The organism is Xanthomonas citri pv. mangiferaeindicae, assembly GCA_002240395.1.
GTDB classification, from domain to species: domain Bacteria; phylum Pseudomonadota; class Gammaproteobacteria; order Xanthomonadales; family Xanthomonadaceae; genus Luteimonas; species Luteimonas citri_A.
In genome coordinates this window covers 1,410,948-1,872,320 of sequence record CP016836.1, presented here as the reverse complement: position 1 = coordinate 1,872,320, position 461,373 = coordinate 1,410,948, and the positions used below count along the sequence as shown (strand labels likewise).

390 protein-coding genes, 12 pseudogenes and 1 other annotated feature (1 of these 403 cut by a window edge) are annotated in these 461,373 nt (G+C 69.7%); of the genes and pseudogenes, 198 read left to right on the top strand and 204 right to left on the bottom strand.

The features are described from left to right. From BEN78_08060 to BEN78_08050, 3 genes are all read left to right on the top strand, one after another. Positions 1-636, top strand: partial view of a hypothetical protein gene (locus BEN78_08060; GenBank protein ASR43331.1) — the 3' end only. Its footprint begins 1,029 nt before the window's first position; only the last 636 of its 1,665 coding nucleotides appear in the window; its start codon lies beyond the left edge, outside the window; the stop codon is at positions 634-636. 72 nt (positions 637-708) lie between these two features. Beyond that, positions 709-1,002, top strand: a complete 294-nt coding sequence (locus tag BEN78_08055; GenBank protein ASR43330.1) for a hypothetical protein — start codon at positions 709-711, stop codon at positions 1,000-1,002. Between the two features lie 7 nt (positions 1,003-1,009). Continuing rightward, entirely contained in the window at positions 1,010-2,050 is a 1,041-nt protein-coding gene (locus BEN78_08050; protein ASR43329.1) for an oxidoreductase, read from the top strand. A 121-nt stretch (positions 2,051-2,171) separates the two neighbouring features. Here BEN78_08050 and BEN78_08045 read toward each other — a convergent pair whose 3' ends face one another. After that, positions 2,172-4,241, bottom strand: a complete 2,070-nt coding sequence (locus tag BEN78_08045) for a dipeptidyl-peptidase (GenBank protein ASR43328.1) — start codon at positions 4,239-4,241, stop codon at positions 2,172-2,174. A 184-nt stretch (positions 4,242-4,425) separates the two neighbouring features. On the opposite strand from BEN78_08045, the gene BEN78_08040 reads away from it, so the two are divergent. Next, positions 4,426-4,671 carry a hypothetical protein gene (locus tag BEN78_08040; protein ASR43327.1) on the top strand — a complete coding sequence of 82 codons (246 nt, stop codon included), beginning with the start codon at positions 4,426-4,428 and terminating at the stop codon, positions 4,669-4,671. A 44-nt stretch (positions 4,672-4,715) separates the two neighbouring features. Here BEN78_08040 and BEN78_08035 read toward each other — a convergent pair whose 3' ends face one another. From BEN78_08035 to BEN78_08020, 4 genes are all read right to left on the bottom strand, one after another. After that, complete coding sequence (locus tag BEN78_08035; protein ID ASR43326.1) at positions 4,716-5,162, bottom strand: universal stress protein UspA; 447 nt, start codon at positions 5,160-5,162, stop codon at positions 4,716-4,718. A 103-nt stretch (positions 5,163-5,265) separates the two neighbouring features. Further along, positions 5,266-7,446 (bottom strand): DNA helicase II, encoded by a 2,181-nt coding sequence (locus BEN78_08030; protein ASR43325.1) that lies wholly within the window; start codon positions 7,444-7,446, stop codon positions 5,266-5,268. Between the two features lie 136 nt (positions 7,447-7,582). Further along, positions 7,583-8,233: a hypothetical protein gene (locus BEN78_08025; GenBank protein ID ASR43324.1), complete on the bottom strand. Its 651-nt coding sequence runs from the start codon at positions 8,231-8,233 to the stop codon at positions 7,583-7,585. A gap of 388 nt (positions 8,234-8,621) precedes the next feature. After that, on the bottom strand, positions 8,622-10,970 hold the full coding sequence (locus BEN78_08020; GenBank protein ASR43323.1) for a sugar hydrolase: 2,349 nt from the start codon (positions 10,968-10,970) through the stop codon (positions 8,622-8,624). Between the two features lie 60 nt (positions 10,971-11,030). Between BEN78_08020 and BEN78_08015 the strand changes: the two genes are divergently transcribed. From BEN78_08015 to BEN78_07995, 5 genes are all read left to right on the top strand, one after another. Next, complete coding sequence (locus BEN78_08015; GenBank protein ID ASR43322.1) at positions 11,031-11,234, top strand: hypothetical protein; 204 nt, start codon at positions 11,031-11,033, stop codon at positions 11,232-11,234. Then, positions 11,231-12,538: a glucose/galactose MFS transporter gene (locus BEN78_08010; protein ASR43321.1), complete on the top strand. Its 1,308-nt coding sequence runs from the start codon at positions 11,231-11,233 to the stop codon at positions 12,536-12,538. Before BEN78_08015 ends, BEN78_08010 begins: the two co-directional genes overlap by 4 nt. Continuing rightward, the gene (locus BEN78_08005) at positions 12,538-13,521 is read left to right on the top strand and encodes a fructokinase (protein ID ASR43320.1); all 984 of its coding nucleotides are present in this window, start codon (positions 12,538-12,540) and stop codon (positions 13,519-13,521) included. Before BEN78_08010 ends, BEN78_08005 begins: the two co-directional genes overlap by 1 nt. Further along, positions 13,518-14,807, top strand: coding sequence for an N-acylglucosamine 2-epimerase (locus BEN78_08000; protein ID ASR43319.1), 1,290 nt, complete (start codon positions 13,518-13,520; stop codon positions 14,805-14,807). Before BEN78_08005 ends, BEN78_08000 begins: the two co-directional genes overlap by 4 nt. Before the next feature lie 225 nt (positions 14,808-15,032). After that, positions 15,033-17,696: a TonB-dependent receptor gene (locus BEN78_07995; protein ID ASR43318.1), complete on the top strand. Its 2,664-nt coding sequence runs from the start codon at positions 15,033-15,035 to the stop codon at positions 17,694-17,696. A 27-nt stretch (positions 17,697-17,723) separates the two neighbouring features. On the opposite strand, the gene BEN78_07990 is transcribed toward BEN78_07995, so the two are convergent. After that, complete coding sequence (locus tag BEN78_07990; protein ID ASR45017.1) at positions 17,724-18,656, bottom strand: pyridine nucleotide-disulfide oxidoreductase; 933 nt, start codon at positions 18,654-18,656, stop codon at positions 17,724-17,726. A 220-nt stretch (positions 18,657-18,876) separates the two neighbouring features. On the opposite strand from BEN78_07990, the gene BEN78_07985 reads away from it, so the two are divergent. Together BEN78_07985 and BEN78_07980 are read left to right on the top strand one after the other, a co-directional pair. After that, positions 18,877-21,837, top strand: a complete 2,961-nt coding sequence (locus BEN78_07985; protein ID ASR43317.1) for a TonB-dependent receptor — start codon at positions 18,877-18,879, stop codon at positions 21,835-21,837. A 110-nt stretch (positions 21,838-21,947) separates the two neighbouring features. Further along, positions 21,948-22,964, top strand: a complete 1,017-nt coding sequence (locus BEN78_07980; protein ASR43316.1) for a cupin — start codon at positions 21,948-21,950, stop codon at positions 22,962-22,964. 163 nt (positions 22,965-23,127) lie between these two features. On the opposite strand, the pseudogene BEN78_07975 reads toward BEN78_07980, so the two are convergent. Together BEN78_07975 and BEN78_07970 are read right to left on the bottom strand one after the other, a co-directional pair. Beyond that, positions 23,128-24,557, bottom strand: a pseudogene (locus BEN78_07975) (MFS transporter). 175 nt (positions 24,558-24,732) lie between these two features. Next, entirely contained in the window at positions 24,733-25,740 is a 1,008-nt protein-coding gene (locus BEN78_07970) for a LacI family transcriptional regulator (GenBank protein ID ASR45016.1), read from the bottom strand. 254 nt (positions 25,741-25,994) lie between these two features. Between BEN78_07970 and BEN78_07965 the strand changes: the two genes are divergently transcribed. From BEN78_07965 to BEN78_07955, 3 genes and pseudogenes are all read left to right on the top strand, one after another. After that, a complete protein-coding gene (locus BEN78_07965) occupies positions 25,995-28,544 on the top strand; it encodes a 1,4-beta-D-glucan glucohydrolase (protein ID ASR45015.1) in 2,550 nt (849 codons plus the stop codon). 234 nt (positions 28,545-28,778) lie between these two features. Further along, positions 28,779-29,473, top strand: a pseudogene (locus BEN78_07960) (thiol:disulfide oxidoreductase). Positions 29,474-29,568: 95 nt separating this feature from the next. Beyond that, positions 29,569-29,901: a hypothetical protein gene (locus tag BEN78_07955; GenBank protein ID ASR43315.1), complete on the top strand. Its 333-nt coding sequence runs from the start codon at positions 29,569-29,571 to the stop codon at positions 29,899-29,901. A 1,329-nt stretch (positions 29,902-31,230) separates the two neighbouring features. On the opposite strand, the gene BEN78_07950 is transcribed toward BEN78_07955, so the two are convergent. Continuing rightward, complete coding sequence (locus BEN78_07950; protein ASR43314.1) at positions 31,231-33,375, bottom strand: hypothetical protein; 2,145 nt, start codon at positions 33,373-33,375, stop codon at positions 31,231-31,233. A 1,531-nt stretch (positions 33,376-34,906) separates the two neighbouring features. Between BEN78_07950 and BEN78_07945 the strand changes: the two genes are divergently transcribed. From BEN78_07945 to BEN78_07935, 3 genes are all read left to right on the top strand, one after another. After that, positions 34,907-37,183, top strand: a complete 2,277-nt coding sequence (locus BEN78_07945) for a peptidase S9 (GenBank protein ID ASR43313.1) — start codon at positions 34,907-34,909, stop codon at positions 37,181-37,183. Positions 37,184-37,253: 70 nt separating this feature from the next. Next, positions 37,254-37,706: a hypothetical protein gene (locus BEN78_07940; protein ID ASR43312.1), complete on the top strand. Its 453-nt coding sequence runs from the start codon at positions 37,254-37,256 to the stop codon at positions 37,704-37,706. A 68-nt stretch (positions 37,707-37,774) separates the two neighbouring features. Further along, entirely contained in the window at positions 37,775-39,580 is a 1,806-nt protein-coding gene (locus BEN78_07935; GenBank protein ASR43311.1) for a hypothetical protein, read from the top strand. 58 nt (positions 39,581-39,638) lie between these two features. Here BEN78_07935 and BEN78_07930 read toward each other — a convergent pair whose 3' ends face one another. Then, entirely contained in the window at positions 39,639-40,334 is a 696-nt protein-coding gene (locus BEN78_07930) for a hypothetical protein (protein ASR43310.1), read from the bottom strand. 126 nt (positions 40,335-40,460) lie between these two features. On the opposite strand from BEN78_07930, the gene BEN78_07925 reads away from it, so the two are divergent. The 4 genes from BEN78_07925 (at position 40,461) to BEN78_07910 (ending at position 44,989) form a co-directional block, all read left to right on the top strand. Continuing rightward, positions 40,461-41,660, top strand: a complete 1,200-nt coding sequence (locus BEN78_07925) for a beta-ketoacyl-[acyl-carrier-protein] synthase II (protein ID ASR43309.1) — start codon at positions 40,461-40,463, stop codon at positions 41,658-41,660. Continuing rightward, a complete protein-coding gene (locus BEN78_07920; GenBank protein ID ASR43308.1) occupies positions 41,657-42,436 on the top strand; it encodes a hypothetical protein in 780 nt (259 codons plus the stop codon). The genes BEN78_07925 and BEN78_07920 overlap by 4 nt, the downstream gene beginning before the upstream one ends. After that, positions 42,433-43,263, top strand: coding sequence for a dolichyl-phosphate mannose synthase (locus tag BEN78_07915; protein ASR43307.1), 831 nt, complete (start codon positions 42,433-42,435; stop codon positions 43,261-43,263). The genes BEN78_07920 and BEN78_07915 overlap by 4 nt, the downstream gene beginning before the upstream one ends. Before the next feature lie 82 nt (positions 43,264-43,345). Beyond that, positions 43,346-44,989 carry a halogenase gene (locus BEN78_07910; GenBank protein ASR43306.1) on the top strand — a complete coding sequence of 548 codons (1,644 nt, stop codon included), beginning with the start codon at positions 43,346-43,348 and terminating at the stop codon, positions 44,987-44,989. A 77-nt stretch (positions 44,990-45,066) separates the two neighbouring features. Here BEN78_07910 and BEN78_07905 read toward each other — a convergent pair whose 3' ends face one another. The 11 genes from BEN78_07905 to BEN78_07855 form a co-directional block, all read right to left on the bottom strand. Next, positions 45,067-45,552: a hypothetical protein gene (locus tag BEN78_07905; GenBank protein ID ASR43305.1), complete on the bottom strand. Its 486-nt coding sequence runs from the start codon at positions 45,550-45,552 to the stop codon at positions 45,067-45,069. An 85-nt stretch (positions 45,553-45,637) separates the two neighbouring features. Further along, the gene (locus tag BEN78_07900) at positions 45,638-46,141 is read right to left on the bottom strand and encodes a hypothetical protein (protein ID ASR43304.1); all 504 of its coding nucleotides are present in this window, start codon (positions 46,139-46,141) and stop codon (positions 45,638-45,640) included. Positions 46,142-46,228: 87 nt separating this feature from the next. After that, positions 46,229-46,960: a 3-oxoacyl-ACP reductase gene (locus BEN78_07895; GenBank protein ASR43303.1), complete on the bottom strand. Its 732-nt coding sequence runs from the start codon at positions 46,958-46,960 to the stop codon at positions 46,229-46,231. Between the two features lie 82 nt (positions 46,961-47,042). After that, a complete protein-coding gene (locus BEN78_07890) occupies positions 47,043-47,477 on the bottom strand; it encodes a phosphotransferase (protein ID ASR43302.1) in 435 nt (144 codons plus the stop codon). Next, complete coding sequence (locus BEN78_07885) at positions 47,474-49,855, bottom strand: hypothetical protein (protein ASR45014.1); 2,382 nt, start codon at positions 49,853-49,855, stop codon at positions 47,474-47,476. The genes BEN78_07890 and BEN78_07885 overlap by 4 nt, the downstream gene beginning before the upstream one ends. A gap of 26 nt (positions 49,856-49,881) precedes the next feature. Beyond that, positions 49,882-50,481 (bottom strand): fatty acyl CoA synthetase, encoded by a 600-nt coding sequence (locus BEN78_07880; protein ID ASR45013.1) that lies wholly within the window; start codon positions 50,479-50,481, stop codon positions 49,882-49,884. A 34-nt stretch (positions 50,482-50,515) separates the two neighbouring features. After that, the gene (locus tag BEN78_07875; protein ASR43301.1) at positions 50,516-51,496 is read right to left on the bottom strand and encodes an acyltransferase; all 981 of its coding nucleotides are present in this window, start codon (positions 51,494-51,496) and stop codon (positions 50,516-50,518) included. Then, entirely contained in the window at positions 51,493-51,801 is a 309-nt protein-coding gene (locus BEN78_07870; GenBank protein ID ASR45012.1) for a hypothetical protein, read from the bottom strand. The genes BEN78_07875 and BEN78_07870 overlap by 4 nt, the downstream gene beginning before the upstream one ends. Before the next feature lie 4 nt (positions 51,802-51,805). Beyond that, positions 51,806-52,516, bottom strand: a complete 711-nt coding sequence (locus BEN78_07865; GenBank protein ID ASR45011.1) for an acyltransferase — start codon at positions 52,514-52,516, stop codon at positions 51,806-51,808. 108 nt (positions 52,517-52,624) lie between these two features. Beyond that, the gene (locus BEN78_07860; protein ASR45010.1) at positions 52,625-53,290 is read right to left on the bottom strand and encodes a hypothetical protein; all 666 of its coding nucleotides are present in this window, start codon (positions 53,288-53,290) and stop codon (positions 52,625-52,627) included. Between the two features lie 14 nt (positions 53,291-53,304). After that, positions 53,305-53,574 (bottom strand): acyl carrier protein, encoded by a 270-nt coding sequence (locus BEN78_07855; GenBank protein ASR45009.1) that lies wholly within the window; start codon positions 53,572-53,574, stop codon positions 53,305-53,307. Positions 53,575-53,719: 145 nt separating this feature from the next. Between BEN78_07855 and BEN78_07850 the strand changes: the two genes are divergently transcribed. The 3 genes from BEN78_07850 to BEN78_07840 all read left to right on the top strand — a co-directional run bounded on the left by BEN78_07850 (position 53,720) and on the right by BEN78_07840 (position 57,190). After that, positions 53,720-55,087 (top strand): hydroxylase, encoded by a 1,368-nt coding sequence (locus BEN78_07850; GenBank protein ASR43300.1) that lies wholly within the window; start codon positions 53,720-53,722, stop codon positions 55,085-55,087. Continuing rightward, on the top strand, positions 55,084-56,115 hold the full coding sequence (locus tag BEN78_07845) for a pteridine-dependent deoxygenase (protein ID ASR43299.1): 1,032 nt from the start codon (positions 55,084-55,086) through the stop codon (positions 56,113-56,115). Before BEN78_07850 ends, BEN78_07845 begins: the two co-directional genes overlap by 4 nt. 85 nt (positions 56,116-56,200) lie before the next feature. Beyond that, positions 56,201-57,190: a delta-aminolevulinic acid dehydratase gene (locus tag BEN78_07840; GenBank protein ASR43298.1), complete on the top strand. Its 990-nt coding sequence runs from the start codon at positions 56,201-56,203 to the stop codon at positions 57,188-57,190. Between the two features lie 403 nt (positions 57,191-57,593). Here the strand turns inward: BEN78_07840 and BEN78_07835 are convergent, their stop codons facing one another. Further along, on the bottom strand, positions 57,594-60,059 hold the full coding sequence (locus BEN78_07835; GenBank protein ID ASR43297.1) for a hypothetical protein: 2,466 nt from the start codon (positions 60,057-60,059) through the stop codon (positions 57,594-57,596). Positions 60,060-60,329: 270 nt separating this feature from the next. On the opposite strand from BEN78_07835, the gene BEN78_07830 reads away from it, so the two are divergent. Genes BEN78_07830 through BEN78_07820 form a run of 3 tightly spaced genes read left to right on the top strand, consistent with a single transcriptional unit; the run spans position 60,330 to position 61,788 of the window. Continuing rightward, positions 60,330-61,175 (top strand): shikimate dehydrogenase, encoded by an 846-nt coding sequence (locus BEN78_07830; protein ID ASR43296.1) that lies wholly within the window; start codon positions 60,330-60,332, stop codon positions 61,173-61,175. 11 nt (positions 61,176-61,186) lie between these two features. Beyond that, the gene (locus BEN78_07825; protein ID ASR43295.1) at positions 61,187-61,522 is read left to right on the top strand and encodes a hypothetical protein; all 336 of its coding nucleotides are present in this window, start codon (positions 61,187-61,189) and stop codon (positions 61,520-61,522) included. Beyond that, the gene (locus BEN78_07820; protein ID ASR43294.1) at positions 61,522-61,788 is read left to right on the top strand and encodes a hypothetical protein; all 267 of its coding nucleotides are present in this window, start codon (positions 61,522-61,524) and stop codon (positions 61,786-61,788) included. The genes BEN78_07825 and BEN78_07820 overlap by 1 nt, the downstream gene beginning before the upstream one ends. Positions 61,789-61,792: 4 nt before the next feature. On the opposite strand, the gene BEN78_07815 is transcribed toward BEN78_07820, so the two are convergent. Continuing rightward, positions 61,793-63,424: a Na+/H+ antiporter gene (locus tag BEN78_07815; GenBank protein ASR43293.1), complete on the bottom strand. Its 1,632-nt coding sequence runs from the start codon at positions 63,422-63,424 to the stop codon at positions 61,793-61,795. Between the two features lie 370 nt (positions 63,425-63,794). On the opposite strand from BEN78_07815, the gene BEN78_07810 reads away from it, so the two are divergent. The 4 genes from BEN78_07810 to BEN78_07795 all read left to right on the top strand — a co-directional run bounded on the left by BEN78_07810 (position 63,795) and on the right by BEN78_07795 (position 67,658). Further along, positions 63,795-65,819 carry an oligopeptidase A gene (locus BEN78_07810; GenBank protein ASR43292.1) on the top strand — a complete coding sequence of 675 codons (2,025 nt, stop codon included), beginning with the start codon at positions 63,795-63,797 and terminating at the stop codon, positions 65,817-65,819. 97 nt (positions 65,820-65,916) lie between these two features. Then, positions 65,917-66,657 (top strand): hypothetical protein, encoded by a 741-nt coding sequence (locus BEN78_07805; protein ASR45008.1) that lies wholly within the window; start codon positions 65,917-65,919, stop codon positions 66,655-66,657. Between the two features lie 80 nt (positions 66,658-66,737). Then, positions 66,738-67,115: a hypothetical protein gene (locus BEN78_07800; GenBank protein ASR43291.1), complete on the top strand. Its 378-nt coding sequence runs from the start codon at positions 66,738-66,740 to the stop codon at positions 67,113-67,115. Between the two features lie 93 nt (positions 67,116-67,208). Further along, positions 67,209-67,658 carry a hypothetical protein gene (locus BEN78_07795; GenBank protein ID ASR43290.1) on the top strand — a complete coding sequence of 150 codons (450 nt, stop codon included), beginning with the start codon at positions 67,209-67,211 and terminating at the stop codon, positions 67,656-67,658. Positions 67,659-67,763: 105 nt separating this feature from the next. Here the strand turns inward: BEN78_07795 and BEN78_07790 are convergent, their stop codons facing one another. Then, complete coding sequence (locus BEN78_07790) at positions 67,764-68,192, bottom strand: hypothetical protein (protein ASR43289.1); 429 nt, start codon at positions 68,190-68,192, stop codon at positions 67,764-67,766. Positions 68,193-68,313: 121 nt separating this feature from the next. Further along, entirely contained in the window at positions 68,314-69,654 is a 1,341-nt protein-coding gene (locus BEN78_07785) for a GntR family transcriptional regulator (GenBank protein ASR43288.1), read from the bottom strand. 156 nt (positions 69,655-69,810) lie between these two features. On the opposite strand from BEN78_07785, the gene BEN78_07780 reads away from it, so the two are divergent. Then, complete coding sequence (locus tag BEN78_07780; GenBank protein ASR43287.1) at positions 69,811-70,296, top strand: thioesterase; 486 nt, start codon at positions 69,811-69,813, stop codon at positions 70,294-70,296. A 34-nt stretch (positions 70,297-70,330) separates the two neighbouring features. Here the strand turns inward: BEN78_07780 and BEN78_07775 are convergent, their stop codons facing one another. Together BEN78_07775 and BEN78_07770 are read right to left on the bottom strand one after the other, a co-directional pair. Further along, positions 70,331-71,761, bottom strand: coding sequence for a uracil-DNA glycosylase (locus tag BEN78_07775; GenBank protein ID ASR43286.1), 1,431 nt, complete (start codon positions 71,759-71,761; stop codon positions 70,331-70,333). A gap of 620 nt (positions 71,762-72,381) precedes the next feature. Beyond that, positions 72,382-73,668, bottom strand: a complete 1,287-nt coding sequence (locus tag BEN78_07770) for a putative DNA modification/repair radical SAM protein (protein ASR43285.1) — start codon at positions 73,666-73,668, stop codon at positions 72,382-72,384. A gap of 205 nt (positions 73,669-73,873) precedes the next feature. On the opposite strand from BEN78_07770, the gene BEN78_07765 reads away from it, so the two are divergent. From BEN78_07765 to BEN78_07740, 6 genes are all read left to right on the top strand, one after another. Then, the gene (locus BEN78_07765) at positions 73,874-74,695 is read left to right on the top strand and encodes a hypothetical protein (GenBank protein ASR43284.1); all 822 of its coding nucleotides are present in this window, start codon (positions 73,874-73,876) and stop codon (positions 74,693-74,695) included. 47 nt (positions 74,696-74,742) lie between these two features. Further along, positions 74,743-77,235 carry a cytochrome c oxidase subunit I gene (locus BEN78_07760; GenBank protein ID ASR45007.1) on the top strand — a complete coding sequence of 831 codons (2,493 nt, stop codon included), beginning with the start codon at positions 74,743-74,745 and terminating at the stop codon, positions 77,233-77,235. Beyond that, positions 77,232-77,597, top strand: coding sequence for a hypothetical protein (locus BEN78_07755; GenBank protein ASR43283.1), 366 nt, complete (start codon positions 77,232-77,234; stop codon positions 77,595-77,597). The genes BEN78_07760 and BEN78_07755 overlap by 4 nt, the downstream gene beginning before the upstream one ends. A 19-nt stretch (positions 77,598-77,616) precedes the next feature. After that, on the top strand, positions 77,617-78,156 hold the full coding sequence (locus BEN78_07750; GenBank protein ASR43282.1) for a hypothetical protein: 540 nt from the start codon (positions 77,617-77,619) through the stop codon (positions 78,154-78,156). Between the two features lie 169 nt (positions 78,157-78,325). Next, a complete protein-coding gene (locus tag BEN78_07745) occupies positions 78,326-80,005 on the top strand; it encodes a hypothetical protein (GenBank protein ID ASR43281.1) in 1,680 nt (559 codons plus the stop codon). Further along, positions 80,002-80,955 (top strand): hypothetical protein, encoded by a 954-nt coding sequence (locus tag BEN78_07740; GenBank protein ASR43280.1) that lies wholly within the window; start codon positions 80,002-80,004, stop codon positions 80,953-80,955. Before BEN78_07745 ends, BEN78_07740 begins: the two co-directional genes overlap by 4 nt. 110 nt (positions 80,956-81,065) lie before the next feature. Here the strand turns inward: BEN78_07740 and BEN78_07735 are convergent, their stop codons facing one another. Next, on the bottom strand, positions 81,066-81,491 hold the full coding sequence (locus BEN78_07735; protein ASR45006.1) for a hypothetical protein: 426 nt from the start codon (positions 81,489-81,491) through the stop codon (positions 81,066-81,068). A gap of 240 nt (positions 81,492-81,731) precedes the next feature. Between BEN78_07735 and BEN78_07730 the strand changes: the two genes are divergently transcribed. The 5 genes from BEN78_07730 (at position 81,732) to BEN78_07710 (ending at position 87,391) form a co-directional block, all read left to right on the top strand. Further along, on the top strand, positions 81,732-82,550 hold the full coding sequence (locus BEN78_07730) for a hypothetical protein (protein ASR45005.1): 819 nt from the start codon (positions 81,732-81,734) through the stop codon (positions 82,548-82,550). Positions 82,551-82,650: 100 nt separating this feature from the next. Next, positions 82,651-83,862 carry a hypothetical protein gene (locus tag BEN78_07725; protein ASR43279.1) on the top strand — a complete coding sequence of 404 codons (1,212 nt, stop codon included), beginning with the start codon at positions 82,651-82,653 and terminating at the stop codon, positions 83,860-83,862. Continuing rightward, positions 83,859-84,854 (top strand): aldo/keto reductase, encoded by a 996-nt coding sequence (locus BEN78_07720; protein ID ASR43278.1) that lies wholly within the window; start codon positions 83,859-83,861, stop codon positions 84,852-84,854. Before BEN78_07725 ends, BEN78_07720 begins: the two co-directional genes overlap by 4 nt. A 264-nt stretch (positions 84,855-85,118) precedes the next feature. Further along, a complete protein-coding gene (locus BEN78_07715) occupies positions 85,119-86,207 on the top strand; it encodes a hypothetical protein (protein ID ASR43277.1) in 1,089 nt (362 codons plus the stop codon). Between the two features lie 113 nt (positions 86,208-86,320). Beyond that, positions 86,321-87,391: an endonuclease gene (locus BEN78_07710; protein ID ASR45004.1), complete on the top strand. Its 1,071-nt coding sequence runs from the start codon at positions 86,321-86,323 to the stop codon at positions 87,389-87,391. A 20-nt stretch (positions 87,392-87,411) separates the two neighbouring features. On the opposite strand, the gene BEN78_07705 is transcribed toward BEN78_07710, so the two are convergent. The 4 genes from BEN78_07705 to BEN78_07690 form a co-directional block, all read right to left on the bottom strand. Then, complete coding sequence (locus BEN78_07705) at positions 87,412-87,783, bottom strand: hypothetical protein (GenBank protein ID ASR43276.1); 372 nt, start codon at positions 87,781-87,783, stop codon at positions 87,412-87,414. Between the two features lie 73 nt (positions 87,784-87,856). Further along, on the bottom strand, positions 87,857-88,405 hold the full coding sequence (locus BEN78_07700) for a hypothetical protein (GenBank protein ASR45003.1): 549 nt from the start codon (positions 88,403-88,405) through the stop codon (positions 87,857-87,859). 83 nt (positions 88,406-88,488) lie between these two features. Continuing rightward, on the bottom strand, positions 88,489-89,304 hold the full coding sequence (locus BEN78_07695; protein ID ASR43275.1) for a hypothetical protein: 816 nt from the start codon (positions 89,302-89,304) through the stop codon (positions 88,489-88,491). Positions 89,305-89,391: 87 nt separating this feature from the next. After that, entirely contained in the window at positions 89,392-90,591 is a 1,200-nt protein-coding gene (locus BEN78_07690; GenBank protein ASR43274.1) for an MFS transporter, read from the bottom strand. A gap of 169 nt (positions 90,592-90,760) precedes the next feature. Here BEN78_07690 and BEN78_07685 point away from each other — a divergent pair, with 169 nt between their 5' ends. Beyond that, the gene (locus BEN78_07685) at positions 90,761-91,372 is read left to right on the top strand and encodes a flavodoxin (protein ASR43273.1); all 612 of its coding nucleotides are present in this window, start codon (positions 90,761-90,763) and stop codon (positions 91,370-91,372) included. A gap of 24 nt (positions 91,373-91,396) precedes the next feature. On the opposite strand, the gene BEN78_07680 is transcribed toward BEN78_07685, so the two are convergent. Continuing rightward, positions 91,397-91,606 (bottom strand): hypothetical protein, encoded by a 210-nt coding sequence (locus tag BEN78_07680; protein ID ASR43272.1) that lies wholly within the window; start codon positions 91,604-91,606, stop codon positions 91,397-91,399. 147 nt (positions 91,607-91,753) lie between these two features. Between BEN78_07680 and BEN78_07675 the strand changes: the two genes are divergently transcribed. From BEN78_07675 to BEN78_07665, 3 genes are all read left to right on the top strand, one after another. Further along, entirely contained in the window at positions 91,754-92,545 is a 792-nt protein-coding gene (locus BEN78_07675; protein ASR45002.1) for a hypothetical protein, read from the top strand. Positions 92,546-92,700: 155 nt separating this feature from the next. Beyond that, positions 92,701-95,472: a hypothetical protein gene (locus tag BEN78_07670; GenBank protein ASR43271.1), complete on the top strand. Its 2,772-nt coding sequence runs from the start codon at positions 92,701-92,703 to the stop codon at positions 95,470-95,472. Between the two features lie 611 nt (positions 95,473-96,083). Then, entirely contained in the window at positions 96,084-96,392 is a 309-nt protein-coding gene (locus BEN78_07665) for a hypothetical protein (GenBank protein ID ASR43270.1), read from the top strand. On the opposite strand, the gene BEN78_07660 is transcribed toward BEN78_07665, so the two are convergent. Then, entirely contained in the window at positions 96,362-97,156 is a 795-nt protein-coding gene (locus BEN78_07660) for a dioxygenase (protein ID ASR43269.1), read from the bottom strand. The genes BEN78_07665 and BEN78_07660 overlap by 31 nt on opposite strands. A gap of 105 nt (positions 97,157-97,261) precedes the next feature. After that, the gene (locus BEN78_07655; GenBank protein ASR45001.1) at positions 97,262-98,242 is read right to left on the bottom strand and encodes a 6-aminohexanoate hydrolase; all 981 of its coding nucleotides are present in this window, start codon (positions 98,240-98,242) and stop codon (positions 97,262-97,264) included. A gap of 1,232 nt (positions 98,243-99,474) precedes the next feature. Here BEN78_07655 and BEN78_07650 point away from each other — a divergent pair. Beyond that, positions 99,475-100,242, top strand: coding sequence for a 3-oxoacyl-ACP reductase (locus BEN78_07650; GenBank protein ID ASR43268.1), 768 nt, complete (start codon positions 99,475-99,477; stop codon positions 100,240-100,242). A 13-nt stretch (positions 100,243-100,255) separates the two neighbouring features. Here BEN78_07650 and BEN78_07645 read toward each other — a convergent pair whose 3' ends face one another. Together BEN78_07645 and BEN78_07640 are read right to left on the bottom strand one after the other, a co-directional pair. After that, positions 100,256-100,675, bottom strand: a complete 420-nt coding sequence (locus tag BEN78_07645; GenBank protein ID ASR43267.1) for a hypothetical protein — start codon at positions 100,673-100,675, stop codon at positions 100,256-100,258. Positions 100,676-100,695: 20 nt separating this feature from the next. Further along, a complete protein-coding gene (locus BEN78_07640; GenBank protein ID ASR43266.1) occupies positions 100,696-101,337 on the bottom strand; it encodes a hypothetical protein in 642 nt (213 codons plus the stop codon). Positions 101,338-101,454: 117 nt separating this feature from the next. On the opposite strand from BEN78_07640, the gene BEN78_07635 reads away from it, so the two are divergent. The 7 genes from BEN78_07635 to BEN78_07605 all read left to right on the top strand — a co-directional run bounded on the left by BEN78_07635 (position 101,455) and on the right by BEN78_07605 (position 108,647). Further along, positions 101,455-103,617: an ATP-dependent DNA helicase DinG gene (locus tag BEN78_07635; GenBank protein ASR43265.1), complete on the top strand. Its 2,163-nt coding sequence runs from the start codon at positions 101,455-101,457 to the stop codon at positions 103,615-103,617. Positions 103,618-103,975: 358 nt separating this feature from the next. Beyond that, positions 103,976-104,851, top strand: a complete 876-nt coding sequence (locus BEN78_07630; GenBank protein ASR43264.1) for a BrkB protein — start codon at positions 103,976-103,978, stop codon at positions 104,849-104,851. Positions 104,852-104,914: 63 nt separating this feature from the next. Next, positions 104,915-105,196 (top strand): prevent-host-death protein, encoded by a 282-nt coding sequence (locus BEN78_07625; GenBank protein ID ASR45000.1) that lies wholly within the window; start codon positions 104,915-104,917, stop codon positions 105,194-105,196. Further along, positions 105,189-105,515, top strand: coding sequence for a plasmid stabilization protein (locus BEN78_07620; GenBank protein ID ASR43263.1), 327 nt, complete (start codon positions 105,189-105,191; stop codon positions 105,513-105,515). Before BEN78_07625 ends, BEN78_07620 begins: the two co-directional genes overlap by 8 nt. A 17-nt stretch (positions 105,516-105,532) precedes the next feature. Next, complete coding sequence (locus tag BEN78_07615; GenBank protein ASR43262.1) at positions 105,533-107,260, top strand: DNA primase; 1,728 nt, start codon at positions 105,533-105,535, stop codon at positions 107,258-107,260. 10 nt (positions 107,261-107,270) lie between these two features. Beyond that, positions 107,271-107,792 (top strand): hypothetical protein, encoded by a 522-nt coding sequence (locus tag BEN78_07610; protein ASR43261.1) that lies wholly within the window; start codon positions 107,271-107,273, stop codon positions 107,790-107,792. 204 nt (positions 107,793-107,996) lie between these two features. Then, positions 107,997-108,647, top strand: coding sequence for a hypothetical protein (locus tag BEN78_07605; protein ID ASR43260.1), 651 nt, complete (start codon positions 107,997-107,999; stop codon positions 108,645-108,647). 23 nt (positions 108,648-108,670) lie between these two features. On the opposite strand, the gene BEN78_07600 is transcribed toward BEN78_07605, so the two are convergent. The 3 genes from BEN78_07600 to BEN78_07590 all read right to left on the bottom strand — a co-directional run bounded on the left by BEN78_07600 (position 108,671) and on the right by BEN78_07590 (position 112,103). After that, complete coding sequence (locus BEN78_07600) at positions 108,671-109,993, bottom strand: MFS transporter (GenBank protein ASR43259.1); 1,323 nt, start codon at positions 109,991-109,993, stop codon at positions 108,671-108,673. Then, positions 109,990-110,793: an exodeoxyribonuclease III gene (locus BEN78_07595; GenBank protein ID ASR43258.1), complete on the bottom strand. Its 804-nt coding sequence runs from the start codon at positions 110,791-110,793 to the stop codon at positions 109,990-109,992. Before BEN78_07595 ends, BEN78_07600 begins: the two co-directional genes overlap by 4 nt. A 299-nt stretch (positions 110,794-111,092) precedes the next feature. Further along, the gene (locus BEN78_07590; protein ASR44999.1) at positions 111,093-112,103 is read right to left on the bottom strand and encodes a cytochrome C peroxidase; all 1,011 of its coding nucleotides are present in this window, start codon (positions 112,101-112,103) and stop codon (positions 111,093-111,095) included. A gap of 187 nt (positions 112,104-112,290) precedes the next feature. Between BEN78_07590 and BEN78_07585 the strand changes: the two genes are divergently transcribed. The 4 genes and pseudogenes from BEN78_07585 (at position 112,291) to BEN78_07570 (ending at position 115,922) form a co-directional block, all read left to right on the top strand. After that, positions 112,291-112,950, top strand: a complete 660-nt coding sequence (locus BEN78_07585; GenBank protein ID ASR44998.1) for an orotate phosphoribosyltransferase — start codon at positions 112,291-112,293, stop codon at positions 112,948-112,950. Between the two features lie 31 nt (positions 112,951-112,981). Beyond that, on the top strand, positions 112,982-113,620 hold the full coding sequence (locus BEN78_07580) for a hypothetical protein (protein ID ASR43257.1): 639 nt from the start codon (positions 112,982-112,984) through the stop codon (positions 113,618-113,620). 414 nt (positions 113,621-114,034) lie between these two features. Then, positions 114,035-114,829: an undecaprenyl-diphosphatase gene (locus BEN78_07575; protein ASR43256.1), complete on the top strand. Its 795-nt coding sequence runs from the start codon at positions 114,035-114,037 to the stop codon at positions 114,827-114,829. A 266-nt stretch (positions 114,830-115,095) separates the two neighbouring features. Continuing rightward, positions 115,096-115,922 (top strand): annotated as a pseudogene (locus tag BEN78_07570) (hypothetical protein). Positions 115,923-116,003: 81 nt separating this feature from the next. Here the strand turns inward: BEN78_07570 and BEN78_07565 are convergent. The 9 genes from BEN78_07565 to BEN78_07525 form a co-directional block, all read right to left on the bottom strand. After that, positions 116,004-116,621, bottom strand: coding sequence for a phosphatidylethanolamine-binding protein (locus BEN78_07565; GenBank protein ID ASR43255.1), 618 nt, complete (start codon positions 116,619-116,621; stop codon positions 116,004-116,006). 36 nt (positions 116,622-116,657) lie between these two features. After that, a complete protein-coding gene (locus BEN78_07560; protein ASR43254.1) occupies positions 116,658-118,727 on the bottom strand; it encodes a hypothetical protein in 2,070 nt (689 codons plus the stop codon). A 106-nt stretch (positions 118,728-118,833) separates the two neighbouring features. Continuing rightward, entirely contained in the window at positions 118,834-119,955 is a 1,122-nt protein-coding gene (locus BEN78_07555) for an alpha/beta hydrolase (protein ASR43253.1), read from the bottom strand. Continuing rightward, a complete protein-coding gene (locus BEN78_07550; GenBank protein ASR43252.1) occupies positions 119,952-120,755 on the bottom strand; it encodes an acetyltransferase in 804 nt (267 codons plus the stop codon). Before BEN78_07550 ends, BEN78_07555 begins: the two co-directional genes overlap by 4 nt. A 55-nt stretch (positions 120,756-120,810) precedes the next feature. After that, entirely contained in the window at positions 120,811-121,227 is a 417-nt protein-coding gene (locus BEN78_07545; GenBank protein ASR43251.1) for a thioesterase, read from the bottom strand. Positions 121,228-122,204: 977 nt separating this feature from the next. Continuing rightward, a complete protein-coding gene (locus tag BEN78_07540; protein ID ASR43250.1) occupies positions 122,205-124,151 on the bottom strand; it encodes a cardiolipin synthase in 1,947 nt (648 codons plus the stop codon). Continuing rightward, complete coding sequence (locus BEN78_07535) at positions 124,151-124,774, bottom strand: hypothetical protein (GenBank protein ASR44997.1); 624 nt, start codon at positions 124,772-124,774, stop codon at positions 124,151-124,153. Before BEN78_07535 ends, BEN78_07540 begins: the two co-directional genes overlap by 1 nt. Positions 124,775-124,791: 17 nt before the next feature. Beyond that, positions 124,792-125,268 (bottom strand): phosphoglycerate mutase, encoded by a 477-nt coding sequence (locus BEN78_07530; protein ID ASR43249.1) that lies wholly within the window; start codon positions 125,266-125,268, stop codon positions 124,792-124,794. A 42-nt stretch (positions 125,269-125,310) separates the two neighbouring features. Continuing rightward, the gene (locus BEN78_07525) at positions 125,311-125,943 is read right to left on the bottom strand and encodes a CMP-binding protein (GenBank protein ID ASR43248.1); all 633 of its coding nucleotides are present in this window, start codon (positions 125,941-125,943) and stop codon (positions 125,311-125,313) included. Between the two features lie 191 nt (positions 125,944-126,134). On the opposite strand from BEN78_07525, the gene BEN78_07520 reads away from it, so the two are divergent. Together BEN78_07520 and BEN78_07515 are read left to right on the top strand one after the other, a co-directional pair. Then, complete coding sequence (locus BEN78_07520) at positions 126,135-126,521, top strand: methicillin resistance protein (protein ID ASR43247.1); 387 nt, start codon at positions 126,135-126,137, stop codon at positions 126,519-126,521. A 2-nt stretch (positions 126,522-126,523) separates the two neighbouring features. Next, positions 126,524-128,377 carry a hypothetical protein gene (locus BEN78_07515; protein ID ASR43246.1) on the top strand — a complete coding sequence of 618 codons (1,854 nt, stop codon included), beginning with the start codon at positions 126,524-126,526 and terminating at the stop codon, positions 128,375-128,377. Positions 128,378-128,516: 139 nt separating this feature from the next. On the opposite strand, the gene BEN78_07510 is transcribed toward BEN78_07515, so the two are convergent. Next, positions 128,517-129,692 carry an alpha/beta hydrolase gene (locus BEN78_07510; GenBank protein ID ASR43245.1) on the bottom strand — a complete coding sequence of 392 codons (1,176 nt, stop codon included), beginning with the start codon at positions 129,690-129,692 and terminating at the stop codon, positions 128,517-128,519. A 338-nt stretch (positions 129,693-130,030) separates the two neighbouring features. On the opposite strand from BEN78_07510, the gene BEN78_07505 reads away from it, so the two are divergent. Both BEN78_07505 and BEN78_07500 read left to right on the top strand, forming a co-directional pair. Next, positions 130,031-130,624, top strand: a complete 594-nt coding sequence (locus BEN78_07505) for a hypothetical protein (GenBank protein ASR43244.1) — start codon at positions 130,031-130,033, stop codon at positions 130,622-130,624. Positions 130,625-130,632: 8 nt separating this feature from the next. Continuing rightward, positions 130,633-130,812, top strand: a complete 180-nt coding sequence (locus tag BEN78_07500; protein ID ASR43243.1) for a hypothetical protein — start codon at positions 130,633-130,635, stop codon at positions 130,810-130,812. A gap of 23 nt (positions 130,813-130,835) precedes the next feature. On the opposite strand, the gene BEN78_07495 is transcribed toward BEN78_07500, so the two are convergent. The 3 genes from BEN78_07495 to BEN78_07485 all read right to left on the bottom strand — a co-directional run bounded on the left by BEN78_07495 (position 130,836) and on the right by BEN78_07485 (position 135,871). Next, entirely contained in the window at positions 130,836-131,735 is a 900-nt protein-coding gene (locus BEN78_07495) for a hypothetical protein (GenBank protein ASR44996.1), read from the bottom strand. Positions 131,736-132,436: 701 nt separating this feature from the next. Further along, positions 132,437-134,137: a gamma-glutamyltransferase gene (locus BEN78_07490; GenBank protein ASR43242.1), complete on the bottom strand. Its 1,701-nt coding sequence runs from the start codon at positions 134,135-134,137 to the stop codon at positions 132,437-132,439. Positions 134,138-134,296: 159 nt separating this feature from the next. After that, positions 134,297-135,871, bottom strand: a complete 1,575-nt coding sequence (locus BEN78_07485; protein ID ASR43241.1) for a hypothetical protein — start codon at positions 135,869-135,871, stop codon at positions 134,297-134,299. A 344-nt stretch (positions 135,872-136,215) separates the two neighbouring features. Here BEN78_07485 and BEN78_07480 point away from each other — a divergent pair, with 344 nt between their 5' ends. Beyond that, on the top strand, positions 136,216-137,661 hold the full coding sequence (locus BEN78_07480; protein ASR43240.1) for a hypothetical protein: 1,446 nt from the start codon (positions 136,216-136,218) through the stop codon (positions 137,659-137,661). A 316-nt stretch (positions 137,662-137,977) separates the two neighbouring features. Here BEN78_07480 and BEN78_07475 read toward each other — a convergent pair whose 3' ends face one another. From BEN78_07475 to BEN78_07455, 5 genes are read right to left on the bottom strand one after another with little or no spacing between them, the layout of a single operon-like run. After that, the gene (locus tag BEN78_07475) at positions 137,978-138,865 is read right to left on the bottom strand and encodes a 3-hydroxyisobutyrate dehydrogenase (GenBank protein ASR44995.1); all 888 of its coding nucleotides are present in this window, start codon (positions 138,863-138,865) and stop codon (positions 137,978-137,980) included. Between the two features lie 55 nt (positions 138,866-138,920). Next, positions 138,921-140,081: an enoyl-CoA hydratase gene (locus BEN78_07470; protein ASR43239.1), complete on the bottom strand. Its 1,161-nt coding sequence runs from the start codon at positions 140,079-140,081 to the stop codon at positions 138,921-138,923. Further along, positions 140,078-140,887, bottom strand: a complete 810-nt coding sequence (locus tag BEN78_07465; protein ASR43238.1) for an enoyl-CoA hydratase — start codon at positions 140,885-140,887, stop codon at positions 140,078-140,080. Before BEN78_07465 ends, BEN78_07470 begins: the two co-directional genes overlap by 4 nt. Next, on the bottom strand, positions 140,884-142,062 hold the full coding sequence (locus BEN78_07460) for an acyl-CoA dehydrogenase (protein ID ASR43237.1): 1,179 nt from the start codon (positions 142,060-142,062) through the stop codon (positions 140,884-140,886). Before BEN78_07460 ends, BEN78_07465 begins: the two co-directional genes overlap by 4 nt. A gap of 2 nt (positions 142,063-142,064) precedes the next feature. Next, the gene (locus tag BEN78_07455; protein ID ASR43236.1) at positions 142,065-143,573 is read right to left on the bottom strand and encodes a methylmalonate-semialdehyde dehydrogenase (acylating); all 1,509 of its coding nucleotides are present in this window, start codon (positions 143,571-143,573) and stop codon (positions 142,065-142,067) included. Positions 143,574-143,694: 121 nt separating this feature from the next. Here BEN78_07455 and BEN78_07450 point away from each other — a divergent pair, with 121 nt between their 5' ends. From BEN78_07450 to BEN78_07440, 3 genes are all read left to right on the top strand, one after another. After that, the gene (locus BEN78_07450) at positions 143,695-145,050 is read left to right on the top strand and encodes a Cro/Cl family transcriptional regulator (protein ASR43235.1); all 1,356 of its coding nucleotides are present in this window, start codon (positions 143,695-143,697) and stop codon (positions 145,048-145,050) included. A gap of 137 nt (positions 145,051-145,187) precedes the next feature. Beyond that, entirely contained in the window at positions 145,188-145,385 is a 198-nt protein-coding gene (locus BEN78_07445; GenBank protein ASR43234.1) for a hypothetical protein, read from the top strand. Positions 145,386-145,750: 365 nt separating this feature from the next. After that, on the top strand, positions 145,751-147,400 hold the full coding sequence (locus tag BEN78_07440) for a hypothetical protein (protein ASR44994.1): 1,650 nt from the start codon (positions 145,751-145,753) through the stop codon (positions 147,398-147,400). On the opposite strand, the gene BEN78_07435 is transcribed toward BEN78_07440, so the two are convergent. The 3 genes from BEN78_07435 to BEN78_07425 form a co-directional block, all read right to left on the bottom strand. Beyond that, positions 147,397-147,585 carry a hypothetical protein gene (locus tag BEN78_07435; GenBank protein ID ASR43233.1) on the bottom strand — a complete coding sequence of 63 codons (189 nt, stop codon included), beginning with the start codon at positions 147,583-147,585 and terminating at the stop codon, positions 147,397-147,399. The genes BEN78_07440 and BEN78_07435 overlap by 4 nt on opposite strands. A gap of 146 nt (positions 147,586-147,731) precedes the next feature. Further along, complete coding sequence (locus BEN78_07430) at positions 147,732-149,675, bottom strand: peptidase (GenBank protein ASR43232.1); 1,944 nt, start codon at positions 149,673-149,675, stop codon at positions 147,732-147,734. 34 nt (positions 149,676-149,709) lie between these two features. After that, positions 149,710-152,457 carry an outer membrane receptor protein gene (locus tag BEN78_07425; GenBank protein ASR44993.1) on the bottom strand — a complete coding sequence of 916 codons (2,748 nt, stop codon included), beginning with the start codon at positions 152,455-152,457 and terminating at the stop codon, positions 149,710-149,712. A 489-nt stretch (positions 152,458-152,946) separates the two neighbouring features. Here BEN78_07425 and BEN78_07420 point away from each other — a divergent pair, with 489 nt between their 5' ends. Together BEN78_07420 and BEN78_07415 are read left to right on the top strand one after the other, a co-directional pair. Further along, positions 152,947-153,468: a hypothetical protein gene (locus BEN78_07420; protein ASR44992.1), complete on the top strand. Its 522-nt coding sequence runs from the start codon at positions 152,947-152,949 to the stop codon at positions 153,466-153,468. Then, entirely contained in the window at positions 153,465-154,535 is a 1,071-nt protein-coding gene (locus tag BEN78_07415) for a hypothetical protein (protein ASR43231.1), read from the top strand. Before BEN78_07420 ends, BEN78_07415 begins: the two co-directional genes overlap by 4 nt. A gap of 36 nt (positions 154,536-154,571) precedes the next feature. Here BEN78_07415 and BEN78_07410 read toward each other — a convergent pair whose 3' ends face one another. Together BEN78_07410 and BEN78_07405 are read right to left on the bottom strand one after the other, a co-directional pair. Continuing rightward, positions 154,572-156,890 carry a 5-methyltetrahydropteroyltriglutamate--homocysteine S-methyltransferase gene (locus tag BEN78_07410; GenBank protein ASR43230.1) on the bottom strand — a complete coding sequence of 773 codons (2,319 nt, stop codon included), beginning with the start codon at positions 156,888-156,890 and terminating at the stop codon, positions 154,572-154,574. 209 nt (positions 156,891-157,099) lie between these two features. Beyond that, positions 157,100-157,332, bottom strand: a binding site (cobalamin riboswitch). Between the two features lie 18 nt (positions 157,333-157,350). Next, entirely contained in the window at positions 157,351-158,061 is a 711-nt protein-coding gene (locus BEN78_07405) for an NAD(P)H dehydrogenase (GenBank protein ID ASR44991.1), read from the bottom strand. A 112-nt stretch (positions 158,062-158,173) separates the two neighbouring features. Here BEN78_07405 and BEN78_07400 point away from each other — a divergent pair, with 112 nt between their 5' ends. Then, positions 158,174-159,103, top strand: coding sequence for a LysR family transcriptional regulator (locus BEN78_07400; GenBank protein ASR43229.1), 930 nt, complete (start codon positions 158,174-158,176; stop codon positions 159,101-159,103). Between the two features lie 35 nt (positions 159,104-159,138). Here BEN78_07400 and BEN78_07395 read toward each other — a convergent pair whose 3' ends face one another. The 12 genes from BEN78_07395 to BEN78_07340 all read right to left on the bottom strand — a co-directional run bounded on the left by BEN78_07395 (position 159,139) and on the right by BEN78_07340 (position 176,502). After that, positions 159,139-159,912, bottom strand: a complete 774-nt coding sequence (locus tag BEN78_07395; protein ASR43228.1) for a hypothetical protein — start codon at positions 159,910-159,912, stop codon at positions 159,139-159,141. Between the two features lie 105 nt (positions 159,913-160,017). Continuing rightward, the gene (locus BEN78_07390) at positions 160,018-160,197 is read right to left on the bottom strand and encodes an oxidoreductase-like protein (GenBank protein ID ASR43227.1); all 180 of its coding nucleotides are present in this window, start codon (positions 160,195-160,197) and stop codon (positions 160,018-160,020) included. 31 nt (positions 160,198-160,228) lie between these two features. Beyond that, complete coding sequence (locus tag BEN78_07385; GenBank protein ID ASR43226.1) at positions 160,229-161,068, bottom strand: acid phosphatase; 840 nt, start codon at positions 161,066-161,068, stop codon at positions 160,229-160,231. A 1-nt stretch (position 161,069) separates the two neighbouring features. Further along, a complete protein-coding gene (locus BEN78_07380; protein ID ASR44990.1) occupies positions 161,070-162,038 on the bottom strand; it encodes a transaldolase in 969 nt (322 codons plus the stop codon). 31 nt (positions 162,039-162,069) lie between these two features. Further along, positions 162,070-163,260 (bottom strand): formyl-CoA transferase, encoded by a 1,191-nt coding sequence (locus tag BEN78_07375; GenBank protein ID ASR43225.1) that lies wholly within the window; start codon positions 163,258-163,260, stop codon positions 162,070-162,072. 128 nt (positions 163,261-163,388) lie between these two features. After that, positions 163,389-165,245, bottom strand: a complete 1,857-nt coding sequence (locus BEN78_07370; GenBank protein ASR44989.1) for a hypothetical protein — start codon at positions 165,243-165,245, stop codon at positions 163,389-163,391. A 52-nt stretch (positions 165,246-165,297) separates the two neighbouring features. Beyond that, positions 165,298-167,499, bottom strand: coding sequence for a sulfatase-modifying factor protein (locus BEN78_07365; protein ASR43224.1), 2,202 nt, complete (start codon positions 167,497-167,499; stop codon positions 165,298-165,300). Between the two features lie 28 nt (positions 167,500-167,527). Continuing rightward, positions 167,528-168,481: a ribokinase gene (locus BEN78_07360; GenBank protein ASR44988.1), complete on the bottom strand. Its 954-nt coding sequence runs from the start codon at positions 168,479-168,481 to the stop codon at positions 167,528-167,530. 1,309 nt (positions 168,482-169,790) lie between these two features. Next, positions 169,791-172,013 carry a TonB-dependent receptor gene (locus BEN78_07355; GenBank protein ASR43223.1) on the bottom strand — a complete coding sequence of 741 codons (2,223 nt, stop codon included), beginning with the start codon at positions 172,011-172,013 and terminating at the stop codon, positions 169,791-169,793. Positions 172,014-172,217: 204 nt separating this feature from the next. Next, complete coding sequence (locus BEN78_07350; GenBank protein ID ASR43222.1) at positions 172,218-173,120, bottom strand: LysR family transcriptional regulator; 903 nt, start codon at positions 173,118-173,120, stop codon at positions 172,218-172,220. A 105-nt stretch (positions 173,121-173,225) separates the two neighbouring features. Beyond that, on the bottom strand, positions 173,226-175,628 hold the full coding sequence (locus BEN78_07345; GenBank protein ID ASR43221.1) for a sodium:solute symporter: 2,403 nt from the start codon (positions 175,626-175,628) through the stop codon (positions 173,226-173,228). Further along, positions 175,615-176,502, bottom strand: a complete 888-nt coding sequence (locus BEN78_07340; GenBank protein ID ASR43220.1) for a citryl-CoA lyase — start codon at positions 176,500-176,502, stop codon at positions 175,615-175,617. The genes BEN78_07345 and BEN78_07340 overlap by 14 nt, the downstream gene beginning before the upstream one ends. A 180-nt stretch (positions 176,503-176,682) precedes the next feature. On the opposite strand from BEN78_07340, the gene BEN78_07335 reads away from it, so the two are divergent. From BEN78_07335 to BEN78_07310, 6 genes are all read left to right on the top strand, one after another. Further along, the gene (locus BEN78_07335) at positions 176,683-177,993 is read left to right on the top strand and encodes an N-acyl-L-amino acid amidohydrolase (protein ASR43219.1); all 1,311 of its coding nucleotides are present in this window, start codon (positions 176,683-176,685) and stop codon (positions 177,991-177,993) included. A gap of 115 nt (positions 177,994-178,108) precedes the next feature. Next, positions 178,109-179,431 carry an N-acyl-L-amino acid amidohydrolase gene (locus BEN78_07330; protein ID ASR43218.1) on the top strand — a complete coding sequence of 441 codons (1,323 nt, stop codon included), beginning with the start codon at positions 178,109-178,111 and terminating at the stop codon, positions 179,429-179,431. Continuing rightward, the gene (locus tag BEN78_07325) at positions 179,428-180,231 is read left to right on the top strand and encodes a hypothetical protein (protein ASR43217.1); all 804 of its coding nucleotides are present in this window, start codon (positions 179,428-179,430) and stop codon (positions 180,229-180,231) included. The genes BEN78_07330 and BEN78_07325 overlap by 4 nt, the downstream gene beginning before the upstream one ends. A gap of 43 nt (positions 180,232-180,274) precedes the next feature. Further along, complete coding sequence (locus BEN78_07320) at positions 180,275-181,105, top strand: NADPH-dependent 7-cyano-7-deazaguanine reductase QueF (protein ASR43216.1); 831 nt, start codon at positions 180,275-180,277, stop codon at positions 181,103-181,105. Between the two features lie 72 nt (positions 181,106-181,177). Next, entirely contained in the window at positions 181,178-181,450 is a 273-nt protein-coding gene (locus BEN78_07315) for a hypothetical protein (GenBank protein ASR43215.1), read from the top strand. Between the two features lie 30 nt (positions 181,451-181,480). Further along, complete coding sequence (locus BEN78_07310; protein ASR43214.1) at positions 181,481-181,957, top strand: hypothetical protein; 477 nt, start codon at positions 181,481-181,483, stop codon at positions 181,955-181,957. 265 nt (positions 181,958-182,222) lie between these two features. Here BEN78_07310 and BEN78_07305 read toward each other — a convergent pair whose 3' ends face one another. From BEN78_07305 to BEN78_07290, 4 genes are all read right to left on the bottom strand, one after another. Next, on the bottom strand, positions 182,223-182,531 hold the full coding sequence (locus tag BEN78_07305; protein ID ASR44987.1) for a cell-cycle regulation protein: 309 nt from the start codon (positions 182,529-182,531) through the stop codon (positions 182,223-182,225). Between the two features lie 189 nt (positions 182,532-182,720). Next, a complete protein-coding gene (locus tag BEN78_07300) occupies positions 182,721-184,028 on the bottom strand; it encodes an acetamidase (protein ASR43213.1) in 1,308 nt (435 codons plus the stop codon). A 111-nt stretch (positions 184,029-184,139) separates the two neighbouring features. Continuing rightward, positions 184,140-184,844: an aspartate racemase gene (locus tag BEN78_07295; protein ASR43212.1), complete on the bottom strand. Its 705-nt coding sequence runs from the start codon at positions 184,842-184,844 to the stop codon at positions 184,140-184,142. 2,549 nt (positions 184,845-187,393) lie between these two features. Beyond that, a complete protein-coding gene (locus BEN78_07290; GenBank protein ASR43211.1) occupies positions 187,394-189,778 on the bottom strand; it encodes a hypothetical protein in 2,385 nt (794 codons plus the stop codon). Positions 189,779-190,188: 410 nt separating this feature from the next. On the opposite strand from BEN78_07290, the gene BEN78_07285 reads away from it, so the two are divergent. Beyond that, on the top strand, positions 190,189-190,881 hold the full coding sequence (locus tag BEN78_07285) for a hypothetical protein (protein ID ASR43210.1): 693 nt from the start codon (positions 190,189-190,191) through the stop codon (positions 190,879-190,881). Positions 190,882-191,629: 748 nt separating this feature from the next. Beyond that, positions 191,630-193,861 (top strand): isocitrate dehydrogenase (NADP(+)), encoded by a 2,232-nt coding sequence (locus BEN78_07280; GenBank protein ID ASR43209.1) that lies wholly within the window; start codon positions 191,630-191,632, stop codon positions 193,859-193,861. Positions 193,862-194,340: 479 nt separating this feature from the next. Here the strand turns inward: BEN78_07280 and BEN78_07275 are convergent. Both BEN78_07275 and BEN78_07270 read right to left on the bottom strand, forming a co-directional pair. Further along, positions 194,341-195,365: pseudogene (locus BEN78_07275) on the bottom strand (NADP-dependent oxidoreductase). A 71-nt stretch (positions 195,366-195,436) separates the two neighbouring features. Next, on the bottom strand, positions 195,437-196,387 hold the full coding sequence (locus tag BEN78_07270) for an alcohol dehydrogenase (GenBank protein ASR44986.1): 951 nt from the start codon (positions 196,385-196,387) through the stop codon (positions 195,437-195,439). A gap of 117 nt (positions 196,388-196,504) precedes the next feature. On the opposite strand from BEN78_07270, the gene BEN78_07265 reads away from it, so the two are divergent. From BEN78_07265 to BEN78_07255, 3 genes are all read left to right on the top strand, one after another. After that, complete coding sequence (locus tag BEN78_07265) at positions 196,505-197,407, top strand: methyltransferase (GenBank protein ID ASR43208.1); 903 nt, start codon at positions 196,505-196,507, stop codon at positions 197,405-197,407. Positions 197,408-197,515: 108 nt separating this feature from the next. After that, the gene (locus tag BEN78_07260) at positions 197,516-198,058 is read left to right on the top strand and encodes a pseudouridine synthase (GenBank protein ASR43207.1); all 543 of its coding nucleotides are present in this window, start codon (positions 197,516-197,518) and stop codon (positions 198,056-198,058) included. Positions 198,059-198,177: 119 nt separating this feature from the next. Further along, positions 198,178-199,329, top strand: coding sequence for a hypothetical protein (locus tag BEN78_07255; GenBank protein ASR43206.1), 1,152 nt, complete (start codon positions 198,178-198,180; stop codon positions 199,327-199,329). A gap of 363 nt (positions 199,330-199,692) precedes the next feature. On the opposite strand, the gene BEN78_07250 is transcribed toward BEN78_07255, so the two are convergent. Then, positions 199,693-201,282 carry a hypothetical protein gene (locus BEN78_07250; GenBank protein ASR44985.1) on the bottom strand — a complete coding sequence of 530 codons (1,590 nt, stop codon included), beginning with the start codon at positions 201,280-201,282 and terminating at the stop codon, positions 199,693-199,695. A gap of 174 nt (positions 201,283-201,456) precedes the next feature. On the opposite strand from BEN78_07250, the gene BEN78_07245 reads away from it, so the two are divergent. Further along, positions 201,457-202,197 carry an ABC transporter ATP-binding protein gene (locus BEN78_07245; protein ID ASR43205.1) on the top strand — a complete coding sequence of 247 codons (741 nt, stop codon included), beginning with the start codon at positions 201,457-201,459 and terminating at the stop codon, positions 202,195-202,197. 20 nt (positions 202,198-202,217) lie between these two features. Beyond that, complete coding sequence (locus BEN78_07240) at positions 202,218-203,678, top strand: amino acid ABC transporter permease (GenBank protein ASR44984.1); 1,461 nt, start codon at positions 202,218-202,220, stop codon at positions 203,676-203,678. A 3-nt stretch (positions 203,679-203,681) separates the two neighbouring features. Here BEN78_07240 and BEN78_07235 read toward each other — a convergent pair whose 3' ends face one another. Beyond that, complete coding sequence (locus tag BEN78_07235) at positions 203,682-204,281, bottom strand: hypothetical protein (protein ID ASR43204.1); 600 nt, start codon at positions 204,279-204,281, stop codon at positions 203,682-203,684. 40 nt (positions 204,282-204,321) lie between these two features. Beyond that, positions 204,322-204,936, bottom strand: a complete 615-nt coding sequence (locus BEN78_07230) for a hypothetical protein (GenBank protein ID ASR43203.1) — start codon at positions 204,934-204,936, stop codon at positions 204,322-204,324. A gap of 357 nt (positions 204,937-205,293) precedes the next feature. Between BEN78_07230 and BEN78_07225 the strand changes: the two genes are divergently transcribed. Both BEN78_07225 and BEN78_07220 read left to right on the top strand, forming a co-directional pair. Further along, a complete protein-coding gene (locus tag BEN78_07225; protein ASR43202.1) occupies positions 205,294-206,592 on the top strand; it encodes a hypothetical protein in 1,299 nt (432 codons plus the stop codon). After that, positions 206,573-206,899 carry a hypothetical protein gene (locus BEN78_07220; GenBank protein ID ASR43201.1) on the top strand — a complete coding sequence of 109 codons (327 nt, stop codon included), beginning with the start codon at positions 206,573-206,575 and terminating at the stop codon, positions 206,897-206,899. The genes BEN78_07225 and BEN78_07220 overlap by 20 nt, the downstream gene beginning before the upstream one ends. A 22-nt stretch (positions 206,900-206,921) precedes the next feature. Here the strand turns inward: BEN78_07220 and BEN78_07215 are convergent, their stop codons facing one another. The 3 genes from BEN78_07215 to BEN78_07205 all read right to left on the bottom strand — a co-directional run bounded on the left by BEN78_07215 (position 206,922) and on the right by BEN78_07205 (position 211,623). Beyond that, positions 206,922-207,737 (bottom strand): rhomboid family intramembrane serine protease, encoded by an 816-nt coding sequence (locus BEN78_07215; GenBank protein ASR44983.1) that lies wholly within the window; start codon positions 207,735-207,737, stop codon positions 206,922-206,924. A gap of 810 nt (positions 207,738-208,547) precedes the next feature. After that, positions 208,548-210,446 (bottom strand): tRNA uridine(34) 5-carboxymethylaminomethyl synthesis enzyme MnmG, encoded by a 1,899-nt coding sequence (locus tag BEN78_07210; GenBank protein ASR44982.1) that lies wholly within the window; start codon positions 210,444-210,446, stop codon positions 208,548-208,550. A gap of 568 nt (positions 210,447-211,014) precedes the next feature. After that, positions 211,015-211,623: a hypothetical protein gene (locus BEN78_07205; protein ID ASR44981.1), complete on the bottom strand. Its 609-nt coding sequence runs from the start codon at positions 211,621-211,623 to the stop codon at positions 211,015-211,017. Between the two features lie 166 nt (positions 211,624-211,789). On the opposite strand from BEN78_07205, the gene BEN78_07200 reads away from it, so the two are divergent. Together BEN78_07200 and BEN78_07195 are read left to right on the top strand one after the other, a co-directional pair. Beyond that, positions 211,790-212,770, top strand: coding sequence for a serine dehydratase (locus BEN78_07200; protein ID ASR43200.1), 981 nt, complete (start codon positions 211,790-211,792; stop codon positions 212,768-212,770). Between the two features lie 16 nt (positions 212,771-212,786). Next, positions 212,787-213,410: a protein sanA-like protein gene (locus BEN78_07195; protein ASR43199.1), complete on the top strand. Its 624-nt coding sequence runs from the start codon at positions 212,787-212,789 to the stop codon at positions 213,408-213,410. A 15-nt stretch (positions 213,411-213,425) separates the two neighbouring features. Here the strand turns inward: BEN78_07195 and BEN78_07190 are convergent, their stop codons facing one another. From BEN78_07190 to BEN78_07180, 3 genes are all read right to left on the bottom strand, one after another. Beyond that, complete coding sequence (locus tag BEN78_07190; GenBank protein ASR43198.1) at positions 213,426-214,043, bottom strand: hypothetical protein; 618 nt, start codon at positions 214,041-214,043, stop codon at positions 213,426-213,428. A gap of 72 nt (positions 214,044-214,115) precedes the next feature. Beyond that, the gene (locus BEN78_07185) at positions 214,116-214,802 is read right to left on the bottom strand and encodes a hypothetical protein (protein ID ASR43197.1); all 687 of its coding nucleotides are present in this window, start codon (positions 214,800-214,802) and stop codon (positions 214,116-214,118) included. 125 nt (positions 214,803-214,927) lie between these two features. Beyond that, positions 214,928-215,839: an AraC family transcriptional regulator gene (locus tag BEN78_07180; protein ID ASR43196.1), complete on the bottom strand. Its 912-nt coding sequence runs from the start codon at positions 215,837-215,839 to the stop codon at positions 214,928-214,930. 96 nt (positions 215,840-215,935) lie between these two features. Between BEN78_07180 and BEN78_07175 the strand changes: the two genes are divergently transcribed. Further along, complete coding sequence (locus BEN78_07175) at positions 215,936-216,685, top strand: short-chain dehydrogenase/reductase (GenBank protein ASR43195.1); 750 nt, start codon at positions 215,936-215,938, stop codon at positions 216,683-216,685. Positions 216,686-216,706: 21 nt separating this feature from the next. Here the strand turns inward: BEN78_07175 and BEN78_07170 are convergent, their stop codons facing one another. The 5 genes from BEN78_07170 to BEN78_07150 form a co-directional block, all read right to left on the bottom strand. After that, entirely contained in the window at positions 216,707-217,606 is a 900-nt protein-coding gene (locus BEN78_07170) for a malonyl-[acyl-carrier protein] O-methyltransferase BioC (protein ID ASR43194.1), read from the bottom strand. A 36-nt stretch (positions 217,607-217,642) separates the two neighbouring features. Next, positions 217,643-218,410 carry a pimeloyl-[acyl-carrier protein] methyl ester esterase gene (locus tag BEN78_07165; GenBank protein ID ASR44980.1) on the bottom strand — a complete coding sequence of 256 codons (768 nt, stop codon included), beginning with the start codon at positions 218,408-218,410 and terminating at the stop codon, positions 217,643-217,645. A 68-nt stretch (positions 218,411-218,478) separates the two neighbouring features. Continuing rightward, on the bottom strand, positions 218,479-219,477 hold the full coding sequence (locus BEN78_07160) for a hypothetical protein (GenBank protein ID ASR44979.1): 999 nt from the start codon (positions 219,475-219,477) through the stop codon (positions 218,479-218,481). A 2-nt stretch (positions 219,478-219,479) separates the two neighbouring features. Continuing rightward, entirely contained in the window at positions 219,480-220,688 is a 1,209-nt protein-coding gene (locus tag BEN78_07155; protein ID ASR43193.1) for an 8-amino-7-oxononanoate synthase, read from the bottom strand. 27 nt (positions 220,689-220,715) lie between these two features. Continuing rightward, on the bottom strand, positions 220,716-221,789 hold the full coding sequence (locus BEN78_07150; protein ID ASR43192.1) for a biotin synthase BioB: 1,074 nt from the start codon (positions 221,787-221,789) through the stop codon (positions 220,716-220,718). Positions 221,790-221,838: 49 nt separating this feature from the next. Between BEN78_07150 and BEN78_07145 the strand changes: the two genes are divergently transcribed. Together BEN78_07145 and BEN78_07140 are read left to right on the top strand one after the other, a co-directional pair. Beyond that, complete coding sequence (locus BEN78_07145; GenBank protein ASR43191.1) at positions 221,839-222,570, top strand: amidophosphoribosyltransferase; 732 nt, start codon at positions 221,839-221,841, stop codon at positions 222,568-222,570. 45 nt (positions 222,571-222,615) lie between these two features. Continuing rightward, positions 222,616-223,092, top strand: a complete 477-nt coding sequence (locus BEN78_07140) for a hypothetical protein (GenBank protein ASR43190.1) — start codon at positions 222,616-222,618, stop codon at positions 223,090-223,092. 11 nt (positions 223,093-223,103) lie between these two features. Here the strand turns inward: BEN78_07140 and BEN78_07135 are convergent, their stop codons facing one another. The 6 genes from BEN78_07135 to BEN78_07110 form a co-directional block, all read right to left on the bottom strand. Further along, the gene (locus BEN78_07135; GenBank protein ASR44978.1) at positions 223,104-223,934 is read right to left on the bottom strand and encodes an S-formylglutathione hydrolase; all 831 of its coding nucleotides are present in this window, start codon (positions 223,932-223,934) and stop codon (positions 223,104-223,106) included. Between the two features lie 22 nt (positions 223,935-223,956). Further along, positions 223,957-224,301 (bottom strand): hypothetical protein, encoded by a 345-nt coding sequence (locus BEN78_07130; protein ASR43189.1) that lies wholly within the window; start codon positions 224,299-224,301, stop codon positions 223,957-223,959. Positions 224,302-224,310: 9 nt separating this feature from the next. Then, on the bottom strand, positions 224,311-225,420 hold the full coding sequence (locus BEN78_07125) for an S-(hydroxymethyl)glutathione dehydrogenase/class III alcohol dehydrogenase (GenBank protein ASR43188.1): 1,110 nt from the start codon (positions 225,418-225,420) through the stop codon (positions 224,311-224,313). Positions 225,421-225,471: 51 nt separating this feature from the next. Then, positions 225,472-225,744 (bottom strand): regulator, encoded by a 273-nt coding sequence (locus BEN78_07120; protein ID ASR43187.1) that lies wholly within the window; start codon positions 225,742-225,744, stop codon positions 225,472-225,474. Positions 225,745-226,066: 322 nt separating this feature from the next. Beyond that, on the bottom strand, positions 226,067-228,796 hold the full coding sequence (locus BEN78_07115) for a phosphoenolpyruvate carboxylase (protein ID ASR43186.1): 2,730 nt from the start codon (positions 228,794-228,796) through the stop codon (positions 226,067-226,069). A gap of 59 nt (positions 228,797-228,855) precedes the next feature. Continuing rightward, positions 228,856-230,220 carry a glutamate--cysteine ligase gene (locus tag BEN78_07110; protein ID ASR43185.1) on the bottom strand — a complete coding sequence of 455 codons (1,365 nt, stop codon included), beginning with the start codon at positions 230,218-230,220 and terminating at the stop codon, positions 228,856-228,858. 565 nt (positions 230,221-230,785) lie between these two features. On the opposite strand from BEN78_07110, the gene BEN78_07105 reads away from it, so the two are divergent. Both BEN78_07105 and BEN78_07100 read left to right on the top strand, forming a co-directional pair. Further along, entirely contained in the window at positions 230,786-231,775 is a 990-nt protein-coding gene (locus BEN78_07105) for a glutamyl endopeptidase (GenBank protein ID ASR43184.1), read from the top strand. A gap of 89 nt (positions 231,776-231,864) precedes the next feature. Then, positions 231,865-232,155, top strand: a complete 291-nt coding sequence (locus BEN78_07100; protein ID ASR43183.1) for a hypothetical protein — start codon at positions 231,865-231,867, stop codon at positions 232,153-232,155. A gap of 40 nt (positions 232,156-232,195) precedes the next feature. Here the strand turns inward: BEN78_07100 and BEN78_07095 are convergent, their stop codons facing one another. Then, complete coding sequence (locus tag BEN78_07095; GenBank protein ASR43182.1) at positions 232,196-232,825, bottom strand: YihA family ribosome biogenesis GTP-binding protein; 630 nt, start codon at positions 232,823-232,825, stop codon at positions 232,196-232,198. Between the two features lie 236 nt (positions 232,826-233,061). On the opposite strand from BEN78_07095, the gene BEN78_07090 reads away from it, so the two are divergent. The 6 genes from BEN78_07090 (at position 233,062) to BEN78_07065 (ending at position 239,726) form a co-directional block, all read left to right on the top strand. Further along, positions 233,062-233,910, top strand: a complete 849-nt coding sequence (locus BEN78_07090) for a hypothetical protein (GenBank protein ASR43181.1) — start codon at positions 233,062-233,064, stop codon at positions 233,908-233,910. Positions 233,911-234,112: 202 nt separating this feature from the next. Continuing rightward, positions 234,113-234,733, top strand: coding sequence for a hypothetical protein (locus tag BEN78_07085; protein ID ASR44977.1), 621 nt, complete (start codon positions 234,113-234,115; stop codon positions 234,731-234,733). A 47-nt stretch (positions 234,734-234,780) separates the two neighbouring features. Then, positions 234,781-235,587, top strand: coding sequence for a hypothetical protein (locus tag BEN78_07080; protein ID ASR43180.1), 807 nt, complete (start codon positions 234,781-234,783; stop codon positions 235,585-235,587). A 35-nt stretch (positions 235,588-235,622) separates the two neighbouring features. Further along, the gene (locus BEN78_07075) at positions 235,623-236,390 is read left to right on the top strand and encodes an endonuclease (GenBank protein ID ASR43179.1); all 768 of its coding nucleotides are present in this window, start codon (positions 235,623-235,625) and stop codon (positions 236,388-236,390) included. A gap of 56 nt (positions 236,391-236,446) precedes the next feature. Further along, on the top strand, positions 236,447-237,619 hold the full coding sequence (locus tag BEN78_07070; protein ASR43178.1) for an oxidoreductase: 1,173 nt from the start codon (positions 236,447-236,449) through the stop codon (positions 237,617-237,619). A 37-nt stretch (positions 237,620-237,656) separates the two neighbouring features. Continuing rightward, positions 237,657-239,726 (top strand): gluconolaconase, encoded by a 2,070-nt coding sequence (locus BEN78_07065; GenBank protein ID ASR44976.1) that lies wholly within the window; start codon positions 237,657-237,659, stop codon positions 239,724-239,726. 19 nt (positions 239,727-239,745) lie between these two features. Here the strand turns inward: BEN78_07065 and BEN78_07060 are convergent, their stop codons facing one another. Beyond that, positions 239,746-240,237 carry a hypothetical protein gene (locus BEN78_07060; GenBank protein ASR43177.1) on the bottom strand — a complete coding sequence of 164 codons (492 nt, stop codon included), beginning with the start codon at positions 240,235-240,237 and terminating at the stop codon, positions 239,746-239,748. Between the two features lie 360 nt (positions 240,238-240,597). On the opposite strand from BEN78_07060, the gene BEN78_07055 reads away from it, so the two are divergent. From BEN78_07055 to BEN78_07035, 5 genes are all read left to right on the top strand, one after another. After that, positions 240,598-242,784, top strand: coding sequence for a hypothetical protein (locus tag BEN78_07055; GenBank protein ASR43176.1), 2,187 nt, complete (start codon positions 240,598-240,600; stop codon positions 242,782-242,784). Between the two features lie 119 nt (positions 242,785-242,903). Continuing rightward, positions 242,904-244,313, top strand: coding sequence for a hypothetical protein (locus tag BEN78_07050; protein ASR44975.1), 1,410 nt, complete (start codon positions 242,904-242,906; stop codon positions 244,311-244,313). Beyond that, positions 244,313-244,945: a hypothetical protein gene (locus tag BEN78_07045; GenBank protein ASR43175.1), complete on the top strand. Its 633-nt coding sequence runs from the start codon at positions 244,313-244,315 to the stop codon at positions 244,943-244,945. Before BEN78_07050 ends, BEN78_07045 begins: the two co-directional genes overlap by 1 nt. After that, a complete protein-coding gene (locus BEN78_07040) occupies positions 244,942-245,922 on the top strand; it encodes a hypothetical protein (protein ID ASR43174.1) in 981 nt (326 codons plus the stop codon). Before BEN78_07045 ends, BEN78_07040 begins: the two co-directional genes overlap by 4 nt. Continuing rightward, complete coding sequence (locus tag BEN78_07035) at positions 245,919-247,883, top strand: peptidase S9, prolyl oligopeptidase activesite domain protein (protein ASR43173.1); 1,965 nt, start codon at positions 245,919-245,921, stop codon at positions 247,881-247,883. The genes BEN78_07040 and BEN78_07035 overlap by 4 nt, the downstream gene beginning before the upstream one ends. A 29-nt stretch (positions 247,884-247,912) precedes the next feature. Here the strand turns inward: BEN78_07035 and BEN78_07030 are convergent, their stop codons facing one another. Next, entirely contained in the window at positions 247,913-248,530 is a 618-nt protein-coding gene (locus tag BEN78_07030; GenBank protein ASR43172.1) for a lysine transporter LysE, read from the bottom strand. Between the two features lie 205 nt (positions 248,531-248,735). On the opposite strand from BEN78_07030, the gene BEN78_07025 reads away from it, so the two are divergent. Then, on the top strand, positions 248,736-249,884 hold the full coding sequence (locus BEN78_07025; protein ASR43171.1) for an L-fucose dehydrogenase: 1,149 nt from the start codon (positions 248,736-248,738) through the stop codon (positions 249,882-249,884). Between the two features lie 18 nt (positions 249,885-249,902). Here the strand turns inward: BEN78_07025 and BEN78_07020 are convergent, their stop codons facing one another. The 3 genes from BEN78_07020 to BEN78_07010 all read right to left on the bottom strand — a co-directional run bounded on the left by BEN78_07020 (position 249,903) and on the right by BEN78_07010 (position 251,928). After that, a complete protein-coding gene (locus tag BEN78_07020; GenBank protein ID ASR43170.1) occupies positions 249,903-250,445 on the bottom strand; it encodes a hypothetical protein in 543 nt (180 codons plus the stop codon). Between the two features lie 100 nt (positions 250,446-250,545). Beyond that, a complete protein-coding gene (locus BEN78_07015; GenBank protein ID ASR43169.1) occupies positions 250,546-250,779 on the bottom strand; it encodes a hypothetical protein in 234 nt (77 codons plus the stop codon). A gap of 39 nt (positions 250,780-250,818) precedes the next feature. Then, positions 250,819-251,928 (bottom strand): hypothetical protein, encoded by a 1,110-nt coding sequence (locus BEN78_07010; GenBank protein ASR44974.1) that lies wholly within the window; start codon positions 251,926-251,928, stop codon positions 250,819-250,821. 92 nt (positions 251,929-252,020) lie between these two features. Here BEN78_07010 and BEN78_07005 point away from each other — a divergent pair, with 92 nt between their 5' ends. Together BEN78_07005 and BEN78_07000 are read left to right on the top strand one after the other, a co-directional pair. After that, the gene (locus BEN78_07005) at positions 252,021-253,454 is read left to right on the top strand and encodes a recombinase RmuC (GenBank protein ID ASR44973.1); all 1,434 of its coding nucleotides are present in this window, start codon (positions 252,021-252,023) and stop codon (positions 253,452-253,454) included. A 75-nt stretch (positions 253,455-253,529) separates the two neighbouring features. Next, on the top strand, positions 253,530-254,075 hold the full coding sequence (locus BEN78_07000) for a glutathione peroxidase (GenBank protein ID ASR43168.1): 546 nt from the start codon (positions 253,530-253,532) through the stop codon (positions 254,073-254,075). Between the two features lie 58 nt (positions 254,076-254,133). Here BEN78_07000 and BEN78_06995 read toward each other — a convergent pair whose 3' ends face one another. The 8 genes from BEN78_06995 to BEN78_06960 all read right to left on the bottom strand — a co-directional run bounded on the left by BEN78_06995 (position 254,134) and on the right by BEN78_06960 (position 261,750). Continuing rightward, the gene (locus tag BEN78_06995) at positions 254,134-255,216 is read right to left on the bottom strand and encodes a hypothetical protein (GenBank protein ASR43167.1); all 1,083 of its coding nucleotides are present in this window, start codon (positions 255,214-255,216) and stop codon (positions 254,134-254,136) included. 91 nt (positions 255,217-255,307) lie between these two features. Next, a complete protein-coding gene (locus tag BEN78_06990) occupies positions 255,308-255,598 on the bottom strand; it encodes a hypothetical protein (protein ID ASR43166.1) in 291 nt (96 codons plus the stop codon). Next, positions 255,595-256,260: an organic solvent ABC transporter gene (locus BEN78_06985; GenBank protein ASR44972.1), complete on the bottom strand. Its 666-nt coding sequence runs from the start codon at positions 256,258-256,260 to the stop codon at positions 255,595-255,597. The genes BEN78_06990 and BEN78_06985 overlap by 4 nt, the downstream gene beginning before the upstream one ends. A 5-nt stretch (positions 256,261-256,265) precedes the next feature. Next, the gene (locus BEN78_06980) at positions 256,266-256,811 is read right to left on the bottom strand and encodes an outer membrane lipid asymmetry maintenance protein MlaD (protein ASR43165.1); all 546 of its coding nucleotides are present in this window, start codon (positions 256,809-256,811) and stop codon (positions 256,266-256,268) included. A 67-nt stretch (positions 256,812-256,878) separates the two neighbouring features. Beyond that, positions 256,879-257,622 carry an ABC transporter permease gene (locus tag BEN78_06975; protein ASR44971.1) on the bottom strand — a complete coding sequence of 248 codons (744 nt, stop codon included), beginning with the start codon at positions 257,620-257,622 and terminating at the stop codon, positions 256,879-256,881. A gap of 52 nt (positions 257,623-257,674) precedes the next feature. After that, positions 257,675-258,451: an ABC transporter ATP-binding protein gene (locus BEN78_06970; GenBank protein ASR44970.1), complete on the bottom strand. Its 777-nt coding sequence runs from the start codon at positions 258,449-258,451 to the stop codon at positions 257,675-257,677. A gap of 225 nt (positions 258,452-258,676) precedes the next feature. Continuing rightward, a complete protein-coding gene (locus tag BEN78_06965; protein ID ASR43164.1) occupies positions 258,677-260,689 on the bottom strand; it encodes a hypothetical protein in 2,013 nt (670 codons plus the stop codon). Further along, positions 260,686-261,750 carry a hypothetical protein gene (locus BEN78_06960; GenBank protein ID ASR43163.1) on the bottom strand — a complete coding sequence of 355 codons (1,065 nt, stop codon included), beginning with the start codon at positions 261,748-261,750 and terminating at the stop codon, positions 260,686-260,688. Before BEN78_06960 ends, BEN78_06965 begins: the two co-directional genes overlap by 4 nt. Before the next feature lie 278 nt (positions 261,751-262,028). Between BEN78_06960 and BEN78_06955 the strand changes: the two genes are divergently transcribed. Further along, entirely contained in the window at positions 262,029-262,340 is a 312-nt protein-coding gene (locus BEN78_06955) for a hypothetical protein (GenBank protein ID ASR43162.1), read from the top strand. A 190-nt stretch (positions 262,341-262,530) separates the two neighbouring features. On the opposite strand, the gene BEN78_06950 is transcribed toward BEN78_06955, so the two are convergent. Then, a complete protein-coding gene (locus BEN78_06950) occupies positions 262,531-264,111 on the bottom strand; it encodes a peptidase M20 (protein ASR44969.1) in 1,581 nt (526 codons plus the stop codon). Between the two features lie 247 nt (positions 264,112-264,358). Between BEN78_06950 and BEN78_06945 the strand changes: the two genes are divergently transcribed. Continuing rightward, on the top strand, positions 264,359-264,778 hold the full coding sequence (locus BEN78_06945; protein ID ASR43161.1) for a hypothetical protein: 420 nt from the start codon (positions 264,359-264,361) through the stop codon (positions 264,776-264,778). 24 nt (positions 264,779-264,802) lie between these two features. On the opposite strand, the gene BEN78_06940 is transcribed toward BEN78_06945, so the two are convergent. From BEN78_06940 to BEN78_06925, 4 genes are all read right to left on the bottom strand, one after another. Beyond that, positions 264,803-265,024, bottom strand: coding sequence for a hypothetical protein (locus BEN78_06940; protein ASR43160.1), 222 nt, complete (start codon positions 265,022-265,024; stop codon positions 264,803-264,805). 112 nt (positions 265,025-265,136) lie between these two features. Beyond that, positions 265,137-266,360: a lytic transglycosylase gene (locus BEN78_06935; protein ID ASR43159.1), complete on the bottom strand. Its 1,224-nt coding sequence runs from the start codon at positions 266,358-266,360 to the stop codon at positions 265,137-265,139. 142 nt (positions 266,361-266,502) lie between these two features. After that, complete coding sequence (locus tag BEN78_06930) at positions 266,503-266,901, bottom strand: hypothetical protein (GenBank protein ASR43158.1); 399 nt, start codon at positions 266,899-266,901, stop codon at positions 266,503-266,505. A gap of 46 nt (positions 266,902-266,947) precedes the next feature. Further along, the gene (locus BEN78_06925) at positions 266,948-267,622 is read right to left on the bottom strand and encodes a hypothetical protein (protein ASR43157.1); all 675 of its coding nucleotides are present in this window, start codon (positions 267,620-267,622) and stop codon (positions 266,948-266,950) included. A gap of 177 nt (positions 267,623-267,799) precedes the next feature. Between BEN78_06925 and BEN78_06920 the strand changes: the two are divergent. From BEN78_06920 to BEN78_06905, 4 genes and pseudogenes are all read left to right on the top strand, one after another. Next, positions 267,800-269,016, top strand: a pseudogene (locus tag BEN78_06920) (phosphopantothenoylcysteine decarboxylase). Further along, on the top strand, positions 269,013-269,471 hold the full coding sequence (locus tag BEN78_06915) for a deoxyuridine 5'-triphosphate nucleotidohydrolase (protein ASR43156.1): 459 nt from the start codon (positions 269,013-269,015) through the stop codon (positions 269,469-269,471). The pseudogene BEN78_06920 and the gene BEN78_06915 overlap by 4 nt, the downstream one beginning before the upstream one ends. A gap of 48 nt (positions 269,472-269,519) precedes the next feature. Further along, on the top strand, positions 269,520-271,787 hold the full coding sequence (locus BEN78_06910; protein ID ASR44968.1) for a phosphomannomutase: 2,268 nt from the start codon (positions 269,520-269,522) through the stop codon (positions 271,785-271,787). Positions 271,788-271,978: 191 nt separating this feature from the next. After that, a complete protein-coding gene (locus tag BEN78_06905) occupies positions 271,979-272,884 on the top strand; it encodes a DNA ligase (protein ID ASR43155.1) in 906 nt (301 codons plus the stop codon). Positions 272,885-272,918: 34 nt separating this feature from the next. Here the strand turns inward: BEN78_06905 and BEN78_06900 are convergent, their stop codons facing one another. The 3 genes from BEN78_06900 to BEN78_06890 all read right to left on the bottom strand — a co-directional run bounded on the left by BEN78_06900 (position 272,919) and on the right by BEN78_06890 (position 277,420). Continuing rightward, complete coding sequence (locus BEN78_06900; GenBank protein ID ASR43154.1) at positions 272,919-273,968, bottom strand: Patatin; 1,050 nt, start codon at positions 273,966-273,968, stop codon at positions 272,919-272,921. Positions 273,969-274,172: 204 nt separating this feature from the next. Continuing rightward, complete coding sequence (locus BEN78_06895) at positions 274,173-274,538, bottom strand: hypothetical protein (protein ASR43153.1); 366 nt, start codon at positions 274,536-274,538, stop codon at positions 274,173-274,175. Positions 274,539-274,864: 326 nt separating this feature from the next. Then, entirely contained in the window at positions 274,865-277,420 is a 2,556-nt protein-coding gene (locus tag BEN78_06890; protein ID ASR43152.1) for an ATP-dependent helicase HrpB, read from the bottom strand. Positions 277,421-277,550: 130 nt separating this feature from the next. Here BEN78_06890 and BEN78_06885 point away from each other — a divergent pair, with 130 nt between their 5' ends. The 3 genes from BEN78_06885 to BEN78_06875 all read left to right on the top strand — a co-directional run bounded on the left by BEN78_06885 (position 277,551) and on the right by BEN78_06875 (position 281,256). Next, a complete protein-coding gene (locus tag BEN78_06885) occupies positions 277,551-279,317 on the top strand; it encodes a ribonuclease (protein ASR43151.1) in 1,767 nt (588 codons plus the stop codon). Between the two features lie 74 nt (positions 279,318-279,391). Further along, positions 279,392-280,231, top strand: a complete 840-nt coding sequence (locus tag BEN78_06880; GenBank protein ID ASR43150.1) for a hydrolase TatD — start codon at positions 279,392-279,394, stop codon at positions 280,229-280,231. A gap of 128 nt (positions 280,232-280,359) precedes the next feature. Beyond that, positions 280,360-281,256 (top strand): hypothetical protein, encoded by an 897-nt coding sequence (locus BEN78_06875; GenBank protein ID ASR43149.1) that lies wholly within the window; start codon positions 280,360-280,362, stop codon positions 281,254-281,256. Positions 281,257-281,301: 45 nt separating this feature from the next. On the opposite strand, the gene BEN78_06870 is transcribed toward BEN78_06875, so the two are convergent. From BEN78_06870 to BEN78_06855, 4 genes are all read right to left on the bottom strand, one after another. Next, positions 281,302-282,984 (bottom strand): ubiquinone biosynthesis regulatory protein kinase UbiB, encoded by a 1,683-nt coding sequence (locus BEN78_06870; protein ASR43148.1) that lies wholly within the window; start codon positions 282,982-282,984, stop codon positions 281,302-281,304. Next, positions 282,981-283,625, bottom strand: a complete 645-nt coding sequence (locus tag BEN78_06865; protein ASR43147.1) for a sterol-binding protein — start codon at positions 283,623-283,625, stop codon at positions 282,981-282,983. The genes BEN78_06870 and BEN78_06865 overlap by 4 nt, the downstream gene beginning before the upstream one ends. Before the next feature lie 106 nt (positions 283,626-283,731). Continuing rightward, positions 283,732-283,890 (bottom strand): DUF1328 domain-containing protein, encoded by a 159-nt coding sequence (locus BEN78_06860; protein ID ASR43146.1) that lies wholly within the window; start codon positions 283,888-283,890, stop codon positions 283,732-283,734. Positions 283,891-283,946: 56 nt separating this feature from the next. Beyond that, positions 283,947-284,966 carry a 3-beta hydroxysteroid dehydrogenase gene (locus BEN78_06855; protein ID ASR43145.1) on the bottom strand — a complete coding sequence of 340 codons (1,020 nt, stop codon included), beginning with the start codon at positions 284,964-284,966 and terminating at the stop codon, positions 283,947-283,949. Positions 284,967-285,136: 170 nt separating this feature from the next. Between BEN78_06855 and BEN78_06850 the strand changes: the two are divergent. Beyond that, positions 285,137-286,242 (top strand): annotated as a pseudogene (locus BEN78_06850) (serine hydrolase). Here the strand turns inward: BEN78_06850 and BEN78_06845 are convergent. Together BEN78_06845 and BEN78_06840 are read right to left on the bottom strand one after the other, a co-directional pair. Continuing rightward, entirely contained in the window at positions 286,226-287,806 is a 1,581-nt protein-coding gene (locus BEN78_06845; GenBank protein ID ASR43144.1) for a transcriptional regulator, read from the bottom strand. The pseudogene BEN78_06850 and the gene BEN78_06845 overlap by 17 nt on opposite strands. Then, a complete protein-coding gene (locus tag BEN78_06840) occupies positions 287,799-289,466 on the bottom strand; it encodes a peptide synthase (protein ID ASR43143.1) in 1,668 nt (555 codons plus the stop codon). The genes BEN78_06845 and BEN78_06840 overlap by 8 nt, the downstream gene beginning before the upstream one ends. Before the next feature lie 85 nt (positions 289,467-289,551). Between BEN78_06840 and BEN78_06835 the strand changes: the two genes are divergently transcribed. From BEN78_06835 to BEN78_06810, 6 genes are all read left to right on the top strand, one after another. Continuing rightward, the gene (locus BEN78_06835) at positions 289,552-289,983 is read left to right on the top strand and encodes a hypothetical protein (protein ASR44967.1); all 432 of its coding nucleotides are present in this window, start codon (positions 289,552-289,554) and stop codon (positions 289,981-289,983) included. A gap of 100 nt (positions 289,984-290,083) precedes the next feature. Next, entirely contained in the window at positions 290,084-290,521 is a 438-nt protein-coding gene (locus BEN78_06830; protein ID ASR43142.1) for a hypothetical protein, read from the top strand. Positions 290,522-290,592: 71 nt separating this feature from the next. Further along, a complete protein-coding gene (locus BEN78_06825; GenBank protein ID ASR43141.1) occupies positions 290,593-291,123 on the top strand; it encodes a protein-export chaperone SecB in 531 nt (176 codons plus the stop codon). Positions 291,124-291,125: 2 nt separating this feature from the next. Further along, the gene (locus BEN78_06820) at positions 291,126-292,148 is read left to right on the top strand and encodes a glycerol-3-phosphate dehydrogenase (protein ID ASR43140.1); all 1,023 of its coding nucleotides are present in this window, start codon (positions 291,126-291,128) and stop codon (positions 292,146-292,148) included. 238 nt (positions 292,149-292,386) lie between these two features. Continuing rightward, on the top strand, positions 292,387-292,812 hold the full coding sequence (locus tag BEN78_06815) for a hypothetical protein (GenBank protein ASR43139.1): 426 nt from the start codon (positions 292,387-292,389) through the stop codon (positions 292,810-292,812). Between the two features lie 23 nt (positions 292,813-292,835). Beyond that, the gene (locus BEN78_06810; protein ASR43138.1) at positions 292,836-293,126 is read left to right on the top strand and encodes a hypothetical protein; all 291 of its coding nucleotides are present in this window, start codon (positions 292,836-292,838) and stop codon (positions 293,124-293,126) included. A 485-nt stretch (positions 293,127-293,611) separates the two neighbouring features. Here the strand turns inward: BEN78_06810 and BEN78_06805 are convergent, their stop codons facing one another. The 3 genes from BEN78_06805 to BEN78_06795 all read right to left on the bottom strand — a co-directional run bounded on the left by BEN78_06805 (position 293,612) and on the right by BEN78_06795 (position 295,657). Beyond that, on the bottom strand, positions 293,612-294,190 hold the full coding sequence (locus tag BEN78_06805) for a hypothetical protein (GenBank protein ASR43137.1): 579 nt from the start codon (positions 294,188-294,190) through the stop codon (positions 293,612-293,614). Positions 294,191-294,442: 252 nt separating this feature from the next. Beyond that, positions 294,443-294,907 (bottom strand): tRNA (uridine(34)/cytosine(34)/5-carboxymethylaminomethyluridine(34)-2'-O)-methyltransferase TrmL, encoded by a 465-nt coding sequence (locus BEN78_06800; protein ID ASR43136.1) that lies wholly within the window; start codon positions 294,905-294,907, stop codon positions 294,443-294,445. Between the two features lie 45 nt (positions 294,908-294,952). Beyond that, positions 294,953-295,657 carry a short-chain dehydrogenase gene (locus BEN78_06795; protein ID ASR43135.1) on the bottom strand — a complete coding sequence of 235 codons (705 nt, stop codon included), beginning with the start codon at positions 295,655-295,657 and terminating at the stop codon, positions 294,953-294,955. A 189-nt stretch (positions 295,658-295,846) separates the two neighbouring features. On the opposite strand from BEN78_06795, the gene BEN78_06790 reads away from it, so the two are divergent. The 3 genes from BEN78_06790 (at position 295,847) to BEN78_06780 (ending at position 300,282) form a co-directional block, all read left to right on the top strand. Beyond that, the gene (locus BEN78_06790; protein ID ASR43134.1) at positions 295,847-298,720 is read left to right on the top strand and encodes a peptidase M16; all 2,874 of its coding nucleotides are present in this window, start codon (positions 295,847-295,849) and stop codon (positions 298,718-298,720) included. A gap of 77 nt (positions 298,721-298,797) precedes the next feature. Then, a complete protein-coding gene (locus BEN78_06785) occupies positions 298,798-299,109 on the top strand; it encodes a hypothetical protein (GenBank protein ASR43133.1) in 312 nt (103 codons plus the stop codon). A gap of 156 nt (positions 299,110-299,265) precedes the next feature. Continuing rightward, positions 299,266-300,282 carry a 3-oxoacyl-ACP synthase III gene (locus BEN78_06780; GenBank protein ID ASR43132.1) on the top strand — a complete coding sequence of 339 codons (1,017 nt, stop codon included), beginning with the start codon at positions 299,266-299,268 and terminating at the stop codon, positions 300,280-300,282. An 87-nt stretch (positions 300,283-300,369) separates the two neighbouring features. On the opposite strand, the gene BEN78_06775 is transcribed toward BEN78_06780, so the two are convergent. Then, positions 300,370-302,088 (bottom strand): hypothetical protein, encoded by a 1,719-nt coding sequence (locus BEN78_06775; GenBank protein ASR43131.1) that lies wholly within the window; start codon positions 302,086-302,088, stop codon positions 300,370-300,372. Further along, positions 302,085-302,672, bottom strand: coding sequence for a hypothetical protein (locus BEN78_06770; GenBank protein ASR43130.1), 588 nt, complete (start codon positions 302,670-302,672; stop codon positions 302,085-302,087). Before BEN78_06770 ends, BEN78_06775 begins: the two co-directional genes overlap by 4 nt. 98 nt (positions 302,673-302,770) lie before the next feature. On the opposite strand from BEN78_06770, the gene BEN78_06765 reads away from it, so the two are divergent. Continuing rightward, positions 302,771-303,718 (top strand): alpha/beta hydrolase, encoded by a 948-nt coding sequence (locus BEN78_06765; GenBank protein ASR43129.1) that lies wholly within the window; start codon positions 302,771-302,773, stop codon positions 303,716-303,718. A gap of 22 nt (positions 303,719-303,740) precedes the next feature. Here BEN78_06765 and BEN78_06760 read toward each other — a convergent pair whose 3' ends face one another. Both BEN78_06760 and BEN78_06755 read right to left on the bottom strand, forming a co-directional pair. Further along, positions 303,741-304,169 (bottom strand): ferredoxin, encoded by a 429-nt coding sequence (locus BEN78_06760; GenBank protein ASR43128.1) that lies wholly within the window; start codon positions 304,167-304,169, stop codon positions 303,741-303,743. A 108-nt stretch (positions 304,170-304,277) separates the two neighbouring features. Continuing rightward, positions 304,278-304,745 (bottom strand): hypothetical protein, encoded by a 468-nt coding sequence (locus BEN78_06755; protein ID ASR43127.1) that lies wholly within the window; start codon positions 304,743-304,745, stop codon positions 304,278-304,280. A 67-nt stretch (positions 304,746-304,812) separates the two neighbouring features. On the opposite strand from BEN78_06755, the gene BEN78_06750 reads away from it, so the two are divergent. Both BEN78_06750 and BEN78_06745 read left to right on the top strand, forming a co-directional pair. Then, positions 304,813-305,601: a hypothetical protein gene (locus BEN78_06750; protein ASR43126.1), complete on the top strand. Its 789-nt coding sequence runs from the start codon at positions 304,813-304,815 to the stop codon at positions 305,599-305,601. Between the two features lie 84 nt (positions 305,602-305,685). Next, positions 305,686-306,957, top strand: coding sequence for a hypothetical protein (locus tag BEN78_06745; protein ASR43125.1), 1,272 nt, complete (start codon positions 305,686-305,688; stop codon positions 306,955-306,957). Positions 306,958-307,013: 56 nt separating this feature from the next. Here BEN78_06745 and BEN78_06740 read toward each other — a convergent pair whose 3' ends face one another. Together BEN78_06740 and BEN78_06735 are read right to left on the bottom strand one after the other, a co-directional pair. Beyond that, positions 307,014-307,577, bottom strand: coding sequence for a hypothetical protein (locus BEN78_06740; GenBank protein ID ASR43124.1), 564 nt, complete (start codon positions 307,575-307,577; stop codon positions 307,014-307,016). A gap of 26 nt (positions 307,578-307,603) precedes the next feature. Further along, positions 307,604-308,881: an acetyl-CoA acetyltransferase gene (locus BEN78_06735; protein ID ASR43123.1), complete on the bottom strand. Its 1,278-nt coding sequence runs from the start codon at positions 308,879-308,881 to the stop codon at positions 307,604-307,606. Positions 308,882-308,973: 92 nt separating this feature from the next. Between BEN78_06735 and BEN78_06730 the strand changes: the two genes are divergently transcribed. Then, complete coding sequence (locus BEN78_06730) at positions 308,974-309,873, top strand: hypothetical protein (protein ASR43122.1); 900 nt, start codon at positions 308,974-308,976, stop codon at positions 309,871-309,873. Positions 309,874-310,492: 619 nt separating this feature from the next. On the opposite strand, the gene BEN78_06725 is transcribed toward BEN78_06730, so the two are convergent. The 8 genes and pseudogenes from BEN78_06725 to BEN78_06690 form a co-directional block, all read right to left on the bottom strand. Further along, complete coding sequence (locus BEN78_06725; GenBank protein ID ASR43121.1) at positions 310,493-311,113, bottom strand: hypothetical protein; 621 nt, start codon at positions 311,111-311,113, stop codon at positions 310,493-310,495. Positions 311,114-311,175: 62 nt separating this feature from the next. Beyond that, on the bottom strand, positions 311,176-311,724 hold the full coding sequence (locus BEN78_06720) for a hypothetical protein (protein ASR43120.1): 549 nt from the start codon (positions 311,722-311,724) through the stop codon (positions 311,176-311,178). A gap of 54 nt (positions 311,725-311,778) precedes the next feature. After that, the gene (locus BEN78_06715; protein ASR43119.1) at positions 311,779-313,224 is read right to left on the bottom strand and encodes a nitrogen regulation protein NR(I); all 1,446 of its coding nucleotides are present in this window, start codon (positions 313,222-313,224) and stop codon (positions 311,779-311,781) included. Further along, the gene (locus tag BEN78_06710) at positions 313,221-314,339 is read right to left on the bottom strand and encodes a PAS domain-containing sensor histidine kinase (protein ID ASR44966.1); all 1,119 of its coding nucleotides are present in this window, start codon (positions 314,337-314,339) and stop codon (positions 313,221-313,223) included. Before BEN78_06710 ends, BEN78_06715 begins: the two co-directional genes overlap by 4 nt. 47 nt (positions 314,340-314,386) lie before the next feature. Further along, a pseudogene (locus BEN78_06705) lies at positions 314,387-317,247 on the bottom strand (lanthionine synthetase). 45 nt (positions 317,248-317,292) lie between these two features. Further along, on the bottom strand, positions 317,293-317,499 hold the full coding sequence (locus tag BEN78_06700; GenBank protein ID ASR43118.1) for a hypothetical protein: 207 nt from the start codon (positions 317,497-317,499) through the stop codon (positions 317,293-317,295). Positions 317,500-317,748: 249 nt separating this feature from the next. Then, complete coding sequence (locus tag BEN78_06695) at positions 317,749-319,080, bottom strand: isocitrate lyase (protein ASR43117.1); 1,332 nt, start codon at positions 319,078-319,080, stop codon at positions 317,749-317,751. Positions 319,081-319,156: 76 nt separating this feature from the next. Next, positions 319,157-320,770: a malate synthase A gene (locus BEN78_06690; protein ID ASR44965.1), complete on the bottom strand. Its 1,614-nt coding sequence runs from the start codon at positions 320,768-320,770 to the stop codon at positions 319,157-319,159. Between the two features lie 139 nt (positions 320,771-320,909). Between BEN78_06690 and BEN78_06685 the strand changes: the two genes are divergently transcribed. Then, positions 320,910-321,878, top strand: a complete 969-nt coding sequence (locus tag BEN78_06685; protein ASR43116.1) for a LysR family transcriptional regulator — start codon at positions 320,910-320,912, stop codon at positions 321,876-321,878. 43 nt (positions 321,879-321,921) lie between these two features. On the opposite strand, the gene BEN78_06680 is transcribed toward BEN78_06685, so the two are convergent. Next, a complete protein-coding gene (locus BEN78_06680) occupies positions 321,922-322,974 on the bottom strand; it encodes a LysR family transcriptional regulator (protein ID ASR43115.1) in 1,053 nt (350 codons plus the stop codon). A 317-nt stretch (positions 322,975-323,291) separates the two neighbouring features. Beyond that, complete coding sequence (locus BEN78_06675; protein ID ASR43114.1) at positions 323,292-323,927, bottom strand: hypothetical protein; 636 nt, start codon at positions 323,925-323,927, stop codon at positions 323,292-323,294. Positions 323,928-324,174: 247 nt separating this feature from the next. On the opposite strand from BEN78_06675, the gene BEN78_06670 reads away from it, so the two are divergent. The 4 genes from BEN78_06670 to BEN78_06655 all read left to right on the top strand — a co-directional run bounded on the left by BEN78_06670 (position 324,175) and on the right by BEN78_06655 (position 330,933). After that, the gene (locus BEN78_06670) at positions 324,175-325,344 is read left to right on the top strand and encodes an efflux transporter periplasmic adaptor subunit (protein ASR43113.1); all 1,170 of its coding nucleotides are present in this window, start codon (positions 324,175-324,177) and stop codon (positions 325,342-325,344) included. Positions 325,345-325,529: 185 nt separating this feature from the next. Further along, positions 325,530-328,700: a multidrug efflux RND transporter permease subunit gene (locus BEN78_06665; GenBank protein ID ASR43112.1), complete on the top strand. Its 3,171-nt coding sequence runs from the start codon at positions 325,530-325,532 to the stop codon at positions 328,698-328,700. A 20-nt stretch (positions 328,701-328,720) separates the two neighbouring features. Next, positions 328,721-329,473 carry a short-chain dehydrogenase gene (locus tag BEN78_06660; GenBank protein ASR43111.1) on the top strand — a complete coding sequence of 251 codons (753 nt, stop codon included), beginning with the start codon at positions 328,721-328,723 and terminating at the stop codon, positions 329,471-329,473. Further along, a complete protein-coding gene (locus BEN78_06655) occupies positions 329,467-330,933 on the top strand; it encodes an RND transporter (GenBank protein ID ASR43110.1) in 1,467 nt (488 codons plus the stop codon). The genes BEN78_06660 and BEN78_06655 overlap by 7 nt, the downstream gene beginning before the upstream one ends. A 597-nt stretch (positions 330,934-331,530) precedes the next feature. On the opposite strand, the gene BEN78_06650 is transcribed toward BEN78_06655, so the two are convergent. After that, a complete protein-coding gene (locus BEN78_06650) occupies positions 331,531-333,438 on the bottom strand; it encodes a molecular chaperone HtpG (GenBank protein ASR43109.1) in 1,908 nt (635 codons plus the stop codon). Between the two features lie 285 nt (positions 333,439-333,723). Here BEN78_06650 and BEN78_06645 point away from each other — a divergent pair, with 285 nt between their 5' ends. Then, positions 333,724-336,501 (top strand): TonB-dependent receptor, encoded by a 2,778-nt coding sequence (locus BEN78_06645; GenBank protein ASR43108.1) that lies wholly within the window; start codon positions 333,724-333,726, stop codon positions 336,499-336,501. A gap of 443 nt (positions 336,502-336,944) precedes the next feature. Here BEN78_06645 and BEN78_06640 read toward each other — a convergent pair whose 3' ends face one another. From BEN78_06640 to BEN78_06625, 4 genes are all read right to left on the bottom strand, one after another. Beyond that, positions 336,945-337,352 (bottom strand): hypothetical protein, encoded by a 408-nt coding sequence (locus BEN78_06640; protein ID ASR43107.1) that lies wholly within the window; start codon positions 337,350-337,352, stop codon positions 336,945-336,947. 82 nt (positions 337,353-337,434) lie between these two features. Next, positions 337,435-338,016 (bottom strand): hypothetical protein, encoded by a 582-nt coding sequence (locus BEN78_06635; GenBank protein ASR43106.1) that lies wholly within the window; start codon positions 338,014-338,016, stop codon positions 337,435-337,437. Positions 338,017-338,089: 73 nt separating this feature from the next. Then, positions 338,090-338,593 (bottom strand): cytochrome B, encoded by a 504-nt coding sequence (locus BEN78_06630; protein ASR43105.1) that lies wholly within the window; start codon positions 338,591-338,593, stop codon positions 338,090-338,092. A gap of 48 nt (positions 338,594-338,641) precedes the next feature. Continuing rightward, on the bottom strand, positions 338,642-339,697 hold the full coding sequence (locus tag BEN78_06625) for a catalase (protein ID ASR44964.1): 1,056 nt from the start codon (positions 339,695-339,697) through the stop codon (positions 338,642-338,644). Positions 339,698-340,031: 334 nt separating this feature from the next. On the opposite strand from BEN78_06625, the gene BEN78_06620 reads away from it, so the two are divergent. The 3 genes from BEN78_06620 (at position 340,032) to BEN78_06610 (ending at position 344,116) form a co-directional block, all read left to right on the top strand. Then, positions 340,032-341,378, top strand: a complete 1,347-nt coding sequence (locus BEN78_06620) for a magnesium transporter (protein ID ASR43104.1) — start codon at positions 340,032-340,034, stop codon at positions 341,376-341,378. A gap of 160 nt (positions 341,379-341,538) precedes the next feature. Continuing rightward, positions 341,539-343,287, top strand: a complete 1,749-nt coding sequence (locus tag BEN78_06615; protein ASR43103.1) for a hypothetical protein — start codon at positions 341,539-341,541, stop codon at positions 343,285-343,287. Positions 343,288-343,378: 91 nt separating this feature from the next. Then, complete coding sequence (locus BEN78_06610) at positions 343,379-344,116, top strand: hypothetical protein (GenBank protein ASR43102.1); 738 nt, start codon at positions 343,379-343,381, stop codon at positions 344,114-344,116. Positions 344,117-344,150: 34 nt separating this feature from the next. Here the strand turns inward: BEN78_06610 and BEN78_06605 are convergent. Both BEN78_06605 and BEN78_06600 read right to left on the bottom strand, forming a co-directional pair. After that, positions 344,151-344,974, bottom strand: a pseudogene (locus BEN78_06605) (trypsin). Continuing rightward, entirely contained in the window at positions 344,971-345,366 is a 396-nt protein-coding gene (locus BEN78_06600; GenBank protein ID ASR43101.1) for an aldehyde-activating protein, read from the bottom strand. The pseudogene BEN78_06605 and the gene BEN78_06600 overlap by 4 nt, the downstream one beginning before the upstream one ends. Before the next feature lie 336 nt (positions 345,367-345,702). Here BEN78_06600 and BEN78_06595 point away from each other — a divergent pair, with 336 nt between their 5' ends. Further along, the gene (locus BEN78_06595; GenBank protein ASR43100.1) at positions 345,703-346,377 is read left to right on the top strand and encodes a hypothetical protein; all 675 of its coding nucleotides are present in this window, start codon (positions 345,703-345,705) and stop codon (positions 346,375-346,377) included. 146 nt (positions 346,378-346,523) lie between these two features. On the opposite strand, the gene BEN78_06590 is transcribed toward BEN78_06595, so the two are convergent. The 3 genes from BEN78_06590 to BEN78_06580 form a co-directional block, all read right to left on the bottom strand. Then, positions 346,524-346,874 carry a glyoxalase gene (locus BEN78_06590; GenBank protein ID ASR43099.1) on the bottom strand — a complete coding sequence of 117 codons (351 nt, stop codon included), beginning with the start codon at positions 346,872-346,874 and terminating at the stop codon, positions 346,524-346,526. 86 nt (positions 346,875-346,960) lie between these two features. Then, positions 346,961-347,740: a hypothetical protein gene (locus BEN78_06585; GenBank protein ID ASR43098.1), complete on the bottom strand. Its 780-nt coding sequence runs from the start codon at positions 347,738-347,740 to the stop codon at positions 346,961-346,963. A gap of 43 nt (positions 347,741-347,783) precedes the next feature. Next, the gene (locus BEN78_06580) at positions 347,784-348,260 is read right to left on the bottom strand and encodes a hypothetical protein (GenBank protein ID ASR43097.1); all 477 of its coding nucleotides are present in this window, start codon (positions 348,258-348,260) and stop codon (positions 347,784-347,786) included. An 89-nt stretch (positions 348,261-348,349) separates the two neighbouring features. On the opposite strand from BEN78_06580, the gene BEN78_06575 reads away from it, so the two are divergent. After that, entirely contained in the window at positions 348,350-349,276 is a 927-nt protein-coding gene (locus BEN78_06575) for a LysR family transcriptional regulator (GenBank protein ASR43096.1), read from the top strand. A 59-nt stretch (positions 349,277-349,335) separates the two neighbouring features. Here BEN78_06575 and BEN78_06570 read toward each other — a convergent pair whose 3' ends face one another. The 7 genes from BEN78_06570 to BEN78_06540 all read right to left on the bottom strand — a co-directional run bounded on the left by BEN78_06570 (position 349,336) and on the right by BEN78_06540 (position 355,677). Then, positions 349,336-349,722 (bottom strand): ester cyclase, encoded by a 387-nt coding sequence (locus tag BEN78_06570; GenBank protein ID ASR43095.1) that lies wholly within the window; start codon positions 349,720-349,722, stop codon positions 349,336-349,338. A 169-nt stretch (positions 349,723-349,891) separates the two neighbouring features. Continuing rightward, positions 349,892-350,656, bottom strand: coding sequence for a short-chain dehydrogenase (locus tag BEN78_06565; protein ID ASR43094.1), 765 nt, complete (start codon positions 350,654-350,656; stop codon positions 349,892-349,894). A 202-nt stretch (positions 350,657-350,858) separates the two neighbouring features. Further along, positions 350,859-351,209 carry a hypothetical protein gene (locus BEN78_06560; GenBank protein ID ASR43093.1) on the bottom strand — a complete coding sequence of 117 codons (351 nt, stop codon included), beginning with the start codon at positions 351,207-351,209 and terminating at the stop codon, positions 350,859-350,861. 370 nt (positions 351,210-351,579) lie between these two features. Continuing rightward, entirely contained in the window at positions 351,580-351,783 is a 204-nt protein-coding gene (locus BEN78_06555; GenBank protein ID ASR43092.1) for a hypothetical protein, read from the bottom strand. 368 nt (positions 351,784-352,151) lie between these two features. Continuing rightward, positions 352,152-352,535: a hypothetical protein gene (locus BEN78_06550; protein ID ASR43091.1), complete on the bottom strand. Its 384-nt coding sequence runs from the start codon at positions 352,533-352,535 to the stop codon at positions 352,152-352,154. A 195-nt stretch (positions 352,536-352,730) separates the two neighbouring features. Beyond that, entirely contained in the window at positions 352,731-353,147 is a 417-nt protein-coding gene (locus BEN78_06545; protein ID ASR44963.1) for a DUF4440 domain-containing protein, read from the bottom strand. A gap of 376 nt (positions 353,148-353,523) precedes the next feature. Next, positions 353,524-355,677: a dipeptidyl carboxypeptidase II gene (locus BEN78_06540; GenBank protein ID ASR43090.1), complete on the bottom strand. Its 2,154-nt coding sequence runs from the start codon at positions 355,675-355,677 to the stop codon at positions 353,524-353,526. A gap of 128 nt (positions 355,678-355,805) precedes the next feature. On the opposite strand from BEN78_06540, the gene BEN78_06535 reads away from it, so the two are divergent. Then, a complete protein-coding gene (locus BEN78_06535) occupies positions 355,806-356,174 on the top strand; it encodes a hypothetical protein (protein ASR43089.1) in 369 nt (122 codons plus the stop codon). A 147-nt stretch (positions 356,175-356,321) separates the two neighbouring features. Here the strand turns inward: BEN78_06535 and BEN78_06530 are convergent, their stop codons facing one another. From BEN78_06530 to BEN78_06520, 3 genes are read right to left on the bottom strand one after another with little or no spacing between them, the layout of a single operon-like run. Next, the gene (locus BEN78_06530) at positions 356,322-356,930 is read right to left on the bottom strand and encodes an acyltransferase (GenBank protein ASR43088.1); all 609 of its coding nucleotides are present in this window, start codon (positions 356,928-356,930) and stop codon (positions 356,322-356,324) included. Positions 356,931-356,964: 34 nt separating this feature from the next. Beyond that, positions 356,965-357,375: a peptidyl-tRNA hydrolase gene (locus BEN78_06525; GenBank protein ID ASR43087.1), complete on the bottom strand. Its 411-nt coding sequence runs from the start codon at positions 357,373-357,375 to the stop codon at positions 356,965-356,967. A gap of 55 nt (positions 357,376-357,430) precedes the next feature. After that, positions 357,431-358,123 carry a pseudouridylate synthase gene (locus BEN78_06520; GenBank protein ASR43086.1) on the bottom strand — a complete coding sequence of 231 codons (693 nt, stop codon included), beginning with the start codon at positions 358,121-358,123 and terminating at the stop codon, positions 357,431-357,433. 45 nt (positions 358,124-358,168) lie between these two features. Between BEN78_06520 and BEN78_06515 the strand changes: the two genes are divergently transcribed. Continuing rightward, positions 358,169-360,946 (top strand): peptidase M16, encoded by a 2,778-nt coding sequence (locus tag BEN78_06515; protein ID ASR44962.1) that lies wholly within the window; start codon positions 358,169-358,171, stop codon positions 360,944-360,946. A 593-nt stretch (positions 360,947-361,539) separates the two neighbouring features. On the opposite strand, the gene BEN78_06510 is transcribed toward BEN78_06515, so the two are convergent. The 3 genes from BEN78_06510 to BEN78_06500 form a co-directional block, all read right to left on the bottom strand. Then, on the bottom strand, positions 361,540-362,496 hold the full coding sequence (locus BEN78_06510) for a 2-dehydropantoate 2-reductase (protein ASR43085.1): 957 nt from the start codon (positions 362,494-362,496) through the stop codon (positions 361,540-361,542). 123 nt (positions 362,497-362,619) lie between these two features. Beyond that, complete coding sequence (locus BEN78_06505) at positions 362,620-363,408, bottom strand: ABC transporter permease (protein ASR43084.1); 789 nt, start codon at positions 363,406-363,408, stop codon at positions 362,620-362,622. 57 nt (positions 363,409-363,465) lie between these two features. After that, on the bottom strand, positions 363,466-364,434 hold the full coding sequence (locus BEN78_06500; GenBank protein ASR43083.1) for an ABC transporter: 969 nt from the start codon (positions 364,432-364,434) through the stop codon (positions 363,466-363,468). Positions 364,435-364,571: 137 nt separating this feature from the next. Between BEN78_06500 and BEN78_06495 the strand changes: the two genes are divergently transcribed. From BEN78_06495 to BEN78_06465, 7 genes are all read left to right on the top strand, one after another. Next, positions 364,572-365,333, top strand: a complete 762-nt coding sequence (locus tag BEN78_06495) for a ferredoxin--NADP(+) reductase (GenBank protein ASR43082.1) — start codon at positions 364,572-364,574, stop codon at positions 365,331-365,333. A gap of 34 nt (positions 365,334-365,367) precedes the next feature. Then, positions 365,368-366,543 carry a hypothetical protein gene (locus BEN78_06490; GenBank protein ID ASR43081.1) on the top strand — a complete coding sequence of 392 codons (1,176 nt, stop codon included), beginning with the start codon at positions 365,368-365,370 and terminating at the stop codon, positions 366,541-366,543. A 70-nt stretch (positions 366,544-366,613) separates the two neighbouring features. Further along, a complete protein-coding gene (locus BEN78_06485; GenBank protein ID ASR43080.1) occupies positions 366,614-367,189 on the top strand; it encodes a hypothetical protein in 576 nt (191 codons plus the stop codon). 9 nt (positions 367,190-367,198) lie between these two features. Further along, positions 367,199-367,399: a transcriptional regulator gene (locus tag BEN78_06480; protein ID ASR43079.1), complete on the top strand. Its 201-nt coding sequence runs from the start codon at positions 367,199-367,201 to the stop codon at positions 367,397-367,399. Then, entirely contained in the window at positions 367,396-368,922 is a 1,527-nt protein-coding gene (locus BEN78_06475) for a cysteine protease (GenBank protein ID ASR43078.1), read from the top strand. Before BEN78_06480 ends, BEN78_06475 begins: the two co-directional genes overlap by 4 nt. Before the next feature lie 46 nt (positions 368,923-368,968). Next, positions 368,969-369,715 carry an ABC transporter ATP-binding protein gene (locus BEN78_06470; GenBank protein ASR43077.1) on the top strand — a complete coding sequence of 249 codons (747 nt, stop codon included), beginning with the start codon at positions 368,969-368,971 and terminating at the stop codon, positions 369,713-369,715. After that, positions 369,712-370,893: a sodium ABC transporter permease gene (locus BEN78_06465; GenBank protein ID ASR43076.1), complete on the top strand. Its 1,182-nt coding sequence runs from the start codon at positions 369,712-369,714 to the stop codon at positions 370,891-370,893. Before BEN78_06470 ends, BEN78_06465 begins: the two co-directional genes overlap by 4 nt. A 79-nt stretch (positions 370,894-370,972) precedes the next feature. Here the strand turns inward: BEN78_06465 and BEN78_06460 are convergent, their stop codons facing one another. The 5 genes from BEN78_06460 to BEN78_06440 form a co-directional block, all read right to left on the bottom strand. Next, a complete protein-coding gene (locus tag BEN78_06460) occupies positions 370,973-372,034 on the bottom strand; it encodes a hypothetical protein (GenBank protein ID ASR44961.1) in 1,062 nt (353 codons plus the stop codon). A 163-nt stretch (positions 372,035-372,197) separates the two neighbouring features. Further along, positions 372,198-373,526 carry a tRNA uridine(34) 5-carboxymethylaminomethyl synthesis GTPase MnmE gene (locus BEN78_06455; protein ID ASR43075.1) on the bottom strand — a complete coding sequence of 443 codons (1,329 nt, stop codon included), beginning with the start codon at positions 373,524-373,526 and terminating at the stop codon, positions 372,198-372,200. 102 nt (positions 373,527-373,628) lie between these two features. After that, positions 373,629-375,335 carry a membrane protein insertase YidC gene (locus BEN78_06450; GenBank protein ID ASR43074.1) on the bottom strand — a complete coding sequence of 569 codons (1,707 nt, stop codon included), beginning with the start codon at positions 375,333-375,335 and terminating at the stop codon, positions 373,629-373,631. 13 nt (positions 375,336-375,348) lie between these two features. Continuing rightward, complete coding sequence (locus tag BEN78_06445) at positions 375,349-375,765, bottom strand: ribonuclease P protein component (protein ASR43073.1); 417 nt, start codon at positions 375,763-375,765, stop codon at positions 375,349-375,351. A gap of 76 nt (positions 375,766-375,841) precedes the next feature. Beyond that, the gene (locus BEN78_06440) at positions 375,842-375,982 is read right to left on the bottom strand and encodes a 50S ribosomal protein L34 (protein ASR43072.1); all 141 of its coding nucleotides are present in this window, start codon (positions 375,980-375,982) and stop codon (positions 375,842-375,844) included. Between the two features lie 221 nt (positions 375,983-376,203). Here BEN78_06440 and BEN78_06435 point away from each other — a divergent pair. From BEN78_06435 to BEN78_06390, 10 genes and pseudogenes are all read left to right on the top strand, one after another. Continuing rightward, a pseudogene (locus BEN78_06435) lies at positions 376,204-377,549 on the top strand (chromosomal replication initiation protein DnaA). 253 nt (positions 377,550-377,802) lie between these two features. Continuing rightward, entirely contained in the window at positions 377,803-378,903 is a 1,101-nt protein-coding gene (locus BEN78_06430; protein ASR43071.1) for a DNA polymerase III subunit beta, read from the top strand. A gap of 102 nt (positions 378,904-379,005) precedes the next feature. Next, on the top strand, positions 379,006-380,106 hold the full coding sequence (locus tag BEN78_06425) for a DNA replication/repair protein RecF (protein ID ASR43070.1): 1,101 nt from the start codon (positions 379,006-379,008) through the stop codon (positions 380,104-380,106). A gap of 874 nt (positions 380,107-380,980) precedes the next feature. Further along, positions 380,981-383,416 (top strand): DNA gyrase subunit B, encoded by a 2,436-nt coding sequence (locus BEN78_06420; GenBank protein ASR43069.1) that lies wholly within the window; start codon positions 380,981-380,983, stop codon positions 383,414-383,416. A 120-nt stretch (positions 383,417-383,536) separates the two neighbouring features. Next, positions 383,537-384,343, top strand: coding sequence for a peptidase (locus BEN78_06415; protein ID ASR43068.1), 807 nt, complete (start codon positions 383,537-383,539; stop codon positions 384,341-384,343). A gap of 137 nt (positions 384,344-384,480) precedes the next feature. Then, entirely contained in the window at positions 384,481-385,680 is a 1,200-nt protein-coding gene (locus tag BEN78_06410) for a hypothetical protein (protein ASR44960.1), read from the top strand. Positions 385,681-385,815: 135 nt separating this feature from the next. Then, a pseudogene (locus BEN78_06405) lies at positions 385,816-386,474 on the top strand (energy transducer TonB). Positions 386,475-386,582: 108 nt separating this feature from the next. Then, positions 386,583-387,338 (top strand): biopolymer transporter ExbB, encoded by a 756-nt coding sequence (locus tag BEN78_06400; GenBank protein ASR43067.1) that lies wholly within the window; start codon positions 386,583-386,585, stop codon positions 387,336-387,338. Positions 387,339-387,372: 34 nt separating this feature from the next. Further along, positions 387,373-387,798: a biopolymer transporter ExbD gene (locus BEN78_06395; protein ASR43066.1), complete on the top strand. Its 426-nt coding sequence runs from the start codon at positions 387,373-387,375 to the stop codon at positions 387,796-387,798. Positions 387,799-387,813: 15 nt separating this feature from the next. Beyond that, on the top strand, positions 387,814-388,224 hold the full coding sequence (locus tag BEN78_06390) for a biopolymer transporter ExbD (GenBank protein ID ASR43065.1): 411 nt from the start codon (positions 387,814-387,816) through the stop codon (positions 388,222-388,224). Positions 388,225-388,851: 627 nt separating this feature from the next. Here BEN78_06390 and BEN78_06385 read toward each other — a convergent pair. The 4 genes from BEN78_06385 to BEN78_06370 all read right to left on the bottom strand — a co-directional run bounded on the left by BEN78_06385 (position 388,852) and on the right by BEN78_06370 (position 391,882). Next, a complete protein-coding gene (locus BEN78_06385; protein ASR43064.1) occupies positions 388,852-389,637 on the bottom strand; it encodes a pyridoxine 5'-phosphate synthase in 786 nt (261 codons plus the stop codon). Beyond that, positions 389,634-389,906 carry a hypothetical protein gene (locus BEN78_06380; GenBank protein ASR43063.1) on the bottom strand — a complete coding sequence of 91 codons (273 nt, stop codon included), beginning with the start codon at positions 389,904-389,906 and terminating at the stop codon, positions 389,634-389,636. Before BEN78_06380 ends, BEN78_06385 begins: the two co-directional genes overlap by 4 nt. A gap of 126 nt (positions 389,907-390,032) precedes the next feature. Beyond that, positions 390,033-390,395: a hypothetical protein gene (locus tag BEN78_06375; GenBank protein ASR43062.1), complete on the bottom strand. Its 363-nt coding sequence runs from the start codon at positions 390,393-390,395 to the stop codon at positions 390,033-390,035. Between the two features lie 56 nt (positions 390,396-390,451). After that, positions 390,452-391,882, bottom strand: coding sequence for a cardiolipin synthase (locus BEN78_06370; GenBank protein ASR44959.1), 1,431 nt, complete (start codon positions 391,880-391,882; stop codon positions 390,452-390,454). 118 nt (positions 391,883-392,000) lie between these two features. Here BEN78_06370 and BEN78_06365 point away from each other — a divergent pair, with 118 nt between their 5' ends. The 4 genes from BEN78_06365 (at position 392,001) to BEN78_06350 (ending at position 394,685) form a co-directional block, all read left to right on the top strand. Beyond that, positions 392,001-393,098, top strand: coding sequence for a DNA repair photolyase (locus tag BEN78_06365; protein ASR43061.1), 1,098 nt, complete (start codon positions 392,001-392,003; stop codon positions 393,096-393,098). Between the two features lie 80 nt (positions 393,099-393,178). Next, complete coding sequence (locus tag BEN78_06360; GenBank protein ID ASR43060.1) at positions 393,179-393,490, top strand: hypothetical protein; 312 nt, start codon at positions 393,179-393,181, stop codon at positions 393,488-393,490. Continuing rightward, complete coding sequence (locus BEN78_06355) at positions 393,487-394,254, top strand: hypothetical protein (protein ID ASR43059.1); 768 nt, start codon at positions 393,487-393,489, stop codon at positions 394,252-394,254. The genes BEN78_06360 and BEN78_06355 overlap by 4 nt, the downstream gene beginning before the upstream one ends. Further along, positions 394,251-394,685, top strand: a complete 435-nt coding sequence (locus BEN78_06350; GenBank protein ASR43058.1) for a two-component system response regulator — start codon at positions 394,251-394,253, stop codon at positions 394,683-394,685. Before BEN78_06355 ends, BEN78_06350 begins: the two co-directional genes overlap by 4 nt. Positions 394,686-394,778: 93 nt before the next feature. Here the strand turns inward: BEN78_06350 and BEN78_06345 are convergent, their stop codons facing one another. Both BEN78_06345 and BEN78_06340 read right to left on the bottom strand, forming a co-directional pair. Further along, positions 394,779-395,480, bottom strand: coding sequence for a 2OG-Fe(II) oxygenase (locus BEN78_06345; GenBank protein ID ASR43057.1), 702 nt, complete (start codon positions 395,478-395,480; stop codon positions 394,779-394,781). Further along, complete coding sequence (locus BEN78_06340; GenBank protein ASR43056.1) at positions 395,477-396,505, bottom strand: fructose-bisphosphatase; 1,029 nt, start codon at positions 396,503-396,505, stop codon at positions 395,477-395,479. The genes BEN78_06345 and BEN78_06340 overlap by 4 nt, the downstream gene beginning before the upstream one ends. A gap of 157 nt (positions 396,506-396,662) precedes the next feature. Between BEN78_06340 and BEN78_06335 the strand changes: the two genes are divergently transcribed. Both BEN78_06335 and BEN78_06330 read left to right on the top strand, forming a co-directional pair. Next, the gene (locus tag BEN78_06335) at positions 396,663-397,865 is read left to right on the top strand and encodes an aromatic amino acid aminotransferase (protein ASR43055.1); all 1,203 of its coding nucleotides are present in this window, start codon (positions 396,663-396,665) and stop codon (positions 397,863-397,865) included. 160 nt (positions 397,866-398,025) lie between these two features. Then, positions 398,026-398,910 carry a hypothetical protein gene (locus BEN78_06330; GenBank protein ASR43054.1) on the top strand — a complete coding sequence of 295 codons (885 nt, stop codon included), beginning with the start codon at positions 398,026-398,028 and terminating at the stop codon, positions 398,908-398,910. A 57-nt stretch (positions 398,911-398,967) separates the two neighbouring features. Here BEN78_06330 and BEN78_06325 read toward each other — a convergent pair whose 3' ends face one another. Both BEN78_06325 and BEN78_06320 read right to left on the bottom strand, forming a co-directional pair. Then, a complete protein-coding gene (locus BEN78_06325) occupies positions 398,968-400,482 on the bottom strand; it encodes a carotenoid oxygenase (protein ASR43053.1) in 1,515 nt (504 codons plus the stop codon). Between the two features lie 24 nt (positions 400,483-400,506). After that, positions 400,507-400,937: pseudogene (locus BEN78_06320) on the bottom strand (hypothetical protein). Between the two features lie 49 nt (positions 400,938-400,986). Between BEN78_06320 and BEN78_06315 the strand changes: the two are divergent. The 4 genes from BEN78_06315 to BEN78_06300 all read left to right on the top strand — a co-directional run bounded on the left by BEN78_06315 (position 400,987) and on the right by BEN78_06300 (position 406,195). Continuing rightward, on the top strand, positions 400,987-402,189 hold the full coding sequence (locus tag BEN78_06315) for a hypothetical protein (protein ASR44958.1): 1,203 nt from the start codon (positions 400,987-400,989) through the stop codon (positions 402,187-402,189). Then, a complete protein-coding gene (locus BEN78_06310) occupies positions 402,186-402,824 on the top strand; it encodes a DNA-binding response regulator (GenBank protein ASR43052.1) in 639 nt (212 codons plus the stop codon). The genes BEN78_06315 and BEN78_06310 overlap by 4 nt, the downstream gene beginning before the upstream one ends. A gap of 100 nt (positions 402,825-402,924) precedes the next feature. Continuing rightward, positions 402,925-403,953 carry a zinc-dependent alcohol dehydrogenase gene (locus BEN78_06305; protein ASR43051.1) on the top strand — a complete coding sequence of 343 codons (1,029 nt, stop codon included), beginning with the start codon at positions 402,925-402,927 and terminating at the stop codon, positions 403,951-403,953. A gap of 94 nt (positions 403,954-404,047) precedes the next feature. Beyond that, the gene (locus BEN78_06300; protein ASR43050.1) at positions 404,048-406,195 is read left to right on the top strand and encodes a ligand-gated channel; all 2,148 of its coding nucleotides are present in this window, start codon (positions 404,048-404,050) and stop codon (positions 406,193-406,195) included. 34 nt (positions 406,196-406,229) lie between these two features. Here BEN78_06300 and BEN78_06295 read toward each other — a convergent pair whose 3' ends face one another. Beyond that, entirely contained in the window at positions 406,230-407,132 is a 903-nt protein-coding gene (locus tag BEN78_06295) for a phenylalanine 4-monooxygenase (protein ASR43049.1), read from the bottom strand. A gap of 117 nt (positions 407,133-407,249) precedes the next feature. Here BEN78_06295 and BEN78_06290 point away from each other — a divergent pair, with 117 nt between their 5' ends. From BEN78_06290 to BEN78_06265, 6 genes are all read left to right on the top strand, one after another. Beyond that, positions 407,250-407,735 carry an AsnC family transcriptional regulator gene (locus BEN78_06290; protein ID ASR43048.1) on the top strand — a complete coding sequence of 162 codons (486 nt, stop codon included), beginning with the start codon at positions 407,250-407,252 and terminating at the stop codon, positions 407,733-407,735. A gap of 167 nt (positions 407,736-407,902) precedes the next feature. Continuing rightward, on the top strand, positions 407,903-409,312 hold the full coding sequence (locus tag BEN78_06285) for a type I glutamate--ammonia ligase (GenBank protein ID ASR43047.1): 1,410 nt from the start codon (positions 407,903-407,905) through the stop codon (positions 409,310-409,312). 386 nt (positions 409,313-409,698) lie between these two features. After that, a complete protein-coding gene (locus BEN78_06280) occupies positions 409,699-410,394 on the top strand; it encodes a hypothetical protein (GenBank protein ID ASR43046.1) in 696 nt (231 codons plus the stop codon). Between the two features lie 28 nt (positions 410,395-410,422). Beyond that, entirely contained in the window at positions 410,423-410,761 is a 339-nt protein-coding gene (locus BEN78_06275) for a transcriptional regulator (protein ID ASR43045.1), read from the top strand. A gap of 19 nt (positions 410,762-410,780) precedes the next feature. Beyond that, positions 410,781-412,124: an ammonia channel protein gene (locus BEN78_06270; GenBank protein ASR43044.1), complete on the top strand. Its 1,344-nt coding sequence runs from the start codon at positions 410,781-410,783 to the stop codon at positions 412,122-412,124. A 129-nt stretch (positions 412,125-412,253) separates the two neighbouring features. Continuing rightward, positions 412,254-412,958, top strand: a complete 705-nt coding sequence (locus BEN78_06265; GenBank protein ID ASR43043.1) for a two-component response regulator — start codon at positions 412,254-412,256, stop codon at positions 412,956-412,958. Here BEN78_06265 and BEN78_06260 read toward each other — a convergent pair. After that, positions 412,942-414,294 (bottom strand): two-component sensor histidine kinase, encoded by a 1,353-nt coding sequence (locus BEN78_06260; GenBank protein ID ASR43042.1) that lies wholly within the window; start codon positions 414,292-414,294, stop codon positions 412,942-412,944. The two genes, BEN78_06265 and BEN78_06260, sit on opposite strands and share 17 nt — an antisense overlap. A gap of 208 nt (positions 414,295-414,502) precedes the next feature. Here BEN78_06260 and BEN78_06255 point away from each other — a divergent pair, with 208 nt between their 5' ends. From BEN78_06255 to BEN78_06230, 6 genes are all read left to right on the top strand, one after another. Continuing rightward, the gene (locus BEN78_06255; protein ASR43041.1) at positions 414,503-419,581 is read left to right on the top strand and encodes a hypothetical protein; all 5,079 of its coding nucleotides are present in this window, start codon (positions 414,503-414,505) and stop codon (positions 419,579-419,581) included. Positions 419,582-419,649: 68 nt separating this feature from the next. Continuing rightward, positions 419,650-421,515: a Subtilisin-like serine protease gene (locus tag BEN78_06250; GenBank protein ASR43040.1), complete on the top strand. Its 1,866-nt coding sequence runs from the start codon at positions 419,650-419,652 to the stop codon at positions 421,513-421,515. Positions 421,516-421,598: 83 nt separating this feature from the next. Further along, entirely contained in the window at positions 421,599-421,832 is a 234-nt protein-coding gene (locus tag BEN78_06245; GenBank protein ID ASR43039.1) for a hypothetical protein, read from the top strand. Positions 421,833-421,879: 47 nt separating this feature from the next. Further along, positions 421,880-422,137, top strand: coding sequence for a hypothetical protein (locus tag BEN78_06240; protein ID ASR43038.1), 258 nt, complete (start codon positions 421,880-421,882; stop codon positions 422,135-422,137). 67 nt (positions 422,138-422,204) lie between these two features. Then, positions 422,205-422,969 (top strand): N-acetylmuramoyl-L-alanine amidase, encoded by a 765-nt coding sequence (locus BEN78_06235; GenBank protein ID ASR43037.1) that lies wholly within the window; start codon positions 422,205-422,207, stop codon positions 422,967-422,969. Between the two features lie 33 nt (positions 422,970-423,002). After that, positions 423,003-423,398, top strand: a complete 396-nt coding sequence (locus tag BEN78_06230; GenBank protein ID ASR43036.1) for a hypothetical protein — start codon at positions 423,003-423,005, stop codon at positions 423,396-423,398. A gap of 68 nt (positions 423,399-423,466) precedes the next feature. On the opposite strand, the gene BEN78_06225 is transcribed toward BEN78_06230, so the two are convergent. Continuing rightward, entirely contained in the window at positions 423,467-425,644 is a 2,178-nt protein-coding gene (locus BEN78_06225) for a beta-glucosidase (GenBank protein ASR43035.1), read from the bottom strand. A gap of 145 nt (positions 425,645-425,789) precedes the next feature. Further along, the gene (locus BEN78_06220; GenBank protein ASR44957.1) at positions 425,790-425,969 is read right to left on the bottom strand and encodes a hypothetical protein; all 180 of its coding nucleotides are present in this window, start codon (positions 425,967-425,969) and stop codon (positions 425,790-425,792) included. A 286-nt stretch (positions 425,970-426,255) separates the two neighbouring features. On the opposite strand from BEN78_06220, the gene BEN78_06215 reads away from it, so the two are divergent. After that, positions 426,256-427,176, top strand: a complete 921-nt coding sequence (locus BEN78_06215) for a Ku protein (GenBank protein ID ASR43034.1) — start codon at positions 426,256-426,258, stop codon at positions 427,174-427,176. 4 nt (positions 427,177-427,180) lie between these two features. Next, a pseudogene (locus BEN78_06210) lies at positions 427,181-429,782 on the top strand (DNA ligase D). Between the two features lie 127 nt (positions 429,783-429,909). On the opposite strand, the gene BEN78_06205 reads toward BEN78_06210, so the two are convergent. Next, the gene (locus tag BEN78_06205; protein ID ASR43033.1) at positions 429,910-432,006 is read right to left on the bottom strand and encodes a peptidase S9; all 2,097 of its coding nucleotides are present in this window, start codon (positions 432,004-432,006) and stop codon (positions 429,910-429,912) included. A 192-nt stretch (positions 432,007-432,198) separates the two neighbouring features. On the opposite strand from BEN78_06205, the gene BEN78_06200 reads away from it, so the two are divergent. Further along, positions 432,199-433,197, top strand: a complete 999-nt coding sequence (locus BEN78_06200; GenBank protein ID ASR43032.1) for a hypothetical protein — start codon at positions 432,199-432,201, stop codon at positions 433,195-433,197. 104 nt (positions 433,198-433,301) lie between these two features. On the opposite strand, the gene BEN78_06195 is transcribed toward BEN78_06200, so the two are convergent. Both BEN78_06195 and BEN78_06190 read right to left on the bottom strand, forming a co-directional pair. Next, positions 433,302-434,813: an ATP-dependent protease gene (locus tag BEN78_06195; GenBank protein ID ASR43031.1), complete on the bottom strand. Its 1,512-nt coding sequence runs from the start codon at positions 434,811-434,813 to the stop codon at positions 433,302-433,304. 14 nt (positions 434,814-434,827) lie between these two features. Further along, positions 434,828-435,112 (bottom strand): hypothetical protein, encoded by a 285-nt coding sequence (locus tag BEN78_06190; GenBank protein ID ASR43030.1) that lies wholly within the window; start codon positions 435,110-435,112, stop codon positions 434,828-434,830. Between the two features lie 223 nt (positions 435,113-435,335). On the opposite strand from BEN78_06190, the gene BEN78_06185 reads away from it, so the two are divergent. From BEN78_06185 to BEN78_06170, 4 genes are all read left to right on the top strand, one after another. After that, positions 435,336-435,674 carry a transcriptional regulator gene (locus BEN78_06185; protein ASR43029.1) on the top strand — a complete coding sequence of 113 codons (339 nt, stop codon included), beginning with the start codon at positions 435,336-435,338 and terminating at the stop codon, positions 435,672-435,674. 111 nt (positions 435,675-435,785) lie between these two features. Beyond that, a complete protein-coding gene (locus BEN78_06180) occupies positions 435,786-436,460 on the top strand; it encodes a hypothetical protein (GenBank protein ASR43028.1) in 675 nt (224 codons plus the stop codon). 33 nt (positions 436,461-436,493) lie between these two features. Further along, positions 436,494-437,183 (top strand): branched-chain amino acid ABC transporter permease, encoded by a 690-nt coding sequence (locus tag BEN78_06175; protein ASR43027.1) that lies wholly within the window; start codon positions 436,494-436,496, stop codon positions 437,181-437,183. Then, complete coding sequence (locus tag BEN78_06170; protein ASR43026.1) at positions 437,180-437,494, top strand: branched-chain amino acid transporter AzlD; 315 nt, start codon at positions 437,180-437,182, stop codon at positions 437,492-437,494. Before BEN78_06175 ends, BEN78_06170 begins: the two co-directional genes overlap by 4 nt. 62 nt (positions 437,495-437,556) lie before the next feature. Here BEN78_06170 and BEN78_06165 read toward each other — a convergent pair whose 3' ends face one another. Beyond that, complete coding sequence (locus tag BEN78_06165; protein ASR43025.1) at positions 437,557-438,405, bottom strand: spermidine synthase; 849 nt, start codon at positions 438,403-438,405, stop codon at positions 437,557-437,559. Positions 438,406-438,565: 160 nt separating this feature from the next. Between BEN78_06165 and BEN78_06160 the strand changes: the two genes are divergently transcribed. Together BEN78_06160 and BEN78_06155 are read left to right on the top strand one after the other, a co-directional pair. Then, positions 438,566-440,422 carry a hypothetical protein gene (locus BEN78_06160; GenBank protein ID ASR43024.1) on the top strand — a complete coding sequence of 619 codons (1,857 nt, stop codon included), beginning with the start codon at positions 438,566-438,568 and terminating at the stop codon, positions 440,420-440,422. Positions 440,423-440,492: 70 nt separating this feature from the next. Continuing rightward, positions 440,493-442,382 (top strand): arginine decarboxylase, encoded by a 1,890-nt coding sequence (locus BEN78_06155; GenBank protein ASR43023.1) that lies wholly within the window; start codon positions 440,493-440,495, stop codon positions 442,380-442,382. Positions 442,383-442,456: 74 nt separating this feature from the next. Here the strand turns inward: BEN78_06155 and BEN78_06150 are convergent, their stop codons facing one another. The 4 genes from BEN78_06150 to BEN78_06135 all read right to left on the bottom strand — a co-directional run bounded on the left by BEN78_06150 (position 442,457) and on the right by BEN78_06135 (position 446,593). Further along, on the bottom strand, positions 442,457-443,209 hold the full coding sequence (locus tag BEN78_06150; GenBank protein ASR43022.1) for an NADP-dependent 3-hydroxy acid dehydrogenase: 753 nt from the start codon (positions 443,207-443,209) through the stop codon (positions 442,457-442,459). A gap of 79 nt (positions 443,210-443,288) precedes the next feature. Continuing rightward, the gene (locus BEN78_06145) at positions 443,289-444,056 is read right to left on the bottom strand and encodes a hypothetical protein (protein ID ASR43021.1); all 768 of its coding nucleotides are present in this window, start codon (positions 444,054-444,056) and stop codon (positions 443,289-443,291) included. A gap of 15 nt (positions 444,057-444,071) precedes the next feature. After that, the gene (locus tag BEN78_06140; GenBank protein ID ASR43020.1) at positions 444,072-444,860 is read right to left on the bottom strand and encodes a sporulation protein; all 789 of its coding nucleotides are present in this window, start codon (positions 444,858-444,860) and stop codon (positions 444,072-444,074) included. Continuing rightward, positions 444,860-446,593 (bottom strand): arginine--tRNA ligase, encoded by a 1,734-nt coding sequence (locus tag BEN78_06135; protein ASR43019.1) that lies wholly within the window; start codon positions 446,591-446,593, stop codon positions 444,860-444,862. The genes BEN78_06140 and BEN78_06135 overlap by 1 nt, the downstream gene beginning before the upstream one ends. A 119-nt stretch (positions 446,594-446,712) precedes the next feature. On the opposite strand from BEN78_06135, the gene BEN78_06130 reads away from it, so the two are divergent. Continuing rightward, positions 446,713-447,438, top strand: coding sequence for a hypothetical protein (locus BEN78_06130; protein ID ASR44956.1), 726 nt, complete (start codon positions 446,713-446,715; stop codon positions 447,436-447,438). A 9-nt stretch (positions 447,439-447,447) separates the two neighbouring features. Here the strand turns inward: BEN78_06130 and BEN78_06125 are convergent, their stop codons facing one another. Further along, entirely contained in the window at positions 447,448-448,056 is a 609-nt protein-coding gene (locus tag BEN78_06125) for a GTP cyclohydrolase I FolE (protein ASR43018.1), read from the bottom strand. A 61-nt stretch (positions 448,057-448,117) separates the two neighbouring features. Continuing rightward, positions 448,118-448,498: a hypothetical protein gene (locus BEN78_06120; protein ID ASR43017.1), complete on the bottom strand. Its 381-nt coding sequence runs from the start codon at positions 448,496-448,498 to the stop codon at positions 448,118-448,120. A 277-nt stretch (positions 448,499-448,775) separates the two neighbouring features. Here BEN78_06120 and BEN78_06115 point away from each other — a divergent pair, with 277 nt between their 5' ends. Further along, the gene (locus tag BEN78_06115) at positions 448,776-450,644 is read left to right on the top strand and encodes a hypothetical protein (GenBank protein ASR43016.1); all 1,869 of its coding nucleotides are present in this window, start codon (positions 448,776-448,778) and stop codon (positions 450,642-450,644) included. Positions 450,645-450,791: 147 nt separating this feature from the next. On the opposite strand, the gene BEN78_06110 is transcribed toward BEN78_06115, so the two are convergent. After that, complete coding sequence (locus tag BEN78_06110) at positions 450,792-452,174, bottom strand: serine hydrolase (protein ASR43015.1); 1,383 nt, start codon at positions 452,172-452,174, stop codon at positions 450,792-450,794. 77 nt (positions 452,175-452,251) lie between these two features. Between BEN78_06110 and BEN78_06105 the strand changes: the two genes are divergently transcribed. The 4 genes from BEN78_06105 to BEN78_06090 all read left to right on the top strand — a co-directional run bounded on the left by BEN78_06105 (position 452,252) and on the right by BEN78_06090 (position 455,445). After that, entirely contained in the window at positions 452,252-452,713 is a 462-nt protein-coding gene (locus BEN78_06105) for a transcriptional regulator (GenBank protein ID ASR43014.1), read from the top strand. Continuing rightward, positions 452,706-453,605: a thioredoxin reductase gene (locus tag BEN78_06100; protein ASR43013.1), complete on the top strand. Its 900-nt coding sequence runs from the start codon at positions 452,706-452,708 to the stop codon at positions 453,603-453,605. The genes BEN78_06105 and BEN78_06100 overlap by 8 nt, the downstream gene beginning before the upstream one ends. Before the next feature lie 86 nt (positions 453,606-453,691). Continuing rightward, positions 453,692-454,261: a hypothetical protein gene (locus BEN78_06095; GenBank protein ID ASR43012.1), complete on the top strand. Its 570-nt coding sequence runs from the start codon at positions 453,692-453,694 to the stop codon at positions 454,259-454,261. 2 nt (positions 454,262-454,263) lie between these two features. Beyond that, complete coding sequence (locus BEN78_06090; protein ID ASR43011.1) at positions 454,264-455,445, top strand: hypothetical protein; 1,182 nt, start codon at positions 454,264-454,266, stop codon at positions 455,443-455,445. Between the two features lie 9 nt (positions 455,446-455,454). On the opposite strand, the gene BEN78_06085 is transcribed toward BEN78_06090, so the two are convergent. Beyond that, positions 455,455-455,784, bottom strand: a complete 330-nt coding sequence (locus BEN78_06085; protein ASR44955.1) for a plasmid stabilization protein — start codon at positions 455,782-455,784, stop codon at positions 455,455-455,457. Continuing rightward, positions 455,772-456,029, bottom strand: a complete 258-nt coding sequence (locus BEN78_06080; protein ASR43010.1) for a prevent-host-death protein — start codon at positions 456,027-456,029, stop codon at positions 455,772-455,774. The genes BEN78_06085 and BEN78_06080 overlap by 13 nt, the downstream gene beginning before the upstream one ends. 172 nt (positions 456,030-456,201) lie before the next feature. Here BEN78_06080 and BEN78_06075 point away from each other — a divergent pair, with 172 nt between their 5' ends. Continuing rightward, positions 456,202-457,584, top strand: coding sequence for an ATP-dependent RNA helicase DbpA (locus BEN78_06075; protein ASR43009.1), 1,383 nt, complete (start codon positions 456,202-456,204; stop codon positions 457,582-457,584). A gap of 202 nt (positions 457,585-457,786) precedes the next feature. Here BEN78_06075 and BEN78_06070 read toward each other — a convergent pair whose 3' ends face one another. Next, entirely contained in the window at positions 457,787-458,251 is a 465-nt protein-coding gene (locus BEN78_06070) for a peptidylprolyl isomerase (GenBank protein ID ASR43008.1), read from the bottom strand. A gap of 328 nt (positions 458,252-458,579) precedes the next feature. Here BEN78_06070 and BEN78_06065 point away from each other — a divergent pair, with 328 nt between their 5' ends. Next, complete coding sequence (locus BEN78_06065; protein ID ASR43007.1) at positions 458,580-459,047, top strand: hypothetical protein; 468 nt, start codon at positions 458,580-458,582, stop codon at positions 459,045-459,047. A 126-nt stretch (positions 459,048-459,173) separates the two neighbouring features. Here BEN78_06065 and BEN78_06060 read toward each other — a convergent pair whose 3' ends face one another. Beyond that, on the bottom strand, positions 459,174-460,193 hold the full coding sequence (locus tag BEN78_06060; GenBank protein ID ASR43006.1) for a PTS sugar transporter subunit IID: 1,020 nt from the start codon (positions 460,191-460,193) through the stop codon (positions 459,174-459,176). A 93-nt stretch (positions 460,194-460,286) separates the two neighbouring features. Continuing rightward, entirely contained in the window at positions 460,287-460,700 is a 414-nt protein-coding gene (locus BEN78_06055; GenBank protein ID ASR43005.1) for a ribonuclease inhibitor, read from the bottom strand. Between the last annotated feature and the right edge of the window lie 673 nt (positions 460,701-461,373).

The following is a 461,373-nucleotide window of genomic DNA, read 5'->3' as shown; positions in this document are numbered from 1 at the left end:
TTCGTCGTTGCGCCCAACCAGGGCACCTCAGCGGTCGCCTATGCGCCCGGCGTGGCCAAGCAGCTCGAGTTCGGCAATCCGCCCAAGCAATTCGACAGTTGGACGACCGAGACCTGGCAGCGTTACTGCCTGGACGACGACGGCTGCGGCATCTCGACCCGGAGCCTGCTCAACATCGTCGAATCCCAGGTGCGGGTGCTCACCAGCAGCGGCCGGACCTTCCGGATCCGCTTCAACGACATCCAGGAGATCGTCGACTACACCGCCGAACGTCAGGCCGAGCGCGCGGCCGGACGGCCGTGGGACGACGCACGCGATCAGACCATCGGCGCACTGGTGCGCTTCAGCGCGACGGTCAAGAACCTGCAGCCGTCACCGGCGCAGTTCAAGGTCAACGAGGCGATCCTCAAGGATGGCCGCTGGCGCGCCCTTGTGGTCGAAACCGAGGAAGGCAACGAGGTCACGCTGTACATGCAGCCGCAGACCGAGCAGCTGATGCCCGGTGGACGACTGGAGACCGGACGGCGCTACACCTTCGTCGGCGAGTTGACCACGCCCGGCCAGTTCCACAGCAGCGCCGGCGTGCAGCAGGGCAACACGCAGCTGTGGCTCTTCAGCTACGACCCCTTGCAATAGCCGCCACTGGTGCGCGCACGGCAGTTGCACGCCGTGCGCGCATAATGGCGGTCCGCCCGCTGGAGATCTGCCATGTCCGCCTCCCGTACCGCTGTGCTCGCGATCGCGCTGCTGGGGTTGTCCGCTTGCGCCAGTCCCGGCGGCACGCTGCCTGACGGCATCCCGGCCGACGCCGAGCAGGTGACCCGGACCGAATCCAACGGCGACCGCATCACCGAGTTCCGCGTGGCCGGCCAATTGCGCGCGGTGCAGGTCGTGCCTTCGCGCGGTCCTGCGTACTTCCTCTACGACCGCGACGGCGACGGCAGCATCGACAGCGACCGCGACGACGTCCCGCAGACCTACTTCAAGCTGTTCGGCTGGTAAGCCCGCAATGGGCGACGCGCTGCAGGTCGCGCTGGTCGGGTACGGCCTCGCCGGCCGGGTGTTCCATGCGCCGTTGATCGCGGCCACGCCCGGCTTGCGGCTGCACACGGTGGTCTCCCGCGACCCGGACCGCGTGCACGCCGATCACCCCGATGCGCGCGTGCGCGCCGATCCGCACGCCGTACTCATCGACCCGGCGATCGACCTGGTCGTGCTCGCCTCGCCCAACGCCACCCATGCGCCGCTGGCGATCGCCGCGCTCGCCGCCGGACGTCACGTCGTGATCGACAAACCGATGGCGATCGATCTGGACGAGGCGCACTCCGTTGCCGAGGCCGCACGCGCGTCCGGCCGCCTGCTCAGCGTGTTCCACAACCGGCGCTGGGATGCGGATTTTCTGGCACTGCGCGCACTCGTCGCGGCAGGCACGCTCGGTCGCATCGCCGAGGTCCATTCGCATTTCGACCGCTTTCGGCCCGATGTGCCAGATCGCTGGCGCGACCGCGCCGGGCCCGGCGCAGGGATCTGGCTCGATCTGGGACCGCATCTGGTCGACCAGGCGCTGCAACTGTTCGGCCTGCCCGATGCGGTGCAGGCCGACATCGCACTGCAGCGCGACGCTGCGCAGGTCGACGACTGGTTTCACGTCGTGCTGCGCTACGGCCGTCTGCGCGTGGTGCTGCACGCCGGCGCGCTGGTCCCCGGCGCCGGCTTGCGCTTCGCGGTGCACGGCACCGGCGGCAGTTGGTTCAAGCACGGCCTGGACCCGCAAGAGGCCGCCTTGCGCGCCGGGCAGCGTCCGGGCGGGCCGGATTGGGGAATCGACCCCGCGCCCGGTCGCTTGCTGCGCGTCGGCGATGACGGCACGGTGCACGAGGCGCCCTCGTCCACCCCGGCCGGCGACTATCGCCATTACTACGCCGGCCTGCGTGCGGCGATCGCTGATGGCGCACGCCTTCCGGTCGCGCTCGACGAGGCGCTCGATGTCATGCGGGTGCTGCAGGCCGGCATCGACAGCGCCGCGCGCGGACAGGTCGTGGCGCTGTAGCGATAGCGCCTGGTCTGCGGCGCCGGATGCGAGGCCGCGGGTCGCGTGCGGGTGATCGCATTTATGGTTGAACACACGCACGGCGCCCGGTCTGAGGCGCCGTGCGTGCAGCGGCCATGGGTTACTTGCGCAGCAGTTCGTCCACCAGCGGATCGGCACCGTACACCGACTTCAGCGCCTCGACGATCGCGCCACTGTGGACCGACACCGTGCGATTGCGCGTCGGGTCGTACCAGAAGCTGCCGCCGAGCGAATGGATGTTGCCGTCGAACGCCAGGCCGACGACCCGCGCGTCGCGATCGATCACCGGACTGCCGGAATTGCCGCCGATGATGTCGTTGGTGCTGACGAAGTTGAAGCGCGTGTCGCCGGCGATCCGCGCCTGGGCATCCAGCCAGCGCTGCGGCAGCGCGTACGGCGCCGCACCGGTGTTGCGGGCGAACACACCCGCCATCGTCGTGAACGGCGTGATCGCCTTGCCGTTCTCTTCCCAGCCGGCGATATCGCCGTACGACAGCCGCAGCGTGAACGTCGCATCCGGATAGACCGTCGTGCCGAGCTTGTCGAAGCGCACTTTGGCGATCTGCGTCGCAGCGCGCGACTCGATCGCACCCACCTCCGCTTCCTGGCGCTGGCGCACCGCACGCGCCGGCGCATCGACCGCACGCGCGAGCCGGATGAAGGGGTCGTCGGACGCCGCGATCGCCGCGGCGCCGCCTGTCCACAGGCGTTCGCGCTCGGCGACATCGGCCAGCGTCGAGCCTTCGACCAGCGCTTTGGCCACCTGCGCCGGCGAGCGGTCGCCAAGCACCGACTTGACCAGCGGGTCGTCGGTGCCGAGCAGTTCGCGCAGCTTGGTCAGCGACCAGGTGAGCTTGGCGGTCTCGAACGCTGGGTAGACGGGCGCGGTGCTCAGCAGCGTCTGGCGCAGGCGTCCCTGGCCGGCGTCGTGGAACTCCGGCAACCGCGCGTCGTTGGGCTTGGCGCGCTCGTCGGCGCCACGCACCAGCGTGCGCGCGATCGAGAACAGCCGCGAGTCGAAGCCCCGGCCCTGTTCGAGCAGCATGTAGGGCACCGCGATCTGCCGCGCGGTGACCTGCGCGGCCTCAACCTCGCGCCATGGCGTGGCATCGACACCCTCGCGCAGCCGCGCTTCCTCGGCGCGCTTGGCGGCAAACACCTGCGGATCGAGCAGCGCCTGCAACTGGCCGCGATAGACCTTGTAGCTGTTGTCGGTGAACGTCAGATCCGATTGCGCCTGGCGGGCGGCCTCCTCATCGAGCCGGCCGTACTCGCCGAGCATCGCACGGCGCTCGGCCAGCCACAGCAGGGTATTGATCAGGCTGACATCGCGCACTGTCTCCAACTGGGCGACGGTGAGCTGGCGCTGGGTGCGGCCCGGGTGGCCGGTGACCATCACCAGGTCGCCGGCCTGCGCGCCTTCGGGCTTGAGCGTGAAGTGATGTTCGACGTTGGCCGGCTTGCCGTCCTCATAGGCGCGCAGCAGCGCGGCATCGAGGTTGTAGCGCGGGAAATTGAAATTGTCCGGATCCCCGCCGAAAAAGCCGACCGCATACTCGGGCGAGAACACCAACCGCACGTCCGAATAGCGGTGGTAGCGGTAAAGATGCTGCTGGCCGCCGTTGTAGAGCTCCACCACGTCGCAGCGCGTGGTGTCGGCCGCATTGCCGACGCATTCGGACTCGATGCGCGCCTTCTCGGCGTTGCGCGCGTCGATGTAAGCCTGACCCTGCTTGCCCTCGGCGGCCGTGGCCACGCGCGCACTGACATCGGTGATCGCGCGCAGCACGTTGAGCTCCTCGGCCGGGCATTGCAGCTCTTCGCCGCGGGCAGCGGCGACGAAGCCCGCGTTCTGCAGATCGCGCTGCGGCGACGACAAGCCCTGCACGCAGCCGACCACGCAATGGGCATTGGTCAGCACCAGGCCGTCGGGCGAGACGAACGAGCCCGAGCAGCCGCCGGCCAGGCGCACCGACGACTGCATCGCGTGATCGACCCAGGCCTGATCGGGCGAGAAGCCGTACTGCGCCTTGAGCGCGTCGCGCGGCAGATTATCGAGCGTCCACATGCCCTCGGCGGCATGGCCGACCAACGGCAGGGCCAGTGCGACGAGAACGACGACGCGCATACGCGACATCAGCCGCGACGATGATGGGGTCTGGGGCGCCATGGGCGACTCTCCGGGTTGAAGTGGCCGCGCGGGCCGGACCTGCACAGCCTAGGGCCTGACGTGACGGTGGCGCGAGACCCGGAGGTCATGACGCGGGCAGGAAGTTTGCGGGCCCGGCGCCTTCACGTACGATGCGGCGAGCGGAGGCCGCGCTGCATCCGCCGCGTCCCGAGCGAGAGCCCGCATGAGCCGATCCGAACGTCGCCGCCCGGCCCCGGCCGATCCGGCCACCCTGCGCCGGGGCCTGACGCCCGAGCAGGCGGCCGCGATCGCGACCCTCGAGGCGCTGGGCTGGGAACTGCGCTTCGTGCGCCGCCCGCTGTTCCGGGACCCGGTCCCGGTCGTATTCGAGAAGGCCGGCGCGCGCTGGCTGGTGGTCGAAGGCGACGGGCGGCTCAACGAGTCGCCGGGGTTCGCGCTGCGCGAGTAGCAGCCCGTGCGACGGCACCGCCCTCGCAGGCACAGCGGCTCAGGTCATCGCACGATCAGCACCGGTAGCTCGCTGCGCGCCACGACCGCCTGGGTCTGGCTGCCGAGCAACAGCCGGCCCAACCCCCGGCGCCCGTGGGAGGCCATCACCACGACGTCGATGCCGCGCGCCTGCGCGGTCTCGAGGATCGCATCGGCTGGCGGCTGCTCGGCCACGAACAGCGTTGTGGCCTCGACCCCATGCCGCGATGCGGCCTGCTTCGCGGCGGCGAGCACGTCGTCGGCACGGGCCTGGGCCGCGGCGCGGTAGTCCTTGAGGAATTCATCGAAGCCGACCAGCCCACTGGGATCGGTCAGCGCGGTGTTCCAGGGCTCGGACACGGTGACGATGGTCAGCGACGCACCGAGGCCTGCGGCGAGCGTGGCCGCGTGCTCGACACCGCGTGCGGCGAGTTCGGATCCATCGGTGGCGACAAGGATGTTGCGGTACATGGCCTGCTCCCGGGGATGACGAGGGTCGCCCCGAATATACGCCCGGCACCCGATCGGGCCGGCGCGTCCGAACGTCGCAACCCACTCGCCCTGATGCCGTGCGCTAGGCAGGCTGCAGATTCGCGTAGGCCATCACCAGCCATTTGCTGCCGGCCTCGTCGAAGTTGACCTGCACGCGCGCATGCGCGCCGTCGCCCTCGATGTCGGTCACGGTGCCGGTGCCGAACTTCGCATGCGTCACGCTCTGGCCCAGGCGCACACCGACCGACGGCGCCAGGCTGGCATGGCCGTAGTCGGGGCGCTGCCGCTGCGGGAACGTCGCGCGTGTGGCCTGTACCTTCGGCCGCACTTCGTGCAGCAGCGCCGGCGGGATCTCGCGCAGGAAGCGCGACGGCACGCCGAACATGTCCTGCCCGTGCAGGCGGCGCGCCTCGGCGTAGGTCAGCACCAGCTTCTGCCGCGCGCGAGTGATGCCCACATACGCCAGCCGACGCTCCTCCTCCAGCCGGCCGCTCTCCTCGGCGGTGCGCGCGCTCGGAAACAGCCCCTCCTCCAGCCCCACCAGGAACACCAGCGGGAACTCCAGGCCCTTGGCGCTGTGCAACGTCATCAGCTGCACGCCATCCTCGCCGGCCTGCGCCTGGCCTTCCCCGGCTTCAAGCGCGGCATAGGCCAGAAACGCAACGAGTTCGGTGAGCTGGGCGCTCTCTTCGTCGTCTCCGCGCACGAAGCGCGAGGCGACCGAGACCAGTTCGTCGAGGTTCTCGACCCGCGAATCGGCACTGCCCTTCGACTCGTTGGCGTAATGCACGCGCAGGTTGGAGCGCGCGAGCACGTGATCGATCTTGTCCTTGAGCGACAACTCGGCGACCTCGCCGGCCAGCGCGTCGATCAGCTGGGCGAAGCCGGCCAGCGCATTGCGGGCGCGGCCCGCCAGACCGCCGCCCTGGGCACAGCGCAGCGCCGATTCCCACAACGGGATCGCATGTTCGCGCGCCTGCCGACGCACCTCGTCGAGCGTGCGCTCGCCGATGCCGCGCGGCGGCGTGTTGACCGCACGCTCGAACGCGGCGTCGTCGTCGCGATTGGCGATCAGGCGCAGGTAGGCCAGCGTGTCCTTGATCTCGGCGCGTTCGAAGAAGCGCACACCGCCGTAGACGCGATAGGGCACCTGCTCAGCGACCAGTTGCTCTTCCATCGCGCGCGACTGCGCATTGCTGCGGTAGAGCACGGCGATGTCGCCGTGGCTGCCACCGTCGCGGACCCACTGCAACGCGCGCTCGACCACGTAGCGCGCCTCGTCGATCTCGTTGTAGGCCGCGTACAGGTCGATCGGATCGCCCTCGCCGCTGTCGGTCCACAGCTGCTTGCCGAGCCGGTCGGGGTTGTGCGCGATGACCGCGTTGGCCGCGCCCAGGATGTTGGCGCTGGAGCGGTAGTTCTGTTCGAGCCGGATCGTCTGCGCGCCCGGGTAATCGCGCAGGAAGCGCTGCACGTTCTCGACCTTCGCGCCGCGCCAGCCATAGATCGCCTGGTCGTCGTCGCCGACGATGAACACCTTGCCGGTGTCGCCCGCGAGCACGCGCACAAATGCGTACTGGATCGCGTTGGTGTCCTGGAACTCGTCGACCAGCAGATGCCCGAAGCGCTGGCGGTAGTGCGCGAGCAGCGCCGGCGTATCGCGCAGCAGTTCGTGTGCGCGCAGCAGGATCTCGGCAAAATCAACCAGGCCGGCACGGTCGCAGCGCTCCTGGTACAGCGCATAGGCCTTGAGCATCACGCCCGACCATTCGTCGCCGCCATCCTGGATGTGCTGCGGCCGCTTGCCTTCGTCCTTCTGCGCGTTGATCCACCAGGCGATCTGCCGCGGCGGAAAGCGCGCGTCGTCGAGCTCGAGCTGCTGGACCACGCGCTTGACCAGCCGCAGCTGATCGTCGCTGTCGAGAATCTGGAAGCCCTCGGGCAGCTTCGCATCCTGCCAGTGCAGGCGCAGCAGGCGGTGCGCCAGGCCGTGGAAGGTGCCGATCCACATGCCGCGCGCGCCGTTGCGCAACTGCGCGTCCACGCGGTGACGCATCTCGGCCGCGGCCTTGTTGGTGAAGGTCACGGCGAACACACCGTAGGCCGGCACCCCGAACACTTCGTTGAGCCAGGCGATCCGGTGCGTCAGCACGCGGGTCTTGCCGCTGCCGGCGCCGGCCAGAACGAGATAGTGCGAATCGGGCGCCGAGACAGCTTGGCGCTGGGCTGCATTCAGCCCATCGAGCAGGTGCGAGACATCCATCCCCGCATTCTACGCCCCTCCCAAACCGGGGTCAGAGTCCATTTTTCGACGACGCGGCCGAAGCCGTGGCGGCGCTCAGAGCTCGGGGCCAGCGTCGATATCGGGCACGGAAAATCGACTCTGACCCCGGTTTTGCTCAGTGGGCGGCGTGCTCGCGGCGGGCGCTGCTGCCGGTCATCAGCTTGTCGGTGTAGGCAATGCCGATCGCCGAGAGGATGAAGCCGCCGTGGATGATCGTCTGCCACATGACGCCGGCGGTGGTGACCTTGGTGCAGGCCGGCGCGGCGAGCGACAGCCCGCCAGCGATCGCCTGAGCGTGGGCGGCCGCCGCGGCGATGGCATCGGCGGTGCCGCAGACCGGCAGGCCGACTTCGCCGGCGGCGATGAAGGTCTTGAGCAGGTGGATCGACGAGATGCCGATGATCGCCATCGCCAGCTTGACCTTGAGCACGCTGGCATTGACGTGACTGAGCCATTCGGGCTGGTCGGGATGGCCCTGCAGACCCAGGCGCGAGACGAAGGTCTCGTAGCCGCCGACAATCACCATCACCAGCAGATTGGAGATCATCACCACGTCGATCAGGCCCAGCACCAGCAGCATGATCCCCTGCTCGGTCAGCGTCGTGGCGCCGTGGACCAGGTGCCAAAGCTCCTTGACGAACAGGAACACGTAGACGCACTGGGCGACGATCAGGCCCAGGTACAGCGGCAGCTGGAGCCAGCGCGAACCGAAGATGACGTAGGACAGGGGGTTGAGGCGCGGCGGCGCGGACAGCGGGGTCGACATGGGGGAGCCCGGGGGAGGTGCGCGGAGCGTAGCGAGGGCCGGTGACTTTGCCAATCGCAGGCCGCGCAGGCGGATGGGCACGCGTCACCCGGGCGCCGCGGCGTCGAACCGGGACGATCGCGCTGGCCCGGGGCCATCGGTTGCGGCGCGCAGCGCCCTTTTCGCAGCGCCGACCTGGCGGAGGCGTCGCGTCCTCGACGCCTCCGCACATTGACAGCGTTGTCATGCCCTCGTACAAGGACCGGTCGGCGCCATCGGGTGCCGCGTGTTCCGGATCTGGGAGGATCGAGGATGCCGAGCGAGACGGCCGTCGCCGACGTGCCGCGACAGCGCGCGGCCGCGCGGGCGCGCGGGCGCGGCGCGGCTGCACGGGAAGACCGGGATCGACTCAGTGGACTGTTGCGGTGCTCATCGAGTACGGCGCCTCGGCGTCCGCGCCGGGCCAATCGCGGTTGGGGGCGGCCTGCATGGTGAAGCGCAGCTCGCCGCCGGCCAGGATCTCGTCGTGACGCAGGAATGCGCGCCGCAGCGGCTGGCCGTTGAGCGTCGCCGCGCCGATGTAGCCGTGGCCTTCCGCCAGACCGTCGGCGACGATGGTGAAGCGCTTGCCGTTGGGCAGGTCGAGCGTGGCGCGCGGCAGGAACGGCCGGCCGATCACGTACTCGCCGCTGCCCGGTGCGACCGGGTAGAAGCCCAGTGCGGTGAACAGGTACCAGGCCGACATCTGGCCCAGGTCGTCGTTGCCCGCCAGGCCGTCGGGCCGGTCGGCGTACTGGCTCGCCATGATCGTCCCCAGGCGTGCCTGGGTGCGCCAGGGCTGGCCGGCATGCGCATAGAGATAGGCCACATGGTGGCTGGGCTCGTTGCCGTGGGCATACCAGCCGATCAACCCGGTGATGTCCTCCATGTGCTCGAAGATCGCCGGGTCGACATCGGCCTCGAACACCGCGTCCAGCTTGTCGAGCAGCGCGTCCGCCCCGCCGTGGGCGGCCGCCAGACCGGCGACGTCATGCGGCACGTACCAGGAGTACTGCCAGGCATTACCCTCGGTGTAATCGGTGCCGTAGCCGCTGGCGGTCGGGTCGAACGGCACCCGGAAGCTGCCGTCGCGGTTGCGGGCGCGCATGAAGCCGGTCGCAGGATCGAAGGCGTTGCGCCAGTTCGCCGCGCGCCGAGCGAAATCGCGCGCGACCGCGTCGCGCCCCATCGCCTGGGCCATCCGCGCGATCGTCCAGTCGCCGTAGGCGTACTCGAGGGTCTTCGAGGCGGCCTCGCCTTCTTCATCGATCGGCACCCAGCCCAGTTCCATGTACTGGCGCAACCCGTCGTAGGGGCCGTAGGACGCACTGGCGGTCATCGCCTCGAGCGCGGCGTCGGCATCGAAGCCGCGGATGCCTTTCAGGTACGCGTCGGCGATCACCGGCACCGCGTGGTAGCCGATCATCGTCCAGGTCTCCTGGCCATGGAACGACCACACCGGCAGGATCCCGTACGGGCTGTGGCGGCGGTGCGCGAGCAGCGAGTCGACGAAATCGGCATTGCGCTTCTCCGGCTGCACCAGGGTCAGCAGTGGATGCAGTGCGCGATAGGTGTCCCACAGCGAGAACGTCGAGTAGTGAGCGAAGCCGTCGGCGGTATGGATCGCCTGATCCGGTCCGCGATAGCGCCCATCGACGTCCATGAACAGCGTCGGGCCCAACAGCGTGTGGTAGAGCGCGGTGTAGGCGCTGCGGCGATCGTGCTCGGGCGCATCGATGTCGAGTACAGACAACGCCTGCGTCCACTGCGCCCGCGCCTCGGCGCGCACGCGGTCGAAGTCGAAATCCGGCACTTCCGCGTCGAGGTTGGCGATCGCGCCGGCCTCGTCGACCGACGAGATCGCGACCTTGACTACCAGCGGCGCGTCGAGCTTGCCGAAATCGAAGGTCCCGACCAGCTGCCGGCCCTCGATCTGCGCGCGTTCGCCGGGGCTGCGATCGGCCGGCGGGGCGAACCCCTTGTAGAGGATATCGGTCTCGGTGTTGTGGAAGGCATGGCCTTGCAGCGGCCGCGAAAAGCGCATCGCAAAGTACAGCTGTCGGCCCGGCGCCCAGCCCCGGGTCTCGCGGAAGCCGGTGATCGTGCCATCGGGCATGCGCCGCAGCCGCGACCACAGGATCTTGCCCGGGTAGTCGTACATCGACGTGCGCAGGTCCAGCAGCACGCGCGCGTCCTCGCCCGCCGGAAAGGTGTAGCGGTGCACGCCAGCACGGGCGCTGGTGGTCAGTTCGGCCCGCACGCGGTAATCGTCGAGCGTGACCGCGTAGTAGCCGGGCTGCGCCACCTCGTCGTCGTGGCGGAAACGCGAGGCGTAGCCGCTGCCGGGGCGATCAGGGTCGCCGCGTTCGAGCCGCTCGGGTCCGGTGGTCGGCATCAGCAGCACATCGCCGAGGTCGGAGTGACCGGTGCCCGAGAAATGGGTGTGCGAGAAGCCGACGATGCTGGTGTCGTCGTAGCGATACCCCGCGGCCCAGTCGTAGCCCTTCTCGCGCGGCTGGATACGGGTGTCGGGGCTGAGCTGGACCATGCCGAAGGGCACCGTCGCACCGGGATAGGTATGGCCCTCGCCGCCGGTGCCGATGAACGGATCGACCGCGCCGTAGGCCTTGTCACCCACCGTGCCCGGATCGGCCAGTGCCGCCCCCATTCCCAACACCGCGCCCATCGCCACCGTCATCGCTGCCCCCAGCCTGGCCATCGCGCCCTCGTTTGTATCGATTCAATTCGCCCGACCCTAGCATCCGAGGCCGTTTCCCGCATGTTGCATTGCAAGATGCCGCCCGACTTCGGCAACGTCACCATGTCCGACCTTCAATCGGTTCAAGGGACGATCCTGTCGGGACGGCGGCGCACGATGCCGCCCGCCACCACCGCCTACCCCATCGCCCGCACGACATTGCGCGTGCGCGCCCGCCGTTCCTTTTCCAACGTCCCGACGCAGGCCACCGGAGCCGACGCATGAGCACATCCCGTTCCACGATGTCCAATTCCGCCGCAATCGCGGTGGTGAGCCTGATCTTTCTGACCTGGGGCGGCCTGACCAGCCTCAATGATGTGCTGATTCCGCATCTCAAGGCCGTGTTCTCGATGAACTACGTGCAGACGCTGCTGATCCAGTTCACGTTCTTCGGCGCGTACTTTCTGATGTCGATCCCTGCCGGCACGGTGGTCTCGCGCATCGGCTACAAGGCCAGCATCGTCGTCGGCCTGCTGGTGGCCGCGGCCGGCGCGGCGCTGTTCTTCCCGGCCGCCCGCCTGCCCTCGTACGGCCTGTTCCTGACGGCGCTGTTCGTGCTGGCCTCGGGCATCACGCTGCTGCAGGTCTCCGCCAATCCCTACATCGCGCTGCTGGGCCCGCCCGAGTCCTCGCACAGCCGGCTCACCTTCGCCCAGGCGCTCAACTCGTTCGGCACGACCGCGTTCCCGTACTTCATCGGCCCGCTGATCCTGGCCGGCACGGTGCTGGGGGCGGACCAGATCGCCGCGATGCCGATGGCCGACCAGATCGCCTACCGCGCCTCGGAAGCGCGCTCGGTCGAGCTGCCCTATCTGATGCTGGCCGGCGGCCTGTTGTTGCTGGCGGTGTTCGTGGTGACGATGCGGATTCCCTCGCTGCGCGCAGAGGGCGCATCGACCCATGACCCGCACACCTTCCGGGAAGCACTGGCCCACCCGCACCTGCGCTGGGGCGTGCTCGGCATCTTCATGTACGTCGGCGCTGAAGTCGCGATCGGCAGCTTCCTGATCAACTACATGGCCGAGCCCGCGATCGGCGGACTGAGCGAAGCGGCGGCCTCGCGCTTCCTGGCGTTCTACTGGGGCGGCGCGATGGTCGGCCGTTTCATCGGTGCGGCCTTGATGACCAAGATCGACGCACGCCGGCTGCTCGCGTTCGCTGCGGTCATGGTGTGCGTGCTGCTGACAGTGACGATGACCAGCAGCGGCAGCATCGCGATGTGGAGCGCGCTGGCGGTCGGTCTGTTCAACTCGATCATGTTCCCGACCATCTTCACCACCGCAATCGAGCGCCTGGGCACGCTGACCAGCAAGGCATCGAGCCTGCTGGTCATGGCGATCGTCGGCGGCGCCTTGATTCCGCTGGCGCAGGGCGCGCTGGCCGACCGTGTCGGCATCCAGTTGTCGTTCGTCATCCCGCTGGTCTGCTACGTCTACATCATCTGGTACGGGCTGCGCGGTTCACGGGTGCGAGGCGATGCGCTCGCGCCTGCCGGCACGCCGACGCCGCGCCCGAGCGCGATGCACTGATGGCGCATACGCGACGCACCATCGCCTGCTTCGGCGAGGCGCTGATCGATTTCCGTGCCGAGCCGGCCACCGCCGGCCAGGCGCGGCGGTTCGTCGAGCAGCCCGGCGGCGCGCCGGCGAACGTCGCGGTGGGCATCGCCGCGCTTGGCGGTGCGGCGCGCTTCGTCGGCATGCTGGCGCAGGATATGTTCGGCGACACCCTGGCGGCGGCGCTGCAGCGGCACGGCGTCGACACGTCGCAGGTCCGGCGCACGGACGCTGCGCCGACGGCGCTGGCCTTCGTCTCGCTGGCCGACGATGGCGAGCGCAGCTTCAGCTTCTATCGCCCGCCGGCCGCGGATCTGCTGTTCACCGAACGCGACTTCGCCGACGATGCCTTCGCCGACGTGACCGTGCTGCACGCCTGCTCCAACAGCCTGACCGAGCCGGCCATCGCCCAAGCCACCTTGCACGGCATGGCACGCGCCGCACGCGAGGGCGCGCTGGTGAGCTTCGATCTCAATTGGCGTCCGGCGCTGTGGCCGGCTGGAAACGATCCAACGCCCACGCTGTGGCGCGCGCTCACACACGCCCACCTGGTCAAGCTCAGCGCCGAGGAACTGACGTTCCTTGCCGGCGACAGCGACCCGGCCGCAGCCGTTGCGCGCATTCTGGAGACGGCAGATGTGCTCGTCGTCACCGACGGGGCCGCGCCGATCCGCTGGTGGACACGCACGAGCGCCGGGACGGCGCCGACGTTCGCGGTCTGCGCCGTCGACACGACCGCAGCCGGCGATGCCTTCGTTGCCGGATTGCTGTGGCGACTGTCCGACCGTGCAGTCGATGCCCGTGCCCTGGGCGCCGCCTTCGACACCCCCGCGCTGCGCGCCGATCTGCTGGCGCACGCCGCGGCCGCTGGCGCGCTGGCCACCACCCGACACGGCGCCTTCGACGCGATGCCCGCGCGCGACGCCGTTGACCGTCTGCTCGAGACTGCTCAATGATGTTGCCCGCAACGCCCGTTCCCGACTTCACCTCGCCCGAGACGCTGCGCGCGCACATCGCTGACACGATGGCGTTCTACCGTCCGCGCGCGCTCGACCCGGCCGGCGGCTTCTTCCATTACTTCCGTGACGACGGCACGGTCTACGACCGCAGCCACCGCCACCTGGTCAGCAGTACCCGCTTCGTCTACGACTTCGCGATGGCCGCCGTCGAGTTCGCCGATGGGCCCGATGTCGAGCGCGACCGCGCGGCGACCTTGCACGGCCTGCAGTTCCTGCGCGAGGCCCATCGCGACCCGGCGAGCGGCGGCTACGCCTGGACCCTGCGCGACGGCGCGGCCGAAGACCGCACGCATCACAGCTACGGGCTGGCCTTCGTGCTGCTGGCGCAGGCGAGCGCACGCAAGGCCGGCCTCGACACCGCGGCTGCGATGGACGAGACCTGGGACCTGCTCGAGCAGCACGCCTGGGATCCGGCGCACGGTCTGTACCGCGACGAGGCCGACGCACAGTGGCGTTACGCGCCCTATCGCGGACAGAACGCCAACATGCATCTGTGCGAGGCACTGATCGCCGCGCACGAGGCCGGCGGCGACGATCGCTACCTGGCGCGCGCGCTGATGCTGGCCGACCACATGACCCGCCGGCAGGCCGCGCTGTCGGGCGGCCTGGTCTGGGAGCATTGGCACGCGGACTGGTCGGTTGACTGGGACTATCACCGCGACGACCCCAAGCACCTGTTCCGCCCCTGGGGCTTCCAGCCCGGCCACCAGGTCGAGTGGGCCAAACTGCTGCTGTCGCTGCGCGCGCACCTGGGGCCCGATGCGCCCGACTGGTTGCTGCCGACCGCGCGCCACCTCTATGACGCCGCGCTGGCCCACGGCTGGGACGCCACGCACGGCGGCATCGTTTACGGCTTCGCGCCGCAGGCGCTGCGCGAGACGTCACCCGCCCCCGGCGCGCCGCCCCCGGACCTGGCGACTGCCCCGATGTTCTGGTGCGACGACGACAAGTACTTCTGGGTCCAGGCCGAAGCGATCGCCGCGGCCTGGCGGCTGTTCGACGCCACGGGCGAGGTGCGCTACCGCGACGACTACCTGCGCCTGTGGGCCTACGCCTGGGCGCATTTCGTCGATCACACGCATGGCGCCTGGTACCGCATCCTCGACCGCCGCAACCACAAGGTCGACGATCTCAAGAGCCCAGCCGGCAAGACCGACTACCACACGATGGGTGCCTGTCACGACGTGCTGGCGGTGATGCGCGGGCACACCCGCAGGCGCTAGCCAGCGCGCTGCATCGCTGCGTCGTTGCGTCGCTGCGTCGCTGCGCGAAATCATGCTGCAGTGCACACCAAGCGTGGCCGCGTGGTCGCCTGTTCTCGCACGTACGACGCAGCCGCCTCCCACCTTGTCACCGCCAATTTGACAGCGCTGTCAAAGCCAAGCTAAATGCGCCCTCGAGCGTATCCCGATACGCGACGCGCCGACACGCCCTTGGGAGGGGACCCTATGTACACACCGCATCCGCGGCGCACCCTGTGCTGCGCCATTGCCACCGTGCTGGCCATCGGCGCCCTGCCGGCTGTCGCCCAGACCACCGGCACGCCGACGACTACCGACCAGGACGATGCCAAGACGCTCGACTCGGTGATCGTCACCGTCGAGCGGCGCGAGCAGGACCTGCAGAAGTACGCCGGTACCGCGCAGGCGATCTCCGGCGACGACGCCCGCGCCCTGGGTATCAACAACGAACTGCGCAACATTCAGACGGTCGTGCCGGGCCTGAGCATGGCCAACCAGGAAGGCAACCTGGAAATCTTCATCCGCGGTGTGGGCTCGGCCAACAACACTGAGCTGGGCGATCCGGGCGCAGCGCCGCATATCAACGGCGCCTATATCGCGCGTCCGCGCGGTCTGGGCGGCATGTTCTATGACGTGGAGCGCGTCGAGATCAACAAGGGCCCGCAGGGCACGCTGCGCGGGCGCAACGCGCTCGCCGGCTCGCTCAACATCGTCACCAAGCGCCCGGATCTCGAGGCGTTCGGCGGCTACGTGCAGCTCGAGGCCGGCAACCGCGACCACCAGGCCGGCGAGTTCGCGCTCAACCTGCCGCTCGGCGGCTGGGCGGCGCTGCGCTTTGCCGGCTACAAGGTCGAGAAGGACAGCTCATTCCGCAATGCGGGCGACCCGCGCCTCGATCCGGCCGGCATCCAGAACGAAAAGGGCGGCCGCGTGTCGTTCCTCTACCAGCCCGACGACAAGCTCAGCGTCTTCGCGATGGCCGACATGGGCAAGGAAGGCGGCACCGGCTATCCGGGCGCCAACATCTGGACCGCGGCCTGCGGCAGCGCCGACCCCGACACCTGCCCCAACAGCCCTGGCCTCTCGCCCGACGATCTCGACCTGCGCAACGTGGTCTATCGCGGCCCGCAGGGCACGCTCGACAGCACCAACTGGGGCGCGATGGCCAATGTGAGCTACGACTTCGGCCCGATCGTCGCCGAGTACAACACCAGCTATCGCGACGTCGACTACCGCCAGACCAACGCCGCCAGTGAAGGCATTCTGTGGCCGGGCCGCGACGTCAGTCCGCGCGGACCGGACAATCCGGGCGGCTTCGACTACGACAACTTCTCGACCCAGTACTGGGAGACGCTGTCGCAGTCGACGACCCACGAACTGCGTCTGTCTTCGTCGGGCGATGGCCGCTTCCAGTGGACCGGCGGCGCGTTCCACTTCAACGAGGACCAGCAGGTCGGCTACCTGTCGCTGACCGACAAGGGCACCTGGTTCTCGGGCACCGAGTTCACAATGCCGCGCGTCAACGGGCGCTCCACCGCGCTGTTCGCCGACGGCACCTTCGAAGTGAACGACCGCACCCGCCTGAAGGCCGGTGTGCGCCGCACCCGCGAGGCCAAGTCGCGTTATGGCATCGGCGGCAACTGGGCGCTGGGCCTGCCGGGCGTCGGCGGCGATTTCGCCACGCGCCTGGGCACCGAAGGCTTCGCTCCGGCCTTCATGAAGCGACCGAACTTCGACGTGACCGGACTGACATCCCAGGCGGACATGGCGCGCTTCCTGTTGCAGGGCATCCTGCAGCACGGCCAGCGCGACACCATCGCCGAGCAGATCGGCGGCGTGGCGAACGGCGGCGACTTCGGCTGCGTCGACCGTCCCGATATCGGCGGCGACACCATCGACTGCCCGTACCAGTCCTGGGTGCAGGTCAACTCGATCCCCTCCCAGCAGTTCGGCGAAAGCCGTTTTCAGTTCAACGATTGGCGCGCCGGCGTGGAGTTCGACCTGACCGACGACCACATGCTCTACGCCACGGTGTCCACCGGCCACAAGTCTGGCGGCTTCAACGACACCTTCGACGTCAACGTGATCCCGGAAACCTTCAGCCCCGAGTCGATCAAGGCCTACGAGATCGGCAGCAAGATGAGCCATCGCTGGTTCGGGCGCCCCGGCAACTTCAATGTCAGCGCGTTCTACTACGACTACACCGATCAGGTGTTCCAGGACCTGGCCGTGATTTCGCTCAACCCCGATGGCGAACCGGCCGGTTACTCGCTGGTCAACCGCAACATCAGCCGCTCGGCGATCTACGGCATCGAGGCCGAAAGCGTGACGCGCTTCGGCGCCGGCTTCATGTTGCACATCAACGCGCTGGCGCTCGACAGCGAAATCAAGGAAGGCACTGTCGGCGACGCGCGCAGCCAGAACTACGACGCCGGCGGCGTCACGTCGCTGATCGACCTGACCGGCAATGAGCTGCCGCTCGCCTCGCGCTTCACCGGCAACATCCGCCTGCAGCAGATGACCGAGCTGTCGTTCGGCTCGCTCGACTGGCAGTTGCTGGCGTCCTACCGCTCGGCCTACTACCTGACCCAGTACAACAACCGCGACGTGACGTACGTGGATCAGGCCGGGAACTTCGTGCGGCAGGAAACGGCGGCAGAGGCTGGCTTCCCCGATCGTCAGCGCGGCGAGGTCACCCTCAATGCCGGCATCGGCCTCACCTCGCTCGATGGGCGCTGGCGTTACGAGCTCTACGGCAGCAACCTGCTCGACAACGACGTGTCGCAGAAGGCGCTGGTCGGATCGCGGCTCAACATCCGCTTCCTCAACGATGCGCGCGCCTATGGCCTGCGCGTGCGCTACCAGTTCTGAGCCGGGCCGGCGGCATCGCCGGCCACATCAGGAGTCGCGCTCTGCGCCCGGGTTATCGGGCGCAGGCGCGCGCGGCACGAACGGCAGCGCGTTGTGCGCATGCGTGGCGGCAATCGCCGCGTGACCGACCGCGACCGAGATCTGGTTGAGGCCGCTGACCACATCGCCGACCGCATAGAGCCCGGGCACCCGGGTCTGCTGGTGCGCATCGACCTCCAGCGCGCCATTGTCGTCGCTGTCCAGACGCAACCCGGTCGGTAACGACGGGCCGCCCTCGTAACCCAGATACGGGTAGACGGTGTCGAAGCGGTGCACGTCGCCGTCGGGCGTGCGGTAATGGCAATGCGCGCCATCGAATTCGAGCACCCCGCCGGGCGGCAACAGGGTCGCGCCGAGGGCCTGCGCCCGCGCGATGGCCTCGTGCGCAAGATCCTCGTCGGTGGGCAGCAGCGCGATGCGTGCCGAATAGCCGCGCAGGAACGCGGCATGGCCACCGATCGCAGCGCCCGGGCCGTAGACCGCGATCGTCTGGTCGCTGGCCTCGTAGGCATCGCAGATCGCGCACAGGCGCAGCGCGCCGCAGGCGATCGCCGCTTCGGCCCAAGGGACCTCGGGCAATCGGTCGGTCAGCCCGGTGGCCAGGATCACCTTGCGGGCGCGCCAACGCCTCCCGGCTGCGGCGACGACGAAGGCCTCGCCCTCGCGGACGATCGTGTCCACGCATCCTGTGGTGATCTCGACCGCGAACGCCTCGGCCTGTTCGTGCATGCGACGCAACAGCCCGGTGCCGGACACGCCTTGTGGGAACCCCGGGCAATTGTGGCTCTCGGGAATGTAGCGCGCCCGGCTGCGCCCGCTATCGATGACGACCACGCTGCGCAGAAAGCGGCGCAGATAGGTCGCCGCGGTCAGGCCCGCCGGCCCACCGCCCACCACCGCGACATCGATGTCTTGGATCATCTGCATGCTCCGGACGGGCGGTCGAGACTGACCAGGGCGGCGTGCACCGCCGGTGAGCACTGTCGCGCTTGCGCGCAGTCCCCGTGCAGGGCGCGCGCACCCGTTGACAACGCTGTCAGTCTCCCTTCCTAATGCGCCCTGGCCCACGGCGTGTTCCGCGCGCGGTGCGCTGCCCACAATTCGATCGACTTTCGTGAGATCCCTTGGGAGGGGAAGATCCATGAAGCCATTCCGTGCCGCGCCGAAGCAGCGGTTGCTGACGTCCGCCCTGTTACTCGCCATCGCCTCGCCGACGCTCGCCCAGGTCGCCGACCCGCCGTCTGACGCCACCGAACTCGACGCTGTCGTCGTGACCGGCATCCGCGGCAGCCTGACCTCGTCGATGAACCTCAAGCGTGATTCGCAGGGCATCGTCGACGGCATCGTCGCCGAGGACATCGGCAAGTTCCCCGATACCAACCTGGCCGAGTCGCTGCAGCGCATCTCGGGCGTGTCGATCGACCGTTCGATGGGGGAAGGGTCCAAGGTCACCGTCCGCGGTGTCGGTCCCGACTTCAACTTGGTGCTGCTCAACGGTCGGCAGATGCCCGCCTCCAGCATTGAGGCAACGAATGCCTCCAACTCACGCGCATTCGATTTCGCCAATCTCGCGTCCGAATCGATCTCCGGCATCGAGGTGTTCAAGACCAGTCGCGCGGCTACGCCTACGGGCGGCATCGGCGCGACGATCAACATCAAGACAGGTCGTCCGCTAGACATGGGCGAACTGATCAGCGTCGGCATGAAGGCAGTGCACGACACGTCGTCCGAGAATCTTCCCAAGAGCATGCGTGGCGATTCGACCACGGGTGAAATGTCGGGCATCTTTAGCAACGTCTTCGCCGACGGAAAGCTCGGCGTTTCTGTCAGCGCGAGCTACCAGGAGCGCGACTCGGGCTATAACGAGGCAGCCGTCGGCGGTGGATGGTACGCATTCCCGGGCGACGAAGGCCCGCTGGCGCTGCCCGGCCCTGCCGCCAACGCGACCAATCCCCCTGGCGCCGGTGATATTTACTCGGTGCCGCAGAACCTGGTGTATGCACTCAACGGCATCCAGCGCCAGCGCACCAACGCGCAGGGTACGTTGCAGTACGCCCCCACCGACCGCATCACCGCCACGCTCGACTATACGTACTCGGAGAACCGCATCCAGCAACAGCGCCACGAGTTGTCCACCTGGTTCAATCAGGCGGCCTCGCGGACATCATGGACCGACGGCCCGATCGCTGCCCCCACCTCATACACCGAGTTCATCGACTTCCAAACAGTCAACGGCGTGCTCGAGGGCAGCGACTTGGCGATGGCCGGCGCGCAGTTCGCGACCAAAAACGAGAACAAGTCCCTCGGCTTCAATGTCGCCTGGGAAGTGACGGACAGCCTTGACCTGGAGCTCGACTACCACTCCTCGAGTGCAGAATCGGGCGCCGACGGCCCATGGGGGTCGAACAATGTGATCGGCGCAGCCGCCTTTGTACGCGGCAACACGACAGTCGACTTCAGCGGTGATTTCCCCGTACTCGGCGTGCAGCTTCCGCCGGGCATGACCCGCGTGGGCGCTGATCGGATGATGGTTACCGGGTCATCCTTCCGCAACAGCTATATGAAGTCGGAGGTGGAGCAGGGACAGGTTCGCGGCAGGTTCCAGTTTGGCGACTACTCCAGCGTTCAATTTGGCGCGGCGTTCACCGAAGTCAACAACCGCACGGCCTACAGCTTCACACAGCGCGACGACTGGGGTGGCTTCGGCAATCGGGCCGGCGACTACGACGACGATCTGTGGATCGCCGACGACATGAGTCACTACTTTGACCAGTTCCCCGGCAGCGGGGGGATGTTCGGCCAGTTCTATCTGTTCGACTTCGGACGGGTCCGCGACGCCGCCATCGCCGCGCGTGGTGGCGATGTCTCCGCGTATCTGCCGCCCGATGAGTTCAGCACCGATAGACGCGCGACCGAGAAGTCCAAGAGCGCCTACGTGCAGTGGAACAACACCTGGGACCTGGCGATGCCGCTCCATGCATCGGTCGGTGTCCGTTACGAGGAAACGGACGTCACCTCGCGAGCCCTGGTACCGATTGCCACAGGCATGACCTGGACCGGAGAGAACGAGTTCGCGGTGCAGTTCGGTGATCCTGACTTCACTGAACTGCGTGGCAGTTACGACTATTGGCTGCCCAGCGTCGACCTGAGCCTCGAAGTCACCGACGAACTGGTCGTGCGCGCCAGCTACGGTCACAGCATCGGCCGGCCGCAGTGGAACCATATCCAGGGCGGCCAGACGCTCGATTCGTTCGCCGCCTTCGAGGGCGGCACCGGCTCGCAGGGCGACCCGGGGCTGCGCCCGCTCGAGTCGAAGAACTTCGACCTGTCGGTCGAGTGGTACTACGGCGAGTCGAGCTACGTTTCGGTGGGCTGGTTCCGCAAGGACATCGACAACTATATCGGTACGTCTGTAGTCGAAATCTCGCCGTTCGACATCCGCACACCCGTCGGCGGCGCCTACTACAACCAGGCTGTCGCCTCCGGCTGCACGCCTGGCGCGACCGCGTTCCGCCGCTGCGTACGTGAGTACATCTTCGAGAACTTCGCTGGCGCGCCGGGCGTGGATGAGGCCAACAACACGATCGAAGGGCAGCCGGGCGACCCGCTGGCTGTGTTCCGTGTCAGCGTTCCGGTCAACAAGGAATCTTCCTCGCTTGACGGCTGGGAGATCAGTGCACAGCACGTCTTCGGCGAGAGCGGATTTGGCTTGGCCGCCAACTACACCATCGTCGATTCCGATCTGACCTACGACAACTACAATCTGGGCGACCAGTTCGCACTGGTGGGGCTGAGCGATTCGGCCAACCTCGTTGCGTTCTACGACAAGGGACCATGGCAAGTTCGCGCGGCGTACAACTGGCGGGACAAGTTCCTGTCCAGCACCTACGACAGCTGGCGCCCGAACCCGGTGTATGTCGAGGACTACGGCCAACTGGATCTCAACATCAGCTACCAGGTCAGCGACAACTTCACGATCCACGCTGAGGCGATCAACTTGACCGACGAGACCATGCGTTCGCATGGTCGCCACGAGCGTCAGGTGTTCTACGCGACCCAGACCGGGCCGCGCTACATGTTCGGGTTCCGCTACAAGTTCTGATCCGACTCTCCCGCCTCCGGCCATCTGGCCGGAGGCGGGCTACGCGGAACGCACAGCGATCTGCAGCGACCGGGCTATGCTGCGATCAGACCGTTGCGGACGACCCCTCGATGCATGAGATATCCGCCATCTCTGAGCGCATTCCCGATGCCGCCCCGGACCTGACGCTCGCGCAGGCCGTGCGCGAGGATGCGCCGTTGATCCTGCGTGGCAGGTTCGCCGACTGGCCGCTAGTTCGGGCCTCACGTCATTCCAGCCGTGAAGCCGCCGCCTACCTGCGCCGGTTCGCCAACGACCGCATGCCCGCCAGCGCGATGACGGCGCCACCGTCAGAGCATGGCCGCATTGGCTACGACCCCGCCCTTCAGGGATTCAATTTCCGACGCGAGCAGGTGCCGCTGACCGTGGCGCTCAACACCCTCGTCAAGTATCTCGATGCCCCCGACCCGCCGATGATCTATCTCGGCGCGACCACGCTCGACACCTTCCTGCCGGGCCTGCGCGCGCATCATCCGCTCGAACTCGGCGTCGACGATCCGCTGGCGAGCATCTGGATCGGCAATCGCACGCGCGTGCCAGCCCACCAGGACCTGCCCGAGAACCTCGCCTGCGTGTGCGCCGGCCGGCGGCGGGTGACGCTGTTGCCGCCCGACCAGCTGACCAATTTGTATGTCGGTCCGTTGGACGTTACCCCGGCCGGGCAGCCGATCAGTCTGGTGGATTTCGCCGCTCCCGATCTCACGCGCTTCCCCCGCTTCGCCGAGGCGATGCAGCACGCGCGCACTGCAACTTTAGAGCCAGGTGATGCTGTTTTCATTCCGAGCATGTGGTGGCACCACATGGAAGCCCTGGACAGCTTCAACGTGCTGATCAACTACTGGTGGCGCCGTACACCGGACTGGATGGACACGCCGATGAACGCGCTAATGCACGCGCTGCTGTCGATCCGGGACCTGCCGCCCGATCAGCGGGCGACCTGGCAGGAGATCTTCAGGCACTACGTGTTCGAGTCCGGGCCGGAAACGGCCGATCACATTCCCGAAGAGGCCCGTGGTGTCCTGGCGCCGTTCAACGATGTCCGAGCGGCAACGATTCGGGCGCGGCTGCGCGAGCGCCTATCGCGTTGAGCCGCGCCGGCGCGCGCATGCGCCGGCCGACGAGTGGGACCTACGTCAACGTGGATATCGATCGCCCCTATCGTCCGGAACGCACGCCCCGATCGGCTCCCCCCAGGCATGACGAAGGCGAGATCCACAGACCGCGCCTTCGCCAAACGCACCGACAGCGCCCTCAGCCTTCCATCTGCTCCAGCGCGCGGCCCTTGGTCTCGCGGACGTACCTGAGCACGAAGCCCACCGAGACGAACGCGGCGACCATGTAGATCGCGTAGGTCGAGGCCAGACCGATACCGGCCAGCAGGACCGGGAAGCTCATCGTGATGGCGAAGTTCGACGTCCATTGCGCGGCGCCGGCGACGGCCAGGCCCGACCCGCGGATCTGGTTGGGGAACATCTCGCCGAGCATGACCCACATTACCGGGCCCCAGGACATGTTGAAGAACACCACGTAGGCATTGGCCGCGATCAGCGCCACCGTGCCCATGCCGTCCGGCAGCTGCAGGTGCCCGTCGACCAGGGCGCCACTGGCGAACACCCAGGTCAGCACGGCCAGCGACACCGCCATGCCGAGCGAGCCGATCCACAGCAGCGGCTTGCGACCGATGCGATCGATCAACACCACGGTGATCAGGCAGGCGCCGATACTCAGCGCGCCCGACAGCACGTTGATCAGCAGCGCATCGCTTTCCGAAAAGCCGACGGCCTGCCATAGCACCGCGCCGTAGTAGAACACCACGTTGATGCCGACCAACTGCTGAAACGTCGCCAGACCGATGCCGACCCAGACGATCGGCCGGATGCGGCCGCTGACCCGGTCGACCAGGTCCGACAGCCGTGGACGGTGCTGATCGCCGGCCAGCGAGCGTTCGATCTCGCCCAGCGTCGTCTGCGCCTGGGCCGGGCCGTACAGCCGCGACAGCACCGCGAGCGCCTCGCCGTGACGGCGCTTGACCATCAGATAGCGCGGGCTCTCGGGAATCAGCATCAACAGCGCCAGGAACAGCAGCGACGGGAACGCCATCATCCAGAACATCCAGCGCCACGCCGGCGCGCCCAGCCACAGCGCATCGGTCGATGCGCCGGCGCTGCGGGCGAGCAAGTAGTTGCTCAGGAAGGCCGCGAACAGGCCGGAGATGATCGCGATCTGCTGCACCGTCGCCAGCCGGCCTCGGTAGCGCGCCGGCGCCACCTCGGCGATGTAGGCCGGCGACATCACGCTGGCCGCACCGACCGCGAAGCCCCGAGCACGCGCGCGGCGATGAACATCAACGAGCTGGTGGCCGCACCCGACCCGATCGCGGACAACAGGAACAGCACCGCGGAAATGATCAATACGCTGCGCCGCCCCCAACGGTCGGCGAGCCGGCCGGCGAAGAACGCGCCGATCGCGCAGCCCAGCAGCATCGAGGCGACCTCGAAGCCCAGCGCGGCCTTGCTCGAGCCGAAGGCCTGCTGCAGGCCGTCGACCGTGCCGTTGATGACGCCGCTGTCGAAGCCGAACAGAAAGCCGCCGATCGTGGCCACACAACTGATCAGGACGATGAAGCGGGTGTTCTCGGCAGCGCGCGCGGAGGCGTCGCCGGCAATGCTTGGGCTGCTCATATCCATATCCCCGGAGTGACGTGTGCGACGCGGCGGATGCGCCGGCGCCGGTCAGGCTCGAACGTCGAAGATACCGGCTTACGGGGCGATTGTGCGTGCGCCGACGCACGCTCTGTCGCCGCGACGCGGCCGCGAACAGGCAGGAGCGACCCGGGCGGTTCCATCAGCGCGCCGCTCAGCGCGGCGCCGGACCGGTGGAGCGCCGCAGCTGCAGCGTGTACGGCACTTCGACCATGCCGGCCTCGTCGCGATCACGCAGCGCCTTGAGCAGTTCCAGCCCGGCCAACTGGCCCATCTCGCGCGTGGGCTGGCGCACCGTGGTCAGCGCGGGGTGGATATGGCGCGAGATCGGGGTGTCATCGAAGCCGCAGACCGAGACATCGCGCGGCACCTGCAGCCCGAGCTCGTAGACCGCGCAGATCACACCGGCGGCCATGTCGTCGTTGGCCGCGAAGATCGCGGTCGGCGGCTCAGGCAGCGCCATCAGTCGTGTCGCGGCGCGGAATCCCGACTCGTGCGAGAACTCGCCATCCACGACCAGCGCTGGATCGAAGGCCAGGCCGGCCTCGCGCAATCCGGCGCGATAGCCGGCCAAGCGCCAACCGGTCGCGCCGTGCGCGGGGTGCCCCTTGATGTGCGCGATGCGGCGATGTCCGAGCGAGACCAGGTGCGCAATCATCTCGCGTACGGCGCTGCCCTCGTCGACGGTCACGCCGACCCGGCGGTGCGCTTCCATCGGCGAGATGCTCGCGTATGGCACGTCGAGCTCGTCGAGCCGCGCCAGCAGCGCAGCGTCATCGGTGATCGGCGGCGTCAGCACCACGCCGTCCAGGCGCGACTGCTCGACCATCGCCTCGACCGTGTCGACGATGTCGCGCGCGTCGTAGACCAGCGGCGCGAGCATCAGGTTGTAGTGATGCGCCTTGCAGGCATCGAGCAGGCCGAGCTCGACCTCCATCAGATAGTTGCTCGACGGATTGTCGTAGAGCATCGCGACCAGGTACGAGCGGCGCCCGGCCAGCGTGCGCGCCGAGGGATGCGGCGTGTAGCGCAGCTTGCCGACCGCGGCTTCGACCCGCGCGCGCGTGGCCGCGGCGACGTTGGGCTCGCGGTTGAGCACCCGCGAGACGGTCTTCATGGACACGCCGGCCTCTGCGGCGACGTCCTCGATGCGGACACGCATGTAATGGAATCCAGAGTCGGTGCGATTTCGCGACAGATTCTGCCAGACCGGCACCGACTCCATGATGGCAGCGCAGGGCGGTCGCGGTTTTGCCGCTCTGCAGCAAACATCGCAGACAGCTTGCGGTATTCTGCGGCGCTCATGACAACGCTGTCAGCCGAACTGACGACCACGTAGCGGAGGGGAACCCGACGATGTCCATCCAGCCCACACCGGCGGCGCGCCGGCGCGCCACTCGACCCGCCGGCAAGCATCTGCTCGCCCTTGCCGCCGCGCTCGCGCTGGCCGGCTGCGGCAACGATCCCAAGGCAACCGACGCCGCAGCAGGCACCGATACGCAGGCCGCCACCGCCGCAGATGCCAATGCCGTCGATCCGTCGCAGTGGCCCGAGGTTACCTGGCCGTTCGACGACACCGAACTCGATGCCAAGGTCGAGGCGCTGTTGGCCACGATGACCGTCGAGGAGAAGGTCGGACAGATCATCCAGGGCGACATCGCCGACATCACGCCCGAGGATCTGCGCAAGTACCGGCTCGGTTCGATCCTGGCGGGCGGCAACTCCGACCCCGGTGGACGCTACGACGCCGCGCCGGCCGAATGGCTGGCGCTGGCCGATGCGTTCTGGGAAGCCTCGATGGACACGACCGGCGGCGGCAAGGCGATCCCGGTGATCTTCGGCATCGACGCCGTGCACGGCCAGAGCAACATCGTCGGCGCCACCCTGTTCCCGCACAACATCGGCCTGGGCGCGACCCGCAACCCGGACCTGATGCGCGAGATCGGCCGCGTCACCGCGATCGAGACCCGCACCACCGGCATGGAGTGGGCGTTCGCACCGACCGTCGCCGTGCCGCAGGACGATCGCTGGGGCCGCACCTACGAGGGTTATTCGGAATCGCCGGACGTCGTCGCCGAGTTCGCACCGGCCGTCGTCAAGGGCATGCAGGGCGAGCCCGGCAAGGCGGACTTCCTCGACGATCACCACGTCATGGTCTCGGTCAAGCACTACCTCGGCGACGGTGGCACCGTCGGCGGCAAGGACCAGGGCGACACCCAGGTCACCAACGCGCAACTGCGCGATCTCCACGGTGCCGGGTACCCGCCGGCGATCGCGGCCGGCGCGCAGGCGGTGATGGCCTCGTTCAACAGCTTCCACGGCGAGCGTCTGCACGGCCACCACGCCCTGCTCACCGACGTGCTCAAGGGGCGGATGAACTTCGGCGGGCTGGTGGTCGGCGACTGGAACGGCCACGGCCAGCTGCCGGGCTGCACGACCACCGATTGCGCCGCCACATTCAAGGCCGGTCTCGACCTGGCGATGGCGCCCGACAGCTGGCGTGGCCTGTACGAGAGCACGCTTGCGCACGCCAAGTCCGGTGAGCTGCCGATGGCGCGCCTCGACGATGCCGTGCGTCGCGTGCTCAAGGTCAAGTTCCGCATGGGCCTGTTCGACAAGCCGCGCCCGTCGGAACGTGCGCTCGGCGGCAAGTTCGAACTGCTCGGCGCCCCCGAACATCGCGAAGTCGCGCGCCGTGCGGTGCGCGAGTCGCTGGTGCTGCTCAAGAACGAAGGCCGCGTGCTGCCGCTCTCGCCCAAGCAGCGCGTGCTGGTGGCCGGCGACGGCGCCGACGACGTGGGCAAGCAGTCCGGCGGCTGGACGCTCAACTGGCAGGGCACCGGCACCAAGCGCGCTGACTATCCCAACGCCGACAGCATCTGGGACGGGATCCGCGCCCAGGTCGAGGCCGCAGGCGGCACCGCGCAGCTCGCCGTCGACGGCGCCTACCGGCAGAAGCCTGATGTGGCGATCGTGGTGTTCGGCGAAGACCCGTATGCCGAGTTCCTCGGCGACCTGCCGAACCTGCTGTACAAGCCCGGTAACGATGCCGACCTCGAGCTGATCAAGCGCCTGCGCGCCGATGGCATCCCGGTCGTCTCGGTGTTCCTGAGCGGCCGCCCGCTGTGGATGAACCGTGAGATCAATGCCTCCAACGCCTTCGTCGCGGCGTGGCTGCCGGGGTCGGAAGGTGCGGGCATCGCCGACGTGCTGCTGCGCGGCGCCGATGGCCAGCCGCAGCACGACTTCAAGGGCAAGCTTGGCTTCTCGTGGCCGCGCCGCGCCGACCAGTACGTCAACAACGTCGGCATGGACGGCTACGATCCGCTGTTCGCGTTCGGCTTCGGCCTGACCTACGCCGATGCCGGCGATCTTGCACCGCTGCCCGAGGATGCCGGCGTCAGCGCCGAGGACGGCAAGGACGCGGGCTACTTCGCCCGCGGCGTGCCCGGGCCCGGCCTGCGCCTGGTGGTGACCGGTACCGACGGCCGCGGTGCAGATGTGCTGCACCCGCGCGTCGCCACGCCCGACGGCACGCTGACGCTGGCCGCGGTCGACTACCAGACCCAGGAAGGCGCACGTCTGCTGACCTGGACCGGCAATGCCACCGCCGAACTGCTGTCGCATTCGCCGTTCGACCTCAGCCGCGAGACCAATGGCGATTCGCTGCTGCTCGCCACCGTGCGTGTGGATGCTGTGCCCGCCGCCGGTGACGTCACGCTGTCCGCCGGCTGCGGCGACGGCTGTGAAGCCCGGCTGCCGGTCGGCCCATGGCTGGGCTCGCTGCCGCGCGGCGAATGGACGACGATCGGCGTGCCGCTCAAGTGCCTCACGGCCGCCGGCCTCGATGCCACCCGCGTCAGCACGCCGTTCGCGCTGCGCGCACCCGCCGGCCTGACGCTGGGCGTGGCCGATATCCGCATCGGCACCGACGCCGCACACCGCCTGGACTGCAAGACCCAGTAAGCGCGCGCAGTCGCCTGTCCCTTCCCCCGCTCGCGGGGAAGGCTGGGATGGGGGCAAACGAACGCCCGCGAAAAAGCACTCTCCCCACGCAACCCTGCCCGCGCTGATGGGATGGGCCGCGTTCTCGCTCACGTTCCCAAGCGCCACCACCGCAACGCAGCGTGCGCCGCGTCGCCACGCCGCTTGACCGCGCGCCCCCATAGACTCGACGCACTTGTCTTTCGGAGCGTCGCCATGATCGACCTGCATTACTGGCCCACCCCCAACGGCCACAAGGTCACGCTGTTTCTCGAGGAAGCCGGACTCGATTACACGATCCACCCGGTCAACATCGGCAAGGGCGACCAGTTCCAGCCCGAGTTCCTCGCGTTCTCGCCGAACAACAAGATGCCCGCGATCGTCGATCACGCGCCGGCCGACGGCGGCGCGCCGCAGACGGTGTTCGAATCGGGCGCGATCCTGCTGTATCTGGCCGAGAAGACCGGCCGCTTCCTGTCCGCCGAACCGCGCAAGCGCATCGAAGCGATCGAATGGCTGTTCTGGCAGATGGCAGGCCTAGGCCCGATGACCGGCCAGTACGGCCACTTCAACGTCTACGCGCCCGAGAAGATTCCCTACGCGATCGAGCGCTACACCAAAGAGGCCAACCGGCTGCTGCAGGTGCTCGACACCCAGCTGGCAGGCCGCGAGTTCATCGCCGGCGATGCCTACTCGATCGCCGACATGGCCGCGTACCCGTGGATCGGCGTCTACGACAAGGCCCGATCGATATGACGCCTTACCCGGAAATCCGCCGCTGGCACGCCGCGATCCAGGCCCGCCCGGCGACGCAGCGCGCCTACGCGAAAGCGCGAGAGGTCAATCCGGACGCCGGCAAGCCGTTGAGCGAGGAAGAGAAGAAGCAGCTGTTCGGGCAGGGCCGCCGCTGACGCGATGCGTCCGGGGTGCGCACCTCGCACGCCCTGCGTAGGATCGAAGCTTCACTCCGGACCCTGAGGACGCGCCCGATGCGAGCGATCCCTCTATGCGCCGCGGCCTGCCTGCTCGCCGCGTGCGCATCGACGCCGACCACCGATCCCATCGCCGATGCCGCGCGCTGCGACACGCTTGCCGGCGATGGCTGGCGTCGGATTTCGGCCCCGAGGTCGCGAGCGAACTGCTCGCATTGGCCTACATCACCACGCCCCCGTCGCAAGCCCGCTGGTACGTCGCCGACGACGGCCGGCATGCGGCGTGCCTGCCGCCCGACGCCGGCGCGACTTGCGGCCACGTTTTGCACACCTTCCAACCGCAGATCCACCGCATGTGGAGCTGGTCGGGCAGCGCCACGCGGAGCGAGGTCTGTCCGGCGGGCTGATGCCGCCGGCTTAGGCAGGCAACCAACGTGCTACTCCCGCTATGAGTCGGTAGCCGCATCAGATGTAACTTCTACGGGGTTAAGGACGAATGGCCACCTAACGTGGCCAATAACGCTTTAGCCCAAGGAGATTCCCTCATCTTACCAATAATAAATTCGGACAGCTTCCCGTCCTTCAAAGAAAACTCCAATTTTCGCTCGAAGAATTTCTTGCTTTCCACCCCTAAATCCAAATATTCAAACAGCTCCAATATATAGAAGATGGCCTCAGGCTCTCCCGCAAGATATGACTTAAACATCAGATCTGCAGCACCCCGCTTGTCACCAGCATTGATCGCGTTCAAACCCAAATTGAACAGAGCTGACGCATTATTTTTCTCAGCCGCCATTCGATAAAACTTTTCCGCTTCCGAAGCGCCCAACCAGCCAAACTCGCCTGACTCTATCAAGCTTCCGATAGCTAGATGAGCATCCGAGTCTCCTTCATCAGCAGCCCGCAGAAAGCTCTCATACGCTCTCTCAAACTTCCCTTCATCAACCAATCTCCAAGCCTCTCTGAAATGATCAACTGCGTTTGACATCTCACCCCCTCAATTTATTGACCAGGCGCAGGGCAGCTACCTGCAACGGGAGGCTCGTAACTCTCACGCACATCTTCACATTCGGATGGATTAATATCACACCACGTAACACAGGCATCATGGTTACCCAAACCGCACTGCTCTCCAAGCCATCCGTTCAGCATCAGCAGAGGAATAAGTCCAGAAGCCCTGACGGGAAATCCAGGCGGCCTTTCTTTGATAGTATGTTTTCCAGTTTGCGGATCCCTAACTATAACTTTATTCGGATCAGTTGGATGGGCCCGATAATGCTTAAACTGATTATTAGTTCCGCTCGCGCTGCGACTCCAGTTTCTCTCACCGCCCCGCCCCCTCGACAACCCCATCGCGTCCGTGAAAACAACTGGATTAGCTCCCGCATAAGCGTACGTATTGAGCCCACCAGCCAATCCAATCGGGTCGCTCTGCAGATAAGTGCCAGTCCGACCGTCATAGTCACGAAAGCCGTTGTACCAGAAGCCTGTCTCCGCATCGTAGTACTGGCCAGGAAAGCCGAGGTTATAGTCACCCAGCGAGTTGCCCAGAACAGCACGGTCGTAAGCGTAGTTCGCAGCGATCCAACGCGCAGTCTTGGTGCCATCGCTCACGACTTCTGGACGCCCGAGTCGATCAGTATGCGTGAAGTAGAGCTGCGCACCTCGGACCAAGCCTATCGGTTCGCCCCCCATCCAGATATGGTCGGTCCATTGCCCCGCTGTCACTTCCGACATCAGCGTGTTCTGCCCCCGTAGACAAAGCGAGAGCTGCCTAGCGGGCCACTCTTGGCCGTCCGCTGACCCAGCGCATTGACCGTGTACGTCGTCGTGCCTGCAGGATAGGTCGTGCTCACGTAGTTCGGATTGGTGTCAGTGACCGCCACGTCGCGCGAGACCGCCGACAAGCGGTTGAAGCCATCGTAGGAGTAGGTCGAGGTCGAGCCACTCCAGGACTTGCTCCGGCGATTGCCACGTCCGTCATAAGTGAAATGATGGTCAGACGACAAGAGCCTGTTGGTGCCCGGCTGCGTGGCATAGGTCTCATTGGACAACCATTGGTGGTACGTGCGATTGCCGTTGGCATCGAACGTGAAATGCTGATTCCCCACAGGGGAATTAATGGTTGTCAGCCGCGACAATGCGTCGTAGCCGAAGTCCTGGTTGTACTGCGCGCGTGACCAGTTTTGAACAGACACCATCTCGTTGTTAGCGTTATAGCTATACGTATGTCCAAGCAAGCCAGTGTCATGGATCATAGTCGCGCGACCATCCAGATCGTAATTGCGCTCCTTAACGATGCCGTTGCCATACACCAGCCGCGTCAGCGCGCCTGTCGGTGCGTACTTGAACTGGTTCGCGACCGTTCGCGTCGTGCCATTGATCGTGGCCTGAATCACCGAGAGCCTGCCGCGGTTGTAGCCGTAGCCCACCGATGTTCCGCCCGGATAGCGAATTCCGCCCAAGCGTCCGAGGGCGTCGTATGCGTAATGGGTCCAATCATCGTCATTGGGCGTCACATCGCGCGTCACGGCCACCGCGCCCTCCTGCGTGTACCCAAAGTGGCGCGTTCCGGAACCAGAGTCCGCATTGCATAGGCGGCCCTTGCCGTTATCGCACCAGTCGTAGCCGTAGGCCATGGATGCGTCGCCGCTCGATGTGGTGGCCAGGCGATTCAAAGCGTCATATGTGTAAGCCAACCAACTGCCATCGTGACGCGTCATGCGTGTGCGCTGGCCAAGGGCGTTATAGGCGAATGTTGTGGTTCCCGTATCGGGGCTGACCTGGCGCGTCACATCGCCAAACCCGTTGTAGGCATATGTCGTCGCATTGCCTCTGGGATCGACGACGCGCGTGATTCGATTCATTCCGTCGTAGGTCGTCGTACTCACGCCGCCGAGTGCGTCCTGAACACGGATTCTCCGGCCCGCTGCATCGTAGGCCATCGTCGTCGCACGTCCCGCAGAATCGAGCGACGACACCACATTGCCGTTGCCATCGTACGTATACCGGAAGTTCTGACCGGAATTTCCCTTGACGGCCTGCAGGAATCCCTGGGCATCGTACTGGCGCTCGCTCTTGAAAACGAGTTGGTCGGCGGCATCTTTCACCGTGGCGACGGTCTGATTGCCCAACAAGTCATATGTGTACGAGGTTGTCCCGAACACAGCACTGCCGTGGCGTTCCTGCAACTGCGTCAGATATCCCGCATCGTTATAGGTATAGGACCACGTGGCGCCTGAGCCATCATTGCTCGTCAGCACGTTACCCATCGCATCATACGTGAACGACTCGACCTGATTCCCGACGTCGCCTCGATACGTGGTCCGGCGGGTCAGGCGCCCGCGTGCATCGTAGGCGAAATCGACCGTCTGACCGTTTTCGCCGACGACACGTCCGGGTTGGCCGCGCCCGTTGTGCCCCGAGTACGTGACAGTGTGCCCCAGGCTATTGGACACGCGGATCAGGTCGCCCTGCGCGCTGTACTCCTCCGTCCTCGCCTGGCCCGTCACCGGCGGGGTCACCGTCACCGACTTCATCACCCGGTTGGAGTGGAAGGTGTAGTTAAAGGTCGTCTTGCGCGTTTGGCTTGTGGTACAGGCGCCACCACTGCAGCCGTCGAGGTAGATCGCCTGCGTCAAGCCACCGCGCTTGGCACTGTCGTTATCTGCGTAATAGGTATAGCGGGTGCGAGACAACGGCTGAGACACGCTTGCACCGTGATAGGTCACCTGCTGCAGGCGGTTGCGTGGTTCGTCCCAGACATAGGTGATGATGCGCTGGCTTGCGGTATTGCCATCGGGAGCGATGCCGCTGGTTACCCTCAGCAACTGGCCGCGATCATTGTATTGGTAGTTGGTCCGGTTGCCTTGCCAATCCAACCGATGCGTAACATAGCCTCGGCTGTCGTAACCCGTCGCGGCCGCGGCAGCAGGACAAGCCGCACTCGAACTGCGGCTGACGCTTGTGAGCTCACGGCGTCCAGCGACCCATGCGTACTGATGGCGCGTGGTATGACCAAGCGCATTGGTGACATCCGTATAGTCGGCGCCATAAGTAAACGTGCTCTTTTCCATACCGCCCGTCAGCCCCGACTCGCTGACGCGCCCATCAGCATAGTAGGCATACCAGGAGTAGCGTCGCCCGCCGACGGAGATACCAGTGATGGCATGCCGGTGCCTGGTATCGTCATAGTGATAGGTTCTGTCGCCCGTGCTGTTCGGATACACCACCTTGGTCAGGTTACCGGCCGCATTAGCGGGCGAGTACTGGTACGTGTACTTCTTACCATCCGGGTCAGTCACCGACGCGATGGCGCCAAATCCATTCCATGTCACCGCGACCGAGCGACCGGAACTATGCGTCACGCGACTGAAGTAGATCGAGGCACCTGGGTAGGTAAAGGTCCACTTGACCCCGCGTCGATTGGCGACTGACAGAATCCGCCCCTCCTGCCCCGGGGTCGCATCGTAGATTTCGGTGCCGCCGTCCTCGCGCGAGAGTTCATAGCGATTGCCCGTCAGCGTGATCAAGGACACGCCTTGTGCTTTCTCGGGAACCCAAGTCGTAGTGCCTGGCGAGCGATGATAGACAATGACTGAGCTATCAGGCCGCTCTGCGCGGATCACCGTGGGGATTCCATCACCTCCCGAGCAATCGGGCCCACCAAAATCGATTGGCACATTGGGATCAGAGCACTCCGGCGGCAAAGCCTCGAATTCCCGCAGCAGCCTGTAGTTGAAGGACGACGTCCACTTCGGATTGAATTGGCCAGGCGCTTGGCGCGTATGAGAGTAGTACCGAGTCAGTGTTAGAGGCATATCCCCTGTGCCGGTGAAATCAGTCTCTTCCAGCACTTTGTTTCCGGAGATAATAACCACCGGCTTGTCAGTCGACTCGTCGCAATCGCCCGGTGTTTCGTTACCCTCGTTCTTGTCTGGAATCATGATGTCGCCAATGATTCCACCGGCGATCGGCACAGTGGAACCGCTCCACATCCCAGTCCACAGGCCCTGTCCAAAGTCCATCGCAGGAAAGCTCGGCGCGACAACCACAACACCGTGATCATCCGACATTCGTGGAGCCGTAGCAGTTACGGTCTCAAGGGTCTCTATTTCTTCCTTTGTCGACTCTTCGGCGACAACGCCTGCGGCAGCCAGACATAACGCAAGCATGACGGACGCCCGCAGCAGTCCTTGCGATCCCTTGGTACGTACCATTCCTTTCCCCTGATTGTCTGCGCACAGATACGCGCTTGTGTCTGATCGGAGTCGCACTAAAGTGCGATCCAATGAACATGTGAAGATATCACTTCACATCAGTGAATGGGAACTGAAAAGTCCACATGTGACGCGCCGCCTGTCTGCGCAGCACCGCTCGTTACACTCCCTTCCCCGCTCCACTGGATTCGCCATGCGCTCCGTCCTTGCTGCCGCCGCTCTGATGCTCGCCACGACCGCCTCCGACACGCTCGCCACGACACCACCTGCGAACGGTCGCCTCACGCTCGAGGCGATCACCGGCGATGCGCCGCTGTCGGGGCCGACGTTGCTCAAGCCGCAGGTCGCGCCGGATGGGTCGCGGGTGACGTTCCTGCGCGGTAAGGATGAGAACCGCAACCAACTCGATCTGTGGGAGTACGACATCGCCAGCGGGCAGACCCGCATGCTGGTCGACTCGAAGGTCGTGCTGCCGGGTGAGGAGACGCTCAGCGACGAGGAGAAGGCCCGGCGCGAGCGTCAACGCATCGCCGGGCAGTCGGGCATTGTCGATTACCAGTGGGCGCCGGATGCGCGCACGCTGCTGTTCCCGCTCGGCGGCGAACTGTATCTCTACGATCTGTCCAAGACCGGGCGCGATGCGGTCCGCAAGCTCACGAACGGCGGCGGATTCGCCACCGACCCGAAGGTCTCGCCGCGCGGCGGCTTCGTGAGCTTCGTCCGGTCGCGCGATCTCTGGGTCGTGGATCTGGCCAGCGGCGCCGAGCGCCGGCTCACGACCGACGGCAGCGCGACGATCGGCAACGGTGTGGCCGAGTTCGTTGCCGATGAGGAAATGGACCGGCACACCGGCTACTGGTGGGCGCCCGACGACAGCGCGATCGCGTATGCGCGCATCGACGAGTCGCCGGTGCCGGTGCAGAAGCGCTACGAGGTCTATCCCGATCGCACCGATGTCGTCGAGCAGCGCTATCCGGCGGCCGGCGACGACAATGTGCGCATCTCGCTGCACGTGGTCGCGCCGCAGGGCGGCGCCGCGACCGCCATCGACCTCGGGTCCGATCCGGACATTTATCTCGCACGCGTGCAGTGGCGCGATGCGCAGCGACTGACGTTCCAGCGTCAGTCGCGCGACCAGCAGACGCTGGAACTGATCGAGGCCACACTCGCCACCGGCCGCCAGCGCACGCTGCTCGTCGAGCGCAGCCGCACCTGGGTGCCGCTGCACGATGACCTGCGATTCCTTGCCGACGGCCGCTTCGTGTGGTCCTCGGAGCGCGACGGCTTCCAGCACTTGTACGTGATGAGTGAGGACGGCCGCCGGGCGACGCAGCTCACGGGCGGCGACTGGCCGGTCGATGCGCTGCTGGCCGTCGACGAGGCCGCCGGGCGCGTGTACTTCCGCGCGGGCATGGCACTGGAGGACGGCCAGGCCGTCGCCCGGCCGACCGAGTCGCGGCTCTACAGCGTCGGCCTCGATGGACGGCAGGCCTATACCGCGCTGTCGACGGCGCCCGGCATGCACACCGCCAGCTTCGCGCGCAACGCCTCGGTCTACGTCGACAGCTGGTCGAACACCACGACGCCACCGCAGATCGCGCTGCACCGCGCCGACGGTACGAAGGTCGCGACCTTGGTCGACAACGACCTCGCCGCGGCCGACCACCCCTATGCGCCCTATCGGGCCGCGCACCTGCCCACCGAGTTCGGCACGCTGACCGCGGCCAACGGGCGCACGCCGCTGCATTACTCGCTGATCCGGCCCGCGGACTTCGACGCGAACAAGCGCTATCCGGTCGTGGTGTATGTCTACGGCGGCCCGGCTTCGCAGACCGTGCTCGACACCTGGCCCGGGCGCGCCGACGCGAGCTTCCACCAGTACCTGGCGCAGCGCGGCTACGTGGTGTTCTCGCTCGACAATCGCGGCACGCCGCGGCGCGGCCGCGACTTTGTCGGCGCGCTCTACCGGCGTCAGGGCACGGTCGAGGTCGAGGACCAGGTCCGCGGCGTGGATTGGCTGAAGGCGCAGCCCTGGGTCGACGGCGACCGCATCGCGGTGAACGGCTGGTCCAACGGCGGCTACATGACGCTGATGCTGCTGAGCAAGGCGCCTGAGGCCTATGCCTGCGGCGTCGCCGGCGCACCGGTCGCGGACTGGGCGCTCTACGACACGCACTACACCGAGCGCTACATGGGGCTGCCCAAGACCAACGTCGACGGCTATCGCGAAGCCAGCGTGTTCACGCATGCCGATAACATCCGGCCCAATGCGCTGCTGCTGATCCATGGCATGGCCGACGACAACGTGCTGTTCACCAACGCCACGCAGCTGATGAGCCAGCTGCAGTCGGCCGGCACGCCGTTCGAACTGATGACCTACCCCGGCGCCAAGCACGGCCTGCGCGGCCGCGACGCATTGCATCGCTATCGCACCACCGAGGCCTTCCTGCAGCGCTGCCTCGCGCCCTGACCGCACCGCGAGCCACCACATGTCCGCCATGCCCCCGCCGTTGCCCCCCAGTCCCGCCCCGCCACACGCCATGCCGACGCCCTCGCGCGGCTGGTGGCAGCGGCACTGGAAGTGGGCCTTGCCCGTGGCCATCGTGACCGCGATCGCGCTGGCCGCGCTCGCGATCGCGATCCTGTTGTTCGGCGTGCGCAGCACCCTGGTCGGTTCGGATGTCTACCAGGATGCGGTCGCGCGCGCCCGTGCGGACCGGGAGATCGTCGCGTTGATCGGCGAACCGATGACCGAGGGCTTCCTGCCGGCAGGCAGTATCAACACCTCGACCCTCGGCGGCGGTACCGGCGAGGCCGGGCTCATCGTGACCCTGACTGGGCCCAAGGGCGAGGGCACGCTGTACGTCGAGGCCAAGCGCAAACGCGGTCAATGGCGCTACGGCTCGCTGTTCTTCATCAAGGCGACGGACGACGGCATGGTGACCCTGGTTGACGAGAGGACCGGCGTGGGCGAGCCCGCGATCGCGCCCTGACCTTTCAGGCATTGCCGGCGCGGGGCGCGGCGTCTACGGTGACCCGATCGCCGCCGCCGGATCTGTCCATGAAGCCGCTCGTCCTCGCCATCGCCCTGACCCTCGCCACGCCGTTCGCGGCCGGTGGCCATGCCGACACTGCCGCCGCGACAGCGTCCACAGCGCAACCGGCTGGGCCGGCCTGGGTCGCCCGCAGCAATGACCTCGCGCAGATCCTGATCGACGCCCAGGCGCCGTTCCAGCCCGAATCGGTCGGCTTCTTCGGCGTGCCCGGCTACGACGACCAGGTCGCCGACCTCGGTCCCGATCACGCCCGCCGCTACCGCGAGGCGATCACCGGTGCGCGCGCGCAGCTGCAGACCCAGCTCGAGCTCGAGCGCGACGCCAACGTGCGCCAGGATCTGCAGATCCTGCTCAAGAGCATCGACGACAGCATCGAGGGCAGCCTGCTCAAGGAGCGGTTCCTGCTGCCGTGGACCGACGCGCCACAACTGGTGTTCAACGGCATCAATGCCTTGCTGTCGACGCAGACGCCACCCGAGCGGCGCAGCCATGCACTCGCGCGCCTGCAGCGCTACGCGGGCCTTGCGCCCGGCAGCGTGCCGATCACGCGGCTGGCGCGCGAGCGCTACGAGGAACGTCTGTCGGACACGAGGCTGCTGCAGCCCACGCGTCGCGAAGTCGAGCGCGCGCTCGAAAGCGCCGACACCTATGCCGCCGGCATCCGCGACCTGTTCGCCGAGTACAAAGTCGAGGGCGCGGACGCAGCACTGGACGCGATCGCCAAGGAGATCGCTGACTACGCGCAGTGGACGCGCACCGTCGTGCTGCCCAAGGCGCGTGAGGACACCCGCCTGCCGCCCGAGCTCTACGCCTTCGGGCTCAAGCAGTACGGCACCGATATCGACCCGCAGTTGCTGATGCAACGCGCGCAACTGGCCTTCATGGAGATCCGCGCGCAGATGCAGCAGCTCGCGCCGCTGGTCGCCCAGGACAAGGGCATCGCCGCCACCGACTATCGCGAGGTGATCGCCGCGCTCAAGCGCGATGCGATTCCCGACGACCGTCTGGAGGCGAGCTATCGGGACGTGATCGATGCGATCGATCCGATCATCGCGCGCGAGCGCATTGTCGACGTGCCGCAGCGCGCGATGCAGATGCGCCTGGGCTCGCCCGCGGAATCGGCCGCGCAACCCGCCCCGCACTTCCGTCCGGCGCCGTTGGTCGGCAATACCGGCCAGCAGGGCACGTTCGTGCTGCCGCTCGGCAATCCGGGTGGCGACGGCGAGCACGCGGCCTATGATGATTTCAATTTCGATGCGGTGCGCTGGACGCTGTCCGCGCACGAAGGCCGCCCGGGGCACGAGCTGCAGTTCACTGCGATGGTCGAGCGCGGGGTGTCGCTGGCGCGCTCGATGTTCGCCTTCAATTCGGTCAACGTCGAGGGCTGGGCGCTGTATGCCGAGGCAGAACTGGTGCCCTACGAGCCGCTCGACGGCCAGCTGATCGCGCTGCAGTTCCGTCTGCTGCGCGCCGCCCGCGCGATGCTCGATCCGATGCTCAACCTGGGCCTGATCGACCGCGAGCGCGCCGGCCGCGTGCTCACCGACGAGGTGATGCTGTCGCCGGCGATGGCGCGTCAGGAACTCGACCGCTACACGGTCAACGCGCCCGGCCAGGCGACGAGCTACTTCTACGGCTACACCCGCATCCTGGAACTGCGCATGCGCACCGAGCTGGCACTGGGCGAGCGCTTCGATCGCCTGGCCTTCAACAACTTCCTGCTCGACCAGGGCCTGCTGCCGCCCGACCAGTTGGCGGAGGCCGTGGAGACCCGGTTCGTGCCCGCGCAGCGGGGACGGACAGCGCGCTAGCGTCGGCCGCTCGCGGGCGCAAAGCGCACCCGCGAGCGTGGTCTGGTGAGCCGCTGCCCTACCCCAGCCGCGCGAGCATCCGGCGGTGGCCGATCAGCCGGGCCCAGCGCATCCCCGCATCGGTCCAGCACAGATACGCGGCCTCGCCTGCGATCCGCCACCAGGTCGTCGGACGCCAGGACAGCGCGGGCTCGGCGGCGCACAGTTCCCAGTCCAGGCCCAGGTGGCCGGCGAGCCGTGCGCAGCGCGCGAGGTGGTAGCGGCTGCTGAGCAGGGTGACCTGGCCCACGGGCGTCCCGGTCGATTGCGCCAACAGCGCACGCGCGTTGCGCAGATTCTGCAGGGTGTCGCGCGAGCGGTCCTCCAGCAGCAGCGGCGCATCGGCGGCGATCCCGCGCGCCAGCAGTGCCTCGCGGGCCAGCGCCGCCTCGGTCGGGGCGCCCTGGGGCCCACCGCCGAGCAGCAGCAAGCTGCGCGGCGCGCGCGCATCCCACAGCGTCGCGGCCCGGGCCAACCGCGCTTGAAAATCCGCATCGAGCCGGCCACCGGGCGCATGCTTGCCGAACAGCAACACGCAGTCCCCGCGCGCCGGCGCGCAGGGGGCATTGCGCGCGACCCGCCACACGTGCACCACGTAGCCCACGTAGACCAGGCCGAGGCTGAGCACGCAGGCACTGCCCGCCACCACGAGGGCGTGTAGCGCGTCGCGATCGACGAGCAGGCGCAATTGATGCAGCAGGCGGGGACGGGACATGGGAACGGATTTGCGCGGCGACGGTACTGGGGTGCGCCCTGAATTCTAGCCTCACGCCCGGTGGCTATACTCGGCCGCTTCCCGAGACGGACCCCCCGCGTGCCCCCATCGCAATCGTTGCCGCCGATGCCGCCTGTCGCCATCCGCGCCTACACCGCCACCACCGCACTGGGCCGCGGCACAGCGGCGCAGCGCGAGGCCCTGCGCGAACGCAGGGGCGGTCTGCGCCGCAATGATTTCGGTGCGACTCCGCTGCCCACCTGGATCGGCCGCGTCGACGGGCTGGAGGAGGCCGCGCTGCCGGCGGCCCTGGCGCGCTGGGAATGCCGCAACAACCGACTGGCCTGGCTGGCACTGCAGCAGGACGGCCTGCCCGACGCGCTCGAGGCCTTGGTGGCACGCCACGGCGCCGACCGGGTCGCGCTGGTGGTCGGCACCTCGACCGCCAGCATCGGCGCCAGCGAGGAGGCCTATGCGCGCGCGGTGACCGGCGACGACGGTACGCGTCGGTTTCCAGACGATCTGGCCCGGCCGATCGTGCATACCCCGCATTCGCTGGGCGATTTCCTGCAACACGCCACCGGGCTGCGCGGCCCCTGCATCACGGTCGCGACCGCCTGCTCGTCGAGCGCGAAGGTCTTCGCGCAGGCGGCGCGGATGATCGAGGCGGGCGTGGTCGATGCGGCGCTGGTAGGCGGCGTGGACACGCTGTGCGGCAGCGTGTTGTTCGGCTTCAACGCACTCGGGCTGGTCTCGCGGGAGCGTTGCCGGCCCTTCGATGCCGCGCGCGACGGGCTGTCGCTCGGCGAGGCCGGCGGTTTCGCGCTGCTCGAGCGCCCGGCACGCGGCGACGACGGCCTGCAACTGCGCGGCTACGGCGAATCGAGCGACGCGCACCATATGTCCACCCCGCATCCCGAAGGCCTGGGCGCGATCCTGGCGATGCAAGGCGCGCTGGCCCGTGGCGGTATCGATGCCAGCCAGGTCGACTATCTCAACCTGCATGGCACCTCGACCCCGGCCAACGATGCGGTCGAAGCGCGAGCGGTCGACACCCTGTTTCCCGCCACGCTGCACGCCAGTTCCACCAAGAGTTGGACCGGCCACACGCTTGGCGCGGCCGGCATCGTCGAATCGGTGTTCGCACTGACCGCGCTCGAGCACGGTCTGCTGCCGGGCATCCTCGAATCGCAGGTGCGCGACCCGGCATGCGGGCCGCAGATCCGGTTCGACAATGCCCAGCGCACGATCGACTACGCCATGAACAATTCGTTCGGCTTCGGCGGCAACAACTGCGCACTGCTGTTCGGCAAGGCGGCGGCATGAGCGCGCTGACTGCCACCATCGCCGGGATCGGCTTCTGGAACGACGGTCTGCCCAGCTGGTCCTCCGCGCAGGCCTTCGCCGCCACCGGCGCCCTGCCCGACGCCGCGCCCGCCCGGCCATCGCCGCAGTTGCTCGCACCCAACGAACGTCGGCGTGCGCCCGGTTCGGTCGCGGTCGCACTGGAGGTGGCGCTCGCGGCCTGCCAGGCCGCCGGCCGTGACCCGGCGTCGCTGCCCTCGGTCTTCGCCTCCACCCACGGCGAGCTGGCGATCACCGACTACATGTGCGAAACGCTCGCTCAGGACCCGACCGCGATCTCGCCGACCAAGTTCCACAACTCGGTGCACAACGCGGCGGCCGGCTACTGGACGATCGGCGCCGGATGCACCGAGGCCGCGACCGCGATCAGCGCCTACGACGCCACGTTTGCGCAGGGACTGGTGGAAGCCATGCTGCAGCTTGCGGCTGGCAGCGAGGCAGTGCTGCTGGTGGCCTACGACGGCACGGCCGCCGGCCTGCTGTCGACGATGTCGCCCAGCGAAGGCCTGCTCGGCGGCGCGCTGGTGCTTACGCGCGAGGGCGATGGCCCGCGGCTGTCGGCGACGCTGCGCGATGGCGATGCCAGCGCCGCACCGGGGCCGCTGTCGGCGCGCGCACCGCGCAATGCGATGGCGGCGCAGATGCTGCCCTTGTTCGATGCCCTGGCCACCGGCAGCGACCGCGCGGTCCTGCGTGCGGGCCCGCACCGTGAGCTGGCGCTGGAGATCCTGCGATGACCGCGCTCCCTCTGCATCGCGGCAATGTCGCGGTGGTCGTGCCCGCGCTCAACGAAGCGCTGCGGATCGCCGAGGTCGTCAGTGGCGCGCTGGCGCATTGCGATCATGTGATCGTCGTTGACGACGGCTCCGAGGACGCCACGCCGGACATCGTCGCTGCGCTGCCGGTGACGCTGCTGCGCCACGCGTCCCGGATGGGCAAGGGCGCGGCATTGCGCGCAGGCTTTGCGGAAGCCCGGCGCCGCGGCTTCGCAGCGGTGGTGACGATGGATGGCGACGGCCAGCATCGCGCCAGCGACATCCCCCGTCTGATCGAGGCCGCCAATCATCACCCCAACTGCATCGTCAACGGCGCGCGGCTGCGTAAGCGCAGTACACAACCGTGGTATCGGCGCCTAGGCAACGACTTCGGTGATTGGGGGATCGCCTGGGGCTGCGGCTATCGCCTGGTCGACAGCCAGAGCGGGCAGCGGCTGTATCCGGCCAACGTGCTGGCCCTGCAGGATGTGCCTGGCGAAGGGTTCGTGTTCGAAGCCCAGATCCTGATTTCGGCCGCACGCCAGCTGGGCTGCGGCGTGGTGTCGGTGCCGGTCGAGACCCGCTATCACAGCGTCGATTCCGACGAGCAGTTCCGTAAGAGCCATTTCCGGCTGTTCCACGACCTCTATCAGATCACCTCGCACGTCGTCGGCCAGGTGCTGGCGCATGGCCATCTCATCGATGTCTACCGACGCAAGCGCCGGCACCCGCCGGTGATTTTCGATCCCGGTGCACTCACCCCCGACACCGGGTCTGCGCCGGCACCCGGCTCACCGCAGGCCGGCTGAGCCATCGCGCGCCGCCTGCGTTACGCTGCTCCCGCTTCCGGTTCCGATGCCTTCCCCCGACGCACCCAGGACGGTCCGCACGATGCCCACGCCTCCCGCTTCCGATACAGCCAACGCCCCGGTCGATGTCCTCATCCTGGGGGGCGGGCTCGCCGGTCTGACCCTCGCGCTGCAACTGCGCGACCGCGAGCCCACGTTGTCGGTGGCGGTGGTCGAGCGCAAATCGCACCCGGTACGCGAGGCGGCCCACAAGGTCGGCGAATCGACCGTCGAGATCGGCGCGCATTACTTCGCCGACGTGCTGGGACTGCGCGAGCATCTGGAGACCGAGCAGATCCGCAAGTTCGGCTTCCGCTTCTTCTTCTCCGAAGGTGCCGACCGCGTCGATCGCTGCACCGAAATGGGCGTGAGCCGCTTGATGCCCACGCCGTCGTGGCAGATCGATCGCGGCCGGTTCGAGAACCACCTGGGCGAGCGTGTGCGTGCCCGCGGTGTGCGTTTCGACGACGGGGCGATCGTGCGCGGCATCGACCTGGCCGACGATGATGGCGATCACGTCGTCCGTATCGAGCAGGACGGCACGGTGCGCGAGGTGCGCTGCCGTTGGGTCGTCGATGCCAGCGGACGCGCCGGCCTGCTCAAGCGCAAGCTCGGGTTGGCACAGGCCAACGACCACGACGCCAACGCGGTGTGGTGGCGCGTGGACGGCATCGTCGATCCCAACACGTGGTCGCAGGACACCCGCTGGCTGCAGCGCTGCGACCCGCCGGACCGCTGGCGCTCGACCAACCACATGTGCGGCCCGGGCTACTGGTTCTGGCTGATCCCGCTATCGTCTGGCGCGCATTCGCTGGGCATCGTCTGCGACGCGCAGATGCACCCGCTCGAGACGATGAACACCCACGCCAAGGCGATGGACTGGCTGCGCACCCACCAGCCGCAGGTGGCTGCCAGCCTTGATCGGACCGAGCACACGCTGCAGGACTTCCTGTTCCTGCGCCATTTTTCCCACGGCGTGAAGCAGGTGTTCTCCGGGCAGCGCTGGGCACTGACCGGCGAGGCGGGCCTGTTCCTCGATCCGTTCTACTCGCCGGGCAGCGACTTCATCGCGATCAGCAACACTTATATCTGCGACCTGATCGGCAAGTCGCATGCCGGCATGGACGTCAGCCGCCATGCCGAGCTGTACCAGCAGCTGTACTTCTCGTTCTACGAAAACACCCTCACGCTCTATCAGGACCAATACCCGCTGTTCGGCGATGCCCAGGTCATGCCGCTCAAGGTGATCTGGGACTACACCTACTATTGGGCGGTGCTGGCGCCCTTGTTCTTCGCCGACCGGCTGACCGATCTGGCGACGCTGGGTCGCCTGCGGCCGTCGTTCAATGAAGCCCGCGCGCTCAATCTGGCGCTGCAGCCGCTGCTGCGCGAATGGGGCGAACGCAACACCGGACGGCCGTCGCCGCAGACGCGCCTGCTCGACCAGTTCGGCATCGACTGGTTCCGCGAGATGAACCGGGCGCTGAGCGATACCCTCGACACCGATGCGTTCGTGGCTCGCGTTGGTGACAACGTCCTGCGCATGCGCCATCTCGCCGGCGAGATCCTGAGCCGCGCCCGCGCCGAGCACCCGCACATCGGCGATCACGGTCTGGACGCGCTGCTGACAGATACCGGCGATACGCCGGTCTCGCTCACCCCGCTCTGGTACGCCGACGCGGCCTGAAGCCGCCATCGTTCCCGCGCGCCCGGCGGGGACGTTGCTGCCGCGGCTCTGGCGAAGACTCGACGGCTTGCAGGCAGTCAGCGCGCCGGCGGCGGCGGAGGCAGCGGAGGCGGAGGCATGGAGCCCGGCGGCGGCGGATTGGCGACCCAGATCGCGATGCCGCTGGCGTACTTCTGCCGCGGGCTGATGTCCACGCCAACGCCCGCGGCCGAGAACGAGCGCCCACCACCGCGGCCCAGGCCGCCGCCGACACTGACGCCGCCGCTGCGCTCGCCATCGGCGGTGCCCTGGAACAGCACGCCGTTGGCGCCGAGCTTGGCGGCTTCGTTGCGCAGCTTCTGCAGCACCGAGTCGGTCTTGTTCTGCTCGCCGTAAGTCAGCGCGCCGCTGCTGGTGTTGAGGATCGCGATCTCTTCGTAGTGACCCGGCGGCGGCCCGTGGTAGATCCGGACCTGGGCCGGATCGATCGGTGCGCGCGGCGTGCCGGTGAGGACGTGGGAGCTGGCGCAGCCGGCGATCGCCGCCACGGCCAGCAGAAGCGAGAGGGTGCGAACGATGCGCATGGCGGTGCCTCGACTCGTGGGTGCCCGGATGGGCGCCGGCCGATCATCGCCCGCCCGACCTGAAGCCGGCGTGGATGGTGCCGGCTCAGCCGCCCTGCCCGATCCGGGCGCCGTCCACTGGATTGCGCAGCCAACGCTTGATATGCCAGGTCAGTGCGCGGAAATTCGCATTCATCTGAAAACAGCCGCTGGTCAGGCCGCCGCCGTGCCCCTGCATCACGCCGTTGAAGCCCGACACCCGCACGCCGTCCTCGTACAGCGCCCCGCGCACGCGCAACGTCTGGGTGTGCTCGATGAACCAGTTGCCGCTCCACAGCGCATCGACGATCTCGACCTTCAGCACGCGCCCTCGCATGTCGGCCAATGGCGCCTGCGCAGGCTCGGCGACCTTGCGCAGTTCGCGCACCAGCGCCTGGGTGAAGTTGCCATCGATGTCGCAGTGTTCGAGCAGTTCGGCGTCGATGTCGGCGCCCGCGACCACAGGCACCGGTACCTCGAGCCGCATCAGGTCGCGCGCATGGGCCGGCAACAAGGCCGTCGCCAGCAGGGCGGTCGACAGCAAGCTGGTCAACAGCAGGGGATGGCGCATGGGATCCTCCCGAGGGCGCCGTGGCGGCGCGGTCCAGTGTGCAAACGGCCCGGGGCGTGCATCGGGGTCACGCGCCGTGGCCGCGGCTCAGCCCATCGCGCCGTTGATGCCGATCACCTGGCCGTTGATGTAGCCGGCCGCATCCGAGCACAGGAAGCCGACCAGCGCGGCGACCTCGTCGGGCGTGCCCGCACGCCCCGCCGGCACGATCTGCTTGACCATCTCCTCGGGGAACGCGTCCTGCGTCATGCTGCCGGCAATCACGCCGGGCGCGACCACGTTGACGGCGATGCCGCGGCTGGCCATCTCGCGCGACAGCGACTTCGACGCACCATGCAAGGCCGCCTTCGCCGCGGCGTAGTTGGTCTGGCCGCGATTGCCGAGCACGGCCGCCACCGACGACACGCTGACGATGCGTCCCCAGCGCTTGCGCGCCATCGGCAGCAGCAGCGGCTGAGTGACGTGGAAGAACCCGTGCAGCGAGACGTCGATCACCCGCTTCCACTGCGCTTCGGACATGCCCGCCATCGGCGCGTCGTCATGGATGCCGGCGTTGTTGACCACGATCTGGATCGCGCCGGCCTCGAGCAGCGTTTCGAGTGCGCGGCGCGTGGCTTCGCCGTCGACGACATCAAAGACCACGGCTTCGGCGCTGCCGCCGGCCTCGACGATTGCGTCGACGACCGCCTGCGCCCGTGTGCGATTGCCATTGGCATGGACGATCACATGGTGGCCATCGGCGGCGAGACGCCGGCAGATCGCACCGCCGAGGTCGCCGCTACCGCCAGTGACGAGCGCGCGCTTGATTGACGTGTTCATGGAGCGATTCTAGCCTCGCCTTCGTGATGCGCTGAAGCGGGCGTCGCGGCGGCTGTGCCCTCCGCAACGGTCGCATGCGCTCTCACGTCCCCAGCATCACCGCCGCACGGCCCTCGGCCAACAGCACACCGTCGCAGCGGATGCGGAACGCGTATTGCTGGCTGTCGTCGGACTCGACCAGTACCTCGGCCACGCATTCCAGGTCGCCGGCCAGGTCGTCGATGCGGGCGACGTGCAGGTGCACGCCGCGCAGCGCGACCAGCATGCCCGGCCGGACCCGGCCACCGGACTGGCGCGCGCGCAGGCCACCGTGGACCGCCATCGCCTGCGCGCCGTATTCGCACAGATGCAGCGCGCGCAGCCGGCCGTCGCTACGCAGCGGATGGTCGGGCGCGCGATGACCGGCGCTGCGCAGCGTCACGCTGGCCGCGTCCCAGGCCACGACCGTGTCCCACAGACACATCGCGCCCTGGTGCGGGATCATCGAGGCGATCGCGTCGCGGTCGAATCCGGTCATGCGGTCGGCACCTGTTCCGAGCGTGCGGCCTCGATCGCGCCGCGATGGCGCGCGACCAGCAACGACAGCACAAAATTGAAGACCACGCCGAGCGCGACTGTGCTGCCGATCGCGCGCAGCACCGGAATCGACGACAGGCCCAGCAGGCTGAACACCAGCAGCGTCATCAGGGTGCAGACCACGATCGCGTGCAGCGTGCGGATCTGGTCGTCGCGGTCGTCACCGGCATGCTCGAAGAACAGCGCGTAATCCAGGCCGAGGCCGGCGGCGAGGATCAGCGCGACCAGGTGGAACAGCGTCAGTTCGACGCCGACCAGGCGGAGCACCGCGATCACGACCAGCAGCGTCAGCAGCGTCGGCAACAGCACCCGCCAGACGCGGCGCGGACTGCGCAGTGCGATCCAGACCGTGGCGATCAACAGCACCAGTGCGACCGCCATCGCGGCCACGACGCGGCCGCGGTACTCGACCACCAGCGATTCGGACGCGGCCTTCATGTCCAGCAGGCGCAGCTCGACGCCGGGGCTGCGCAGCTGGGCGTGAGCGGCAATGGCGGCGATCTCGGCAGGTTCGTCGAGGCCGCTGAGCGAGACCAGTGCGGTGCTGCGGTCGTCGCGCTCGAGCAGCAGGCCCGAGACCGCGGTCGCCAGCGGCGAACCGGCCAGATCCTCGCGGGTCAAGGGCGATGCGATCTTGGCGCGCGCGACATCGGCGACGAACGGCTCAAAGGCATCGTCGTTGAACGCCGAGCCGGCGAGCGCATCGGCGAGCATCGCGCGCAGTGCCGCAGTGTCAGGCAGCGCCGCCTGACGGGCGCGCTGCAGCTCGGCACTGGGCAGGTAGCGCGCGGCCATGTCGTAACTGTCGAGCCGTCCGCTGGCGATCAGCGCATCGAGTTCCGGGCGCAGCGCGGCGGTCGCCGCCAGCGCCGCGTCGCGCTCACGCGCCTGCGCGACCAGGACAAACCGCACGTCGGGCGCCCCCAGCTCGGCGCGCAGTTCCGCATCGCGCTGCATCGACGCCGCATCGACCGGGGTCAGCTTGGACAGGTCGTTCTGCCAGACCTCGCCCGGCGCGAACGCGATCGCCAGCCCCGAGGCCAACGCGAGGACGGCCAGCGACCACTTCGGCCGCGGCAGCGTCTCGATCCAGTGCCACAGCCGTTGCAGCCGCAGCGACGCGGCGATGTCGGGCGGCGACGGGTCGACCAGGCCCGGCAGCAGGTAGCGCGTGGTCAACGCAGCCACCACCAGCGCCGCGATCGTGAATACCGCCAACTGGCGCAGGCCATCGACGCCGGAGAACAGGAACGTCGCGTAGGCGATACAGGTGGCGATCACGCCGGTCGACAGCGCCGGCCACAGGCCGCGCACGTTACGCCACGGCGACAGGCCGGCACGCTGGTGACTGAAGAAGTGGATCGGATAGTCCTGCACGACGCCGATCAGGGTGAAGCCGAAGGCGATCGTGATGCCATGCACGCCGCCGGGAAACAGCAGCGCGACGGCGGTCAGGCCGGCGATGCCGGCGCTCGCCAGCGGCAACACGCCCAGCAGCGGCATCTTCCAACTGCGATAGGCGATCAACAGCAACACGATCAGGCCCAGGGTGTCGACCAGGCCGATGCGCTGCGCCTCGGTCTGGGTCCGGCTGCCGATGTCGACCGAGAACGCACCGGGACCGACGACTTCAAGCCTGGCCGCGCTGCCGCGGGCCTGCTCGGCGAAGGTCTCGCGGATCGTGCCGACGGCATCGAGCTGCCCGGTCGGGTCAAAGCCGGCGGCGCGGGTCTCCACCAGCAACAGCGCATGGGTGCCGGCGCGGTCGAACCAGACCTCGTGCAGCCGCTGCGGGGCGCCGGCCGGTTGCCAGGCCTCGGCCAGGGCCAGGACCTCGAGGGTGGGATCGGCGGGCAGCAGCGGCTCGACGAGCCCGGCGGCCGGCGAGCCGAGATCCTGCAGGCGCGCATCGAGCGCATCGCGCAGGGCGTCGGCATCCAGCGGCGCGGCGTCGAAGGAATCGGTCAGCAGATAGCGGTAGGGCAGCAGGCGCTCGGGGAAGGCATCCAGCCCGGCCTCGCCGCCGTTGGTGACCAGCGTGAAGCGCGCATCGCCGGCCAGCGCATCGTGCAGTGCGCGCGAGCGTGCGGCCAAGGCTTCGGGCGCTTCGCCCGAGATCGCCAGCATCAGCAGCCGTGAGCCCGGCCCGTCGCCGAGCTCGTCGATCAGCAGCCGCTGCTCGGGTGTGCGTGCATCGGGCAGGAAGCGGCGCAGGTCGCCGCTGAACTCCAGCGCCTGCCCGGCCCCCCAGCTCAGCGCGGCCAGCGCCAGCAGCCAGGCGGCGGCCAGGCCCAGCCGCAGGCGCGGCCGCTGCAGCAGCCGCTCGCGAAAACCCCGCCCCCTGCTCAACGCGGCACGTCGTGGCACAGCCGCCGCGCGGCCTCGGGCGAATCGACCGCCGCGGCATCGCCCGCGGCTCCGCCCAGCAGCGTCGGCTGGGGATCGCCTTGCTTGGGCTGGGTCTCGATGCAGCGCAGCTCGGCATCGCGGCCACGCAGCACGATCGCGGTCAGCCGGCTGGCGGCGCGCGGATCGCGCGGCGTCAGTCGCAAGGTCCAGTCGGCAGGCACGCCATCGGCCTGAAGCGCGTACAGCGCCTCGAGCGCTTTGCGGTCGCCGGCGAGCAGTGCGCCGAAGCTGTCCTGCAGCGCCGCCAGCTCGGGCACGCGCGCCAGCGAGAACGTGCGCGGCGCGCGCCCTTCGCGCGCGATCGTCGCCTCGCCGGCGCGGATCGTCGTGGTTTCGGCGTAGGGGCTACGGACCTCACGTACCAGCGTGCCGGCATCGGGGCGGCGGTACTCGCCGACCAGAGCGAGCGGCCGTTTGAGCATCGAGGACGTGCGCAATTCGACGAACGGCGTCGCGCTCGGCCCGGACTGGGTCAGCCGCTGCAGGATCCAGTCGGCATCGACGCTGCGCGGTGCGACGGCGGCCGGCGCCGGCACGCGATCGCGCGATTGACCGGCGCGCAGCGGGGCGTCAGCGGTCTGCGCCGCGCTCCAGGTCGGAGCCAGGCACAGCATCGTCAGCAGCAGGCAACACGCCCGCCACCGAAGCGCGAGCGTCGCGTTTCCAGAAGTCATAGAAATTGAACCAGTTGTAGGGAGCGCTGCGCGCATGATGCTCCAGACGCGCGGCGTAACGGCAGATGAGTGCGGCCACGCCGCGCATGCGTTCGCGCCGCGGCAGATCGACGCCTTCGCTGAAGGGCTCGAACACCAGGTCGTAGCGGTTGCCGCCGCGGTACAGGCCGAAGGCCAGCATCACCGGCACTTTCAGCACCGAGGCGAGCAGCCAGGGCGCGATCGGAAATGGCGCCGGCGCACCGAAGAACGGCACCTCGAGCGTCGCACCGCCCTCCTGGCTGCGATCGACCAGCAGCGCGACCATCGCGCCTTGGGTCAGCGCGTCCTGGATCGCCAGCGCGACCGTGGGACCATCGGCGCCGGCATCGATCACAGTGGCGGCGACCTCCGGATTGAGCGCCTCGAGCAGTTCGGTCACCGCACGGCCATGCGCGCGGTCGAGCACGACGCGGATCGGCGTGTCGGGACGTTGGCGCGCGAGCACGCGCAGCACCTCGAAGCTGCCCAGGTGCGAGCCGAACAGCAGCACGCCGCGTCCGGCTTCGAGATGCCGGTGCAGCGTCGGCAAGCCCTCTGTGCGCACGTCGAACCGGCGCGTGGACTCGCTGAGCAGATAGATCCGGTCCAGGATCGTCGCGGCGAAGGTATGGATATGGCGCGCGACCTCGCCCAGCGTCGCGGGACGGCCGAACACCCGCGAGAGGTAGGCCCGCGAGTCGCGTCGCTCCGCGCCCCGACGCAGCAGGAAGTACAGCGTGATCGGATACAGGAGCGCGCGCGCCGGCGTGCGCCCACAGCATCTGCCGATGTTCCGGATCAGCGACAGCGCGAACCGCCCGCCGCCTTCGCGGCGGTGCTTCCACTCGCTGCTCATGCCGATGCCGGGCTCGCCGTGGCGATCTCGCCCGACGCCAGCAGCGTGCCGTCGCGCTCGACCCGGAACCGCCAGCGCGGCACCCCACCGGCGATCGGCTCGAGTCCGATCGTCGCGGTCTGCTCGGGCAGCAACGGCTGCACGAACTTCACCTGCGGCAGGCGCAGCGCGCCCAGCGGGCCATGCCGCGCTTCGATCGCCGCGACCACGCGGTCGAGGATCACCACGCCCGGCACCACCGGCCGGCCGGGGAAATGGCCGGGCAGGCAGGGATGCGTTGCCTCGACGACGAGCGCGTCAGCCAGCACCTCAGCGCTCCAGCATCGTGGCAACCGCGGCCTGGGCTTGCTGCGCCACCGCCTGGCGGCCGGCGGCGCCGGTGCGGCCGGCGACCGGGATCGGCTGCCCGACCACGGCGCGCATCGGCCCGCGGCGCACACGGAAGAACCCCTGCACCGGCAGCACCGCGCCAGTGCCATGCAGCGCGATCGGCAGCACGTCGACGCCGGCATCGATCGCCGCCTGGAACGAGCCGGACTTGAATTCGCCGAGCCGGCCATCACGCGAGCGTGTGCCCTCCGGAAACAGGCACAGCGTATGGCCCGCCCCCAGCACCTGGGCGACCTGACGTCGCAACTGCGGGCCGGCGCGGCGGTCGTCGCGGCTGATGAACAGCATGCCGGTCGCGCGGGCGTAGAGATTGAGGAACGGGACCCGCCGCATTTCCTCCTTGAGCAGGAAGCGCAGCGGCACCGGCACGGCCATGAACAATACGCAGATGTCGAGCAGCGACTCGTGGTTGGCGACCACCAGATACGGCCGCGACCAGTCGACCGCATCGGCGCCTTCGACCGTCAACCCGCCAGCCGGCCCGATCAGACCCGGCGCCCAGCGCGTGCGCGCCATGTCCAGCGCCAGCCCGCTGCGTCCGGTGACCGCCTGCACACACAGGGCCACGCTGATCCAGCCCGCCGTCCAGAGCAGGGTGAACAGGAACTGCAGCGCATTCAACGCGAGCATCGGCAGGGCGGTGAAGGTCGCCGCTCCGGTCTCGGCGCGGGTCTGTCGGTATTCCATTGAGGCGCTAGGATACGGGGATCGCGCCCGGACTGCGCGTGCCCACCGGGTTCAGCGCAGCAGGTCGCGCCAGAACACCGGCCCCAGCCCCACGAGCTTGCGCAGAAAATCCGCGAAACTGTGGTAGCGGCCGGGGAAGCGCCGCTTGCGGACCATGAACTCGAGCGCAAAGAAGCCGCCGATGACCCCATAGTTGAGCAGATTGGCGAACCAGGACCACTGCTCGGGGGTGATCGTCCAGGGTGAGGCGATCCCCAGGCGCTCGAGCAACCCGCCGGGGCTCGCCACGAGCGCCAATCCCAGGTTGGCCGCAGCCATCACCACCAGCACCGCCGCCCACGCCGCGGTCAGGCCGCGGGTGTAGCGTCGCAGGTCGGGTGCGATGTCCTGCGGATCGCCGCCTTCGATCCCGGCCACGATCCGGGTGATCAGCGGCTCGACGCCGGGGCGCAGGGTGCGCGCGAAGATCCAGGCGATCGCCAGCACGAACACCACCGGCACCAGCAGCAGCGGCAACGCGGCCTGGCCCGACTCGTACAGTGCGAACGCACCCCAGCCAGCCAGCGGCAGCGCCACGAACGCCCACAGCCGGCGGTGCAGCAGCGGCTCGACCAGCAGCATCGCGATCAACAGGCCCAGCGCGGCGAGCGCGCAGCCATCGTGCTGCCACAGGCTGGCCAGGTGAGCCAGGACCGCGTAGCCCAGGGCCAGCAGCAGTTGCAGCAGGGCGATCAAGTGGTGCGGTGCTGCTCGACGTGCGCCGACAGCGCCCGCAGCGAGGCGAAGATCTTGCGGTTCTCGTCATTGTCCGAGCGCAGCTGGAAGCCGTAGCGCTTGCTCACTGCCAGCGCCAGCTCCAGCGCGTCGATCGAGTCCAGGCCCAGCCCGGCATTGAACAGCGGCGCCTCGGGATCGATGTCGCCGGGCTGGACATCCTCCAGGTTCAGGCTTTCGACCAGCAACTGCGCGAGCGCGTGCTCGGCCTCGGTTTGTGCGGACATGCGGTGTTCCATCGGTGGGCAGGTCGCCACGATCCGGCATCGGGCCTGGCCGCGCAAGCGCCCGGTGCCGCCCCCCCTGCCGACAGCGGTCCACCGGCCTTCCGCTATGATGCGCGCCTGCTCTGGCCGACCGCTGTTTCCCTGGATGACCCCCGCCCCGACCGTTGCCACCGATGCTCCCGCTCTGCAGGCCGACGTGGTGATCATCGGCGGCGGGCCGGCCGGCAGCACCGCGGCGGCCTTGCTCGCGCGTGCTGGTCACCAAGTGGTCGTGCTGGAGAAGGACGCCCATCCCCGGTTCCACATCGGTGAGTCGCTGTTGCCGATGAACATGCCGATCCTCGAAGAACTGGGTGTGCTCGACCAGGTCCGCGCGATCGGCGTGCACAAGGCCGGCGCCGACTTTCCGCTGCCCGGCGAGGCCAAGAGCCATGTATTCCGCTTCACCCGCACGCTCACGCCCGGCCCCGATGCCGCCGTGCACGTGCGCCGTGACCAGTTCGACCAGGTGCTGTTCGAGCACGCGCGCGCCTGTGGCGCGGACATGCACGAGTGCACGCGCGTGGTGCACGTGGCATTCGGCGCGGACGGCCGGCCCGAACGCGTGGATGCAATCAAAGCCGATGGCAGCACGCTGGCGCTGCGGCCGCGCTACCTGATCGACGCCAGCGGCCGCGATACCGTGGTGGCGGCGCAGCGCCGGCTCAAGCGCAAGAATCCGACGCACCAGTCGGCGGCGCTGTTCAGCCATTTCCGCGGCGTGGCCCGCCAGCCCGGCATCGATGCCGGCAACATCACGATCGCGCGCTTCGAGCATGGCTGGTTCTGGCTCATCCCGCTGCCCGACGATGTGATGAGCGTAGGCGCGGTGTGCTTGCCCGAGTACTTGCGCCAGCGCAGCGCCGACGGCGGCCGCATCGACAACGAGACGCTGCTGATGCGCACGCTGGAAGCCAACCCGGCCGTGCGCGCGCGCATGCACGGCGCCGAGCGCATCGCCCCGGTCCACGCCACCGGCAACTACTCGTATGCCGCCACGCGTATGGCCGGGCCGGGCTGGATCCTGATCGGCGATGCCTACGCGTTCGTCGACCCGATCTTTTCGTCGGGCGTGTTTTTGGCCATGGACAGCGCCCGGCAGGCCGCGGCACTGGTCGATGCGTCGCTGCGCGCGCCGGCACGCGAGGCCAGGCTGCAGCGCGCGATGCAGGCCCGGCTCGACCGTGGCCTGCGACACTTCACGTGGTTCATCTATCGCTTCAACACGCCGGTCATGCAGCGGCTGTTCTCGGCGCCCCGCAACGATCTGCAACTGGAGCAGGCGGTGATCTCGATGCTGGCCGGAGACGTTTTCGACAATGCGGCGGTGCGCTGGCGCCTGTACGTATTCCGCATGATCTATGCGCTCAATGCGATCGCGATCGCACCTCGGGCACTGCGCGGCTGGCGCACGCGACGCCGCCAGGCCCGCGTCACCTTCCGCGGCGACACGCTGCACGGCGGTAACCCGTGAGCCGCCCTGCCCCGGTGACGCCGCATCCGCTGCCGCGGCTGCGCGTGGAGTACGTGCACGGGCAGGACCCGGCGCAACTGCTCGCCCAGCCCGACGTACTCGCGGCATTTGGATTCGGCGACGACGCGCCCAGGATCGACGATCCGCGCTGGCTGCGCGTGCCGTTGCAGCCGCATGGCGCTGCGCCGATCGAGGTCTGGCACGCGCATGCGCCAGTGCACAGCGGCCGCGACGGCGAGATCGCCTGGTCGAGCGACGGCGCGTTGCTGTTCGGCGCGATCGAGGTCGACGAGCCTGCCGGCCACACCGGCGAGGGCGATCACAGCGGCATCGCACTGGCGGCCGAGCATGCCTACCGGCAACTCACGCGCTTCGTCGAAGCCGGCGACCACCCGCATCTTCTGCGGATCTGGAACTACCTCGATGCGATCACGCTGGGCGACGGGGACACCGAGCGCTATCGCCAGTTCTGCGTCGGCCGCGCCCGCGGCCTGGGCGATTTCGACACCTCGCACCTGCCGGCCGCGACCGCGATCGGCCGCTGCGACGCGGCGCGCACGATCCAGATCTACTGGCTGGCCGCGCGCCTGCCTGGCACGCCGGTGGAGAATCCGCGCCAGGTCAGCGCCTACCGCTATCCGCGCCAATACGGGCCGCAGGCGCCCAGCTTCGCCCGCGCGATGCTGCCGCCCGAGGGCAGCCCGATGCCGTTGATGCTCTCGGGCACGGCCAGCGTGGTCGGGCACGCCTCGCTGCACGAGGGCGAACTGCTGGCCCAGCTCGATGAGACCTTCACCAATTTCGACGCGCTGATCGCCTCGGCGCGCGCGCGTCGGCCCAGTCTGCCGGACGCCTTCGGTGCAGGATCGCGGCTGAAGGTCTATGTGCGCGATGCCGAGGACCTGCCGATCGTGGCCGACGCCCTCGATGCCCGCTTCGGCGATGACGTGCCGCGGGTCCTGCTGCACGCGGCGATCTGCCGGCGCGAGCTGGCGGTGGAGATCGACGGCGTCCACGACCTCGGCTGAGCGGGCCTCGCCGTCGCGCGTCCACACCGCGCCCTGCGACCCGGCGTCGCAGGGTACAGCGCCAGTGGCGGCGTAGAATCGCCGGATGATCAGACTCGATACCCGCATGCGGCGGATGCGCCGCGACGATTTCTCGCGCCGATTGATGCGCGAATCCACGCTCACCGCCGACGACCTGATCTACCCGGTCTTCGTGCACGAAGCCAACGGGCGCGCCGCGGTGCCGTCGATGCCCGGTGTCGAGCGCCTGTCGATCGATGAACTGCTGCGCGTGGCCGAAGTCGCGAGCGAACTGCGCGTGCCCGCGCTGGCGCTGTTCCCGGTTACCGCGCCGGAGGCCAAGTCGCTCGACGCCGCCGCTGCCTGGGACGATGCAGGCCTGTGCCAGCGCGCGGTGCGTGCGCTCAAGGCACGCTTTCCGGAGCTGGGCGTGATCACCGACGTCGCGCTCGACCCCTACACCACCCACGGCCAGGACGGGATCATCGACGAGGCCGGTTACGTGCTCAACGACGTGACCGTCGAGGCACTGGTGCGCCAGGCGCTGTCGCATGCGCACGCCGGCGCCGACATCGTCGCGCCCAGCGACATGATGGACGGACGCATTGGTGCGATCCGTGCCGCGTTCGAAGCCGACGCGCATGTGCATGTGCGCATCCTCGCCTACGCCGCCAAGTACGCGAGCGCGTTCTACGGCCCGTTCCGCGATGCGGTCGGCTCGGCCGGCGCGCTGGGCAAGGCCGACAAGGCGACCTACCAGATGGACCCGGGCAACTCGGACGAAGCGATGCGCGAGATCGCGCAGGACCTCGACGAGGGCGCGGACATGATCATGGTCAAGCCCGGCATGCCGTACCTGGACATCGTGCGCCGCGCCAAGACCGAGTTCGCCGTGCCGGTGTTCGCCTATCAGGTCAGCGGCGAGTACGCGATGCTCAAGGCGGCAGCCGCCAACGGCTGGCTCGACGAGCGCAAGTGCGCGCTCGAATCATTGCTGGGTTTCAAGCGCGCGGGCGCCGACGGCGTGCTGACGTACTTCGCCCTCGACGCCGCCCGCTGGCTGCGCGAGGGCTGAGCCGCCGCGCCGGTCTCCCCACGGACGGCGAATCGCGCGCGGTTCCGCCCTCGGCCCTTCCGCACGCGGGCGAGGTGAACTGCGCGCTGCGCCGCTTCGCACCTTCCCCCGCGATGCGGGGCATTGCGCCCTTCACGGGTGGAAGGCTGGGATGGGGGCGCTGTCCCGTGGCAGGCCCGTGCCCCCACCCGACACGCGTTGCGTGTCGACCTCCCCCGCAATGCGGGGGAGGTGAACTGCACGCTGTGCTGCTTCGCACCTTCCACCATTACGGGGCACTGCGCCTTTCACGGGTGAAAGGCTGGGATGGGGGCGCTTTCCGGCGCGAGTTCCGTGCCCCCATCCGACCCGCTGGGCGCGTCGACCTCCCCCGCAGTGCGGGGGAGGTGCCAAACGCGTGGCTTCAGTTGGCCTGGCGGGCCACCGCAACCGGAAGCGTCAGCGCGGTGCGCTGCGGACCCAGCGCGCCGCCGACCGGCTCGAGCGTGACCTCACCGAAGCGCCAGCTGCCGTCGGCCGGCAGGCTGCGCGCATCGACCGTGATGCGCAGGCTGACGCTGGCACCGGCCGGCACCCGCAGCTGCGACGGCACGGCCGTCGCCGTGACGCCGGCAACGCGCACCCGCCAGGTCGAGGCCTGGGCATGCGGATTGCGGAAGGTGCGCACGAAGCTGCAGCTGGTCTGGCAGTTGCGGTTGGCCAGGCCCGGCTGGTTGAGATTGGCGACATCGCCGCCCTGCGCCGGGTTGGCCGCCAGGTAGCGCGCGCCGGTCTCATGCATCAACAGCCCGGCCTCGGCCGCGCGGTCGACGCGGATGCGGCCGCTGCCGCGATCGAACGGCGTGCCGGGCGTGACCTGGTCCTCGGTGTACACCAGGGTCTTGGCGGTCAGCGCCAGCGCCGACTTGATCTCGGGCACCGACCAGTCCTGCCGCGCCTGGCGCAGCAGCGCGGCGGCACCGGCATGGTGCGGCGAGGCCATCGACGTGCCGTTCATCAGGCCCAACGCGTTCTCGTAGCCGGTGATGGTCTCGCCGGCCACCGTGGCCAGGATCGACACGCCGGGCGCGACCACGTCGGGCTTGAGCAGGTTGAAGGTCCCGGCCGGTCCGCGCGAGCTGAAGTCGCCGAGCGCGTCGGGCACATTGGGGGTGGGCAGCGGCGGGTAGCCGATGCCGGCGGTCGCGTTGGGCCGCGTTGCAGCGAAATCGCGCAACGCATTGCCCTCGGCCTGGGTCACCGAGAACACCGGCACGGTCGCACCGGGCACGGACGGGATCAGACCGCCCGCCGCGTTGTTGGCGATCAGCACCGCGACCGCACCGGCTGCGGCTGCGTTCGCGGCCTTGTCGGAGAACGCGCAGCTGCCGCGGCGCACGACCGCGATCGCGTTCTGGAACGTGCCTGCAGCATAGGCGCTGCAGCCGTCCGTGCCCCCGTCGATCCCGGCGCTGATCCGTAGGCGCGTGGTGCCGGGAATGCTGGCGGTGTGCGGCGTGCCGCCGGTGCCTTCGGTCAGCAGGATCAGCGACAGCGGCTCGGGCACCGGCGCCGGACCCGTGACCTGCAATGCGGACGCGAAGCCGCCGCGGCCGTGCTGCGCCGCGCCGGTCGAGGCGACCCAGGGCTCGAGGTGGCCCATGCTGTTGGCGGCCGGACCGCTGTTGCCGGCCGAGGCCGCGACGTAGATGCCGGCCTCGGTGGCCGACAGGAACGCCAGCGAGACCGCTTCGCTCCATGGCTGGCCACCACCGCCGATCGAGTAGTTGATGACGTCGACGATGCCGTCGGCGAGCGCCTGCTCGACCGCGGCCACCGCCGAGACATTCGGGCACAGGCCCAGGCCGTCCGACAGTCGGGTGTAGCAGATGTCGAACGCAACGATGTTCGCGCGTGGCGCCACCCCGGAGATCGCACGCGAGTTGCCGCTGAAGACCACGTTGCGGCGGTTGCCGGCGACGGTGGAGGCCACATGGCTGCCGTGGCTGTTGGTGTCGCCGAAGCCGGGCTCCTCGCGGATGCCCTCGCGGCCGCAGGTCAGCCCCGGCGCCTCGCAGACGAAGTCGTAGCCGCCGATCAGCTTGTCGTTGCAGCGGCCGGCATCGATGCCGCCGGGCGCGCAGGTGCCCAGATACGTGCCGCTACTGAGCGGATTGATGTGGACGTAGCCGTCGACCGGGTCGACCGCCGAGAACGAGGGCGAGCCGAAGTTGATGCCCGAATCGAGGATGCCGACCACCACGCCCTCGCCCTGCAGCGCGCCCAGGCCGCCGATCGCCCCGTTCCACAAGGCCGGTGCGCCGATCAGACCGGGCCCGGTGTCGGTGTCGAGTGCGTACTCGCGATAGGGCTCGACGAAGCGCACGTCGCTGCGCGCGGCGACCTTCGCCGCCTCGGCGGGCGCCAACTCGACGACGAGGCCGTTGATCGCATGCTGCATCCGGCGCTCGACCCGTAGCGAGCGGCCCAGATCCAGCGCGATGTCGCTTTCGACTTCGCGCTGCCGCCGCTGCAGATAGCCGACGTAGCTGCGCGCCGGGGCACTGCGCACGTCCAAGCGCTGGCCCTCGCGGCGCTTGGCCGGCGCTGCCAGCCCCGCGACGCCGCCGGTGTAGCCGGCCAGGGCCGGATCGTCTAGGACCACGATGTAGCGCCCCGGGCCTTGTGCGGCCGGTGCGGGCGATCCGCCGCGTGGCGTGGCGGCAGAGGCGACCGGGGCCGTGCCCAGCAGCGCGCCTACGCCCTGACGGGCCGATTGCAGCGCCTGCCGGGCCGCGGGTTCGGCGCCGGGAATGACGGTACTTGCGGCGGCGACGGCAACGACGCCGAGCAGGACCGAAGCCCCGCCAAGTATGTGGATACGTGACATGCGAAAACTCCCCTTTTCAGATGACGGTGATTCACCGGTGACATGCCCGACGCGCACGGCATGGCTGCCGTCCCCGCCCGACCCTCTCGATGCCGCCGCGCCCCCTGGCTCGCTGCGTCCCCCTGCTTGCGCTTCCGTGTATACCGCGTCCTGGCCGTGGCCGCATCCTGCACTGCGGCTGATTCGTCCCGGCGCGCGCCTGCCAAGGCCGATGGCATGCCCTAGACTCGTCACGCGCCGGACCGGCGCGCCGCCTGCCCGAGTCGCCCGATGCCCAGCCCCCGCTACGCCGTGTTTGGCCATCCCATCGCCCATTCGCTGTCGCCGCAGATCCATGCCGCGTTCGGGCAGCAGACCGGCATCGCGATCGATTACACCGCGATCGATGCCGCGCCCTCGGCCTTCGCCGAGGCGGTGACGGCCTTCGCGACATCGGGCGGCGCCGGCGCCAACGTCACGCTGCCGCTGAAAGAGGCGGCGTTCGCATTGGCCGACACCCATTCCGAACGCGCGCAGCGCGTGGGCGCGGTCAATACGCTGGTGCGCCGCGGCACGAGCTGGCATGGCGACAACACCGACGGTGCTGGCCTGGTCCGCGACCTGACCGATCGCCACGGCCTCGACCTGCGCGGGCGGCGGACGTTGCTGATCGGCGCCGGCGGCTCGGCGCGCGGTGTCGCCGGCGCGCTGCTGGAGGCCGGTGTCGACGGCCTGACGATCGTCAACCGCACGCCCGAGCGCGCCGACGCGCTGGCCGATGCGCTCGGCGAGCCAGGCCGGGTGCATCCGCGTTACCTCGAACGCGTCGGCGAGTCGGGCGAGTTCGATCTGATCGTCAATGCCACCTCTGCCGGACGCAACGGCAGCTTCCCGGCGCTGCCGCGCGCGCTGGTGGGCATGCGCACCGCCGCGGTCGACCTCAACTACGGCGAGGCGTCGGTGCCGTTCCTGGCCTGGGCGCGCGCCCACGGCGTGCGCGATGCGATCGACGGCCTGGGCATGCTGGTCGAGCAGGCGGCCGAGAGCTTCGCGCTCTGGCACGGCGTGCGCCCGGAGACCGATCCGGTGTTCGCGCTGCTGCAGGCGCGCAACGTCGCGCTGGTCAGCGCGGACTAAGGGCCGCGACGATGGATGCCCATGCCGTGTTGGCGGCAGTGCTCACGCAAGTGCCGGCCCGCCTGCCGCTGCTGATCGCGCTCGGTGTCGCGCTCACGCTCGTGCTGCAGAAACGCGCGGACGATCCGCTGGCCGTGCGGCTGGCGGCCTGGGGGTTCGGCGTCATGCTGACCGGCCAGTTGCTCGCGGCGGTGACCTACCCGCTGCTGCAGGCCTATGCGGTCAGTATTGCGCTATCGGCCGCGGCGACGGGCCTGTTCTTCGGCGTGATCGGCATCAGCCTATCGATGATCGAGGCGACGGGCCTGATCCTGCTGGCACTGGCGGTCGTGCGCCGGCGCCGCTGATGCTGCGCGCGATGGACTGTCGTCCGGCCTGCGCGGCGTGCTGTATCGCGCCGTCGATCACCTCGCCGATTCCCGGCATGCCCGACGGCAAGCCGGCCGGCGTGGCGTGCGTGCAGCTCGACGAAGCGCTGCGCTGCCGGCTGTTCGGCCGCCCCGAGCGGCCCGCGTTCTGCGGCTCGCTGCGCCCGGCGCAGGACATGTGCGGGACATCGCGGAGCGTCGCCTTCGCCCTGCTCGAGCAGATGGAACAGGCGACGGCGCCGTAAGCGGTCAGCGGTAGCGCGCCTCGAGCAGGTCGAGGTCGCGAACCAGCCGACGGGCGATCTCGTCGGAGATCCGGCGATGGCGGGCAAGGCCATAGATACATTCGCGCTCGGCCGCAACGGCCGCGATACGCAGCGCGCGCTCGGCATCGTCGGCGCGGCGCAGTTCCTCGGCGTCGATGCCGCCGCCTGCCTCGCGGCGCAGCCGGTCCTGGTACAGCGCCATGACCCGCACCGCGGCGCTGGCGTAGAGGTCGGGATCGGATTTGGCGCCCGGCAACGCATGCTGCGCGCGCTCCACGGCCGCCACCGCGGCGACCGCGCCCTCGTGCCGGGCCAGGTCCATCTCGCGGTCGCCCTCGCCCTCGACCGGCGCGGTGAGCCCGCGCAGCAGCCGCGGCAAGACCAGGCTGCCGAGCAGCAGGGAGATCAGGATCACCGCCGCCGCCAGGAAGATCGCCAGATCGCGCGCCGGGAACGGCGAGCCGTCGTACAGCGCCAGCGGCAGCGTCAGCACGCCCGCCAGCGTGATCGCCCCGCGCACGCCGGCCAGCGACATCGCCGCCACCAGCCGCCATTCGGGCAGCCGCCGCCGCGCACCGCTGCGCGACAGCGCGATGCGCAACGTCACCCACACCCAGGCGAAGCGCAGCGCGAACAGGCCGGCGTAGATCGCCAGCACGTAGACCACCAGCCACCACGGCGTGACGTGGCCGGCCTCGCGCACTGTACTCACCGCGCGGTCGACGATCCACGGCAACTGCTCGCCCAGCAGCACGAAGATGATGCCGTTGAGCGAGAACTGCACCGTGTCCCAGACGGCGGCGCGCTGCACCCGAGTCGTGGCCAGGGCGCGGCCGCTGAGCTCGACATAGCTCATCGTGATGCCGGCCGCGACCGCGGCAAGGATGCCCGAGGCGCCGATCTGCTCGGCCAGCAAGTAGGCGCCGAACGGCGTCAGCAGGCTGATCAGGATCGGCGTGCCCGCCTCCTCGCCGAACACGCGTGAGACCAGCGCATGCCCGCGATTGATCGCGATGGTCAGCGCCGCGCCGACCGCGACCCCGGCCAGGGCCACCCACAGGAAGGTCAGCGAGGCCGACAGCAGCGAGAAGCCGCCGGTCAGCGCCGCGGCCACCGCGAAGCGGAAGCACACCAGGCCCGAGGCGTCGTTGAGCAGCGACTCGCCCTCCAGGATGTGCATGACGCGCGACGGAATCGGCGCACGCGCGGCGATCGACGACACCGCCACGGGGTCGGTCGGCGACAGGATAGCGGCCAGCGCGAACGCCACCGCCAGCGGCATCGCCGGGATCATCCAGTGGATCAGCAGGCCGGCGCCGAGCACGGTGAACACCACCAGCCCCAGCGCCAGCTGCAGGATCACGCCGCGGTCGCGGAACAGGCCGCTCTTGGGAATCCGCCAGCCGTCGAGGAACAGCAGCGGCGGCAGGAACAGCACGAAGAACAGGTGCGGATCGAGCGTGACGCCCCGCCCGAACACTCCCGCGATCGTCGCACCCAATGCGATCTGCACCACCGGCAACGGCAGCGGCAGCCAGCGCTGCAGCACGCGAGTCAGGTAACCGCTGACGACGACGGCCAGCAGCATCACCAGGACGACTTCGATCGAATGCATGGGGCGGTCAGCGGCACGCGGCGTGGGAGTCCTCCACGATAACGCTGTCCGTCCATCGCGGGGAGCGCATCGCGTGCGTGCCTTTGTCTCGATATAGCCCGCGTGCATGCACAGGCTGCGGGCAACCTGGCAGCTGGTCCGTTCAAGAACGCGCCTACCTCCGAAGCGTTGAGGCGCGACTTCGGTGCGCCCCGGACCGCCGGCCGGACGCCACGCACTTTCGCTCAAGAAAAACCGGGGTCAGAGTGCAATTTCGCGTCGCGAAATTGCACTCTGACCCCGGTTCCTGCCGAGGAGCGAAGCCGTCGACGACATCGCGCAACGTCGCGAGCCCCTAGAATCGGATGCCCCCACGCCGCTGTGCCCGACGATGACCAATCCGCTGCTCGACTTCTCCGGCCTGCCCCATTTCGACGCCATCGCACCGGCGCACGTGCAGCCAGCCATCGATGCGCTCGTCGCCGAGGCCGAGGCGGCGCTGGCCGTCGCCGGTCGGACCCAGCCGGTGGGCTGGGAGCAAGTCGTCGTCCCGCTCGAAGATGCGACCGAGCGGCTGGGACGCGCCTGGAACCAGGTCTCGCATCTGAACGCCGTGGTCAACACCCCCGAACTGCGCGCCGCCTACAACGCCGCGCTGCCGAAGGTGACCGCCTTCTTCAATGCCCTTGCCCAGGACGAGGCGCTGTACGCCCAGTACCGGCGTCTGTCCGACGAGGCCGATGCGCTCGGCCTCGATCCGCTGCGCCGGCGGGTGATCGCCCATGCGCTGCGCGACTTCCGCCTCGGCGGTGCCGCGCTCGACGCCGAGGGCAAGGCGCGGCTGTCGAAGGTTCGCCAAGAACTCGCCGCGCTGTCGGCGCAGTTCTCCGAGCACGTGCTCGATGCGACCGATGCGTTCTCGCTGCATATCGACGATGCCGCGCGGCTGGCCGGACTGCCCGACGATGTCGTTGCCGCAGCGCGCGCGACCGCCGAGAAAGCCGGCCAGTCCGGTTGGACGCTCACGCTGCAGATGCCCTGCTATCTGCCGGTGCAGACCTACGCCGAGGATCGCGCGCTGCGCGAGACGCTGTACCGCGCCTACGGCCTGCGCGCGTCCGAGGCCGGGCCCGCCGAGCGCGACAACGGCCCGTTGATCGCCCGGATCCTGACGCTGCGCGCCGAGCAGGCCGCGTTGCTGGGCTTTGAGGACTACGCCAGCCTATCGCTGGCGACCAAGATGGCGACCTCGCCGGACGACGTGCTCGGCTTTCTGCGCGACCTCGCGGCACGTGCCCGCCCGCATGCCGAGCACGACCGCGACGCGCTCGAGACGTTCGCGCGCGACACGCTGGGCCTGGACGCGCTGCAGCCCTGGGACGTCGCCTTCGCCGCCGAGCGCCTGCGCCAGGCGCGCTACGACTACTCGGCGCAGACGGTCAAACAGTACTTCACCCAAGACCGCGTGCTCGCCGGCCTGTTCGATCTGATCCACGCGCTCTACGGCCTGCGCGTCGAGCCCGACCGCGCGCCGGTCTGGCACCCGGACGTACGCTTCTACCGACTGGTCGACGGCGACGGCAAGCTGGTCGGGCAGTTCTATCTCGACCTGTACGCGCGCGAAGGCAAGCGCGGCGGCGCGTGGATGGACGACTGCCGCAACCGCCGCGCGAGTGGCGATCGCGTGCAGACCCCGCTGGTGTACCTGGTATGCAACTTCGGCCGCGGCGCCGACGGGCGCCCGGCGACGTTCACCCACAGCGAGGTGACCACGCTGTTCCACGAGATGGGTCACGGCCTGCACCAGTTGCTGACCGCGGTCGGCGAACTGCCGATCGCCGGCATCAACGGCGTGGAATGGGACGCGGTGGAACTGCCGAGCCAGTTCATGGAGAACTTCTGCTGGGAATGGCCGCGCGTCGAAGCGATGACCGCGCACGTGGAGACAGGCACGCCGCTGCCGCGTGATCTGTTCGACCGCATGCTGGCCGCGCGCAATTTCCACAGCGGCCTGCAGACGCTGCGCCAGATCGAGTTCGCCCTGTTCGACATGCAGTTGCATGCCGGCTTCGATCCTGCCCAGGACGACGCGCTGGCCCTGCTCGAGCGCGTGCGCGACGAGGTCGCGGTGCTGCGCACGCCGGCCTGGCACCGGTTCCCGCACCAGTTCGCGCACATCTTCGCCGGCGGTTACGCGGCCGGCTACTACAGCTACAAATGGGCCGAGGTGCTCAGCGCCGATGCCTATGCTGCGTTCGAGGACGCCCCGGACCGCCTGGCGCAGACCGGCGCGCGGTTCCGCGACGAGATCCTGACGCGCGGCGGCAGCCGCGATGCGGCCGAGAACTTCCGCGCGTTCCGCGGCCGCGATCCCGACATCGCCGCGCTGCTGCGACAGAGCGGCATGGCTGCCTGAACCCCCCGCCCGATCGGCCGCATCGTCCCTGGCCTGCACCGCGCAGCCGTCACGCGGCCGTGCGACCATGCCCGCGGTCGACTTCTGGATCGCGTCCATGCGCCTGCTCGTCCTGCTGTGTTCGCTTGCCATGCCCATCGTCGGCTGGCTGTCGCAGACCGGTGCGTTCGGGCCGGACCAGGCCACGGTGTCGGGCCGCTACCCGACACTGCTGGTCGCGGCGGGCTACGCGTTCTCGGTCTGGGGCCTGATCTTCGTCCTCGACATCGCCTACGCCACCTGGCAGGCAACCGGCGCGCGCCGTCACGATGCGTTGCTCGCGCGCATCGCCCCGGTCGCCGCCCTGGGGTTCGCGCTGACCACGATCTGGATGCCGTTGTTCTCGGCAGGCCTCTTCATCGCCTGCGTGGCGGTGATCGTCGGCGCACTGGCCTGCCTGGCCTGGTGCGCAGTGCGGCTGTCGGACGGCAGCGCCGCGCACGGCCGGCGTATCGCCTGGCTGGCGCTGTCGCTGCACGCGGGTTGGTTGTCGCTGGCCGCGTTCCTCAACGTCGCCCAGACGATCGTCGCCTACCAGTGGCTGTCGACCTCGCGCATGCTCGGCTGGAGCCTGGCGCTGTGGGCGATCGCGGCAGCACTGTTGCTGGCGCTCAATGCGCGCATGCGCGGTAACGCAGCCTACGCGGCGGTCGCGCTGTGGGGGCTGTTCGCAGTGTGGATCAAGCAGACCGACTGGCCACTGGCCGGGGCGACGACCTCGGCCTGGGTGGCGCTGGGCATCGCGACGCTGCTGGTCGTGCAGACGGTCGTGCTGCAGTTGCGCCAGCGCGCCGCGTAGCTCGCTGCGATGCGACCGCGTTCATGTTCCGCATGGCATCGACGCGGCATCGTAGATGCCCTCGTCCACAGGAGCACGCCATGTCCCACCGCCGCCTGCTGCCTGCCGCGCTGATCGCGCTCGCGCTGCCCGACGCTGCCTTCGCACAGGTCAGTACCAGCGCGCTGGAGCCAGTCGCCGACCCACCGGCGGTGTCGTCGCAGACCGGCCGCCAGACCGGGGTGGTGACCTACGAAGGCGCCGATGGCCAGCAGGTGATCATCCGCTCCTACGAGCCGCGTCCGGCGACGACAAGCCCCTATCGGATCGATTTCGCCGCGCTCGACGTCAACGGCGACGGCTACATCAGCCGCGCCGAGGCGCGCGCCCATCCCACGCTCTTGGCGGAGTTCGACGCGGTGGACAGCAATCGCGATGGCCGCCTCAGTCGCGAGGAACTCGCCGGCTGGCTGCGCTAGCCTAGGCGGCCCGGCCGCCGTGGCCGAGACAGGAGGCCAGGCGTGACCCATCCCGATCCGACTCCCCGGGCCGAGCCCGCATCGCGCACGCCCATGGTGATCGGCGCGGTGTTCGTGCTGCTCGGCGGCATCTTCATCGGCGCATTGGGCACGACGGTCATGCTGCGCACGAGCATCGGTTCGGCCGGCGATCTCAAGGCACGCGAGGCGATCCGCCTGCAGGGCCTGCTCGTGGCCGACGACGGGCGGATGGATCCGGCGCAGACCGCCGAGCGGGCGACCGCGGCCTTCGCGCACAGTTTCGTGGTCAGCGCCGCGGCGCTTGATGCGGTCGCCTCGCTCGACGATCGTCAACGCATGCTCGACATCGCGCGCTGGCTGGTCGACACCGGGGCGCTGGCCGACCGACGCGATGCCGTCTCGCGCTGGGCCCAGGCCGCGGCGCAGTGTCTGGTCGCAACCCCCGACCAACCGCGCACTGCCGCCAACTGCGTTCGCGACGCAATGCCCGACGACGTGCCGCGTCCCGATCGCGGCAACTGATCCACAAGCCCGCGGTGTCGTTGCGGCCATTCGCACGCGACGCCCCGATACGACAACGCCCGGCTTGCGCCGGGCGTTGGTCGCACATGCAACGTTGCGCGGCGATCAGTCGCGCGACTGGCTGATGACGCGTCCGTCCTGCGGGTCGAGCTTGAGGTCGACGCGCTGCCCTTCGCGAGTATCGGCCTCGGCCTCCCACAGGCCGTCATCGAACTTCACGTCCTCGATTTTGGTGAAGCCGGCGGCGGTGAGCTTGGCGCGGATATCGGCCTCACCCAGCGTCGTTGCGCCGGCATTGTCCGGATACACGCGACCGGTCGCCGGATCCAGACGGACATCGATCTTGCGCCCATTGGCATCCTTGGCGTCGGCCTTCCACAAGCCATCCTTGAACTCGAGATCAGTCACGTCGGTATAGCCGCCGTCGGTCAGCGCGGTGCGGACCTGGGCGCTGGTCATCGCGTCCTGCGCAACGGCGGCACCGGCGGTCAGAGACAGCGCGAGCGCCAGGCCACGGATCAGGGTGGTCTTCATCGAAAAGGCTCCTGGGGAAAGGGTCGGCCGAGTTTTCGGCGGCCTGCGCGAAGCAGCGGTGAATGGCGGTCGTCGACACCGCGCGCGGTTCATCGATGTGACGTCGAACGCGGCCAGCGGCTCACACCGGGAGCCGCTCAAGCGTATCGCGCACGCGCCGCAGTACCGCTTCCAGGGCCTCCAGCGGCACCGAGCCCAAGCCCAGCCGCAGCGCATGCGGCCGCCGCCGACCGGTCGCGTAGGCCTCGCCCTTGGACACCGCGATGCCGCGCTCGGCCAGCGCTTGCGCGGCACGGTCCATGCGCAGGTCCTCAGGCAGGCGCAGCCACAGGAACGGGGATGCGGGATGCGCGCGCAGGTCGAGGCCGGCGAACACGTCGGCCGCAATCGCCTGGCGCTGGCGCGCGTCATGGCGCAATGCGGCCTCCTGCTGCGCGACCGTGCCGTCGGCGATCCAGCGCGTCGCCATCGCCGTCACCAGGCTCGGCAAGCTCCAGTGGCTGGCCCGGATCACCGCCTTGACCCGCACCACGTCGTCCGCAGGCACGACGACATAACCGAAGCGCAGGCCGCTGGCCAGGCTCTTGGACAGGCTGGCGATGTGGAACGTGCGCTCGGGTGCCAACGTCGCCAGCGCGACCGGTGCCGGGTCGGCCAGCCACGCATAGGCTGCGTCTTCGATCAGCACGCAGTCGTGGCGTCGTGCGATTGCCACCAGCCGCTGCCGCTGCTCGGTGTCGAGTACCCAGCCCAATGGGTTGTGCAGCGTCGGCATCGCGTAGATCGCCCGGATCGGGCGGCTGCGGCACAGCCGCTCCAGGGCGTCGAGATCGGGACCGTCGGCGCACGTAGGCACCGGCGCGAGATCCAGCGCCTGCAGCTCGGCGAGCATGCGAAAGCCCGGGTAGCTCAAGGCGTCGACCGCAACCGCATCGTGCGGCCGCAGCATCGCCCGCACCACCACATCCAGACCATGCTGCGCGCCGTTGACCAGCACGATCCGCTCCGCATCGGCGTCGATGCCGCGCGAGGCGGCCAGCAGCTCGGCTACGATCCGGCGCTCGTGGCGCCGCCCGCCGGGCGGTTGCTGGTGCATCAGCGCCGCCAGGTCGCCGGAAGTCGCCAACTCGCGCAGCATGCCGCGCAGCAGCGCCGCCTGGCCGGGCCAAGTCGGATGGTTGAACGACAGGTCGACCGCGCTCGCGCTACGCCGGGCCTCATCGCCGCTGTCCCACTCGCGTTGCGGCGGGCGCTCACGCACGAACGTGCCGCGCCCGGTCTCGCCGACGACCAGGCCCATCGATCGCAACTGCGCATAGGCCTTGCTGGCCGAGGCGACGGCGATCCCGTGCCGGGCGGCCAGTTGGCGGTGGGTGGGCAGGGCCGTGCCCGGCGCCAGCCGGCCGCTTTGGATCTGCGCGGCGAGGCGCTCGACGATGACCGCGACCGGGGAAGTGGCCATGCACGTGTCCCTAGGACAATTTCTTGATTGCTCCAATCTACGCGATCACGCTTCCGGGCGAAACGCGGACGCTGCCCGGCGCAACGGTCTCACCTGCGGGCTTGGTGACGCCGCGCCGACACGCCATCCACGCCTCAAATCCCAAGAGGAGCGCTTATGTCCAATGCCTCACCGCGTCTGCCGATCCTCGACCACCTGCAGCGCCTGATCGACGGCCGACCTGTCGACTCTGCCGCCATCCATCTGCGCTACCCCACCGCGATCTCGCAGTTGCTGGGCTTCCGGCTCGTCGCGGTGAGCGAGGCGATGGCCGCCATCGAGCTGGAGGCCGACCCCGACCGCCACGGCAACCAGCAGGGCACCGTGCACGGCGGCCTGTTGTGCGAACTGGCCGACGCGACCATCGGCACGGCGCATTCGACGCTGATGCAGCCGGGCGAAAGCTTCACCAGCATCGACCTCGACGCGACGTTCGTGCGCCCGGTCTGGCGCGCGCGCCTGCGCGCGCATGCCTGGGCCGAACATCGCGGCCGCACGATCGCGCACTACCGCTGCGACATCCAGCGCGAGGACGGCAAGGTCGTCGCGCGCATGGCCAGCAAGGTCATGACGCTGCGCGGCGAGCACGCCCAGGGCCGCTGAGGCGACCGGCCTCGCATAGACCTCACTTCTATCGTCAGGCAGCCGTCAGCAGACGCAGATCGTCGACGAATCCGGCATAGGCCTGGGCCTGCGCGGCGGGATCGCCCTGACGCAGCACCCACGACGGATGTACGGTGGCGAAGGCGCGCACGCCGTCGTCGCGCGTGCGCCACAGCCCGCGCTCCTCGGTCAGTCGCACGCCCGGCCCGAACACCGCGCGCGCGGCGGTCGCGCCCAGACAGACGATGCGCTCGGGTTTCAGCTGCGCGATCTCGGCGCGCAGCCAACCATTGCAGGCCTCGATATGGGCGACATCGGGGCGGCGATGCAGCCGCCGCTTGCCGCGTGGCTCGAAGCGGAAATGCTTGACTGCATTGGTCAGATACAGCGAACCGCGGTCGATGCCGAGCTCATCGAGCGCGCGCGAGAACAGCCGGCCCGCGGGCCCGACGAACGGCCGGCCCGACAGGTCCTCCTCGTCACCCGGCTGTTCGCCGACGATCATCGTGCGGGCATCGCCCGGCCCTTCGCCGAACACGGTCTGTGTCGCCGGTTGCCACAGCGGGCACCGCCGGCAATCGCGTGCAGCCTCGCGCAGTGCGTCTAAGCTGTCGGGTGCCAGGGCCGGCGCCGCGGGCGCGACCGGGATGCGTCGACGCGGCGCCTGATGTTCGCGCTCGGCCATCTCGCGCACGCGCACGCCCGCCTCGCGCACCAGCGCCGGCAGCAGCGCCGTCTCGGGCAGGTGCTTCCAGTACTTCTGCGGCATCTCGGCGCGCATCATCGTGGTGTTGAGCCGGGCCGGGTTGAAGATATTGGCGTAGTAGGTGCGCCACAAATCCTCGCGCGCGTCCTCGGCCGGCGCATCGGCGCGCGTGCCGCCCGCTGCGAAGGCCAACGTCTGGCCGTCCCACAACGCGCTGCGGTACGGGGTCACGATCGCCCAGCGCATGCCGGCGAAGCGGCGCGCGAAGAACGGCGCGACCCGATCGACGATCCAGTGATCGGGCTCGAACCAGGCGACGTATTCCTCGTCGGCGCCGGGCACGGCGCGGAAGCGCACGAAGGCCTTCATCTTGTGGGTATCGCGGCGCACCGCCTGGGCCATTGTGCGTGCGCGATGCACGTCGGGGTCGGCCGCGCGCAGCAGCAGTGCGCGCTCGCCCTGCGCGATGCGCCAGAGCATGCGGTACAGCAGGCCATGGCGGTCGTCGGCACGATGGCAGATCACGGCGTCGGCGAGGGCCAGAAACGCGGACGGCACGCGCGGCGCACTGCGCTGCGCAGGCAACGCGGCGAGGTCCAGGCCGCCCAGCAGCGAGCCCTGCGCGCCGCCGCTCCAGTCGAGCTGCTCGGGCGGCAGGCCCGCGCACAGCGCAGCACGCGCCGCACTGCGCCAGGCGCCGGCATCCCAGGGCGGATCGACCGTCGCGGTCACCCGCGCGTGGGCGGAGCTCGACGTCATCGACGTCGCAATCCCGGGTTTGCACGGTGTTGCGCTGGTCTTCTTGCGCTATCGGCGGACACGGACTGCGCTTGTCTCCTTCCCCCGCTGGCGGGGGAAGGTTGGGATGGGGACGAGTCCACAGCGTAATGCGATCGGATCGTTGGCCCCCACCCAACCCTCCCCCGTAAACGGGGGAGGGCGGCGCAGGCGAGTTCGCCGCAGCGTGGGGCTGGCCTCTTCCCATCAACGGACGCGCGGTGCGCTTGCCTCCTTCCCCCGTTTACGGGGGAAGGCTGGGATGGGGGCGAACCCACAGGGCACTGCGATCGGAACGTTGGCCCCCTCCCAACCCTCCCCCGTAAACGGGGGAGGGCTGCATCGGCGCGTTCGCCGCAGCGTGATGCTCGCCTGTTTGCATCATCGACGGCCACCCACTGCGCTTGTCCCCTTCCCCCGCTAGCGGGGAAGGTTGGGATGGGGGCAAGCCGACAGGGCGCTGCGATCGGAACGTAGGCCCCCACCCAACCCTCCCCCGTATACGGGGGAGGGCACAAGGACGTGTTCTTCGCGCACGTTCTAAGGAGCTCATCCGAACTCGAGGGTCTGGGAGATGCAGAAGTGCCATGCGTCGCAGGCCATCAGAACAGGCTCGCCTGGCGCGGTTGCGGGGCCAGTTCGCTGCGCAGGCGGACGGGATCGTCGAGGCGCTGGCGGGGATGGTGACCGGGCACGACGACGAACGGCATGACCTTCTTCAGCGGCACGCGCAGCCGCGCCAGATCGTCCAGGCGCAGGGCCCCGTGCGGACGCGCGGCGATGATCCGCTCGACATTGCGCGCGCCCAGCCCCGGCACGCGCAGCAACATCTCGCGCGGTGCGCGGTTGACGTCGACCGGGAAACGCGTCGGGTTGCGCAGGGCCCAGGCGAGCTTGGGATCGACATCGAGATCGAGCATGCCCGCCTCGGTGCCGTCCGCGGCCGGCGCGCCTTCGGCGGCAGGCTCGGGCGTGATCTCGTCGACATCGAAGCCGTAGAAGCGCAGCAGCCAGTCGGCCTGGTAGAGCCGGTGCTCGCGCAACAGCGGCGGTGCCTGCAGCGGCAGGGTCTTGGAGGCGTCGGGAATCGGACTGAAGGCCGAGTAATAGACGCGACGCATGCGGTAGGTGCCGTACATGCGGCTGCTCGATTCGAGGATGCGACGATCGTTGGCGCCGTCGGCACCGACGATCATCTGCGTGCTCTGCCCGGCCGGCGCGAACCGCGGCGCTTTGGCCCGGCGCACGCCCACGGCCTGGCGCTTGGCGCGGCGCGCATCCTTGTCTTCGTCGATGCGCCATTTGAGCTCGCCCATCGCGCCGTGGATGCCGGCGTGGGTTTTTTCGGGCGCCAGTGCCGACATGCCGGCCTCGGTCGGCAGCTCGATGTTGATGCTGAGCCGGTCGGCGTAGCGGCCGGCCGCGGCGAGCAGCTCGGGGGCGGCGTCGGGAATGGTCTTGAGGTGGATGTAGCCGCCGAAGCGATGGTCCTGCCGCAGGCTGCGCGCGACCTCGACCAGTTGCTCCATCGTGTAGTCGCCGTTGCGGATGATGCCGCTCGACAGGAACAGCCCTTCGATGTAGTTGCGCTTGTAGAAATCCAGCGTCAGGTCCACGACCTCCTGGGTCGTGAAGCGCGCGCGGCGCACGTTGCTCGACACCCGATTGACGCAGTACGCGCAGTCGAACACGCAGAAGTTCGTCAGCAGGATCTTGAGCAGCGACACGCAGCGGCCATCGGGCGTGTACGAGTGGCAGATGCCCATGCCTTCGGTACTGCCGATGCCGCCGGTCTTCGACGAGTCGCGCCGGTTCGCACCGCTCGACGCGCAGGAGGCGTCGTACTTGGCGGCGTCAGCGAGCACGGCGAGCTTGTCGGTTAGGTTCACCGACGCACCGTGACAGGTCCAGGTCTCAATCCGTGAGACGGCATCGTCACCGCGCTGAACCGCGGCGGCGGGAGCGCGTGTCCGCCAAGCCGGTCGCCGACTCTTGCCGCGCCGCGGCGCGCACGACAGCGCGCATTCACATCGCGTGGCCGCAGCGGCCGTTAGCGTGCAGCGCGGGTGGTGTCGATCGACACGACCGCGGCGCGTGCATCCCAGGGGCGGCATCATCGAGCATCGGAACCGACAACCACGGCGCCTTCGCGCCCGCATCGCCGCCGGCGTCGCGCTGAGCGGCCTCGCGCTGGCCGGCTGCGCCGGTCCGCAATCGGCGCTCGCCCCCGCCGGCCCGGCCGCGGCGCAGATCGCCTTTGGCTGGTGGCTGATGGCCGGCGCCTTCACCGTGGTCTGGGCGCTCGTGCTCGCGCTGCTGTGGCGTGCGCTGCGCCGCCGCGAGGCCGGCCAGGCGCTGCGGCAGCCCGAGCGCCTGGTGGTGTGGGGCGGCCTGGTGCTGCCGACGCTGGTGCTGACCGCGCTGCTGGTCTACGGCAGCCTGACCAGCGCGCGGGTGACCGGGGTGGGCGCGACGCCGGACATGGTCGTCGAGGTGACCGCCCGGCAATGGCAATGGCATTTCCGCTATCGCGATCGCGATGACACGGTGCTGGGCGAGAGTGTCGACGCACTGGCGATGCCACTGGGCCGGATGGTCGAGTTCCGCATCACCAGCGAGGATGTGATCCACAGCTTCTGGATTCCAAGACTCGGCGGCAAGATCGATGCGATCCCCGGCCGCGTCAACGTCCTGCGCCTGCGCGCCGACGCGGCCGTGCCGATGCGCGGCCAGTGTGCGGAGTTCTGCGGCCTGGAGCATGCGCGCATGCTGTTCCCGGTGCGGGTGATGGCGGCCGAGGCGATACCCGCGTGGCTGGCCGCGCAGCCGCCGGCGCAGGCCGACGAGCCGCCGTCGGCGCGGGCCCCGGCCGGGCGCGCGCCGCCGCGCCACCGCGCTTCGGAGAACGTGCTGTGAGCGGCGGCCTGGGGCCCGATCCGGTGCTGCCGTCGCCGGGCGACCGCCTGCGCCACGCCGAGCGGCTGGCGCTGCTCGAGCGCGTGTGGTCGAACGGACGCGGCCTGGTCGGCCAGCTGACCGCGGTCAACCACTCGACGATCGCGATGCGCTTCATCGTCACCGGCTTTGCGTTTCTGCTGATCGGCGGAATGCTGTCGATGTTCATCCGGCTGCAGCTGGCCTGGCCCGGCCTGCAGGTGCTCGACCCCGAGCGCTATGCCCAGTTCGTGACCATGCACGGCACGACGATGATGTTCCTGTTCGCGGTGCCGATCATGGAAGGCTTCGCGATGTACCTGATCCCGAAGATGCTCGGCTCGCGCGACCTGCCGTTCCCGCGGCTGTCGGCATTCGGCTGGTGGTGCTATCTGTTCGGCGGCCTGTTCCTGTATTCGAGCTTCCTGTTCGGCGCGGCGCCCGACGGCGGCTGGTTCATGTACACGCCACTGACCGACGCGACCTACTCGCCGGGCAAGGGTGCGGATTTCTGGCTGATCGGCGTGACGTTCGCCGAGATCGCGGCGGTCACCGCGGCGGTGGAGCTGATCGTGGCGATCCTGATCACGCGCGCGCCGGGCATGGACCTCACCCGCATGCCGGTATTCGCCTGGGCGGTGCTGGTGACCGCTTTCATGATCGCGTTCGGCTTTCCGCCACTGATCCTGGCCAGCCTGCTGCTGGAGATCCAGCGCGCGTTCGACTTCGCGTTCTTCGAGGTCGCGCGCGGCGGTGACCCATTGCTGTGGCAGCACCTGTTCTGGTTGTTCGGCCATCCCGAGGTCTACATCATCTTCCTGCCGGCCGCCGGCGTGGTGTCGATGGTGGTGCCGACCTTCGCCCGCCGCCCGATCGTGGGCTACACCTGGATCGTACTGGCGCTGGTGGCGACGGGCTTTCTGAGCTTCGGCCTGTGGGTGCACCACATGTTCGCGGTCGGCATCCCGTTGCTGGCGCTGGCGTTCTTCAGTGCGGCGAGCATGATGGTGGCCATCCCGACCGGCATCCAGGTGTTCGCGTGGATCGCCACGCTGTGGTCGGGCAAGCCGTGGCTGCGCGTGCCGATGCTGCACATCGTCGGCTTCTTCGTGGTGTTCGTCTGCGGCGGGCTGACCGGAGTGATGTTGGCCTTCGTGCCGTTCGACTGGCAGGCGCACGACACCCATTTCGTCGTCGCGCATCTGCACTACGTGCTGATCGGCGGGCTGATGTTTCCGATGTTCGCCGGGCTCTACTACTGGCTGCCGCTGGCGAGCGGGCGCATGCCGTCCGAATCGCTGAGCCGCAGCGGCTTCTGGCTGGTGTTCATCGGCATGAATCTGACGTTCCTGCCGATGCATCTGACCGGCCTGGTCGGGCTGCCGCGGCGCGTCGACAGCTATGCGATGGAGCTCGGCGTGCACTGGCTGAATCTGGTCTCGACCGCGGCCGGCTTCGTGCTGGCGGTCGGCGTCATCGCGATCCTGATCGATGTGGCGCTGTGCTTCGTGCTCGGTCGCCGCGCCGACGCCAATCCCTGGCAGGCCGGCACGCTGGAATGGGCGCTGCCGCGACCGGTGCCGGCGTACAACGTCGCCTCGGTGCCCGAAGTCGGCGATCGCTACCCGTTGTGGCACCGTCCGGCGATCGCCGACGAGGTCGCCCGCACCGACGGTCTGCTCGGCGAGGCACACGACGGGCGCCGCGAGATTCTCGGCACGGGCATTCAATCGGCGCGCCCCGAACAGGTGATCCGGGTCTCGACCTCGACCTGGTGGCCGCTGCTGGCGGCGCTGTCGATCGGCGTGTTGCTGACCGGCTTCATCACCTCGCAGTATTGGCTGTCGGTGCTGATGCTAGGACCGCTGATCGGCCTGTTCCTGGTCTGGGCCTGGACCACGGGCGACCGCCACGCGCCGGCGTCGATCGAGGTCGCACCCGGCTTGACCCTGCCGACGCAGGCGGCGGCACGCAACGCGCCGGGCTGGTGGGCGCTGGTGGCGACGTTGCTGATCGATGGCTCGCTGTTCGCTTCGCTGGTGTTCGCGTACTTCTACCTGTGGCTCAACGCACCGGCCTGGCCAGCCGGCGGCGCACAGCTGGCGGCCTGGGCGCCGACGCTCGCCGCACTCGCCGCGCTGACGGTGCCCCTGCTGTCGGCATGGGCCGCGCCGCGCGCGCTGCGCGCCGGGCGGCGCGGGACCGCGATCGCCTGGCACGGGGTCGCCCTCGTCGCCGGCGCTGCCTTCCTCGCGCTGCACCTGCCGACGATCTGGCAGTCGACCGGTGCGCCCCAGGTCCATGCCTACGCGTCGGTGGTCTGGACGCTGACCGGCTTCCACGCGGTGCACGTCGTTGTGGCGATGCTGATCGGCGGCTTCGTCGCACTGCGCATCCACCGCGGCCATGTGGACGCGGTACGCAACTTGGAGTCGCGCGTGGCCGCCGGCTTCTGGCGCTACGCGGTAGGCCAGGGCGTGGTCGCCTGGGGCGTGCTGCACCTGTTCCCGAGGTGGCTATGAGCCGGGCCGAGGGTCGCCTGGGTCTGACCCGCATGGCCATGCCGCTCGCGGTCTGGGCGCTGCATTTCGTCGTCGTCTACAGCTTGCAGGGGCTGGCCTGCGCGCGCGGGCTGGGCCGCACGCCGGTCGCGGGGCTCGAGGCCATGACCTGGGCGCTGTGGGGCGTGACACTGCTCGCGCTACTGGGCATCGCGTGGTCGGGCTGTGTGGCCTGGCGCGCACGTCAGGCCGCCGCGCCGACCCGCCCGCCGGGCGACCGCCGACATTTCCTGCCCTTGCTGACCGCGCTGGTCGCGCTGGTCGCGGCCATCGGGGTCGTGTTCACCGCGCTGCCGGTCGCGCTGCTGCCCACTTGCGCCTGACGCGCCCAACGAGACCCTGATGCGCAAGGACCTGAAACAACCCGTCCCCAAGACCCAAAGCCACACGGTCGAGAGCGTGGTGGCGATCGCCAAGCACCCGATCCATCCGATGCTGGTGACGTTCCCGATCGCGTTCCTGTCGATGGTCGTCGTCGCCGACGGCCTGTACCTGTGGCTGCGCGTGCCGTTTTGGGCGGAGCTGGCGTTCTGGCTCAATGTCGGCGGGCTGGGCTTTGGCGTGTTGGCCGGGATCGTCGGCACGATGGACATGATGTCGATCCGCGTGGTGCGGCGGCACGTCTCGGCCTGGAACCATTTCATCGTCGCGGTCATGGTGCTGGCGATGGCCGCGCTCGGCGTGTGGTTGCGCCTGCCCGACCCCGTGGCCGCAGTGTGGCCCTGGGGCCTGTTGTCGTCGGCGGTGATGGCGCTGCTGGTGGCGGTCGCCGGTTGGCTCGGTGGCACGCTGAGCTTTCGCCACGGCGTCGGGGTCTACGGCGACGAGGAGGCGGACACGCCGAAAGGCCGCGACCTGGAGAAGACCCCGCCAGCGGAGTGATCAGGTCGGTCGATGCCGGGCCCATGCGGCATGGCATGCGGCACGCGCGACCAATGCCCGATCACGCGAAGGCTGAATGCGGCTGAGCAACCCCACAGGGCGCTGCGCCTGCGCCGGCCCGGGGCCTGCGATATTCTGCACGCTCTCGGGGAGAGCACGCGGCACAGGCATGGGGATGGTGGCTCGTTGGGCGGCGGCGGCCTTGCTGTGGGCGTGCGCGACCGCGACGTATGCGCAGGCCTGGACACTGCAGCGCCTGGACGATGCAACGGCGAGCGCCGATGCGCCGCCGGCGGACACGGCCGGCCCGCTGCGACCTAACCGCCCCGACATGTTGTTCGAGCGCGAGCGCGGCGGCGTGTGGTGGAAGCTCACCAGCCGGATGGATTTTCCGGCCGACGAGGCGCCCAAGCTGCTGCTGTACACGCCCTTCCTCAACCAGATCGAGGCGTGGCCGCCAGGCGCGGACACGCCCTCGCGGCACGGGGTCTACGGCGCGCATGCCGACGACCGCTATTCGCCGCGCGCGCTGGTCATCGACCTGCCCGATGGCCTGCGCGCCGGCCAGACCGTGTGGCTGCGGGTCATCGCCAACGGGTCGATTCCGATGCACGTCGATATCGCGCCCTTGGCGCAGGTGCAGCGCGAGGACCTGCACTACGCCTACCGGCGCGCCTTCAGCCTCGGCGCGACGACGGTGCTGTTGTTGCTGGCCGCCGCGTTCTGGTTGCGCCTGCGCGAACGCGCGCACCTGTACTTCGCCGCGAATCTGACCTGCGTGTTGACCTATCTGCTGGTACTGGGCGGCGAGGCCCGCGACATCCCGCTGCTGGAGGCGGCATTCGGCGAATCGCTGCAGCCGCAGCGCGTGCTGGCCTCGCTCGGCGGTCTGTTCGCGATCCTGTTCCAGGCGCGCTATCTCGACGTGGATCGCCATCTGCCGCGGATCGCGATCGTGCTGCGCGTCTGTGCGGCGGCGATGGCCGCAATCGCCTGCGGCCATGCGCTGTTCGACAGCCGGTTGCTGTCCTATCTGGGCAATCTCGGGCTGATGGTGTCGTCGGTAATCCTGCTGCTGGTCGCGTGGGTCCAGGCCTGGCGCGGCCAGCGCGAGGCCCGGATCCTGTCGATCGCCTGGCTGCCGCTGCTGGGCTTCTGCATCCTGCGCACACTCGAACTGATGGGCGCCTGGAACGCGCCGGCGTGGGTCGGCAGCGGCATGGATCTGGGCCTGGCCACCTCTGGCCTGTTGCTGACACTGGGCCTGGCCGATGCGATGGTCGAGATGCGCCGCGACCGCGACCGCGCCAGCCGGTTGGCGATGGTCGATGGGTTGACCGGCGTGGCGAGCCGCAGTGCGATCGAACAGCGCTTGGCCGCGGAGATCGCACAGGCGGATGCACGCGCGACACCGCTGTCGGTCGCGTTCATCGACCTCGACCGGTTCAAGGCCATCAACGATCGCCATGGCCACGCACTGGGCGACGAATGCCTGCGGATCGTTGCCGCCCGTGCCCGCAACCGCCTGCATGATCGCGATGCACTGGGCCGCTACGGTGGCGACGAGTTGCTGGCCGTCCTGCCCGGGGCCACGCTCGCGCAGGCGGGAGCGACGGCACAGGCGATCTGCACCGCCGTGCGCACCCATCCGCTGTCGGCCGGTGACCAGACGGTGTCGTTGTCGCTCAGCATCGGCGTGGCGCAGTTCGTGCCTGGCGAAGCGATGGCGACCCTGCTCGCACGCGCCGATGCCGCGCTGTACATCAGCAAGGCCAACGGTCGCGACCGCGTCAGCATCGCTCCACCCCCCGTTTCCCTTCCCAACGCCCACCTGGACGCTCGCGCATGACCCAGACCCACGACACATCGACACCGCCGCCGGCCACCGAGCAGGACCTGTTGCCCGGCGACATCCTGCTGATGCTCAGCAGCGGTCAGCTCTCCACGCTGATCGCCTGGTGCGGCGACAGCATCTACAGCCATGCCGCGATCGTGGCCGACCAGGGCGATCTGATCGAGGCGGCCGCCTCGGGTGTGCGCCGGTATCCGCTGGCGCAGCGCCTGGTCGACACCACCGAGATCGTACTGATCGACGCCTATCGTCCGCTCGCGCACGACGGCAGTGCCCTCAACGAGGCCGACCGTGCCAGCGTGCTGGCCAAGGCCGAGTCGATGATCGGCATTCCCTATCCGGTCGATGCGCTGGCGTTTCTGGGCGTGGTCGTCGCGGTCCGCGGCAAGTGGCCGCAGAACTGGCTGGCACGCATCGTCGTGCGCGAAGCGCTCGACCATCTGATCCAGGACAATCCGAGCCACATGATCTGCAGCGAGGTCGTCTATCGCGCCCTCGCCGAGTGCGATGCACAGCCAGTGGGCCGGCTCGCACCGCGCATCGTGATGACCGGGCCGACGCATCTGCCGTTCCCCAAGATCGATGCCAAGGCACTGCTCGAAGAGGTCTGGGGGCTGCTGCATCCGCAGCGCCAGCAGGCGCTGGCGGCCATCCGCACCCACCTGCAGACCGATCCGAAGGCGGCGACCCCGCCGCTGCAGGGCGCGCCGGCCGACGCCGCATTGCGCGAACGCGCCAATGCCGTGCGCGATCGGCTGGGCCTGTCGGTACTGCCGATCACCGCCAACGTGGACGATGCCGGCGCCCTGCTCGAAGAAGCCTCGGCCGAGACGCCTGCCCGAGCGATCCCGCACCCCAATCCCAAACTGGTGATGCCGCTCGATCTGGCCAGTTCGCCGTCGCATACGCAGATCGGTCGTTTACTGCAGGCCGACACCGTCCAGTGACAGGCAGCGGTGCGCCCCACTTCGGGGCGCACTGCATCAAGGCGCATGCAGCGCGCGTTGCCGGTGGCGTCCACGTGATCGAGCCCCGCTTCGACGTCCGTGTACCGCCGTCAGTGGGACGGGGCCGACGCCTGCGGCGGTGGCGGCAGATCGCCGATCGTGTGCGGCTTGGCGCCGGTCAGCGCGGCGATCGACAACAGCAACACCAGCGGCACCCAGCCGATTGCGCGGTAGAACGCTGGCCCGTGGTGGTCGCGGTCCTGGCCCAGCTCGTACAGCAGCAGGCCGAAGTACAGGTGCAGCAACACCGCTGCGGCGACAACGACAAGCTTGAGTACCAGCCACGCCCCACTGGGGCCGAACGCGATCAGCACGCCGCCGGCGACGATCGTCACCAGCGCGGCCGGCGTCATGACGCGGAAGAACAGCGTATTGGTGACCGGATTCCAGAACGCGGGCTCGGCGTCGATCTCGCGTCGGTGTCGCGCCACGAACAAGCGCGGCAGGAAGAACAGCCCGGCAAACCAGACCGTCATCGCGAGGATGTGCAGCACCTTGAGCCAGAAGTACACCGGCGACTCCGGGACGGGGATCCACGCAGCCTAGGACATCCGCGATCAAGCCGACGTGGGCGAGGGCCCGCACCGCATCGATGGCGGGCCGCTGCCACCGCCGTCGCGACCTGGCCGCTGCTAGGCTTGCCGGCGATGTCGCGCCTCGCCTGTCGCTGTCTGCTCCTGCTTGTCGCCTGCGCCGGCACGTCGGCGATCGCCGCCGTGCCCGAGGGACCGCCGCCCACGCTCGCCAGCGCATGGACGCTGTCGCCGTGGACGCTGCTGCCGCTGCTCGCAATGGCAGGCCTGTATGCACGCGGACTTGCGCGGCTGTGGCGTGGCGCCGGCGTCGGCCGTGGCGTATCGCGCGGCGAGGCCAGCGCATTCGCAGCCGGTGTGCTCGCGTTGGCAGTGGCGATGGTCTGGCCGCTGGACGCCTTCGCCGCCTACGCGCTGTCGGCGCACGTGGCCCAGCACATGACGCTGCTCGCCCTGGCACCGCCGCTGTTGCTCGCGGGTCGACCATTCGCGATCGCCGCGTCCGCGTTGCCAAGACGCTGGTCCGCGCACCTGCACCGCGGCCTGCATCGGCCGTTGTCGTCACTGAGCACCGCGCTCGCGCCCGCGGCCGTGGTGCATGCCGCCACGATGTGGCTGTGGCACTTGCCGGGTTCGACCTCGGCCGCGCTTGCCGATACGACGCTGCACCGCGCGATGCACGCCAGCTTCCTGATCGCCGGGCTGTGGTTCTGGGCGGCAGTGTGGCGTCGGCTGCGCGCACCCGACGCCGGCGCCGTCGGCGGACTCGTCGCGCTGGTGGCGGTGATGATGCAGATGGGCTTTCTTGGCGCGCTGCTGACCTTCGCACCGCGGCTGCTGTACCCGGTCTACACCGACCGCGCACTGCTGATCGGCCTCGACCCGCTGCGCGACCAGCAACTGGCCGGGCTGTTGATGTGGGTGCCCAGCTGTGTGCCCTACATCGTGGTCGGGCTGTGGCTCGTGATCGCGTTGCTGCACCGGATGCGACGCCGCGGCTGAAGCGCAGGTGCGGTGCGCAGGCCAAGCGCCGCGCGCTCCACATGCCATCGACCGGTGCTCGGGCAGGATCGCCGCTTTCCCGTTTCGACGCGGAGGCAAGATGACGCTGGACTGGCATTACCTGGCCGCTGTGGCTTGGCCGCTGGCGGCGGCGTTGCTGCTCGGCCTGATCGTGCACTGGGCGCTGCGCGCACTGCGCCGCACCGCGCGCCGCCATGCGCAGGATCACTTGCGCGCGCGCATCGCGCAGGTGGTGGCGATTCCGGCTGCGGTCGCATTGCCGCTGCTGTTCCTGGCGATCGCATTGAACTACACGCCGCTCGATCGCGACGTGGTGCGGTCGCTGCGTCACGGGCTCGGAATCGGCGGGATGCTGTGCCTGACCTGGCTGCTGGCGCGCGTGGTGGGTGCGGTCGAGGCGCGCATCCTGCGCGAGCACCCGGTCGATGTCGAGGACAACCTCGCTGCGCGGCGCATCCAGACCCAGACCCGCGTCATCAGCCGTGTCGTGCAGGGCACGGTGATCCTGGTCGGTGTGGCGCTGGCACTGATGACCTTTCCGCAGGTGCGCCAGGTCGGCGCCGCGCTGCTGGCCTCGGCCGGCATCATCGGCCTGGTGGCGGGTATCGCCGCCCAGCCGGTGTTCGGCAACCTGATCGCCGGGCTGCAGATCGCGTTGGCCCAGCCGATCCGGCTCGACGACGTGGTCATCGTCGAAGGCGAATGGGGCCGCATCGAAGAGATCACCTCGACGTATGTCGTGGTGCGGATCTGGGACGAGCGCCGCCTGGTGGTGCCGCTGCAATGGTTCATCTCCAACCCGTTCCAGAACTGGACACGCACCAGCGCGCAATTGCTCGGCACCGCCTTCCTGTGGCTCGACCACCGTGCGCCGATCGCGGCGATCCGTGCGGAACTGCAGCGGCTGTGCGAAGCCGATCCACGCTGGGACCGCCGCGTGTGCGTGACCCAGGTCACCGAGACCGACAAGCACACGATCGAGGTCCGCCTGCTGGTGAGCGCGCGCAACTCGGGCGAGCTGTTCGACCTGCGCTGCGCCGTCCGCGAAGGCATGCTGGCGTTCCTGGCCGCGCATCATCCCGAAGCGCTGCCGCGGCTGCGCAACGACGTCGAGGACGTCGGTGCGCGGCGGACCCGGCCCACGCAGCCGACGTCCGCGCCCGACCATGCCGATACCCGCTCGCCCGGCGCCGAGACCGTGACCGCCGCCGACCGCGAAGCCGAGGCGGCACGCGAAGCCGCGGCCACCCCCTCGCCTCCCCTTTCCCCCGACCCTGGAGCCACACCATGAAGACCCGTCAACTCGGCCTCGGCGGCCCCGCCGTCTCGGCGCTCGGCCTGGGCTGCATGGGCATGAGCGCGTTCTACGGCGGCCGCGAAAGCGACGCCGACGCCATCCGCGTCATCCACCACGCGCTCGATCAGGGCATCACCTTGCTCGACACCGCCGACATGTACGGCCCGCACACCAACGAATCGCTGGTTGGCCGGGCGCTGCAGGGCCGCCGAGACGACGCGTTCGTGGCGACCAAGTTCGGCATCCGACTCAACCCGGACGATCCCCAGGCGCGCAGCGTCGACGGGCGGCCCGAGTACGTGATGGCCGCCTGCGAGGCGAGCCTGTCGCGGCTGGGCATCGAGACGATCGATCTGTACTACCAGCACCGTGTCGATCCCCAGGTGCCGATCGAGGACACCGTCGGCGCGATGGCGCGCCTGGTCGAGCAGGGCAAGGTCCGTCATCTCGGCCTGTCGGAAGCGTCTGCGCAGACCCTGCGCCGCGCCTGCGCGGTGCATCCGATCACCGCGCTGCAGAGCGAGTACTCGCTGTGGTCGCGCGACCCCGAGACCACCGGCACGCTGGCCGCCTGTCGCGAGCTGGGCGTGGGCTTCGTCGCCTACTCGCCGCTGGGCCGCGGCTTTCTGACCGGCACGATCCGCACCCCCGACGACTTCGAGGCGGACGATTACCGCCGTCATTCGCCGCGTTTCCAGGGCGAGAACTTCGACCGCAACCTCGTACTGGTCGAACAGGTGCAGGCGATCGCGCAGGACTACGGGGTCACCCCCGGGCAGCTCGCGCTGGCCTGGGTACTGGCGCAAGGCGAGGACATCGTGCCGATCCCCGGCACCAAGCGCCTGGAATTCCTGGATGAGAACATCGCCGCACTTGCCATCGGGCTGACCGACGACGATCTGGCGCGCATCGACGCGATCTTCCCGCCCGATGCCGCCGCCGGTACACGCTACCCGCAGGCAGGCATGGCCGCGCTCGGCCGCTGAGCGCGGCGCGGCGATTGCCGTCGCGCCACGGAATCGCCGCGGGAATTTGACGCGTCGCGAACGCGCCCGCGCGCACCGTCGCGTGACGGCATCGCCCCGACGCCCGCGCCACCGCGGCGTCGGGCGCTCCCGATCTTGAGGAGATGCCGCGCGGCCGGCCGCCCAGGTGGGCGGCGCATCCTCAGTGGGTGTCCACACGGCCGTTCCACGGGCACCGCACACGGTGCGCCGCCGCCATCGCCGCCCATCGGCGAGGAGACCGCGATGCACGACCGCAAAGATGACACCCCCGGCACCTCGGAAATGAAGGCCTTCGGCGAAGAGCTGCTGGCCACGGGTGCGCGCTACATCGACGCCGGCAGGCGCTGGCTGAGCGAGAGGAGAGACCAGATGGCATCCCGAGACGGCGACGAGGATCGCCACACCCCTGGCCCGCACGGAGGACGCCGCGCCTATCGCGACGCGCCCTATCGCGGCGACGGCCAAGGCGACGGCGGGTACGGTGACCCAGCCGTGGCCCAGCAGCACGACTGGCGCCGTCAGCAGGGCCCGCGCGGCCGCCACGATGCGCGTGACCACGCCAGCGAAGGCTACGGCGCCGGCGCGCCCTATGCCCAGTTCGCACGCGGACAGCATTCCGACGACGATCGGGCTGGCAGCGGCCGCGCCTACGGTGCGGGCGGCGGTCGCGGCGACCTGCGCGACGGCGACGACCGCCTGACGGACTGGGGCCATCGCAGCCCGCACTGGTTCAACGATGTCGATCACCTGGGCGGCGCGCCCGATTTCGCGCATTTCGGCGCCTACGACCGCGAAGGTCGGGTTGGCCGTGCGACACCGCGCGGCGATACCGGGCGCGCGCCCGGACGCGGCTGGCGCGGCGTCGGCCCGAAGGGCTATGTCCGTTCCGATGCGCGGATCACCGAGGACATCTGCGAACGGCTCACCCACAGCGATGAGATCGATGCACGTGAGGTCTCGGTGCGGGTCCACGACGGCGTCGTAACGCTCGAAGGCCACGTCGAGCAGCGCTGGACCAAGCACCGCATCGAGGACATCGCCGAAGGCTGCGCGGGGGTCAAGGACGTCGAGAACCGCATCCGCGTGCGTGACGCAGGACGCTGGCAGACCGGAAGCGACACGGGGTCGGCCACCTCGGGCGGGGATGCGTCGGGCAGTGCCACCTCGACCGGCACATCGACCTACGTACCCCCTGCGGCCGGCCCCGGCGCGGCGGGGCCGCTGTCGACCGCTGCACGCCAACATGACACTGGCCACAGCACCGGCGACTTGGCCTCCAGCGCGCAGCGCGGTGGCGGGCCCTCGTCGCAAGGCGACGCGGGGACGCGCTGACGCCCTCCGCCAGGGCGCTTGCCCTGCCTTGCACCACCGGCCCCCGCCGCATTCACATCGGCGCGGGCCGGCATCGCGGATAGTCCGGCCTCCCTCCCGCCGGCCCGTCCATGCTGACCCCCGTCTTCGCGATCGCCACGATGGTGCTGGCGATCGCCACCCTGATGCCCACCATCCGCAGTGGCGCGTGGTGGATCCGCGGTTTCGATTTCCCGCGCCTGCAGCTGCTGGTGCTCTCGATCGCCGTGCTGGCAGCGCAGATGGTGCTGCAGCCGATCGACGATGCATGGACCACCGCAATCGTCATCGTCAATGCCGGCTGTGTGCTCTGGCAGGCTTGGTGGATCGTCCCCTACACCCGGCTGCGGCGGCCCGAGGTCGCCGACGCCCCCGCCGACGCGTGCTCGCGCATCCGCCTGCTCGCCAGCAATGTGCTGATGCACAACCGCGACACTGCGCCGCTGGTGGCGCTGGTGCGCGAGCACCGCCCCGATGTGCTGATCGCGGTGGAGACCGACCGGCACTGGGAGCGCGCGCTCGATGGCCTACAGGATCTATTGCCGCATGCGCTGCGCTGCCCACTGGACAACCTGTACGGCATGCATCTGTACGCGCGCCTGCCGCTGCACGATGCCAAGGTGCGCTACCTGGTCGAAGACGACATCCCGTCGATGCATGTCACGCTCGAGCTCGACGATGGCCAACGGGTCGTGCTGCACGCCCTGCACCCCCGCCCGCCGAGCCCGACCGAGGCCGACAGTTCGCAGGACCGCGACGCCGAACTGGTACTGGTCGGGCGCGCCGCGCGCGAGGCCGAACATCCTGTGATCGTCGCAGGCGACCTCAACGATGTGGCGTGGTCACGGACCACACGTCTATTCCGCAAGGTCAGTGGCCTGCTCGATCCCCGCATCGGGCGCGGCATGTACAACACCTTCCACGCACGGCTGCCGGGACTGCGCTGGCCACTCGACCATCTGTTCCACAGCCGGCACTTCACCCTGGCATGCATGCGCCGGTTGCCGGCCATCGGCTCGGACCATTTCCCGATCCTCGTCGAGTTGGCACTCGCGCCCGGCCACAATCCGCGCGACGCGGGTTTGTCACCGGATGCGCAGGCACGTGCCGATGCGCAGGCGGCCGTCGAGGGCGCCGATCCCAACGTCGCCGCCGCGCCGCGCTGATCGCAGCGTAGGCGGACGCCTCAACGGTCCAGTCGGGCGCGCAGGTCGCGCAGGTCCTGCCGGGCGATGTCGCGCAACGTGGCATCGCGCCAGGCCTGGGCCGCATCCGGACCGGCCTGCGCGCTACGGCGCTCGTACTCGGGCTGCATCTGCTCGATCCGCAAGGCGCGGATGCGGCGGTACTCGGCTTTCAGCGACGAGGCGCGCCGGATCGGCCAGGACTCGCCGATCGGCTGCGCCCACGGTTGCGGTTCGACGGCCAACGTGGCGACGACGTCGGTCTGCGCCGCGGCGGCGCCGTCGCCGGCCCAGGCCGGCAATCCACAAGCCAGTGCGAGCAGCGCGGTGGGCACGGCCCAACGCTGCGCGCGACCTCTGACGATCTCGTCCATCGCACCCTCCACGCGCTGACGATAGCCGAGACGCTAGCACCGAATCGGCGACGGTGGTGTGCAGACCGCGCGTTCAGGCGCCGGGGCGCAGGTCCAGCCCCAGCGCGTGGCCGATCGTGCGCACGCCATCGTCGTCGTCGCGCAGCGCGATCGCGCCGGCGAACGTGTCGTCGCCGGTCTCCCAAGTCCACAGCGTGTAGCCGGCGACCCGCAGCTGGTCATACGCCGTGCCGAGCAGCATCGACGGCGGCACATCGACCAGGGCATCGGCATCGGTGGGGTCTTCCAACGCCCAATCGATCTCGACGCGGAAACGCGCGGACAGCTCGACCAGCACCTCGATCAGCGCGACGCGATCGTCCTCGTCGATCCGGAAGCTCGACTGCCAGTCGGTCACGCGTCCCAGCGCGTCGCGCGCGGCATCGGCGTCCGGATCGGGCGGCAACGCCTCCTGCCAGGCGAGGAACTGCTGGCGCGCCGCCTCCTCGTCGCCGGGATTGATCAGCAACAGCCACTGCCAGGCGATCGCCTCGAGGTCGGCGTCCGGGTCGTCCTCGGCGTCGGCACGGCCATCGGCGAGAAACGCGAAATTGTCGTCGGGGTCGAACTCGGTCTCGGGCAGGGACATGACGGGCAGATCGGCATGGGGGGCGTGCAGTGTGCCGCTGTCGCGGCGGCGCTGCAGCCCCCGTGCCGGATGGCCGCTCAGCGCGTCCGAGGCTTGGACGTGCCGCCCGCCTTCTTCGCCGGCACCCTGGCGGCGGCTGTCCGGCCGGTGGTCTTGCTAGCCGTCGCCTTCTTCGCGCTCGTCCTGGCGGTCTTCGTCTTGGTGGCGGCCTGCTTCGAGGCCGCTTTCTTCGTCGCGGTCTTCTTCGTGGCCGTCTTCGTCGTCGGGCTGGTGTTCGTCGCGGACTTGCCGGCCGCGGCTCGCGTCGTGGATGCCGTCTTCGATGCTGTCCGAGCCTGGTGGCTGCGCGTCTTGCGCGAGGGCGGCGGGCGCGAGGTCTTGCGATCGCCGCGCAGGTCGACGATGCGGTTCTCGCCCATCGCGTCCTTGCGCTTGGTCACGCGCGCGGTGGCGAATGCGATCGCCTTGCCGATCAGCGTGCCGGGCGCATCCCAGTACTCGGCGGTGTGGGCTTCGACCTCGACCAGGGCGAGATTCGGATCGTCGATGCCGCCCGGGAAATAGGCCTTGAGCGCGTCGTTCCAGAACGCCACCACCTTGGCGCGATCGTCGCTGACCCGCGCCTGGCCCGAGACCGACACATAGGTGTTGCGGCGCTGCGAGGCATAGGCCAGGTTGACGTTGGGATTGCGCGCGATCTCGTCGATCTTCGGACTGTCGGCGGCGACGAAGAACCAGATCCGCTCGCCGTCGAACTGCGCCTTCTGCGTCGACAGCGGCCGACTGACCAGCGCGCCACCCCGGGCGACAGTGGTGAACATCGTGATGTCGATATCGTCGATCAGCGACGCGATCGTCGCCGCGTCTTCTTCGGCCTTGCTGGGCGATGCCATCGGGTACTCCGCGTGTCGAGGGTCGGCGTCGAGTGTCGACGTCGGCCAGCGCCGCGGACGTGAAGACAGCACGCAGCGCGCGCGTCGCTAACCTGCGCTCGGCACCGGCTGCCGCCGCTCGTCGCGGCGCGCCCAGGCGTAGATCAGCAGGCCGGCCGTCGCTGTCGCCGCGCCCACCCATCCGGTCGAGGTCCAACCCAGCCCCGCACTGATCGCCAGTCCGCCCAGCCAGGGACCGAGCGCATTGGCGGTGTTGAATGCGGCGTGGTTGGATGCGGCTGCAAGCGTCTGCGCATCGCCGGCCACGTCCATCAACCGGGTCTGCAGCACCGGTGCCAGTGCGCCCATCGTGCCAAGCGCGACCACGGCCGGCAGGATCGACCACGTTGCCTGCGCCGCCAGCGGAAACAACAGCAGCACCAGCAGCGACCACGCCAGGATCACTGCCGCGGCGCGGAACTGCAGCCGGTCGAACAGCCAGCCGCCGGCCACGTTGCCGATGATCGCGCCGACGCCGAACGCCGCCAGTGCCACCGGGATCCAGGTCTCGGCGACGCCGGTCACCTCGATCAGCGTCGGCGCGAGATAACTGAAAACGCAGAACATGCCGGCGAACCCGATCGCACCGATCGCCAGCGCCAGCCAGACCTGGGACCGATTGAATGCGCGCAACTCGCGCATCGGCGATTGGCCCGGCGCTACGGGATCGGGTGCGAGGAAGCGCGCCACCAGGACCACGGTGACCAGCGCGATCGCCGCCACCAGCGCGAACGTCCAGCGCCAGCTCGACAGCTGACCGAGCCAGGTCGCCAGCGGATTGCCGACCAGGATCGCGATCGACAACCCCAGCAGCACGCGGCTGACCGCCGTGCCGCGCTGGTCGGGCCGGCTGATCGAGGCGGCGACCAGCACCGCGGTGCCGAAGTAGGCGCCATGCGGCAGGCCGGCAACGAAACGCGCCACCAGCATCGCCGCATAGTTGGGCGCCAGCGCACTGGCCAGGTTGCCCACTGCATAGAAGCCCATCAGTGCCAGCAGCAAGCTGCGCCGCGGCAGACGGGCGCCGAGGATCGCCAGCAACGGCGCGCCAACGACCACGCCGAGCGCATAGCTGCTGATCAGATGGCCGACGTCCGGTTCGCTGACGCCAAACGCGCGCACCAGATTGGGCATCAGGCCCATCATTGCGAATTCGCTGGTGCCGATCGCAAACCCGCCCAGGGCGAGCGCAAACAGGATTGGCGTGGCAGCGCGGCTGGGCAGCGACGCGGGCGAGGCGCTGGCCATCGCAAGTCTCCGGCAAGGACGACCGCGCATTATGTTGCATCGCAGCAAGCATCTGGGATGCCGCGTATTGCAACGGTGCGTGCGCGTTCATGCGGATCGCATGCCGACGACGCGCTCTGGACGGCCGAATGCCGACATTGGCGCTCCCGTCCCCTTTGCGAGTCACGCCATGACCCTGTCCGCCTTTGGCCTCAACTGCACGCTCAAGTCAGGCGCCACGCCCTCCTCGACGCAGAAGATGCTCGACGCGGTGCTGGCCGCACTCGCGCGGCACGACGTGCGCACCGACAGTGCGCGCGTGGCCGATTTCGACGTGCGCCCGGGCGTGACCGCCGACGAGGGCGACGGCGACCAATGGCCGCAGCTGCGCCGCCGGATCATGGAGGCGCAGATCCTGGTCCTCGCCACGCCGATCTGGATGGGGCATCCCTCGAGCCTGGCCCAGCGTGTGCTCGAACGCCTGGACGCGGTGCTCGGTGAGATCGATGACGACGGCGTCTATCCGACCTTCGGCAAGGTCGCCATCGCCGCGGTCGTCGGCAACGAGGACGGCGCCCACTTCGTCCATTCCCAGCTCTACCAGGGCCTGGCGGATGTGGGATTCACGCTGCCGGCCGTCTCGCCGCCGTACTGGGTCGGCGAGGCGATGGGCAGTACCGACTTCAAGGATCTCGACACGATCCCGGACAAGGTCGACGAGACCATCCGCACCATCGCCAGCAACGCCGCGCACTTGGCGCGCCTGCTGGCCGAGCGGCCCTATCCCAAGCCCGAGCGTTGACGCGACCGCCGCAATGGGCGCCGCTCAGCGGTCGCTCGCCCCGTCGTCGGCCGCCGGATCGGTGTGATCGGGCCCGGTGGGGTCGGGATCGGGCACGCGCTGCGCGCCGCCACCGCGTCGCGGCATGCGGTCGTCGCCGACCGGCGACCAGGCGTTGCGGTCGCCGCTGCCGTGCGGATAGCTGCGCGGCTGGCTGGGGATCGGGGCGTCGTCAGGGGGATCTTTGCGGGTCATTGCAGTCTCGGTCTCGACTCGGTGGAGGCAGCTTCCTGCCGCTGGCGCCGCGCCGCCGTGAGCGCGCACCCGGACTTGCGCGTCGCGCCTGCAGGGGATGCGCCCAGCCTCACGTCGCCGCGCGCCGCGGCCTGCTACGACATCGGCATGGCCCAGGTTCCTGACCGTTCGCCCCAGCCTGCGCCGCGGATCGGCTGCGCCGGCTGGTCGATCGCCTCGCGCGATGCCGCACTGTTCGAAGACGGCGCCAGCATGCTGTCGCGCTATGCCACGCGGTTCGACCTGGTCGAGATCAATTCTTCGTTCTATCGGCCGCACCGGCGGACGACCTACGAGCGCTGGGCGGCCAGCGTGCCGGCGGGCTTCCGCTTCAGCGCAAAGCTGCCGCGTACGATCACCCACGAGCACCGCCTGCGTAGCTGCGGTCCACTGCTCGACGCCTTCCTGGAGGCGGCGACCGGCCTGGGGGACCGGCTCGGCTGCCTGCTGGCGCAGTTGCCGCCGAGTCTGGCGTTCGATGCGCGTAGCGCCGCGACGTTCCTGGCGATGCTGCGCCGCCGCTGGGCGGGCGGCCTGGCCTGCGAGGTCCGGCATGCCAGCTGGCTGACGCCGCGAGCCGAGGCGCTGCTGCAGCGGCACAGGGTAGCGCGCGTGGCCGCGGACCCGGCGCGGCATGGCGCCGACGCCCAGCCCGGCGGCGACCCGGCCCTGGCCTATTGGCGCTGGCACGGCACACCGCAGATCTACCGCAGCGCCTACGATGCGGCAGCCCTCGATTCGCTGGCTGCGGCCATCGCCATGCACCCGGCGAGCGATCACTGGGTCGTGTTCGACAACACCGCCGCCGGCCATGCCACTCGCAATGCGGCCGCGCTGCAGGACCGCCTGCAGGTGGGGCCGACCAACGATGCCGGTCCGCGGGCACGCCGACGCAAGTGAGGCCGCGGGTCCCGGTGCGACGCCCGGTCTCGGTCATCATCCCCCACCACTGGGACCTATGGCAGGATGCGGCCCGTCCCGAGCTGCGCGTCCCGCTGTTGAACCCGCCCGCTGCCTGTCCCACCAGCATTGATTTTCTGCCCGCACACGGCGTGATGGCGGGCCGTATTGCTGCCTTCGACTGGTCGACGACGCCGCTGGGGCCGCTGCAGGCCTGGCCGCAGTCGCTGCGCACCACCGTGGCGCTGATGCTCGATTCGCGCTTCGCGATGTGCCTGAGTTGGGGCCCGGAGCTGACGTTCCTCTACAACGACGCCTATGCCCCGATGCTCGGCGCCAAGGAGTCCGACGCGCTGGGCCGGCCGATCGCACGGATCTGGCCGGATGTCTGGGACGACATCCTGCCGCTGATCGAGCAGGCGATGTCCGGCACGTCGACTTCGCACGAGGACATGCCGCTGACGATGCTGCGCCACGGCTACCCGGAAGAGACGTATTGGACGTTCTCCTACACCCCCGTGCGCGATGAACAGGGAGGGATTCCGGGGTTCCTGAACATCACCACTGAGACCACGCACAAAGTCCTCGCGCAGCGGCGACTTGAAGCCGAGGCCGAACGTCTGGGCCGGCTGTTCGACCAGGCGCCGAGTTTCATGGCGATGCTGCGCGGGCCCGAGCATCGCTTCGAGCTGGCCAATCCCGGCTACCGGCGCCTGGTCGGCGATCGCGACCTGATCGGTCGCAGCGTTGCCGAGGCCCTGCCCGACGCGGTCGAACAGGGCTTCAAATCGCTGCTCGACGATGTCTACGCGACCGGTCGCGCGTTCTCGGCCAGCGGTGCCCGCTTCGTCGTCCAGGCCACCCCGGGCGGGCCATCGGTCGAGCGTTACCTCGATTTCGTCTATCAGCCGGTCACCGACGAACGCGGCGTGATCGGGATCTTCGTCCAGGGCGTGGATGTCACGGCGCGCGCGCTGGCCGATGAGGCCTTGCGTGAACGCGAAGCGGAATTGCGCATGCTCAACAGCGATCTGGAGCGCCAGGTCGTCGCCCGTGCGCGCGAACGCTCGCTGACCTGGCAGGTGACGCCTGACCTGCTCGCAGTCGTCGACGCCGACGGCTGCATGCAGACGACCAACCCGGCCTGGGAGCAGATGCTGGGCTGGCGCGCCGACGAACTCGCAGGCCAGCCGTGGTGGGCATTCGTCGATGCGGACGACCACGACGTCACCCGTAGCGTGCTCGACACGTTGCGCGCCGGCAAACCCGTGCTGCGCTTCGAGAACCGCTGGCGCACGCGCGCTGGCGGCGTGCGCACGCTGTCGTGGGTGGCCACGCCCGAAGGCGGTCGTTTCTATTGCAGCGCGCGCGACGTCACCGACATCAAGGCCGCTGCCGACGCATTGGCACGATCGCAGGCGCAGCTGCGTACGCTGTTTGAGACCAGCTACCAGCTGCAGGCGATGTGCACGCCCGACGGCACACTGACCGATGCGAACCAGACCGTGCTCGATGCGATCGGGGTCGAGTTCGAGGCCATCGTCGGCCGGCCGCTGTGGGAGACGTCCTGGTTCAGCACCACGCCGGGCATGTCCGAGCGCATCCGCAGCCTGTTCAACGAAGCCACCCGCGGCGGCACCGCGCGCGCCGAGATCGAGGTCGAGCTGGCGTCCGGGCGGCGCGTGCACGACCTGTCGATCCGCCCGATCCGCGACGCCGGCGGGCGAATCATTGCGGTCGTGCCCGAAGCGATCGACACCACCGAGCGACGCAACGCCGAAGAAGCGCTGCGTCAATCGCAAAAGCTCGAAGCGATGGGCCAGCTGACCGGTGGCGTTGCGCACGATTTCAACAACCTGCTCACGCCGATCTTCACCGCCCTCGAGCTTGCCGGTGACCCCGATGCCCGGCCTGAACGTCGTGCGCGCATGATCGCGGTCGCGCAGCGCTCGGCCGAACGCGCGGCCACACTGGTGCAGCGCCTGCTGGCCTTCGCAAGGCGGCAGCCGCTGCAACCGGTGGATGTGGAGGTCGGTCCGCTGGTCGCGGGCATGGCGGAACTGATCGCAAGCTCCAGTAGCCCGCGCGTGCGACTGGTGCTCGACATCGCCGAGGACCTGGCACCGGCGATCGCCGACCCCAACCAGTTGGAGATGGCGCTGCTCAACCTCAGCGTCAACGCCTGCGACGCGATGCCCGATGGCGGTGTGCTCACGCTCGGCGCACGCAATGCGCGGATGGATGCCGACACGCGCGCCGACGGCCTGCCGCCCGGCGACTACGTCGTCGTCTCGGTCGCCGACACCGGTCACGGCATGGACGAGGCGACGCGCGCGCGCGCCGTCGAGCCGTTCTTCTCGACCAAGGGCATCGGCCGCGGCACCGGCCTGGGCCTGTCGATGGCGCACGGCCTGGCCTCGCAGCTCGGCGGCCGGCTGGCGATCGACAGCGCCCCGCAGCGGGGCACCACGATGGAACTCTGGCTGCCGGTGGGCACCCGCCGCGCAGCCGCGAATGCAGACAGCAACGAGGACGATCACGTGAACACGACAGACGAACACCGCGGTACCGCGCTCGTGGTCGACGACGAGGACGCCGTGCGCATGTGCACCGCCGACGCGCTCGACGACATGGGCTACCGCGTGATCGAGGCCGGCTCGGCCGAAGAGGCGCTGGCCGCGCTCGAGGGCGGCCTGGCCCCCGATGTGCTGGTCACCGACCATCTGATGCCCGGCATGACCGGCGCCGAGCTGGCAAGGACCGTACGCGATCGCTTGCCGGGCACCGCGGTGGTCATCGTCTCGGGCTACACGAGCATGGCCGAGTTCGACCCCGGTCTGACGATCCTGGGCAAGCCGTTTCGACAGCAGGAGCTCGTCGCCAGCGTCGAGGCCGCGACCGCATCGCTGCAGTCGGCCGTGGCCTGAGCCCACCCGCCGGCGCGCATTCGACGCGCCGCACGTAGGGGTGAAGCCAAGCGACGCGACTTCGACACGGCCCGCGCCACGCTGGGCGCATGAGCTGGCCACTGACGTCCGAGCATGCCCAGGCTGCCCTCCCTCGTTCGTTAGGACGGGTTAGGTGGGGGACCATCGCTCTGATCGCCGCGCATGCCGGGCTCGCCCCATCCCAGCCTTCCACCCGTGAAGGGGCGCAATGCCCCGCCAGCGGGGGAAGGGAGACAAGCGCACGACGCGTCCATCGGCGTTGGGAGGACACAGGCGCCACGTGCCGCCATGCTTGCGCGCGGCATGCGCTCGTGCCCTCCCCGTGTACGGGGGAGGGTTGGGTGGGGGCCATCGCTCCGATCTCCACGCACCATGAGCTTGCCCCCATCCCGGCCTTCCCCGCGAGCGGGGGAAGGAGACAAGCGCCCGGCGCGCTCATCAGCGGTGAAAGGACACAAGCACCACGTGCCGCCATGCGCGCGCGGCATGCGCTCGAGCCCTCCCCGTGTACGGGGGAGGGTTGGGTGGGGGCCATCGCTCCGATCTCCACGCACCATGAGCTCCCCCATGTCCCACCTCGCAATCGCACGATGACCGCACCGGCGCTGCAGCGGTACGCGAACCGGCACGGTGACAGCGGCGTCACCGCCTACGCGATCGACGGCGACGCGATCGCCGTGGAGTTCGGGCACGGCCCGGTCTATGTCTACACGCGCCGCGACATCGGCGCTCGGCACTTCGTGGCGCTGTGCGCGGCTGCGCAGGCCGGCCGCGGGCTGTCGACCTGGATCAGCCAACACGTGCAGTCGCACTACGCCGCGCACTTCGACGACCGCGCCGCCTGGCGCGCCTGGCGAGCCGGCGGGTCTCAGGCCTCGCCGTCGCCGTCGAAGCGGTAAAGGTCCATCGCCAGAAACCCCATGTCGATGCCGGCCTCGATACGCAGCGCGCCGAGCCGGTCGCCACCGGCTGCGCCCATGGCCACGAACAGCGGCAGCAGGTGCTCATCGGTCGGATGCGCCTGCGCCGCGAAAGGCGCCTGCCGGCGGTAGTCGAGCAGCGCCGGCAAGTCATCGGCACGCAGCCGTGCTTCGATCCAGTCAGTGAACGGCCGCACGTACGGCGCTTCGCTGCCGTCGCGGCCACGCCAGTCGTGCAGGTTGTGGGTGATGCTGCCCGAGCCGATCACCAGTACGCCTTGCGCGCGCAGCGGCGCCAGCGCGCGTCCGAGCGCGAGCGCATGTGCCGGACCGAGCGCGGGCTGGATCGACAGTGGCACCACCGGGATATCGGCCTCGGGATGGAGCAGGCGCAGCGGCACCCAGACGCCATGGTCGAGCCCGCGCTGCGGATCGACCTGCGCGGGCAGCCCGGCCGCGCCCAAGCGCGCAGCGATATCCTGCGCGAGCGCCGGGTCCCCCGGCGCCGGATAACGCAGGGCATACAGCGCCTCCGGGAAGCCGCCGAAGTCGTGGACGGTCTGTGGCTGCGCGGCGCCACCGACCTGCGGCCGCGCCGCCAGCCAGTGCGCGGACGCCACGACGATCGCGCGCGGCCGCGGCAGGTCGCGCGCCAGTTCGGCCAGCCGCACGCCGACCCGACCGGGCGACAGCGCGGTCATCGGCGAGCCGTGGGAGACGTACAACGCGGGCAGCGGGGCCATGGAACGCACCAAGAAGCAGAGAACGCCTCTCACGATGGGCGTCGGCCACGGCGTGCGGAAGCGGCGGTGCCACGACGCATCGTCGCAGCCATGCAACGCTGGCGGTCAGGCCGCCTGCGTCGCGACGATGCGCTCGAGCAGCACCAGCAGATCGGCCAGGTGCCCGGATCCCGCCGGCGTGCGCTCATCGGAGGTCATGACGACGGTCAGCGCCAGCGTCGGCACGATGAACAGCATCTGCCCGCCATGGCCCCAGGCATAGCGCACCTCGTGCCCGCCGACGCGCCGAGCGAACCAGCCATAGCCGTAACCGTCGCCGGTGTAGATCGAGCGCGTGCGCGGTTGCCAGGACTGCGCGATCCAGGTGCCCGGCACCAACTGCGCGCCGGCCGCGCTGCGCCCGTGATTGCGGTAGAGCTCGCCGAAGGCGAGCAGCGAGCGCGGCGTCATCGCCATCTGGTTGCCGCCGAAGTGGATACCTTGCGGATCGCGGTCCCAGGACGCGATCGAAAAGCCGGCCTGCGGTTCCAGCCACTCACGGGCAAGCTGCAGCGTCGGCTTGCCCGACACCTGCACCAAGATCGCCGACAGCAGATGCGTCGATCCGGTCGAATACAGCATGCCGCCGCCAGGCACATCCACGAACGGCTGCGCCAGCGCAGCGCGCACCCAGTCACGTTGCGCGACCCAGGCGCCGTACTGGCGACCGGACGTCGGCCGCAGCCCGGCCTGCATCGACAGCAGATGGCCGATGGTCACCTGCGCCATCCGCGGATCCGGCGCCTCGGGCAGGCGATCGGCGAGCAGCGGCGCGATCGGCTGGTCGACGCCCTCGAGCAGACCACGCTCGATCGCGATGCCCACCAGCGCCGAGACCACGGACTTGGACGCCGACTTGATGTTGGCCGGACGCGCCGGCGAGGCGCCGTGGTAGCCGCGCTCGGCGAGCACGGTGCCGTTTCGCGCGACGATGACCGTACGCAGCGGCGCCAACGCCGCAGCCTCGTCGAGCACCGCCGCCAGGCGCGCATCCTGCGCCGCCGCCAGCAGCGGCGATACCAGCAGCAGGCAGACCAACAGCAACATCGAGGGCAGACGGCGGGACGACATGGCCCGGGCAGTATCCCGCGCGAGCACGCAGCACGCCACACACGGCGATGCGCCCCGGCTCACCGCGTTCGACCCGGTTGCCCCTGGCAGTACCTAGATCGAAAATGGCGGAACATGTTCGGCGACCCAACCACTGTTCATAGCTGCGACGGCGGCAGCGGCGGCAAACCCGGCGACGTTGCTTGCGGCAACCCCAACCCTGTCGACGTCGAAGCGAGGCCATCGGCATGAAAGCGCTGCCCGCCGTGATCTTGCTGACGACGATCAGCCTCTCGGCCTGCACTGGAAGACTGCCCTTCCAGCCACCGCTGGCGGCCTTTCAGGCCTGGCAGAAGCCGGGGGCTTCGCGTCTCGATACGAAGAAAGCCCTGCTGGAATGTGGCATGCCGCACCCACACACCGCCTCGCTTCCCCCAAACGATGTGCGGACACCCAACCAGCAGGCCGAGGCCGAGAGTTGCCTGCTCGCCGCGGGGTACACCATGACGGAACAGTCCCCGCGCTGGTGCACACTCCAGCCGGAACTGCCCGCCTGCCAGCCTGGCGTGGAACCGCTCGCCCCAGCGTCGAACGGCGCCTGGGCAGTCACTACTGTCGGGCCCGCCTGGATATGGCGTACTGCAGAAAAACCGCGAGCAACCCCTCCGCTTGTACAGAAGGGCCGGTCGATCCGGAATGCCTGCCGTAAACGCCAGCCGCTGCTAAACCCTGTCTGCCAAGGCATTGCGGCGGTCCCGTGGCCGTATCGTGCCTTGGAGGTTGAGGCATTGGTCGAGGCGGCTTTGGCGCATCTCGGCGACATCGAGGTGCGGTTCAGCAACGCCGGCATCCTGGTCGAAGGCACTGCGGGCGCCAACGCTCTGGAGGATTGGATCGGGATCGTTGCGGTCCGACCGACAGGCATGTTTCCTGGGCGCAGAACAGCACTGCAATACCTCAAGCAGCGCAAGGCTCGTCAGCACCGCATCAGCCTCCGGTCTGGGAGGCCGCAGCACGGCCACCTACAACGCGGTCAAAGGCGGCGTCATTGACCAGCGCGCCACGCCACGACGATCGCGCGCGATCGCCTGCGCGGCGCCAAACCGTCCAGGAGCCCCGACCCCGCAGAATCGCCAATCCAGGCTGTAGCTCCCCCCCCCGTTGCGATTCACCATGGTTCGACCGCGGCAGCGCTACGGTGCGCGTCCACCCCACGCAGGAGACCATCCATGCGATTCGACGACAAGGTCGTGATCGTCACCGGTGCAGGCTCAGGCATCGGCGCGGCGACCGCGCGCGCGTTTTCCGAGGCCGGCGCTCACGTCGTGCTGGCCGACCTCGATCAGGACGAGCTCGATACGATCGCCGCCACGCTGCCGCAGGACCGCACGCTGGTCCATCGCCTCGACGTGTCCCGCCCCGACGAGGTCGACGCGATGGTCGAAGCGGCGGTGGCGCATTTCGGCGGCATCGACGTGCTGTTCAACAACGCCGGCATCCTGGTCGAGGGCACCGCGGACGCGACTGCACTGGAGGACTGGAACCGGATCGTCGCGGTGAACCTGACTGGCGTCTTCCTGGGCGCAAAGGCCGCGCTCCCGCATCTCAAGCAACGCAAGGGCTGCATCGTCAACACCGCGTCGGTGTCGGGCCTGGCCGGCGATCGCGGCATGGCGGCCTACAACGCGGTCAAGGGTGGTGTGGTCAACCTGACCCGGGCGCTGGCGATCGACCACGGCCGCGACGGCGTGCGCGTCAACGCGGTCTGCCCCAGCTTCACGCGCACCGGCATGACCGCCGACATGCAACAGGACGAGGCCACTGTGCAGGCGTTCCTGGACCGTATTCCGCTCGGTCGGCTTGGCGAGCCGGTCGACATCGCGCGCGCAGTGCTGTTTCTGGCCAGCGACGACGCCGGTTTCGTGACCGGCGTGAACCTGCCGGTGGACGGCGGCGTGTCGGCCTCGAACGGGCAACCGCTGTTCGAGACCGACTGAGCGCCCAGAAGCGCTAGTCGGCAGGCGCGGTCTGCGCCGCCGGCAGACCGGCCCGCCGTTCGAAGCAGGCCCGGCCGGCTCCGTGCGGCCACTCGGCGCGCAGCCCAGGTTCGACTTGGCGCAGCGGATCGCGGTTGTCGGTGGCGAAGTGCGCGCACAGTTCCATGCGACCGGGCGCGAGCACGCGATAGTCGTAGGGGGCCCCTGTGCCCGGGTCCACGCGGCGCAGATCGGGCCCGTCAATCGCAGTGAGCGTGTCCGGCAGAACACCGTCGCGTTCGAGTTGTTGCGTGGCCGCCTGCTCGATCCGCCGCAGATCGTGCACGCGCGCCGCATCCATGCGGGCCTGCCGCTGCGCGGACGGCGAGCCGATCAGCAACATCGCGGTCGCAACGGCGGCCACGCTCGCCATCCCGCCAACGACGATCAGCACCCGACCCAGTATCGGCGCGCTCACGACACCGCCTCATCGCTGCGCAGGTCGAGCAAGTAGAACGCGAACACCGCGCCGGCGATCGCGCCGACCACCGCGACCTTCAGGACGAAGCGCACCGTCAGCTCTCCGCCAAGCACGTTGTAGACAAGCGCGATCGCATCGCCAATCAGTACCGCCGCGGCCAGGAACAGTGTCATGTAGGTCAGCCAGCGCCGCACCGGCGACAGCCGCTTGAGGGGATCGCGCGCCAACTCGCGCGAGAGCCGGTGGGCGAGCCAGGCGAACGCAGGGAAGGCGATCAGCAGCGCGGCCGATGCGCTGCGCATCGACGCGCCCATCCGCTGCACCCGGTACTCAGGATCGGTGGGATCGGGAAACGCGTAAGCGATCAGGTCGAACGTCAGGCTGCCCAGTTGCCAGACCCAGACGTAAAGCGTGGCGAACAGCAGCAGATACCAGAACGCATCGCGCGCCGACAGCGACGGCTGCGGCCGCGGCACCGGCACGACGAACGGCACCGTGGCCCAGGCGCGCAGCGCACCGTCGATCTGCGCCTGCGGCCAACCGGCGGCCGCCAGTGCCTCCGCGGTCTGCATGCGGGTCGCGCCGCGCGCCAGCGCGTCACGCACGCAGGCGTCCAATGTCGGGTTCGATGCCATCGCGGTCCTCGTCCGCAGTTGCCGGCGGCACTCTAGCAGGCTACCGACGCAGCCGTTCAGGTCCACCGGCGCGGTACTGCGCTCAATCGGTGCGACCGGCCGTGGGACAATGCGCGCATGGGCGAACCCGAACTCCAGCCGCCGGCCCGGCCCGCGGCCGACGCGCCGCCGCGCGTCCTCACCGAGGCGCTGAAGGCCGACATCCGCGCCGCGTACGCGAAGCTCCAGGCCAACACGCCCGGCTTCAGCACGCGTCGCTCGCAGAGCGCGATGATCGGGCTGGTCTCGCGCGCGCTCGCGACCTCGGGCGGCATCGGCGTGGCCGAGGCACCGACCGGCGTCGGCAAGTCGCTCGCCTACCTGACCGCCGGCGTGCCGATCGCGCTGGCGACAAAGAAAAAGCTGGTCGTGAGCACCGGGACGGTCGCATTGCAGTCGCAGTTGGTCGAGCGCGACATTCCCGCGTTCCTCGCCGCCACCGGACTGGAAGCGAAGGTCGCGCTGGCGAAGGGCCGCACCCGCTACCTGTGCACCCGCAACGCGGCCGAACTGCACGCCGAGCACAGCCAGGGCACGTTGCTGCCGGGCGACGCCGGTCCCGATGAGGGCGGCGACTTCGAGCGCCAGCTCTATGACCGCCCGCTGGCGCCGCACGAAGTCGATGCCGCGCACCGTCTGCTCGAAGCGCACGCCGACCGGCTGTGGGACGGCGACCTCGATGCCGCGCCCGAGCCGGTGTCGCCTGCGCTGCGCGCGCGCATCACCACACCGGCCTCGGGCTGCGCAGGGCGTCGCTGCAGCTTTGCCCAACAATGCCCGGTGCTGCGTGCGCGCACCACCGTGCGCGATGCGCAGATCGTAGTCACCAACCACGCGCTGCTGCTGTCGTCGCTGGCGATGGGCGATGTCGAGAACGGCCAGCCACTACTGGCACCGCCGAGCGAGATGCTGCTGGTGCTCGACGAGGGCCATCACGTGGCCAACGTCGCGATCGACCAGGGCGCCGCGCGCCTGCCGCTGGCCGACATGGCCAAGCGCACCGGTCGCATGCAGATCCTGATCGCGGGCAGTTACCGGCTGGTCGACAAGGAGAAGATCGGCACGTTGCTGCCCAACGAGGCGATCGAACTGGCGGTGCGGGTGTCGAAGGCGCTCAAGGCCTTCCAACTGGAGGTGGATCGGGTCTGGCAGCCCGAGCCGGGCGAGCGCGAGCCGATGTGGCGCGCGCCGCTGGGTCGGCTGCCGGACGACTGGGCACCAGCGATCGAGACACTGGCCGAGGACACCCGCGCACTGCTCAACTGGGTGCATGCCGCGCAGCAGGCGGTCGCGCGCGCCAAGCAGGACGATCCGGCGCGCGAGAAGCTGCAGCGCAGCCTGGGCATGGCACTGGAGATGGTCGAGCAGCAGCACGACCTGTGGGCTGGCTGGCGCCGAGAAGACCGCGACGGCACACCGCCGATGGCGCGCTGGGTCACCGCGACGCGCGAAGGCGATCTGGCACTGCACTGCTCGCCGGTCTCGGCCGCGCATGTGCTGCGCACACTGCTTTGGAAGGAGGTCGATTCGGTCGTGATGACCTCGGCCACGCTGACCGGCGGCGGCGACTTGCAGTCGTTCGCGATCGACACCGGCCTGCCCGATCACGCCGAGACTGCATCGCTGCCCTCCCCGTTCGATCTACCGCGCCAGGCGCAACTGGTGGTGCCGCCGTTCCCGGTGCCACCCGACGACCGCGAGGGCCATCCCAAGGCGGTCGCCGAGTGGCTGGCGCGCGAGCTGGACTGGAAGAAGGGCAGCATGGTGCTGTTCACTTCGCGCTGGAAGATGGAAAAGGTCGCTGAACTGATGCCCGCCTCGCGCCGCGGCGCGATCCAGCTGCAGAGCGCAGGCAACAAGTCGCAGGTCGTCGCCGCGCACCTGGAGCGTGTCGCCGCCGGTAAGGGCTCGGTGCTGTTCGGGCTCAACTCGTTCGGCGAGGGCCTCGACCTGCCCGGCGAGGCCTGCACGACGGTCGTGATCACCCAGGTGCCGTTCGCGGTGCCGACCGATCCGCAGACCGCGACGCTCGGCGAATGGCTCGAGGCCCGTGGCCTGAATCCGTTCAACCTGATCGCGGTGCCGCACGCGCTGCGTACGTTGACCCAGTTCGCCGGCCGCCTGATCCGCACCTCGAGCGACACCGGCCGTGTGGTGATTCTCGACTCGCGACTGCTGACCCGCCGCTACGGCAAGCGCATCCTCGACGCGCTGCCGCCGTTCGAGCGCGTGATCGGCTGAGCACGACCGCGTGCGAAGCCGTACGCATGGCACACCATGCGCGCGCATCTGTGCACCGCCCTCGCTTGCGGGGGCGGTCGACGCGCATCGCGCGTCGGGTGGGGTACGCACTTGCGACACCCCCGCGGCCATTGAAACAAAGCGCGTTCATCACGCCTCCCTACGCCGGCATGACTAGAGTGACGGCCACGCCGGAAGGGCGCCTCGCGCAGCCCGTCGTCCAGCCCCGATCACGACCGACCGCATGAACGCACCCATCCCACCGCCGTCTTCTTCGCCCGACACCACCGACGCCGCACCCGTGCCCCATACGCGCTGGTCGCGTGCGCGCCGGCGTCTGGACAGGACAGTCGAACGCGTGGAGGACAGCGTGCCGGCCACGCTGGTCAAGCGCTTCATCGATGCCGACCTGCTGACCCAGGCTGCGTCGCTGTCGTTCTACACGCTGATCTCGCTGGCACCGCTGCTGGTGCTGGTGCTGTGGATCACCGCATCGCTGTATCCCCCGGCGCAGGACGCCCTGCTCGATCAGATCGGCGAGCTCGCCGGCGAGGGCGCACGGACCGTGGCCGGCACGGTGATCCAGAACGCCAACGAGCAGCCCGATGTCGGCTCGCTCGCGGGCCTGTGGAGCACGCTGCTGCTGTTCGTCGGCGCGACGGTGGTGTTCGCGCAGTTGCAGGGCACGCTGAACCTGATCTTCAAGACCGACAGCGGCCACATTCCCGGTGGGTTGAAGGCGTTCCTGCGCAAGCGCGTGTTCTCAGCGGGCGTGGTGTTCGCGCTCGGCTTCCTGGTGCTGGCCTCGACCCTGCTGACCACCGCGGTCGAGGTGATCTTCGCCAACGTGCCGACGGTGCTGCCGCTGATCGGCAATTCGCTGATGCTGGTGCTCTACTCGCTGGCGTTCGCATTGCTCTATCACTACCTGCCCGACCGGCGCGTGCGCTGGCGCCAGGCGCTGTTCGGCGGCCTCATCACCTCGGTGCTGTTCGTGTTCGGACGCTGGGCCATCGGGCTGTACATCACCCACGCCGCACCAGGCAGCGCCTACGGCTCGTTCGGGACCCTGGTGATCCTGCTGATCTGGATGTACTACGCGGCGACGATCTTCTTCGTCGGCGCGCTGATCACCGCAGTCGTCGACGAGCGCCTGCGCCGGGCGTCGGTCGACCGCGCGCTGCGCAAGCGCGCCGAGCGGCAGGCGGCTGGAACAGGGGTCAACGCGGGCTGAAGGGCACACGCCAGTCGAGACGCGATCGGACTATACTTGGACCAAATTCAGTCCTCGAGGACGATCGCCATGACCGAATCCGTCATCAGCCTGAGCGACTTCAAGTCCGAGGCCAGCCAATGGCTCAAGCAGCTGCAGGAGGACCGGCAGGCCGTGATCCTGACGCAGAACGGGCGCGGCGCCGCCGTGGTCCAGAGCTACGAGAGCTATCAGCGCCAGCAGCAGAGCCTATTGATGATGAAGCTGGTCGCGCAGGGCGAAGCCGACCTCCGCACAGGTCGCACCCAGCCGCAGGACGAGGTCTTCGCCGAGCTCCGCGCCCGGCTGGACGCCCGGCATGGCTGACCGTGCGGTCCGCTGGACGCAGACCGCCAAACACGATCTGTCCGCCATCGTCGACTACATCGCCGCCGAAGATCCGCAGGCGGCGCTGGCGGTGCTGGACACACTGCAGCAGCACGCCGCCTCCCTGGAAAACCACAGCGAGCGGGGACGCATCGTGCCCGAGCTCGGCGACGCCGGTCTCTCGCAGTACCGGGAGCTGGTGGTCAAGCCGTGGCGGGTCCTCTATCTGCCGGGCATCGATGCAGTGCATGTCGTTGCGGTCCTGGACAGCCGCCGCGACCTGCAGACGCTGCTGCTCGAACGCTTGATGCGCTCCTGACATGATGCGCTCCTGACATGGCCCGCATCCCTGACGCTTTCATCGACGACCTGCTCGCCCGGACGGACATCGTCGAGGTGATCAATGCGCGCGTGCCGCTCAAGCGGCAGGGCAAGGAGTATTCGGCGCGCTGCCCGTTCCACGACGAACGCTCGGCCAGCTTCACCGTCTCGCCGACCAAGCAGTTCTACCACTGCTTCGGCTGCGGGGCGCACGGCACTGCGATCTCGTTCCTGATGAACTACGACCGCCTCGAGTTCCTCGATGCGGTGGACGAGTTGGCCAAGCGCGCCGGCATGGAGATCCCGCGCGAGACGACCCAGCGCGAGGCGCGGCCCGACAGCGCGCCGATGTACGAGGCGCTCGAGGCCGCGACCCGGTTCTTCCGGCGGCAGTTGGCCGGCAGCGACAAGGCGCGCGACTACCTCGACCGCCGCGGCGTCGACGAGGCGACACGCGAGCAGTTCGCAATCGGCTATGCGCCGGACGGCTTCTCGGCGCTCAAGGACGCGCTGGGCAAGGACGATGCACGCCGCATCACGGTGCTCGAGAAAGTCGGCCTGCTGTCGAAGAACGAACGCGGCCACAGCTACGACAAGTTCCGCGACCGGGTGATCTTTCCGATCCATGATCGCCGTGGCCGGCCGATCGCGTTCGGCGGCCGGGTGCTGGCGGCCGAGGACTCGCCCAAGTACCTCAACTCGCCCGAGACGCCGCTGTTCCACAAGGGCCGCGAGCTCTATGGTCTGTGGCAGGTGCGCCAGGCCAACCAGAAGATCGAGCGGCTCGTGGTCGTGGAGGGCTACATGGACGTGGTCGCGCTGTTCCAGCACGGCCTGCCGCAGGCGGTCGCCACCTTGGGCACGGCGACCACACCCGACCACGCCGAGCTGCTGTTCCGCAACGCGGCCGATGTGTACTTCTGCTTCGACGGCGACGCCGCCGGCCGGCGCGCAGCAACGCGCGCGATGGAATCGGTGCTGCCGCGCATGCGCGACGGCCGCCAGGCGTTCTTCCTGTTCCTGCCCGACGGCGAGGACCCGGACACCATCGTGCGCCAGGAGGGCGTGCAGGGCTTCGAGGCGCGACTGGCGCAGGCCACACCGTTGTCGACGTTCTTCTTCGACACCATCGGCGATGGCATCGCGCTGTCGACGCTCGACGGCAAGGCCCGACTGGCCGAGCGCGCCAAACCGATGCTGGCGCAGATTCCCGACGGCGCCTTCGCCGATCTGATGCGCCAACGGCTGACCGAGTTGACCGGACTGGGCCGGCCTGCGGCATCGGCGCCCATAATGCCGACCCGCATGCCGCGCGGTGGACGCGCGGTGCCGGCGCCACGACGCAGCCTGGTGCGCCACGCGATCGCGCTGTTGCTGCAGAAGCCGGCCATGGCCGCGACACTGCCGCCGCCGTACCCGTTCGTCGCGCTGCAGCAGCCGGGCATCGATCTGCTGACCGAGCTGATCGCGGTGGCCAGCGTGCGCCCGGACATAAGCACCGGCTCGCTGCTCGCCCACTTCGACGGCCGCGACGAGGCGACGGCGCTGCAGAAACTTGCCAGTCAGTCGCTGCCGGGCGACGAGGCGACCTGGGAGATCGAGTTGCGCGACGTCGTTGCCCAGCTCGACCGGCAGGTGCTGCAGCAGCGCATCGACGATCTGCTGGCCCGCCAGCGCGAGGGCGCGCTCGATGCCGCCGGCAAGCAGACGCTGCGCGAACTGCTGAGCCAGCGCGCGGGATGATCCATCCGAGATGGCACGCGCGTCCGAGCACGGCATGATCGAGGACCTGCAGGTGGTGCTGCACAACGGGCGGCGCCGCTCGCCGCAGCGCCCCCTGTCCGACGTGCCGCTGATGGCGCAGGCGACATCGTCCGAGTACGCCGTCGTCGCGTTCGAGTGGTATGCGCAGGGCCATCGCCACACACGCGCCTGTGATGCGCAGACACAGTGGATGATCCGCGCACCGGATGGGGCGTCGCTGGTGGTGTTGCAGGATTACCGTGCCCACGGACCCGATAACGTCCTCGTGCTGTCGCCATGCGGCACGCCGTTGCGCAGGATCGAGAACCCCTATCCGCAGCTGCCCGACGCTCACCCGCAGGCCGATTTTTGGTTCGAGGACATCCGCTGCGACGGCGGACACGTCGTCCTGAAGGTGTTCGCGATCTGGATGCATCCCATTCACCGCAGGCCGGCCATGCCGAGCTACGACGCGATCTACGATCCTGCAACCTGGACGTGCCTGTCGCTGCAATGGCGGCCGATGCTGTGACCCGGCAAGGAACGCGCGGCCGTCCGGCGATGCCAACGCATTATCGACGCGCTCTTAACTCCAGCGCTGGTCTGATCCGCCGCGGGGATCATCGGCAACGCCACGCGGGCGCAACGCGCCTGTCGTCGGCCCTGCCTTGTCACGACGACGGCCGAAGTCCGCACAGACGGGTCCGGCCAGGTCCCCGCTGTCTCCCTCCACAGGATGTTTGCCATGCGTTTCACGACCCGACCCCACCTGCGCCACGGCGCGACCGCCCTGCTTCTCGCGGGCCTGCTCGCCGCGGGCTGCGCGAAGATCGACACACCGCCCACGTTGGTCAAGCCGTTGCACATCGACCTGTCGGCGCCCGTCGCCGAGCAGGTGGACCTGGCCTGGCCGCAGCGCGACGGCGCGCTTGCCAGCGAACACACGATCGCACAGGCGCGCCAGGTCACGTTGCGGCTGCCCGACGGCCGGCAGTTGACGGTGCCAGCCGAGCGGGTCGCGTTCCGCCAGCAGGATGGCATGCTCGCCAGCGTCAACATCGAGCCCAGCGGCGCCGGCGGCGAGCACACCGCCGCGTTGAATCAGGTGCGCGGCCTGCTGGAGGACAATCGCCTGCTCGACCCGACGCTCGCCCACCAGCTCGACGGCTGGGCGGTCGCCGGCGGCGCCCCGCAGACCGCGCGCGTCGTGATCCGCGACGTGGACGTGCAGGTGGGTCTGCGTCCGGACCGCCGAATCGGCTGGCAGAGCACGCTCGACTTCGCACCGCGCACCTGCCAGATGCCGGCCGGGCTCGATGGCGACCCGGATGCCTGCCTGCATACCCCTCCGGCAACCGACGGCGCACTCGCCGACGTGCAGGGCTGAGCCACCACGCAGCGACACCGGTCCTAGGGGCCGGCGTCGCCCTGCGTACCGGCCGCGGCGTCATCGCCGAGCCGCACGCGCGGCTTGAGCCAGAAGAACAGCAGCAGCGCCGGCGCCGCAACGACCGCGGTGATCACGAAGTAGACCGCGTAGCCCTCGGTGACTTCGACAATCCAGCCCGAAAAGAACCCCAGCAGCTTGCCGGGCAGCATGATCAGCGACGAAAACAACGCGTACTGCGTGGCGGTGTAGCGCTGATTGACCAGCGCCGACATGTACGCGACCGCCACCGTGCCGAGGAAGCCCTGCGCCAGATTCTCGCCGGAGATCACGATCGTGAGCCGGGTCAGGTCGCCGTCGGCGCCGATCAGCGCCAGATACAGCAGGTTGCTTGCCGCACCCAGCACGATGGCCACGAACAGCGGCCACTGCACGCCCCAGCGCGCGACCGCGACGCCGCCCAGGAACGCACCGGCGATGCCGATCCAGATGCCATACACCTTGGTGACCGCCGCAATCTCGGTCTTGGTGAACCCCTGGTCGAGATAGAACGGGCCGATGATGCCGCCGATCAGCGCCTGGTCGGAGATCTTCATCGCCAGGATGAACAACAGGATCGCCAGCGCGACCTTGCCGCCGAAACGGCGGAAGAAATCCGCGAACGGCTCGACCACGCCTTCGCGCAGCCCCTGCGCCCAGTTCTGCGCACGCACGCGCACCACGTCGGGCTCGCGTGCGAGCAGGCAGGCGATGATCGGTAACACCATACAGGCCGCCATCGCGCGGTAGACCATGGGCCAGGCGACATGGTCGGCCAGCACCAGCGCCAGCGCGCCGGTCACGATCAGCGCGATGCGATAGCCCAGCGAATAGGTCGCCACGAGCGCGCCCTGCGCATTGGCTGGCGCGATCTCGACGCGATAGGCGTCGACCGCGATGTCGAGCGTCGCGCCCGAGAACGCGACCAGCAGCGTCAGCGCGACGAACAACGCCAGCGGCCCGGTGCCGACGGCCGCCATGCCCAGCAGCCCGGCCATCACTGCCAACATCGCCAGCAACAGCCAGCCGCGCCGCTGGCCCAGGCGCCCGAGCAGCGGCAACCGCCAGCGATCGACCAGCGGTGCCCACAGGAACTTGAATGAATACGCCATGCCGGCGCTGGCAATCATCGTGATGTCGCGCAACTCCATGCCGCCTTCGCGCAACCAGTAGGCAAGCGTGCCGGCGACGAGCAGAAACGGCAGGCCCGACGCGAAGCCGAACAGGAACATCGTCCGCGCCGCGGGCTGGGTGAAGGCCTGCCAGATCGATGGCTTGCCGGCGCGCGCCGGCGCAGCGGCGCTCACGCGCGATAGTCCACGACGAGCGGCGCGTGGTCGGAGAAGCGCGGTTCGGCGTGGACGGCGGCGGCCTGGATGCGATCGCGCAGCGAGGGCGTGACGAACTGGTAGTCGATGCGCCATCCCACATTGTTGGCCCGCGCCGCGCCGCGGTTGCTCCACCACGTGTACTCGGCGGCTTCGGGCCGCAGCACGCGCAGCGCGTCGAGCCAGCCGGTCGCCGGCGGATCGCAGAGGCCATCGCCGCAGGCATCGGCAATCATGCCGTTGAGCCAGGCGCGCTCGGGCGGCGTGCAGCCGGAGTTCTTCTGGTTGCTCGTCCAGTTGCGGATGTCGTTGCGGCTGCGCACGATGTTCCAGTCGCCGCACAGCACGTAGTCGCGGCCACTGGCGAGCCATTCGTCGAGGATCGGCCGCAACCAGGCCATGACCTCGAACTTGAAGCCCTGGCGCAGATCGCCCGACGAGCCGGACGGGATGTAGAACGAGACCACGCTCAGGTTGCCAAAGCGCGCCTCGATGTAGCGGCCTTCCTCGTCGAACGGCGCCCAACCCAGCGCGGTGCGCACCTCGTCAGGCTCGCGCCTGGCATAGATCGCGACTCCGCTGTAGCCCTTCTTGGTGGTCGCATCGCGAAACCAGGCCTTGTAGCCGGCCGGCAGAAACTCGGGGCCGGCGAGCTGGTGCTCCTGGGCCTTGGTCTCCTGCACGCACAGCACATCGGCGTCCTGGGCAGCGAACCAGTCGAAGAACCCCTTGCGGGCGGCCGAGCGCAGGCCATTGGCGTTGAAACTGATGATTCTCATGGCGCGAAGGGTAACCGACACGCGGCCCGCAGTCCGCGCGGTCGCCACCTCCTCCGCACGCGGAGGAGGTCGATGCGCGCAGCGCATCGGGTGGGGGCACGGGCCCTGCGCAGCCGGCCCCCGCCCCCATCCCAACCTTCCACCTGTGAAGGGCGCAATGCCCCCAAGCGGGGAAGGCGCAAGACACAGCACGCGGGCTTTTCCACAAGCGAGGACGGACGACGCGAGGCGCACCACACGCACCTCCCCCGCACGCGGGGAGGTCGACGCGCGCAGCGCGTCGGGTGGGGGCGCGCGGCCTATTCCGGGCGCGGCGTCGTCGCCGTGCTCGGCGGCAGCAGCGGATAGGCGATGTCGGGCTGCTGGCCGGTCAGGGTGCGCAGGAATGCGGCGATCGCGGCCACTTCGGCGGTCGCCAGTTCGCGGCCAAGCTGACTGGTGCCCATGATCGCGACTGCCTGCTCCAGATCCCAGACCTGGCCGCTGTGGAAGTACGGCGCGGTCAGCTCGACATTGCGCAGCGGCGCGGCGCGGAACACGTATTCGTCGCTGGCGGTCTGGGTGACCGCGAAGCGCCCCTTGTCGCCCTCGGGCAGAATCTCCGCGCCGGGCCGGGCGATGACGCCGAATGGGAAGTACGCTTGGCCACCGAAATTCGCGCCGTTGTGGCATGCCGCGCAGCCACTGTCGACGAACAACCGCAGGCCGCGTCGTTCGGTGGCATCGAGGGCCGCGTCTTCGCCACCGAGCCAGCGGTCGAAGCGTGCGTGCGGGGTCACCAGCGTGGCTTCGAAGGCTTCCAGTGCAAGCGCCATGTTGTCGAAGCTCACCGGCGCGGCGTCGCCGGGAAACGCCGCGGCGAACAGCGCGACATAGCGCGGCATGCTCAGCAGGGTCTCGACCACGCGCTCGGGCGTGTTGTTCATCTCCACGCTCGCCTGCACCGGCCCCTTCGCCTGCTCGGCGAGATCGGCGGCGCGGCCGTCCCAGAATTGCGCGGCATTGAACACCGCATTGAAGACCGTCGGCGAGTTGCGCGGCCCGCGCTGCCAGCCGTGGCCGATCGAGACCGGCACATTGTCGGCGCCGCCGGTGCCGATGTTGTGGCAGGTGTTGCAACTGATGATGTGGCTGCGCGAGAGCCGCGGCTCGAAGAACAGCATGCGGCCCAGCTCAAGCCGTTCCTCGGTGATCGCGACACCGCGCACCTGCGCCGGCACCACCCCCACTGTGCCGAACAGGGCCGCCGCGGTGGCGCGCAAGCCGTCGTCGTCGTCGCGTTGCGCCAGTGCGGCGCTGCCTGCGCCCAGCGCGAGGGCGACCGCAGCCGCCACGCCTACCACCCATCCCGTCCGCATCGTCCCGCTCCATTTCCATGACGCGTCGAGAATGCGCGGCATCGCCATCGTCGGCATTGATCGCGCGCAACGGCGCACCGATGCGACCGCGCGTGTTGCCTTACCATTTCGGCTTTCCGTCCCTTTCGCCAGGCCGCCGATGTCCGACCACCGCACCCGCTTCCTGCAACTCGCCTTCGACGTGCAGGCGCTGCGCTTTGGCGAGTTCACGCTCAAGTCCGGCCGTGTCAGCCCGTATTTCTTCAATGCCGGTCGCTTCGACTCGGGCGCGGCCCTGGCGACGCTGACACGCTGCTACGCCGATGCACTCGATGCGGCCGGGCTCGACTTCGACCTGCTGTTCGGGCCGGCCTACAAGGGCATTCCGCTGGCGAGCGCGCTGGGCGTGGAGTACGCACGCCGCGGGCGCGACCTGCCCATCACCTTCAACCGCAAGGAGGCCAAGACCCACGGCGAGGGCGGCACCTTGATCGGTGCATCGCTCGACGGCCGCCGGGTGCTGATCGTCGACGATGTGATCACCGCCGGCACCGCGATCCGCGAAGCGCTGGGGCTGATCGACACGGCCGGCGGACGGGTCGCGGGCATTGCGATCGCGCTCGACCGCCAGGAGCGCCTGACCGACGACGATCCGCGCTCGGCCGCCCAGCGGGTGGCCGACGAACAGGGCGTGCCGGTGGTGTCGATCGCCGGGCTGTCGGACCTGCTTGCGTTCGCGGGCGAAAACGCGACACTGGATGCCGAGCGCGACCGCCTGCTGGCTTACCGGTCGCGATACGGAAGTGGCCCGGCGCGCTGATGGCCCGCCAGCGCCCCGGGGGAGGGACACGATGACGTTGCAGGGACTTCTGGCCGCCGCACTGTCGCTCGCCGCCGCGGCCGCCGGGGCGCAAACCGCCGCGCCCGACCGCAAGGTGTACTGCTGGGACGAAGGCGGTCGCCGGGTCTGCGGCGATGCCCTGCCCGCCTCGGCGGTGAATGCCGCGCGCACCGAGATCGACGCGCGCAGCGGCGTGCGCACCGCCGAGATCGGCCGCGCGCTCACCGATGAGGAGCGCAGTGCGGCCGAAGCCGCGCAGGTACAGGCGCAGCGCGAGGCCGAAGCACGCGGGGTGCTGCAGCGGCGGGAACTGGCGATGGTGGAGGCCTACGCGACCGAAGCCGACCTGCGGCGCGCCTACGGCGAGCGCATCGTGCTGGTCGAAGAAGCGATCAAGACCTCGCACCTGGGCATCGCCAACCTGCGCGCGAGCCTGCTGTCGCTGCTGCGCCAGGCCGCCGATCTGGAACTGCGCGATGCGCCGGTCGACGCGACACTGATCGCCGGCATCCGCGCCCAGCGCGCGGATCTGGAGCGCCAGACCGCAGTGCTCGAGCAGCAATTGGCCGACCAGGCCGCGCTCGGCGGCGATCTGCGCGCGGCGCTGGCCCGCTATCGCGAGCTCAAGCAACCGGCGGTGCGGGACTAGCAGCGCGGGGCTGGCCCCCACCCGGCGCGCGAGCGCGCCGACCTCCCCCGCGAGCGGGGAGGTGTGCTTTGCTCAAGCGTCCCGCGCTGCGATCGTCCCGCACACAACGATGCGCGCGTGTAGCGTCGACCTCATGCTCATGTCCTTGCGCGGAGCTTTGAGCCCTCCTCCGCAGCGCGGCGGGTTGGGTGGGGGAAGCGGTTCGGGGCATGTACGCGCAAGGCGATGCGTGAAAGCCCGCGCCCCCACCCGGCGCCGGTGGCGCCGAGCTCCCCGCGAGCGGGGAGGGACCAGGCCGGACGCGCCGATGTCCCGCACAGGCGAGAAAGGTGACATGCGCGCGCGGCGCGGGTTTGGCCCCGCCCGGATCGGGCGCGTATGCTGCCCGCCCCCACCGCTGCACCGTGAGTCCCTGTGTCCGACCCGATTTCCGCCCTGCTGCTCGGCATCATCGAGGGGCTCAGCGAGTTCCTGCCCATCTCCAGCACCGGCCACCTGCTGATCGCCCAGCACTGGCTCGGCGCGCGCTCGGATTTCTTCAACATCATCATCCAGGCCGGCGCGATCGTCGCGATCACGCTGGTGTTCCGCCAGCGCATCTGGAGCCTGACCACCGGCCTTGGCGAACGCGCCAACCGCGACTATGCGATGAAGCTGGCGCTGGCGTTCCTGGTCACCGCGCTGGTCGGCCTGCCCGTGCGCATGGCCGGCTGGGAGCTGCCCGAGACCGTCACGCCGGTGGCTTGGGCGCTGGTGATCGGTGGGCTGTGGATGATCGTTGCCGAGCGCCTGGCCGAACGCAGGCCCGACCGCAGCGATGTCACCTGGACGGTCGCGGTGCTGGTGGGCCTGGCGCAGGTTCTGGCCGGCGTGTTTCCCGGTACCTCGCGCTCGGCGGCGGCGATCTTCATCGCGATGCTGGCCGGCCTGAGTCGGCGCTCGGCGGCGACGGAGTTCGTGTTCCTGGTCGGCATCCCGACGATGTTCGCGGCCAGCGGCTATGCGTTCCTGGAGTTGTGGCTGGACCAGGGCCTGGGCGAGGAAGCCTGGGGCGATGTCGCGATCGCCTTCGTCGCCGCGATGGTGACCGGCTTCATCGTGGTCAAGTGGTTGCTCGGCTACATCAAACGTCATCGCTTCACCGGCTTTGCGCTCTACCGCATCGCGCTCGGCCTGGGCCTGCTGCTGTTGATGCCGTCGGGGGTCTGAAGCGGGGCTTTCGGGAGGGCCCGTGCCCCCACCCGGCGCGCGGAGCGCGCCGACCTCCCCCGCAGGCGGGGAGGTGGTACGTGCGATTTGGTGCTCCCTCGGGCGGGGGAGGTGGTACGCGCGATTTGGTTCTCCCGCAGGCGGGGAAGGCGATAGGCGCGATCTGGCGTGGCGGACATCGCCGGCGCAGACCGGCGTCCACGCAGCGCGTTCAGGCGAGCCGGTTAAGCTTGCGCACATCCGTTCGTCCGACAAGGAGACTCCCGATGCGTCGTGCACTGCCGCTGCTGCTGCCGTTCGCCCTGATCGCCTGCTCGCCGGCCACCTCGCCGCCCGATGGCGCCGCGACGCCGGATGCGCAGGCGGCGGCCGCCGACCTGCCGGATGCTGCGCCGGCCGACCACACAGCCACGCTCGGGCCTATCACTGGCGTCTGGTGGACGCGCGTTCGGGCACGGGGGCCCGGATCGACGGATTGCTCGCGGAAGGTGGCGAGCCACTGCAGCTGGATTTCCGCGATGGCGGCGTCCAGGTCCGCAACGCCTGCAACAACATGAGCGCGAACGTGGCGCTCGACGACGACCGCATGACCGTCGACCAAGTGATCTCGACCATGATGGCCTGCCAGGACGCACGGCTGCAGACGCTCGAGCGCGAGATCGGCCAGCGCCTGCCCGGCACCCATCGCATCACCATCGCAGGGGGCGAAACCCCGCGGCTGACGCTGCAGACCGACGGCGGCGATGTGCTGACGTTCGAAGGCACGCCCACGCCCGCCACGCGCTACGGCAGCGCCGGCGAGCAGGTGTTCCTGGAGATCGCGCCCGAACGCGTGGCCTGCAGTCATCCGCTGATCCCCGATCACCGCTGCCTGCAGGTGCGCGAGGTGCGCTATGACGCCGACGGCGTACGTGTGCCTGGCGACGCGCCGTGGATGCCGCTGTACCAGGAGATCGAGGGCTTCACCCACGAAGACGGCACGCGCAACGTCGTGCGGGTGCAACGCTTCGATGTGACCGACCCACCGGCCGATGCGCCGGCGCAGGCGTATGTGCTCGACATGGTGGTCGAATCGGAGACCGTCGCGCGCTGAGCGCGACGGTATCGGGGCGTGCGCAACGACGCGCGCCCCGATACGCCGATCTCCGCCTGAGGCCGGGGTGCCGCGCGGGCCTCAGGCCGGCGTGGCGCCCGGATGCAGTGCGTAGCTGCCCCACACGGTCGCCTCGGCCAACACATGGCCCTGGATCGCACGCTGCACATCGCCGGCGGTGAAGCGCTCGGGCACGTCGAGACGGTCGACGTCGAGCGCGAACAGGCGGAAGAAATAGCGATGCGTGCGCAGGTCGTTGGGCGGCGGGTACGGACCGTCGTAGCCGAACCAGTCGCCGGCCATGTCGGCGTCGCCTGCGAACCAGCCGGTGTAGTCGTTCAGACCCTGACGCGCACCGGCCGGTCCCGGCGGTCGCCGCTTGCCGCCCGGGGTCACGCCTTCGCTGGCGCTGCCTGCCTCGATCGCGCGCAGTTCGGCCGGCAGGTCGACGACCGCCCAGTGCACGAACGTGCCGCGCGGATGCGCGACCGGAATCTCGACATCGTCGCGACCGGCCAGCGACGGGTCGGTCGGTGCATCGGGATCCAGGCACAGCAGCGCGAACGAACGCGTACCGGCCGGGACCTCGTCCCAAGCCAGGTGCGGATTGCGGTTGCCGCCGAAGCCGTCGGGCGTGCCCGCGGCGAACGCCGCCGGAATCGGTTGGCCGGGCGCGAAGCTGTCGCTGTGGATGCGCATGGTGTCGTCTCCTGCGTGGCGGAATCGGGGCGGCGGTCAGGCCTGCGGATAGCCCAGGCGCACTGCGACCGGGGTCAAGGCGGCGATCGGGCCGGCCAGCGCGTCGGTGTACGCACGCCAGCGTCCGGCAGGCAGGCGATCGGGGCCGAGCGCCTGCGGCGGCGGCACCGGGAAACCATCGAGCGCCAGGGCCTCGCCGAGCGCGGCGGACACCGCCATCGGATCGGCGGCCGGTGCGTCGGTGCGCACGATCGTGACCGGCATCAGCTGCTGCTCGATGAGGTCGGCGAACTGCGCCAGATGGCGGGCCAACCAGTCCGCCGCGCCCTGGGCGTCGTCCACCCGCATGGTCAACGCAGTGCCGAACGCCAGCCATTCGAGCAGCATGTCGCGCGGATCGCGCAGCGCCAGCAGCAAGCGCGCCTGCGGCAGCTCGGGCCGCAGCGCCAGCAGCCAGGCGTTGTCCCACCACGGCAGCCAGTCGACGATCGCGCCGTCGCCGGCATCGCGTGCCGGTAGCTGGGTGCGCCAGCTGTCGACGATCTGGCGCGCGGTGAACTCGCCCGCGGCGAGCCGGGCCGGCACGCGCGTGTCCTGGAAGGCGTCGGCGACCGGGCCGGCGAAGCGGTCGGCGCGGAACTGCCGCACCGCCTGCCGCAGCAGGCCGGCGACACGATCGACCTGGGCGCCGGGCGGTCCGTAGAGGAACACCGCCGGCGGTTGCGGTGCCAGAGACTCGGCGACCGGCGGCCACTGCGCCGGTGCGGCGGTTGGCTCTGGCGGTGCGCTCGCCGCAGCGCTGGTATCGACGCTGACCGCGGTCCAGGTCGCGACCGCATCGGCGTGGCGGCCGGCGGCGTCCTGGGCCAGGCCGACCCAGCGGCGCAGCATCAGGCGCGCAGCGTCGTGTGCGGTCGCCTGCAGGCCTTCGGCAAAGGTCACCGCCGCGTCCGGGTCGCGCGCGAGCAACTGGTTGAACAGGAATTCGTTGGCCGCGGCATGACCGGGCTGCAGCGCGGTGACCGCGCGCGCGACCGCTTCGGCCGCCTCCATATCACCCGCGCCGGTCTCCAGCGACAGGCGTGTCTGCAGCGCCGGCAGGTGATCGGGACGGCGGGCGTTCCAGCGCTCGACGATGCCGCGCGCGGCTTCGCCGGCGAACGGCTCGAACGCCAACCGCGCAAGCCACAGATGATCGTGCTCGGGGCCGGCTGCGAGCGCGGCATCGAGCGTGCTGCGGGCGTCGTCCGCAGCGTCGGTCCGGCTCCACAACTGGACCAGCGCATTGGTCGCGCGGCGCGACTCGGGATGCGCGGCGAATGCGGCATGCAGCAACGGCGCGGCGCGTTCGGGACGCCCGGCCTCCAGTTCGAGCTCGCCGCCGAGCGTCTGCCACGCCGGGGTGACCTGCGCCGGATCGGCCAGGATCTCGGCGATCACGTCGGCGGCATCGGCAGGACGGCCCTGCTGCAGCACGATCTGCGCCAGCAACCCACGCAGCGGCGCCTGGCCGGTCTGCTCGATCACGCGGCGGAACGCCTGCTCGGCGAACGCCAAGTGGCCGGCCGCGAGATAGCCGAAGGCCAGCGCGTGCAGCACCTGCAGGTCCTCGGGCGCTTGGCTGGAGGCGTGCGACAGCAGGCCCAGGGCGCGGTCGTGGTCGCCGCGACGCGAGGCGATCGCGCCGGCAAGCATCGTCGTCCACGGGTGCTCGGGCGCCACGCGCTCGGCCAGCTTCTGCTGCTGCTCGGCTTCGTCGAGATCGCCGCGGCCGATCGCCATCTGCGCGCGCATCACATAGGCGCCGAACTGGTTGGGATCGAGCGCGACGGTCTGCGACAACGCCGCCTGCGCGGCCTCCAGATCACGCGCGTCGAGCAGCATGCCCGCACGCAGGAAGTGCAGCTCGGCCTCATCGGGCGCATCGGCGAGCGCGGCATCGATCGCGGCCAGCGCACCGTCGCGATCGCCGGCCGTGCGCAGCGCGAGTGCGGCGGCGCGCAGCAGGCCGACATCGCGGGGCGTATCGGCCAGGGCCTGGCGCGCGAGCGCGGCGGCGTCGTCATGGGCGCCGCGGCGCAGGGCATCGAGGATCTGTTGCTGCATGCTGGTGCCGGCGTAACGCCGTCCGTCTGGCTGGGCCGGCCATTGTAGCGGGCCATCTGCTGACGGCCGGCGCGCGTGCCCCACCCGCCGCGCTGTGCGGCTCTGCTCAGCCGGCGCCGGGTGCCAGGTCGCTGCCGATCGCATTGGCCAGCCGGGTCCGCATGCCCGCCTCGCGTGCCGCGTCGGCATGCGCGTCGAGCCGCGCGGCCACCCAGCGTTCGGCGAACCCGTCGAGGTGGGCGTCGAGCAGGAATCCACAGTGCCCGCCCCAGCGGCTGAGCTCGATGCGCGCATGCGCCGGCAGTGCCAGGGTGTGGAATGCGTCGAGCGGGATCACCGGGTCGTCGGCCGCCATCAGGATGTCGGTCGGCACCTGCAGGCCGGCCAGGCGGTCGCCGGCGACCGAGTAGCCATCGAAATAGTTGTCGAGCGTGCCGAAGTCGGTGTGGGTCTGGACCAGCCATTCGGTCAGCTCGCGCATGCCCAGGCGCAGGGTCGCATCGTCGAAGGCGTGGCGATCGGGAAACAGGTCGCGCTTGCGCCGCAGCGACGCGCGCCAGGTGCGTTCGAAGTGCCGCAGGTACAGCCGGTGCCCACGCTCCATGTACACCATCGTGCGCGCCGGATCGACCACCGGGCACACCGAGGCCACGCCCGCCAGTTGCAGGCCGACCGCCGGCGCGCGCAGCGCCAGACGCAGCACGAAGTTGCCGCCGAGCGAATACCCGGCGGCGACCATCGGCCGGGCCGGAAAGCGCCGCGCCACGTCGAGCGCGGCGTGCACGACCTCGTCGATCCGGTTGGAGTGGAAGATCGCCTCGTTGAGGTGATGACTGCCGCCGTGATCGCGGAAGTTCAGCCGGAACACCTCGTAGCCGCGCTCGAGCATCCGCGCCGCGGTCAAGCGCATGTAGCTCGATTCGGTGCTGCCTTCCCACCCGTGCAACAGCAGGGCCAGCCCGCGCGACGCAGTCCCGGGCACCACCGAATGCAGGCCGTGCAGGCGAACGCCCTCCCCGCCGTCGATCAGATGCTCGGTGGTCACCGCACCGGTCGCCGCGAGCAGCCGCGCGCCGCGTCGGCGTCGCCAGGGGCTGCTGCCGAGCACGGTCTGCACATGCGGGCTGCGCAGCCAGGCTGGCGGCATGTAGTCGCTGCCGCGCAGGCCGCCATCGGCGCCCGGCAGCCGGTGGGCATCCGCCGTCGCCGACGGATGCGCCGCGGTCATCCCGCCGCCTCCAGCGCCGCGACGATGCGCTCGCGCGAGACATCGGCGATCCGGCGCCGGCCTTCGCCCTCGCCCGGCAGGATCGGCTCGAGGAAGATCACGTCGGCCTGCCGCGGCGCCTCGCCGAGCAAGCGCAGAAAGTTGGCGAAGAACGACTCGCGCTCGCGGAACGCCACGATCGTCTGCGCCGCGCCGCCGACGCCGTAGCGCAGGGCGACCGGCTGCACCGCGACATTGGCCTCGACCGCGGCCAGGAAGATGCGCGCATGGAACGGCCCGACATGCGTGCCGCCGCGCGTGCGTCCTTCGGGAAACACCGCGACCGGGCGCCCGGCGCGCAGCCGCGCGAGCATTTCCTGCAGCACCCCGCCCAGCGATTCCTGGCTGCCGCGCTGGTGGAAGATCGTCTCCCCGCGCGCGGCCAGCCAGCCCACCACCGGCCAGCCGGCGATCTCCCGCTTGGCGACGAAGCCCATCATCCGCTGGCTGTGCAGCGCGACGATATCGACCCAGCTCACATGGTTGGCGACGAACAGCGTCGCGCCGGGCAACGGCGTACCGATCCGGCGCATCCGGAAACCGAACACCCGCATCAGGCCGCCCTGCCACCAGCGGATCATCCGGTGGTCGATTCGCTCGCCGCTGGGCAGCGTGCGCGCGCCGATCGGCGGCACCATCGACAACAGCACCAGCGGCAGGTGCACGAAGACGTGCCACAACAGCATCGGCACGCGATACGCATAGCGCAAGGCGCGCACCGGCGGGCCGCCGGTGCTGGCATGAATGGGGGAGGACGTCATGCGCGCACCATACCCAAACCGATCACACGCGCGCCACTGCCTGACGAGGGTGCGCTCACGGCTTGGGGATCACCGCCAGCGTCAGCCGCGAGGCGCAAACCAGCCGACCGCCGGCATCCTCGATGCGGATGTCCCAGACCTGCGTGCTGCGGCCCACGTGCAGCGCGCGCGCGGTGCCGGTGACCGTGCCGCTGCGCACGCCGCGCAGGTGGTTGGCGTTGATCTCGATGCCGACGACGCCGCAGCCCTCGGGCGCGGCCAGACCGCCGGCGGTGCTGCCGATCGTCTCGGCCAGCAGCGCAGACGCGCCGCCGTGCAGCAGCCCGTAGGGCTGGTGGGTCCGCGCATCGACCGGCATGGTCGCGCGCACGTAATCGGGGCCGATCTCGGTGAAGACGATGCCGAGCGTGGCGATCGCGGTATTGGCCGACAGCGCGTTGAGCTGCTCGACCGTGGTGTCGCTGCGGAACATGCGGCGCGGAACTCCGGGCGGGAACGCGCCAGCTTAGGCCGTTCCTCGACGTGGCGCATGCACCGGTGCGTTGCGGTGCGGCCGGGCGGTCAGCGACGGGTCGGCGTCGCGCGGCCCTGCACGTTGGGGCTGGTCCGGCCGATCAGGCGAAGCGAAACCGCTGCGGCAGCGACCCGGCATCGCGACCGCGGGCACCGACGCCGGTCCGACGGCGGGCGGCCTGCGCGCGGACGGGATCGCGCGGCAGCGAAGACATCGGGGCGAGACGGGCGGCAGCGTGAACGATGGCGAGCATGCGGGTCATGGCGAAGGTCCGGGGCGAGGGCGTGGAGGGACGATCAGGCGACACGGAAGCGGCTGGGCACCGACGACTGGCTGTAGCTGCGCGGCGTGCCGTAGCCACTGCTGCGGCCGTAGCCGACGCCGAACGGACGGACATAGGCAGCGTTGGGGGCGGTCTGGGCGGGGGCGGTCTGGGTCTGCATGGTCGTGCTCCGGTGTGGCTGTGATTCGGTGTGTTGGTAGACTACAACACCACCGTTCGAGAACACCATGTGCCGGAGGTCATATCGGTGCCCGAACCCGTGATTGTTCAGCTTTTGTTTATTTTTGAGCCAAGAGGCCGCTCCGCGCCGATTGGGGGATTTGCCCGACTTGATCGATCCGGGCCGCACCGGACGCAATGCCCCGCAGGCGGGGGAAGGAGAAGAAAGCAGGACCGCGCGCGCGTGAGGGACGCCGCAAGGAGTGGGGACCGCGCGTGAGTGCCTCCTCCGCCTGCGGGGGAGGCCGGCGCGTGCAGCGCGCCGGGTGGGGGCACGGGCTTTCCCCACTAAGTGCCCTTCCCGCCTCCCTCGAAGAGCGAAAATGCACGCGTACGCGGGAAGCGGGCGCTCCTGACACGACCGGGGGAGCACGCACGTCACGTCCCTCGCCAGCCTGAGACGCCCCCCACAGCGCGCCGTCGCCGGCGCTCGCTACAGGATCGGCACCAGGCCTGCCCCGAAGGCGGTCGAAATCCGGGTCAGCAGGCTGCGCCAACCGAGGCTGACTTCGGGGAAGTCACCGACAGGCACGTAACAGGCACGAAAGCCGGGATCGTCGGGCGACAGCGGTTCCGGGCAATCGGGCCCGGGCCGGAACTCATAGCTGGTCGCATAGCGCGTGGGCCACAGGTCGAACACCGGCAATCGCTCGGAGATCTTCGCCATCGTGTAGTCGATGCCGGAGAAGAACGGCGGCTTGTCGCGCCGGGCAATGGTCCACGAGTTCGCCGGCGCGATGTCGCGATGGATGCTCGCCGCCAACCGGCGTGCGAAGGCAGGGTCGGCGATGACGATCGCACTTTCGGTGTTGAGCGTGTCGCCGCGCGGATCGAAGTTGTGCGTGCCGACGACGCCGACCCGGTCGTCGATCACCATCGACTTGGCATGCAGCCCGACGCGCACGCCGGCGCGGTTGAGCGGCACGCGCCGGTTCACGCCGATACCGGCGTAGCGCAGCGCCGAGTACTCGCGCGTGAGCGGCGGTGCGCTTTCGGGCCTGGCCGCGAGCGCGGCCTCCCGCGTCGTCGCCACGCCCTCTGCACCGCTCTCCTCGATGTTGACGCTGCCGTCGGCATTCCAGGAGATGCCGACTGCGCCGGTCGCCTCCAGATCGATCGGCGCGTCCTCGGGAAACGGCTTGTATTCGTAGATATGGAAGCCGAAATCGCGCAGATGCCGGCGCTTGTACTTGTAGGACAGCGCGTAGGTGATGAACGAATCGGTCGCCGCCAGGCTGTTGGTCGACACCGTGACCTGGGGCGGATCGGGCCGTTCGCGCAGCGTCTCGAACATCTGCTCGGCCGGCTTGGACAGCACCAGGTACGGGGTCTGCAGCAGCACATCGTGGTCGGCCGACTCGATCAATTCGCGCAGTCGCGGTGTAGCGGCGGTCGCGTCCTGCGCGCGCTCGTGGTCGCGCTTGTGCTTGGCCGGCAGGTCGCCGATGAACTCCACGTGGCCCACCTCGAGCGCGGCCGCGGCCAGACGCTGCTGCACCAGCACCGCATCGCTGGCGTCGGCCGAGACCGAGGCCACGCGCTCGGGCCGCGCATAGTCCAGGAACGACACATCGGGCACACCGCCGCGCAGCAGATGCTGGCCGACGTCGGTGAGTTGCTCGACCGGCGTGCTCAGCGACGACTGCCAGAACGCCTCGAAGTTCGCGGCCATGTCGGCCACCACCGGGCCGGCGACCAGAACATCGCGGTCGCGGAAGTTGAAGCTGTCGTTCCAGTCGAAATAGTCGTCCTGGTAGTTGCGGCCGCCGGTGATGCCGACCAGGCCGTCGACCAGCAGCGCCTTGCTGTGCATGCGCTGATTGAGCCGGCGCCAGCAACACGCCGCGGCCAGTGCGTAGCGCGGATAGCTGATGCGTGCGCGGCCGAGCACTGGGTTGTAGATGCGCAGCTCGAAACCGACATGCGCACCGGCCAGCGCGGTGAGGGTCTCGACGGTGCGCAGCGCCGAGAGCTGGTCGACCAGCAGCCGCACGCGCACGCCGCGGCGGGCGGCGGCCAACAGTTCCTCGAGCACCAGATGGCCCGAATCGTCCTCGTCGAAGATGTAGGTCTGCACATCGAGGGTGTGCTGCGCGCCGCGGATCAGGTCCAGCCGCGCGATCAACGCATCCTGTCCGTACTCGAGCAACAATGCCGAGTGACGCGGCGCCTCGGGCGCGCTGCGTGCGAAGGCGCGCACGCCCAGTTCGCGCAACGGCGACGGCGTCGCGCAGGCGTCGGCACGCTCGCACACGATGGTGGTGTCGCGCGCCTCAATCGCGATCTGCGCCGCACGTTCGCGCTGCGCGGACGTGAGCGTTGTACAGGCGCCGGTGGCCAGCGTGGCCGCCAGCAGCAGGGCACGTCCGATCCAGCGCATCAGTGCGGCTCCACCGCCCGGATCCGCAGCGTGAAGCGGACCTGGTCGGACAAGGCGTAGCCCCAACGGTCCATCGCATAACGACTTCTGCGGACATCGCCCTCGCCCACGACGTCACAATCCACGGCCGGACGCGCGCACTGCGCCTGCGCGATCCGGAATGTCTCGCGCTGGGCGATGCCGCGGATGCTCAGCACGCCGGTCATCGCACCGCCCTCGCGCGCGAGCGTCGGCGGATAGGGATCGGACACGAACCGCACTTCGGGATGGCGCTCGACATCGAAGAAGCCGGCGCCCCGGGTGATGCGGGTGTAGCTGCGACTGCCGACGATCTCCACGCCGCCGGTGGGCAGCGTCAAGTGCACCTGATGCCGCCCGTCGGGCAGCACCACGATCTCACCGCGCCAATCCTCGAACCGGCCTTCGAGCTGCTGGCCCCAGCGCGTGCGCAACTGGAAGCCGATGTCCGAGCGCGCGGTGTCGAGCACCAGCGCACGGGTCTCGCTCGCCAGCACCGGCGCAGCCGTGATCGCCGCCAGCCACAGGCTTGCCACCAGCAGCCACGCGGCGACAGGCGAAGGCCTGCTGCCCGCATGCGCAATGCGCCCCCGCGTCGTTGGCATCGTCCCGAACGTGACGCTCAGGGCCACCAGAACGCCGACAGGTCGGCGACGCCCGGCTCGACCGCGGCATCGTCGCGCAGGCTCAACACCGCGATGCCGCCGGGCGGCATGCCGCGGTAGTCGCCCGACTGGCCGCTGTGCAGCAGCGCCGCGAGCCGCTCAAGGCCGGGGTTGTGGCCGACCAGCAGCAACCGCCCGACCTCGCGATGGTCGTCGACCAGGCCGGCCAGCGTGCCGGGCGTGGCTTCGTAGATCGCAGGTTCCAGGCGCTGATCGACGTAGCCGACCACGCCCAGCACCGCCTCGAGCGTCTCGCGCGTGCGCCTGGCCGGCGAGCAGAGCACGCAGTCGGGGATCAGCGCCTTGTCGCGCAACCAGCGCCCGGCGGCCTCGGCCTCGGCCAGGCCCTCGGCCGACAGCGGACGGTCGATGTCCGCCTGTCCGGGCAGCGCAGGGTCGGCGTGGGCGTGGCGGAGCAGGATCAGTTCGCGCATGGGCGTGGCGGTCTCGTCGTCGGGTCGGGATCGGGTGCGCGGTTACTTCTTCAGCCACTTCAGCAGCGGCGTCCAATCGTCCTGATGCTCGCGCACCTGCGCCGAATGGTAGTCGAACAGGCTGCGGCCCAGCCCCACGAGCATGACGTAGGCCTGGCTGTCGCGCAGCTGCGCGACCACCGGGTACGGCCATTGCGCGAGCAGATCGAGCGCCTGCTGCGAGGCATTGGTCCACGGCCGCAACCGATTGGCGACCAGGCCCACGCGGGTGCTGCCGCGACGCACATGCGGATGACGGGCCAGCGTGTTCAGAAAGCCCACCGTCGCATCGATGTCGAGCGCCGACGGCAGCACCGGCACCACGATCGCATCGGCGGCTTCCAGATAGGCGTCCAGATCGTCGGCCATCGCACCGGCGGCGGCGTCGATGATCAACCGCGTCGTGCCCTCGGGGACCGCCGCCAGCACCTTGCGGTGCCGCGCACTGCCGTCGATCGGCAGCACCGCGCTGTCGAGTCCGGCGCGGCGCTCGGCCCAGCGGGTGGAGGAGTGCTGCGGGTCGGCATCGACCAGCACGGTCGACTCGCCCGCCAGCGCCGCATGCGCAGCGAGATGGGTGGCGATCGTGGTCTTGCCGACGCCGCCCTTGGAACTGGCCACCAACACGGTCTTCATCGAAGTCTTCCGCAGGTCCGGTCGCGGCCAGCGTACACCGGCGAGCGGACAGGCGTGTGTGGAGTCCCGGACAAGCCGAAATCGGTCGATTGCGGCACGTCGCCCGGTACACCCATGCCATCGGTCATGGTTGACGACAACTGTCGTCACGCCTAGCCTGACGACATCTGTAGTCAACCGGGAATACCAGCATGGCCAGATCCACGATCGGAGACCAGGAGCTCGCCTTGCTCCAGTCGATCGGACAGCAAGGCGACGCGACGGTCGGCGAAGTCGCCGCCGACTTCGGCGAGGCGCGCGGCCTGGCGCGCTCGACGGTGCTCACGATGATGGAGCGCCTGCGCGCCAAAGGCTATCTGCGCCGCCACCGCGTCGACGGTGTCTACCGCTATGCCGCCACGCGCGGCGAGGACGACGTGGTGCAGGGCGCGGTCGCGGCCTTCGTCGAGAAGACCCTGCAGGGCTCGGTGAGCCCGTTCGTGGCCTTCATGTCCAAGCGCGGCAAGGTCAGCGACGACGAGCTGGCCGAACTCGAGGCGCTGGTCGCACGCCTGCAATCCGAGCGCGGGGAGGATTGAGCATGGACACCACGATCGCGATGCTGCTCGAACGCCTGGCCACGACCAGCCTGCACACCCTGGTGCTCGCCGCCGTGGTCTGGGGCCTGTGTCGCTGGCTGCCGCGGCTGTCCGCCGCCAGCCAGTGCTGGCTGTGGTGGCTGGTGGGTCTGCAGGCCGTGCTGGGCCTGACCGTCGGCCCGCTGGAACTGCCGTGGCTGCCGGCCACCGCCCCGCCGCCGATGCCGGCACTGGCGCTGCCCGCCAGCGACGTCGCGATCGTCGCCGTGCAGGCGCCGCAGGTCGCCGCGCCGTTGTGGCCGGTCGCGATCGCGGCGCTGTGGGCCGCCGGCGTCCTGGTGATGGCTGCCGGCACGCTGCGCGGTTGGCGCGAGGCCCGCGCCGTCGTCCGCAGCGCGCGTCCCTGCACCGACGCCTCGCTGACCCAGGCGCTGGCGCTGGCCTGCGAGGCCCACGGCCTGCGGCGGGTGCCGACACTGCGGATCTCCGCCCGGATCGCCTCGCCGCAACTGGTCGGTGCCCTGCGCCCGACATTGCTGCTGCCCGAGCAGACCGCGCTCGACAGCGACGAGCTGGACATGGCGCTGACGCATGAGCTGGTGCATCTGCGCCGCGGCGACCTGTGGCTGGGCTGGGTCCCGACGCTGGCGCGCCACCTGCTGTTCTTCCACCCCCTGGTGCATCTGGCCGTGCGCGAGTACGGCATCGCCCGCGAGGCCGCCTGCGACGCTGCGGTGGTCGCCGGCGACCACCGCTGCCGGCACGGCTACGGTCGATTGCTGGTGCGCCTGGGCGTCACGCCCGGCCGGCCCGCGTGCCTGGCCAGTGCCTCACCGACCTTCCTGAGCCTCAAGCGGAGACTGACCATGCTGCAGACCACGCATTCCTCCTCGCGCCTGGGCGCCTCTGTGCTGCTGCTCGGGGTCGCCGTCGCCGGCGTGCTGCCGCTGCGGCTGGTCGCAGCGCCCGCCGCCGCGGTGCCGCCGGTGCCAGCCGCTGCCGCGACCCCCACGCGCCCGGTGCTGCCAGTGGCACCGGCAACGCCGGCAGCGCCTGCCGCCCCTGCACGCCCGGCAATCACCGCGGCGGTGGCCGCCGCGCTCAGCGCAGAAGAGGTTGCCAAGATCGCCGCCGCCGCGGCGCAAGAGGCCGAGGCCGCGATCAGGTCGGTCGACATCGCCGCGATCACGGCCGCCGCCACGTCCGAAGCCCTGGCCGCCGCCGCACCCGCAATCGCGTCGTCGCTCGCCTCGGCGACGACGGTCGGCACCCGTCAGGTCCAGATCTCCGGCCGGACGTCCCAAGCCTATGTGCGGAGCCGCGGCGGCGCCGATTTCGCCATGAGCGGGTCGACGGAGGATTTCGAGGAAGCCAAGCGCCAGACCGGCAGCGGCGATGCGCTGTGGCTGCGACGTGGCAACGACCGCTATCTGATCCGCGACCCCGCCACCCTGCGCCGCTTCGACACGCTCTTCGAACCCGTCGCCCGCCTGGGCCGCGAGCAGGGCGAGCTGGGCACGCAGCAAGGTCGGCTGGGCGGGGAGCAAGGCCGGCTCGGCGCCGAGCAGGGCGTTCTGAGCCAGCGACAGGCCCGCCTGGCCACCGCCGCCGCGCAGCGCGCACTGGCCGGCAACGGCAACGTCCCGGCCAGCGAACAGCGCGACCTCGACGAGATCGCGGCGCGCCAGCGCGAGCTCGGCGACCGTCAACGTGCGCTGGGCCGACAGCAGGCCGAACTGGGCCGCCAACAGGGCGCGCTCGGCAAGCGCCAGGCCGAAGCCAGCCGCCAGGTCGAAGCGGCCCTGCCGCGCCTGCTCGATGACGCGCTGGCCGCCGGCAAGGCGCAGCGGCTGTAACGGTGGCCGCGACAGTGGGCGATGCGCGGGGCCATGGCCCGCGCATCGCCCGCGAACCTGCCCCGGTACCGGTGCGGCCTTGCGACGGGTGCACGTCCGACGCCCCTACACCGCCATCCCGCGACGGCCGCCCGATCGATCACGCCGCCTGAGGACGCGCGGACCGCGGCGCAGACGGCCCCAGGCCGATCGAGCACAACCAGTTCAACACCACTTCGCGCGCGACGTGTTTGTTGTCGACCTGGCAGTGCTCGAGTCCACCGAGCCGGCGATCCTCGATCGGCAGGAATGTCTTGTGCTTCGAACCGGCCTGCTCGTAGTTGGTCAGCGCTTGTCTGAGCGGATCAGGCTGCACCAGCGCCTCCTCTGCGCCGTGGACCACCAGTAACGGGCATTGGATCTGATGCAGGATACCCTCGAGGTCGTAGGCGAACTGCGGGTCGTTGGCGAAGTCCTCCAGGCTTTTCGCGCCGAGGATGCGAAGGCCGTGAGCGGCCAGGCTCGGCGGCATCCACTTGAGCATGGCGGCCCAGTCGAACTTGTGCGTGCCGCCGTCCGAGATCACCGCGGCAATGCGCTGATCGAATGCGGCGAAACGCAGCGCATCGTAGCCGGCGAAGCTTTCGCCGAACACGATGATGCGATCGGGATCCACCTCCGGCCGGGTCAGCAGAAAGTCGACGGCCCTGGAGTGGAACGCCTCGCTATCGGCGCGCCGCGTCTTGCCCTTCTCATACAGCGACAGTCCCGTTCCCGGCTGGTCGTAGACGAAGAAGTTGTATCCGCTTTCGATGAAGGCCGGTCCGAGGTTGAAATAGTTCTCCGACGAATGCTCTTCGCCGCCGTTGAGCGCGAACAAGGTCGGCTTCGGGCCCTCGATCCAGTCGGGCGAGAAGAAGTAGCCGTCCAGTTGGACATCCTCGTACGCAACCTGGACCTTCTCCGGTTTGACGTCGAAGTACTGGCCGGCCGCCTCGAACAGCGCGGTCGACTTGCGGATCAGACGGACCTTCTCGGCCTCATCGTTCTTGACCATGAACTCGGCGGTGCGTGCGTAGTTGCAGGCGCGCGCATAGGCCGCTCTCGCCGCGTACCAGTTCCCGAGCGCCTCGGCGCGCTGCGCGTGCCGCTCGACGGCCTCCGCCGTTGTCAGCCACTCCCGCACCCACGTTTCGTCGTTGTCGGGATCGATGTGCTTGCACGCCTCGAAGATTTCCGTGGCATCGGCAAATCCGAGCGAGGCGAGCCCCAGGATCTTCGTCACCTGGAACGACTTTCCGTAGTGCTCCGGCCAATGGCTGAATTCGATCGTCACTGCGTTTGCTCCGTCGATAAGAAAGGTGCAACGGCGAGACCGTGACGGCGGTGCGCGGCGCCTGGCGTGCATCGCGGTCGCCCGACCTGCCGGAAAGACAGGGGTCGGCCTCCCGTGCCGATGCACGATAGCTAATTATTTCTCCTTGCGCAATTTTTCTTGTTAAGCAAATTTATTGGCAAGACGACACGGCTCGGGTCCACCCGTCGCGACGGCTCGATTCCCGACGGTTGGATGCGGCGGATGGCCTGACTGATACTTACCGATGCTCGAGCACGCTCGAAGACGGCCGCTGACAGCAGGCCCGCCCGTCCATCCGTCCCGGAAAGCTCGATTCGATGAGTACAGCGTCCCCCGTCGTGGGCCTTCGTGAACGCAAGAAGCGTGCGTTGCGCGCAAACCTGAGCGCGATCGCACTGGCCCACGCGCTCGAACGCGGGGTCGCGCACGTGCGCGTGGAAGACATCGCCGCCGAGGCCGACGTCTCGACCCGGACCTTCAACAACTATTTCTCCAGCAAGGAAGCGGCCATCGTCGGCAGCGTCACGATCCGCGCGGAGCACTTCTGCGAGATCCTCGCCAAGCAGCCGGTCGACCGGTCTCTACACGACGCGCTGCGCGCAACGGCGTTGACACTGTTCGAGGAAGAACCCGATCGCGACTGGATCGCCCGGGGCCGGCTGATCCGCAAAGAGCCTTCGCTGTTCGCCGAAGCGGCCAAGGCGGATCGGGACATCGAACAGGCGATCGCCGCGGCAATCGGCCAGCGCATCGGTGCCGATCCGGCCGTCAGCCTGGCCCCGCGCCTGGCCGCAGCGCTGGTCATGTCGGCGATGCATGCCGCCGTCGAGTTCTGGCTCGACGCCGAACACGGTGCGCTGATCGATGTGATCGGCGACGCGATGTCCCATTTCCGGATCGAGGCCATCTGATCCCGCCATTGGCGCGCTGGTCGTTCGTCGCTGCAGCGATCTGTACGTTTCCCGACGCGGCGGCCGCCGACGCCGATCCGGAGTGTCGCGGCGACGACACGGTCGTGATGGCCGTGCCCGTGCGTCTGACCTACGCGTTCGTGTTCGACGCGCACACCGTGCGCGGGCGTGCGATCAAACGCGACTGACCACGCGCACGCGACGCGACGGATCAACGCATCGGTTGCCAGTCCGCCGGCGGCGTCAGCGACACGCCCGCCTCCTGCAGCACGCGCTCGACCAGTGCGACTTCGCTGCGGATCGACGGCTCGGCGAGCAGGCGCACGAGTTGCGCGGCGCCATCGCGTGGCTGCGACCCGGCGATGCGCCCCCACTCGAGCATCTGCCAGTCGAGCGTGCGCTGGCGCGATTGCGCGTCGCGCCGCTCGGCCGCGGTGGCCGCGGTGCGCGCCAGCAGTTCGAGACCGAGCATGCGACCCAGTTGGGTGTCGGCGGTCTCGGCCATCAGCGTGCCGATATGGCGGCAATCGCGCAGGCGGTCGGCGTCGCCGCGCAGCGCGTCTGGCGTGCAGGCCTGCAGCATCGGCGCCAGGCCCGGCGGTGGGAACGCGGCCCACAGCGTCATCGCGATCGTCGCCGCGTGTTCGTCGGCGATGTAGTCGCCCGCATCGGCGAGCGCCGCGCGTTCGGTCGCGGTCGGCGGGTGGCGCAGCAGCGCAGCCTGGATCCAGCGGACCTGCTCGAGCATGCCCAGGTCGAAGCGGCGCGCGGCGCGCGCATCGGCCAGCAGCGTGTCGACACGGCCGCCCCGATACAGCAGCGGCGCGAGGTTCTCCGGGTCGCTGCCGAGCCAGCGCTGCGCCGCGCGCAGACGAAGCGGGGCATCGCCGCCGGCCATCAGCAGCGCATTGGCGAGCGCATCGTCACCGGCCTTGTCCGCCGCGCTGCGCCGCCAGGCGTCGGCTTGCGCGTCGGCGGGCGCCGCCGACGACGGCGCGTCGTCATCGCGCGGCCCGTAGCCCGCCATCGTGGTCGCCGAGCGCAGCATCGCCGCCAGGGCGAGATCGCGCGGCTGTCCGTGGTCGGCGAGGGCGGCGGCGCTGCGCTGCAGCCAGTCGGTCCAGGCGCGCTGTTCGGCCTGCGACGGCGCGTCGGTCTGCGGCGCCTCGTCGAAGCGCGTGTACGGCGCCTGCGCCTGGGCGGCGGGAATCGCGAACGTTGCGATCAGCACGGCGAGCAGCATGGGGCGCATCGAGGACTTCCGGATGTCGGTCATCGGTGCAGGATACGCGGTGGGGATCGCGGGATGCCCCCACCCGGCGCCTGCGGCGCCGACCTCCCCCGCGAGCGGGGGAGGTGTCGCGATCTTCGGCACTGCAACGCGGCCCTCTCTTCCGCGCGCAGGGCGGTGCCACGATCTTCGGCATTGCAGCGCCGTGCTCCCTCCCCGCGTGCGGGGAGGGTTGGGGTGGGGGCGATCGGCCACGAGGGAACGTCGTTTGGATGTCGGGAAAAGCCCGCCCCCCACCCGCCGCGCTGCGCGCGTCGACCTCCCCGCGAGCGGGGGAGGTGTCGCGATCTTCGGCACTGCAACGCCGCAGCACTGTGCTCCCTCCCCCGCGTGCGGGCATTGCGCCCTTCACGGGTGGAGGGTTGGGGTGGGGGCGATCGGCCACGAGGGAACGTCGTTTGGATGCCGGGAAAAGCCCGCCCCCCACCCGCCGCGCTGTGCGCGTCGACCTCGCCCCGCAAGCGGGGGAGGTGGCGTGTCGAGCGCTGCGGCGAGCGCGGGCGCGCGACGCGCGCCTGGGGTCAGTAGCCGGCCGCCTGGCCGTCCTTGCGCGATTCGCTGGCGCCGATCCAGCCGCCGTGCGGGTTCTTCATGATCGCCTGGTAGCCGCCGTAGGGGCCGTGCGAGAAGCGCACCGAATGGCCTTTCATCATCAGCGCGCGCACGGTGTCGTACGAGAAACCGCTTTCCAGGTCGAGTTCGCCGCCGTCGGTCATCGCGGTGTTCTGCCCGGTCGGTTCGGTCGAGCCGTCGTGCTGGATCCGCGGCGCATCGCCGGCCTCCTGCAGGTTCATGCCGAAGTCGATCATGTTGATCAGGATCTGCACATGGCCCTGCGGCTGCATCGCACCGCCCATCACGCCGAAGCTCAGCCACGGCTCACCGTCGCGGGTCGCGAACGCGGGGATGATCGTGTGGAACGGCCGCTTGCCCGGCGCGTAGCCGTTGGGATGGTCGGCCTTGAGCACGAACTGCTCGCCGCGGTCCTGCAGGATGAAGCCCAGGCCTGGCGGGGCCATGCCACTGCCCATGCCGCGGTAGTTGGACTGGATCAGCGAGACCATCATGCCGTCGGCATCGGCGGTGGTCAGGTAGATCGTGTCGCCTTCGTCGAGTTGGCGCGGCGTGCCGGGCTGCACCTCGCGCAGCGCGCGGTCCATCGAGATCAGCTGCCCGCGCTCACGCGCGTAGTCCTTGGAGATCAGCCGTGCGACCGGTGCCGGATGGAACGCCGGATCGGCATACCAGCGGGCGCGATCGGCGAACGCGAGTTTCTTGGCCTCGGTGAACAGGTGCACGTGTTCGGGACTGCCGAAACCGTAGGACGCGAGGTCGTAGGGTTCGAGCAGGTTGAGGATCTGCAGCGCCGCGATGCCCTGCCCACTGGGCGGCAGCTCCCAGACATCGACGCCGCGGTAGTTGGTCGACACCGGCTCGACCCAGTTGCCAGTGTGCGCGGCCATGTCCTCGTACGACAGGAAGCCGTCGTTGGCGGCGAAGTAGTCGCTGATCGTGCGCGCGATCTGCCCCTTGTAGAACGCATCGCGGCCGCCGTCGGCGATCGCCTGCAAGGTATTGGCGAGATTGGGGTTGCGCCAGGTCTCGCCCTTGCGCGGCGCACGGCCATCGATCGTGAACTGCTCGGTGAAGCCCGGCCACTGCGACAGCCGCGGCACCGACCGGTCCCAGTAGTAGGCGATGACTTCATGCACGGGGTGGCCCTCGCGCGCGTAGCGGATCGCCGGCGCGAGGTTGTCGGCCATCGCGCGCCGACCGAAGCGACCATGCAGCGCGAACCAGCCATCGACCGCGCCGGGCACGGTGACCGGCAGCGGACCGTGCGACGGGATGTCGGTCAGCCCGCGACGCGCGAACTCGGCCAGGGTCAGCGACTGCGGCGACCGGCCGGAGCCGTCGTAGCCGTACAGCCGCCGCGTCTTCGGGTCCCAGACGATCGCGAACAGGTCGCCGCCGATGCCGTTGCCGGTCGGCTCCATCAGCCCGAGCGCGGCGTTGGCGGCGATCGCGGCATCGACCGCCGAGCCTCCGGCGCGCATCGTGTCGAGTGCGATCTGGGTCGCCAGCGGGTGCGAGGTCGCAGCCATCGCGTGCGGTGCGAGCACTTCGCTGCGGGTCGCGAACGCACGGCCGGTGATGCGGTCGGCGGCGGCGGCGGGCAACGCGATGGCCAGGGCGGCGCAGGCGGCCAGGACGAGGCGCATGGCGGGTCTCCTTCGGGTGATCGGCGACAGTAACGTATCGCGGCAGCCGCGCGCCGCCGCGCGTCGCAGTCCTCGGCATTGCGTGGACGGCACAGGGTGCGGCTGTGCTGCGCGCGTGCGTCCAGCGCGACAGGCCCTGCGTCGGAAGACGCGGGGCCGTTACGGCGCGGGCATGTCCGCGCCCGGCGCAGTATCGACGGCGGGCGGCTGCCCGTCGTCGAAGCGGCCACGGATCGGGAACGGCTGCGGCTGCGGCCGCGGCACCGGGGCCTCCTCCAGCCGGCGCAGCAGTTCGCTGATGCCACGGTCGAGCTGCGCGTCCTCACCGCGCCACGCCGCGTGCGGCAGGTTGTCGACCGCGATGTCCGGATCGACACCGCGCCCCTCGATCAACCAGCGGCCGTCGCGGTCGAACTGCGCATTCTGCGCCGCGCGCATCACCCCGCGATCGACCAGCCGGTTGCTGTCGCTCAGCCACACCCCGGCACCGGCCGTGCGCTGGCCGATCACCGGCCCCAGCCCCAGCGCCTGCACACCGGCGGAGAAGGTCTCGCCGTCGGAATAGGTCAGCGCATCGGCCAGCACCACCAAGTGGCCGCGGAAGCTCTGCTGCATGTTCCAGTACGGCGCCGAGCCCGGCGGCGCCCAGAACGCCCAGGCGCGGCGCAACAGCGTGCCCAGCACCCAGCTGTCGATGTTGCCGCCGCGGTTGCGGCGCACGTCGATGACCAGGCCTTCGCGGTCGATGTTGGCGTAGAACTCGCGCGCAAAGGCGGCGATGTCGTTGGCGCCCATCGCGTACAGGTGCAGATAGCCGATCCGGCCGTCGGTCGCCTGCTCGACGTGCTCGCGGCGCGACTGTACCCAGTCGTCGTAGCGCAGCTGCGCATCGCGCTCCATCGTCACCGGTACCGTGACGGTACTGCGCGCAGCGCCGTCGCGGCGGTAGTCGAGCCGCACCTGCTGTCCGGCCTGGTGCTCGAGGCGCAAGGCGACGTCGGCGGGTGTGCGCACCGGCTGGCCATTGATCGCGGTGATCACGTCACCGGCGCGCAGCGCGGTGCCGGGCCGGGCCAGCGGCGCGCGCGCATCCGGCAGTTCCGGATCGCTGCGATAGACATGGCGCAGGCGCACGCCGTCGGCATGGGCCTCGTACACACCGCCGAGCGAGGCCGGCACCGGACGCTCGGGGTCCTGGCGGTACTCGCCACCGCGCACCTGCGAGTGCAGCACGCCCAGCTCGGCCACCATCTGCCGCAACAGGTCGTCGAGTTCGGTGCGTTCGCCCACGCGCGGCAGCAATGGGCGGTACTTGTTGCCGATCGCCACCCAATCCTGCCCGCGCAGGCCGGGATCGAACAGGTAGTCGCGCTGCATGCGCCAGGCATCGTCGAACATCTGTGCCCATTCGCGCGCCGGCTCGACCGCCAGGCGCCAGTCGCCGATCCGGACCTGGTACGGCTCGAGGTCGTCGGGCAGCTTGTCGGCGACCGGGACGAGGTACATCGCCCCCGGCCCATCGCGTTCGGCGGTGCGGTAGAACAGCGTCTTGCCGTCGGCCGACAGGCCGAACTCGGCGACATGCTCGGCGAAGGTCTCGATGCGCGCGCGCTCGGCGCGGTAGGCGATGCTGCGCAACACCGGCGTGGCCTCGGCCTGCGAAGGCTGGTCGAGCACGAACAGGTGTTTCTGGCCGGCAGCCAGCGCGCGATAGTTGCCGGCCTCCACCGGCACCTCGTACAGCCGCGACGACAGCCCGGCGGTGACGATCCGCGGCAGCGCGCCGGACGCGGCCTCTTTTGCGTCCTCGGCCTTCTCGGCCTCGCGCTCGGGGTGTCGGCGTCGATCGCCGGATCGACCGCGCGCAGTTCGGTAGGCGGCTGGAACGCGAAGCGGTTGTCCGGCTGCAGCGCCAGCGCATAGAGGCGGGTGCGCCGGTCGAACATCGGCCCCATGTTGCGGTCGCCCCAGGGCGCACCCGGCGTCGCCCGGAACTCGCGCTCGGACAGGAAGTACAGCCAGCGGCCGTCGGCGGTGAACGCGGGCGAATGGCTGTTGTAGCGGTCGCTGGTCAGCACATGGCGCTGTCCGTCGGCGACGGTGTAGAGCACGATCTGCTCGCGCTGATAGCTCGTGTCCGGTCGCACCACGGCCAGCGCGCGACTGTCGGGCGCCCAGACGACGCCTTCGTACGCGCGCACCGGGCTCTGGTCGATCCGGCGGTTCTGCCCACTGCGCAGGTCCAGCAGCCACAGCGCACCGCTGAAATCGCTGTGGGCCAGCCAACGGCCATCGGGCGAGGGCGCCAGATCGAAGCGCTGGGTGCGGCCGTCGCGGGTCAGCGCCTCGCCGGGGCCGCTGCCGTCGGCGGGAAAGCGCCAGATCTCGTGCTCGCCGGTGGCATCGCCGATGGCGTAGAGCCAGCGCCCGTCGGGACTGACAACCGCATTGCGCGCCCGGCTGCCTTCCGGCAGCGCCGGCTCGATCCGGCGAAGCGCGCCGGTGCCGGCGAGCGCCACGCGCCCGCGTGCGGTCAGCGCGACCCGGCTGCCGTCTGCGGACACGCGCGCACTGTCGAGGAAGGCCAGCGGCCGGTCCAGCCAGCGCGTGCGCCGCGATGCGGTGTCGGTCGCCAGTGTCAGCGCGAGCACACGATCGTCGCCGCTGGCGAGGTCGTAGCGGGCGATGTCGGCACCGCGCTGGTAGACGATGCGCCCATCGCGCAGTTGCGCACCGCGCACCTCGAAATCGCGATGCGCGGTGAGCTGGCGCGGATCGCCGCCATCGGCATCGAAGGACCACAGATTGGGCACGCCGTCGGCATCGCTGATGACGTACAGGCGGCCCTGCCACCACATCGGCCGCGCCAGCGTGCCGACGTGGTCGGCGGCCAGGCGCACGGCTTCGCGGGCGCCGGGATCGAAGCGCCACAGCTGGCCGCGGGCGCCACCGCGGTACTCGCGCGCGTTGTCCTGGGTTACGGCCAGGCCGAAACGGATGAAGTACAGCCGCCCCTGGTCGTCGTACGTCGCCTCGCGCGCATCGGCCAGCGGCAATTCGCGCCGGGCCAGCGTGTCGGGATGCACCGCATGCAAGGTCCACGACCAGGTCGGCCCCACGCGTTGGTCAGTGGCGTAGAGCACCTCGCCTTGCGGCGTCCAGCCCTGCACCAGCACGCGCCCGCCCTCGAAGCTCAGGCGCTTGGGCACGCCACCGGCCAGCGGCATCACATAGGCCTCGGTGGCGCCGTCGTAGTCGGCCGCATAGGCCAGCCGGGTGCCGTCCGCGGAGATCGAGGGCTGGGTCTCGTTGGCCGGATGGCTGGTCAGGCGCCGGGCCTGGCCACCGTCGATGCCCGCCAGCCACAGGTCGCCTTCAGAGGCGAACACCAGATGCGCACCGTGCAGAGCGGGATCGCGGTAATAGCCGGTCACCGCCGACGCCGGCCCGCACAGCAGCAGGCCGAGCAACGGCAGCAGGCACCAGGATCGCAGGCGCAGGGCCCGCGCGCGCAGCGACGGTGAAGTCATCAGGAGTCCCCAGACAGACGCGTCGCCACACGGGCGACCCAGTCCGCGAGCTTAAGCGGCGGGCGAACGTCGCACAGGCGCCGGAAGTCATGCGCGAGCCTGCGCCCATGTGCCCGCTGTCGCATTCTCATGCAGTCATGCGGGATCGCCGCGCCTCCGCCAGCTCGCCAGACACGGCGCGCGCGGCGCCGGGAGAGCGGACGCACGGCAGGTCCGACGCAACGGCAGCCGCGTCCCTCGATGCCCCCGAGCGCTGCCCGCGGCGGTCCCGCACGGTCACCCGCCCGGCGATACCGGGCGGGTGTTCAGATCAGCGTCGCTGCAGCAGCGTCACCACGCTGGAGAAATCCAGCCCGCCGTTACCGGCCTGGCTGTTCATCGCATAGAGGTTGCGCGCCAACTCGCCCAGCGGCACCGCCGCGCCCGTGCCCATCGCGGCCTCCGCGGCCAGGCCCAGATCCTTGAGCATCAGGTCGTTGCCGAAGCCGCCGGTATAGCCGCGCGATGCCGGCGCATTCTCGAGCACGCCGGGCCACGGATTGCAGACCTCGGTCGCCCAACTGCGGCTGGTGCTGACCGCCATCATCTGCGACAGCACCTTCGGGTCCAGGCCATGCGCGGCGCCGAGCGCGATCGCCTCGCCGGTCGCGGCCATGATCACGCCCAGCGCCATGTTGTTGCACAGCTTGGCGACCTGACCGGCGCCGGCATCGCCCATGTGGAAGATGTTCTTGCCCATCGCCTCGAGCACCGGCCGGGCGCGTTCAAGCGCGTCCGCGCTGCCGCCGACGATGAAGGTCAGCGTGCCGGCCTGGGCACCGGCGGTACCGCCGGAGACCGGGGCGTCGATCATCTGCAGACCACGCGCCTTCGCCGCAGCGGCGACCTTCTGCGCGGAGGCCGGTGCGATCGTGCTGCAGTCGATGACCAGCGCGCCGTCGGGCAGCGTCGCCATCAGGCCGTCGTCGCCCAGGTAGAGGCCTTCGACGTGGCGGCTGGCCGGCAACATCGAGATCACGACCTCCGCCTCGACCACCGCATCGGCAGCGCTGGCAGCGGCGCTCGCGCCCGCCTGCACGACCGGGGCAAGCGCGTCCGTATTGAGGTCGAAGGCACGCACGGCGTGGCCGGCCTTGGCGAGGTTGGCGGCCATCGGCCCGCCCATGTTGCCCAGTCCGATGAAGGCGATGCGAGTCATGTGATTCTCCAGGTGACGATGCGGATGGGGCGTGCAGTCTTCGCCGGCCGACAGGTCATGCGGCGCGCGGCGAGGCCAGGTCGGCGAGTGGATGCACACCGCCCGGCCAGTCGGGTTCGACGAGGAACGTCTGCGCCCAGGCCGGTGTCGTGGCAGCCAGCGTGGCCGGCGCCCAGCGCGGGGTGCGGTCCTTGTCGATCAGCAGCGCACGGATACCCTCGGCGAAATCGCCATGCGCGGCGCAATGCAGCGCGGCGACGTACTCCATGCGGAACACGTCGGCCAGCGACAGGTCGGCCGCGCGACGCTGCAGCTCGAACCCCAGCCGCGCCGATCCCGGCGAACCGGCGGCAAACGTCTTCTGCGCCGCGGCGAGCCAGGCGTCGTCGCCGGCGTCGAGTGCGGCGATCGCCTCGACGATGTCCTCCAGCCGCGCGTGGGCGCAGACCGCCGCGACGGTCTGTGCGTGCAACTGCAGCGGGCCGACTTCGACCGGGACGACGAAGCGCTGCAGCAGCGCATCCAGCCGCGCATGGTTGTCGCGGTCGTCGTGTGCCCAGGGCTCGGCAGCGATGGCGTCGTACACCGCCTCGCGATCGGCCTCCGCCAGGTGCACGTCCGCCAACTGCGCGTGGATCGCATCGCCCGGCCCCAGCAGCGCGCCGGTCAGTGCGAGGAACAGGCCTGCACGGTCGGGCACGCGGGCCAGCAGCCAACTGCCGCCCACATCCGGGAACAGACCGACGGTGATTTCCGGGAACGCCAGCTTCGAGCGCTCGGTCACCACACGGTGGCTGGCGCCGGCCATCAAGCCGATGCCGCCGCCCATGACGATGCCATGACCCCAGCACAGCACCGGCTTGGGGTAGGTGTGGATGCGGTGGTCGAGCCGGTACTCGACCTCAAAGAACTCGGCGGCGTAGGCGTTGTCGCGCACGTCGGTGGCGCCCGCCGCGCGATACGCGGTCATGCTCTCGTACAGCGCATGCAGGTCGCCACCGGCGCAGAACGCTTTCTCGCCGGCGCCCTGCAGCACGACCAGGGCGATCGCCTCGTCCTGCGCCCAGGCCACGAGTTGCGCATCGAGCAGCCGCGCCATCTCCAGCGACAGGCCGTTGAGGGTCTTGGGCCGGTTTAGCGTGGCAATGCCCACGCGGCGGCCGCCGGCCGCGGCGCGCTCTTCGAACAGCACCGCAGCGGGATCGGCCGCGCTCATGCGTTGGTCCACACGGGGCTGCGCTTCTCCAGGAACGCGGCGACGCCTTCCTTCTGATCGGCGGTGTCGAACAGGTCGACGAACAGTTCGCGCTCGGCGATCAGGCCGGCGACCGCGGGCTGGCTGCGTGTGGTCTGCACCAGTCGCTTGCACGCTGCGACGCTGGTCGGCGACTGCTTGGCGGCCTTGGCCGCCCAGTCCAGTGCGCGCGCCTTCGCCTCGCCGCGCTCCACGACCTCCTCGACCACACCGATGCGCAGCGCGGTCGCCGCGTCGATGCGCTCGCCGAGCAGGATCATGCGCTTGGCCCAGCCCTCGCCGGCCAGGCGGGTGAGGTTCTGGGTGCCGCCCGCGCATGGCAACAGACCCACGGTCGCTTCGGGCAGCGCGAGCTGCGCCTGCGCCTCGGCGATGCGCAGGTCGCAGGCCAACGCGCACTCGAGCCCGCCGCCCATCGCATACCCGTTGATCGCGGCGATCGACACGCCGCGGAACGCGCTCAGCGCCTCGAAGGCCTCGCCGAAGCGGCGCGCGGCCTCGCGTGCGGCGGCCTTGTCGCCGGACGCGAACTGCTTGAGGTCAGCGCCGGCCGAGAAGAACTTCTCGCCCTCGCCGGTGATCACCAGCGCATAGATGTCGCGGTCGCCGTCGAGCGCGGCGACCAGGTCACGCAGCGCCGCCAGACTGTGCACGGTCCAGGTGTTGGCGGGCGGATTGCGCAGCGTGACGATCGCAGTGTGGCCGTCGATCTCCAGTCCCAGCCCGGTCCAGTCGCGCGTGCGGTAGTCGTGGGCGGTGTGGCTCATCGCAGGTCCTCCTCGGTGTTGAGCAGATGGCGCGCGACGATCACGCGCATGATCTCGTTGGTGCCTTCCAGGATCTGGTGCACGCGGCTGTCGCGCAACAGGCGCTCGACCGGGTACTCGCGGATGTAGCCGTAGCCGCCGTGCAACTGCAGCGCATCGTTGCACACGGCAAAGCCGGCATCGGTCGCGAAACGCTTGGCCATCGCGCACCACACCGTGGCATCGCCGCTGCCGGCATCGAGCTTGCGCGCGGCGGTGTGCACCATCTGCCGGGCGGCGACCAACTGCGTGGCCATGTCGGCGAGCTTGAACTGCAGCGCCTGGAACTCGCCGATCGCCTTGCCGAACTGCTTGCGCTCGCGCAGGTACCCGCGCGCGGCGTCGAGCGCACCTTGGGCGGCGCCCAGCGAGCAGGCCGCGATGTTGATGCGGCCGCCGTCCAGGCCCTTCATCGCGATCTTGAAGCCCTCGCCTTCCGCGCCGAGCAGATGGTCGGCCGGCACACGCACGCCGGTGAAGCTGATCGTGCGGGTGGGCTGGCTGTTCCAGCCCATCTTCTCTTCCTTCTTGCCGTACTCGATGCCCGGCAGGTCGGCCGGCACCGCGAACGCGCTGATCCCGCGCGCGCCCTCGCCACCGGTGCGGGCCATCACGATCAGCATGTCGGTGGCACCGGCGCCGGAGATGAAGGCCTTGCTGCCATCGATGACGTAGTCGTCGCCTTCGCGCACTGCGCGGGTCTTGAGCGAGGCGGCATCGGAACCCGCGCCGGGCTCGGTCAGGCAGTAGGAGCCGAGCTTGTCGCCGCTGGCCATCGCCGCGGCCCATTCGCCGCGCACCCGTGCCCCGGCCCAGGATGCGAGCATCCAGGTCGCCATGTTGTGGATGCTGATGTAGGCCGCGGTCGAGGGGTCGGCCGCCGACAGTTCCTCGAAGATCAGCGCCGCATCCAGCCGCGACAGGCCGATGCCGCCGGCATCCTCGGGCGTGTAGATGCCGCAGAAGCCGAGCGCGCCGGCGCCGGCAATCACGTCGCGCGGGAAGATGCCCTGCGCATCCCAGTGCGCGGCCTGCGGCGCGAGTTGCGCGGCGGCGAAATCGCGCGCGGCCTCGCGGAACGCGGTCTGCTCTTCGGTCAGGCCGAAATCGGCGCCGGTGGTGACGGAGACGTCCATCATCACTTCAGGCTGATCGTGGTGTTGACGCCGTGGCCCAGCGTCTCGTCGTCGAACCAGCGCGCGGTCACCGTCTTGGTCTGGGTGTAGAACGTCACCACCTGCTTGCCGTACGGACCGAGGTCACCGAGCTTGGACGCGCGCGAGCCGGTGAACGAGAACAGCGGCACCGGCACTGGGATCGGCACATTGATGCCGACCTGGCCGACATCGATCTCCTCCTGGAACTTGCGCGCGGCCGCACCCGACTGGGTGAATACCGCCACGCCATTGCCATTGGGGTTGGCGTTGACGATCGCGATCGCCTCGTCCAGCGACTCGGCCGCCAGGATCACCAGCACCGGCCCGAAGATCTCTTCGTCGTAGATGCGCATGCCGGGCTTGACCCCGGAGAAGATCGTCGGGCCGACGAAATTGCCCTTGGCGTAGTCGCCGCCCAGCTGGGGATTGCGGCCGTCGAGTTCCAGCGTCGCGCCCTCCTCGATGCCCGAGGCGATCAGCGCTTCGATCCGCTCGCGCGCCGCGCACGAGATCACCGGACCGACATCGGTGCCGGCCTCGGTGCCGCCGCCGACCTTCAGCGTCTTGGCCTTGGCGACCAGGTCGGGAATCCAGGCCTGCGCCTCGCCGACCAGCACCGCGGTACTGGCGGCCATGCAGCGCTGGCCGGCCGCGCCGAAGGCGGCGCCGGCCATCGCGTTGAGGGTCTGCTCCTTGTTCGCGTCGGGCAGCAGGATCGCGTGGTTCTTCGCGCCCATCATGCATTGCACGCGCTTGCCGGCGAGCGAGGCGCGGTTGTAGACGTGGGTGCCGACCTTGGTCGAACCGACGAACGAGACCGCCTTGATGTCGGCGTGGTCGCAGATCGCGTTGACCACATCCGGGCCGCCGTGCACGACATTGAGCACGCCCTTGGGAATGCCGGCTTCGAGCGCGAGCTCGACCAGGCGCATCGTCACCAGCGGGTCCTGCTCGGAGGGCTTGAGCACGAAGGTGTTGCCGGTGGCAATCGCCATCGGGAACATCCACAGCGGGATCATCGCCGGGAAGTTGAACGGGGTGATGCCGGCGCACACGCCCAGCGGCTGCAACAGCGTGTAGGTGTCGACGCCGTTGGCGACATTGTTGGCCAGCTCGCCCAGCTGCAGGTTGCCGATCGCCGCGGCGTGCTCGACCACCTCCAGACCGCGGAACACGTCGCCCTCGGCGTCGGGCAGGGTCTTGCCCTGCTCGCTGGTCAGGATCGCGGCCAGCTCGCTCATGTGCTCGCGGATCAGCTGCTGGTACTTCAGAAAGATCCGCGCACGCGTGCCGATCGGGGTCTTGCGCCAAGTCTGGAACGCCCTCTGCGCGGCGGCGACGGCCGCGTCGACCTCGGCCGCGGTGGCGAACGGCACGCGCGCCAGCACCGCCTGCGTGGCCGGGTTGACCACATCGCGCCATTCGCGGGTCTGGGACTGGACGAACTCGCCATCGATCAGCAGCGGGACGGAGTGCGGGGCATTCGACATGGGACAGGCCTGCGGGCGGGACGGGATTCGCATTATTCGCAGGATCGCACCGCCCGGCGCCTGTTCACGCCCGCGTATCGTGCGAACATCGCCGACATTCCTGCGAAGGTTGCGAACCCTCATGGCCCGTCCCAAGCGCTTCGTCGGCGCCCGGCTGCGCCGCCTGCGCCAGCAACACGGCCTGGCCCAGGCCGCGCTGGCCCAGGCGCTGGCGCTGTCGCCGAGCTACCTCAACCAGATCGAGCGCGACCAGCGCCCGCTCACCCCTGCGGTGCAAGCGCGGCTCGAAGCGCTGCTCGGCCCGCAGCCGACACTGTTCGACGATGCCGGCCCGGCCGCCCTGGTCGGCGAACTGCGCGAGGCGCTGGCCGACCTCGGCGAGACCGCGGCCACGCCCGAGGAACTGGAGACCCTGGCCGGCGACCTGCCCGGCATCGCCCGCGTGCTGCTGGACCTGCACCGCCGTCAGCGCGCGATCCGCGAACGCGCCGACGTGCTCGCCGCGCAACTGGGCGAGGTCGAGCTCGCCGGGCCCGACGGCGACCCGGTGCGCGATTACTTCAACCGCCGCCGCAATCACGTCGCCGAGCTCGACGACATCGCCGAAGCCGCGTTCGGCGCGCACGGGCTGGTCGCCGGCCAAGTCGCCCCGCGGCTGCGCCAGCGGCTGCGCGAGGCCCACAGCATCACCGTGGCGCTGGGCGACGGGTTCGACGACAAGCGCCGCTTCGACCCGGGCACCCGCACGCTGTGGCTGTCGGACTGGCTGCAGCCCGGCCAGCAGGCATTCCAGATGGCGGCCGAGCTCGCGCTGCGCGAGCACGGCGCGCTGATCGACACGCTGGTCGCCCAGGCCGGCTTCGCCGATCCCGAACGCGCCGCGCAGGCCCGCATTGGCCTGTCGAACTACTACGCCGGCGCGCTTGTGATGCCCTATGGCGCCTTCCTCGACGCCGCCCAGGCCGAGCGCTACGACATCGACCGCCTCGCCCACCGCTTCGGTGTCGGCTTCGAGGCCGTCTGCCATCGCCTGAGCACGCTCGCCCGCCCTGGCCGGCCGGGCCTGCCGTTCTTCTTCGTGCGCGTCGACCGCGCCGGCAATATCTCCAAGCGCCATTCGGCGACGGACTTCCACTTCTCCCACGTCGGCGGCGCCTGCCCGCTGTGGATCGTCTACGAGGCCTTCAACCAGCCGGGCCGCATCCTGACCCAGGTCGCGCGCATGCCCGACGGCCGCCGCCACTTCTGGCTGGCGCGCCAGGTCGAGAGCGGCCCGACCGGCTACGGCCGCCAGCGCAAGACCTTCGCCGTCAGCCTGGGCTGCGACCTGCGCCACGCCGGCCGCCTGACCTACTCGCGCGGCCTCGACCTCGACGACCTCGCCACCGCCACCCCGATCGGCCCGGGCTGCAAAGTCTGCGAACGCACCGACTGCGTCCAACGCGCCTTCCCGCCCCTGCGCCTGCCACCCCTCTAAACCGGGGTCGATCTGCGTTGTTTGCAGCCACGCCTAAGCGCCCGCGCAGCACAGGCGCGGCAAAGGCCTTGGTCTCGGGCAGGTCGATCCGGGGACGTCGGGGCATGCTCGCATCTTGCGGCGGCGTGCGAGCGACGATGCCCCTGCGATTCGCGCTGACCGTCGGCTGCGACCTGCGCCATGCCGACCAGCTGATCTATGCGCGCGGCTGGGATCTCAAGGCGATCGACGACGCGGTACCGATCGGCCCGGGCTGTCTCACCTGCGAACGCGAGGATTGCGAGCAGCGTGCGTTTCCCAGTTTGCTGCATGCCCGGTCGTTTCCCGGTGCCTGATCTGCCGACCGTCGAGGTCACAAAGGCTTCGCAATAGCCCAGCGTCGCGACACCAGACTCCATCGGAAGCCTAAACGCGCTTGCGTATCTGCGTGTACACAGGCGTCACCAGCACCAGGTCGACGTTCCTGCTTGTCGGGATGCGCGTGGAAGGCCCGGACCAGTGCGTCAAAGCGTGTCGTGATCATGATCCTGCTTGACGTCATGAACCGAATCTCGATCGAATCATTCAAGTTACTCACTATTCACGAGATAACAGAGAACTTGACACGTGCCGACTTGAATTTCTCCATGTCCGCTCCGTTCATAAATCTTCGGCTACGAGGTCGCACATGAATATCTGGGCACGCCGCACTTTTACGCTTCTGTTATTGCCACTGTTGGCATTTCATGAGGACAGCAGCGCCAGCGATACCGACGACCCTTTGTATAGATATCAGTGGCATCTGAAAAATGTGGGGCAGCGCGCCATCGGCGACGTCCTTCCGACCGCCGGCGTAGACCTGAACATGGGGAGGCTGTACGAACAGGGCGTGACCGGAAAAGGGGTCATCGTCGGGGTGAACGAAGGTGCGCCCATCGATCCGACGAATCCCGATCTGGCCGACAATCTGATCATCAAGACGGTGCAGCCGGACAGTGCATATCTCAGTGGTTCGACCGGAGCTCACGCCATCGCGGCAGCAGGTCATTCCACCGCGGTGGCTGGAATCATCGGTGCGCGTGCGCATAACGGCATCGGCGGTCGCGGCATAGCCCCGGACGTCCGGATCCTCGATCTCCACGTTCCCGAGGCAAAGGGAAGGGCGATGCCCCGGGTCGTGAACGTGAGCGCAGGAGGTACGGCACCGATATTTCTCCCACAAGCGGACGAGCAGGATGCGGATGATCGCTTGGACGACAGGGACAAGAGCCTGCTGGTCGTATCAGCGGGGAACGAGTTCCTTGGGGCCGATGGCATCTCACAAGAGGTCTGCGCCGAAATAACCCGCGGCAGCGGCGTGAGCTGCCTGCCTGGAGCCACCAACATGCTCGGCTCCCTCCCCAACGCGCTGGCAGTGGGTGCCGTCAACGCAAATGGCGTGAAGTCATCGTACTCGAGCACCGGATCGGTCATATGGGTGTCGGCGCCAGGTGGTGAGTACGGCATGCAGCGGAACTATCTGCGCAGCGTCGGTGACGCCGGGAAGATCAACGGCATGCCGGCTTACATGTTTTCACCGGCTATCGTGACGACCGACCGGGTGGGCTGCGATCGGGGCATGAAGACGGCGGGCGATAACTTCTTCGACAACCGCGGCAAGCCATCCGCTCTCAATCCGCGCTGTCTCTTCACCGCCCGGATGAATGGCACGTCTTCGGCGGCGCCGATGGTGACGGGCGTGACTGCGCTGATGCTGCAGGTCAACCCGAAACTGACCTGGCGAGAGATCAAGTACATTCTCGCGACGACGGCCAGACGGATCGATCGGAATCGACCGGATGTGCTCTATCACGGCACCCTGCTCGAGAAGGGATGGGTAAGGAATGCCGCGGGTCATTATTTCAGCAATGCTTATGGCTTCGGGCTGGTGGATGCGACCCGAGCGGTCGCGGCGGCCCGGCATTTCTCCCCGTTGCCGGAGATCAGGGACAGCTGTTGGATCACCTATGCAGGCACGCCGGTCCCGGTCGGCTATCGCAACACGTCAGGACGCGTAAGAGTCACTGCGCGTTCGCGCCTGAAAATCGAGACGGTACATATCCGTCTGAAGACGACCCACCCGACGCCGAGCAATCTTCGGGTAACGGTCGTATCCCCATCCGGCACCGTCAGCACCGTACTGACGGGCCTGGCTTTCCTGGTCCCGACGCCGGACGGATTTGAAATCAGCCTGGCTTCGAGCAATGCCTTCCTCGACGAAGACGCACGAGGAACCTGGACGGTGCAGGTAACCGACGTGCTGGACCCGTCGGCACGGTCGAAATATAGGATCACCCAGGCGGGCATCCGCATTTTCGGCCGGGCAATTTAGCGACGAGGGCCATCTCCTTTCGAATCGACCGCCTCCGCGACCAGCGCGCGCCACGCCTGGTGGCGCAGCGCCGGGCTCGACGCCAAGCCTTGCCAGGCCGGATGCGCACTGAGCAGCGGATCGTCCACGGCGCCGATGGTGCCGCGATGACTGGACCACGCATACTCGGCTGCATCGTCGACCATGCGCGCGCAGCGGATTGCGTTCGGCGTGCGAGCGACGATGCCCGTGCGACGGGAGCGACGCCATCGGGGCGCCGCTCGCCGTCATGTGGGGAAACTGCACTCTGACCCCGGTTCTAGAACGGGGGAAATGCACTCTGACCCTGGTTTCAGTCGTCGAGCAGGGTGTCCTGCCAGAAGGTGACGCCGGCCCAGAAGATGTAGTCGCGGTTCTCGCGCTTGTGGAAGCCGTGGCCTTCGTTGCGGGCGAGGACGTGCCAGGCGCGGCCGCCGTTGGCGCGCACGGCGGCGACGATCTGTTCGGCCTCCGATGGCGGCACGCGCGGGTCATTGCCGCCAGTGGCCACCATCAGCGGCACGCGGATGCGATCGACGTTGCGCAGCGGCGAGATCTCGGCGAGCTTGGCGCGCTGTTCGGCAATGCGTTCGTCACCGTACTCGACGCGCCGCAGGTCTTGGCGATAGGACTGGGTGTTCTCCAGGAACGTCACGAAATCGGAGATCGCCACCGCACAGCTGGCCGCGCGCAGGCGGTCGCTGTAATGCACCGCCGAGGCGTAGCACATGTAACCGCCGTAGGAGAATCCGTAGACCGCGAAGCGCGTCGAATCCAGCGCCGCATCCTGCTCGAGCGCATCGAGGAACGCGCCGATGTCGCGCACCGAGTCCTCGCGCTTCCACGGCCCGTTGTCGAGATCGAGGAAGCGCCGCCCGAAGCCGGACGAACCGCGCACGTTGGGCAGGAAGATCGCGATGCCCAGCTCATTGACCAGATAGTTGTCGGTGCCCAGGAACCCCGGGCGGCTCTGGCCCTCGGGCCCCCCGTGAATGTCGATGATCAACGGTCGCTTGCCGGGGAACTTCGCCGGGTCAGGGCGATACAGGAAGCCCGACATCGCCTCGCCGTCGAAGCTGCGGATCTCGACCCGCTCCGGCGCCCGGTTGCGCGCCAGATCCAGCCCGCCCGCCTCGCTGCGGGTCCAGCGGCGAACCGCGAGCGTGTCGGGATCGATCGAGAATGCATCGCCCGGCACGTCGAAGGCCGACAGGCTCAGGCCGATTTCACCCCAGGGCGCGATCTGCAGCAGGTGCCCGAAGCTCCAGTGCAGCACCCCGTCGGGCAGACCGTCGACGTTGCGAACCTGTCCGCTGGCCGGATCGAGCACGCGCAGCCGCGACACGCCGGCATCGTTGATCGCATAGACGACGAAGCGCTCATCGTCGGCGACCGCGTAATCGGTCACATCCCATGGCGTTTCCGGGCTCAATGCCGTGAACGCGCCGCTGCGACGATCGAGCTTGCCCAGGCGCACCACGTCCGCATCGCGGTTCGACAGCGCCCAGATGCTGCCATCGGCCGCGTAACGTGCGTCCGCATACGAGGCGGCCTGCGCCGCGTCGGTCAGCGAGGTCATGCGGCCACTGCGCAGGTCGATCTCGGCGATCACCGCCTGGTTGATCGACAAGCGGTTGATCGCCAGGGCGTTACGGCCATCGGCGGAGAAGTCGCTGATGTTCCAGCCGCCGCCGGTGACCGTCGCCACCCGATGATCGGTCGACGGATCGCGCGGATCGATCACATACAGATCGGCGTCGGTGCCGTTGCGGCGGGTCGACGAATAGCCGACCCAGCGGCCGTCGCGGCTCCAGGCGCCAAATGCATTGCGGCTCTTGCCGTCGGTGAGCAGCGTCAGCCGGCCTTCGTCGAGCCGGTAGAGCTGGAAGAACTCATCGCCGCCGACGTCCTTCTGTACCACCAGCGCCGGCGCGCCGGCCGGTGCATGGGTCGCGAACGGGGTCGGCTCAGCCTCGAAGCTGATCTGCCGACGCGCGCCGTCGGGCCGGGCGACCTCGAACAGCTGATCGGTGCTGCCGAAGCGGGTCTTGATCAGCATCGAACGATCGGCGGTGTTCCAGCCCAGGAACTGCGCGCTGCGGAACTCCAGGTAGGGCCGCGTACGCGTTGCGGTGTCGTCGGGAATCTCGGGAACGCCATCGGCCAGCACCGCCGGCGGCACGGCGACGGTCGCGGATGCGACCGTCGCTGCCACCAGCAATGTGAGACCCAGGAGCGCCTGGTGTGCGGTCTTCATGGAGGTCATACCTTCGTGTCGGGGAGCGGGACGCTCAGAACTTCAGACGAACGCCGGCGGTGTAGTAGCGGCCCATCACGTCGTAGTACGGCGAGAACGTCGATCCGATCGGCGCCTGCTTGTTGGTGACGTTATTGATCGCGCCGTACAGCTCCAGCTGCCCGCCCTCGCCCAAGCGCGTGCTCGCGCCCAGGTCGTAGTAGAGGTAGCTGCCGATCGCACCGTTGACGATCGCCTGGTTGCGGTCGTACTGCCCCGACGAGATGTAACGGGCACGGACGTTGGCCGAGAACCGGTCGCTGTTGAACGTCAGGCTGCTGACCGCGCGCCAGCGCGGCACGCCCAGGCCGAACGCATACCCCTGCGAGCCGACGTACTCGATGTTGCTGATGCCATCGTCGGTGGTCAGGCTGTTGATCCAGCTGGCCAGGGTGCGCGTGGTCAGTGTGCCGCCCACACCGAACAGCGTCGTCGGCCGCTTGTAGGCCAGCTCGATGTCCACGCCGTCGGTCTTGTACTGCGACAGGTTGGTGTAGGTGGAGACGATGCGGGTGATGTTGCCGCCGGCATCGCGCTCCACCCGTGCGCACATCGCTGGGTTCCCTGCCGCGCAGCGATTGAGGATGTCCTGCAAGCCCACCGTGGTGATGACGTCCTCGATCTGGATGTCGAAGTAGTCGACCGACAGGTCCAGCCCCTCGACCGACTGCGGCGACCAGGTCAGGCCGACCGTGAGCGTGTCGGCGGTCTCGGGCGTCAGCGCCGGATTGCCGCCGCCATTGCTCAGCGCATACACCGTCTGGCCGGTGACCGGATCGAGCACGGTGCTCCAGCCGGTGGTGCTGGTGGTGTACAGCTCGCTCAGGTTGGCCGAGCGGATGTCGCGCGAGCGCGCGATGCGGCCGCGAAAGCCCGGAAAGAACTCATTGGTCGCGCCCAGCTTCCAGGACCAGATCGCCCCGGTGGTGGAATAGTCGGACACGCGCGCGGCAGCGTTGACGCCGAAGTCGTGCAGCAGACCGCGGTCCTTGGCGATCGGCAGCAGCACCTCGCCGAACAGCTCCTTGACCGTGAAGCTGCCCTGCATCGGGTTGAAGCTGAAGGAGCGGAAGGCTTTCGCCGCATCGAGCGCGCCGACGCGCTGGTCGATCGACTCGCGCCGCGCTTCCACGCCCACCGCCACCGACGCGGCGCCAGCCGGCATCTGGAACGGTTCGCCGCGCAGGCTCGCACCAAAGGTGTCGAGCTTGACCGTCGAGCGCTGGCTGGGCGTGCCGGTCACGTAGTCGGCCGCCGCCTGTGATGGCGCGCCTTCGCCGAACACGTTGATCGGCACGCAGGCGACGCTGGGATCGGCGAGCGTGACCCGGCACACCGGGGCACCGGTCACCGGGTCGATGACAGAGTCGATCGCGTTCGCCCACTCCTGCCGCAGCACGAAGCCGGGCGTGTCGAAGTTCTGCTCCGCCTCACCATGCGAGTAGTAGGTGCTCCAGCGCCAGTCGCCGGCATAGCCGTCGAACGCCAGCGTGGCCTGAGTGGTGCGGCGCTCGAAGTCGATCCGCGGATAGTTGATGTCATTGTTGAACCGGCCCAGCGTCAGCGTGCTGGCACCGGCGGCGAGCATCTCCTCGCGCACGGCATCCGGCAGGAACGCGTTGTCCAGACCGATCGACAGGTTGCCGCGGTTGTGGTCGCCGAACCAGATGTAGTGGTTGTACATGCGCGAGTGACGCACGTCGGCGCTCATCCGGACGGTGTCGGTGAGGTCGTAGCGCACGCTGGCCAGCGTCGAATAGCGCTTCTGTGGCGCGCTCAGCGGGCTGTAGTCGTCGTTCGACGGGCCTTCGCCGCCGCTCATCAGCGCGCCGACCACGGTGCCGTAATCGAAGGGGCGCAACGACCCGTCGGGGTTGAAGGCCTGGCCGGTCAGCGAGAAGCCACGCACCGCATTGCCGCTCGCATCGCGGGCGCCAACGATCAGGCCGCCGATCGCGGCATCGGCGAAGCCCACGTCGGGCATCAGCGTCGGCTGGCCGTCGATCCGCAGCGTCGACCAGCGGCCGGCTCGCGGCCGGGCACTGCGCGGCACGATGCCGTCGTTGTCGAGAAACTCGCCGCCGACCAGCAGGTGACCGCGATCGCCCGCAAAGCGCGTACCCCAAGCGCCCTCGAAGCGCTTTTCGTCGCCATCCGAATAGGTCGAACGCCCGGCCTGCGCGCCGAACTTCACGCCCTCGAAGTCGTGATCGAGGGTGATGTTGACCACACCGCCAACCGCGCCCGAGCCCCAGGCCGCCGACGCACCGCCGGTCACCACGTCCACGTACTTCACCAGCACCGAAGGCACGGTGTTGAGGTCGTTGTCACCCGAGACCCGGCGACCGTCGAGCAGCACCAGGGTCCGGCTGATGCCCAGGCCGCGCAGGTCGACCGGGGCGTTGCCGGCGCCGGTGTTGGAGCCGGTGGTCTGCGGCGAACTGGTCGCGCGGAACTGCGGCAGGTCGTTGAGCGCGGCACCAATATTGGTGCGCATGTCCAGGTTCAACTCTTCGGCGCTGATCGGCAGGATCGGCGTCGGGGAGACGAAATCGGGCCGGTCGATACGCGAGGCCGACACGCGGACGGTGTCCAGGCTGACCGCATCGCCCGACGGCCCCCCGACCGCCGTGCGCGCACCGGACGCCGCCGGCGACGCTGCCGCGCGCGGCGCGTTCTCGTCGGCGACGATGATCACCCGGCCATCGCTCTCGCGATAGGTGAGCCCGGTGCCGGCGAGCATCAGGTCCAATGCTTCGCTCAGGCTGTGGCGCCCGGAGACCGCAGGCGCGGTCAGGCCGCGGACCAGGTCCGGCGCCACGATGATCTCGCGCTCGGCGCTGAGCGCCAATTGGTTGAGCGCCGCGCCCAGCGGCTGACTCTGCACCGCGTACTCGCGCTGCGCCTCCTGCGCCGACGCCGGGACGACGACACCGACCATGCACCCCAGCGCGATCGCCAGTGCCGGCACCAGCGGATGCAACGAATGGCGACGCGCGCGGCGTGCCTTCAAACTCTTTGCCATGAAATCCCCTCGAAAGTCGTGATCGGTCCCCGCCCGTCCATGACGAATGGTCATGACGCCCCTGTCCTCGATGTAGACGCACGAGCGCCACAATTCCTCAGCTTGCTCATCACGGGCCGGTCACATAGGGTTCGAAGACGACATTCGTCTGCCCTCCTCCCACACCCGATGACTGCGCCCGCCCCCGGCAAGGCGTCCGAGGCTGCCCTGTCGCAGCCCGACGAGCGGAACGTCACCCGTCTGGCCCAGCACTACCGGCCGGCGCTGCTGCGCTATTTCTCGCGGCACCTGACGAGCGCGGAAGACGCCGAGGACCTGACCCAGGACACGCTGGCGCGCCTGAGCCAGCAGCCGGGCCATCGCCTGGCCGGGTTGGCGAACGTCGAAGCCTTCCTGATGCGCATCGCCTCCAACCTGCTGCGCGACCGCTTCCGCCGCGACCGCAGCCACCGCGCATCCGACCACGTGCCGATCGAGGCGGTCGCCGCGGCCTGGCAGAGTGAGGAACCGTCCTGCGAGTGCGTCTACGCAGACAAGGCGCGTCTGCAGCGGTTCCTGCAGGCGCTCGATGCCTTGCCGCCGCGCTGCCGCGAGGTCTTCTTGCTGCAGCGATATGATGGGCTGACCTACAGCGCCGTCGCCAAGCGGCTTGGCATTAGCGTGAGCGCGGTGGAGAAGCACATGATGCGGGCCCTGATGCACTTGGATGCGACCCTGGACGAGGCATGAAGCCTGAGCTCGAGCTGATCGAAGGCGGCGACCCGATCCGGCGCCGCGCAGCCGCGTGGTTCGCACGCCTGCGCGCTGACGACGTGAGCGGCGCCGACCTGCGCGCCTGGCAGGACTGGATCGACGCCGATCCCCGCCATCGCGCCGCCTACGAACGCCTGGAGCGGCTGTGGACCGGGCTGGGCACGCATGCACCGGATCCGGAGATCGCGCGCCGCCTGGACGCGGTCGCGCCGGCCGATCGCAGCGAGCGCACGCGTCCCCGTCGTCGCTGGCCAGTCGCCGCGGGCCTGGCGGCCACTCTCGCCCTGGCGCTGCTCGGCGCCTGGCAGCTGCTGGTGCCGGCCGCGCCGACCGAGCGTGTCTACGCCACCGGCGTCGGCGAGCGGCGCGAGCTGGCGCTCGAGGACGGCACCCGCATCACCCTGGACACCGACAGCCGGCTGCACGTCGCCTTCGGGCCGCGCACGCGCACAGTGGTCCTTGACCGCGGCCGCGCGTTCTTCCGCGTCGCCCGCGAACGCCGGCCGCTGACCGTGCATACCGCGCACGGCGGACTGCGCGTGGTCGGCACCGAGTTCGAACTGAATCGGCGCGCCGATGCGCTGGACGTCGCCCTGATCGAAGGCGAGGTCGTGCTGCTGCCGCTCGATGACGGCCGCGACGACCGCCCCGCCCCGTTGCTGGGCCTGGTCGCCGGCCAGACCGCGCGGCTCAGCCGCGATCTCGACACACCGCAGATTGGCACCCTGCGCAAGCCCGCCGCGCCGGCCTGGCTGTCGGGCCGGCTGGTGTTCGAGGACGCGACGCTGGCCGAGGTCGTGGCCGAGTTCAACCGCTACAGCCACGAGCGCATCGTCATCGAAGACGCGTCGCTGACACAACTGCGCGTGACCGGTGTGTTCCGCAGCGATGCGCCGTTGGCCTTCGTTGGTGCGCTGTGCGAGGCCTATCCGATCGTGGCCGACGCCAGCACGCCAGGCCGCCTGCGCCTGCGCCACGACCCGGACCGCCATGCGAGCCACGCCCCCGCCCAGACCGGGCGTCGCACCGTCGCCAAGCACTGACGACGACGCGCGCGGCGCCCGACCTCGACCCGCGCGCTAAGCGGGTACGGCCGCAACCGGCTCGGCCTGACTGCGCTGCGCCTGCGCACGCAAGGCGCGCGCGGCCGCCACCAGCGCCGCCAGCGCCGCGCGCGTTTCCGGCCAACCGCGCGTCTTGAGCCCGCAATCGGGATTGACCCACAGCTGGGCGACCGGGATCGACTCGGCTGCTCGGCACAGCAATGCGGTCATCTCCTCGACATCGGGCACACGCGGAGAATGGATGTCGTAGACACCCGGGCCGATGCCGTTGGGATAGCGGAACCGCACGAAGGCCTCGAGCAGTTCCATGCGCGAGCGCGAGGTCTCGATCGAGATCACGTCGGCGTCCATCGCCGCGACCGCCTCGATGATGTCGTTGAACTCCGAGTAGCACATGTGGGTGTGGATCTGGGTGGTGTCGGCCACGCCCGACGCGCTGATGCGGAAGCTCTCGACCGCCCAGTCCAGATACGCCGCCCAATCGGCGCGCCGCAGCGGCAGGCCCTCGCGCAGCGCCGGTTCGTCGATCTGGATCACGCCGATGCCGGCCGCCTCCAGGTCGGTCACCTCGTCGCGCAAGGCCAGCGCGATCTGCCGGCAGGTGTCGGCGCGCGACTGGTCGTCGCGCACGAACGACCATTGCAGCACTGTCACCGGGCCGGTCAGCATGCCCTTCATCGGCCGCGCGGTCAGCGACTGCGCGTACTGCGACCAGCGCACGGTCATCGGCGCCGGACGGGCGACATCGCCGTAGATCACCGGCGGCTTCACGCAGCGCGAGCCGTAGCTCTGCACCCAACCGTTCTTGGTGAACGCGAAGCCATCGAGCTGCTCGCCGAAGTACTCGACCATGTCGTTACGCTCGAACTCGCCGTGCACCAGCACATCCAGCCCGAGGTCTTCCTGCACGTGCACGCAGTGCGCGATCTGGTCGGCGATGAACGCATCGTAGTCGGCCTGGCTCAGCTTGCCGGACTTGTGCGCCGCACGCGCCTGCCGCACCTCGAGCGTCTGCGGGAACGAGCCAATCGTGGTCGTGGGCCACAGCGGCAGCGGGCGCAACGCATCCTGCGCGGCCCGACGCGCGGCATAGGGCGTCGCGCGACGCGACGCGGACGCATCGAGTGCGGCCACCCGCGCGGCGACCGCCGGCCGCTGGACGCGGGGCGAGGCGCGCCGCGCGGCGATCGCGTCGCGCGCCTGAGCCAGTGCCGGCTCGGCGGCGTCAGGGTCGGCCAGGGCGTCGGCCAGCAGGCGCAGTTCGTCGAGTTTCTGCCGGGCGAAAGCCAGCCAGCTGCGCAGCTCGTCATCCAGCGCGGTCTCGTCCGCCAGGTCGACCGGCACGTGCAGCAACGAACACGACGGCGCCAGCCACACCGGATCGCCGCCGCGCGCGCTGATCGCATAGCGCGCCAGCACCAGCGCATCGTCCAGCCGCGTGCGCCAGATGTTGCGGCCGTCGACGAGCCCCAGCGACAACGTGCGCCCGGCCGGCAGCGCACCGAGCACCGCATCGAGCTGTTCGCGCCCGCGCACCAGATCGACATGCAGGCCGTCGACCGGCAAGGACGCGGCCAGCGCCAGGTTGTCGTCGAGCGCGCCGAAGTAGGTCGTCAGCAGCAGCTTCGGTCGCGCGCCCTGGGCGAGCGCGGCGTAGGCCCGGCCGTAGGCCGCACGCACCGCAGGGTCGAGGTCGAGCACCAGCGCCGGTTCGTCGATCTGCACCCAGGCCGCGCCGGCGGCCTGCAGCCGCGCCAGCAACTCGGCGTACACCGGCAGCAGCGTATCGAGCAGCGCGAAGCGATCGCTGCCGTCGACGGTCTTCGACAGCCACAACAGCGTGACCGGCCCGAGCAGCACCGGCCGGGTCTCGATGCCCTCGGCCTTGGCTTCCAGATATTCGCGCACCGGCTTGTCGTCGCGCAGCGCGAAGCGCTGGCCGGCCTGCAGTTCGGGCACCAGGTAGTGGTAGTTGGTGTCGAACCACTTGGTCATCTCCAGCGCATGCAGGTCGACCCCGTCCTGTTGATGACCCCGCGCGAGCGCGAAGTAACCGGCCAGCGGATCGGCATCGGCCAGCGCGCGGTAGCGCTCGGGGATCGCGTCGACGCCGAAGGCGGCATCGAGCACCTGGTCGTAGAGCGAGAAGTCGTTGCTCGGTGGCGTGGCGACGCCGGCCTCGCGCTGCAGGCGCCAATGGCGCAGGCGCAGCTCGCGCGCCACTGCCTGCAACTGCGCGGCGTCGGCCTCGCCGCGCCAGTGACGTTCGACCGCGCGCTTGAGCTCGCGTTTGCGGCCGATGCGGGGAAAGCCGAGATTGGTGATGCCGGTCATGGTGGATGCGTCCTCAATGCGTGGGATTGAGGAACGAAGGGCCCGCATGGCGTGCACCGCGCCTGCGCGCGCCCGCCTGCCACACGGCCGACCTTCGCCCCCTCGGGCGAACCGGGGCCTGCGTGCGGACGTGCGGGACCGGCCGCGACGAGCGCGGCGCGATGCCCGTGCACCTCCCCGCGGAGGCCCCAGGTCGTACGTGCGCGCCTGTCGGTGCGCACGGCCAAGGCAGGTCTTCGGGCTCACGGACGGGCCACCTGCGAGGTGGTGGGCCTACTGCCCGTCGCTTCCCGGCCCGGACGGGCGCCAGTGCGTTGACGGGGGTCGTTTCCAGTTACCGCTGCGGGGCAGCGCCGGAATTGCCGCCATGCGGCGCACCGGCTTCCCTTTTAATCATCGCTTCATTCGCATGAAGAGATGAACCTTGGCGGCGACACGGTAGCCCTGGGCGCACGGGCGGTCAAGCGGGCGTGGCCGCGGCGGCCCGCTCCCGCGCATCGGCCTCGTCGGCCAGGCGATCGACCAGCGCATCGACCGCGGCCTCGGCGCGCGCGATCGAGGCCGCAAGCCGGGCATCGGCGAACTCGTCGTATTCCACCGCGACCCGGTCGACGTCGGTGATGCCCATGTAGCGCAGCGGCGTCATCACGCCCTGCTCGACCAGGTTGTCGCCGGCGTTGCGACCACCGGGGTCGTAGTCGTGATCGCCGCGCGCACCCAGCAGCACGGCGCGGCGGCCCTGACCGGCCAGCATCGGCCAGTACGGCGCACCGGTGCGCGCGCGATCGAAACCGAAGGTGCGGCCCACGCGCACGATGTTGTCGATCCAGGCCTTGACCGGCGCGGGCATGCCGAAGTTGTACATCGGCACCCCCATCACCACGAGCGGGCTGCCGAGCAGTTCTTCGATCAGCGCATCGCTTTCGGCCAGCCGCTCGATCATCCACGGCGTGCGCTGCGCCGGCGGCGTGAACGCGGCATGGATCCAGCGGCCGTCGACATGCGCCGGCGGTGTCAGAGCAAGATCCCGATAGACGATGCGATCGCCGGGGCGCCGGCGTTGCCAGCGCGCGACGAAACGGGCGCCGAGCCGGCGGGTATGGGAGCCGTGCGGGACCTCGCCCGAACAACCGGGGCGGGCACTGCCGTCGAGATGGAGCAAGCTGAGCATCATTCACCTGTCGAACCTGGGAGAGAATGCGCACTGCGGCGCTCCGGCATGATTGGCGCCAGCCGAGTGCCCGACAAACGATGTTTTCTCGTCCGATGGATGAATTGCGCTCATGCACGATCGCCCCGCCCGCCTGCCTCCGCTGAGCGCGCTGCGCGCGTTCGAGGCCGCCGCCCGACGCCAGAGCTTCAAGGCCGCAGCCGAAGAGCTGTCGCTCACGCCCACCGCGGTCAGCCACCGCATCCGCCAGCTCGAGGACTGGCTCGGCCTGCGGCTGTTCGCACGCCAAGTGCGCCAGGTGCGGCTGACCGAGGCCGGGCAACGGCTGTACCCGAGCGTGCGCGGCGGCTTCGATGGCATCGCCACCGCCGTCGCCGACCTGCAACGGCAGACGCGCCGGCCCGCGGTGACGCTGAGCACGACCCGGGGCTTCGCCGCCCGCTGGCTGTTGCCGCGCCTGCCGGCGCTCGCTGCGGCCGCGCCCGAAGTCGATCTGCACCTGCACGCGGCCGACGACCCGGTCCGGCTGGCCGCGGGCGGCACGGAGCTGGCGATCCGCTACGGCCCCGCACCGGGCCCACAGGTCGAAAGCTGGCCGCTGCTGCCTGGACGTTTCATTCCGGTCTGCGCCCCCGGCCTGGCGCTGGCCGGCATCAGTGCGCTGGCGACCCTGCCGCGGCTGCGCTACGTCTGGCGGCTGCAGGACGCCCACACCCCCGACTGGCCGCGCTGGTGCCAGAGCGCCGGCCTGCCGGACGCGCACGGCGGCGAACTCGGCTTCTCCGACGAAGCGCATGCCATCCAGGCCGCGATCGCCGGCCAAGGCATCGCACTGGCGAGCGTCGCCCTGGTGGCCGACGCACTGGAAGACGGCGTGCTGCGGGTCCCGTTCGGCCCCGCGCTCGACGGCCACGACTTCCGTCTGCTGGCCGCGCCAGGTACCACGCACACACCGGCCGTCGCCGCCGTCGGCGCCTGGCTGCGCGCGGAGGCCGACGCGTTCCTGGCCCGGCACGCCGCGCGCTTCACCGCAGTCGCATAAACGCAGCCGCGCGTCAGTCCGCGGCCCTGACGACGTCAGCTGCTCCAGTTGAGACCGAGGACGGTCTCGCAACGTTCGATCACCGCGACGCCGGCCTCGGACTGCGCGACGAGCTTGTCATCTTCAAAGAATTTTGCGAACTCCCGCCTCACCCGATAGGCCGCCTCCGACGATGCCTTGGCCATCGGATCGTCCACGCCTTCGATGACCGCACCGGGCAGCGAATTCATAGGAATCTCGCCCCTCACGGCCAACTGTGCGCACAGGCCTGCGTAGTACGCCTTTCGCTCATCTCCAGCAGTTGCAATATCTCCGGAGAAGAATCCCGCCACGTGGAATCCCTCGTGAGCGATGAGATCGACCAGGTTTGCCACTGTCCTGGCGCCGTCGTCAAACAACGGCACAGCGAGCGCCACGCGCGGCGCGCCAACGCCGATCCAACGCTTGGTCATCCGATAGCGCCAGCCGCTGGGCACGACATCGATCCGCCACCGCAACGCGATCTGTGGATAGAGGCGTGCGACAAAGCGGGCGGCTGAAGCTGCGGCCTCACAGAGCGCATCGTCGTCGACCTCGGCATCCGACGCGATTCGGATCTCCAATCCGTTCCGATCGCACTGCCTGTGACGGAACGCACGCGACCAGCGCCGCTCGCCAGGCAGATAGCCGAACGACGTCGTCCCCGCCAGCGGCCCTGCCTCCCAACCAGCGACCATCGTCGCCCCAACGCTCGGCGTGTGGGACAGAACATCGCGACTCAGGCCGCTCGCGCACGCCGATGCGAGCATTGCAGCCACGAGAGCCAACACCACAGTTCGTCCATGTCGAGAATGCATTGCTCGATTCTCTCCTCCAGGCTCGGCGCGACCGGCCAGCGTCTCCTTTCTTCAAGCCAATCCTGGCAAAGACCGACCTCAGTCGGCGCCCGGATGCCGCGCACGCCACGCGGCCAGGCGGGCACGGTAGTCGGCCATCGCGTCGGCGTGCAGATCGTAGACGCAGATCGGGCAGCCGCTGTCGCAGCAGTCGCTCGGCAGCGGCGCTTCGGGCGGCTCGGGCCGCGGATCGGGATCGGGGGCAGGCGTCGTGGTCATTGCTCGGCCATTGTCGCGCAGCACGCCGGCTTCAGCGGTCGTCGGCGGCCGGCAATGGCGACAGGCGCAGCGCGGCAGTCTGCGCGTCGCAGCCCTCGGGCTGCGCGCCGCGCGCGCGCTGGGCGGCGACTTCTTCGCGCGCCGCCGCCAGATCGGCGAGGTACGCCGGTTCGGCCTGCAGCCGTGCGAACGTCGCCGCGCCCACGACTTGGCCCTGCACGATGTCGCTGTACCAGTGCACATTGCAGACCAGTCGGCTCTCGCCGAAGCTGCGCCCGCGCTGCAGCAGCGGATCGGCGCGGTCGGGCGCGATGGCGGTCAGCGCCAGCGCCCAGGTCCAGCCAATCGCGGCGTGGCCCGACGGGTACGAGCCGCTGTCGCGCAGCTGTTCGACATCGTCCGGCGTGCAGACCGGCGCGCCGTTGGCCAGGAATGGCCGGCGGCGCTGCCAGTGCAGCTTGGCGGCGCGGCCATCGATCGCGGCGTCGGCGAGGCTGCGCCGCAGCAGTCGCACCAGGTGCGGGGTGTGGGTCGTGTCGATCGGCACGCCGAGCGCGCAGGCGTAGAGGTCGGCAGCCTGCGGGAAGTCGAGGTCGGCATCGATCGCCGCCTGCTGCCAGCGTGGGGTTTCGCGCAGCGCCAGCGCGCGAGCGGCGATGGCCTCATCGAGGGCCCGCGCGGCCGACTCCGGCGCGGGCGGTGCGGGCAACAGGGCCCGGCTGTCGAAGCCGGGCGCATCGAGGTAACCGACACTGACGCCCGGGCGCTGCTCGGGCACGACGACCGGTGCGGCCGCGGTGGAGCGCGGGCCGCCGGCGCACCCGGCGACCAGCAGCGCCGCCAGCACGCCCACGGCGTGCCGGACGCGCATCTCAGCCGGCCTGCAGGCGCTGGGCGATCGTCTGGCGCAGCGCGGCGAGATCCTTGGCGAACGCGGCGATGCCGTCGCGCAGCTTTTCGTCGGCCATCGCATCGGCTTTGAGGTCACGCGCGAACTGCGCGGCGTCGACCGGCGGGTCGATCCGGCCGTCGCCCTTGCCCGGCGTCAGCGCGCGCGCCAGCGGGCCGTGCTCGGCATCCAGCGCTTCGAGCAGGTCGGGCGAGATCGTCAGCCGGTCGCAGCCGGCCAGCGCTTCGATCTGCGCGGTCGAGCGGAACGAAGCGCCCATGACCACGGTCGGCGAGCCGCGACGCTTGAACTCGGTGTAGACGTCGCGCACGAAGCGCACGCCCGGATCGTCGTCGATCGTTGCCGGCACCTCGCCGCGGGCGACGTGCCAGTCGAGGATGCGGCCGACGAACGGCGAGATCAGGAACACGCCCGCCTCGGCGCAGGCGATCGCCTGGCTGCGGTTGAAGATCAGCGTGAGGTTGCAGTCGATGTCCTCGCGCTGCAGCTGCTGCGCGGCGCGGATGCCTTCCCAGGTCGCAGCGATCTTGATCAGCACGCGCTCGCGGCCGACGCCGGCATCCTCGTACATGTCGATGAACTGGCGCGCCTTGGCGAGCGTGGCCTCGGTGTCGTGCGACAGGTCGGCATCAACCTCGGTCGAGACCCGGCCCGGCACCAGGCCGGCGAGCTTGCGGCCGACGCCGATCGTCAGTCGGTCGACGACCTGCCGGACCACCGCGTCGGCATCGCCATCGAGCCCGCGTGCGCGCTCGAGTTCATGCTCGATCAGCTCGGCATAGATCGGCAGGTCCAGCGCCTTGCGCACCAGCGTCGGGTTGGTCGTGCAATCGACCGGCTTGAGCCGCGCGATCGCGTCGGCATCGCCGGTATCGGCGACGACGACGGACATCGTGCGCAGTTGGTCGAGCTTGGATGCGGCAGCGGACATGAACACCTCGGGTTGGGACGTGGACCGCCGCTCAGGCGGAATCGCCATTGTCGCGTCCCACGGCGCCCAGGGCCACCCTGACCGCCTCGGAATGCTGACCCAGCGTGGGCGCGGCGAACGGGGCAGGCCCCGGCGTGCGGCCGAAGCGGATCGTCTGGGCGACGCCGCGGTAGCTGCCCAGGGTCGGATGCGCGATCGTGCTGACGATGCCCTCGGCCAGCACCTGGGGATGCTCGAACATGTCCTCGACCGCACGCGCGGCCGCGCACGGCACGGCATCGCCGAAATGCGCCTCCCAGTCCAGCGCATCGCGCGCGGCCAGCGCCGCGTGCAACTGCGGCAGGATGTCGTCCGCATGCTCGGCACGCTTGCGCACAGTGTCGTAGCGCGGATCGGCGGCCAGCGCCTCGAGCCCGGTCAGCGCACACAGCGCCTGCCAGAACCGCGGTGTATTGGCCGAAATGTAGAGCCAGCCCGCACGCGTGGGATGCAGCCCGGTCACCCCGCCCGAGCGCATGTCGCGGCCAATGTCGAGCGCCTCGCCCTCGGCCCAGACCATGCGCGCGGACTGCATCGCCAGCGCGCTGCGCAGCAGTGAGACGCCGACGAACTGGCCTTCACCGCTGCGCTCGCGCTCGTACAGCGCCGACGACACCCCGGCCGCCAGCAGCGCGGCCGCGTAGTAGTCCACCACCGAGCCGTAGACCAGCTCCGGCGGACCGCCGCGCTTGCCCTGCAGCGTGCAGATGCCGGTCATCGTCTGCAGTACCTGGTCGTAGCCGGCCTTGTCCTTCAGCGGCCCGGTCTCGCCGTAGCCGGTGACCGCGCAGTAGATCAGCCGCGGATTCATCGCCGACAGCGTCGGGAAATCGATCGCCAACCGCTCGGGTACACCGGGTCGGAAGTTGTGCACCAGCACGTCGGCCTCGCGCACCAGCCGGTAGAGCACCGCGCGGTCGTCTTCGGCCTTGAGGTTGAGGGTGACGCCGCGCTTGCTGCGGTTGATGCCCAGGAACGCCCGGCTCTCGGCGGCCAGCGTGGAGGGGTAGTTGCGCAGGTTGTCGCCGTCCGGCGGCTCGACCTTGATCACGTCCGCGCCCTGGTCGGCCAGCAATGCACAGCCGTAGGGGCCGGCGATGTAGGCGCTCAGATCGAGCACGCGAACGCCGCTCAACGGGCCGGGCGCGCCAGCGCGACCATGGGCGAAAGGGGAATCCGTCATCTCGTCCGATATCCATTCAACGCGACAGCGCAGGGCCGGAGCAGTCTGCGCGACGCGTGCGCCGCGAGCCATGCGCTCGGCCTATGTTCTCCCGCCACAGAAACTTGCTTGCGCATCGCTCGCATCGTTCAGAGCGCGCCGCAATCGCCAGCGTCGGCACCGTCGTGCGACGGCGCCAGCCCGAGCCAAGTGGTGCGCCAGATGCGATCGCGGCGCTCCCCGATGCCGTAGTAGGGCGCGAAATCGATCGGTGCCCGCTCGGCCAGGTGCAGGCGCAGGCCCACCGCGGCCGCGTCGCCGTCGCCCGCGGGCGGCAGTTCCTCGATCCGGATCTGCGCATCGTCGTCGGGCAGGCGCACGGTCTCGGCGGTGCGATAGCCGTCGATCAAGCCGGTCGCGTAGACCAGCGGGCCACGGCTGAAAGCGATGTAGTCCTGGCGCAGCACCTGCTGGCGGACCGGCGAGCCATCGGGCGCACGCGATTCCTGCACGTTGCGGTAGACGCGGCGGTGGATGTGCGGACGCAGCTGCAACGTCAGCGCAACCGCGTCGCCATCGGCCCAGCTCCGCTCGATGCGCACATAGTCGCCAGCGACCACGGGCTCGGGCCACGGCGTGCCGGCGACGGTGAGCGTCGCATCCTGTGCCCAGGCAGGGATGCGCACGCGCAGCGCGAAATGCGCCGGCTGCGCCAGGCGCAGTTGCAGGCCGATGTCGCCGTCGAACGGATAGCGCGTGTCCTGCACGACCGTCACCTCCCCCGCGCCGGGCAGCGTGCACGTCGCCTCGCCCGGCCCGAGCAGGTTGACGACGAGACCGTCGGCATCGGTCGCATATGCGATCGCCGGCAGTTCCTCGATCGCCATCGCGCCGCTCGACTTGCAGCAGCGCCAATAGTTGGTGTGGATGCGGCGGCCGTTGGCGTAGGAGTAGTAGCACCAGCCCTCGCCGTCGGGTGCCTGCGCGCCGAGCAGGTCGTTATAGGCGGTGCGCTCGATCTCCTCGGCATAGCGCGCCTGCCCGGTGATCGCCAGCAGTTCGCGGTTGAGCTGCAGCCAAGCCAGGATCGAGCAGGTCTCGACATAGGCCTGGGGGTCGAACACGAACGCAGGATTGAACACCTCGCGCGAGCGGTGGCCGATGCCGCCGAACGGGCCGCCGCCCAGGCTCAGGTGGTGGTCGCGGATCGCCTGCCACTGCGCATCGAGCGCCTGGCGATGGCGCGGATCGCCGCTCGCGCGCGCCAGCTTCGCCAGTCCGACCAGGTTCCAGCACAGCTGGTAGGCCTTGCCGGTGGCGATCTCCGACGGATCGGCGCCGGCCAGCGCGCGCTCGAGCAACGCCAGCCGCGGATTGGCATCGGCCTGGGCGAGGATGCGCCGGGCCAGTTCGAGGAAGCGCGCATCGCCGGTCGCAGCATGCAGGTCCATGACCGGATCGAGCAGCACCGTCGCCGACATGCCGTGGTGGTTGCCGACTGTGGTGATGTCCAGGCCTTCGATGCAGAACGTGCGCCAGCACAGCACGCCGATCCGGCGCGCGGTCTCCAGCGCGCCCGCCTGCGGGAACCGCCGGTGCACTTCGAGCAGACCCAGCAGCAGATAGGCATGGGTCCACACGTCCCAGGTCCGCAGCGCCGGCTCGCCGTTCCAGCTTTCGGGCTTGGGCGGCTGCGGCACCATGAAGCGTCGATGCGGCGCGTAGGTGCCCAGGTACCCGTCGTCCTCCTGCACCTTGGCCAGATACGCGGCGACGGCACGCACGCTGTCTTCCAGCGCGGCATCGCCGCTGCGCGCGGCGGCCTTAGCCGCGGCCGCCAGCCACTTGCCGGCGTGCTCGCCGTACCAGTCGCCCTCTTCGTTGCCGGCGCGGTGCGCCGGATCGAAGATCGCGATTGCTGGGCTGTCGGGCCCGGTGACGAAGTGCGACAGGCGCCCGCGGCGATTGGCGTCCAGCGCCTCGCCCAGCAAGCCGCGCAACCGCACCTGGTCAGGTGCGGGCGGGCGCTGCGCGTCGCCGGCGGCGATGTCCAACGACTCAGCCATGTGCGCGCTCCGCATCGACCACACAGCGGAAGCCCACCGTGCCCGAGCGGTCCTTGCCCGGCGCCATCAGCAGATACTTGCCGTGCTGATCGAGCCGATAGGCCTGCGGGAAGTACCAATGCGAGGTCTGCGGCTGGTAACTGCTGCCACCGCGCAGGATCGCCGCACGCGTGTGCGTGTCGATGTATTCGTCGGTCCATTGCCAGACGTGGCCGATCAGGTCCTCGACGCCGAACGGCGAGGCGCCCTGCGGATGCGCGCCGACATCGGCCGGCGGCAGCAGACGGCGGCCGCGGTTGACCCGCGGCACGCAGCTGTCGTGCCAGGTGTCGCCCCAGGGATACCGGCGGCCGTCGTGGCCTTGCGCGGCGTACTGCCATTCCCATTCGCGCGGCAGGCGCTTGCCGGCCCATTGCGCGTAGGCGCGCGCGTCCTCCAGCGACACCCAGGTCACCGGCTTGTTCTCCCAGCCCGGGCGCGGCGCGCCGTCGACCCAGTGCCGCAGGAAGTTGTGCGCATCGCGCGGCGCGTAGCCGCTCTCGGCCAGGAACCGCGCGAACTGCGCATTGGTTACCGGATGGCGGTCGATGTGGAACGTGGCCAGCGTCATGCGGCGGCGATGGTGCCGGCGCGGGCACGACTCCCACGGGTATTGCACGTCCAGGCCCGCCCAGTCGAAGCCCTCGATCTCGACGCCGCCGACGCGGAACAGGAACTCGCCACCGGGAATCGTCACCATGTCCTCGGTCGCGGCGGTCTGCGGCGCGGTCGGCGCCACCTCGACGATCGCCTGCGGCAACGGCTGCCAGGCGGCCGAGTGCGCACCGATCGGGGTGCGCGCCTGCGCGGCGAGCGTGGCCAGGATGGCGTCGAGGCCGTCCGTGTCGGCGCCCGGCGCCAGTGCCAGCAGCGCGCCGAACCCGCGTCCCTCGAGCGGCAGCTCGATCACCGCTTCGCCGTCGATGACGCGCGGCGCGATCGGCTGGCCGTGCCACAGATCGTAGTAGCGGGTGCCGTCGACGTGCGGCAGCGCGAGCTGCTCGCCATCGATCGGATACTCATGCCGATTGATCAACGTCCACAACGTGCGGTCCGCACCCGGGAACCGGCTAGCGAACACGCCGCGCTGCAGGCAGGGCTGGTACGGCGCCCAGTCCAGGCTCACCACCAGTTCCGGAAATGCGCGATAGATCGTCGCGATGCGCCGCAGCACTTCGGCATTGCGCGGGGTGAACTGGTTCCAGATGCCCCAGATGTTTTCCCAGGCGTTGTAGCCGATGCCGTTGAAGAAGCAGTACTGCAGGTCGTGCGTGCGGTCGCGGCCCCAGCGGTTCTCGTAATTGACCATGTGCCGCGGCTCGAGCCACTTCCACTTCGACACCGGCGGCACCGGACCGTCGGGCGCCTTCTTGCCCCAGCTCTGCACGTTCCAGATCAGCTGCTCTTCGGAGCTGATCGTCGATTCGGGCTGCAGCACGACCGGCCGGCCATGGCGCTCGCAGGCATCGAGGAACGCGCGCGGCACGCCGTTGAACGTGTCGCCGTTGATGCCGTCGGCACCGACCGCCGCGACGATCTCCGCCAGGCCCTCCCAGTGGCTGGTGCCCGGATCGCGGGTGCCGTGATCCCAGGGCTTGGCCGGCAGGAACACCCGCACCCCGCGCGCCTGGAACGCCTGCACCGCACGGCGCAGACCGTCGAGGCCGCCGGGCAGATCGTGCGCCAGGTCGAACTGGTTGCGATCGTCGATGCCGATGTTGGGATAGACGTACCAGATCAGCACCGAATCGATGCCGCCAAAGCGCGCGATCAGATCATCGAGATAGCGATCGACCGTGTACTCGGCGCGCTCGGCGTCATAGAAGTAGCGGTCCTCGACCATCATCTGCGCGTGCACGAAGTTGCGCTGCGCCCACAGCAGTTCGGGCCGGCGGTAGTTGGCGTCGTCGTAGCCGATGCGCACCAGATGCTCGCGGCGCCAATCGCGCAACTCGGCCAGCCAGTCGGCCGCGCTCTCGTTGGCATCGATCATCCAGCCGCCGATGTCGGCGAACGGCCAGCCCGGTGCCTTGCCCGGCGTGGGCAGGTAGCGGCCGGTGGTGACGTGCGAGAACTTGTACTCGCTGCGCAGCGGCGCCGGACCGTGGTCGGCGCTGTCGGCGTCGTCGAGCGTCTCGTAGGGGGAGGCGGTCATGGGGGGCGTCTCGTCAAGGAATGGGGGATCAGGCGGCCAGGCCGCAGCGTGCCGCCAGTGCGGCGCGGCCGGGCGCATCGCCGGCGCCGGCCAGCAGCGCCTGCACCTGCGCGCGGGCCGGCACGCTCGACTGCGCGCCGAGCGCGCTGCAGGCCAGTGCCGAGGCGGCCGCCGCATCGCGTAGCGCGGCCGGCAAGGCATCACCGCGGGCGAGCGCGGCGACCAGCGCGCCGCAGAAGGTGTCGCCGGCGCCGGTGGTGTCCACCGCCTCGACCGGAAACGCCGGCTGCAGATGCAAGGCCTCGCCCTCGCGTGCCAAGCAACCGGCCGCGCCCAGGGTCACCACCGCGCAGGGCACCGGCAGCCGCGCGAGCGCGGCGGTGAGGTCGCCTTCGTCGCCGACCAGCATCGCCAGTTCGCCCTCGTTGACCACCAGCACGTCGACCAGACGCAGCAGCGCTTCGGGCAGTGCCTGCGCGGGTGCGGCGTTGAGCACGACCCGCACGCCGGCCGCCTGTGCGCGCGCGGCGTAGGCGGCCACGCTGTCGAGCGGCGTTTCGAGCTGCAGCAACAGATAGCCCACGCCGTCCAGCGCAGGCAGGTCGTCGGGCGCCAGCGCGGCGTTCGCGCCCGGCGCGACGGTGATCGCGTTCTCGGCCCCGTCGGCCAGGCAGATGAAGGCCACGCCTGTCGGCAGCGTGGTCTGGCGGCGGATGTCCAGCGACACGCCGGCCGCGCGCAACGAATCCTCCAATGGGCGGGCATGCGCATCGTCGCCCAGCGCCAGCAACATCCGGGTCGGCGCACCGCCGGCGCGTGCGGCCGCGACCGCCTGGTTGGCGCCCTTGCCGCCCGGGAAGGTGCGGAAGTCGCGGCCGAGCACGGTCTCGCCAGGCGCCGGAATGTGCGCGGCGCGCACGACGAAATCGAGGTTGGCCGAACCGGCGACGAGGACCGCAGCGGCGGCCGGCGACTCACTCATGCGAAAGCCCTTGCTGGACGAGGTTGTAGAACGGGGTGGCCAGCCGCGGCAGGTCGCCGGGGACCTCGCGCGGCAGGTGCTGGGCGAGCAGGATCGCGATCGCATGCTGGGACGGGTCGATGACGAAGTGCGTCGAGGCCGCCCCGACCAGCCGACCTGCCCCGGCGCGCCGAGACGCCCGCGCGCGGCCGGATCGAGCTGCACCGCCAGGCCCAGGCCGAAGCCTTCGGCCGGACTGAACTGGGTATGCGGCTGCGCCAGGTGCCCGAGCTGGTTGCGCAGCATCGCCGCGACCGTCGCTTCGCGCAGGTAGCGGCGGCCGTCGAGCGCGCCGCCGCCAAGCAGCATGCGGCACAGTCGCAGGTAATCGGCCGCGGTCGAATACAGGCCGCCGGCACCGCTGGTGTAGGGATTGAGCGGCGCGCCCGGCGTCGTCGCACTGGGGCCGTCGGCCAGGCGCAGGTGGCCGTCGTCGCCCAGCGTGGTGATGTCGACCACGCGTGCGCGCGCATCGGCCGGCACCGCGAACCCGGTGTCGGGCATGCCCAGCGGCTCGAAGATGCGCGTACGCAGGAACGCGTCCAGCGATTGCCCCGATACCACCTCGACCAGCCTCGCCAGCACCTCGGTCGCCGCGCCGTCGTAGGCGAACGTCGTGCCCGGATCGTGCTGCAGCGGCAACGCCGCCAGCCGCTGCACATAGCCGGCCAGATCGGGCGCGCCGTGCAGGTCGGCCGCTTCGCGCAGCTGCAGCGCAGGGCCGTCGCCGATCGCAATGCCGCTGGTGTGGGTCAACAGATGGCGGATGGTCAGCGCGCGCGCCGGCGCACGTCGCGTGCCGTCGTCGGCGAGCACGCGCAGGTCGGCGAACTCGGGCAGATGCCGGGCGATGTCGTCGTCCAGGCCGATCCGGCCCTCGTCGCAGAGCATCAGCACCGCGACCGACACCACCGGCTTGGTCATCGAGTAGATGCGGAAGATCGCATCGGCGCGCATCGGCTTGCGTTGCGCGAGATCCAGATGGCCGGCGACATGGGTATGCGGCGACCGGCCGTCCTGCCACACCGTCGCCACGACGCCGACGTAGCCGGCATCGGCCACGGCGGCATCGAGGAATCGGTCGAGCGGCTGCCAGCGCGCGGCCTGGGGGGCGGCGTCATCGCCCCCGGCCCAGACCGGCGCAATCGCTGTCAGCAGCGCCAGTGCGGCCACCCAGGCGACACCGCGTCGTGCGCCGGCGATGGGCCGCCGCCCGGTGTCCCGCTGCCCCCGCACTTCCCGCATGACCTACGCCCCGCCCTCGTTTCGATCAGAACGCGATCGTATGGGTCAGCGACACCATGCGCCCGCGACCGGCCCAGTAGTTCTGCCAACCGGGGACCTGCGACCAGCTGAGGATGTACTGCTTGTCGAACAGGTTCTCGATGCCGAGCGTGAGCTTGCCGTAGCGGCCGGTGTCGTAGTTCACGCCGAGATCGACCAGGGTGTAGCCCTTGGTGTTCTCTTCGTAAGTGAAGGCCTTGCCGTCGTACTCGCGCACGTCGCTGCCCGACAGATGGCGGTCGAACAGCTTCGTCGCGCCCAGCGTCAGGTCGGCATCGGGGGCGAAGTTCCAGGTCACCGAGACCGCAAGCTTGTCGGGGTTGGCATCGAGCACACCCATCGGCTTGTTGAGGCCGCCGGCGCCATAGCTGCCGTCGGGCGCCTCGGCCCAGAACGCGGTCTTGCCGCGGATCCGCGAGTAGATGCCCGAGACCTTCCACTGCGGGTTGAAGCGGTACTCGCCGTTGGCCTCGAAGCCGCGGATGCGCACCGGCGCACGCGCCATCACGAAATCGTTGCTGACCGGATCGACCGACAGGGTCGAGCCGAACGGCGATTTGGAGTCGTAGTAGGACGCGCCGAACGCCGCCGAGTCACCGCGCCAGTTGAAGCCGACTTCCTTGTTGGTGACGATGATCGGGTCCAGATCGGCAATGCGATCGACCGACTGACCCGGCACGTTGATGTTGCGCAACGGGATGCCGATGTTGGCCAGCCCGAAGCCTTCGCCGTAGGACGCGAACACCGACCAGGTGTCGGTGATGCGCCAGATCGCACCGAGGTTCTTCATCGTCTCGGTGTACTCCAGCCCGCCGCCCTGCACGAACACGCTGTTGCGATACGCGGTGGTGGTGTAGCTGTCGACATGCAGCTCGCCGTCCTCGCGGCGCAGGCCGCCGCTGAGCGTCACCGGGCCCACGTCCCAGGTCAGCTGCGCGTACGGCGCCACGCTGCTGTACTCCATCGGCGGCACCCACACGCGGTTGGTCAGCGCCAGCCGCTGCGCGGCCTCGTCCTCGACCACGTCGACGCCGGTGCGCAGCTGCAGCCCCGGCACGCCGAACAGATCGCCGCGGGTCCAGCTGGTGCGCAGGCCGCGCTTCTTGGACACGATCTCCGACTGGTCGTAGATGCGCTGGCTCTCATCGAAGCTGTCGTCGACCTTCACCAACTGGCGGTCGTCGCCGTCCTCGGGCAGGTAGCGCATCGCCTGGTCGGCCCAGTAGACGTCGGCGGTGAACGTGCCGCCGAACAGGTCGCCGTGGCTGTAGTTGAGCGCGGCCTGCTGGAAGTCGTTGAACTCGGTCAGCGAGCCGGCGATCGAACCGCGCTCGGAAGTATTGGTGCTCGGGATCGGACACTCGACCGGGTCGTAGCGACAGCCTTCGACCTGCTTGTAGTTGCCCTTGCCCTCGATGCGGAAGTCACTCAGGCTCAGCTGCAGACGCTGCACGCCGCCCTCGCCGAAGTTCGCGCCCAGCTTGGCGTAGAGGTTGCGCGATTCCGAATCGGCCAACGAGCCGCTGGTGTTCATGCCGATGCGGCGACCGTTGCCGTCGTAGGAAATCCCGCGGTCGATGTACGAGGCGCTGAGCAGCGCGTCGAAGTCGTCGCTCTTGTAGGCGTGGTTGACGCCCAGCTTCCAGCCCGCGCTGTCGCTGCCCGACTGGGTCGAGTAGCGCGAGATCACCGTGGTCTCGTGGCCTTCGACCGTCGGCACCTTGGAGATGTAGTTGATGATGCCGCCGGCCGCGCCGATGCCTTCCGACGCCGACGGGCCGTTGATGACCTCGATGCGCCCGACCAGGCCCATGTCGGTGAACGTGCCGTTGCGGTTGCCCTCGCGCAGCGGCGAGCCCTGCGGGATACCGTCGAACAGGCGCAGCGCGATGCGGCCGCGCAGCGTCTCGCCCGAGTTACTCATCGCCTGCGAGGACTCGGCGTAGCCGGGCACCGTGCGCGCCAGCACCGCGGTCGCGTCCTCGGTCAGCGCCAGCGTGTGCGCGACCTGCTCCTGCGACACCAGGCTGATCGCGCCGGGAATCTTGTCGATCGAGGTGGCCACGCGCGTGCCGGTCACGACCATGCGGTCCAGGTTCACGGCATCGCGGTCGCGGGTGCGCTCGTCGGCGTCGTCGGCCTGCTGCGCCCAGGCGGCGGCAGGCAGCAGCAGGATGCAGGCGATCGCGGCGGAAAGCGGCTTGATCATGTCGAAGTCTCTGAAGGAGTGCGTGGCGGCCGGGCGTGCCGGCGGCGGCCTGGAAGCTGTGGAACCGGCGGCGCGATGCGTCCCCCGGTGGCCAGAGAGACTAGGCGTCCGCGCAACCGCGATGCACCGCCTGAACGTATGTTCAAACCGAAGTTTTTATTGCTTACGAGGCAAGCAAATATTTGTTGCGCCGCAACATTTCTTTCACTCCGAGACCGCGCCCTCTTCGCGCGTCGGTGCCCGGGCGGCGGTGCGGCACTGCTCGCGCAGCGCGGCGACCAGCCGGCTGCGCACACTGGCGGTCGACCACACGATGCCGATGCGCCGGGGCTCGGCCGGTTCGGGCAAGGGCAGCCGCGCCAGCCGCAGCCCGGCCGGCCACGGCTGCTGCCAGTCGGGCACCAGCGACACGCCCAGGCCGCGGTCGACCATGACCGCGATCGCGTTGAGCGCGTTGAGCTCGAAGCGTTCGCGCGGCACGATCCCGACCCGGCGCAGATAGTCGTCGGCCTGACGGCCGCCCCACTGGTGGCGGTCGTAGCGGATCAGCGGTTCCTCGGCCAGCAACGCATGCGGGTCGCGATGGGCCAGGTGCTGCGGCGCGAGCACGATCAGCGGTTCCTCGCGCAGGACTTCCCAGTCGCAGGTCTTGGGCAGCGCGAACGGCGCCTGCAGCACGATCGCCGCGTCCAGGTCGCCGCGCTCGACATCGGCGTAGAGCTCAGCCGAATAGCCCGGTTTGATGAAGACGTTGATCTGCGGCAGCACGTTGACCATGCGCGCCAGCACATCGGGCAGCATCCCGGCCAGCGCGGTCGGGCAGGCACCCAGGCGCAGCTCGCCCGACAGCGCGCGGTCGTTGGCGACGCTGCGCAGGTCGGCCACGTCGCGCAGCAGGTCGCGGGCACGCTGCAGGATCCGCGCCCCGGGCTCGGTCACGCAGACCGTGCGCCCGGCGCGCGCGATCAACGGCGCGCCCAGCTCGCGCTCGAGCGTGCGGATCTGCTGGGCGACCGCGGCCGGGGTGATGTTGAGGTAGCGCGCCGCGGCGGCCATCGACCCGCGGTCGACCACGTGCACGAAGGTGTTGAGGAACTGGGTATCCAAGGGCGCGGTCCTGGGGGGACGCCGGCGGCGACGCGCCAGCCTACCCGCGCGGCGGCCGCCTGCGCCCCTGCCGAAGGGCCTGGGCGCCGGCCGCCACGGGCCGGTTCAGGCGTCGGCCTTGCGGGTATGGATGGTCAGCCCCTCGAGCGACCGTGCGGGCGGGGCGAAGAACAGGCTGGCCACGTAGCCAATCACGATGCACAGCATGATCGAGATGCCGAGGTAGAAGTACGGGTGCACCAGGTTGAACGACCAGGCCAGCAGGGTCAGCGCGATGCTGCCGCCGATGCCGATCGCCACCCCCGGCGAGTTCGCCCGTTTGGTGAACATGCCCAGCGTGTAGGCGCCGGCGAAGCCGCCGCCGAGCAGGCCGGCCAGCTCGATCGATACGTCGAACAGCGAATGGATGTCGTAGCGCGAGAGCACCAGCGCCAGGCCCATGCCGGTCAGCCCGACCACCACCGTCATCCACTCGGCGAAGCGCACGCTGCCCTTCTCGGTCGGCGCCTTGGCCAGCCGCGAATAGAAGTCCACCGACAGCAGCGTGGCGACGCTGTTGATGATGCTCGACAACGTCGACATCGCCGCAGCGAAGATGCCAGCGATGATCAACCCGGTCACGCCGACCGGCAGCTCGGCGGCAATGAACAACGGGAAGGTCGCATCGATCGGCAGCAGCGGGTCGAGCCGCTCGGGGTTCTGCCGGTAGTACATCCACAGCGCGGTGCCGATGCTGTAGAACACGAAGCCGCCGGGAATCATGATCGCGGCGAACACCCAGATCGAGCGGCCCGCCTCCTTGTCCGAACTGGTCGCCAGCGTGCGCTGCATCAGCACCTGGTCCTTGGGGAAGGTCAGCACCACGTCGAACACGACCAGGAAAATGAAGCCCCAGACGGTGGCCTTGGTCAGGTCGAAGCTGAAATCCAGCAGCTTGGTCTTGTGCTCGATCGCGACCGCTTCGCGCACCGTGTCCAGGTCGCTGCCCAGCGACACCAGGATGAAGCCGATCGCGAAGATCGCGCCGCCCATCTTCACGAACACCTGGACGAAATCCGTCCACACCACCGCGCGCATGCCGCCCATCGCGGTGTAGATGATCGTGAACACGCCCATGATCATGATGCTCCACACCACCGGGATGCCGGTGATCGTCGCGATCGCCAGCGCCGGCAGGAACAGGATCACGCTCAAGCGGCTGCCGACCTGCATCGCGATCGCCAGCGCGCTGGCCAGCATCCGGATCGCCGGATGGAAACGCGTCTCCAGATACGAGAACACCGACATCAGATCCAGCCGGCGCAGCAACGGCACGATCCACACCGCGACGAACATCAGGCCCAGCACCGCGATGAGATTGTTGGTCAGGTACTGCCAGTTGGTCTCGTAGGCCTTGGCCGGGATCGCGATGAAGCTGATCGAACTGGTGTTGGTCGCATACAGGCTCACGCCGGCCACCCAGAACGGAATGCTGCGCCCGCCCATGAAAAAGTCCGACTCCGACGCGGTCTGATCCTTGAGATAGAAGTAGCCGCCGATGCCGAGCATCGCGACCAGGTAGACCACGATCACCACCCAATCCAGCCAGTGCAGCAGGTGCTTGCCCGAGCGCAGTTGCGCCGCGTGCAGGCCGCCGTCGGCCGAGGCCCAGACCAGACCGCTGCGCCAGCCGGTGGCCAGGCGCGCCTCGCCGTCGAGCGTGGCCGGCAACACCGCCCAGGACCCGGTGATGGTGTGGAAGGTCTGCAGCGCCGGCTGCGCGCCCGGCGCCGGCCGCAACAGATAGAGCACATGCGCCTGGCCGATCGGCTGGGCGGAACCATCCACCACCGCGCCTGGCAGCGTGCCGCGGTCCTGCCAGCCTTCGGCGGGCGTCCATTGCCGGATGCGGCCGTCGACCGCGGTCAGATACAGCGCGAACTTCTGCGCCACCAGCGACGACGGCGCGCTGCCATGCGGCCACGGCGCCTGCGCGATCCAGCCGGCACCGGGCGTGGTGCGCGACAGCGCGTAGAACCGCGCCCGACCGTCCGCGTCCAGGCCGGCGGCGTACAGCACCCCGGCCAGCACCGCCAGGCGGGCATGGGCGATCGGCTCGGGCAACGCCGGCAACGGCTGCACGACCAGTGCCCCCGACACCAACGCCAGCGTCGCCGCCTCCTGTGCCATGCCCCCATCGCCCAGCAACAGATGCGTCCCGGCGCCGTCGGGCGTCGCCGCCTGCAGGCGCGTCACCGAGACCCCAGCCGGCAAGGCCATGGCCTGCCAGCGACCGTCCGCACCTTCGCCGTCCAAGCGCCACGCGCGTTGGCCCGCGATCGCCAGCGGACGCTCCCCAAGCGTCAGCAGCGCCTGCACACGTGCGCCTTCGGGCAACGCCGCCAGCGGCGTCGCATCGACCGAGGCCAGGCTCTCGGCCTGCGCCGGCAGCACGGCGAACGCAGCCAGCAGCGCCAGCAGCACCGCCAGCAGCCCGGGACGCCGGCCCACGCGGTCAGCGCGCCGCATCGCGTTCCACCTGGGCCAGCACGCGCTCGGCACGCTTGAGATATGGCGCATCGATCATGCGGCCCTCGACCACGCAGACCGCCAAGCCCTGCGCACGCGCCGCGTCCGCGGCATCGACGATCCGACGCGCATCGGCCTGCGCCTGGGCGTCGACCGAGAACACCGCGTGCGCCAACGGCACCTGCCGCGGATGGATGCAGCTCTTGCCAATGAACCCCAACTGCTGCGCCATTGTCGCCTCGTGCTCGAAACCCGCATCGTCGTGGAAATCGGCGTAGGCGCCATCGCAGGCGAACACCCCCGCCTCACCCGCGGCCAGCGCCACCTGCAGCATCACCGCCTGCACGTGCGCCGCCACATCCCGCCGGATCCCCGCCGGCTCGAACAGATCGCCCAGCCCCAATTGCAGCCCGGCCACGCGCGGATGCGCGCCGGCGATCTCGGCCGCATTGCGCAGCGCGCGCGGCGTCTCGATGTTCACCAGCAGCGCCGGCGCGCGCCGCGCCGGATCGGCCGGCAACGCCGCTTCCTGCGCCTCGATGCGCGCGACCGCCGCGCACAGCGCCTGGGCCGAGTCGATCTTGGGCAGGTTGATCAGGTCCGGGGACACCGGCAGCAACGCGGACAGATCCGCCTCGAAGTCGGCGGTGTCGGGCGCATTGACCCGCACGATCGCCAGCGGCGCCGAGGCCGCACGGGCCGGGTCGCGCAGGGCGTGTTCGCCGAGAAACGCAGCGACCGCGGCGCGGGCCTCGGCCTTGCGCGACAGCGCCACCGCGTCCTCCAGGTCGAACGACACCGCATCGGCGGGGCCAGCCCAGGCCTTCTCGAACAGGTCCGGACGCACGCCCGGCACGAACAGTTTGCTGCGCATCGGCCCTCCCGCAGATTGCGGACCGAAGTGTGCGCGATGCGGACATGCGCAAAAGTCGCTCTTGCGATCTTCAGACGATAGTTTTCGTGACGTGTCGCCCGCGGTGTCCGGGCGCTGGCATCCCGAGCAACGCCTCCTGAATTTCCCTAGCATCGGGGCCCCTGCCCCGAAGGTCCCGCCATGCGTCCTCGCCTCGTCGTCCCCCTGCTCGCCTGCCTGTTCGCCGCCACCGGGCCCGCCCACGCGCAGGACGGCCTCGACCCGGCCCAGGCCGCGGCCGCGTTGCAGGACCGGCTGGTCGCATGGCGCCGCGACCTGCACCAGCATCCCGAGCTGGGCAATCAGGAGACGCGCACCGCCCAGGTCGTCGCCGACCACCTGCGCCGCCTGGGCCTGACGCCGCGCACCGGCATCGGCCCGACCGGCGTGGTCGCCGTGCTCAAGGGCGCCCGGCCCGGCCCGCGCATCGCACTGCGCGCCGACATGGACGCGCTGCCGGTGACCGAGCAGACCGGTCTGCCGTTCGCCTCGACCGCGCGCGCCACCTACCGCGGCCAGGAGCTCGGCGTCATGCACGCCTGCGGCCACGACATGCACGTGGCGATCCTGCTGGGCGTGGCGCAGGCACTGGCCGAACACCGCGACCAGCTCGCCGGCGAAGTCGTGTTCGTGTTCCAACCCGCCGAGGAAGGCCCGCCGGAGCCGGGCGAGACCTTCGGCGCCCAGCGCATGCTCGACGAGGGCGCGTTCGCCGGCGGCAAGCCCGATGCAATCCTCGGCCTGCACGTCTGGGCCGGCCTGCACACCGGCCAGATCGGATTCCGCAGCGGCCCCTCGCTCGCCAGCGCCGACGAATGGGCGCTGACGATCACCGGCAAGCAGACCCACGGCTCGCGCCCCTGGGACGGCGTCGACCCGATCACCGTCGGCGCCCAGGTGCTGCTGGCGACCCAGAGCATGCTCGCCCGCCAGGTCAACACCGTGAACGCGCCGGTGGTGCTCACCGCCGGCCAGTTCCAGAGCGGCGTGCGCTTCAACATCATTCCCGACGATGCCCGGCTGGTCGGCACGCTGCGGACCTACGACACGGCGGTGCGCGAAGATGTGATCGCCCGCTTCGAGCGCATCGCCACCGACTACGCCCACGCTGCCGGCGCGACCGCCGAACTGACGGTCGTCAACAACGCCCCGGCGACCGTCAACGACCCCGACCTCGCGCGCCGCGTGCTGCCCGCGCTACAGGCGACCGTGGGCGACGACAACGTCGTCGAGATGCCGCTGGTCACCATTGCCGAGGACTTCTCGCAGTTCGCCAATGTCGTGCCCGGCGCGTACTTCTTCGTCGGCACCACGCCGCAGGGCCAGGACCCGACGACGATGCCGATCAACCATTCGCCGCACTACGCGCCCGACGAAGCCGCCTTGCAGGTCGGCGTGCGCGCGTTGCTGCGCACGACACTGGATCTGCTCGACGGCACCGCCGGCGGCTGAGCGAGCGCGAGTGCGCCCGGGCGGCCGCCGCCTCGGCGGCGCCTGCGCCTGCGATCGAGCGATGGCGCCGCGAAATCGCCTAGGATCGGGATTCCATTTTCGAAAGAGCCTGTCCATGACGCGTCTTGCCGCTGCGCTGCTGTGCGCCTGTACCGTCCTGTCCGTCGCCGCCCACGCGCAGACCGCGCAACGCCCCGAGGTCGCGCGCGCCGCGTCGACCTTGCAGGCCAGCGTCGTCGACTGGCGGCGCGACATCCACCAGCATCCCGAGCTCGGCAACCGCGAGACCCGCACCGCGGCCAAGGTCGCCGCCCACCTGCGCAGCCTCGGCCTCGATCCCAAGACCGGCGTCGCCCACACCGGCGTGACCGCCGTACTCAAGGGCGGCCGGCCCGGCCCGCGCATCGCGCTGCGCGCCGATATGGACGCGCTGCCGGTGACCGAGCGCACCGGCCTGCCGTTCGCCTCGACCGCGACCGCCGAGTACCGCGGCCAGACCACCGGCGTCATGCACGCCTGCGGCCACGATGCCCACACCGCGATCCTGATGGGCGTGGCCCAGGCGCTGGTGGCGATGCGCGACGAGCTGCCCGGCGAAGTGCTGTTCGTGTTCCAGCCCGCCGAGGAAGGCGCGCCGGAGGGCGAAGAAGGCGGCGCTTCGATGATGCTGGCCGAGGGCATCTTCCGCGACTTCCGCCCCGACGCGGTGTTCGGGCTGCACGTGTTCTCGACCCTGCAGGCCGGCCAGATCGGCGTGCGCGGCGGCCCGCTGATGGCGGCCTCCGACCGCTTCTCGATCGACGTGATCGGCCGCCAGACCCACGGCTCACGGCCCTGGGGCGGCATCGACCCGATCGTCGCGGCGGCTGACCTCATCGGCACCGCGCAGACCATCGTCAGCCGCCGCACCAACATCTCCACACTGCCGGCGGTGGTCTCGTTCGGCGCGATCGACGGCGGCATCCGCTACAACATCATTCCCGACAAGGTCGAACTGGTCGGCACCATCCGCACCTTCGACGAGGACGTGCGCAAGGCGATCTTCGCCGACCTGCAGAACGTGGCCACCCACGTGGCCGCCGCGCACGGCGCCACCGTCCAGACCCGCATCCCGGCCGAAGATGGCAACCCGGTCACCGCCAACGACCCCGCGCTGACCGCGCGCCTGCTGCCCAGCCTGCAGGCCGTGGCCGGCGCCGACAACGTCGTCGACCCGTCGCTGACGATGGGCGCCGAGGACTTCTCCTACTACGCCCGCGAGGTGCCCGGCCTGTTCTTCTTCGTCGGCGCCACGCCCAAGGGCCAGGACCCGATGCGCGCGCCGAGCAACCACTCGCCGGAGTTCGACCTCGACGAATCCGCGCTCGACCTGGGCCTGCGCGCCCTGCTGCAGGTCAGCCTGGATTATCTGCACGGCGACGCGGAGGCCGGCGCATGACCGCCAGCCTGGCCATGCTGCTGCAGGACCGGCCCGACCCCGCCCTGACCGCCGAAGCGCTGGTCGCGCAGATGCGCGCCGACTGGCCCGACCTCGACGCCGAACGCCTGCGTGCCGAACCGCGCGATTTCGACATGCCCGACGGCCCGCTGAGCATCGACTACGGCGATGTGTCGATCCTGCTGATGCCCATCGCCGCCCCGATCGGCGACGACATCGCGCAGATCACCGCCCACAGCCGGCTGTGGCCCAACGCCGAGCCCGCGCCAGAGGACTACGCCGCGCACACCATCGTCACGGTCATGGAGTTCCCGCCCGAAGGCGCGGCGCCCACGCTCGACGCCCTCGGCCGCGCTGCCCTGCTCAGCCGCGTGCTGGCCTCGGCGACCGCCCTGCTCGACACCGTGCGCGCGGTCTACTTCGGCAGCGCCAACCACGTCGTGCTGCCGGCACTGTTTCGCGAACTGGCGATGGCCCAGCTGCCCGAACCGATGCCGCTCGCCTGGATCGCGTTCAACATCGGCGCGCGCCCCGACGGCACCATGACCGGCCACACCTTAGGGATGGACATGCTCGGGCTGATGGACATCGAGATTCCCGAGACCGACGACAGCGCCGAAGACGTCTTCGACCGGCTGACCGGCATCTGCGCCTACCTGCTCGAGCACGGCCCGGTCATCGACGACGGCGACACCCTGGGCGAAAGCGACGACGAACGCATCGTCGTCGCGCACGCCCCGTCGGCCTACGGCGACGGCCGCCAGGTGCTGCAACTGCGCAGCGAACCCACGCGCCATTGAACGCCGCGCCGGCCGGCGCGGCCCACGGCGGTAGAATCGGCGCATGTCCGATGTCCCCGCCGCGGCCGCGCCGCCCATCCCGCTCGGCCGTGAGGTCGCCTATCCGCGCCACTACGACCCGGGCCTGCTGTTCCCGATCGCACGCACCCTCGGCCGCCGCGAGATCGGCCTGGGCGACGCGCTGCCGTTCGCCGGCCACGACCGCTGGCACGCCTACGAACTGAGCTGGCTCGACGCCCGCGGCAAGCCCGTGGTCGCCACCGCGACCGTGCTGGTCCCGGCCGCCTCGCCGCAGCTGGTGGAATCCAAGTCGCTCAAGCTCTACCTCAACTCGCTCAACCACACCCGCTTCGACACCCCCGAAGCGGTGCGTGCGCGCATCGCCGCCGACCTGTCGCAGGCCGCCGGCGCCGAGGTCACGGTCGCCTTCGGCCTGCCGCCGATGGCGGACGACGCCGCGCAGGGCACCTCGATCGACGTCCTGGACATCGAGATCGCCCACTACGGCCCGCCCGATGCCGCGCTGCTGCACGCAGACGCCAGCGAGATCGTCGAGGAACGGCTGACCTCCGCGCTGCTCAAGTCCAACTGCCCGGTCACCGGCCAGCCCGACTGGGCCAGCCTGCACATCGCCTACCGCGGCCCGCGCATCGCCCGCGACGCGCTGCTGCGCTACCTGGTCTCGTTCCGCGACCACGCCGAGTTCCACGAGCAATGCGTGGAGCGGATCTTCGTGGACCTCGTCGCCCGCTGCGCCCCGCTCGAGCTGTCGGTCGAAGCGCGCTACACCCGCCGCGGCGGCCTGGACATCAACCCCTGGCGCGCGACCCCCGGCCTCGCCCCGCCGACGAGGCTGCGCGACGCCCGCCAGTAGCCCCGGCGCGCGATGGATTCTTAACGCGGCAGATGGGAGGCTGACGGCCTCCCGCCCTTGGAGGCTGCCGCGATGTCCCCGTCCAGGCCCCCGGGCCACGATGCCCCCGACTTCTCCCGCGTCACCGGCGGCGTGCGCAGCGCGGCCGACGACGACGCCCAGGCCGGCGCGCCCGCACCCGTGCGCACCCATGTCGTGCGCAAGGGCGATACGCTGTCGACCATCGCCGAACAGGTCTACGGCCGCGCCAGCCGCTGGCAGGAGATCTACGCCGCCAACCGCGACGTGCTCGACGACCCCGACCGCATCCAGCCCGGTCAGGTGCTGCAGCTGCCCGCGGACTGAAGCACGGCCCGCGCCCTTCCCTTTACCGGAGTGCCCATGACCCGTCCCGTCGTTCCCGCCGCCATGACCGTCGCGATGCTGAGCACCGTGCTGCTCGCCGCCTGCAACCGCGACGCGCCCGCCCCCGTCGTCCCCGCGCCCCAGGCCCCGGCCCCCGAGGCCCCGGCCGCGCCCGAGCCGCCGGCGCCCGCGCGCGTGACCAGCGTCGAACTGGGCAATGCCGTCGACGGCGACAACCGCGTCGCCGCGCCGGCCTCGGAGTTCGCGCCGACCGACACCATCTACGCCTCGGTCGGCGTCGACGGCGAGAGCGCCGCCAAGCTCACCGCGCGCTGGACCTACGGCGAAGGCCAACTGGTCCGCAACACCGACACCGACATCGTGGCCGGCCCCGACGTCATCGCATTCGACATCCAGCACCCCGACGGCTGGCCCACCGGCACCTACAAGCTCGAAGTGCTGCTGGACGGCACGGTGGTGGAGACGCGGGAGTTCGCGGTGCGCTGAGCGCCGCTACGGACTGAATGACGAAGCGCCGGGCTTGTCCGGCGCTTCTATGTTGGCGCCCGACCAACACTGCCATTGGCCCCGTCGGCCCTCATCCGAGGCCATTGCAAGCAAGGCGGCCAGTTCAGAATCCTCATGTTCGTGAGGATTCCTTCGCAGCACGCCGAAGTTTGCATGGAATCCTCACGATCATGCGGATTACGGGGCGACGTCACGGCAACGCCGCCCGCAGATGCGCGGCCAGCGCGATGCGCGCCTCGGGCGTTTAACGGGCTTTCGGCCCTGCGTGCAATCCGTCGTTCGTGTAACGCGGAAAGACATGCAGGTGGTAATGCCACACATCCTGATTGCCGGCCGGCCCGTTGTGCTGGCGCGTCGAGATGCCCTCGCAGCCGAAGGCGCTGCGCATCGCGGTGGCCAGCCGGCGCGTGGCGCGGAAGACGTCGACGCCCAGGGCGTCCGGCATATCCAGCACGTTCTCGTAGTGCGCGCGCGGGATCACCAGACAATTGCCCTGGATCCCGGCGTAGTGATGTGTCGGCACGAGCGCGAACACGTGTGCATCCACCAACACGACCGCCGACGCCAATGCGGGCGACGGCAGCGTGTTGGCGATGCCGCAGAACGGGCAGTCGTAACCCGGTGGCGCGTGCTTCATCAACGCGGACGCTCTCGATCGACGGCCGGCCGATACTGGATTGCGCGCTGACGGCCCGTCAACCGCGCACCCGCCTGTCCCGGGCGCACGCGCCGCGTGCGGTCGCTAACGCACGTCGTTGCCCTGCGCTTCTTTCTCCAGGCCGGTCAGGCGTGCCTTCTCCAGGCTCAGGGCGATGCCTGCGTTCCGGCCGGCCAACGTGACCACGCGCAACTCCGCCGCCGTGCCCAACACCATCGACGCCTCGGACACATCCAGCCCATAGTCCTGCGCCAGCCACTGGATCATGGCCGCCGTGGCCGCGCGGACGGCCTCGTCCAGAGACGACGCCTGCCCGATCACACTGATGTGCGTCGCATCCTCCACCCGAGGCGCCGCCAACGCGCGGCCCGGCAACACTTCGACACTGAACTCGACATCGAGCGACGTCTCCAGGGCCCATTGCGTCGTCTCGCCATCACCCTGCAAGGCATGGCCATCGCCCAGATACAGCAGGGCGCCCGGCTGGTAGACCGGCAAGTAGACCGTCGCGCCTTCGACGATCCGGTTGAAGTCCATGTTACCGCCCCAGCGGCCGGTATCGCCGGTGGACGGCGCGCCGAATCCGAAATCCGGAGCGACCGCCAAGCCGCCGAGCATCGGCTTGACCGGCACGACGTAGGACCGCAGGCGCTCAGGCGGATCGTCCAGGCGCGCCGTGCCCGCCTCGCGATCCAGACGCCAGCGCACCCGCTGGCCGAGCCCGGCCGTGCGCGATGCGATGCCGAGCGACGTCGCCCGTGGCGTCAGTCCATCCAGGCTGTCGGCGGTGTCGCGATTGAGCCGCAGCCGCACGATGCGCACCGCCAGCACGTCCCCGGCTTTCGCGCCCGCGACGAAGAACGGGCCGGTGTGCGGATTGCCATACAGCGCCACCACCTTGCCGTCGGCGTCCACGCCGCCCGAATCGACCGTGCGGGTCGCCACCACATCACCTGGCTGGATCACCAGCACCGGGGCGCGCGCGGCATCGAAGGCATTCGCGTAGCCCGTCGGCTCGTACACCCGGCGCGTGGGCGGGCCCGACGGCAGCGCCAGCCGCAACCCGGTGACGGCATGCCGCACGCGCGGGCCCTGGTTGCTGGTATCGGGATAATCCGCCCACCCCGTCAGCCGATCGCCGGACACCTCCGCCTCGAAGCGATACGCCACATCGTGGCTGTCGATGGCAGAGACGTTGAGGTGCATGCCGTGCCGCGCGCCGCGCACGCGCCAGCCATCCAGATCGCCGGACACCTCGGGGCCGGACGACTGCAGGGTCAGCAGCTTGTGTTCGGCATTGCCCCAGCGGTCGATGGAGAGCAGCCAAGTGTCCTGCGCCGCGGCAGGCAGCGCCGCCAGAACCAGCAGAAGAGCCCACAGACCATGTCGCATCGCCTCACCCTCACAAGGTGCGATGCCGGGACGGCGCGCATGCGACACGCTAGAGGCGCCGGCGTGGCGGCTGACAGTGACACAAGTCACGGCCAGCGCCCAGCGCATCGGTCATGAGGACGGCGACAACGCCCACGTCGCGGCATGCACCGCATGCAGATGCGTCGTATCGAACAACGGCACCTGCGGCACGTGCTGCGGTTCGACCAGCAACGAAATCTCGGTGCAGCCGAGAATGACGGCCTGCGCACCCTCGGCCACCAGGCGATCGATGATCGCGAGATAAGCCGCGCGCGATGCGTCCAGTACGCGGCCCAGGCACAACTCGTCGTAGATCACGCGATGCACCACCTCACGATCGTCAGGCGCCGGCGTCAGCACCTGCAAGCCATGCCGATCCTCCAGTCGCGCGCGATAGAAATCCTGCTCCATCGTGAAACGCGTGCCCAGCAACCCGACACGGCGCAGCCCCTGCGCCTTGATCGCCTCGGCCGTCGGATCGGCGATGTGCAGCAACGGAATCTCGACCGCCGACTCGATGTGCCCGGCCACCTTGTGCATGGTGTTGGTGCACAAGACCAAGCCGTCCGCACCGGCCGCATGCAACCGCCGCGCCGCGTCCGCCAGCAACGCACCCGCGGCCTCCCACTGCCCCGCATGCTGCAACCGCTCGACCTCGTGGAAGTCGACGCTGAACAACACGATCCGGGCCGAATGCAGACCGCCCAACCGCTGCTTGATGGTCTCGTTGATCGTGCGGTAGTAGGGAATCGTGGATTCCCAGCTCATGCCGCCGAGCAGGCCGAGTGTCTTCATGGCAGTCCTGGATCTGTGGCGCGGCAATGACGCCGTGAACGATCCGATCATAGGGCAGCAAGGGGCACGTTGACCGCTCCGACAGCACCAACAGTTCCCCGGACGCGTGCGCGGGCAGCTGCAGGACTACAGCATGATCGACCAAATCCAGCTCAGCGTGAGTGGGCCCGCAGCCAACACAGCTCTACCCCGACTGTGGCACAGGTTGCAGGTGCTCACCTGCAACACGAGCCGGCCCATCTCACGCCCGACCAGACGATAGCTCCCGCGACCAAAACTGGCATCGCGGCCGGCATCCGGCTAGAACCTTCACCGGCAGCCAGGGCCAACTGGCGCTGTGGCAGCAGCACGTAGAGAACGAGGTATCAAACATGCTCGCCATTGGCAGGAAGATGGCACTGGGCAAGGCCAGCTTTCGCGGCCCGAATGTGGAGGCAGACGCGCGGATCAGCGACAAGAGCGGGCGCTGTGGACATCGAACGCATACCGGGAAGCGAAGATCGATCGAAGTCCGCGCTTCTCATCTAGATCAAAGACAACGAGGTCGCAGCGGAGCCGCGCACCATCAACGACCTCGGCTTGGACTACCAGGCGATGGATGCGCTCCACTTCGGGCTGCAGGCGCGCACAAGGCGACAACTACTTCGAAGAGCAAAGTATCGTCGATAATTTCGGCGGCTTCGCAGCTTTCGACCCAAGTGCCGAGTTCCAAATCAATCCCCGCATGAGCGTGGACGTGCAGTTTCGCAACTTCACTGGGAGCTAATACGCCTACGCCTAGCACGACAGCTTCATCTGGGATGAGGCCCGGCCTATGTTCTCCCCTCGATCGCGCCGCCCACTTTCGTTTCGTTGACGGTGAAGCTGTAGGCGATCCAGCGCGCCTCCGCTAGGCGTCTGTATCGGCTCGGACGAAGGTAGGACGTCGCCAGCTGCCTGCGGCGGTACTTTGCTGTCGGTGCGGCAGGTTCCCCAGCGCTTACCGCGAAAAATGTAGGGCACGCTAATCTCAGTCGTTACCAACCGGGCAAGCCCCCCTAACGAACCACAGCGGACGTTTCAACGCAGATCGTTTATCACGTTGCTCCGACGCTGAGATTCTTGATGTGGCCGAAAACTCGATCGCCATGTCGGCCTGCTGCAGTCCGACCGAAAAGCTCATCGAGAACCAAGGTTGAGTACGTCTGCCCTTATGCCTACATCTAGGCCGAGGGCGACACGGGCGAGCGGCACACCTACCTGAGCGCCAATGGGCGTAGGCCGAGGCTCGAGATACCCCCGCGAGGAAGTGCACGTTATGCTCTGGGTACATGCCGCGCTGCGAAGCAAAGCGAATTCAGGCCATCTAGTTCCCCTTCGACGAGTGCACATCATGACGAACGACGAGCAGATGGATCTTTGGCTGTGGAGTCAGGGCGTATGCCAATGGCACGCGGCCCCCTATTCGAAGAGCTCGACCGTGCCGCACGAGTTGGATTACTTGCGTGGCATCCACAACAGTTTTGTACTCGCCCAGGCCGCTTCCTATCTCAGCCGAAAGACCGGCTTGCAAGTCAGGCTGCGCACGATGTGGCAAGACAAGCACGCGTACGTGCGCCCCACCCGAGGACACCGCCGCGAGCTCGCCGACATCGCGGTGATCATGACGCGTGAGGCCAAAGGCAGGCTCGCAGACCAGCGCATGTGGCTGCTCCAGGCCAAGGTCAGCCACACTCCTCTGACACCCTTCACGGGTAATTCGTCTGCAAGGGAGATCGAGCTGTTCGAGGGGTATCCCGGAAGTACGACTCCCGAATTCAAGCTCTTGAGGGGGCGAGATAGAAACTCTGCGTTCCCCCACGTCTTTCCGGCCGGTGCATTCAATGGGCCCAGGCATTGGGCATTCCTCACGTTGCAGCGCGATCCCACGAAGCCTTCGAACGAGGTCATGCGCGAGCGCTGGCCTGGCTCGCCCACGGCCCCGGCCCACAGTTCGTTCTTCGGCGCGCTCACGGAAGTCGTCAATGGCAGACGCGGCGAGCCCGTCGTGCTACCCCCGCAGTCCAATGACCACTGGAGCATCCTGTTCGACTACCTGATGGCGCACCCGTCCCCCTTCGCCTCCACGCGGCATGCAGCGTCGGTTGCCAATCCTAGCGGCAATGCGACGCAGCTGTCAGTCCTACAGCAGGCGGTCGATGCACTCGAGGCGTACTGGGTAATCTGGCCGTTCAATACGCGCGCAAGCTTGCGCTTCCACGCGCACGACCGCTTATATGACCCCCGGAGTAACTCGTTCGCCAGTAGCGACTTTGTCGATGTCGATAGGTCGTGGGCGCCAATGAATGCTGTGCTGGGCGATCAGGCAATCGGACCGCCAGAGCGATCGGACGGTCAGAGGCCCGTCGAACGCATTGAGGCATTCGGGCCACCCGATCCCCCCGATGGAGCGAACCGTTTCGACCTGGATCCCGAGGAGCCGGGGCCTGGCGTACCGCTGACCGTATTTCTGGACGTGCGCGGGGAGGCTAAGTCTGATATGCGCGGCGCTAGATTTTCATTCGAGAGCATCAGAGGACCGCCACATCCACTAACGCTGACTTCGTGCTCAAAGGGCTGCCTTCCGTCCTCGTCGCGTCGGAACATGTTACCGGTTCCCCGTGGGCGCACTTTGCGCCGTCGTCGGCGCGATGGTAAGCCACGGCAGCAATTCGGTAGGGCTCGTCCCAGAACTCGACCTGCTTTCCGATTACGGTGAGGCGCCGACGTCTGCTGCGTTCTAAGACCTCCCCTGCTAGCTGCTCGATCGTTTCGCGGCGCTGCGCGGCGCGCGTGCTCGTAAAGACGTACACGGCGATGGCGGCATCGCTGTTGACGGGCTCGACGATCATCGCGCACAGATGACGCGGATCCCCTTCCGTACTTGGCACGTCACGCCGCAAAGCTTCAACATTCTCCCAGAATTTAGCTTGTTGGCGCGGGTCACCGACGCTGAGCAGGTCCAGACTTATGGTGATCCAGCCCGGCACCTGTCGATCGGCGAGTTGATCCAAGATGTCTAAGAAGGCCGGAGCGACCGCAACACTAGGCTTGGTGGCGGAGTAGCCTGCTTGTAGGCGGCCGTAGTAGGCGTCGATCGGCTTCGACTCACCCGACGCGACGAACTGGGTCTTCTCGGTGTTAAGTTCGGGAAGGTGGAACAGCGTGCTCAGATACACGCCGAGCAGATCGATCTCATCGGCGAGCAAACTTGCAGCCCGTTGGAACCGGGGTCGCTCCGCGAAGTAGTGCAGGATGAGGGCGGGGCGCTCGAGGATCTCGATGACGGTCTCGAAGTCGGCAACGTTGAGGGTCGCTGGTAGGACTAGGTCGTTCGGCGCCCAGCCGACCGCCTTAAATTCATCCTCAGCCATCGAGAGCATAGAGAAGTCGTCCAGAGTCACGGAGACGCGGACGATTGTGTCGACCAGACTGACATCTATGCCGATCTCATCAGTGATACGGCGACTGACCGGATCGCCGCCACGTGAAGAACTAATCACCTCTTCAAGGCGCTGGGACTGACGAGCAGGATCGAACACGAGGTCGGTAAGGTGCCGCTTGACGCGCTTCGGCGCGCCCCTGAGGGCCTCGGGCGTTAACGCCGCGGACTTGGCCTCTACGATCATCACAGCCCGGTCCAGCAAGACCAAGTGGTCGGTTTCATACCGGTCACCCCCTAAGGACCATGACACCGACGGGAGGATCGTTCCCGTGGGGAAAGCGCATCGCAAGAGTTCGCCGACCTTGTCTTCCAGATACTTCGCGCGCCGGAGCTCATAGCTCGCCTTGACCCCGTGAGTCTCGATCAGGCGACGCATGATCCGGTGCACATGGCTCAAGCCTGTTTGTGGAGTGGGGAACACGTACTCCGCGCCGTGCCGCATGCCCGGCCGAGTCCACGTCGGGTTATCCATGAAGAAGTGCATCGGATTCCGGTCCGATAAATCCCCAACCTCAATACAAAGGTTGTTCAAGATTAGCTCCACGCGCGCTTCCGAGACGCCCGACCGCTGCGAAAGGGTGCTCGCATCGAAGTGTGCGAGTTCCGGCAAGGTCAACTCGGAGTGAGACAATAGCAGCGAGGCCACGTGCTCTTTCGAGAGATGGCCGACGACGCTAAGCACATCCTCTGCCTTGCCGATCATGTTCGGGAACGTGGCGTAATACGCCCGTATCATCCGCTTCTGCGTCGGCTCGGTTAGGAACCGGCCAAGCAGCTGCACACGATGTGATGCACGATCTTCGTAGAGCAGCACCATGCTGGCGATAACTTCTATGACGTCCTTGGCAGTGAAGCCCGCTGCCTTTTCGAGCTCGGGGTCGATCGAGCCGTAGAGCTCAGATGACACCTGGCGCACCTGATGGGCATAGCCCCAGTTACGCACGATCTGTGTGTGGAGCCGTAGCCGCTCTTGGAGGGACGCTAATGCAAGCTCTTCTCCTGTCGCTGTGTCTGCTGGGACGAGAAGTCGCGACCAGACGAACGCTTCGGTTAGAAGTTCTACGTCGTCGATGATTTTTTGGACAAGCCCAGGTGGCGCTGGCAAATGACCGGCCTCACCTGCGGGAATCGATAACGCTAGCGCTTGCAACATCTCGAGATGGTGCTGCTCGATGCTTGGCAGAAAAGATGTGCCGGCCGGCCCCTCGGGCGTGACGGCTTGGAACGAACCGTAGAACGCGAGGGTCGACAGGATGATGGCCGGGTCGTGGTCACGAAAGTAGCCTAAGAGACGCGCAAGCACGGCAGGCAGTTCGTCACGCAGACTTTGGCCGCGCTCATGGAGGTCCGCCCGCAGCACTTCGCGGTCAACGCGATTGAAAGGATGCTCGAACAATTGGAAGCGCGCCGGTTGTGTCTTCGTCACGGACTTTCCCTTCTTCTTTTCCCGCTTGATCCGCTTCTTTGTCATGTTCGAAACTCGGTCCAGCGCGCTTGACGCGTCACGAGCGCCTTGAGAGGCAGCGCGTTATGGCGGGCCTCCATGATAGGCGTCAGACGACAGCGCTAGCTGCCTACGGACGACATCCGCTTCTGGCCAAAAGCAGCCGACCCGCTTGACAACCGCTCACCCCCCTCGCACACTCAACCACGGAGCCTAGAAACTCCTCTTAGAGCGGTACCCACCTCCGAAAAACCGGTGGGTTTTTTGTGTCCGAATCTTTTCGGCCACAACCGACGTGTTGCCTGCGTCGGGAGGGCGGCTAATACAACACCCTTCGGGGAAATACGCCCGCCGTCTCTAAGCGGTTTCTAGCCTCCCGACTTCCCGTCGCCATCTTCGGTGGCGGGTCACTTCGATGGACTGAAGGAGGCAACATCATGTCGAACCACGACACGTACGACACCGAACGGGCTGGCTACTTTCTGCCGGAAGACGACCGCACGCGGCTGACGAAGCTGCGCGACCACATGGAGTTTTTATCGCGTCTAGCGGAGCCGCGCACGCGCGATGAGGAACTGGACGACCCGCCCGAAGTCAGCCACGGCGAACTCGCCACGTGCCTGGCCATGTTGGCCGAGCAGGCCGAGCTGGTGCTGGAGGCCATGGCGTGGCGGCCGCGTCCGGACGCGCCGTCCAAGCCATGTGCCGCAACGGCGAGCGACGACGCTGCCACGCCGCCGGACGAACCTGCGGCCGACCCGGGAGACACGCCGTATGCGACGCCGTACGTCACGGCGGATTCGCCGGTGCGTGCCATCGACATCCCGGAGGCGTACGTCTTCGGCGTCACCATCGACCAGGCCGACGCCCTAGACCGGCTGGTGCAGACGCTGATGGCACATGGCGACGTACTGGCGTCGGGCCATGAGGACGATCTGGCCGATGCCACGGTGCCGACGCTGGGGTTGGCGATCTCGGAGGGTGCCGATGCCGTCCGGGAAATCCTCGAACAGGTGCAGGATCAGTTGATCGAGCGCAGCGCCAAGCCGCATAGCGGCGTGCGCGAGGACCGGCCGGCGTACGGCGTCGCATCGCCTGCGCACTTGTCGGAGCAGCTCGCCCTGCACTGATCGGCTGACGGGTCGGGTTCGCCGCTGGTCGTGCTTTACAGCGGCGGGCCCGCTCCCGCTGTCGCTGCCCTTTGCGCTGTTGCGAGCGCACGTTCGTCATGGAGGATTCCCATGTACCGCCACACCGACACCCCCAACATTGCCGACAACGGAGCCCGAGCCGGCGCGCCCTCATCATCTACCGATGCAGGCACCCCACGTCATTTCGATCACGACCACACCCAGCCCCGCCGCTCGCGTCGGCCACGGCGTTGCACGGTGGGCTATCACCACTACGCAGTGCGCGATCGCTACCGGGGTGACGACGAGGTGCCCTACCTGCGTTTGAGCGGGCTTTGGCTGAAGCGCTGGGCTTCAACGTCGGCACGCGTCTGCGGATCACGGCCGGCAAGGGCGTACTAATGTTGTCGGTCGATGGTGCGGAGACCTGACAAGCACCGTCCACCTGACCTAAGCCATCGGTCTCGGTCAGGTGGACCGCTTCGCGACGCTGATCGTTTCATCGTCGCGAGTAAAAGGTGCTGTCGTCGATCGCCGGGGCGCCATCCTGTCCCGTATGTCCCCCACCCGCCCCGTCGCCTTTCGCGCCCCCGGCAAACACGCGACAATGCGGGGCGCTGCGTCGTTCGCGACGCGCGTGCCATGGCCTTGTCCCCTTGCGGATGCAGCGCCACGGGGCAGCCGCTGGCTGCGCCGGGCGGCCATGGTGCGTTTTCTCCCCGACGACTTCCGACGAGACACGCCCGACATGGTCGATACCCCCAAGATCCTCTACACGCTCACCGACGAGGCCCCGTTCCTCGCCACGCAGTCGCTGCTGCCCATCGTCGAGGCGTTCACGCGCACGGCGGGCATCGCGGTCGAGACCCGCGACATCTCGCTGGCCGGGCGCATCCTGGCGCAGTTCCCGGAGCGGCTGACCGACGCGCAGAAGATCGGCGACCACCTGGCCGAGCTCGGTGCGCTGGCCACCACGCCCGAGGCCAACATCATCAAGCTGCCGAACATCAGTGCCTCGGTGCCGCAGCTCAAGGCGGCGATCGCTGAACTGCAGGCGCAGGGCTTCGACCTGCCGGCCTACCCCGACACGCCGAAGGACGATGCTGAGCGCGACGCGAAGGCGCGCTACGACCGGGTCAAGGGCAGCGCGGTCAATCCGGTGCTGCGCGAGGGCAACTCCGATCGCCGCGCGCCGGCGTCGGTGAAGGCCTACGCGCGCAAGCATCCGCACCGCATGGGCAAGTGGTCGTCGGATTCGAAGACCCACGTTGCGCACATGGACGATGGCGATTTCTACGGCAGCGAGCGCTCGACGACGATCGACAAGGCCGGTGCGCTGAAGATCGAGTTGGTCGGCGCCGATGGCGCGGTCACTGCGCTGCGCGATCCGGTGAAGGTGCAGGCCGGTGAGATCGTCGATGCGGCGGTCATGTCGCGCAAGGCGTTGGCGACGTTCGTCGCGGCGCAGATCGCCGATGCGAAGGCGCAGGGCGTGCTGTTCTCGCTGCACCTCAAGGCGACGATGATGAAGGTCTCCGACCCGATCATGTTCGGCGTGGTCGTGGGTGAGTTCTATCGCGATGTGCTGACCAAGTACGCCGACGCGCTGGCCAAGGTGGGCTTCGATCCGAACAACGGCATCGGCGATCTGTACGCGCGCATCCAGTCGCTGCCGCAGGACCAGCAGGACGCGATCCGCGCCGATATCGATGCGCTGTACGCGCAGCGCCCGGCGCTGGCGATGGTCAACTCCGACAAAGGCATCACCAATCTGCACGTGCCCAGCGACGTGATCGTCGATGCGTCGATGCCGGCGATGATCCGCGACTCGGGCGGCATGTGGAACGCGCAAGGCAAGCTGCAGGATGCCAAGGCGGTGATCCCGGACCGCTGTTACGCGGGCGTCTACCAGGCGGTAATCGAGGACTGCCGCGCCAACGGCGCGTTCGACCCGGCGACGATGGGCTCGGTGCCCAACGTCGGCCTGATGGCGCAGAAGGCCGAGGAATACGGTTCGCACGACAAGACGTTCCAGATTCCGGCCGACGGCACGGTGCGGGTGACCGACGCCGACGGCAACGTGGTGTTCGAGCACGCGGTCGAGAGCGGCGACATCTGGCGCATGTGCCAGACCAAGGACGCGCCGATCCAGGACTGGGTGAAGCTGGCCGTGAGCCGTGCACGCCTGTCGGCGACGCCGGCGGTGTTCTGGCTCGACAGCGCGCGTGCGCACGATGCGCAGGTGATCGCCAAGGTCGAGACCTATCTCAAGGATCACGACACCAGCGGTCTGGACATCCGCATTCTGCCGCCGGTCGAGGCGACGGCGTTCTCGCTGGCCCGCATCCGCAAGGGCGAGGACACCATCTCGGTGACCGGCAACGTGCTGCGCGACTATCTGACCGACCTGTTCCCGATCATGGAACTGGGCACGAGCGCGAAGATGCTGTCCATCGTGCCGCTGATGGCCGGCGGCGGGCTGTTCGAGACCGGGGCCGGTGGTTCGGCGCCCAAGCACGTGCAGCAGTTCGTCGAAGAGAACTATCTGCGCTGGGATTCGCTCGGTGAGTTCCTCGCCCTGGCGGCCTCGCTCGAGCACCTGGGCCAGACGCGCGACAACGCCAAGGCCAAGGTGCTGGCGGCAACGCTGGACACGGCCAATGGCCGCATTCTCGACGAGAACCGCTCGCCGGCGCGCAAGGTAGGCGAACTCGACAACCGCGGCAGCCATTTCTACCTGGCGCTGTACTGGGCCCAGGCCCTGGCCGCGCAGGACGACGACGCCGAGTTGAAGGCGACCTTCGCGCCGCTGGCCAAGGCGCTGTCGGACAACGAGGCGGCGATCGTGGCCGAGCTCAACGGCGCGCAGGGCAAGCCGGTGGAGATCGGCGGTTACTACCACCCGGATCTGGCCAAGATCGCTCAGGCGATGCGCCCCAGCGCAACCTTCAACGACGCGCTGGCGACATTGCAGGGCTGAGCTGCACGTTGGTTGGACTGCGGTAACGCCGCTCTTTGCTCCCTCCCCCGTTTACGGGGGAGGGTTGGGTGGGGGCCGCTGTTGATCGCATGAAATACCCAGGGCGTCGCGTCCTGGGTATTTCTTTTTAGGAGCAGGCGTCAGCGCGCGCGTTCGCCCCCTCCCCAGCCCTCCCCCGCAGGCGGGGGAGGGAGATGAGCGCAGGCGGCGGTGGGCAGCGGCAAGACTGAGAGATCGCATGCGCCCCAGAGAACCGCGGCACATTGCAGTTGCTCCCTCCCCCGCCTGCGGGGGAGGGTTGGGGTGGGGGCCCGCCGTTGATCGCATGAAAGACCCAGGGCGGCGCGTCTTGGGTTTTTCTTTTTAGGAGCACGCGTCAGTGCGCGCGTTCGCCCCCTCCCCGGCCCTCCTCCGCGCGCGAGGGAGGGAGAAGAGCGCAGACAGCGGTGCGGCAGACGGCCGCGCAAGCCCCGACGCAATCAGTCGGTGAGCTTCACCACCAGCTTGCCGAAGTTGCGGCCTTCGAGCATGCCGATGAAGGCATCCGGGGCGTTCTCCAGGCCCTCGACGACGTCCTCGCGCCAGCGGATGCGGCCGTCGCGCAGCCAGGCGCCCATTTCGCGCAGGAATTCGGGGTAGAGCGCGATGAAGTCGCGCTGGATGAAGCCGCGCACGGTCAGGTGTCGCGACAGGATCAGGCTCATCAGCTGCGGCAGACGATCGGGGCCGGGCCGCGGTGCGGTGTCGTTGTAGTGGGCGACGAGGCCGCAGACCGGCACGCGGGCGAAGTCGTTGAGCAGCGGCAGCACGGCGTCGAGCACCTTGCCGCCGACGTTCTCGAAGTAGACGTCGATGCCGTCCGGGCACGCGGCCTGCAGCTGTTCGGCGAAGTCGTCGGCGCGGTGGTCGAGGGCGACGTCGAAGCCGAGGTCGTCACGCACGTGCGCGACCTTGTCGGGGCCGCCGGCGATGCCGACCACGCGGGCCCCCTGGAGCTTGGCGATCTGCCCGACGGTCGCGCCGACCGGGCCGCTGGCCGCGGCCACGACCACGGTCTCGCCATGCGCCGGCTTGCCGATCTCGCGCAGGCCGGCATAGGCGGTGAAGCCGGGCATGCCGTAGACGCCCAGCGCCAGCGACGGCGCCGGTCCGTCGGGGTCGATCTTGCGGCGCAGCCCTTCGCCGTCGACCACGGCGTGGGTCTGCCAGCCGGCATGCGCGAGTACCAGGTCGCCGGGCGACCAGGCCGGATGCAGCGACTCGACCACTTCCGAGACGGTGCCGCCATCCATGACCTCGCCGATCTCGATCGGGGCGACATAGGAGCGGCCGGCGTTCATGCGGCCGCGCATGTAGGGATCGAGCGAGAGCCAGCGGTTGCGCAGCAGCACCTGGCCGTTGCGCGGGGCCGGCAGCGGCGCCTGCTCGATCCGGAAATTGGCGGCGGTCGGCGCGCCTTCGGGCGCGCGGCCAGGACGATGCGGGTGGTGGTGGCGGGCTTCATCGGCGCGGACCTCTGGGTGAGAGCGTGATGTCATACCGCATCGGGGCGCTGCGCCCCGTCGAGGCGGTGCGTCAGCCGGCGCTGGCGCCGTCGAGTGCGGCGATGTCGGCCTTGGACAGCAGCAACGTGCGCGCGGCCGCCAGTTCGCGCAGCTGCGCCAGGCTGGTGGCGCTGACGATCGGTGCGGTGATGCCCGGCCGCGCGATCAGCCAGGCCAGTGCGACCTGGGCGACGGTCGCCGCGTGACGGCAGGCGACATCGTCGAGTGCGCCGAGGATGCGCTTGCCGCGCGGGTTGAGGTACTGCTTGACCACCTGCGCGCCGCGCGCGCGGGACTTGGCGGCGTCGGCCTCGCTGCGGTACTTGCCGCTGAGGAAGCCGCTGGCCAATGCGTAGTAGCTGATCACGCCCAGGCCGTGCTCGCGCACCAGCGGCTCGAGTTCGCGCTCGTAGCCGGCGCGATCGACCAGGTTGTAGTGCGGTTGCAGCGTCTCATAGCGCGGCAGCCCGTGCCGGCGCGAGACCGCCAGCGCTTCGGCCAGACGCGGTGCGGTGTAGTTGGACGCGCCGATCGCGCGCACCTTGCCCTGCTCGATCAGCCGGGAGAAGGCGCCGAGCGTGTCCTCCAGTGGCACCGAGGGATCGTCCTCGTGCGCCTGGTAGAGGTCGATGACGTCGGTGCCGAGCCGGCGCAGCGAGTCGTCGCACGCGGCCTGGATATTGGCCGGCGACAGGCCGGGGCGCTGCGCCCATTTGGCGACCTTGGTCGCGATGGTCACTGCCTGGCGCTTGCCGCTGCGCTGCAGCCATTTGCCGATCAGCGTTTCCGATTCGCCGCCGGTGTTGCCGTCGGCCCAGGCGGAGTAGACGTCGGCGGTGTCGATCAGGTCGATGCCCAACGCGACGCATTCGTCGAGCAATGCGAACGAGGTCGCCTCGTCCGCACTCCAGCCAAACACATTGCCGCCGAACGCCAGCGGCGAGATGCGCAGTCCGGACTGTCCGAGTTCGCGTTCGGCCATGGTCGACATCCATCCAAGAGAAGGTGCCGCCAGCATAGGCAGCGCGCGGCGACGTGCGCGTCCACGCGCCGCAAAGCAGTGTTCCGGCCACGCGTGTGCGCGTGGTGCGGGCGCGCAATGGCGCGGCTTGTGGCACGCTGGCGGCACTTGTCCACCGGAGTTCCGTCCATGCAACGCAGCTTGTCGTTGTGCGCCGCCGCCCTGCTCGCGCTGACTGCCTGCAGCGGTCCGCAGACCCGGGCCGATACCTCGGCCGACCTCGACGCCGCCAACGTGGCGCGCCTGGACGCGGCGATCGCCGGCGACTGGCGCACGCCCGAAAACGCCGCGCGCGACGGCGCCCGCCACCCGCGCGAGACGCTGCGGTTCTTCGGCGTGCGTCCGGGGCAAACGGTGATCGAGATCACGCCCGGCAGTGGCGCTTGGTACAGCGAGATCCTGGCGCCGTACCTGCGCGGCAGCGGGCGCTATGTCGCCGCGCTGGTCGACCCTGCGGCGGTCCCGGCCGGCCGTGGGCGCGACTACCAGCAGGCCCAGCACGACGGCCTGCAGGCGCGGTTCGCGCGCGATCCGGCCCACTTCGACCAGGCCCGGATCGTGACCTACGATCCGGCAGCGCCGCGGCTGGGGCCGTCCGGCTCGGCCGATGTCGTGTTGACGTTCCGCAACGTCCACAACTGGCGCAGCAGCGGCCAGGCCGAGGGCATGTTCAAGGCGTTCTTCGACGTGCTGCGCTCGGGCGGCGTGCTCGGCGTGGTCGAGCATCGCGCAACCGGCGACGTGCCCGCCGACGACCGCAGCGGCTATGTCGGCCAGGCCCAGGTCATCGCGCTGGCGCAGGCGGCTGGCTTTCGGGTCGACGGCAGCAGCGAGGTCAACGCCAATCCGCGCGACACCCGCGATCATCCCAACGGCGTGTGGACCCTGCCCCCGACCAACCGCCATGAGCCGGGCGATGCCGCCCGCTACGCCGCCATCGGCGAAAGCGACCGGATGACGTTGCGGTTCGTGAAACCCTGATCGACCGGGATCGAGGCCCGGCATTGGCGTTCGGGATGCGCAATCGCGCGTCCCGCCGTCCGCGTCGCCCGCGTGCCTTGCACCTAAGTTCCAAACCCCCCTGCTTCCATGCTCATCGCTTTCAACAAGCCCTTCGCCGTGCTGTGCCAGTTCACCGACCGCAGCACGCCGCCGCGGGCGACCTTGGCCGGGTTCGGGTTGCCGGCCGGGGTGTACCCGGCCGGACGCCTGGACCACGACAGTGAAGGCCTGTTGCTGCTGACCGACGACGGACCGCTGGCGCACCGGATCACCGATCCCCGGCACAAGCTGCCCAAGACCTACCAGGTGCAGGTCGAGGGCACGCCGACGGCCGCGCAGTTGCAGGCCTTGCGGGAAGGCGTGACGCTCAAGGACGGGCCCACCCGGCCGGCGCAGGTCGCACTGCTCGACCCGCCCCCCACGCTGTGGCCGCGCGACCCGCCGGTGCGTTTCCGCAAGTCAGTGCCCGACGCCTGGCTCGAACTGACGATCCGCGAAGGCCGCAACCGGCAGGTGCGGCGGATGACCGCGGCGGTCGGGCTGCCGACATTGCGCCTGGTGCGGGTCGCGATCGGCCCCTGGCGTCTGGGTGCGCTGCCCCCGGGCAGCTGGCGGGCCGAGGCTGACTGAACCGAGTGGGCCGCCTGTCCAGGCGTCCCTCACATTTCGTGCATTTCTGTTAACGTCTGCGTCGATTTTGGCGTGGAGGCCCACGCCGTCCGCCCCGCCAAGCTTCCTTTCGGAGCTCCATGCCTTACTCCACTCCCGTCAGCGGCCGCATTCTCGTGGTCGACGATCAGCCGGCGAACCTGCGCGTGGTCAGTTCGCTGCTGAGCCGTCACGGCTACGAGGTGACGACGGCGGCCGACGGGGCCGAGGCGCTGGCGCTGCTGGCGGATCTGCGCCCGGACCTGCTGCTGCTCGACATGCTGATGCCGAACATGGACGGCTTCGCGCTGCTGGGCGAGATCAAGCAGATTCCCGAACTGCTGCGGCTGCCGGTGGTGTTTTTGACCGTCGCCCAGGACCGCGACCTGTTGCTGCGCGCCTTCGATGCCGGCGCGGTGGATTACGTCACCAAGCCGTTCATGCCCGAGGAGCTGCTGGCGCGCGTCAATGCGCACGTCGGTCTGAAGCAGACTCGCGACCGGCTCGAGCGCATCGCCCGCGAGCGCCAGGAGCTGGTCAACCTGGTCGCGCACGATCTGAAGAACCCGCTGTCGAGCATCTGGTTCGCCAGCGACATGCTGCTCAAGGGCGAGACCAAACCCGAACGCGTGCCGCGCTATCACCGGATGATCCACGACAGCGCCGAAGACGCGCTGGGCTACATCCGGCGCTATCTCGAGACCCAGGACACCTCGCGCAAGGGCGAGGCGGCCGGCAGCGTCACCGCGCTGCGCGAGGTCGTCGACTGGCTGGTCGACCGCTACGCGCTGCAGTTCGAAGACCGTGGGGTCGCGTTGCAGACGCGGCTGCCGTCGGCCTCGCCGATGGTCGCGATCGACATGCTGGTGCTGCGCCAGGTGGCCGAGAACCTGATCACCAACGCGATCAAGTACGCCCCGTCGAGCAACGTCGACATTTCGTTGCGCGGCGGCGGGCCCGGCTTCTGGCAACTGCTGATCGAAGACCGCGGGCCGGGCATCGCCCGCGATCTGCAGCACGCGCTGTTCCGGCCGTTCCAGCGGCTGGCGCACGCGGGCAAGGACGACGGCCGCTCCAGCGGCCTGGGGCTGTCGCTGGCCAAGCAGATCATCGTCAATCTCGGCGGTCAGCTCTGGTACGAGGACCGCGAAGGCGGCGGCGCCCGCTTCATCATCGAACTGCCCGAAGTGACCACCGAGCGCCCGCTACCGGCCGCCGCCAACGACGACGCCCCGGCGCGCGCGCACGACTGAATTCTGCGCTGCCCCCACCCGGCGCCGATGGCGCCGACCTCCCCCGCATGCGGGGAGGTGATGCACATCGCGCAGTCTCGACTCCCGATGACCGGCACCTTTGAGCCCTCCCCCGCCTTCGGGGAGGTGATGCACATCGCGCAGTTTCGATTCCCGATGACCGGCACCTTTGAGCCCTCCCCGCAGGCGGGGGAGGTGATGCACATCGCGCAGTTTCGATTCCCGATGACCGGCGCCTTTGAGCCCTCCCCTGCCTGCGGGGGGGGGTTGGGTGGGGGCCCTGACCGAAGCGAAGGGCTTCCGGCTTACAGGCCGATGCCCGTCCGAGGCAAGGACGTTAGCAACAGGCGCCGATGCAGCCCCTCATTCTTCGTCCCCACGCGATGCCGCAAACCGCGTGCCGAACACATCGCCGTCGTTCCACCGCGGCGGCGCGTCGTCGTCACCGACCAGGCGCGTGATCGCGACGCTCACCCGCGCCAGGCGTGCGGCGTCGCCGTACTGGATCGGCAGGTCGACGTTGTCGCAGGGCCGGTGGTAGCAGTTGCGCAGGAACCAGGTCGCCGCCACGCGTGGGTCCTGGCCCGCACTGGCCGAGGCGACCCCGGCGTCGAGGTACAGCGCCGGCACGCCGGCGCGCACGAAGGCGTACTGGTCGCTGCGCACGAACGTCGCTTCCTCCGGGAACGGATCGGGCGACAGTGCGACACCGACCTCCGCGGCGGCGCGCTCGACTGCGTGCTTCAGGCTCGAATGCTCGACGCCGATTGCCACGATGTCGCGCGTGGGCGCGGTGAGGATCGGCATGTCGATGTTGAGGTTGGCGACCGCGCGCCCCACCGCCGGCGGCGGTCGCCGCGCCAGCCAGGTGGCGCCGAGCAGGCCCTGCTCCTCGCCGGTCACCGCGGCGAAGACGGTCGAGCGCCGTGGCGGGCGGCCGTTGTGCGCCAGTTCGTGCGCGGCCTCGAGCATGATCGCCACGCCCAGCGCGTTATCGAGTGCGCCGTGGTGGATGCCCTCGTCGTCCGCGCTCGGTCCCAGGTGGTCGAGGTGCGCGGTGTGCACGATGCTCTCGCCGGCCAGCGCCGGATCGCGGCCCGGCAACCGGCCGACAACGTTCTGGCCTTCGAGCGTGTCGATGCGCGTGCGCGAGGCGAGCGTCAGCGTGCCGGGCAGCGCGAATGGCGTCGAGGTGCCGGCGCGCGCCGCATTCGCCAGTTCGGCCGCGGTGCGCGGGCCGTCGGCGAACACCAGGTCGGCGGCGGCCGCGGACACCACCGCCATCGCGCGCAGCGGCGGGCCGTCGTCGAAGGCGCGGCCGTCGTCGCCGCGCAACCGCATCGCCGGCTGCAGCCCGCGCTCACGCGTGCGCGCCCAGGGCGTGCCGGCCTCGTCGGCGGCGGTGTGCACCAGCACCAGCGCGATCGCGCCACGTGCGGCGACCGCCTCGACCTTGCTGCGCAGGCTGCCGTAATGCGCGGCCTGGGTGCCGGGGAAACGAGCGGGTGCGCCGCCGAAGGCGACGGCGATGCGCCCGCGCAGGTCGACGCCGCGGAAGTCGTCGTGGTCGAGCTCGGGGGCGTCGATCGCCTGGCCGACGAAGACTGCCGGCGCGCTCGCCTCGCTGCGCGGCGCGACGAAGTCGGGCAGCGGCAGGAACTGCTCGAACGGCCGCAGCGCGATGCGTCGCCCGCCACGCTCGATCTCCAGCCGGGCCCCCTCGCGCTCGATGCTGGCGCGCAGCAGCGGCACGCGTTGCTGCCAGCCGCCGTCGTCCCCGGCCGGTTCCAGGCCGATCTGCGCGAAGCGGGTGGCGATGTGCTCGGCGGCCCGCGCATAGCCCGCGCTGCCGGTGAAGCGGCCCTCCATCCGCGGGTCGGCCAGTGTGCGCACGTCGGCCTCGATGCGCTGGCCGGCCGGCGTGTCGTTCGCGACCGCGGCGGTGGCGGGCATCGCCTCGGCCGGGGCCGGGGCTGGCTCGCGTCCGCAACCGGGCAACAGCACGAGCAGGCAGGCGAACAGCGCGAGACGGGGCATGACACGGGTCCGGGCGGGCGAGGCCGGACCGTAGCACAGGCCACCGGCGCAGCCGCGGGGCCTGCACATCGGGCTTGCTAGCCTGCCGCGATGTACGACCTCGACCAGGTACACCGGCGCTACGGCGCGACCAACGCGCTCGACGGCGTCGACCTGCAGATCGCGCCCGGCGCGACGACTGCGCTGATTGGCCCCAGCGGCGCGGGCAAGTCGACGCTGCTGCGGATGCTGGTTGGCCTGGAATGGCCCGACACCGGCGAGGTGCGTTTCGACGGCACGCCGCTGCGCCGCGACACCTTGCCGGCGCTGCGCCGTCGGATCGGCTACGTGATCCAGGAGGGCGGGCTGTTCCCGCATCTCGATGCCGCCGGCAACATCGCGCTGCTGGCGCGCACGCTGGGCTGGTCGCGGGCGCGGATCGAGGCGCGCATGACCGAGCTCGCCGCGCTGTGCCAGCTACCGGCCGATGCGCTGCGACGCTATCCGGCCGAGCTGTCAGGTGGGCAGCGCCAGCGCGTGGGGCTGATCCGTGCGCTGATGCTCGATCCCGACGTGCTGCTGCTCGACGAACCGCTGGGCGCGCTGGACCCGATCGTGCGCCACGACCTGCAGGCGCAGATGCGCGCGCTGTTCGCGCGCCTGGGCAAGACCGTGGTGCTGGTGACCCACGACATCGCCGAGGCGGTGTGGTTCGCCGACACGGTGGTGCTGCTGCGCGCCGGACGCATCGTGCAGCAGGGCCCGCCGCGTAGCTTGCTCGACGCGCCGGCGGACGATTTCGTGCAGGCGTTCATGCGCGCCCAGCGCAGCGTCGACGAGGCGGTGCGATGAGCGGCCGGCGCACGCTGGGCATGGGGCTGGCACTGCTGGTCGGCCTGTGGCTGCCGATCGTGGCCGCCGCGCAGTCCGCCACGATCGGCTCGAAGAACTTCACCGAAGGCGTCGTGCTGGGCGAGATCGCCACGCTGGCTGCGCGGCAGGCCGGCGCCGAAGTCACCCATCGCCGCCAGCTCGGCGGCAGCCGGATCCTGTGGCGCGCGCTGCTGGAAGGCGAGATCGATGCCTACGCCGAGTACACCGGCACGCTGGCCGACGAACTGCTGCGCATGCCGCGTGCGCAGCGCGCGGCGCTGGACGCCGCGCTGGCCGAACGCGGGCTGGCGATGACCGCGCCGCTCGGGTTCGACAACAGCTACGCGATCGGCATGCGCCGGGCGCAGGTCACGCAGTTGGGCATCGCGCGGCTGTCGGACCTGGCCGGGCACCCGCAGTTGCGGCTGGGCCTGAGCAACGAGTTCATGTCGCGCGGCGATGGCTGGCCGGGACTGCGCACGGCCTATGCACTGCCGCAGCGCCCCGATGGACTCGACCACGACCTTGCGTATCGGGCGCTAGCCAGCGGCGCGATCGACGCCACCGACCTGTACGCGACCGACGCCGAGATTCCGCACTACGACCTGGTCGTGCTCGACGACGACCGCCACTACTTCCCGTCTTACGCCGCGGTCTATCTGTACCGCGCGGATCTGGGCACGCGCGCACCGGCGGTGCTGGCTGCGCTGCGCGGGCTGGAAGGCCGGATCGACGCGGCGACGATGCAGCGGCTCAACGCGCGGGTGAAGCTCGACGGCGTGCGCGAGGCAACGGTCGCGGCCGATTGGCTCGGGGTCGCGCCGAGCGCCGGCGACGGCCGCCCGGCGCGCATCGCCCAGCGCACTGGCGAGCATCTGGCGCTGGTGGGCATCTCGCTGGGCGCGGCGCTGCTGGTCGCATTGCCGCTGGGCGTGGTCGCCGCCCGGCGGCCGCGGCTGGGCCAAGGTGTGCTGGCGTTGACCGGCGTGCTGCAGACGCTGCCGTCGCTGGCGGTGTTCGTGTTCATGATTCCGCTGTTCGGCATCGGCGCGGGGCCGGCGATCGCCGCGCTGTTCCTCTACAGCCTGCTGCCGATCGTGCGCAATACGCACGCCGGGCTGACCGGCATCGCGCGCGAGCTGCGCGAGACCGCGGCGGCGATCGGGCTGCCACCGGCGACGCGGCTGCTGCGGGTGGAATTGCCGCTGGCCTTGCCGACGATCCTGGCCGGCATCAAGACCGCGGCGGTGATCAATGTCGGCACCGCGACGCTCGGTGCCCTGATCGGCGCGGGCGGCTACGGCCAGCCGATCCTCACCGGCATCCGGCTCGACGACCTGGGCTTGATCCTCGAAGGCGCGGTGCCCGCTGCGTTGCTGGCGCTGACGGTGCAGGGCGTGTTCGAACTGGCCGAGCGCGCGCTGGTGCCGCGTGGGCTACGGCTGGCCGCGCGGCGCTGAACCTCAGCCCGCGCGCATGTGGAAGACGATGACGGTCGCGATCGTGACCACCGACGCGCCGCCCACGATCCAGAGCAGGTTGTAGAGCGTGAAGCGCCGGTTGCGCAGTGCCTGCGGGTCGCCGCAGGCGGCGTTGGCGGCCAGCTGCAGCCGGACCAGGCTGGCGCAGGCCAGCGGCATCAGCGCGATCCCCGACCAGTCCATCCACGGCGTCGTCGCCGGCCAGCGCGCAGCCACCGACGGGCCGACGAACGCGGTACCCCACGACACCGCTTCGCACAGGGCGAACACGCTCGCCACCGCCATCGGCCACCAGCGCCGCGCAATGCCCGACGCGCGCAGCGCCTCGTCGATCCGGCGCGCCAGCGCATGCACGGTCAGCCACGCGAACAATGCGCGCACGACCGGGCGCACCCTGACGCCATGCACCGCCTGCCAGCACAGCCAGTGCCGGTAGAACCAGTACATCTGGTAGAGCCCGAACGTGGCGACGTAGAGCACCACCAGCTTCCGCGGCGAGACCACGTAGAACGCATCGCCGCTGGCGACGGCTGCGCGTACGTCGGCCTGCGGCGGCGCGTACGGATCGTCCGGTGCGTGCATGCCGGTCAGCCGTCAGCGCGCGACGCGCGGGGCATCGGGGTCATTGCGGCAGATCCACGCCGAAGGCTGGCAACAGAATCACCGCACCGATCAACAGCCAGATCAGGCCGAAGATCGCGATCCACACCCAGTTGGCCCAGGTGAAGCGCCGGTTGCCCGCGCCTTCGGGATCGCCACAGGCGGCGTTCGCGGCACGCTGCATCGCCAACATCGACAGCGCGATCGGCACCAGCGCCAGCAGCGAGACGATGTCGGTGATCGGCACGCCGATCCCGCGATCGGCCAGCCGCGAGGCCACGGTACTTCCGATCTGGAAGACGACGTAGACGGTCGCTGCCAGCGCCGGTGACCAGGCGCGCACGATGCCCAGCGCACGCAAGCGCTCGTCGATGCGCCGGGCCAGCGCATGCGCGAAGAAGATCGAGAACACCGCGCGCGGCACCGGCCACACGGTCTCGTTGTGGGCGCGTCCCCACCGGCGCCAGTGGACGTAGAACCAGTACAGGACGTAGAGCCCGAAGGTGACGAAGAACAGCACGCAGAACTTCGTCGCCGAGACGACGTAGAACGGTTGCGCGGCAGTGGCGGTGGCCGGCGTCGGCGCCACGTCCGCGGTGGGGGGCGCGTACAGATTGTCCGCAGATGCATCCTGCATCGGTGATGTCCCGTCTCGAAGCGTTGCGCATGGTAGCGCGCTGCCTGAGGACGCTGTCCCCCGCGAGGGGCTCGGCAGCGCATTCGGGCTGGCACCCATAGCGGGTCGGGGGCGGACGCGCGCTGGGTGTGGCGCCGCGTCCCTTCGAGGCGCCCGGGTACGACACCTGGCGCGATCTACCGGTGCGACCCCATGCGCAGTCGACAACTGGCCGGTCAGGCGCGAGCTGGGCGGAAAGGCTGGTCGAGGCATTGACGCCACATCAAGGCGCACCATTGAGCAATTTGGACTACTTAGATATTCCATTTAGTGCCAAACACGCTTGAAATGTCTACTTTGATAGACCATTATCGACCGATGGACAGCGCCATCGAGCTCTATATCAACGGCACATGGCACTGCGCTGCCCGTATCGCGGTGAACGAACGCGCCGTGCGCTTTGAGTACCTGCCCGACTATGTCTTCGGCCACCTTGAGCACGCGCCGCCCGTGGCGCTTTCGCTCCCGGTCAATATGGAGATCCACACCTGGTCGGGCGCTTCGCAGACGCCTCTGGCCTTCCTGTGGGATCTGGTGCCGCAAGGGCGCGGCCGCGAGCACCTGGCCGGCCTGCTGGGGGTTTCGGCCCAGGACGCCACGCAGGATTTTTTCCTGGCCCAACACGGCGCCTTTGCGCCCATTGGACGTCTTCGTCTCGACACCGCCGTCGAGTTCTACCAGCGTCAGACCGGCGGGGCTCCGGCGGAGGGCTTCACGACGCGAGACATCAGCGAACGAACCGATGCATTTCTTGCGCAGCTCGCGTTGCACAACATGCTTGCGGCCGGCACACCCGGCGTGCAGGGAGTAGCCCCGAAGTTTCTGCTGACGCAGGACGAAGAAGGGCGTTGGTATCCCGATGCAGCGCTGCCCGATGCGCGGGCACGTGAGCACTGGATCATCAAGCTGCCGCGAGGCCGGGACCCGAGCGATCAGCGGATTCTTCGCCACGAATCCATCTATCTGCAGGCCGTTGGCGCCTGTGGCCTGCGTACGATCGACACGCCCGTCTTGAAGGACGGCATGCTGTTCCTTCGCCGGTTCGACCGACAGGTCGGCTCCGATGGTGTCGTCCATCGTCTCCATCAGGAGACGCTGTCGGCACTGGCCGGGTTACCGGGCTTCGGCCGCAACGCATCGCTCTTTGCGCTCACCGAACGATTGGCGGACATGGCGTCGAATCCGGCCCAGGCCGTCGCGGAATTCCTGTGCCGGGACGTCCTCAACCGGGCGCTGCGCAACCCGGACAACCACGTGCGCAACACCTCCGTGCAGCAATGTCCGGACGGGACCGTGCAACTGACCCCGCTGTACGACATCGGCCCGATGTATCTCGATCGCGAGCTGATCACCCGCACCTGCGACTGGCGTCTGCCCGAGGGCGGGATCACCGATGATTGGAACGTGATCCTGGAGCGATTGGCGCTGCACGACGACGTCAAAGTGAAAGTCGCCATCGCGCTCAAGACCTTCGGCGAGGAACACCTGCCGAAACTCGCCCAGGAATTGCGCATGCGAGATGCCGATGCGGATATCGTCGAGGCGTGCGAGACCGCGATCGGATTTCAGATCACCAAGCTTCAGGCCATTGACCACCATGCAACGCCGACGCCCTGACAGCCAGACGGTCCGCCTGCTCAGAGACGCGCTGGCGGTCGACATTGCCTACGGTCGTCTCGACCTTGCGCAAGCCGTCAAGCGCATGCGCAAGATCAGCGGATTGACCCAGGTGCAGTTCGCCAAACATCGCGGCATGAGTCTACTGACGCTCAAGCGTATCGAGAGCGGTAAAGGAAACCCGACGGTCGAGACGCTCGAAAGCATCGGAAATCTTTTCGGGCTTCGCGTTGCCTTCGTGCATGCGGATCCCAAAACGACCGCCCATTGGCTCGAACACGAAGACGCGCGCGACAACGATCGTTGAGCGCTGGCAGAACGGGGCGCGCCTAACGCGACGCCGGCGGCGCGTCGTCGGCATCGTCGTTACGGTCGCGCGCCCGGGGGCGCGCCGGGAACGGCAGCACGACGCCGAGCGTGTCATCGGCCTGCGGGCGCTGCCACAGCACCGGCACGTCGTGCGGTGCCGGCGGCTCCAGCGTTTCGGCCTGCAGGCGCGCAGCGCGCTCGGCCTCCTCTTCCTCGATCTCCCAGCTGTAGCGGCGGCGCGGCAGCTGCGGGTCGGCACGGCGGAACCAGAACGCCGCGAGCACGCCGCCCACGGCACCCCCCAGGTGCGACTGCCACGACACGCCCGGCTCCTGCGGCAGGATCGTCAGCAGCATGCCGCCGTAGAACAGGAAGGCGATCATGCCGGCGGCGACCGACGGCCGGTCGCGGCGCAGCAGGCCGAGCACGAAGATGAGGAACATCAGGCCGTGGGTCACGCCGCTGGCGCCCAGGTGGTGCGAGCCCGGATCGCCGAGCAGCCAGGCGCCCAGGCCCGAGCCCAGCCACATCAACGGCAAGCCGCGCAGCGTGGCTTTGGGATACACCGCAAGCGCCAGCGTGCCGAGCACCAGCAGCGCACTGGCGTTGGCGATCAGATGACCCGGCGAGCCGTGCAGCAGCGGCGCGCCAAGCAGGCCCGCCAGCCCCGCCCATTCGCCGGGACGGACCGCCAGCGCACGCCAGTCGACCATCGCCTGGATGCCGAAGGCGATGATCAGCAGCAGCACGAAGCCGATGCTGGCCTGCAGCGCGCGCGACAGCCGCCGCCGGTCGCGCGCGCGCTGGGCGGGCGAATCCTCGGGCGTTTCGGGCATGTCCAGATGCATCGGTCCAAGGTGGCGACGGATCATGAGAACGCAAGCGACACTGGCGTTTGCGACAGCGCCCGCGACTGACGAGCGCGGCAACGGTGCGCGCGGGTCGCGCGCTTGTCCCCTCCCCGCATCGCGGGGGAGGGCTGGGGTGGGGGCGCTGTTCGCGGCAAGCCCGGCCCCACCCGACGCCTGCGGCGTCGACCTCCCCCGCGTTGCGGAGGAGGTGGCCCGGCTGCGCTGCGAAGGAAGTGGCCCGTCCGCGCTGCACGCGCGGATTGCGCCGCTTGTCCCCCTCCCCCGCATCGCGGGGGAGGGCTGGGGCGGGGCGCTGTTCGCGGCAAGCCCCGCCCCCACCCGACGCCTGCGGCGTCGACCTGCCCCGCAAGCGGGGAGGTGAGGTGGCCCGCTGCGTTGCGGAGAGGTGGCCAGTCCGCGCTGCGAGGGAAGTGGCCCGTCCGCGCTACGCGCGCGGGTCGCGCCGCTTGTCTCCCTCCCCCGCATCGCGGGGGAGGGCCGGGGTGGGGGCGCCGTTCGCGGCAAGCCCGGCCCCCACCCGACGCCTGCGGCGTCGACCTGCCCCCGCAAGCGGGGAGGTGAGGTGGCCCGCTGCGTTGCGGAGAGGTGGCCCGTCCGCGCTGCGAGGGAAGTGGCCCGTCCGCGCTGCGCGCGCGGGTCGCCCGCTTGTCCCCCTCCCCCGCATCGCGGGGAGGGCTGGGGTGGGGGGCGCTGTTCGCGGCAAGCCCGGCCCCCACCCGACGCCTGCGGCGTCGACCTGCCCCCGCAAGCGGGGGAGGTGACGCGCGCGCGGCGTTAGGCCGCGCCGGCCATGCGCCCGCGCCGTGCGCGCTCGAGGTGCACCAGCAGCAGCGAGATCGCCGCCGGGGTCATGCCGGGAATGCGCTGGGCCTGGCCGACGGTCAGTGGCCGCACCTGGCCGAGTTTCTGCACGATCTCGGCCGACAGCCCGCGCACGCCCGCATAGTCGAAGCCATCCGGGATCGCCGTGCCCTCTTGGCGCTGCTGGCGCTCGATCTCCACCCGCTGGCGCTCCAGGTAACCCGAATACGTCGCCTCGATCTCGACCTGCTCGGCGATTTCGGCATCCGTCACGCCCGGGCCGATGCCGTCCACGCGCATCAGCGCCGCGTAGTCGAGCCCGGGGCGGCGCAGCAGGTCGATCGCGTTGCTCTCACGGCGCAGCTCGATGCCCAGCGTCTCCACGACCGCGCGGCCCAACGCGTTGTGCGGCGAGGCCCACAGCCCGCGCAGACGGGCGGTCTCGCGATCGATCCCCTCACGCCGGGCGTCGAAACGTCGCAGGCGCGCATCGTCCACCAAACCCAGCTCGCGGCCGATGCCGGTCAGGCGCAGGTCGGCATTGTCCTCGCGCAGCTGCAGCCGGTACTCGGCGCGGCTGGTGAACATGCGGTACGGCTCTTTCGTGCCGTGCGTGATCAGGTCGTCGATCAGAACGCCGATGTAGGCCTGGTCGCGGCGCGGGGTCCAGGTATCGAGGCCGCGTACTTGGCGCGCGGCGTTGAGGCCGGCAATCAGGCCCTGCGCGGCGGCTTCCTCGTAACCGGTGGTGCCGTTGATCTGCCCGGCGAAGAACAGCCCGGCCACCGCACGCGTCTCCAGCGACGCCCGCAGCCCGCGCGGGTCGAAGAAGTCGTACTCGATCGCGTAGCCGGCGTGGGTGATGTGCGCCTGCTCGAAGCCGACGATGCTGCGCACCAGCGCCAGTTGCACGTCGAACGGCAAGGACGTCGAGATGCCGTTGGGATAGATCTCGGCGACGTCCAGGCCCTCGGGCTCGACGAAGATCTGGTGGCTGTCCTTGTCGGCGAAGCGCACGACCTTGTCCTCGATCGACGGGCAGTAGCGCGGCCCGATGCCTTCGATCTGGCCCGAGTACATCGGCGAGCGATGCAGTGCGCCGCGGATGATCTCGTGGGTGCGCTCGGTGGTGCGGGTGATCCAGCACGGCACCTGCCGCGGGTGGTCGGCCTGCGAGCCGAGGAACGAGAACACCGGACGCGGATCGTCGCCGGGCTGGATCGCCATCGCCGCGTAGTCGAGCGTGCGGCCGTCGATCCGCGGCGGCGTGCCGGTCTTGAGCCGATCGACGACGAACGGGCGCTCGCGCAGGCGCTGGGCGAGCGTGGTCGCCGGCGGATCGCCTGCACGGCCGCCCGCCGACTGCGCTTCGCCGACATGGATGCGACCGCCGAGGAACGTGCCTGCGGTCAGCACCACGGCCGGCGCATCGAAGCGCAGCCCGGTCTGGGTGATGGCGCCCCGGACCGCATCGCCCTCGATGACGAGGTCGTCGACGGCCGACTGGAAGATCGTCAGGTTCGGCTGCGCCTCGACGGCCCGACGCACGAACGCACGGTAGAGATTGCGGTCGGCCTGGCAGCGGGTGGCGCGGACCGCCGGACCCTTGGAGGCGTTGAGGCGCCGCCACTGGATGCCGGCGGCGTCGGCGGCGCGGGCCATCACTCCGCCCAGGGCATCGATCTCGCGCACCAGGTGGCCCTTGCCGATGCCGCCGATGGCCGGGTTGCAGCTCATCACGCCGATCGTCTCGACGTTGTGGGTCAGCAGCAGGGTGCGGGCGCCGGCGCGTGCGGACGCGAGCGCCGCTTCGGTGCCGGCGTGGCCGCCGCCGACGACGATGACGTCGTAGCTATGGAAGTCGTTGGGCATCGGCAGATTATCCGGCAGGTCGCCCGGCACCGGCGAGCCGGCGCTTGGCACGATTTCTGCGTGCGTTCGGGCTGCACCCGGGACGGCAAGCGTCTGAAAGGGGGGCGCGGCTGGAGATTGGAACAGGGCCGGCCATGTACGTCCCGGGGAAGCACGGGGCCGGATGTCGGGGGACATCCGGCCCCTTTTTTTTGGCTCGCCACCCCAAGCACGCGTCTTGGGCGCAGGGTGAAGAGCCGATGCCCGGAGGAGGGCGGAACAGGGGGGATCCGAGAGTCCCCCGCCGGGCATCGACAGTCGTATGACCTTTTCGTCGTAAACCGACGCAATCGGTCAGGCGGGGCCAAGCTTCGCCCGGGAATGTCGACGGCGCAAGCCCCAATGCAGCTCGACTTCCTGAGAATGGGCCGGAGTTCACGAAAGCCGCCCCATCCAAACCGGGGTCAGAGTCGCTTTTCTCAAGCAACGCCGGGAAAACCGGGGTCAGAGTCGCTTTTGCCTCGCCATTGCGCCATGTCGTCAGCGATGCATGAGCGAAAAGCGACTCTGACCCCGGTTTTCGGGCGGATCAGGGGACGCGCTGGTCGGGGCGGCGGTAGCCGGCGCGTTCGCGCGGGGCCGGGCGCGGGGTGTCGCTGCTCGGCGGACGGCTTTGCGGCGGACGGCTCGGGGGGCGGTGCTCCGGCGGGCGGGCCTGTGACGGTGGGCGATAGCCCGGACGCGGGCCGTTGTGGCCGGGACGGCCCTCCCCGCCGCCAGGCCGGCCGCCCCAGTGCCCACCCGGGCGACCCGGACGGTCGGAATCGGGACGTCCGGGCCGATCCGGACGACCGACGCCAGGCCGGCCATCGCCCCAGCCCGGGCGGCCAGGCCCGTGGCCATGCGGCGGGCGGTAGCCGGGCCGTCCATGTCCGTGCCCCGGACGACCGGGCACGACGATCGGGCGCACGATCACCGGCGGCGGGCGATAGTAGCCACCACCGTAGCCATAGCCGTAAGGCCGGTTGTAGTAGTACGGCGCGCCATAGCCCGCGCCGCCATACCAGCCCGAATAACGCCCGTAGCCGACACTGCCATAGGGCGCGCCATAGCTGCGATACACGGTGCCGGGCGAGCCGTAGTAGTAATCGCCACTGCCGCCGCGGTAGCCGTAGCTCGCGCAACCGGCAAGGGTCAGACAGGCGACGAAGATCAGTCCCTTGCGGATCATGGCGGTCCCCCGCTCGATAAGGGCTCCAGCTTCGGCGGTGTCCATTGAATCAGCCCTTAAGGGCACCGGCCGGCCTCGCACTACGATCATGTTCGATCGTGAATCCGCAAGGCGGCTCGGCTACGCTGTCGCGATGCATGCCGCCCTGCCCTTGCCCGACGCCAACGACCTGCTCGCCGCGGCGGCCCGGCTCGCGCCGGTCGCCCATCTCACACCGGTGTTGCGTAGCCGGGTGATCGATGCAGCCGCCGGTTGCGCGCTGCACTTCAAAGCCGAACATCTGCAGCGCGCGGGGGCGTTCAAGTTCCGCGGCGCCTGCAATGCGGTACTGGCGCTGGACCCGGAAACTGCCGCGCGCGGGGTGGTCACGCACTCGTCCGGCAATCACGGCGCGGCGCTCGCGCTGGCCGCGCACCTGCACGGCATCGCCTGCCATGTCGTGGTGCCGGAGGGCGCGGTGGCGACCAAGCTGGCGGCGATCGCCAGCTACGGCGCGGTGCTGCATCGCTGCGCGCCGACGCTGGCCGACCGCGAGCGCACCTGCGAACAGGTCCGCGCACAGACCGGCGCCACACTCGTGCACCCGTATACCGATGCGCAGGTGATCGCCGGCCAGGGCACGGCCGCGCTCGAACTGCTGCATGCGGCCGGCCCGCTCGATGACCTGGTGGTGCCGGTCGGCGGCGGCGGGCTGGCGGCCGGCACCGCGCTGGCGATCGCACATGCCGCACCCCAAACCCGGCTGGTGCTGGCCGAGCCGCGCGGCGCCGACGACACCCTGCGCTCGCTGCAGCAGGGCACGCGTGTACACGACCTCGTGCCCGACACGGTCTGCGACGGGCTGCGCGGGCTGCTCGGCGCGCCGAACTTCGAGATCCTCTCGCGCCACGGCGTCGAGCGCGGCCAGCCGGTCGAGGTGCTGGCGGTCGACGATGCCGACACCGTGGCCGCCGCACGACGCATCGCGGTGCACACCAAGCAACTGGTCGAGCCGTCGTCGGCCATCGCGCTGGCGGCGGTGCTGGGCGCGCCGTCGCGCTTCGCCGGCCGTCGCGTCGGCATCGTGCTCAGCGGCGGCAACGTCGATCCGGACCGGCTGCCGTGGCGGCCGTGAGCGCAGCGGTGCGGTCATGAGTCAGCGGCGTCGACGCCGTCCGCTTCTGCGCCTGTGCGTATGGGCCGCGCTGCTGCTGCTCGTCTGGCTGGCCGGCGTTGCGGCGTGGATCGTGCATGTGGGCAGCCGCGACGAGGCCGGGCCTGCGGATGCGATCGTGGTGCTGGGCGCGGCCGCCTACGACGCGGTGCCCTCACCGGTGTTCGAGGCGCGTATCGACCATGGCCTGGATCTCTACCGCGCCGGGCATGCGCCGGTGCTGATCTTCACCGGCGGCTACGGGGGCGCCAAGGCCCGCTTCTCCGAGGCGCAGGTCGCACGCCGTTACGCGCTGCGCCGCGATATCCCCGCCTCGGCGATCCTCACCGAGTCGCGCTCGCGTACCACGGTCGAGAACCTGATCGAAGCGCGGCGGCTGATGCGCGAGCACGATCTGCACCGGGTCATCGTGGTCAGCGACCCGCTGCACATGGCGCGCGCGCTGCGCGCAAGTCGCCGGCTGGGCATCGATGCGGTCGGCTCGCCAACGCCGTCGACGCGCTTTCGCACCTTCCGCACCCAGCGCGAGTTCCTGCTGCGCGAGGTGTACTTCTTCCACCGCGATCTCTACGAGTCGATCGTCGCCCGGCTCGAGTCGTGATCCGACGATGCGCGCTCAGCGCGCTGCGGGTTGGCCGTCGGCGACCAGGGTCAGGCCCTCGGCAAGCAGCCAGCGGGTCGCGAGCACGCGCTGGGGCTGCGGCTGGTCCTTGAGCACGTCGACCATCTGCCGGAACGCGCGGCAGCGCCCTGCCCGGCTGGCCTCGTCGGTACCGGTCGAGGTGAGTCCGAGCATGAACCCGTCGTGGAGCAGCGTCGCGGTCACCGCGGCCGCGCGCAGCACCTGTTGCGCGGCCGCCGGGTCGAAGGCCTGCGGCTGACCTTGCAGGCCGGTCAGCGCGACGTTGGTGAAGGCATTGGCGAAGCGATTGCGGCTGGCCGGTCCGAGCCGGTCGACGGTGCGCTGGAACGCCGCCAGATCGCGCGCGGCGTCGGGCTCGAACAGATCGCACAACGCCCGTGCTTCCCCGGGTTCGCGCGAGGCATGCAGCACCGCCTGGAACAGCCCGTCGATGGCCTCGGGCGCGGCGCGGCGCAGGACATCGCCGCCGGTCGACAGCACCGCGGTGGCATCGATCTGCGACAGGTCGATCTCGTACTGCTGCGCGGACGCCGGCAATGTCGGCAGCCAGAGCGCGGTCAACAGCAGCACAGCAGTCGGGCGCCAGCGCATCGATGCATCCACGTAGCCGGGAGGAGGCGCTGAGTCTAGGCGGTGGCGTGCGGCGGCGGATGAACGCCGCGCTCAGGCCCCCATGTAGCGCCCGGGCCGGTGGTTGAACAGCAGCACCAGGTTGAGCACCAGCACGCCGAGCGCCGAGTACAGCACTTTGGAGGGCGGCAGCACGGTCAGCGAGACCAGCATCAGCACCGTGTCGAAGCCCAGTTGCAGCTTGCCCGCGCTCCAGCCGCGGCTGCGCTGCAGCCAGACCACCACGATGCCCACGCCGCCCAGGCTGGCGCGGTGGCGGATGAACGACAGGATGCCCATGCCGACGAGCGCACCGCCGAACACCGCCGAGAACAGCGGCGTCATCGACTCGAACGGCGCCATGCGCGGGATCAGGTCGGCGACGACGCCGGTCACGCCGACCGCGAGGAAGGTCTTGAGGGTGAACTCCCAGCCCATGCGCCGCACCGCGATCCAGTAGAACGGCAGGTTGAACAGCACGAACAGCAGGCCGAAATGCGCGCCGGTGGCGTAGTGCGCCAGCAGCGCCATGCCGGCCACGCCGCCGACCATCAGGCCGCCGGTGGCCAGGATCGACATGCCCAGCGCACTGACCAGGCTGGCCAGGATCAGGCCCTGCACATCCTCGATGACGGTATGGCGCTGCGGCAGCGGCGCCGGGGCGGCCACGGCCACCGCCGCCGCCACCTCGGCAGCGTCGGGCACGGGGTCGAACGCGCCAGGGCGGGAGTCGGCGGGCACAGGAGGGAATCCGGACGTTTGTTGCAGCGCAGCATAACGCCTGCGAGGCGTCGTCGTCAGTGCGGTCCGGCCCCGGCGCCCGATCCCCGTCGTGGCTCGGCGCCGTCGCGACCCGGCGCGCACCGCTACGCGGGCGCGCGGACGTCCCGGGCGTAACGGGCCGGCGAGACGCCGACATGGCGCGTGAATGCCGTGCCGAAGGTGTTGGCGGTCGCGTAGCCGACGCGCTCGGCGACCTGGTCCAGACTGAAGGCCGCGCCGCGCAGCAGGCGCTTGGCCAGCGCCATGCGCCAGGTCAGCAGGTAGGCCATCGGCGCCATCCCGACCACCCGGGTGAAACGCGCGAAGAATGCCGAGCGCGACAACGCGGCCTCATTCGCGAGCTCGGCGACGGTCCAGGGGTGCCGGGGCCGGGCATGCAGCGCACGCAGCGCCGCGGCGAGCCGCTCGTCGGCCAAGCCCCGCGCCAGCCCGGAGGCCTCACCGGCGTCGCCGCGGCCGCGCAGGGCTTCGATCAACAGCACCTCGAGCAGGCGCTCGAGCACCACTTCGCGCGCCGGACGATGCGCGCGTGCCTCCTCGCCGACCAGGTGCACCAGCGCGGCCAGCCGCGGGTCGTCACGCACGTGCACCACCCCGGGCAGCAGCGAGACGAGAAGTCCCGCGTCTGGCGCGGCGAACTGGCAGTAGCCGATCTGGACGCGCAGATCGACCGGCGCCTCCGCCTGCCCGATGCGCACCAGGCCGTCGCGCACCTGCACCGGGACGGTGGCCGCGACGGCGTCAGTCCCGCCGGGCACGGTGCTGGTGGCCACCAGCGCATGCATCGCCGGCGCCAGCAGGAAATCGCCCGCCCGCAGGCCGATCGGCGGCCCGTCGTCGACCGACAGCCAGCAGGCGCCCTCGAGCACGGCGGCATAGAACGGCTCGCCGGTGCCGTCGCGATGGATGCGCCACGCGCCAGCGCCTTCGAGCAGTTTCGAGAACCGCGCCGCCGGTTGCAGCAGGCCCACGACCTCGGACAGGGGATCGACCATGCAGGACGCTTGGCGTGGAATGGGCGACGTTCGATTCTAGAGGGTCCAGCAGCCGCGCCCTATCGTCGAGGCTCCTCCCCCAGACAGGCATCGCCCATGTCCACCGTCCTGATCACCGGCTGTTCCTCCGGCTTCGGCCTGCACACCGCGCAGTGGTTTCTCGACCGCGGCTGGCGGGTCGTCGCGACGATGCGCGCGCCGCGCCCCGATGCACTGCCCGCGTCGGAGCGGCTGCGCCTGCTGCCGCTCGATGTCACCGATGCCGACAGCATCGCGCGGGCGGTCCACGCCGCCGGACCGATCGACGCGCTCGTCAACAACGCCGGCTTCGGTGCGCCGGCCCCGGTCGAACTGACACCGGCCGACGTGGCGCTGTCGCTGATGCGCACCAATGCCCTGGGCACGCTGGCGATGACGCAGGCTGTGCTGCCGCAGTTCCGCGAACGCGGCGCCGGCGTCGTGGTCAACGTCAGTTCGTCAGTGACGCTGCGGCCGCTGCCGTTGTTGGGCGTCTATCGCGCCAGCAAGGCGGCGGTCGAGGCGTTGACCGAATCGCTGGCCGTCGAGGTCGAACCACTGGGCATCCGCGTGCGGTTGGTCCTGCCCGGTCGGGCACCGGAGACGCGCTTTGGCGAGAACGCACGCGCGCATCTGCGCGGCGTCGACCATCCTGCGTACGGACCGCTGGTCGAGCGCATGCTCGCCGGTTTCAGCGAGACCGGCGGCCCGGTCACCCAGGCCTCGGACGTGGCCGAGGCGATCTGGCGGGCGACGACCGAGCCCGGGACGCCGATGCGGATCGCGGCCGGCACCGATGCCGAGGCCTGGATGGCCGAAGCCGGTTGAGCCTGCGCCGGCGGCGCGGCGTCAGTCGCGCCGCCGGCGGACCGGGATCGCGCTGGCCGGGAACCGCGCCAGTTCCTCGCCGCCGTCGCGGATCGGCGCCCCCGGCTGCGGCGCCCAGGCCATCGCGGTGATCCATTCCCAGCTCGCCGGCAGGCCGTCGGCCTCGCGGAACTGTTCGTAGTGCGCCGCGGCCGCGGCGAAACGCGCGCGTCCGGTCAACGCACGACGACGACCGGCCAGCGCGTTGGTCGCACCGACCGCGCGCAGCTCGCGCATCAGCGCGGCCATGTCGGGGTGATGGTGGACGGCGACCTCGCGGTCGAGCACCGGATTGCGGAAGCCGGCCTGCATCAGCGCGTCGCCGAACTCGGCGATCGACGCGAACGGGCTGACGTGCGGCACCTCGTCGGCATGGCCGAAGGCCTCGCGCAGTTCGATCAGCGTCTGCGGGCCGAAGGTCGAACACAGCAACAGGCCGTCGGGGCGCAGCACTCGGCGGAAACCGGCGAACGCGGCCGCCAGGTCCTCGACCCATTGCAGCGACAGGTTGCAGAACAGCACGTCGACGCTGTCCTCGGCGATCGGCAACGCACGCAGATCGGCGCAGACCCGGTCGACGGGACGCTGCAGCCCGAGGCGGTCGCGCCAGCCGGCGCGCACCGGCGCCTGCTGCAGCATCGGCAAAGCCAGGTCCACGGCCACGATGCGCGCCTTGGGCCAGCGCGCGCGCATCGCCAGCGCGGCGTGCGCCGGACCGCTGCCGACATCGAGCACGCAGCCGGGCACGCGGTCGTCGAGATAGTCCAGCGACTCAAGCAGATGCGCCTCGACCTGCCGTTGCAGAGCGGCGGCGCCGGCATAGCTCGACGAGGCGCGCGAGAACGCCCGGCGGACGTGGGTGCGATCGAAGATGGCGGTCATGGGGTCGGTGATTCGGGGGCGGGGGAACGGCGCGCGCTAGGCCGCGGCCGTGGACAGGAACGCGAGCAGATGCTCGGCCACGGTATCGGCATGGGTCAGGAAGGGGGCGTGGCCGGCATGCGCGATCGTATGCGCCTGCGCGCCGGGAGCCTGCGCGGCGGCCGCGTGCATCGCCTGCGGGTCCACCAGCCGGTCGCGACGACCGGCCAGCCACAGGCTGGGCACGGTGAGTCCGGGCAGTGCCGCGCGCAGATCGACAGTCCGCAGCAGGTGCAGCCCGTCGACGAGCGCATGCGCGGCCGGCTCGCCGCGCGCAAAGACCTCGGCGCGCAGCGCGCGCAACTCGCCGCGCGCATCGTCCGAGCCGAAGGCTTCCAGGGCGATGAAGCGGTCGAGCGTGCCGCGGTAGTCGTCGCGCAGGCCGCGCGCGAAGTCGTGGAAGATCTCCGGCGCCATGCCGTGCGTCCAGTCCTCGCCGCGCACGAAGCGCGGATTGGCGCACAGCATGGCCAGTGCGGTCACCGTGCCCGGGCGGCTCGCCGCGGCCTGCAGCGCGAACAGACCGCCGAGCGACCAGCCCAGCCACGGCGCCGACGGCAGCCGAGACGCGAGCGCCTCGACCACCGGTACGAGCGCCAGCGGCACGGTGGCCTCGCGGCTGCGTCCATGACCCGGCAGGTCCACGCAATAGACGGTGCGGTGGGCGCGCAGGCGCGCGACCAGCGGCGCGAACACGCCGCCGTGCATCGCCCAGCCGTGCAGCAGCACCAGCGGCGGCCCGTCGCCGCAGACCTCGATGTGCAGGCCGCTGCCGTCATCGGGCAGCGTGGTCGCGGGCGGCGTGTCGTGCATCGTCGGTGTGCCTTCGTGGGTCATGCGCCCTTGTCCCCGCGCAGCGCGCGCGTGCGACGCGGACTGGTCGCCGCCGGACGCGCGACCAGCAGCGCGAACGCGACAATGCCGCCGGTCACCACCAGCGCGCCGAGCAGCGCCCGGCCCTGCGGCCAGGCCTCGTGCAGGAACAGCGCGCCCAGCAGGGCGGCGAACAGCAGTTCGGCCGCCTGCATCGCCTCGGCCGCGCCGAGCGCGACCGGGTTGTGCCGGACCATGCCGGTGGCCTGGAAGAACAGGATCGTTGCGATCACACCGGCGCTCAGCGCCACGCCCGCCGCCAGCCAGACCTGCGACAGCGCGGGCGGGCCGGCCTGGTGCCAGGCGAAAGCCGCCACCACCAGCCACAACGGCTGGCTGGCCAGCGTCAGGCCGAACACGCGCTGGGTCGCGCTGAGGTCTTCGCCGGTGCGCTCCAGGTGCAGCAACAGCAGGCGGTTGCCCAGGGGATAGGCGACCGCCGCGGTCAGCACGCAGGCCAGCGCGATCCAGCCTGCCGCATCCAGGCCCGCCCCGCCGTGGCCGAACTGCATCAGCAGCACGCCGACCAGGATCGCTGCCGCCACCGCCAGCGCGGCCGGCGGCACGCGGCGACGGGCGTCGCGATAGAGCAGCGGTGCGCACAACATGCCGGCGATCACGGTGAACTGGAAACTGCCGGCGACCAGCCACGCCGGGCCGCTGGACGCGGCGAACGAGAGCATGCAGTAGAACAGCAGGAAGCCGATCGCGCTGCAGCGCAGCCAGGCCCAGGGATGTGCGGCGATCGCACGCAGCACCGGCGCGGTGCCGCCCTGCCAGGGCATCAGCGGCAGCAGCAGCGGCAGGGTGATGAAGTAGCGCAGGCAGGCGGTCCATGCCCAGTGGCCGCCGCCGCTGGCGCTGGCGCGGTTGAGCACATAGGTCAGCGTGAAGAACAGCGCCGACGCAAGTGCGATCGCCACCGCCAGCAATGCGCGGCGGGTGTCGTGGGGCTGCATGCTCATGCCGGGATCGCGGAGGCCGTCGGCGCCAGCGCATCGCGCGCGGCGGCAAGCGCGTCGACCAGCGTGTCGATCTGGGCGTCCTCGTGGGTCGCGGCGAGCGTGATGCGCAGCCGCGCCTGGCCCTCGGGCACGGTCGGCGGGCGGATCGCCGCGACCCAGAAGCCGGCCGCATCGAGCGCCTGCGACAGCGCGAGCGCGGTCGCGTTGTCGCCGCAGCGCAGTGGCTGGATCGGTGTGTCGGACGGCATCAGGTCCAGACCCGCGCGCGCGGCGCGTTCGTGCAAGCGCTGCACCAGCGCGTCCAACCGCTCGCGGCGCCAGTGCTCGTGGCGCGCCAGCCGCACCGCGGCCAGCGTCGCGGCGGCCTGCGCCGGCGGCAGTGCGGTGGTGTAGACGTAGGGCCGCGCAGTTTCGGCCAGGTGCGCGACGAGGTCGGCATCGCCGGCCACCACCGCGCCGTAGCCGCCGAGTGCCTTGCCCAGCGTCAACAACTGCAGCGGCACCGCGTCGACACCGAGCCCGGCCTGGGCGACGCTGCCGCGGCCATCGGGCCCGCACACGCCGATGCCGTGCGCGTCGTCGACGTACAGCAGCGCCTGCTGCGCCTGCGCGACCGCGGCCAGTGCACGCAATGGCGCGATGTCGCCGTCCATGCTGAAAACGCCGTCAGTGGCCACCAGCGCCGCGCCGCCCGGCAGGCCCTGCAACTGGCGCAGCGCGCCTTGCGCGTCGCCGTGCGGGTAGCGGCGCAGCCGGCAACCGGCCAGCCGCGCAGCGTCGATCAGGCTGGCGTGGTTGAGCCGGTCCTGTACGCAGGCATCGTCCTCGCCCAGCAACGCCTGCAGCACCGCGAGATTGGCCGCAAAGCCGCTGCCCATCAGCAGCGCCGCCGGCAGTTGCAGCCAGTCGGCGACCTCGCGCTCGAGCGCGACATGGTGGGCGTGATGACCGCAGACCAGGTGCGAGCCGCCACTGCCGACGCCGTCATCGCTGGCCGCATCGCGCAGTGCCGCCGCCACGCCCGGATGCTGGGCCAGGCCGAGATAGTCGTTGCCGCAGAAGTTCAGCAGCCAGCGACCGTCGACCTCGCAGCGCATGCCATCGCGGCGCGCGACCGTGCGCCGCCGCCGGCGGGCGTGGCGGGCGTCGCGCGCCAGCCGCGCCGCCCGCGCGCGTTCGCGCAGGTCGGGCCGCTCAGGCGCCATCGCCGCCCGCGTCCGCGCGCGCCGGCGTCATGCCGCGCAGCTCGCCGGGTGCTGCGGCAGTTCGATGATGTCGGCGTGCACGGTGCCCGGGTGGTCGTGGTCGGCGGCATCGACCATCACCTGCATCGGCCGCAGACCCAGGCGCGCGAACAGCGCCAGGTCGCGCTCGGTGTCGGGATTACCGGTGGTCAGCAGCTGCTCGCCGTAGAAGATCGAATTCGCGCCGGCCAGAAAGCACATCGCCTGCAGCTCGTCGCTCATGTCCTGGCGCCCGGCCGACAGCCGCACCATCGAGCGCGGCATCAGGATCCGCGCGACCGCGATCGTGCGCACGAAGTCGAACGGGTCGATCTGCTCGGTGCCGTGCAGCGGCGTGCCCTCGACCTGCACCAAGCGGTTGATCGGCACCGAATCGGGATGCGCCGGCAGGTTGGCCAGCGTGCGCAGCAGACCGGCGCGCTGGCGGCCGCTCTCGCCCATGCCGACGATGCCGCCGCAGCAGGTCTTCAGGCCCGCCTCGCGCACGTGCTCGAGGGTGTCGAAGCGGTCCTGCAAATCACGCGTGCGGATGATCGCGTCGTAGTACTCGGGGTCGGTATCGATGTTGTGGTTGTAGTAGTCCAGGCCCGCATCCTTGAGCGCGCGCGCCTGCTCGCCGCTGAGCATGCCCAACGTGGCGCAGGTCTCCATGCCCAACGCCTTGACCTCGCGGATCATGGCCGCGACCTTCGGGATGTCGCGGTCCTTGGGCGAGCGCCACGCCGCGCCCATGCAGAAGCGCGTCGCGCCGGCGGCCTTGGCCTGGCGCGCCTTTTCCAGCACCGCCTCGGTGGCCATCAGCTTGGTCGCATCGACCCCAGTGTGATAGCGCTGGGCCTGCGGGCAGTAGGCGCAGTCCTCGGGGCAGCCGCCGGTCTTGACCGACAGCAGCGTGCTGACCTGGACCTCGGCCGGATCGAAGTGCTCACGATGCACCTGGGCGGCGCGGAACAGCAGCTCGGTCAGCGGCAGCGCGAACAGCGCTTCGACCTCCGAACGGCTCCAGTCGTGACGCAGGGTGGGCTGGCCGGCGGTATCGCGGGCGTGGCTGACAACGGACATGGTGGTTTTCCGACGGTCGCGGCGGGACAGGGCCGGCAGTCTGGAAAGCATGACACAGGCTGTCAACCAGACGCCCGGCCCGCCGGTTGACGAGCGCCGTGCCCATCGCTGGCTGCGACGCCTGTTCGCGGCACGCTGCCTGGTGTGCGAGGAACGCGGCGACGACGGCCGCGCGCTGTGCGCGGCCTGCGCCGCGGCGCTGCCGTGGAACGGCCCGGCCTGCGCGCGCTGCGCCGTCCCGCTGGCGGCCGGCGATACGCTGTGCGGCGGATGCCTGCGTCGCCCGCCGCCGCTCGATGCGACCTACGCGGCTTTTGTCTACGGCTTTCCGGTCGACCGCCTGCTGCCGCGGCTGAAGTTCCACCGCGACCTCGCCGCCGGTGCGCTGCTGTCGGCATCCATGGCGCGGGCCTTGGCCCCGCGGCCGCGGCCAGACGCGTTGGTGCCGGTGCCGCTGCATCCGGCGCGGCTGCGCGCCCGCGGCTACGACCAGGCGCTGGAACTGGCGCGTCCACTGGCCCGCGCGTTGGCGCTGCCGCTGCGTGCCGACCTGTTGCGCCGGTCCCGCGCGACCGCGCCGCAGTCCCGGCTCGATGCACCGGCGCGGCGCCGCAATGTCGGGGGCGCCTTCGTGGCGACAGCACGTGGCGCGTTGCCTGCGCACGTCGCACTGGTCGACGACGTCATGACCACCGGCGCGACCCTGCACGCGGCCGCGTTGGCGCTGCGTCGGCTGGGCATCGCACGCGTCGATGCCTGGGTCTGCGCGCGGGTGCCGTGAGCGCGGCGGGTAGGATGATGCGACGTCCCCCACACGGTCCTGCCCATGTCGCGAACGCCGCTGCTGTCTGCCCTGCTTGCCCTGTCCGCACTCGTCGCGCTGCCCGCTTGCAGCCAGACGCCCGCCGTCTCCGAGCGCTATGTCGATGTCGAACTGCACCTGGCATCGCCTCCGGGCGCGCCGCCGAGCAGTGATGCGCGCGCCTGGACCACCGACGACGGCCGCAAGCTCGAATTGCGCCACGTCGATACGATTCCCGGCGCCGAGATCCGCTCGATCCGCGCCAAGGTCAGCGGGGACCGCCCCGTGGTCGAGTTCGAGCTCACAGCGCCCGGCGCTGCCCGGCTCAAGGCGCTGACCACCGACCACGTCGGCCGGATGCTGGGCCTGGTCGCGAACGACCGGCTGCTGCTCGCCGCGACCATCGCCGGCACTTTTTCCGATGGCTTCCAGGTCCCGACCGACACGCTCGAGGACGCCGACCGCCTGCATCGCTCGCTGGTGGCCGCCGACGCCCCGTAGCCGCCCGGACGTCAGCCGCGCAGCGCGCGGGCGTGGTGGGCGATGTGGTCGGCGATGAAGCTGGCGATGAAGTAGTAGCTGTGGTCGTAGCCGGGCTGCATGCGCAATTCCAGCGGATGGCCGGCGGCGGCGCAGGCGGCCTGCAGCAGTTGCGGGCGCAGTTGGCCGTCGAGGAACTCGTCGGCCTCGCCCTGGTCGATCAACAGCGGCAGGCGCTCGCGCGCGGTGGCCACCAGCGCGGTCGCGTCCCAGGCCTGCCAGGCGGCGCGGTCGTCGCCGAGATACGCCGAGAACGCCTTCTCGCCCCACGGCACCTGGCTGGGCGCGACGATCGGCGAGAACGCCGACACGCTGCGGTAGCGCCCGGGGTGCTTGAGCGCGATCACCAGCGCGCCGTGGCCGCCCATCGAATGTCCGCTGATCGCGCGCGCATCGGTGGTCGGGAACTGGGCTTCGATCAGCGCGGGCAGTTCGCGCGCGATGTAGTCGTGCATGCGGTAGTGCGCCGACCACGGCGCCTGCGTGGCATCGACGTAGAAGCCGGCACCCTGTCCGAGGTCGTAGCCCTCGGCGTCGGCCACGCCCTCGCCGCGCGGGCTGGTGTCGGGCGCAACGACGATCACGCCATGCTCGGCGGCGTAGCGCTGCGCACCGGCCTTGGTGATGAAGTTCTGCTCGTTGCAGGTCAGGCCGCTGAGCCAGTACAGCACCGGCAGCGGGCCGTGCTCGGCCTGCGGCGGCAGATAGACCGCGAACCGCATCGTGCAGCCGAGCGTGTCCGAGGCGTGTTCGTAGACGTCCTGCCAGCCGCCGAAGCTGGCGCGATGTTCGATGCGTTGCATGAGGCGCTCCTGCATGCCGGCCTTAGCCGGCCCGTGTATTGATCAGTGCATCCAGCTGCGAGAGAAGACGCAGCAGCGGTTGGGTATCGGGCTGCCCGTCGAGATTGCGATAGGCCGCCACCGCCACGTCACTGCGCGGTGGCCATTGACCACTGGCGCGTGCTTCGTGCAGGCGGGGCAGGAACACCTGCGCCAGCCAGTGCTCGAACGGCATCTCGTCGATGCCGAACGGTGACGCCACTGCGCGCGGCGCACCCACCGCGCCCTCGACCCAGCCCAGCGCGCGCAGCGCCTGCTCGATCGGCTCGACCAGGGCCGCGCGCGGATCGACCGCACGCGACCCGCGCAGGGCGTCGAACCAGCCCACGCCCGGGGCTCAGTAGTGGACCACCGAGCGGATCGACTTGCCCTCGTGCATCAGATCGAAGGCGTCGTTGATCGCGTCCAGACCCATCGTGTGGGTGACGAACGGCGCCAGTTCGATCTCGCCCTTCATCGCATCCTCGACCATGCCCGGCAGCTGCGAGCGGCCCTTGACCCCACCGAACGCGGTGCCGAGCCACTTGCGCCCGGTGACCAGTTGGAACGGCCGCGTGCTGATCTCCTGGCCGGCGCCGGCGACGCCGATGATCACGCTCTGGCCCCAGCCGCGGTGCGCGCATTCGAGCGCGGCGCGCATCACGTTGACGTTGCCGATGCACTCGAACGAATGGTCCACGCCCCAGCCGGTCATCTCGACGATCACCTGCTGGATCGGCTGGTCGAAGTCCTTCGGGTTCACGCAGTCGGTGGCGCCGAACTCGCGTGCCAGCTCGAACTTCGACGGATTGGTGTCCACGGCGATGATGCGACCGGCCTTGGCCTGACGCGCGCCCTGGATCACCGCCAGGCCGATGCCGCCCAGGCCGAACACGGCGACACTGTCGCCTTCCTGCACCTTGGCGGTGTTGTGTACCGCGCCGATGCCGGTGGTCACACCGCAGCCCAGCAGGCAGACGTGCTCGGGGTTGGCGTCGGGATTGATCTTCGCCAGCGAGACCTCGGCGACGACGGTGTACTCGCTGAAGGTCGAGCAGCCCATGTAGTGATAGATCGGCTCGCCGTTGTAGGAAAAGCGCGTGGTGCCGTCGGGCATCACGCCCTTGCCCTGCGTGGCGCGCACGGCGACGCACAGGTTGGTCTTGCCTGACTTGCAGAACAGACACTCGCCGCATTCGGCGGTGTAGAGCGGAATCACGTGATCGCCCGGCTTGACCGAGGTCACGCCCTCGCCCACCTCGACGACGATGCCCGCGCCCTCGTGGCCGAGCACGGCGGGGAACAGCCCTTCCGGATCGTCGCCCGACAGCGTGAATGCGTCGGTGTGGCAGACACCGGTGTGGGTGATCTTCACCAGCACCTCGCCGGCCTTGGGCGGCGCGACGTCGATCTCGACGATCTTCAGCGGTTGCCCGGGGGCAAAGGCGACGGCAGCACGGGATTTCATGGCGATGACTCCAAGGAATGTCAGAAGAGGAACGCGCGGGCGGCGGGCCGCTCAGCGCAGGTAGGACCGGACCAGCGCGATGGCGTCGTCGATCGAGGCCTGCCGCCGATCGGCACTGCTGGCCCCGGCGAGTTCTTCGCGCAGGTGACTTTCGAGCACGCCGGCCATCAGGCCGTTGACCGCACCGCGGATCGCCGCGAGCTGCTGGAGCACCGGCGCGCAGTCGGCCCCGGCCTCGAGCGCGCGCTCGAGCGCGTCGAGCTGGCCGCGCATGCGACGCACACGGGCAAGCACACGCTTCTTTTCCTCGGGCGAATGGGGCATGGCCGACCTGCGACTCGGTACTGGGGTGGAGTATATCGCGACGGGTGCGAACTCGTGCAACTCGTTCAGGAGGACGCCTCGCGCGCGTCTTGAACGATGCTGTGCGCCGGGTCGGACATTGGCGGCTCGAGACGCGCGCGAGGCGCATGCCATCGGCGCGCGTCGGCAATACATGGCGAGCAGGGGATCACACGCAGCGCGCCGTTCGCCTCACCACTCGCGCGGGTCGAGCGCCAGCGCTCTCATGATCGCGTCGCAAACCGCCACGTCGACGCTCGATCGCAATGCGCCGACGTGGTCGTCGGCGCGACAGAGGCGCGGCTCAGCCTGTGTTCTGGATGCCCGCCGCGATGCCGTTGACGGTCGAGATCAGCGCGCGCAGCAGATCGTCGTCCTCGCGGTCGGCGGCGCGCCAGCGACGCAACAGTTCGACCTGCAGCAGGCTGATCGGATCGACGTAGGGGTTGCGCAGGCGGATCGACAGCTGCAGGCGGTAGTCGTCGGCCAGCAGCGCGTCCTGTCCCTTGAGCAGCAGGATCGCATCGCGGACGCGGCGGAACTCGGCCGCGATCTCGGGGAAGAACGCGGCATGGGCGTCGCCGGCCAGCTGCGAATAGCGCTCGAAGATGTCGATGTCGCTCTTGGCCAGCAGCATCTCGACATCGTCGAGTGCGGCGCGGAAGAACGGCCAGTCGCGCGCCATCTCGGCCATCGCCTCGCGTCCGTGGCGCTCGATGCCGTGCGCGAGCGCGGTGCCCAGGCCGTACCAGCCGGTCAGGCCGGAGCGGTTCTGCGCCCAGGCGAACACCCAGGGAATCGCGCGCAGGTTGGCGATGCCGCCTTCGCGCCGACGGGAGGGCCGCGAGCCGATCTGCAGCCGCTCGATGACATCGATCGGTGTGGCGGCGCGGAAGTAATCGGGGAAGTCCGCGCGTTCGTGCACCAGCGCGCGGTAATGCGCGCGCGAGACGCCGGCGAGCTCGCCGGCCAGGTCCCGCCAAGTGTCCTCGCGCGGGTCGGCCGGGCGCGGCCGCAGCGTGGCCTGCAACACCGCGGCGGCGGTCTGTTCGAGGTTGCGCAACGCCAGCGCACGGATGCCGTACTTGCGGTGGATCACCTCGCCCTGCTCGGTCACACGCAGCACGCCGTCGACCGAGCCGCGCGGCGCGGCCTGGATCGCGCGGCCGGTCTTGCCGCCGCCGCGGCTGACCGAGCCGCCGCGGCCATGGAAGAAGGCGATGCGCACGCCGGCCGCCTGGGCCAGCGCGGTCAGCTCGACCTGGGTGCGCTGCAGGGCCCAGCGCGACGCCAGCAGGCCGCCGTCCTTGGCGCTGTCCGAGTAGCCGAGCATCACGGTCTGGCGATCGCCGCGCGTGGCCAGGTGCGCCCGGTAGCGGGGATCGTCGAACAGCGCGCGCATGACGACCGGCGCCGCCTCGAGGTCGTCGACGGTCTCGAACAGCGGAGCGACGTCGAGCGGCACGTCGCCGTCCTCGACGCAGCCGGCGATGCGCGCCAGCGCCAGCACCGCCAGCGCGTCGGCGGCGCTGCGCGCCATCGAGATGATGTACAGGCCGGTCGCAGCCTCACCGTGGCTGCGACGCAGGTCGACCACGGCGCGGAACACACCGAGCGTCGAGGCGACGACATCGCCGTCGTCGCCGGCCGGTGCCCGAGGCGGCGCGTCGAGCATCGCGTGCAGGCGTTCGACGCGCGCGGCGACATCGCGCGCGGCCCAGTCGCCGCCGTCGATGCGGCCGAGCACCTCGTCGTGGACCGCCGAATCCTGACGTAAGTCGAGCGCGGCGAGATGGAAGCCGAAGGTCCGCGCGCGCCACAGCAACCGTTCGAGCGCGAAGCGTCCGGCGTGCTCGCCGCGGTGCGCGCGCAGACTGGCGTCGATCAACACCAGGTCGTCGATGAACGCACCGGCATCGGGATAGCCGGCGCGGTGCTCGGCCGCGGTCGCTGCCAGGCGTGCGTCGATCAGGTCGAGCAAGCGCCGGTACGGCATATCGGCGTGCCGCGGATTGAGCACCGCCTCGGCGTCGGGCAGCCGCCGCCGGTAGTCTTCGACCCGCGCCAGCACCGCCTCGTCGATCGTCGCCCGGCCCAGGGTCTGGGTCAGGACGTTACCCAGCCCACGCAGGTCGCGGCGGTATTGCGCCAGCGCCAGGCTGCGCTGGGCGCCGAGCGCGGCGCGCATGGTGTCGGCATTGACGTTGGGATTGCCGTCCATGTCGCCGCCGACCCAGGTCCCGAAGCGCAGCACCTGCGGCAACGCCGGCCGGGTGCCGTAGACGCGTTCGATCGCATCGCCGAGCGCTTCGTAAAACACCGGCAGCACGCGGTAGAGCACGTTCGATAGATAGAAGCCGACGTGGTCGACCTCGTCGGCGACGGTGGGCTTGCGCGCCGGCGATTCGGAGGTCTGCCAGGCCGAGGCGAGCGCCTGTCCGATCCGGGCATCGTCAGCCCGGCGCTCGGTCGGTGTGCGTTCGCGGTCGATGTCGGCGATCAGCCGCTCGACGATCGTGCGCTCTTTTTCCAGCAACACCCGGCGCACCGCCTCGGTCGGGTGCGCGGTGAACACCGGCTCGACATGCAATCGCGCCAGACACGCCTGCAAGTCGTCGAGGCTCACGCCGTCGTCGTGCAGCGCGCGCACCACCGCTTCCAGTCCACCGGGCTGCGGCGCGTCGCTGGCGCGCTGGTAGTCCCGGCGGCGGCGGATGCGGTGCACGCGCTCGGCGAGATTGACCGCGCCAAAGTAGGCGGCGAATGCACGTACCAGCGCCTCGGCCTCGTCGGTGCCGACCTGCGACAGGCCCTCGGCCAGCGCATCGACCGGACTGCCGGATTCGCGCCGCGCGATCGCCGCGCGCCGCAGCGCTTCGACGCGCTCGAGCAGCACCGGCGAGGCTTGCTCGGCGAGCATGTCGCCGACCATCGCGCCGAGTCGGCGGACATCGTCACGCAGCAGGGTATCGGTACGCGCGAACTCGACGTCGCGCAGCGGCGGGGCGGGATCTTGGGAGGCGTCTGGCGTCATCCCGACAACTTACACAAGCCGAGGCCGTGGCGGGTGACGGACGCGCGGCCGGTGACGCGTCAGTAGGCGAACTCGCGGAACACGCGGTCGATGTCACCCTGCCAGGGGCCGTCGTACAGCGCGAGCTTCTGTTCGGCCGGGGTCTGGCCTGACTCGGCAATCTCGATCAGCGTCTCCAGGAACACGCGCTCGTCCTGGCCGTCGCCGTTGCGGCGGGCGCGGCGCTGCAGGCCGGCGGCGGAGATCTTCAGCGCCTCGATGGCAAGATCGCGCAGCGTGCCATGGCGCCACGGCGTGGCGAGCGCCTGCCGCGGCACCGCGTCGCGCAGCGCATTGCGCTCGGTGAGCGTGAGGTCGCGCACCAGATCCCAGGCCGCGTCGAGCGCGGTGTCGTCATAGAGCAGGCCGACCCAGAACGCGGGCAGCGCGCACAGCCGGCCCCAGGGACCGCCGTCGGCGCCGCGCATCTCCAGGTACTTCTTGAGCCGCACCTCGGGGAACGCCGTGGTCATGTGATCGGACCAGTCGCGCAGCGTCGGCAACTGGCCGGGCAACGCCGGCAGCGCGCCCCGCAGGAAGTCGCGGAAGCTCTGGCCGCTGGCGTCGTGATAGACCCCGTCGCGATAGGAGAAGTACATCGGCACGTCGAGCAGGTAGTCGACGTAGCGCTCGTAGCCGAAGCCGTCCTCGAACACGAAGTCGAGCATGCCGGTGCGGTCGGCGTCGGTGTCGGTCCAGATGTGCGAGCGGTAGCTCAGAAACCCGTTGGGCTTGCCTTCGGTAAACGGCGAATCGGCGAACAGCGCGGTCGCCACCGGCTGCAACGCCAGCGACACGCGGAACTTCTTGACCATGTCCGCTTCGGACGCGTAATCCAGGTTGACCTGCACCGTGCAGGTGCGGGTCATCATGTCCAGGCCGAGCGTGCCGACCTTGGGCATGTAGTCGCGCATGATCCGGTAGCGACCCTTGGGCATCCACGGCATCTCGTCGCGCCGCCACTTGGGCTGGAAGCCCATGCCCAGAAAGCCCAGGCCCAGGTCTTCGGCGACCGCGCGCACTTCGCGCAGGTGCGCGTGCACCTCGCTGCAGGTGGCGTGGATGTCGATCAGCGGCGCGCCCGACAGCTCCAGCTGCCCGGCCGGCTCCAGCGTCACCGACGCGCCATCCTTGAGGAGAGCGACGGTGCGGCCGTTCTCGTCGACTGGCGCCCAGCCGAACCGGGTGAGCCCGGTCAGCAGCGCCTCGATGCCCTGCGGTCCATCGAAGGTCGGCGGGCGCAGGTCGGACAGGCGAAAGCCGAACTTCTCGTGCTCGGTACCGATGCGCCAGTCGGCAGTCGGCTTCTCACCCGAAGCCAGGACTTCCACCAGCGCGTTGCGGTCGGTGATCGGCGTATCGGCAACGTGGCTGGGGCTGGACAAGGCGATGATGCTCGGCGGAGAGGGCGGGGACAGCCGCAGGCCAGCCGCGGAATCCGCGCACTATACCGGTTGCATCGGCGGCGATCGTTGAGCGGATCGGGCCGCAGAATTCCGCCGATGCAGCGCTCGCCCAGGCGACGCTGGGCGCACGCCGACATCGCCGCACAAGGCCTGTCGCATGGCGCGGGCGCATTCACGTCCAGATGAATATGCGCAAGGGCAAGCGCGCCCAATCATCCGTGACCCCAATCACAGCCGCGTCCCGGGGTTTGTGCGCATAGTGGCCGCTCGCGATCGCTGCGACGGTCTGCCGCACCGCGCCATCGCACGCTGTATCGGCTGGAGGCCAGTCGCCGCATGTCGCGACGCAGGACAGGGAGGTGCCCGTAAGGTCGTTGCCGTATCGATGCCTCGCGTTTGCCGCGCAGCTGCGCCTCGCCCGGCATCGATGCCATCGCCATTGAACGCATGCCGGACCGCACCGCCGGGCGGCCCGGGTGTTCGCGACATGTTCTTTCCGGCGTATTCCCGCTTAGGACCATCCATCGACACAAGGAGTACTGCGATGAAGCATGTGACCGCATTGGGATTGACCCTCGCGCTGGGCGCACTGAGCGCTGGTGTGGCGAGCGCCGAGCCCCTGACGTTCCAGAAGCTGGGCCAGAAGGCCCGGTTCATCCACGGCGACGATCTGGTGACCGGCGTCCAGCCCGAGACCGCCGCCGCAAACCGCCCTCCGACCCTGCTGCAGAAGGCCGCGGGTCTGAGCACGATCATGGCCACGCGCGACGGCGATCAGTACGTCGCGACGATGGATCCGCGCGACGTCGCGTTGTTCGAGCAGGCGATCGAGGCTCTCGAGGTGTTGGGCCGCGCGCCTGCCGCAACGCCGGGAATGCCGCCTTCGCTGCCCCGGGCCGACGGCTTGCCGACGGTCTCGCCCAAGGTCGTCATCGGCGCCGACAACCGTGTGCAGGTGACCAACACCACGGTCGCACCGTTCTACAACATCGGCCGCATCGGCATCGGCTGCACCGGCACGCTGATTGGCCCCAAGCATGTGCTTACCGCCGGCCATTGCGTGTCCAACGGCGCGGGCAGCTTCTACTCCAGCCTCAACTTCACCGTGGCGCAGAACGGCAGCTACCAGCCCTGGGGCACGACGTCCTGGAGCCGGGTCATGACGACGGCCGAGTATCACAACGGCGCCAACACCAACTACGACTATGCGTTGATCGTGCTCAGCGCGCCGCCGCACGGCGGCTACGCGGCCTGGGGCACCTACGGCGGTGGCACTCACACCATCACCGGCTACCCGGGCGACAAGCCGTTCGGCACGATGTGGCGGCACTCGGGCACGGTGAACACCAGCGGCTCGTTCCGGCTCTGCTATACGATCGACACCGCCGGCGGCAACAGCGGCAGCGGGATCTACGACAGCGGCTATGTCGTGCGCGGTGTGCACACGACCGGCTCGTCGAGCCAGAACTGCGGGACGCGGATCACCGCCACGGTGCAGAACACGGTGCAGAACTGGATCTCCGCCAACCCCTGACCGGCGCGTTGCCGATGCAGGCCGACGACCGCCATGGCGCCCCGGGCACGGGCGCCGTGGCGGTCCTTCCAGGACCCAAGGGAGACGCCATGAAATCGTTGCTTGCCGCCCTCGCGCTGCCGATGCTGTTGACCGCCTGCGGCGCCACGCCGACATCCACCCAGCGCGCGCCGCTCGAAGCGGCCACCATCGCCGGCAGTGCCGAATCGCCCGACCCGGTGCTCGAGCGGGTCCAGGCACTGGAACGGCGCGGCATCGTCGAGGACGTCGTGGTGCAGGAATCGTTCCCGGTGCAGATCCGCCTGCGCGCGCCGCGCGAGGTGATCGACGAGCTCGAAGCGATGCCGCGGGTCGGCGTGGCACGTCCGACCGCGCCGTAGTAGCGCGCTGGGCCGTGCGCGCCGTACGAAAGCGCGCCGGCTAGTCCGCGCCGGGAGCCGGTGCGCCGATCTCCATCCAGCGCGCGACCACCGCGCGCAGCTCGTCGACGCCGGCCTTGGACTCCGACGAGAACGTCTGCACGCTGACCTGCTCGCCGTGCTGGGCCTGCAGTTCGCGGCGCACCGCCTGCAAGGTGTTGCCGGCCGCGCCGCGGCCGAGCTTATCGGCCTTGGTCAGCAATGCATGCGCCGGCGTGCCGTTGCGGACCGCGAACTCGATCATCTGCCGGTCGTAGTCCTTGAGCGGGTGGCGGATGTCCATGACCACCACCAGACCGCGCAGCGCCTGGCGATTGGCGAAGTAGTCGGCGATGAACGCCTGCCAGTGGGCCTGCAGCTCGCGCGGCACCTTGGCATAGCCGTAGCCCGGCAGGTCGACCAGGAACCGGCGCTCGTGCGGCGGCAGTTCGAAATACACCAGCTGTTGCGTGCGGCCCGGGGTCTTGGACACGCGCGCCAGCGCGTTCTGCCGGCACAGCGCATTGAGCGCGCTGGACTTGCCGGCATTGGAGCGGCCGGCGAACGCGACTTCGAAGCCGTCGTCGGGCGGAAGCTGGCGCGGAACGTGCGCGGCGAGCAAGTAGGCGGCGCGGTTGAAAGGATTGGACATCGGCATAGCTTGGCACACCGCCCCTGCGGCGTCCGGTCGCGGTTTGACCGCTTCGGGTCCGCCACACATAATTTCAACCCTCGCGAGCCGCATTCCGCCGGCCGCAGCGTCGAGAATTCTCGGAGCCCAGCCATGCGCCACGCTCGCGTCTTTGCTATCGCCGGCCTTGCCGCCCTCGTGGTCGGCGCGGTCGCGTTCGCCCAGTCCACCGTGGCGCCGCTGCCCGATGCCCCGAAGTGGAGGCCGTCGATCTGGACAGCCATCCCGACGTCAACGCGGTCGCCGCGCTGGCCAAGGCGCGTCCGGGCGATGCGCAGAAGGGCGGCCAGCTGGCCGGCACCTGCGCCGCCTGCCACGGCGTGGACGGCAACGCCGAGGCTGCGCCGACGGTCTACCCGCGCATCGCCGGCCAGGGCGAGCGCTACATCGCCCGGCAGCTGGCGCTGTTCAAGAGCGGCGAGCGCATGAGCCCGATCATGCAGCCGTTCGCGGCGATGCTCAGCGCGCAGGACATGCGCGACCTGGGTGCGCACTACGCGCTGCAGAAGAGCGGTGCGGGCATCGCCGACGATGCGGTCGTCGAGGGCGGCCCCTACGACGGCATGAAGTTCTACGAGATCGGCCAGACGCTGTTCCGCAGCGGCGACGCCAAGCGCGGCATCCCGGCCTGCATGGCCTGCCACGGCCCGGCAGGCGCCGGCAACCCCGGCCCGGCGTACCCGCACGTCGGCGGCCAGCAGGCCTGGTACAGCGCCGCGCGCCTGCAGGCCTACCGCGCCGGCGAGACTCAGGAGGCCGACCGCCACCTGTTCGACATCATGGCCACCGTCGCCAAGCCGCTGACCGACCAGGAGATCGAGGCGCTGGCCAGCTACATGCAGGGCCTGCACACGCGTCCCGACCCGAAGATGCTGGCCGCGATCGAGGCCCAGGCCGCGGCGATGCCGGCACCGGCCACGCCGCCGGCCGAGCAGCCGGTCCCGCCGACCGACGAGAGCGCCGAGCAGGCCCAGCAGGGCGACGGCGCCGCCGATGCGGCCCCGGCCGCCGACGCGCCTGCCGAGCCGGCGCCCGCGACCGAGTGAGTGGCGCCACCGGGTGGGGCCATGCACGGTCCTGCCCGATCCCGTATCGTCCGCAACGCCGGCCGGGCTTCCCGCGCCGGCGTTCGTGTGTCCGTCCCACCCTGTGTCCATCCCCGTGTTCCCGGCCGGCCTGCGCCGCGCCGCTCCAGGAGTCCACGCCGCCATGTCCGTCTCCCGTTCCGTTCCTGCCTGGTGCCGTTGGCTGGCCTGCGCGCTGTTCGCGCTGGCGGCCGCCCTGCCCGCCGCCGCGCAGTCGCCCGCGCCCGTGGAGAACGTCGACTACGCCGTGATCGAGGGCGGCACGCCGTGGCAGCCGCTCGATGGTCATGTCGAGGTGGTCGAGGTGTTCTCCTATGGCTGCATCCACTGCTTCCATTTCCAGCCGATGATCGACGCGTGGCTGGCCCGGCAGCCGCGTGATGTGCGCTTCACCTATCTGCCGGCGGTGTTCACCGCGGGCGACCCGTTCGCGCGGGCGTTCTTCGCCGCGCAGTCGCTGGGCATCGACAAGCGCACGCATGCCGCGGTGTTCGACGCGGTCCACAAGACTGGTCAGTTGCCGCGCAGCGGCGCGAGCCTCGATGCGCTGGCGGCGTTCTACGCCGCGCACGGCGCGCCGTCGCAGGCGGCGTTCAAGACCGCGATGACCAGCGCACAGACCGACGAGCGGCTGAACGCGGCGCAGGCCTTCGCGCTGCGCAGTGGCCTGCAGGGCACGCCGACGCTCATCATCAATGGCCGCTACCGGGTCCAGGCGCGTACTCTCGAGGAGGCGCTGACGATCGCCGACCAGCTCATCGCCCGGGAACGCGTCCGGCCCTGAGCCGGCGACCGAGCCCCGTACCGAACGCTCACATCGAGAGACCGTCCATGAAGATCCGCCATTCCCTGCTGGTGCTGCTCGCCCCCGTCCTGATCGCCGCCTGCGGGCAGCAGCCCGACCCGGCCGCCGCGCCCGACGCCGCGCCGACTGCGCCGGCCAGCGCCCCCGCGAGCGAGCAGGCACCTGCGCCCGCCGCGCCCGACGCAGCGCAGGCGCCGGCCGCCGAAGCGGGCACCGAGGCCGAGGCGGCCGCACCGGCCACCCACAATCCGATCGTCGCACCCGAGGGCCCGGCCCCGGTCGCCGGCACCGACTACGTCGTCATCGACAACGGCCAGCCGTTCGCCCAGACCGCCGGCAAGATCGAAGTCGCCGAAGTGTTCGCCTACTGGTGCGGCCATTGCGCTGCGTTCGAACCGCTGGTCAACGCCTGGAAAGCCAAGCTGCCCGACGACGTCAAGTTCGTCGCCGTGCCGGTCGTGTTCGACCAGAACGACCAGTTCCCGCGCGCATTCTTCGCCTCCGAGGCGATGGGCACGCTGGCGCGTACCCACGATGCGACGTTCAACGCCATCCACATCGAGCGCAAGCTGCGCCAGAACGCCGATGCCGACAGCATCGTGGCGTTCTACGGCAGCCTGGGCGTGGACCCGCAGCGCTTCCGCAGCACGATGCAGAGCTTTGCGGTCAATGCGAACCTCGGCCGGGCGCGCCAGTTCGCGACCCGCAGCGGCGTCGACTCCACGCCGACGCTGGTCGTGGCCGGCAAGTACCGCATCATCGGCCGCAAGTCGCTCGAAGACATGCTGCGCATCGCCGATCACCTGATCGCAACGGAGCGTGCCGCACGCTAGGGCCGATGCCGCAGCCCGAACCCACGCCCGCCCCAGTGTCCGAACCCGCACCGCAGCGCCTGCGGCTGCTCAGCGCCAACATCCAGGCCGGTTCGAGTACCCGCCGCTACAGCGACTACGCGACCCGCAGTTGGTCGCACGTACTGCCGGCCGGCAAGCGCACCGCGCTCGATGCGATCGCGGCACTGGCCGGCCGCCACGACATCGTCGGCCTGCAGGAGGCCGACCCCGGCAGCTGGCGCTCGGGCTTCACCAACCAGACCCACTACCTCGCCGAGCGCGGCGGCTTCGATTTCTGGAGTCACCAGCCCAACCGCCGCGTCGGCGCGGTCGCTTCCAGCGCCAACGGGCTGCTGAGCCGGCTCGAGCCGGTCGAGGTCATCAACCACGCCCTGCCTGGCCGGATCGGCGGACGCGGCGTGCTGCTGAGCCGGTTCGGCGAAGGCACCGAAGGCCTGGTGGTCGCGATCGCGCACCTGTCGCTGGGTGCGCAGTCCCGTCGCTCGCAGCTGGCCTTCATCTCCGAAGTGCTGCAGGACTATCCCAATGCGGTGCTGATGGGCGACTTCAACTGCACCTGGGACCGCCCGGAGATGGACGTGCTCTACCGCGGCACCGGCCTGCAGCCGCCAGCCTGCGAGGTGCACACCTTCCCCAGCTGGCGACCGCAGCGCGCGATCGACCACATCCTCGCCACGCGCACGCTGCAGTGCACGAACATGCAGGCGTTGCCGGCGGCGTTCTCCGACCACCTGGCGTTGTCGACCGAGCTGGTGGTGCCGGCCGACGCGCTGCGCCGCTGAGTCGCGCAGCCCTTCGACGAGCGGGCCACTGCGCGACGAGCGCGTAGAATGCCGCGATGACCAACACGCCCAACCCCGTCGTCCGCCTCAAGAACGCCTGGCGTTCGAGTCATCCCTGGATCTTCCAGCGCCTGGTCGACAAGCCTGCGCAGCGGCCCAAGCCCGGTAGCATCGTCGAGGTCGTCGGCGTCGACGGCGAGTGGATCGGCCGCGGCTTCTACAACGGCCATTCGCGCATCGCCGTGCGCATCCTCGAAACGCACCCCGATGTCCCGGTCGACGCGGGCTGGTTCTCGCGCAAGATCGCCGACGCGGTCGCGCTGCGCCGCGAGGTGCTCGGGCTCGACGCGGTCTCCGACGCCTGGCGCGTCGTGCACAGCGAAGGCGACGGCATCAGCGGCCTGGTCGTCGACCGCTATGGCGACCTGCTGGTGGTCGAGTTCTTCAGCGCCGGTGCATTCCGCCACCGCGACTGGATCTTCGAGGCGCTGCGCGAGCAGTTCCCCGGCTGCCGCTTCCACAGCTTCGCCGACGAGCATGTGCAGAAGCAGGAAAGCTTCGACTTCCGCGGCAGCACGCCGGCCGAGCCTGCGATCATCACCGAGCACGGCGTGCGCTTCCGCGCCGACCCGGCCGGTGCGCACAAGACCGGCTTCTTCGCCGACCAGCGCGAGAACCGCGAATGGCTCAGCCGCCAGGTCGCAGGCAAGCGCATGCTCGATCTGTGCTGCAACACCGGCGGCTTCGGCGTGTACGCGGCCGTGCGCGGCGCCAGCGAGGTGGTCGGCGTCGACATCGACGAGGACGTGATCGAGATCGCCAAGGGCAATGCCCGCCTCAACGATGTGCGCATCCGCTTCGTGCAGGCCGACATCTTCCCGTGGCTGCGCGATGCGGCGAACGCGGGCGACGCCTACGACGTCGTCGTACTCGACCCGGCCAAGATGACCCGCGACCGCGACCAGGTGATTCCGGCGCTGAAGAAATATCTGGACATGAACAAGCTGGCGCTCGGCGTGGTGAAGCCGGGCGGCCTGCTGGCGACGTTCTCGTGCACGGGACTGGTCAGCGAGGAGCAGTTCCTGGACATGCTGCGGCGCGCGGCGTTCTACGCCGGCCGCACGATCCAGGTGCTCAAGGTCGCCGGCGCGGGCCCCGACCACCCGTTCCTGGCGCACGTGCAGGAATCGCGCTATCTGAAGGCGGTGTTCTGCCGCGTGCTCGACTAGGGTGCCCGCGCGGCTGCGGCCCGGCGCGCGCCGGGCACTGTGGGGCGTGGCGGCGCTGACGCTTGCTGCGCTCGTGGGCAGTGTCTGGTGGGAGCATCGGCACAGCGAACCGCCACCGCTCGGCCCGGCGCCTGCGGGCCTGCCGGCGCGCATCGAGCTGGCGGCCGGCGACGGCCACCGCGGCGCGGTCGATGGCGATTGGGCACAAGCGCGGTTCGACGACCCCTACGGCATCGTCGCCGCCGCCGATGGCACGGCCTTCGTCGCCGAGGGCGGCGCGTCCAACCGCATCCGGCGCATCGCGGCCGACGGCCGTGTCGATACGTTCGCCGGCGGGGCCGAGGGCTTCGCCGACGGTCGCGGCGCGCTGGCGCGCTTCCACACGCCCTCGGGTCTGGCGATCGACGCCGCCGGCACGCTGCTGGTCGCCGACACCGGCAACCATGCCATCCGCGCAGTTGCGCCCGACGGCACGGTGACGACCCTTGCCGGCACCGGCGAGGCCGGCTTCGCCGACGGTCCGGCGAGCCAAGCGCGCTTCCATGCGCCGACCGGCGTTGCGGTCGATGCGGCCGGCCGGGTCTTCGTGGCCGACGGGTTCAACGACCGCATCCGCGTGATCGAGCACGGTCAGGTGCGCACGCTGGCCGGCGACGGCCGGCCGGGCCTCGCCGATGGCCCCGGCGCGCAGGCGCGTTTCGATACGCCCAGTGGGGTCGCGGTCGATGTCGACGGGGTCGTCTGGGTCGCCGATACCGGCAACCATGCGCTGCGCCGCATCGCGCCCGATGGCACCACCACGGCGCAGGCCCTGCACGGCAACGAGCCCGATGCGGCCCCGTCGGCGCCGGTCTCGATCGCGATCGACGCGCAAGGCCGCCTGTATCTCGGCGAGCTCGCGCGCGGGCGGGTGCTGCAGATCGCGCCCGACGGCCAGGCGCATGTGTTGACCGGCCGCGACATGGCCCAGCGCCTGGCGCGACCGGCCGGACTCGCGTTCGATGCCTGGAACCGGCTGTGGGTCGCCGACGCGGCCGCCCATCGTGTGCACCGCATCGTGCAGGTCCGTCCGCAACGCGCCAAGCAGAACCTCGCCAATGCCGCCGTCGGCCCGGCGCCGGACATCGCGCTGCCCGACACCCGCGGCCGCTGGCCACTAGCACCGCAGGACGGCTGGCACGAGGTCGTGGGCACACTCGGCGAGGTGCGCGGCAACTTCCGCGGCGAGTCGCGCAACCACCTGCATGCCGGGTTCGACGTGCGTGGCGATGTCGGCAGCCCGGTGCTGGTGATCGCCGACGCCAAGGTCGCCAGCCCGTTCGCCGCCGCCGGGTTCGGCGACCAGGCCGAGCACCTGGTCCTCGACGAGCTGACCTACATGCACATGCGCGTGGGCCGCACGCCGCGCGGCGACGCGCTCGATCCGCGCTTCCAGCTGATCGCGGGCGACGACGGGCGCACCGCGCGCGTGCGCATCGCGCGCGGCACGCGGCTGCGCGCAGGCGATGCGATCGGCACGATCAACGCGCAGGCGCACGTGCACCTGATGGTCGGCCCGTCCGGCTATCAGCGCAACGCGATCGGGCTGCGCTTTCGCAACTTCGTCGACACCGTCGCGCCGCGCATCGACGACCTCACCCTGCTCGATGCCAGCGACCAGCCGATCGTCGCGCGCGAAGACGGCCGGCTGCGCGTGCCGCGCGCGGGCGGCGGCGTGCAGATCGTCGTCGAGGCCTGGGACCAGGTCGACGGCAACCTGCCGCGCCGGCGCCTGGGCCTGCACGCGCTGGGCTGGCAATTGCTGACGGCCGACGGCACGCCCCTGCCCGGCTTCGAGACCCCGGTGATGACGATCGACTTCGATCGCATGCCGCCGCACCGCGAGGCGGTGCGCGTGGCCTACGCAGCCGACAGCGGCATCACCGTGCACGGCGCCTCGCGCACGCGCTTCCGCTACGCGGTCAACAACCTCGTGCGCGACGGCCGCCTCGAACCGGCGCTGTGGGACCCGGCGACGCTGACCGCCGGCGATTACGTGCTGCGCGCGGTGGTGCGCGATGCCAGCGGCAACACCGCCACGCGCGAGCTGCCACTGCGGCTGGATTGAGGCACGCGCCGCGCATGGCTCAGCGCGGTGCGGGCGCGTCGTCGGTCAAGGGATACCCGGCGAAGGCCTTGACCTCATCCATCAGGAAGTGCGAGACGATCTTCTCCACGCCGTCGTCGCCGCTGAGCAGCGCGCGGGCGACGTCCTTCCAGTGGTGCACGTCGCGGACGATGACCCGCAGCATGTAGTCGTAAGGGCCGGACACGCGGCTGGCCTCGACGATTTCCGGCATCGCCAGGATGCGCCGGTCGAACTCGGTGAAGCCCTCGAGCGCGTGCTGGCGGAAGCTGACCTGCGCCATGACGATGGTCGCCGAGCGGATGCGGTCGACCGCGACCTGGGCGCGGTAGCTGCGGATCAGGCCGCGTTGCTCCAGTGCACGCACACGCGCCAGACACGCGCTGGGCGACAACGCGACGCGCTCGGCCAGCGCTTGGTTGGTGATGCGCGCGTCCTGCTGCAGCACGTCGAGGATTCTCAGATCGGTGCGGTCGGGCGAACGGGTCGTCATGGCGGTCCAGCGGGCGGGCCTGGCGGGCAGGGACGGTACAACGTACCGAATTTCGGGGCGCGGAACGCAGATCCTGCGAAATTGCGCCGCCGATTCCGTGGCATATGCGGCGGGCACGCGCATTCCGTCTTTGGGATCAATCGGTTAGCGAGAAATTGTCGGCCGTGGAATCTGCTGGACGCGATTGTGCGCGTCTTCCAATACTCGAAACGCATCGCAACCACGCCGGGAAGGGGACGCCCGGCGACGCCATGACACGGACCCGTGTCCAGCCACCGCCAACCGGGGACTTCCATGCAGCCGCCTACCGTCTCACGTCTGGCCCGCGCGCTTCATCTGGCTTGCCTGTGCCTTCCGCTGATGACGGCCTCGGGCCTGGCGCTGGCGCAGGACCCGGCCGCCGCCGACGCGCCGCCCTCGACCACCGAGCTCGACACCATCGTCGTCACCGCCGGCAAGCGCCAGGAATCGGTACGCGAGATCGCCGGCTCGGTCTCGGCGGTCACCGGCCAGCAGCTCGAGGACCTCGGCGCACAGTCGCTGTCCGACTACATCCAGCGCACGCCCGGCGTGGTGTTCAACAACTACCAGCCCGGCGTCTCGCACGTGGTCATGCGCGGCATCGCGACCAGTTCGGGCAATGTGCAGGGGCAGACCACGACCGGCTACTTCCTCAACGAGGTGCCGCTGACCGAGCCGGGCTGGACGATCGTCGTCCCCGACATCGACGCCTTCGACATCAATCGCGTCGAAGTGCTGCGCGGACCGCAGGGCACCTTGTTCGGTTCGGCCTCGATGGGCGGGGCGATCAACTACGTCGCCAATCTTGCCGATGCCTCGGGCTTCGACGCCGCCGCCGAGCTCACCGCCAGCCAGACCCGCAATGCCGACGTCGGCTTCGGTGCCAAGGCGATGGTCAACCTGCCGATTGCCGAGGACGTGCTCGCAGTGCGCGCCGTCGCGCAGCTGCGCGAGGATCCGGGCTATCTCGACAACGTCGGCCTGGGCCGGACCGGCAGCAACGACAGCCGCACCGCCGGCGGCCGCCTGTCGGTCACGCTGACGCCGTCGCAGGCGACCACGCTGAGTTGGTTGAGCCTGTGGCAGAACACCGATGCCGACGACAACAGCTATCGCATCGCCGGACTCGGCGAGTTCGAGCGCACCACCGCGATTCCCGAGTTCACCGACACCAAGGTCGCGGTGCATAGCCTGCGGCTGGATCAGGACCTGGGCTTTGCGACCCTGACCGCGCTGCTCGCCCAGCAGGACAAGCGCCAGGAATGGCAGTTCGACTACACCCCGATCCGCGGCGCCTACAACGCCGACCTCGGGCTCGATCTCGATACGCCGCTGTACATCGCCTCCGGCGGCGAGAGCACCGGCCGCAGCCTGGAACTGCGACTGGCCTCGTCCGGCGTCCAGCGGCTCGAATGGCTGGTGGGCGGCATGGTGTTCCAGACCGACAAGGCCACGTATGAGGCGCTCGGCGCGCAGGGCGCGGCCGGCGCGTTCGACCGCTCGCCGCTGTTCGGGCCGGGCAGCGGCGCGGTCATCGCGCCGGACGATGCGATCTTCAACGCCTTCTACAGCCATCTCGACGGTACCGAACTGGCGGTCTTCGGCGAGGGCACATTCCACTTCAACGACCAGTGGAAAGCCACGCTCGGCGGCCGCTTCTTCCGCACCCGGGTCGAATCGCGCAGCACCCAGGTCGGTTTCTCCACCTGGCCGGGCGACCCGATCGTCACCCGCGCGCGCACCGACGAAGACGGCTTCAATCCGAAGGCCTCGCTGACCTGGACGCCGTCGCAGGATCTGATGGTCTATGCGCTGGTGTCGGAGGGCTTCCGCTTCGGCGAGCCCAATACCGGCGGGTTGAGCGCCTACCCGATTCCGCCCGGCTCGCGCAGCGACAGCCTGGTCAACTATGAGCTCGGTGCACGCAGCAGCTTCGCCGACGGCCGCTGGCTGGTCGATGCAACGCTGTTCTACGTCGACTGGCAGGACATCCAGCTGCGCCTGCAGACGCCCGACTTCTACAACTACGCCAGCAACGGCGGCCAGGCCTACAGCCGCGGCATCGAACTGGCGACGACCTGGCGACCGGTCGCCGGCTTCGACTGGCAGTTGGCCGCCACCTGGCAGCAGGCGCGGCTGGACGAGGACCTGGAGATCCTCTGGGCCGGCACCGCGCCGGCCGGTGCGCAACTGCCGGGTTCCGCCGACTGGACGGTCAGCAACGTGCTCAATTACCAGTTCGACACGCGCTTTGCACCGACGCTCACGCTCGCCCACCAGTATGTCGGCAGCGGCATCAGCGACCTGGCATCGGCCGTGCCCGGCGCGGTCCGCCACACCCAGGGCAACTACACCACGGTCGACCTGCGCTACCGCATGACCTTCGGGACCACCGACTTGACGTTGTTCGGCTCCAACCTCGGCGATGTGCGCGGCATCACCCGCAGCGTGTCCGAGGTCAACGGCATCGGTCAGGGCCTGGTGCGACCGCGCACGTTCGGCGTGACGGTGCACTGGCGTTACTGACGCCGCGCCGCAGTTCACCACGCCGGCCTTGCCGGCCAACGCCGGGGACGGCGCGAGAGGAGATCCACGAGTCCATGACGTCATTCGATTCCCCGGCCGGACGCGCCGATGCACTGGCGCTGGGCCGGCTCGACGCGCACGCACAGGCGGCGCTGCGCAGCAGTGGCGCGGTGTCCGCGCTTGAACTCACCGAAGCGGCGATCGTCCGCGCACAACTGCTCGATCCCGCGCTCGGCGCGTTGAGTTACCAGGCTTTCGACGCCGCGCGGCAACGCGCCCGCGCACTCGATGCCGCAGGTCCGGACCCGGCCGCGCCGCTGGCTGGCGTGCCATGGCTGGCGAAGGATTCGCTGCGCGTGCCGGGCATGCCCACGCGCGGTGGTTCGCGCAGCCGCAGCAGCGAACCGGCGACCGAGGCACCGCCGTTCGTGCAGCGCTTCGACGCCGAGGGCCTGGTGGCGATCGGCAAGAGTGCGATGCCCGAGTTCGGCCTGATGGGCTCGACCGAACCGCTGCTCGGCCCGGTCACGCGCAACCCGTGGTCGCGTGCGCATTCGCCCGGCGGCTCCAGCGGCGGGGCCGGTGCCGCACTCGCAGCCGGCATCGTGCCGCTGGCGCACGGCAGCGACGGCGCGGGCTCGATCCGCATTCCGGCCTCGGCCTGCGGCGTCGTCGGGCTCAAGCCCGGACGCGGCGCCTGCGTGCCGGTGCGCGGCCGCCATGCGATCGAAGATCTGATCGTCGCCGACAGTCTGATGTCGCGCAGCGTCCGCGACACCGCCTGGGCCTTCGCCACCGCGCATCCCGACCGGCCACTGCCGGTGACCGCGCAGGATCCGCGGCGGCTGCGCATCGGCCTGGTGCTCGAATCGCTGCCGGGTCTGGCGCCCGACCCCGAGGTCGCGGCAGCGACGCAGTCGGCCGCGCAGCTGTGCGCATCGCTGGGCCATGCGGTCGAGGCGGTGACCTGGCCGCTGGACGGTCACGCGGTCTGGGCGGCGCTGCACACCTTGTGGTCGCGCCTGGGCGTGGACGCGGTCGAACTGGCGACCGCCCAGGGCGGCGCCGCGTTCGCCGAGCGTGCGCTCGAGCCGTGGACCTTGGGCCTGGCGCACTGGCACGAGACGCACTGCGGCGTCGCCGAGCTCGAACGCGCCTGGACCACGGTGGCCGCGCTGCCCGATGTCTTCTCGCGCTTCCACGCCCATTACGATGTGCTGCTGTGCCCGACCCTGCGCACACCGCCGCCGACGCTGGGCACGCTGGCGCCCGACCGCGACTTCGCCGCGCTGTGGCCCGCGATGTTCGAATGGATCGCCTACACACCGCTGCAGAACCTCGCCGGCACGCCCGCGATCTCGCTGCCGCTGGCGCAGGACCCGAGCGGCCTGCCGATCGGGGTGCAGTTCGCCGCCGACCGCGGCCAGGAGGCGCTGCTGCTGGCGCTGGCCTACGAACTGGAAGCAGCCGCCCCCTGGCAAGATCGCTGGCCACCGACATCGGTGGCCAACCATGAGGACACACGCTGATGGGTCATGCCCGCGACACCCGCTATGCGCCCCGCCACGACGGCGACATCGTGCGCCTGATCCAGGTGCAACCCTTTGCCTGGTTGGTCTCGGCCGGGGGCGACGATGCTGCGTTCACGCCGCTGCCGCTGCGCGTGGAATGCGACGACCAAGGCCAGCTGATCGCGCTGCGCGGGCACCTGGCACGGCGCAATCCGCACGTGGCGCGCCTGCGGCGCGACCCGCTGGCCCACGCGCTGGTCATCGGCCCGCACGCCTACGTTTCGCCGAGCTGGCTCGACGACCGCACCCAGGCGCCGAGCTGGAACTATGCCGCGGCTGCGTTCACGCTGGAGGTCACCTGCAGCGACCGCGAAGCCGACATCGCCGACGAACTCGATGCGCTGGTGACATCGATGGAAGCGGGCCGCCCGAACGCGTGGTCGATGCAGGAGATGGGCGAACGCTACGCGCGCCTGGCGAGCGGGGTCACCGCGATCCGCGGCCACATCGTCGCCACCCGCGCCACGTTCAAGCTCGGACAGGACGAGGCGCCGCACGACTTCGCGCAGCTGCTGGCCGGCCTCACACGCGGCGGCGAACACGCGCTGGTGGACTGGATGCGCGACTTCGCCGCGGACCGCGACGCATGAGCGCAGCGCCCGACGCGCTGGATCCGATGCTGCGCGGCTTCGTGACCGCGATCTGCAGCGAAGGCGCCCGTCTGGCCGGCGGCCGTACGCTCGACTGGCCGCAGCGGCGTGCGATCGCCGAGACCGTGCGGACGCCGTGGCGCGCGGGCGGGCCGCCGATGGCGCAGACCACGATGCATCGCATCGACAGCGCGGCGGGCGCCTTCGACCTGCGCGTCTACCGTCCGGCGGGCGCGAGCGAACCGGCCCCGGCGCTGGTCTACGTGCACGGCGGCGGCTGGTGTCTCTTCAGCCTCGACACCCACGACCGGCTGATGCGCGAACTCGCCGCGCGCGCGGGCATCGTCGTGGTCGGCATCGATTATGCGCTCGCGCCCGAGCATCCCTATCCGACCGCACTGCGGCAATGTGTGGACGCGGTGCGTGCGTTGCGCGCGCGCGCCGACGACTTCAGCCTCGATGCCACACGGCTGGCGATCGGCGGCGACTCGGCCGGCGCCAACCTCGCACTGGCCACCGCGCTGCAGTTGCGCGACTTGGATGGGCAGACCGGGCTGGCCGGCTTGCTGCTGCACTACGGCGCGTTCGATACCGCGATCGATGCCGACTCGGCGGCAACGCTCGGCGCCGCCGATGCCATGCTCAGCGCCGACGAGATGGCCGACTACTGGCGCGCCTACCTCGGCGCAGCGGCCGACCGCTGCCGCGATCCCCTGGCCGTGCCCGCGCATGCCGCACTGCACGCCCTGCCGCCGACGCTGCTGCTGTGGGGCGAACGCGACGTGCTTGCCGCGCAGAACGCGGCGATGGCGGCGCGCCTGCGTGCGAGCGGTGTCGAGGTCGACACGCAAGCCTATGCCGGCGCGCCGCACAGCTTCCTGGAGGCGATGTCGGTGTCCGACATCGCCCGCGATGCACTGGCGCGCGGCGCCGGCTGGCTGCGCGCGCGGCTGGCATCTATCGGAGCAGGCGCATGATCCGCCGCCTGGCTCTGGGCCTGCTGCTGTTGCCCGCAGTGGCGTGCGCGCACGCCACTGCGCACGGCCACCTGCCGACCCCCGAAGACATCGCCGCGCTGGCGGCCGTCGACGATCCGCAGATCGCGCCCGACGGGCGTCGCATCGCCTACACCGTCGGCACGCCGCAGCCCGGTGGCGCAGCGCCGCGCACGCAGCTGTGGCGCGTGGCGTTCGACGGCGACACCGCGCCACGCGCCCTGCCCGTGCCGGACGCGGCCCAGGACCGCCAGCCGCGCTGGTCGCGCGACGGCCGGCAGTTGTTGTTCCTGTCCGATCGTCGACCGCCGGGCGCCGATGCCACCGGACCGACCCAGGTCTGGCGCGTCGACGCCGACGGCGATGCGGCGACGCCGCTGACCGAATCGGTCGCCGATGTGACTGCGTTCGACCTGTCGTTTGATGGCGCGCAACTCGCCTGGCTGCAGACCGACCCGCCGTCGCCCGATGAGGCCGCGCGCCTGGCGGCCAAGGACGATGCCGTCGTCGTCGAGCGCCCGACGCGTTTCTCGCGCGTGTGGCTGCGTGCGCTGCCCGATGGCGCAGCGCGTGTGCTCACGCCGGTCGGCCTGCAGGTCCACGACCTGGCGTGGTCCCCCGACGGCCGCACGCTGGCGCTGCGCACGTCCTCGGGCACCACGCTCAACGACTACTGGTACGACTCGGCGGTGGTGCTGCTCGATATCGCCAGCGGACGCATCGGCGCGCCGCTGGAGCCGCACGCCTCGGCGCATCCGCTGCAGTGGTCGCCCGACGGCCGCCGGCTGCTGTATGGGCGCCTGGGCACGCATGGCATGGTCGCCACACCGATCGTGCACGACCTCGGTCGCGATACCCGCATCGCGCTCGGCGCACACTGGTCGGGCACGCTGTGGCTCGCACGCTGGCAGGACGATGCAACGCTGCTCGGGCAAGGTCAGCGTGGCATGCGCGGCGCATTCGTGCAGTTGGACGCGGCGACCGGTGCCGCGACCGAACGCGCGCGGCCGCAGATTCCGTATCGCAGCTTCACCGTCGCCGCCAACGGCCGCGTCGCCTACCTCGGCCTGCGCGACGACAGCCCCGGCAATGTCTGGACGTTCGACGGCACGCGACTGGCGCAACGCAGCGACCATCATCCGCAGGTCGCCGGCTGGCGGCTGGGCCGGGTGCGCGAACTCGAATGGCCGGCCTCGCGCGATGGCCGTGCGATCAGCGCGCTGCTGGTCACCCCGCCCGACTGGGATGGCAGGACACGGCTGCCGACGCTGGTGCAGATCCACGGCGGACCGGCGTGGGCGTGGTGGTCGGGCTGGCAAGGCTCCTGGCACGAATGGGCGCACCTGCTCGCCGCGCGCGGCTACGCGGTGCTGCTGCCCAATCCGCGCGGGTCGGAAGGCCACGGCAACGCCTTCGCCGAACTCGCCCGCGGCGACTGGGGCGACGGCCCGTTGCAGGACGTGCTCGACGGGCTCGACCTGCTCGAGCGCGACGGCATCGCCGATCCGGCCCGCGTCGCGATCGGCGGCTGGAGCTACGGCGGGTATCTGTCGGCCTGGGCAGTCGCGCGCAGCGACCGCTTCCGCACCGCGATCGTCGGCGCCGGCGTGCTCGATCTGGCGAGCGCGGCGCTGACCAACGACGTGCCCGATTACCTGCCCGGCTACTTCGGCGACCCGCTGCAAGCGCGCGCGACCTACGACGCGCAGTCGCCGGTCCACCATGCGCGCGACATCCAGGTGCCGGTGCTGATCCTGCATGGCGAGGCCGATGCGCGTGTGCCGCTGTCGCAGGCGCAGATGTTCCATCGCGCACTGCGCTTCAACGGCACGCCGGTCGAGCTGGTCACCTATCCACGCGGGCCGCACTGGTTCCACGAACAGGCGCACGAGATCGACCTGCAACAGCGCGTGCTCGACTGGCTCGATCGCACGCTGCACTGAGCGCATCTGACGCAGCCCACGCGGCTGCGTCAGTTGAACGCCAGCCGCACGCCGAAGCCGACCAGGCACGCGCCGGCGATCCGTCGCAACCCGCGGGTGATGCGCGGATCGCGGGCGACGTGCGCGCGCAGCGCATGGCCGGCGAGGATCAGCAGCGAGCAGTACAGCAGGCCGAGCAGGCCGATCAGCCCCGACATCGCCGCGAACGTCGCCACGCCGCGGTGCTGCGCCGGATCGATGAACAGCGGAAAGAACGCCATGTAGAACAGCACGGCTTTGGGATTGAGCAGCGTGATCAGCACGCCCTGGCCGAACCAGTGGCCGTTCCCCATCGCGACCCTGCCCGCGCCGTCGCCGCGCCTGCGCAGCAGCTGCACACCGATCCACACCAGATACACGGCGCCGAGCCATTGCACGCCGCGAAACAGCATCGGGTTGGCGGCGAGCAGTGCGGCCACGCCACCGGCGGCCAACCACAGCAGCACCTGGTCGCCGAGCGCCAGACCGAAGAACGCCGCATAGCCCCCGCGCATACCACCGCGCGCAGTCGCGGTCAGCAGCGCGAATGTCCCCGGCCCCGGAATCGCGAGGAACACGAGCACCGCGACCACGAAGGTCGGCAGATCGGAAATGCCCATCCAGCCCATGTCGTCAGCGCCGCGGATCGAGCACGCATGATACGCAGGCGACGCGGCCGTTCACGGCGCGGGACACGCATGGCCGCCGCGGTACCGGTCGGATTCACGCCGCCTCGTCGGCGTGACCGGCACGGTGTGCAGTCGCGGGCATCGATGCAGGGCGGCCGAACGGTCGGGACGCGATGGTCGCCATCCCCTGTCGCCGGAGACTCCCATGCATTCACGTCGCAGCTTTCTGTCCGCCGCCGCGCTTGGCGCCGCCACCCTCGCCGCCGCACCGCTGGTCGCCAGCGCGCAGACCTCGCCCGGCGATGTCCTGCCGACCCAGGGTCGTCGCCGGTCCGCTGCGCTGCCGACCAATCCCGCAGGCGGTCGCAGATACCGTCCGAGCGCGCGCGTCGGACTCGGCGGCGCGCCGCTCGGCAACAACTGGGCGGTCGTCACCGAAGACGACGCACAGGCCACGCTGGAGGCCGCGTGGGACGGCGGCATGCGCCTGTTCGACACCTCGCCCTGGTACGGCCTCGGCCGCTCCGAGCGTCGTTTCGGCCACGTGCTGGGACAGAAGCCGCGCGCCGAGTACGTCATCTCCAGCAAGGTCGGCCGCCTGCTGACCGCGACCAAGGACACACCGAAGGTCGGCTGGAAGGACCCGCCGCCGTTCGACTACCGCTACGACTACAGCGCGACCGGCACACGCCGTTCGATTGAGGACAGCCTGCAGCGCCTGGGGATCGACGCGATCGACATCGTGCTGATCCACGACCTCTCGCCCGACAACGGCGACATGGGCGAGCGCTGGACCGAGTACTTCGAGCAGGCCCGCACCGGCGCCTTCGTCGAGCTGACGAAGATGCGCGAAGAAGGCCTGATCAAGGCCTGGGGCATGGGCGTCAACACGCCCGACCCGGCGCTGCGGGCGATCGAGGTCGCCGACCCGGATATCTTCCTGCTCGCCTGCCAGTACTCGCTGCTCGACCACCAGCGTGCACTCGACGACACCTTCCCCAAGCTCGCCGAAAAGGATATCTCGGTGATCGTCGGCTCGCCGCTGCTGGCCGGCTTCCTGACCGGGCGCGACCGTTATCTGTACGGGTCGCAGCCGGTGCCGGCCGATGCCCAGCAGAAGCGCGCGAAGGCGGAGGAGATCGTGCGCGCACATGGCGTCGATCTGCGCACCGTGGCCTTGCAGTTCGCCAATGCGCCCGAGGTCGTCTCGGCGATCGTGCCCGGCGCACGCAACGCGCGGCAGGTGCAGGAGAACATCGCCTCGATGTCGGTGGCGATTCCCGACGGCGTCTGGGACGACCTCCGCCGCGCCGGCATCGTCGCCGAGCACGCGCCGGTGCCCGCAGCGGGCTGACGCGGCCAGCGCCCGGCGCTACGGCGCCGAGTGCGAGGCGGCCAGCCGGGCGCGCACCGCCTCGATCAGCGCTGGCAGCGTCTCCACCCGCGGCACGCTGTAGCGCTCGGCGGTGATGTCCAGGTTGCCCTTGCGGAAGTAACCCGCTGGCGCTGCCAGCAGCAGCTTGCCCGAGCGCGCGTACAGGCCGAACTCCAGCAGCGTGATCGGACTCTGCGTGCCCGGCGCGAAATACATCAGCACCAGATCCGCCCGCTCTAGCGCTTGGAGCTCCCATTCCACCTGGCGCCGGAACTCCGGCTCGTCCGCCTCCACCCGCCAGGCCGGGTTCCAGTCCGCACGGCGCGGATTGAGCAGCACCACGTCCAGATCGGCGAGCGCAGCCTGGACCTGCTGTTGCCAATCGCCGGCGCGGCCCATCTCGATGCTGCCAGCCAGAAACACCGTCGGCCGGCTGTCGTCGGGCAGCGGCTCGGGCGAGACGACCGTCGTCGCCGCGACCGCCGACAGCGGCGCGAGTGCGGCGATCGCCAGGAGTGGCGCAAACAGGAATCGGAGCATCGTCGAGGACCTGAGATGAGAGCGCTATGATCGCAGCGTCGCGACAGAACGCGACATCCGCCCGCAGTTCCGCGATCGCTGTCACGGCGCAGTGACCGGTCTAGGGATCGACCGCGACCGGGACGCGCGATGCCGCCCACTGCGCGTGCAGAACGCCTGCGACTGCATAGCAGTGCGGTGCATCGACGTTGGCCAGCACGATGACCGTTTCTCCCGTCTTCGGGTAGGTGCGGAGATCGGTGCAGATGCCATCGGCGGAACCGCCATGTCCCCAGCGGAAATCGCGTGCAGGCACGCCGTCGCCGTAATCGGTCGCGAAGAAGCCCAAGCCCATGAATTCACGATGCGGCCCGCAGCGGGCCGCAGCCTGCGATCAGCGCACCGTACTCGTCAGCGCATCGAAGGCTTCGTCGATCTGCGCGGGCGAAAACCCGCAATGGCCCTCGCCGGCCGGCGGCAGCACCGTCAGGTTGCGGCTGCGGCCCGCGGCTTGGACGAGCACCGGATAGATGCCCTGCAGGCGTGCGGTGATCGTCGGATCGTCTTGGTTGTAGCGCAGCACCACCGGCCGTTCGATGCGCCCGTCCAGGTCGGCCACGCGGGCCAGCTGCGCCATCGCGCGGGTGTCGCCCCGATAGCGCGGCGCGGCGGCGTTGAAGGCCGCATCGTCGCCGAATCCGGCGTAGACCGTGTCGCGGTTGTCGACCGGCAACCCGCCGGTGCGCGCCGTCATCTCGCGCAACACCAGCGCGTACAGACCGAGCGTGCCGGTCAGACCTTCGGTTGGCACCTCCAGCGCCGTCGCTAGCGCGGCCGCGGCCTCGGTGTCCGACGCCAGCGCCGCGCCGATTGCCTGCATCAGCGCGATCTGGTCGCTCGGCAGGTCGTCAAGCGGCGGCGCGGCTGGATCCGACAGCCCGCGCCCGGGCAGGCCAGCTTCCGGAAAGAAGACGTCGAATGCGACCAGCGCCCGCTGCGCGTCCTCGAACATGCGTGTGGCCGGCACGTTCGCGCCGCACAACGACAATGCGCCATCGTAGCGATCGCCATGGCGCTCCAGGCTCGCGAGCGCGGCCTGGCCACCCATCGAGAACCCGACCAGCCAGCTGCGCCGCAGCGCATGGCGCGTCGCGAGGTGTGCGCGCAGGCGTTCGCTGTCGTCGACGGCCGCGGCCACCGCCCAGCCCTGCTCGGCATAGCCACTCTCGGCGACCGCGTAACCGCGGGCCAGGAACACCGGCGTGGCCTCGTTCGCCGGCCAGGGATCGGCGCGCGGGACGCCGCGGGGCTCATAGCCATGCAGCAGCAGCACCAACTCGCCATTCCAGTCGCGGGGAATCTCGAACCGGTACGGCGCACCCGCGAGCGTGCCGGTCTCCACACGCGGCTCGGCCGCGGTGTCCACAGCGTATGCGCCCGCGCAGGCCATGAGCAGCCCCGCCAACACCCCACCCAGTGCCACGTCTCGATGCCTGCGTGCCATGCCCTGCGCCATCCCCGACGACCTTTGCGCACCCTACCCGAAGGCAGCCGGCGACGCACCGGATGAGACCGGGCTGGCTACACTTGGCACCGATGAACCCGCATATCGTCCTGCTTGCCTTGATCCTCGTCCTCGTCGCGGTCGCGACGGGCCTGCTCGTGGTGTTGCTGTTGCGTCGGCCCGGCGCGGGCGGCGACGCGCTGGAGCGGGCCCTGCGCGAGGAGCAGCGCGCGGGCCGGGCCGAGTTGCGCCAGCAGCTCGATGGCTTCGCTGCGGCGCAGGCGCAGCGCATCGACGCGTTCGGCGCGCAGCTGCAGGCGGTCGCCGCACGCACCGATCAGCGCTTGGACGAGTTCACCGTGCGCACCGATGCGCGACTCGATGCGTTCACCCGCACCACCGACGAACGCCTCGACGTGTTGCGCGCCGCGCTGGGCGAGGACGCGCGCAAGGCCCGTACCGAGGGCGCGGACCAGCAGCAGCGGTTCGCCGATGCGCTCGGCGCGCGCCTGAACGAGTTGACCCAGCGCAACGAGCAGCGCATCGGCGAGATGCGCGCCACGCTTGAGCAGCAGCTGCGCGCCTTGCAGGCCGACAACACCGCCAAGCTCGAGCAGATGCGCGCGACGGTCGACGAGAAGCTGCAGACCACGCTCGAGGCGCGCCTGGGCGCGTCGTTCAAGCTGGTGTCCGAGCGGCTCGAGCAGGTGCAGCGCGGACTGGGCGAGATGCAACAACTGGCAACCGGCGTGGGCGACCTCAAGCGCGTGCTGAGCAACGTCAAGAATCGCGGCGGCTGGGGCGAGGTGCAGTTGGACAACATCCTCGAGCAGACGCTGACGCAGGACCAGTACGGCCGTGGCGTGCGGGTCAAGCCGGGCGGCGCGGAGATCGTGGATTTTGCGATCCGCCTGCCGGGCCGCGGCGACGCCGATGCCGTCGTGTGGCTGCCGGTCGATGCGAAGTTCCCGCGCGAAGATTACGAACGCCTGCTCGATGCGCAGGAACAAGGCGACGCGGAGGCCGTGAAGACCGCGGTCGCCCAGCTCGAACGCGCGATCCGGGTGCAGGCGAAATCAATCTGCGACAAGTACGTGTGCCCGCCGCACACGACCGACTTCGCGGTGATGTTCCTGCCGACCGAGGGGCTTTACGCCGAGGTCATACGCCGCGCCGGTCTGGTCGACCTGCTGCAGCGCGAGCACCGTATCGTGGTCGCCGGGCCGACGACGATCACCGCGCTGCTCAACAGCCTGCAGATGGGCTTTCGCACGCTGGCGATCGAGAAACGCTCGAGCGAGGTGTGGCAGGTGCTGGGCGCGGTCAAGACCGAGTTCGGCAAGTTCGCGACCGTGCTCGAGCGGGCCACCAGCCAGCTCGACACCGTGCAGAACAGCATCAAGGCCGCCGGCGTGCGCACGCGCGCGATCGAGCGCCAGCTGCGCGGCGTCGAGTCGCTGCCCGGCCCCGACGCGCAGGCGCTGCTGGGCGATACGCTCGACGACAGCGTCGACGCGCAGGACTGACCGGCCCACGCAACGCGGCGGCAATGCCCGCGCGGCGATGGCATGATCGGAGCGCCCCACCTACCGACGCACGCCATGACCGCAGCACTGACCGACATCCCGCTCACGACCATCGACGGCGGGACCACGACACTCGGCGCCTACGCCGGCAAAGCGCTGCTGGTGGTCAACGTGGCCTCCAAGTGCGGGCTCACGCCGCAGTACGCTGGACTCGAAGCCCTGTATCGCGAGAAGCACGCGGCGGGCCTGGAGATCTTGGGCTTTCCGGCCAACGACTTCGCCGGCCAGGAGCCGGGCAGCGACGCGGAGATCCAGCAGTTCTGCACGCTCCACTACGACGTGGGATTTCCGTTGTTCTCCAAGATCGCGGTCACCGGGCCCAACGCGCATCCGCTGTATGCCGCGCTGACCGCGGCGCGGCCGGAGGCGACCGGCGACGGCCCGATGCGCGAACGCCTGCGCGGCCACGGCATGACCCCCAACCCGGCGCCGGGCGTGCTGTGGAATTTCGAGAAGTTCCTGATCGATCGCCACGGCCGCGTCGTCGACCGCTTCGCGCCGGACGTGACCGCTGACGATCCGCGGCTGCGCGCGGCAGTCGAGGCCGCGCTGGCGGGGTGAGCGGGTTGGTCCGGCCCAGACGACCGACGGCGGGGCCGCGTGCAGCTCCCGCCGTGACTCAGGGGTTGGAGATGCCGGGCACGACCGGGATTGCATCGACCGGCACGGTCGGCATCGCGTCGTCCTCGTAGAGGTAATCCGGCAGGTCGTCGTCGTCGCTGCGATGGCGGCGTACCGACTCGATCTGGTAGGCGCGGCGCTGCATCCAGGCATCGCGGATCAGCGCGTATTCGTCGGTCGCGCCCTCGCGCATGCTGTCGACGACGAACAACCGCGTGCGCAGGTCGACCAGTTGCAAGCCCTGCAGGCCGTAGCGCCAGGTATCGTCATTGAGCTGGCGCAGCGGCGATAGCGGCGCGTCGCCGACCATGCCGAAACCGTCGCGCAAGGTGCGTGGGCCGAACAGCGGCAGCTCCACATAGCGCGAGTTGCGCCAGCCCCACACGCCCAGCGTCTGGCCGAAATCGGCATCGCGATGCGGGATCTCCGCATCGGTGGCCGGGTCGAAAATGCCGCCGATGCCCAGCGTGCTGTTGACCACAAACCGGCCCAGCGACTGGCCTGCGTCCTTCGGCCGCCCCTGCAGCAGCGCATTGAGCGCGGTGACCGGCTGGCCGAGGTTGCTGAAGAAGTTGCTCACGCCCAGCCGCACGGCCCGCGGCACGATCTTCGCGTACGCCTTGGCCAGCGGCTTGGCGACGCCGCGGTCGACCGCGCTGTTGAACGCGAACATCTTGCGATTGAACGGTTCCCACGGATCGTAGCTGCGTGGCATCTGCGCGGCGGCCGGCAGCGTCGGGTCGGCAACCGGATCGTAGACCTGCTCGCCATACAGGGCGGCGTAGTCGAGTTCGGCCTGGGTCGGCGCGCCGGCGACTGGCGTGCCATCCGCGGGCGTGGCATCCCCGGCGATGCGCGCGGCATCGTCGAAGGCCGCCACGACGGCGGCCTGATCGGGTGCGGCCGGCTGTTCCGACGCCTCGGCCTGGGCCGCGTCGGGTACCTCGGTCGGTGCGGGCGCATCGATCGCGACCGGCGAGGGGACACGATCGCGCGGGGCGCCGGTCCCGGCGCAGGCAGCGAGCGTGGCCGCGGCCAGCAGCGGCAGGATCGGGCGGAGCGTACGAAGCGGAGTCGACATCGGAGAAGTCCGGTGGGGGTGCCGATGGAACATCAAGGGGCGTGGGTCGCCGGGGCGCCGACGGTCATGCCGTCATCCTGCGCGCCGCGCTTCACGCGCGCACGTAGGTCAGCGCCGGCGTCAGCCGGTAGGCGCTGCGCAGTTCGGCCAGGCCCGGCGGTTCGCCGTCGACCGTGAGCGCACCATCCCCGGCCAGTTCGGCCAGCAACGCGAGCCCGGCGCTGTCGACCGCGGTGACCGCGGTCAGGTCGAGCTGGCGGGCGCCGGCGCGCAGCGGCTGCACGCGCGGCCACAACGCCGGCACGGTGGCCGCCGACACCGCGCCGGCGAACGCCAACGCATCGCCGTCGCGCCGGACCGAGGCGGCAGCAGGCGCGCTCATCGGCCGGCGTCGGCCTGGATCTGGCCGGCGCGCAGTTCGCGTGCGACCTGCTGGATCGACTTGCGCTGCAACTCGGGGTCGAACTGCTCGCGGAACGTGCGCACGAACGACACGCCCTCGACCATGACGTCGAACACCTTCCAGGTGCCGCCGCTCTGGCGCATCAGGTAATCGACCGGCACCGGCTCGCCGCCACTGCGCAGCAGCTCGCTGGACACGCGCACGCCCAAGCCACGCGGCAGCGGCGCCTCGGACTTGATGCGCACCCGCAGCTGGGTGTTGAAGTCCAGCAGCGACGAGCCGTAGCGGCGCATCAGGTTTTCGGCCAGCGCGTCACCGAACGCCTTGACGTCGGCATCCGAGGCGCCGCGGCCATGCCGCCCAAGCACCTGACGCGCGGCATAGTCGCGGTCGAACATGGTGTCGAACTCGCCGGTGATGAAGCGCTGCAGCGCGGCGCGGTCACGGCTGAATTCGGCGCGGCGGGTCTCGATGGTCTTGAGCACCCGTTCGCTGTTGGCCAGCACCAACTGGCTCGGCGAACCGGCCTGGACGTCGGCGGCCGGGGCGGCGGCCGGACGGGCCTGCGCGAACACGGTTGCGGTCGGCAGGGTGAGGGCCGCGGCCAGCGCCAGCGGCAGCACACGGCGGATCAGGGGCATGCGGATCATGGGAGCACTCCTTCGTCACGGGGGGACGCGTCGGGAGACGCGGCGGCGGGCGGATCGTCCGCCGGCGGCGCGGCATCGCCGCCACCGCTGAACATGTATTTGCCGACCATCTGGATCAGGTCGACCGCCGGCGAGGTGAACGCGATCTCCTCGCCGGGCTGCAGCGATTCGACGTCGCCACCGGGCGACAGGCCGACGTAGCTCTCGCCGAGCAGGCCGCCGGTCAGGATCGCGGCCGAGGTGTCGGCCGGAATCTCGGCGTAGCGGTCCTCGATCGCCAGGGTCGCGATCGAATCGAACTTCACCGGGTCCAGGTCGATCCTGTCGACCCGACCGATGGTCACGCCGCCGATCTTCACCGGGGCGTTGGGGCGCAACTGGCCGAGATTGCTGAAACGCGCGGTGAGTTCGTACGTGCCGCCGCGACCGAAGCCGAACTTGCCATTGGTCGAGGCGATCGCCAGCACCAGCAGCGAGCCGAGCGCCAGCAACAGAAACGCGCCGACGGCGAACTCGAGACGGGGACCACGGGCGCTTGTCATGGGTGTCACCTTTGCAGCGGGCCGCCTGCGCGGCGGTGAAGGAAAAGACCGGACGCCGGAGCGGGCATCAACGGAACAGGAATGCGGACATCACGAAGTTGAACATCAGCACCAGCAGCGAGGCGTTGACCACCGCCCGCGTGGTGGCGACCGAGGTGCCCTCGATCGTCGGCTCGGCATGGAAGCCAACATAGGACGCGACCAGCGCCGCAGTGCCGCCGAACACCGCCGACTTCAGGAACGCGGTCAGAAAATCGCCGCGGAAGTCGACCGCATCCTGCATCGTCTGCCAGAACATGCCGTTGTCGATGCCCAGTACCTGGACCGCCTGGAACCAGCTCGCCGACAGCGCCAGGCTGCAGAAGAACGCGGTCAGCAGCGGCACGCAGATCACCGCCGCCCAGAATCGCGGCGCGACCGCCTTGGCGACCGGGTCGATCGCCATCAGGCCCAGCGCGGTGATCTGGTCGGTCGCGCGCATCAGCCCCAGTTCGGCGGCGATCGAACTGCCGGCGCGGCCCACGAACAGCAGCGCAGTCAGCACCGGCGCCAGTTCCCGGTACAGGCCCAGACCGATCAGTACGCTGACCTGGTTGCTGGCGCCGTAGGTCTCCAGCGCGCGGTAACCCAACAACGTCAGCGACAGACCGACGAAGGCGCCCCCCACGGCGATGATCGGCAACGAACGGCCGCCGATCTTGTAGACCTCGCGCAGCAGCTCGGCGAAGAAGTCGGCGGTCGGCCGGGAGGCGCGCAGCACCGACAACGAGAACAGCCCGGCGCGGCCGAGCGAGCGGATGGCGGCGGTCATCGACGGCGTCCCGGGCAGCGACCGCGGGTCGTACGCAGGCAGATCGAACGCGTCATGCGGCCTCCGGCCGGGCGAGGTCGGCACGGTCGAACGCGATCGGCCCATCGGGCTCGCCGCGCAGGAACTGCCGCACCAGCGGGTCTTCTGAGGCCTCGAGCGCGGCCGGGGTGCCGGTGAATACGATCCGGCCGTTGGCGATCACCACCGCGCGATCGGCGACTGGCAGCGTCTCATGGACGTGGTGGGTCACCACGATGCTGGTCAGCCCCAGGCTGGCATTGAGCCGGGCGATCAGGCTCATGATCACGCCCGAGGCGATCGGATCCAGGCCGGTCAGCGGCTCGTCGTAGATCATCAGCGGCGGATCGAGCGCCAGCGCGCGGGCCAGCGCGACGCGGCGCGCCATGCCGCCCGACAGCTCACGCGGGTACAGGTCGGCGGCCGCACGCAGGCCTACCGCCTGCAGCTTCATGTCGACCAGTCGCGCGATCACCGGCTTGGGCAGATCGGTGTGGATGCGCAGCGGCAGCGCGATGTTCTCGGCCGCGGTCAGATCGGTCAGCAGGCCGTTGCCCTGCAGCAGCACACCGATGCCCTTGCGCATCTCCAACAGCGCGCGCTGGCGCTGCGGCACCGGACGCCCGAACACCTCGACCTTGCCGGCGGCGGGCACCAGCTCGCCGGTCAGTGCCGAGAGCAGCGTCGACTTGCCGCTCCCCGACGGGCCCAGCACCGCGGTCACGCTGCCGCGTGGCACCGTCAGGTCGATGTCCGCGAGCACGGTCCGGCCACCGCGATCGAGGCGGGCCCGGTCGAGACGGACGGCGATGTCGGGGGCAGGATCGAAGGACACGCAAGCGGCCGAAGTTAAAAACCCGTCAAGGGTGGCGAAGTGCAACTGAACACAGACGGAGTGACTGAACCGAATAGTACAGTAATTCAGCCCTGCCTGAACGCCGCACCGCGGTGCGCGCCCCTGATCTGCGATGCGCCGGCGACATCCGCGGCCTGGCCGACCGCGAGCCGGGTCGATCGCCGGCTGTCCTGCTGCGGGTCATGCGCCCGGGTCGGTGACTGCCTCGCGCGCAGGCTCCGCCGGCGTGGTGTCCGTCCGCTCCGCCATGTCCTCATGCAGGATCCGGCGGATCTCCAGAACCGCTGGCGCCGTCTCCTGCACGCTGTGCCCGGACACGATGATCTTTTCCGACAGCGCGCCCGGCAGGTGTGCGCTGGGGTACGGCACCAGGCCGTCGTCACTGTCCTCCAGGGCACCCTCGGCACTGCGGCGCGCGATGATCGAGTGCAGCCGCACCGCGGGCGAGATCGGAAACTGAGCGGCCGCGCGCACGAACGGATCGTCCTTGGACAGGTTGTCGATGCTGTTGGGCAAACGCGCCTCGCGCCGGTCCTCATCGTGACCCGCCAAGGCCTGGATCACGTCGCCGAAGCCCTCGAGCAAGGTCAGCGGCAGCCGCACCAGGCCCGACACCCAGCGCCCCAGCCGGGTGCCCGCGACCTCGGTGCCACGGTGCGGCGCGGCGATGAACACCGCGCGTCCGACCTGCGGCAGCGGCTCGAAGCGCAGCATCGGCTCGAGCCGGGGGCGGATCCGCGCCAGCCGTGCCGGCTCGATCTCGCGCGTCTGGACGAACGCGTTCCACAGCGCATCGCCCGACGAGGACACCAACAATCGCGCGATCACCCCGCCCATGCTGTGGCCGACCAGCACGATGTCGTGCGAGGCCGGCGCCTGCCCGCCGGGATCGACATGCGCCAGCGCGTCGATCACCAGGCGCCGGATCGCGGCCTGGTTGAGCGCGATCGGCATGTTGGTCGGGTAGTAGACCTGCCAGACCTGGTAATTCCGGCGCAGCGCCTCGTCGCCCATGATCTCGTTGGCGACGTTGACCCAGGCCTCGGGACTGCTGGCCAGGCCATGGATCATCAGCACGATGCGGCGCTGCGGATCGTAGGGCTGCATCATGTACAGGTGCGGGCGTTCGATCCCGCGCTCGCGGCCGAGCAAGGTGCGCAGCGACTGCACGGCGAACCCCGAGCGCGCCAGCCACAGCCCATAGCCGGCGCTGAAGTTCGCGGCCAGCGGCACCGGCTGGCCACGCAGCACCACGGTGTCCTCGATATAGGGATCGTGCGCGCTGGCCAGCACCTCGCGCGTGGCCAGGACCTCGGCTGCGTCCTCGCCCGGAAAGCGGAACAGCAGGGTCAGGCTCGGAGACGGCATTTCGCTCCATGCCGGCACGTCCGGGCGGTGGCCGGCGCGCGCGTGGGGCGCGGCCGACGCGGCGGCGGCCACCGGGTCGTCCATCACCGCCACCAGCTCGGCGCCGAAGCCATCGCGGCGATAGATGCTGCGCAGGCCCTTGAACGACAGCGACGCGGCCGGCAGCAGTTCCTGCGGCATGTCCGTGCCGCCGGGCAGGCGCAGGCCGGTCACGTCCATATGCAGCGTCCAGCCGGCGACCTCGATGCGGTCAGTCGGCGGCGCACTACGCACGCGGGTGTCGAACAGCTGCGTCGAGGCCGCCTGGACGGCATGGTTGTACCAGTCGCGGACCTGGGTCTGGCGATCCTCGAATGCACGCTCGCCTGGTGACCGCGCGGTGTAGAACAGGTACACATAGGCATGGCGCGCGGCTTCAAACAGCGCCTGCAGCCGGGCATCGGCGCTCGCCGGGTCGACCGGTTTTCCGGGCACGGGCGAGGCCAGCGTCAGGGCGTGCTGCAGCCACAGTTCCGATAGCGCCGATTGCAGGCGCTCGTCGGCAATGCCCTCCACGCCCGACAAGGCACGGATGCAATCGATCGACGGCTGCACGCAGGCGGCAGTGTCGAGACCGGCGACGCGGATCGTCTGCGCGGTGGCGGCGCTGAGGCGGCCGGTGGTCAGGATGTCGCCACGCTGCAACGCGATGGTTTCGCCGGGCGTCATCGGCGCGACCGCGACCGAGGGCCCGAACTCGCGCAGGATCGCGCAGCCGCCGAGCGCGGCCACCAGCAGCGCGGCGGTGATGGTCCGCCCCAGCCACGTGGAGGAACGGCCCGTCATGGCGTGGTGGCGGTCACGCCCGGCACGCCTTGGCGGATCGCGCGCGGGAACTCGGCCGCCGGCCCGTCGAAGGCGCGCGCGCGCGCGGTGATGCGGCCGGCCGCGCGCAGCGTCTGGAGGTCATAGCCCGGCACCAACCCGTCGTGGTCGTAGGCATAGCCGTCGAAGTGCCCCGACAGCAGCAGCCGGTAATCGAGCGGCAGCGCAGGCGCGATGCGACGCGCGAGCGCGAACACGATCGTCGTGCAGTTGCTGGTCAGCGTGTTGTAGAAGCGCGGCTTGCGCTGCAGCCGGGCCGCCTCGTCGAGATAACCCAGGAACACCTCGCGCAGTTGCGCCGGCGGCACATCGAGCCGGTACAGGTACACGTCCTCGCCACGGATATTGCTGCGCACGCGCACGATGTCGTATTCGTCGGCGGCCACCAGCACCGTTTCGAACTGGCGGAAGAAGCCGCCGACCGCCGAGAACGACTCGTCGCGCTCCTTGCGGATCTCCAGCGAAAACACCAGTTGGCGGCCATCGTCGAAACCGAACGAGACCAGCGTGTGGGCGATATGCGGGCCCATCCAGTACGACAGGATCAGATCGGCCGACACCAGACGCTCGAGGTCGTAGGTCCGCGTCTCCCAGCGTACGGTGTAGTCGTCGTCGCTGCGCCAATCGAAATTGCGGACATTGCGCAACGTGACCCGATTGCCTTCGACATCGGCCTCGAGCAAGCGCGCGACATCATCGGCCCACAACCGTGCGTGCGAGGGCAGCAAGGTCTGCCACCAGCCGAGCAGCATCAGCAGCGCGATCCCGCCGATGACCGGAGCGATGCGACCGCGCGCTTGCCGCGGCCGCGGCGGCAGAGACACCAGCACGGCCACCGCGACGACCAGCCAGACCGCGATCAGCAGCCATCGCCAAGTGGCCGGCGCCTGGTATCCCAGCGCGAATGCACCCCACACCGCCACCGGCACGACCGCCAGCGCGGCCACGGCGGCGCCCAGCCAGCGCCTCGCTGGGCTGCGAGCGGTCGTCGAGGGTGGAGTTGTGAGGGAGTCGGGCGCCATGTCGCGGGTCTGAGCCGAGCCTGCGATGGCAGGACGCGTTCATCCTAGCAATATTTGAACCCGCAAGTACACTATTTGATCGGCGGGCCGAACGCCGCCAGCACGCCGTCCACAGGTGCATGCGGCGCTGCGGGAAGTGTCTCAATGGCTGCTGCGAGCCTGAACGAGCTGCGACGCCGGGCGAGCAGCTCACGCAATTTGAGCCAAACCACGACACCCTCGCGACATACGACGCGAAAGACTGGGCGCGTCACTTTCGACCGACCCAGGAGTTTTCCATGCGTCGTATCGTGCTTCCCCTCGCGGCTGCAGCTGCCTTCGCGCTGACCGCGTGTAACAACCACGACACCCCCGCCACTGGCCCTGCACCGACGACCGACCCGGCGACCGCACCGCCGCCGATGGACTCGCAGACACCACCTCCCAGCGATCCGATGACGCCGCCGCCGACCGACCCGACGCTGCCGCCGAACGATCCGGTCGATCCGACCATGCCGCCGCCGACCGATCCCACGATGCAGCCGCCGACCGATCCGACCACCACGCCGCCAGCACCGCCGACCGGCCAGGACGCCACGACCGGCACTTGATCGCGCGAGGCTGACCTTTTCTCCATCCAGTTCATCTCTGCCCGGTTCGGCGCGCAACAAGCGCGACGCTCTCTCTCAACCGGTGTTGCCGCCCGTGTCTCACGGGCGGCTTTTTATTGCGTGTCATGCAGGCACGGCAGACGCACGGTGTCGAATAGTCCACCGCCCGCTGCAACGCCGTCCTCGCCTCTCAGCGCGGCGGACTGCGGCGGGCGTCGTCACTGAGGATGCGGCGCGCGCGGAACTCGCTGTCCTCGTTCCATTGCGGCCACTCGGCCGTGTTCGCGAGCGCCGCCGCCAGACGGTAGACCGTGCGCGTGTCGGCGGTCGGTCCGGCCATGTCCCAGCTGTCGTCGAAGGCATCGCCCGGCTGGTGATAGCGGTGCGCGAAGTAATCGGCGCGCGCCGCTTTGCCGCCGGCCACGCCGCCATCGAGCTGGTCCATGCCCGGACCGATCGTCAGCGCCGGCACGCCGGCCTGGGCGAACGCGAAATGGTCGGCGCGGTAGAACAGCCCCGCTTCGAGATTGGGATCGGGCGACCAGCTCCGGCCATCGATGGCCGCCGCCGCGGCCAGGTCGCGCTCCAGCGAGACGCGGCCGTTGCCCCAGGACGAGATGTCGCGGGTTTCGCCGTCGGGGCTCCACATTTCCATGTTCAGCACCGCGGCCGTGGTCTCGAGCGGACGCAGCGGATTGGCCGCGTAGTAGGTCGCACCGAGCAGGCCGTTCTCCTCGGCCGTCAACGCAATGAACTGCAGCGTGCGCGCCGGGCGCGGGCCGGCGGCGAACACCCGCGCCAGTTCGATCAGCGACGCGATCGCGGTCGCGTTGTCGACCGCGCCATTGATGATCGCATCGCCGCTGGCATCGGGCTCGCCGACGCCGAAGCTGTCCCAGTGGCCCGACAACACGACCGTCTCGTCGGGACGCGACGCGCCCGGCAGTACGCCGACCACGTTGTGGCTGGTCACACGCTCGCGCTGCACGTCGAAGGCGATGTCCAGGCGTGCATCGCCGAGCGCGCCGCCGCGAAAGCCCGGCTGTTGCGCCCGGCGCTTTTCGGCCTCGAAATCGAGCCCGGCATCGGCGAACAAGCGCACGGCGACCTCGCGCTGCATCCAGCCGCGCATCGGCAAGTGATGGGTCTGGGCGTCGGCGCGGACGATGTCGTACTGCGGCCCGGCGCGGCCGTTGCGCACCGTCGCCCACGGGTAGGACGCCGGCTCGGTCTCGTGGACGATCAGCACGCCCGCCGCGCCGCGGCGCGCCGCCTCTTCGTACTTGTAGGTCCAGCGGCCGTACCAGGTCAGCGCCCGGCCGCCGAAGCGCCCAGGCGCCTCGGCCTCGAAATCGGGATCGTTGATCAGCACCACGACCAGCTTGCCGGCGACGTCGAGCCCGGCGTAGTCGTCCCAGTCGAGCTCGGGCGCCGTGATGCCGTAGCCGGCGAAGACGACCGGCAGATCGGCCAGATCCACGCGCCCGCCCGGCCGCAGGGTCTCGACCGCGATGTCGTCGCCATTGGCGAGTGCGCGCGTCTGCCCGCCGACATGCACGCGCGCCTCGACCGGACCGACGATCGCACTGCGCTCGAGCACGACCGCCTGGGTCCAGCCGCCGTCGTCGCCGCCCGGCGACAACCCGGCCTGCGCGAACTGTTCGGCGATGTAGGCGATGGTCTTGCGCTCGCCCTCGGTCGTCGGCGCGCGCCCTTCGAACGCGTCGGAGGCGAGCACCGACAGGTGGCGTGCGAGATTGTCGGCGACGATCCCGCCACCGGGTACATCGGCGGTTGTGGCCGGAGCGGGGCCGGGCCCTGGATCGGCGCCGGCAGCGGCGAACGCCGGCACGCCGGCCAGCGACACCATCAAAGCGGTGGACAGGAGAGCGACAGGCACGGCGCGGCGTGGCATCGGCGGGGTCTTCCTCGCATGAATTTTGCCCATCATGCCGCAATTGGCCCGGGCCCCTGCCAGCGGCTACAGTGGAGGATGGTCCCCCCGACAGGAGCACTGCATGTCACGACGCCTCCGCGTTTCGCTGCCCCGGCCCATGCTGGCCGCTTTGCTGGTGCCCGCGTTCGCACTGGCTGCCTGCGCGCCCGCCCATGACGAGGGCTTCGAGGAAGAACCGCCCGCCGCCGACGTCGCCGATGCCGACACCGGGGCCGGCAGCGCGATCGAGACTGAAGCCGCGGCCAGTGAGCCGTCGGCCGAGGGCGCGATCGGCACCACGCCCTGCGACACCGAGGCGGTGCAGGCGATGATCGGCCAGGCCGGCAGCGACGCGCTCTTCGACAAGGCCCGGCAGGACGCCGGCGCCCGCACCCATCGCGTGATCCGTCCCGGCGATGCGGTGACGATGGATTTCCGTGAGGACCGGTTGAACATCGACCTCGACGCCGAGGGCCGGATCACTGGATTCCGCTGCGGCTGACGCACCGCGGGCGCGGCGGGCGGATCAGCGCTCGTCGCGCCTACCGAACTCGACGGGCTGGGCGTCGGATTTGCGCCAACGCCCCTCGCTGTAACGCTCGCAGTCGCGCGACACCGGTTCGCCCGGCTGGTCGGGCCGGCTGACGCACAGCGGGTTGTTGTCGACCGCCGCGTTGGTGTCGCGATAGTCCATCGTGCCGCAGGCGGCGAGCGGCAAGGCCGCCGCCAAGCTCCACAGGCTGCGCATGTGTCCGACTCCATGACGTGACCGGTTCGACAATCGCAAGGAACCGGGCTCGACGCAAGGCACGCAACGTCCCCGTCATGTCCCCAGGCGGACCACCTGCGCGCCGCGAACGCTAACGGCCGGCCTGCAAGGCCTCGAGAATGCGGCGTCCTGCCCGGCCGTCGTCGGGCGTGAGTCCAAGCCGGCGCTGCTCGGCCTGGATCGCACGCCGGGTCGCGGTCCCGATCATCCCGTCGACCTCGCCGATGTCGTGTCCGCGCGCAGCGAGCAGGGTCTGCAATGCGCGGCGGTCGGCGCGCGACAGCCCAGGATCGTCGGTCGGCCACGGCGTCTTCAGACCGGTCCCGCCACGCAACTGGTCGGCGAGCAAGGCAATTGCCAGCGCGTAGCTTTCGGCGGCGTTGTACGAGTAGATCGCATCGTAGTTGCGCAGCACCAGGAACGTCGGGCCCGAGGCCCCGGTCGGTGCGATCACCGCCGCGCGCGTGTCACCGGCCGGCAGCGCGCCGCCGTCGACGCGGGTCACGCCGCGCGCGGCCCAGTCGGACACGGACCGGCGGTTCGTGCGCCCGGCCTGCGCGATCGCAAAGCCCGGCGGCAGCCGAACCTCGTAGCCCCAGGGCTGGCCACTGCTCCAGCCGGCGCGCGCGAGGTAGTTCGCGGTCGAGGCCAGGGCGTCGGGAATGCTGTCGACGAGATCGCGGCGGCCGTCGCCGTCGAAATCCACCGCGATGCGCGCGTAGGTGCTGGGCATGAACTGCGTGTGGCCGAACGCGCCGGCCCAGGAGCCAGTCAAGCCCGGATCGCGCAGATCGCCCTTGTGCAGGAGTTCGAGCAGCGCCAGGAACTCGCCACGGAAGAACGGCTGCCGGCGCCCGTTGCAGGCCAGCGTGGCGAGCGACACGCGCAGCGGCCGCTTGCCCGAGATGCGGCCGTAGTCGCTCTCCACGCCCCAGACCGCGACGACAGTCTGGGCATCGACACCGTACTGCGCCGACACCCGTGCCAGCAGGTCGCGGTGCTCGGCCAGCATCGCGCGCCCATCCTCGACGCGCTGCGCGTCTACCAACCCTGCCAGGTAATCCCACAGCGGCGTGGTGAATTCGGGTTGCGCGTCGAGCAGCGGCAACACGCTCATGTCCGGCTGCAGGTCGGACGTCAGCCGATCAAAGGCGTCGCCGGGAATGCCGCGCTTGGCGGCATCACCGCGGATACCGACCAAGCACTGAGCGAACGCTGCCGGGTTGGCGGGCGGTGGCGGCGGCGTGGCCGCGGCAACCACGCCGGCTGCGCCCAGCAGTGCGAAAGTGGTGACGGCACGCAGAGGGCTCTTCATCGAATGGAACTCCGGGGCAGAACGGCCACGCCACTGTGCCTCACGAGGCCGGCAGCGGACGCGTGTGTGGATTCGGGTTTAACGCGCCGCTCAGGCGGCAGCGCATGAAACACGGTGGAGCGCGCGGAAGGTGGACCCGGTCTCAGGCCACATCGCCGTCGACGTAGTACCAGTGACCGTCCTCGTGCACGAACCGGCTGCGCTCGCGCATGCGCACGACGCTGCCGCCACCGATGCGATAGCGCGCGACGAACTCGACCTCGGCGCGATCGTCGTCCAGCACGTCGAACGCGCGCACGTCCAGGCCCAGCCACGTGGGCTGTGGCCCGCGCAGATCGAGATCCCGCGGGCAGGTGCGCGGATGCCAGCTGGCGCGCAGGTAGTCGACATCGCCGCGCGCGTAGGCGCTGTAACGCGCGCGCATCAGCGTCTCGGCATCGGGCGCCGGCATACCGGCGTGGATGCGACCGCAGCAATCGTCGAACGACAGGCGGCGGCCACAGGGACAGGCGGTCAGGGAGGACGGATCGGACGCGGGCATCCGCGCATTGTGCAAGCACCGTGGCGCGATCGCGAGCGACGCGCCCTCACAGAAAGCCCGTCGCGGCCAGCGACACCGCCTCGCCCTCGCCGATGACCAAGTGGTCGAGCACACGCACGTCGACCAGCGACAGCGCCTGGCGGATCATGCTCGTCACCGTCCGGTCGGCACCGCTCGGGCAATTGTTGCCGCTGGGATGGTTGTGGCCGACGATGATCGCTGCGGCGTTGTGTGCGAGCGCGCGCCGTGCGAGTTCGCGCGGATACACCTCGGCATTGTCGATCGTGCCCTGGAACACCTCCTCGAAGGCCAGCGCGCGGTGCCGGGCGTCGAGATAGAGCACGGCGAAGACTTCATGGGGAAGACCACGCAGGCGCTGGGTGAAATAGCGACCGGCGGCGCCTGGATCGGTGATCGCCTCGCCGCGTTCAAGCGTCTGGGCCAGCACCCGGTTGCCCACTTCGAGTGCGGCGCTCAGGCCACTGGCGCGCGCCATGCCCAGGCCCGGCAGCTGCGCGAGCCCCTGTGGCCCGCGCTCGAGCAGCGCGCGCAGCGAGCCGTGGTCCTTGAGCAGCTGGCGGCCGGTCGCCACCGCATCCATGCCGCGCAGTCCCGAGCCCAGGAAGATCGCCAGCAGCTCCGCGTCCGACAGTGCGCCCGCGCCCCGGGCAAAGAGTTTCTCGCGCGGTCGCTCGCTCTTGGGCCATTTCGAGATATGCATCGCCGCCTCCGTTGGGGGAGCCGGCACCGGCGCGACGCGACGGGGAGGGTGTCGGACGCGCATCGCCGATGCCGGCGGGACCTGTATTGCAACGCGTGCGCAAGCCCCGGCGCAGCCAGCGGTCCACCTCGCTTCGGGTAAGCTGTCGGTCGATTTTCCGGTAGGGCTTCCCCGACCATGGCTGGCGCGTCGACCTCGCTGCATGGGCAGCGCATCCTGCTGTGCGTGTGCGGCGGCATCGCCGCCTACAAGGCCGCCGATCTGGTGAGGCGTCTGCGTGAAGCCGGCGCCCAGGTGCGCGTGGCGATGACCGACAGCGCGCTGCACTTCGTGTCGGCCGCGACCTTCCAGGCGGTGTCGGGCGAACCGGTGCGCACCACCTTGTGGGACCCGGGCGCCGAGGCCGCGATGGGCCACATCGAGCTGGCACGGTGGGCCACGCGCGTGGTGGTGGCGCCTGCGACTGCGAACACGCTGGCCAAGCTCGCGCATGGCTTTGCCGACAACCTGGTCACCACGCTGTGCCTGGCGACGACCGCGCCGCTGACCGTGTGCCCGGCGATGAACCACCGCATGTGGCTGCACCCGGCCACGCAGGCCAATCTTGCGCTGCTGCGCGAGCGCGGCGCGCAGATCGTGGGGCCGGAGGACGGCCCACTGGCGGAAGGCGAATCGGGCCCCGGACGACTGGCCGAGCCGACCGCGATCGTCGCGGCGCTGCCGGTATGAGCGGGCCGCTGGCCGGCCGGCGCGTGGTCGTCAGTGCCGGACCGACCTACGAGGATCTCGATCCGGTGCGCTTCCTGGGCAACCGCAGCAGCGGCAAGATGGGCTTCGCGGTCGCCGCGGCTGCCGCGCGGGCCGGTGCCGACGTGCTGTTGGTGGCCGGCCCCGTGCACCTGCCCACACCCGATGGCGTGACGCGCGTGGACGTACGCTCGGCCGCGCAGATGCATGACGCGGTGTTCGCTGCCCTGCCCGCCGACGTCTACGTCGGTGCCGCAGCGGTCGCGGACTTCACGCCGGCCCAGGTCGCGACCTCGAAAATCAAGAAGCGTGTGGGCGAGGTCGGCCTGACGCTCGAATTGGTGCGCACGCGCGACATCCTCGCCGAGCTCGCCGCCGACCCGCGCCGGCCCCGGCTGGTGGTCGGCTTCGCCGCCGAGACCGACGATGTCGATGGCAATGCCCGCCACAAACTCGCCGCCAAGCGCGTCGACCTGATCGCGGCCAACCGCGTCGGCGTTGCCGGCAGCGGGTTCGAAGGCGACGACAACCTGCTGGTGGTGTACGACGCCGCCGGCCAGCACCCGCTGGGGCCCGGCCCCAAGACCGCGGTCGCGGCCGACCTGGTCGCGCTGATCGCCCACCGCCTCGATCCGGAGCCGCCATGAATCACATCCTCGACGTCCGCGTGCTCGATGCCCGCTTCGGCCAGCAGTGGCCGCTGCCGGCTTACGCCACCGAAGGCAGCGCCGGTCTCGACCTGCGCGCGGCGCTCGACGAGCCGTTGGCGCTGTTGCCCGGCGACGTCGCGCTGGTGCCCTCGGGCCTGGCGATCCATATCGGTGACCCGGGCCTGTGCGCAGTCGTGTTGCCGCGTTCGGGGCTGGGCCACAAGCACGGCATCGTGCTCGGCAACGGCACCGGCCTGATCGACGCCGACTACCAGGGCCCGCTGATGATCAGCGTCTGGCACCGCGGCAAGGACGCCTTCACCATCGAACCGGGCGACCGCATCGCGCAGCTGGTGCTGCTGCCGGTGGTGCGCGCGACGCTCAACGTGGTGGATACTTTCGTCGACACCGCACGTGGCGCCGGGGGATTCGGGCACTCGGGCGTACGCTGACGGGGACAGGCCATGGGCGAGAAGGATCCGCATCGCACACGCGAACTGATGACGCAGTTGGGACGCGTTGCACCGGTGCTCGCCGTGGTGCTGGCGCTGCTGGCCTTATGGTGCGCCTGGCAGGGCGTCCGTCAGTGGCAGGCCGGGCAGCGCAGCACCAGCGTGACGCAGGCGCGCGATGCCGCGGTCGATGCGACCGGACAGGCGCTGCAGGCCGAGCTGCGGCGGATGCGCGAACGCCTGGCCAGCGCACCGGTGCAGCGCGCGCTGCAGGACGGCCGCCTGGATGCCGCCGGTGCCGCACTCGGCCGCGACTGGCCCGGCGCGACCGGCGTGATGGTGGTCCCGCACGATCTGCGCAGCGAGTACAACGCCTTGGCGCAAGGCCGTTTCGGCCGGCTCGCAGCCCTCGAAAGCGCACTCGCCGCCGGCGAGCCGGTGCTGATGGTGGCCCACGGCCCCGCCGGTCCGCAGGTTCTGATCACTGCCCCGGCGCATGCGGGCGCGCGACCGGTGGGGGTGGCGATCGCTGTGCTCCCGCTCGAGCGCGCGACCGCCGGCCTGGCCGCTGCCGATGTCGACCCGGCGACCTACGTCGCACTACGGCAGGGAAGCCAGACCCTGATGGCGCGCGGCGAGCCGGCGCTGTCGAACGTCGCCGAGCGCCTGGGCCGACCGGTGCCGGGCACGCAACTGCGGATCGTCGCGGCGACTCCGCACGTCGGTCGCCCGCCACTTGGACTATCCGCATTGCCGTTGTGGGTGCTCGCCGCGACGCTGCTGGTCCTGGCGATCGCGGTGGGGCGGCTCGCACGGCGGCGCTCGCCTGCCGGCAGCGAACCCGATGCCGAGCCCACGCTCGCCCAGTCGTTGCAAACCGCGGATGTGGACCGGCCGGTGCACCGCCCGGCACCAGCCACCGCCCCTAAACCGGCAGCGGCGCGGCTCGATCCTGCGATCTTCCGCGCCTACGACATCCGGGGCGTCGTCGGGCGCACACTCGATGCCGCGATCGCCGAGTCGATCGGACGCGCGATCGGCTCGCTGATGCACGAGCAGGGGCTCGACGAGATCGTGGTCGGCCGCGACGGCCGGCTCTCGGGGCCCGACCTCGCCGCCGGCCTCGTCGCCGGGCTGCGCGCGAGCGGGCGCAATGTCGTCGACATTGGCTTGGTGCCGACGCCGCTGACCTACTTCGCCGCCTACCACCTGCGCACCGGTTGCTGCGTGTCGATCACCGGCAGCCACAACCCGCCCGAATACAACGGCTTCAAGATCGTTGTCGGCGGCGAGACGCTGGCGGGCGACGCCATTGCCGACCTGCACGCGCGCATCGCAGGTGAACGCCTGTATGCCGCGCCCGTTCCCGGTGGGCTGGTCGAACGCGATCTCGCCGACGACTACGTCCGGCGCATCGCCGACGACATCCAGATTGCACGGCCGCTGAAGGTCGTCGTCGATGCCGGCAACGGCGCAGCGGGCACACTGGGCCCACGCGTGCTCGAGGCGATCGGCGCCGACGTGATCCCGCTGCACTGCGAGATCGACGGCACCTTCCCGAACCACCACCCCGATCCGAGCGAGCCGCGCAACCTGGCCGACCTGATCGATGTGGTCAAGCGCATGGACGCCGATCTGGGTGTGGCCTTCGACGGCGATGGCGACCGGCTGGGTGTGGTTGCCGCCGATGGCGCCATCATCGACGCCGATCGCTTGCTGATGCTATTTGCCGCCGACCTGCTCGAACGCAATCCCGGCGCATTGATCGTCCACGACGTCAAATGCACGGGACGCTTGACCGGCCATGTGCTGCGTCACGGCGGCAGCCCGTTGATGTGGAAGACCGGCCACTCGCTGATCAAGGCCAAGATGCGCGAGACCGGTGCCGAACTGGCCGGCGAAATGAGCGGCCATTTCTTCTTCGCCGAGCGCTGGTTCGGCTTCGACGACGGCCTCTACGCCGCCGCGCGGCTGTTGGAGATCCTCGCGCTGCAGGCCGACCCCACCGCCGCGCTCCACGCGCTGCCGGTCGGCGTCTCGACGCCCGAGCTCAAGGTCGACGTGCCCGGCGGCGATCCGCACGCCTTCGTCGCCCGGTTCCTCGCGCAGGCCGCATTCGACGGCGCACGGCTGTCGACGATCGACGGGCTGCGTGCGGACTGGCCCGATGGCTGGGGACTGGTGCGCGCGTCCAACACAACGCCGGTGCTGGTGCTGCGCTTCGATGCCGACGATGCGCAGGCCCTGGCGCGGATCCAGGCGCTGTTTCGCGAGCGCCTGCTCGCGATCGAACCGGAACTGACGCTGCCGTTCTGAGGCGCGTATTGCAGGCGGCGGCGACTGACCGCCCGCCACGCAGGCGCGCTGCGGCCGGTGCCAAGGACGCGCGCCGCGCGCCGCCCGACCCGCGCTTGCGGCCGAGTCCGACATCGGCACGGGCGACCGGCCGATGCCCTGCATCGACACAGTGATCGACGCTGACGGCACACCTTCACCGGAGTGCCGTCATGTCGATGCCGATCCGTCTGTCCTGCCTGCTATGGCTGTGCACTGGCCTTGCGCCGATGTCGGTGCCTGCGCAGCCCGCCACCGATGCGCTGATGCTGGCCACCGACCTGCGTGGCGAGATCGATGTGGAGGCCTATTACGTCAGCGAGAAACTCGACGGCGTGCGCGGGCGCTGGGACGGCCGGGCACTGTGGACGCGTGGCGGCCAGCGCATCTCGGTCCCGGCGGGCTTCACTCGCGGCTGGTCCGATGGGCCGATGGACGGCGAGCTGTGGCTCGGGCGTGGCCGGTTCGAGGAAACGAGCGCGCTCGTGCGCGGCGCCGACCCGACCGATCCGCGCTGGCGGCACCTGCGGTTCCTGGTCTTCGACCTGCCCGACCATCCCGGCCCGTTCTCCGATCGCGTTGCCGCAATGCGGCAGCTGTCCGCGCGCATGACGCATCCGCACTTGGCGATCGTGGCGCAGACCCACCTGCCCTCGCGGCCTGCACTCGATACCCGGCTGGCCGAGGTCGTCGCCAGCGGCGGCGAGGGATTGATGCTGCACCACCGCGACGCGCGCTACGCCGCCGGCCGCAGTCCCGCACTGCGCAAGCTCAAGCCGTTCGACGATGCCGAGGCGCGGGTGGTGGGCTATCTGCCGGGCAAGGGCAAGTACACCGGGATGGTCGGCGCACTGCTGGTCGAGCATCGCGACGGGCGCCGGTTCCGGATCGGCAGCGGGCTGCGTGATGCGCAACGGATCGACCCGCCGGCGATCGGCAGCCTGGTCACCTACCGCCACAACGGCGTGACCAGCAACGGCCTGCCACGTTTCGCCCGGTTCCTGCGAGTGCGCGACGATGAACCGCGCGGCCGGCAGGCCGACGAAGGCACCGGCGCGCCTGTCACGGCGCCTCGCTGAGCAAGGTCGGCCGGCGTCAGCCGACCTCGCGTGATCAGCAGGCGCGTTCCTTGGCGAACGGGTTGAGCCGGCGTACCCAGCTGTCACCGCAGTCGATGTCCACTGGCTCGGGCTCGACCGGCTTGGCAGGCGCACGCGCAGCCGCACGTGCGCGCTCGAGTTCGGCCAGCTTCTCACGGATGCGCGGTATCGCAGCCAGCGCGGCACGCTCGCCCTGCAGGATCGCTGCGTTGCGCTGTTCGAAGCTGGCCGGCCCGATGTCGTTGACCTGCGGCCGGATCACCACATCCGCGCGCGCCAGTTCCTGACGCCCGAGGTTCTGGCCCATGATCGCGATCGACTGGTTGACGATGCCCAGCATGCTGCCCGGCGTGCTGCCGCTGGCCTTGCTGGAAATGTCGACCGCGATCACCAGGTCGGCGCCGAGTTGGCGGGCCGCGTCCACCGGCACCGGGCTGACGACCCCGCCGTCGACATAGTGGCGGTCGCCGATCTTCACCGGCTCGAACACCCCCGGCACGCTGCTCGAGGCGCGCACCGCCTGGCCGGTATTGCCGCGGACGAATACGATGCGGTCGCCGGTTTCCAGGCGCGTGGCAACCGCCGCGAACGGAATCGGCAAGCGATCGATCGTGCGGTTGCCGACCTCGCGATTGACGTAGTCCTGAAGTGCGACGCCCTGCACCAGCCCGCCGGAGAACAACCGCACGTCACGGATGCTCGATTCGTCGAGCGCGACTGCCCGCTCCTGCATCCGGAACGGATCCATGCCGCTCGCGTACAGCGCGCCGACCACGCTGCCGGCGCTGGTCCCGGCGACGACATCGGCCTTGATGCCATTGGCTTCGAGCATCTTGATCACACCGATGTGCGCAAACCCCTTGGCCGCGCCACCGCCCAGCGCCAGGCCGATCCGGACCGGTGGCGTCCTGGTCGCAGGCGCCGCGGGCGTCGCCGCAGGCGTCGCCGGCACGGGTTTGACGTTCTCGCGTCCGCAGCCGGCCGCAAGCATCGTCAAAGCGCACAACACGAGCGCCAGCGGTGCGCGGCGCGAGCGGGACAACGACGGGAGGCGTGGACGCATGGCGGTGGCATCGAAAGGGCGAGGCGCGAGGATACCGGGGCACGCCCCGCACGAGCAGTGGCTGGCGGCATACGATCCGCGTGCCCGGTGCGCGGGCGCCATTGTCGCCCGGGCCGGCACGACAAAAAGCGGCCGATCCTGCCGGGATCGGCCGCTTCATCGCTACATCGAAACGACGCCGCGATGCGACGTCGCCGGTGGGGCTCAGGCCTCGTCGGTGTCGCCCGCCGCGGACCGTCCGCGCGTCGCGGTGGTCGAACGCTTGCGTGCAGCAGCGTTGCCGGCCTCGATGCGACGCGAATTGCCCTGGATGGCACCGTTCGCCTGCTTCTTGCGGTACTGCCGGGCAGCGACCCAGACCAGGCCCAGACCGATGGCACTGGCCGCCACGATCGCCGGGTTGCGGCGCAGGAACCCGCCGGCAACCTTCGCACCGGTGCGCGCGGCGCCCACGGTCAGACCGGTCTTGAGCCACTTTTCCGCCGTGCCCGGAATCGCGTGGCGCAGGCTGTCGCCTGCCTGGCCGACCAGCGACACGGCCTTGTCGGACAGCGCTTCGAACTTGCTCATCGGGGGCTCCTGAGAATGGCCATGAGGAAAAGGCGGCCAGTCTGCGTCGGCGACCGTCGAACCAGCGTGAGCGCAGGCCTGGCGTGCCGGGGCGTTCAACCGCCGTTGTGCAGCCGCGCCGCGCCACGCACCACCAACACCCGCAGCCGCGCCACGCACGCCCGACCGCCGCGACAAAGTCCCACCGTCGCCACGGGTCCGGATCCCGACGCCGCTAGATCCCCCCTTTGGCTTTGCACGATGGGTCGCGGGCGCGTTCCGCGCCGCGCACCTCCAACACCCGCGGCCATGCCACACCGTCGCCACGGGTCCGGATCCCAACGCCGCTAGGTACCTCTTGGCTTTGCACGATGGGTCGCGGGCGCGTTCCAGGGATCCTCCGGCCACGGATGCTTCGGATACCGCCCCTTCATCTCCTTGCGCACCTCGGGATACGTCCGTGCCCAGAATCCCTGCAGATCGCGGGTGACCTGCAGCGGCCGACCGGCCGGCGACAGCAGGTGGATCGTCAGCGCAACGCGGCCATCGACGATCGCCGGCGTGTCGGCCAGTCCGAACAGTTCCTGCAGCTTGACCGCGAGCACCGGCGCGCGTGGCGTGCCGTCGGCCTCGAGGCCGTAGTCGATGGCGCGCGCCTGGCCGGACGGCACCGTGATCCGCACCGGCGCCAAGCGGTCGAGCTGCTGGCGCTGCGGCCAGTCGAGCCGACCCTGCAACGCCTGCGCGAAGGTGTCGGCATCCAGCGCGTCGAGCCGCGTGCAGCCGGCGAAAGCTGGCGCCAGCCAGTCCTCGCGGGTGGCCAGCAACGCGGCATCGGACAGGTCGGGCAGGCCCAGCTCGGGCATCCACGCCCGCAGCCCCTGGACGCGCGCCTGCCACTGGCGCAGTCCGTCGCGCCACGGCAGCACGTCGAGCCCGAGTTCGCCGACCGCGTCGCTGAGCGCGCGCGCAGCCTGCGCCGGATCGACCCGGCCGTTGGGCCGGGCGTCGAGCACGATGCCGTCGAAGCGTTGCACGCGCAGGCCCACCAGCGCGCGCTTGCCCGCATCCCAGTGGGTCTCGTCGGCGACGACGAAGCGCGCAGGCCAGGCCCGGCGCAGCTGCGCCTCGTCGACCGGCGCGCCACGCAGCAGCAGCGCGTCGCGCGCCTCGAAGCGCAGATCGCTGGCGACGATCCATGGCTCACCGAGCAAGGCGCTGTCGTCGAACAACCGGGCCATGCGCCCGTTGCTCAGGCCATAGCGTCGGGCGTCACGGGCATGGCGATGCCCGATCCGGTCCGGGAAGGCGTACGCGAGCAAGTCACCGAGTGCATGCGCCGGCACGCTCGATGGCGGCGCGACCTCGACCCGCAGGCGTCGCCGCCATTGCCGGGCCGCCGCATCGATCGCCGCCAGCGCCGAGCGCGCGGCATCGGCCGGCACGCGCCCGGCGCGGAACGCGGCCAGCGCCTGCCAACGCACCGCCAGCGCGTCCGAACGCGTCGCGCCGCGCATCGGATCGCGCGCCTCGATCAGCGCGCACAGGTCGCAGGCCAGTGCACGCGCGGCCGGTGCGTCGGCGGCCAGCAACATCGCGGCCAGCCGCGGATGGGTGCCCAGCGCGAGCATGCGCCGCCCGGCCGGCGTGATCGCATCTGTCGTATCGAGCGCGTCGAGCCGGCGCAGCAGATCGCGTGCGGCCGCCAGCGCGCCGACCGGCGGCGCATCGGGAAACGCGAGCGCGTTGTCGCCCCAGGCCGCCAGTTCGAGTGCGAGCGCCGCCAGCTCGACCTGCGCGATCTCGGGACGACGCTGCGGCTCGAGCCGTTGCGATTCGGGCCACAGCCGCAGCGCCACGCCGGGCGCGACACGCCCGGCACGCCCGGCGCGCTGGTCGGCCGAGGCCTGACTGATCGTCACCACGTCCAGCCGCGAGAACCCGCTATTGGGATCGAAGCGCGGTTCGCGCGCCAGTCCGCTGTCGATCACGATGCGCACGCCCGGCAACGTGACGCTGCTCTCGGCGACATTGGTCGCCAGCACGATCCGGCGCCGGCCGTCGGCGGCCGGCTGCAGCACATGCGTCTGCGCCTCGACCGGCAGCTCGCCGTGGAGCGCGAGCACCTCAGGCGTGCCGCGAGCGCCGCTTGCGTCCAGCCGCTGGACATCGCCCTCCAGCAGCGCCTGCACGCGCGCGATCTCGCGCTGGCCGGGCAGAAACACCAGCACGTCGCCCGGATACGCGGCGAGCGCGTCCGCCAGCACGCGGCGGACCTGCTGCGCCAGCGCTTCGTCCCGACGCGGCGGCGCGTGGGAGATCTCCACCGGGAAGCTGCGCCCGGCGCTCGACAGGCGCGGCGCATCCAGCCACTGCGCGATGCGCGCCCCATCGAGCGTGGCCGACATCACCACGAGGCGCAGGTCTTCGCGCAGGCCCGCCTGCACCTCGCGCGCCAGCGCCAGCCCCAGGTCGCCGGACAAGTGCCGCTCGTGGAATTCGTCGAACAGCAGCGCACCGACGGCGCCCGATCGATCGCCGCCGAGTTCGGGATCGTCCTGCAGCATCCGGGTCAGGATGCCTTCGGTCACGACCTCGATGCGCGTGCGCGCCGACACCCGGTGTTCGAAGCGGATGCGGTAGCCGACCGTGCCGCCGACCTCCTCGCCGAGTTGGCGAGCCATGAACGTCGCGGCCGAACGCGCTGCGACCCGGCGCGGCTCGAGCATCACGATGCGGCGGCCAGCCAGCCAGGGCGCATCGAGCAGCGCCAGCGGCACCTGCGTGGTCTTGCCGGCACCGGGCGGCGCCTCGAGCACCAGCCGCGGGTGCGCGGCCAGGCTGGCGAGCAGCTCGGGAAGCAGCGGGGCGATCGGAAAATCGGGAGCAGCGGCGGTGGTCACGGCGCACAGGCTAGCGGGCCGGTCGGCCGCGCGATAGGCGTGGCGAGCCGGCGGCCGCTTAGGGTTGTCCCGGGTGGCAACCGTCATCTGCGGCGCTTAAGGTCGGCACGTCTCCGAGCCCGGAATCGCCATGCCCCCTCGCCATCCCCGTCCCGTCCGCGCTGCGGCGTGGGTGCTCGCCCTGCTCGCGGCCCCGGCTGCGCATGCCGAGGTATTCGTCAACGAGCTGCACTACGACAATGCCGGCGCCGATGTCGGCGAGGCCGTGGAGATCGTCGCCACCGCCGGCGAGGACATCGCCAGTTACCGGCTGTGGCTCTACAACGGCAGCAACACGCCGAATGCGGCGACGACCTACGGCAATGTGGCGGTGCCCGCCGGCCAGCCGCGCAGCTGCGGCACGACGGTGTCGATCGCGACGGTGACCTTCCCGCGCGACGGCCTGCAGAACGGCCCCAACGACGGCATCGCGCTCGTCGATGCGGCCGGCAACGTCGTGCAGTTCATCAGCTACGAGGGCACGATCGTCGCCGGCAACGGCCCGGCCGCCGGTCTTTCGAGCCGCAACCTGCCCGTGTCCGAGAGCGCGTCGGCGCCAGTCGGCACCTCGCTGCAGCTCACCGGCAGCGGCGCAACCGCCGACGACTTCGACTGGGCGCCGTCCGCGTCGCAGACCTTCGGGGCCTGCAACACCGGCCAGACCTTCGCCAGTACCGGCGCAGGCCCGAGCACACCGCCGGCGGTGGTCGCAACCGTCCCGGTGGCCGGTGCCGGCGATTTCCCGGCCGCCGGCGATCTGTCGGTGGACTTCAACGAAGCGGTCACGCTGTCGCCGGGCGCGTTTGTGCTGCAATGCGCGACGTCGGGCACGATCGCGCTCGACCATGCGACCAGCGGCACGCACTTCGCGTTGTCGACCGGCACAGCCCTGCACGGCGGCGAGGCGTGCACGCTCAGTATCAGCGCCGCGGCCATCCACGACGCCGATGGACTGCAACCGGCCAGCGATGCCAGCGTCGCGTTTACCGTCGCCAGCGGCAGCACCGGCGGCGGCGACTACTACGCCCGCGTCAATACCGGCAGCGCCGCACAACTGCGCTGCTCGCTGCACGCCACGATCCGCGGCCACACCTCATATCCCTACAGCGGCAGCGGCACCAGCACCTGGACGATCCTGGAGATCGCCGACGAGGATCCCAACGACTCGGGCCGGATCCTCGACGCCTATCGCAATCGCAGCTACACCAAGGTGTCGGGCCGCGCGGGCACCGGCAGCGGCCTGACCTACAACCGCGAACACACCTGGCCCAAGTCGCTGGGGTTCCCAAGCGCGACCGGCGACAAGGGCCTGCCCAATGCGCCGCACACCGACGCGCACATGCTCTATCTCACCGATACCGACCACAACGCCGCGCGCGGCAACAAGCCGTTCGCCGACTGCAGCACCCAGGCCAGCTGCAGCGAGCGCGCGACCGAGGCCAACCACGGCGTCGGTGGCGGCACCGGCACGTTCCCCGGCAACTCGAACTGGACCGACAACGCCGGCTTCCAGGTCTGGCGCCATCGCAAAGGCGACATGGCGCGCGCGGTGCTGTACATGGCGATCCGCTACGAGGGCGGCACGCACCCGTCGACCGGCCAGTCCGAGCCCGACCTGGAACTGACCGACGACCGCAGCCGCATCGTAGGCACGTCGGCCTCGCCGGCCTACATGGGCCTGCTGTCGACGCTGCTCGCCTGGCACCAGGCCGATCCGCCCGATGCAGCCGAACGCACACGCAACGAGGTCGTCTACAGCTTCCAGGGCAATCGCAATCCGTTCGTCGACCACCCCGAGTGGGCGACCCGCGCCTTGTTCGAGAGCAGCCGGCCGGCCAGCTGCCAGTTGGCGAACTGAAAGTCCTGCGCCCGTCCGGCACGCACCACGTGCCGGGCGCGGCGCGCGACGTGGCCGTCGACGCACGGCCTACAATGCGCAGCCCGTTCCCAAGGTGCTCGCGCGTGACCCCGCCCCTGATCGACATCGGCGCCAATCTCACCCACGACAGCTTCGACCGCGACCGCGACGCCGTGCTGGCGCGCGCGCGCGATGCCGGCGTGAACCGGATGATCGTCACCGGCGCCAGCCGCGAGCACTCGCCCAAAGCGCTCGAGCTCGCGCGCCAGCACCCCGGCATGCTGTACGCGACCGCCGGCGTGCATCCGCACCACGCGGCCGAATACACCGAGGAATGCGACGCCGAACTGCGCGCGCTGCATGCACACGCCGAGGTCGTGGCGGTGGGCGAATGCGGGCTCGACTACTTCCGCGACTTTTCGCCGCGACCGGCGCAGCGCCGCGCGTTCGAGCGCCAGTTGCAGATCGCGGCCGATCTCGCCGCCGCCGGCACGCCCAAGCCGCTGTTCCTGCACCAGCGCGACGCACACGACGACTTCATCGCGATCATGAAGGACTTCGAGGGTCGGATCGGGCCGGCGGTCGTGCACTGCTTCACCGCCGGCCGGCGCGAATTGTTCGACTGCCTCGACCGCGACTGGCACATCGGCATCACCGGCTGGCTGTGCGACGAGCGCCGTGGCCGCCACCTGCGCGAACTGGTGCCCAACATCCCCGCACACCGGCTGATGGTCGAGACCGACGCACCGTACCTGCTGCCGCGCACGCTCGACCCGATGCCCAAGGACCGCCGCAACGAGCCGGCATTCCTGCCGCACATCGTCGCCGAACTCGCACGCGACCGCGGCCAGACGCCCGAGGCCGTGGCCGCAGCCACCACGACCACGGCAGCGGCGTTCTTCGGTCTGGATTGATCGCACAGGACTGCGCGGCATCGCCATACCGGTGATCCGGGCACACCGCCCGCCCCTGCGCACGCGGCGCGAAACACCGCGGGTGGCGAGCATGCGATGCTCGCCGCTCCGCCATCAGGACAGATCGCATGATCGAGATGATGATTCCGCAGCGCCGCCACGACCTGGGAGGCGGCTTCTCGGTCGGCCGGGTGCTGCCGTTCGCCAAGCGACGCATGATTGGGCCCTTCGTGTTCTTCGACCACATGGGGCCGGTCGACCTGCCCGCCGGCATCGATCGCAGCGTCGACGTCCGTCCCCATCCGCACATCGGGCTGTCGACCGTGAGTTATCTGTTCTCCGGCCAGATCATGCACCGCGACAGCCTCGGCTACGCCCAGGCGGTCAAGCCGCACGAAGTGAACTGGATGACCGCCGGCAGCGGCATCACCCACAGTGAGCGCTTCGACCACGCGCGCCAGCACGGCGACCGTGTGCACGGCATCCAGGCCTGGGTGGCGTTGCCCGATGGACAGGAGGAGATCGCGCCCTCGTTCTCGCATCACGCCGGGCACGAACTGCCGCAATGGGACGAGGCGGGCGTCACCGGTCATCTCATCGCCGGTAGCGCCTATGGGCTGAGCGCGGGCGCCAAGACGCTCTCGCCCCTGTTCTACGCCCATCTCGAACTCGCCCCCGGCGCGGTCGCGGAGATTCCAGGCGGCCACCGGGAACGCGGCCTGTATGTCGCCACCGGCACGGTGGAACTGGACGGCGCGCGCTACGGCGCCGGGACGATGCTGGTGCTGGACGCGGCGGCCTCGCGCGTGCGCGCTGCCGAGCAGGCCACCGTGATGGTGCTGGGCGGGGAACCGATCGGCGAACGCTTCATCTACTGGAACTTCGTCTCGTCCTCGCGTGAGCGCCTGGCACAAGCGGCGGCGGACTGGAAAGCCGGTCGGATGAAACTGCCGGACGCCGACGATGCGGAGTTCATCCCGCTTCCCGACAACACGCCGTTTCCGGCGCCCCCGGCGATGTCGTAACACGGGCAGCGCACGACCGCGCCCGCGCCCGCGCCCGCGACATGGCTACCGCAACAGGCGCCCGCGCCGCGGCCACGCCGCGAGCAAGGCCCAGACGCCGCCGATACCCGCAACCCAGGTCGCGACCGGCAGGCCCGCCACCCGCGGACCGCCGGCCTCGAGCGCGTAGAGCACCGCCGCGACGATCAGCAGGCCCACGCCGAGGATCGCCGCGACCACGCGCCGCTGCATGCCCTGCATCGTGGTGGTCAGCAGCGCCAAGTCGTCGGAACGCATGCGCAGTTCGTGCCGGCCCTCGACCTGCTGCTTGAGCCAGGCGTGCAGCAGCTGCGGCATCTCCGGCGCACGCGTGACCAGTTCGGGCAGGCGATCGCGGAACTCGCGCAGCAGCCGCGGCGGGCTGTAGCGCTCGACCAAGATGCGCTCGAGCACCGGGCGGGCGACGGCCCAGATATCGAGCTTCGGATCGAGCAGTCGGCCGATGCCCTCGATGCTCAGCAGCGTCTTCTGCAGCAGGATCAGCTGCGGCTGCAATGTCAGCTCGTAGCGCTGCGCGGTGCGGAACAGCTTGCCCAGCACCTCGCCCAGCGAGATCTCCGACAGCGGCCGGGTGAAGTACGGCTCGCAGACTGCGCGCACCGCCGCCTCGAGCTCGTCGATGCGCAGATGCGCGGGCATCCAGCCTGCCTGCACGTGCAGCTCGGCGATGCGGCGGTAATCGCGGCGGAAGATCGCCATGAAGTTCTCGGCGAGGTAGTACTGATCCTCGCGCGAGAGCTGGCCCATGATGCCGAAGTCGAGCGCGATGAAGCGCGGATTGGTCGTGCGTTCGGGATCGACCCAGATGTTGCCCGCGTGCGCGTCGGCGTGAAAGAAGTTGTCGCGGAAGACCTGGGTGTAGAACACCCGCACGCCCTTGGCCGCCAGCGCGGACCGGTCGATGCCGGCCGCATCGAGCGCGGCGATGTCGTCGCTGGGAATGCCGTACACGCGCTCGAGCGTGAGCACGCGCTGGGCGGTGCGCTCCCAGACCGGCGCCGGCACGTAGAGATCGCTCGACTGCGCCCAGAAGCGCCGCAGCACCGAGGCGTTGGCGCCTTCGCGCTGCAGATCGAGCTCGGCGGCGAGGGTGTTCTCGATCTCGGCCACGACTTCGCGCGGGCGGATCTTGTCGGCGTTGGGATGGGTGCGCGCGACCAGCGCGGCGAGATTGCGCAGCAGGGCGACGTCGGCGGCGATCTGCCTCTCGATGCCCGGACGCAACACCTTGACCACGACCTCGCGCGGCGGGCCGTCGGCAGTGCCGGGCAGCATCGCCGCGTGCACCTGGGCGATCGACGCCGAGGCCAGCGGCACCGGATCGAAGGCGACGAAGGCCTGCGTGATCGGCATCGCCAGCTCGCGCTCGATGATCGCCTGCGCCAATGCGCCGTCGAACGGCGCGACCCGGTCCTGCAGCAGCGCCAGGTCGTCGACGATGTCGGGCGGCACGATGTCGCGACGGGTCGAGAGGATCTGCCCGAACTTGACGAAGATGGGCCCAAGCTCCTGCAACGCCAGCCGCAGCCGGGCGCCACGCGACTGCGCCGCGATCGTCGCCGAGGCCCGCGGCACGAATGGCCGCGCCAACCGGAGCCAGCGCTCGGCCGGCGTGCCGTCGAGCAGGTCGTCGAGTCGATACCGCAGCAGCACCCGGCCGATGCGCGAGGCGCGCAGCAGACCCTTCATGCGGCGGTCCCGCGACTGAGCCGCGCCACCCGCACCGCGAGCCGCTCGATATCGTCGCGCAGGCCGTCGACATCGTCGTAGAAGGCCTCGAGTTCGGCGCGCGGCACCACATCGCGCGTTTCCTCGGTCACGTACTCGGCCGCACTTTCGGCCAGGTTGCGGCCGACCTCCTGCGCTTGGCGCAGCGCCGCGGCGAAGGCGTTGGCGACCTGCACACCGACGACCTCGCCGAGCACGGCGACGAACGGCCGCTGCCAGTCAGGATCGAAGCCCGCGGCCAGGCGCTGCAGGCGGCGCGCGAGCTCGGCATCGCCCGAGACCCGGACCTGGCCGATCGGCGGCGCGTCGCCGCGGCGCAGGAACGGCAGCTGGCCAAGCGCGCCGGCCAGCGTGGTCCGCACCGACAGGTCGGCCTCGACCTCAGGATCGACCGGGCCCACGCGCAGGCGGTCGCCGTCCACGCGCAACGTCAACGCCAGCGGCGGCGCACTGAGCGCGAGCGCAATCTGCTGGCCGTCGAGGGCGCGCAGTGCCGCGCCGGTGTCGGCATCGAGCGCGATCGCGCGGTTGAGCGCGGTCTCCAGCGCGCGGCCAGCCATCGGCTTGAGCAGGGAGAACGGAGAGAACGGAAAGTCGGCCATGACGCGATTGTAGCGTCGGGCCTGGGCCGAAGCGCTCGCGCGGCGCAACGCAAAAGGCCCGCCGGTGGCGGGCCTTTTGCGTCATCGCGACGGTGCGGTCGGGGCGTCAGACCCCTCGTCCACGCAGCATCGAGATCACGGCCAGGATCAGGAAGACCACGAACAGGATCCAGGCGATATTGGTGGCGGCACCGGCCACGCCGCTGAAGCCGAGAACACCGGCGATGATGGCGACGACGAGGAAGATGACGGCATATCTGAGCATGGTGGTCTCCTGGTGGGATTCGGCCAGTAGCGGCTGCGGGGTCACCGTATGCCCGCTCAGGTCGCGATCAGGTGATGGCGCGCCTGCGCTTGCAGCGAATCTTTCAGCAGGATGAGTCCATCGTGAAGGGACACCGCGGGCCGGTAGCCGAAGTCCCGCGTCGCCGGCGCCATGTCGTACCAGTGACTGGTGCTCAGCTGCTCGGCCAGGAAACGGGTCATCGGTGGCTCGCCGGACAGGCGCAGCAGCGGCCACAGCGTTTCGCACACCGCGCCGGCCGCATAGGCCGCGCGGAACGGAATCGTCTTGCGCACCGGCGGCGCACCGGCGGCCTCGAGCAGCGCGTTGATGATCCAGCGCACGGTGGTCGGCTCGCCATTGCTGATGAAGTACGCGCGTCCGGCGCAGGCCGCACCCGGCGCCAGATGCGCGAAGGCGTCGAAGTGCGCCTGCGCGGCGTTGTCGATGTAGGTGGTGTCGATGCGATTCTCGCCGTCGCCGACGAAGCGCAGCCGGCCGGCGCGGGCCCGCTCGACCAGGCGCGGCAACAGTTGCTGATCGCCCGGCCCCCAGATCAGCCGCGGCCGCAGCGCGACCGTGGCGAGGTCCGGACCGTTGGCCGCCAGTACGGCGCGCTCGGCGATCGCCTTGGTCGCCGCGTACGGTGCCTTGAACCCCTCACCGTAGGGCACGGTGTCGGCCGTGCCGCCCTCGACCGGATGCGTGGCGCGATGGGTGACGCTCGGTGTGGAGGTGTAGATCAGCCGGCCGATACCCTGCGCCCGACAGGCGTCGAGCACGTGTTGGGTACCGACGACGTTGGCCTGGTGGTAGCTGTCGTAGGGCCCCCACGCACCGGCCTTGGCGGCGTTGTGGAAAATCGCGTCCATGCCGGCGGCCGCCGCGCGCACGGCGGCGCGGTCGGCGAGATCGCCGCGAATCTGGCGCACGCCCAGCGCCTCGAGTTCGGGATAGTGACCGCGATTGAAGCTGGCGACCGTGTGGCCGCGCGCGACCAGGCCGCGGCACAGCGCCTGCCCGAGGAAGCCGCCACCACCGGTGACCAGGATCTGCATGTCGCGCTCCACGCTTGAGGAGCGCACACGATAGCGGGCGCCTGCCGGGCTGGCGACGCAGCTGCGCGCAAACACTTGATCGGCAAGCCCTTCAGAAACCTTCATCCCACGACCGGGCACTTCATCCGCCGCTCTGGTGGGCTGGCCGCTCCCCGACCGGAGTGCCGACGATGTCCATCCTGCCGCGCCTGCTTCTGCTGGCCGTCCTCGCCGGTCCGCTGTCCACCGCCATCGCCTCGCCCCCGGCGCTGGACGACGGCTGGCCAGTTGCCGACCCCGCCCGGCTGGGCTGGAACGCCGCAAAGCTCGCGGCGCTCGATGCCGCGATCCAAGCAGGGGCGGCGCCCGACACCACCAGCGTGCTGGTCGTCCACCGCGGCGCGTTGATCCATGAGGCCTACTTCGACGGCGCCGAGCGCGCCACGCTGCACGACACCCGCTCGCTGACCAAGAGCGTGACCGCGCTCCTGGTGGGCGCGGCGCTCGACCGCGGCCTGATCGCCGACGTCCGAGCCCCGGTGCTGGGCTTCTTCCCAACCGCCGGCCGGCCCATCCCGGCGCGTTCAAGGATGCGACGACCGTCGAGGACCTGCTGACGATGAGCGCGCAATGGGAGTGCGACGACAACAACACGTTCTCCAGCGGCCACGAAGAACGCATGTACGTGAGCGCGGACTGGACCGGTTTTGCGCTCGACCTGCCCGAGCGCGGCTACGCGCCGTGGCAGGCGCGGCCGGCCGACAGTCCGTACGGGCGGGCCTTCGCCTACTGCACCGCCAACAGCCTGCTGCTGGGCGCGATCGTCGAGCGCGCCAGTGGCCTGCCGCTGGCCGACTTTGCGCGCGAGGCGCTGGAGCGCCCGCTGGGCATCGCGGAGGCGGCCTGGAAACGCGCGCCCGAGGGCGCCGGCATGGGCGGCGGCGGCACCGGATACCGCAGCCGGGATCTCGCCCGCCTCGGCCAGTTGCTCGCCGATGGCGGACGCTGGCAAGGCCGCCGCGTGCTGTCGGCGGCGTGGATCGACGCGATGCTGCAACCGCGCGCACGCACGCCCTTCGACGCCGACTACGGCTACCAGCTGTGGCGCTTCGATGTCGCCGCGGGCGCGCGGCGGTGGCAGGCCTGGACGATGTCGGGCAATGGCGGCAACGCGGTCTTCGTCATCCCCGAAGAGCAGTTGGTCGTGGTCGTGACCCGGACCCACTACAACCGGCCGGGCATGCACACGCAGACCCGGGCCTTGCTGTCGGACTACGTGCTCAGCGCGCTGCCGTGACCGCGACCGCGTCGGCCGGCAGGCGCCCGGCGGCGCGAACGCGCGCCCGCTCCTGTCCGATGCCGGCATTGATCCGCGCCAGCACTGCGGCGAAGCCCGGCTCGCCGCGCAGGTCGGCGAACAGCGGCGAGACCCGCAGGTAGTCCGCATCGCGGTGGCCCGCCGTGACCGCGGCGCCCAGCGCCTCGAGCGCCGCGGCGCGATCGCCGGCCATCGAAGCCAACAGCGCAGCATCGAGTCCATCCAGCGAATCGCCACCGGCCGCCAGCCCTGTGCGCAGCGCGGCGCTGCGTGCGCGCAGTGCCGGCGCCGCGGGCCGCGGCTCGGCCCCGACGATCCAGGCGACCGTCGCCGGCAGGCTCGCGTGCGGCTTGAGCGCACGCGCGCGCTGCGCCGCGTGCCGTGCGCCATCGAGATCGCCGCGCTGCAAGGCCAGCTCGGCGGCCAGCAGCTGCAGGCCGGCGTGGTCGGTGCCGCGCGACAAGGCTTCGTCCAGTGCCGCCTGCGCCTCGACCTCGCGCCCGTGGCGGTGCAGGAAGCTCGGCCAGGCAAGGTTGGAGAACACGTTGTCGGGGTAGAGCTGGAAACTGCGGCGGTAGCGTCCTTCGGCCGCGTCGGCATAGCCGAGCAGGTCGAGGTCGGCGGCGATCTGCAGTGCCAGGAACCGCGCGTCCTCGGGACGGTGCACGGCCAGGTTGGCCGCCAGCGCATCGGCCAGCCGGCCCTGGCGCGCGTACAGGTAGGCGGCCGACGCCCGCGCGGCATCGTCGTCGGGGTCCAGCGCCACCGCGCGTTCGTAGCCGGCCAGCGCCGTGGCGACCTCGCCCCGGCAGTCGTAGGCATAGGCCCGTGCGGCATGCGCGGCCGCCAGGCGCGGCTGGCGCGCGAGCACGTGTTCGGCGAGCGCCTGCGCGCGGTCGGCATCGGCGGGCTCGCCGCCATACAGGCACAGTCGCGCGGCATGCGCACGGGCCAGGCCCAGCGCGGCCTGCACGTCGTCGGGCGCTTCGTGCAGGCGCTGGCGGTACAGCGCGAGCGCACGCGCGTTGTTCTCGCGCTGACCGATGCCGGCGTAGTAGTCGGCACGCTGCAGCAGCGGCGATAAGGATGGCGCGGCCGGCCTCGGCCACGACCACCAGCCGATCGCGGCGATCACCGGCAGCAGCGCCAGCACCGCGCCGGCGACGAGCCGCCTGCCGCGGACGCCGGACACACGCAGCGCATCGTCGGGATGTGGCGGGCTGCACAGCTGATAGCCGCAGCCGCGCACCGAGCGCAGGTAACGCGCCCGTCGCCCGTCGTCGCCCAGCGCCTGGCGCAGCAGGCGCACACGCTGGGTGACCGTGTCCTCGCCGACCAGCGCCGGCGCCCAGACCTGTGCGATCAGTTCGTCGAAGCCGACGACCCGCGTGCCCTGCCTCAACAGATAGTGCAGCAGGCGGAAGCTGAGCCCGGCCACTTCCAGCACCTGGCCGTCGTCGCGCACCACTCGCTGCCGGGCCACGTCGATGCGCAGATCGTCGAGACGATAGTGCGCAGGCGACGCGGCGGCGGGCTCAGACACGGGCGGCGGCCCAGGCGGCCAGCGTCTCGCGGCCGATCTTGGCGTTGTGGCGGATATCGACCGGGAAGCGCGGGTGGAACAGCACGGTCGCGATGCCGGCGGTGTGCACAAAGCCGGCACCGATGTGGCGTAGTTCATCGGCGATGCGCGCGTGCTCGGCCTTGCCCACGCCCGCTCGCGGCTCGACGCACAGCACCGGGGTCTGGCGGCCGGCGGGGCCCACGCCGACCAGGGCGGTGCGTGCGACATCGGGATGGACGTTGAACACCGGCTCGACTTGCTCGGTGCACAGCGTGCCGCTGGCGGTGACGACGCGATGGCCCTTGCGGCCGCAGAACCACAACCGGCCCTCGCTGTCGAAATAGCCCAGGTCGCCCATGCGGTGGACGATGCGCGTGCTGCCGTCGGGCCGCGTCTCGCCGATCTTCGCCAGCCGGGTCTGCGCCTCACGGCCGAAGTAACTGTCGGTTGCCGTGGGACCGGCAACGGTGATCTCACCGATCTGCCCGCGCGGCACTTCCAACGCGTCCGACCAGGTGGCGATCTGGGCATCATCGACACCGATGATGCGCACCTCGTTGGGCGGCACCGGCCGGCCGACGCAGGTGCCGGCGCCCTGCTCGGTGCGGCTGCGCAGTGCCAACAATTCGCGGCCCTCGACGACGGCGACAGGCAGGCATTCGGTGGCGCCATACGGTGTCCACAGCGAGGCTTCGGGCGGCAGCAGCGCGAGCATCGTCGCCACGATATCCGGCGGCACCGGTGCGCCGGCCGAGGTCACCCGGCGCACGCCCGGCAGCGGCGCGCCGTGCGTGGCGAGCACCCGCATCAGTGCAGGCGAGCCGAACAACTGGTCGACGCCAAAGCGCGCGATCGCGGCGTGTAGCTTGTGCGGGTCGGCACGCGCCGGCCGGGTCGGGTCCATGTCCGGGACGATCGAGGTCAGCCCCAGCGCCGGATCGAACAGCGCGAACGGCGGGAACGTCGGCAGGTCGACGCCACCAGGCGGGATGCCGAACGCGTCGCGCAGCATCGCGATCTGCGCGACGAAATGGCGGTGCCGGTAGACCACGCCCTTGGGCACGCCGGTCGAGCCGCTGGTGAACAGGATCGCGGCGACCTCGTCGGCGGCCGTCGCCGCCAGCTGCGGCCCGGCACCCGCGCCGGCGCGCTCGACCTGCGCCAGGGTCGCGTCGGCCAGCATCGCGCGGCGGCCGGTGGTGATGCGGATCTTCGCCGAACGCGCCCAGCCCAGCAGCACGCGCGCGACCTGCGCCAGTGGAATGCCGATGAAGGCCTGCGCCTGCGCTTCGTCCAGGCACTGCCGCAGGGCGCGCCGGTCGATGCCCGGATCGACCAGCACCGGCACCGCGCCGGCCTTGAACAGCGCGAACATCAGCAGGAAGAACTCGGGACTGGGCCGCACCATCAGCACCGTGCGGGTGCCGCGGACGATGCCGCGCGCGGCCAGGCCCGCGGCGATCGCGTCGCTGCGCGCATCGAGCGCGGCGTAGCTGAGCGCATGCGCATCGCGGTAGCGCCCGTCCGGGCCGGGACAGCGCAGTGCGATCTGGGTGGGGCGTTCGCACGCCAGACGCGGCAACGCGGCCGCGATGTTGACCGCCTCGACGGCGGGGCTGGGGGCATCAGGATGCGTCATCGGCGACAGGATACCGGCGTGCCGGACCCGGCCGGCAGGCGTTGCCGCTACGATGCGCCAACGCCCGTTGCCCTGGACACTGCCGATGCGTGCCATCCGCTGCTCCTCCCTGCCGCTGCTGGTCCTGCTCACCGCCCTGGCGTTGACGATCGGCGGCTGCGCCAGCAGCGGCAAGCAACGCAGCGCACTGGAGCGGGTGCACAACGCCTGGGCGAGCGCAATGCGCTGGAACGACATCGAGGGCGCCTGGCAGTTGGTCGACCCGGAGGTGCGCGCCGAGCGGCCGATGGGCGAGCTGGCGTTCGCTCGCTACGGGCAGTTGCAGGTCACCGGCTACCGCACCCTCGGCGGCCAGGCCGGGCAGGACGAGGCCCTGCGCGAAGTCGAGATCCGGGTGGTCAACCGGCACTCGATGGCCGAACGTACGCTGCGCCATACCGAACGCTGGCGCTGGGACCCGGACGCCGGCACCTGGTGGAACGTCAGCGGCCTGCCGGATTTCTGGGAAGGCGAATAGCCGGCCCGGGCCGCCGCCCAGCCCCCGGTCGGGGCCCCGGGTGGTGCGCCCGGCGCGGTGTGCGACAATCGCCGCCCGCTGACGCTGCGCGAATCGTGTCGTGAACTTCGAAGAACTGCTGGCCTTCCTGGGCCGAAACCAGATGTTGTCGCTGATCCTCGCCGTGCTGACGGTGGCGATCGTCTTCAATGAGATCTCGCGGCTGTTCCGCGGCTTCAAGGCCCTGCGCCCGGCCGAGCTGACCGCGCTTGTGAACCGCGACAACGCGCTGGTCGTCGATCTGCGCCCGAGCGCCGACTTCGGCAAGGGCCATATCCCCGGCGCCAAGAACGTGCAGATGAGCCAGTTCGACCCGGAGAGCAAGCAGCTCGCCGCGGCCAAGGCGCTGCCGGTCGTGCTGGTGTGCAAGACCGGCAGCACCGCCGGCGACGCTGCCAAGCGGCTGAAGAAGGCCGGGTTCCAGAACGTCTACGTGCTCGACGGCGGCATCGCCGGCTGGCAGCAGGCCGATCTGCCGCTGGTCAAGGGCCGCGGCTGACGGCCGACCGTCCTTCGCGGGTGCCATAATCGGCGATCCGCCTCATCCCCATCATCGCTGGAGTCGATCCCATGTCCGAAGAACAGGCCAACAACGGCGCCAACGGCGCAGCGCCGGAACAGCCGGCCGGCGCGCAGTTCAGCGTCGAGAAGATCTACGTCAAGGACGTCTCGTTCGAGTCGCCCAAGGCCCCGCAGATCTTCAACGAGCAGGCCCAGCCGCAGCTCAACATGAACCTCAACCAGAGCGTGCAGCGCGTGGGCGACAACGCCTATGAAGTCGTGCTGGCGATCACCCTGACCTGCACGATCGGCGAAGACGACAACAACACCGTCTATGTCGCCGAGGTCAAGCAGGCCGGCGTCTTCGGTCTGGCCGGGTTCGACAGCGGCACGCTCGACGCGCTGCTGGGCACGCAGTGCCCGAACGTGCTCTACCCCTACGCGCGTCAGCTGATCGGCGACCTGATCCAGGCCGGCGGCTTCCCGCCCTTCCTGCTGCAGCCGATCAACTTCGACGCGCTGTACGCCGAGGGTCTGCGCCAGCGCGGCAACCAGCAGGCCGCCGGCCAGCCGACCACCGACCAGATCGGCAACGCCTGAGCGTGACCGATCGCGCGACTGCCGTCGCGGTGCTGGGCGCGGGCTCCTGGGGCACCGCGCTCGCCTCGCTGATCGCCCGCAACGGCCACCCCACCACGCTGTGGGGCCGGGACGCGGCGACGGTCGAGGCGATCGACCAGCGCCATGAGAACCCGCGCTACCTGCCCGGCATTCCGTTGCCGGAGCGGTTGCGTGCGACCACCGATCTGGCACGTGCGCTCGATGGCGCCGGGCTGATCCTGGTCGTGGTGCCTTCGCATGCATTCCGCGAGACGCTGGCCGAGCTGGCGCCGCTGCGGGCGCCCGGCGTCGGCATCTCGTGGGCGACCAAGGGTTTCGAACCCGGCTCGGGCCGGTTCCTGCACGAGGTCGCTGGCGAGTTGGTCGGCGACGATGTGCCACTGGCCGTGGTCACCGGGCCGTCGTTCGCCAAAGAAGTCGCGTCCGGGCTGCCGACTGCGGTGACGGTGCAGTCCGAGGACGAGGATTTCGCCCGCATCGTCGCCGATGTGCTGCACGGGCCGAGCTTCCGCGCCTACACCGGCACCGATATGCGCGGTGCCGAGCTCGGCGGTGCGATGAAGAACGTGCTGGCGGTCGCCACCGGTGCGGCCGACGGCATGGAACTGGGCCTCAACGCCCGCACCGGCCTGATCACCCGTGGCCTCAACGAGATGCTGCGCTTGAACCGCGCGATCGGGGGTCGCCCGGAGACGCTGATGGGGCTAGCTGGCCTGGGCGATCTGGTGCTGACGTGTTCGGGCGATCTGTCGCGCAATCGTCGACTGGGCCTGGCCCTGGGCCGGGGCGAACGGCTCGAGGATGCGGTGCGCGCGATCGGCCAGGTGGTCGAGTCGGTGCAGACGGCCGATGAGGTCATGCGGCTGGCAAACCGCCACGAGATCGAGTTGCCGATCTCGAGCAACGTCCAGGCCGTGCTGCACGGCGAGATCAGCCCTGCCGAGGGGCTCGCCCGGCTGATGGCCCGCGAGCGCAAGCCCGAGTACACCGGCGCGCTGTTCTAGGCGGCGTTGCCGCCGGGCGAAAATGCACGGCGATGCCCCCATCTGCGATGCTGGGCCCGCAACCCCGGTCACGATCGGATGACGGTGCGGGCATCGTGCCGGACCCGATAGCGATCGCGCCTGCCTTCGGATCCCAGCCGCGATCTTCAGGAGCGCCGAGATCGAAACGCGTGTGCCCCTGAGCGAAGACGAAAGGCGCGCAATCCCTCGCAGCACCGACGCAAGGGGCGCCGTGTGCATGGTCGGCCTTGCGATCGCCGCAGTGCTTGCCGCCTGCTTCTTCGTGCTGTCGCTGGACTGGACCGACTACGTCTTCATCTTGGGGCTCATCGCACTCGGGGTTCTCGTGCTCGTGGCGATCATCAGCGTCATGAACGCCGACATGCGGCGCGATCTCAAGGCAGGGCAGAAGGCCGTGATCACGGGCACTGTGGAAGCGCGCGTGCTGACCCATATCGAGCAGCTTGCAGTCCACAGCGTCCGAATACGGGAGCCGCAGGGCACCCGCCACGTGTTCGCGATCCACGAAGCGATCTACGCAAGGCTGCAGGTCGACGAGGACGTGGAAGTGAGTTGTCTGCCCCACTCGCGGATGCTCCTGAGCCTGCGCACGCGCCATGTGCGATGGTCGCTGCAGGACGACGCCAGACGGTCGGCCGGATGATGCCCACCCCGCCCTCCCGGGCCATGACGTGGTACTACGGCGCCAGCCTGGCGCTCAGCGTGCTTGCGCTGTCGGTCTGGGCAGGCTGGTTGCTGCACTACCAGCCGCCGCGTGCTGTCGATGGCAGTGGCCCCGACCCGGTCGGCCTGCTGCTGTTCTTCGGCGCCTGGCCCCTGGGCCTGTTGCTGGTGCACTCGGCGCTGCTGGCCTGGCGCCTGCAGCGGCGACGCCCTGCAACGATTCTCGCCGGTCGGCACGGGCTGGCGATCCATGCCGTGCTGATCTGCATCTTCATCGCCTGCCTGCTGCGCTGAGCGACATCTCGGGCTGGCGACCACGCCCGATCTGCCATGACGCCCTGCCACGTGCAGCGGTCTCGAGCGCAAGGCAAACCCGCCACACGACGGGGCGAGGCCACCGCACATTCACGTGGACTGCTCCCCATCCAACGGGATTCGGCACGGCTTGGCCCGCCCGATCCGGGCGAGCGCTCCGCCTGGCGCACCAAAACCGGGTCAGAGTGCAATTTCGCGAGGCGAAATTGCACTCTGACCCCGGTTTTGATTTAGACCCGCCTTTGCGACGTTTGTACCCGACTTCGGACAGACGCAAACATCAGCTGCTGGGATGTGGGCAATCCCTGGCCAGGGCGCCGCGCCCCCGGACGAGCACCTCGACGCGCCCGCGGACTTCGACACGAACCAAAAAAAACCCGGCCGTTTCCGGCCGGGTCGGTGCAGCATCCAGTAGGGGAGAGGGGACGCGCCAGGGGGGGCGCGGACCGGATGCTGCGGGGGACTTACCAGCTCAGCCGAGGACCGACGAACCACTGCACGTCGCCGCCCTTGATGAGCTTGACGTCGCCGGCGACGCCGAAGTTGGGGTTGAACTTCCACTGCGCGCCGAGACGGCCGTAGAACTCGCTGTCGATGCCGCGCCCGTAGTGCTCGTAACCAGCCAACGCATAACCTTCGAGCGCCGGCAGCAGCGCGCTGCGCGCGCCCACCTCGACCGCGTAGCCGCTGGCGTCAATGCCCTGACCGAAGTCGATGCTCTGGTAGGCCACGCGGGTCAGCAGATCGGTGCGGTCCGACAGTTCGTGGTTGTAGCCGATCCCCAATCGCCACTGGTCACGATCGCGATGGACGTTGTCGATGCTTTCGCGGGTGTAGTCACCAAAGGCATGGAAATTGGGATGGAACGCGGCGGCGCCGCGGATCGACCAGCCGTCGGAATCGACGTCGCGGTTGATCGGGGCGATGTCGGACTTGCTGGCCGAATAGCCGCCTTCGACGTAGTTGTAGGACAGGCCCTGGGCCGCGTTCGCGGCAAACGGAAGGACGGCGGCGAGGGCCGCGATCGGCAGGATGCGCTTCATGGGGACAACTCTCTCTCTTTGAATCGGAACAACGGAACACCGGTCTTGCTTGTTATGGGTCTTATCGGTCTTGCGCGATGCGCTGACGCATCGAAAGGGGCGGCCCGGGTGGCGGGGAGGGGATGGCGCTTCGAGGGGGAGGGGAAGCACGACCACCCGGGCCGTGATACGCATCTTCGGCCCGAGCGCTGAAATCCCGGCTGAATATTGAACTTCCCAGTACAGGAACTTTTGCCGCTGCATTCAGTCCCGTCATGCCCCGCCGTCGAAGCCCTGCTGCCGCCAGGCCTCGAAGACCACCACTGCCACCGCGTTCGACAGATTGAGACTGCGGTTGCCCGGTCGCATCGGCAACCGCAACCGCCGGCCATCGGGCATGGACGCGAGCACGGCGTCCGGCAAGCCCCGGGTCTCGCTGCCGAACAGGAAGGCGTCGCCCGGTGCGAACGCCGGCGTGTCATAGCGCACCGCGTTGCGGGTGCTCAGCGCGAACAGTCGAGTCGGCACGATCGCCGCCAGCGCCGCGTCCAGGGTGTCGTGCACCTGCAAAGAGGCGTACTCGTGGTAGTCGAGCCCGGCGCGTCGCAGGTTGCGATCGTCGAGGTCGAAGCCCAGCGGGCGCACCAGATGCAGACGCGCACCGGTGTTGGCGCACAGGCGGATCACATTGCCGGTATTGGGGGGAATCTCGGGGGTGTGCAGGATGACGTCGAACATGGGTCGAGCCGGGAGCGCGGGCGGCCATTGTCCGCGCTCGGGCCGTCACCAGGGCAAACGCGCGCCGGTCCAGTCGAGGAACTGGCCGCTGTCGTCGGCCGACAGGCGCTCAATGACCCGCAGCAGCCCTGCCACCGACTCGTCCGGCGCCTCGCTCGCCTGGCCGCCGCCCATGTCGGTGCGGACCCAGCCGGGGTGCAGCGCCACGACGACCACGCCGCGCTCGCGCAGCGCATGCGCCAGCTGCACCGTCGCCATGTTCAGTGCAGCCTTGCTGATCGCATAGCTGGGTGTGCCGAAGCGGGTGGTACCGCCGATCGAGCCCAGTTGCGAAGACAGATTCGCCACGCAGGCGCCGCCGGCCAGCCACGGCGCCAGCGCCTGGGTCAGCAGCAGCGGGGCGATCGCGTTCGTACGCAGGCTGTGCTCGAGGGTGTCGCCGTCCAGATGTCCGAAACGCTCGCCGCCATGCAGGACACCGGCGTTGTTGATCAGCAGGTCGATGCGACCGCCCTTGCCGATCGCCAGCGGCAGCTCGCGTACCAGTTCGGCGCGCGAACGCGGGTCGATCGCATCGAGCGGCAGGACCTTGAGGTGGCCGGGGTGTTCACCGGCGAGTGCGTTGAGCGCTGTCGCGCGCCCGGGCTGCCGGCAGGTCGCAACGACCGGTGCGCCGGCCGCCAGCCGCTGACGCACGAACTCCAGGCCCAGGCCGCGATTCGCGCCGGTGACCAACGTCCACTCGGGCATGACGGCAGACTCCAACAGGGCAGTGTCCCCACACTAGCCCGCCGGCGATGAGGGCGAAGTCGTCGCGGCCGGGGCGATCGGCGCATGCGCGGCCGCCGGGCATGACCTGCGACCCGTGCCAGCACGCGGGCGTGTGGCTAGGATGGGCGCATCGTCCGCCCCGTGCGGCCCGTTGCTCAGGAATTGCGCATGTCCGTCGGTCTCGCCCGTCCCGCCTCCTTCCGTCCCCGCCGCGCCCTGTTGGCGCTGGCCACCGGCCTCGCCCTGGTCGGTGCCGGTCTCGCACCGTCGGTCATGGCGCAAGCGCCCGCCTCGGCCGCCGTGGGCGTCGACATCCCCTTTGAGAGCTTCACCCTGCCCAATGGGCTGCGCGTGGTGGTCCACACCGACCGCAAGGCGCCGATCGTCGCGGTCAACATCTGGTACCACGTCGGCAGCAAGGACGAGCCGGCTGGCCGCAGCGGCTTTGCGCACCTGTTCGAGCACTTGATGTTCCAGGGCAGCGAGAATCACCACGGCGAATTCTTCGAACCCTTCAAGCAGGTCGGTGTGACCGACCAGAACGGCACCACCAACACCGACCGCACGAACTACTTCCAGAACGTGCCGACCACGGCGCTGGACATGGCGCTGTGGATGGAATCCGACCGCATGGGCCATCTGCTCGGTGCGATCGACCAGGCCGCGCTCGATGAGCAGCGCGGCGTGGTGCAGAACGAGAAGCGCCAGGGCGAGAATCAGCCCTATGGCCAGGTGTGGGACAAGCTCACCCGCGCGCTCTATCCCAAAGGCCACCCTTACCACCACGGCGTGATCGGCTCGATGAACGATCTCGACGCGGCTTCGCTCGACGACGTCAAGCAGTGGTTCCGCACCTGGTACGGCCCCAACAACGCGGTGCTGGTGCTGGCCGGCGACATCGACGTGGCGACGGCCAAGGAGAAGGTCGCGCGCTACTTCGGCGACATCCCCGCTGGCCCGACGATGGCCCAGCCGCAGGTGGATGTGGCCCGGCGCACCGCCGACACCCGCGAGACCATGGAGGACAAGGTGCCGCAGGTGCGGATCTACCGCGCGTGGAACGTCGCCGAACTCGGTACCGCCGACCTCGACCATCTGCAGGTGCTGGCCAGCGTGCTCGGCGGCACAAAGGCCTCGCGCCTCGACAAGCGCCTGCTGCACGACGACCGGCTGGTCGACAATATCAGCGCCGGGGCCTATGGCTCGCAACTGGGCTCGAACTTCATCGTCATGGCGACCGTCAAGCAGGGCGTGGACCCGGCGAAGGTGGAAGCGGCGATCGAAGAGGAACTGCAGCGCCTGATCGCCCAGGGCCCCACGGCCGATGAACTCGAGCGCGCCAAGACCTCGTTCCGCGCCGGGTTCGTGCGCGGCATCGAGCGCATCGGCGGATTCGGCGGCAAGGCCGACGCGCTGGCCGAATGCACCGTCTACGACGGCGACCCGGGCTGTTTCCGCGAAGCGCTGGCGAACGTGGCCGCGACCACCATCGATGACGTCAAGGCGGCCGGCGCGAAGTGGCTCGATGTCGGCAGCCACACCATCACCGTGGTGCCGGGCGCACGCACGCCGCTGGCCGAGGAACCGGCGGTCACACCGGCCCCGTTCACGCCGCCGATGCCCGATCCCAAGTACCGCACCACGCGCACGGATGTCGACCGCAGCCAGGGCGTGCCCCGGACCACGTCGTTCCCGGAACTGAAGTTCCCCGAGCAGCAGCGCGCGACGCTCGCCAACGGCACGCAGGTGATCCTCGCCCGCCGCCCGGAGATCCCGGTGGTGCAGCTGAGCTACGAGTTCGGCGGCGGCTACACCGCCGACCAGGGGCGCACGCCGGGCACTGCGAGCTTCACGATGAGCGTGCTCGACGAAGGCGCCGGCGGCCTGGGTGCGCTGGACTTCGCCGACCGCGTCGAATCGCTGGGCGCCAGCCTGGGCGCTGGCGCTTCGCTCGACGGCAGCAACGCCTACGTGTCCGCGCTCAAGGAAAACCTCGACGCGTCGTTGGCGCTGTTCGCGGACATGGTCCGTCGGCCGAACTTCGAGCCCAAGGAGATCGAGCGCATCCGCGCCAGTTGGATCGCCGGCATCGGCCAGGAGAAGGCACGGCCGTCGAGCGTGGCGATGCGGGTGCTGCCGCCGCTGGTCTACGGCGCCGGCCATCCCTATGCGATCCCGTTCACCGGCAGCGGCGACGAGGCCTCGATCGCCAAGCTCACGCGCGAGGACCTGGTGGCCTTCCATCGCGACTGGGTGCGCCCGGAGGGCGCGACGCTGATCGTGGTCGGCGACACCACGCTTGAGGAGATCGTGCCGCTGCTGGAGAAGCACTTCGGCGACTGGCGCGGTGCCGGGGCCGCGCCCGCTCCGATCACCGTGCCCGAGGTCGCCCGTCCGAGCGCGCCGCGGGTGTTCCTGATCGACCAGCCGGGCGCGGTGCAGGCCAACATCTTTGCAGCCCAGGTGATCCCGCCGACCAACGACCCGGCCGCCACCCGCTTCGACATGCTCAACACCGTCGTCGGCGGCGACTTCACCGCGCGCTTGAACATGAACCTGCGCGAGGAGAAACACTGGTCGTACGGCGCACGCAGTTCGGCGACCGGCACGCTGGGCCAGCGCCCCTGGATGGCCTCGGCCCCGGTGCAGATCGACAAGACCGCCGAGGCGATGGCCGAGATCCAGCGCGAGCTGGCCGAGGTCGCCGACGGCGAGCGCCCGCCCACCGAAGCCGAGCTCGCACGCGCCAAGGCGATCCAGACCCTGAGCCTGCCTGGCGCCTATGAAACGGCGTGGTCGGTGATGTCGACGATCGGCGGCAACCTGCGCTTCGGCCGTCCGGACGACTACGTCTTCCAGCGCAAGGCCGAAATCGAGGCGATGACCGTGACCGACCTGGCCGGGGTGGCGCGCACGGTCGACCCCTCGGCGTTGACCTGGGTGGTGGTGGGCGACCTGTCGAAGATCGAGGCGCCGGTCCGCGCACTCGGGCTGGGCGAGGTCCAGGTGCTCGACGCCGACGGCAAGCCAGTGGCTCGGTGAGCGCATTGATCGCGCGTCCGCGCCAAGCCCGCCACAATGGCGGGCACCGCGCCCTTCCCCGAACGTCCGGAGTCTCCATGCGCAAGTCCCTGTTGGTCCTGCTGTTGTCTGTGTCCGCCACCGGCTGTACCTGGGTGCACATGGCGCCCGGCGCGAGCGCGGTGCGTGTGGTCAACGCGGCGCCGGGCAACTGCGAGAAGCGCGGCGAGGTCGAGGTCTCGGTCAAGCACAGCATCGCGTTCGTGGAGCGCAACGCGCTGCGCGTGCGCGAGGAGCTCGAGACGCTGGCGCGCAACGAGGCGCCGGGCCTGGCGGCCGACACCATCAGTCCGCTTGGCGAGCCGGTTGCCGGCAGCCAGCGTTTTGCCGCCTGGCGCTGCGGACGCTGAACGCGGCACCAGCCTCTGCGGACCGGCCGCAGGGAGGAGACGTTGCCGGGCCATTCCTCGAATAGGCGGGCGGCCTACAGCGCGCCCGCAACATGCGTCGCCCCGGCGAAGCGGTTACCCTATGCGGCTCCCTTTGCCAGATCCGGCGCCCAGCCCATGCTTTTTGAAAACGTCGCCATCGCCGGCCTCGCCCATGTCGATGCGCCGCACCGTCTGTCCAGCGACGACATCAACGCCCGGCTGAAGCCGACCCTCGACCGCCTCGGCATCAAGACCGACGTCCTCAAGGACATCGCCGGCATCCATGCCCGCCACCTGTGGGACGACGAGACGCTCGCGTCCGACGCGGCGACACTGGCCGGACGCAAGGCGCTCGACGATGCCGGCATCGAGGCCACGCAGCTGGGGCTGCTGGTCAACACCTCGGTCAGCCGCGACTTCCTCGAGCCGTCCACGGCGAGCATCGTCGGCGGCAACCTCGGCATCGGCGACACCTGCCAGAACTACGACCTGGCCAATGCCTGCCTGGCGTTCGTCAACGGCATGGATGTCGCCAGCCGCATGATCGAGCTGGGCGAGATCGACTACGCGCTGATCGTCGACGGCGAGACCGCCAACCTCGCCTATGAGAAGACCATGGAGCGTCTGCTGCACCCTGACGCGACCGAAGAGGACTTCCGCAACGAGCTGGCCACGCTGACGCTGGGCTGCGGCTCGGCGGCGATGGTGCTCGCGCGCGCGGATCTGGTGCCCGACGCGCCGCGCTACAAGGGCGGCGTGACCCGCTCGGCGACCGAGTGGAACACCCTGTGCCGCGGCAACCTCGACCGCATGGTCACCGACACCCGCATGCTGCTGCTCGAAGGCATGAAGCTGGCGCAGAAGACCTTCATCGCCGCGCGCGAGGCGCTGGGCTGGGTCGTCGACGAGCTCGACGAGTTCGTGATCCACCAGGTCAGCAAGGTCCACACCGCATCGTTCGTGCAGGCGTTCGGCATCGACCCGAAGAAGGTCCACACGATCTTCGGCGAGCACGGCAACATCGGACCGGCCTCGGTGCCGATCGTGCTCAGCAAGCTGCGCGAGATGGGCCGCCTGAAGAAGGGCAACCGGGTCGCCCTGCTGGGCATCGGTTCGGGCCTGAACTGCTCGATGGCCGAGGTGGTCTGGTAACCATCGACCTGGCGTCCCGCGCAGCACGCGGGCGCCTGGCACGCCCTTTATCGTCGCGGACCGGCATTGCCGGCCCGCGACGGCGCATCAGTCCTCGGTCGCGTGGGCCGGCCCGATCAGCGATTGCAGTTCGGCCTCCAGGCCATTGATCCGCGCCGACAGCTGCGCCGCTTCCTGCGGGCTGACGTGCACCAGACCGTCGAGCAGTTCGGACATCTGCATCAGCCGGGTGCGCTGCTCGCGCACGTCCATGCGTGCGCGATGCGCGCGCAGGTCGCCGACCTCGGCGTGCAGCACGCTGTGCCGGTAGCGCTCGCGGAGCGTCACCTGCAAGCGACCGACGATCCGGCGATCGGCATCCGACCACGGCACGCCGAGGCCGCGCACCGTCTCATGCCAGGCGGTGAAGCTCGCCCGCGGGCCGATCCGGTCGCCGTCCTCGTCGATCAGGAACGGCTCGTCCGGACGACCGGCCCAGCGCACGTCCTGGACTTCTTCGCAGCGGAAGAAGAACAGCCATTCCTCGCGCCCCGGGTCGAGCGGCAACGCCAGCACGCCGGCGATGCCGTCGGCTTCGTCCGGGTCGCGGCTCCAATCGGCAGCGGCATCCGTGCTCACCAGACCGGTGCCCGCATCGTTGCGCTGGATCCAGTCCAGCAGGCCCGGCACCTGGCCCTGGCCGGGCGTACGCCCGGCGCTGTGCCAATGCCCGTCCTGCAACAAGCCGACGCCGTCGCAATCGACCGCGCGCGCCAGCAGGTCGAGCTCGGTGGCCAGCGCGAGCCGCGGATCGATCGCATTGTCGAGCCGCAGGGCCAGGGTCTCGCGCACACCACGTGCGCTTTCCTCCAGTGCCAGCGCCCGCTGCTGCTCGCGTGCAGCCACGCGCATCGAGACGAACAATCCGAACAGATCGGCGGCCGCGCGCACGCCCGGCGGCACCCGCCGCACCGTGCGGTGATGGCAGGCGATCAGGCCCCACAGGCGGCCGGCAGACACGATCGAGATCGACATCGACGCGACCACGCCCATGTTGGCGAGGTATTCCAGATGCACCGGTGAGACGCTGCGCAACGCCATCTGCGCCAGGTCCAGCGGCGCCCCGCGTCCGTCGCGATCGGGCAGGATCGGCACCGGCACGTAAGTCGCATCGGGGATCACGCGGATTCGGTTGCGCAGGTACAGCGTGCGCGCCTGTACCGGGATGTCGGACGCGGGATAGCGCAGACCCAGATAGGACGTCAGTGCCGAATCGCGCGATTCGGCGATCACCTCGCCCGAATCGTCATGGCGGAAGCGGTAGACCATCACCCGGTCATAGCCGGTCAACAGGCGCACCTGCTCGGCGACCCGCTGATGAAAGTCGACGATATCGTCGCTGCCGGCCACGCGCGCGATCATCGCCTGCGCGACCACGGTCGGCGAGCGCTCAGCCGCGCTGCGCGGCTGCGGCTCGATCTCAAGATGCACGAGTCCGTCGACGACGTGCACGCTGACGTCGCACAGATGCGCCATCGGGCCGATGTTGCCCACCGCCGCGCGCTGCGGCGGCGCGCCGGATTCGCCAAAGCCGATGGTCTCGGCCACCGCCTGGATCAGGTCGTCGGTCAAGAACTCCCGCAGCGTATGCCGCAGCATGTCCTCCGGGCCCACGCCCATCAGCGATTCGATGTTGGCCGAGACATGATGGATGGTCCAATCGGGCAGGTGGCAACTGATGAGATACCCGTGCGGCTGGATCGCCCCGGACAGGTGGATCGGTTCGTTGGCACAGACCTGCAGCGCGCGCTCGAGGGCGGTGTTCATGGGGCGGACTCCTGAGCGGCGGCCGGGTGAGTTTGAAAACTGCGTTCGAAACAATCTTGCACCTGGGTGAACGCATCGCAGGCGCCACGCTGCAGCCGCGCCATCAGCGCGCCGTCTTCCGGCGCGCAGGTCGCAAGGCGCTCGAGTACGCGGGCCCAACCGCCATCGGCAGCATGCCGGGTGAGGAACCGCGCGCCGGCCGCCTCGTCATGACCAAGCGCGAGCGCGTGCCGCAACAGATAGCGGGCACCGACGCTGCTGCCGGCCATCACGTACTCCCAGCCCAGGCGCTCGTCGGCATTGGCGACTGGCGTACAGACGCCACCGGGCGGCAACGGCGCCAAGCCGAGCGTCTGCAGATCGCAGGCGAGCCAGAACGACTGGCGCGGCAAGGTGCCGACGGCAATCTCGTGGTCGGCCGCAAAGCGATGCATGCCGACCAGGTAACGCGCGTAATCGTCCGCGGTCCGCAGCCCGTCGGCGAAAAAGGCGTCCACACGCGCGTGCAGATGCCGCGTCTGGCGACGCAGGAATTGCCTGGCATCGACCCGTGGATCGGCCGGCTGGTGCACGCTCGCATTCATCGAAAAAAGCATACCGACCCGCATCGTTGCCTTCTGTTAGATTCCGACATTGCGCGCAGATCGCTACAACCTCGGGCAGTTGGTGCCTTGCGCCTACAATGACGTGCTTCCCGCCCACGCCAGATCCACGCCACGTGCAAGACTTTCCCGATTACGACTTCGCCCGCCATCGTCTGGAAGTGCGGCCCGGCATCGAGATGCATTACCTCGACGAGGGCCCGCGCGACGGCCAGGTCGTGTTGATGCTCCACGGCAATCCGTCGTGGAGCTACTACTGGCGTCATCTGGTGCGCGGACTGCGCGACCGCTATCGCTGTATCGTGCCCGACCACGTCGGCATGGGCCTGTCGGACAAGCCCGACGATGGCCCGCGTGCCTCGCCGCGCTACGACTACACACTGGCCTCGCGTGTCGAGGACGTCGGCACGCTGCTCGCGCACCTGGGCATCGACGGCCCACTGACGCTCGCCGTGCACGACTGGGGCGGCATGATCGGCTTCGGCTGGGCGCTCACGCACCAGGCGCAGGTGCAACGGCTGGTGATCACCAATACCGCCGCATTCCCGATGCCGGCCGTCAAGGCGATGCCCTGGCAGATCGCGCTGGGCCGTGACTACACCGTTGGCGAATGGATCATCCGCGGCTTCAACGCGTTTTCGGCCGGGGCCTCGTGGCTGGGCGTCGAACGCCGCATGCCCGCCGACGTGCGCCGCGCCTATGTCGCCCCGTACGACAGCTGGCGCAACCGGATCTCCACGGTGCGCTTCATGCAGGACATCCCGCTGGGCCCGAATGACCGCGCCTGGCCGCTGCTCGAAGCCGCCGGCCGGGCCCTGCCCGGCTACGCCGATCGCCCGGCGTTCATCGGCTGGGGCCTGCGCGATTTCGTCTTCGACCGGCATTTCCTCGACGGCTTCCGCCAGGCGCTGCCGCAGGCCGAGGTCGAGGCCTTCGATGACGCCGGCCACTACGTGCTGGAGGACCGGCACGCGGTGCTGGTGCCGCAGATCCGCGCCTTCCTCGAGCGCCATCCGCTGCCGGCCTAGTCCGCGCGGACGCGGGATCCGGTCACGCGGCAATGGGCGGAACCGTCGGCGTGGTCGGGCTGTGGCCGTTGTCGTCGGGTTCGTCGTCGTTGGCCGCCTCGTCGCGCCAGCGCCAGTCGGCAGCGGTCAGCAGCGGCAGCCCGTGCGCCAGCCGGGCCCGGTCGCACTGGCCGCTGCGCTCGCCGAATTCGAGCGAGGCCGGCACCGCCGCGCAGACCGAGGGGCGCACGGGATGGATCGTGCAGCGCGAGTAGCGCCCGATGTCGGCGTCGAGCGCGATGCAGCGCGGCTGCGCGCAGGACGTGCCGCGCATCGCGCGCTCGTGCGTGCGCAGCGGTTCGGTCAGCGCCGGCGGCACCTGCCCACCGAGCTCGGGGTCGGCCTCGCTCCAGTGGAAACCGATGCGGAAATGCGCGCAGCACGCACCACAGGACAGACACGGATGCGGCATGGCGCGACCGGGTGGGAGGAGGCAGGCGGGGGCGCGGATTCTCGACCGCGGCGGCGGTCCGCGCAAGGCCCCCTCACCGCGCTGCGCGCGGCGTTCAGCCTGAAAGGCTCAACGCTCGGCGCTGGGCCGCAGAATCGCGGCGTAACGGGCCTGCATGCCGGTCGCGACCGCGCCGTCGGGCAGCACCACCTGCGCGGCCAGCTGCACGCGTGCGCGCCCCCGGGTGCGCAGGGTCCGCACGAACGTGTCCCAGTCGCCGTCCGACAGCACGGCCTCGGCCTGCAGGTCATCGCACAGCGGTGCGCGGTAGCGGATCTGCGAATCGGCGACGTAGACATCGGCATCGAGGCCGGCCGCTTCAGTACGCAGCGTGGTCAGTCCCCAGCCGGCGAGCGTCATCAGCGACACCAGGCTGCCGCCGAATGCCGACCCCTTGTCGTTGACGTGCTCGGCGAGCGGCGCGCGCAGGCGCAGGCGCTCGCCGTCGAAGCCGGCGATGTCGATCCGCATCGCGGCGACGGGCGGCATGGAAGCGTAGTGCGCCGCGAGCCTACGCAGCGGATCTTCGTGTTGCATCGGATGTCCTGTCGGGGGAAGAGTCGTCCGGCTTGCGCCGTTCCCCGGCAGCCACCAAGCTTCGCGCATGCATGTCGCGCCGGCTTCCTCGCTTCTGGCGGGATACTACGTCATCTCGCTGCGCCCGGTCGGGGCCCACGTCGCATTGCGGCGCGCCGCCGCGCATCTGGGTGCGCGCACGTTCGCGCTGTCGCCGTGGCGTATCGTCCAGCGCGACGGCGACGCGGTCCACGCCGCGCTGCGGGCCGCGCTCGATGCCGAGATCGTGATCTTCTCCAGTCCGCCAGCGGTGGCCGCGGCCGCGGCCTTGCAGCCCCTGCTGCGCCGCGCTGACCAGGACTGGCTTAGCGTCGGGGCCGGCACGGCCGCGGCGCTGGCAGACCGCGGTGTGGCGCCGGTTCGCGCGCCGACGCGCATGGACAGCGAGGGTCTGCTGGCGCTGCTGCCGTTGAACGACCTGGCCGGGCGCAGCGTCGGTCTGATCACCGCACCCGGCGGCCGCGGCATGATCGCGGCCGCGCTCGAAGCCGCGGGTGCCCGCCTGCGGCGCGCCGATGTCTACGCACGCGTGCCGGTCCGCCCGTCCGCGCGCCGGCTGGCGGTCCTGCAGGCCTTGCCCGAGCCCTGGCTGTTGCCGGTCAGCAGCGGCGAGGCGCTGACCGCGCTGCTGGCTGAAGTGCCCGACCCGGTGCGCAAACGCCTGCAGCGCGCGCAGGCGCTCGCCGCCAGCGAACGGCTGGCCGCGTTGGCGCGGACGCTGGGATTTGCCGACGTTCGGGTCGCCGCCGATGCCCGGCCGGCATCGCTGTTGGCGGCCGCATCGCCGATCTCGCAGGCGGTTGCGCACGTATCCTGAATGGCGCTCCGGCCCACCACGGGGCCATCACGATGCTGTCAGGCACCGTAGCCCATCTTCGCATCGCCTTTACGGAAGCCTCCCATGTCCCTGCTTCGTGCGTTGCTGATCTGGATCGTCATTGCCCTGTTGGGCGCGCTGGCCGCGCAGTTGTTGCTGTCCCACGACCCCGGCCTGGTCATCGTCCGTTACGACGGGCTCGACCGCAGTACCACCCTGGTCAACGCCATCGCGATGGCGCTGGGTGCGCTGGTGGTGCTCTGGCTGGTGATGAGCCTGATCGCTCTGCCGTTCCGCAGTTGGGGCCGCTATCGCGAGTCGCGCGCCCAGAGCCGTCTGGGCGAGGGGCTCGACGCCTTGCACCAAGGCCACTATGCGCGCGCCGAGAAGCTGCTCACCCAGTCGGCCAACGAGAATCCGCATTACGAGCCTGCCGCCCGGCTGGCGGCCGCGCAGGCCGCGTTCGCACGCGGCGACGCGGCCGCGGCGCGTGCGCATCTGGACGGCTTCGGCGATCGGCATCCGGCCACGCGTGCGATCGCCCTGGCGCAGATCGCCATGCTCGAAGACCGTCCGATCGATGCGCTGACCGCACTCGATGCCCCTGGGGCGCAGCCGCTGCCGCCGCGCGGCCTGGCACTGCGTGCCGACGCCTGGGCCCAGACCGGACACGCGGCAGAAGCCTATGGACTGCTCGGCGCGCTGCGGCGCCAGCAGGCGCTGCCTGAAGTTCAGCTCGCCGCCCGCGAGGTGCGCTGGGCGGCCGCTTCCCTGCACGAAGCGGCCGACGCCAACGTACTCGCCGAGCGCTGGGAAGCACTGCCCAAAGGACTGCGCACCGAGACCCCAGTGGTGCTGGCCTATGTCGACCGCGCATTCGCGCTGGGCTGGCACGACGCCGCGCTGCGCAGCCTGGAAACCGCACTCGATGCCCGTTGGGACGAGCAACTGGCCTCCCGTTACGCGATGCTCGATGTCGGCGACCCCGAGCATCGGCGCAGCCGTCTGGAGCGCTGGCTGCAGACGTATCCGGCCAGCCCGGCGGCGATGCTGGGCCTGGCGCGGCTGCATCATGCCCGCCGCGACTGGGCGCGCGGCCGCCCGCTGCTGCAGCGCGCGGCTGAACAGGGCGCCGGCAGCGAGGCCTGGGTCCAGCTCGGCGACGGCTACGCGGCCGAGGGCGACGAGCGCACCGCACGTCTGTGCTACGCCAACGCCCTGCGTGCGGCACGTAACGAGCCGATCCTGGCCCTGCCCGTGGACGCATCGGCGCCGACGATCGCGGCGGCCGAGCGGCGGGACGAGCACGGCCTGCCCCACCTGCGGGATCCCGACGACCTCACGCCGCGGCCCTGAGTCACGCGCCGCGGTCGCCTCGACAGGCGGCCGCGGATGGCCAACGCCCGCCGTTGTCAGCGCATCAGGCGATGGACCGCCACCGCGCCATCGACGGCCTGCGTCAACGTCACATCGGCCACTGCGCCACGCGCGTTCGCGGCCAGGGTCACCGTGACCGGACCGACGATCACCTGCGGCCCGACCGGCCCCAGGATCTCGGCCCCATCCAGGCGGCCTTCGGGATAGGCGATGAAGCCGCCGAGCGCGGCGACCCGCGGATCGTCCACGTACAGCCCGGCCCGACGCATGTCGGCCTCGGTCAGCGGCTGCTGGTCGACGATCACGATCGCGCCCAACGCAGCGCCATCGTCCGCCCCGCGCCAGGCGCAGCTCAGGCTGAAGGCGTCCGCGGTGTCCTGCCTGGTTCCGGCAGGGTCGACCACTTCCAGGCCGGCGACCAGCTCGCCGAGCGCGTTGGCGATCTCATCGCAATCGGGCAGCGCTTCGGGCGGGGGTGGCGCAGAGATGACCGCAGGCCCGCGCTGCGGCGCAGGAGTCTCACCGCAAGCGGCGAGCGCGACGAGCAGGACCGCTGCGAGCGGCCCGAGCCGGCGCGCGGGAGAAGGGAGAACGGACATGGATGTGGCCTTGGCTGGACGTGCGGTCAACGTTCGAGGATCGCGACCACGCCCATGCCGCCGGCGGTGCAGATCGAGATCAACGCCCGGCCGCCGCCGCGCTCGACGAGCTGCTTGGCGGTGGTGGCCACGATGCGCGCACCGGTCGCCGCGAACGGATGGCCGGTCGCCAGCGACGAGCCCAGCGGATTGATCTTCTGCGGGTCGATCCGTCCCAGCGGCGCCTCCAGGCCCAGCCGCGTGCGGCAGTAGTCCGCGCTCTCCCACGCGCGCAGCGTGCACAGCACCTGCGCGGCGAACGCTTCGTGGATCTCGTAGATATCGAAGTCCTGGAGCGTCAGGCCGTTGCGCGCGAGCATCTGCGCGACCGCGACCGTCGGCGCCATCAGCAGGCCTTCCCCGTGCACGAAGTCGACCGCAGCCACATGCGCGTCGCGGATGTGGCACAGCACCTCGTGCCCGTGCGCGGCGGCCCAATCGTCGCTGGCCAGCAGGCACGCGGCCGCGCCGTCGGTGAGCGGCGTGGAGTTGGCGGCGGTCAGCGTGCCACGGCCCGAGACCTTGTCGAACGCAGGCTTGAGCGTGGCGAGCTTCTCGATCGAGGTGTCGGGCCTGAGGATGTTGTCGCGCGCAACGCCGCGGAAGCTCACGACCAGATCGTCGAAGAACCCACGCTCGTAGGCCGCAGCGAGCTTGTGGTGCGAGGCGACCGCGAGCTCGTCCTGCGAATCGCGCGAGATGCTCCACTCCTTGGCCATGTCTTCGCAGTGCTCGCCCATCGACTTGCCGGTGCGCGGCTCGGCCACGCCCGGAAAGTCGGGCTTGAGCTCGCGCGGACGAAAGCCCCGGAACGCCGCGATGCGGTCCTTGGTGGACTTGGCGGCATTGGCCGTCAACAACCGGCGACGCAGTGCGCGGCCGTAGACGATCGGCACGTCGGAGGTGGTGTCCGAGCCGCCGCCGATGCCCGATTCGATCTGACCGGTCGCGATCTTGTTGCCGATCGCCACGATGGTGTCGAGCGAGGTGCCACAGGCGCGCTGCATCGTGATGCCCGGCGTCAGCGCCGACAGCCCCGACGACAGCGCCGCCTCGCGCCCGAGGTTCCAGTCGCTCGAGTGCTTGATCACCGCGCCCATCGCCACCTCGCCCAGCTGCTGCCCATGCAGGCCGAACTTCTCGACCAGGGCGCCGAGCGTGCGCACCGACATGCCGAGGTTGCCGACGTCGGCGTACGCGGTGTTCTGGCGACAGAACGGGATGCGGACGCCACCGAGCACGGCGACGGGACGACCTAGCAGCATCGGATTTTCCTCGCAGGGGCTTGCGTGAGACTGTCCACGACACGGGACGGGCATAATGTGAACGAGTGTATCCCTGCCCGTGTGGACGGCCAATGACCGCAGATCCCGACATTTCCCGACACGATGCCGCGCCGCTCGTGCGCGGCGTCCTGGCCCTGGAACTGAGCGACGACTCAGTGCCGGCACGCGATGCCGTGGGCCAGCAGGCGGCCGGTGCACTGGCCACACGCCTGGGGCGTGATCTGGGCGTGCTGGTGCCCGGTGTGCGCGACCTCGACCTGGTCTTTGCCGCGGCGCATTTCGACCCCGCCGAGTTACTGCGCCCGGGCTGGCCGGTGCACCGTCGGCTGGAGGAACTGCGTGCGCGCGCGCCGCAAGCCGGGCAGGGGCCGCGGATCATCGCCTTCGGTGCCGACGAGAAGGGCGAAACGCCGCTGCCGTTCCGTGCCGACCCGGAACTGGCCGGTGGTCGCCTGCGCGTGCTGCCGTATCTGTTTGTCGGCGAACCCGCCGCGACCGAGGCGGTCTCGGCGCACATGGAATCGATGCTGCTCGACCTGGGCATGGTGCAGGCCGACACCGCGTTGCAGGCGCAGGACGCGTTCGGCGCGCGAATCGAACACGCCCGCTACCTGACGCTGCACGACCTGTTGGCGATGACCGCGCTGCAGTACCGCAACCAGGGGCTCGAGCCGCTGTGGGACGTGCTCGAGGCCGCGTTGCTGGCGCCAGCCGATGAAATCTGGCTCGACGCCCCGCCCGAACCGCTGCTGCGACATGCGCAGGGCGAGGTGCGCATGGCACTGCTGGGCCCCGACGATTGGCGGCGACGGTGCGCGCCGGGCGAGCAGGACGAAGGCCGCCTCGCCCATGGCCTGGCGATGCACGAGGCCCGCCAGCGCCAGTTCGCCGCCGTGCTGCAGGCGCACGGCGTGCCGGTCGAGTTCGTACACGTCACCCCAGGCCAAGACCCGCGCACCGCGCTGGCCTGACCGTCAAACCGTCGGCACTGCAGGCCACTCCCTGCGCGGGAGGTCGGCGGGATGCGGCCCTTTGCGGCCAAGCTGGACGCATCTCCCCCGCGATGTGGGGAGTTCGATGCCGCAGGCATCGCGTAGGGGCAATGGCGTCCGCATGCCACCGCGACCTTCTGACCCCCACCCAACCCTCCCCGCGATGCGGGGCAGGGCTTTAGGGCATCGCGCCCAGAATCGAAAGGACGCGACGTCGCAGCCGATCTGGACTCATCTCCCGGGAGGTCCGATGCCGCAGGCATCGCGTAGGGGCAATGGCGTCCGCATGCCACCGCGACCTTCTGGCCCCCACCCAACCCTCCCCGCGATGCGGGGGGAGGGCTTTATGGCATCGCGCCCAGAATCGAATGGACGCGACTTCGCGGCCGATCTGACTCACCTCCCCACAATGCGGGGCGCGCTTTATAGCATCGCGCCAGAGTCGAATGGACACGACTTCGCGGCCGATGTGAACTCACCTCCCCCGCACGCGGGGGAGGTCGATGCCGCAGGCATCGGGTGGGGGCGAGACTTTCACCGCGCCCCGCCCAACGCTACCCGCGAGGCGTAAGGCCCCACAGGTGGAGCCCGCAGTCCGTCAGGAACGAATCACGCCGCAGGCCAGCCGGTCGCCAGCGTTGCCGGTCGGCTGGGTGACGTAGTCGTCGGCATTGGCATGGACGATGACCGCCTTGCCGACGATGTCGGTCGGCGCCCCATCGCCGAGCGTTGCGCCTTCCAGCCAGCCATCGACCGACGCGGTGCCATCGGTGCCGGCAACGATGTTGTCGCTGTCGCCAACGTGATGCGCACCGTGGCCGACCCGGCCGTGGTCGCTGCTGGCCGGATTGAAGTGGCCCCCGGCGCTGGTGCCGTCCGGCGCGCTGCAATCGCCGTGCTCGTGCACATGGAAGCCGTGCGTGCCGCCCGGCGGCAGGCCGTTCACCGTGCCGGTGACCTGGATGCGGCCATCGACCATCGCAAAGCGCAAGGTGCCGGCGGTTTCATGGCCCTGGGTCGGGGCAAGCTCGGCGCTGGCACTGGCACCTGCGGCCGCGGTCTCGGCCGCAGGAGCAGATGCCTGGCCCGACGCGGGCGCGGCGGCGCGGTCGGCCTCGGCGGCGGCATCTTCGTTGTCGGTCGTGCTGCTGTTACCGCAGGCGGAGAGCGCCAGCGCGAGCACCGCGACGGCGGGCGCGAAGAGACGGGTCTGGGACATGGAAGTACTCCTTCGGGGTCGAAAGGACGCAGTGCGCCGAGAACTGGATGGGTAGACGTGGATCATTCGATCCGGACGACGCCGCAGGCGACACGCGCGCTGATCGCGCCGGGGGTCGCGCCGAGCACCAGCAGCGCGCGGCCGACGACATCATTGGGCGCGCCGCCGCCCAGCACCGCACCGGGCAGCAGCAGGTCGATCGGGGCAACGCCACGCGCATCGGCGAGGATCCGCCCGCGCTCGCCCGAGTCGGGCAGTTGCGACGGCGCACCGCGCTGGGCGTCGTACTCGGGCCCGGCGCTGGCGGCATCGACCGCGCTGCAGTCGCCGCGGGCATGCAGGCGCAGGTTGTGGGTGCCGTTACGGACCAGGCCGCCGATCTCGCCGCGCACGCGCACGCCGCCTTGCGCCGGGCTGAGCATCACCCGACCACTGACCAGGGTGCCCGACGCCGAGGCGAGGTTGGCCACCGCAGCGTTCGCGGTGCCGGTGCCGGCCAATGGCGGCGTGGCCACCGCGGCGGGCGCTGGCGCCGGGCGCGGCGCGCTGGCGCAGCCCACGACCAGCGCGGCGGTGAGCAGGGACAGGGCGGGACGGAACGATCGAAGCATCGGACGACACCATATGGATCGGGAGTTCAGTGCGGATGAAGGCCCCGGCACCGCTCAGCCGCGCCGGCCGCGGGCACCGAGCTTGCGGGTCAGGGTGTTGCGGCCGACGCCCAGGCGCACCGCCGCCTCGGCGCGACGTCCCCCGGTCTGGGCCAGCGCGGTTTCCAACAGCACCCGGTCCAGCCGCTCGCGGGCCTGGGCATGGAGATCGGCATCGCCAGCGCGCAGCCGTAGGTCGGCCCAGGCGCGCAGCGCGTCCTCCCAGTGCGTGACGTCGCCCGGCGCGGCCTCGCTTGCCCGCGCCAGGCCGGACTGCGCCGGCAGCAGCGCGTCGAGATCCTGCACGGCGATACGCTCCGACGGCGCCAGCGCCGCCAGCCGCCAGCACAGGTTCTGCAGCTCACGCACGTTGCCCGGCCAGTCGTACGCCGCCAGCCGCTGCAGCGCCGCCCGGCCCAGCCGCTTGGCCGGCGCGTCGAGCTTGGCGGCGGCCGCCTGGAGGAAGCGCTCGGCCAGTCGCGGCACGTCATCGCGCCGCTCGCGCAGCGGCGGCAGGCGCAGACGCACGACGTCCAGCCGATGCAGCAGGTCGGCGCGGAAGCGCCCCTGCGCGACCAGCGCTTCGAGATCCTGGTGGGTCGCGGCGATCACCCGCACATCGACCCGGATCAGCTCGCGGCCGCCGACCCGGAAGAACTCGTCCTCGGCCAGGACGCGCAGCAGCCGGGTCTGCAGCGACGCGGGCATGTCGCCGATCTCATCGAGAAATAGGGTGCCGCCGTCGGCCTGCTCGAAGCGGCCGACGTGGCGCCGCGCCGCGCCGGTAAACGCACCGGCCTCATGGCCGAACAGCTCGCTTTCCAGCAGTTCGGCCGGGATCGCGGCGGTGTTGAGGGCGACGAACGGCCGGCCGGCGCGCGGGGATTCGCGGTGCAGCGCGCGCGCGACCAGTTCCTTGCCGGTGCCGGTCTCGCCGGTCACCAGCACCGCGACCGGCGCCTGCGCGAGCCGGCCGATCGCGCGGAACAGTTGCCGCATCTGCGGCGTGTCGCCGACCAGCGCATCGTCCACACCCGCCCCTGCGTCCTCGACCGCCGGCGCGTCAGGGCCGGCCGGTGCAGGCTCGCGGTCGCCAAGTACGCGCGCAGCCAGAGCGACCGCCTCGTCGAGATCGAAGGGCTTGGACAGGAACTCTTGCGCGCCGCCGCGGAACGCACCGGCGGTGCTGGCGACATCGGTGTAGGCCGACATCACCACGACCGGCAACTGCGGATGCGCCTGCTTGAGCGCATCGAGCAACTGCAGGCCGCTGTCGCCGGGCATGCGCACGTCGGTGAACAGCAGGTCGGGGGCCGCACGCCGTAGCAAGGCCTCGTGCACGGCCTGCGCGCTGTCGAAGCCGGACACGTCGTAGCCCGCCTCGCTGAGCGCGGTGGCTAGGACGAAGCGGACGGCGCGATCGTCGTCGACGACCCAGATGCGACGAGCGGGAGACGTCATGGGGAGGCAGGATCCTCGGAGGCGCCGACATCGGCAGAGGCGTCGGCGGACGGCGCGGGCGCGGCGTCGAGCAGCGGAAACGGCAGCTGCAGCGTGAACACGGTGTGGCCCGGACGCGAGCGGTAGACCAGCGCGCCACGATGTTCGCGCGCGACCTGCTGGGCCAACGCCAGCCCGAGCCCACTGCCGTCCGGGCGCCCGGACACCAGGGGCAGGAAGATCTGCTCGACGAGATCGCCCGGCACGCCGCGGCCGTCGTCGACGACCTCCAACCGCAAGGCCATCGCATGGACCTCGTCACCAATACGGGCCGCCAACGCGGCGCGGGTGCGCAGGGTCACGTTCGCCGCGCCCGCCTGGATCGCATTGCGCACCAGGTTCCAGATCGCCTGGGTCAGCCGGTCGGCATCGCCCGACAGCTCCGGCAGACTGGGGTCGTAATCACGGACCATCCGCACCGCCCAACCGGCATCGGCCTCAGCCAGCCGCAGCACCTGCTCCAGGACACCGTGGATGTTCAACGGCCGATGCGGTTGCGGCGCCTGGGGCGACAACAACTGGTCGACCAGCGCACTGAGCCGGCCGACCTCCGAGCCGACCAGCGCGACCAGTTCGCCCGTCTCGCCGTCGCCGGCACGCCGGGCCAACAGCTGCGCCGCGCCCTTGAGTCCGGCCAATGGATTGCGCAGTTCGTGCGCCAGCCCGCGCAGCGCCGCCGACAGCGCCAGCGGCATCGCCAGCGTCGGGTCGGCGCCCGGAAACTCGTCCACCGGGTGCGCCTCGAGCAGCACGCCGCCGGCGGCGCGCGTCACCCAGGCGTCGGCAAAGCGCGGCTCACCGCCAAGAAAGGCCAGCGCCAGGCGCCGCAGCCGCAGCGGCGTATCGCTCTCGTCGCCGGACTGACCCAGCGCCTGCCGCAAGGTCTCGCCCTCGACCTCCAGCGCGGCCAGCGGCTGCTCCAGCAGCCGGCGCCGGCCCACGCCCAGCCAGCGCGCGAAGGCCAGATTGCAGTCGCGGATCCGGCCATCGGCCCCCGTCCACACCAGGGGCGTGGCCAGCGCATCGAAGTCGGCAGCGGGCAGGGCGGCGGCGAGCATCGCACCAATGTAGTGCATCGCCGGCGGCGCGGGCAGGCACGACAGACCCGCCCGCGCCGCCCGGATCACCGCGACGCGTCACCTGCGCCCAGCGCGTCCCCCATCACCATCACCGATGGCAGCGCACGCGCCGGATGGGCACGCAGCAACTGGTAAGCGACGCCGGCCAGGCCACCCATCAGGCCGGGCGCGTAGGCGGTACCGGCCAGGCCACACACCGGCCCGTGCGTCTCGAGGCTGGTGAGCACGGCGGCCAGCAACGATTCGGCGTCGAGTCCGTCGGGCCCCAGGCCAGCGCGGCAGGCGAGATCGAGGAGCTCCCACGCCCCCATGTCGCCATGGCAGATGCCGTGGTTGAGGCCGACGCCGTGCCGCCAGGCGGTCTTCGCGGCGGCGACGACGCGTGCACGCACCTGCGGATCGTCGAGCCCAGGCTGGCGATCGGCCAAGGCCAGCCCGATGCCGACCGCGCCGTGGCACCAGGCCGCGGGGGCCTGCGCCCCCTCGAGCATGCGCAGGTCCAGCCAGTTGCCCGCCTCCGGCTGGTACAGGCGCTCCTCGAAAGCATCGGCCTGCATCGCCACCGCCTCGAAGCGCGCATGACCGCTGGCAACGGCCAAGCGCGACAAGGCCCAGGCGATGCCGGTGACGCCGTGAGCGAACCCGCCCATGCCACGTGGCCAGCGGGCATGCGTCCAGTAGGCGACGCCGTCCTCGCACTGCGCATCCGCACACAGGCGGTCGCCCATGTCGATGGCCATGTCGAGATAGCGCGCATCGCCACTGGCGCTCGCCAACTGGATGAGCGGCACGATCGCACCCGCCTTGCCGGTCAGCAGGTCGCCGACATCGTCGGCGTCTGCAGCGCCCGGTACCAGCTCCGCAAGCCTGCAGGCGTGCTCCAGGCCTTCGCCCCGCACCACCCCCCAACGTTCGAGCATCAACCAGGTCCAGACCTGCGAGCCGAGCCCGATGTAGCCGCCCAGTGCCGGCGGACGCGGTTGTTGGACGCGCGCACGCCGCAGGAATGACTGAGTCTCGGCCAGGCGCATCGTCGTCAGCAGCCGCGCCACCAGATCGTCGATACCGGGCAGGTCATCCGCGCGCCCGGCGCGCATTTCCCGCTGGTAGGCCGCCGCCAGCAATGCGATGCCGGAAATCCCACCATACAGATCCTGGCCCAATGGCTGCACGGTGCGGCCGGTCTGCCCCAGCACGGACGCGATCCAGGTGACGCTGCCATCGTCGCCGCGCAGGCTCGCTTCGCCGAGCAACGTCATCATTCGCGCCGCCTGACGCCGGCGACGCGGCTCGAGGTCGTCGAGCTGCGGCGACTCGGCGCGCAACCCAACGACCGGCGCCGACCAGACATCGCTCTCGTAGGCGCTGACCAGCGTGGACTTGATGATCTCGCGCTCCAGCGCCCAGTCGGCCTGGCGCCAATGCTGCAGCGACGCGGCGACCAGATCGCGGGGGCGAGCCACTTCGTGCCCCGGGGCCCCTGCAACTCGCCATGGCCGGGCGTGGTGGCGAAGAACGGGATGTCGCCTTCGAGCAGGTCCGCGACCTCGGCTGCGATCACCGCATCGTCGCTGGGCGCGAGGGCCTTTTGGTCGGCCATCTTCGCAAGCAGCGCGTGCGCGCGGTGCTCGGCCTCCGGCGGCTTGTGCAACGAGACCGGGTGCCAGAGCATCCGCCCGAGTTCCGCATAGGCCTCGGTCGATCGGGGCACGATGCGGATCGGACACGGCGCGAAGGGCGCCAGCAACGGCGCCAAGGCATCAGCCGCATCCAGGCGCTGCAACATGGCCGTCGTGTCGTCGAAGCCCTGCAGGATCGACGACCAATGCTCGCCCAGTGACGGGCGCTCACTGGGGTGGTTCTGCGCTGGACGCGTTTCCGCCATGACTGTGCCGATGCGCGCGTCGTCCGACCCCGCCTGGACGATCCGCGACTGCGGCACCCGCGGCTGTTGTCCGGGCAACGCGCCGACGCCCGAGACATCGACACCGCGCCAGCCCAGACCGCCGCCACGGTTGGGCAGCAGCCCGATGTTCATCACGCTGCCGCTGATGCGTTCGGATGCGAGATCGAAGGCTTCGCCCATCCCCGAAACCACTGGCTTGAGCCGCGGTGCGAACAAGGTTTCGCAGTCGATGATGACCGGGCATGCGCCGTGGGCGATCAGGTTTTCGGCATGCAGGTCGCAGCCGCCAAGCAGGCGCATCAGCGCGAGCCATTGGCCGATACCACGGTAGAAGCCCGGCAGCTGCGTATCGTCGTCGACATGACGATGCGCGACGAACTCACTCCAGCCGTAGTCGCCACGGTCGAGCACACGCGGTACCCGGGTATGCGACTGCATCGCGCCCCGATCCATCGCAGCCTCGAGGAAACGCGCCAGTGCGTTGTCGATCGCCATCGACCGCGGCTTGTAGACCAGACTGCCATGGGCGCAATGGGCCAGCATCACGGCGCGGCCGCCGCGATGGCTGTCGCCCGCGCTCAGCGTCAGCGATCGCAGTTCGCCCAGTGGCGCGCCGTGGAACGTGTCGAGCTGGGCGCGATCGGCCGCGAACCGGACGGCGAACTCGACCAAGCTGGCACAGCGGTTGCGCACGATGGCGTCCACCCGGGGCAGCAAGGTCGGATAGTGGCGCGACAATGCCTGCCAGAAGGCGGGCATCGAGGCCTGCGCGATGAACTGTTGCCAGCGCTGCTGCGATGTCTCGCCGGCCAATTGACCATTGACACGGGCGGCATTGAGCTCGAGCAGCAGCAGTCGGCTCAACTTGCCGTTCAATACCGCGAGCAGGCTGGTCTGGGCGCCACGAAGAATGAGCGCGCGCTCGCGCTCGGCGAGATCGGCGATCGATGCAAGCTGGGCTGCAAGACCGTCGACAGCATCGACGATCAGGCAGCCCAGCGCTTCATCGAATTCGCCTGCGGTCGTTGCAGGCATCGCGCCGAATTACTTGCAGTTGATCGTGATCGATCCCGTGCAATCGGCGCAGTTCGTACAGTTGAAGACGGTCATCGCCACATCGCCACCGGCGATGTCGGCTTCGGCGTACTCGCCGCTGATAAACAGGGCCCCTGCCGGATTATCCGCACCCGCGGACACGCGCCACTCGGCTGCCTGGTCGAACTCGCACTCGCTGTAGTTGATGTCGTTCATGACATTGACTCCTTTCCTGGTGAGTTGAGAATCGAACTTCCACGTGCCAGCAGTACGACACCGCAAGGTTCCATCATCCAACGTGCGGCATTCCTGGACCGCCAACACCGACCGATTCTCTGCACTTCTCCACACGACCACAAGCCCGCGCATGACGTCGACGTGCGTTTCAACACGTCGACGTCGTCAATCGCGACGCGCGTCACATGCGAGCCCCTCGATGGTGCAGCGCGCCATCGACGCCGTGCCTCACGCGGCTCGCGTGGCGTAGAACTGGGCCTCCTCGGTCGAGCCGGTCAGTGCGGTCACGCTGGAGGCGCCGCCCTGGATCACCGTGGTGACATCGTCGAAGTAGCCGGCGCCGACTTCCTGCTGGTGCGAGACGAAGGTGTAGCCCTGATCGCGCGCGGCGAACTCGCGCTCCTGCACCTGCTCGACGTAGTGGCGCATGCCTTCGCCGCGCGCGTAGTCGTGCGCGAATCGGAAGCTGTTGAACCAGTTGATGTGGATGCCCGCCAGGGTGATGAACTGGAACTTGTAGCCCAGCGCCGACAGCTCGTCCTGGAACGAGGCGATCTGGCGGTCGTCGAGGTTCTTCTTCCAGTTGAAGCTCGGCGAGCAGTTGTAGGCGAGCAGCTTGCCGGGGGTGGCGGCGTGGACGGCCTGGGCGAATTCGCGCGCGAAGCCCAGATCCGGGGTGCCGGTCTCACACCACACCAGGTCGGCGAACGGGGCGTAGGCCACGCCGCGGCTGATCGCCTGCTCCAGGCCGTTGCGGACCTTGTAGAAGCCCTCGGCGGTGCGTTCGCCGGTGACGAACGGCGCGTCGTTGGCATCGAAGTCGGAGGTCAGCAAGGTGGCCGCCTCGGCATCGGTGCGCGCGAGCACGATCGACGGCACACCGAGCACATCGGCGGCCAGGCGCGCGGCGATGAGCTTCTGCACCGCCTCCTGGGTCGGCACCAGCACCTTGCCGCCCATATGGCCGCACTTCTTGACCGCCGCCAGTTGGTCCTCGAAGTGCACACCCGCCGCACCGGCGACGATCATGTTCTTCATCAACTCGTAGGCATTGAGCACGCCGCCGAAGCCGGCCTCGCCATCGGCGACGATCGGCAGGAAGAAATCGATCGCCTCGCGCGCGTCGAGCTTGCCGTCGGCGATGTTCTTCCACTGGATCTCGTCGGCACGCTGGAAGGTGTTGTTGATCCGGCGCACCATCGCCGGCACCGAGTCGTAGGCATACAGCGACTGGTCGGGATACATGGTCTCGGAGGTGTTGCCGTCGGCCGCAACCTGCCAGCCCGACAGGTACACCGCCTCCAGTCCCGCCTTGGCCTGCTGCATCGCCTGCCCGGCGCTGATCGCACCGAACGCATTGACGTAGCCCTTCTTGGCCTGTCCGTTGAGCAGCGTCCACAGCCGCTGCGCACCGCGACGGGCCAGCGTGTGCTCGGGCTGCACGCTGCCGCGCAGGCGCACGACGTCGGCCGCGGTATAGGTGCGGCGGATGCCGCTCCAGCGCGGGTCAGTGGTCCATTCTTGCTGCAAGGCATCGATCTGGTGCTGGCGCGTGGTCATGGGACGTTCCTTTGGCGGGGTCATGCGTGATGAGGGATTGGGCGGAGCGGGCGATCGCATCAGCGGTGAGGGCGTGTCACAGCCGCTCGTACGCCGGCAACGTCAGAAAGTCGGCCAGCGTGTCGGACCGGGTCAGCGCTTCGAGCAGGGCGATGGCCTCGGCCACGCGTGCGGCGCCGGGGACCGCCTGACGGGCCAGGCGCGAGGGCAGCGACAGCAGCACCCGGTCGAACAGCGCGTCGTCGATCGCGGTGCCGTCATCGAGATACAACGGCGTGCCGGGCGCACCGCTGGCGTCGGCATCGGCGTGGTGCAACCACTGCCACAGCTGCGCGCGTGCGATCTCGGCGGTCGCAGCGTCTTCCATCATGCCGTGGATCGGCACGCAGCCGTTGCCGTCGAGCCAGGCAGCGAGGTAGCGCACGCAGACTTCGACGTTGCCGGCGAAGCCGGCATGGGTGATCGTGCCCAAGGACGGGACGATCAGGTCGTCGCGCGCGACCAGCACGTCGTCGCGCGTCATCGCATGCTGGTGCGGCCCACGCATGCGCGCATCGAACACCTGCCGCGCGATCGGGATCAGCGCCGGATGCGCGACCCAGGTGCCATCGTGGCCGGCGGTGACCTCGCGCAACTTGTCGGCGCGCACCCGGTCCATCGCCGCCTCGTTCGCGGCCTCGTCGCCCGGGATCGGGATCTGCGCCGCCATGCCCCCCATCGCGTGCGCGCCGCGGCGGTGACAGGTCTGAATCAGCAGTTCCGAATAGGCCTTGAGAAAGGGCTGGGCCATCGTCACCTGACCGCGCTCGGGCAGCACGCGATCGCGGTGCCGTCGAAAGGTCTTGATGTAGGAGAAGATGTAATCCCAGCGCCCGCAGTTGAGGCCGGCAATCCGCCCGCGCAACGCGTGCAGGATCTCGTCCATCTCGAAGGCGGCGGGCAGGGTCTCGATCAGCACCGTGACCCGGATCTGCCCGACCGGCAGGCCCAGCGCACGTTCGATATGGGCCAGCGCGTCGTCCCACAGCTGCGCTTCTTCCATCGACTGCAGCTTGGGCAGGTAGAAGTAGGGCCCGCGATCGCGCGCGGCCAGCGCGTGGGCGTTGTGGAACGCAAACAGGCCGGCATCGAACAGCGCTGCCGACATCGGCGCGCCGTCGACCAGGACGTGCTTCTCGTCCAGGTGCCAGCCGCGCGGCCGCACGATCAGCACCGCCTGCCGCGCTTCGGGCAGCAAGGTGTAACGCTTTCCGTTGCCTTCGAAGGTCAGGCTGCCGGCGACTGCTTCGCGCAGCGCGCGCTGGCCGTTCAGCAGATTGGTCCAGGTCGGCGACGTCGAATCCTCGAAATCGGCCATGTAGCACTGCGCGCCGGAATTGAGCGCATTGATGACCATCTTCGGATCGACCGGCCCGGTGATCTCGACCCGGCGATCGCGCAATGCCCGTGGTGCCGGGACGACCGTCCATGCCGATTCGCGGATCGTCCGGGTGTCGATGCGGAAATCGGGCAGGGCGCCGGCGTCGAAGGCGGCCTGGCGCGTCTGCCGGGCGCGGAGCAGGGCTTGGCGCCTCGGCTCGAATTCGCGGTGAAGGTCGGCCAGCCAGGCGAGGGCGGCGTCATCGAGCAAGTCGGCCGGGGTCCCGGCTGGCAGGCCCGCCGGCAGGGCGCAGGCGGGGGAGGGGGGCAGCGCATGCAGTCGGTGGACAGCGTTCATCGCAACGGTCGCCTTGGGTGGTGCGGTGCAGCAGACCGTGTCTCCATGCCCGATATTTGACAAACGAGTTCTGTCAATGCGAACTATTAGTCTGACTAATAAGCATGCTGGAATGGCCGCCAAGTCCCCGCCTCCGTTACGGTTTCCGTACAAGAGCGACCGGCTCAAGCCGCTGCGCGCGTTCTGTCAGACGACCCGTTTGGGCTCGGTGTCGCGCGCCGCCGAGGCCCTCTATGTCAGCCAGCCCGCGATCTCGCTGCAGTTGCAGGCGCTCGAACGCGAGCTCGGGGTCAAGCTGCTCGAACGCAGCGGCCGGCGCCTGGTGCCCACCCGCGCCGGCGAGGTGCTCTACGACCTGGCAATGCCGGTGGTGGAGGGCATCGACGGCTTGCCGGCGGCATTTCGCCGCGAAGTCGGCGGCCTGGATGCCGGTGCGCTGACGATCGCGGCCAACAGTTCGACCATCCTGTACCTGCTGCCAAAGATCGTCGAACTGTTCCGCCGCCAGCATCCCGATGTGCGGTTGACGCTGCATGACGCCATCACCGCCGACGGCAACGACCTGCTGCGCAGTGACGCGGTCGATCTGGTGGTCGGCTCGATGGTCGACGTGCCGCCGGACCTCGACTACGCACCGGTGTACCGCTTCGAGCCGGTCCTGCTTACGCCGCCCGACCACGCCCTGGCGCGAGCGCGACGGATCACGCTGGAGGAGATCGCGCGCTACGGCCTGATTTTGCCGCCCAAACGGCATGTGACCTACCGGCTGGTCGACCAGGTGTTCCAGCAGGCGCGCGTGCCTTACACGATCGCGCTGGAAGTCGGCGGCTGGGAGGTGATCAAGCAGTACGTCGCGATGGGCATGGGTATCTCGATCACCAGCGCGATCTGCGTGGAGGCGGGCGATGCGACGCGACTGGCGACGCGTCCGGTCTCCGAGTGGTTTCCTGCGCGCAGCTACGGCGTCGTGGTGCGCAAGGGCAAGCTGCTCTCGCCGCAGGCCCGCGCGTTCGTCGAGCTGATCCGCCCGGACCTGTTCGCCCGGCGCGACGGCAGCGGCAGTGGGCACTCGGAACGCTGAGCGCCGGCGACAGCGGGCATCGCCCGCGTCGCTGTCGTGACCGTCACCGGCCGGCGGTGACCGGCTCGGCGCGCTCGGGGTCCGGTGCTGCGGACCGGCGCGAGGCCTTCTCCAACTGCGCCAGTGCGACCTCGCCGGCGACCTTGGCCTCCATCGCCTGCTTCTGCACCATGCACAGGGTCTGCATGTGGTCGGCGTCGAAGTTCAGACGCTCGATCAGGAAGTCGACGAACGCACGGACCTTCGGCGAGACCAGACGGCCGCCGGCGAACACCGCATTGAAGTCGACCTCCGGACCGGTCCAGCCGGCGAGCACGCGCTGGACCATGCCCGCCTCGACGAAGGCCTTGGCCATCACGTCGCCGGTCAGCATCAAGCCCTCGCCCTTGATCAGCGCCCAGTTCAATGCGGCCGGGTCGTTGCCGACCAGCTGCGGATTGACCGGGAACTCGCGCAGCGCCTGACCGTCTGTCAGCGACCACACGAAGCGGCCGTTGTGCGGGTTGCGGCTCTTGCGCATCACCAGTGTGCGGTGGTGCTGCAGGTCGTCGGGATGCAGCGGCTCGCCGTGCTTTTCGATGTAGGCGGGGCTGGCGAAGACCTGCGTGCGCAGGCTGCCGAGCTTGCGCGCGACGAAGTTCGAGTCGGGCAGGGTGCCCACGCGCAACGCCAGATCGGCCTCGCCGGCGATCAGGTCGAGCTGCTCGTTGCCCATGTGCATGTCGAGCAGGATCTCCGGGTACTGCGCCTGGAAATCGCCGAGCAGCGGCGCGATCCAGGTGATACCGATCGAGTAGGGCACGGTGAAACGCAGCCAGCCGCGCGGACCGCCCTGCAATTGGCCCACTGCGGCCTCGGCCTCTTCGAGCCCGCGCGCGATGCGCTGGCAATGCTCGTGGTAGACCGCGCCGGCCTCGGTCAGCCCCAGGCGACGTGTGGTCCGGTGCAGCAGCCGCGCGCCCAGCCGCTGCTCGAGTTCCTGGACCTTGCGGCTGACCGTGGTCTTGGGCAGGCCGAGCGCGTTGGCGGCAGCGATGAAGCTGCCCTGCTCGACCACCTTGACGAAGATCAGCGTGTCGTTGAGATCGTGGGCCATGCGCGCGCTCCGGTGGGGACGGACGCGATTGGCCCGTTCGAGGGACAATTATTCCCTCGAATCGGGACTAATCAAGTCCGGGATGGCCGCCTATCGTTTGCAGCCTCGCCCGACCGGAGTCCGCCGGTGTCCCTCGACCGCCCTGTTCCCAGCCCGCACGCCATCGTCCGACAGGGCCGCACGGCTGCGTCCCGGCGTCGGTTGGAAATCCCGCCAAATCAATCGTCTAGCGCCCGCCTTGCAGTCCCCCGCGGGGTGCGTGGCGGCGGTTTCGACTGGCGACGGATGTGGGCCTGGCTGGGGGCGTCGACCCCCGATCAGGATGCCCCGGCCTCGGTCGAAGCCTGTTTTTCGGGAGACAAAATCCCATGACCGGGACAATGTCGCCGCTGCTGGTGCTTGGCGCGACCGGGACGATCGGCGCGCGCCTGGTCGCCCGCGCTGCAGCCGCCGGACGTCGAACGATCGCGGTGGCGCGCGACGGCGCCGCGCTCGCCGCGCTGCGCGAGCGTCACGGCGCGACCGTGATGCCGCTGGCCGCGACGCTGTCCAGCGATGCCGACGCCGCCGCGCTCGCGGACCGCGTCGCCGCGCTGGCCGGCCCCCGACCCGGTGCGGTGGTTGCAGCGATCCGCGGCGCCGCCCCGGCACGCCGACTGCTCGACGCGCCGGCCGACTTCCTGCGTCGGCGGCTCGACGAGGACCTGCTGCCGCATCTGGCCGCCGCGCGCCATCTGTTGCCGCTGCTGGCCCCGGTCCCCGGCGGCGCCTATGTCCTGGTCGGCGGCCCCGGCGCCGAGCAGCCCTGGTCGGGCTACGGACACCGCTCGATCGGCGCGGCCGCGTTGCAGATGCTGGCCCGCGTACTGCACGAAGAAGCGCGAACGCTGCCGGTCCGGGTACAGATGCTGGCGATCGACTCGCCGGTGCGCACTGCGCACAACGCCGCGCATGCCTGCACCCAGTGGCCGGACGCCGATGCGATCGCCGACTACGCGCTGCGCATGGTCGACGGCCGCCTGCGCCCGGACGCCGCGCTGCTGCGGTTCCCGAGCGATGGCCCGGTGCGCCCGCCCGGCCTGTCCGACGACATCGATCTCGCACCTCCGCCGTGCGTCCCCGCGTCGACCCACGACACCGCCGCGCAGGCGCTGCTGCAGCGCATCGCGGCCCGTTCCCGATCCCCCAGGAGTTCCGCTCATGACCCCCATCCTCACCCGCGCCCTGGCCGGCTCGCTGCTGGCCGCCGCGATCGCCGTCACCGTGGCCGGCTGCGACAGCCGCGCCGAATCGGCCGGCCCGCCGCCCCCGCCCGAAGTCGGAGTCGCCGCAGTGCTCGCCGAGCCGGTCAAGGACTGGAACGACGCCACCGGCCGGATTGCCGCGGTCGAGAGCGTCGAGCTGCGGCCGCGCGTCAGCGGCTACGTCGAGCGCGTAGCCTACGCGGAAGGCGATGAAGTGAAGCAGGGCGACCTGCTGTTCGTCATCGACCCGCGTCCGTACCGCGCCGCGTTGCAGCGCGCCGAGGCCGAACTGGCCCGGGCCCGCGCCGAGGCGCAATTGGCGGCAACGCGGCATGACCGCGCGCAGTCGTTGATCGAGGCCAGCGCGATCTCGCGCGACGACTTCGAGGCCCGCAGCGCCGGACGCGCCGAAGCCGAGGCCGCAGTGCGCGCCGCCCAGGCCGCGGTCGAAACCGCGAAGCTGGATCTGGCCTTCACCCAGGTCCGTGCACCGGTCGATGGCCGCGCCGGGCGCGCGTTGCTGACCGCCGGCAATCTCGCCCAGGCCGATGCCTCGCTGCTGACCACGGTGGTCTCGCAGGATCCGGTGCACGTCTACTTCGAGACCGACGAACGCACCTTCCTGCGGCACCAGGCGCTGGCCCGCGAGGGCGCGCGCACCGCCGGTCGCAACGCGGTGCGCGTGGGTCTGTCGGATGAGACCGGCTACCCGCATGCCGGCACGGTCGATTTCCTCGACAACCAGGTCGATCCGGCCACCGGCACCGTGCGCGCCCGCGCCGTGCTGCCCAACCCCGACCGCCGGTTCACGCCGGGGCTGTTCGCCCGCGTGCAGCTCGAAGGCGCGACCGCACGCGAGGCGGTGCTGATCGATGACAAGGCCGTGTTGACCGACCAGGACCGCAAGTACGTCTACGTGCTGGGCGAGGGCAACACCGCGCAACGCCGCGACATCGTGCCCGGGCGCATGGTCGATGGCCTGCGCGTGGTCGAGTCGGGCCTGGCCGCCGGCGACCGCGTCATCGTCAATGGCGTGCAGAAGGTCTTCATGCCTGGCATGCCGGTCGCACCGCAGACGGTTGCGATGCGCGATGGCCAGCCGGTCAAGGCGGTCGCACAACACTAAGGGTCGCATGACCGCGGCCTCCCTCTGGGGAGACGCGTGCAGCGCATCGGGTGCGGATCGGGACTTGCCGAGCAAGCCCGGTGCGCATCCGCAACCTCGGGGCATCTTCTCCGTTACGGAGAAAGCCTCGCTGTACCCGCGTTCTCTTTCGCTGCGGCCTTCGCGCCGCCCACAAGGATTCTCCCGTGGACTTCTCCCGCTTCTTCATCGACCGGCCGATCTTTGCCGCGGTGCTGTCGATCCTGATCTTCGCCGGCGGCCTGATCGCGCTTCCCCTGCTGCCGATTGGCGAGTACCCGGAGGTCGTGCCGCCCTCGGTGGTCGTACGCACGGTGTACCCCGGTGCCAACCCGAAGGTGATCGCCGAAACGGTGGCGACCCCGCTCGAGGAAGCCATCAACGGCGTCGAGGACATGATGTACATCAAGTCCGTGGCCGGCTCCGACGGCGTGCTGCAGCTCACCGTGACCTTCAAGCCCGGCACCGACGCCGACGACGCGGCGGTGCGCGTCCAGAACCGCGTGGCGCAGGCGCAGGCGCGATTGCCCGAGGACGTCCGACGGCAGGGCGTGACCACGCAGAAGCAGTCGCCGGTGTTCCTGATGGTCGTACACCTGACCTCCCAGGACGGCCGCTACGATTCGCTGTACCTGCGCAACTACATGCGCCTGCACGTCAAGGACGAGATCGCCAAGATCGCAGGCGTGGGCGATGCCCAGGTCTTCGGCGGTGGCGACTATGCGATGCGCCTGTGGCTGGATCCGGACAAGATCGCCGCGCGCGGCCTGACCGCCGGTGACGTGGTGCGCTCGGTGCGCGAACAGAACGTGCAGGTGTCGGCAGGCCAGCTCGGTGCCGAACCGATGCCCAACGGCAGCGACTTCCTGCTGCCGATCAATGCCAAGGGCCGCCTGGAGACCGTCGAGGAATTCGGCGACATCGTGCTCAAGGCCGGCACTGACGGCGAGCTGGTGCGTCTGGCCGACGTGGCCCGTATCGAACTGGCGGCCGGCGACTACACGCTGCGCGCGCGCCTGGACGGCAAGAACGCCGCGGCCATCGGTGTCTTCCAGGCCCCGGGCGCGAACGCGCTCGAGATCCGCGACGGGGTGGTCGCGACGATGGAACGGTTGCGGCCTTCGCTTCCGCCCGGCGTGGAGATCCAGTCGATCTACGACACCACGATCTTCGTGCGCGATTCCATCAAGTCGGTGGTGACGACGCTGATCGAAGCCACGCTGCTGGTGGTGCTGGTGGTGATCCTGTTCCTGCAGACCTGGCGCGCATCGATCATTCCACTGCTCGCGGTCCCGGTGTCGATCGTCGGCACGTTCGCGGTGCTGTATCTGCTCGGCTACTCGATCAACACGCTCACACTGTTCGGACTGGTATTGGCGATCGGCATCGTCGTCGACGACGCCATCGTGGTGGTGGAGAACGTCGAGCGCCATATCGAGCTGGGCGCCTCCCCGCTGGAAGCGGCCCACCTGGCGATGCGCGAGGTGTCCGGGCCGATCATCGCGATCGCGCTGGTGCTGTGCGCGGTGTTCGTACCGATGGCGTTCCTGACCGGCGTCACCGGCCAGTTCTACAAGCAGTTCGCGGTGACCATCGCCATCTCCACCGTGATCTCGGCGATCAACTCGTTAACCCTGTCGCCGGCCCTGGCAGCCAAGCTTCTGCAACCGCACGGCGCACCGAAGGACCGGCTGACCCAGCTCATCGATCGGACGTTCGGCTGGGTGTTCCGTCCGTTCAACCGCTTCTTCCATCGCAGCTCCGAGCGCTACGAAAGTGCGGTTTCGCGTTCGTTGGGCCGTCGCGGCGCCGTCTTCGTGGTCTATGCCGTACTGCTGGCGGGCGCCGCCCTGATGTTCAAGATCGTGCCGGCGGGCTTCATCCCGGTGCAGGACAAGATGTATGTGATCGCAGGCGTCAAAATGCCCGAAGGCGCATCGATCGAACGCACCGACGCGGTGCTCAAGCGGATGGCGGCACTTGCCAGCGAGGTCGACGGCGTCGCGAGCGAGATCGCGTTCCCGGGCCTGAACCCGCTGCAGTTCACCAATACGCCCAACAACGGCGTGGTGTTCTTCACCCTCGATCCGTTCTCCGAACGCAGCCGCAGCGCCGAGGAGATCACCGCCGAACTCAACCAGAAGTTCTCGACCATCCAGGAAGGCTTCACCTTCGCCTTCATGCCGCCGCCGATCCAGGGGCTGGGCAACGGGTCGGGGTGGTCGTTGTTCGTCGAGGACCGCACGCGTCTGGGTTACGGCGAGTTGCAGGCCGCGGTGCAGGCCTTCCAGGGTGCCGCGATGCAGACGCCGGGGCTGGGCTATCCGATCAGCAGCTACCAGGCCAACGTGCCGCAGCTCGATGCCGAGGTCGATCGCGTCAAGGCCAAGGCCCAGGGCGTGCCGCTGACCGAACTGTTCGACACGCTGCAGACCTATCTGGGCTCGGCCTACGTCAACGACTTCAACATGTTCGGCCGCACCTGGCAGGTCATCGCCCAGGCCGACGGCCCGTTCCGCGAAGACGTGTCGGACATCGCCGCGCTGCGCACGCGCAATGCAGCCGGCGAAATGGTGCCGGTGGGCTCGATGGTGAATGTCCGCCAGACCTATGGCCCGGACCCGGTGATCCGCTTCAACGGGTATCCGGCCGCCGATCTGCTGGGAGATGCCGACCCGCGCGTGCTGTCGTCGGGCGAGGCGATGGCCAAGGTCACCGAGCTGGCCGGCCAGGTGCTCCCGAACGGCATGGGCATCGGCTGGAGCGACCTGAGCTACCAGCAGTCCAACCAGAGCGGTGCGGCGCTGGTGGTGTTCCCGCTGGCGGTGATGCTCGCCTTCCTGGTGCTGGCCGCGCTGTACGAAAGCTGGTCGCTGCCGCTGGCGGTGATTCTGATCGTACCGATGACATTGCTGTCCGCCCTGTTCGGCGTGTGGCTGGCCGGCGGCGACAACAACGTGTTCGTGCAGGTGGGTCTGGTGGTGCTGATGGGCCTGGCGTGCAAGAACGCGATCCTGATCGTCGAGTTCGCCCGCGAACTGGAGATGCAAGGCAAGGACATCATCACGTCTGCGCTGGAAGCCAGCCGCCTGCGCTTGCGGCCGATCGTCATGACCTCGGTCGCGTTCATCGCCGGCACCGTGCCGCTGGTGCTGTCCACCGGTGCGGGTGCGGAGGTGCGTTCGATCACCGGCATCACCGTGTTCGCCGGCATGTTGGGCGTCACGCTCTTCGGCCTGTTCCTGACGCCGGTGTTCTACGTCGCGATGCGCAAGCTCGCGAACCGGCCGCTCGTCTCGCACGCACCGGTCGCGCCCGTCGCACCGGCCCATTCCTGATCCCCCGCTAGGAGTTGCTCATGTCCGTTTCCGATTCCCGTATCGCACTGGTCACCGGCGCCACCCGTGGCATCGGCCTGGAGACCGTGCGCCAGCTCAGCGCCGCCGGCGTGCACACGCTGCTGGCGGGCCGTAACCGCGACCGCGCGGTCGAGGCCGCGCTCAAGCTGCAGGCCGAAGGGCTGCCGGTCGAGGCGATCGCGCTCGACGTCACCGAGGCGGCCAGCATCGCCGAGGCCGCAAAGACCATCGAGGCGCGCCACGGCCGTCTCGACATCCTGGTCAACAACGCCGGCATCGTCGCCGACGATCCGACGAAGGGCACCACCGGCCAATCGCTCGACACCTGGCGCACGACGTTCGAGACCAACGTGTTCGGCCTGATCGCGACCACGCAGGCGCTGCTGCCGCTGCTGCACAAGTCCAAGGCGGGGCGGATCGTCAACGTGTCGAGCCTGCTCGGCTCGATCAGCCAGCACCAGGACCCGGCCTCCTTCATCTACGACATGAAGGGCATACCGGCCTACAACGTGTCCAAGACCGCGGTGAACGTGTGGACCGTGCACTTGGCGCACGTGCTCAAGGACGCCGGCATCAAGGTCAATACGATCCATCCCGGCTACGTGCGCACCGACATGAACAAGGCCGGCGATGAGCAGAACGGCGAGCTCGAGGTCGTCGACGGCGCGCGCACCAGTGTGCGGCTCGCGCTGATCGACGATGACGGCCCGACCGGCGGCTACTTCTACTTCGACCAGGCACTGCCATGGTGACGCGCCCACTCATCACCACCTTGGCCGCAGCGCTGCTCGCCGCCTGCGCCGTCGGCCCGGACCACGTGCGTCCGACGATGGCAGTGCCCGACACGTTCGGCGAGCAGGCGTCCGCGACTGATGCGGCGGCGGCGTTGCCCGTCTCCGCACCGGCCGATGGTGCCTTCTGGCAGGCCTTCGGCGACCCGCAGCTCACCGCACTGGTCGACGACGCGCTGACGGCCAACCACGATCTGCGCATCGCACTCGCCCGCTTCGATCGTGCCAACGCCTTGTTGCGCGGCGCGCGTTTCGACCAGTTGCCGACGATCGACGCCAGCGGCCGTGCGACCAGCAGCCGCGCCAGCGCCGACCAGGCACCGGGCGCGCCGCGTGACGCACGCGACAGCGACGCCTTCGAGGCCGGCATCGGCGCGAGCTGGGAGCTCGACCTGTTCGGCCGCGTGCGGCGCGGCGTCGAGGCCGGCCGCGCCGAAGCCGCCGCGAGCGCCGACGACCTGCGCGCCTTGCAGGTCGCGATCGTCGGCGAGGTCGCGACCGCCTACCTGGACCTGCGCGGGCTGCAGGAGCGGTTGCGCGTGGCGACCGAGAACGCCGGCAACCAGCAGCACACGCTGGCGCTGGTCGAGGCCCGCCGCAACGCCGGCCAGGACAGCGACTTCGACAGCGCGCGCGCCTCCGCGCAGGCGGCCTCGACCGCATCGCGGATTCCGGCGCTGGAGGCCGAGATCGCGGTCGCGATCCATCGCATCGCGGTCCTGACCGGCCGCACGCCCGACACGCTGCGCGATGCCCTCAGCGCCGCGCGCGATCTGCCTGCCGTGCCGCGCGCGATCGATCCCGGCACGCCGGCCGACGTGCTGCGGTTGCGCCCGGATGTCTCAGCCGCCGAACACCGGCTGCACGCCGCGACCGCGCGCGTGGGGGTGGCGACCGCCGACCTGTTCCCGCGGCTCACCCTGGGTGGCCTGATCGGCAGCCAGGCTGGCGATGTCGACGCGCTGTTCAAGCGCGACAGCGAGACCCGGCTGGTCGCCCTCGGCATCGACTGGTCGTTCCTCGACATCGGCCGCGTGCGCGCCCGCATCGCTGCGGCCGATGCCGACGCCGAACTGGAACTGGCGCGCTACCAGCAGACGGTGCTGCGCGCACTCGAAGACACAGGCAACGCGCTCGCACGCTTCGATCGTGCCCACGACGAGGATGTCGAGCTCGCCCGCGCCGCCCGCGACAGCGCCCGCGCTGCACGGCTGGCCCGCATGCGCTTCGAAGCGGGCGCGACCGGGCTGCTCGACGTCCTCGACGCCGAGCGCACGCAGTTGCAGGCAGAAGACGCCTTCGCCGCGGGCCGTACCCGCACCGCGACCGGCGCCGTCGCGCTCTACCGCGCGCTCGCCGGCGGCTGGCCGCAGTCGCTCCCGCAACGCGAGTCCCTCGACACACAGGTCTCGCAGCGCTGACCGACACCGGTGCCCCCCCCAACCCACCCATCCCCGGCATTGCGGGGAGGGCTTAAGGTCACTGCGCCGGTGATATGCGTCTGCAGCGTACGCGTGCATAGCCGTGGACGACCCGCTTGAGCGCGGCACACTTCCCCCGCTCGCGGGGAGGTCGGCGCCATGGGCGCCGGGTGGGAAAGGACGTCTACGCAGTCCCTTCCGGATCCCTTCCGCAACCTGCTCGGCCCCCACCCAGCCCTCCCCCGCTTGCGGGGGAGGGCTCAGGGTCGCCGCGCCAGCGACATGAAGTCAGCACCGCACGCGCAACCGCGCACGACGCACGCACGCACGCACGCACGCACGCACGCACGCAGCGTACCTCCCGCGCCCGCGGGGGAGGTCGGCGCCACCGGCGCCGGGTGGGGGCACGGGCTTTTGCGCAGGCGCTTTCCGCATGCACACCTCGACCTGCTCCCGCCCCACCCAACCCTCCCCGCATGCAGGGAGGGCTTAGGGTCGCCGCGCCGGTGACATGAAGTCGGCAGCACGGGCGTAACCGTGTAAGACACGCTCGAGCAAAGGGCACCTCCCCGGTGACGCGGGGGAGGCACACGGCACTCAGCCCAGCAGGACGCGGTTGAGGCGCTGCACGAAGGCAGCCGGGTCGGGCAGCGGGGCGCCGGCGGCGATCTCGGCCTGTTCGAGCAGCAGCGTGGCCAGGTCGGTCGCCTTCGCCTCGTCGGCCTCGGTTTCGATCCGCTGCAGCAACGCGTGCTGCGGATTGATCTCCAGCGTCGGCTTGCTGTCGGGGATCGCCTGGCCGGCCTCGCGCAGCAAGCGCGCCAAGTGCGGGGCCATCTCGTAGTCGGCCAGCGCCAGGCACGAGGGCGAGTCGGTGAGGCGCGCAGAGACGCGCACGTCGCCGACGCGGTCACCGAGCAGGCCCTTAAGCCGCTCGATCAAGGGTGCCGCCGCCTTCGCCGCTTCCTCCTGCTTGGCCTTGTCGGCAGCGTCGAGCGGCAGTTCGCCCTTGGCGACGTTCTTCAGCGACTTGCCGGCGTACTCGTGCAGGTGGCCGAGCATCCACTCGTCAATGCGGTCGAACATCAGCAGCACCTCGATGTCCTTCGCGCGGAAGGCCTCGAGTTGCGGGCTGCCGGCCGCGGCGGCGTAGCCGTCGGCGGTGATGTACCAGATCGTGTCCTGGCCCACGGCCATGCGGCCGACGTAGTCGTCCAGCGACACGGTCTGCGCAGCGCCCTCGCCCTGGGTCGAGGCGAAGCGCAGCAGCTTGGCGATGCGCTCGCGATTGGCAGGGTCCTCGACGATGCCTTCCTTGAGCGTGTTGCCGAAGGCCTTGTAGAACGCGGCGAACTTGTCGGCATCGTCGCGTGCGAGCTTCTCGATCAGGTCGAGCACGCGCTTCACGCACGCACCCTTGATGCGCTCGAGCTGGCGGTTGTGCTGCAGCAGCTCGCGGCTGACATTGAGCGGCAGGTCATCGGCATCGACGACACCGCGCACGAAGCGCAGGTAGTTGGGCAGCAGTTCCTCGGCCGCGTCCATGACGAACACGCGCTTGATGTAGAGCTTCAGGCCCTTGCGCTCGTCGCGGCCGCCCATCATCAGATCGAACGGCGGCTGCGAAGGCAGGTACAGCAGCGTGGTGAAGCTCTGGCTGCCCTCGACGCGGTTGTGGGTCCACGCGGCCGCGTCGTTGAAGTCGTGGCCGAGCGCCTTGTAGAAGTTCTGGTAGTCGGCGTCGGAAATCTCGGACTTGGGCTTGGTCCACAACGCCGAGGCGTCGTTGGCGGTTTCCCATTCCGGCGCGGCGTCGGCCTTGGCCGCGTTCTCGTCCGCTGCGTCGTCGGCCGACGTCGGCACGTCCTTGGGCATGCGGATCGGGAACGCGACGTGGTCGGAATACTTGCGCACCAGCGCACGCAGCTTCCAGCCGTCGAGGAATTCGTCCTCGTCCGCCTTCAGATGCAGGACCACCGTGGTGCCGCGCTCGGGCAGCGTGACGTCTTCGAGCGCGTACTCGCCGCGCCCGTCGCTCTCCCACTTCACACCGGCCTCGGGCGCAGCGCCGGCGTGGCGAGTGAGCACGGTGACCCGATCGGCGACGACGAAGGCCGAATAGAAGCCCACACCGAACTGGCCGATCAAGCGGGCATCGGCCTTCTGCTCGCCGCTCATCGCCTCCAGGAACCGCCGTGTGCCGGAGCTGGCGATGGTGCCGATGTTGGCGACCACATCGTCGCGAGTCATACCGATGCCGTTGTCGCGGATCGTCACCGTGCGCGCGGCCTTGTCCCAGCTCACGTCGATATGCAGTTCGCCGGTCCCGGCCAGCAGCTCGGGATTGGCGATCGACTCGAAGCGCAGCTTGTCGCAGGCGTCGGAGGCGTTGGAGATCAGCTCGCGCAGGAAGATCTCCTTGTGCGAGTACAGCGAGTGGGTCACCAGATGCAGCACCTGGGCGACTTCGGCTTCGAACTTGCGGGTCTCGGTGGTGGCGGTCATGACGGTCCGTGTGGCGTGTTGCGAGAGCGCCGATATTGGTCTGCTCGCGGCGGAATCAAGCCGCCCGGACCTCGCGCGAGCCCTCGCTCGGCTGCACCTGCGTCCAGCGGGACGGTGTTGACTCGCTAAACCGGCGTTGAACGGCTCAGAAACATCAGAACCTGAATTCGCTAACCTCACGAATTCTTCACATTAACGAGATCTTAACTGCGCTGACCGACCCGGCAGCGCCGCGGGCCGGCGACTTTCCCCCTTTTGCCCCTTGCATACAGGACGCCCGTTGCCATGACTCCGCTCACCCGCCGCGCGCCACGCCGCCATGCGCTCGCCATTTCGATCCCTCTTGCGTTGGCGGCCATCGCGCTGCCGCTGCAGGCCGCAGCCCAGCAGAGCACCACCACGCTCGACCGCATTACCGTGACCGGCTCCAACATCCCGCGCACCGATACCGAGACCGCCTCGCCGGTGCAGGTGATCTCGCGCGAGCAGATCGACCGCACCGGCAAGACCACGGTCGGCGAGTACCTGCAAAGCCTGGCGATCGATGGCGCAGGCTCGGTGCCAAAGAGCTTCGGCAACGGCTTTGCCGGTGGCGGCGCGGCGATCTCGCTGCGCGGCCTGGGCGCCGGTTCGACGCTGGTGCTGCTCAATGGCCGCCGCATGGCGCCATTCGGCCTGGCCGACGACGGCCAGAAGGTGTTCACCGATCTGAGCACGATCCCGCTCGACGCGGTCGAGCGCATCGAAGTGCTGAAGGACGGCGCCTCGTCGGTCTATGGCTCCGATGCAATCGCCGGCGTCGTCAACGTGATCCTGCGCACCGACTTCACCGGCGCGGTGGCGACGGTGTCCTACGGCTGGTCGGGCGATGGCGGCGGCGACCAGCCCAAGGCCTCGCTGACCGCGGGCACCGGCAGCCTCACCGAGGACGGCTACAACGCGTTCTTCAGCATCGAGGCCGCCAAAACCGACGCCATCCGACTCTACGACCGTCGCGACCGCGACTGGATCGGAACCGGCGACACCCGCCGCTGGGGCTATGGCATCGGTGGCAACCTGCCTGGCCGCATCACCGGTGGCGGCACCGGCGCCGGTGCCAGCCCGAGCGGCGCCATCCAGAACCCGATCACCGGCCGCTTCGAGTCGCTGCCCGGCTGCGCCGGCCTGTCGGACGTGACTCCGCAGGATCCGGCTGGCGGCTGCCTGTGGGACGTCGCCCGCTTCCGCGACCTGTCGCCCGAAGAGAAGTACGTGAACTTCTTCTCGCGCGCCGCGTTCGCGGTCGGCGACAGCAGCGAGCTGTACATGGAACTGGGCATTGCCAACAAGCAGACGGTGTTCCAGAACACGCCGTCGAGTGCGTCTGGCGCCTGGGGCTATCCGGGCGGCCCGGTCAACGCCTCCGATCCGGGCCCCGGCGCGGTCGTGCTCGGCCCCGACCATCCCGACAACCCGTATCCGGGCACCGCCAACCGCCTGCGCTACGCCGCGTTCGACGTCGGCCCGCGCACCACCTACAACGACAGCCGTTTCATGCGCCTGCTGCTCGGCTTCAAGGGCACCGCCGGGGCCTGGGACTACGACGTCGGCTACCTGCACTCGGGCACCGACCTGACCAACGAGCGCACCGGCTTTTTGCGCTACAGCCACGTCAAGACCGTGCTCGAGGATCCCAACAGCCCGGTCGGCTGGTGGCGCATCGGCGATGACGCCGGCAGCAACACCCAGGCACTGTACGACTACATTTCGCCGCGCATCCGCGCCAGCGGCCGCACGCGCCTGGACATCATCGACGCCAAGGCCACGCGTTCGCTGGCCGATCTGGCCGGCGGTCCGCTGGGCCTGGCGGTCGGCGCCGAGTACCGCCGCCAGTCGGTGCTGCTGACGCCGCAGACCTACACCGACATCGGCGACATCATCGGCCTGGGCTATTCGGCCTATGGCGGCGTGGAGAAGGTCACCAGCGCCTACGTCGAGTTGCAGGCACCCGTGCACGAGACCCTGGAACTGACCGGCGCGCTGCGCGTGGACAAGTATGACGGCGGCGAGACCTCGACCACGCCCAAGGTCGGCGTGAAGTGGTCGCCCGCCGACTGGATCGCGCTGCGCGGCACCTATGCCGAGGGCTTCCGCGCCCCGAACCCGGCCGAGGCCGGCACTGGCGGCCTGGCGGCCTTCAGCACCGCGGTCGACCCGGTCCGCTGCGCCGCACCCGGTCACGAACCGCAGGACTGCGATGCCGGTTCGATCGCGCTGATCACCTCGCCCAACCCGGACCTGCGGCCCGAGGAATCCAAGAGCACCACGCTCGGCCTGGTGCTCTCGCCCTGGACCGGCGGCTCGCTCGCACTCGACGCATTCCGCATCAAGCGCACCGACGAGATCTTCGGCGGCAGTGCCGACGCGGCGATCGCCGCCGGTGGTGCCAACGTGATCCGCGGCACCAACGACATCCCGGGCACGCCGGGCAGCGGCTCGATCCTCGCGGTGCTGGTGGGCTACGAGAACGCCTCGTCGACCACCGTCGAAGGCTTCGACGTCGATCTCGAACAGCGGATCGAGCTGGGCGATGCGGGCCGCCTGCGTCTGGATCTGCAGCTCACCCACATCAGCAAGTTCGAACGTGTCGACGTCGATGGCACGGTGTACGAGTTCGCCGGCACCCACGGCAACTGCGATGTGACCAACTGCATCGGCACCCCGAAGAACAAGGCCAACTTCGGCGCCACCTGGGAGATGGACCAGTTCGCGATCAGCAGCGTCGTGAACTGGCGCGACAGCATCAGCAACTTCTCGTATGAAGGCAGCGGCTGCGCGAACAGCTTCGCCAATGGCGATGATGCCCCCGGCGGCTGCAAGCTGGCCTCGTTCTACACGATCGACCTGTCGGCGCGCTGGATGCCGACCGAGCACTGGGAAGTGTTCGGCTCGGTCGCCAACCTGACCGACCGCGTCGCACCGCTCGACCCGCTGACCTACGGCGCCATCAACTACAACCCGATGGACTTCAGCGGCGCGATCGGCCGCTACTTCACGGTCGGCGCGAAGTTCAAGTTCAACTGACCTTCCCGCAATCGGTAGGACCCGGACGCCCCGCCTGTCGGGGCGTCCGCATGTCTGCATGTCAGGAAACACGATGCGGATCGACACGTGAACCCGTGCGGCCATCTGCGCACCGACGGTTGATCTGCATCAATGCCGGGCGCCCAGGGCAGTTCTACCTTGGTCCCACACCCACCGGCGGATGCCAGACATTCGCTGCTACCCGGAGCCGCTATGAACGTCCTGCCCTATTCCGCGTTCGAGGTGCTGGCCATGGTCATGGAGGGCACGCATGTGCCGCCACCGGCCGTTGCCGTGCCGCCGCCCGTCGCCGAACCACCTGCGCCTGCACCCGTCGAATCGGTCTATCCCGACGTCCGCCACGCTGCCTGACCCGGTCCATCGGACGGCCCAGCGTCTGCCTGCAAGGCGAGGACACCGAGCCGCCCGAGGCATCGTCGTACTCAGGGCTGGTAGCAATCGCCCGAGGGATCGACTTCGATCTCGATCAACTCGCTGCCGCCGCCACCCCAGACATTGCCGCCGGTGAAGATCAGGCAGCCCTCGCCGCGGAACAGCGCCTGCAGGCGCGTCGCGTCGTTGCCGAAGTAGAACGGAATCCAGCGCTTGCCCGATTCGTAGGTATGGAACCGATCCGGCGCGCGGTCCATGAGCTCCTGGACATCCTGCATGCTCATGCCGATCTGCAGCTGTGCGAACTTGCTGCCTTCGGCCGGCGTGCCGACGATCTCACCGGTGAACGCGCCGTCTTGCGAGGGCACCTCACGCCGTTGCCCCTCATTGGCGCCCGCCGTTGCCGAAACCGCCATCATCCCCAGCGCCAGTGCAGCGCCGATTCCCCCATTGCGCATCGCGATCCCCTCGTGTCGTGCGTCGCCCCGATGGCGACGGCCGGGCGATGCTAGCAGGCCCGTCGGCGCTCGACAGCGCCGGTCAGGCGATCCGTTCCACCCGGCATTCGCGGCACAGCGGATAGGCGTCGAGGAACGGGCGAATCGCCGCATGCATCTGCTCGAAGTCGGCGCCGTACATGTACAACGCCGTCTCGCTCGGCCCCTGCCAATGGCTGTTGACCATGCCGCGTTCGCCCAGCAGGCGCTCGCATTCTTCGACGACGTGATGGATGTCGCAGGTGTCGTACACCGCTTGCGGCAGATCGGTGCCATTGAGGTACAGCGCCAGGCCCTGATGCGCCCCGAACACGATCGGCGCGTCGCGATCGGGCACATGCAGACGCGAGCCGATCGGCGCGAGCATCGCGGTGAAGGCTTCGCGGACGAAGTCGAGCTGGGTCTGCGAAGCATCGGCCAGTTGGATCTCGATGTCGCAGGCCTTGACCTCTCCGCTCTCGGCCAGCAGCGTGCCGCCGCCCACGACTTCGGCATCAATCTCGCGATGCCGGCACAGATCCCCGAACGCATCCTCGAGCGCCGCGCGATCGGCCGGCGCCAGCCGCGCATTGAGGCTGACCGTGACCATCGCCGGCTGCGGCTTGCGCTTGAAACGTCCGAACATGCCCAGGCTCCGTGAGGTCGATCCGCGTATTGTCGATGAAGCGAGGCCAGATGTACCGCGATGACCGGCGCGTTCACCGAGGCCGCACGCGGCGCTCAAGCGGCCACGGCGCCATCGACCGGAACACCCCGTCCCGGCGCACCCACGCATGCCGGAGCGCGGCGGCCAGATGCAACGCGATCACCGCCAGCAGCGCGCGGGCGAGCCAGGCATGTGCGGCGCGCAACACGCTGTAGAGCGCGGGGTCGTGCGGCGCGATCGCCGGCAATCGCACATCGCCCCACAACACCACCGGATTGCCGGCGGCCGACACCATCGCCCAGCCAATCAGCGGCATCGCCAACATCAGCGCGTACAGGGCGACATGAGAGGCGTGCGCGGCGGCACGCTGCCAACGTGGCAGGTCCGACGGCAGGGCCGGCGTGCGGCGCATCAGGCGATGCGCCAGGCGCACGACCGCAAGCACCAGCAGCGACGCACCGATCGGCCGGTGCAGCGCGAGCAGCGACGGGCGCAGGGTCATCGAGGCGACCATCGTCACACCAATGAACAGCATCGCCAGGATCAGCACCGCCATGCTCCAGTGCAGCAGGCGGGCGAACGCATCATGCTGAGCGGGCCGGGCTCATCGCGCGGTCTCCTGCGGCGGCACGCCATCGACATCGTCACCGTGCGCGATCTCGCGCTCGCGGCGATCGAAGGACTGCGCGTACACCGATGCACGCGCGGCCAGGATCGGGTCGTCGGACAACGCCACGCCGGACGGTACGAGGGTTGGATCGAAGTTGAGATCGCGGCACGGACCGGTCGCCTGGTCCTGCGCCTGGGTCAGCACCAGCGTGCCGACCACCACCTGCTCGCGCGCCTCCGGCCACGGCGTGCTCGGGTCGCGAGCATCGTCGTCGGGACCGGCGAGGGTGACGACCATGTCCCAACGCAGCGGACCGCGCGCCAGCCGCGCGCGCAGTTCGTCCTGCAGATAATCGCGCTCGGCAGCCTCGCGCTGCGCCGCATCCATCTCCACAAACGGCGCCTGCGGTCGCATCGACCAGCGCACCAGCCGCGACATGCCTGCGGCGTCGACGAAATGGTAGGCATGGATACCGTTGTACTGCGTGTTGGCGAAGCTGTCCGACCACGGCGCCGCCTTGGCCCAGGCGGCGAAGCGCTGTGCCTCGGGATGGCGCGCGGCGAACGCCGCCATGCGCGCAGGATCAGGCTTGCCGGTCGCCGGATCCGGCGCCGACGCGCGGGTCTGCTCGAAGAAGGTCTCGATCGACGCCGCACCGAAGAACGGAAAACTGTTCATCGCCATGCGCCACTGGCTGCCGTCCGGGCTGGCGAGCACTAGCGCCATGCTGCGCACACGCGCCTGCGCGTCCAGCCCGTAGGGCGAGCCGCCGCCGATCGACAGCCGGCCGAGCACCGGCGTACGCGGGCTGGCGAACACGGCGGCCCGGCTCAACGCCGCGCCTGCCGGAAGGCCCTCGAAGTGGCCGGCCACGCACACGCCCTTCGCATGCGCGCGTCGGAAACCGGGGAACGGTGTGGTCGAGGTCGCCTCGATCGCATCGGTCATGCGCGCAGGCGTCAGCCGTCCGGGACTCAACCAACCGGCGGTCCATGCGAACAGCAGCAACAGGGCGCCGACGATCGCGGTGATGGCGGCATACGCCCGCAGCGCGCGGCGACGCGCGGGGCCGGAAGACGGCGGCTCGGCGGAGGGCATCGTGGCGTCCGGAAGGTGGCTGCGGCCGAGCATACCCTGCGCGCCGCTGCGTACCGCCAGCGACATCCACAACCGCGTCCGACCGGCGGGCCTGGATGTGTTGACCCCCGCGCAGCGCGCGACCAGACTGCGCGCACCGCGACGCAACCGCGTCGCCCATTCGCGAAAACACGCCGATGTCCAGCGACAGTCCCAGTCGATCTTTGACGCCGCCCACGGCAACGACGGCCTGACGTCCGCAAGGACCGGCTGCCCGCGCCGCTGTTGCGGCACTGCGAGGCAGCCCATGTTCAAGCAACACCCCACCGCCACCGGTCCGCTGGCGGCGTTCAACACCGCCGATGCCGTCGAGCATCTCAACCAACTGGACGTCGTCGAGGCCGCGCGCCTGGTCGCGCAAGCGCCCCCCGCACGCGGCGTGCGCCTGCTCGAGCAGCCCGAGCTGATCCACGCTGCGCAGATCCTGCAACGGCTGCCGCCTGCGCAGGCCAGCAGCTTGCTCGACGCCATGGCCGACGACCGCGCCGCCGACCTGCTGCTGGCGTTGGACGCAAACGACCGCGAACGCCTCATCGCCGCGCTGCCGCCAGCCACCCAGCAGGCGCTGCGAGACCTCATGCACTACCCGCCCGGCAGCGCCGGCAGCCTGATGACGACCGAGTTCGTCAGCGTCACCGCCGACCAGCGCGTCGGCGACGTACTGCAGCATGTCCGCGAGGTGGAACGCGAGCGCGAAACGATCTACGCCATCTACGTGCTCGACCCACAGACCCGCGCGCTGCAGCAGGTGGTGACGCTGCGCCGGCTGATCACCGCCGATCCCGACGCACCGATTCTCGACGCCGCGCAGACCAACCCGCCGGTGTTCGTGACACCCATCACCGACCAGGAGGAAGTCGCCCGGCTGATCCGCCGCCATGACCTGCTCGCAATCCCGGTCCTCGACCCACAGCGGCAGCTCGTGGGCATCGTCACCGTCGACGACGTACTTGATGCGCTGATTGCCGAATCCAACGAGGACGTGCATCGCTTCGGCGGCGTCGAGGCGCTGGACCGGCCGTACATGCAGATCGGCCTGCCCGCGATGATCCGCAAGCGCGCCGGCTGGCTGAGCGTGCTGTTCCTCGGCGAGATGCTCACCGCCAGCGCGATGCAGCACTACGAAGACGCGCTGTCGAAGGCGCTGGTGCTGACGCTGTTCATCCCGTTGATCATGAGTTCGGGCGGCAACTCCGGCGGCCAGGCCACGTCGCTGTTGATCCGCAGCCTCGCCCTGCAGGAGATCCGTCTGCGCGACTGGTGGCGCGTCGCGCTGCGCGAGCTACCCACCGGCATGACCCTCGGCGCGATCCTCGGCCTGCTCGGCATCGCGCGCATCACGATCTGGCAGTTGGCCGGCTTCTACGACTACGGCCCACACTGGATGCTGATCGCGTTGACCATCGGCGCCGCATTGCTGGGCATCGTCACCTTCGGCTCGCTGGCCGGCGCGATGCTGCCCTTCATTCTGCAGCGCCTGGGCTTCGACCCGGCCAGCGCCTCGGCGCCGTTCGTCGCCACGCTGGTCGACGTCAGCGGCCTGGTGATCTATTTCAGCATCGCCGCCGCGATCCTCGGCGGCACGTTGTTGTAGCGCCGGAGCGCGTCATGCCTGGTCGCGGACGGCGTGTGCGGTCCGCGCCCCAGGCATCGGGGTAAGTTCCGCCCCGGCCGTTCCACTAGGGTCTGCCCGAGTGGTCCGCCGCCTGCGCGGCGACTACTGTCATGCCATCAACCCTGCGGATGGATGTCCCATGGCCCCCGCCATCGCTCTTGCTGATTCCGGTCGGATCCACGCGCTGCCGCAACAGGCCCCCCCGCCGCCACGCGCACCGGTCGCCGACAACATCCGGGCCGGCGATCACCGCCTGAGCGACAGCATCCAGGGCACCGCACCGGACGCCCGCGACCCGTTGTTCGCGATGATGGCCAATGGCGCCTACGCGCCCGAGAGCCCCGAGTACGCCGCCGCCCTCGCCGAGGCCGGCTGGACCCCGCTGCGGCCCGGCGCCGACGGCATGAGCATGATCGACGCGCATGGCAACCGCATCCCGCTCGATCCGACCTTGCTCAACGACGATCGCACCGGCTTCCACGCCGAGATCTACCAACACGAAGACGGCGGCTACGTCGTCGCCTATCGCGGCTCGGAGCTCGGCGGCAAGCCGAGCGAGTACATGGACTGGGTGAACAACGGCCAGCAGGGCCTGGGCATGGCGTCGTCCCAGTACAGCAGCGCGATCGAACTGGCCAAGCATGCCGAGCGCGTCTTCGGCGACGGCAACGTCGCGCTGACCGGGCATTCGCTCGGCGGCGGCCTGGCCTCGGCCGCGTCGCTCGCCACCGGCGCATCGGCGGTCACTTTCAATAGTTCGGGCCTCAGCAACGAGACCCTCGAAAGCCTGGGCTTCAACCCCAATGCCATCCGCGACAGCGTTGCCGAGACCGGCCAGGTCCGCCGCTACGCCGTCAACGGCGACCAGCTGACGGCCGCGCAGGAGGATCTCCCGGCACTGCCAGTGGTCGGCTCGCCGCCCGAGGCGGTGGGCCATGCGCTGCGCATCGACCCGCCACCTGGCACGGGCTTTGGCGACCTGCATGGCGGCGGCGGTCCGAACGCGGTCTATGTCGAGGCGTTCGAACACGGCACGCCCACCGATCCCGCGCTCGGTCCCAGCACCGGCGATACCCTCGGCGGGCGGGTCGATGCCGGTATCGACGCACTCGGCGCCGGTCTCGCGACCGGCCTGGGCACGGTCGGCGAGGTGCTGCGCAACGGCCCGGGCGCGACCCCGGAGAGCTGGATCGTGGGCAGTCTGCTCAACGGCGCAGGCGCCGTGCTCGGGCCCGGCAGCGATGCCCTGGGCGATGTGGCCGGCGCGGCCACCGCCTTCGGTACCGATACCCTCGTGGCCGGTGTCGAGGCCGTCGGCGACCTGCAGTTCAACAATCTCGCCTCCGGCATCCGCGAGGTCGTCGACCTCGGCGGCGACCTGGCCGGCACGGCGTCCGCACTGAGGACCGGCGTCGGCGACTTCGTCACCGACTTCGCCCAGGGCCGGGGCGTGGCCGCGACCGGCGGATTGCTCGGCGACCTGGCCGACGCCAGCGTCGATACCGCCGGCGATGTGCTCGACGGCGCCGTCCGCCTGGTCGGCGATGCCGCTCAGAACACCACCCAGGCAACGGGCAGCTTCGTGCGTGACCTGGGTCGCATCACCGGGCTGCAGACGCCGGCCGATTCGGTGGCCGGCTTCGTCGAGAGCGCGGGCAGCACGATCAGCAACGTCGCCGATGGCGTAGGCGAGGCCATCGACACGGCCACCGATCAGTTGGGCGACGGCTTCGAAGCATTGGCGGACTTCGCTGGCGACCTGGGTCAGACGGTCAGCGACACCGCCGGTGATGTGGCGCAGACCGTCGCTGACGGCGCGCGCGACTTCGGTCGCGGCGTGACCGAGGGCGCCGGCAAGGTGGTCGACTTCCTCAATCCGTTCAAGTGAGCCGCGACGCGGTGCGTGCGCGACCTCCGCACAGCACTGCGCGACGCGGTCTATGGGTGGAAATCTCACGCGGCTTGACGCCTCTTGCGGCATGCTGCGCACCATGAATCGTCGCCCGCTTCCGCACCTGCTGTTCGCCGCGCTGCTGCTGGCGACCTCCGGTTGCACCCAAGGACACTCGCCGATGACCCCGGACGCGCCCACGTTCGCCAATCCCGACCAGGCCCAGTTCATCACCGCCGTTCGCAGCGGCGACGCTGCGCTCGCGCGGCAACTGCTCACGGCAGGCGCCAACCCCAACGCCACCGACGAGGACGGCACGCCCGCGCTCAACTGGCTGATCCGCCAGGGCGACCGTGAGGCCGTGCGCTTGCTGCTCACGCTCGGCGCCGACCCCACCCGTGGCGATGTCAAGGGCCGCACCGCACTGCACGAAGCCGCGCTGTCCAAGGACGACGACTGGATCGGCCTGCTGCTCGAACACGGCGTCGCCGTGGACGTGCCCAACCCGCGCAACGGCCAGACGGCACTATTCGAGGCGCTGCGCGCCCGGGAGCCCGACAACATCGAGCGCCTGCTCGCCGCCGGCGCCAGGCTCGATGTTCGCGACCGCGCGGGCCTCACCCCACTGCATCAGGCCGCGTTGGTCAACGATATCCCGTCGGTGAAGCGTTTCATGGAAGCCGGCGCCGACCCGCAGGCCACCGACGACACTGGCGCCACAGTCGGCAGTTACCTTTACGACGGCGATCCATCGGTCCTGGCCGCACCCGTGCGCCGCGACTATCTGTGGATCCGGGCGCATCTGGAGCCCGCGCCAACGCGCTGAGGGCTGCGGCCGCGCGCCGCAGCGTCGCGGTCGATCAGGGGACCGACGCCTGCCCGGACATCACGTCCTCGATCCAATCAGCATAGTGACTCAGGCGCACGTTGCAGGTCGTCTGGCCGTAGCGCCCGGGTCGCGCTGTTCTCACGTCGCCTGCCACGACCTTCCAGGCCCCAGGCCGGCCAGCCGCCACTGCCCATCGGTCTCGATGAGCAAGGGACCGCCGCTGTCGCCATTGCCGAGCGCCCCTTCCAGTGGGATCGCCGCCGGCGGTGCGTCGAAGACGTAACACAGCCAACGCTCGTGCGCGCTGGTGACCCGGTTGAACGCGCGACGAAGTGCGGTGCGGTTCGGGCCGCCCGGGTCGTGCCCCGTCGCCCCGGTCCCGGTCGCGCCTTTGCCAAGAAGCTTGACCACGTGCCCGGCCTCGTCGGTGCCGCGATAGAGCCCGACCGGCACGATGTCCTCGACCGGCTGCTTCAACCGGATCAGCGCGATGTCGTCCGAGCCGGCCAAGGCCACCACGATCAGCATCGCCTCGCCACTGGCCATCGCCTGATCGATCAACGATTGCGGCAGCGTCCTGTCGCCGGGATGGACCACGACATCGGCGACCTCGCGCGATCGCCCGCCCAGTACGACCGACTCGAGCCCGCCCTGCATGGGCAGTGTATGTGCGGCGGTCACGACCCAGCTCGGCGCGATCAGCACGCCATGCCCTTCGCCCGGCATGTCGACCAGCGCGGGGAGCTCGGAGTCCGGCACACGGTACTGGCCATCGTCGACATCGTCGCGCACGACGACCGCGCCGGCGGTCGCGCACGCCGCGAGCAGGACCGCGAGCCCGAGAGACCGAATCATGCGGTGTCACCCACGAGGCTCTGCGCCGCGCCGTTGCTGCGGCCGATCTCGCCGATCGCGTCGAGATCGATCCCCTCGATGCATGCGAGGTTGAAGCCGTACTCGGTCGGCACGCTGCGGCGCTGGTGATGGGTATAGATGCCGCACACACTGCAGAACCAATGCTTGGCGATCTTCGTGTTCCACTGGTACAGCGTCAGCACATCGGCGCCGCGAATCACGCGCAGCCGGTCCAGCGTCGCACCGGCCATGATTGCGCCCTTGCGGCTGCACAAGGAGCAGTTGCAGCGGCGGATGTTCTCGAAGCCGTCGATCAGATCGACTTCGAACGCCACGGCCTTGCAGTGGCAGGTGCCCACGACCGTGCGCTTGCCGCCAGGCAGGCCGGTCATGGCCGCAGCCCCGCACAGCAGCCGGTGGCGTTGTGGCCGGATGCGCACATGCAGCGGTCGGACGCGCGCGCGAGGTCGTGGCCATTCCACCGCAGGACGGTCGCGCCGGCGGATGGAACATCGCCGACATTGCGCAGGATCGAGGAAGACAGGGACGGCAGCGCCATGAGACATCGCCCGACAGGTAGAGAACGGCATTGTGCGCCACATCGCTGCACACGGCACGGCCATGGCGATCTGCCGCCCGTCGTGTGCTCCGCCGGTGCCTGGTGACCCCGTCGCCCGTTACGATCCCGATGCCCACCGGGGCACCTTCGCCATTGCCAGACCTCGCCCATGAAGCTCGCACGTCAGCTCGGCATCTACCTTTTGTGCGGCGCGCTGGTGGCCGCGCTGCTACTGGCATGGATCGGCCTGGTCTACGCCGTCAACGTCTACACCACCGCCAAGGTCTCGGCCGACGCCGTGCTCAACCTGATGTTGACCGGCCTGCTGAGTGTTGTCGGGCTGCCGATCGTGCACCGCGCGCTGTACCGGCGGTTCTGGGCCGTCAGCCGCAAGACCGCAGCGGGCGAGCTGCAACCCGGTGCGCCAGTGCAGGTGATCGGCGTCGCGAGCCCGCCCGTGCCACGCGTCCGCACGACCGGTCGGCAGCGTGCGGGGTATAGCGCGCTCTACGCGGTCGGCATCGCCTCGTTGCTCGCTGCCTATGCACCCTTGGGACATCACGAAGCCCTGAACGCGTTCCTCGTCCACTTCAGCGCCGGGCGCAATTCGTTCTCCAGCCTCGCCGCGTTGGTGGTGGTGTACGTGCCGATGGCGGTCAGCCTGGTGCTGGCGATGCTGTTGTTGCGCTGCGATCGCAAGCGCCTGGACGCGGGCACGCTGCCGCCGGACGAGACACTGCGCCTGCAGCTGCGCCAGGACTGGATCTTCTCGTTCATGGCCGCCTACGTGCTCATCGGCTTCCTGGCGTTCCTGGCCGGCCACATGATCCTCGCGTTTCTCTGAGCAGCCCGTCGCGCAGTCGCCGGTACGCGCGACCAGCCATCGGCAGGCCGCGCAGGCCACCGATAGGTATCGGCCCGATCGGCGCGTGCGTCAGCACGCGCGGTGGAGGCCCCCCGCCGCGTCGTTGCAACGACGTGGCGGCAGCTTCACGCCTGCGACCAGACCGCGAGCTCGTAGCCGTCGGGATCGGCGAAATGGAAGCGCCGGCCACCCGGAAAATCGAAGGCCGCCCGGACAATTCGCCCGCCCGCCCGCAGCACCGCGGCCTCGCTGGCAACGAGGTCATCGGACCCCAGCACCACGAGCGCGCCGCCGGGCGTCGGGGTGCCGTGGAAGAAGCCACCGGTCAGGCGGCCATCGCGGAACTCGCAGTAGTCCGGGCCATAGTCCTGGAACGTCCAGCCGAAGGCCTCGCCGTAGAAGCGCCGAGACGCCTCAATGGAGGCCACGGCGTATTCGAGATAGTCGATGCGGTGATGCGCGTCGGAGCGGGTCATGGCGAATCCTGGCAGTCGGGGAGCGAACATTGTCGAGCGCTGCGGCCCGGACGGCTTGCAAGAATCGGACAGCCGGCCGCGCAGACTCAATGGCCGTGATCGCGCAGCAAGGCCGTCGGCGTCAGCCCGGTCAGGCGCCGCACGTCGTGCGACAGATGACTGGCATCGGCGTAGCCGGCATCGAACGCCGCCGGCGTCAACGTGTTCGCACCTGATGCCAGACGCAGCCAACGCTGCAGGCGCAACACGCGGTCCAGTACCTTGGGGCCATAGCCGAAACCCTGCAGGCAGTGGCGGTGCAGGCTCCGCTCGCTGAGGCCCAGTTGCCGTGCCAGCTCGGGGAGACGCGGCGCATCCGGCCCGCTCAGTTGCGCGAACAGCCAGGCCATGCGCGGATCAGGCTGCACCCCGCGCTCAGCCACTGCCGCGAGCAAGGTCCGGGCCGGATCGGCGCCGTCGAGCAGGCGACGTTCCAGCGCGCCTGCGCGCGGGCCGATCACGGCGTCGGCGGCGATGCGCTGGTCGGCAAGCGCGTGCATCGGCGTGCCGAGCAAGCGGTGCGCCACGCCTGGCGCCAGGCGCAGGCCGGTGAGCGTGGCGCCCGGCGCGAGTTGGGCAGGCGTGGCCTGCTGGTCGGGACCGGCGATGAACAGCCGTGCACCATCCCAGATCAGGTCGACACACCCATCCGGCAGGATCAGCGGTGCGGCCGGCGCGGCGCCGGACTGGTAGCGCCACACGCGCCTGACGCGGTCGCGCACGGCCACCGGCGGCAGCACTTCTGCATAGGCCGACGCTGGCGGCTTGGGGTCACGCGACATGCCGCGATGATGGCATCGGGCGCACGGCGCCGACCATGCCGGCATGCGCTCGAAGCAGGCATCTCATGATGGAGCAACCTGCGTGCCGCTAGCGGACTGTGGACGACCACTGCACCATCACCATGCCGGCGAGGATCGTCAGCACGCCGCCGATACGGCCCAGGTTCGCTTCTTTCACCGGCAAGCCCATCAGCCCGAAGTGATCGATCAGCAGGGATGTGAGCATCTGCCCGGCGACGACGCAGACAATGAAGCTGGTCGCCCCTAGGCGCGGGGTCAGCATCAGCGCCGAGGTGATGTAGATCACGCCGGCGACACCGCCGAACCAGGCCCAAATCGGCAGGGCACCCGCTTGGCCGAGCGATGGCGACGGCGCCCGCATGGCCACGATGACCGGCAGCACGACCAACAGGCTGACCAGCAGCGAGGCCACGGTCGCCCACAGCGGATGGCCGAGCGCGCGCCCCAGCGCCGCATTGCTGCCGGCCTGGAACGGCACCAGCGCCCCGGCGACCACGGCAGCCAGCGCCAGGCCAGCGCCGGCGTAGGAAAGCGGAGAAGACATGTGTTCGCTCCAATTCGGGAGGGTATATCCACTCTACGAATCAGATTCACGAATGGAAATTCGAACTTCGACCGCTCATTATTCGCGCTATGAATAACTTGAGACGGATGGATCTCAACCTTCTGGTCACCCTGCATGCGCTGCTGTCGGAGCGGCACATCTCCCGTGCGGCGTTGCGCCTGCACAGAAGCCAGCCGGCGGTGAGCCACGCATTGGCGCACCTGCGCCGGCTGTTCGACGACCCGCTACTGGTCCGGCGCGCCGGCAAGCTCGAGCTGACCGCGCGGGCAAGCGCCTTGATGCAGCCGTTGACCGAGGCACTCGAGCAGCTGGGCGCGCTGCTCGACCCGCCGACGTTCGACCCGTCTTCCGCGCAGCGGACATTTCGCCTCACGATGTCGGACTACGGCGCGCGCGTGCTGCTGCCGGGGCTGGCGCGCACGCTGCGCAGCCAGGCACCGGGGATCGACCTCGTCGTCAGCCAGGCCAGCCGCGAATCGATGCTGGCCGACGTCATCGACGGCGAGATCGAGATGGCGCTGGGCGTCTTTCCCGGGCGCCATCCAGACGCGGTGCGTGCGCACACACTTTTCGTTGAAGACTTCGCCTGCCTGGCCGATGCCTCGACCTTGCCGGCCAGCGGCACGCTCGATCGCGAGGCCTGGCTGGCACGCCCGCATGTGCTGGTCGCCCTGCGCGCGGAGAGCGACAACGAGATCGACCGTGCCCTCGCGCGCGACGGCCTGCGCAGGCGAGTCGCGATGACCCTGCCGCACTGGGGCGTGGCCAACGACCTGATCGCCGGCACCGATCTGATCCTGACCGTCGCCCGGCACAATCTCGACTCGATCGCTACCGACCCGCGCCTGCGCATCTTCGCGCCGCCACTGGCGATTGCCCGGTTCGACTTCGACCTGATCTGGCATCAACGCCGGGAGCGCGACCCCGCGCACACCTGGTTACGCGACACGGTCGTGCGCGTGGCCCAGGCGGGACACCCCGCCGCGACGGATTGAGGCGGTCGCCCGCGCGCACGAACGCGGGCGCCGCCAACAATTGCACGCTGACCCTGGTTTCAGAGCTGGGCCTCGATCGCGGCCTTGTCGATGATCGACCAGACTTCTTGGATCTTCTGGTCCCGGAGCGCATACAGCGCGTGCTCGCAGAACGTGACCCGTCGGCCGTTCACCGGCAGACCCAGGAACGCGCCGCGTGGCGTCACGTCGAACCGGAGCCTGCACGCCACCTGCTGCGGATCGGCGATCAGCCTCTCGATCTGGAAGTGGAGGTCCGGAATCTGCGCGTGATCGCCTTCGAGCATCGCGCGATACCCACCGAGCCCCAGTAGTTTACCGTTATGGCGGACATCGTCATGAACGAACTGTCCAAGCCGATCCCAATCTCGCGCGTTGAGGCAGGCGATGTAATCACGGTAGACCGCTTCGTTCTCGAGCTTGCGCATGCGCGATTTCACTTTCGATGTGCTGATAGATGCGTCCATCTTAGGCCCGGCCAAAAGCGCTGGTTCAATGACCTCGGGGCGCGCAGTCGCAAGACTGCACGATGTCGAGTCGGGCCCGGGTGCGACCACGGAATTGCCGGACCGGACACGTGCGCCATGCGCCTATGGTTCAACTCCGGTTGATCGATATGCCGCCATCGACCAGCATCACGCTGCCCGTCATGAACGCCGCCTCGTCAGAAGCCAGGAACAGCGCAGCGTGTGCAAGCTCCTCGGGCTGCGCGATCCGTTTGAGTGCGTGCAGTTGCGCGACCTGAGCCAATGCCTCTGGTGTGCCGTTCATCTCCTCGGCCATTGGCGTGTGGGTACCGCCGGGCAGCAACGCGTTGACCCGGATCGCCCGCGGACCGAACTCAGCGGCCAGCGCCCGGGTCAGACCGATCAGGCCGGCCTTGCTGGCGGCATACGCGGCGGTACAGGGGAAGCCGACGGTGTGGCCGACGAAGGTGGAAGTGAAGATCAGCGACCCACCCCCGCGCGCCAGCATTGCCGGAATCTGGTGCTTGGCGCCGAAGAACGCACCGCTGAGATTGATGTCGAGCGCCTCGCGCCACGCCTGCGCCTCAAGCTGCGGGGTCGGGACCAGCGCTCCGAGCGTGCCGGCGTTGTTGAACGCGATGTCCAGGCCGCCAAAGCGTGAGGTCGCCAGCGCGACCAGCGCCTGGGCGTAGGCTTCTTCACGTACGTCACCGGCCAGCCACGCAGCCTGGCCGCCGGCGTCCACGATCTGCGTCGCGATGGTCCGCAGCCGTGCATCGCGACGAGCAGCCAACACCACGCAGGCGCCCTCGCGTGCGAACAAGTGCGCCGCGGACTGGCCGATGCCGGAACTGGCGCCGGTGATAAGCGCGACCTTGCCGGGCAAGCGTTGCATGCGTGTCTCCACTGTCTCGAAGGAGCGCGGAGCATGGGCGTCGAACTGAAATGACGCTCGCCATGTTCGGACACGACATTTGAGGATTGCGTACACCCATGGCGACGCGGTGCACGAAATTGCACTCTGACCCCGGTTTCGAATTCGGGCATGAAGCCGGGCTCGCCATTCGGCGCCGCACGATCAAGCAGGCACGCACCGCCTATCGCTGAAGCACGTTGCGTAATGCTTCGGTCACCAACTGCTGCAGAAGCGGGCTTGAAGCCTCCTGCATTTCGGCCGCGACGGTCGCCTGCGTGGAGCGAAACTTGGCGGCGTGGGGCGAACGCGTCCCCTGTGTCGCGAGGGAACGAAGCTCGTCTGCGGTGAAGTGCTTGGCATAGATCGTCGCCAGATTCCGATCCCACCGCGCCTGGTAGGCAGGAACCAGCTTCGAAATCTCGCCGGCCACCCATTGCTTGGCCTTCGCGACGCCATGCTGCTGCGCCAGCGTGGCGAACGTCGTCGTCGCACCCGCCGCCCGGTTCGCAAGGCTTTCAAGTCCCGCGCCCATCTCGAAGCGCTGCACAAGGGCGGCCGCGGGATCGCCTCCAGGCGTTGAGATCGCAGTTTCCGCCTCGGGACTGGACGGTCTACATCCCGCCGCCGACAGCGCGATCGAAAGACAGACCGCAGCAACATAAGCGAAGTGTTTCCAGGACATGACAGCATGTCTCCATGCGCAGCTGTGGTTCTGATCTGCGCTCGTCTGCCCGATCAGGTCTAGAGCAGATGCCTCCGTTGCTGCAATGGTGAGCGCACGCTCAGCAACAGCCGCCTCGGCATCCGAGATCGCTTTAACCGTCATTCGTGATCTAGGCATACGTCCTGATGCTTGCGTTGAGTCGCACTATGAAGGGGCACCGGTCTAAAGACTTTCGGGGTTAATTTTCTCTACTCATCATCGCCCCCTCCCCCGACAGCAAGTCGCTCAGTTCTTCTGGAGGCAGCCGCTTGAGCCGATACTCCAGCTTACGGTCATAACAACGATCATTCGGCTCGGTGTGGCGCTGCGCCTTACGCTGATACTGCTGCATAAAGATGCCGACCTCGCGAGCCATCTTGTCCTTCTTGCTCTTACCGGCCATCGACTTGCCCCCGATGCTGCGCACTGAATCGAGATGTGCCGCAAAACGATATCAACTTAAAAGTCTAGCCCCAGTCTCGCGCGCTCGAAAGATATTGCTTTAAAGGATCAATGCATTACGCGTCAGCGTCGCCAGATCGGCGTGATGCCGAGAGATAGGGCGAGCGCAGGGGAGCAAGCCGGCTGCAAGGTGCGCGTGGACATGCCAGAAGGGCGAATGTAGAAGCTCGGTGCACTCAATGTCTCTTTCGTAACGAAGAGGCCGTCATGGGATCGATCGGACATCGGCTCCTTCATCCAAGTTGCCTCGCAGTGCGGTTGCGCCTGCATAGATCGAGTTCGCGAAGAGGCATCGCATCGAATGGCCTTCTAGGCCTGCGTGTCCCGCAGCACTGCCTCAGCGATGAGCTTATCTAGCCGACGCACGTCAAGGCCCTTGTGGAGGTTCACCTTGATGCGACCCGCTTTCGTCCAGAGCTCGATCTCCGAATTGAAGTTGAAGATGCCATGTCCATTCTCAGAAGACCACATGAAGATAGACGCGTAAGGAAGCGAGTAGATCTCGACTTTCTTCCCGGACAATCCTTGTGCATCCCTGACGATAAGACGCTTATTGGTGAAGATGGCCGCATCCCGAAACGTCTTATATGCGGCAATCGCGGTCTCGCCGGTCACCAAAAGATCGTTCACATCCCCAGGGATCGGGCATTCGGAAACCAGCGTCCAGGCTAGAATTCCATGTGTTTCCGCCATATTGCTTCTTCCTCAAAGCTGCCGGATTGCTGGCGCCGCACCTACCCGCGGCCTACAGCGCGTTTCGCGGAGTATGACGCGTCGCCATGTGCAGAGCCATCGGAGCGAGATGCAGACTTTGGTTTATCTGTCCGCACTCGCACACATTCTCACGCTACGCACGCGACGTAGGCGCGATCGGTTGCGGGGGCAAGCTCACGGCTCGGTGGGCTGCTGTGGCGTGGGCGAGGGCGGATTCGAGCCTTGTGCGCGTTGCGGTGGCGCATTCGAGTTGTCCATGTCCGAGGCGATCCGCCACGGTGCCCCGGCTTCGCGTGTCAGCGTGAGCGTGAACTTGCCTGTGTCGCTGGGCGCATCGCCGTAACCGTACGCGCCGACGATGTAGGCGATAGTGTCTTCGGCGGCAAACGCGAGCGCGCGTAGCCGTAAAGGCCCACCGCCCTGGCCTGCGTATGCGGCCTGGATGGCGGCGTGGCCGCGGACAGGCGGGCGATTGCTTTGCAGCACGAAGCCGTCCTCGGCGAACAGTGCGGCGAGCGCCACGGCATCGCCGGCGCGCCATGCCTGTTCGTAATCGCGTAGCACGCGTGCCAGCTCGGGCGGCAACGCCACATCCCCATGCTCGACCTGCGTCCCGCGTTCGGGCGGCGGTTGTGCCTGCGACGTCCCTACCGCCAACATGAGACTCAGAGCGACACGGAAGACTGGATTACGACGCATCGGCGGTTGCTCCTTGCGGCGCCGCGCATTCGGGCGGCATTCGCCCACGGGCAGGGCATTACGTCGAGTATGGGGCGCCGTGCGGGCGCGTGCTATCGGTCGGGTTCTGCGTGGAGTGTCGACCCCGCTGTGTCTGACGATAGGCGGGCGATGGCGGGGCGTGTCTGCCGACACAGCACGAGACGCATCCCCTGCAAACGAAAACGGGGCGGCCCGAAGGCCGCCCTGCTCGGTGTTGCATGTCATGCGCCGCAGCGCGCGACGTGGCTCACTTCAGCCCGCGATGCTCCAACAGCGGCTCGACGCTCGGGTCCTTGCCACGGAATTCGCGGTAGGCGGTGGCGAGGTCACGCGAGTGTCCGATCGACAGGATCTTGTCGCGGAAGGTCTGGCCGTTTTCGCGGGTCAGGCCGCCGTTCTCGCGGAACCACTGGAAGGCGTCGTGGTCGAGGACTTCGGCGCCGAAGTAGGCGTAGTAGCCCGCCGCGTAGCCGCCGCCCCAGATGTGGCTGAAGTAGCTGGTGCGGTAGCGCGGCGGCACGGCGGCGAGGTCGACCTTGTACTTCTCGAGCGCCTGCTTCTCGAACGCATCGACGTCCTGCTTGGCCTCGCCGGCCGGCAGCGTGTGCCAGGCAAGGTCGAGCAGCGCGGCCGAGAGGTACTCGGTGGTCGCGTAGCCCTGGTTGAACGTGCGCGCCTTGACGATCCGGTCGACCAGATCCTGCGGCATCGCTTCGCCGGTCTCGTGGTGCTTGGCGTAGTTGGCGAACACCTTGGGATCCAGCGCCCAGTGCTCGTTGAACTGCGAGGGAAACTCGACGAAATCGCGCGGGGTGTTGGTGCCGGCGACCGAGGGGTACTTGGTGTTGGAGAAGAAGCCATGCAGCGCGTGGCCGAACTCGTGGAACAGCGTGGTCACGTCGTCGAAGCTCAGCAGCGCAGGCTGGCCGGCAGCGGGCTTGGTGAAGTTCTCGACGTTGTAGACGACCGGGATGGTGCCGGTCAGGCCGTTCTGCTCGACGAAGTTGCCCATCCACGCGCCGCCCTGCTTGCTGTCGCGCTTGAATGGGTCGAGGTAGAACAGCGCGAGCTGCTTGCCGTCGGCATCCATGATGTCGAACACGCGCACATCGGGGTGATAGACCGGGATGTCCTTGCGCTCCTTGGCAGTGATGCCGTAAAGCTGGTTGGCGGCGAAGAACACGCCGTCGTTGAGCACGCGGTCGAGCTCGAAGTAGGGCTTGATCTGCGCTTCGTCGAGGTCGAATTCGGCCTTGCGGACCTGCTCGGCATAGAAGTCCCAGTCGGCGGCGCCGGCGGTGAAGCCGCCGTTCTGTGCGTCGACCACGCCCTGGATCTTCGCCAGTTCGGCACGTGCGCGTGCAGTGGCGGCCGGTACGGTGTCGGTCAGCAGCTTGAGCGCGGCTTCCGGGGTCTTCGCCATCTGGTCGGCGATGCTGTAGGCGGCGTAGTTGGGGTAGCCGAGCAGCTGAGCCTGGCGCGCGCGCAGTTCGGCCAGACGCTGGATGGTGGCGCGGGTGTCGTTGGCATCGCCCTTCTCGGCGCGGCCGGTGGAGGCGGCGAGCACGCGCTCGCGCAAGCTCCGGTTCTTCAGCGAGGCCAGCACCGGCTGCTGGGTGGTGTTCTGCAGGCTCAGCAGCCACTGGCCATCCTTGCCGGCGGCCTTGGCGGCATCGGCCGCAGCGGCGATCGCGCCAGCGTCGAGGCCGTCGAGTTCGGCCACATCGGTGACGAACACGCCGCCGGCGTTGCTGGCGGCCAGCAGCTTGTTGCCGAACGCGGTCGACAGCGTGGACGACTCGGCGTTGAGCTTGCGCAGTTCGGCCTTGTCGGCGTCATTGAGCAATGCGCCGGCGCGCACGAAGTTGTCGTGCGTGTGGGCGAGCACGGTGGCCTGTTCAGGCGTGAGGCCCAGCGAGTCGCGCTGGTCGTACAGGGTCTTGACCCGGGCGAACAGCGCGGGATCGAGGTAGATGGCGTCGCTGTGCTCGGCGAGCTTGGGCGCCAACGCCTCTTCGGCCGCCTGCAGGGTATCGTTGGTGTTGGCGCCGGTGAGCATGAAAAACACGTTGGCCGCGCGGGTCAGCAGTTCGCCACTGCGCTCCATCGCTTCGATGGTGTTCTCGAAGGTGGGCGCCTCGGTGTTGTCGGCGATCTTGCGGATCTCGGCCAGGTGCTGCTTCATGCCCTCTTCGATCGCCGGCTGGTAATCGGCGTCCTTGAGCTTGTCGAAGGGCGGGGCCTGGAACGGCAGCGTGCTGGCGACGAACAGCGGGTTGTCGGCCGGCGCGGCCGCGGCGGAGGCATCAGTAGCAGGCATCGTGGACTCGGCAGCAGGGCGGTCGCCGCAGGCGGTGAGCGCCAGCGCGATCGCGGAAGACAGGAGCAGCTTATGCAACATGGAGGGAACTCCGTTAGGGGACAGCGCAGGGACGGCGTCGGTCGCGGCACGCGGCCCGCCAACCGCGCAGGGTGCGCCCAATGGTAGAGCTTGGAAATGTGCCGTTGGTTTGCCGGTTCAGGTGGGCGATGGCGGGGTGGGGTGTTCTGCGCGTGTCCCTCCGGCACGACGCGCCGGCGAGATGGGCCCTCTGCCTGATCGTGGGGGTGCTGGCCGGGCTGACCGGCGGCGCATCCGGGGCCGCGGGCGCGGCCGAGGCGCCGGTGATGGCCCCGGCGGCGGGCACGGTGGCCGAGGCAATCGGGACGGCGGTCATGCAAGAGGACGGCACGCTGGTGCTGCAGCTGCGCGCGCCACTCGATGGCGGGACGGCGCATGGCGAGACCGAGATCCGCTATCGGCCAGGCACCCCGGAGTACGCGGCGGTGCTGGCGCACTTGGGCGGGCTGACGCCAGGGCAGAGCAAGCCGGTGCCACCGTGGCCTGAGGAGGAGTGAGGTGGGCCGCGTCGCCCCACCCGGCGCCTGCGGCGCCACCTTCCCCGCATGCGGGGAAGGTGAGAAAGCGGCGGGGCACTCGAGCGGGCGATGATTCGAAGCCCTCCCCGCGCGCGGGGGAGGGTTGGGTGGGGCAGTGCGAACCGCTCAGACGGTGCCGCGATTCTTGCCCATCCACGGGGCGTACCAGGCGCGGATCCTGGCCATGTCGGCATCGAGGTCGTCGCCCGGCTCGATCAGCGGGCCGAAGCCGATGACCTTGTCCGGATAGTGGAAGTACAGGGTTTGGATCGGCACGTTGGCGGCCTTGGCGATCTTCCAGAAGCCGGTCTTCCAGCGCTCTACGCGCTTGCGCGTGCCTTCGGGGGCCAGGCCGTACCAGAACGGGGTCTCGCCGTGGATCGCCGCGGCCGCCTGTTCGACCACGCGCGAGGCACGGCTGCGGTCGACCGGGATCACGCCCAGGCCGCGCAGCGCCCAGCCCAGGACCGGCACGCGGAACAGCGAATCCTTGCCGAGCACGCGGATGTCCAGGCCCAGCGCGGCCTTGGCTGCGAAGCCCCAGACGCCGTCCCAATTGGACGAATGCGGGGCGCCGATGAGCACCAGCCGCGGGATGTTCGGCAGTTCGCCGACCATGCGCCAGCCGCCCAGGCGCAGGATGCTGCGCCCGATCCAGCGCGCGAGCCGGCTGGGTTTGACCCGCGGCGCGAGCGGCGGGACGGGGATCAGAAACGGGTACTTCGATGTGCTCATGCGTCCTCGGCGCGAAGGCCCGCTCCGGCGGGCGTCATTCCCAGTCGCGCCCGGCGCGACCGCGTTTGATGGTACTGCGTTCGCGTTTGGCACCCAGTCGACGTTCCTTGGCGCCGCGCGTGGGGCGGGTGGCGACGCGCGGTTTGGGCACCTCGTAACCGGTCGCCACGAACGCGGCCAGGCGCGCGCGGGCGTCCTCGCGGTTGCGCTCCTGGGTGCGGAAGCGCTGGGCGCTGATGACCAGCACGCCGGCATCGGTCACGCGACGGTCGCGGCGCGCCAGCAGGCGGGCGCGCACGGCGTCGGGCAGCGACGGCGAGCCGGCGATGTCGAAGCGCAGTTCGACCGCGGTCGACACCTTGTTGACGTTCTGCCCACCCGGTCCGCTCGCACGCACGAAGCGTTCGACGAGTTCGGACTCGGGGATGGCGGGCGGCGTGGACATCGTCAGCGATTGTAAGAGGGTGGGTGTCGACGCGGGCTCGCGGGACAACAGCCCGTCATGCCGGTGGACCGGGAAACAGCAGCAGGGCCTTGGCGAATGCATCGCCGGGCGGCGCGGCGATGTCCATGCGTTCGCCGGTGTGCGGATGGGTGAAGCGCAGGCGTTCGGCGTGCAGCAGCATGCGGTGGATACCGAGCCTGCGGAAATGGCGGTTGTGGCGGCCGTCGCCGTGGCTGGTGTCGCCGATCAGATGATGCGAGAGGTGCTTGAGGTGACGGCGGATCTGCCGGAAGCGGCCGGTCATCGGCTCGGCGCGCAGCAGGGCGTAGCGCGAGGTCGCAAAGCCCGCCGACGGCAGCGCCAGTTCGGTGGTCGCCAACCGCGTGAAGCGCGTGACCGCAGGCTTCTTCAACGGCTTGCCGGGGCCACCGTCGAGCGGATGGTCGACTTCGAGATCGGCCTCCGGCCAGCCGCGGCACACGGCCAGGTAGTGCTTGTCGACGCTGCGCGCCATCCATTGCGTGCCCAGCGCCGAGGCGGTCTCGCGATCGAACGCCAGCAACAGGCAGCCGCTGGTGGCGCGGTCGAGCCGATGGACCAGGAACAGCGGCCGGCCGAACTGCAGACGCAGGCGGTCGGCGAGAAAATCGTGCTCGCCGCGCGCGAGCGCGCTGTCGTGGACCATCAGGCCGGCGGGCTTGTCGACCACCGCCAGCCAGTCGTCCGCATACCGCACATCGATCGTCATCTGTTGCGCTCCGGGCGTCGTGGGGCATCCGGGCGCGCGGATGCGATCTGCTATTTTCGGCGATCGACTTGTCCGAAGGGAAACCGCATGCGTCGCCGCCTCCGTGTCTGCCTGGTCGCGCTGCTGCTGTGCGCGGGCATCGCACCGGCCATCGCGGCGCCGCAGCTCGATGCGCCGGTGCACAGCGCCGAGGGCATCAGCGAGTACCGCCTCGACAATGGCCTGCAGCTGGTGCTGTTCCCCGACCCCGGCAAGCCGGTGACCACCGTCAACGTGACCTACCGCGTGGGCTCGCGCCACGAGGGCTACGGCGAAACGGGCATGGCGCACCTGCTCGAGCACCTGCTGTTCAAGGGCACGCCGACCCATCCCGACATCCCCGGCGAGATGAAGCGGCGCGGCATCCGCTTCAACGGCACGACCTGGTTCGACCGCACCAACTATTTCGCCAGCTTCTCCAGCGATCCGGCCACGCTCGACTGGCTGCTGGGCATGGAGGCCGACCGCATGGTCGCCTCGCGCATTGCGCGTGCGGATCTCGACAGCGAGATGACCGTGGTCCGCAACGAGCTGGAGGCCGGCGAGAACAACCCGGTGCGGGTGCTGGTGCAGCGGCTGATGTCGGCGGCCTACGACTGGCATAACTACGGCAATCCGACGATCGGCGCGCGCAGCGACATTGAGGGCATGCCGATCGAACGGCTGCAGGCGTTCTATCGCACCTGGTATCGGCCGGACAACGCGGTGGTGGTGATCGCTGGCGATTTCGATCCCGCGCACGCACTTGAGCGGGTGGCCGCGCACTTCGGCGCGCTGCCGCAGCCGACAAGCGCGCTGCCGCGCACCTACACCCGCGAGCCGGCGCAGGATGGCGAACGCCACGTCGTGGTGCGCCGCGTCGGCCGCACGCCCTACCTGGCCGCGGGCTATCACATTCCCGCCGGCCGGCATCCCGATGCCGGCGCGCTGGCGGTACTGGCGCAGGTCCTCGGGCATGCGCCGAGCGGCCGGCTGCACCGGGCCCTGGTCGAACTGGGCCTGGCGACCTCGGTCTCGGCTACGGGCTACAGCCTGGATGAGCCGGGCTACCTCAGCGTGGTGGTCGAGGCCCCAGCGGACAGCGACCTGGAGGCACTGCAGGCACGGCTGCTCGATGTGCTCGAACAAGACCCGGCGCCGTTCACCGATGACGAGGTGGACGAGGCGCGGGCACGGCTGCTGGCCGGCTTCGAGCGCGCGCTGCGCGATCCCAATGCGGTCGGCGTGGCGTTGTCGGATGCAATTGCGCAGGGCGACTGGCGCTTGCTGCTGCATGCGCGCGACCGGCTGGGAGCGGTGACCGCGGCCGACGTGCAGCGCGTGGCGCGCGCCTACCTGCGCCGCGACAACCGCACGACCGGCCACTTCGTGCCGACCGACGCGCCCGAGCGCATCGAGATTCCCGAGGCGCCAGACGCGGCGACGCTGCTGGCCGATTTCGTCGGCCGGCCGGCGCTCGCGGCCGGCGAGGCCTTCGATCCGACACCCAAGGCCATCGACGCGCGCACGCGGACCTGGACGCTGTCCAATGGCGCCAGGCTCGCCGTGCTCGACAAGGCGACCCGCGGCCAGGCAGTACAACTGCGCATGACCCTGCGCCTGGGCAGCGAGGACACGCTGACCGGGCGCACCGATGCGGCGATGCTGGCCGGCGGCATGCTGATGCGCGGCGCTGGCGATCTGGACCGTGCGGCGATCTCGCGCCGGCTCACCGCACTACGCTCGACATTGGGCGCCAGTGGCGGCGCGACCACGGTCAGCGTCGCCGCCTCAAGCGACCGGACGCACCTGGCCGATCTGCTCGATCTGACCGCAACCGTGCTGCGCCGGCCGACCTTCCCCGAAGACGAGTTCGCGCAGCTGCGCACGCAGTGGATCACCGGCATCCAGGGCAGCATGAGCGAGCCGGGCGCGGTGGCCAATCAGGCAATGGCGCAGCACTTCGACATCTTCCCGCCCGGCCATCCCTTCCACGCGCGTACGTTCGAGCAGCGCATCAATGGGCTCAAGGCGACGACGCGCGACGAGGCGGCAGCCTTCCATCGTGCGTTCTACGGCATGGGCCCGGGCACGACGATCGCGATCGTCGGCGATGTCGATGCCGAGGCGGTACGTGCGCAGCTCGAAGCACTGTTCGGCGACTGGCGCCCGGCGACGCCGTTCGTGCGCATTCCCACGCCGTATGCAGCGCAGCCGGCGGCGCAGCTGCGCGTGGTCACGCCCGACCGGCCGAATGCCGTATTCCTGGCGCAGCAGGCGCTGCCGCTGGGCCAGGATCACCCGGATTATCCGGCGTTGTATCTGGGCAACCACCTGTTCGGCAGCGGCGGCATGAAGTCGCGGCTGGCCGACCGCATCCGCCAGCGCGATGGCCTGAGCTATGGGGTCAGTTCGAGCTTCGGCGCCAGCGCGTTCGATACCGTCGGCACGTTTTCGGCGCAGGCGATCGCCGCGCCGGAGAATATCGCCAAGGTCGCGCAGGCCTTCGATGAGGAACTGCGTCGACTGCTCAACGATGGCATCGACGAGACCGAACTGGCGCAGACGCGCGACGGCCTGCTGCTGGCGCGCCGCACGGCGCGCGCGAGCGATGCGCAACTGGCCGGCACGCTCAACGACAATCTCTACCTGGAGCGCAACATGGCCTATTCGGCCACGTTCGAGGACAGGCTGCGCGCGCTCGACGCCGAGGCCGTGCGCGCGGCGATGGCGCGGCACCTCGACCCCGACGCGATCACGACCGTCGTCGCGGGCGATCTGGACGCGGCTGCCGCGGGACCGTAGCCCCGCGCGGCGCGTTGTCCGCTACTCGGTGGCCGGCGCCGGCCCGAGGAGGCCATCGATTCGAGCTCGGCGCACATCTGCTGTTGCTGCGCCGGCGTCGCGCTCTCGTACTGCGCGCGCACCTTGTCGTGCGCTGACGCGAACTCGCGGTCGAACATCGCCGCATCGCCGCCCATCTTCACGAACTCCTGCTGCTGGCGGGTCTTGGCCTGCGCCAATTGGTCGGCCGGGATGTTCGGATCGCACAGTTCGACCGCCGCATGCATCGCACCGCCGAGGCCGGCGAGCTGGGTCAGCATCGTCGTCGCGGCGTCGCCGGTCAGCGGCGCCTCGACCGGTGCGCTGCCGTCCTCGAGCTGGGCGGCCGCGGCCTCCGAGGGCACGGTGCGGGTGTCTTCGACCGGCGCGGTCTGCGCGGGCGCGCCGTCGGCCTGTCGGTCGCCGCAGGCAGCGAGGGCGAGCGCGCCGGCGATGGCCAGGCCCAGGGGAAGTCGTACACGCAATGGCCGCATCCGGGGGATCTCCATGATCGGGTAGGTCTCGAGCCTAGCAGAGCGGGTGTGGCAGGCTGACTGCACGGCTGCGATCGCACATCACGGGGTGTCCGGGGTCTCGCGGCGGCTGCGGTAGCACTGCAGGTGCACCCAGGCGGCCTGCAGCATCGGCGCTGTAATCTTCGCCGCCATTGCCCGCGCCCGCATGTCGCCGACGATCTGTGCCGCCTCGACATCCTGGCCCGATTCGAGATCGCGCAGCATCGACGCAGTGGCCGCAGAGCCGGCACGGGTCAACAGCGAGCGGGCCTGCTCGGCGGCCTGCGCCGGAATGGCCTGACCCTGCGCGGCGGCGACTGCGAGGCATTCATCGTGCAGCGCGGCCATGAAGGCGGCGCCCTCGTCGCTGGCGACGATCCGGCCGATGCTGGCGCGCATCAGGCAGGTCGCCGCAGCCATCGCGGTGAGGAAGCTGAACTTGTTCCACGCTGCCTGCAGGAAGTCGTCGCTGCGCACGGCCTCGAAGCCCTCGGCGCGCGCGCAGGCCTCGGCGAGCGTCTGGGTGCGCGCGCTGCCGTTGCGGGCCGGGTCGCGTTCGCCGAACGTCAACGACGGCGGCGAGGGCAGATGCACGACCTCGCCCTCCATGCCCTTGACCGCGCTGATGAAGCACAAGCCGCCGAGCACCCGGTCCGCGCCGAAGCGCGCATCGAGCGCGGCATAGTGTTGCAGCCCGTTGAGGATCGGCATCACGGTCGTGCCATCGCCGACCGCCGGCGCGATCGCATCGATCGCGGTCCCCAGATCGTAGGCCTTGCAGCTGAGGACGACCAGATCGAACGGCTGCGCCGCAGCGAGCGCAGGCAGCGCATCGGCGGTGACATGCGCGACCGCGAGGTCGGCATCGCCGAGCGGGCTGCGCAGGCGCAAGCCCTCATGTGCGAGCTGCGCCGCGCGCGCAGGGCGCACCAGGAACGTGACATCGACGCCGGCCTGGGCCAGCCGACCGCCGAAATAGCCGCCGGTGCCGCCGGCACCGAGGACGAGAATGCGCATGGGGGACTCCTGGCAAGAACGGGTGTCGCGTCCAGCTTAGCGGTGCGCGCAACGCTGCGACCGCCGAACCGTTGCCTCCATCGCGTTCGCTATGGCGATCGGCGACGCGGACACAGGTTTGCGTCAGCTGCGCAAGCCGACCCCGCGCTTGAGCAGGGTCAGCGCGACCACAGTGAGCACGACCACGAAGCCGAGCATCAGCGTGTAGGCCACGGTCAGCGGAATGTCCGAGGTGCCGAGCAGGCCATAGCGGAAGGCGTTGACCATGTAGAAGATCGGGTTGGCGTGGGTCGCGGCCTCGGCCCAGTCGGGCAGCAGCTTGACCGAGTAGAACACGCCGCCCAGGTACGTCAGCGGGGTCAAGATGAAGGTCGGCACGATCGCGACGTCGTCGAACTTCTTGGCGTAGACCGCGTTGATGAAGCCGGCCAGCGAGAAGATCGTGGCGCCCAGCAGCACCGTGCTCAGCGTGACCAGCGGATGGGGGATGCGCACGTGGGTGAACAGCATCGCGATGCCGAGCACGATCACGCCGACCGCAACCCCGCGCACAACCGCGCCGAGCACATAGCCGCCGAGCACGACCCAGCCGGGCATCGGGCTGACCAGCAGTTCCTCGACATGGCGGCCGAACTTCGCGCCGAAGAAGCTCGAGGAGATGTTGCCGTAGCTGTTCTGGATCACGCTCATCATCACCAGGCCGGGCACGATGAAGTCCATGTAGGACACGCCGCCCATGTCGCCGATGCGCGCGCCGATCAGGCCGCCGAAGATCAGGAAGTACAGCGTCATCGTGATCGCGGGCGGCACCAGGGTCTGGGCCCAGATGCGCAGGATGCGCACGATCTCGCGCCGGGCGATCGTGCCCAGGGCGATCAGGTTGCGGGCGGTCGTGGTGGCTTCTGTGCTCATGCTCGGCGTCTGTCGAAAGAGGGGAAGGGCGGGGAGGCCGCTGCGCGCGACCGGCGTCTACGACGCCTGATGCCCCGATCCCACATCGCGTGCGGTCAGCCGCACGAACAGTTCTTCCAGTCGGTTCGACTTGGTCCGCATCGAGCGCACACGCAACCCGGCCGCATCGAGCGCGGCGAACACCCGGTTGAGATCCATCGCGCGCGGCATGTCGATATCGAGCGTATGCGCGTCGGGTGCGGCGATCGTCACGCCGTCGATCGCCGGCAATGCGTCAGGCAAGGTGCCATCGATGTCGAGCATGAAGCCCTCGACATCGAGCTGGGCGAGCAGCGCGCGGATCGGTCCCTGTTCGACGATGCGGCCGTGGTCGATGATCGCCAGGTTGCGGCACAGCGACTCGGCTTCCTCGAGGTAGTGCGTGGTCAGGATGATCGTCGTACCCGCGGCGTTGATCTCGCGCAGTGCGCGCCACATGCCACGGCGGATCTCGATGTCCACGCCGGCCGTCGGCTCGTCGAGGATCAGCAAGCGGGGCCGGGTCATCATCGCGCGGGCGATCATCAGCCGCCGCTTCATGCCGCCCGACAGCGTGCGGCTCATCACATGCGCCTTGTCCCACAGCTGCGCGGCGCGCAGCTCGGCCTCGGCGCGCTCGGCGGCCTCGCGGCGCGGCACGCCGTAGAAGCCGGCATAGTTGACCAAGATGTCGAAGGGCTTTTCGAACAGGTTGAAGTTGATTTCCTGCGGCACCAGGCCGAGCAGGCGCATGGCCTGGTCGCGCTGGCGGACGATGTCCACGCCGAACACCTCCACGCTGCCCGCACTCATGTTGACCAACGAAGAGACGATGCCGATCAGCGTGCTCTTGCCCGCGCCGTTGGGGCCGAGCAGGGCATGGAAATCGCCCGGCGCGACATCGAGCGAGATGCCCTTGAGCGCCTCCACGCCACCGGCGTAGGTCTTGCGCAGTTCACGGACGGACAGCGCCGGCACATCGGCCGGCAGGGGGCGGCTTGGAGTCATGGGTGCGAGGGGTCCGATGCCGGCGGCCCGGGGGAGGCCTCGGCGGAAGACGCTAGTATAGGCGCCCGGTCGCACCCGGCCCCGCGATACACCGTTGCGCGGACGCGCGTCCGTTCCGCTTACGATCCGGTTGACCCGTGGCCATCCAGCATTTCCCGCTCAAGCTCACCGGCCGGCGCATGATCGCGCCCACCGTCGCCCATCTGTCGTTCATTCGCGACGACGGCCAGCCGCTGGATTTCGTGCCCGGCCAGTTCATTCAGGTGCATTTCGCCTACGCCGACGGCACGCCGACCAAGCGCTCGTATTCGCTGGCGACGATCCACGATCACGCGATGGGGCCGGGCGATGCGGTCGAGATCGCGGTCAGCTATGTGCCCGGCGGTGCGGCGACGGCCCTGTTCGAGGGCCTGGCGCTGGGCGACCACGTCCAGGCCAGTGGCCCGTTCGGCCGGTTCTGCCTGCTGCCGCAGGACAGCAACCGTCGCTACCTGCTGATCGGTACCGGCACCGGCGTGACGCCGTACCGGTCGATGCTGCCGCTGCTGGAACGGGCGATCGCCGAGCGCGGCGTGGAGGTCGTGCTGCTGCTGGGCGCACGCACGCCGGCCGAGTTGCTGTACGGCGACGATTTCCGTGCCTTCGCGCAGGCGCACCCGCAGTTCCGCTTCGTGCCGTGCTTCTCGCGCGAGCTGCCGGCGCCCGGGGACCCGCATGCGCATGCCGACGTGCGCCACGGCTACGTGCAACAGTTCGTCGGCGAGTTCGCGCCCGACGCCGACGACATCGCCTACCTGTGCGGGAACCCGGACATGGTCGATGCGGCGTTCGAGGCGCTGAAGGGCTTCGGTCTGCCGGTGCCGCGGATCCGGCGCGAGAAGTACGTCAGCAGCAAGTAGGTCGGGGGCCGCCGTGTCAGCACCGGACGCTCGATTGTCGACGCCAGCCGAGGCGGACATCGCGGCGCTGATGCCGCCTCCGCCCGATGCACCGGCGCCCAAGCGTCCCGGCTGGCGCCGCATGCTGCCGACGTTGGGCGGGATGGTCGGCGGTGTCGTGGTCGGCCTGGGCGCGGCGATGATCGGCGTCCCGCTGCTGGACGCCCTGCCGCCTGGGTCGATGACGGCGTTGCTGCTCGGCGTTGTGCTGTCGGTGTGGCCGCACATCGTGCTGCACGAGGCCGGCCACGCAGTGGGCGGTCTGTCGCGCGGCATGCACGCGATCGCGTTCGGCGTAGGACCATTCCGCTTGGAGCGACGCGACGCGCGCTGGCACTGGCGGCGGGGCGGCGGAATCCGCGGCATCGGCGGGTTTGCGGCATTGCTGCCAAGCGGCGAGCGCGGGCTGTCGCGCCTCGACCAGGCCATCTTCCTGCTCGGCGGGCCGATGGCCAATCTTGTCACCGCGGCGGTGCTGTTCGCCTGTGCGACGTGGCTGCCCATGCCGGTGCAGCTCGCGGCCGCCGGTCTGGGCAGCGCGATCGCCGCCGCGCTGATGGGCCTGGGCAACCTGCTGCCGATGCACATCGCAGGCTGGCGATCGGATGGCCGGGGGCTGTGGGACCTGCTGCGCCGGACACCCGACGCCGCGCTGCACCTGCAGATCAACCAGCTGATGGCGTTGAGCCTGGCCGGCGTGCGGCCGCGCGACTGGCCCGAGGCGTCCATCCCTGGACTGCCGGCCTCGATCGCCAGCGACGGTCTGGCGCTGAGCGGACGGATGCTGCGCCTGTCGCGCGCGATCGACCGGCGCGATGCCGCGACCGCCTGGCCCGACGCCGTCGCGTTGACAGTGGCGTTCGCGTCCGCGCCCACGGTGTCGCAAGGCCCCATCGCCGTCACGCTGGCCAGCCATGCGGCGTTGCTGGTCGGCGACCGGGCCTTGCTGGCGGCCTGGCGTCCGCGCTGCGAAGGCGGGCTGCTGGATCTTTCGCCCTACCGGGCGTGGCTGGATGCCGAGCTCGCACAGCTCGATGGCGATGCGACCGCGCTGGCGACGCACCTGGCCCAGGCGCGCGCACTGGCCGACCGGATTCCGGACGCGGCCAGCCGGACGGTCTTCGACGAGCGGCTCGAGACACTCGCTCAATCGCTTGCGCCATCTTTGTAAAGCACGCTTGACACCGCGCTTGGGGCAGCCGCATGCTGAGTGTCAAGCACACTTGACAGCGCAGACCGCCATGACCCGTTCCTTACACACCCAGCCGCTGCTGGCCGTCGCCGCGATGTTGATGGCCGCTGCGATCGCGCTGCGTCTGTTGCTGCCCGCAGTCCCCGCCTGGGCACCGGCGCTGATCCTGCTGTCGGCGGTGGTGATCGGCGCGGTCGCGATGCGCGGCGGTGCGTCCGGCTGCATGGATGCGCCGCCCGCCCTGCGGCGCCGCTACATCCGCGACATGACGGTCGGCATGGTCAGCTATGTGGTGCTGCTGTTCGCATCGTTGCTGTTGCTGCGCGCGGTGGAGACGCCGGCGCTGCGGGCGCTGATCGCGCTGCTGCCGGTCGCGCCGATCGCTCTGCTGATGCGCGCGATGCTGCGCTTCATCCGCGGCGTGGACGAGCTGCAGCAGCGTATCGAGCTCGAAGCGATCTGCATCGCCACCGCGCTGGTGTCCTTCGGCTACATGACCGGCGGCTTCCTGCAGGCGGCGGAGGTCATCGACGTGCCGGCAAGCGCCGCGATGCTGTGGGTGTTCCCCCTGGTGTGCGGCCTCTACGGCATCGCAAAATCGGTCGTCGCGCGGCGGTACCGGTAAGGGGTCGGCATGAAGAGTCGGGTGCGGGCGCTGCGCGAGGCACGGGGTTGGTCACAAGCACAGCTGGGCGAACGTCTGGAAGTGTCGAGACAGACGATCAACGCGATCGAGACGGAAAAGTACGACCCCAGCCTGCCGCTGGCGTTCCGGATCGCACGCGAGTTCGCCGAGCCCATCGAATCCATTTTCCTGTTCGAGGACGTTCCATGAGGACATCGAGGTTTTCCGTGCTGACGCTGGCCGCGGGCATCGCGCTTGCCGGCTGCAGCGGGGGCGCGCCGGTACCGGCAGACGGCGAGGCCGTCCGGCCGAAGCGAATGTTCGGGCAGATCCCCTTCCACGCCTGCACGCTGGACGGGGGCAATGCGGCAACCCGGGTCGAGGCGCAATGCGCCACCTACGAGGTGCCCGAGAATCCCGATGCGCCCGACGCCCGGCGCATCGCGCTCAACATCGCCTGGCTGCCGGCCGATGCGAAGGACGGCGGCACCGCCGATCCAGTGTTCTTCCTCGCTGGCGGCCCGGGCCAGGCCGCGACCGAACTCGCCGCGCAGATCAATGCCGGCCTGCGCGAAGTGCGCCGTCAGCGCGACATCGTGCTGGTCGACCAGCGCGGGACCGGCGGTTCGAACCCGCTGACCTGCACCGATGCCGATGGCCAGGCGCTGGAGCTCGACGCGCTGACCGCGCCCGACGACGCCGCGCTCGACGCCTATGTCGGGCGATGCCTGGCCGGCCTCGATGGTCGCGCCGATCCGCGTTTCTACACCACTGCCAATGCGATTCGCGACCTCGACACCGTGCGCGCCGCGCTCGGTGCCGATCGGATCAACCTGGTCGGTGGGTCCTACGGCACCCGCGTCGCTCAGCAGTATGCGATGGCGTATCCGCAGCACACACGCAGCATCGTGCTCGACGGCGTGGCCCCGAACGACCTGGTCGTCGGCGGCGAGTTCGCGCACACCTTCGAGGACGCGCTGGCGCTGCAATCCAAGCAATGCGCTCAGGACGCCGGATGCCGCGCACGCTTTCCCACCGATCTGCAGGCCCAGCTGCGCGGCGTGCTGTCGACGCTGCACACGACGCCCGCACCGGTGACCTATCGCGACCCGACCACCGGCGCGCAGCGCGACGGCGTGGTCACGCCGGACACGGTGACCGGCCTCGCGTTCCTGTTCTCGTATGCGCCACAGACCGCGTCGCTGCTGCCGTTGATTCTCGACGAAGCGGCGCAGGGCCGCTACGGCCCGCTGATGTCGCTGTCGCAACTGATGTACAGCAACGTCGACGGCCAGATGACGCGCGGCATGCAGTGGTCGGTGATCTGCGCCGAAGACGCAGGCCGTTACCGCGAGGACGGGCGCGTCGCCGATACGATCCTCGGCCCCGGTGTCGCGCGCATGTTCTTCGGCGCGTGCCGCACCTGGCCGATCGGCGCGCCGCCGGCCAACCACACCGCGGCCCTGCAGTCCGATGTGCCGGCCCTGCTGATGTCGGGCGAACTCGATCCAGTGACGCCACCTGCCTACGCCGAGCGCGTGCTCGCCGGCCTGCCGAACGGACGCCATCTGGTGTTCAAGGGCCAGGGGCACGGCACGTTCGCGCTCGGCTGCGCGCCCAAGCTGCTCGCGCAGTTCATCGAATCCACCGATGCCAAGGCGCTCGACGCCAAGTGCTTGGACGCGATGCGCCCGGTGCCGCCGTTCACCAGCTTCAACGGGTGGTCGCCATGATCGTGCCGCGCTTCGCGATGCCCCTCTTCCTTTCGGAGCTTCATCGATGATCACCGCCCAGCAATTGCACAAGGCGTTCAAGACCAAGGCCGGCCTGGTCCAGGCGGTCGACGGCGTGGACTTCGTCGCCGAGGACGGCCGCATCACCGGCCTGCTCGGTCCCAACGGCGCCGGCAAGACCACGACACTGCGCATGCTCTACACGCTGATGAAGCCCGACCGCGGCCAGGTGCTGGTGGACGGCATCGACGCGAGCCGCGACCCGGCTGCCGTGCGTCGCGTGCTGGGCGTGCTGCCCGACGCACGCGGCGTCTACAAGCGGCTGACCGCACGCGAGAACATCCACTACTTCGGCCAGTTGCACGGCATGAGCCAGGCCCAGATCGCCACACGCACCCAGGCGCTGAGCGACCAGTTGGACATGGGCGAGATCCTCGACCGCCAGACCGATGGCTTCAGCCAGGGCCAGCGCACCAAGACCGCGATCGCACGCGCCTTGGTGCACGACCCCCGCAACGTCATCCTCGACGAGCCGACCAATGGCCTGGATGTGATGACCACCCGCGCGATGCGCGAATTCCTGTTCAAGCTGCGCGACGAGGGCCGCTGCGTGATCTTCTCCAGCCACATCATGCAAGAGGTCGCCGCGCTGTGCGACCGCATCGTCATCATCGCCAAGGGGCGCGTAGTGGCCGCCGGCACCGCCGACGAACTGCGCGCGCGCTACGGCACGCAGAACCTCGAGGACGCCTTCGTGCGTGCGATCGGCTCGGAAGAGGGGCTGCTGGCATGAGCGCACTGCGATGGGTGTGGTGTGTGATGCGCAAGGAGCTGCTCGACATCGGGCGCGACCGGCGCACGCTGTTCATGGCGCTGCTGCTCGGCCCGCTGCTGTATCCGGTGCTGATGACCGGCATGAACGTGATGATGGAAAAGCGTGCCAAGACCGAACAGGACCGCGTTCTCGAAGTCCCGGTGCTGGGCGCGGCGCATGCGCCGAACCTGGTCGCGCACCTGGCGACGCTGGGCATCGTCGCGGTCGATGCGCCTGACGACCTCGATGCGGCCATCGCCCGACAGGACGTCGACGTCGCGATCGAGATCCCGGCTTCGTTCGCCGAGGACTGGCAGGCCGGGCGGCCGGCCACGGTCGAGGTCATCAGCGACAGCACCCAGCGCAACGCGCAGACACCGGCCACGCGGGTGCGCGCGGCGATCGCCAGCTATGGGCAGCAGGTCGGTGCGTTGCGTCTGCTCGCACGCGGTATCGACCCATCGGTGGTGCAGCCGATCGCGGTGGGCACGCGCGACATGGCGAGCGAAGAGGCCAAGCGCGGCATGCTGCTCGCGGCGCTGTTGCCGTATCTGCTGATCCTGTCGAGCTTCATCGGCGGCTCGTACCTGATCATCGATGCGACCGCCGGCGAACGCGAGCGGCAGTCGATCGAGCCGCTGCTGGCCACGCCGGCTGCACGCGGTGCGATCGTCAGCGGCAAGATGCTCGCCGCCTGCGTGATCGGCCTGTTGTCGTTGCTGCTCACATTGCTGGCATTCAAGCTCAGCGCCCAGATCGGCACCGGCATGACCCGCATGCTCGACGTCCGGCTGGCGGCGATCGGCAAGATGCTGCTGGTGCTGCTGCCGATGTTGTTCATCGGCACGTCGCTGCTGACGTTCCTCGCAGCCGCGGCCAAGAGCATGAAGGAAGCGCAGAGCCACATCGTCTGGCTGATGCTGCTGCCGATGGTTCCCACGTTCGTGCTGATCATCAATCCGATCAAGACCGAGTTGTGGCAGTTCGCGGTGCCGTTCCTGTCGCAGAACCAGCTGCTGCTCAAGATCATCCGCGCCGAGCCGATCGCGCCGCAGGTCTGGGCGGTGTACCTGCTCGCCAGCCTCGCGTTGGTGGCGGTGTTCTGGGGCCTGGCGGTGTGGCGCTACCGTCAGGAGCGGCTCGCGATCTCGGGCTGAGATCGCGCAGACGGCATGGGGCGCGTGCGTTGCACGCGCCCCCGCGTGCCCGCCGGCCACGCGCCGGTGGGCGCTTGCGTCAGTTGGCGGTCGGTGAGAAGCCGATCGTGCGGCGCGTGGTGACCGGTGCCGGCACCGGCTCGAAGCGCCAGCGTCGCACTGCGGACAACGCCTCGCGATCGAAGGTGCGGGGCGGATCGGCGCGCACGATGCGCGCGCTGCTCACCGAGCCATCGACCGCGACGGTGAACTCGACCTGCACCTCACCGCTGATGCCGGCCCGCAACGCATCCGGGGGATAACGCGGCGCCGGTGTGCTCAATGGGTGCAGTTGGACGGGGACCGGAGCCGGCGCCACTTCGGGCGGCGGTGCTTCGGTGGCCGGGGTGGGCGCCGGGCGTGCGGGTGCGGGGCGCGGCGTGTCCTGCGCTGGACGCGGGGCCTGCTGTGCGGGCGCGGGCGTCGGCGCAGACGCCGGTGCGCTGCGCGCGCCGGTGCTATCGGCCGGTGGCGGCCCCGGCAGCTGCTGTGCCGCCGAGACCTGCTGCTCGCGCTGCTGCTGTGCGCGCTCGCGCGCGATCTGCTGTTGGCGCTCGGCCTCCTGCGCGGCGCCACGCTGCTGATGCACGGCCGCTTCTTCGGCGGTGGCGATGCTGGTGCGCAACCGGCCCAGCGCCGGGTGGGTGGCATCGGCACGTTCGATCAGTCCCAGCAGTCGGCGCGCCTCGGCGAAATCGCCGCGGTCGCGGTTCTGCTCGGTGGCAATCACGGTGAGCGGCAGCAGGTCGATCAGCGCGCTGGTCGCCGCGGCGTCACCGCGCGTCTTGTCGCGCAGCGCGAGGTAGTACTCCATCGCATTCTCGCCGGGCGGAAAATACAGCCGGCTGTCCTGATACGCCTGGCCGGCCGCCTTGCGCAGATCGTCCGCCGAGAGTGCGGCCAGCGCATCGTCGGCGGCGCGTTGCTGACGCGCGGCCTGGTCGGCCGCCTGGCGGCTCACGTCCGCGGTCTCGGCCGGTGCCGCGTCGGGCTCGGGTGCCTCGTCCCGGCCCCCGCAGGCAGCCAGTCCCAGCGCCACGCACAACGCCGCGGCCAGCCCGGTCCGCGACGACACTGCGGGCGTCGATCGATTCGAGACCATCATCGTTCCCCAGGGTGCCTGTTCTTCAAAGTGCGTAGCACGCGGCAGCGCAGACGATTTGTCAACCGCGCAGGTCGGCGTGCGGGCTCCGATTGTAAGCGCGTTGGCAGCGCGTTCACCGAACATGTGCGTTTTCAGCGCGAGTGCCCGGTACTGGAACGGCCTACTTGCCGATGCAGAAGCTCGAGAAGATATGCCCCAGCAGATCGTCGGGCAGGACACGGCCGGTGATCTCACCGACCGCGTCGTGGGCCACGCGCAAGGCCTCGGCCGTCAGTTCCAGAGTCTGCGCCTGCAGCGTCGCGCGCGCCTCGTCCACCGCATCGGCGGCAATGCGCAGGGCATCGACGTGGCGCTGCCGGGCAGTGAACGCGCCTTCGCCGGTCGCGGGCCCGGCAACCTGCGTCGCCAGTGCGTCGCGCAGCGCGTCCAGGCCCGCCCCTGTGCGCGCCGAAACACGCACCACGTCATCGTCCGGGGCCGCGCCCTCGAGCAAGTCGACCTTGTTGTGCACGACCAATCGCGCTGGCACATCTTGGATGTCGCTGGCCACGGCGCGCAGGCCCACCTGCGGATCGCGCGCATCGAGCACGACGATTGCCAGGTCCGCGCGACGCAATTCGGCGCGGGCGCGGCGGATGCCCTCGCGCTCGATCGCGTCTCCGGCCTCGCGCAAGCCAGCGGTGTCGACCAAGGTCAATTCGGCGCCGGCGATGCGCACGGTTTCGTGCAGCAGGTCGCGCGTGGTGCCGGCGATCTCGGTGACGATCGCGCGCTCGCTGCCGGCCAGCGCATTGAGCAGCGAACTCTTGCCCGCGTTGGGCGGACCGACGATCACCGCATGCAGGCCGTCGCGCAGCCGGCGTCCCTGCTCGGCTTCGGCAAGCAGCACAGCCAGCGAGGCGGCCAGCGCATCGAGCCGCTCGGCCACGACATCGCCGCCGAGCGCATCGATCGGCTCGTCGGAAAAATCGATCATCGCCTCGACGTGCACGCGCAGGTGCAGCAACTCGGCGGCCAGTGCGTCGCAGCGGATCGAGAACGCGCCGTCGAGCGTGCGGCGCGCGGCCCGTGCGGCGCGCACGTCGCCGGCGGCGATCAGGTCGGCAACGGCTTCGGCCTGGGTCAGGTCGAGGCGGCCATTGAGGAACGCGCGTTCACTGAACTCACCGGGCCGCGCGAGCCGCGCGCCGAGCGCGCGGCACCGGGCCAGCACCTGCTGCAGCACGACTGGACTGCCATGGCCCTGCAGCTCGACCACGTCTTCGCCGGTGTAGCTGGCCGGGCCGGCAAACGCAATCGCGATGCCGTCGTCGAGTGTCTCGCCATCATCATTCTCGAACCGCACATGGTGGGCGTGGCGCGGCCGCAATATCCGGCCGCACAGCGCCTGCGCGATCTCGGACGCACGCGGCCCCGAGAGCCGCACGATGCCGACGCCACCAGCGCCGGGCGCAGTGGCGATCGCAGCGATGGTGTCGGTCGACGGCATCCACGCCTCCTCAGAACCGGGGTCAGAGTGGATTTTCGAAGAACCAGGGGCAGAGTGGACATCCGCGAAGAAATCCACTCTGACCCCGGTTTTGGTGGGTGCTCAGGCCTTGGCCGGCGCCTCACTGTAGCGCTTGATCATCCACCACTGCTGCAGCAGGCCCAGGCCGCCGTTGGTGACCCAGTACAGCACCAGGCCCGAGGGGAAGAAGATCATGATCACGCCGAAGATCAGCGGCATCAGCTGCATGATCTTCTGCTGCATCGGGTCGACGCCGACCATCGGCGTGAGCTTCTGCGTCGCCCACATGATCGCGATGTTGAGCACCGGCAGGATGAAGTAGGGATCGCGCGCGGTCAGATCCTGGATCCACAGCATCCACGGCGTGTGGCGCAGTTCCACCGATTCGAGCAGCACCCAGTACAGCGCGAAGAACACCGGCATCTGCAGCAGCACCGGCAGGCAGCCGCCGATCGGGTTGATCTTCTCCTTCTTGTACAGCTCCATCATCGCCATCTGGAACTTCTGCTTGTCGTCCCCGTAGCGTTCCTTGAGCTGGGCGATGCGCGGCTGGAACTTGCGCATCTTCGCCATCGACTTGTACTGGGCGACCGACAGCGGATAGAGCGCGAGCTTCACCAGCAGCACCAGGCCGATGATCGACCAGCCCCAGTTGCCGATCAGGCCGTGCAGCTTGGCCAGCACCCAGAACAGGCCTTCGCCGAGCATCGCGAACAGGGTGAAGCGGCTGTAGTCGACGACGCGGTCGAGACCACGCACGCCCTGCGCCTTGATCAGGTCGACCTGCTTGGGTCCGATCCACAGCCGGGCGCTGGTGGCGGCCTGCTGACCGGCGGCGACCGAGATCGGCGGACCGAGCTCGCGGATCAGGTAGCGCGGCGCGCCCGTGCTGCGATCGACCTGCATCGAGATCGTGCTCGCATCGTCGGCACGCGGAATCCAGGCGCTGAAGAAGTGGTGCTGCGCCATCGCGATCCACACCTGGGTGTCCTTCGCGTTGAGCGGGCCGTCGCTTTCGAAGTCGCCGAGCTGGCGGCGGCTGTAGCCGATCTCGCTGCCGAACCAGGTCGCACCGACCAGGCTGTAGGACTCGGGATTGGTCATGCCGCGCTTGACCGCAGGTGCGGTCCGGATCAGCTGGCGATAGGCAAAGCCCTGCCACGGCGCGCTGCCGGCGTTGACGATCTCGTCGCGCACTTCGATCGCGTAGTCGGCGCGCGAGAACACAAAGTTGCGGCGGATGGTGACGCCGTCGGCACCGGTCCACACGAACGGCACCACCAGCGTGCCTTCGCCATCGGCCAGCGTGTAGGACGTGGCCTGGCCTTCGGGCACGAACGCACCCTCGTGGCTGGGCGCGGCATTGTTGCCGCTGACCCAACCGGCCTGCGCGGCGTAGTAATGCAGCGGATCGGTGTCGAGCATGCGCACCGGCGGGCTGTCGGCGTCACGGGTCTGCGGATAGGTCAGCAGGTCAGCCTCGACGACGTTGCCACCATCAAGCACGACGCGCAGCACATCGGTCTGCACCACCACGCGGCGCGCCGCGGCGGCGGCACTGGTCACCGGCGCCGAACTCGCACCGGGCACGGTGGGCGCCGCGGTCGCGGCCGGCGCCTCGGGGACGGCGGCGCCCGGCGCCTGCGGCGTCGGCACGGTCGGCGAGGCGTTGGCGGCACTGGTCTGGGCCGGCTGCGCGGCAGCCGCCTTCTCCTTGCCCCACTCCATCCAGAGCAGCACGGCGACCATCAGCCAGGCGAGGATCAGGAAAGTACGGATCTGGTTCATCAGGCGGGCAGGCTCATGCGCCGGGCGTGGCCGGCGTGGATGGAATCGGGGAAGCGGGCATTGTGCCGACCGGGGCGGCCAGCGGCAACGCGCGCGCGCGCCGCAGCGCGGAGATAAAGGCAGTGCGCAGCGCGGCGTTGTCGGCGCCGGCCGCGGGCGGGCGGGCGACGACGACATAGCTGCCGGGCTTCAACTCGGCCTGCAGCAGCCGGAACTGGTCGCGCAGCACGCGCTTGATGCGGTTACGGCCGACCGCACGCTTGTCGACCTTGCGCGAGACCGCCAGCCCCAGACGCGCCGGGCCGGGCTCGGGCAACAGGTGCACGGCCAGCAAGGGCGACGCGGTTCGCGTTGCGCTGGCGAAGATACGATCGAAATCGGCACGCGCGCGCACGCGCATGTGCCGCGGGTATCGGGCACCTGCGTTCATCGGGATGGCGCGGTGGACGGAACGGCGCGCGGCGGGTCGCGGCGCACCGTTCCGGCAGGAAGCATCCTGGCGGCGATTAGGCCGAGAGGACCTTGCGGCCCTTGGCGCGGCGACGGGCCAGGATCTTGCGGCCGTCGGCAGTCGCCATGCGGGCACGGAAGCCGTGGTCGCGCTTGCGCTTGAGGTTGCTGGGTTGGTAGGTGCGCTTGGTAGCCATGGTGACGCCTTCTGGGGCAACGCGACGAAAAGGAACCGGAAATTCTAGCGGCGCCGTGCCGGGCCGGTCAAGTCGGCCTTCCGACACGCGGCGGGCGTGCCGCCGCGTCGCAGGGCGAGTGCCGACAGCGACATGGTAGTCTGCCAGCCCTCTTTCCCGGTGCCGGAAGTCGCGCGGCTGCGCGACGGCCGCACCGTACTTTTTGGTCGATTGCGCGCCCTATGGATGTCTGGCCCCGCTGCCTCCAACGCCTCGAAGCCGAGTATCCGGCCGAGGAAGTCCACACCTGGCTCAAGCCGCTGCAGGCCCGGGCCGATGCGCAGGCCACCGTGCTGTACGCGCCGAATGCGTTCGTCCGCGACGAAGTGCAGGCACGCTACATGCCCCGCATCCGCGAGCTGCTGGCTCATTTCGCCGGCCATGACGAGGTGAGCCTGCAGGTCGGGTCGCTGCCGCGCGCCGCCGCACCGCCGCCGCCGCAAGCCGCCCCCGCGCCGTTCGGCGAGGCCCGTGCGAGCACGCCCGCTGCGCCGATCGAGGCGTTCGCCGGCAACATGGACAGCCATTACACCTTCGACAACTTCGTCGAAGGCCGCAGCAACCAGATGGGCCGGGCCGCAGCCTGGCAGGCCGCGCTCAAGCCGGGCGACCGCGCGCACAACCCGCTGCTGCTCTATGGCGGCACCGGCCTGGGCAAGACCCACCTGATGTTTGCCGCCGGCAACGAGATGCGCCGGCAGAACCCCGCGCGCGCGTGCTGTACCTGCGCTCGGAGGAGTTCTACAGCGCATTCTTCCGGTCGATCCAGGAGAAGACGTCGGACCAGTTCAAGCGCCAGTTCCGCCAGATCGATGCGCTGCTGATCGACGACATCCAGTTCTTCGCCGGCAAGGACCGCACCCAGGAAGAGTTCTTCCACACCTTCAACACGCTGTTCGACAGCAAGCAGCAGATCATCATGACCTGCGACCGCTACCCGCGCGAGGTCGAGGGCCTGGAGCCGCGGCTCAAGTCGCGACTGGCCTGGGGCCTGTCGGTGGCGATCGACCCGCCCGACTTCGAGACGCGCGCGGCGATCGTGCTCGCCAAGGCCGCCGAGCGCGGCACCCAGGTGCCCGACGACGTGGCGTTCCTGCTGGCCAAGAAGATGCATTCGAACGTGCGCGACCTCGAGGGCGCCCTCAATACGCTGGCCGCACGCGCGAACTTCATGGGCCGGGCGATCACCGTCGAGTTCGCGACCGAGACACTGCGCGATCTGCTGCGCGCCCAGCAGCAGGCGATCAGCATCGCCAACATCCAGAAGGTCGTCGCCGACTACTACGGCCTGCAGATCAAGGACCTGCTGTCCAAGCGCCGTACGCGCTCGCTGGCGCGGCCCCGGCAGGTGGCGATGGCGCTGTCCAAGGAGCTGACTGAGCACAGCCTGCCGGAGATTGGCGAGGCCTTTGCCGGTCGCGACCACACGACGGTGCTGCATGCCTGCCGTCAGATTCGCACCCTGATCGAAAGCGACGGCAAATTACGCGAGGATTGGGACAAGCTGATCCGCAAGCTCAGCGAGTAAGCTGCGCAAATCCGGGGACTGCACAACACCGGGACGCGCAGTGGACAGCATGTGGACAATTTCGGACCTGCAAACTTGTCCACAGCTTGATCCACTTCTCCACAGGCGCTGTCCACCGAGTTTGAAGGCCGGAAATAGTGTTAGAAATCAGCAGCTTAAATGAGATATCACCCGGTTTTCGCTGCTTCCAGCTCCACCTTTTTTAGATTTATAACCATCTTAAGAAAGCACGGCTCAAGGGGATAACACCGACATGCGCTTCAGTCTGCAACGCGAAACCCTGCTCAAGCCGCTGGCCCAGGTCGTCAACGTCGTCGAGCGGCGTCAGACCCTGCCCGTGCTGGCGAACCTGCTGGTCCAGGTCCAGGATGGCCAGCTGTCGTTGACCGGTACCGACCTCGAAGTCGAGATGGTCTCGCGCCGCGCCGTCGACGACGCGCAGAACGGCGAGACCACGATTCCGGCGCGCAAGCTGTTCGACATCGTTCGTGCGCTGCCCGATGGCAGCAAGGTCGCGATCTCGCAGTCGGGCGACAAGATCACGGTGCAGGCTGGCCGCAGCCGCTTCACGCTGGCGAGCCTGCCGGCAGGGGACTTCCCGTCGGTGGATGAGGTCGAAGCGACCGAACGCATCGCAGTGCCGGAAGCCGCACTCAAGGAACTGATCGAACGGACCGCGTTTGCGATGGCGCAGCAGGATGTGCGCTACTACCTCAACGGCCTGCTGTTCGACCTGGGCGAGACCCGCCTGCGTTGCGTGGCAACAGACGGCCACCGATTGGCGCTGTGCGAGACCGAGCTCGAAACGGCGGTGCAGACCAAGCGCCAGATCATCCTGCCGCGCAAGGGAGTGACCGAGCTGCAACGCCTGCTCGAGGGGGGCGACAAGATCCTGGAGCTGGAACTTGGCCGCAACCACCTGCGGGTCAAGCGCGACGATGTGACGTTCACCAGCAAGCTGATCGACGGCCGTTTCCCCGATTACGAGGCGGTGATTCCGATCGGCGCCGATCGCGAAGTCGCGGTGGATCGCGAACTGCTGCGCGCCGCGCTGCAGCGCGTGGCTATCCTGTCCAACGAGAAGTACCGCGGCGTGCGCGTCGAGGTGTCGCCGGGGATGCTGCGGATCAACGCGCACAACCCCGAGCAGGAAGAGGCGCACGAAGAGGTCGAGGCGGACACCAAGGTCGACGAGCTTGCGGTCGGGTTCAACGTCAACTATCTGCTCGATGCGCTGACGGCGCTGCGCGGCGAACAGGTGATTCTGAAGTTGCGCGATGCCAACTCCTCGGCACTGGTGCGCGAGGCGGCGGACGAGCGCAGCCGCCATGTTGTGATGCCGCTGCGTCTCTGACGCCCGGTCTATCATGCGCGGGCCCGCCCGACGCAATGTTTCACGTGGAACAAGCGCCCGGCCATGCCGGGCGTTTTCCGTTTCCGACCTCACAGGACCTGCGTGCAGCTCACCCGTCTCGATCTTGGCCGCGTAAGGAACCTGGACGCGGTCTCTCTGGCGCCGGGGCCGCGCTTGAACCTGCTGCTCGGCGCGAATGGGGCCGGCAAAAGCAGCGTACTCGAGGGCCTGCATTTGCTGGCCTATGGCCGCAGCTTCCGCGGCCGGGTCCGTGACGGCCTGATTCAGCGCGGTGCCGATGCATTGGAGGTCTTTGCTGAGTGGGAACCGGATCCCACGCGCCCCGAGCATCGGCGGCGCGCGGGTCTGCGCCATAGCGGGCAGGCGTGGACGGGACGCCTGGATGGTGCGTCCGTGAGCCAACTCGGCGAGTTATGCGCGGCGCTGATGGTCGTGACCTTCGAACCCGGCAGCCACGCGCTGATTTCCGGGGGGAGCGAGATTCGCAGGCGTTACCTCGATTGGGGGCTGTTCCACGTGGAACATGACTTCTTGGGGCAGTGGCGGCGGTACGCGCGGGCGCTGCGCCAGCGCAACGCGCTGTTGAAGGCCGGCGTCGGGGGATCACAGCTGGACGCCTGGGACCACGAGCTTGCGGATGCGGGCCAACCGCTCGATCTGCGCCGCGAAGCCTATCTGGTCCGGCTGCAGGCGGCATTGCAGCGGATTGCGGCGGTGCTGGCGCCGGCGCTGGGCGAGGCGACGCTCTCGTTTCTGCCCGGGTGGCGCAGGAACGACTTGTCGCTGGCGGACGCGCTGCTGGTCGCGCGCGACCGCGATCGTGCGCTTGGCCACACGTCCGTCGGCCCACACCGCGCGGACTGGCGGATCGGATTCGAGGCGCGGCCCGAGCAGGGCTTGCTGTCGCGTGGCCAGGCGAAGCAGGCCGCCTTGTGCTGCCTGCTGGCACAGGCCGCGGATTGCGCAGACGCGGCGGCTGGACGCTGGCCGGTCGTGGCACTCGACGACCTCGCTTCGGAACTCGATCGTGATCACCAGCGTCAGGTGCTCGAGTTTCTGCACGCTGCAGATGCGCAGGTCCTGCTGACAGGCACGGAGCAGCCTCCGCACTGGCCGGTGGCGCTCCTGGAGGAGGCCCGTGTGTTTCACGTGGAACACGGCAGGGTCGAAAGCGTCAGCTGAGCCCAAGTTGCCCAGCGACCTCGGTTGCCTGTCGCACAGGTGATGTTCCACGTGGAACCATGCTGTGTGGGCCAAGCGCGAGGTGTGTTTCACGTGGAGTCTCATCGAGCGCTTTCGCTTCGCCGTGTGCACGGCTGTCCAAGCGGGATGCTGTCGACCCTCTTCCCCCGATCGGGTGCCACACATGGCCGCGGGGGCAGCGTCGTTGCGGCAAGTGCTCGACTCGAAGCACCCATGCCTCGTTCCTCGCATTTCGCATCCCGGGCTGGGGCGGGGCGATCGCCGTGGCCGCCGCCACTGCACGCCGCTGCTTCCGGGCCCGCGCAGGGACGCCGATCGCGGATCGCGCGAGCGAATGGCGCCGCCTGCGCCCGACTGGCCGGCCGGCTGGAAGCGACAGTGGACGCGCGGCAACGCAGAGCAGCGACGCTTTGAAGGTGCCCTAGCAGGTGTAGGCCCTACCGTAAGCCGCGCACCGCATCTGTCGGCGTCGCCCCCCGCCCATGCAGCCCGGTCGATCCCGCTTTGAGGTCCCACCGCAGTCGCTTGCCCGATCACGACAGAGGGTCGTTATGCGGCAGCCACTCTGCGTCGGGGCGGTGGTCAGGGCTTAGACAAAGACTCGCATTCGACCCAGCATGCGCTCGCCCTGCCGCTTCCCGTCTCTCCGTCTTACCGCGATCGCCGGCAATACGCCGATCACCAGCGGCGCGATTCGACGCCGTTGAACGCAAAGGTTCCACGTGGAACCACCCCGGGGGGCAGCAGGGGTGGGGTGGTATGATGGCCCTCTATGCCGGCCTGTTCGACCGCCGCATGTCGCCTCGCGGCGCTTGCGCGTCGCGGACCGCGCGCCTGCCAGACAGCGAATCGAATGAGCGACGAGACCATCCCCGGCGGCGCCCCCGCCAATACCGATTACGACTCCAGCCGGATCACCGTGCTGCGCGGCCTCGAGGCCGTTCGCAAGCGGCCAGGCATGTACATCGGCGACGTGCACGATGGCACCGGCCTGCACCACATGGTGTTCGAGGTCGTGGACAACGCGATCGACGAAGCGCTCGCCGGCCATGCCGACGAGGTCGTCGTGACGATCCACGAGGATGGCTCGGTCTCGGTGTCGGACAACGGCCGTGGCATCCCGGTCGACATCCACAAGGAAGAGGGCGTGTCGGCCGCGCAGGTCATCATGACCCAGCTGCACGCTGGCGGTAAGTTCGACGACAACAGCTACAAGGTCTCCGGCGGCCTGCATGGCGTGGGTGTCTCGGTCGTCAACGCGCTGAGCGAGAAGCTCACGCTCGACATCTGGCGCGACGGCTACCACCACCATCAGGAGTACGCGACCGGCGAGCCGGTCGCGCCGCTCGAGCGCCGCGAGCCCTCGACCAAGCGCGGTACCACCCTGCGCTTCTGGCCGGCGGTCGCGACGTTCACCGACGTCACGTTCCATTACGACATCCTGGCCCGCCGCCTGCGGGAGCTCTCGTTCCTCAATTCCGGGGTCAAGGTCACGCTTGTCGACCTGCGTGGGGAAGGGCGGCGCGATACCTACCAGTACGAAGGCGGCATCCGCTCGTTCGTCGAGCACCTCGCCCAGCTCAAGACGCCACTGCACCCGAATGTGATCTCCGTCACGGGCGAGCAGAGTGGTATCACCGTCGATGTCGCGCTGCAGTGGACCGACGCGTACCAGGAAACGATGTTCTGCTTCACCAACAACATCCCGCAGAAGGACGGCGGCACGCATCTACAGGGTTTCCGCGCCGCGCTCACGCGCACGCTGACGCAGTACATCGAGCACAACGGCATCGCCAAGCAGGCCAAGGTCGCGCTGTCGGGCGACGACATGCGCGAGGGCATGATCGCGGTGCTGTCGGTGAAGGTGCCCGACCCGAGCTTCTCGTCGCAGACCAAGGAAAAGCTGGTCTCGTCCGAAGTGCGCCCGGTCGTCGAAAGCGCGTTCGGCCAGCGGCTGCAGGAGTTCCTCGAGGAGAACCCGAACGAGGCGCGTGCGATCGCAGGCAAGATCGTCGATGCCGCGCGCGCGCGCGAGGCCGCGCGCAAGGCCCGCGACCTGACCCGCCGCAAGGGCGCGCTGGACATCGCCGGCCTGCCGGGCAAGCTTGCCGACTGCCAGGAGAAGGACCCGGCGCTGTCGGAACTGTTCATCGTCGAGGGCGACTCGGCCGGCGGTTCGGCCAAGCAGGGGCGCAATCGCCGCAACCAGGCGGTGCTGCCGCTGCGCGGCAAGATCCTCAACGTCGAGCGCGCGCGCTTCGATCGCATGCTCGCGTCGGCCGAGGTCGGCACGCTGATCACCGCGCTCGGCACGGGTATCGGCAAGGACGAGTACAACCCCGACAAGCTGCGCTACCACCGCATCATCATCATGACCGACGCCGACGTCGACGGCTCGCATATCCGCACGCTGCTGCTGACGTTCTTCTACCGGCAGATGCCCGAGCTGATCGAGCGCGGCCATGTCTACATCGGCCTGCCGCCGCTGTACAAGATCAAGCAGGGCAAGAACGAGCTCTACCTCAAGGACGACGCCGCGCTCGACGCCTATCTGGCCGGCAATGCGGTCGAGGGCGCGCAGTTGATTCCGGCCGCTGGCGAACCGGCGATCGAGGGTATCGCGCTGGAGCGTCTGCTGCTCGATTTCGCCGCGGCCAAGGAAGCGATCGCGCGCAACGCACACCGTTACGATCCGGCCGTGCTGGAGTTGCTGCTCGACGCCGCGCCGCTGTCGGGCGATGCCGAGGCCGCGCAGGATGCATTGCGTGCGCTGGAAGGGCGCCTCAACCAGTCCGGGCTGGGCCGTCCGCGCTACCGGTTCTCGGTGCAGCCGGCCAACGAATCGCGCGGCGCCGTGCTGACGATCGAACGCCAGCACATGGGCGTCGACCTGATCCAGATGGTGCCGCTGGCTGCGCTCGAAAGCGGTGACCTGCGTGCGGTCGGCGAGGTCGCGCGCCAGCTGCACGGCCTGATCCGCGAGGGCGCGCAGATCGTCCGTGGCAATCGCGCCCAGCCGGTGAAGTCCTTCGCCGGCGCCCAGGCGTGGTTGCTTGAGGAAGCCAAGAAGGGCCGGCAGATCCAGCGCTTCAAGGGCCTGGGCGAAATGAACCCCGAGCAGCTGTGGGACACCACCGTCAATCCCGAAACGCGACGCCTGCTGCAGGTGCGGATCGAGGACGCCGTGGCGGCCGATGAGATCTTCAGCACGCTGATGGGCGATGTCGTCGAGCCACGCCGCGCCTTCATCGACGACAACGCGCTCAAGGTCGCCAACCTCGACGTCTGAGGGCCGTGACCACGCGGCCTGCGCCGTGCAGGCCGTGCGCCCGGATTGACGGAACGTTAATCCGGGCCGCACTACAACGGATGCCCTGACCATCCGTATCGAGCAAGGGGAAGCCCGACCATGAAAGCGCCCATCGCAGCCGCCGTTGCGTTGCTGCTGACCGCCTGCGCCACCACCACGTCGCCGACCGGGCGCACCCAGTATGTGGGCGGCGTCTCGCAGGCCCAGCTCAACCAGATGGGGGCGGAGGCATTCGCCGAGACCAAGGCCAAGACCCGCCAGTCCAGCGATGCCCGGCAACAGGCCTACGTGCGCTGCATCGTGACCGACATCGTGCGCGAGCTGCCTGCCAACTGGCAGCAGCTGCAGTGGGAGTCGGTGGTGTTCGTGGACGACAACCCCAACGCCTTTGCGTTGCCCGGCGGCAAGGTCGGCGTGCATACCGGGATCCTGACCGTGGCCAAGAACCAGGATCAGCTGGCGGCCGTCATCGCGCATGAGATCGGCCACGTCTACGCCAACCACCACGACGAGCGCATCACCCGCCAGCTCGGCGCACAGGGCGCGCTCGGCGTGGCCGGTGCCTTGCTCGGCTCGCGCTACGGCGAAGGCGCGCAGCAGACGACCAGCCAGCTCGGCGGTGCGGCGCTGCAGGCGACGTTCCTGCTGCCCGGTACCCGCACCCAGGAAACCGAGGCGGACGTCGTGGGGCAGGAGTTGATGGCCAAGGCCGGGTTCGACCCGCGCGCGGCCGTCGCGCTGTGGCAGAACATGATCACCGCCAGTGGCGGCAACCAGCCGCCGCAGTGGCTGTCGACGCACCCCAATCCGCAGAACCGCATCGCCGAACTGCAGGCACGTGCGACGTCGCTGGTGCCGGTCTACGAACAGGCCCGCGCTGCCGGTCGCCGTCCCAACTGCGGCTGATCAGGTTGCCCACGACGGCGAAGCGTCGGCCATAATCGCCCTCCAGACTCCTGCGCCCATGCTCGCGGCGCATCCACCCCAATCGAGGTGACCCGATGTCCAAGTCCCGTTTTTCCCACAAGGCGCTGGTCGCCGCGATGACCACTGCGCTGCTGGCCTTCGGCGTGCCGGCGATGGCGCAGGACGAGGGCGGTAGTGACCGCAGCGAGCGCAGCAGCCGTGCGGACCGCAGTTCGCGTTCGGCCGACCGCAGCGAGCGTCGCGGCAGCCGTCAGGCGCAGCAGAAGGAAGAAGCGCGTTATCCCAACGCCACGCGCAAGGAGCCGGGCGTGCAGGCCAGCCAGCGTGTGGTCAAGGATCTCAACGCGCTGTCGGAAGCTTACAACGCGCAGGACGCAGAGAAGGGACTGCCGTTGGCCGATCAGATCATCGCCAACGAGCGCGCGAACGAGTACGACAAGTCGATGGCAGCGCTGCTCGCCGGCCAGTTCCTGCTCAACGACGACAATGCCCGTGCGATCACGTACCTGGAGCAGGCGATCGCCGGCGGCGGCCTGGACAACAACAATCACTTCCAGGCAATGCTGATCGTCGCCCAGCTGCAAGCACAGGAGCAGGACTATGCCGCTGCGCTGGCATCGCTGGAGCGCTATCTCGCCGAGTCCGGATCGACCGATCCCAAGGACCAGGCGCTCAAGGGCAATCTGCTCTATCGCCTGGAGCGTTACCCCGAGGCGATCGCCACGCTCAAGCCGCTGGTCGAAGGCGGCGGCGAGGTCGACCCGCAGTGGACGCAGGTGCTGATGGGCGCCTACGCCGAGTCGGGCAACAGCGCTGAGGCCACGCGTCTGGCCGAGCAGGTCGCGCAGGCAACGCCCGACGACAAGCGCTCGCAGATCAACCTCGCGGTGTCGTACCTGCAGACCGATCAGAACGACAAGGCGATCGAGGTGTTCGAGCGTCTGCGCAGCAGCGGCCAGCTGACCGAGGACACCGAGTACCGCAACCTCTACGCGCTCTACCTCAACAGCGAGGGCAAGGAGCGCGAGGCGATCGCGGTGATCAACGAAGGTCTGCAGAAGAACATTCTGCAGTCCGACTACCGCACCCTGTCCGCGCTCGCCCAGGCCTACTACTTCTCCGATCAGATCGAGCCGGCGATCGAGACCTGGCGCAAGGCGGCGCCGCTGGCCGAGAACGGCGAGACCTACCTCAATCTGGCGCGTGCACTGCATCAGGAAGGACGCAGCGCGGAAGCCAAGGAAGCTGCGCGTCAGGCGATCGCCAAGGGTCTCAAGTCCAACGCCGACGCGGAGCGAATCATCTCCGCCCGTTAAGGAAAAGTTCTGCGCGTCACGGATGGTGCACGTTACTCGGATTGGTATAAGCTTCAGGATTCCTGCCGCCAGACAGGGCGGCAGGTTGACCTTTCCACCGGAGCGTTTCGCTCTGGCCTCACGTGAGTTCTCCGCATGACGCAACGCTCGACGACGACCAACGACGAAGACGAAGGCCTGAACTGGGCCCGCATCGCCGGATTCACGATGGTGGTCGCCTTCCACGCCGCCGCGGTCATGCTGCTGCTGGCGCCGGTGAATCCGCCGAACGCGGCCCCCGAGGAAGAGATGGCCACCCGCGTGGTCATCATCGAGCCGCCGCCGCCGCCCCCCCGCCGCCGCCGCCGCCGCCGGAACCGCCCAAGCCGCAGCCCATCAAGGAGCTGTCGCCGCCGCGACCGACACCGGTGCCACCTCCGCCGGAAGCGCCGCCGGTCGTGTTCGATGACCCGTCGCCGATCGACACCCCGGCCCCGCCGCCGGCCCCGCCCGCGCCGCCGGCGCAGGTCGCTGACATCGGTGCCAGCGTCGACATCTCGTCGAAGAACATGAACCCGCCGCGCTACCCGCCGGCCGCTGCCCGCGCCCAGATCGAGGGCACCGTCATCCTCGTCATCGACGTCGATGCGCAGGGCAACGTCACCAATGTGTCGGTCGAGAAGTCCAGCCGCAATCGCGATCTCGACCGCGCCGCAATCGAGGCCGCACGCAAGTGGTCGTTCGCACCGGCGATGAAGGATGGCCAGCCGGCCGCCGGTCGCGTCCGCGTCCCGGTCGACTTCAGCCTCAGTTGATCATGGCGGCCTGACGGCCGCGCAGATTCGGCGCCCGTCCGCGGGCGCCTGTTAGTCCCCGCGTCACGTTCCACTTCTTCAAACCACTACATCTAGAAGGTAAGCGTTATGCTGCAGGAAACCACCACCGCCCCGACCGGAGCCGGCAACGCTGCAGCCCTGCAGCAGATGGGCTTCGCGGACATGATTCAGCACATGGACGCGGTCGGCTGGGTCGTCCTCATCGTGCTCGTCACGATGTCGGCCATGTCGATCTACTGGATCATCTACAACGCGATCAAGAATGCCCGCCTGCGCGGCAGCTCGGACCGCGTCATCAACACGTTCTGGGAAACCCCGAACGCCCAGGACGCGATCCGTCACATGGAAGAGCAGCCCAAGAGCGAGCCCTTCTCGAAGGTCGCCCTGGACGCCGCTCAGGCCGCCGCGCACCACCAGCGTCACGAAGGCTCGCGTCTGGTCGAGTCGCTGAACCGTTCGGAGTTCGTCGACCGCGCGCTGCGTCAGGCCGTCACCCGTGAATCGCTGAAGCTCGAGAACGGTCTGACCGTACTCGCGACCGTCGGTGCGACCGCACCGTTCGTCGGTCTGCTCGGTACGGTGTGGGGCATCTACCGCGCCCTGATCCGCATCGGTGCCAGCGGCCAGGCCGACATCGGCGCAGTGGCAGGTCCCGTGGGCGAGGCGCTGATCATGACCGCGATCGGTCTGGGCGTCGCGATCCCGGCGGTGCTGGGCTACAACTTCTTCGTCCGCCTCAACCGCGGCACGAACAACAAGCTCGACACGTTCGCGCACGACCTGCACGACTTCTTCGCCACCGGTTCGCGCGTCGGCGATGCCGTCCCGCCGGCCAAGGTCTAAGAACGTACGTCAGTAGCGACAACGGAGTCCCGATATGGCTTTCAGCTCAGGTGGTGGCGGTAACGACAAGGTCAACGCCACGATCAACATCGTCCCGCTTGTCGACGTCATGCTGGTGCTGCTGATCATCTTCATGGTCACGGCACCGATGATGGCGCACAAGGTCAAGGTCGAGTTGCCGCAGGCCAATCTGGACGAGCGTCCGGATACGGCGCCCCCGGCGCCGCCGATCACGGTCGCGATCACCGATGCCGGCGAGATCTACGTCAACGACGAGCCGGTGTCGATCGAGTTGCTCGAGAGCACGCTGTCGGTCGAGGCGCAGAAGACGCCTCAGCCGCCGGTCAACATCCGGGCCGACTCGACCGCGAAGTACCGGGTCGTCAACCAAGTGGTCAACGTTGCGCAGGCCCAGGGCATGCGCAAGGTCGGCTTCGTGGCGACGACCGAAAGCAACTAAACCGGAGCATCACCCATGGCATTTTCATCCGGTGGCGAAGGCCCAATGGCCGACATCAACATCATTCCGCTCTGCGACGTGATGCTGGTGCTGCTGATCATCTTCATGGTGACGGCGCCGCAGTTGTCCTATCCGATCGACATCGACCTGCCGCAGCGTTCCTCGACGCCGCCTGATAATCCGGTGGAACCGCCGGAACCGATCAAGCTGCGCATCGACGGCTCGGGCCAGATCTTCTGGAACGACAGCCCGACGCCGGTCTCGGCGCTGCGCAACATGATGGAATCGGAAGTCCAGCGCGATCCGACCAACCAGCCCACGTTGGAGATCGACACCAACGAGGACGCCGATTACGGCGTGCTGGCGAAGGTGTTGGCCGAGGCCAAGAACGCGCAGATGCTCAAGATCGGATTCGTCCGCAAGTAATCCGCAGTACCGCCGACGCGCCTGCAGCACGCTCGGCGCTTACCCCGCTTCATTTGACGCCGCCTTCGGGCGGCGTTTTTTTTTGCGGGCTGCGACGCAGCCGCGTGGGCGATGTCGCTGCGCGCATGTGCGGTGCGGACAGGGTCCGCGCGCGACGCACGTCGATGAGTGAGTGCCACGGAATCGCTCGTCTTCCATGCGCGGATGACGCGGCGTCAATCTGTTCGAAGCGCCCTCATTCCCAGCTTTCTTCCATGAAGGGCGCAATGCGCTGCGATGGGGGTACGGGGTAAAGATGCTGTTGCGAGTACTCAGTTTCAGGGTACGCAGCAGACATCGACGTCATCGCGAGTTGTACGCAAAGCGTCAGGTCAACAACGGCAAAGCGCCCCCCATCCCAACCTTCCACCCGTAAAGGGCGCAATGCCCCGTGATGCGGGGGAAGGAGCAGAGCGGCCTGCGCGACGACGTGCTTCCGTGTGCGTGGGACACAGAGGAAGACGTCGCGATCACCTCCCCCGCGTGCGGGGGAGGTCGGCGCGCCTGGCGCGCCGGGCGGGGGGCGCTTTGCGGACTTGCGACCCGCAGCAGTAGCGAGGTACCAGACGCCGCGAAACCAACCTGATGTCAGCCCTGTGCGTCGCAGATCGCGAGATAACGCCGCACTGTGGCGGTGAGGCCGTCGTCGAGGGCCTCGCCGATCAGGGCGTGGCCGATGGAGACTTCATCGACCGGCGCGAGGGCATCGAGCAGGGCGCCGAGGTTGGCTTGGCTCAGGTCGTGACCGGCGTTGATGCCCAGGCCAGCCGCGCGCGCGCGGCGTGCTGTGTCGACGAGACCGGGCAGCGCGACGCCGGGGGTGCCGGCGGCGAAGGCTTCGGCCCAGGGACCGGTGTAGAGCTCGATGCGGTCGGCGCCGGTGGACACTGCCGCCTCGATATCGGCGCCGGCATCGGCGAACAGGCTGACGCGGCAACCCAGCGTCTGCAGCTGGGTGACAAGCGGGCGCAGCGTGGCGCTGTCCGCGGCGAAGTCGAAGCCGTGATCGGAGGTCAGCTGTGCATCGCCATCGGGCACCAGCGTGACTTGCGCAGGACGGACCTGCGCACACAGGGCAAGCAGCCCGGGATAGGCGCCGCGCGCAGGCGCGAAGGGGTTGCCTTCGATGTTGAATTCGACGCCGCACGCGGCCGTCAGTGCACCCAGCGCAAGGACATCATCGGTCCGGATGTGTCGAGCATCGGGACGCGGGTGCACGGTGATGCCGTGCGCGCCGGCATCCAGGCAGACCCGGGCGGCGTGCAGCACGTCGGGATCGCGGCCGCCGCGCGAATTACGCAGCACGGCGATCTTGTTGAGGTTGACGCTCAGCCGGGTCGTGCGCCGTGCAGGGGCGTTGCGCGCGTCGCTCATGCGCTGGGCGGGGGTGGCACGTCCGGCGTCGCAGCCGCGGCGTCGCGGCGGGCTTGCGCCTGCTCGCGCAGACGGCGCAGTTCTGCCGGATCGACCATCATCGCTTCGCTGCGGCTGCGTTCGCCCACGCGCTGGGCCAGCAGACCGAGCACGCCGACGACGAGCAGCGCCAACGACAACAGCAGGGCGACCACCGCCACCGGCACCGACGTGGTGGTGAACGCAACGACGATCGCGCCGAGCGCGAGCAGCAGCAACAACCACGACATGGGCAGGGCCTCCGCCTGACTTGGGTGCAGTCTAACCGCTCGCCGGCGCAGCGCCAGAGGCCGATCGTGACCTGCCGTCGGGCTGTGGTCGCGATGCGTCGCTGCCCATCTTCGGAGTGCCTGGGCTCAGGCGAACTCGGCCGGGAGATGGGCGGCAACCCGCGCCCAGTCGTGGGCGATCGCGTCGGCGGCCCGGCCGCGCGGCCGCTGCACCGGGCCGGCATGGACCCGCAGGTGGGCCAGCAGCCAGGCATCCGACCAGCCCGACCAGGTGCCGGCCACGCTGCGCAGGTTGGGCGCCAGGACCGGGAAGACCTCGCTCCAGAGGGCGCGATGCACCTCGGCGGCGGGGTAGCCGGTGTCGCGCACCACGCGGGCGATCGCGACGATCAGGGTGTCGTCGATCTCGGTGTCGAGAAACAGGTCCGACAGCGCTTGCCACAGCTGGAGCCGCTTCGGCTCGACGGGCGCTTTGTTGCTCGGAGCCATGGGAGTATGTCCTCGTGTGCACACGCGCGATGGTCGGATGCGCCGTGTGTGTCCAGCTACAGCAGCGGCGAGCACAGCCGCGCCAGCGCCTCGGGCAAGCGTGCGGTCAACAGTGGCCGGTGCCTGCCGCGCTGCACGCGCGGGGCATGCGCGAATTCCCGTTCGATGATCTGCGCGAGCGCAGCGGCGACGCCTGGATCATCGAACAGCACCGACAGCTCGAAGTTGAGCCGGAAGCTGCGATGATCGAAATTCGCGCTGCCGATGATCGCCAGGCTGTCGTCGATCAGCAACGACTTGCTGTGCAGCATCCGCGAGCGGTACTCGTAGACCTTGACCCCGGCGACCAGCAACTGGCCGAAGTACGACCGCGCGGCGAGTGTCACCAGCCGCGAGTCGCTGGTGCGCGGCACCAGCAGGCGGACGTCGAGCCCGGCGAGCGCGGCCGAGGTCAGCGCCATCATCGCCGCCTCGCCCGGCACGAAGTAGGGCGTCGTCAGCCACACGCGATGCCGTGCGGCATGGATCGCGCCGACATGGAGGCGGTGGATGGCTTCCCAATTCGAGTCCGGACCCGAGGTCAGCACCTGGGTGCGGATCGGGCCAGGATCGGCGGCCGGGGTCTGCGCCTCGACATCAGCGAGAAAGTCGCGGCGGCCGGTCGCGTAGGCCCAATCTTCGGCGAACACCAGCTGCAGCACGCGCACGGACTTGCCGATCAGTCGCATGTGCAGGTCGCGGTAGGCGTCCGCGCGCAGGCGCTCGTCCTGCTCGTCGGTGATGTTCATGCCGCCGGTGTAGCCGATCCGGCCGTCGATCACGACCAGCTTGCGATGGGTGCGCAGGTTGGTCCACGGGCGTTGCCAGATCCGGCCCAAGCGCATCGGGTGGAACCAGGCGAGCTCGCCGCCGGCCTCGACCAAGGGCGCGAAGAAGCTGCGCCGCGCCCGGGTGCCGACGAAATCGAGCAGCAGCCGCACATGGACCCCGGCGCGCGCGCGTTCGACCAGGGCATCGCGCAGCGCGGAGCCGGTCGCGTCGGGCTCGAAGATGTAGTACTCCAGGTGCACGTGGTGGCGCGCCTGGGCGATGTCGGCAAGCAGCGCGGTGTACTTGGCCGCGCCGTCGACCAGCAGGTCGACCTCGGCCGACGAGGTCGCTGGCAGGCCGGTCGTGTTCTGCGCCAGGCGCACCAGCTCAGCGGCCTCGCCCTCCTCGGCGTCGACCTGGGCACTCTGCATCGAGGCCCGGCTGCGACCGCGGCGCAGCCGGTTGCGGTGGATCTTCTGCGGCCCGAACACGTGGTAGATCAGAAACCCCACGTAGGGCAGCAGCGCCAGGCCGAGCAGCCAGCTCAGGGTCGCGACCGGCTCGCGCTTCTGCAGCACGATCCAGCCGCCCAGCAGGACCAGATAGAGCAACCAGCCAGCGGCCAGGAGCGAGAGCAGGTGCGGGGCGGTGACGAGCGAATCCCAGGCGCGCTGCACGGTCGGTTCCTGCGATGGCGGCGCCGGTCGCGCCGCGCACAGGATAAATGCGCGCACGCCGGCTGCGATGACGGGCGCGTCGCACCGGTTGAGACGCCAACCCGGCATCGTCGGTTCGATGAGCGCCGACCGCCTCCGCCCGCCCGCCCCCGTGGCCCGCAAGGGGCGCGGCAGCGCGTCCTGGATCGCCGGGCGCTTTGAGAAACGGGTCGCGGTGGCCGAGGACGACGGCTGGGAGGCGCTGCAGATGTTGCAGGACGAGGCCTCGGCGCCGGAGACCGTGGTCGTCGAGGAGCGCGCGCGCAGCGTGCTCAGTCGCAACCGCTCGCCCGATGTCGGCTTCGACCGCTCGGTCAATCCCTACCGCGGCTGCGAGCATGGCTGCATCTACTGCTTCGCGCGGCCCTCGCACGCCTATCTCGACCTGTCGCCCGGCCTGGACTTCGAGACGCGGCTGTTCGCCAAGACCAACGCCGCCGAACGGCTGCGTGTCGAGCTCGCCAAGCCGGGCTACGTCTGTGCGCCGCTGGCGCTGGGCATCAACACCGACGCCTACCAGCCGATCGAGCGTCGCTACCAGGTCACCCGCGAGTTGATCGCGCTGCTGGCCGAGGCCCGGCATCCCTTCAGCCTGATCACCAAGAGCGCCGGGATCGTACGCGACCTCGACCTGCTCGCGCCGCTGGCGGCCCAGGGGCTGGTGACGGTGCACTTTTCGGTGACCACGCTCGACCACCGCCTGTCGGCCCGCATGGAGCCACGGGCGGCCGCGCCGCATGCGCGCCTGCGCGCGATGCGCGCGCTGGCGGCGGCCGGTATCCCGGTCGGGGTGATGGTCGCGCCGGTGGTGCCGGCGATCACCGACCACGAACTGGAGGCGATCCTGGGCGCCGCGCGCGAGGCCGGGGCGGACTCGGCGGGCTATGTGCTGCTGCGCCTGCCGCATGAGCTCAAGACGCTGTGGCGCGAATGGCTGGACCTGCACTATCCCGATCGCGCCCAGCACGTGATGAGCCTGCTGCAGCAACTCCACGGCGGGCGCGACTACGACAGCCGCTTCGGCCATCGCATGCGCGGCCAGGGGCCGTTCGCCGACCTGCTCGCCCACCGCTTCGCGCGGGCGCGCCGCGCGCTGGGCTTTGGCCGGCTGCCGCCGCTGCGGACCGACCTGTTCGTCGCGCCGCGCCCGCCCTCGCCGCAGGGGACGCTGTTCTAGCGCCCATTCACGGCGCGTGTACGATACGTCCACGCCCGGATTTTCTACACTGTTGGGCTTCCCGCCGCCTAGCGCCGCGCATGTCCGATGTTGTCTCCCTGCCCTCGCCCGATGCACCTGCTGCGGCGATCGACGTGTTCGACCACCTCGCCACCGGTCTGGCGCAGCTCGCGCCCGACGGCACGTGGCGGCGCGTCAACGCCGTGTTGGCGGCGTGGCTCGACCGCAGTCCGGATGCGCTGGTCGGGACCGCCGCGCATCGCGAGGCGCTGACACCGGTCGCCGCGCAACTCGACCAGGCACTGGCCGGGTTTGCCGGGGGGGCGACGGCCTGCACGAGGTCCCGGTCGCGATCGACCGGGGTGAGGATGGGGCGCGCTCGTTGCAGTTGACGCTGACGCCGTTGCCGGGCGGCGACGCGCTGCTGCAGGCCCACGATGTCACCGCGCTGCGGGCCATGGAGCTGCTGCAGGACACGCTGGCGTTCGGCATCTCGCACGAGCTGCGGGCGCCGGTGCGCACGATCGAGCAGTTCTCCCGGCGCCTGGCCGCGCAGGGCGAGGACACCGACGCCGCTGTGGCGCGCGACCATGTGCAGCGGATCCGCGGTGCGGCGACCCAGGCCGGCGGTCTGATCGATGCGCTACTCGAGACCATGCGTGCCATGCGTCCGCCGCGCCAGCCCGGGCCCGTCGACATCAGCCTGCTCGGCGACTGGATCTGCGCCGAGCTGCAGGATGCCGATCCCGGGCGGGCGGCGCAGATCCATGTCGCGCCCGACCTGTGGGCCTGGGGCGACGAGCATGCCCTCAAGCAACTGCTCGGCAAGCTGCTGCACAACGCCTGGAAGTTCTCCGCCGGTCGCGACACCGTGCGGATCGATCTCGATGGCGAACGGGTCGGCGACCGCCTGCGTTTGCGCGTCCGCGATGCCGGTCGCGGCTTCGACATGCGCTATGCTGATCGATTGTTCGTGCCGTTCCGGCGCTTGCACGGCGCCGACGACGGCGCCGGCCATGGATTGGGGCTGGCGATCGCCCAGCGGCTCGCGCATGCGCATGGCGGCCGCATTCGGGTGGAATCGGCGGAGGACGTCGGCACCACTTTCCACATCGACCTGCCGGCACCGCCGGCCGAGGACGCATCGCCCCAATGAGCGAACACACGATCCTGTTGATCGAGGACAATCCCGACGACGCTGAGCTCACCCGCATCGCATTCGCGGAGGCCCGGATCGATGGCCGACTGGTGGTGGTCGGCGACGGCGCCGAGGCGCTCGATTACCTGTTCGCACGCGGCCGCCACGCCGGACGCGATGCGAGCGAGCTGCCGTCGATCGTGTTGCTCGACCTCAACCTGCCCAAGCTCGACGGTCGCGAGGTGCTGCAGGCGCTGCGCGCCAGCCCGGCGACGCGCGGCCTGCCGGTGGTCGTGCTCACGACCAGCACCGAGCCGTTCGATGTCGAGGCGAGCTACGCGCTGGGCGTCAACAGCTACATCCGTAAGCCCGTGGATTTCGGCAAGTTCGTCGAGGTCGTCAAGCAGATCGGGCTGTACTGGCTGGTGCTCAACCACCCGCGCGGCTGACGCGGCCCCCGACCGGCGACGTCGCGGCAGAGTGCAGGGCACGCACGCCGGATGCCGATGCGCCTGGTCCAGGGCCGCAATGGCCGGAAGGCCTCAGCCCTTGCCGTACAGCGCTTCGGCGCGCTGGAACAGAATCCAGCTGGTGGCGATGAACTTGTCCCCGCCCTGCGGCTTGTTGCCGCGATGGGTATGGGTGAACGCGGTCGGCGCGATCAACAGGTCGCCGGTGCGTGGCGCGATCCGGCGCTGCTGGAACAGGAACTCAGTCTCGCCGGCCGTAAAGCCGTCGTTGAGGTAGATCGTCCACAGCAGGTGGCGGTGCAGGGTCTCGCAGCCGGCATCGCGCGGAAACAGCTCGCAGTGCCAGTACGGGTAGCCGCCCTCTCCCGCTGCATACCACTGCAGGTTGATCTGGCCGGGGCGCAGGCAGGTCTGCAGCAGGCCGCCGAGCCGGGCGTCGTCCATGTCGGCGAAGTCCTCGGCGACCAGTCGCCGGGGGGTGCCGGCCGCATCGGGCTGTTGCAGCATCAGCGGTGCGATCAGCGCCTGCGGGTACCGGCGCAGGTAGCGCATCAAGCCGCCGTAGACGGCCACGTTGAGCTGCCGGACCACGTCGGCCCAGTCGCTGCGATCGCCCAGCGACAGGTCGCGGCTGCGCTTGAGCTCGGGATGCAGGCCGCCGCCGACCTGCCCGGGCTGCAGGTCGGGGCTGGCGCGCAGCCGCGCGACGATCGCCGCGCAGGCCTGTGGCGCCAGGGCGCCGGGGACGACTTCGATGAAGTCGGCCGCGCTCACGCCGCGTCGCCGTCGTGCCGCAGGTGGTAGCCGGTCGCGGCCTCGACCTCGTCGCGCGAGCCCAGGAACACCGGCACGCGCTGGTGCAGCGAGTCGGGTTCGATGTCGAGGATGCGGGTGCGGCCGTTGGTCGCCGCGCCGCCGGCCTGTTCGACCAGCATCGCCATCGGGTTGGCCTCATACATCAGCCGCAGCTTGCCGGGCTTGGACGGGTCCTTGCGGTCCCAGGGATAGATGAAGATCCCGCCGCGGGTCAGGATGCGGTGCACGTCGGCGACCATCGCCGCGACCCAGCGCATGTTGAAGTCCTTGCCGCGGGGGCCGTCGGTGCCGGCCAGCAGGTCGGCGACGTAGGCCTGGGTCGGTGCTTCCCAGTGACGCTGGTTGGACATGTTGATCGCGAACTCGCGGGTCGTCTCGGGAATGCGCAGATCGGCGCGGGTCAGCACGAACGAGCCCTGCTCGCGGTCGAGCGTGAAGGCGTGCGTGCCGTGGCCGATGGTGAGCACCAGCATCGTGCTCGGCCCGTACAGGCAGTAGCCGGCGGCGACCTGGGTGCGGCCGGCCTGCAGGAAGTGTGCGTCCTCGACTGCGGCCACACCCTCGGGACAGCGCAGGACCGAGAAGATCGTGCCGACGCTGGCGTTGATGTCGATGTTGGAGCTGCCGTCGAGCGGGTCGAACACCAGCAGGTAGTTGCCGCGCGGGAAGGCGTCGGGAATGGGCTCGCAATGGGCCATCTCCTCCGAGGCGCACGCGGCCAGATGGCCGCCCCAGGCATTGGCCTCGAGCAGGATCTCGTTGCTGATCACGTCGAGCTTCTTCTGCGCCTCGCCCTGGACGTTGATGCTGCCCGCCTCGCCGCCGGCCTCGCCGAGCACATCGCCCAGCGCGCCCTTGCCGACCGCGACCGAGATGCGCTTGCACGCGCGCGCAACCACTTCCAGCAGCAGCCGCAGGTCGGGGGTCACGTGCCCCAGGCGCTGCTCCTCGATCAGGTGGCGGGTCAGGGAGATGGCGGGCATGGCGGCTCCACGGCGGACAGGGTGGCGGCATTGTCGCCCGGAAGCGTCGCGCTGTCCCGGCGGCATCGCGCGCGCGGCGCCGGCCGGCTATCCTGCATGGGTTTGCCGCGCGCCCGGCGCGCCGCATCTCCTCCCCTCAACCGTCGCAGGCCGTGCCGTGTCCTCCTTCTTCGCTGCTGTCGAACTCGTCCCCGGTGATCCCATCCTCGGTTTGACCGACGCCTACAACGCCGATCCGCGTACCACCAAGGTCAATCTCGGTGTGGGCATCTACTACGACGAGGCCGGTCGCATCCCGGTGCTGGATGCGGTGCGCGAGGTCGAGCAGCGGCTGGCCTCCGAGGCCAAGCCGCGCGGCTACCTGCCGATCGACGGCATGCCCGACTACACCCGGGCCACCCGCGAGCTGCTGTTCGGCGTCGATTCGCCGCTGCTGGCCGATGGCCGCGTCGCGACCACTCAGACGATCGGTGGCAGTGGCGCGCTGCGCACCGGCGCCGACCTGCTGAAGAAGGTGCTGCCGCACGCGACGATCGCGATCAGCACCCCCAGCTGGGAGAACCACCGCGCGGTGTTCGGCGCGGTCGGCTTCGAGGTCGTCGACTACACCTACTTCGACGCCGCCCGCCACGGCATCGATTTCGACGGCATGCTGGCCGATCTGCGCAAGCTCCAGCCCGGCACCGTCGTACTGCTGCACGCCTGCTGCCACAACCCGACCGGCGCCGACCTCACCGCCGACCAGTGGCGCCAGGTCATCGAGGTGCTGGCCGAGCGCGGGCTGTTCCCGTTCGTCGACATGGCCTACCAGGGCTTCGACCAGGGCATCGCCCAGGACGCCGCGGCCGTGCGTCTGCTCGCCGCCTCGGGCATCGCCGAGTTCGTCGTCGCCAGCTCCTACTCCAAGTCGTTCTCGCTCTACGGCGAGCGCGTCGGCGCCCTGTCCGTGGTCTCGGCCAACGCAGAACAGAGCCGCGCGGTGCAGTCGCAGATCAAGCGCATCGTGCGCGCGAACTACTCGAGCCCGTCGACGCACGGCGCGGCGTTGGTCGCCGGCGTGCTCGGCAGCGACGAGTTGCGTGCGCGCTGGGAGGCCGAGCTCGGCCAGATGCGCGAGCGCATCCACGCGCTGCGCGCCGGGCTGGTCGAGAAGCTCGCCGCGCACGGCGCGCCGCAGTTCGCCTTCATCCAGGACCAGGCGGGCATGTTCTCGTATTCGGGCCTGAGCCGTGCGCAGGTCGACCGGCTGCGCGACGAATTCGGCATCTACGCCGTCGGTACGGGGCGCATCTGCGTCGCGGCGCTGAGCCTGAAGACCCTCGACTACGTCGCCGAGGCGGTGGCGACGGTGGCGCGCTGAGTCAGGCATGAGCGCCCGGCGGCGTTCGCGTTCCCGCAACGCAGCCGTCCGCGCGCGCCCGGGCCCGGCGCGACAGCCGTGGTGGCGGCGGGCGCTGCGCTCGCCCCTGGCCTGGGCCGCGGCCTGTACGGCGTTGGCGATCGTCGCCGGACGCCACGGGATGGCGTTCCCGCCGTACCTGGCGGTGTTGCTGGCCGGGGTGCTGTGCGGCGTGTCCTTCGTCGCCGCGACCTTCCGGGTCTCACCGCGGCGTCTGGGCGTCCTGCTGCATGTCGCCGGCGCTGCGATCGGCGTCGGAGTGGTGGCGTGGGCGATCCACGGCGACCTGCCCGATCTGTCTCCGCTGCCCGAGCCGCTGCGCCATGCCGCGCTCTGGATGCAGCTCGGGATCGCGCCGATGTTCGGCTGGATCTGGCTGGCGCTGCTCGGGCGGGTGAGCGGGTATTTCCAGCGCGACGCCCAGGCGCGCGCGGCGACGATGACGCGGACGCAGTGGCATCGCGACGGCGCGGCCTGGACGCTGTGCTTTCCGGCCGTGCCCATGCGCACGCGCACCCTTGCCGTCTGGATCGGATCGGTGACGGTGGTCGCCGGGGCGCTGGCGATCGCCGGCCTGATCGCGTTCTACGACATCGTGCTGCGCATCGGCGCCTACGGCGCGATCCTGCTCTTCGCCTTGGTCGTCGGCCTGCCCGGCTATCTGGTGCTGACGGCGCTGCTGCGTCGTGGCACCGAGACCGTGACGCTGCGCATCGATGCGCAGCGCCTGACCCTGGAGCGTCCGGGCCAGCCGCCGCGCGACGTTGCTTTGCGCGATCTCACGCTCTTCCGCTGGCAGAGCGCATCGGACCACGCGCGGCTCGAATTCACCGCGCCCGGTGTCGAGGCGGTGAGTCTTCTGGCCGGCGTGGCGCGCGTGCCGCGCGGTACCAGTGCCGAACTGCCGGCGCTTGTGCCGCAACTGGTGCAGTGGCTGACTGCCGCCGGCCTGCGCGAACGGCCAGTCCGGGTCGCGGCGCGGCCGCGGACGTTCGCGCGCGGCTGACGCATCGGATCGGACGGCGGGCCTCTCTGCCCTGATGTCCGGCCCGACGCCGCGGCTTCAGGCCGCCTGCGCGAAGTGGCCGTGGAAGCCGAGTGGGAACGCGTACGGGAGCCAGGCGGTCGCGACCGGGCCGTCGCCGATGTGCTGGGCGTCGAGCACCGCGATACCGCTGCGGTCGCGCGTGGGGTCGAGCAGCGTACCGACCAGCCAACCGTCGTCGGGGCGCGTGCTGCCAGGACGCGGGATGAAGACATGTTCCTCGGCGAGGATGTCGCGCCCGTAGCGATGCAGTTCGCGTCGGCCGGCCACCGGGTCGATCATCTGCACCGCATTGAAGTACGGCGCGGTCGCGTCGCCGGCATTGGTCGGGGTGTAGAGCCGGGCGCCACGGTCGCTGGGCGTGCGGGCATCGAACATCGGAAACTCCATGCCGCCCAGGCCCGTGGTCTCCCAGCGGCCGCGGCCGGTGCGCATGTCCAGGCGCAACTCGACCAGCTCCGCAGGGGCGGCCGGGCCGTGATGACCGAACATCGCCTCGCGATGTGGCGACCGCGCCTTTGCCACATCGGCCAGCCGCATCGTGCGCACGGTGATTTCGCCGTCGCGCTCGAAGGCATCGCCGAAGTGATAGGCCATCGTGAAGTCGACCTCGAAGCGGCGCGCAACTCGGTCGGGTGCGGTCTTGTCGACGACCAGGACCGTGGACGCGCGCTGTGGCGCGAACGTCAGGCTTTCGAAGAACGAGCCGGCCGGTGTGTAGTCGAACGGCGTCAGCAGGAAGACCAGATGCCGGTCGGTCTGCACGAAGGCATGCAGGTAGCCGGGTGCGCCCATGTCGTGCACCTGCGCGTCGATCAGCTGCCCGTCGCGGCCGATGTGCCACACCAGCAGGCCGGCACCGCCGAGCATCGACAGCGCCCCGAAGTTCCACCAGCTGCCGTCGCGGTCCTGGAGTGGGTGGGCCGAGAACGGCAGCGCTTGCAGATCGGGTCGCCAGGTCTTGGGACCGATCGTGTCGAGCGCATCGGGGTCGAGCTCGAAGGCCGAGCCGGCCTCGCTCAACGCGAACAGGCGCCCGTCGATCACCACCACCGAGGTGTTGGCGGTGCTGGCATCGTCGTTGTTGCGCAGCGCGACCGGGTCGGCGATCGTGGTGCCCGCCGCCAGCGTGTTGAAGCGCCCGGCGCTGCGTTCGCGCTTGAACTTCGGGGTCTGCACCATGCGCCCGCGATGGGTCACGGTGCCGTCGCCGAAGCGCCAACCGTGGACCATGCCGTCGCCGTCGAACCAGTGCTCGTAGCGGAAGCTGTCGCGCTCGAACCAGGCGGGCCCGTTGCGATACAACGTGCCGGCGAAGTCCGCCGGCAGACGGCCTTCGATCTGCACCGTCGTCGGGCCGAAAGCCTCGGCCGACACCTGACGCCAGCCGGCCAGATACGGGTGCTCGCGCAGGCCGGCGGCAAACTCGGCTGGATCGCCGGCGAATGCGTCCGCGCCGTGCAACAGCGCGGGCCCGAGTGCGGCGATGGTGGCGCCCGAGAGCAGATTGCGGAGGAAGTGGCGGCGGTCCATGGGGGCTCTCCTGGGGCGGCCGGATCAACGGATTGCGATGTCGAGCGCGGCGGTGTCGCGACCGACCTCGAACGCCGCCTCGTCGAACGTCGGCTTGCGCATCACCCGCGGGTTGTTGCTGAAGCCGTAGCCTTCGACTGGCATGCCGGTGAGGTTGGTGTCGAGCTTGCCGTTGCCGTTCTCGTCGTGGATCACCAGCAACGCGTAGCGTCCGGCCGGCACGTCGTCGAAGCGCAGGTGGGTGACATCGCCTTCGGGGCCAGCAGGCGGCCGGCGATCGGCGGCGCTTCGCCGGCATAGCCCGCCGCATCGACCAGGGCGACCTGGAACTGCCCGTCCTGGTTGCGGGCATCGCGAATGGTCACCTCGAGAGTGGCAGCCTGCGCGGGCGCGGCGAGCGCGGCGGCGGCCAGCAGAGCGAACGGGGCGACGATGGAGGCGGGGCTGCGGCGCATGGCGATGTCCTGGTTGGGTGTGGCCACAGTCTTCCGTGCGCTGTCCCCGATGCCTGCTGCCAGTGGTCATCGATCCGCAGTGCCGGAAGTCACTTTCTGCGCCCCACCCATTGCCGCTGCCGGCGCCGGCTTGCAGCATGGCGCCATGACCCCGCCCCGCCGCCTGTTCGAACCGCTCAATCTCGCCGCGTTGCTGACGCTCGGGGCGGTCGCGTTCTCGGTGCGCTACTACGAGCCCTCGCACCAGCCGACGGCCTGGCTGCTGCTGGGGCTGTTCGCCGTCGGCTTCCTGTCGCTGCCGCTGTGGCCGCCGAGGCTGCGACGGGTCGAGCACGCGATGGTCGCGCTGCTGCCGGTGATCGCGCTGGCCCTGATCGCGCTCGCCCCCAAACCCGGCACCGCGCCGGTGCTGCTGGTGGTCTGGATCGCGGCAGCGTTCTCGCACTGGTCGCCGCGTGTGGCGACGATCGCGCTGGTCCTCGCCGACACGGTCTACTACCTGATCCTCAAGCACATCGCCGGCTTCGGCGCGCCGCTGATGTCGGTGCTGATCTTCGCCGGCTTTCAGGCCTTCGCCGGGTTGTGCATGCACTACGCGCGCAGTGCCGAGCGCGCCCGCGATACCCTCTCGCGGGTCAATGCCGATCTGCTGGCCACACGCGCGCTGCTCGCCGACAGTGCCCGCGATGCCGAGCGCCTGCGGGTGGCGCGGGAACTCCACGACGTCGCCGGCCACAAACTCACCGCGATGCGCCTGAACCTGCGCGCGTTGACCGAAGAACCGGCGTTCGCCAGCAACGCGCAGCTGCGCGTGGCCGATCAACTGTCCGGCGAACTGCTCGCCGATATCCGCAACGTGGTCCAGGCGTTGCGCGAGCGCGGTGGCCTGGATCTGGCCACCGCGCTGCGCGCGCTCGCCGCGCCGATGCCGCGCCCGGTGCTGCGGCTCACCATCGCCGACGACGTGCAGGTGACGGACCCCGCGATCGCCGAGGCGGTGCTGCGGCTGGTGCAGGAAGCGCTGACGAATGCCGCCAAGCACGCCGACGCGGACACGCTCGATGTCACCCTGCACCGCGCAGGCGATGTGCTGCATGTGACCATCGAGGACGACGGCCTGGTGCGCGAGGACTGGCGCGAAGGCAATGGCATCGCCGGCATGCGCGAGCGCCTGGCGGCGTTGCGGGGCCGGGTGCGCCTGGCGCGCAATGCCCGTGGCGCGATGCGGATCGATGCGGAGTTGCCGGCATGAATACATCGCCCGTGCGCGTTGCGCTCGCCGACGACCAGGCCCTGGTCCGCGCCGGGCTGCGCGCGCTGCTGGAACGCCAGGGCATCGTCATCGTGTTCGAGGCCGACTCGGGCGCGAGCCTGCTCGAGCGGATCGCCGCGCAGCCGGTCGATGTGGTGCTCAGTGACATCCGCATGCCCGGAATGGACGGCATCGATGCCCTGACTGCGCTGCGTGCGCGGGGCGATGCCACGCCGGTGCTGCTGCTGACCACCTTCGACGACAGCGACCTGCTGCTGCGCGCGACCGACGCCGGCGCGCAGGGCTTCCTGCTCAAGGACGCCGCGCCCGAGGATCTGCGCGATGCGATCGCGCGCGTCGCCGCGGGCGAGACGCTGCTGCAGCCGGTCAGCACCGAACCAGTGCGGGCGCGCTACCGGTTCCACGACGACCAGGCCCCGCGCGAGACCTTCAACGAACGCGAGGTCGCGATCCTGCGCCTGCTCGCCGGCGGCTATTCCAACAAGGAGATCGCGCGCAGCCTGTTTCTGGCCGAGGGCACGGTGAAGAACTACGTCTCGGCGATCCTCGACAAGCTCGGCACCCGCGACCGTACGCGCGCGGTGCTCAAGGCGATCACGCTGCGCGTCATCTGACCCGCCCGCCGCCGCGGCGACGGGATTGATACGGATCAAGGCGGCCGCGCCTGCGCCGCGCTAGCCTGATCGTCCCCTTGACTGTTCTGGAGCCTGGACGATGGACAAGACGATGAAGGCCGCGGTGGTCCGCGAGTTCGGCAAACCGCTGGTCATCGAGGAGGTCGAGGTGCCGCGGCCGGCGGCCGGCGACATCCTCGTCAAGATCGAGGCCTGCGGTGTCTGCCATACCGACCTGCATGCGGTCGATGGCGACTGGCCGGTCAAGCCGAACCCGCCGTTCATTCCGGGCCACGAGGGCGTGGGCCACGTGGTTGCGGTCGGCCAGGGCGTGACCCACATCAAGGAAGGCGACCGGGTCGGCATTCCGTGGCTGTACTCGGCCTGCGGCCATTGCGAACACTGCCTGGGCGGCTGGGAAACGCTGTGCGAGGCGCAGCAGAACAGCGGCTACTCGGTCAACGGCGGTTTTGCCGAGTACGCGCTGGCCAATGCCGGCTACGTCGGCCATCTGCCGAAGAACGTCGGCTTCGTCGAGATCGCCCCGGTGCTGTGCGCCGGCGTCACCGTCTACAAGGGCCTGAAGGTTACCGACACCAAGCCCGGCGACTGGGTCGTGATCTCAGGGATCGGTGGACTGGGCCACATGGCGGTGCAGTACGCCCGCGCCATGGGACTGAACGTGGCCGCGGTCGATGTCGACGACAGCAAGCTCGACCTCGCCACGCGGCTGGGGGCCACGGTCACCGTCAACGCCCGCACCACCGATCCGGTCGCCTATCTGAAAAAGGAGATCGGCGGCGCACACGGCGCACTGGTCACCGCGGTCTCGCCCAAGGCCTTCGAGCAGGCGATCGGCATGGTCCGCCGTGGCGGCACGGTCTCGCTCAACGGCCTGCCGCCGGGCGAGTTCCCGCTCGACATCTTCGGCATGGTGCTCAATGGTGTGACCGTGCGCGGCTCGATCGTCGGCACCCGCCTGGACCTGCAGGAGTCGCTGGACTTCGCCGCGCAGGGCAAGGTCGCAGCGACGGTCTCGACCGACCGCCTGGAGAACATCAACGACGTGTTCTCGCGCATGCACGCGGGCAAGATCGAAGGGCGCGTGGTCCTCGACTTCGCGGCCTGAACTGCACAGCGCCGCCGGCCCGGATGCGGCCGGCGGCACGGGCGCGTCGCGGGACGTCTGCTACGGTGCACGCCCCCGTTGCGCCTGCCTGCCGATGCCTCTGTCGTTCGTCGCGTTCCGCTCCGCCCCGTTCTTCGCGTCCCTGCCGCTGGCGATCGCCGCCGGCTGCGCTGCCGTCCCGGCCGGCGCGTTCGAAGCGCCGCGCACCCTCGACCGGGTGCGGGTCGACGCGACCCGGCTGCGCGGTGTGTCGGATTTCGACACACCGGCCTCGGTCGATGCATTGCGGCTCGACGATGCCGGCAGCAACCGCAGCGGCACTGTCGCCTCCGAGCCGCTGGCCGGCGTGCCCGGGCTGCTCGCGCGCGATCGCCAGAACCACGCGCAGGACACCCAGCTGTCGATCCGCGGCTTCGGCGCGCGTTCGACCTTCGGCGTGCGCGGCGTGCGGCTCTACGCCGACGGCATTCCGGCCTCAATGCCCGACGGGCAGGGCCAGCTGTCGCATTTCAGTCTGGTCGGCGGTGATCGGATCGAGATCATGCGCGGGCCGTTCTCGTCGCTGTACGGCAATTCCTCGGGCGGCGTGCTGCAGATCTGGAGTGCCGACGGCGCGCCGGGCGACGACTGGCGATTCAAGGCCAGTCACGGACGCGATGCCACCACGAGCCTGGCCGCGCAGCTGCGCGGCGGCAGCGAGACGGTGGGTTACAACCTCGCGCTGTCGCGCTTCGACACCGACGGCTGGCGCGACCACAGTGCCGCGCGCCGCGACTCGGCGAACGCGAAGCTGCACTTCGACCTTGGCCAGCGGCGGCGCCTGGACCTGGTCGCCAACTGGGTCGACATCGATGCCCAGGATCCGCTGGGGCTGACCGCCGACCAAGTGCGCGCGAATCCGCGCCAGGTCGCCTCGGTGGCGCGGCAGTTCGACACCCGCAAGACGGTGCGCCAGCAGCAGGCCGGTGCGGTCTACGAGCATGGCGTGGGCGAGGCGCACACCTTGCGCGCGATGGCCTACGGCGGCGAGCGCGCGGTGGTGCAGTTCCTGCCGATCCCGGCGGCCGCGCAGGCCAATCCGTTGAACGCGGGTGGCGTCATCGACCTGGACAACGCCTACGGCGGTCTCGACCTGCGCTGGAGCTGGGAAGGCGCACTCGTCGGCCGGCCGCTGGAACTGACCGTCGGCGCGAACGCCGACCGCCAGCGCCAGCATCGCCAGGGCTTCGAGAACGTCGTCGGTGATGCGCTCGGCGTGCGCGGCGCCCGGCGTCGCGACGAGCGCAACACGGTCGAGAACCGCGACCAGTTCGCGCAGGCGTACTGGGCGTTCGCAGCGCGCTGGTCGCTGCTGGCCGGCGTGCGCCACAGCGAGGTCGAGTTCGTCTCACGCGACGCCTACGTCACCGCGACCAATCCCGACGACAGCGGTCGCATTGCCTACCGTCAGACTTCGCCGGTCGCCGGGCTGGTGTTCGCACCGCGCGACGACTTGCGCGCCTACCTGTCGGCTGGCCGTGGCTTCGAGACGCCGACCTTCAACGAGCTGGGCTATCGCAGCGATGGCGGCGCCGGGCTGGCCTTCGACCTCGCGCCGGCGATCAGCGACAACCTCGAGCTCGGTGCCAAGTGGCGCGCGCCCGCCGGCGCCACGTGGAACGCCGCGCTGTTCCGTGCCGACACTGACAACGAGCTCGCGGTCGCGCGCAATGTCGGCGGCCGCAGCAGTTTCCAGAATGTCGGACGCGCGCGTCGCCAGGGCGCCGAACTGTCGCTGCGCCAGCCGCTGGGTGAGGCCTTGGAACTCAGTGTCGCGGCGACCTGGCTCGATGCGACCTTCCGCGACGCCTACCGCGTCTGCACCGGCGCGGGCTGCACCGTGCCGACGACGCCGGTCGCGGCTGGCGCGCGCATTCCCGGTGTGCCGGCGCGCCAGCTGTTTGCGCGGCTGGACTGGACCGGCGGCGCCTGGAGTGCGGCGATCGAAGGCGTTGGCGTCGGCGATGTCGTGGTCGACGATCTCGCCACCGGGCGCGCCGCGGGCTACGCCCTGCTGCATCTGGAAGGCGCGCGCCGCTGGCGTTTCGAGACTGGCGAGCTGCGCACGTACCTGCGTGTCGACAACCTCCTCGACCAGGCCTATATCGGCTCGGTGATCGTCAACGAAGGCAACGGCCGTTTCTACGAACCCGGCCCCGGTCGTGGTGTGCTGATTGGCGCACAGTGGACTTGGCACCGCTGAATGAAAAATCAGCGCATCGTGCGCAGGCGATGTCTCACACGTCGCCGCCGCTGGCCCAGCCTTCGCCGGTGCCGCGGTGGAACACCCGGTCGGTGTCCTGCACCGTGCCGGCATCGATCGCGTCCATAGGTGCCAGCCGCGCATAGATCGGCGCGAAGTCCGGGCGCGTGGCCTCCATCAACTGCTCGAAGCTGTCGATGACGAAGTAGGTCTTCTGGAAGGTGTCGATGCGGTAGCGCGTGCGCATGATCCGCTCCAGATCGAACCCGATGCGGTTGGGCGCGTCGGACTCGAGCGAATGGATCGATTCGCCCTTCGACGACACGATGCCGGCGCCGAAGATGCGCAGGCCCTGCGCCTGTCGGATCAGCCCGAACTCCACCGTGTACCAGTACAGCCGCGTGAGGTGCTGCAGCGCGTCGGGGCCGATCCCATGCGCCTTGACCCCGCCGCGGCCGTAGGCCTGCATGTAGTCGGCGAACACCGGATTCATCAGCAGCGGCACATGGCCGAACAGATCGTGGAACAGGTCCGGCTCCTCGATGTAGTCGATCTGGTCCGGGCGGCGGATCCACCACGTCACCGGGAAGCGGCGGTTGGCGAGGTGGTCGAAGAAATCGAGCTCAGGCAACAGGCCCTCGACGCCCATCAGGGTCCAGCCTGTCGCGGCCTCGAGCACGGTGTTGAGTTCGGAGAACTTCGGAATCGCGTCGGGCGTCATGCCCATCGCGTCCTGCGCCTCCAGGAACTCGTCGCAGGCGCGCCCGACCAGCAGCGCGCGCTGGCGCGCATAGAGCGTGGCCCAGGTCGCGTGGTCGTCGGCGCTGTAGTCGTCCCAGGGCTGCTCGACGATGCCAGTGGCGTAGACCGGGACCTTGCCCTTGTCGGTCTGCAGGTTCTCGACCCGGCGCGGGGCGCTCGAAGGCTGGGCGGACATCGCACGCTCCTGGAAAGAACACGAGCCTTGGACGATAACGCGGCAGGCTCGCAACGGGCTTGCGTTCATTGCGCGAAAAGCCGGTTTGTGCGCAAGATCCGTGCGTGTGAATACGAAATGGAGCAATCCATGGCCGCCGCCACCTTGGACCGCACGGATCTGCTGTTGCTCGCCGAACTGCAGCGCAACGGCAGGCAGAGCAATGCCGATCTCGCCGAGCGCGTGCACCTGTCGGCCTCGGCGTGCCTGCGCCGGGTCCAGCGGCTCGAGCGCGACGGGGTCATCGCCGGCTACCGCGCCGAGGTCGATGCCGAGCGCCTGGGACTCGGACTGCAGGCCTTCGTCCGCGTGCAGCTCAAACACCACGACAGCGCCGCGGTCGCCGGCTTCGCGCAGCTGGTCGACGACTGGGACGAGGTCGTCGCCTGCCACGCGCTGACCGGCGACATGGACTACCTGCTGCAGGTCGCGGTGCGCGATCTGGAGCACTTCTCGCGATTCCTGCTCGACCGGCTGCTCAACCAGCCGGCGGTCGACGACGTCAATTCCAGTTTCGTGCTGCGCACCGTCAAGGCCTGGCGCGGATTGCCGCTGCCGGTCTGAGCCGCACCGGATCCGTGCAAACTTGCGCAGATAGCACCAACATGGTGCGTGGCCTCTGTCGCATCATCCGCTGTCTGGGCGTAAGCCATTGATCTAAAAGAAAGACATCGGTTGGCATGAGGGTTGCTTGATCACCAGCACACCCAACCTCAAGGCGATCGTTCCCGATGTCCATCGACAATGTCGAAAAGCTGATCAAGGACCACAAGATCGAGTTCATCGATCTGCGCTTCACCGATATGCGCGGCGTGCAGCACCACGTCACGTTCCCGCAGTCGATCGTCGAGCCCGGCCTGTTCGAGGACGGCAAGATGTTCGACGGCTCGTCGATCAGCGGCTGGCGCGGCATCCAGAATTCGGACATGGTGCTGATGCCCGACGCCTCCACTGCGTTCGTCGATCCGTTCACCGCCGATCCGACGCTGGTGATCACCTGCGACATCCTCGATCCGACGACGATGCAGTCCTACGAGCGCGACCCGCGCGGCATCGCCAAGAAGGCCGAGGCTTTCCTCAAGTCGAGCGGCATCGCCGACCAGGCCTTCTTCGGGCCCGAGCCCGAGTTCTTCATCTTCGACTCGGTGCGCTACGGCAACGAGATGGGCCACACCTTCTTCCACATCGATTCGGAAGAAGCGCACTGGAACTCGGCCAAGGAGTACGAAGGCGGTAACAGCGGCTACCGTCCCGGCATCAAGGGCGGCTACTTCCCGGTCGCTCCGCTCGACTCGCTGCACGACATCCGTGCCGAGATGTGCAAGACGCTCTCGCAGGTCGGCATCGAGGTCGAGGTCCATCACCACGAGGTCGCCAACGCCGGCCAGTGCGAGATCGGCACCCGCTTCAACTCGCTGGTCGCCAAGTCCGACGAACTGCAGACGCTCAAGTACATCGTCAAGAACGTCGCCTTCCGCAACGGCAAGACCGCGACCTTCATGCCCAAGCCGATCGTCGGCGACAACGGCAGTGGCATGCACGTGCACCAGTCGCTGGCCAAGGGCGGCACCAACCTGTTCACCGGCGACGGCTACGGTGGCCTGAGCCAGACCGCGCTGTGGTACATCGGCGGCGTGTTCAAGCACGCGCGTGCGATCAACGCGTTTGCCAATGCCTCGACCAACTCCTACAAGCGCCTGGTGCCGGGCTTCGAGGCGCCGGTGATGCTGGCCTACTCGGCGTCCAACCGCTCGGCCTCGTGCCGCATTCCGTACGTCGCCAATCCGAAGGCGCGCCGCATCGAGATGCGCTTCCCCGATCCGATGCAGTCGGGTTACCTGACGTTCGCCGCGCTGATGATGGCGGGCCTGGATGGCATCAAGAACCAGATCGACCCGGGCGGCCCCAGCGACAAGGACCTCTATGACCTGCCGCCGGAGGAAGAGAAGAACTTCCCGACCGTGTGCCACTCGCTCGACCAGGCACTCGAGGCGCTCGACAAGGATCGCGAGTTCCTCAAGGCCGGCGGCGTGTTCACCGACGACTTCATCGACGCCTACATCGCGTTGAAGATGAAGGAGGTCACCGCGTTCCGAGGCGCGACCCATCCGCTCGAATATCAGATGTACTACGCGATCTGATGGACATCGCGTACGTCATCGCCATGGCTTCGACGGGGCGGCTGTCCGGCCCGTCGCAGCGCGACGGGCGTTCGCCGGGCACGCGCGGCAGTGCCGCGCAAGCGTGCCCGGCTCACCCGCTCGAGTATCAGATGTACTACGCGATCTGATGCACCCGAAGGGCCTGCCGCACGGCAGGCCCTTCTTCGTTTCACCGCGCAAGCGGCGCCGTACGCAGTCGACGAGGGATCGAAAGCGGCCAACAGACGCCATAGAGCGCCGGTCGCGACGGACGACCGCCAGGGGGCAGGTCGCCACGCCGAAGCACCATCTGCTCGGCATCGCCGATGCAGCCAGCAATGACCGGGGAGGGCTTTCCTTTCAGATGAGGAGCCTGTCATGTCGTCATGCAAGCACGTACGCAAGGCCCTGTTGTGTGCAGGGTTGCTGTTGGGGGCGCCGCGCACGCGGAGGTATCCGGCACGATCACGTTGACCAGCGACTACCTGTTCCGCGGCATCACCCAGACCGACGAGAAGCCTGCCCTGCAGGGCGGCGTGGAGTGGGCGCACGAGAGCGGCTTCTATGCCGGCACCTGGGGCAGCAGCATCAGTTGGCTCGCCGACAGCGACCCGGAGGTGTCGAGCCAACTCGAACTCGACGGCTACCTGGGTGTCCGCGGCGACTTCGGTGATTCGGGCCTCGGCTGGGATGTCGGCGCCGTGCACTACTGGTATCCGGGCCGCTATCCGGCCGGCTTCGACAAGGCCGACACCACCGAGCTCTATGCCGGGCTGAGCTGGGGCATCTTGAGTGCGAAGTATTCCTATGCCGTGACCGACCTGTTCGGCATTCCCGACTCGGACGGCAGCAGCAACCTCGACCTCGGCCTGGGCTGGGAGTTCGCCCCGGGCTGGTCGCTCAACGGCGCCGCCGGCAAGCAGTGGGTCGCCGGCAGCGCGGGCACGGCGACCTACGCGTTCTGGTCGGTGGGCGTGGGCAAGGCCTTCGAGAACGGCTTCGACCTCGCCCTGACGTGGCACGACAACGACCTCGTCGGTCCCGACGACACCCTCACCTTCGCGATCACCAAGTCGTTCTGACACGGCGATCGTGCAACCGGAGACATCCATGAAACTGATCACCGCGATCATCCGCCCCTTCAAGCTCGACGAGGTCCGCGAGGCGCTCGGCGAGGCCGGCGTGACCGGCCTGACGGTCACCGAGGTCAAGGGGTTCGGCCGTCAGAAGGGCCACACCGAGCTCTACCGCGGCGCCGAGTACGTCGTCGACTTCCTGCCCAAGCTCAAGATCGAATGCGCGGTCACTGACGAGGCCTATGAGGCCGCGCTCGAAGCGATCACCGCGGCCGCGGCGACCGGCAAGGTCGGCGACGGCAAGGTTTTCGTCGTCGCGCTCGAGCAGGTCCTGCGTATCCGTACCGGCGAGATCGGCGCCGATGCGCTCTAACCCCATCCGGAGACATGCCATGAACTCGATCCAAACCCGCGGGTGGACCACCCGGATGCAGGCGGCGGGCCTGTCGCTGCTGTGTGCACTTGCACTACTCGGCGTCTCGACCGGCGCGATGGCCCAGGCCCCGGAGGCCCCGTCCCCGGTCTTCGACAGCGGCAACGTCGCCTGGATGCTGACCTCCACGCTGCTGGTGCTGTTGATGGTGGTGCCGGGACTGGCGCTGTTCTACGGCGGCATGGTCCGCGCCAAGAACGTGCTGTCGGTGCTGGTGCAGGTGCTGGTGGTGTTCTCGGTGGTGATCCTGCTGTGGGTCGCCTATGGCTACAGTGCCGCGTTCACCAGCGGCAACGCGTTCTTCGGCTCGTTCACCAACAAGGCCTTCCTGCGCGGGATCACCCCGCAGAGCGATGCCGGTGGCTTGCCCGAGTTCCTGTTCGTGGTGTTCCAGTCGACCTTCGCCGGGATCACCGCCGCGCTGGTGATCGGCGCCTTCGCCGAGCGCATCAAGTTCTGCGCGGTGCTGCTGTTCTCGGTGCTGTGGGTCACGTTCGCCTACCTGCCGATGGTGCACATGGTGTGGAGCGGCGAGGACGGATTCCTCGCGCACAAGGGCGTGATCGACTTCGCCGGCGGTACCGTGGTGCACATCAACGCCGGCATCGCCGGGCTGGTCGGCGCGTACTTCGTCGGCCGCCGACTGGGCTACGGCCGTGAGGCGCTCAAGCCGCACAGCGTGCCGTTCACCTTCATCGGCGCCTCGCTGTTGTGGGTCGGCTGGTTCGGCTTCAATGCCGGTTCGGCGTTGGCCGCCGACGCCAGTGCGGCGTTGGCGATGATCAACACGATGGTGGCCACTGCTGCCGGCGTGGTCGCCTGGAGTCTGGTCGAAGCGATCAGCAAGGGGCGGCCGTCGGCCCTGGGCGCGGCATCGGGTGCAGTGGCCGGTCTGGTCGGTGTGACCCCGGCCGCCGGCACCGTTGGCCCGATCGGCGCGCTGGTGATCGGCTTGGCCGCTGGCGCGATCTGCGTGTGGGGCGTCAATGGCCTCAAGCGCCTGCTGCGCGCCGACGACACCGCCGACGTGTTCGGCGTGCACGCGGTGGGCGGCATCGTTGGCGCGATCCTGACCGGCGTCTTCAGCGATGCCTCGCTCGGCGGTACCGGGATCGAGGGCTCGATCGGCGCCCAGGTCTGGGCGCAGACCTTCAGCGTGCTGTTCACGATTCTCTGGTGCGCCGTTGTCACCACGCTCGCGCTTCTGGTCACGCGCGCGGTCGTCGGGCTGCGCGTGAGCGAGGAGGACGAGCGTCAGGGCCTGGACATCGTCTCGCACGGCGAATCGGCCTACGAGAGCTGATCGGGGAAGGGACCGCGCGGGCGGCAGTGGGGACTGCCGCCCGCGCCTGCAGGCAAGCAGAGGCGATTTGTCCGCGGCTCGGCGGCGGGGCTAGGATGCGGCCCACATGACCGGACCTGACCACTGTCGATGACCGCCGCGCTGCACGTCGCCGTGCTCGAGGACGAGGCCATGTTGCGCGAGCGGATCCTGCTGCCCGGCCTGCAGCGTTTCGGCTTCGCCGCGGTGGGGTTTGCGACCATCGCGGCGTTGCGCGCCCACCTCGATGCGCACCCGGTCGAGCTGGTCGTGCTTGATGTCGGTCTGCCCGACGGGGACGGCTTCAGCCTGGCACGCGCGCTGCGCGAGACACGGCCGCAGCTTGGGGTGGTGATGCTGACCAGTCGCGCCGAGACCGGCGACCGCGTCCGCGGCCTAACCGAAGGCGCCGATGCCTATCTGACCAAGCCGATCGAGATCGACCTGCTCGCCGCCACGCTGCACAGCCTTGCGCGGCGCCTGGACACCGTCGCGGCGCCCACCGAGGGACGCGACACGCCCGGCCGATGGCGCTTGAGTGCGGATGGCTGGTGCCTGCTGTCGCCATCGGGCGGCTCTGCGGCGCTGACCCAGAGCGAGCGGCGGCTGTGCCGGCGGCTGTTCGACACGCCCGGCGAACTGGTGGCGCGCGAAGCGCTGATCGAGGCGTTGACCGACCAGGTGCATGACTTCGATGCCCACCGCATCGATTCGATGATCCATCGCCTGCGCAGCAAGGCCCGCACGCGCTGCGGTGAGACCCTGCCGCTGACGGCCGTACACGGCCGCGGCTACATGCTCACGTCGCAGGGCTGAGCGGCAACGCGATCCGAAACGTGGTGCCGGCGCCCGGCGCGCTGGTCACGGCGATCGTGCCGCCGGCGGTGGTCACCAACTCGTGCACCACCGCCAGGCCCAGGCCGGTGCCGCTGTCGGCCGGCTTGGTGCTGAAGAAGGGCTCGAACACGCGTGCGGCCACCTCGGGCGGCATGCCCCCACCATCGTCGTGCAGAGTGATCGCGACATGGTCCGGTGCGCGTCGTGCCTGGATGTCGAATACGCCCGTGCCATTGATCGCATCGCGCGCATTGGAGGCCAGGTTGAGCAGCATCAACTCGAACTGGCTGCGGTCGAACAGGATCGGCAGCGGCGCGCTGTCGCGATCGAAGCGCAGCACGATGCGCGCGTCGAGCAGTTGCCGCAGCATCGGTTGCAGTGCATCGATCGCTTCGCCGGCATCGAAGACCTCGACCTGCGTCTCGTCGCGGCGGCTGAAGCGCAGCAGCCTGCGGCTGATCGCCATGCCGCGCCGCGCCGAGGCTTCGACCGAGGCCAGGCTGCTTTCCAACTGCGCGGCGCGCTGGGCATCGCTGCCGCCGTCGTCCTCGTGGCGTTCGGCCGAAAACCCCGCGATGACCGAGAAGATGTTGTTGAAATCGTGCGCCATGCCGCTGGCCATGCGCTCGGTGATTTCCTTCTTCTGCGCGTGGATGAGCTGGGCATGCGTGCGCTCGCGTTCGCGGATCTCCTGCTCGAGCGCCGCGCCGCGTGCATTGGACTCGCGCAGGCTCTCGCGCAGCGCCTCGGTCGTGCGGTCGATGAGGATGGCGACGAGCAGGTAGGTGAACAGCACCGACGGCAGGTTGTAGAACGCACGCGCCGGCGTCTGCGCAAACAGCACGTGCGCATCGTGCACCGCGCCCAGCACAACGCTCGATGCGAGCAGTGCGAAGCTCGTCCACAACGCGCGCCGTCCCAGCACCAGCCCGCTGAGCAGCATCACCAGCAGTTGCGCGAGCTGGTCGGGAATCTGCTGCTGCAGGCCGTTGAGCGCCATGTTCACCGCGAACACCGCCAGCAGCACGCCGATCAGCAGCTTGACCGCCAGGCGGAAGCGGCCATAGCGGATCAGCGCCACCCCGCCCAATGCGATCAGGCCGATCGCCAGGCTCATCGACAACGAAACAGCGATCTGCCACGGCAGCCCTTCGGCGCGCAGTGTCGGCCAGCTGGCCACCAGGGCGAAGGCCACCGTCGCTGGCACGGTCACGCCGAGAAACAGCAACAGCGCCTGGATCACGCGCGCATTGCGCTGGTCGACTGGGTCCATGACCGGAGCGCGATCGAGCCAGCGCAGGAACGGGCGGTACATGGCGAGTCCGGCGGGCGGTGAGAATCGCGTGATCTTCCGGCGAGATGTTGCGGGTGACAAGAGGCGCCGACGCCTCGTACGGTCGCAGACGGGGACGCCCTATCCGATCTGGATGACAGGGCCAAGACACGGAAAGCCGGTGGTGGCGGGCGCAAGCCCGCCGCGCGACCGTGCTCGCCTTCATGAAACGCTGCCGGAGACCTCCGAAATGAACCGCATCTACCGCACCCTCTGGAACGCCGAGCTTGGTCGCATGGTCGTGGCCTCGGAGCTGGCGCGCAGCCGGCACGCACGCCGCACGGGCGTCCTCGTCGCCGGTCTGGCGCTAGCGCTGCCGCTGACGGCACTGGCGCAGGCCACCGCCGTGGGGGTGCGGGTGTACGACACACCGGCCGCTGTCGACGCGGACACCGTCGCGCACTACTTCCAGGCCAGCGGCAGCGCCGACAGCGATGTCGGCGCATATGTCGAAGGCGACAACGCGCTGGCGGCGGGCGAAGCGGCCTCGGCGATCGGCGCCGGGACGGTCGCGCTGGGCGCAGGTGCGGTCTCGTATGCGATCAACGCGACGGCGGTTGGTCGCGACAGTCTTGCGGTGGGTGACTCGTCGACTGCGCTCGGTGGCGTCCTCGACATCGACTACAGCGCACTGCCGCGCGGCGTGGTGGTCCACCAGCAGACCGTGGCCTCGGGCCTGGGCGCGACCGCTGCCGGCGCCGGCGCGCAGGCCAACGGCGACTTCAATACCGCGATCGGTGCGCAGTCCGAGAGCAGTGGCAAGTCGGCCGTTGCGATCGGCGGCATCGTCGACGTGCGCGAGGATGAAATCGGCTCGAACTTCATGGGCCAGATCCTGCGCAACACCAAGGCGGCCGGGCGCCTGTCGACGGCGATTGGCGGCGGCGCGCAGGCGACCGAATATGCCGCCACCGCGATCGGTGCGCTGGCTCAAGCCACCGCCAACCGTTCGATCGCGATCGGCTACCGCACCGAGGCCACGGCCTACGACGCGACCGCGATCGGCGATCGCGCGCAGGCCACGTTCGACTTCACCACGGCGATCGGCTCGGGCGCGCGCGCGAGCGCCAAGGGCACCACGGTGATCGGGTCGAGCGCAAACGCCCTCTATGAAGGTGGCACGGCACTGGGCAACGCGGCATCGGCCCGCAACGTCAACGCCGTCGCGCTGGGAACGGCATCCGCAGCCGCTGGCCAGAATTCGATTGCGATCGGCAACCGCTCGATGGTCTGGAACGGCGACTTCTTCGCGCCCTCGCCGATCCTGTACCTCAACAGCATCGCCATCGGTGTCGGCACCAACACCTACGGATCGGACTCGATCGCGCTGGGCACCTCGGCGATCGTCGGTCGGCAGCAGGCCAACGGCCTGTGGACCGGCGTCGACAACAGCGTCGCTCTGGGTGCGAATTCTTGGGCGCACCGAGAGAACACGATCTCGGTGGGCCGGGCGGGCGCCGAACGCCAGATCACCAACGTCGCCGCCGGCACCGAAGCGACCGATGCGGTGAACCTGGCGCAGTTGCAGGCGGCCACCAACGAATCCCTGCGCCACTTCCAGGCCAGTGGCAGCGCCGATAGCGACGCGGGGGCATTCGTCGACGGTGACGATGCACTGGCCGCAGGCGAGGCGGCCTCGGCCGTTGGGCAAGGCGCAACGGCCGTCGGCGGCGGCGCATTGGCCTACGCCGACACCGCAACCGCGATCGGCAAGGACAGCCTCGCGACGGGCGCATCTTCGACGGCGCTCGGCGGCATGTTGCAGCTCGACTACAGTGCGGCGGGCGAGTTCGGCGTGGTGCTCGACCAGCAGACGGCTGCCAACGGGCTGGCCGCGACGGCGCTGGGCGCGGGCGCGCGCGCCGACGATGACTTCAACACCGCGATCGGCGCGCAGACCGAGACCAGCGGCAAGTCCGCGGTCGCGATCGGCGGCATCGTCGATGTGCGCGAAGACCAGCTCGGAGAGGACTTCGCCGGCGTCGAGCTGCAGAACACGCGGGCATCGGGTCGTCTTGCGACGGCGATCGGCGGTGGCGCGCAAGCAACCGACTACGCGGCCACCGCGATCGGCGCACTGGCCGGCGCCAGCGGCATCCGCGCGGTGGCCATCGGCTATGCCAGTCAGGCGACGGCCTACGATGCGACTGCGATCGGCGACCGCGCCGAGGCGTCGGAAGAATGGGCGACCGCGATCGGCGGCGGCGCACGGGCCACCCACCTCCGAGCGACCGCATTGGGCAGCTTCGCCACTGCGATCGCAGCGCAAGCAACAGCCGTCGGCGAGGCCGCGATGGCCAATGGCGTCGGCGCCACGGCGCTGGGCAGCGGTGCCTGGGCTGCCGCCGAGAACAGCATCTCGATCGGCAAATCCTTCGTGTGGAACAGTAATCCCTGGCGTGAGGAGACCGTCGTGTTTGCCGACGGCATCGCGATGGGCACCAATGCCGAGGTGCACGGCAGCCGCTCGATCGCACTCGGCGCCGGGGCGACGGTCGGTGGATGGGCCCTACCGGAAGACGATGGCTTGCCAAGCAACATCGACGATGCGGTGGCCCTGGGCGCCGGCGCCATCGCCGATCGCAGCAACACGGTCTCGATCGGTCGCAGTGGCGCAGAGCGGCAGATCACCAACGTCGCCGCGGGCACGCAGGCCACCGATGCGGTGAACCTGTCCCAGCTCGAGGCGGTGGCCGCGGATGCCTCGCGCTATCTGCAGGCCACGGGTAGCCCCGACAGCGATGCGGGCGCTTACGCCGATGGCGAGAATGCGCTGGCGGCCGGTGAGGCGGCATCTGCGGTGGGCGCCGGTACGGTCGCGCTCGGAGCGGGCGCGGTGTCGTATGCGAACAACGCCACTGCACTCGGCCGCGACAGCCTGGCGGTCGGCGACTCGTCGACCGCCCTTGGCGGCGTTCTCGACATCGACTACAGCGCCCTGCCGCGCGGCGTGGTGATCCACAGCCAGACCGCCGCGTCGGGGCTGGGCGCAACGGCCGCGGGCGCCGGCGCCCAGGCCAACGGCGACTTCAACACCGCCATCGGCGCGCAGTCGGAGACCAGCGGCAAATCGGCCGTTGCGATCGGTGGCATCGTCGACGTGCGCGAGGACGAAATCGGCTCGAACTTTATGGGCCAGATCCTGCGCAACACCAAGGCGCAAGGCCGCTTGTCGACGGCGATCGGTGGCGGCGCGCAGGCGACCGAATACGCCGCGACCGCGATCGGTGCATTGGCCGAAGCCACGGCCATCCGCTCGATCGCGATCGGCTATCGGACACAGGCCACCGCTTACGATGCAATCGCGATCGGCGATCGCGCGCAGGCCACGTTCGACTTCACCACGGCGATCGGCTCGGGCGCGCGCGCGAGCGCCAAGGGCACCACGGTGATCGGGTCGAGCGCAAACGCCCTCTATGAAGGTGGCACGGCACTGGGCAACGCGGCATCGGCCCGCAACCTCAACGCCGTCGCGCTGGGAACGGCATCCGCAGCCGCTGGCCAGAATTCGATCGCGATCGGCAACCGCTCGATGGTCTGGAACGGCGACTTCTTCGCGCCCTCGCCGATCCTGTACCTCAACAGCATCGCCATCGGGGTCGGCACCAACACCTACGGATCGGACTCGATCGCGCTGGGCACCTCGGCGATCGTCGGTCGGCAGCAGGCCAACGGCCTGTGGACCGGCGTCGACAACAGCGTCGCTCTGGGTGCGAATTCTTGGGCGCACCGAGAGAACACGATCTCGGTGGGCCGGGCGGGCGCCGAACGCCAGATCACCAACGTCGCCGCCGGCACCGAAGCGACCGATGCGGTGAACCTCGCGCAGCTCGACGCCGTCGCCGGTGGCCTCGGTGAGCTGTCTGCCAATGCCGTGATCTACGACGATGCCGACAAGGCGCGCATCTCGCTGGCCGGGGCCGACGGCACGGTGATCACGAACGTCGCCGCCGGCGAACTGACCGAAGACAGCACCGATGCGGTGAATGGCAGCCAGCTGTTCGAGACGAACACGCGGGTGACCGCGGTCGAAGGCCGCGTGGATGATCTGGATACGCGCATTGGCGACGTCGCCGGGGTCGCGCAGAACGCGGTGGCCTACGACGACGTCGACAAGGGCCGCATCTCGCTGGCGGGGGCCGACGGCACGGTGTTGTCGAACCTGGCCGCAGGCGCGGTGTCGGCCGACAGCACGCAGGCGATCAACGGTGCCCAACTGCACGGCGGCCTGCAGAGCATGGCCGACATCCTGGGCGGCGGCGCCGCAGTCACCGCGTTCGGCACGCTGGCGGCGCCAAGCTACGCCGTGCAGGGCACGCAATACGCGTCGATCGGCGCGACCTTCGCCGCGCTCGACGTGCAGATCAGCCAACTCAAGACCCGCGTCGGGTCGGTCGAGACAGTGATCGACAGCAACCAGGGCACCAACGACCGCGTCGCGGTCGGTGGCGACGCGCCGGCCACTGTGGGCGCGGACACCAATGCGGTGGCAGTCGGCGGCGGTGCCGCGGCGAACGGCGCCAATGGCGTGGCGTTGGGCGGCGACGCCTATGCGTACGGGCCCAACGACACGGCCGTCGGCGGCAACGCCCAGGTGCATGCCGACGGCAGCACCGCAGTCGGTGCCAACAGCCGTATCTCGGCCGATGCCACGAATGCGGTCGCCATCGGCGAAAGCGCCTCGGTCACCGCGGCTTCGGGCACCGCGCTCGGCCAGGGGGCCAGCGTCACCGCGCAGGGCGCGGTCGCACTCGGCCAGGGCTCGGTCGCCGACCGCGCCCAGACCGTTTCGGTCGGCAGTGCGGGTGCCGAGCGGCAGATCGCCAACGTCGCCGCCGGCACGCAGGCGACCGATGCGGCCAACGTCGCCCAGGTCCGGGCCGGCGTCACCGAGGCCAAGGCCTACGCCGACACCACCGCCACCCAGGCGGTGGCCTCGTCCAAGGCCTACACCGACCAGCGCCTGGCCGCGTGGGGGGATCAGTTCGACGCCTACCGCGGCGATGTCGAGCGTCGTTTCAGTGACGTCGACCGGCGCATGGACCGGCAGGGTGCGATGAGCGCGGCAATGCTCAACATGGCCACCAACGCCGCCGGCACACAGAGTCCGCGCGGACGCGTGGCGGTGGGCGCCGGCTTCCAGAGCGGCGAGCAGGCGCTGTCGATCGGCTACGCCAAGCGGGTCGGCGAGCGCGCGTCCTTCAGTCTCGGCGGCGCGTTCAGCGGCGACGAGAAATCGGCCGGCTTCGGTTTCGGCATCGACCTGTGACACCGCGGCGGCGTCGACCGACGCCGCTGTCTTTCGCGATATTCCTTTCTTCGACGGAGACACGTTCCATGCGTATCCAGACCACCCTTGGCGCGGCGATCGCCGCCATCCTGTTGACCGGCGGCGCGCAGGCCGCAGGCCCTCGCCTCGACCGTAGCGTGACCCGCGATCTGGCCGGCGAAAAGCAGCCCGTTGCGGCGGCGGGCCAGCGGTTCGTCGTCAAGACCAGTCAAGCGTCGGCGCAGGGGCGCGCGGCCCTGGGCAGCGCGCTGACGACCAGCGTCCGCCGCGCCGGCCTGTCGAGCGCGGTCGCTGCGACCGCGACCTCGGCCGCACGCCCGGCCGCCACCGCGCGCGTGCTGCGCAGCATGGCTGCGCCTGGCTGGCACGTGGTGCAGGCCTCGCGCGCGATGACCGAGTCCGAGCGTGCGAGCTTCATCCGCGAACTGTCGGCCGAGCCCGGCGTGCTCCGGGTCGAGGTCGACCGGCTCTACCAGCGCGCCGATGTCGCGCGCGCGCCGACGGTGATGCCGGCCGCCGTGCCCAACGATCCTGAGTACACGCGCTTCCAGTGGAACTTCAAGGACCCGACCGGCGGCGTGCGCGCCGAGCAGGCCTGGGACATCTCCACCGGCGAAGGTGTCGTGGTCGCGGTGGTTGATACCGGCATCGTCGAAAACCATCCCGATCTCGCGGTCAATGTCCTGCCTGGCTACGACATGATCAGCGATCGGCGCATTTCCCGCCGCGACACCGATGCCCGCGTGGCCGGCGGCTGGGACGTGGGCGATTGGGTCGAGGCCAACTACTGCACCGCACTGGGCGCGCAGGGCAATGCGCCGCGCGACAGCTCCTGGCACGGCAGCCACGTCGCCGGCACGATCGCCCAGCAGACCAACAACGGCGCCGGTCTGGCTGGCCTCGCCCACGGTGCCAAGGTCGTGCCGGTGCGCGTGCTCGGCTCGTGCGGTGGCTACGGCAGCGACATCGCCGACGGCATGATGTGGGCCGCCGGCCTGCCGGTCGAGGGCGTGCCCGCCAACCCCAATCCGGCCGAGATCATCAACATGAGCCTGGGCAGTACCGGCCCGCAGGCCTGCCCGGCGCTATACCAGGACGCTATCGACAAGATCAACGCGCAGGGTTCGATCATCGTCGTGGCGGCCGGCAATTCCAACGCCAATGCCGGCACCTACACCATGAGCTCGTGCACGGGCGTCATCTCGGTCGGCGCGACTCGCGTCACCGGTGGCAAGGCCAGTTATTCCAGTTGGGGCCCCCGAGTCGACCTGTCGGCACCGGGCGGTGGCGGCGATGTCGATGGCGATCCCAACGGCTACATCTTCCAGGTCCTCAATGCCGGCACCACGCGCCCGACCAGCGACTGGGTCTTGGGCGGCTACACCGGCACCTCGATGGCCTCGCCGCATGTCGCCGCAGCCGCGGCCATGGTGCAGAGCGTCGTCGAGACGCCATTGAACTGGAGCGACATGCGTGACCTGCTGCGCCGCACCGCGCGGCCGTTTCCTGCGGCGATTCCCACCAACACGCCGATGGGGGCGGGCATTCTGGATGCGGCCCAGCTGCTGCATCGCGCCACGCAGCCGCCGTGCACCAGCGACTGCGCACCACTGGAAGTGCCGCTGACCAACAAGGTCGAGCTGCGTGGCCTGTCTGCGGGCGCCGAGGACGCGCTCTACACGTTCGAGGCGAAGGCCGGCACGGTGTTGACCTTCATGACCTTCGGCGGCACGGGCGATGTGTCGATGCATGTCGCCCGGGGCCGGGTCCCGACCGCCACCGACCGGGATGCGTTCTCCACGCGTGCCAAGAGCAATACCGAGACCGTCCGCTTCACCGCGCCGCAGGCAGGCAAGTACTACATCCGCCTCACCGGCACGTACGCGGGCCTGACCCTGGTCGCGCGCCAGTAGAGGTCCCAGGCGCCCGCCTGCATCGCCCACGGCGATGCGGGCGGGTGCGTTTTCTCATGCCGCCCTGTACCACATTCGACTGGATGGCCGGACTGCCCGGGTGGGAACCGTGCCCACAAGGCGAGCGGCTGGATCTGCCGCTCGACGTGTTCGTGCACCGCAGCGGCATGGCGGAGCAGGACTGGGCGTTCGCCTTCGTGTCCTGGGCCAGCGACAGATTGATCCGCACCGGCGAGTGGTACGAACTCCAGACGCACACGTTGCCCGGCGGCATCGAGCAGGTGCGCATCTTCCGCGAACGTCCGCCGCATGCCTGATGACGACGCCATGCAGGCGACACCTGATCGACAGCGAGACATCCCCGATGCAACCCGAGGTCCCCCAAGCCGACTACGACTGGCTGCTGCACTGGACGGCGTGGTCGCTGCGCGAGGACCGTCGCCAGGAGGCGGTGTTTCCGCTGGCGCAGTTCCTGGAACGCAGCGGCGCCTCGCCACTCACCTGGTCGCTCGATTTCCTATCGTGGAAGTGCGAGCGGCTCGCCCGCGACCGCTGCTGGTACGAGCTGCGCGTCGAACGCCTGCCCGAAGGCACCCTGGTCCGCGTGCTGCTCGATCGCTGAGCGCGTTGACAGCCTCTGCGCCGCCGCCCGGGTTGCGCCCGCGGCGGCGAACGGGTGCAATGCGGCGATGCGCCTCCTTTCTCTCCTCGTCGCCGCGCTGCTGCTGTCGGCCTGCGCCCACCAGGCCCCGCGCAATCCGCTCGCCACCTGGGTGCCGTCGGCCAACGCCGATGCGCGCCGGCCGGTGCTGGTGGTGCTGCACTACACCGAGCAGGACTCGGTCGAACGCAGTCTCGACACGCTGCGCACCGCCAACAGCGGTGGTCGGGTCAGTGCGCACTACCTGATCGGCAAACACGGCGAGCGCTACCAGCTGGTGTCCGACCTCGATCGCGCCTGGCACGCCGGCGCCGGCCGCTGGGGCGCGATCACCGACGTCAATTCGGCCTCGATCGGCATCGAGCTCGACAACAACGGCCGCGAGCCGTTCGCCGAGCCCTTGATCGAGAGCCTGCTGGTGCTGCTCGAGGACCTGCGCACGCGCTGGCGGATCGCGCCGGAGAACGTCATCGGCCATTCCGACCTCGCGCCCACGCGCAAGATCGACCCGGGCGTGCATTTCCCCTGGCGCCGCCTCGCCGAGCACGGCTACGGCCTTTGGCCGCAGGACGGCACGCCGCCAGCGCCGGCAGGCTTCGATACGCTGCAGGCGCTGCACACGCTGGGCTATTCGATCGACGATCCGGACGCGACCGCGCGCGCGTTCCGGATGCGCTATCGCGCCCAGGCGAGCGGCGGGCTGGACGACGAAGACCGCCGCATCCTGTACGCGCTGGTCCAGGGCTGGACGATCCCGGCCATCCACCAGGCCGCGGCGGCGGCACGCGACTAGAATGAGCGGCTTGCCAGCGACGAGGAGACAGACATGGGCGCAGTGATGACCCCGGTATCGGTCGGCGAACTCGCCGACAAGATCACCATCCTCGAAATCAAGGCCGAGCGGCTCGACGATGCCGACAAGCTCGCGCACGTGCGCACCGAACTCGACGCGCTGCTGACGCCCTGGCGCGGCGTCGAAGCGGGCGATCCCGGCTTCGCATCGCTGAAGGCCGAGCTCAAGGCGGTCAACGCGACGATGTGGGACATCCAGGACGGCCTGCGCGACCGCGAGCGCAGCCAGACCTTCGACGACGAATTCATCCGCCTCGCGCGCGCCGTCGCCACGACCAACCACGCCCGCGTCGAGCTCAAGAACGCCATCAACCGCCTGGCCGGCGCCGGCTTCATCGAAGAGAAGCAGTACGCCGCAGACGCGGACTGAGAGGCGGGAGCAGTCGCCGCGCGCGGCGACTGCGGCCATGATCCGGGCGCGGGCGCCCGCTGCGCGTGTCAGGCCCCGCGCAGGGTGAACTGCACCGCCTCGCCGGCCTCGCAATGCGGGGCGATCCACACGTCGAACAGCCCCGGCTCGGCTGCGAACGCGCCGCTGCGGGTAGTGAAGGCGAGCTGGTCGCGATGCAGTTCGAACGCGACCGTGGTCTCCTCCCCCGGAGCGAGTGCGACCTTGCGGAAGGCCTTGAGCTCACGGATCGGGCGCACGCGGCTGGCGACGCGGTCGTGGATGTACAGCTGCACGACTTCTTCGCCGGCGCGCTCGCCGGCGTTGCGCAGCGTCGCCGAGACGGTCAGCGTGCCGTCCCAGTCGAGCGTGTCGGTCGACAGCTGCACCGGGCCGTATTCGAAGCGGGTGTACGACAGCCCGTGGCCGAACGGGTACAGCGGGCTGTGCGGCATCTCGCGCCAACGGCTCTTGAACTCACTCATCTCCGGCAGCTCGGGCCGGCCGGTGCGCTGGCGGTTGTAGTACAGCGGCTGCTGGCCCGAGTCGCGCGGGAAGCTCACCGGCAGACGCGCAGACGGGTTGTAGTCGCCGAACAGCACGTCGGCGATCGCAGGTCCCGTCGCCGTGCCGAGGAACCATGTCGCCAGGATCGCCTGTGCATCGCGCACCGCGCCGTGCAGCGCGAGCGCGCGGCCGTGGCGCAGCAGCACCACGACCGGCGTGCCGGTCGCGGCGACGGCCTCGGCCAGCGCCTGCTGCGCGGCCGGGATCACGATCTGCGTGCGCGACTGCGCCTCGCCGCTGTAGTTCTGCGGTTCGCCGATCGCCAGCAGTACGACATCGGCCTCGCGCGCGGCAGCAACCGCGGCGTCGAGCCCGCCGTCGACCGCGTTCTCCATGCCGCTGCCGTCGACCACCGTCAGCGCGTCGCCGTCGTCGAGCGCGGCGCGCAGGCCGTCCTCGAGGTTCACGTGCAGGCGCTTGTCGCCGAACAGGGTCCAGCATCCCTCGATGTTGTCGCGGTCGCGCGCGTAGGGCCCGATCAGCGCGATCTTCTGCCCGGCCTTCTTCAGCGGCAGCAGGTTGCCGTCGTTCTTGAGCAGTACGATCGAACGCTGTGCAGCTTCGCGCGCCAGCGCGCCGTGCAGTGCCTGGGGATCGAGCGCGGCTTCGGCCTCGGGGTCGAGCGAGCGGTAGGGATTGTCGAACAGGCCGATCGCCTGCTTGACCGCGAACACCCGGCGCACGCCCTCGTCGAGTGTCGCCATCGACACCTCGCCACGAGCGACCAGGTCTGGCAGGTGCGCGGCGTAGAGCCCGCTCTGCATGCTCATGTCGACCCCGGCGGTGAACGCCAGCTTGGTCGCCTCGCGGTCGTCAGCGGCGAAGCCGTGCGCGACCAGCTCGAAATCGGCGGTGTAGTCGGAGACCACAAAGCCGCCGAACTTCCATTCGCCGCGCAGCAGGTCGGTCAGCAGGCCGTCGTGGGCCGAGGCCGGCACGCCGTTGATGTCGTTGAAGGCACTCATGACCGTCAGCGCGCCGGCATCGATCGCGGCCTTGAACGGCGGCAGATGGACGTCGCGCAACGTGCCTTCGGAGATCTCGACGCTGTTGTAGTCCAGCCCGCCCATCACCGCGCCGTAGCCGACGAAGTGCTTGGGGCTCGCCAGCAGGGCGTCGTCGGCGGTCAGATCCTCGCCCTGGAAGCCGCGCACGCGCGCCGCCGCGAAGGCGTTCGCCAGCACCACGTCCTCGCCGGCGGCCTCGGCCACGCGGCCCCAGCGCTGGTCGCGGGCGATGTCGAGCGTCGGGGCGAAGGTCCAGTGCAGGCCGCAGGCGGTGGCCTCGATCGCGGCCGCGCGTGCGGTGCGCCGGGCCAGTTCAGGCTCGAAGCTCGCCGCTTCGCCCAGCGGAATCGGGAACACCGTGCGCATGCCGTGGATCACGTCGGCGCCCATCAGCAGCGGGATGCCGAGCCGGCTCTCTTCCACCGCAATGCGCTGCGCCTCGCGCCCCTGGGCGGCGCCCACGCCATTGAAGACCGCGCCGACGTGCCCGGCCCGAATGCGCTCGCGCAGTTCACCGGCGTTGAGCTCGTTCATCTCCGGATTCACGTCGGCGGCGAACGGCCGCAGCATGTCGGCGAAGATGCCGAGCTGGCCCACCTTCTCCTCCACGGTCATACGGGCGAGCAGCGCTTCCAGCCGGTCGTCAAGACGCATCGTCGATCCTGTGTAAACGATTACAGCCGGCGATTATAGGGGCCTGGCCGCCTCGTGCGGGTAGGGTCGACCCCAATGGCCGGCACGCAGCCGACGTGCTGGCCGCCGGGCCTGCGCACGGCGGTCCCCAGGCGCCTTTGCACCCTTACTCCGGATCGCGTGCCGGCACGAACGGCGAGACCGGATCGCTGGCCGGAAAGGTCTCCTCCAGCGCCTCGTCGTGGGTGTTCTCTTCGTGCCGTTCGCGGTGTCCACGATGTTCGCGCGCGTCTTCCGGCGAGGCCGGGGTCGGCGCACGGTCGCGTTCGTCGGGCGTCTTGTCGATGTCGTGGTCTGGGTTCATGCGCGTCACTGTGCGCCGGAAGGCGCAACTGTGCGTGAAAGCGCCGCGTGCAGGGTGCCCCAGGTGCGCAGGGTCGGTCGCCCCTTGGGGCGGTCCGGCGGTTCGAGGCGGCGCGGCTCCATCCGCCGTCGTGTCTTGCTCGACCACAAGCTACGCGGCAGCGAGGTTGACGCGGGGTCCACGAGTGCTTTGCCAGCCTGCGAGAACCGCGTCCCGCCATGCCGTGCAGGTCGCGCACATTCGCGCTGCGCTGCGCATCGGAGATCCCATGGCACGTCCCATCTGGTCCGGCTCGCTGTCGTTCGGCCTGCTCAACATCCCGGTCTCGCTGATGTCGGGCGAGCGCCGAACCGATCTGAGCTTCCGCATGCTCGATTCGCGCGACAAGAAGCCGATCCGCTTCGAGCGCGTCAACGCCGACACCGGCGAAGAGGTCCCGTGGAAGGAGATCGTCAAGGCCTTCGAGTACGACAAGGGTAGCTATGTCGTCATCGAAAAGGAGGACATCGCCTCGGCTGCGCCCGAGTCGCACGAGTCGGTGGATGTCGAGGCCTTCGTCGATGCCGGCAGCATCGGCACACGCTACTACGAGAAGCCCTATGTGCTGGTGCCGGGCAAGAAGGCCGAGAAGGGCTATGTGCTGCTGCGCGAGACGTTGAAGAAGACCGGCAAGATCGGCATCGCCCGGGTCGTGATCCGCACGCGTGAGTACCTGTGCGCGGTGCTGCCCGAGGACGATGCGTTGGTGTTGATGCTGCTGCGCTATCCGCAGGAGCTGGTCGATCCCAACGACTACAAGCTGCCCACCGGCGATGCGTCCAAGTACCGCATCGCCGACAAGGAAGTGCAGATGGCCACGCAACTGATCGAGTCGATGTCGGCCGATTGGGACCCCGAGGGCTATCACGACGAGTTCCGCGAGCGGCTGGCCCAGATCATCCAGAAGCGCATCAAGGCCAAGGGCGCGACCACGCGCGTGACCGAGGAGCCCGCGCCTCGCGAGGATGCGGCGACCAATGTGGTCGACTTCGTCTCGCTGCTCGAGCAGAGCCTGCAGAGCAACAAGCGCACGCCGGCCAAGAAGACCGCGAGCAAGCAGACCCCGGCTCGGAAGAAGGCGCCGGCCAAGAAGCGCGCCGCCAAGGCCAGCAAGAAGACCGCGAAGAAGGCCGTGCGCAAGGCTTCATGACGCCATGACCCTCGCCGAGTACAGCCGCAAGCGCAGGTTCGACACGACCCGCGAGCCGGAGCCGGGCAAGGCCGCACCGCGCGGCAAGCGGGCGATCTTCGTCGTGCAGCTGCATCATGCCAGCCGCCGCCACTACGACTTCCGCCTGCAGGTGGGCGATGCGCTGCGCAGTTGGGCGGTGCCCAAGGGGCCGAGCTACGACCCCGACGTCAAGCGCATGGCGGTGCAGGTCGAAGACCATCCGCTGGATTACGCCGGCTTTGAGGGCGAGATCCCCAAGGGCCAGTACGGCGGGGGCCACGTGGCCAGGTTCGACACCGGCGCCTGGGTCGCGGACGGTGACCCGGAACAGGCGCTGGCCAAGGGCCATCTGCGCTTCGAACTGTTCGGCCGCAAGCTCAAGGGCCGCTGGCACCTGGTGCGCACCGCGCGACCGGGCAGACAGCCCCAGTGGCTGTTGTTCAAGGACCGCGACGCGTACGCCGGCAAGCTGGATGCCGACGACCTCCTCGGCGACATCGCGCCGCCACCCCCGAGGACGCCAAACGCGCCGGCACCGGCAAGGCGCGCAAGCGTGGCGAGCGTGAGGTCGCCGTCGCCACGCGCCGCAAGCACGACTGGGCGGCGGCCGCACGCAAGCTCGACGGCGCCCGCCGTGCCGCCGCGCCCGACGGCCCATTCGCGCCGCAGCTGGCCAGGCTCGGCGAGAGCGCCCCCACCGGCGAGGCCTGGCTGCACGAACTCAAATGGGACGGCTACCGGCTGCTGGTGACGATCGCACGCGGCAAGGTGCGGCTGTGGTCGCGCAACGCGCTCGAATGGACCGCCAAGGTGCCCGAGATCACCGAAGCGCTGACCCAGCTCGGGCTGCGTTCGGCCGCGTTCGATGGCGAGCTGATCGCCGGGCGCGGCGCGCGCGCGGATTTCAACCTGCTGCAACAGACGTTGTCGGGCGAGCGCCAGGGTGCGTTGGCGCTGGTCCTGTTCGACCTGCTGCATGTCGATGGGGTCGACGTCAGCGAGGCGCCGTTGTTCGCACGCAAGGCGCTGCTGCAGCGCATCCTCGGCGATCCGCCGCCCGCGCACCTGGCCTGGAGCTCGCACATCGAGGGCGAGGCGGCGACCGCGATCGAGCTGGCCTCGCAGGCCGGCTTCGAGGGGATCATCTCCAAGCGCGGCGACCGTGGCTATCGCCCCGGGCGCGGCGACGACTGGCGCAAGACCAAGGAACTGGCCAGCGACGAGTACGCAGTGGTCGGCTACACCCCGCCCAAGGGAAGCCGCAGCGGGTTCGGTTCGCTGCTGCTCGCGCGTCCCGATCCCGAACATGGCTGGCGCTATGCCGGGCGCGTGGGTTCGGGCTTCAGCGATGTGTTGCTCGACGAGATCGCCCAGCGCATCGGCAAGGCCGGGCGCGATGCCCCGACGGTCCACGTGCCGCCCAACGACACCGACCTGCGCGCCGCGCGCTGGTTCGCGCCGCGCTTCGTGGTCGAGGTGTTCTCGCGCGGCACCGGCGGCCATGGCCTGCTGCGCCAGCCCTCGCTCAAGGCGGTGCGGCCGGACAAGTCGATCGAGGACCTGTACGACAGCGACCGCGGCGCCCCGAAGGAGACGACGAGATGGCAACGCAGACCCGCAGCAAGACGCCTGCTCGCAAGCGCGCCGCCACGGGTGCGGGCGCAGCCGCGAAGCAGGCGACAACCGGCAAGGCGCCCGCCGATGGGCGCGCGCCGCCGACGCTGTCGAGCCCGGACAAGGTGCTGTTTCCCGGCGACACCCTGACCAAGGGCGATGTCGCTGCCTACTACGAAAACGTCATGGACTGGTTGCTGCCCGAGATCGCCGGGCGGCCGCTGTCGGTGATCCGCTGCCCGGGCGGCATCGACAGCGCCTGCTTCTTCCAGAAGCACCACACTGCCGGCATGCAACTGGTGGAGACAGTGCGGCTGAAGGAGGAATCGGGCGGCGCCGGCGACTACCTCGTCGTCAACGACGCGGCTGCCGCCTTGGAACTGGTGCAGTTCAACGCGCTGGAGTTCCATCCCTGGGGCGCGCATGCCAAGGCGCCCGACATCGCCGATCGGATCGTCTTCGACCTCGACCCCGGCGAGGGCATCGCCTGGCGCGACATCGTTGCGGCCGCGCGCCAGATCCGCGGATTACTGCAGCAGGTGGGCCTCGAATCGTTCGTGCGCACCTCCGGGGGCAAGGGCCTGCACGTGGTGGTGCCGCTCAATCCAGGCTGCGCGTGGTCGGTGGTCAAGCCCTTCGCGCAGGCGTTCGCGCAGAGCCTGGCGCAGCTCGAGCCCTTGACCTACGTGGCGACGGCGACCAAGAAGTTCCGCAAGGAGCGAATCTTCGTCGACTACCTGCGCAATGGCCGCGGCGCGACCGCGGTGGCCTCGTTCTCGTTGCGCGCGCGGGCCGGTGCCCCGGTCGCGATGCCGCTGCGCTGGGAAGAGCTGGGCCGGGTCAAGGCCGGCAACCAGTGGACGCTGCGCAATACACCGGCCCGCCTCAAGCGGCTCGGCACGCATCCGTGGGACGGCCTCGAGACCTTGCGACAGACCCTGCCAAGCGCGGCGCGCGGCAAGCGGCGCTGATCGCACAACGCGCTGCGGTCGGCATGCTGCCGGCGCCGTACGCGGCGCATCGGATTGCGATGCTCTGCACACATCGGGGGACCTCGGCCCGCCGCCGCGCGGGCGGCGACGGGCGATCGGGCCGGCGTTACTTGCGCACGTCCTGGGTGTGCGTCTTCAGCGCGTCGGCCAGTCCCGGCACGCGGTCGGCACCGGTGGGCACCGTGATGCTCGAGCCTGCGAAGTCGTCGCCGATCGGCTGCGCCCGTCCGCCCAGGCACGTTTGCAGGAAGCCCTCGGTGACCGCGTTGAACGCGGTGCTGTTCTCCGGCCGCGCGAAGCCGTGGCCTTCGTCGGGAAACAGCACGTAGGTGACCGGGATCGACTTGGCGGTCATTGCCTCGACGATCTGGTCGCTCTCGGCCTGCTTGACCCGCGGATCGTTGGCACCCTGACCGATCAGCAGCGGCTTGGTGATCGCATCGGCGCGGGTCAGCGGCGAGCGCTCGGTCAGCCAGGCCTTGCCCGCTTCGGTGCGCGGGTCGCCCATGCGTCGGGCGAGCTGCTCGAAGAAGCTCGCCCAGTACGGCGGTACCGTCGACAGCAAGGTATTGAGGTTCGACGGGCCGACGATGTCGACGCCGCAGGCGAAGGTGTCGGGCGTGAACGTCAGCCCGACCAACGTCGCGTAGCCACCATAGCTGCCGCCCATGATCGCGACCTTGTCGGCAGTGGTCACGCCGCTGTCGACCGCCCATTGCACCGCGTCGATCAGGTCGTCATGCATCTTGGCCGCCCACTCGCCGTTGCCGGCATTGGTGAACTGCTTGCCGAAGCCGGTCGAGCCGCGGAAGTTGACGCTCAGCACCGCGTAGCCGCGGTTGGCCAGCCACTGGTCTGTCGGCTTGAAGCCGTAGCCATCGCGCGACCAGGGCCCGCCATGCACGCGCAGCACCAGCGGCACCGGCGCGTCGGCCTTGCCGTCGTTGTCGGCGTCGGCGTGCTTGGGCAGCGTGAGATAGCTGACCAGGGTCAGTCCGTCGCGTGACTTGAGTTCCAGCGGCCACATCGGCACCAGTGGCTTGCCCTCGAGCGCCGGACGCCCTGAGAACAGCTGGGTCAGCGTGCCTGCGCCGCCCTCGGCCGGGCGGTCGTAGCGGTAGTAGACGACCGGCGATTCGGCGGCCGAGTAGGCGACCAGCCAGTGGCGATCGTCGAGTGTGCGGCTGTTGATCGAGACCTCGCCCGGGCCGATCGCTTCGAGCGTCTCAAGATCGGCGCGGATGCGGTCGTCGACCGCCGTCCAGGCCTCGCGCAGGTAGTTCGCCGAGACCGCCTGCACGACACCGGTGCGCGGGTCGGACAGGGCGTCGCCGATGTCCGCGCGCGCATCCTCGTGCACCAGCCGCTTCTCGCCGCTGGCGGTGTCGACCGCGAACAGTGCGGCGGTGTCGCGATCACGCGAATCGCGCATGTACAAGGTCGCACCATCGTCGGTCAGCCCGGCCGGCCCGGTGCCGAGCACGTCCTCGAAGGGCACGTCCTCAATCGTCGCCCAGCCGTCGCCGTCGCGGCGCAGCAGGTCCATCCCGCCGTCCGGGCGCGAGCGCGAGGCATAGCGCAGCGTGTAATCGGCATCGGCCAGGTAGCCGCCGATGTGGTCGTCGTTGCGCGTCACCAGCGTGCGCGCGCCGCTCCCCAGGTCGACGCGATAGAGATCGTGCCACTGTGGATCGCGATCGTTCATGCCCACCAGCAATGCATCGGGATGGCGATGGCTGATGCCGACCACCTGCGCGGTGGTCTTGGGGAATGGCGTCAGGTCGCGGCTGCGCCCGCTGTCGATATCGACGGCGAACAGATGGAAGTCCTCGTCGCCACCGGTGTCGCGCAGGTACAGCAACGTGCCGGGCTGATAGGACCAGAAGTAATTGCGGATCCCGCGCGCCGCATCCTGGGTGACCGCCTTCGCCGCGCCCGGATCGTCGGCCGGCGCCACCCAGACGTTCATCGTGCCGTCCACCGGCGCAAGCCAGCTCAGGTAGCGGCCGTCGGGGCTGAGCTGCACGCCGGCGCGCTCGGGATTGCCGAACAGCGCATCGCGCGGAATCAGCTCCACATCGTCCAGCGACACCGGCTTGGCAGCGGAGGCGGTCGGCGTGGCGGCGGTGGTATCAGTGGGCGGACGGTCGCCGCAGGCGGCAAGGCCCATCGCGACCGCGGTCGCGAGCAACAGGTGGCGCATCTAAGATCCCCAGGTGACGGATATGTCGCGCATGACGCTAGCGGGCCGGCGATTGAAAGATGTTGGCTTCGCGTTAAAGCACAGGGGTGACCGATGGCAGGGTCCGGGACCTGCTTGTGCGTCGCACCGTCAGCCCCGATGCTCGGCCTCGCGCGTTGACGCTGCACCCCGCCTCTTCTTCTGGAGACCTCCATGTCCGTCTTCCGTCATCGCCGGCTGCTGTCGACCGGCCTGCTCTGCGTGCTGCTGGCTGCCTGCGCGCGGCCCTCGGGTGAGACCGCTAGCGAGTACGCGGCCGATGCTCCGCCGCCGCCGGCCGAGGCAATGCAAGCTGATGCGATGTCGTCTCCGGCGGCGGGCGCCGGACCTGCCGCCGAGGCCGAAGCGGGGGTCGATGCCGCCGTGCAGATGGCCTCCGGCACACTGGCGCAGACCGATCCCGCGCGTCGCTTCATCCTTGCCGCCCAAGCGCGGTTCGCGGTCGACGACGTCTACCGCTCGGCGCTCGCGATCGAGGATCTCGCCGCTGCGCAAGGCGGCTTCGTGGTCGCCAACCGGATCCGGTCCGAGACCCAGGGCGTGCAGCGACACCGCATCGGCGATGGCAAGCTGCTGGAGCTGATCGAATACACCACCGCAGGGGAGCTGACCGTGCGGGTGCCCAGCGACCGCGCGCAGACGTTCCTGCGCGAGCTCGCCAAGCAGATGAAATTTCTCGACAGCCGCGACTTCGACGCGCGCGACGTGCAGTTCGACCTGCTGCGCCAGCAACTGGCGTACGCGCGTAGCCAGGAGCTGCAGCAATCGCTGGCCCAGGCAGTGCAGACCGGCGACCGGCTGGACCGCAAAGGCGACGCATTCGCCGCCCGCGAACGCGCGCTTGCGGCCCGCGACGAGGCCCGCGTGACCCAGCGCGAAGTCGAGGACCGGATCGCGTTCGCGACGATCGACCTGTCGCTCTATCAGCCTTCGCAGGTCCGGCACAGCGAACGCGTCGACCCCGAGGCCGTGTTTGCCCAGCAACGCCCCGGCTTCTTCGTGCGGATCGGCCACGCGCTACGCGGCGGCTGGCAGGGCCTGCTCGACACCGGCGTTGTAGTGGCGCTGCTCTGGCCACTGTGGCTGTTTGTCGCCATCGTCGTGATTGCTTGGCGTGCGTGGCGTCGTCGCCGGGCGACGGCGCGGAGCTGAGGCCAGATCGCGGGTGACGTTGCGAACCGACTGCGATAGGCAGCCCGCGCGCACCATCGCCGCGCTGTGACGTCCTGCGCAGCGTCGAAGTCTCTTGGCGAATCTCAGGTCGAGGCGGGCGCTGTCGCATCGACGCCGCGATACCCCAATGCCTCAGTGAGATGCTTCGATGCGATGTCGGCACTGCCGTCGAGATCGGCGATCGTGCGGGCCACGCGCAGGATGCGGTGCATCGCGCGCGCCGATAGATGCAGGGATTCGATCGCGCGCTCGAGCAGCGCTTGGTCGGCGGGGGCAAGCCGGCAGTGGCGGGCAGTCGCGGTCTGGTCGAGCCGGGCGTTGAGGGTGCCCGCGCGGGCCTGCTGGCGTGCGCGCGCGGCGTCGACGCGGACACGAATCGCGGCGCTGGTTTCGCCCTGTGGCGCGTCGGGGCGCAGCGCGGCCGGCGGCAGCCGCGGGACGTCGACATGCAGGTCGATGCGGTCGAGCAGCGGACCGGAGATGCGCGCGCGGTAGCGGGCGATTGCGTCGCCGCTGCAGCGGCAACGCCCCGACACATCGCCGGCCCAGCCGCAGGGACAGGGATTCATCGCCGCGACCAGCTGGAAGCGGGCCGGGAACTCGCTTTGCCGCGCCGCGCGCGAGATCGTCACCGCGCCCGACTCCAATGGCTCGCGCAGCACTTCCAGTGCACGGCGGTCCCATTCCGGCAGTTCGTCGAGAAACAGCACGCCGTTGTGCGCCAGCGAGATCTCGCCGGGCCGCGGTTCGTTGCCGCCGCCGACCAGGGCGACGGCGCTCGCGGTGTGATGCGGGCTGCGGAAGGGGCGCGTGCGCCAGCGTGTCGGGTCGAGGCCGCGTCCGCTGACTGAGAGCACGGCGGCGGTTTCCAGTGCTTCGGCCTCCGTGGCGTCGGGCAGCAGGCCGGGCAGCCGCGACGCGAGCAGGGTCTTGCCGCAGCCCGGCGGACCGACAAGCAGCAGGTGGTGGCCGCCGGCCGCGGCGATCTCTAGTGCGCGTCGGGCCTGGGCTTGGCCGCGGACCTCGCGCATGTCGGGGCCCGGCAGCGCGCGCTGCAGCGGGGCGACCGCGACCGGCAACGGCTTCGTGCCGCCGAGCAGGGCGCAGACTTCCAGCAGTGTGCGTGCGGTCCGCACCTCGACGTCGGATGCGAGCGCGGCTTCGGCGCCATTGCCGGCCGGCACCACCAGTCCGCGACCGGCACCGGCGACCGCGAGCGCAGCCGGCAGCACGCCGTCGACGGCGCGCAGTTCGCCGGTCAGTCCGAGCTCGCCGACAAATTCCCATTCGCGCAACGCTTCGACCGGGACCTGGCCGCTGGCGGCCAGGATGCCGAGCGCGATCGGCAGATCAAAGCGGCCGCCGCCCTTGGGCAGGTCGGCCGGGGCGAGGTTGACGGTGATCCGCCGCGCCGGGAAATCGTACTGCGCGCATTGGATCGCGGCGCGGACCCGGTCCTTGGCTTCGCGCACTGCGGCTTCTGGCAGGCCGACGATCGACATCGATGGCAGGCCACCGCCCAGGTGCACCTCGACCTCGACCGCGGGTGCCCGGATGCCTGCGCGCGCACGTCCGTGCACGAGCGCAAGTCCCATGGCGCTGTCCTTTTTTAGTGGGCGGTGTCGAAGTTGCCTGGCGACGGGGCCGGCGGCGCGCTCTGGGTCTCGAGTTGGCGGACCTGCGCCTCCAGGGTCTCGAGTTTTTCGCGCGTGCGCAGCAGCACTGCGCGCTGGACCTCGAACTCCTCGCGCGTGACCAGGTCCAGCTTCGCCAGACCCGATTGCAGCACGGCCTTGAAGTTCTCCTGCAGTTCCTCGCGGCTCTCGCGCAGGCCGGCGGGCACCAGCCCGCTGAGGCGACGCGCGAGCTCGTCGATGTTGTTCAAATCGATCATCAGTCAGTCCTCACGGTGTACGGATAGCGTCGCCGGCATGCGCAACGCATGCAGTCGGCCGCCTCCGCGGTGCGTCGTCAGAAAAATCCCCGTCGCGGCGCGGGGCGCACTAGACCATGCCTCCGGGCACGCGCACAAGCGTGCTGCGCCGCGTGCTCGGCATCGTGTAGGGCGGCGCGTGAGGGTGGCGTATCCTTGGCGCATCCCCTGCGGAGACACAGCGATGAAGATGGTCATGGCGATCATCAAGCCGTTCAAGCTCGACGACGTGCGCGAGGCGCTCGCCGAGGTCGGCGTGACCGGTATCACCGTCACCGAGGTCAAGGGCTTCGGCCGCCAGAAGGGCCACACCGAGCTCTATCGCGGCGCGGAGTACGTCGTGGACTTCTTGCCGAAGGTGAAGCTGGAGATCGCGGTGACCGACGACATCGTCGATGCCGTGGTCGAGACTGTGCTCAAGTCCGCAGGCATGGGGCGGATCGGCGACGGCAAGGTCTTCGTCTACGACCTCGAGCGCGTGGTGCGGATCCGCACCGGCGAACTGGACGCCGACGCGCTGTGAGCGGCGCCGTGTCGCGCGGCAGGTTCCACGCCGTGTTGCGCAGCTAGGCGCAGGCGCCGGATGTCGAGTCGACGCAGGCAATCGGCCGGGCACCGCACGCGTTGCGATGTCATGGTCGTCGCGGCCATCGTGCTTGCTGGCCTCCTCGCCGCCTGCGACCGCCCCGCGGCCGCGCCGTCGCCGCCCGCACCGGTGCACGCAGCCAAACCTGATCATCTCTACCGCCCGGCGTACTTCCGCGCGCTGCTGGCCGAGCTCGCGGCGCGGCCGGAGCTGCGGGGCCACGCGCTGCGGCTGCACCGCTTCGTCTACCTCTACGCCGACGGCTCGGCGTTGCTGTGGCTGCAGTCGCCGGGCGACCCGGCAGCGCTGCTGCGCTACACCTACGGCGATGCCTACCCGGCGCCCGGGATGCGCTGGGAGGCCGTCGCGGCCGGGCGCGAGGCGTCGCCGTCCGTTCTTGAACCCGACCTGCTCGACCTCGACGCGTTGCCGCTCGAAGGCCTGCCGGTCGCGGCGGCCGCTGCCGATGCGCAGCTGCGCCGGATGCGGGCCGACGCCGGCGACGATGCCGCATCACAGGACGCGCTGGCGACCGGCCCCGACGGCCTGTACTACGTGATCGGACAGGCCGACGGCGGCCCGGGCTGGCGCGCCGACATCAATCCGATTCCGATGCGCTGCGAGCGTACGTGGCGGTTCCACTTCGCGCCCGACGGAGCGTTGCGCGAGGTCGAGGCGATGCCCGACCTCGCGCGACCCGCCGACTGCGATGCCACGCGTTGACGCGGGCCCGGGGCCGACGACGAGAATGACCGCATGGCACTGTCACTGACGCCGGCGACGCGGATCGGCCTGTCGATCGCGCTGGCCACCGGGCTTTATGGGGTGTCCTTCGGTGCGCTTTCGGTCGCTGCCGGGCTCGACCTGTGGCAGACGATGGCGCTGAGCCTGCTGATGTTCACCGGCGGCTCGCAGTTCGCGTTCGTCGGCGTGCTCGCCGGCGGCGGGGCAGGCGCGGCGGCATTCGGGGCGGCCAGCCTGCTGGGCGTGCGCAATGCGGTCTATGCGGTGCAGATCAATCGGCTGCTGGACCCGCGCGGATGGACGCGCCTGCTCGCGGCGCAGGTGACGATCGACGAATCCGCCGCGACCGCGGCCGGTCAGACCGAGCCTGCCGAACAGCGCCGCGGCTTCTGGGTGGCCGGGCTGGGCGTGTTCGTGTGCTGGAACCTGTTCACGCTGGTCGGGGCGCTGCTCGGCGACGTGATCGGTGATCCCCGGCGTTGGGGCCTGGACGGTGCCGCGGTGGCCGCTTTCATCGGCCTGCTGTGGCCACGGCTGCGCGGCGGCGAGCCGGTCGCGATCGCGGTGGTCTGCGCCTTGGCAACCGCGCTCGCGATGCCCTGGCTGCCCGGCGGTGTGCCGATCCTGGTCGCGGCGGCGGTCGCGGCCGCCTGGGGCGCCTTGCTCGCGCGGCGCAACGTTGCATCGGAGGCGCGGGCGTGAGCGCGACCTGGGGTTGGTTGCTGCTGGCCTGCGCGGTCGCGTTCGCGACCAAGCTCACCGGCTACCTGGTGCCGGCGCGCTGGCTGGAAGGCGCACGCATGGCGCGCATCACCTCGGCGATGACCATCGGGTTGCTGGCGGCGTTGGTGGTCGTCAACGGGTTCGCCGGCGGCGGGGGCGTCGTGCTCGATGCCCGGGCCGGCGCCTTGCTGGTCGCGGTTGTCGCGCTGTGGCGCGGCGTGCCGTTCCTGGGCGTGGTGGTGTTGGGCGCGCTCGCGGCGGCGGGGCTGCGAGCGGCCGGCATCGGCTGAGCGGGTCGAGCGCGATGCGGGCGATGCGCGGCGGAAGCCGCGGCATCGCCGGGGGGGTGGGCTCAGGCCTCCAGGGCCTTGGCCACGAACGGCGGCAGCACCTGCGCGGCCTTGTGGATCTGGGCGCTGTAATACGCGGTCTCGAAACCCTTGGCAGCGGCGTCGGCCTGGCGGAAGTCGAAGCCCTGGCCCTTGCGCGCCAGCGTCACGCTCCACCACCCGGTCGGATAACAGGGCTGCGGGAACGGCAGCGTCTGGAACGTGGTGAAGCCGGCCTTGCCCATCTCGGCACGCATTTCGCGGATCAGGTCCAGCAGCGCCAGCGGCGACTCGGACTGCTGCACCAGGATGCCGTCGTCCTTGAGCGCGCGAAAGCAGCTGTCGAAGAAGGCCTTGTTGAACAGACCCTCGGCCGGACCGACCGGGTCGGTCGAATCGACGATGACCACATCGACGCTGCCCGGTGCGCAGTCGCGCATGTAGGCGATGCCGTCGTCGAACAGCAGCTGCGCGCGCGGGTCGTCGTTGGAGGCGCACAGTTCGGGGAAGTACTTCTCCGACATCCGCGTGACCTGCTCGTCGATGTCGCACTGCACTGCGCTTTCGACGCCCGGATGCTTGAGCACTTCGCGTAGCGTGCCGCAGTCGCCGCCGCCGATGATCACCACGCGCTTGGGCGCGGCATGGGTGAACAGCGCCGGGTGCGAGACCATCTCGTGATAGAAGAAATTGTCGCGCGTGGTGACCATCATCGCGCCGTCGATCAGCATCACGTTGCCCCAATCGGTGCTCTCGTAGATCTCGATCTTCTGGAACGGCGACTGCACTTCGTCGAGCTTCTTGGTCACGCGGAAGCCGATCGACGAGCCGGTGGGGTTGAAGGTCTCGTGGAGCCAGGTCGGAGCGGACATGCGAAAGGTTCCGGGGAAATGCGGGCCGCGCATTGTAGCCGAGCCCCCATGACGGCCCGGGCGCGACAGACCCGCCGCGCGGGGCGCTTCTCCTGGCCCGGCGTGCGGATTAGGATTCGGGTCGGGGACGCGCCGGACGGCGTGACGAGGGGACGCAAGGATGATGTCGGAAGCGGAGCGCCGTGCGCGGGTCGCGCGGCTGGAGACGTTCGCGCAACGCGCGCCCAGGACCTACCGCATGCGGCTGGCGCTGCTGGCAGCCTTGGGCTTCGGTGTGCTCGGCGGCGCGGTGGCGCTGGCCCTCGGGCTGTCGGTGGGATTGGTCGCGCTGCTGCTGGCGATCAGCCCGCTGCTGCTGGTCAAGCTTGCGAAGGTGGTCTGGATCCCGATCGCCTTCGGCTGGCTGGTGCTGCGCGCATTGTGGGTGCGCTTGGAGCCGCCACCGGGCCGTCCGCTCGCGCCCGGAGAGGCGCCGCGGTTGGTCGCCGAGGTCGAGCGCCTGCGCCGCGCCGCCGGGGCGCCGCGACTGTCGGGCATCCTCATCGACGACGATCTCAACGCTGCGGCCGCCAGCGTGCCGCGCATGCTCGGGCTGCTCGGCCATCGTCACTATCTCGTGCTGGGCCTGCCGCTGATGCAACTGCTCGACCCGGGGCAGTTCGCATCGGTGGTCGCCCACGAGTTCGGTCACTTCGGCGGCGGGCATGGCCGCTTCTCTGGCTGGATCCATCGCGTGCGCATGAGCTGGTACCGCGTGCTCGACGGCCTGGCCGCGCGCGGTGCGTGGGCGAGCCGGGTGTTCGAGCGATTCTTCCGCTGGTACGCGCCATACTTCGACGCCTACAGCTTCGTGCTCGCGCGCCAGAATGAGTATCAGGCCGATGCGATGGCCGCCCGGCTGGCCGGCGCCGATGTCGCCGGCAGTGCGCTGATTCGGGTCAATGTGGGCGCCGCGCGCCTGGCGCACGAGTTCTGGCCGTCGGTGATCGATGCCAACCGCGAGCGCGCCGAGCCGCCGGACCGCCTGCTGCGCGAAATGGCGACCGCGCTGCGGAGTCCGCATCCGGAGGACGACGCCCGGTTGGCCGCGCAGCTGACTGCCCGCGCCGACGTCCATGACACCCATCCCACGCTCGCACAGCGACTGCAGGCTCTGGGCGTGGAAGCGATGGTCGCGCCGCCGCCCGAGCGCAGCGCGGCCGAGGTTCTGCTGGGCGACCTGTTGCCGTCGCTGGAGGCAGCGTTCAGCGAGGACTGGCGCCTGCGCATCGGCGATGGCTGGCGCGAGCGCCACCGCGCGCACGCCGAGGACCGTGACCGGCTCGCCGCACTCGAAAGCGGTTCGGCTCGCACGCCGGCCGAGACCGTCGAGTACGCGGCCCTGGTCGAGCGCGTGCGGCCGCAGGACGACCCGGTGCCCCTGTACCGCGACGCGGTGCGCGTCGCGCCGCAGGATGCGTTCGCACACTTTCGCCTGGGCGCGTTGCTGCTCGAACGCGACGAGCCCGCTGGCGTGGGGCTGTTGCATCACGCACGGATGCTCGATCCCGGGGCAGCGGATGCGGTCAACGAGGCGCTCGCTGCCTACTATCGCCGACGCGACGACCTCGATGCGCTGGACGCGGTGATCAGCGACCAGGTATCGATCGACGACCGACGGCGCGGTGCGCAGCAAGCGCGCAATGCACTCTCGGCCGGTGATGCGCTTCTGCCGCACGGTCTGGATGGGGCTGCGCTCGCCGCCGCGCGCGCTTCACTGGCGGCGACCGGGAAGATCGGCAGTGCCTGGATCGCGCGCAAGCACATCAAGGGCGATGCCGACGGGCTGCCGCACTTCGTGGTGCTGGTGCGGCTGCGCGGCCTGGTGTTCGACGCCGATGCGACGCTGCAGCGGGTGGTCGACGCGCTGGACCTGCCCGGCAGCCACGTCGCCTTCATCGCCTCTGGTCGGCGTCGGATCGCGGGCCACGTACGCAAGGTTGCCGGCCCGCCGACGTATCGGCACGGTGACCGCTGAGGGCATGTCACCGCAGGTTGCGTCGGCAACCCCTAGACTATGCGGCCCCTTCGCCGATGGACGCCCGCCGATGACTGCCTGGTCGACCGACCACGCCCGCAAGACCTACTCGATCCCGCATTGGAGCGAGGGGTATTTCGATGTCGACGACGCCGGGCGCATCGTCGTCTCGCCGCGCGGCGCGCAGGGCCCGTCGATCGCGCTGCCCGAGGCGGTCGACGCCGCGCGCGCCAAGGGTGCCCAACTGCCGCTGCTGGTGCGCTTTCCCGACATCCTCGGCGACCGCCTGCATCGGCTGCAGGCCGCGTTCGCGCAGGCGCAGGCCGAGTGGGAGTACACCGGCGGCTATACCGCGGTATATCCGATCAAGGTCAACCAGCACCGCGGCGTGGCCGGCACGCTGGCCAGCCATCACGGCGAGGGCTTCGGCCTGGAAGCGGGCAGCAAGCCCGAGCTGATGGCCGTGCTCGCGCTCTCGCGCCCGGGTGGTCTGGTCGTATGCAACGGCTACAAGGACCGCGAATACATCCGCCTGGCGCTGATCGGCCGCAAGCTGGGCCTGGAGACCTTCATCGTCGTCGAGAAGCCGTCCGAACTCGCCCTGGTGATGGAGGAAGCGGCCGCGCTCGGCGTGAAGCCGGGCTTGGGCGTGCGCATGCGATTGGCCTCGCTGGGGGCTGGCAAGTGGCAGAACAGCGGCGGCGACAAGGCCAAGTTCGGGCTCAATCCGCGGCAGTTGCTGGACCTGTGGAAGAAGCTGCGCGACGCGGGCATGAGCGACTGCCTGCAGCTGTTGCATTTCCACATGGGCTCGCAGATCTCCAACGTTCGCGACATCGCCAACGGCATGCGCGAGGCGGTGCGCTACTTCGTCGAGCTCTCGCGGCTGGGCGCGCGGATCAGCCACGTCGACGTCGGCGGCGGCCTCGGTGTGGACTACGAGGGCACGCGCTCGCGCAGCTACAACTCGGTCAACTACGGCGTGCGCCAGTACGCCGGCAGCATCGTCCAACCGCTGGCGCAGGCCTGCGCCGAGCATGGGCTGCCGCCGCCGCGCATCGTCACCGAATGCGGGCGTGCAATGACCGCCCACCACGCGGTGCTGGTCGCCAATGTGTCGGAGGTCGAGCGCGCCCCCGAAGGCCGCGTGCCCGACGCGCACAGTGACGAGCCGGCGGTGGTGGCCAACCTGCGCGAACTGCACGGCGAACTGGCGGCGCGGCCGGCGGTGGAGCTGTTCCACGAGGCGCAGCACCATCACGCCGAGGGCCTGGCGCTGTACGCGCTCGGCCAGTTGGACCTGGTGCACCGGGCGCGCATCGACGACCTGTTCTATGCGATCGCGCACGCGGTCCGCGCGCGGCTGACCTTCGACGAGAAGAGCCATCGCCCGCTGCTCGACGAGCTCAACGAGCGCCTGGTCGACAAGTACTTCGTCAACTTCAGCGTGTTTGAGTCGATGCCCGATGTCTGGGCGATCGATCAGGTGTTCCCGATCGTGCCGATCGAGCGCCTCGACGAGCTGCCGGAGCGCCGCGGTGTCATCGCCGATCTGACCTGCGACTCGGACGGCAAGATCGACACCTATGTCGAGAACGAGGACCTCGACACCTCGCTGCCACTGCATGCGCTGCGTCCGGGCGAGCAGTACCGGTTGGGGTTCTTCATGGTCGGTGCCTACCAGGAAATTCTCGGCGACATCCACAACCTGTTCGGCGACACCGATGCGGTCGAAGTGAAGATCGAGGGCGACGGCATCACGATCGCGCAGCAGCGCCGCGGCGACACCACCGACGTGATGCTCGACTACGTCGGCTATCGCCTCGAGGACCTGCGCGCGCGCTACACCGCGATGGTCGACGACGCGGCGCTGGCGGACGATGAAGCGCAGCGGCTCAAGGACGCGCTCGAAGCCGGGCTCACCGGCTATACCTATCTCGACGACACGCCGCTCGAGTAAGCCGCGACACCGGCGTCGGTGGCCTCAGGGCTGCCGACGCACGAGGCGGCCGGCGATTGCGATGCAAGCGGCGGTCAGCCGCCGCGATGGACCTGGAAGCCGGCGAACGACTGGCTGACCGGCATGATCTCGAGCCGGTTGATGTTCAGATGCGGCGGCAGGTTGGCGACCCACCACAGCTGCTCGGCGATGTCCTCGGCGGTCATCGGCGTGGCGCCGCCGTAGAGCGTGTCGGAGGCGGCCTGATCGCCGCCGGTGCGCACCAGCGTGAACTCGGTCTCGGCCATGCCCGGTTCGATCGAGGTCACCCGTACGCCGGTGCCGTGCAGGTCGGACCGCAAGCCCAGCGAGAACTGGGTGACGAAGGCCTTGGTGCCGCCGTAGACGTTGCCGCCCGGATAGGGATAGCTGCCGGCAATCGAACTGATGTTGAGGATCGCGCCGCGGCGCTCGATCAATGTCGGCAACAGGGCATGGGTCAGCGTGGCGAGCGCGGTGACATTGGTGTCGATCATCTGCGTCCACTGCGCGAGATCGGCGCGCTGCGCCGGCGCGGTGCCCAGCGCCAGCCCGGCGTTGTTGATCAGCACGTCGATGCCACGGAAGGCGTCTGGCAGTGCGTCGAGCGCGGCGCGCATCGCGTCGGCATCGCGGATGTCGAATGCGGCCACGTGCAGGCGTTCGGTGCCGTGCGTGTCGACCAGCGCCTGCAGCCGCTCGGCGCGGCGACCGGTGGCGATCACGCGCCAGCCGCCCTGCAGGAAGCGGGCGACGGTCGCGGCGCCGAAGCCCGAGGTCGCGCCGGTGACGAGGAGGGTGCGGGGCATGGGAACTCTTCCGGGGCGGGCGCCTGCGTCGGGCGCGGATGAAGGGCGGGACGGATGCGGCATCGCGCCGCGACGTCGATCAGTGCAGCGTCGGCGTGCCGCAGCAGGTCTTGTACTTGCGGCCGCTGCCGCACGAGCACGGATCATTGCGGCCGGGCACATCGGCGCGCCTGGCCGGCTGCGGACGGCGGTCGTGCAAGCGCTGCAGATACATGTCGTGGAGCATGTCGGGCAGGTCGTAGGCGAGGTCGAAGCGCTCCTCGAGCGACAGCATGTCGCCCTCGGCCATTTCGGCATCTTCGAGCTGGCTCGCATCGACGATCGCCAGTCGGGCGATGACGCCCAGGTCGTTCTCGATCGCGTCGTGCTCGTGCATCCATTCAGACCACGCGTCTTCGTGTTCGGCGGCGGCGCGCAGGAACCCAGCGGCCCACGCGGCTGCGAACGGGAAGTCGGCCGGCACGCCGTCCAGTCCACCCACGGCCTCGCCTTCGGCCTGGCCATCGTCGGCTTCGGGCGGCAGGCCCAGCATCGGCATCAATGCCTCGTGGGCGACACCCTCCTGCGGGTCCTGGCGTACGCGGTGCACGATCTCGTCGGCCAGCCGGGCGATCAGCGCCTCGGCCTCGCGGGTCTGACGGGCATCGCGGCGCGCGACCTCGCCCGTACCCCAGACCAGTGGCAGCACGCTATCGAGCGTGGTCTCGACCGGACCGACCGCAAGCGCCGACAGGAAGCCGTCGAGCATTTCCAGATTGCCCAGCCCGGTCTCCGGGTCGGTGCAGCGATCGAGCAACGTGTCCAGCCGGTCGAGCTCGGTATCGCTCAGGCGGGTGTCGTCAGCCATGGTCGGGCGTCTCCGTCACTGGGCCTTGATCGCCAGCGCCGGCAGGCCGCCGTTGCCGAGCTTCTGCTTGGCTTCGGCAAGCTCGGTGGCGGTGCCGTAGGGCCCCATGCGCACGCGGTAGACCGTCTTGCCCTGCGCCTGGCCGGCTTCGACCCGGGCGCTCAGGCCCAGCAGCGCGATGCGTGCCTTGAGCGCTTCGGCATCGCCCGAGGCGCTGAACGAGCCTGCCTGCAGCAGGTAGCGGGCATCGCTGCCGGCAGCCGGTGTCGTCGAGGCCGTGGTCGTGGGCCGGGTCGGGGTCGCCGCCGGCGTGGTCGTCGCCGCCGGCGTCTCGCTCAGCGGCGTCGGGCCGGTCGGGGCACCGGCCAGGTCTGCGGCGTCGGGGTGACGGCCCTGCAGCGCCTGCTGCTGCGCCTCGGCGCGCTGCCGGCGCTCGGCCTCGGCGCGCGCGCTGGCGGCCAGCTCGGCGTCGGACATCGGCACCTCCTGGTCGGGCAGCAGAGTGTAGAAGTCGTAGTCGGCGGCGGGCGCGGGCTGCGGCTGCGCCGGGCGCGGCCTCGGTGCCGGGGTCTCGGCCAGCGGCGCCGGCGCGTCCTCGTCGAGCGCACCGACCGCGGGCTGTGCATCGGGATTGGGGCGCGGGCGGAAGAAGCCGTCCTCGGCGTCGGGCTTGAACAGCCGCGGCACCGCCAGCACCACGCCCAGCGCGAGCACCACGCCAATGATCATCCACGCCCAGCCGGGCAGGCCGCCGGAGCTGCCGCCGTTGCGTCGCGCCTGGGATTTGCCGCGTCTTGCCGCCATCACATCGCCTCCGGAGCCTGCACGCCCAGCAGCGCCAGGCCGTTGCGCAGCACCTGTCCCACGGCCGTCGCCAGCGCCAGACGCGCGTCGCGCGTCGGGGCGTCGTCGACCAGGAACTGGTGATCGTTGTAGTACGTCTGGAAGGCCTGCGCCAGTTCCAGCAGATAGGTCGCGATCAGGTGCGGCTCGAGCTGGGTGCCGGCCGCGGCGACGATCTCGGGCCAGCGCGACAGGTCGATCAGCACGTCGCGAAGCGCCGTGTCGGTCATGTCCGGCAACTGCGCAAGTCCCTGCTGCAGATCGAAGGCCAGGCCGCGCTCGGCGAGCTGGCGCTGCAGGCCGCAGATGCGCGCATGCGAGAGCTGGACGTAGTAGACCGGATTGTCGAGCGACTGGCTGCGTGCCAGGTCGATGTCGAACACCAACTGCGAATCAGGCTTGCGCGCGACCAGGAACCAGCGCGTGGCATCGCGCCCGGCCTCGTCGATCAGGTCGCGCAGCGTGAGATAACTGCCGGCGCGCTTGGACAGCTTCACTTCCTCGCCGCCGCGCATCACCGTGACCATCTGGTGCAGCACGTATTCCGGCCAGCCGGCCGGGATGCCGGCATCGAGCGCCTGCAGGCCGGCGCGCACGCGCGCCAGCGAGCCGTGGTGGTCGGCGCCCAGCTCGGTGATCGCACGTCGGTAGCCGCGCTGCCACTTGCTCAGGTGATAGGCCACGTCCGGCACGAAGTAGGTGTAGCTGCCGTCGGACTTGCGCATCACGCGGTCCTTGTCGTCGCCATAGTCGGTCGAGCGCAGCCACAGCGCGCCGCCGTCCTCGTAGGTATGGCCATTGGCGACCAGCGTGCCCACGGTCTCCTCGACCTTGCCGTCGGCGTACAGCGACGACTCCAGGAAATAGACGTCGAAGCTCACGCCGAAGGCAGCCAGGTCGGCGTTCTGCTCGCGGCGCAGCCAGGCGACTGCGAAGCGGCGGATCGCGTCGAGGTCGTTGGCATCGGCGGTGCCGGTCACGCACTGGCCTTCGACCTCGACCGTGGCGCCGTCCAGGCACGCGCGGGCGACATCGGCGATGTACTCGCCGTTGTAGGCATCGGCCGGCCAATCGGCGTCGCCCGGCGCCAGGCCGCGTGCGCGCGCCTGCACCGAGCGGGCGAGGTTCTCGATCTGCACGCCGGCGTCGTTGTAGTAGAACTCGCGCTTGACGTTCCAGCCGTTGGCGTCGAGCACGCGCGCGATGCAGTCGCCGATCACCGCGGCGCGGCCGTGGCCCACGTGCAGCGGACCGGTCGGATTGGCCGAGACGTACTCGACGCCGGCGGTCTGCGCCGCGCCGCTGTCGTTGTGGCCGTAGGCGTCGCCGTGGGTGTGCACCGCGACCAGTTGGTCGCGCCAGGCGGCCGGTGTCAGACGGAAATTGAGGAACCCGGGCCCGGCGATCTCGACCGAGGCGATCGCATCGTTGGTCGGCAGCGCATCGACCAGCGCCTGCGCGATCGCGCGCGGGTTCGAGCGGGCCGGGCGCGCCAGCAGCATCGCTGCGTTGGTGGAAAAATCGCCATGGCTGCGGTCCTTCGGCCGTTCGACGACGAAGGCGGGCGTGGCGAGATCGGCGGGCAGCGTGCCGGCATCGCGCAGGGCGGCGATGGCCCGCTCGACGAGGGGTTCGATGAGGGCGCGGGACGAGGAGTTCACGGGCAAAGAGTGTCGCGGAGCACGGCCGGGCATTGTACGCGAGCCATCCTGAGCGGGCCGGCGCGGAAGGCGTATGCTTGCGCGCCCGGTTCTGCAGGCCCTGCGTGGACGCGCTGTTTCCCGAACTGATCTGGCTGGTGTGTATCGCCTTCATGGCCGGGCTGGTGGACGCGGCGGTCGGCGGCGGCGGCCTGGTCCAGCTCCCGGGCCTGTTCACCGCGCTGCCCCAGTACGCCCCGGCGGCGTTGCTGGGCACCAACAAGTTCAGCTCGATCTTCGGCACCGCGGCGGCGGGCTGGCGCTACGCGCGCAATGTGCGCTTCCCCTGGATGCCCGTGCTGTGCGCCTCGGCGACCGCGTTCGTATTCGCCTTCGCCGGCGCCACCGCGGTCAGCCTGCTGCCCCGCGATGCGGTCCGGCCGCTGATTCTGGTGTTGCTGGTGGCGATGCTGGCCTACACCCTGGTCAAGAAGGACTTCGGCGCGCTGCACCGCCCGCGCGAGGTCGGCCGTCGCGAGCTGGCGCTAGCCCTGGCGATGGGGGCCGCGATCGGCTTCTACGACGGCCTGTTCGGGCCCGGCACCGGCAGCTTCCTGATCTTCCTGTTCATCCGCTTCTTCGGGCTGGATTTTCTGCGCGCGACCGCCGCCTCGAAGATCGTCAATCTGGCGACCAACCTGGCGGCGCTGTCGTTCTTCGTGCCCTCGGGCCACGTACTGCTCGCATTCGCGGTGCCGATGGCCATCGCCAATGTCGGCGGGTCGGTGGTCGGCACGCGACTGGCGCTGCGCGGCGGCACGCCGCTGATCCGCAAGCTGTTCGTCGCGCTGGTGGTGGTGCTGATCGCGAAGATGGCCTGGGACACCTTCGCGCGCTGAGCCGGCGCGTCAGCGGCGGCCGCCGCCGACCTCGATGAACTGCAGGAATTCGGCGCGGGTGCGCGCATCGTCGCGGAAACTGCCGAGCATCGTCGAGGTGATCATGCTGACCCCGCGCTTGTGCACACCGCGCGTGGTCATGCACTCATGCGCGCCTTCGACCACCACGCCCACGCCCAGCGGCGACAGCGCGCGCTGGATGCAGCCGGCGATCTGCGCGGTCATTTTCTCCTGCACCTGGAAACGCTTGGCATAGGCTTCGACGACGCGCGCGAGCTTGCTGATGCCGACCACGCGACCCGACGGCAGGTAGCCGACATGCACCTTGCCGATGATCGGGGCCATGTGATGCTCGCAATGGCTCTCGTACTCGATGTCGCGCAGCACGATCATCTCGTCGTAGCCGGCCACTTCCTCGAACGTGCGCGCCAGATAGGCGTCGGCGTCGATCGCGTAGCCGCTGAACCATTCGCCGTAGGCGTCGGCGACGCGGCGCGGCGTATCGAGCAGACCTTCGCGGGCCGGGTCCTCGCCGGCCCAACGCAGCAGCGTACGGACGGCGGCCTCAGCCTCGGCGCGGGGGACGCCGTTGCGGGCATCGTCGTGGGAAGCGCTCATCGCGGCTCTCGCGGAAAAGACGCTATGGTAGCGCGGCGCCGTTCAGCGCCCCAGGGCCCGCTCAGGCGTTGCGGTCGGCGCGCCGGGCAGCGTCCTGCCGGGAGGCGGCGTCCATGGCGCAGTGCTGCCAGGCTGCCTCGACCGCGCCGCGTGCCTCCACCCAGCCCAGCCGGGATGTGCCACGGGTCGCATTCCAGTCACGCTCGAGCTGGGCGGCGATCGTCTCGAAGTCCTCGCCGGGGGTGCGGCGCCAACTGCGCAGGCCGAGCCGGTAGGCCGGCGCGTAGTCCTCCCAGGTCCTGCCCACCGAGTAGTACGGCGCTTGCTGGAGCGACGCAGCGAAGCGCTTGAGCAGCGCTGCGTCGTCCGCATCGACCGCCGTCGACGCGTCGCGGGCAGGGTCAGATGCAGGATGGGCAACAAGGGCGGGGTCGGGCTTCATTCGCGTCTTCTTCCGGAAGGCCGGAGTTGGGGCGGGGCAGGCAAGGAGGAGCGTTGGCCGCACCCTATGCCGCAGTCCGTACGACAGCAGTGAAGCTCGGCGCCCAGCCACGGAATGCGTGCAGCCTGCGTTCAGCACAAATTGGTGTGAAGAGCGGCCCTTGAAAAAACTGCACGCCTGCCAGCCTTGAGCGCAGCTCAGGTGGTATGACATTTCGCAGGGGCGCCGCGCTTGGCCGCCGCGCAGAATGCACCTCCGACCACCAGGAGTTCCGCCCATGCGCGCCATTGCCGCCGGTTCCACGCTGGCTCTCGCCCTGGCCCTCGCCGCCTGCGCTCCATCTGCGCCCGCACCGTCCGGCACCACACAGACCGATGCCGCCAGCGGACAGGCTGCCCAGGATGAATCGGCCCGGCTCAACGCCTGGTTCGAGACCCAGTACGAGGCCCTGCTGCAGAAGAGCCCGACCCAATTGACCTTCCTGGGCCGCAAGGACCAGAACGACCGGCTCGACGACATGTCCGAGCAGGCCAGCCGCGACCGTCTGGCTTGGTTAGAGGCCTCGGTCGATGAGATGGAGGCGCAGTTCGACTACGACGCGCTCGATGCCGAAACCAAGCTGTCGTGGGATCTGTGGAAGCGTCAGTACGAGAGCGCGCGTGAGGGCATGGCATTCCTCGCCGACGGCTATGTGTTCGACCAGATGAACGGCATGCACAGCGCGTTCCCGACCTTCATGATCAGCATCCACAAGGTCGACGACGAACAGAGCTATCAGGCCTATATCGCCCGTCTGAAGGCGGCGCCGACGATGTTCGACCAACTGCTCGAACGCGGCCGCGCTGCCGCCGCGCAGGGCATCCGTCCGCCGCGGTTCGCTTTCGATGGCGTGATCGACCAGTCGCGCAAGGTCATCGCCGGTGCGCCATTCGACGACGGCCCCGACAGCGCGCTGTGGGCCGATGCCCAGGCCAAGGCCGATGCGCTGGTCGAGCAGGGCAAACTGACCACCGAGCGTGCCGCGCAGCTCAAGGAAGACGCCCGCGTGGCGCTGGTCGAGCAGCTCAAGCCGGCCTACGAGCGGATCATCGCGTGGAGCGAGCAGGAGCGGCCCATAGCATTGGAGAATCCGGCTGGTGTCGGCACCACCCATCCCAACGGCGCGGCGTACTACGCCTACCAGCTACGCGAGAACACCATGACTGCGATGACCGCCGACGAGGTCCATCAGCTGGGCCTGGACGAGGTCGCGCGCATCCGTGGCGAGATGGAGGCGCTCAAGACCCGCGTCGGCTTCGATGGCGACCTGCAGGCGTTCTTCGCGTTCCTCGACACCGACAAGCGCTTCAAGTACCCCGACACCGATGCCGGCCGCCAGGCCTACATCGACGATGCGACCGCCGCGATCGACAACATCCGCCAGCACCTGCCCGAGTACTTCGGCCTGCTGCCCAAGGCCGGCCTGGAGGTGCGCCGCGTGGAGGCGTTCCGCGAGCAGCCCGGCGCGGCGCAGCACTACTACCCCGGCACGCCTGACGGCTCGCGGCCGGGCATCTACTACGCGCACCTGTCGGACATGAACGCGATGCCCAAGACCGAGTTGGAGGTCATCGCCTATCACGAGGGCCTGCCGGGCCATCACATGCAGATCTCGATCGCCCAGGAACTGCAGGGCGTGCCGACGTTCCGCACCCAGCAGTTCCACACCGCCTACACCGAGGGCTGGGGCCTGTACTCGGAGTGGCTGGCCAAGGAAATGCCGGGCACTTACCAGGACCCGTACTCGGAGTACGGCCGGCTGATGTCGGAGATGTGGCGCGCGATCCGACTCGTCGTCGACACCGGCATGCACGCCAAGGGCTGGACCGAGCAGCAGGCGGTCGATTACTTCCGCCAGAACAGCTCGATCCCGCAGGCGGCGATCGAGTCGGAGATCCGCCGCTACCTGATCATGCCCGGTCAGGCCACCGCCTATAAGGTCGGCATGATCCGCATCCAGGCCCTGCGCCGGAAGGCGGAGACCGAACTGGGCGACCGCTTCGACATCCGCGGCTTCCACGACACCGTGCTCGGCGGCGGCGCGCTGCCACTGGACCTGCTCGAACAGCGTGTGGATCACTGGATCGCCGAGAAGAAGGCAGGCTGAGCCGGCACCGACGTCACGTTCCCGCAGAACGCCAGCGTTTCCAGCGCACCTCCCCCGCCCGCGGGGGAGGTCGGCGCCGCAGGCGCCGGGTGGGGGCAAACGCGCAATGATGCAATCGAATCCCGCCCCACGCGGGCGGCGACTCGCTCAGTCCACCGCGGCCAGCACCGCCGCCGCGAACGCGGCGATGTCGAAGCGCTGTCCGGTCGGGTCCTCGCCCCGGCGCACCAGCACGAGATCGCGCGAGGGCACGACCACGATGTACTGCCCACGGTTGCCGAACGCGGCGAACGTGTCGACCGGCACGCCCGGCGAGCGCTGCAGCAGCCACAGCGTCGCGCCGTAGCCGAAGTCGCCCTCGGGCTGTGGGCCGGACGGCGTCGTCGCCTGCCGCACCCAGCCTTTGGGCAGCAGCCGGCGTCCGGCGGCCACGCCCTCGTCCTTGAGCAGCAGGCCGAAGCGGGCGAGGTCGCGCGCGGTCGACCAGACCTGGCTCGACAGCACGTAGCCACCCTGCCAGTCGGTCTCGGCGAACGTGCGCGTCATGCCCACGGGCCAGAACAGGTCGGTGTAAGGACGCGATAGCGCGCGCGCGTCGTCGCCGGTGGCCGCGCGCAGCGCATGCACCGCCAGCACGCTGTCGTTGTTGGCATAGCGGAACCGCGTGCCCGGCAAAGCGGCCAGCGGCCAACCGGGTGCGGCCTCGGCCACGGTCGCGCCGCCGAAGTACAGCGCATCGGTGCGGTTGCCGGCGGTGTCGCTGTGCAGGCCGCTGGCCATGCGCAGCAACTGGTCGACGGTGATTGTCGCGCGCGGGTCGCCGGGCCGCTGCCATTCGGGCACCGGCGCCGGGCGCGCCGGATCGAGCGTGCCCTGGGCTGCGGCGACGCCGACCAGCGCGCCGGCCAGGCTCTTGGCGACCGACCACGTGCGCTGCGGCACGTGCGGGCCGAAGCCGTCGCGGTAGCGCTCGGCGACGATGCGCCCGCCCTGCACCACGACGACCGCCGTGGTGACGTGCCCCTCGCCGAACGCGGTGGCACCCAGTGCGCCGTCGAGTGCGGCCGACAGCGCGCGGTCGTCGCCGCGCAGCGGCGCAGTCGCGTCACGCTCGCCCAGCGGCCAGGACCGGGCATCGAGGTCCGGCGCGGCGGCATCGAAGCGCGGCAGCGTCGCCACCGCGGCCGCGTCGGCGCCGATCGGCAACTGCGCGCAGCCCAGGTTGGGGCGCCAGGCGGCGATACGCGGCGGCAGCGCCGGGTCGAACGCGACCGACACCGTGTGCGCGTCGCGGTCGACCACGGCCGTCAGCGCATCCACCTGCGCCTGGTACTCGGGATAGATGCCGCGCAACTCGACCGCGTCCACCTGCGCCGATGTGCGGCCACCGCCCAGGTGCGCACTGCACAACGTCAGCGCCTTGTAGCCGGCCGCGACCGCGCGCGCATGCGCTTCGGACGATGCCGGGGGCGCGGTCTGGGCGACCGCGGGTGCAGCGACGAGCAGGAGCAGTGGCAACAGGGCGCGCATCGAAAGGTCCCATCGGGCAAGGACCGCAGTCTAGGCGGAGCTTGCGGTGCTCCGCATAATGTAATAATTTGAGTTACATGAAGCCCGACAGCCGCCTGTCCTCCGTCCTGCACGTCTTGCTGCACATGGCCCAGCACGACGGCCCGCTGACCTCCGAGACCCTGGCGCGCGCGCTGGGCACGAACCCGGTGGTGGTCCGCCGCACGCTCGCCAGCCTGCGCGAGCGGGGCTATGTCGCCTCGGCCAAGGGGCCGGGTGGCGGCTGGACACTGGGCTGCGACCTGCGCACGGTGACCTTGCTCGATATCTATCGCGCGGTCGGCGAACCGACCGTGTTCGCGATGGGCCATCGCTTGGCGCAGCCCGCGTGCCTGGTCGAGCAGGCCGTCAACGAAGCACTCGACATCGCCTTCCGCGATGCCGAGGCGCTGCTGATCGCGCGCCTGGGCGAGGTGACGCTGGCCGAGCTGGCCGCCTCCTTCGCGCGGCGCATGCCGCATGTCCCGTCCGTCCCCTGCGAGCGTCCCGACCATGCCTGACCCCACCGCGTCCTTCGATGCCGTCGTCGTCGGCGGCAGTTATGCCGGCCTGTCGGCTGCGATGCAGCTCGCCCGCGCGCGCCAGCGCGTGCTCATCGTCGACGCCGGTCAGCGCCGCAACCGCTTCGCGTCCGCCTCGCACGGGTTGATCGGCCAGGACGGCCGCGCGCCGGAGGCGATCGTCGCCGACGCCCGCGCCCAGGTGCTGGCCTATCCGACCATCACTTGGCGGCAGGCGACCGCGGTGCGCGCCGATGGCGGCATCGGCCTGTTCGCGGTCGAGGACGAGGCCGGCCAGCGCGTGCAGGCGCGCCGGTTGGTGTTGGCGACCGGTGTGATCGACACGCTGCCGCCGATCGACGGCCTGCAAGCGCGCTGGGGACGCAGCGTGTTCCATTGCCCGTACTGCCACGGCTACGAGCTCGACCGCGGCCGCATCGGTGTGATCGCCGTCGGCGAGGTCTCGATGCACCATGCCCTGATGCTGCCCGACTGGGGCGCGGTGACGTTCTTTCTCGATGGGCGCTTCGTGCCCGACGATACCCAGCGCGCCGCGCTCGCTGCGCGTGGCGTGCGGATCGAGCCGGGGCGGATCGCCGCGGTGGCCGGAGACGCGGATGTCGTGCTCAAGGACGGCCGGCTGATCGCATGCGACGGGCTGTTCGTTGCCAGCCGCACCCACGTCGCCAGCCCGCTGGCCGAGCAACTCGGCTGTGCCTTCGAAGATGGGCCGCTGGGCGCCTTCGTGCGCACCGATGCGATGCAGGCCACCTCGGTGTCCGGCGTGTTCGCCTGTGGCGACGCCGCGCGCGCTGCGCACAGTGTTGCGCTGGCGATCGGCGATGGCGCGATGGCCGGCGCCGCAACCCATCGCAGCCTGCTGTTCGACTGAACCAGCGGGCCTGGCGCTTTGCCCGTGCAGCGCGCACGCGGCATCATGACAGGCTGGAACCCGCCCACACGACGAGACCCGTGCGCATGAAGCGATCGAAGACGACGGCCCTGCTGCTGATGGGCGCCGCGCCCCTGCTGTTCACCGCCTGTCAGCGCGAGCAGCCGGTGCAGATGCAGGAAGGCCTGTTCACCTCGGTCGAGCGCTGCACCGAAGCCACCGGCGATGCCTCCAACTGCCGCGTCGCGTTCGAGCAGGCCCGCCAGCAGGCCGCCGATGCGGCCCCGCAGTACGGCAGCCGCGAAGCCTGCGCGCGCGATTATCCGGCCGAGGACTGCGTGGAGCAGCGCACGACGGCCGGGCACTCGTTCATCGGACCGATGATGGCGGGCTTCTTCCTGTCTCAGATGATGAGCGGCAACCGCGCCGGCCTCGCCCAGCAGCCCGCCGCGGGCCAGGCACGCGGCGCCGCCCCCGGTAGGCCGCAGGCCACCCCGGCCTGGCGCAGCAACACCGACGGCTGGTTGCGGCCGTCCGGTGCGACGGCTGCCGGCCGCGCCGGCCTGACGCCGGTCGCCGCCACCCCGGATCGCGCGATGACCGCGCAGCGCGGCGGCTTCGGCGCCTCGGGACGCGGTCGCAGCAGCGGCGGCTGAGCGTGCGGCGGATCCCGATCGTCGAGCGCGGCGACTGGCGCGCACGCGCTGCCGAAAGCGGTTTCCGCTTCCATACCATCGATGGCGCCCGCTATTGGGACGAACGCGCCTATTACGCGTTCACCCTGCGCCAGATCGAGAGCGATCTCGAGGATCCGAGCGCCGAGCTGCATGCAATGGCGCTCGACCTGGTCGATGAGATCGCCGGCAGCGATGCGCTGATGCAGCGGCTGGCGATTCCCGCGCCGTTCCGCGACTGGGTCGCCGAGAGTTGGCGCCGCCGCGAGGGCCATCTCTACGGGCGTCTGGACTTCGCCTACGACGGCCAGGGTCCGGCCAAGCTCTACGAGCTCAACTACGACACCCCGACTTCGTTGTTCGAGGCCGCGTTCTTCCAGTGGCAGTGGCTGGAGGACCAGCGCGAAGCCGGGCGCCTGCCGGCCGAGGCCGACCAGTTCAATTCGATCCACGAGGCGCTGGTCGAGCGCTTCGGCGCGCTGTCGACGCACCTGCCGCCGCCGCTGTTGTTCGCCGCCTCGCGCGATTCCGAGGAAGACCAGGGCACGGTCGACTATCTGCGCGACTGCGCCGCCCAGGCCGGCCTGCACGGCGCGCCGATCGCGATCGAGGATGTCGGGCTGTCGGACGACGGGCGGTTCACCGACCTCGACGACACCGTGATCGGCACGCTGTTCAAGCTCTATCCGCTCGAAGACCTGTTCGCCGAGGACTTCGGCCGCGCACTGCCTGGATCGGGTCTGCGCCTGCTCGAGCCGCCGTGGAAGGCGCTGCTCAGCAACAAGGGCATCCTGCCACTGCTGTGGGAGCGCCACCCGGGCCATCCCAACCTGTTGGCCGCAGCGTTCGACGACGGCGGTGCGCTGCCGGCCGGCTGGGTGCGCAAGCCGCTGCATTCGCGCGAAGGCGCCAACGTGGCCATGCATCTGCCTGATGGCCGCTGGCTCGAGAGCGAAGGCCCCTATGCCGGTCCGTGCATCCGCCAGGCACTGCACCCACTGCCGCAGTTCGACGGCCACTATCCGCTGGTCGGCAGCTGGGTCGTCGGCGATGTCGCCTGCGGCATCGGCATCCGCGAGGACGACGGCCCGATCACCCGCGACAGCGCCCGCTTCGTGCCGCATGCGATCGTCGAGGACGACGCGCAGGCCACGCTGTACGCCTGAGCGGGCGGATCAATCGCGAGGGCGCTTCGGGGCCTTTGCGCGGACGCCGAGATCTTCGATGCGCAGCAGGCGCTCGAAACGCATGACGTGGACGATGAGCACGCGTGGACCCTCATGCCGATAGAAGACACGGCACGGCGGTTCAACGATTTCTCGGTAGCGCGAGCCGGGCAACTCGGGCGGGCGGCGACCGCTGGCCGGATGATCGGCGAGTGGCTCGACGTGGGCGAATACGCGCGCCACGAACTCCGCCGCAGCCCGCGGGCTTTCGATCGCGATGTAGTCGGCAATGGCGTCCAGGTCGGCGATCGCTGGCTCCGACCAGATTACTTCAGCCATCGAGCCAGACGTGCCTTGGCCTGGTCGTGGCTTGCGACGCGGCCTTCGGCAATCGCCTGTTCGCCACGTGCGATGCCTTCGAGGATCGACATGCGTTGCTGCATGCGCTCGTAACTCTCCACATCCACCAGATAGGCGCCGGGCAGACCATGCTGCGTGATGAGGATCGGCTGCCTGTCCCGTTCGATGTCGGCCAGCAATTCGGTGGCCTGCCGCTTGAGCGTCGTGACGAGTTCGGTGCGCATGAAAGTGACACTAAAGTATCACTGACGCGAGTGCAAGCGGCATGCGCCCGAACATGGGTGGCCTTGAAGCACCAGACAGGATTGGGTGCCGAGCCGCGTGCGGCCATTGTCGTGACGCTTCGCCCGCGACGCCGATGCCACGCACACGGCCCGCGCCTGCGATCATGTGCGCATGACCGAGCCCACTGCGTTTTCCACCCTCCCGCTGTCGCCCGCCTTGCTGCAGGGCGTCGCTGCCCTCGGCTACACGGCGATGACGCCAATCCAGGCGCAGGCGTTGCCCGCCATCCTCGACGGCCGCGACACCATCGCGCAGGCGCCCACCGGCAGCGGCAAGACCGCTGCGTTCGGGCTCGGCCTGCTGCAGCGGCTCGATCCGGCGCGCGTGGAAACGCAGGCGCTGGTGCTGTGCCCCACGCGCGAGCTCGCCGACCAGGTCGCGCGCCAACTGCGTCGGCTCGCAGTCGGCATTCCGAACCTGAAGGTCTCGGTACTGTGCGGCGGCATTCCGCTGGGTCCGCAGCTCGCGTCGCTGACCCACGATCCGCACATCGTTGTCGGCACCCCCGGACGCATCCAGGAACTGACCAAGAAGAAGGCGTTGCATCTGCGGCACATACGCACGCTCGTGCTCGACGAAGCCGACCGCATGCTCGACATGGGCTTCGAAGAACCGATCCGCGACATCGTCGGACGCACGCCCAAGACCCGCCAGGGTCTGCTGTTCTCGGCCACGTTTCCCGACGACATCCGCGCGCTGGGTGCGGCGATGCTGCGCGACCCGGTCAGCATCGGCATCGGCGGCGACGCCGATGCCCCGGCCATCGATCAACTTTGCTTCGAGGTCGAACCCGCGCGCCGCGCGCCGCTGTTGGCCGCGCTGCTGCTGCGCTATCGGCCCGAGTCGGCGGTGGTGTTCTGCAACACCCGCGCCGACGTGGCCGAGGTCGCCGGCTCGCTGGCGCACTACGGCTTCGCGGCGCTCGCGCTGCACGGTGACATGGAGCAGCGCGACCGCGACGAAGTACTGCTGCAGTTCGCCAACCGCAGCTGCACCGTGCTGGTCGCCAGCGACGTCGCCGCGCGCGGGCTCGATGTCGAGGACCTCGCGGCGGTCATCAATTTCGAACTGCCGCACGACCCCGACACCTACGTGCACCGCATCGGCCGCACCGGCCGCGCGGGTCGCACCGGGCTGGCACTGAACCTGGTGACGCCGCGGGAGCTGCCGCGCACGACGGCGATCGAAGCGCACCTGGGCCAGCCGCTGCGCTGGGAGACGCTGATGCCGTTGTCCGGCAAGGCGACGAATGTGCCGCCCGCGGCGATGGCCACGCTGCGCATCGACGCCGGCCGCAGCGACAAGCTGCGGCCGGGTGACATCGTCGGCGCGCTGACCGGCGAGGCCGGTCTGCACAAGGAGGCGATCGGCAAGATCGACGTGTTCGCGACGCGCAGCTATGTCGCGATCGCACGCGGCCAGGCCGCACAGGCGCTGGCACGGCTGCGCGAAGGCAAGATCAAGGGGCGGCGGTTCCGCATCGCGCGGCTCTGATACCGCGCGTCGAACGCATCGCGGCGGACGCGGTCAGCGCCCGCGCCAGCGCGCCCATACCGCGCGGACGGCCGCGTAGACCACGCCGATCGCCAGACCCAGGCCGATCCATTGCAGTAACGTCATCGCGGAGATCTCCTTGGGCCCGGGGGCAGACGGACCGGCGCGCGCCACGATGGCGCGGCCGGGATGCATTGCGGTGTCAGCCCTGCACGCGGCCGACGTTCTTCTCGTCCTCGGTGGCCTCGCGCACCTCGGCCACTTCGACAGCGAAGTGCAGCGTCTGGCCGGCCAGCGGATGGTTGCCGTCGATGCGCACCTGCGTATCGGTCACATCCACCACGGTCACCAACACCGCGCCCTGGCCGCCCTGGGCCTGGAACTGCATGCCCGGCTCGACGGTATCCACGCCCTGGAAGGCTTCGCGCGGCAGCACCTGGACCAGCGCGTCGTTGCGCTCGCCGTAGGCCTCCTGCGGCGGCACGTCGACGGTCAGCGTGTCGCCGACCTTGCGCCCCGCCAACGCCTTCTCAAGGCCCGGGATGATGTTGCCGGCGCCGTGGAAGTAGCGCAGCGGCTGACCGGCGGGCGACTTGTCGAGCACCTCGCCGGCATCGTTGGTGAGGGTGTAGTGGATGCTGGCAACGCGTGCAGCGGCGATCTCCATGAGGATCTCCTTGAGATTCGAATAGAAGGGGGAGGCGTGGCGGAAGACGAAACGACACCGGACGACACACGGTGTGGATGACCACCGCACCACCCTACCGGGCGGGGAGGCGGCACGCAAACCGGCGCACGCGCAGCGCTGCGCTTGGACGGTGCCATTCGGCCACGTCTGCGCCGTCGTGGCGCGATCGGGACTGGATGACGCCACAATGAACCGGCGCCCGCGCCCCTAGGGCGAACCCCAGATCCTGGTCCCAACTTCCGCAATTAAGTTGTCCGCCATCCACCGCGTTTGCACGCGGTGCCCCTTCCCGATCAGGAGAAACGACATGACCGATGGCGCTTCCGGCGTTTCGGGTGGTTCTGGTGCAGCGGATGCCGCCAACGATGCCGCGCAGTCCGCGGCTAACGATGCCGCCGCCAGCGCCGTCGAATCGATGGGCCCGGCTTCGGCCGAGGCAGTAAGCTCGGCCGAGGTCGCTGCGGAGGCTGCGAAGGTGGGCGATGCCTGCACCGCCGAGGCCGCCCTGTCGCGCGCCGAAGCGGCGGCATCGCAGACCGCGCAGGCGGCGCAGACCGTGGCCGACATCGCCGCACAGACCCCCACCTCGGTGACCGAAGCCGCCGCCGCCCTTGCGGCCGAAGACGCGCAGAACGCCGCCGCCGCCGTCGACGCCGCGCGTCAGGCGGTCGAGAGCATGCGCGAAGATCTCGGCGTCAGTGGCTGTATCTCCCAGGCCCCCACCGCGCCGACCCAAGGCCTGGCCCTGAACACCATCGAGCAACTCTGGGCCTGAAACCGGGGTCAGAGTCGCTTCTAAAACCGGGGTCAGGCTCGCTTGTCCCACAGCCAAACAGCAGCTGCGACATCACTGCGGGAAAAGCGAACCTGACCCCCGCACGCTGACCCGGCATCGTACGGATCAGAGTTTTGCGTCGACTTTCAGGTCGCCCGGCTGGATCCAGCCGCGGCGGCGCATCGGCGCGGCGATGGCCAGCGTCAGCAGGGCGGGCGCCAGGAAATGCAGCAGGCCGATCGACAGCCACACCGAAGGCGCGTTCCCCATCGCCGCCAGTGTGCCGACCTGACCGACGAAGCCACTGGTGCCCATGCCCGAGCCGGTCGGCACGTTCTGCATGCCGAAGCACAGGGTCGCGACGGGGCCGAGGATGGCGCCCGCCAGTGTGGGCGGGATCCATATCCGCGGATTGCGCACGATGTTGGGCAGTTGCAGCATGCTCGTGCCCAGGCCCTGGCTGAGCAGCCCCGACGCGCCGTTCTCGCGCCAGCTCATGACCGCGAAGCCGACCATCTGCGCCGCGCAGCCTGCAGTCGCCGCGCCGCCGGCCAGGCCGCCCAGGCCCAGGGAGATCGCCAGCGCCGCGCTCGAGGTCGGGCCGGTCAGGATCATCCCCATCGTCACCGCGATCAGCACGCTCATCAGCAACGGCTGCAGCGTCATGGCCCACTCGATGGTCTGCCCGGTCACCGCCAGCACGTTGCCGATCAGCGGGGCCAGCGCGTGTGCGGTGGCGAAGCCTGCGACCAGGGCCGCGGCCGGCGTTGCGATGATGTCGATCGGCGTGGTGCGGCTGACCAGCTTGCCGATCTCGGTCCCCACCGCGACCGCGACGAAGCAGCCGACCGGCCCACCGAGCTTGGCGCCCAGCAGGCCTGTCGCCGCGCTGGCGAAGATCACGATCGGCGGGCCCTTCAATCCGTAGGCCACCGCCACGCCGATGGCCGCGCCCATCGCCTGCTGCGCCATCGTGCCGGCGTCGATCAGCCAGGCCTGTGCGGTCCAGCCGCCGACGGTCTTGAGGATCAACCCGATTACCAGCGAGCCGAACAGGCCCAGCGTCATCGCGTTGAGCGCCTCGATGCCGTAGCGCCGCAGCGAGAACTCGATATCGCGCGCGCGCAGGAAGGACGTCAGGGACATGGCCGTGCCGGTACAGGAAAACGGGACGGCCTGGACGGACCGCGCGGATCGAACGAGCGCGCAAGGATAGCGGCTCGGCGGTCGGCGCGTACCTCAGCGTGGGACCAGCGCGATGTTCGGATGCGCGGCGAGGATCTCCAGCACGATATCGAAGTACGTCTGCCCGGTGCCGGCCTCCAGCGCATCGAGCTCGCGCTGCACATGCGCCACGTTGAAGCGCTCGGGATGCGCGAGCTTGGCCTGCAGGAAGCGGCGCGTCGTTTCCACGCCCAGGTCCTGCCGGTTCTTCTCGAACGCCGACCACACCAGCGTCACCGGTGCATCGCCATCCAGCGCGCCGTACCCGCCGTAGAGCATGTCGTCGAGCGCATCCAGACTCGGCCCGAGCGTCCAGTCGACCTCCGCCATGAAGACGCGGTTGATCTCGTCATAGAACGACGGGATGTCGTGGATCCGGTTACCGTCGAGCAGCAGCGATTTGGACGCGATGGGCAAGAAGGTCGGCATCGAGTTCGCGAAGAGACGGAGCCTGACGGAGGCGAGCAGAGAAGTGAACTTGCTCCTGATTCGGGGATGAAGCACGGTCGCTGTGAGTGCAGGCGCTGTTGTGGGGTGCTCCGCAACGCTGCGCTCAGATCACGAGTGAATCATAGTGTTCCTATATAGAGAACGGGATCACCTTTTGCGGACAGGATCAGCGGAGTGCAGACTCTCGCTGTTTGCGAAATATATACCATACTCGGTTAGTCGGCCGACGCTCGGCTGGCAGTAGCGGTCAAGATGGTGGGAATACATAGTCTGGAACTGGTCAATTCGCAGTCATTCGAGCCGAATGCCATTCATGACATGTCTTAGATCCAGATGATAAGCGTCAATACAGGGGATGGAAGATGTCAGAAGTAATCGCCATGTTCTACGTGGTCTCACGCGGCAGCGAGCCGGGTGTCTTGCTAACACCGCACGTGCATGAAGATGGTAAGTATGTCGCAAGCATGACCCGCTTTGAGCAAGACTATGTGCGTGTCGAGTCTGTTCGGGAACTAGGCATTCTGGCCCAACGCGGTTTCAGCATTCGTATGAGTAATCCCGGTAGCATCAGCCACCGGGCGCCAAGCCTTATCTCACCTGGCTCATTGCAGATGAAGCTAAGCGAGTAGTCAGTCAAGCCGTGATACTGCAA

Bases quoted from the DNA above. Each gene is read 5' to 3' on its own strand.
- BEN78_08055 (ASR43330.1), top strand. From the start codon at position 709: ATGTCCGCCTCCCGTACCGCTGTGCTCGCGATCGCGCTGCTGGGGTTG.
- BEN78_08050 (ASR43329.1), top strand. From the start codon at position 1,010: ATGGGCGACGCGCTGCAGGTCGCGCTGGTCGGGTACGGCCTCGCCGGC.
- BEN78_08045 (ASR43328.1), bottom strand. From the start codon at position 4,241: ATGGCGCCCCAGACCCCATCATCGTCGCGGCTGATGTCGCGTATGCGC.
- BEN78_08040 (ASR43327.1), top strand. From the start codon at position 4,426: ATGAGCCGATCCGAACGTCGCCGCCCGGCCCCGGCCGATCCGGCCACC.
- BEN78_08035 (ASR43326.1), bottom strand. From the start codon at position 5,162: ATGTACCGCAACATCCTTGTCGCCACCGATGGATCCGAACTCGCCGCA.
- BEN78_08030 (ASR43325.1), bottom strand. From the start codon at position 7,446: ATGGATGTCTCGCACCTGCTCGATGGGCTGAATGCAGCCCAGCGCCAA.
- BEN78_08025 (ASR43324.1), bottom strand. From the start codon at position 8,233: ATGTCGACCCCGCTGTCCGCGCCGCCGCGCCTCAACCCCCTGTCCTAC.
- BEN78_08020 (ASR43323.1), bottom strand. From the start codon at position 10,970: ATGGCCAGGCTGGGGGCAGCGATGACGGTGGCGATGGGCGCGGTGTTG.
- BEN78_08015 (ASR43322.1), top strand. From the start codon at position 11,031: ATGTTGCATTGCAAGATGCCGCCCGACTTCGGCAACGTCACCATGTCC.
- BEN78_08010 (ASR43321.1), top strand. From the start codon at position 11,231: ATGAGCACATCCCGTTCCACGATGTCCAATTCCGCCGCAATCGCGGTG.
- BEN78_08005 (ASR43320.1), top strand. From the start codon at position 12,538: ATGGCGCATACGCGACGCACCATCGCCTGCTTCGGCGAGGCGCTGATC.
- BEN78_08000 (ASR43319.1), top strand. From the start codon at position 13,518: ATGATGTTGCCCGCAACGCCCGTTCCCGACTTCACCTCGCCCGAGACG.
- BEN78_07995 (ASR43318.1), top strand. From the start codon at position 15,033: ATGTACACACCGCATCCGCGGCGCACCCTGTGCTGCGCCATTGCCACC.
- BEN78_07990 (ASR45017.1), bottom strand. From the start codon at position 18,656: ATGATCCAAGACATCGATGTCGCGGTGGTGGGCGGTGGGCCGGCGGGC.
- BEN78_07985 (ASR43317.1), top strand. From the start codon at position 18,877: ATGAAGCCATTCCGTGCCGCGCCGAAGCAGCGGTTGCTGACGTCCGCC.
- BEN78_07980 (ASR43316.1), top strand. From the start codon at position 21,948: ATGCATGAGATATCCGCCATCTCTGAGCGCATTCCCGATGCCGCCCCG.
- BEN78_07970 (ASR45016.1), bottom strand. From the start codon at position 25,740: ATGCGTGTCCGCATCGAGGACGTCGCCGCAGAGGCCGGCGTGTCCATG.
- BEN78_07955 (ASR43315.1), top strand. From the start codon at position 29,569: ATGCGCCGCGGCCTGCCTGCTCGCCGCGTGCGCATCGACGCCGACCAC.
- BEN78_07945 (ASR43313.1), top strand. From the start codon at position 34,907: ATGCGCTCCGTCCTTGCTGCCGCCGCTCTGATGCTCGCCACGACCGCC.
- BEN78_07940 (ASR43312.1), top strand. From the start codon at position 37,254: ATGCCGACGCCCTCGCGCGGCTGGTGGCAGCGGCACTGGAAGTGGGCC.
- BEN78_07935 (ASR43311.1), top strand. From the start codon at position 37,775: ATGAAGCCGCTCGTCCTCGCCATCGCCCTGACCCTCGCCACGCCGTTC.
- BEN78_07930 (ASR43310.1), bottom strand. From the start codon at position 40,334: ATGTCCCGTCCCCGCCTGCTGCATCAATTGCGCCTGCTCGTCGATCGC.
- BEN78_07925 (ASR43309.1), top strand. From the start codon at position 40,461: ATGCCGCCTGTCGCCATCCGCGCCTACACCGCCACCACCGCACTGGGC.
- BEN78_07920 (ASR43308.1), top strand. From the start codon at position 41,657: ATGAGCGCGCTGACTGCCACCATCGCCGGGATCGGCTTCTGGAACGAC.
- BEN78_07915 (ASR43307.1), top strand. From the start codon at position 42,433: ATGACCGCGCTCCCTCTGCATCGCGGCAATGTCGCGGTGGTCGTGCCC.
- BEN78_07910 (ASR43306.1), top strand. From the start codon at position 43,346: ATGCCCACGCCTCCCGCTTCCGATACAGCCAACGCCCCGGTCGATGTC.
- BEN78_07905 (ASR43305.1), bottom strand. From the start codon at position 45,552: ATGCGCATCGTTCGCACCCTCTCGCTTCTGCTGGCCGTGGCGGCGATC.
- BEN78_07900 (ASR43304.1), bottom strand. From the start codon at position 46,141: ATGCGCCATCCCCTGCTGTTGACCAGCTTGCTGTCGACCGCCCTGCTG.
- BEN78_07895 (ASR43303.1), bottom strand. From the start codon at position 46,960: ATGAACACGTCAATCAAGCGCGCGCTCGTCACTGGCGGTAGCGGCGAC.
- BEN78_07890 (ASR43302.1), bottom strand. From the start codon at position 47,477: ATGACCGGATTCGACCGCGACGCGATCGCCTCGATGATCCCGCACCAG.
- BEN78_07875 (ASR43301.1), bottom strand. From the start codon at position 51,496: ATGAGCAGCGAGTGGAAGCACCGCCGCGAAGGCGGCGGGCGGTTCGCG.
- BEN78_07865 (ASR45011.1), bottom strand. From the start codon at position 52,516: ATGCTCGCGTTGAATGCGCTGCAGTTCCTGTTCACCCTGCTCTGGACG.
- BEN78_07855 (ASR45009.1), bottom strand. From the start codon at position 53,574: ATGTCCGCACAAACCGAGGCCGAGCACGCGCTCGCGCAGTTGCTGGTC.
- BEN78_07850 (ASR43300.1), top strand. From the start codon at position 53,720: ATGACCCCCGCCCCGACCGTTGCCACCGATGCTCCCGCTCTGCAGGCC.
- BEN78_07840 (ASR43298.1), top strand. From the start codon at position 56,201: ATGATCAGACTCGATACCCGCATGCGGCGGATGCGCCGCGACGATTTC.
- BEN78_07835 (ASR43297.1), bottom strand. From the start codon at position 60,059: ATGTCACGTATCCACATACTTGGCGGGGCTTCGGTCCTGCTCGGCGTC.
- BEN78_07830 (ASR43296.1), top strand. From the start codon at position 60,330: ATGCCCAGCCCCCGCTACGCCGTGTTTGGCCATCCCATCGCCCATTCG.
- BEN78_07825 (ASR43295.1), top strand. From the start codon at position 61,187: ATGGATGCCCATGCCGTGTTGGCGGCAGTGCTCACGCAAGTGCCGGCC.
- BEN78_07820 (ASR43294.1), top strand. From the start codon at position 61,522: ATGCTGCGCGCGATGGACTGTCGTCCGGCCTGCGCGGCGTGCTGTATC.
- BEN78_07815 (ASR43293.1), bottom strand. From the start codon at position 63,424: ATGCATTCGATCGAAGTCGTCCTGGTGATGCTGCTGGCCGTCGTCGTC.
- BEN78_07810 (ASR43292.1), top strand. From the start codon at position 63,795: ATGACCAATCCGCTGCTCGACTTCTCCGGCCTGCCCCATTTCGACGCC.
- BEN78_07805 (ASR45008.1), top strand. From the start codon at position 65,917: ATGCGCCTGCTCGTCCTGCTGTGTTCGCTTGCCATGCCCATCGTCGGC.
- BEN78_07800 (ASR43291.1), top strand. From the start codon at position 66,738: ATGTCCCACCGCCGCCTGCTGCCTGCCGCGCTGATCGCGCTCGCGCTG.
- BEN78_07795 (ASR43290.1), top strand. From the start codon at position 67,209: ATGGTGATCGGCGCGGTGTTCGTGCTGCTCGGCGGCATCTTCATCGGC.
- BEN78_07790 (ASR43289.1), bottom strand. From the start codon at position 68,192: ATGAAGACCACCCTGATCCGTGGCCTGGCGCTCGCGCTGTCTCTGACC.
- BEN78_07785 (ASR43288.1), bottom strand. From the start codon at position 69,654: ATGGCCACTTCCCCGGTCGCGGTCATCGTCGAGCGCCTCGCCGCGCAG.
- BEN78_07780 (ASR43287.1), top strand. From the start codon at position 69,811: ATGTCCAATGCCTCACCGCGTCTGCCGATCCTCGACCACCTGCAGCGC.
- BEN78_07775 (ASR43286.1), bottom strand. From the start codon at position 71,761: ATGACGTCGAGCTCCGCCCACGCGCGGGTGACCGCGACGGTCGATCCG.
- BEN78_07755 (ASR43283.1), top strand. From the start codon at position 77,232: ATGAGCCGGGCCGAGGGTCGCCTGGGTCTGACCCGCATGGCCATGCCG.
- BEN78_07750 (ASR43282.1), top strand. From the start codon at position 77,617: ATGCGCAAGGACCTGAAACAACCCGTCCCCAAGACCCAAAGCCACACG.
- BEN78_07745 (ASR43281.1), top strand. From the start codon at position 78,326: ATGGGGATGGTGGCTCGTTGGGCGGCGGCGGCCTTGCTGTGGGCGTGC.
- BEN78_07740 (ASR43280.1), top strand. From the start codon at position 80,002: ATGACCCAGACCCACGACACATCGACACCGCCGCCGGCCACCGAGCAG.
- BEN78_07735 (ASR45006.1), bottom strand. From the start codon at position 81,491: ATGACGGTCTGGTTTGCCGGGCTGTTCTTCCTGCCGCGCTTGTTCGTG.
- BEN78_07725 (ASR43279.1), top strand. From the start codon at position 82,651: ATGACGCTGGACTGGCATTACCTGGCCGCTGTGGCTTGGCCGCTGGCG.
- BEN78_07720 (ASR43278.1), top strand. From the start codon at position 83,859: ATGAAGACCCGTCAACTCGGCCTCGGCGGCCCCGCCGTCTCGGCGCTC.
- BEN78_07715 (ASR43277.1), top strand. From the start codon at position 85,119: ATGCACGACCGCAAAGATGACACCCCCGGCACCTCGGAAATGAAGGCC.
- BEN78_07705 (ASR43276.1), bottom strand. From the start codon at position 87,783: ATGGACGAGATCGTCAGAGGTCGCGCGCAGCGTTGGGCCGTGCCCACC.
- BEN78_07695 (ASR43275.1), bottom strand. From the start codon at position 89,304: ATGGCATCGCCCAGCAAGGCCGAAGAAGACGCGGCGACGATCGCGTCG.
- BEN78_07690 (ASR43274.1), bottom strand. From the start codon at position 90,591: ATGGCCAGCGCCTCGCCCGCGTCGCTGCCCAGCCGCGCTGCCACGCCA.
- BEN78_07685 (ASR43273.1), top strand. From the start codon at position 90,761: ATGACCCTGTCCGCCTTTGGCCTCAACTGCACGCTCAAGTCAGGCGCC.
- BEN78_07680 (ASR43272.1), bottom strand. From the start codon at position 91,606: ATGACCCGCAAAGATCCCCCTGACGACGCCCCGATCCCCAGCCAGCCG.
- BEN78_07675 (ASR45002.1), top strand. From the start codon at position 91,754: ATGGCCCAGGTTCCTGACCGTTCGCCCCAGCCTGCGCCGCGGATCGGC.
- BEN78_07670 (ASR43271.1), top strand. From the start codon at position 92,701: ATGGCGGGCCGTATTGCTGCCTTCGACTGGTCGACGACGCCGCTGGGG.
- BEN78_07665 (ASR43270.1), top strand. From the start codon at position 96,084: ATGACCGCACCGGCGCTGCAGCGGTACGCGAACCGGCACGGTGACAGC.
- BEN78_07660 (ASR43269.1), bottom strand. From the start codon at position 97,156: ATGGCCCCGCTGCCCGCGTTGTACGTCTCCCACGGCTCGCCGATGACC.
- BEN78_07655 (ASR45001.1), bottom strand. From the start codon at position 98,242: ATGTTGCTGTTGGTCTGCCTGCTGCTGGTATCGCCGCTGCTGGCGGCG.
- BEN78_07650 (ASR43268.1), top strand. From the start codon at position 99,475: ATGCGATTCGACGACAAGGTCGTGATCGTCACCGGTGCAGGCTCAGGC.
- BEN78_07640 (ASR43266.1), bottom strand. From the start codon at position 101,337: ATGGCATCGAACCCGACATTGGACGCCTGCGTGCGTGACGCGCTGGCG.
- BEN78_07635 (ASR43265.1), top strand. From the start codon at position 101,455: ATGGGCGAACCCGAACTCCAGCCGCCGGCCCGGCCCGCGGCCGACGCG.
- BEN78_07620 (ASR43263.1), top strand. From the start codon at position 105,189: ATGGCTGACCGTGCGGTCCGCTGGACGCAGACCGCCAAACACGATCTG.
- BEN78_07615 (ASR43262.1), top strand. From the start codon at position 105,533: ATGGCCCGCATCCCTGACGCTTTCATCGACGACCTGCTCGCCCGGACG.
- BEN78_07610 (ASR43261.1), top strand. From the start codon at position 107,271: ATGGCACGCGCGTCCGAGCACGGCATGATCGAGGACCTGCAGGTGGTG.
- BEN78_07605 (ASR43260.1), top strand. From the start codon at position 107,997: ATGTTTGCCATGCGTTTCACGACCCGACCCCACCTGCGCCACGGCGCG.
- BEN78_07595 (ASR43258.1), bottom strand. From the start codon at position 110,793: ATGAGAATCATCAGTTTCAACGCCAATGGCCTGCGCTCGGCCGCCCGC.
- BEN78_07585 (ASR44998.1), top strand. From the start codon at position 112,291: ATGTCCGACCACCGCACCCGCTTCCTGCAACTCGCCTTCGACGTGCAG.
- BEN78_07580 (ASR43257.1), top strand. From the start codon at position 112,982: ATGACGTTGCAGGGACTTCTGGCCGCCGCACTGTCGCTCGCCGCCGCG.
- BEN78_07565 (ASR43255.1), bottom strand. From the start codon at position 116,621: ATGCGCATCCACAGCGACAGCTTCGCGCCCGGCCAACCGATTCCGGCG.
- BEN78_07560 (ASR43254.1), bottom strand. From the start codon at position 118,727: ATGCAGCAACAGATCCTCGATGCCCTGCGCCGCGGCGCCCATGACGAC.
- BEN78_07555 (ASR43253.1), bottom strand. From the start codon at position 119,955: ATGACCGCGGCGCATCCGTCGGCGACGGCGGATGCCCACCGGCTGCCG.
- BEN78_07550 (ASR43252.1), bottom strand. From the start codon at position 120,755: ATGACGTCCTCCCCCATTCATGCCAGCACCGGCGGCCCGCCGGTGCGC.
- BEN78_07545 (ASR43251.1), bottom strand. From the start codon at position 121,227: ATGTTCCGCAGCGACACCACGGTCGAGCAGCTCAACGCGCTGTCGGCC.
- BEN78_07540 (ASR43250.1), bottom strand. From the start codon at position 124,151: ATGCGCTGGATCGGACGTGCCCTGCTGCTGGCGGCCACGCTGGCCACC.
- BEN78_07535 (ASR44997.1), bottom strand. From the start codon at position 124,774: ATGCCAACGACGCGGGGGCGCATTGCGCATGCGGGCAGCAGGCCTTCG.
- BEN78_07530 (ASR43249.1), bottom strand. From the start codon at position 125,268: ATGCGCGAACTGATCCTGCTCCGCCACGCCCACGCCGACCCTGCGCTG.
- BEN78_07525 (ASR43248.1), bottom strand. From the start codon at position 125,943: ATGAAGACCGTGTTGGTGGCCAGTTCCAAGGGCGGCGTCGGCAAGACC.
- BEN78_07520 (ASR43247.1), top strand. From the start codon at position 126,135: ATGGCCAGATCCACGATCGGAGACCAGGAGCTCGCCTTGCTCCAGTCG.
- BEN78_07515 (ASR43246.1), top strand. From the start codon at position 126,524: ATGGACACCACGATCGCGATGCTGCTCGAACGCCTGGCCACGACCAGC.
- BEN78_07505 (ASR43244.1), top strand. From the start codon at position 130,031: ATGAGTACAGCGTCCCCCGTCGTGGGCCTTCGTGAACGCAAGAAGCGT.
- BEN78_07490 (ASR43242.1), bottom strand. From the start codon at position 134,137: ATGCGCCTCGTCCTGGCCGCCTGCGCCGCCCTGGCCATCGCGTTGCCC.
- BEN78_07480 (ASR43240.1), top strand. From the start codon at position 136,216: ATGGCGCTGTCCGTCGGCGACGGTGTAGAGCACGATCTGCTCGCGCTG.
- BEN78_07475 (ASR44995.1), bottom strand. From the start codon at position 138,865: ATGACTCGCATCGCCTTCATCGGACTGGGCAACATGGGCGGGCCGATG.
- BEN78_07470 (ASR43239.1), bottom strand. From the start codon at position 140,081: ATGAGCGCGGCCGATCCCGCTGCGGTGCTGTTCGAAGAGCGCGCCGCG.
- BEN78_07465 (ASR43238.1), bottom strand. From the start codon at position 140,887: ATGAGCCACACCGCCCACGACTACCGCACGCGCGACTGGACCGGGCTG.
- BEN78_07460 (ASR43237.1), bottom strand. From the start codon at position 142,062: ATGGACGTCTCCGTCACCACCGGCGCCGATTTCGGCCTGACCGAAGAG.
- BEN78_07455 (ASR43236.1), bottom strand. From the start codon at position 143,573: ATGTCGAATGCCCCGCACTCCGTCCCGCTGCTGATCGATGGCGAGTTC.
- BEN78_07450 (ASR43235.1), top strand. From the start codon at position 143,695: ATGGCCCGTCCCAAGCGCTTCGTCGGCGCCCGGCTGCGCCGCCTGCGC.
- BEN78_07445 (ASR43234.1), top strand. From the start codon at position 145,188: ATGCCCCTGCGATTCGCGCTGACCGTCGGCTGCGACCTGCGCCATGCC.
- BEN78_07435 (ASR43233.1), bottom strand. From the start codon at position 147,585: ATGGTCGACGATGCAGCCGAGTATGCGTGGTCCAGTCATCGCGGCACC.
- BEN78_07430 (ASR43232.1), bottom strand. From the start codon at position 149,675: ATGAAGACCGCACACCAGGCGCTCCTGGGTCTCACATTGCTGGTGGCA.
- BEN78_07425 (ASR44993.1), bottom strand. From the start codon at position 152,457: ATGCTCGCCGGCACCGGGCTCACCTATCGCGAGAGCGATGGCCGGGTG.
- BEN78_07415 (ASR43231.1), top strand. From the start codon at position 153,465: ATGAAGCCTGAGCTCGAGCTGATCGAAGGCGGCGACCCGATCCGGCGC.
- BEN78_07410 (ASR43230.1), bottom strand. From the start codon at position 156,890: ATGACCGGCATCACCAATCTCGGCTTTCCCCGCATCGGCCGCAAACGC.
- BEN78_07405 (ASR44991.1), bottom strand. From the start codon at position 158,061: ATGCTCAGCTTGCTCCATCTCGACGGCAGTGCCCGCCCCGGTTGTTCG.
- BEN78_07400 (ASR43229.1), top strand. From the start codon at position 158,174: ATGCACGATCGCCCCGCCCGCCTGCCTCCGCTGAGCGCGCTGCGCGCG.
- BEN78_07390 (ASR43227.1), bottom strand. From the start codon at position 160,197: ATGACCACGACGCCTGCCCCCGATCCCGATCCGCGGCCCGAGCCGCCC.
- BEN78_07385 (ASR43226.1), bottom strand. From the start codon at position 161,068: ATGCGCGTCCGGCACGCCGTGGGCGTGCTGGCGGCGCTGCTGGTCGCC.
- BEN78_07380 (ASR44990.1), bottom strand. From the start codon at position 162,038: ATGTCCGCTGCCGCATCCAAGCTCGACCAACTGCGCACGATGTCCGTC.
- BEN78_07375 (ASR43225.1), bottom strand. From the start codon at position 163,260: ATGACGGATTCCCCTTTCGCCCATGGTCGCGCTGGCGCGCCCGGCCCG.
- BEN78_07365 (ASR43224.1), bottom strand. From the start codon at position 167,499: ATGACCGCCTCCCCCTACGAGACGCTCGACGACGCCGACAGCGCCGAC.
- BEN78_07360 (ASR44988.1), bottom strand. From the start codon at position 168,481: ATGAGTGAGTCGCCGGCCGCCGCTGCGGTCCTCGTCGCCGGTTCGGCC.
- BEN78_07355 (ASR43223.1), bottom strand. From the start codon at position 172,013: ATGATCAAGCCGCTTTCCGCCGCGATCGCCTGCATCCTGCTGCTGCCT.
- BEN78_07345 (ASR43221.1), bottom strand. From the start codon at position 175,628: ATGCGGCGCGCTGACCGCGTGGGCCGGCGTCCCGGGCTGCTGGCGGTG.
- BEN78_07340 (ASR43220.1), bottom strand. From the start codon at position 176,502: ATGCGCAGCAAACTGTTCGTGCCGGGCGTGCGTCCGGACCTGTTCGAG.
- BEN78_07335 (ASR43219.1), top strand. From the start codon at position 176,683: ATGCGTCCTCGCCTCGTCGTCCCCCTGCTCGCCTGCCTGTTCGCCGCC.
- BEN78_07330 (ASR43218.1), top strand. From the start codon at position 178,109: ATGACGCGTCTTGCCGCTGCGCTGCTGTGCGCCTGTACCGTCCTGTCC.
- BEN78_07325 (ASR43217.1), top strand. From the start codon at position 179,428: ATGACCGCCAGCCTGGCCATGCTGCTGCAGGACCGGCCCGACCCCGCC.
- BEN78_07320 (ASR43216.1), top strand. From the start codon at position 180,275: ATGTCCGATGTCCCCGCCGCGGCCGCGCCGCCCATCCCGCTCGGCCGT.
- BEN78_07315 (ASR43215.1), top strand. From the start codon at position 181,178: ATGTCCCCGTCCAGGCCCCCGGGCCACGATGCCCCCGACTTCTCCCGC.
- BEN78_07300 (ASR43213.1), bottom strand. From the start codon at position 184,028: ATGCGACATGGTCTGTGGGCTCTTCTGCTGGTTCTGGCGGCGCTGCCT.
- BEN78_07295 (ASR43212.1), bottom strand. From the start codon at position 184,844: ATGAAGACACTCGGCCTGCTCGGCGGCATGAGCTGGGAATCCACGATT.
- BEN78_07290 (ASR43211.1), bottom strand. From the start codon at position 189,778: ATGACAAAGAAGCGGATCAAGCGGGAAAAGAAGAAGGGAAAGTCCGTG.
- BEN78_07285 (ASR43210.1), top strand. From the start codon at position 190,189: ATGTCGAACCACGACACGTACGACACCGAACGGGCTGGCTACTTTCTG.
- BEN78_07280 (ASR43209.1), top strand. From the start codon at position 191,630: ATGGTCGATACCCCCAAGATCCTCTACACGCTCACCGACGAGGCCCCG.
- BEN78_07270 (ASR44986.1), bottom strand. From the start codon at position 196,387: ATGGCCGAACGCGAACTCGGACAGTCCGGACTGCGCATCTCGCCGCTG.
- BEN78_07265 (ASR43208.1), top strand. From the start codon at position 196,505: ATGGCGCGGCTTGTGGCACGCTGGCGGCACTTGTCCACCGGAGTTCCG.
- BEN78_07260 (ASR43207.1), top strand. From the start codon at position 197,516: ATGCTCATCGCTTTCAACAAGCCCTTCGCCGTGCTGTGCCAGTTCACC.
- BEN78_07255 (ASR43206.1), top strand. From the start codon at position 198,178: ATGCCTTACTCCACTCCCGTCAGCGGCCGCATTCTCGTGGTCGACGAT.
- BEN78_07250 (ASR44985.1), bottom strand. From the start codon at position 201,282: ATGCCCGCCACCGCCGCGGTCGCGAACGACACGCCGGCCGGCCAGCGC.
- BEN78_07245 (ASR43205.1), top strand. From the start codon at position 201,457: ATGTACGACCTCGACCAGGTACACCGGCGCTACGGCGCGACCAACGCG.
- BEN78_07240 (ASR44984.1), top strand. From the start codon at position 202,218: ATGGGGCTGGCACTGCTGGTCGGCCTGTGGCTGCCGATCGTGGCCGCC.
- BEN78_07235 (ASR43204.1), bottom strand. From the start codon at position 204,281: ATGCACGCACCGGACGATCCGTACGCGCCGCCGCAGGCCGACGTACGC.
- BEN78_07230 (ASR43203.1), bottom strand. From the start codon at position 204,936: ATGCAGGATGCATCTGCGGACAATCTGTACGCGCCCCCCACCGCGGAC.
- BEN78_07225 (ASR43202.1), top strand. From the start codon at position 205,294: ATGGACAGCGCCATCGAGCTCTATATCAACGGCACATGGCACTGCGCT.
- BEN78_07220 (ASR43201.1), top strand. From the start codon at position 206,573: ATGCAACGCCGACGCCCTGACAGCCAGACGGTCCGCCTGCTCAGAGAC.
- BEN78_07215 (ASR44983.1), bottom strand. From the start codon at position 207,737: ATGCCCGAAACGCCCGAGGATTCGCCCGCCCAGCGCGCGCGCGACCGG.
- BEN78_07210 (ASR44982.1), bottom strand. From the start codon at position 210,446: ATGCCCAACGACTTCCATAGCTACGACGTCATCGTCGTCGGCGGCGGC.
- BEN78_07200 (ASR43200.1), top strand. From the start codon at position 211,790: ATGCATGCCGCCCTGCCCTTGCCCGACGCCAACGACCTGCTCGCCGCG.
- BEN78_07195 (ASR43199.1), top strand. From the start codon at position 212,787: ATGAGTCAGCGGCGTCGACGCCGTCCGCTTCTGCGCCTGTGCGTATGG.
- BEN78_07190 (ASR43198.1), bottom strand. From the start codon at position 214,043: ATGCGCTGGCGCCCGACTGCTGTGCTGCTGTTGACCGCGCTCTGGCTG.
- BEN78_07180 (ASR43196.1), bottom strand. From the start codon at position 215,839: ATGGTCGATCCCCTGTCCGAGGTCGTGGGCCTGCTGCAACCGGCGGCG.
- BEN78_07175 (ASR43195.1), top strand. From the start codon at position 215,936: ATGTCCACCGTCCTGATCACCGGCTGTTCCTCCGGCTTCGGCCTGCAC.
- BEN78_07170 (ASR43194.1), bottom strand. From the start codon at position 217,606: ATGACCGCCATCTTCGATCGCACCCACGTCCGCCGGGCGTTCTCGCGC.
- BEN78_07160 (ASR44979.1), bottom strand. From the start codon at position 219,477: ATGCAGCCCCACGACACCCGCCGCGCATTGCTGGCGGTGGCGATCGCA.
- BEN78_07155 (ASR43193.1), bottom strand. From the start codon at position 220,688: ATGGCGCCTGAGCGGCCCGACCTGCGCGAACGCGCGCGGGCGGCGCGG.
- BEN78_07150 (ASR43192.1), bottom strand. From the start codon at position 221,789: ATGTCCGTTGTCAGCCACGCCCGCGATACCGCCGGCCAGCCCACCCTG.
- BEN78_07145 (ASR43191.1), top strand. From the start codon at position 221,839: ATGACACAGGCTGTCAACCAGACGCCCGGCCCGCCGGTTGACGAGCGC.
- BEN78_07140 (ASR43190.1), top strand. From the start codon at position 222,616: ATGTCGCGAACGCCGCTGCTGTCTGCCCTGCTTGCCCTGTCCGCACTC.
- BEN78_07135 (ASR44978.1), bottom strand. From the start codon at position 223,934: ATGCAACGCATCGAACATCGCGCCAGCTTCGGCGGCTGGCAGGACGTC.
- BEN78_07125 (ASR43188.1), bottom strand. From the start codon at position 225,420: ATGAAATCCCGTGCTGCCGTCGCCTTTGCCCCCGGGCAACCGCTGAAG.
- BEN78_07120 (ASR43187.1), bottom strand. From the start codon at position 225,744: ATGCCCCATTCGCCCGAGGAAAAGAAGCGTGTGCTTGCCCGTGTGCGT.
- BEN78_07115 (ASR43186.1), bottom strand. From the start codon at position 228,796: ATGACGCCAGACGCCTCCCAAGATCCCGCCCCGCCGCTGCGCGACGTC.
- BEN78_07105 (ASR43184.1), top strand. From the start codon at position 230,786: ATGAAGCATGTGACCGCATTGGGATTGACCCTCGCGCTGGGCGCACTG.
- BEN78_07100 (ASR43183.1), top strand. From the start codon at position 231,865: ATGAAATCGTTGCTTGCCGCCCTCGCGCTGCCGATGCTGTTGACCGCC.
- BEN78_07095 (ASR43182.1), bottom strand. From the start codon at position 232,825: ATGTCCAATCCTTTCAACCGCGCCGCCTACTTGCTCGCCGCGCACGTT.
- BEN78_07080 (ASR43180.1), top strand. From the start codon at position 234,781: ATGAAGATCCGCCATTCCCTGCTGGTGCTGCTCGCCCCCGTCCTGATC.
- BEN78_07070 (ASR43178.1), top strand. From the start codon at position 236,447: ATGACCAACACGCCCAACCCCGTCGTCCGCCTCAAGAACGCCTGGCGT.
- BEN78_07060 (ASR43177.1), bottom strand. From the start codon at position 240,237: ATGACGACCCGTTCGCCCGACCGCACCGATCTGAGAATCCTCGACGTG.
- BEN78_07055 (ASR43176.1), top strand. From the start codon at position 240,598: ATGACGGCCTCGGGCCTGGCGCTGGCGCAGGACCCGGCCGCCGCCGAC.
- BEN78_07045 (ASR43175.1), top strand. From the start codon at position 244,313: ATGGGTCATGCCCGCGACACCCGCTATGCGCCCCGCCACGACGGCGAC.
- BEN78_07040 (ASR43174.1), top strand. From the start codon at position 244,942: ATGAGCGCAGCGCCCGACGCGCTGGATCCGATGCTGCGCGGCTTCGTG.
- BEN78_07035 (ASR43173.1), top strand. From the start codon at position 245,919: ATGATCCGCCGCCTGGCTCTGGGCCTGCTGCTGTTGCCCGCAGTGGCG.
- BEN78_07030 (ASR43172.1), bottom strand. From the start codon at position 248,530: ATGGGCTGGATGGGCATTTCCGATCTGCCGACCTTCGTGGTCGCGGTG.
- BEN78_07025 (ASR43171.1), top strand. From the start codon at position 248,736: ATGCATTCACGTCGCAGCTTTCTGTCCGCCGCCGCGCTTGGCGCCGCC.
- BEN78_07020 (ASR43170.1), bottom strand. From the start codon at position 250,445: ATGCTCCGATTCCTGTTTGCGCCACTCCTGGCGATCGCCGCACTCGCG.
- BEN78_07015 (ASR43169.1), bottom strand. From the start codon at position 250,779: ATGGGCTTGGGCTTCTTCGCGACCGATTACGGCGACGGCGTGCCTGCA.
- BEN78_07010 (ASR44974.1), bottom strand. From the start codon at position 251,928: ATGGCACGCAGGCATCGAGACGTGGCACTGGGTGGGGTGTTGGCGGGG.
- BEN78_07005 (ASR44973.1), top strand. From the start codon at position 252,021: ATGAACCCGCATATCGTCCTGCTTGCCTTGATCCTCGTCCTCGTCGCG.
- BEN78_07000 (ASR43168.1), top strand. From the start codon at position 253,530: ATGACCGCAGCACTGACCGACATCCCGCTCACGACCATCGACGGCGGG.
- BEN78_06995 (ASR43167.1), bottom strand. From the start codon at position 255,216: ATGTCGACTCCGCTTCGTACGCTCCGCCCGATCCTGCCGCTGCTGGCC.
- BEN78_06990 (ASR43166.1), bottom strand. From the start codon at position 255,598: ATGAGCGCGCCTGCTGCCGCCTCGGTCCGGCGCGACGGCGATGCGTTG.
- BEN78_06985 (ASR44972.1), bottom strand. From the start codon at position 256,260: ATGCCCCTGATCCGCCGTGTGCTGCCGCTGGCGCTGGCCGCGGCCCTC.
- BEN78_06980 (ASR43165.1), bottom strand. From the start codon at position 256,811: ATGACAAGCGCCCGTGGTCCCCGTCTCGAGTTCGCCGTCGGCGCGTTT.
- BEN78_06975 (ASR44971.1), bottom strand. From the start codon at position 257,622: ATGACCGCCGCCATCCGCTCGCTCGGCCGCGCCGGGCTGTTCTCGTTG.
- BEN78_06965 (ASR43164.1), bottom strand. From the start codon at position 260,689: ATGACGGGCCGTTCCTCCACGTGGCTGGGGCGGACCATCACCGCCGCG.
- BEN78_06960 (ASR43163.1), bottom strand. From the start codon at position 261,750: ATGGCGCCCGACTCCCTCACAACTCCACCCTCGACGACCGCTCGCAGC.
- BEN78_06955 (ASR43162.1), top strand. From the start codon at position 262,029: ATGCGTCGTATCGTGCTTCCCCTCGCGGCTGCAGCTGCCTTCGCGCTG.
- BEN78_06945 (ASR43161.1), top strand. From the start codon at position 264,359: ATGTCACGACGCCTCCGCGTTTCGCTGCCCCGGCCCATGCTGGCCGCT.
- BEN78_06940 (ASR43160.1), bottom strand. From the start codon at position 265,024: ATGCGCAGCCTGTGGAGCTTGGCGGCGGCCTTGCCGCTCGCCGCCTGC.
- BEN78_06935 (ASR43159.1), bottom strand. From the start codon at position 266,360: ATGAAGAGCCCTCTGCGTGCCGTCACCACTTTCGCACTGCTGGGCGCA.
- BEN78_06930 (ASR43158.1), bottom strand. From the start codon at position 266,901: ATGCCCGCGTCCGATCCGTCCTCCCTGACCGCCTGTCCCTGTGGCCGC.
- BEN78_06925 (ASR43157.1), bottom strand. From the start codon at position 267,622: ATGCATATCTCGAAATGGCCCAAGAGCGAGCGACCGCGCGAGAAACTC.
- BEN78_06915 (ASR43156.1), top strand. From the start codon at position 269,013: ATGAATCACATCCTCGACGTCCGCGTGCTCGATGCCCGCTTCGGCCAG.
- BEN78_06910 (ASR44968.1), top strand. From the start codon at position 269,520: ATGACGCAGTTGGGACGCGTTGCACCGGTGCTCGCCGTGGTGCTGGCG.
- BEN78_06905 (ASR43155.1), top strand. From the start codon at position 271,979: ATGTCGATGCCGATCCGTCTGTCCTGCCTGCTATGGCTGTGCACTGGC.
- BEN78_06900 (ASR43154.1), bottom strand. From the start codon at position 273,968: ATGCGTCCACGCCTCCCGTCGTTGTCCCGCTCGCGCCGCGCACCGCTG.
- BEN78_06895 (ASR43153.1), bottom strand. From the start codon at position 274,538: ATGAGCAAGTTCGAAGCGCTGTCCGACAAGGCCGTGTCGCTGGTCGGC.
- BEN78_06885 (ASR43151.1), top strand. From the start codon at position 277,551: ATGCCCCCTCGCCATCCCCGTCCCGTCCGCGCTGCGGCGTGGGTGCTC.
- BEN78_06880 (ASR43150.1), top strand. From the start codon at position 279,392: ATGCGCAGCCCGTTCCCAAGGTGCTCGCGCGTGACCCCGCCCCTGATC.
- BEN78_06875 (ASR43149.1), top strand. From the start codon at position 280,360: ATGATCGAGATGATGATTCCGCAGCGCCGCCACGACCTGGGAGGCGGC.
- BEN78_06870 (ASR43148.1), bottom strand. From the start codon at position 282,984: ATGAAGGGTCTGCTGCGCGCCTCGCGCATCGGCCGGGTGCTGCTGCGG.
- BEN78_06865 (ASR43147.1), bottom strand. From the start codon at position 283,625: ATGGCCGACTTTCCGTTCTCTCCGTTCTCCCTGCTCAAGCCGATGGCT.
- BEN78_06860 (ASR43146.1), bottom strand. From the start codon at position 283,890: ATGCTCAGATATGCCGTCATCTTCCTCGTCGTCGCCATCATCGCCGGT.
- BEN78_06855 (ASR43145.1), bottom strand. From the start codon at position 284,966: ATGCAGATCCTGGTCACCGGTGGTGGCGGCTTCCTCGGGCAGGCGCTG.
- BEN78_06840 (ASR43143.1), bottom strand. From the start codon at position 289,466: ATGACGCATCCTGATGCCCCCAGCCCCGCCGTCGAGGCGGTCAACATC.
- BEN78_06835 (ASR44967.1), top strand. From the start codon at position 289,552: ATGCGTGCCATCCGCTGCTCCTCCCTGCCGCTGCTGGTCCTGCTCACC.
- BEN78_06825 (ASR43141.1), top strand. From the start codon at position 290,593: ATGTCCGAAGAACAGGCCAACAACGGCGCCAACGGCGCAGCGCCGGAA.
- BEN78_06815 (ASR43139.1), top strand. From the start codon at position 292,387: ATGGTCGGCCTTGCGATCGCCGCAGTGCTTGCCGCCTGCTTCTTCGTG.
- BEN78_06810 (ASR43138.1), top strand. From the start codon at position 292,836: ATGACGTGGTACTACGGCGCCAGCCTGGCGCTCAGCGTGCTTGCGCTG.
- BEN78_06805 (ASR43137.1), bottom strand. From the start codon at position 294,190: ATGAAGCGCATCCTGCCGATCGCGGCCCTCGCCGCCGTCCTTCCGTTT.
- BEN78_06800 (ASR43136.1), bottom strand. From the start codon at position 294,907: ATGTTCGACGTCATCCTGCACACCCCCGAGATTCCCCCCAATACCGGC.
- BEN78_06795 (ASR43135.1), bottom strand. From the start codon at position 295,657: ATGCCCGAGTGGACGTTGGTCACCGGCGCGAATCGCGGCCTGGGCCTG.
- BEN78_06790 (ASR43134.1), top strand. From the start codon at position 295,847: ATGTCCGTCGGTCTCGCCCGTCCCGCCTCCTTCCGTCCCCGCCGCGCC.
- BEN78_06785 (ASR43133.1), top strand. From the start codon at position 298,798: ATGCGCAAGTCCCTGTTGGTCCTGCTGTTGTCTGTGTCCGCCACCGGC.
- BEN78_06780 (ASR43132.1), top strand. From the start codon at position 299,266: ATGCTTTTTGAAAACGTCGCCATCGCCGGCCTCGCCCATGTCGATGCG.
- BEN78_06775 (ASR43131.1), bottom strand. From the start codon at position 302,088: ATGAACACCGCCCTCGAGCGCGCGCTGCAGGTCTGTGCCAACGAACCG.
- BEN78_06770 (ASR43130.1), bottom strand. From the start codon at position 302,672: ATGAATGCGAGCGTGCACCAGCCGGCCGATCCACGGGTCGATGCCAGG.
- BEN78_06765 (ASR43129.1), top strand. From the start codon at position 302,771: ATGACGTGCTTCCCGCCCACGCCAGATCCACGCCACGTGCAAGACTTT.
- BEN78_06760 (ASR43128.1), bottom strand. From the start codon at position 304,169: ATGCCGCATCCGTGTCTGTCCTGTGGTGCGTGCTGCGCGCATTTCCGC.
- BEN78_06755 (ASR43127.1), bottom strand. From the start codon at position 304,745: ATGCAACACGAAGATCCGCTGCGTAGGCTCGCGGCGCACTACGCTTCC.
- BEN78_06750 (ASR43126.1), top strand. From the start codon at position 304,813: ATGCATGTCGCGCCGGCTTCCTCGCTTCTGGCGGGATACTACGTCATC.
- BEN78_06745 (ASR43125.1), top strand. From the start codon at position 305,686: ATGTCCCTGCTTCGTGCGTTGCTGATCTGGATCGTCATTGCCCTGTTG.
- BEN78_06740 (ASR43124.1), bottom strand. From the start codon at position 307,577: ATGTCCGTTCTCCCTTCTCCCGCGCGCCGGCTCGGGCCGCTCGCAGCG.
- BEN78_06735 (ASR43123.1), bottom strand. From the start codon at position 308,881: ATGCTGCTAGGTCGTCCCGTCGCCGTGCTCGGTGGCGTCCGCATCCCG.
- BEN78_06730 (ASR43122.1), top strand. From the start codon at position 308,974: ATGACCGCAGATCCCGACATTTCCCGACACGATGCCGCGCCGCTCGTG.
- BEN78_06725 (ASR43121.1), bottom strand. From the start codon at position 311,113: ATGTCCCAGACCCGTCTCTTCGCGCCCGCCGTCGCGGTGCTCGCGCTG.
- BEN78_06720 (ASR43120.1), bottom strand. From the start codon at position 311,724: ATGCTTCGATCGTTCCGTCCCGCCCTGTCCCTGCTCACCGCCGCGCTG.
- BEN78_06715 (ASR43119.1), bottom strand. From the start codon at position 313,224: ATGACGTCTCCCGCTCGTCGCATCTGGGTCGTCGACGACGATCGCGCC.
- BEN78_06710 (ASR44966.1), bottom strand. From the start codon at position 314,339: ATGCACTACATTGGTGCGATGCTCGCCGCCGCCCTGCCCGCTGCCGAC.
- BEN78_06700 (ASR43118.1), bottom strand. From the start codon at position 317,499: ATGAACGACATCAACTACAGCGAGTGCGAGTTCGACCAGGCAGCCGAG.
- BEN78_06695 (ASR43117.1), bottom strand. From the start codon at position 319,080: ATGACCACGCGCCAGCACCAGATCGATGCCTTGCAGCAAGAATGGACC.
- BEN78_06685 (ASR43116.1), top strand. From the start codon at position 320,910: ATGGCCGCCAAGTCCCCGCCTCCGTTACGGTTTCCGTACAAGAGCGAC.
- BEN78_06680 (ASR43115.1), bottom strand. From the start codon at position 322,974: ATGGCCCACGATCTCAACGACACGCTGATCTTCGTCAAGGTGGTCGAG.
- BEN78_06675 (ASR43114.1), bottom strand. From the start codon at position 323,927: ATGCGCGGCGTTGTGCGCAGTGCGCACCGGCGAGTCGATCGCCAGCAT.
- BEN78_06670 (ASR43113.1), top strand. From the start codon at position 324,175: ATGACCCCCATCCTCACCCGCGCCCTGGCCGGCTCGCTGCTGGCCGCC.
- BEN78_06660 (ASR43111.1), top strand. From the start codon at position 328,721: ATGTCCGTTTCCGATTCCCGTATCGCACTGGTCACCGGCGCCACCCGT.
- BEN78_06655 (ASR43110.1), top strand. From the start codon at position 329,467: ATGGTGACGCGCCCACTCATCACCACCTTGGCCGCAGCGCTGCTCGCC.
- BEN78_06650 (ASR43109.1), bottom strand. From the start codon at position 333,438: ATGACCGCCACCACCGAGACCCGCAAGTTCGAAGCCGAAGTCGCCCAG.
- BEN78_06645 (ASR43108.1), top strand. From the start codon at position 333,724: ATGACTCCGCTCACCCGCCGCGCGCCACGCCGCCATGCGCTCGCCATT.
- BEN78_06640 (ASR43107.1), bottom strand. From the start codon at position 337,352: ATGCGCAATGGGGGAATCGGCGCTGCACTGGCGCTGGGGATGATGGCG.
- BEN78_06635 (ASR43106.1), bottom strand. From the start codon at position 338,016: ATGTTCGGACGTTTCAAGCGCAAGCCGCAGCCGGCGATGGTCACGGTC.
- BEN78_06630 (ASR43105.1), bottom strand. From the start codon at position 338,593: ATGGCGGTGCTGATCCTGGCGATGCTGTTCATTGGTGTGACGATGGTC.
- BEN78_06620 (ASR43104.1), top strand. From the start codon at position 340,032: ATGTTCAAGCAACACCCCACCGCCACCGGTCCGCTGGCGGCGTTCAAC.
- BEN78_06615 (ASR43103.1), top strand. From the start codon at position 341,539: ATGGCCCCCGCCATCGCTCTTGCTGATTCCGGTCGGATCCACGCGCTG.
- BEN78_06610 (ASR43102.1), top strand. From the start codon at position 343,379: ATGCTGCGCACCATGAATCGTCGCCCGCTTCCGCACCTGCTGTTCGCC.
- BEN78_06600 (ASR43101.1), bottom strand. From the start codon at position 345,366: ATGACCGGCCTGCCTGGCGGCAAGCGCACGGTCGTGGGCACCTGCCAC.
- BEN78_06595 (ASR43100.1), top strand. From the start codon at position 345,703: ATGAAGCTCGCACGTCAGCTCGGCATCTACCTTTTGTGCGGCGCGCTG.
- BEN78_06590 (ASR43099.1), bottom strand. From the start codon at position 346,874: ATGACCCGCTCCGACGCGCATCACCGCATCGACTATCTCGAATACGCC.
- BEN78_06585 (ASR43098.1), bottom strand. From the start codon at position 347,740: ATGCCGGCATGGTCGGCGCCGTGCGCCCGATGCCATCATCGCGGCATG.
- BEN78_06580 (ASR43097.1), bottom strand. From the start codon at position 348,260: ATGTCTTCTCCGCTTTCCTACGCCGGCGCTGGCCTGGCGCTGGCTGCC.
- BEN78_06575 (ASR43096.1), top strand. From the start codon at position 348,350: ATGAATAACTTGAGACGGATGGATCTCAACCTTCTGGTCACCCTGCAT.
- BEN78_06570 (ASR43095.1), bottom strand. From the start codon at position 349,722: ATGCGCAAGCTCGAGAACGAAGCGGTCTACCGTGATTACATCGCCTGC.
- BEN78_06565 (ASR43094.1), bottom strand. From the start codon at position 350,656: ATGCAACGCTTGCCCGGCAAGGTCGCGCTTATCACCGGCGCCAGTTCC.
- BEN78_06560 (ASR43093.1), bottom strand. From the start codon at position 351,209: ATGGGCGCGGGACTTGAAAGCCTTGCGAACCGGGCGGCGGGTGCGACG.
- BEN78_06555 (ASR43092.1), bottom strand. From the start codon at position 351,783: ATGGCCGGTAAGAGCAAGAAGGACAAGATGGCTCGCGAGGTCGGCATC.
- BEN78_06550 (ASR43091.1), bottom strand. From the start codon at position 352,535: ATGGCGGAAACACATGGAATTCTAGCCTGGACGCTGGTTTCCGAATGC.
- BEN78_06540 (ASR43090.1), bottom strand. From the start codon at position 355,677: ATGTTGCATAAGCTGCTCCTGTCTTCCGCGATCGCGCTGGCGCTCACC.
- BEN78_06535 (ASR43089.1), top strand. From the start codon at position 355,806: ATGGCGGGGTGGGGTGTTCTGCGCGTGTCCCTCCGGCACGACGCGCCG.
- BEN78_06530 (ASR43088.1), bottom strand. From the start codon at position 356,930: ATGAGCACATCGAAGTACCCGTTTCTGATCCCCGTCCCGCCGCTCGCG.
- BEN78_06525 (ASR43087.1), bottom strand. From the start codon at position 357,375: ATGTCCACGCCGCCCGCCATCCCCGAGTCCGAACTCGTCGAACGCTTC.
- BEN78_06520 (ASR43086.1), bottom strand. From the start codon at position 358,123: ATGACGATCGATGTGCGGTATGCGGACGACTGGCTGGCGGTGGTCGAC.
- BEN78_06510 (ASR43085.1), bottom strand. From the start codon at position 362,496: ATGCGCATTCTCGTCCTCGGTGCCGGCGGCACCGGCGGCTATTTCGGC.
- BEN78_06505 (ASR43084.1), bottom strand. From the start codon at position 363,408: ATGAGCACAGAAGCCACCACGACCGCCCGCAACCTGATCGCCCTGGGC.
- BEN78_06500 (ASR43083.1), bottom strand. From the start codon at position 364,434: ATGACTCCAAGCCGCCCCCTGCCGGCCGATGTGCCGGCGCTGTCCGTC.
- BEN78_06485 (ASR43080.1), top strand. From the start codon at position 366,614: ATGACCCGTTCCTTACACACCCAGCCGCTGCTGGCCGTCGCCGCGATG.
- BEN78_06480 (ASR43079.1), top strand. From the start codon at position 367,199: ATGAAGAGTCGGGTGCGGGCGCTGCGCGAGGCACGGGGTTGGTCACAA.
- BEN78_06475 (ASR43078.1), top strand. From the start codon at position 367,396: ATGAGGACATCGAGGTTTTCCGTGCTGACGCTGGCCGCGGGCATCGCG.
- BEN78_06470 (ASR43077.1), top strand. From the start codon at position 368,969: ATGATCACCGCCCAGCAATTGCACAAGGCGTTCAAGACCAAGGCCGGC.
- BEN78_06465 (ASR43076.1), top strand. From the start codon at position 369,712: ATGAGCGCACTGCGATGGGTGTGGTGTGTGATGCGCAAGGAGCTGCTC.
- BEN78_06460 (ASR44961.1), bottom strand. From the start codon at position 372,034: ATGGTCTCGAATCGATCGACGCCCGCAGTGTCGTCGCGGACCGGGCTG.
- BEN78_06455 (ASR43075.1), bottom strand. From the start codon at position 373,526: ATGCCGTCGACCGACACCATCGCTGCGATCGCCACTGCGCCCGGCGCT.
- BEN78_06450 (ASR43074.1), bottom strand. From the start codon at position 375,335: ATGAACCAGATCCGTACTTTCCTGATCCTCGCCTGGCTGATGGTCGCC.
- BEN78_06445 (ASR43073.1), bottom strand. From the start codon at position 375,765: ATGAACGCAGGTGCCCGATACCCGCGGCACATGCGCGTGCGCGCGCGT.
- BEN78_06440 (ASR43072.1), bottom strand. From the start codon at position 375,982: ATGGCTACCAAGCGCACCTACCAACCCAGCAACCTCAAGCGCAAGCGC.
- BEN78_06430 (ASR43071.1), top strand. From the start codon at position 377,803: ATGCGCTTCAGTCTGCAACGCGAAACCCTGCTCAAGCCGCTGGCCCAG.
- BEN78_06420 (ASR43069.1), top strand. From the start codon at position 380,981: ATGAGCGACGAGACCATCCCCGGCGGCGCCCCCGCCAATACCGATTAC.
- BEN78_06415 (ASR43068.1), top strand. From the start codon at position 383,537: ATGAAAGCGCCCATCGCAGCCGCCGTTGCGTTGCTGCTGACCGCCTGC.
- BEN78_06410 (ASR44960.1), top strand. From the start codon at position 384,481: ATGACCACTGCGCTGCTGGCCTTCGGCGTGCCGGCGATGGCGCAGGAC.
- BEN78_06400 (ASR43067.1), top strand. From the start codon at position 386,583: ATGCTGCAGGAAACCACCACCGCCCCGACCGGAGCCGGCAACGCTGCA.
- BEN78_06395 (ASR43066.1), top strand. From the start codon at position 387,373: ATGGCTTTCAGCTCAGGTGGTGGCGGTAACGACAAGGTCAACGCCACG.
- BEN78_06390 (ASR43065.1), top strand. From the start codon at position 387,814: ATGGCATTTTCATCCGGTGGCGAAGGCCCAATGGCCGACATCAACATC.
- BEN78_06385 (ASR43064.1), bottom strand. From the start codon at position 389,637: ATGAGCGACGCGCGCAACGCCCCTGCACGGCGCACGACCCGGCTGAGC.
- BEN78_06380 (ASR43063.1), bottom strand. From the start codon at position 389,906: ATGTCGTGGTTGTTGCTGCTGCTCGCGCTCGGCGCGATCGTCGTTGCG.
- BEN78_06375 (ASR43062.1), bottom strand. From the start codon at position 390,395: ATGGCTCCGAGCAACAAAGCGCCCGTCGAGCCGAAGCGGCTCCAGCTG.
- BEN78_06365 (ASR43061.1), top strand. From the start codon at position 392,001: ATGAGCGCCGACCGCCTCCGCCCGCCCGCCCCCGTGGCCCGCAAGGGG.
- BEN78_06360 (ASR43060.1), top strand. From the start codon at position 393,179: ATGTCCGATGTTGTCTCCCTGCCCTCGCCCGATGCACCTGCTGCGGCG.
- BEN78_06350 (ASR43058.1), top strand. From the start codon at position 394,251: ATGAGCGAACACACGATCCTGTTGATCGAGGACAATCCCGACGACGCT.
- BEN78_06340 (ASR43056.1), bottom strand. From the start codon at position 396,505: ATGCCCGCCATCTCCCTGACCCGCCACCTGATCGAGGAGCAGCGCCTG.
- BEN78_06330 (ASR43054.1), top strand. From the start codon at position 398,026: ATGGCGTTCCCGCCGTACCTGGCGGTGTTGCTGGCCGGGGTGCTGTGC.
- BEN78_06325 (ASR43053.1), bottom strand. From the start codon at position 400,482: ATGGACCGCCGCCACTTCCTCCGCAATCTGCTCTCGGGCGCCACCATC.
- BEN78_06315 (ASR44958.1), top strand. From the start codon at position 400,987: ATGCCTGCTGCCAGTGGTCATCGATCCGCAGTGCCGGAAGTCACTTTC.
- BEN78_06310 (ASR43052.1), top strand. From the start codon at position 402,186: ATGAATACATCGCCCGTGCGCGTTGCGCTCGCCGACGACCAGGCCCTG.
- BEN78_06305 (ASR43051.1), top strand. From the start codon at position 402,925: ATGGACAAGACGATGAAGGCCGCGGTGGTCCGCGAGTTCGGCAAACCG.
- BEN78_06300 (ASR43050.1), top strand. From the start codon at position 404,048: ATGCCTCTGTCGTTCGTCGCGTTCCGCTCCGCCCCGTTCTTCGCGTCC.
- BEN78_06295 (ASR43049.1), bottom strand. From the start codon at position 407,132: ATGTCCGCCCAGCCTTCGAGCGCCCCGCGCCGGGTCGAGAACCTGCAG.
- BEN78_06290 (ASR43048.1), top strand. From the start codon at position 407,250: ATGGAGCAATCCATGGCCGCCGCCACCTTGGACCGCACGGATCTGCTG.
- BEN78_06285 (ASR43047.1), top strand. From the start codon at position 407,903: ATGTCCATCGACAATGTCGAAAAGCTGATCAAGGACCACAAGATCGAG.
- BEN78_06280 (ASR43046.1), top strand. From the start codon at position 409,699: ATGCAAGCACGTACGCAAGGCCCTGTTGTGTGCAGGGTTGCTGTTGGG.
- BEN78_06275 (ASR43045.1), top strand. From the start codon at position 410,423: ATGAAACTGATCACCGCGATCATCCGCCCCTTCAAGCTCGACGAGGTC.
- BEN78_06270 (ASR43044.1), top strand. From the start codon at position 410,781: ATGAACTCGATCCAAACCCGCGGGTGGACCACCCGGATGCAGGCGGCG.
- BEN78_06265 (ASR43043.1), top strand. From the start codon at position 412,254: ATGACCGCCGCGCTGCACGTCGCCGTGCTCGAGGACGAGGCCATGTTG.
- BEN78_06260 (ASR43042.1), bottom strand. From the start codon at position 414,294: ATGTACCGCCCGTTCCTGCGCTGGCTCGATCGCGCTCCGGTCATGGAC.
- BEN78_06255 (ASR43041.1), top strand. From the start codon at position 414,503: ATGAACCGCATCTACCGCACCCTCTGGAACGCCGAGCTTGGTCGCATG.
- BEN78_06250 (ASR43040.1), top strand. From the start codon at position 419,650: ATGCGTATCCAGACCACCCTTGGCGCGGCGATCGCCGCCATCCTGTTG.
- BEN78_06245 (ASR43039.1), top strand. From the start codon at position 421,599: ATGGCCGGACTGCCCGGGTGGGAACCGTGCCCACAAGGCGAGCGGCTG.
- BEN78_06240 (ASR43038.1), top strand. From the start codon at position 421,880: ATGCAACCCGAGGTCCCCCAAGCCGACTACGACTGGCTGCTGCACTGG.
- BEN78_06235 (ASR43037.1), top strand. From the start codon at position 422,205: ATGCGCCTCCTTTCTCTCCTCGTCGCCGCGCTGCTGCTGTCGGCCTGC.
- BEN78_06230 (ASR43036.1), top strand. From the start codon at position 423,003: ATGGGCGCAGTGATGACCCCGGTATCGGTCGGCGAACTCGCCGACAAG.
- BEN78_06225 (ASR43035.1), bottom strand. From the start codon at position 425,644: ATGCGTCTTGACGACCGGCTGGAAGCGCTGCTCGCCCGTATGACCGTG.
- BEN78_06215 (ASR43034.1), top strand. From the start codon at position 426,256: ATGGCACGTCCCATCTGGTCCGGCTCGCTGTCGTTCGGCCTGCTCAAC.
- BEN78_06205 (ASR43033.1), bottom strand. From the start codon at position 432,006: ATGCGCCACCTGTTGCTCGCGACCGCGGTCGCGATGGGCCTTGCCGCC.
- BEN78_06200 (ASR43032.1), top strand. From the start codon at position 432,199: ATGTCCGTCTTCCGTCATCGCCGGCTGCTGTCGACCGGCCTGCTCTGC.
- BEN78_06195 (ASR43031.1), bottom strand. From the start codon at position 434,813: ATGGGACTTGCGCTCGTGCACGGACGTGCGCGCGCAGGCATCCGGGCA.
- BEN78_06190 (ASR43030.1), bottom strand. From the start codon at position 435,112: ATGATCGATTTGAACAACATCGACGAGCTCGCGCGTCGCCTCAGCGGG.
- BEN78_06185 (ASR43029.1), top strand. From the start codon at position 435,336: ATGAAGATGGTCATGGCGATCATCAAGCCGTTCAAGCTCGACGACGTG.
- BEN78_06180 (ASR43028.1), top strand. From the start codon at position 435,786: ATGGTCGTCGCGGCCATCGTGCTTGCTGGCCTCCTCGCCGCCTGCGAC.
- BEN78_06175 (ASR43027.1), top strand. From the start codon at position 436,494: ATGGCACTGTCACTGACGCCGGCGACGCGGATCGGCCTGTCGATCGCG.
- BEN78_06165 (ASR43025.1), bottom strand. From the start codon at position 438,405: ATGTCCGCTCCGACCTGGCTCCACGAGACCTTCAACCCCACCGGCTCG.
- BEN78_06160 (ASR43024.1), top strand. From the start codon at position 438,566: ATGATGTCGGAAGCGGAGCGCCGTGCGCGGGTCGCGCGGCTGGAGACG.
- BEN78_06155 (ASR43023.1), top strand. From the start codon at position 440,493: ATGACTGCCTGGTCGACCGACCACGCCCGCAAGACCTACTCGATCCCG.
- BEN78_06150 (ASR43022.1), bottom strand. From the start codon at position 443,209: ATGCCCCGCACCCTCCTCGTCACCGGCGCGACCTCGGGCTTCGGCGCC.
- BEN78_06145 (ASR43021.1), bottom strand. From the start codon at position 444,056: ATGGCTGACGACACCCGCCTGAGCGATACCGAGCTCGACCGGCTGGAC.
- BEN78_06140 (ASR43020.1), bottom strand. From the start codon at position 444,860: ATGGCGGCAAGACGCGGCAAATCCCAGGCGCGACGCAACGGCGGCAGC.
- BEN78_06135 (ASR43019.1), bottom strand. From the start codon at position 446,593: ATGCCCGGCCGTGCTCCGCGACACTCTTTGCCCGTGAACTCCTCGTCC.
- BEN78_06130 (ASR44956.1), top strand. From the start codon at position 446,713: ATGGCCGGGCTGGTGGACGCGGCGGTCGGCGGCGGCGGCCTGGTCCAG.
- BEN78_06125 (ASR43018.1), bottom strand. From the start codon at position 448,056: ATGAGCGCTTCCCACGACGATGCCCGCAACGGCGTCCCCCGCGCCGAG.
- BEN78_06120 (ASR43017.1), bottom strand. From the start codon at position 448,498: ATGAAGCCCGACCCCGCCCTTGTTGCCCATCCTGCATCTGACCCTGCC.
- BEN78_06115 (ASR43016.1), top strand. From the start codon at position 448,776: ATGCGCGCCATTGCCGCCGGTTCCACGCTGGCTCTCGCCCTGGCCCTC.
- BEN78_06110 (ASR43015.1), bottom strand. From the start codon at position 452,174: ATGCGCGCCCTGTTGCCACTGCTCCTGCTCGTCGCTGCACCCGCGGTC.
- BEN78_06105 (ASR43014.1), top strand. From the start codon at position 452,252: ATGAAGCCCGACAGCCGCCTGTCCTCCGTCCTGCACGTCTTGCTGCAC.
- BEN78_06100 (ASR43013.1), top strand. From the start codon at position 452,706: ATGCCTGACCCCACCGCGTCCTTCGATGCCGTCGTCGTCGGCGGCAGT.
- BEN78_06095 (ASR43012.1), top strand. From the start codon at position 453,692: ATGAAGCGATCGAAGACGACGGCCCTGCTGCTGATGGGCGCCGCGCCC.
- BEN78_06085 (ASR44955.1), bottom strand. From the start codon at position 455,784: ATGGCTGAAGTAATCTGGTCGGAGCCAGCGATCGCCGACCTGGACGCC.
- BEN78_06080 (ASR43010.1), bottom strand. From the start codon at position 456,029: ATGCGCACCGAACTCGTCACGACGCTCAAGCGGCAGGCCACCGAATTG.
- BEN78_06075 (ASR43009.1), top strand. From the start codon at position 456,202: ATGACCGAGCCCACTGCGTTTTCCACCCTCCCGCTGTCGCCCGCCTTG.
- BEN78_06070 (ASR43008.1), bottom strand. From the start codon at position 458,251: ATGGAGATCGCCGCTGCACGCGTTGCCAGCATCCACTACACCCTCACC.
- BEN78_06065 (ASR43007.1), top strand. From the start codon at position 458,580: ATGACCGATGGCGCTTCCGGCGTTTCGGGTGGTTCTGGTGCAGCGGAT.
- BEN78_06060 (ASR43006.1), bottom strand. From the start codon at position 460,193: ATGTCCCTGACGTCCTTCCTGCGCGCGCGCGATATCGAGTTCTCGCTG.
- BEN78_06055 (ASR43005.1), bottom strand. From the start codon at position 460,700: ATGCCGACCTTCTTGCCCATCGCGTCCAAATCGCTGCTGCTCGACGGT.